General features: G+C 35.4%; 425 protein-coding genes, 4 pseudogenes, 4 riboswitches and 1 other annotated feature (1 of these 434 running past the window's edge). Of the genes and pseudogenes, 64 read left to right on the top strand and 365 right to left on the bottom strand.

From position 1 onward, the window contains the following. Window positions 1-465: 465 nt before the first annotated feature. The 6 genes and pseudogenes from NSS71_RS04155 to NSS71_RS04130 all read right to left on the bottom strand — a co-directional run bounded on the left by NSS71_RS04155 (window position 466) and on the right by NSS71_RS04130 (window position 4,853). Window positions 466-1,341, bottom strand: a complete 876-nt coding sequence (locus NSS71_RS04155; protein ID WP_095257520.1) for a helix-turn-helix transcriptional regulator — start codon at window positions 1,339-1,341, stop codon at window positions 466-468. A gap of 574 nt (window positions 1,342-1,915) precedes the next feature. Then, a pseudogene (locus NSS71_RS04150) lies at window positions 1,916-2,431 on the bottom strand (DinB family protein). 134 nt (window positions 2,432-2,565) lie between these two features. Next, complete coding sequence (locus tag NSS71_RS04145; protein ID WP_047940099.1) at window positions 2,566-2,922, bottom strand: YunG family protein; 357 nt, start codon at window positions 2,920-2,922, stop codon at window positions 2,566-2,568. 193 nt (window positions 2,923-3,115) lie between these two features. Further along, on the bottom strand, window positions 3,116-3,454 hold the full coding sequence (locus NSS71_RS04140) for a helix-turn-helix domain-containing protein (protein ID WP_095257521.1): 339 nt from the start codon (window positions 3,452-3,454) through the stop codon (window positions 3,116-3,118). Between the two features lie 99 nt (window positions 3,455-3,553). After that, the gene (locus NSS71_RS04135; RefSeq protein ID WP_095257522.1) at window positions 3,554-3,895 is read right to left on the bottom strand and encodes a cupin domain-containing protein; all 342 of its coding nucleotides are present in this window, start codon (window positions 3,893-3,895) and stop codon (window positions 3,554-3,556) included. 67 nt (window positions 3,896-3,962) lie between these two features. Then, entirely contained in the window at window positions 3,963-4,853 is an 891-nt protein-coding gene (locus tag NSS71_RS04130) for a LysR family transcriptional regulator (RefSeq protein ID WP_047940096.1), read from the bottom strand. A gap of 159 nt (window positions 4,854-5,012) precedes the next feature. Here NSS71_RS04130 and thrC point away from each other — a divergent pair, with 159 nt between their 5' ends. The 3 genes from thrC to NSS71_RS04115 all read left to right on the top strand — a co-directional run bounded on the left by thrC (window position 5,013) and on the right by NSS71_RS04115 (window position 8,692). Further along, window positions 5,013-6,287, top strand: a complete 1,275-nt coding sequence (gene thrC / locus NSS71_RS04125; RefSeq protein ID WP_341151959.1) for a threonine synthase — start codon at window positions 5,013-5,015, stop codon at window positions 6,285-6,287. Between the two features lie 210 nt (window positions 6,288-6,497). Then, window positions 6,498-7,424 carry a bifunctional helix-turn-helix transcriptional regulator/GNAT family N-acetyltransferase gene (locus tag NSS71_RS04120; protein WP_061796617.1) on the top strand — a complete coding sequence of 309 codons (927 nt, stop codon included), beginning with the start codon at window positions 6,498-6,500 and terminating at the stop codon, window positions 7,422-7,424. 23 nt (window positions 7,425-7,447) lie between these two features. After that, window positions 7,448-8,692 (top strand): MFS transporter, encoded by a 1,245-nt coding sequence (locus NSS71_RS04115; RefSeq protein WP_061796619.1) that lies wholly within the window; start codon window positions 7,448-7,450, stop codon window positions 8,690-8,692. Between the two features lie 100 nt (window positions 8,693-8,792). On the opposite strand, the gene murI is transcribed toward NSS71_RS04115, so the two are convergent. Next, on the bottom strand, window positions 8,793-9,578 hold the full coding sequence (gene murI, locus NSS71_RS04110) for a glutamate racemase (RefSeq protein ID WP_095257525.1): 786 nt from the start codon (window positions 9,576-9,578) through the stop codon (window positions 8,793-8,795). A gap of 256 nt (window positions 9,579-9,834) precedes the next feature. Then, window positions 9,835-11,565 carry an ABC transporter ATP-binding protein gene (locus tag NSS71_RS04105; protein WP_047940092.1) on the bottom strand — a complete coding sequence of 577 codons (1,731 nt, stop codon included), beginning with the start codon at window positions 11,563-11,565 and terminating at the stop codon, window positions 9,835-9,837. A 135-nt stretch (window positions 11,566-11,700) separates the two neighbouring features. On the opposite strand from NSS71_RS04105, the gene NSS71_RS04100 reads away from it, so the two are divergent. Genes NSS71_RS04100 through NSS71_RS04090 form a run of 3 tightly spaced genes read left to right on the top strand, consistent with a single transcriptional unit; the run spans window position 11,701 to window position 16,521 of the window. Continuing rightward, the gene (locus tag NSS71_RS04100) at window positions 11,701-13,161 is read left to right on the top strand and encodes an ABC transporter permease (protein WP_445668924.1); all 1,461 of its coding nucleotides are present in this window, start codon (window positions 11,701-11,703) and stop codon (window positions 13,159-13,161) included. Window positions 13,162-13,174: 13 nt separating this feature from the next. Beyond that, complete coding sequence (locus tag NSS71_RS04095) at window positions 13,175-14,689, top strand: ABC transporter permease (protein WP_095257527.1); 1,515 nt, start codon at window positions 13,175-13,177, stop codon at window positions 14,687-14,689. Window positions 14,690-14,718: 29 nt separating this feature from the next. Then, window positions 14,719-16,521: an ABC transporter substrate-binding protein gene (locus NSS71_RS04090; RefSeq protein WP_047940090.1), complete on the top strand. Its 1,803-nt coding sequence runs from the start codon at window positions 14,719-14,721 to the stop codon at window positions 16,519-16,521. Window positions 16,522-16,769: 248 nt separating this feature from the next. On the opposite strand, the gene psiE is transcribed toward NSS71_RS04090, so the two are convergent. Beyond that, on the bottom strand, window positions 16,770-17,198 hold the full coding sequence (gene psiE / locus NSS71_RS04085; RefSeq protein WP_341151301.1) for a phosphate-starvation-inducible protein PsiE: 429 nt from the start codon (window positions 17,196-17,198) through the stop codon (window positions 16,770-16,772). A 450-nt stretch (window positions 17,199-17,648) separates the two neighbouring features. Here psiE and NSS71_RS04080 point away from each other — a divergent pair, with 450 nt between their 5' ends. Then, window positions 17,649-18,248 carry a DedA family protein gene (locus NSS71_RS04080; RefSeq protein WP_047940087.1) on the top strand — a complete coding sequence of 200 codons (600 nt, stop codon included), beginning with the start codon at window positions 17,649-17,651 and terminating at the stop codon, window positions 18,246-18,248. Between the two features lie 195 nt (window positions 18,249-18,443). Then, window positions 18,444-18,584, top strand: coding sequence for a hypothetical protein (locus NSS71_RS04075; RefSeq protein ID WP_156485381.1), 141 nt, complete (start codon window positions 18,444-18,446; stop codon window positions 18,582-18,584). A 78-nt stretch (window positions 18,585-18,662) separates the two neighbouring features. Here NSS71_RS04075 and NSS71_RS04070 read toward each other — a convergent pair whose 3' ends face one another. The 11 genes from NSS71_RS04070 to mutS all read right to left on the bottom strand — a co-directional run bounded on the left by NSS71_RS04070 (window position 18,663) and on the right by mutS (window position 30,325). Continuing rightward, window positions 18,663-19,442, bottom strand: a complete 780-nt coding sequence (locus NSS71_RS04070; RefSeq protein ID WP_047940280.1) for an EcsC family protein — start codon at window positions 19,440-19,442, stop codon at window positions 18,663-18,665. Between the two features lie 517 nt (window positions 19,443-19,959). Further along, window positions 19,960-20,490 carry a hypothetical protein gene (locus NSS71_RS04065; protein WP_341151300.1) on the bottom strand — a complete coding sequence of 177 codons (531 nt, stop codon included), beginning with the start codon at window positions 20,488-20,490 and terminating at the stop codon, window positions 19,960-19,962. A 603-nt stretch (window positions 20,491-21,093) separates the two neighbouring features. Beyond that, entirely contained in the window at window positions 21,094-21,264 is a 171-nt protein-coding gene (locus NSS71_RS04060) for a sporulation protein Cse60 (RefSeq protein WP_082138201.1), read from the bottom strand. A gap of 20 nt (window positions 21,265-21,284) precedes the next feature. Further along, complete coding sequence (locus NSS71_RS04055; RefSeq protein WP_341151299.1) at window positions 21,285-21,836, bottom strand: hypothetical protein; 552 nt, start codon at window positions 21,834-21,836, stop codon at window positions 21,285-21,287. A gap of 355 nt (window positions 21,837-22,191) precedes the next feature. After that, complete coding sequence (locus tag NSS71_RS04050) at window positions 22,192-22,530, bottom strand: hypothetical protein (protein WP_047940084.1); 339 nt, start codon at window positions 22,528-22,530, stop codon at window positions 22,192-22,194. Between the two features lie 98 nt (window positions 22,531-22,628). Further along, on the bottom strand, window positions 22,629-22,751 hold the full coding sequence (locus NSS71_RS04045; protein ID WP_268874790.1) for a hypothetical protein: 123 nt from the start codon (window positions 22,749-22,751) through the stop codon (window positions 22,629-22,631). A gap of 11 nt (window positions 22,752-22,762) precedes the next feature. Then, window positions 22,763-23,197 carry a hypothetical protein gene (locus NSS71_RS04040; RefSeq protein ID WP_047940083.1) on the bottom strand — a complete coding sequence of 145 codons (435 nt, stop codon included), beginning with the start codon at window positions 23,195-23,197 and terminating at the stop codon, window positions 22,763-22,765. 236 nt (window positions 23,198-23,433) lie between these two features. Next, complete coding sequence (locus NSS71_RS04035; protein WP_172866807.1) at window positions 23,434-23,922, bottom strand: hypothetical protein; 489 nt, start codon at window positions 23,920-23,922, stop codon at window positions 23,434-23,436. 271 nt (window positions 23,923-24,193) lie between these two features. Continuing rightward, entirely contained in the window at window positions 24,194-25,096 is a 903-nt protein-coding gene (locus NSS71_RS04030; RefSeq protein ID WP_341151298.1) for a DUF1919 domain-containing protein, read from the bottom strand. Window positions 25,097-25,618: 522 nt separating this feature from the next. Continuing rightward, window positions 25,619-27,535 carry a DNA mismatch repair endonuclease MutL gene (gene mutL / locus NSS71_RS04025; RefSeq protein ID WP_341151297.1) on the bottom strand — a complete coding sequence of 639 codons (1,917 nt, stop codon included), beginning with the start codon at window positions 27,533-27,535 and terminating at the stop codon, window positions 25,619-25,621. 171 nt (window positions 27,536-27,706) lie between these two features. Next, complete coding sequence (gene mutS, locus NSS71_RS04020) at window positions 27,707-30,325, bottom strand: DNA mismatch repair protein MutS (protein WP_336045155.1); 2,619 nt, start codon at window positions 30,323-30,325, stop codon at window positions 27,707-27,709. Window positions 30,326-30,631: 306 nt separating this feature from the next. Here mutS and NSS71_RS04015 point away from each other — a divergent pair, with 306 nt between their 5' ends. Further along, window positions 30,632-30,856: an excalibur calcium-binding domain-containing protein gene (locus NSS71_RS04015; RefSeq protein ID WP_095257593.1), complete on the top strand. Its 225-nt coding sequence runs from the start codon at window positions 30,632-30,634 to the stop codon at window positions 30,854-30,856. Between the two features lie 100 nt (window positions 30,857-30,956). On the opposite strand, the gene NSS71_RS04010 is transcribed toward NSS71_RS04015, so the two are convergent. Continuing rightward, the gene (locus tag NSS71_RS04010; protein ID WP_047940078.1) at window positions 30,957-31,508 is read right to left on the bottom strand and encodes an outer spore coat protein CotE; all 552 of its coding nucleotides are present in this window, start codon (window positions 31,506-31,508) and stop codon (window positions 30,957-30,959) included. A 339-nt stretch (window positions 31,509-31,847) separates the two neighbouring features. On the opposite strand from NSS71_RS04010, the gene NSS71_RS04005 reads away from it, so the two are divergent. The 3 genes from NSS71_RS04005 to NSS71_RS03995 all read left to right on the top strand — a co-directional run bounded on the left by NSS71_RS04005 (window position 31,848) and on the right by NSS71_RS03995 (window position 33,074). Beyond that, complete coding sequence (locus NSS71_RS04005; RefSeq protein WP_047940077.1) at window positions 31,848-32,267, top strand: hypothetical protein; 420 nt, start codon at window positions 31,848-31,850, stop codon at window positions 32,265-32,267. 35 nt (window positions 32,268-32,302) lie between these two features. Further along, window positions 32,303-32,611, top strand: coding sequence for a hypothetical protein (locus NSS71_RS04000; RefSeq protein ID WP_047940076.1), 309 nt, complete (start codon window positions 32,303-32,305; stop codon window positions 32,609-32,611). A gap of 109 nt (window positions 32,612-32,720) precedes the next feature. Further along, window positions 32,721-33,074: a hypothetical protein gene (locus NSS71_RS03995; RefSeq protein ID WP_047940075.1), complete on the top strand. Its 354-nt coding sequence runs from the start codon at window positions 32,721-32,723 to the stop codon at window positions 33,072-33,074. A 123-nt stretch (window positions 33,075-33,197) separates the two neighbouring features. Here the strand turns inward: NSS71_RS03995 and NSS71_RS03990 are convergent, their stop codons facing one another. From NSS71_RS03990 to yfmF, 15 genes are all read right to left on the bottom strand, one after another. Beyond that, entirely contained in the window at window positions 33,198-33,581 is a 384-nt protein-coding gene (locus NSS71_RS03990; protein WP_047940074.1) for a RicAFT regulatory complex protein RicA family protein, read from the bottom strand. Beyond that, window positions 33,581-35,131 carry a tRNA (N6-isopentenyl adenosine(37)-C2)-methylthiotransferase MiaB gene (gene miaB / locus NSS71_RS03985; RefSeq protein WP_047940278.1) on the bottom strand — a complete coding sequence of 517 codons (1,551 nt, stop codon included), beginning with the start codon at window positions 35,129-35,131 and terminating at the stop codon, window positions 33,581-33,583. The genes NSS71_RS03990 and miaB overlap by 1 nt, the downstream gene beginning before the upstream one ends. A gap of 331 nt (window positions 35,132-35,462) precedes the next feature. Next, complete coding sequence (locus NSS71_RS03980) at window positions 35,463-36,386, bottom strand: dipeptidase (RefSeq protein WP_095257531.1); 924 nt, start codon at window positions 36,384-36,386, stop codon at window positions 35,463-35,465. A gap of 505 nt (window positions 36,387-36,891) precedes the next feature. Continuing rightward, window positions 36,892-37,152 carry a stage V sporulation protein SpoVS gene (gene spoVS, locus NSS71_RS03975; RefSeq protein ID WP_016201204.1) on the bottom strand — a complete coding sequence of 87 codons (261 nt, stop codon included), beginning with the start codon at window positions 37,150-37,152 and terminating at the stop codon, window positions 36,892-36,894. A 185-nt stretch (window positions 37,153-37,337) separates the two neighbouring features. Beyond that, window positions 37,338-38,135, bottom strand: a complete 798-nt coding sequence (locus NSS71_RS03970; protein ID WP_047940072.1) for a TIGR00282 family metallophosphoesterase — start codon at window positions 38,133-38,135, stop codon at window positions 37,338-37,340. Between the two features lie 141 nt (window positions 38,136-38,276). Continuing rightward, on the bottom strand, window positions 38,277-39,845 hold the full coding sequence (gene rny / locus NSS71_RS03965) for a ribonuclease Y (protein WP_047940071.1): 1,569 nt from the start codon (window positions 39,843-39,845) through the stop codon (window positions 38,277-38,279). Window positions 39,846-40,399: 554 nt separating this feature from the next. Continuing rightward, complete coding sequence (gene recA, locus NSS71_RS03960; protein ID WP_047940070.1) at window positions 40,400-41,443, bottom strand: recombinase RecA; 1,044 nt, start codon at window positions 41,441-41,443, stop codon at window positions 40,400-40,402. A gap of 177 nt (window positions 41,444-41,620) precedes the next feature. Further along, window positions 41,621-42,862 (bottom strand): competence/damage-inducible protein A, encoded by a 1,242-nt coding sequence (locus NSS71_RS03955; RefSeq protein ID WP_095319956.1) that lies wholly within the window; start codon window positions 42,860-42,862, stop codon window positions 41,621-41,623. Between the two features lie 101 nt (window positions 42,863-42,963). Further along, window positions 42,964-43,542: a CDP-diacylglycerol--glycerol-3-phosphate 3-phosphatidyltransferase gene (pgsA, locus tag NSS71_RS03950; protein ID WP_047940068.1), complete on the bottom strand. Its 579-nt coding sequence runs from the start codon at window positions 43,540-43,542 to the stop codon at window positions 42,964-42,966. Between the two features lie 116 nt (window positions 43,543-43,658). Continuing rightward, the gene (locus NSS71_RS03945; protein ID WP_047940067.1) at window positions 43,659-44,543 is read right to left on the bottom strand and encodes a helix-turn-helix domain-containing protein; all 885 of its coding nucleotides are present in this window, start codon (window positions 44,541-44,543) and stop codon (window positions 43,659-43,661) included. Window positions 44,544-44,563: 20 nt separating this feature from the next. After that, complete coding sequence (locus NSS71_RS03940) at window positions 44,564-45,355, bottom strand: YmfK family protein (RefSeq protein WP_047940066.1); 792 nt, start codon at window positions 45,353-45,355, stop codon at window positions 44,564-44,566. 440 nt (window positions 45,356-45,795) lie between these two features. Then, window positions 45,796-46,053, bottom strand: coding sequence for a DUF3243 domain-containing protein (locus NSS71_RS03935; protein ID WP_047940065.1), 258 nt, complete (start codon window positions 46,051-46,053; stop codon window positions 45,796-45,798). 94 nt (window positions 46,054-46,147) lie between these two features. Beyond that, window positions 46,148-46,870: an elongation factor P 5-aminopentanone reductase gene (gene ymfI / locus NSS71_RS03930; RefSeq protein ID WP_095257534.1), complete on the bottom strand. Its 723-nt coding sequence runs from the start codon at window positions 46,868-46,870 to the stop codon at window positions 46,148-46,150. Between the two features lie 83 nt (window positions 46,871-46,953). Next, window positions 46,954-48,237 carry an EF-P 5-aminopentanol modification-associated protein YfmH gene (gene yfmH, locus NSS71_RS03925; protein ID WP_341132402.1) on the bottom strand — a complete coding sequence of 428 codons (1,284 nt, stop codon included), beginning with the start codon at window positions 48,235-48,237 and terminating at the stop codon, window positions 46,954-46,956. Then, the gene (yfmF, locus tag NSS71_RS03920; RefSeq protein ID WP_095319954.1) at window positions 48,237-49,517 is read right to left on the bottom strand and encodes an EF-P 5-aminopentanol modification-associated protein YfmF; all 1,281 of its coding nucleotides are present in this window, start codon (window positions 49,515-49,517) and stop codon (window positions 48,237-48,239) included. The genes yfmH and yfmF overlap by 1 nt, the downstream gene beginning before the upstream one ends. A gap of 815 nt (window positions 49,518-50,332) precedes the next feature. Here yfmF and gpmA point away from each other — a divergent pair. Continuing rightward, the gene (gene gpmA / locus NSS71_RS03915) at window positions 50,333-51,124 is read left to right on the top strand and encodes a 2,3-diphosphoglycerate-dependent phosphoglycerate mutase (RefSeq protein ID WP_341151296.1); all 792 of its coding nucleotides are present in this window, start codon (window positions 50,333-50,335) and stop codon (window positions 51,122-51,124) included. Between the two features lie 122 nt (window positions 51,125-51,246). Here the strand turns inward: gpmA and NSS71_RS03910 are convergent, their stop codons facing one another. From NSS71_RS03910 to NSS71_RS03445, 94 genes are all read right to left on the bottom strand, one after another. Further along, complete coding sequence (locus NSS71_RS03910) at window positions 51,247-52,209, bottom strand: ABC transporter permease (protein ID WP_061796649.1); 963 nt, start codon at window positions 52,207-52,209, stop codon at window positions 51,247-51,249. Continuing rightward, window positions 52,210-53,268, bottom strand: a complete 1,059-nt coding sequence (locus tag NSS71_RS03905; protein WP_047940058.1) for an ABC transporter permease — start codon at window positions 53,266-53,268, stop codon at window positions 52,210-52,212. It lies immediately after the preceding gene. Beyond that, window positions 53,261-54,796, bottom strand: coding sequence for an ABC transporter ATP-binding protein (locus NSS71_RS03900; protein WP_047940057.1), 1,536 nt, complete (start codon window positions 54,794-54,796; stop codon window positions 53,261-53,263). Before NSS71_RS03900 ends, NSS71_RS03905 begins: the two co-directional genes overlap by 8 nt. A gap of 265 nt (window positions 54,797-55,061) precedes the next feature. Further along, complete coding sequence (locus NSS71_RS03895; RefSeq protein WP_061796650.1) at window positions 55,062-56,129, bottom strand: BMP family lipoprotein; 1,068 nt, start codon at window positions 56,127-56,129, stop codon at window positions 55,062-55,064. Window positions 56,130-56,195: 66 nt separating this feature from the next. Beyond that, entirely contained in the window at window positions 56,196-56,927 is a 732-nt protein-coding gene (locus tag NSS71_RS03890) for a GntR family transcriptional regulator (protein ID WP_047940055.1), read from the bottom strand. 367 nt (window positions 56,928-57,294) lie between these two features. After that, entirely contained in the window at window positions 57,295-59,631 is a 2,337-nt protein-coding gene (locus tag NSS71_RS03885) for a DNA translocase FtsK (protein ID WP_095257537.1), read from the bottom strand. A 140-nt stretch (window positions 59,632-59,771) separates the two neighbouring features. Next, on the bottom strand, window positions 59,772-59,930 hold the full coding sequence (locus NSS71_RS03880; protein WP_161798378.1) for a hypothetical protein: 159 nt from the start codon (window positions 59,928-59,930) through the stop codon (window positions 59,772-59,774). Window positions 59,931-60,050: 120 nt separating this feature from the next. Then, a complete protein-coding gene (locus NSS71_RS03875) occupies window positions 60,051-60,263 on the bottom strand; it encodes a YlzJ-like family protein (RefSeq protein ID WP_047940053.1) in 213 nt (70 codons plus the stop codon). Continuing rightward, window positions 60,260-60,997 (bottom strand): ClpP family protease, encoded by a 738-nt coding sequence (locus tag NSS71_RS03870; protein WP_047940052.1) that lies wholly within the window; start codon window positions 60,995-60,997, stop codon window positions 60,260-60,262. The genes NSS71_RS03875 and NSS71_RS03870 overlap by 4 nt, the downstream gene beginning before the upstream one ends. Before the next feature lie 298 nt (window positions 60,998-61,295). Beyond that, the gene (locus NSS71_RS03865; protein WP_047940277.1) at window positions 61,296-62,969 is read right to left on the bottom strand and encodes a ribonuclease J; all 1,674 of its coding nucleotides are present in this window, start codon (window positions 62,967-62,969) and stop codon (window positions 61,296-61,298) included. Between the two features lie 192 nt (window positions 62,970-63,161). Then, window positions 63,162-64,499, bottom strand: coding sequence for an amino acid permease (locus NSS71_RS03860; RefSeq protein ID WP_047940051.1), 1,338 nt, complete (start codon window positions 64,497-64,499; stop codon window positions 63,162-63,164). 477 nt (window positions 64,500-64,976) lie between these two features. Further along, the gene (dapA, locus tag NSS71_RS03855) at window positions 64,977-65,840 is read right to left on the bottom strand and encodes a 4-hydroxy-tetrahydrodipicolinate synthase (RefSeq protein WP_047940050.1); all 864 of its coding nucleotides are present in this window, start codon (window positions 65,838-65,840) and stop codon (window positions 64,977-64,979) included. 46 nt (window positions 65,841-65,886) lie between these two features. Beyond that, window positions 65,887-67,110, bottom strand: coding sequence for an aspartate kinase (gene dapG, locus NSS71_RS03850; protein ID WP_047940049.1), 1,224 nt, complete (start codon window positions 67,108-67,110; stop codon window positions 65,887-65,889). A gap of 361 nt (window positions 67,111-67,471) precedes the next feature. Beyond that, the gene (gene asd / locus NSS71_RS03845; protein ID WP_047940048.1) at window positions 67,472-68,518 is read right to left on the bottom strand and encodes an aspartate-semialdehyde dehydrogenase; all 1,047 of its coding nucleotides are present in this window, start codon (window positions 68,516-68,518) and stop codon (window positions 67,472-67,474) included. Window positions 68,519-68,784: 266 nt separating this feature from the next. Further along, window positions 68,785-69,378 carry a dipicolinate synthase subunit B gene (locus NSS71_RS03840; RefSeq protein ID WP_047940047.1) on the bottom strand — a complete coding sequence of 198 codons (594 nt, stop codon included), beginning with the start codon at window positions 69,376-69,378 and terminating at the stop codon, window positions 68,785-68,787. A 25-nt stretch (window positions 69,379-69,403) separates the two neighbouring features. After that, window positions 69,404-70,279, bottom strand: a complete 876-nt coding sequence (gene dpaA, locus NSS71_RS03835; RefSeq protein WP_047940046.1) for a dipicolinic acid synthetase subunit A — start codon at window positions 70,277-70,279, stop codon at window positions 69,404-69,406. Between the two features lie 328 nt (window positions 70,280-70,607). Beyond that, window positions 70,608-71,846, bottom strand: coding sequence for a M16 family metallopeptidase (locus NSS71_RS03830; protein WP_047940045.1), 1,239 nt, complete (start codon window positions 71,844-71,846; stop codon window positions 70,608-70,610). A gap of 268 nt (window positions 71,847-72,114) precedes the next feature. Continuing rightward, window positions 72,115-73,071, bottom strand: a complete 957-nt coding sequence (locus tag NSS71_RS03825; protein WP_047940044.1) for a polysaccharide deacetylase family protein — start codon at window positions 73,069-73,071, stop codon at window positions 72,115-72,117. 182 nt (window positions 73,072-73,253) lie between these two features. Then, entirely contained in the window at window positions 73,254-75,374 is a 2,121-nt protein-coding gene (gene pnp, locus NSS71_RS03820; RefSeq protein WP_047940043.1) for a polyribonucleotide nucleotidyltransferase, read from the bottom strand. A 231-nt stretch (window positions 75,375-75,605) separates the two neighbouring features. Then, window positions 75,606-75,875, bottom strand: a complete 270-nt coding sequence (gene rpsO / locus NSS71_RS03815; RefSeq protein WP_016201171.1) for a 30S ribosomal protein S15 — start codon at window positions 75,873-75,875, stop codon at window positions 75,606-75,608. A 309-nt stretch (window positions 75,876-76,184) separates the two neighbouring features. Then, complete coding sequence (gene ribF, locus NSS71_RS03810; protein ID WP_047940276.1) at window positions 76,185-77,132, bottom strand: bifunctional riboflavin kinase/FAD synthetase; 948 nt, start codon at window positions 77,130-77,132, stop codon at window positions 76,185-76,187. Between the two features lie 84 nt (window positions 77,133-77,216). Further along, entirely contained in the window at window positions 77,217-78,134 is a 918-nt protein-coding gene (gene truB / locus NSS71_RS03805; RefSeq protein ID WP_047940042.1) for a tRNA pseudouridine(55) synthase TruB, read from the bottom strand. 266 nt (window positions 78,135-78,400) lie between these two features. Beyond that, window positions 78,401-78,766 (bottom strand): 30S ribosome-binding factor RbfA, encoded by a 366-nt coding sequence (rbfA, locus tag NSS71_RS03800; RefSeq protein WP_047940040.1) that lies wholly within the window; start codon window positions 78,764-78,766, stop codon window positions 78,401-78,403. A 22-nt stretch (window positions 78,767-78,788) separates the two neighbouring features. Next, complete coding sequence (locus NSS71_RS03795; RefSeq protein ID WP_047940039.1) at window positions 78,789-79,070, bottom strand: DUF503 domain-containing protein; 282 nt, start codon at window positions 79,068-79,070, stop codon at window positions 78,789-78,791. Next, complete coding sequence (gene infB / locus NSS71_RS03790; protein ID WP_047940038.1) at window positions 79,067-81,241, bottom strand: translation initiation factor IF-2; 2,175 nt, start codon at window positions 81,239-81,241, stop codon at window positions 79,067-79,069. Before infB ends, NSS71_RS03795 begins: the two co-directional genes overlap by 4 nt. 19 nt (window positions 81,242-81,260) lie before the next feature. Continuing rightward, complete coding sequence (locus NSS71_RS03785; protein ID WP_016201165.1) at window positions 81,261-81,563, bottom strand: YlxQ family RNA-binding protein; 303 nt, start codon at window positions 81,561-81,563, stop codon at window positions 81,261-81,263. After that, window positions 81,560-81,844, bottom strand: a complete 285-nt coding sequence (rnpM, locus tag NSS71_RS03780; RefSeq protein ID WP_047940037.1) for an RNase P modulator RnpM — start codon at window positions 81,842-81,844, stop codon at window positions 81,560-81,562. Before rnpM ends, NSS71_RS03785 begins: the two co-directional genes overlap by 4 nt. A 15-nt stretch (window positions 81,845-81,859) precedes the next feature. Then, complete coding sequence (nusA, locus tag NSS71_RS03775) at window positions 81,860-82,990, bottom strand: transcription termination factor NusA (RefSeq protein ID WP_047940036.1); 1,131 nt, start codon at window positions 82,988-82,990, stop codon at window positions 81,860-81,862. 81 nt (window positions 82,991-83,071) lie between these two features. Next, the gene (rimP, locus tag NSS71_RS03770; protein WP_172866010.1) at window positions 83,072-83,545 is read right to left on the bottom strand and encodes a ribosome maturation factor RimP; all 474 of its coding nucleotides are present in this window, start codon (window positions 83,543-83,545) and stop codon (window positions 83,072-83,074) included. A 275-nt stretch (window positions 83,546-83,820) separates the two neighbouring features. After that, window positions 83,821-88,143 (bottom strand): PolC-type DNA polymerase III, encoded by a 4,323-nt coding sequence (locus NSS71_RS03765; protein ID WP_047940034.1) that lies wholly within the window; start codon window positions 88,141-88,143, stop codon window positions 83,821-83,823. Window positions 88,144-88,302: 159 nt separating this feature from the next. Further along, window positions 88,303-90,009, bottom strand: a complete 1,707-nt coding sequence (locus NSS71_RS03760; RefSeq protein WP_047940033.1) for a proline--tRNA ligase — start codon at window positions 90,007-90,009, stop codon at window positions 88,303-88,305. Between the two features lie 172 nt (window positions 90,010-90,181). Then, window positions 90,182-91,447, bottom strand: a complete 1,266-nt coding sequence (gene rseP / locus NSS71_RS03755; protein WP_047940032.1) for an RIP metalloprotease RseP — start codon at window positions 91,445-91,447, stop codon at window positions 90,182-90,184. Between the two features lie 17 nt (window positions 91,448-91,464). After that, window positions 91,465-92,607: a 1-deoxy-D-xylulose-5-phosphate reductoisomerase gene (gene dxr, locus NSS71_RS03750; RefSeq protein WP_047940031.1), complete on the bottom strand. Its 1,143-nt coding sequence runs from the start codon at window positions 92,605-92,607 to the stop codon at window positions 91,465-91,467. Window positions 92,608-92,645: 38 nt separating this feature from the next. Next, on the bottom strand, window positions 92,646-93,437 hold the full coding sequence (locus tag NSS71_RS03745) for a phosphatidate cytidylyltransferase (protein ID WP_047940030.1): 792 nt from the start codon (window positions 93,435-93,437) through the stop codon (window positions 92,646-92,648). 17 nt (window positions 93,438-93,454) lie between these two features. After that, window positions 93,455-94,231, bottom strand: a complete 777-nt coding sequence (locus tag NSS71_RS03740) for an isoprenyl transferase (protein WP_047940029.1) — start codon at window positions 94,229-94,231, stop codon at window positions 93,455-93,457. A 439-nt stretch (window positions 94,232-94,670) separates the two neighbouring features. After that, window positions 94,671-95,228: a ribosome recycling factor gene (gene frr, locus NSS71_RS03735; RefSeq protein ID WP_047940028.1), complete on the bottom strand. Its 558-nt coding sequence runs from the start codon at window positions 95,226-95,228 to the stop codon at window positions 94,671-94,673. Further along, window positions 95,221-95,955 carry a UMP kinase gene (gene pyrH / locus NSS71_RS03730; protein WP_047940275.1) on the bottom strand — a complete coding sequence of 245 codons (735 nt, stop codon included), beginning with the start codon at window positions 95,953-95,955 and terminating at the stop codon, window positions 95,221-95,223. The genes frr and pyrH overlap by 8 nt, the downstream gene beginning before the upstream one ends. An 82-nt stretch (window positions 95,956-96,037) precedes the next feature. Further along, window positions 96,038-96,922, bottom strand: a complete 885-nt coding sequence (tsf, locus tag NSS71_RS03725; RefSeq protein WP_047940027.1) for a translation elongation factor Ts — start codon at window positions 96,920-96,922, stop codon at window positions 96,038-96,040. A gap of 198 nt (window positions 96,923-97,120) precedes the next feature. After that, a complete protein-coding gene (rpsB, locus tag NSS71_RS03720; protein WP_016201151.1) occupies window positions 97,121-97,822 on the bottom strand; it encodes a 30S ribosomal protein S2 in 702 nt (233 codons plus the stop codon). A 150-nt stretch (window positions 97,823-97,972) separates the two neighbouring features. Next, window positions 97,973-98,530: a hypothetical protein gene (locus NSS71_RS03715; RefSeq protein ID WP_061796665.1), complete on the bottom strand. Its 558-nt coding sequence runs from the start codon at window positions 98,528-98,530 to the stop codon at window positions 97,973-97,975. A 9-nt stretch (window positions 98,531-98,539) separates the two neighbouring features. Beyond that, a complete protein-coding gene (locus tag NSS71_RS03710; protein WP_061796667.1) occupies window positions 98,540-98,851 on the bottom strand; it encodes a hypothetical protein in 312 nt (103 codons plus the stop codon). An 18-nt stretch (window positions 98,852-98,869) separates the two neighbouring features. Further along, the gene (locus NSS71_RS03705) at window positions 98,870-99,634 is read right to left on the bottom strand and encodes a FliA/WhiG family RNA polymerase sigma factor (RefSeq protein WP_047940024.1); all 765 of its coding nucleotides are present in this window, start codon (window positions 99,632-99,634) and stop codon (window positions 98,870-98,872) included. Window positions 99,635-100,177: 543 nt separating this feature from the next. After that, a complete protein-coding gene (locus NSS71_RS03700) occupies window positions 100,178-100,675 on the bottom strand; it encodes a chemotaxis protein CheD (RefSeq protein WP_047940274.1) in 498 nt (165 codons plus the stop codon). After that, window positions 100,668-101,309 (bottom strand): chemotaxis protein CheC, encoded by a 642-nt coding sequence (locus NSS71_RS03695; protein ID WP_061796670.1) that lies wholly within the window; start codon window positions 101,307-101,309, stop codon window positions 100,668-100,670. Before NSS71_RS03695 ends, NSS71_RS03700 begins: the two co-directional genes overlap by 8 nt. Window positions 101,310-101,311: 2 nt before the next feature. Further along, entirely contained in the window at window positions 101,312-101,788 is a 477-nt protein-coding gene (locus NSS71_RS03690) for a chemotaxis protein CheW (protein ID WP_047940022.1), read from the bottom strand. Window positions 101,789-101,954: 166 nt separating this feature from the next. Then, entirely contained in the window at window positions 101,955-104,009 is a 2,055-nt protein-coding gene (locus NSS71_RS03685; protein ID WP_061796672.1) for a chemotaxis protein CheA, read from the bottom strand. A 20-nt stretch (window positions 104,010-104,029) separates the two neighbouring features. After that, a complete protein-coding gene (locus NSS71_RS03680; protein ID WP_061796674.1) occupies window positions 104,030-105,139 on the bottom strand; it encodes a protein-glutamate methylesterase/protein-glutamine glutaminase in 1,110 nt (369 codons plus the stop codon). Window positions 105,140-105,150: 11 nt separating this feature from the next. Then, window positions 105,151-106,026, bottom strand: coding sequence for a MinD/ParA family protein (locus NSS71_RS03675; RefSeq protein ID WP_047940019.1), 876 nt, complete (start codon window positions 106,024-106,026; stop codon window positions 105,151-105,153). Next, window positions 106,023-107,201, bottom strand: coding sequence for a flagellar biosynthesis protein FlhF (gene flhF / locus NSS71_RS03670; protein ID WP_251686941.1), 1,179 nt, complete (start codon window positions 107,199-107,201; stop codon window positions 106,023-106,025). Before flhF ends, NSS71_RS03675 begins: the two co-directional genes overlap by 4 nt. Next, the gene (gene flhA / locus NSS71_RS03665) at window positions 107,198-109,234 is read right to left on the bottom strand and encodes a flagellar biosynthesis protein FlhA (RefSeq protein WP_061796680.1); all 2,037 of its coding nucleotides are present in this window, start codon (window positions 109,232-109,234) and stop codon (window positions 107,198-107,200) included. The genes flhF and flhA overlap by 4 nt, the downstream gene beginning before the upstream one ends. A 69-nt stretch (window positions 109,235-109,303) precedes the next feature. Beyond that, a complete protein-coding gene (gene flhB, locus NSS71_RS03660) occupies window positions 109,304-110,383 on the bottom strand; it encodes a flagellar biosynthesis protein FlhB (RefSeq protein ID WP_047940016.1) in 1,080 nt (359 codons plus the stop codon). After that, window positions 110,384-111,163 (bottom strand): flagellar biosynthetic protein FliR, encoded by a 780-nt coding sequence (gene fliR, locus NSS71_RS03655; protein WP_047940015.1) that lies wholly within the window; start codon window positions 111,161-111,163, stop codon window positions 110,384-110,386. A gap of 7 nt (window positions 111,164-111,170) precedes the next feature. Further along, window positions 111,171-111,440 (bottom strand): flagellar biosynthesis protein FliQ, encoded by a 270-nt coding sequence (gene fliQ / locus NSS71_RS03650; protein ID WP_047940014.1) that lies wholly within the window; start codon window positions 111,438-111,440, stop codon window positions 111,171-111,173. 12 nt (window positions 111,441-111,452) lie between these two features. Then, entirely contained in the window at window positions 111,453-112,118 is a 666-nt protein-coding gene (fliP, locus tag NSS71_RS03645; protein ID WP_047940013.1) for a flagellar type III secretion system pore protein FliP, read from the bottom strand. Beyond that, on the bottom strand, window positions 112,111-112,851 hold the full coding sequence (locus tag NSS71_RS03640; RefSeq protein WP_053215546.1) for a flagellar biosynthetic protein FliO: 741 nt from the start codon (window positions 112,849-112,851) through the stop codon (window positions 112,111-112,113). The genes fliP and NSS71_RS03640 overlap by 8 nt, the downstream gene beginning before the upstream one ends. 24 nt (window positions 112,852-112,875) lie before the next feature. Beyond that, a complete protein-coding gene (locus NSS71_RS03635) occupies window positions 112,876-113,238 on the bottom strand; it encodes a response regulator (protein WP_016201134.1) in 363 nt (120 codons plus the stop codon). 21 nt (window positions 113,239-113,259) lie between these two features. Next, window positions 113,260-114,471 (bottom strand): flagellar motor switch phosphatase FliY, encoded by a 1,212-nt coding sequence (fliY, locus tag NSS71_RS03630; protein ID WP_047940012.1) that lies wholly within the window; start codon window positions 114,469-114,471, stop codon window positions 113,260-113,262. Next, window positions 114,461-115,459: a flagellar motor switch protein FliM gene (fliM, locus tag NSS71_RS03625; RefSeq protein ID WP_047940011.1), complete on the bottom strand. Its 999-nt coding sequence runs from the start codon at window positions 115,457-115,459 to the stop codon at window positions 114,461-114,463. Before fliM ends, fliY begins: the two co-directional genes overlap by 11 nt. Window positions 115,460-115,490: 31 nt before the next feature. Further along, complete coding sequence (fliL, locus tag NSS71_RS03620) at window positions 115,491-115,919, bottom strand: flagellar basal body-associated protein FliL (RefSeq protein ID WP_047940010.1); 429 nt, start codon at window positions 115,917-115,919, stop codon at window positions 115,491-115,493. Continuing rightward, on the bottom strand, window positions 115,909-116,130 hold the full coding sequence (locus NSS71_RS03615) for a flagellar FlbD family protein (RefSeq protein WP_047940009.1): 222 nt from the start codon (window positions 116,128-116,130) through the stop codon (window positions 115,909-115,911). Before NSS71_RS03615 ends, fliL begins: the two co-directional genes overlap by 11 nt. A gap of 50 nt (window positions 116,131-116,180) precedes the next feature. Continuing rightward, the gene (gene flgG, locus NSS71_RS03610) at window positions 116,181-116,963 is read right to left on the bottom strand and encodes a flagellar basal body rod protein FlgG (RefSeq protein WP_047940272.1); all 783 of its coding nucleotides are present in this window, start codon (window positions 116,961-116,963) and stop codon (window positions 116,181-116,183) included. A 75-nt stretch (window positions 116,964-117,038) separates the two neighbouring features. Beyond that, entirely contained in the window at window positions 117,039-117,440 is a 402-nt protein-coding gene (locus tag NSS71_RS03605) for a TIGR02530 family flagellar biosynthesis protein (protein WP_047940008.1), read from the bottom strand. An 11-nt stretch (window positions 117,441-117,451) separates the two neighbouring features. Then, entirely contained in the window at window positions 117,452-118,096 is a 645-nt protein-coding gene (flgD, locus tag NSS71_RS03600; RefSeq protein WP_047940007.1) for a flagellar hook assembly protein FlgD, read from the bottom strand. A 14-nt stretch (window positions 118,097-118,110) separates the two neighbouring features. Next, window positions 118,111-119,580, bottom strand: a complete 1,470-nt coding sequence (locus NSS71_RS03595) for a flagellar hook-length control protein FliK (RefSeq protein ID WP_061796689.1) — start codon at window positions 119,578-119,580, stop codon at window positions 118,111-118,113. 31 nt (window positions 119,581-119,611) lie between these two features. After that, window positions 119,612-120,208: a MotE family protein gene (locus tag NSS71_RS03590; protein ID WP_047940005.1), complete on the bottom strand. Its 597-nt coding sequence runs from the start codon at window positions 120,206-120,208 to the stop codon at window positions 119,612-119,614. Beyond that, complete coding sequence (gene fliJ / locus NSS71_RS03585) at window positions 120,209-120,661, bottom strand: flagellar export protein FliJ (RefSeq protein ID WP_047940004.1); 453 nt, start codon at window positions 120,659-120,661, stop codon at window positions 120,209-120,211. A gap of 3 nt (window positions 120,662-120,664) precedes the next feature. Next, window positions 120,665-121,981 carry a flagellar protein export ATPase FliI gene (fliI, locus tag NSS71_RS03580; protein ID WP_061796694.1) on the bottom strand — a complete coding sequence of 439 codons (1,317 nt, stop codon included), beginning with the start codon at window positions 121,979-121,981 and terminating at the stop codon, window positions 120,665-120,667. Continuing rightward, window positions 121,978-122,742: a flagellar assembly protein FliH gene (gene fliH / locus NSS71_RS03575; RefSeq protein WP_047940002.1), complete on the bottom strand. Its 765-nt coding sequence runs from the start codon at window positions 122,740-122,742 to the stop codon at window positions 121,978-121,980. Before fliH ends, fliI begins: the two co-directional genes overlap by 4 nt. Next, window positions 122,735-123,751 carry a flagellar motor switch protein FliG gene (fliG, locus tag NSS71_RS03570; protein ID WP_047940001.1) on the bottom strand — a complete coding sequence of 339 codons (1,017 nt, stop codon included), beginning with the start codon at window positions 123,749-123,751 and terminating at the stop codon, window positions 122,735-122,737. The genes fliH and fliG overlap by 8 nt, the downstream gene beginning before the upstream one ends. A gap of 12 nt (window positions 123,752-123,763) precedes the next feature. Then, entirely contained in the window at window positions 123,764-125,350 is a 1,587-nt protein-coding gene (fliF, locus tag NSS71_RS03565) for a flagellar basal-body MS-ring/collar protein FliF (protein ID WP_061796700.1), read from the bottom strand. Window positions 125,351-125,506: 156 nt separating this feature from the next. Then, complete coding sequence (fliE, locus tag NSS71_RS03560) at window positions 125,507-125,815, bottom strand: flagellar hook-basal body complex protein FliE (protein WP_047939999.1); 309 nt, start codon at window positions 125,813-125,815, stop codon at window positions 125,507-125,509. Between the two features lie 19 nt (window positions 125,816-125,834). Beyond that, window positions 125,835-126,287, bottom strand: a complete 453-nt coding sequence (gene flgC / locus NSS71_RS03555) for a flagellar basal body rod protein FlgC (RefSeq protein WP_047939998.1) — start codon at window positions 126,285-126,287, stop codon at window positions 125,835-125,837. Window positions 126,288-126,292: 5 nt separating this feature from the next. Beyond that, window positions 126,293-126,676: a flagellar basal body rod protein FlgB gene (gene flgB, locus NSS71_RS03550; protein WP_061796702.1), complete on the bottom strand. Its 384-nt coding sequence runs from the start codon at window positions 126,674-126,676 to the stop codon at window positions 126,293-126,295. A gap of 461 nt (window positions 126,677-127,137) precedes the next feature. Then, window positions 127,138-127,920 carry a GTP-sensing pleiotropic transcriptional regulator CodY gene (gene codY / locus NSS71_RS03545; protein WP_047939996.1) on the bottom strand — a complete coding sequence of 261 codons (783 nt, stop codon included), beginning with the start codon at window positions 127,918-127,920 and terminating at the stop codon, window positions 127,138-127,140. 96 nt (window positions 127,921-128,016) lie between these two features. Further along, window positions 128,017-129,426 carry an HslU--HslV peptidase ATPase subunit gene (hslU, locus tag NSS71_RS03540; RefSeq protein ID WP_047939995.1) on the bottom strand — a complete coding sequence of 470 codons (1,410 nt, stop codon included), beginning with the start codon at window positions 129,424-129,426 and terminating at the stop codon, window positions 128,017-128,019. A 15-nt stretch (window positions 129,427-129,441) separates the two neighbouring features. Then, window positions 129,442-129,984 (bottom strand): ATP-dependent protease subunit HslV, encoded by a 543-nt coding sequence (gene hslV, locus NSS71_RS03535; RefSeq protein WP_016201113.1) that lies wholly within the window; start codon window positions 129,982-129,984, stop codon window positions 129,442-129,444. Window positions 129,985-130,018: 34 nt separating this feature from the next. Continuing rightward, window positions 130,019-130,921 carry a tyrosine recombinase XerC gene (gene xerC / locus NSS71_RS03530; protein WP_047939994.1) on the bottom strand — a complete coding sequence of 301 codons (903 nt, stop codon included), beginning with the start codon at window positions 130,919-130,921 and terminating at the stop codon, window positions 130,019-130,021. A 473-nt stretch (window positions 130,922-131,394) separates the two neighbouring features. After that, complete coding sequence (topA, locus tag NSS71_RS03525) at window positions 131,395-133,470, bottom strand: type I DNA topoisomerase (protein ID WP_095257550.1); 2,076 nt, start codon at window positions 133,468-133,470, stop codon at window positions 131,395-131,397. A gap of 470 nt (window positions 133,471-133,940) precedes the next feature. Further along, window positions 133,941-134,810, bottom strand: a complete 870-nt coding sequence (gene dprA, locus NSS71_RS03520) for a DNA-processing protein DprA (protein ID WP_341151957.1) — start codon at window positions 134,808-134,810, stop codon at window positions 133,941-133,943. Between the two features lie 242 nt (window positions 134,811-135,052). Next, window positions 135,053-135,970, bottom strand: a complete 918-nt coding sequence (gene sucD, locus NSS71_RS03515; RefSeq protein WP_047939992.1) for a succinate--CoA ligase subunit alpha — start codon at window positions 135,968-135,970, stop codon at window positions 135,053-135,055. Further along, window positions 135,970-137,145: an ADP-forming succinate--CoA ligase subunit beta gene (gene sucC / locus NSS71_RS03510; protein ID WP_047939991.1), complete on the bottom strand. Its 1,176-nt coding sequence runs from the start codon at window positions 137,143-137,145 to the stop codon at window positions 135,970-135,972. The genes sucD and sucC overlap by 1 nt, the downstream gene beginning before the upstream one ends. 286 nt (window positions 137,146-137,431) lie before the next feature. Further along, complete coding sequence (locus NSS71_RS03505) at window positions 137,432-137,746, bottom strand: EscU/YscU/HrcU family type III secretion system export apparatus switch protein (RefSeq protein WP_341151295.1); 315 nt, start codon at window positions 137,744-137,746, stop codon at window positions 137,432-137,434. Beyond that, window positions 137,743-138,996, bottom strand: coding sequence for a hypothetical protein (locus tag NSS71_RS03500; RefSeq protein ID WP_061796710.1), 1,254 nt, complete (start codon window positions 138,994-138,996; stop codon window positions 137,743-137,745). Before NSS71_RS03500 ends, NSS71_RS03505 begins: the two co-directional genes overlap by 4 nt. Window positions 138,997-139,026: 30 nt before the next feature. After that, window positions 139,027-139,803: a ribonuclease HII gene (locus NSS71_RS03495; protein ID WP_095257551.1), complete on the bottom strand. Its 777-nt coding sequence runs from the start codon at window positions 139,801-139,803 to the stop codon at window positions 139,027-139,029. Between the two features lie 237 nt (window positions 139,804-140,040). Beyond that, entirely contained in the window at window positions 140,041-140,892 is an 852-nt protein-coding gene (gene ylqF / locus NSS71_RS03490) for a ribosome biogenesis GTPase YlqF (RefSeq protein WP_047939987.1), read from the bottom strand. Window positions 140,893-140,920: 28 nt separating this feature from the next. Beyond that, a complete protein-coding gene (gene lepB / locus NSS71_RS03485) occupies window positions 140,921-141,457 on the bottom strand; it encodes a signal peptidase I (RefSeq protein WP_047939986.1) in 537 nt (178 codons plus the stop codon). Window positions 141,458-141,801: 344 nt separating this feature from the next. Next, complete coding sequence (gene rplS / locus NSS71_RS03480) at window positions 141,802-142,146, bottom strand: 50S ribosomal protein L19 (protein ID WP_047939984.1); 345 nt, start codon at window positions 142,144-142,146, stop codon at window positions 141,802-141,804. A gap of 220 nt (window positions 142,147-142,366) precedes the next feature. Beyond that, on the bottom strand, window positions 142,367-143,110 hold the full coding sequence (gene trmD / locus NSS71_RS03475; protein WP_047939983.1) for a tRNA (guanosine(37)-N1)-methyltransferase TrmD: 744 nt from the start codon (window positions 143,108-143,110) through the stop codon (window positions 142,367-142,369). Continuing rightward, window positions 143,110-143,628, bottom strand: coding sequence for a ribosome maturation factor RimM (rimM, locus tag NSS71_RS03470; protein ID WP_144579777.1), 519 nt, complete (start codon window positions 143,626-143,628; stop codon window positions 143,110-143,112). Before rimM ends, trmD begins: the two co-directional genes overlap by 1 nt. An 11-nt stretch (window positions 143,629-143,639) precedes the next feature. Beyond that, window positions 143,640-144,017: a YlqD family protein gene (locus NSS71_RS03465; protein WP_047939981.1), complete on the bottom strand. Its 378-nt coding sequence runs from the start codon at window positions 144,015-144,017 to the stop codon at window positions 143,640-143,642. Window positions 144,018-144,375: 358 nt separating this feature from the next. Further along, window positions 144,376-144,606, bottom strand: coding sequence for a KH domain-containing protein (locus NSS71_RS03460; protein WP_031534442.1), 231 nt, complete (start codon window positions 144,604-144,606; stop codon window positions 144,376-144,378). An 11-nt stretch (window positions 144,607-144,617) separates the two neighbouring features. After that, on the bottom strand, window positions 144,618-144,890 hold the full coding sequence (rpsP, locus tag NSS71_RS03455) for a 30S ribosomal protein S16 (RefSeq protein WP_016201097.1): 273 nt from the start codon (window positions 144,888-144,890) through the stop codon (window positions 144,618-144,620). Between the two features lie 175 nt (window positions 144,891-145,065). Next, on the bottom strand, window positions 145,066-146,418 hold the full coding sequence (ffh, locus tag NSS71_RS03450) for a signal recognition particle protein (RefSeq protein ID WP_341151294.1): 1,353 nt from the start codon (window positions 146,416-146,418) through the stop codon (window positions 145,066-145,068). A 12-nt stretch (window positions 146,419-146,430) separates the two neighbouring features. Next, entirely contained in the window at window positions 146,431-146,763 is a 333-nt protein-coding gene (locus tag NSS71_RS03445; protein ID WP_047939979.1) for a putative DNA-binding protein, read from the bottom strand. 422 nt (window positions 146,764-147,185) lie between these two features. Between NSS71_RS03445 and NSS71_RS25640 the strand changes: the two are divergent. Further along, a pseudogene (locus NSS71_RS25640) lies at window positions 147,186-147,338 on the top strand (IS256 family transposase); the annotation flags it as partial. 122 nt (window positions 147,339-147,460) lie between these two features. Here NSS71_RS25640 and NSS71_RS03440 read toward each other — a convergent pair. From NSS71_RS03440 to NSS71_RS03330, 23 genes are all read right to left on the bottom strand, one after another. After that, window positions 147,461-147,643 carry a hypothetical protein gene (locus NSS71_RS03440; RefSeq protein WP_144544195.1) on the bottom strand — a complete coding sequence of 61 codons (183 nt, stop codon included), beginning with the start codon at window positions 147,641-147,643 and terminating at the stop codon, window positions 147,461-147,463. A 341-nt stretch (window positions 147,644-147,984) separates the two neighbouring features. After that, window positions 147,985-150,744, bottom strand: coding sequence for a VWA domain-containing protein (locus NSS71_RS03435; protein ID WP_235844433.1), 2,760 nt, complete (start codon window positions 150,742-150,744; stop codon window positions 147,985-147,987). After that, window positions 150,728-152,500 carry a vWA domain-containing protein gene (locus tag NSS71_RS03430; protein WP_047939977.1) on the bottom strand — a complete coding sequence of 591 codons (1,773 nt, stop codon included), beginning with the start codon at window positions 152,498-152,500 and terminating at the stop codon, window positions 150,728-150,730. The genes NSS71_RS03435 and NSS71_RS03430 overlap by 17 nt, the downstream gene beginning before the upstream one ends. Before the next feature lie 34 nt (window positions 152,501-152,534). Continuing rightward, a complete protein-coding gene (locus tag NSS71_RS03425; protein ID WP_061796718.1) occupies window positions 152,535-153,395 on the bottom strand; it encodes a DUF58 domain-containing protein in 861 nt (286 codons plus the stop codon). Beyond that, a complete protein-coding gene (locus NSS71_RS03420; protein WP_061796720.1) occupies window positions 153,392-154,402 on the bottom strand; it encodes an AAA family ATPase in 1,011 nt (336 codons plus the stop codon). The genes NSS71_RS03425 and NSS71_RS03420 overlap by 4 nt, the downstream gene beginning before the upstream one ends. A gap of 8 nt (window positions 154,403-154,410) precedes the next feature. After that, the gene (locus tag NSS71_RS03415) at window positions 154,411-155,970 is read right to left on the bottom strand and encodes a hypothetical protein (protein ID WP_341151293.1); all 1,560 of its coding nucleotides are present in this window, start codon (window positions 155,968-155,970) and stop codon (window positions 154,411-154,413) included. 7 nt (window positions 155,971-155,977) lie between these two features. Beyond that, entirely contained in the window at window positions 155,978-156,823 is an 846-nt protein-coding gene (locus NSS71_RS03410; protein ID WP_095319945.1) for an ABC transporter permease, read from the bottom strand. After that, the gene (locus NSS71_RS03405; RefSeq protein ID WP_095257560.1) at window positions 156,820-157,752 is read right to left on the bottom strand and encodes an ABC transporter ATP-binding protein; all 933 of its coding nucleotides are present in this window, start codon (window positions 157,750-157,752) and stop codon (window positions 156,820-156,822) included. The genes NSS71_RS03410 and NSS71_RS03405 overlap by 4 nt, the downstream gene beginning before the upstream one ends. Beyond that, on the bottom strand, window positions 157,749-160,094 hold the full coding sequence (locus NSS71_RS03400; protein ID WP_251686930.1) for a hypothetical protein: 2,346 nt from the start codon (window positions 160,092-160,094) through the stop codon (window positions 157,749-157,751). The genes NSS71_RS03405 and NSS71_RS03400 overlap by 4 nt, the downstream gene beginning before the upstream one ends. A gap of 365 nt (window positions 160,095-160,459) precedes the next feature. Beyond that, on the bottom strand, window positions 160,460-160,726 hold the full coding sequence (locus NSS71_RS03395) for a hypothetical protein (RefSeq protein ID WP_061796729.1): 267 nt from the start codon (window positions 160,724-160,726) through the stop codon (window positions 160,460-160,462). 141 nt (window positions 160,727-160,867) lie between these two features. Next, window positions 160,868-161,857: a signal recognition particle-docking protein FtsY gene (ftsY, locus tag NSS71_RS03390; RefSeq protein ID WP_341151292.1), complete on the bottom strand. Its 990-nt coding sequence runs from the start codon at window positions 161,855-161,857 to the stop codon at window positions 160,868-160,870. A gap of 165 nt (window positions 161,858-162,022) precedes the next feature. Continuing rightward, window positions 162,023-165,592, bottom strand: a complete 3,570-nt coding sequence (smc, locus tag NSS71_RS03385) for a chromosome segregation protein SMC (RefSeq protein ID WP_061796732.1) — start codon at window positions 165,590-165,592, stop codon at window positions 162,023-162,025. Between the two features lie 64 nt (window positions 165,593-165,656). Then, entirely contained in the window at window positions 165,657-166,397 is a 741-nt protein-coding gene (rnc, locus tag NSS71_RS03380; RefSeq protein WP_047939968.1) for a ribonuclease III, read from the bottom strand. A gap of 427 nt (window positions 166,398-166,824) precedes the next feature. Next, window positions 166,825-167,055, bottom strand: a complete 231-nt coding sequence (locus NSS71_RS03375; protein WP_016201082.1) for an acyl carrier protein — start codon at window positions 167,053-167,055, stop codon at window positions 166,825-166,827. Window positions 167,056-167,169: 114 nt separating this feature from the next. Further along, a complete protein-coding gene (gene fabG / locus NSS71_RS03370) occupies window positions 167,170-167,913 on the bottom strand; it encodes a 3-oxoacyl-[acyl-carrier-protein] reductase (RefSeq protein WP_047939967.1) in 744 nt (247 codons plus the stop codon). After that, window positions 167,914-168,858: an ACP S-malonyltransferase gene (fabD, locus tag NSS71_RS03365; RefSeq protein ID WP_047939966.1), complete on the bottom strand. Its 945-nt coding sequence runs from the start codon at window positions 168,856-168,858 to the stop codon at window positions 167,914-167,916. A gap of 58 nt (window positions 168,859-168,916) precedes the next feature. Then, window positions 168,917-169,906: a phosphate acyltransferase PlsX gene (gene plsX, locus NSS71_RS03360; RefSeq protein ID WP_047940269.1), complete on the bottom strand. Its 990-nt coding sequence runs from the start codon at window positions 169,904-169,906 to the stop codon at window positions 168,917-168,919. 16 nt (window positions 169,907-169,922) lie between these two features. Next, complete coding sequence (fapR, locus tag NSS71_RS03355; protein WP_047939965.1) at window positions 169,923-170,486, bottom strand: transcription factor FapR; 564 nt, start codon at window positions 170,484-170,486, stop codon at window positions 169,923-169,925. Window positions 170,487-170,764: 278 nt separating this feature from the next. Beyond that, the gene (gene recG, locus NSS71_RS03350; protein WP_061796734.1) at window positions 170,765-172,813 is read right to left on the bottom strand and encodes an ATP-dependent DNA helicase RecG; all 2,049 of its coding nucleotides are present in this window, start codon (window positions 172,811-172,813) and stop codon (window positions 170,765-170,767) included. Continuing rightward, window positions 172,810-173,697 carry an L-serine ammonia-lyase, iron-sulfur-dependent, subunit alpha gene (gene sdaAA, locus NSS71_RS03345; protein ID WP_047939963.1) on the bottom strand — a complete coding sequence of 296 codons (888 nt, stop codon included), beginning with the start codon at window positions 173,695-173,697 and terminating at the stop codon, window positions 172,810-172,812. The genes recG and sdaAA overlap by 4 nt, the downstream gene beginning before the upstream one ends. 14 nt (window positions 173,698-173,711) lie before the next feature. Further along, window positions 173,712-174,374, bottom strand: a complete 663-nt coding sequence (sdaAB, locus tag NSS71_RS03340) for an L-serine ammonia-lyase, iron-sulfur-dependent subunit beta (RefSeq protein ID WP_047939962.1) — start codon at window positions 174,372-174,374, stop codon at window positions 173,712-173,714. A 404-nt stretch (window positions 174,375-174,778) separates the two neighbouring features. Then, window positions 174,779-176,458 carry a DAK2 domain-containing protein gene (locus NSS71_RS03335; protein ID WP_061796736.1) on the bottom strand — a complete coding sequence of 560 codons (1,680 nt, stop codon included), beginning with the start codon at window positions 176,456-176,458 and terminating at the stop codon, window positions 174,779-174,781. A gap of 16 nt (window positions 176,459-176,474) precedes the next feature. After that, a complete protein-coding gene (locus NSS71_RS03330; RefSeq protein ID WP_047939960.1) occupies window positions 176,475-176,837 on the bottom strand; it encodes an Asp23/Gls24 family envelope stress response protein in 363 nt (120 codons plus the stop codon). 383 nt (window positions 176,838-177,220) lie between these two features. On the opposite strand from NSS71_RS03330, the gene rpmB reads away from it, so the two are divergent. After that, window positions 177,221-177,409, top strand: coding sequence for a 50S ribosomal protein L28 (gene rpmB / locus NSS71_RS03325; RefSeq protein ID WP_016201071.1), 189 nt, complete (start codon window positions 177,221-177,223; stop codon window positions 177,407-177,409). 149 nt (window positions 177,410-177,558) lie between these two features. Here rpmB and spoVM read toward each other — a convergent pair whose 3' ends face one another. From spoVM to NSS71_RS03250, 15 genes are all read right to left on the bottom strand, one after another. Further along, window positions 177,559-177,639 carry a stage V sporulation protein SpoVM gene (gene spoVM, locus NSS71_RS03320; RefSeq protein WP_016201070.1) on the bottom strand — a complete coding sequence of 27 codons (81 nt, stop codon included), beginning with the start codon at window positions 177,637-177,639 and terminating at the stop codon, window positions 177,559-177,561. Window positions 177,640-177,728: 89 nt separating this feature from the next. Beyond that, on the bottom strand, window positions 177,729-178,373 hold the full coding sequence (locus NSS71_RS03315; RefSeq protein ID WP_047939959.1) for a thiamine diphosphokinase: 645 nt from the start codon (window positions 178,371-178,373) through the stop codon (window positions 177,729-177,731). Between the two features lie 301 nt (window positions 178,374-178,674). Next, a complete protein-coding gene (gene rsgA, locus NSS71_RS03310; protein WP_047939958.1) occupies window positions 178,675-179,556 on the bottom strand; it encodes a ribosome small subunit-dependent GTPase A in 882 nt (293 codons plus the stop codon). 138 nt (window positions 179,557-179,694) lie between these two features. Beyond that, window positions 179,695-181,695 (bottom strand): Stk1 family PASTA domain-containing Ser/Thr kinase, encoded by a 2,001-nt coding sequence (gene pknB, locus NSS71_RS03305; RefSeq protein ID WP_047939957.1) that lies wholly within the window; start codon window positions 181,693-181,695, stop codon window positions 179,695-179,697. Further along, window positions 181,692-182,450 (bottom strand): Stp1/IreP family PP2C-type Ser/Thr phosphatase, encoded by a 759-nt coding sequence (locus tag NSS71_RS03300; RefSeq protein ID WP_095257564.1) that lies wholly within the window; start codon window positions 182,448-182,450, stop codon window positions 181,692-181,694. The genes pknB and NSS71_RS03300 overlap by 4 nt, the downstream gene beginning before the upstream one ends. A 6-nt stretch (window positions 182,451-182,456) precedes the next feature. Then, window positions 182,457-183,554 (bottom strand): 23S rRNA (adenine(2503)-C(2))-methyltransferase RlmN, encoded by a 1,098-nt coding sequence (rlmN, locus tag NSS71_RS03295; protein WP_095257565.1) that lies wholly within the window; start codon window positions 183,552-183,554, stop codon window positions 182,457-182,459. After that, window positions 183,551-184,903 carry a 16S rRNA (cytosine(967)-C(5))-methyltransferase RsmB gene (gene rsmB / locus NSS71_RS03290; RefSeq protein WP_341151291.1) on the bottom strand — a complete coding sequence of 451 codons (1,353 nt, stop codon included), beginning with the start codon at window positions 184,901-184,903 and terminating at the stop codon, window positions 183,551-183,553. Before rsmB ends, rlmN begins: the two co-directional genes overlap by 4 nt. Next, window positions 184,890-185,849, bottom strand: a complete 960-nt coding sequence (gene fmt, locus NSS71_RS03285) for a methionyl-tRNA formyltransferase (RefSeq protein ID WP_095321277.1) — start codon at window positions 185,847-185,849, stop codon at window positions 184,890-184,892. The genes rsmB and fmt overlap by 14 nt, the downstream gene beginning before the upstream one ends. Beyond that, on the bottom strand, window positions 185,842-186,330 hold the full coding sequence (gene def / locus NSS71_RS03280; protein ID WP_047939953.1) for a peptide deformylase: 489 nt from the start codon (window positions 186,328-186,330) through the stop codon (window positions 185,842-185,844). The genes fmt and def (NSS71_RS03280) overlap by 8 nt, the downstream gene beginning before the upstream one ends. A gap of 422 nt (window positions 186,331-186,752) precedes the next feature. Beyond that, window positions 186,753-188,588, bottom strand: coding sequence for a glycoside hydrolase family 2 protein (locus NSS71_RS03275; RefSeq protein ID WP_047939952.1), 1,836 nt, complete (start codon window positions 188,586-188,588; stop codon window positions 186,753-186,755). A 17-nt stretch (window positions 188,589-188,605) separates the two neighbouring features. Next, on the bottom strand, window positions 188,606-190,348 hold the full coding sequence (locus tag NSS71_RS03270; RefSeq protein ID WP_341151290.1) for a glycoside hydrolase family 2 protein: 1,743 nt from the start codon (window positions 190,346-190,348) through the stop codon (window positions 188,606-188,608). Beyond that, the gene (locus tag NSS71_RS03265; protein WP_341151289.1) at window positions 190,348-190,785 is read right to left on the bottom strand and encodes a hypothetical protein; all 438 of its coding nucleotides are present in this window, start codon (window positions 190,783-190,785) and stop codon (window positions 190,348-190,350) included. Before NSS71_RS03265 ends, NSS71_RS03270 begins: the two co-directional genes overlap by 1 nt. Beyond that, window positions 190,785-191,630, bottom strand: a complete 846-nt coding sequence (locus NSS71_RS03260) for a carbohydrate ABC transporter permease (RefSeq protein ID WP_047939949.1) — start codon at window positions 191,628-191,630, stop codon at window positions 190,785-190,787. The genes NSS71_RS03265 and NSS71_RS03260 overlap by 1 nt, the downstream gene beginning before the upstream one ends. Before the next feature lie 16 nt (window positions 191,631-191,646). After that, on the bottom strand, window positions 191,647-192,570 hold the full coding sequence (locus tag NSS71_RS03255; protein ID WP_309325240.1) for a carbohydrate ABC transporter permease: 924 nt from the start codon (window positions 192,568-192,570) through the stop codon (window positions 191,647-191,649). A gap of 267 nt (window positions 192,571-192,837) precedes the next feature. After that, complete coding sequence (locus NSS71_RS03250) at window positions 192,838-194,103, bottom strand: extracellular solute-binding protein (RefSeq protein ID WP_053215544.1); 1,266 nt, start codon at window positions 194,101-194,103, stop codon at window positions 192,838-192,840. A 224-nt stretch (window positions 194,104-194,327) separates the two neighbouring features. Here NSS71_RS03250 and NSS71_RS03245 point away from each other — a divergent pair, with 224 nt between their 5' ends. Then, complete coding sequence (locus NSS71_RS03245; protein ID WP_047939948.1) at window positions 194,328-195,248, top strand: ArsR/SmtB family transcription factor; 921 nt, start codon at window positions 194,328-194,330, stop codon at window positions 195,246-195,248. Window positions 195,249-195,359: 111 nt separating this feature from the next. Here NSS71_RS03245 and priA read toward each other — a convergent pair whose 3' ends face one another. From priA to NSS71_RS03210, 7 genes are all read right to left on the bottom strand, one after another. Next, window positions 195,360-197,771 carry a primosomal protein N' gene (gene priA, locus NSS71_RS03240; protein ID WP_047939947.1) on the bottom strand — a complete coding sequence of 804 codons (2,412 nt, stop codon included), beginning with the start codon at window positions 197,769-197,771 and terminating at the stop codon, window positions 195,360-195,362. Then, a complete protein-coding gene (coaBC, locus tag NSS71_RS03235) occupies window positions 197,768-198,982 on the bottom strand; it encodes a bifunctional phosphopantothenoylcysteine decarboxylase/phosphopantothenate--cysteine ligase CoaBC (RefSeq protein WP_061796745.1) in 1,215 nt (404 codons plus the stop codon). Before coaBC ends, priA begins: the two co-directional genes overlap by 4 nt. A gap of 405 nt (window positions 198,983-199,387) precedes the next feature. After that, entirely contained in the window at window positions 199,388-199,606 is a 219-nt protein-coding gene (gene rpoZ / locus NSS71_RS03230; RefSeq protein WP_047939945.1) for a DNA-directed RNA polymerase subunit omega, read from the bottom strand. A gap of 3 nt (window positions 199,607-199,609) precedes the next feature. Then, window positions 199,610-200,224 carry a guanylate kinase gene (gmk, locus tag NSS71_RS03225; RefSeq protein ID WP_047939944.1) on the bottom strand — a complete coding sequence of 205 codons (615 nt, stop codon included), beginning with the start codon at window positions 200,222-200,224 and terminating at the stop codon, window positions 199,610-199,612. A gap of 9 nt (window positions 200,225-200,233) precedes the next feature. Then, window positions 200,234-200,497, bottom strand: a complete 264-nt coding sequence (gene remA, locus NSS71_RS03220) for an extracellular matrix/biofilm regulator RemA (protein ID WP_016201046.1) — start codon at window positions 200,495-200,497, stop codon at window positions 200,234-200,236. Window positions 200,498-200,556: 59 nt separating this feature from the next. Beyond that, a complete protein-coding gene (locus NSS71_RS03215) occupies window positions 200,557-201,429 on the bottom strand; it encodes a YicC/YloC family endoribonuclease (RefSeq protein ID WP_047939943.1) in 873 nt (290 codons plus the stop codon). Window positions 201,430-201,746: 317 nt separating this feature from the next. Next, entirely contained in the window at window positions 201,747-204,425 is a 2,679-nt protein-coding gene (locus tag NSS71_RS03210) for a calcium-translocating P-type ATPase, SERCA-type (protein WP_047939942.1), read from the bottom strand. Window positions 204,426-204,803: 378 nt separating this feature from the next. Here NSS71_RS03210 and NSS71_RS03205 point away from each other — a divergent pair, with 378 nt between their 5' ends. After that, a complete protein-coding gene (locus NSS71_RS03205) occupies window positions 204,804-206,516 on the top strand; it encodes an Rqc2 family fibronectin-binding protein (protein ID WP_061796747.1) in 1,713 nt (570 codons plus the stop codon). A 336-nt stretch (window positions 206,517-206,852) separates the two neighbouring features. Here NSS71_RS03205 and pyrE read toward each other — a convergent pair whose 3' ends face one another. From pyrE to NSS71_RS02965, 48 genes are all read right to left on the bottom strand, one after another. After that, window positions 206,853-207,473 carry an orotate phosphoribosyltransferase gene (gene pyrE, locus NSS71_RS03200; RefSeq protein WP_061796748.1) on the bottom strand — a complete coding sequence of 207 codons (621 nt, stop codon included), beginning with the start codon at window positions 207,471-207,473 and terminating at the stop codon, window positions 206,853-206,855. Continuing rightward, the gene (gene pyrF / locus NSS71_RS03195; RefSeq protein ID WP_047939939.1) at window positions 207,470-208,186 is read right to left on the bottom strand and encodes an orotidine-5'-phosphate decarboxylase; all 717 of its coding nucleotides are present in this window, start codon (window positions 208,184-208,186) and stop codon (window positions 207,470-207,472) included. Before pyrF ends, pyrE begins: the two co-directional genes overlap by 4 nt. Next, window positions 208,158-209,099, bottom strand: coding sequence for a dihydroorotate dehydrogenase (locus tag NSS71_RS03190; protein WP_061796750.1), 942 nt, complete (start codon window positions 209,097-209,099; stop codon window positions 208,158-208,160). The genes pyrF and NSS71_RS03190 overlap by 29 nt, the downstream gene beginning before the upstream one ends. Then, window positions 209,096-209,875 carry a dihydroorotate dehydrogenase electron transfer subunit gene (locus NSS71_RS03185; protein WP_061796753.1) on the bottom strand — a complete coding sequence of 260 codons (780 nt, stop codon included), beginning with the start codon at window positions 209,873-209,875 and terminating at the stop codon, window positions 209,096-209,098. Before NSS71_RS03185 ends, NSS71_RS03190 begins: the two co-directional genes overlap by 4 nt. Continuing rightward, window positions 209,872-213,084 carry a carbamoyl-phosphate synthase large subunit gene (gene carB / locus NSS71_RS03180; protein ID WP_144544181.1) on the bottom strand — a complete coding sequence of 1,071 codons (3,213 nt, stop codon included), beginning with the start codon at window positions 213,082-213,084 and terminating at the stop codon, window positions 209,872-209,874. The genes NSS71_RS03185 and carB overlap by 4 nt, the downstream gene beginning before the upstream one ends. Then, window positions 213,071-214,168 carry a carbamoyl phosphate synthase small subunit gene (locus NSS71_RS03175; RefSeq protein ID WP_061796756.1) on the bottom strand — a complete coding sequence of 366 codons (1,098 nt, stop codon included), beginning with the start codon at window positions 214,166-214,168 and terminating at the stop codon, window positions 213,071-213,073. The genes carB and NSS71_RS03175 overlap by 14 nt, the downstream gene beginning before the upstream one ends. Continuing rightward, window positions 214,165-215,451, bottom strand: coding sequence for a dihydroorotase (locus NSS71_RS03170; protein ID WP_061796758.1), 1,287 nt, complete (start codon window positions 215,449-215,451; stop codon window positions 214,165-214,167). The genes NSS71_RS03175 and NSS71_RS03170 overlap by 4 nt, the downstream gene beginning before the upstream one ends. Next, window positions 215,417-216,355: an aspartate carbamoyltransferase catalytic subunit gene (locus NSS71_RS03165; RefSeq protein ID WP_047939933.1), complete on the bottom strand. Its 939-nt coding sequence runs from the start codon at window positions 216,353-216,355 to the stop codon at window positions 215,417-215,419. Before NSS71_RS03165 ends, NSS71_RS03170 begins: the two co-directional genes overlap by 35 nt. A gap of 187 nt (window positions 216,356-216,542) precedes the next feature. Then, the gene (locus tag NSS71_RS03160; RefSeq protein WP_061796760.1) at window positions 216,543-217,868 is read right to left on the bottom strand and encodes a solute carrier family 23 protein; all 1,326 of its coding nucleotides are present in this window, start codon (window positions 217,866-217,868) and stop codon (window positions 216,543-216,545) included. A gap of 177 nt (window positions 217,869-218,045) precedes the next feature. Further along, on the bottom strand, window positions 218,046-218,588 hold the full coding sequence (pyrR, locus tag NSS71_RS03155) for a bifunctional pyr operon transcriptional regulator/uracil phosphoribosyltransferase PyrR (protein ID WP_047939931.1): 543 nt from the start codon (window positions 218,586-218,588) through the stop codon (window positions 218,046-218,048). Window positions 218,589-218,777: 189 nt separating this feature from the next. Beyond that, window positions 218,778-219,689 (bottom strand): RluA family pseudouridine synthase, encoded by a 912-nt coding sequence (locus tag NSS71_RS03150; RefSeq protein ID WP_061796762.1) that lies wholly within the window; start codon window positions 219,687-219,689, stop codon window positions 218,778-218,780. Then, window positions 219,658-220,191 (bottom strand): signal peptidase II, encoded by a 534-nt coding sequence (lspA, locus tag NSS71_RS03145; protein ID WP_082138207.1) that lies wholly within the window; start codon window positions 220,189-220,191, stop codon window positions 219,658-219,660. The genes NSS71_RS03150 and lspA overlap by 32 nt, the downstream gene beginning before the upstream one ends. A 64-nt stretch (window positions 220,192-220,255) precedes the next feature. Then, entirely contained in the window at window positions 220,256-220,537 is a 282-nt protein-coding gene (locus NSS71_RS03140; protein ID WP_061796764.1) for a hypothetical protein, read from the bottom strand. A 343-nt stretch (window positions 220,538-220,880) separates the two neighbouring features. Then, window positions 220,881-223,640 carry an isoleucine--tRNA ligase gene (gene ileS / locus NSS71_RS03135; protein ID WP_061796766.1) on the bottom strand — a complete coding sequence of 920 codons (2,760 nt, stop codon included), beginning with the start codon at window positions 223,638-223,640 and terminating at the stop codon, window positions 220,881-220,883. A 99-nt stretch (window positions 223,641-223,739) separates the two neighbouring features. Beyond that, window positions 223,740-223,974, bottom strand: a binding site (T-box leader). A 60-nt stretch (window positions 223,975-224,034) separates the two neighbouring features. Further along, on the bottom strand, window positions 224,035-224,532 hold the full coding sequence (locus NSS71_RS03130) for a DivIVA domain-containing protein (RefSeq protein ID WP_016201026.1): 498 nt from the start codon (window positions 224,530-224,532) through the stop codon (window positions 224,035-224,037). A 201-nt stretch (window positions 224,533-224,733) separates the two neighbouring features. Next, complete coding sequence (locus NSS71_RS03125; protein ID WP_061796768.1) at window positions 224,734-225,507, bottom strand: YlmH family RNA-binding protein; 774 nt, start codon at window positions 225,505-225,507, stop codon at window positions 224,734-224,736. Between the two features lie 569 nt (window positions 225,508-226,076). Further along, a complete protein-coding gene (locus NSS71_RS03120; protein WP_047939926.1) occupies window positions 226,077-226,337 on the bottom strand; it encodes a YggT family protein in 261 nt (86 codons plus the stop codon). A gap of 6 nt (window positions 226,338-226,343) precedes the next feature. Further along, entirely contained in the window at window positions 226,344-226,841 is a 498-nt protein-coding gene (locus NSS71_RS03115) for a cell division protein SepF (protein ID WP_341151288.1), read from the bottom strand. A 12-nt stretch (window positions 226,842-226,853) separates the two neighbouring features. Then, window positions 226,854-227,531 carry a YggS family pyridoxal phosphate-dependent enzyme gene (locus NSS71_RS03110; RefSeq protein WP_047939924.1) on the bottom strand — a complete coding sequence of 226 codons (678 nt, stop codon included), beginning with the start codon at window positions 227,529-227,531 and terminating at the stop codon, window positions 226,854-226,856. Continuing rightward, the gene (gene pgeF, locus NSS71_RS03105) at window positions 227,532-228,356 is read right to left on the bottom strand and encodes a peptidoglycan editing factor PgeF (RefSeq protein WP_047939923.1); all 825 of its coding nucleotides are present in this window, start codon (window positions 228,354-228,356) and stop codon (window positions 227,532-227,534) included. Between the two features lie 241 nt (window positions 228,357-228,597). Further along, window positions 228,598-229,377 carry an RNA polymerase sporulation sigma factor SigG gene (sigG, locus tag NSS71_RS03100; RefSeq protein ID WP_047939922.1) on the bottom strand — a complete coding sequence of 260 codons (780 nt, stop codon included), beginning with the start codon at window positions 229,375-229,377 and terminating at the stop codon, window positions 228,598-228,600. Between the two features lie 152 nt (window positions 229,378-229,529). Next, window positions 229,530-230,249 (bottom strand): RNA polymerase sporulation sigma factor SigE, encoded by a 720-nt coding sequence (sigE, locus tag NSS71_RS03095; protein ID WP_047939921.1) that lies wholly within the window; start codon window positions 230,247-230,249, stop codon window positions 229,530-229,532. A gap of 45 nt (window positions 230,250-230,294) precedes the next feature. Then, window positions 230,295-231,227, bottom strand: a complete 933-nt coding sequence (gene spoIIGA / locus NSS71_RS03090; protein WP_047939920.1) for a sigma-E processing peptidase SpoIIGA — start codon at window positions 231,225-231,227, stop codon at window positions 230,295-230,297. A gap of 352 nt (window positions 231,228-231,579) precedes the next feature. Beyond that, window positions 231,580-232,746 carry a cell division protein FtsZ gene (gene ftsZ, locus NSS71_RS03085; protein ID WP_047939919.1) on the bottom strand — a complete coding sequence of 389 codons (1,167 nt, stop codon included), beginning with the start codon at window positions 232,744-232,746 and terminating at the stop codon, window positions 231,580-231,582. A 171-nt stretch (window positions 232,747-232,917) separates the two neighbouring features. Beyond that, complete coding sequence (gene ftsA, locus NSS71_RS03080; protein WP_047939918.1) at window positions 232,918-234,201, bottom strand: cell division protein FtsA; 1,284 nt, start codon at window positions 234,199-234,201, stop codon at window positions 232,918-232,920. A gap of 332 nt (window positions 234,202-234,533) precedes the next feature. Further along, window positions 234,534-234,899, bottom strand: a complete 366-nt coding sequence (locus NSS71_RS03075) for a small basic family protein (RefSeq protein ID WP_047939917.1) — start codon at window positions 234,897-234,899, stop codon at window positions 234,534-234,536. Then, window positions 234,899-235,627, bottom strand: coding sequence for a DUF881 domain-containing protein (locus NSS71_RS03070; RefSeq protein WP_369988450.1), 729 nt, complete (start codon window positions 235,625-235,627; stop codon window positions 234,899-234,901). The genes NSS71_RS03075 and NSS71_RS03070 overlap by 1 nt, the downstream gene beginning before the upstream one ends. A 32-nt stretch (window positions 235,628-235,659) precedes the next feature. Next, entirely contained in the window at window positions 235,660-236,358 is a 699-nt protein-coding gene (locus NSS71_RS03065; protein ID WP_047939915.1) for a DUF881 domain-containing protein, read from the bottom strand. After that, complete coding sequence (locus NSS71_RS03060; protein WP_341151287.1) at window positions 236,348-237,124, bottom strand: cell division protein FtsQ/DivIB; 777 nt, start codon at window positions 237,122-237,124, stop codon at window positions 236,348-236,350. Before NSS71_RS03060 ends, NSS71_RS03065 begins: the two co-directional genes overlap by 11 nt. Window positions 237,125-237,219: 95 nt before the next feature. Then, window positions 237,220-238,323: an undecaprenyldiphospho-muramoylpentapeptide beta-N-acetylglucosaminyltransferase gene (gene murG / locus NSS71_RS03055; protein WP_061796774.1), complete on the bottom strand. Its 1,104-nt coding sequence runs from the start codon at window positions 238,321-238,323 to the stop codon at window positions 237,220-237,222. Between the two features lie 477 nt (window positions 238,324-238,800). Beyond that, on the bottom strand, window positions 238,801-239,901 hold the full coding sequence (spoVE, locus tag NSS71_RS03050; protein WP_047939912.1) for a stage V sporulation protein E: 1,101 nt from the start codon (window positions 239,899-239,901) through the stop codon (window positions 238,801-238,803). A gap of 312 nt (window positions 239,902-240,213) precedes the next feature. Further along, window positions 240,214-241,566 (bottom strand): UDP-N-acetylmuramoyl-L-alanine--D-glutamate ligase, encoded by a 1,353-nt coding sequence (gene murD / locus NSS71_RS03045; protein ID WP_061796775.1) that lies wholly within the window; start codon window positions 241,564-241,566, stop codon window positions 240,214-240,216. Then, window positions 241,566-242,540, bottom strand: a complete 975-nt coding sequence (gene mraY / locus NSS71_RS03040; RefSeq protein WP_047939910.1) for a phospho-N-acetylmuramoyl-pentapeptide-transferase — start codon at window positions 242,538-242,540, stop codon at window positions 241,566-241,568. Before mraY ends, murD begins: the two co-directional genes overlap by 1 nt. 1 nt (window position 242,541) lies before the next feature. Beyond that, window positions 242,542-242,982 carry a hypothetical protein gene (locus NSS71_RS03035; protein ID WP_047939909.1) on the bottom strand — a complete coding sequence of 147 codons (441 nt, stop codon included), beginning with the start codon at window positions 242,980-242,982 and terminating at the stop codon, window positions 242,542-242,544. Beyond that, complete coding sequence (locus NSS71_RS03030) at window positions 242,966-244,447, bottom strand: UDP-N-acetylmuramoyl-L-alanyl-D-glutamate--2,6-diaminopimelate ligase (RefSeq protein WP_047939908.1); 1,482 nt, start codon at window positions 244,445-244,447, stop codon at window positions 242,966-242,968. Before NSS71_RS03030 ends, NSS71_RS03035 begins: the two co-directional genes overlap by 17 nt. A gap of 313 nt (window positions 244,448-244,760) precedes the next feature. Beyond that, a complete protein-coding gene (locus NSS71_RS03025) occupies window positions 244,761-246,671 on the bottom strand; it encodes a stage V sporulation protein D (protein ID WP_061796777.1) in 1,911 nt (636 codons plus the stop codon). A 499-nt stretch (window positions 246,672-247,170) separates the two neighbouring features. Beyond that, on the bottom strand, window positions 247,171-248,076 hold the full coding sequence (locus tag NSS71_RS03020; protein ID WP_047939906.1) for a nuclease-related domain-containing protein: 906 nt from the start codon (window positions 248,074-248,076) through the stop codon (window positions 247,171-247,173). Between the two features lie 121 nt (window positions 248,077-248,197). Beyond that, complete coding sequence (locus NSS71_RS03015; RefSeq protein WP_047939905.1) at window positions 248,198-250,321, bottom strand: penicillin-binding protein; 2,124 nt, start codon at window positions 250,319-250,321, stop codon at window positions 248,198-248,200. A 3-nt stretch (window positions 250,322-250,324) separates the two neighbouring features. Then, complete coding sequence (gene ftsL, locus NSS71_RS03010; protein WP_047939904.1) at window positions 250,325-250,684, bottom strand: cell division protein FtsL; 360 nt, start codon at window positions 250,682-250,684, stop codon at window positions 250,325-250,327. Window positions 250,685-250,708: 24 nt separating this feature from the next. Further along, window positions 250,709-251,641: a 16S rRNA (cytosine(1402)-N(4))-methyltransferase RsmH gene (gene rsmH / locus NSS71_RS03005; RefSeq protein WP_047939903.1), complete on the bottom strand. Its 933-nt coding sequence runs from the start codon at window positions 251,639-251,641 to the stop codon at window positions 250,709-250,711. Between the two features lie 63 nt (window positions 251,642-251,704). Then, window positions 251,705-252,136 carry a division/cell wall cluster transcriptional repressor MraZ gene (gene mraZ, locus NSS71_RS03000; RefSeq protein ID WP_047939902.1) on the bottom strand — a complete coding sequence of 144 codons (432 nt, stop codon included), beginning with the start codon at window positions 252,134-252,136 and terminating at the stop codon, window positions 251,705-251,707. Between the two features lie 534 nt (window positions 252,137-252,670). Next, window positions 252,671-254,305: a bacillithiol biosynthesis cysteine-adding enzyme BshC gene (gene bshC / locus NSS71_RS02995; protein WP_061796779.1), complete on the bottom strand. Its 1,635-nt coding sequence runs from the start codon at window positions 254,303-254,305 to the stop codon at window positions 252,671-252,673. A gap of 302 nt (window positions 254,306-254,607) precedes the next feature. Then, the gene (locus tag NSS71_RS02990) at window positions 254,608-255,003 is read right to left on the bottom strand and encodes a DUF3397 domain-containing protein (protein WP_047939899.1); all 396 of its coding nucleotides are present in this window, start codon (window positions 255,001-255,003) and stop codon (window positions 254,608-254,610) included. Continuing rightward, a complete protein-coding gene (locus NSS71_RS02985; RefSeq protein WP_061796781.1) occupies window positions 254,996-255,913 on the bottom strand; it encodes a 2-dehydropantoate 2-reductase in 918 nt (305 codons plus the stop codon). Before NSS71_RS02985 ends, NSS71_RS02990 begins: the two co-directional genes overlap by 8 nt. Before the next feature lie 535 nt (window positions 255,914-256,448). After that, window positions 256,449-257,018: an RsfA family transcriptional regulator gene (locus NSS71_RS02980; RefSeq protein WP_047939897.1), complete on the bottom strand. Its 570-nt coding sequence runs from the start codon at window positions 257,016-257,018 to the stop codon at window positions 256,449-256,451. Window positions 257,019-257,146: 128 nt separating this feature from the next. Continuing rightward, window positions 257,147-257,596, bottom strand: coding sequence for a DUF523 domain-containing protein (locus NSS71_RS02975; RefSeq protein WP_341151286.1), 450 nt, complete (start codon window positions 257,594-257,596; stop codon window positions 257,147-257,149). A gap of 144 nt (window positions 257,597-257,740) precedes the next feature. Then, the gene (gene rpmF / locus NSS71_RS02970; RefSeq protein WP_016200993.1) at window positions 257,741-257,914 is read right to left on the bottom strand and encodes a 50S ribosomal protein L32; all 174 of its coding nucleotides are present in this window, start codon (window positions 257,912-257,914) and stop codon (window positions 257,741-257,743) included. A 93-nt stretch (window positions 257,915-258,007) separates the two neighbouring features. Continuing rightward, entirely contained in the window at window positions 258,008-258,520 is a 513-nt protein-coding gene (locus NSS71_RS02965; protein WP_061796783.1) for a YceD family protein, read from the bottom strand. A 470-nt stretch (window positions 258,521-258,990) separates the two neighbouring features. Here NSS71_RS02965 and NSS71_RS02960 point away from each other — a divergent pair, with 470 nt between their 5' ends. Continuing rightward, window positions 258,991-260,205, top strand: a complete 1,215-nt coding sequence (locus NSS71_RS02960; protein WP_047939894.1) for a nucleotidyltransferase — start codon at window positions 258,991-258,993, stop codon at window positions 260,203-260,205. 115 nt (window positions 260,206-260,320) lie between these two features. Here the strand turns inward: NSS71_RS02960 and NSS71_RS02955 are convergent, their stop codons facing one another. Then, entirely contained in the window at window positions 260,321-261,112 is a 792-nt protein-coding gene (locus tag NSS71_RS02955; RefSeq protein WP_047939893.1) for a patatin-like phospholipase family protein, read from the bottom strand. 210 nt (window positions 261,113-261,322) lie between these two features. Between NSS71_RS02955 and ylbJ the strand changes: the two genes are divergently transcribed. After that, entirely contained in the window at window positions 261,323-262,543 is a 1,221-nt protein-coding gene (ylbJ, locus tag NSS71_RS02950; RefSeq protein ID WP_341151285.1) for a sporulation integral membrane protein YlbJ, read from the top strand. Between the two features lie 81 nt (window positions 262,544-262,624). On the opposite strand, the gene coaD is transcribed toward ylbJ, so the two are convergent. The 12 genes from coaD to NSS71_RS02890 all read right to left on the bottom strand — a co-directional run bounded on the left by coaD (window position 262,625) and on the right by NSS71_RS02890 (window position 271,701). Beyond that, window positions 262,625-263,116, bottom strand: coding sequence for a pantetheine-phosphate adenylyltransferase (gene coaD / locus NSS71_RS02945; protein WP_095257605.1), 492 nt, complete (start codon window positions 263,114-263,116; stop codon window positions 262,625-262,627). A 3-nt stretch (window positions 263,117-263,119) separates the two neighbouring features. Next, entirely contained in the window at window positions 263,120-263,686 is a 567-nt protein-coding gene (gene rsmD / locus NSS71_RS02940; protein WP_047939890.1) for a 16S rRNA (guanine(966)-N(2))-methyltransferase RsmD, read from the bottom strand. A gap of 500 nt (window positions 263,687-264,186) precedes the next feature. Further along, window positions 264,187-264,462: a YlbG family protein gene (locus NSS71_RS02935; RefSeq protein ID WP_047939889.1), complete on the bottom strand. Its 276-nt coding sequence runs from the start codon at window positions 264,460-264,462 to the stop codon at window positions 264,187-264,189. A gap of 94 nt (window positions 264,463-264,556) precedes the next feature. Then, window positions 264,557-265,003 (bottom strand): YlbF family regulator, encoded by a 447-nt coding sequence (locus tag NSS71_RS02930; protein ID WP_047939888.1) that lies wholly within the window; start codon window positions 265,001-265,003, stop codon window positions 264,557-264,559. A 74-nt stretch (window positions 265,004-265,077) separates the two neighbouring features. Next, window positions 265,078-265,506, bottom strand: a complete 429-nt coding sequence (locus tag NSS71_RS02925; RefSeq protein WP_217989349.1) for a hypothetical protein — start codon at window positions 265,504-265,506, stop codon at window positions 265,078-265,080. A 93-nt stretch (window positions 265,507-265,599) separates the two neighbouring features. Continuing rightward, a complete protein-coding gene (locus NSS71_RS02920; protein WP_047939887.1) occupies window positions 265,600-265,839 on the bottom strand; it encodes a YlbE-like family protein in 240 nt (79 codons plus the stop codon). Window positions 265,840-265,852: 13 nt separating this feature from the next. Then, window positions 265,853-266,272, bottom strand: coding sequence for a YlbD family protein (locus NSS71_RS02915; RefSeq protein WP_235844434.1), 420 nt, complete (start codon window positions 266,270-266,272; stop codon window positions 265,853-265,855). Window positions 266,273-266,494: 222 nt separating this feature from the next. Beyond that, window positions 266,495-267,352, bottom strand: coding sequence for a CAP domain-containing protein (locus NSS71_RS02910; RefSeq protein ID WP_268874792.1), 858 nt, complete (start codon window positions 267,350-267,352; stop codon window positions 266,495-266,497). A gap of 403 nt (window positions 267,353-267,755) precedes the next feature. Further along, window positions 267,756-268,223, bottom strand: a complete 468-nt coding sequence (locus tag NSS71_RS02905) for a DUF420 domain-containing protein (protein WP_047939884.1) — start codon at window positions 268,221-268,223, stop codon at window positions 267,756-267,758. 313 nt (window positions 268,224-268,536) lie between these two features. After that, complete coding sequence (gene cyoE / locus NSS71_RS02900) at window positions 268,537-269,454, bottom strand: heme o synthase (protein WP_047939883.1); 918 nt, start codon at window positions 269,452-269,454, stop codon at window positions 268,537-268,539. A gap of 426 nt (window positions 269,455-269,880) precedes the next feature. Then, window positions 269,881-271,119 carry an FtsW/RodA/SpoVE family cell cycle protein gene (locus tag NSS71_RS02895; RefSeq protein WP_047939882.1) on the bottom strand — a complete coding sequence of 413 codons (1,239 nt, stop codon included), beginning with the start codon at window positions 271,117-271,119 and terminating at the stop codon, window positions 269,881-269,883. Between the two features lie 300 nt (window positions 271,120-271,419). Continuing rightward, window positions 271,420-271,701 (bottom strand): YlaN family protein, encoded by a 282-nt coding sequence (locus tag NSS71_RS02890; RefSeq protein WP_016200976.1) that lies wholly within the window; start codon window positions 271,699-271,701, stop codon window positions 271,420-271,422. 274 nt (window positions 271,702-271,975) lie between these two features. On the opposite strand from NSS71_RS02890, the gene NSS71_RS02885 reads away from it, so the two are divergent. Beyond that, entirely contained in the window at window positions 271,976-272,464 is a 489-nt protein-coding gene (locus NSS71_RS02885; protein ID WP_047939881.1) for a hypothetical protein, read from the top strand. A gap of 65 nt (window positions 272,465-272,529) precedes the next feature. On the opposite strand, the gene NSS71_RS02880 is transcribed toward NSS71_RS02885, so the two are convergent. Then, entirely contained in the window at window positions 272,530-273,858 is a 1,329-nt protein-coding gene (locus NSS71_RS02880) for a PhoH family protein (RefSeq protein ID WP_047939880.1), read from the bottom strand. 221 nt (window positions 273,859-274,079) lie between these two features. Between NSS71_RS02880 and NSS71_RS02875 the strand changes: the two genes are divergently transcribed. Both NSS71_RS02875 and NSS71_RS02870 read left to right on the top strand, forming a co-directional pair. Then, complete coding sequence (locus NSS71_RS02875) at window positions 274,080-274,688, top strand: YhcN/YlaJ family sporulation lipoprotein (RefSeq protein WP_047939879.1); 609 nt, start codon at window positions 274,080-274,082, stop codon at window positions 274,686-274,688. Window positions 274,689-274,758: 70 nt separating this feature from the next. Next, complete coding sequence (locus NSS71_RS02870; RefSeq protein ID WP_047939878.1) at window positions 274,759-274,959, top strand: YlaI family protein; 201 nt, start codon at window positions 274,759-274,761, stop codon at window positions 274,957-274,959. Window positions 274,960-275,011: 52 nt separating this feature from the next. Here NSS71_RS02870 and NSS71_RS02865 read toward each other — a convergent pair whose 3' ends face one another. The 3 genes from NSS71_RS02865 to typA all read right to left on the bottom strand — a co-directional run bounded on the left by NSS71_RS02865 (window position 275,012) and on the right by typA (window position 277,741). Continuing rightward, window positions 275,012-275,377 (bottom strand): cupin, encoded by a 366-nt coding sequence (locus tag NSS71_RS02865; protein WP_047939877.1) that lies wholly within the window; start codon window positions 275,375-275,377, stop codon window positions 275,012-275,014. Between the two features lie 108 nt (window positions 275,378-275,485). Further along, a complete protein-coding gene (locus NSS71_RS02860) occupies window positions 275,486-275,620 on the bottom strand; it encodes a hypothetical protein (protein WP_328283082.1) in 135 nt (44 codons plus the stop codon). 288 nt (window positions 275,621-275,908) lie between these two features. Then, window positions 275,909-277,741 (bottom strand): translational GTPase TypA, encoded by a 1,833-nt coding sequence (typA, locus tag NSS71_RS02855; RefSeq protein ID WP_047943005.1) that lies wholly within the window; start codon window positions 277,739-277,741, stop codon window positions 275,909-275,911. Between the two features lie 336 nt (window positions 277,742-278,077). Here typA and NSS71_RS25635 point away from each other — a divergent pair, with 336 nt between their 5' ends. Continuing rightward, entirely contained in the window at window positions 278,078-278,263 is a 186-nt protein-coding gene (locus NSS71_RS25635) for a DUF5325 family protein (protein ID WP_222125395.1), read from the top strand. A gap of 12 nt (window positions 278,264-278,275) precedes the next feature. On the opposite strand, the gene NSS71_RS02850 is transcribed toward NSS71_RS25635, so the two are convergent. After that, window positions 278,276-279,076, bottom strand: coding sequence for an inositol monophosphatase family protein (locus NSS71_RS02850; RefSeq protein ID WP_047943004.1), 801 nt, complete (start codon window positions 279,074-279,076; stop codon window positions 278,276-278,278). Window positions 279,077-279,487: 411 nt separating this feature from the next. Then, a complete protein-coding gene (locus NSS71_RS02845; RefSeq protein ID WP_047943020.1) occupies window positions 279,488-279,682 on the bottom strand; it encodes a hypothetical protein in 195 nt (64 codons plus the stop codon). 260 nt (window positions 279,683-279,942) lie between these two features. On the opposite strand from NSS71_RS02845, the gene NSS71_RS02840 reads away from it, so the two are divergent. Next, window positions 279,943-280,563 (top strand): YktB family protein, encoded by a 621-nt coding sequence (locus NSS71_RS02840; protein ID WP_047943002.1) that lies wholly within the window; start codon window positions 279,943-279,945, stop codon window positions 280,561-280,563. Between the two features lie 140 nt (window positions 280,564-280,703). On the opposite strand, the gene NSS71_RS02835 is transcribed toward NSS71_RS02840, so the two are convergent. Continuing rightward, window positions 280,704-280,976, bottom strand: a complete 273-nt coding sequence (locus tag NSS71_RS02835; protein WP_047943001.1) for a UPF0223 family protein — start codon at window positions 280,974-280,976, stop codon at window positions 280,704-280,706. A gap of 379 nt (window positions 280,977-281,355) precedes the next feature. On the opposite strand from NSS71_RS02835, the gene NSS71_RS02830 reads away from it, so the two are divergent. Together NSS71_RS02830 and NSS71_RS02825 are read left to right on the top strand one after the other, a co-directional pair. Next, on the top strand, window positions 281,356-282,825 hold the full coding sequence (locus NSS71_RS02830; protein ID WP_047943000.1) for an aminotransferase class I/II-fold pyridoxal phosphate-dependent enzyme: 1,470 nt from the start codon (window positions 281,356-281,358) through the stop codon (window positions 282,823-282,825). 113 nt (window positions 282,826-282,938) lie between these two features. Continuing rightward, the gene (locus NSS71_RS02825) at window positions 282,939-283,277 is read left to right on the top strand and encodes a hypothetical protein (RefSeq protein ID WP_047942999.1); all 339 of its coding nucleotides are present in this window, start codon (window positions 282,939-282,941) and stop codon (window positions 283,275-283,277) included. A 209-nt stretch (window positions 283,278-283,486) separates the two neighbouring features. Here NSS71_RS02825 and NSS71_RS02820 read toward each other — a convergent pair whose 3' ends face one another. The 6 genes from NSS71_RS02820 to NSS71_RS02795 form a co-directional block, all read right to left on the bottom strand. Further along, window positions 283,487-283,741 carry a hypothetical protein gene (locus NSS71_RS02820; RefSeq protein ID WP_369988435.1) on the bottom strand — a complete coding sequence of 85 codons (255 nt, stop codon included), beginning with the start codon at window positions 283,739-283,741 and terminating at the stop codon, window positions 283,487-283,489. 208 nt (window positions 283,742-283,949) lie between these two features. Further along, entirely contained in the window at window positions 283,950-285,359 is a 1,410-nt protein-coding gene (lpdA, locus tag NSS71_RS02815) for a dihydrolipoyl dehydrogenase (RefSeq protein ID WP_047942998.1), read from the bottom strand. 4 nt (window positions 285,360-285,363) lie between these two features. Beyond that, window positions 285,364-286,644: a dihydrolipoamide acetyltransferase family protein gene (locus tag NSS71_RS02810; RefSeq protein ID WP_047942996.1), complete on the bottom strand. Its 1,281-nt coding sequence runs from the start codon at window positions 286,642-286,644 to the stop codon at window positions 285,364-285,366. An 89-nt stretch (window positions 286,645-286,733) separates the two neighbouring features. Continuing rightward, entirely contained in the window at window positions 286,734-287,711 is a 978-nt protein-coding gene (locus NSS71_RS02805) for an alpha-ketoacid dehydrogenase subunit beta (RefSeq protein ID WP_047942995.1), read from the bottom strand. 3 nt (window positions 287,712-287,714) lie between these two features. Beyond that, window positions 287,715-288,830 (bottom strand): pyruvate dehydrogenase (acetyl-transferring) E1 component subunit alpha, encoded by a 1,116-nt coding sequence (pdhA, locus tag NSS71_RS02800; RefSeq protein ID WP_047942994.1) that lies wholly within the window; start codon window positions 288,828-288,830, stop codon window positions 287,715-287,717. 637 nt (window positions 288,831-289,467) lie between these two features. Next, window positions 289,468-290,151: a YkyA family protein gene (locus tag NSS71_RS02795; RefSeq protein ID WP_053215713.1), complete on the bottom strand. Its 684-nt coding sequence runs from the start codon at window positions 290,149-290,151 to the stop codon at window positions 289,468-289,470. A 330-nt stretch (window positions 290,152-290,481) separates the two neighbouring features. On the opposite strand from NSS71_RS02795, the gene def (NSS71_RS02790) reads away from it, so the two are divergent. From def (NSS71_RS02790) to rnjA, 3 genes are all read left to right on the top strand, one after another. Further along, window positions 290,482-291,036, top strand: coding sequence for a peptide deformylase (gene def / locus NSS71_RS02790; protein WP_047942993.1), 555 nt, complete (start codon window positions 290,482-290,484; stop codon window positions 291,034-291,036). Window positions 291,037-291,950: 914 nt separating this feature from the next. Beyond that, a complete protein-coding gene (locus NSS71_RS02785; protein WP_047942992.1) occupies window positions 291,951-292,163 on the top strand; it encodes a DNA-dependent RNA polymerase subunit epsilon in 213 nt (70 codons plus the stop codon). Next, window positions 292,163-293,830, top strand: coding sequence for a ribonuclease J1 (gene rnjA, locus NSS71_RS02780; protein WP_047942991.1), 1,668 nt, complete (start codon window positions 292,163-292,165; stop codon window positions 293,828-293,830). The genes NSS71_RS02785 and rnjA overlap by 1 nt, the downstream gene beginning before the upstream one ends. A gap of 54 nt (window positions 293,831-293,884) precedes the next feature. On the opposite strand, the gene NSS71_RS02775 is transcribed toward rnjA, so the two are convergent. After that, on the bottom strand, window positions 293,885-294,544 hold the full coding sequence (locus NSS71_RS02775) for a potassium channel family protein (protein ID WP_047942990.1): 660 nt from the start codon (window positions 294,542-294,544) through the stop codon (window positions 293,885-293,887). Between the two features lie 107 nt (window positions 294,545-294,651). Beyond that, window positions 294,652-295,098 carry a TlpA family protein disulfide reductase gene (locus tag NSS71_RS02770; protein WP_047942988.1) on the bottom strand — a complete coding sequence of 149 codons (447 nt, stop codon included), beginning with the start codon at window positions 295,096-295,098 and terminating at the stop codon, window positions 294,652-294,654. Between the two features lie 227 nt (window positions 295,099-295,325). On the opposite strand from NSS71_RS02770, the gene NSS71_RS02765 reads away from it, so the two are divergent. Beyond that, complete coding sequence (locus NSS71_RS02765; protein WP_047942987.1) at window positions 295,326-296,177, top strand: mechanosensitive ion channel family protein; 852 nt, start codon at window positions 295,326-295,328, stop codon at window positions 296,175-296,177. Window positions 296,178-296,246: 69 nt separating this feature from the next. Here NSS71_RS02765 and NSS71_RS02760 read toward each other — a convergent pair whose 3' ends face one another. The 6 genes from NSS71_RS02760 to NSS71_RS02735 form a co-directional block, all read right to left on the bottom strand. Beyond that, on the bottom strand, window positions 296,247-297,374 hold the full coding sequence (locus NSS71_RS02760; RefSeq protein WP_047942986.1) for an N-acetyldiaminopimelate deacetylase: 1,128 nt from the start codon (window positions 297,372-297,374) through the stop codon (window positions 296,247-296,249). Between the two features lie 101 nt (window positions 297,375-297,475). After that, the gene (gene dapD, locus NSS71_RS02755) at window positions 297,476-298,186 is read right to left on the bottom strand and encodes a 2,3,4,5-tetrahydropyridine-2,6-dicarboxylate N-acetyltransferase (protein WP_047942985.1); all 711 of its coding nucleotides are present in this window, start codon (window positions 298,184-298,186) and stop codon (window positions 297,476-297,478) included. Between the two features lie 88 nt (window positions 298,187-298,274). Then, window positions 298,275-299,174 carry a LysR family transcriptional regulator gene (locus NSS71_RS02750; RefSeq protein WP_341151284.1) on the bottom strand — a complete coding sequence of 300 codons (900 nt, stop codon included), beginning with the start codon at window positions 299,172-299,174 and terminating at the stop codon, window positions 298,275-298,277. Between the two features lie 100 nt (window positions 299,175-299,274). Beyond that, entirely contained in the window at window positions 299,275-299,727 is a 453-nt protein-coding gene (gene cbpB, locus NSS71_RS02745; protein ID WP_047942983.1) for a cyclic-di-AMP-binding protein CbpB, read from the bottom strand. A gap of 66 nt (window positions 299,728-299,793) precedes the next feature. Further along, window positions 299,794-299,937, bottom strand: coding sequence for a hypothetical protein (locus NSS71_RS02740; RefSeq protein ID WP_162531750.1), 144 nt, complete (start codon window positions 299,935-299,937; stop codon window positions 299,794-299,796). 198 nt (window positions 299,938-300,135) lie between these two features. Beyond that, a complete protein-coding gene (locus NSS71_RS02735) occupies window positions 300,136-300,372 on the bottom strand; it encodes a YkuJ family protein (protein WP_016200943.1) in 237 nt (78 codons plus the stop codon). A gap of 354 nt (window positions 300,373-300,726) precedes the next feature. Here NSS71_RS02735 and NSS71_RS02730 point away from each other — a divergent pair, with 354 nt between their 5' ends. After that, window positions 300,727-300,963: a glutaredoxin family protein gene (locus tag NSS71_RS02730; RefSeq protein WP_047942982.1), complete on the top strand. Its 237-nt coding sequence runs from the start codon at window positions 300,727-300,729 to the stop codon at window positions 300,961-300,963. Window positions 300,964-301,018: 55 nt separating this feature from the next. On the opposite strand, the gene NSS71_RS02725 is transcribed toward NSS71_RS02730, so the two are convergent. Together NSS71_RS02725 and NSS71_RS02720 are read right to left on the bottom strand one after the other, a co-directional pair. Then, the gene (locus tag NSS71_RS02725) at window positions 301,019-301,624 is read right to left on the bottom strand and encodes a DUF3993 domain-containing protein (RefSeq protein WP_061796797.1); all 606 of its coding nucleotides are present in this window, start codon (window positions 301,622-301,624) and stop codon (window positions 301,019-301,021) included. A gap of 105 nt (window positions 301,625-301,729) precedes the next feature. Then, on the bottom strand, window positions 301,730-302,947 hold the full coding sequence (locus tag NSS71_RS02720) for an EAL domain-containing protein (protein WP_047942979.1): 1,218 nt from the start codon (window positions 302,945-302,947) through the stop codon (window positions 301,730-301,732). Window positions 302,948-303,288: 341 nt separating this feature from the next. On the opposite strand from NSS71_RS02720, the gene NSS71_RS02715 reads away from it, so the two are divergent. After that, entirely contained in the window at window positions 303,289-304,011 is a 723-nt protein-coding gene (locus NSS71_RS02715) for a C39 family peptidase (protein ID WP_047942977.1), read from the top strand. Window positions 304,012-304,326: 315 nt separating this feature from the next. On the opposite strand, the gene NSS71_RS02710 is transcribed toward NSS71_RS02715, so the two are convergent. Further along, entirely contained in the window at window positions 304,327-306,426 is a 2,100-nt protein-coding gene (locus tag NSS71_RS02710; RefSeq protein WP_235850432.1) for a sensor domain-containing protein, read from the bottom strand. A 269-nt stretch (window positions 306,427-306,695) separates the two neighbouring features. Between NSS71_RS02710 and NSS71_RS02705 the strand changes: the two genes are divergently transcribed. Further along, window positions 306,696-307,163 carry a YkyB family protein gene (locus NSS71_RS02705; protein WP_047942975.1) on the top strand — a complete coding sequence of 156 codons (468 nt, stop codon included), beginning with the start codon at window positions 306,696-306,698 and terminating at the stop codon, window positions 307,161-307,163. Window positions 307,164-307,757: 594 nt separating this feature from the next. Here NSS71_RS02705 and NSS71_RS02700 read toward each other — a convergent pair. From NSS71_RS02700 to NSS71_RS02690, 3 genes are all read right to left on the bottom strand, one after another. Continuing rightward, window positions 307,758-308,663: a chemotaxis protein gene (locus NSS71_RS02700; RefSeq protein WP_061796799.1), complete on the bottom strand. Its 906-nt coding sequence runs from the start codon at window positions 308,661-308,663 to the stop codon at window positions 307,758-307,760. A gap of 328 nt (window positions 308,664-308,991) precedes the next feature. Continuing rightward, on the bottom strand, window positions 308,992-310,293 hold the full coding sequence (locus tag NSS71_RS02695) for an MFS transporter (protein ID WP_047942972.1): 1,302 nt from the start codon (window positions 310,291-310,293) through the stop codon (window positions 308,992-308,994). A gap of 138 nt (window positions 310,294-310,431) precedes the next feature. Further along, window positions 310,432-310,959 (bottom strand): RDD family protein, encoded by a 528-nt coding sequence (locus tag NSS71_RS02690; protein ID WP_341151283.1) that lies wholly within the window; start codon window positions 310,957-310,959, stop codon window positions 310,432-310,434. 278 nt (window positions 310,960-311,237) lie between these two features. Between NSS71_RS02690 and NSS71_RS02685 the strand changes: the two genes are divergently transcribed. Continuing rightward, window positions 311,238-311,429, top strand: a complete 192-nt coding sequence (locus NSS71_RS02685; protein WP_047942970.1) for a hypothetical protein — start codon at window positions 311,238-311,240, stop codon at window positions 311,427-311,429. Between the two features lie 135 nt (window positions 311,430-311,564). Further along, window positions 311,565-312,722: an aminotransferase A gene (locus NSS71_RS02680; RefSeq protein ID WP_047942968.1), complete on the top strand. Its 1,158-nt coding sequence runs from the start codon at window positions 311,565-311,567 to the stop codon at window positions 312,720-312,722. 46 nt (window positions 312,723-312,768) lie between these two features. Here the strand turns inward: NSS71_RS02680 and NSS71_RS02675 are convergent, their stop codons facing one another. The 4 genes from NSS71_RS02675 to NSS71_RS02660 form a co-directional block, all read right to left on the bottom strand. Further along, complete coding sequence (locus tag NSS71_RS02675) at window positions 312,769-313,644, bottom strand: NAD(P)-dependent oxidoreductase (protein WP_047943014.1); 876 nt, start codon at window positions 313,642-313,644, stop codon at window positions 312,769-312,771. Between the two features lie 161 nt (window positions 313,645-313,805). Then, on the bottom strand, window positions 313,806-316,454 hold the full coding sequence (locus NSS71_RS02670; protein ID WP_061796803.1) for a cation-translocating P-type ATPase: 2,649 nt from the start codon (window positions 316,452-316,454) through the stop codon (window positions 313,806-313,808). A gap of 348 nt (window positions 316,455-316,802) precedes the next feature. Further along, entirely contained in the window at window positions 316,803-318,521 is a 1,719-nt protein-coding gene (ptsP, locus tag NSS71_RS02665) for a phosphoenolpyruvate--protein phosphotransferase (RefSeq protein ID WP_061796805.1), read from the bottom strand. Then, window positions 318,521-318,787 carry a phosphocarrier protein HPr gene (locus NSS71_RS02660; RefSeq protein ID WP_016200927.1) on the bottom strand — a complete coding sequence of 89 codons (267 nt, stop codon included), beginning with the start codon at window positions 318,785-318,787 and terminating at the stop codon, window positions 318,521-318,523. The genes ptsP and NSS71_RS02660 overlap by 1 nt, the downstream gene beginning before the upstream one ends. Before the next feature lie 709 nt (window positions 318,788-319,496). Here NSS71_RS02660 and NSS71_RS02655 point away from each other — a divergent pair. After that, on the top strand, window positions 319,497-319,865 hold the full coding sequence (locus tag NSS71_RS02655) for a PilZ domain-containing protein (RefSeq protein ID WP_061796806.1): 369 nt from the start codon (window positions 319,497-319,499) through the stop codon (window positions 319,863-319,865). Between the two features lie 98 nt (window positions 319,866-319,963). On the opposite strand, the gene NSS71_RS02650 is transcribed toward NSS71_RS02655, so the two are convergent. Further along, a complete protein-coding gene (locus NSS71_RS02650; protein ID WP_047942963.1) occupies window positions 319,964-320,158 on the bottom strand; it encodes a hypothetical protein in 195 nt (64 codons plus the stop codon). Between the two features lie 475 nt (window positions 320,159-320,633). Between NSS71_RS02650 and NSS71_RS02645 the strand changes: the two genes are divergently transcribed. Beyond that, window positions 320,634-320,807 (top strand): YkvS family protein, encoded by a 174-nt coding sequence (locus NSS71_RS02645; protein WP_082138361.1) that lies wholly within the window; start codon window positions 320,634-320,636, stop codon window positions 320,805-320,807. Between the two features lie 97 nt (window positions 320,808-320,904). Here NSS71_RS02645 and NSS71_RS02640 read toward each other — a convergent pair whose 3' ends face one another. Further along, window positions 320,905-321,009, bottom strand: a complete 105-nt coding sequence (locus NSS71_RS02640; protein WP_220040981.1) for a DUF6254 family protein — start codon at window positions 321,007-321,009, stop codon at window positions 320,905-320,907. Between the two features lie 209 nt (window positions 321,010-321,218). Then, a riboswitch (glycine riboswitch) is annotated at window positions 321,219-321,300 on the top strand. Window positions 321,301-321,439: 139 nt separating this feature from the next. On the opposite strand from NSS71_RS02640, the gene NSS71_RS02635 reads away from it, so the two are divergent. Both NSS71_RS02635 and NSS71_RS02630 read left to right on the top strand, forming a co-directional pair. After that, window positions 321,440-321,718 carry an ACT domain-containing protein gene (locus tag NSS71_RS02635; RefSeq protein ID WP_047942962.1) on the top strand — a complete coding sequence of 93 codons (279 nt, stop codon included), beginning with the start codon at window positions 321,440-321,442 and terminating at the stop codon, window positions 321,716-321,718. Between the two features lie 17 nt (window positions 321,719-321,735). Next, window positions 321,736-323,097: a PFL family protein gene (locus tag NSS71_RS02630; protein WP_047942961.1), complete on the top strand. Its 1,362-nt coding sequence runs from the start codon at window positions 321,736-321,738 to the stop codon at window positions 323,095-323,097. A gap of 70 nt (window positions 323,098-323,167) precedes the next feature. Here the strand turns inward: NSS71_RS02630 and NSS71_RS02625 are convergent, their stop codons facing one another. Continuing rightward, window positions 323,168-324,199, bottom strand: coding sequence for a YkvI family membrane protein (locus NSS71_RS02625; protein ID WP_047942960.1), 1,032 nt, complete (start codon window positions 324,197-324,199; stop codon window positions 323,168-323,170). 260 nt (window positions 324,200-324,459) lie between these two features. On the opposite strand from NSS71_RS02625, the gene NSS71_RS02620 reads away from it, so the two are divergent. Further along, complete coding sequence (locus tag NSS71_RS02620; protein WP_047942959.1) at window positions 324,460-326,616, top strand: ATP-dependent Clp protease ATP-binding subunit; 2,157 nt, start codon at window positions 324,460-324,462, stop codon at window positions 326,614-326,616. Between the two features lie 48 nt (window positions 326,617-326,664). Here the strand turns inward: NSS71_RS02620 and NSS71_RS02615 are convergent, their stop codons facing one another. Together NSS71_RS02615 and NSS71_RS02610 are read right to left on the bottom strand one after the other, a co-directional pair. Then, on the bottom strand, window positions 326,665-328,359 hold the full coding sequence (locus tag NSS71_RS02615; RefSeq protein WP_061796808.1) for a M3 family oligoendopeptidase: 1,695 nt from the start codon (window positions 328,357-328,359) through the stop codon (window positions 326,665-326,667). A 155-nt stretch (window positions 328,360-328,514) separates the two neighbouring features. Beyond that, window positions 328,515-328,955 (bottom strand): MarR family winged helix-turn-helix transcriptional regulator, encoded by a 441-nt coding sequence (locus NSS71_RS02610; protein WP_047942957.1) that lies wholly within the window; start codon window positions 328,953-328,955, stop codon window positions 328,515-328,517. A 173-nt stretch (window positions 328,956-329,128) separates the two neighbouring features. Here NSS71_RS02610 and NSS71_RS02605 point away from each other — a divergent pair, with 173 nt between their 5' ends. Next, complete coding sequence (locus NSS71_RS02605; protein WP_047942956.1) at window positions 329,129-330,619, top strand: PAS domain-containing sensor histidine kinase; 1,491 nt, start codon at window positions 329,129-329,131, stop codon at window positions 330,617-330,619. Between the two features lie 228 nt (window positions 330,620-330,847). On the opposite strand, the gene NSS71_RS02600 is transcribed toward NSS71_RS02605, so the two are convergent. Further along, window positions 330,848-331,117 (bottom strand): aspartyl-phosphate phosphatase Spo0E family protein, encoded by a 270-nt coding sequence (locus NSS71_RS02600; RefSeq protein ID WP_053215712.1) that lies wholly within the window; start codon window positions 331,115-331,117, stop codon window positions 330,848-330,850. Window positions 331,118-331,507: 390 nt separating this feature from the next. Beyond that, the gene (locus NSS71_RS02595; protein ID WP_061796811.1) at window positions 331,508-332,683 is read right to left on the bottom strand and encodes a pyridoxal phosphate-dependent aminotransferase; all 1,176 of its coding nucleotides are present in this window, start codon (window positions 332,681-332,683) and stop codon (window positions 331,508-331,510) included. 218 nt (window positions 332,684-332,901) lie between these two features. Here NSS71_RS02595 and NSS71_RS02590 point away from each other — a divergent pair, with 218 nt between their 5' ends. After that, window positions 332,902-333,684, top strand: coding sequence for a carbon-nitrogen family hydrolase (locus NSS71_RS02590; RefSeq protein WP_341151282.1), 783 nt, complete (start codon window positions 332,902-332,904; stop codon window positions 333,682-333,684). A gap of 60 nt (window positions 333,685-333,744) precedes the next feature. On the opposite strand, the gene NSS71_RS02585 is transcribed toward NSS71_RS02590, so the two are convergent. Next, a complete protein-coding gene (locus NSS71_RS02585; RefSeq protein WP_061796816.1) occupies window positions 333,745-334,317 on the bottom strand; it encodes a DUF2087 domain-containing protein in 573 nt (190 codons plus the stop codon). A gap of 226 nt (window positions 334,318-334,543) precedes the next feature. Continuing rightward, window positions 334,544-336,421, bottom strand: coding sequence for an ATP-binding protein (locus NSS71_RS02580; RefSeq protein ID WP_144544158.1), 1,878 nt, complete (start codon window positions 336,419-336,421; stop codon window positions 334,544-334,546). 374 nt (window positions 336,422-336,795) lie between these two features. Between NSS71_RS02580 and NSS71_RS02575 the strand changes: the two genes are divergently transcribed. Beyond that, window positions 336,796-337,821 (top strand): acyltransferase family protein, encoded by a 1,026-nt coding sequence (locus tag NSS71_RS02575; protein WP_061796820.1) that lies wholly within the window; start codon window positions 336,796-336,798, stop codon window positions 337,819-337,821. 44 nt (window positions 337,822-337,865) lie between these two features. On the opposite strand, the gene NSS71_RS02570 is transcribed toward NSS71_RS02575, so the two are convergent. The 3 genes from NSS71_RS02570 to NSS71_RS02560 all read right to left on the bottom strand — a co-directional run bounded on the left by NSS71_RS02570 (window position 337,866) and on the right by NSS71_RS02560 (window position 339,661). Continuing rightward, window positions 337,866-338,012: a hypothetical protein gene (locus tag NSS71_RS02570; protein WP_172866366.1), complete on the bottom strand. Its 147-nt coding sequence runs from the start codon at window positions 338,010-338,012 to the stop codon at window positions 337,866-337,868. Further along, window positions 338,013-338,171: a hypothetical protein gene (locus NSS71_RS02565; protein ID WP_164463606.1), complete on the bottom strand. Its 159-nt coding sequence runs from the start codon at window positions 338,169-338,171 to the stop codon at window positions 338,013-338,015. A 134-nt stretch (window positions 338,172-338,305) separates the two neighbouring features. Then, on the bottom strand, window positions 338,306-339,661 hold the full coding sequence (locus NSS71_RS02560) for a TrkH family potassium uptake protein (protein WP_047942949.1): 1,356 nt from the start codon (window positions 339,659-339,661) through the stop codon (window positions 338,306-338,308). A 374-nt stretch (window positions 339,662-340,035) separates the two neighbouring features. Between NSS71_RS02560 and NSS71_RS02555 the strand changes: the two genes are divergently transcribed. Beyond that, window positions 340,036-340,230, top strand: coding sequence for an alpha/beta-type small acid-soluble spore protein (locus NSS71_RS02555; protein ID WP_047942948.1), 195 nt, complete (start codon window positions 340,036-340,038; stop codon window positions 340,228-340,230). Window positions 340,231-340,302: 72 nt separating this feature from the next. Here the strand turns inward: NSS71_RS02555 and NSS71_RS02550 are convergent, their stop codons facing one another. The 11 genes from NSS71_RS02550 to NSS71_RS02500 form a co-directional block, all read right to left on the bottom strand. Beyond that, window positions 340,303-341,076 carry a TerC family protein gene (locus NSS71_RS02550; protein ID WP_095257639.1) on the bottom strand — a complete coding sequence of 258 codons (774 nt, stop codon included), beginning with the start codon at window positions 341,074-341,076 and terminating at the stop codon, window positions 340,303-340,305. A 122-nt stretch (window positions 341,077-341,198) separates the two neighbouring features. Then, window positions 341,199-341,295, bottom strand: a riboswitch (yybP-ykoY riboswitch). Window positions 341,296-341,416: 121 nt separating this feature from the next. Continuing rightward, window positions 341,417-341,908 (bottom strand): hypothetical protein, encoded by a 492-nt coding sequence (locus NSS71_RS02545; protein WP_095257641.1) that lies wholly within the window; start codon window positions 341,906-341,908, stop codon window positions 341,417-341,419. A gap of 170 nt (window positions 341,909-342,078) precedes the next feature. Beyond that, window positions 342,079-342,858 carry an amino acid ABC transporter ATP-binding protein gene (locus tag NSS71_RS02540; RefSeq protein ID WP_341151281.1) on the bottom strand — a complete coding sequence of 260 codons (780 nt, stop codon included), beginning with the start codon at window positions 342,856-342,858 and terminating at the stop codon, window positions 342,079-342,081. A 14-nt stretch (window positions 342,859-342,872) separates the two neighbouring features. Beyond that, window positions 342,873-344,069, bottom strand: a complete 1,197-nt coding sequence (locus NSS71_RS02535; RefSeq protein WP_341151280.1) for an amino acid ABC transporter permease — start codon at window positions 344,067-344,069, stop codon at window positions 342,873-342,875. Between the two features lie 8 nt (window positions 344,070-344,077). After that, window positions 344,078-345,244, bottom strand: a complete 1,167-nt coding sequence (locus NSS71_RS02530; protein ID WP_047943011.1) for an amino acid ABC transporter permease — start codon at window positions 345,242-345,244, stop codon at window positions 344,078-344,080. Window positions 345,245-345,349: 105 nt separating this feature from the next. Further along, window positions 345,350-346,423, bottom strand: a complete 1,074-nt coding sequence (locus NSS71_RS02525; RefSeq protein ID WP_047942941.1) for an amino acid ABC transporter substrate-binding protein — start codon at window positions 346,421-346,423, stop codon at window positions 345,350-345,352. A gap of 600 nt (window positions 346,424-347,023) precedes the next feature. Further along, window positions 347,024-348,604: a peptide chain release factor 3 gene (locus NSS71_RS02520; protein WP_047942940.1), complete on the bottom strand. Its 1,581-nt coding sequence runs from the start codon at window positions 348,602-348,604 to the stop codon at window positions 347,024-347,026. Between the two features lie 168 nt (window positions 348,605-348,772). Next, entirely contained in the window at window positions 348,773-349,486 is a 714-nt protein-coding gene (locus tag NSS71_RS02515) for an NAD-dependent deacylase (protein WP_095321849.1), read from the bottom strand. A gap of 229 nt (window positions 349,487-349,715) precedes the next feature. Continuing rightward, the gene (locus NSS71_RS02510; RefSeq protein ID WP_082809995.1) at window positions 349,716-349,850 is read right to left on the bottom strand and encodes a YjcZ family sporulation protein; all 135 of its coding nucleotides are present in this window, start codon (window positions 349,848-349,850) and stop codon (window positions 349,716-349,718) included. Window positions 349,851-349,886: 36 nt separating this feature from the next. After that, window positions 349,887-349,994 carry a YjcZ family sporulation protein gene (locus tag NSS71_RS02505; protein WP_082138357.1) on the bottom strand — a complete coding sequence of 36 codons (108 nt, stop codon included), beginning with the start codon at window positions 349,992-349,994 and terminating at the stop codon, window positions 349,887-349,889. Window positions 349,995-350,220: 226 nt separating this feature from the next. After that, window positions 350,221-350,757 (bottom strand): GbsR/MarR family transcriptional regulator, encoded by a 537-nt coding sequence (locus NSS71_RS02500; protein WP_047942936.1) that lies wholly within the window; start codon window positions 350,755-350,757, stop codon window positions 350,221-350,223. Between the two features lie 330 nt (window positions 350,758-351,087). On the opposite strand from NSS71_RS02500, the gene proV reads away from it, so the two are divergent. Genes proV through NSS71_RS02485 form a run of 3 tightly spaced genes read left to right on the top strand, consistent with a single transcriptional unit; the run spans window position 351,088 to window position 354,063 of the window. After that, window positions 351,088-352,326: a glycine betaine/L-proline ABC transporter ATP-binding protein ProV gene (proV, locus tag NSS71_RS02495; RefSeq protein ID WP_047942935.1), complete on the top strand. Its 1,239-nt coding sequence runs from the start codon at window positions 351,088-351,090 to the stop codon at window positions 352,324-352,326. Further along, window positions 352,326-353,171: an ABC transporter permease gene (locus NSS71_RS02490; protein ID WP_047942934.1), complete on the top strand. Its 846-nt coding sequence runs from the start codon at window positions 352,326-352,328 to the stop codon at window positions 353,169-353,171. Before proV ends, NSS71_RS02490 begins: the two co-directional genes overlap by 1 nt. 1 nt (window position 353,172) lies before the next feature. After that, window positions 353,173-354,063 (top strand): glycine betaine ABC transporter substrate-binding protein, encoded by an 891-nt coding sequence (locus NSS71_RS02485; protein ID WP_047942933.1) that lies wholly within the window; start codon window positions 353,173-353,175, stop codon window positions 354,061-354,063. 49 nt (window positions 354,064-354,112) lie between these two features. Here NSS71_RS02485 and NSS71_RS02480 read toward each other — a convergent pair whose 3' ends face one another. Together NSS71_RS02480 and NSS71_RS02475 are read right to left on the bottom strand one after the other, a co-directional pair. After that, window positions 354,113-355,627 (bottom strand): flotillin family protein, encoded by a 1,515-nt coding sequence (locus NSS71_RS02480; protein ID WP_095257645.1) that lies wholly within the window; start codon window positions 355,625-355,627, stop codon window positions 354,113-354,115. Between the two features lie 27 nt (window positions 355,628-355,654). After that, window positions 355,655-356,170 (bottom strand): hypothetical protein, encoded by a 516-nt coding sequence (locus NSS71_RS02475; RefSeq protein ID WP_095257669.1) that lies wholly within the window; start codon window positions 356,168-356,170, stop codon window positions 355,655-355,657. A gap of 371 nt (window positions 356,171-356,541) precedes the next feature. On the opposite strand from NSS71_RS02475, the gene NSS71_RS02470 reads away from it, so the two are divergent. Further along, window positions 356,542-356,862, top strand: coding sequence for a hypothetical protein (locus NSS71_RS02470; protein WP_144579850.1), 321 nt, complete (start codon window positions 356,542-356,544; stop codon window positions 356,860-356,862). 273 nt (window positions 356,863-357,135) lie between these two features. Here the strand turns inward: NSS71_RS02470 and NSS71_RS02465 are convergent, their stop codons facing one another. The 5 genes from NSS71_RS02465 to NSS71_RS02445 all read right to left on the bottom strand — a co-directional run bounded on the left by NSS71_RS02465 (window position 357,136) and on the right by NSS71_RS02445 (window position 361,923). Beyond that, window positions 357,136-357,909: a Cof-type HAD-IIB family hydrolase gene (locus NSS71_RS02465; RefSeq protein WP_061796831.1), complete on the bottom strand. Its 774-nt coding sequence runs from the start codon at window positions 357,907-357,909 to the stop codon at window positions 357,136-357,138. A gap of 16 nt (window positions 357,910-357,925) precedes the next feature. Then, the gene (locus NSS71_RS02460; RefSeq protein ID WP_047942928.1) at window positions 357,926-358,714 is read right to left on the bottom strand and encodes an ABC transporter ATP-binding protein; all 789 of its coding nucleotides are present in this window, start codon (window positions 358,712-358,714) and stop codon (window positions 357,926-357,928) included. Between the two features lie 317 nt (window positions 358,715-359,031). Further along, window positions 359,032-359,298 carry a phosphocarrier protein HPr gene (locus NSS71_RS02455; protein ID WP_016200885.1) on the bottom strand — a complete coding sequence of 89 codons (267 nt, stop codon included), beginning with the start codon at window positions 359,296-359,298 and terminating at the stop codon, window positions 359,032-359,034. Between the two features lie 153 nt (window positions 359,299-359,451). Beyond that, entirely contained in the window at window positions 359,452-360,177 is a 726-nt protein-coding gene (locus NSS71_RS02450) for a gamma-glutamyl-gamma-aminobutyrate hydrolase family protein (RefSeq protein ID WP_061796838.1), read from the bottom strand. A 189-nt stretch (window positions 360,178-360,366) separates the two neighbouring features. Then, the gene (locus NSS71_RS02445) at window positions 360,367-361,923 is read right to left on the bottom strand and encodes a bifunctional metallophosphatase/5'-nucleotidase (protein ID WP_061796839.1); all 1,557 of its coding nucleotides are present in this window, start codon (window positions 361,921-361,923) and stop codon (window positions 360,367-360,369) included. 190 nt (window positions 361,924-362,113) lie between these two features. Between NSS71_RS02445 and NSS71_RS02440 the strand changes: the two are divergent. Together NSS71_RS02440 and NSS71_RS02435 are read left to right on the top strand one after the other, a co-directional pair. After that, window positions 362,114-362,689: pseudogene (locus tag NSS71_RS02440) on the top strand (PhnE/PtxC family ABC transporter permease); the annotation flags it as partial. A 141-nt stretch (window positions 362,690-362,830) separates the two neighbouring features. Next, complete coding sequence (locus tag NSS71_RS02435) at window positions 362,831-363,793, top strand: D-2-hydroxyacid dehydrogenase (protein WP_095321845.1); 963 nt, start codon at window positions 362,831-362,833, stop codon at window positions 363,791-363,793. 47 nt (window positions 363,794-363,840) lie between these two features. Here NSS71_RS02435 and NSS71_RS02430 read toward each other — a convergent pair whose 3' ends face one another. The 3 genes from NSS71_RS02430 to NSS71_RS02420 form a co-directional block, all read right to left on the bottom strand. Continuing rightward, on the bottom strand, window positions 363,841-364,689 hold the full coding sequence (locus tag NSS71_RS02430; RefSeq protein WP_047942924.1) for an iron chelate uptake ABC transporter family permease subunit: 849 nt from the start codon (window positions 364,687-364,689) through the stop codon (window positions 363,841-363,843). Next, window positions 364,626-365,342: a metal ABC transporter ATP-binding protein gene (locus NSS71_RS02425; RefSeq protein ID WP_047942923.1), complete on the bottom strand. Its 717-nt coding sequence runs from the start codon at window positions 365,340-365,342 to the stop codon at window positions 364,626-364,628. The genes NSS71_RS02430 and NSS71_RS02425 overlap by 64 nt, the downstream gene beginning before the upstream one ends. A gap of 657 nt (window positions 365,343-365,999) precedes the next feature. After that, window positions 366,000-367,286, bottom strand: a complete 1,287-nt coding sequence (locus NSS71_RS02420; protein ID WP_061796845.1) for a C40 family peptidase — start codon at window positions 367,284-367,286, stop codon at window positions 366,000-366,002. Between the two features lie 763 nt (window positions 367,287-368,049). Between NSS71_RS02420 and NSS71_RS02415 the strand changes: the two genes are divergently transcribed. Beyond that, a complete protein-coding gene (locus NSS71_RS02415; RefSeq protein ID WP_061796847.1) occupies window positions 368,050-369,174 on the top strand; it encodes an NAD(P)/FAD-dependent oxidoreductase in 1,125 nt (374 codons plus the stop codon). Between the two features lie 931 nt (window positions 369,175-370,105). Here the strand turns inward: NSS71_RS02415 and NSS71_RS02410 are convergent. The 6 genes from NSS71_RS02410 to NSS71_RS02385 all read right to left on the bottom strand — a co-directional run bounded on the left by NSS71_RS02410 (window position 370,106) and on the right by NSS71_RS02385 (window position 378,360). Next, window positions 370,106-372,808, bottom strand: a complete 2,703-nt coding sequence (locus NSS71_RS02410) for an SH3 domain-containing protein (RefSeq protein WP_340460821.1) — start codon at window positions 372,806-372,808, stop codon at window positions 370,106-370,108. Window positions 372,809-373,223: 415 nt separating this feature from the next. Continuing rightward, window positions 373,224-374,222: an asparaginase gene (locus NSS71_RS02405; protein WP_047942920.1), complete on the bottom strand. Its 999-nt coding sequence runs from the start codon at window positions 374,220-374,222 to the stop codon at window positions 373,224-373,226. Between the two features lie 268 nt (window positions 374,223-374,490). Then, window positions 374,491-374,976 carry a nitroreductase family protein gene (locus tag NSS71_RS02400; protein ID WP_047942919.1) on the bottom strand — a complete coding sequence of 162 codons (486 nt, stop codon included), beginning with the start codon at window positions 374,974-374,976 and terminating at the stop codon, window positions 374,491-374,493. 185 nt (window positions 374,977-375,161) lie between these two features. Beyond that, window positions 375,162-376,346 carry a Ger(x)C family spore germination protein gene (locus tag NSS71_RS02395; protein WP_047942918.1) on the bottom strand — a complete coding sequence of 395 codons (1,185 nt, stop codon included), beginning with the start codon at window positions 376,344-376,346 and terminating at the stop codon, window positions 375,162-375,164. A gap of 287 nt (window positions 376,347-376,633) precedes the next feature. After that, window positions 376,634-377,818: an NAD(P)/FAD-dependent oxidoreductase gene (locus tag NSS71_RS02390; RefSeq protein ID WP_047942917.1), complete on the bottom strand. Its 1,185-nt coding sequence runs from the start codon at window positions 377,816-377,818 to the stop codon at window positions 376,634-376,636. 116 nt (window positions 377,819-377,934) lie between these two features. Then, a complete protein-coding gene (locus tag NSS71_RS02385; RefSeq protein ID WP_047942916.1) occupies window positions 377,935-378,360 on the bottom strand; it encodes a DUF1641 domain-containing protein in 426 nt (141 codons plus the stop codon). 919 nt (window positions 378,361-379,279) lie between these two features. Here NSS71_RS02385 and NSS71_RS02380 point away from each other — a divergent pair. Continuing rightward, window positions 379,280-380,626, top strand: a complete 1,347-nt coding sequence (locus tag NSS71_RS02380; protein WP_047942915.1) for an amino acid permease — start codon at window positions 379,280-379,282, stop codon at window positions 380,624-380,626. Window positions 380,627-380,702: 76 nt separating this feature from the next. Here the strand turns inward: NSS71_RS02380 and NSS71_RS02375 are convergent, their stop codons facing one another. After that, entirely contained in the window at window positions 380,703-381,611 is a 909-nt protein-coding gene (locus NSS71_RS02375; protein ID WP_047942914.1) for a TetR/AcrR family transcriptional regulator, read from the bottom strand. A gap of 275 nt (window positions 381,612-381,886) precedes the next feature. Between NSS71_RS02375 and NSS71_RS02370 the strand changes: the two genes are divergently transcribed. Then, complete coding sequence (locus NSS71_RS02370; RefSeq protein ID WP_047942913.1) at window positions 381,887-383,419, top strand: DHA2 family efflux MFS transporter permease subunit; 1,533 nt, start codon at window positions 381,887-381,889, stop codon at window positions 383,417-383,419. Between the two features lie 96 nt (window positions 383,420-383,515). Here the strand turns inward: NSS71_RS02370 and NSS71_RS02365 are convergent, their stop codons facing one another. Beyond that, on the bottom strand, window positions 383,516-384,556 hold the full coding sequence (locus NSS71_RS02365) for a 2,3-butanediol dehydrogenase (protein WP_047942912.1): 1,041 nt from the start codon (window positions 384,554-384,556) through the stop codon (window positions 383,516-383,518). A 205-nt stretch (window positions 384,557-384,761) separates the two neighbouring features. Between NSS71_RS02365 and NSS71_RS02360 the strand changes: the two genes are divergently transcribed. Further along, entirely contained in the window at window positions 384,762-385,649 is an 888-nt protein-coding gene (locus NSS71_RS02360) for a LysR family transcriptional regulator (RefSeq protein WP_251686865.1), read from the top strand. A 22-nt stretch (window positions 385,650-385,671) separates the two neighbouring features. Here the strand turns inward: NSS71_RS02360 and NSS71_RS02355 are convergent, their stop codons facing one another. From NSS71_RS02355 to NSS71_RS02305, 11 genes are all read right to left on the bottom strand, one after another. Then, window positions 385,672-386,280, bottom strand: a complete 609-nt coding sequence (locus tag NSS71_RS02355; protein WP_341151279.1) for a VanZ family protein — start codon at window positions 386,278-386,280, stop codon at window positions 385,672-385,674. A gap of 16 nt (window positions 386,281-386,296) precedes the next feature. Next, on the bottom strand, window positions 386,297-387,532 hold the full coding sequence (locus NSS71_RS02350; protein WP_341151278.1) for an FtsW/RodA/SpoVE family cell cycle protein: 1,236 nt from the start codon (window positions 387,530-387,532) through the stop codon (window positions 386,297-386,299). Further along, window positions 387,525-387,941, bottom strand: a complete 417-nt coding sequence (locus NSS71_RS02345) for a PadR family transcriptional regulator (RefSeq protein ID WP_095257683.1) — start codon at window positions 387,939-387,941, stop codon at window positions 387,525-387,527. The genes NSS71_RS02350 and NSS71_RS02345 overlap by 8 nt, the downstream gene beginning before the upstream one ends. Then, entirely contained in the window at window positions 387,926-388,477 is a 552-nt protein-coding gene (locus NSS71_RS02340; protein ID WP_251686858.1) for a sigma-70 family RNA polymerase sigma factor, read from the bottom strand. The genes NSS71_RS02345 and NSS71_RS02340 overlap by 16 nt, the downstream gene beginning before the upstream one ends. Before the next feature lie 226 nt (window positions 388,478-388,703). Beyond that, entirely contained in the window at window positions 388,704-389,984 is a 1,281-nt protein-coding gene (locus NSS71_RS02335) for an MDR family MFS transporter (protein ID WP_251687426.1), read from the bottom strand. A gap of 177 nt (window positions 389,985-390,161) precedes the next feature. Then, window positions 390,162-390,806 carry an SGNH/GDSL hydrolase family protein gene (locus NSS71_RS02330; protein ID WP_341151277.1) on the bottom strand — a complete coding sequence of 215 codons (645 nt, stop codon included), beginning with the start codon at window positions 390,804-390,806 and terminating at the stop codon, window positions 390,162-390,164. Window positions 390,807-390,944: 138 nt separating this feature from the next. After that, entirely contained in the window at window positions 390,945-391,952 is a 1,008-nt protein-coding gene (locus tag NSS71_RS02325; RefSeq protein ID WP_341151276.1) for a metal ABC transporter substrate-binding protein, read from the bottom strand. A gap of 624 nt (window positions 391,953-392,576) precedes the next feature. Beyond that, complete coding sequence (locus NSS71_RS02320; protein WP_341151275.1) at window positions 392,577-393,626, bottom strand: Gfo/Idh/MocA family protein; 1,050 nt, start codon at window positions 393,624-393,626, stop codon at window positions 392,577-392,579. Window positions 393,627-393,696: 70 nt separating this feature from the next. Further along, on the bottom strand, window positions 393,697-394,665 hold the full coding sequence (locus tag NSS71_RS02315) for a sugar phosphate isomerase/epimerase family protein (RefSeq protein WP_095257688.1): 969 nt from the start codon (window positions 394,663-394,665) through the stop codon (window positions 393,697-393,699). Between the two features lie 53 nt (window positions 394,666-394,718). Then, a complete protein-coding gene (locus NSS71_RS02310) occupies window positions 394,719-395,744 on the bottom strand; it encodes a Gfo/Idh/MocA family protein (RefSeq protein ID WP_095257689.1) in 1,026 nt (341 codons plus the stop codon). 19 nt (window positions 395,745-395,763) lie between these two features. Continuing rightward, a complete protein-coding gene (locus NSS71_RS02305; RefSeq protein ID WP_047942901.1) occupies window positions 395,764-396,480 on the bottom strand; it encodes a ThuA domain-containing protein in 717 nt (238 codons plus the stop codon). Between the two features lie 181 nt (window positions 396,481-396,661). On the opposite strand from NSS71_RS02305, the gene NSS71_RS02300 reads away from it, so the two are divergent. From NSS71_RS02300 to NSS71_RS02285, 4 genes are all read left to right on the top strand, one after another. After that, window positions 396,662-397,579 carry a helix-turn-helix domain-containing protein gene (locus NSS71_RS02300; protein ID WP_095257691.1) on the top strand — a complete coding sequence of 306 codons (918 nt, stop codon included), beginning with the start codon at window positions 396,662-396,664 and terminating at the stop codon, window positions 397,577-397,579. A 129-nt stretch (window positions 397,580-397,708) separates the two neighbouring features. After that, the gene (gene dpsA, locus NSS71_RS02295) at window positions 397,709-398,584 is read left to right on the top strand and encodes a dipicolinate synthase subunit DpsA (protein WP_251686852.1); all 876 of its coding nucleotides are present in this window, start codon (window positions 397,709-397,711) and stop codon (window positions 398,582-398,584) included. Window positions 398,585-398,713: 129 nt separating this feature from the next. Further along, a complete protein-coding gene (locus NSS71_RS02290) occupies window positions 398,714-399,556 on the top strand; it encodes an SPFH domain-containing protein (RefSeq protein ID WP_047942898.1) in 843 nt (280 codons plus the stop codon). A gap of 12 nt (window positions 399,557-399,568) precedes the next feature. Then, window positions 399,569-399,733, top strand: a complete 165-nt coding sequence (locus NSS71_RS02285; protein WP_047942897.1) for a ribbon-helix-helix domain protein — start codon at window positions 399,569-399,571, stop codon at window positions 399,731-399,733. Between the two features lie 48 nt (window positions 399,734-399,781). Here NSS71_RS02285 and NSS71_RS02280 read toward each other — a convergent pair whose 3' ends face one another. From NSS71_RS02280 to NSS71_RS02190, 19 genes and pseudogenes are all read right to left on the bottom strand, one after another. After that, window positions 399,782-402,964, bottom strand: coding sequence for a DEAD/DEAH box helicase (locus NSS71_RS02280; RefSeq protein WP_095321832.1), 3,183 nt, complete (start codon window positions 402,962-402,964; stop codon window positions 399,782-399,784). A gap of 239 nt (window positions 402,965-403,203) precedes the next feature. After that, a complete protein-coding gene (locus tag NSS71_RS02275) occupies window positions 403,204-404,169 on the bottom strand; it encodes a S8 family peptidase (protein ID WP_095257696.1) in 966 nt (321 codons plus the stop codon). Between the two features lie 350 nt (window positions 404,170-404,519). Next, window positions 404,520-405,419: a CPBP family intramembrane glutamic endopeptidase gene (locus NSS71_RS02270; RefSeq protein WP_095257698.1), complete on the bottom strand. Its 900-nt coding sequence runs from the start codon at window positions 405,417-405,419 to the stop codon at window positions 404,520-404,522. 21 nt (window positions 405,420-405,440) lie between these two features. After that, complete coding sequence (locus NSS71_RS02265; protein WP_235850546.1) at window positions 405,441-406,460, bottom strand: asparaginase; 1,020 nt, start codon at window positions 406,458-406,460, stop codon at window positions 405,441-405,443. 65 nt (window positions 406,461-406,525) lie between these two features. Beyond that, window positions 406,526-407,284, bottom strand: a complete 759-nt coding sequence (locus NSS71_RS02260; protein WP_144579894.1) for a GNAT family N-acetyltransferase — start codon at window positions 407,282-407,284, stop codon at window positions 406,526-406,528. Window positions 407,285-407,450: 166 nt separating this feature from the next. After that, entirely contained in the window at window positions 407,451-407,876 is a 426-nt protein-coding gene (locus NSS71_RS02255) for an ATP-binding protein (RefSeq protein ID WP_047941603.1), read from the bottom strand. A 226-nt stretch (window positions 407,877-408,102) separates the two neighbouring features. After that, window positions 408,103-408,184: riboswitch (cyclic di-GMP riboswitch) on the bottom strand. Between the two features lie 228 nt (window positions 408,185-408,412). Then, window positions 408,413-410,245: a DUF2264 domain-containing protein gene (locus tag NSS71_RS02250; protein ID WP_341151274.1), complete on the bottom strand. Its 1,833-nt coding sequence runs from the start codon at window positions 410,243-410,245 to the stop codon at window positions 408,413-408,415. Window positions 410,246-410,287: 42 nt separating this feature from the next. Then, window positions 410,288-411,427 carry a glycoside hydrolase family 88 protein gene (locus tag NSS71_RS02245; protein ID WP_095319879.1) on the bottom strand — a complete coding sequence of 380 codons (1,140 nt, stop codon included), beginning with the start codon at window positions 411,425-411,427 and terminating at the stop codon, window positions 410,288-410,290. Window positions 411,428-411,613: 186 nt separating this feature from the next. Further along, window positions 411,614-413,215, bottom strand: coding sequence for a response regulator transcription factor (locus tag NSS71_RS02240; protein WP_341151273.1), 1,602 nt, complete (start codon window positions 413,213-413,215; stop codon window positions 411,614-411,616). Continuing rightward, complete coding sequence (locus NSS71_RS02235; RefSeq protein ID WP_341151272.1) at window positions 413,208-415,025, bottom strand: cache domain-containing sensor histidine kinase; 1,818 nt, start codon at window positions 415,023-415,025, stop codon at window positions 413,208-413,210. The genes NSS71_RS02240 and NSS71_RS02235 overlap by 8 nt, the downstream gene beginning before the upstream one ends. A 27-nt stretch (window positions 415,026-415,052) precedes the next feature. Next, window positions 415,053-416,397, bottom strand: a pseudogene (locus NSS71_RS02230) (ABC transporter substrate-binding protein). Between the two features lie 159 nt (window positions 416,398-416,556). Next, entirely contained in the window at window positions 416,557-417,213 is a 657-nt protein-coding gene (locus tag NSS71_RS02225; protein WP_341151271.1) for a YesL family protein, read from the bottom strand. 31 nt (window positions 417,214-417,244) lie between these two features. After that, the gene (gene rhaM, locus NSS71_RS02220; protein WP_341151270.1) at window positions 417,245-417,559 is read right to left on the bottom strand and encodes an L-rhamnose mutarotase; all 315 of its coding nucleotides are present in this window, start codon (window positions 417,557-417,559) and stop codon (window positions 417,245-417,247) included. 11 nt (window positions 417,560-417,570) lie between these two features. Then, a complete protein-coding gene (locus tag NSS71_RS02215; RefSeq protein ID WP_341151269.1) occupies window positions 417,571-419,412 on the bottom strand; it encodes a heparinase II/III domain-containing protein in 1,842 nt (613 codons plus the stop codon). 15 nt (window positions 419,413-419,427) lie between these two features. Next, window positions 419,428-420,261, bottom strand: a complete 834-nt coding sequence (locus tag NSS71_RS02210) for a carbohydrate ABC transporter permease (RefSeq protein WP_047941596.1) — start codon at window positions 420,259-420,261, stop codon at window positions 419,428-419,430. Between the two features lie 13 nt (window positions 420,262-420,274). Continuing rightward, on the bottom strand, window positions 420,275-421,219 hold the full coding sequence (locus tag NSS71_RS02205; protein ID WP_047941595.1) for a carbohydrate ABC transporter permease: 945 nt from the start codon (window positions 421,217-421,219) through the stop codon (window positions 420,275-420,277). Window positions 421,220-421,474: 255 nt separating this feature from the next. Next, on the bottom strand, window positions 421,475-422,527 hold the full coding sequence (locus NSS71_RS02200) for an aldose epimerase family protein (protein ID WP_047941594.1): 1,053 nt from the start codon (window positions 422,525-422,527) through the stop codon (window positions 421,475-421,477). A 283-nt stretch (window positions 422,528-422,810) separates the two neighbouring features. Then, window positions 422,811-424,439, bottom strand: a complete 1,629-nt coding sequence (locus NSS71_RS02195) for a glycoside hydrolase family 13 protein (RefSeq protein WP_095257714.1) — start codon at window positions 424,437-424,439, stop codon at window positions 422,811-422,813. 65 nt (window positions 424,440-424,504) lie between these two features. Beyond that, window positions 424,505-425,512 carry a LacI family DNA-binding transcriptional regulator gene (locus NSS71_RS02190; protein ID WP_095321824.1) on the bottom strand — a complete coding sequence of 336 codons (1,008 nt, stop codon included), beginning with the start codon at window positions 425,510-425,512 and terminating at the stop codon, window positions 424,505-424,507. A gap of 364 nt (window positions 425,513-425,876) precedes the next feature. On the opposite strand from NSS71_RS02190, the gene NSS71_RS02185 reads away from it, so the two are divergent. Then, a protein-coding gene (locus NSS71_RS02185) for an IS3 family transposase (protein WP_144547513.1) occupies window positions 425,877-427,225 on the top strand; the annotation gives its coding sequence in 2 pieces (ribosomal slippage) (window positions 425,877-426,333 and window positions 426,333-427,225; 1,350 coding nt in all). A 60-nt stretch (window positions 427,226-427,285) separates the two neighbouring features. Here the strand turns inward: NSS71_RS02185 and NSS71_RS02180 are convergent. From NSS71_RS02180 to NSS71_RS02135, 10 genes are all read right to left on the bottom strand, one after another. Continuing rightward, window positions 427,286-427,558: a hypothetical protein gene (locus NSS71_RS02180; protein WP_061799570.1), complete on the bottom strand. Its 273-nt coding sequence runs from the start codon at window positions 427,556-427,558 to the stop codon at window positions 427,286-427,288. Window positions 427,559-427,646: 88 nt separating this feature from the next. Then, the gene (locus NSS71_RS02175) at window positions 427,647-428,960 is read right to left on the bottom strand and encodes a DUF4179 domain-containing protein (protein ID WP_061799572.1); all 1,314 of its coding nucleotides are present in this window, start codon (window positions 428,958-428,960) and stop codon (window positions 427,647-427,649) included. Continuing rightward, the gene (locus tag NSS71_RS02170; protein ID WP_047941587.1) at window positions 428,953-429,471 is read right to left on the bottom strand and encodes a sigma-70 family RNA polymerase sigma factor; all 519 of its coding nucleotides are present in this window, start codon (window positions 429,469-429,471) and stop codon (window positions 428,953-428,955) included. Before NSS71_RS02170 ends, NSS71_RS02175 begins: the two co-directional genes overlap by 8 nt. Window positions 429,472-429,633: 162 nt before the next feature. Beyond that, a complete protein-coding gene (locus NSS71_RS02165; RefSeq protein ID WP_061799577.1) occupies window positions 429,634-431,127 on the bottom strand; it encodes an aldehyde dehydrogenase family protein in 1,494 nt (497 codons plus the stop codon). Window positions 431,128-431,443: 316 nt separating this feature from the next. Continuing rightward, window positions 431,444-431,620, bottom strand: coding sequence for a hypothetical protein (locus NSS71_RS02160; RefSeq protein WP_176473240.1), 177 nt, complete (start codon window positions 431,618-431,620; stop codon window positions 431,444-431,446). 324 nt (window positions 431,621-431,944) lie between these two features. Further along, window positions 431,945-434,536, bottom strand: coding sequence for an ABC transporter permease (locus tag NSS71_RS02155; protein ID WP_061799580.1), 2,592 nt, complete (start codon window positions 434,534-434,536; stop codon window positions 431,945-431,947). Beyond that, a complete protein-coding gene (locus NSS71_RS02150; protein ID WP_047941584.1) occupies window positions 434,533-435,216 on the bottom strand; it encodes an ABC transporter ATP-binding protein in 684 nt (227 codons plus the stop codon). Before NSS71_RS02150 ends, NSS71_RS02155 begins: the two co-directional genes overlap by 4 nt. Before the next feature lie 300 nt (window positions 435,217-435,516). Further along, window positions 435,517-435,675: a hypothetical protein gene (locus tag NSS71_RS02145; RefSeq protein ID WP_156485441.1), complete on the bottom strand. Its 159-nt coding sequence runs from the start codon at window positions 435,673-435,675 to the stop codon at window positions 435,517-435,519. Window positions 435,676-435,691: 16 nt separating this feature from the next. After that, window positions 435,692-436,696 (bottom strand): sensor histidine kinase, encoded by a 1,005-nt coding sequence (locus NSS71_RS02140; protein ID WP_061799581.1) that lies wholly within the window; start codon window positions 436,694-436,696, stop codon window positions 435,692-435,694. 2 nt (window positions 436,697-436,698) lie between these two features. Then, on the bottom strand, window positions 436,699-437,382 hold the full coding sequence (locus tag NSS71_RS02135) for a response regulator transcription factor (protein WP_061799584.1): 684 nt from the start codon (window positions 437,380-437,382) through the stop codon (window positions 436,699-436,701). A 182-nt stretch (window positions 437,383-437,564) separates the two neighbouring features. Here NSS71_RS02135 and NSS71_RS02130 point away from each other — a divergent pair, with 182 nt between their 5' ends. Further along, complete coding sequence (locus tag NSS71_RS02130; protein WP_341151268.1) at window positions 437,565-438,593, top strand: DUF3231 family protein; 1,029 nt, start codon at window positions 437,565-437,567, stop codon at window positions 438,591-438,593. A gap of 69 nt (window positions 438,594-438,662) precedes the next feature. On the opposite strand, the gene NSS71_RS02125 is transcribed toward NSS71_RS02130, so the two are convergent. The 6 genes from NSS71_RS02125 to NSS71_RS02100 form a co-directional block, all read right to left on the bottom strand. After that, on the bottom strand, window positions 438,663-439,370 hold the full coding sequence (locus tag NSS71_RS02125) for a polysaccharide deacetylase family protein (protein WP_047941580.1): 708 nt from the start codon (window positions 439,368-439,370) through the stop codon (window positions 438,663-438,665). A 139-nt stretch (window positions 439,371-439,509) separates the two neighbouring features. Further along, on the bottom strand, window positions 439,510-439,668 hold the full coding sequence (locus NSS71_RS02120; RefSeq protein ID WP_082138285.1) for a YozQ family protein: 159 nt from the start codon (window positions 439,666-439,668) through the stop codon (window positions 439,510-439,512). A gap of 85 nt (window positions 439,669-439,753) precedes the next feature. Next, window positions 439,754-440,536, bottom strand: coding sequence for an ABC transporter permease (locus tag NSS71_RS02115; RefSeq protein ID WP_047941579.1), 783 nt, complete (start codon window positions 440,534-440,536; stop codon window positions 439,754-439,756). A 5-nt stretch (window positions 440,537-440,541) separates the two neighbouring features. After that, complete coding sequence (locus NSS71_RS02110) at window positions 440,542-441,354, bottom strand: ABC transporter permease (RefSeq protein WP_235844513.1); 813 nt, start codon at window positions 441,352-441,354, stop codon at window positions 440,542-440,544. After that, complete coding sequence (locus tag NSS71_RS02105) at window positions 441,351-442,328, bottom strand: ABC transporter ATP-binding protein (protein WP_336044771.1); 978 nt, start codon at window positions 442,326-442,328, stop codon at window positions 441,351-441,353. The genes NSS71_RS02110 and NSS71_RS02105 overlap by 4 nt, the downstream gene beginning before the upstream one ends. Window positions 442,329-442,486: 158 nt before the next feature. Continuing rightward, window positions 442,487-443,839 (bottom strand): amino acid permease, encoded by a 1,353-nt coding sequence (locus NSS71_RS02100; RefSeq protein WP_341151267.1) that lies wholly within the window; start codon window positions 443,837-443,839, stop codon window positions 442,487-442,489. Window positions 443,840-444,193: 354 nt separating this feature from the next. Between NSS71_RS02100 and NSS71_RS02095 the strand changes: the two genes are divergently transcribed. Further along, the gene (locus NSS71_RS02095) at window positions 444,194-445,150 is read left to right on the top strand and encodes a ribose-phosphate diphosphokinase (protein WP_061799589.1); all 957 of its coding nucleotides are present in this window, start codon (window positions 444,194-444,196) and stop codon (window positions 445,148-445,150) included. 195 nt (window positions 445,151-445,345) lie between these two features. On the opposite strand, the gene NSS71_RS02090 is transcribed toward NSS71_RS02095, so the two are convergent. The 4 genes from NSS71_RS02090 to truA form a co-directional block, all read right to left on the bottom strand. Next, the gene (locus tag NSS71_RS02090) at window positions 445,346-446,545 is read right to left on the bottom strand and encodes a phosphoglycerate dehydrogenase (RefSeq protein WP_047941575.1); all 1,200 of its coding nucleotides are present in this window, start codon (window positions 446,543-446,545) and stop codon (window positions 445,346-445,348) included. A gap of 110 nt (window positions 446,546-446,655) precedes the next feature. Further along, window positions 446,656-446,735, bottom strand: a riboswitch (ZMP/ZTP riboswitch). A gap of 92 nt (window positions 446,736-446,827) precedes the next feature. Next, window positions 446,828-447,442 carry a nicotinate-nucleotide adenylyltransferase gene (gene nadD, locus NSS71_RS02085; RefSeq protein WP_061799595.1) on the bottom strand — a complete coding sequence of 205 codons (615 nt, stop codon included), beginning with the start codon at window positions 447,440-447,442 and terminating at the stop codon, window positions 446,828-446,830. 15 nt (window positions 447,443-447,457) lie between these two features. Then, window positions 447,458-448,909: a nicotinate phosphoribosyltransferase gene (locus NSS71_RS02080; protein ID WP_061799600.1), complete on the bottom strand. Its 1,452-nt coding sequence runs from the start codon at window positions 448,907-448,909 to the stop codon at window positions 447,458-447,460. 314 nt (window positions 448,910-449,223) lie between these two features. After that, complete coding sequence (gene truA, locus NSS71_RS02075; RefSeq protein WP_061799606.1) at window positions 449,224-449,961, bottom strand: tRNA pseudouridine(38-40) synthase TruA; 738 nt, start codon at window positions 449,959-449,961, stop codon at window positions 449,224-449,226. A gap of 305 nt (window positions 449,962-450,266) precedes the next feature. Between truA and NSS71_RS02070 the strand changes: the two genes are divergently transcribed. Next, window positions 450,267-450,659: an SET domain-containing protein gene (locus tag NSS71_RS02070; protein WP_047941571.1), complete on the top strand. Its 393-nt coding sequence runs from the start codon at window positions 450,267-450,269 to the stop codon at window positions 450,657-450,659. A 19-nt stretch (window positions 450,660-450,678) separates the two neighbouring features. On the opposite strand, the gene NSS71_RS02065 is transcribed toward NSS71_RS02070, so the two are convergent. The 6 genes from NSS71_RS02065 to NSS71_RS02040 form a co-directional block, all read right to left on the bottom strand. Then, a complete protein-coding gene (locus NSS71_RS02065) occupies window positions 450,679-452,196 on the bottom strand; it encodes a glycine betaine uptake BCCT transporter (protein WP_047941570.1) in 1,518 nt (505 codons plus the stop codon). 110 nt (window positions 452,197-452,306) lie between these two features. After that, window positions 452,307-453,365 carry a Gfo/Idh/MocA family protein gene (locus tag NSS71_RS02060; RefSeq protein WP_047941569.1) on the bottom strand — a complete coding sequence of 353 codons (1,059 nt, stop codon included), beginning with the start codon at window positions 453,363-453,365 and terminating at the stop codon, window positions 452,307-452,309. Window position 453,366: 1 nt separating this feature from the next. Beyond that, complete coding sequence (locus NSS71_RS02055; protein ID WP_061799610.1) at window positions 453,367-454,005, bottom strand: YesL family protein; 639 nt, start codon at window positions 454,003-454,005, stop codon at window positions 453,367-453,369. Between the two features lie 104 nt (window positions 454,006-454,109). Beyond that, window positions 454,110-455,651 carry an extracellular solute-binding protein gene (locus tag NSS71_RS02050; RefSeq protein ID WP_047941567.1) on the bottom strand — a complete coding sequence of 514 codons (1,542 nt, stop codon included), beginning with the start codon at window positions 455,649-455,651 and terminating at the stop codon, window positions 454,110-454,112. Between the two features lie 17 nt (window positions 455,652-455,668). Continuing rightward, complete coding sequence (locus NSS71_RS02045; RefSeq protein WP_235850429.1) at window positions 455,669-456,589, bottom strand: carbohydrate ABC transporter permease; 921 nt, start codon at window positions 456,587-456,589, stop codon at window positions 455,669-455,671. A 17-nt stretch (window positions 456,590-456,606) separates the two neighbouring features. Beyond that, complete coding sequence (locus tag NSS71_RS02040) at window positions 456,607-457,569, bottom strand: ABC transporter permease (RefSeq protein ID WP_217275619.1); 963 nt, start codon at window positions 457,567-457,569, stop codon at window positions 456,607-456,609. Between the two features lie 236 nt (window positions 457,570-457,805). On the opposite strand from NSS71_RS02040, the gene NSS71_RS02035 reads away from it, so the two are divergent. Beyond that, window positions 457,806-459,509, top strand: a complete 1,704-nt coding sequence (locus tag NSS71_RS02035; protein WP_047941566.1) for a sensor histidine kinase — start codon at window positions 457,806-457,808, stop codon at window positions 459,507-459,509. A gap of 3 nt (window positions 459,510-459,512) precedes the next feature. After that, entirely contained in the window at window positions 459,513-461,126 is a 1,614-nt protein-coding gene (locus NSS71_RS02030) for a response regulator transcription factor (RefSeq protein WP_047941565.1), read from the top strand. Between the two features lie 208 nt (window positions 461,127-461,334). Here NSS71_RS02030 and pdxA read toward each other — a convergent pair whose 3' ends face one another. Then, window positions 461,335-461,373: the 3' portion of a 4-hydroxythreonine-4-phosphate dehydrogenase PdxA gene (gene pdxA / locus NSS71_RS02025; protein WP_047941564.1), read on the bottom strand. Its footprint extends 963 nt past the window's final position; only the last 39 of its 1,002 coding nucleotides appear in the window; the start codon falls outside the window, past its right edge — the gene reads right to left on this strand; the stop codon is at window positions 461,335-461,337.

Genomic DNA, 461,373 nt, shown 5'->3' with positions numbered 1-461,373 from the left:
TATTCTAGCTTCTAAATAAATTCCAATAATTAAACAGAAATACTAAAGAAAGATTCTTATATTCATTCTCATTTTTTAAGGCTGCAGTTTCATGAAGGTTTATTTCTAATACCAACAGCGTGAATACACGTATCTTACTACTAAATCAATGCTAAACCCTCGTGTAGTTCACGCTGTTGCCCTGATACCAATAGGAATTATCTTGTCTTCAAGCTGCTTTATTTTTTGGAACTAATTAATTTTATGAACGATTATTCATCTTTACAATTTGGCTATTTCGTTTTGCAATATAAGCTTCAGCTTTATCCTTTATTCCAATAAGCTTTAGCTTCCTCTTCCAGTGCCTTTATTTGTAGTAATCATGGAACTCATTAAGATGTGCTAATACAATCTTTCCAGTAATAATAGGCCGATCAGCCGTGACGTAGAAAGTAGCAGGAAATCAATAACGAATACAAAAATCCATCAGCCTTCATTAAAATCTAAATTAATTGGCTCTAGTGGTAAAGTATCTCGTATCAGCATATTATTCGATGGCACAGAAAGATTTACTTCTTCAAATTTAAAACCATCAGCCCATACTTTGCCTGTTCCTGTTAGCAGGACTCCGAAGTGGATCGATTTACTTTCTTTCGTAACATCTAAAACTATCGTATAAAAGTTCCAATCTGTTGTACCTTCTATCGGCCGATCGTCCATATTATCAAATTGGATTACATCGCCTAAAGCATTGTCTACTCGACACCAGACTCCACACTTTCTAACTTCTTCTGTCTTTATAAAGCAAGACATTTTAATACGTTTTCCTTTCCAATTATCTGCAGAAAAACTTTGCATCATTGTTCCAAATTGTCCTTCTCCTATATCTGCTTTTGAAGTCAGCAAGCCTGATTTCGTACCTGTATGAAATACTTGTTCATCTGTTCTCATTTCATATAATGCTGGGTTTGAACCGCTTAAATTCCATCCTTTAATTATTGTATGATCACTCATCACTTTTTCCTCCATTCCTTGAAGTATTCGCATTACTCTGCGGTATTTTCCTGGCGGCATAGTATATAGCTCTTTAAAAGAACGTGTGAAAGCTTCTTGTGACTGAAAATGTAATTTAAACGCAATGTCAATTAGCGATTCATCTGAATATAATAATTGCATTGCTGCTGTTGCCAGTCTTCGTTTTCGAATATATTCACTTATCGTCAATCCAGTTTCCTCTTTAAAGATTCGTGATAAGTGAAATTTTGAATAACCGATTTTTGATGCATAATCCTCTAAATGCCAATCTTCTAACAAATAGTCTTCTAGAAAACAAATTACATCTTGAGCTACTTTGCGATACACTTTACTCACCTCACTTATAATATTAGAGGATAACCGATTATATTTTTTGATATTATTTGCTAGCTTAATTATGTTTTTAATCGGTAGAGATTTTCTCTTGTGGATAGGTTGGTTTACAATTAGAACAATCGTTCCTATTATACCGATTTAAAGGCGAATATGAAAAAGGGAACAAGTAACTGTAAGGTTCTTGGGAATAATATTCCAACCAAATAAAAAAACGAACAATTATACGAAGAATTTTCGTATAACTGTTCGGGGTAATTTATTTTAAGAAAGAAAACTGGTGGTAATCCCTGCAGATTGGATACACTTCGCTTTTATAGGTTTTAAAGTTTTAAGACACGGTCTTTCTTCACCTGCAGGCTCTAAAACAGCTTCCAAGGAATCCATGTGTATTCTGCCTGCTCCATTATTCCTACTAACAATGTTTAAGGGTTGAAAAAATATGGAACTAATGAAACGAATTGGTTTCACTACTAAATTAGCGCTTGTTCTCTTTACATTATCTATTTTATTTCCACCTCTTCTATTGAAATCCACTATTATTATCTCTTTATGGTACATAAATCTTTTAATTGTATGTATTGAACCATTTTCGCAATTGATTAATATGTGCTTGATGATATCTGTTATGGTCCGCCAGATGCCAAATCCCCCATTGAATGGTTGCATCGTTTCCATCTTCATATTCCACTGTTTGAAGTAAATCTTTATCCGTTAGCTGGCGGCATACAGATTTAAGCAAAGATAAAACATAATCATATTCGTTTAGAAGTACTTCTAATGAAATATCTGTAACTTGCGGTAATTGATTATTTTTATCTAACATTGGTCTATATCTATCTTCAAGTTCTTTGGGAATTACCTTTCCTCTTATTCGATAGACCCAATTTAAGTCAACATACATTAAATGTCTCAGCAATTGAGCCGTACTATTGTCATTTTGACTTGGACCTTTATATTCTAGCTCCTATTGATCCATACCAGCCACAATTGATTTGAGTCTTTGATAATTATTTTCTACCATGGAATATAGCATACCCACGATAGGATCCATTTGCGAATCTCCCTTTAAATCTAATATCATCCTAATTCTCCTCTTTATATACCAATATAATCCATAATTGTTTTTCATGTTGAATTTTTCCTATGGAACTGACATACTCCGTTGTACACCATAAGAAACTATCTTCCAAACACTCTAAGGAAAGCATCATTAGTTCAAATAATATCTAAGTTTTTTAAAACCCTTTGTTTTAAATAATTATACTGTTTCTCATTTGTATCCATATATGCTTCTTCTCTGTTTGAAGGACTATCTAAGTATACGATAGCTTCTCTAAATTGAGATGCTGTAAAATCGTATCGTTTTCCATTCAAAACATTATAAAAATGCCATCCATCAGGAAGTTTAGTTTTTTTAATTTCTCCACCTAATATATCATTTACTACTAATGTGGTTACACCACAATGTCCCTTTGCTGGATTGTCCTCACTCCATTTTGAACTTGATTCTAAAGACCAAGATTTATACAGAGCTTCTTCAATCTGTTTTATTTTTAATGAGATATTCTCCATATAATTCAGTTCCCCCTTTTACAAAAGCGTATTTTTCCTTATTGGCATTATTCCATTAATCAATTCATCTATTGTTTTCAAAGCAATCTTGCCTGTTACTTTCAAAAAAATTTTGCAAAAAGAAAATGATGGGAAACCTTCTCAGATTAATGAATAACCAATTCGCAGATTTTAACATATTGAAATAAAATGTCTATTCGTGTTGAACATTCTTATACTTTAACCATTCATCAATTTCCGATTTCATAAACCTTTTTTGATTATCGATTTTTAAGTAGGGAATAAATTGATATGTATCATAACTACTTAATTTAGCCCTTTCCAAATCATCTTCCTTTATGATTTTTCCTATCGCTTCCTCACTTATCTGAAGATATTCGGAAAGTTGAGTGATTGTCATTAAATCAGGGATAGCTTGCTTATTAGTGGTTTTATTCTCTAAATCTTTAAAGTTATCACTTAAAATAAATGCAGCTAATACTATTGCTATTCCCAATATTAATACACCAACTATATAGGTTTTCTGTTTCACGCTTCAACCCTCCATAACGTAATTTTCCTTATTAAATAATGTATATCAACCATTTCTCTCTACTCCATACTCTACTAGAGAAGGCTCATTATAAATCTTTTAATCCACTAAAATCCTATCTCCTTTACTTGTCGGTTGAGAAGTCACCAAAAACTCTACTTCATTATTTGATTTATTAAACATCTGGTGTGGCACTAAAGGTGGAACCTCTATTCCCTCGTGCGGTTTTAAAGTTATTTCTTTGCCGTCAACTTCAATCGTTGCTACTCCTGATAAAACATAGAAAAACTGGCGCGCGTGTTGATGATAATGTCTTACTTCTGATGTATGAGCAGGCATACGTTCATGAATTATACTCAAATCTTGATTCTTCACTAAATGCCATCCATCACAATTATCTCCCCATAGGTAATGTTCCGCATTGCTTTTATTTTTTTTCACTCTTTTTCTCTCCCCCCTTATATTAATAACACAACTCCATCCATCCTTCTTCCTCTTTAACTGCGAGTTAATTATTCTCGTCATTCATAACCATTTGGATGAAATGTTGGGCAGGCATTGAAAGTTCATCTTCTCTTCTCCTGCAGATGGAGATAGGGTTTTTTAACTCAATCCCTTCTACATTCACCTTTGCTAAATCTCCACGAGCAATATATTCTTTAACTTCTAGAGACGAGGCAAAAGTAACCCCATAACCTTCCATGACAACCCTAATCGCTTCATTTAATCCATTAATTTGTAAGCCGACGGTTGGTTGATTAATGCTGTTTATTGTACATAGCGAAACCAACTTTTCACGTGCAGAACTGCCCTTTTCTCTAAATACAAATGGCTCGCACATAATTTGATCTAATGTAACCTTTTTTAAAGCAAACTTATGGTGTTTGTGCACTACAAACCACATTTCATCTTCAAATAATTCTCTTCTGGTTAGAAATGGATGGAATTCTCTTTTCCCACCGATGAAAGCTATTTCTGCCTGATAATTAATTAATTGATCCATCGCTTTAAGCGAATTAGTAGTAGTTAATTCTACTTCAACCTCAGGATATCTTCGCTTATATTTTGCAAGCCATTTAGGCAGCAGGAAATTTGCTGGAAGATAGGTTGCAACAATGCGCAGCTTTCCGATCGACCCATTTTTATATTGTTCAAGATATACTTCCATTTCTCCTTCAAGAGAAAACACTCTTTTAGCGTGTTTGGCAAGTTCAATCCCTGCTTCCGTTAATAAAATCCCCCTCCCTTTTGGAGCTAATAAAGTCATCCCTATCTCTTGTTCTAATTTTTTTATTTGTGCTGTTACAGCAGGTTGACTTATATTCAGCTCCTCTGCAGCACGAGTAACATTTCCTTTTTCAGCAACAATGTGAAATAGCTTCAAAGCGTGAAGATTCATATTACACCTCTAGATTCATAGATAAAAGTTATCAATGACAAATAAATATATATTAGATTTATTTATTATTTTCTTTTATTCTAAAATTACAAAAACTAATTCGCAATAAAAATTTTCTTTTAAAGAGGTGAATGGGATCTACAAGATACCCAAATAATGATGAAATTTGTATGTATTGAGTGTAAGAAAGAATCTACTTCAAACGAGTTTGTATATCATTGTTCATGCGGCGGTCTGCTTGATATTGTGCATGACTTTCAACATTATGATGCTGACTTATTAAAGCATTTATTTAAAGAACGTCTTTCTGAGCGGATGACACCTTATGCAAGTGGTGTATGGAGATACAAAGAGTTAATCTTTCCTGAGTTGCCTGATAACTTTATTGTCACAAAATATGAAGGGAATACAGGATTATATGCGTCAGAATTACTACAAACTTATACAGGGCTTAAACAAGTTTATATCAAGGCACAAAGTGAGAACCCTAGTGGTTCATTTAAAGATAACGGCATGACTGTTGCTGTTTCTCATGGCAACTCCTTAGGGTATAAGAAGTTCACTTGTACGTCAACCGGGAATACTTCTTCTTCTTTAGCGATGTACGCATCCATTGCTAACGCAGATTCTTATGTGTTCGTCCCAGATAAAGATATCTCTTTAAATAAGGTTCTGCAGACAGTTTCTTATGGTGCAAAAGTGTTTAGTTTTCCGGGGACTTATGATGACGGCATTCATTTTTTGGAAAAATATAGCAATGAACTTGAATTATATGTTTGTAATTCTATCAATCCATTTAGAATAGAAGGACAAAAAAGTATTATTTATGAAATCGCACAGTATTTAAACTGGGAACTACCTGAATGGATAATCGTTCCTGGTGGTGCTTTAAGCAATGCAACAGCATTAGGAAAAGGATTATCTGATTTATATACGCTGGGATTAATAAAGAAAATGCCGCGAGTGGCAGTTGTTCAAGCAGAAGGTGCTAGTCCGTTTCATAAAATGGTGTCCCAACAACAAAAGGAACTTATTCCTGAGCCTGTTCCATACACTCGTGCTTCTGCGTTGAATATCGGTAATCCACCAAGCTGGAAAAAAGCGCTGCAAACTCTATTGCAAACACAGGGAGTTACTATATCTGTAACGGATGAGGAAATTCTTGATGCTAAAGCTATGATTGATAAAAGTGGAATTGGCTGTGAGCCTGCTTCAGCGGCAACAATTGCCGGACTGCGCAATTTAGTTTCTAAGCAGGTAATTGATAAAGAAGAATCCGCCTTATGTATTCTGACTGGAAATATTCTCAAAGACACGGATGTTTTAAAGTACTACCATCATGAGGAAAATACCAATGCCACCTATAAAAATACCATCCATCATACCAATCTATCACGAAACAGCATAACTAATAGCATGAACGGTGAAAAATGAAAGTCGAAAGAACTTGACGGCTGATCGAAATTCTTTTTATGAATCTACTTTAACAAAAACGTTCCTACCTCTACAGGAACGTTTTTATTACTACATTTGTATATCCTATTTAATTTTTTTAAATAACGCTCGATAAATAGTTGACTTAAGCAAGCATTTTGGCTAGAATAAGAAAATAATGACATTATACTATTAAATGAGGTGTTAAAAATGATAGATGTGCAGAGTAAGTTTGGATTTGAATTCAGAAAATTCAATAGATTTTACACAGATGTTTTAGGGTTCCTTAATGAACATATCTATAATAGCCCTTTTTCATTAACAGAAACTCGTATTCTCTTTGAAATTTATAATACAGAAAATTGTACAGCCAAAAATATTCAAGAAAGATTAGATTTAGATGGCGGTTATGTAAGTAGAATTATCAAAAAATTCGAAAAAGAGAAAATGGTTTATAAGCAAAAATGTAAAGATGATGGCCGTAATCATCTTTTATATGTTACCAGTCATGGGGAATTGATTTACAAAGAGTTGGAGAAAAAAGCTAATCAGCAAGTAGAATACATACGCGAATCTTTGAACCCTGAACAGCAGCAAAAGCTGATAGCCTCCATGTGTACAATCCAAGAAATTCTTTCTGCCTCATTTAACGAAAAAAACGAGGAAGCCGTTTCTATTAGAAGTTATTATACTTTAGAAGATATTAACAACATGATTAAACAACAATGGTTATTTTATAATCAAGTCCATAAATGGGATTATAGTTTTTTAGCCTATCTTGAGGAGACATTTCATGCTGATATCGAAAGAATCTGGATTGCAGAAATAAATCGTGAATTTGCAGGCTGTATTGGCTTAGTGAATGATGGCAATAAAGTAGGACAGTTAAGATGGTTTTTAGTAAATCCATCCTTTCACAAAAAAGGAATCGGCACCCAACTTATTAACGCTCTTATCCAATACTGTAAAGATCATGATTATGAACGAATTTTTCTTTGGACCGTTAGTGATATGGTGACAGCCAGACCACTATATAAAAAATTCGGATTTGAAATAATGGAAATACAAGAGAAAAAGTCTTTGTGGGGAGCCGATTTAATAGAAGAACGCTGGGATTTAGATCTTAAAAAAAGCTAATCACTATTATTTGAGGGGTAAATATGCAAAGAACATTTCATTACGCATGGATTATTGTTTTTGTTACATTTTTGACTTTTTTAGCCGTTCAAGGTGTTCGCCTTTCATTTGGAGCATTTGTTGAGCCATGGGAAACAGATTTTTCCATGGATAGAGGAACCATTTCTCTTATCTCTACTTTGAGTTTTGTCATCTATGGGCTGTCTCAACCACTTATTGGGAGACTAGTAGATAAATGGGGGGCTCGTCTCATTTTATCCTTTAGTACTTTCCTAGTAGGAATAAGTATTTTTCTTACAGCTTTCGTAACACATCCCTGGCAGTTATTCTTTCTCTATGGAATTATGGTTTCTCTCGGTGTGGGAGGAGCATCCAATGTAGCTGCCACAGTAGTTGTAACCAATTGGTTTAACGAAAAACGTGGACTTGCGTTTGGAATTATGGAGGCTGGCTTTGGTGCAGGACAAATGCTTCTCGTCCCTGGATCTCTTTTGCTGATCCATTTACTAAATTGGAAAATGACCGTAGTTATCTTAGGCGTCTTTTTAGTGCTTTTTGTCTTTCCTATCGTTCTTTTATTTTTGCGAAATCATCCTAGAGAAAAAGGGGTAGTTCCTATTGGCGGCGAAATTGCCGAAGACGATACAGTTCCAAAAAAGACTCTAGACACAAACGCTTCCATAGGTAATGTCTTTCTAAAAAGACAATTTTGGTTTTTAATTTTACCTTTTGCAATCTGTGGTTTTACTACCACAGGATTAATGGATACACATCTTATACCATTTTCGCATGATCATGGTTTTTCAACAAGTGTTACTAGCGCTGCCGTAAGTATACTTGCTGGGTTTAATATTATTGGTATCTTACTATCTGGTATAATAGCTGACCGCTGGAGCAGCCGCAAAATGCTATTTCTATTATATGGAATGAGGGCAATATCTATTGGGATTCTCTTGTCTAGTCACAATCCTGCATTATTACTTATATTTGCAGTAATCTTTGGATTGGTCGACTTTGCTACTGTTGCTCCAACTCAATTGCTGGCAACGCAGTATTTTGAGGAATATTCCATTGGATTCATTTTAGGGTGGCTATTTCTTAGTCATCAAATAGGATCGGCATTGGGCGCCTATTTACCAGGCTTCTTTTATAACGAAACAGGTAGTTATACTATTTCTTTTTATTTTTCCATAATAATCTTAGTAGGAGCAGCCATCTTAAACATATTCCTTCCTGAACCTCATAAGATTACACAAAAAGAAAAATAGCCGTTCAAAAATAGCTACAAGATTAAAGGTAAGCCTAATAAACTGGCTTACCTTTCTATTAATTTACCCTGTTATGTTGACTAAATTTATTCGAAATTAATCAAGATATTACTTTATCCAATTTTCCTAATAATCTTTTATACTTTGATAAAGTTTCTTGATCTTCTATCTTAATACCTGATTGGAAAAATGTAACGTCGCCAGTTCCCTCTTTATTTATTAGATTCTTTTCTTCAAGAATTCTTTTTAAATTCTTTGCTGTTCCCATACTTCCAGAAATTATATTCGTATTATCAGGGAAAATTGCTCTTATGCTGTTTTCAAAATATGGGAAATGGGTACATCCAAGCACAATTGTTCCATATTGCGTGATATCGAACGAAGCCAATTGTTCTTTTAAATAAGGAATTACTTTCTCTTTCCTGAATTCAAAGTTCTCAGCAAATAGGACAAGACCAGGAAGAGCTAAACTGTCAACAATATCATGTTGGTCCAAACTTCTGACAAGATTATGAAATTTTTCTTCTTGAAGAGTTAAATTAGTTGCCAATACTAATACCTTTTTTTGTTTTCCTTCACAACTTTGAATTGCTGGTTTTACGGCAGGTTCAATTCCCAAAATAGGAAAATCATATTTATGGCGAAGATCGTCTACGGCGATACTCGTTGCCGTATTACAGGCAATCACTAATGCTTTAATGCCTTGATCAGCTAAGAAGTCTGCTGCACTAAAAATATAATCTCTTACTTCTTCTTTCGATTTTTCACCATACGGAACATGTAAGGTATCTGCATAAAATAAGTAATCCTCATTTGGAAGCAACCGCACTGCTTGGTGAAGAACACTCATTCCACCAATCCCAGAATCAAAAAATCCTATTCTCACTACTTTTCAACCTTCTTCTTATGTATTTATATCACTTATTAAGAATACCATTTTTTCTAAACATTTTTAAGTTCTAACTTTTGTTTAGGTAAACTGTCCTTTATAGTTAGAAGAGTTTGCGGAACTATAATGTAACAAAAAACGTCTACTACCTTTATGGATTATATTTTTTAAATCGAAATTATGAAAGCTATCTAATGAATTAGGAGTCCCTCAAGTGTATAATATTATGAATTTTCCTATCAGAGCAGCAATGCTAAACAGGCATTGCTACCCAATGTCCGGCTGAAACCTCTTTAAGGAGCGTATTCTCCACCTCATATTTAACTTGTCGATTATCTATTGGATCCATTTTTTTCTTATTTTTTTCTATCTTCGGATCAGGGATTGGGATGGCGGAAAGTAATGCCTTCGTATAATCGTGTAAAGGATTGGAATAAAGCTCTTCGCTTTCGGCAATTTCTACTATTTTCCCTGCATACATGACAGCGACTCTGTCACAAATATGTTTCACCATAGCTAAGTCATGAGCAATAAACAAATACGTAAGACCCAGTTTTTGTTGCAATTCTTCTAGGAGCTTTACTATCTGTGCTTGAATGGACACATCCAACGCAGATAACGGTTCGTCACAAACGATGAAAGATGGCTCCACTGCCAGTGCTCTTGCAATGCCAATTCTTTGCCTTTGCCCGCCTGAAAATTCATGTGGATAACGGTAAGCGTGACTAGCTTCCAACCCTACCATTTCTAATAACGCTTCTACCCTTTTTAAACGGTGATGGGGATCTTTATATAGCTGATGAATATCTAGCGCCTGGCCAATAATATCAAGAACTTTGAACCTTGGATTAAGACTTGCATATGGATCTTGAAAAATAATTTGCATATGACGTCGAAGCATTTTCAACTCTTTCTTATTTAGTCGATTAACAGGAATTCCCTGAAATAGGGTTTCGCCACTAGTTGGCTCATGCAAGCGTAAAATCGATCTTCCTGTCGTTGATTTACCAGATCCTGATTCTCCCACAAGCCCTAATGTTTCACCAGCATGGATATGAAAACTAATGTCATCTACTGCTTTTAATATTTTCCCCTTGCCAAGATCAAAATGCTTGTTTAATGAATTAACCTCAAGGATTGGATGAAGACGCGCTTCTGAAGTTATACTGACTTTTCGTTTCACCTTCTTCTTCTCATCAAGTCTTGGTAAAGCATTTAGCAGCTTTTTTGTATAGGCATGCTTGGGCTGCTCAAAAATGTCCTCTGTTGTGCCAGTCTCTACTATTTCTCCTTCTTTCATCACTACAACACGATCACACATTCCTGCCACTACTCCGAGATCGTGTGTAATTAGAATGATAGAAGTGCCGAATCGCTGCTGCATCTCCTTCATCAAAGCAAGAATCTGAGCCTGAATGGTAACATCTAATGCCGTAGTTGGCTCATCTGCAATTAGAAGAGTTGGCCGGCAAGCCAATGCCATTGCGATTACTACTCTCTGCCTCATCCCGCCTGAAAATTCATGTGGATACTGATTAAATCTTTCATCGGGATTCCTTATACCAACAAGCCGCAGTAATTCCATTGCCTGATTTTTCGCTTGTGATTTTGACAGACGTTGATGCTTAGAAATCCCTTCTGCAATTTGCTTCCCAACTTTAATCGTAGGATTTAAAGAAGTCATTGGATCTTGAAATATCATTCCAATATCCTTCCCGCGAATCCCTTCCATTTCTTTTTCCGTTTTTTCTGCTAGATTTTCTCCCAAAAATGTTATATCGCCACTTTTCAAGTGAGATGGCGGGGATGGTAGTAGTCGCATAATAGAACGAGCTGTTACGCTCTTTCCACTACCGGACTCCCCAACTATACCTAATGTCTCTCCCTTTTTAATATCAAAACTAACTCCCTTTACCGCTTCAAGCTCTTGTTCATTTGAAGTAAATGAGACTCTCAGATTATCAACCTTTAATACTACTTCCATAATCTCCCCCACTATCTTTTTTCTTATTTCTCGTTTTCTTTCAAACTATGTATTGATTTTTCTGATATCTACAAATAAAATATACTATACAGGTCGGAATAATGCAATTTAAAGAAAAAGGGGGGAAACAATACTTTGGAACCTGTTCATGTAAAAAGCACCAACGTTAGTAATCGTACTAGAGCATTCTGTAATCTTGTACAAGAAAGCTTTATAAAGCTTCAAAAAAGACCTGTTTATCGCTGGGCAATCTATATTTTGGGCTTGCCTCTCACACTCTTCGCCTTGTTCCTGTATTTGTTCAAGAAACAGAATGATCCTTCAAAAAAATCTATGGAAGAAATAGAAGAACAATTACGTAAAGAAGGGCATTGGGAAAGCTTACATAAAAAATTTCGCTTACAACTAGAAAAGAAGGTACAATTTTTCAATCAAGCACATACACACTCTGAACTAAATAAAGAAGCAAGAAAATGGGCGAATGAGCAATTTCAAACGGACATAATGGAAAGAAGCAAGGAAAAAATGCTTGCGTTAGGAAACAAGAAGGTATCCTTTTCAGAAACCTTCCTAGCTTTCATCACAAACAAAAAGATAATTTCCCTTTTGTTTTTACCTGGTTTACTGATGTATGTATTTTTGCTGATCTGTATTAATCCCTATCTAAAGTTCATCCTAGAGCGATTAATAATGAGCATTTTTGTCATTTTTGGCGTAACACTTCTTGTCTTTACTATTTTATATTTTTCACCATTTGATCCGGCAGTTAATATCCTTGGGGAAACAGCAACGAAAGATCAGATTGCCAACTTTAATCATATCTATGGTCTTGATCAGTCTTATTTTCACCAATTGATACAAGCCTTTAAAGGAATTTTCACCTTTGATTTAGGCAATTCCTACACAGGAAATGAGGAAGTCGCAAACAGTATTGCAAGAAAGTTTCCAATCACATTTACACTTGCTTTTATTTCGCTTATTATGGCAATCCTTATTGCGATTCCTATAGGCATTATTTCAGCAACTAAACCTAACTCTATTTTTGATTATAGTTTTATGTTTATTGCTTTAATCGGTTTATCTATTCCAAATTTTTGGCAAGGGTTAATCTTTATTCTTAATTTTTCGATTAAATTAAAATGGTTTCCAGCTACATACGTACCTGATAATTGGATTTCCATTATCATGCCTGCAGTCGTTCTTGGAACTGGTCTTACTGCTTCTATTGCCAGGATGATGCGTTCTTCTACCCTTGAGATTATTAATGAAGATTATATTATCACCGCAAAGGCAAAGGGATTAAGCAAGTCAACTGTAATATGGAGGCACGCTGTCACTAATGCCATGATTCCCGTCATTACCGTCATCGGTCTATTGTTTGGCGGAATGCTTGGTGGAGCAGCTGTGACAGAAAAAGTTTTTAATATTAGCGGAATAGGAAGCTTTATTGTTGATAAGCAATTCATACCTGATATTCCGAGTATTTTGGGCGGAGTGGTTTATATTGCCATAACGATTTCCCTAGTAAATTTATTAATTGACGTATTGTATGCATTCTTTGACCCACGTATACGTACGAAAATGAAACAATATTAAAGCAGGTGTTACGATGTCTAATACTACGGTAGATACACCACATTACCGAAGAAAACAAGCACAGAAAGTACCTTTAGAATATTCACAAGCAGTTTTTTCCTTAATCGTTTCTCTTATTCTGACCATCATTTTCTTAATTAATGGCTTTGATTATTCATCAGCTGTGATTAAACCATTTTTCTTAAGTGCATTTGCTGCCTATCTATTCGTATCAATCATACAGGTATTGATTACATGGAAGATTAAACAAAACCTGAAGCAGTTTGGCTCTATTCAAAAATCAACAAGAAAATGGGGATATTTTCAGTTATTAAGTGTACTGGTTGGGAATGTATTTACTGCTTCATCCGGACTATTACTAATTAAAGAAAACAAATCAATTGACTATATATTTGCTGTTTACATGCTACTAACACAGTTTTTTGTGATTGCTGTTTCTGCTTTAAATTTGTTTAAACCATATGTTGCAGATACGTTTTTACTAGGCATGTATATTCTCATTGCGATTTCTTTTTTTTATCTTTACGTCTTTTATTTTCTATTCAAAAAAGACAGAAGTACTTTAAACGCTACAAAAGTTATCGTACTTTCTTTAATCTTGTTCCTTACTGCACTATCAGGGAACTTATTTGCCCTTCTTTTAGGAATAAATTTCTTGCGTGATTTAAGAAAAGAAAAACAATCTGGGAAAGCTGGATGGAATACAACGTGGAGGAAAATAACCAATAATGCTTCTGCCATGCTTGGCCTATTCTTTATTATTTTTCTGTTTGCTTTATCTATATGCAGTTATCTGACATTCGATAAAGATATGGCAATGGAGAATAATTACGGTGCCATCCTTCAGACACCCAGTCTTGCCTATCCTTTAGGTACAGATGATTTTGGTAGAGACCTTTTTTCTAGAATTATTTTTGGAGCAAGAATTTCATTAACTGTAGGGTTTCTATCTACTATTATTCCATTATTTGTCGGTGGGTTCTTAGGTGCCTTAGCTGGTTATTATGGTAATCGAGCAGATAACGTAATCATGAGACTATTGGATGTATTGTACGCTATTCCTGGTATTTTACTTGCAATTGTCATTATTGCCGCATTTGGTTCGAACACTATCACCCTCATTATCGCTTTAAGTGTTGGATCTATCCCAACATATGCACGCACGATGAGAGCAAATATTCTCATGATTACGAATCTCGAATATATTGAATCCGCAAGAGCATTGGGAGCAAATAATTTTACCATCCTGTTTAGGCACGCAGTTCCAAACTCGCTTGCACCGATGATTGTTAAGTCAACCCTTACTATTGGCAGTGCTGTGATAGCTACAAGCAGTTTAAGCTATCTTGGATTAGGGGTTGAACCGCATATTCCAGAATGGGGGAATATTCTAAAAATCGGGAGTGCCTATCTTGAATCCCATTCCTATCTTGCCATTTATCCTGGATTATGCATCATAGCCTTAGTCCTTTCCTTCAATTTTTTGGGAGACGGTCTTCGAGATGCATTGGATCCTAAGTTAGATTAATAAAAAAATATATTTAGGGGGAATTTTGCATGAAAAAGAGTTTATTAGCCTTCTTGCTTGTCTTTGTTTTAGTCGCGGCAGGATGTGTCAATACGAAATCAAGTGTTGAGGAAGACAAAGGGAATGATGGGAAAACAAGTGCAAAACCTACCATTGAAATCTTGGGCAGCAGCACAAGTGAGTCTGACATCAATATTTTAAGAGATCAATTAATAAAAAATGGATTTGATGTTAAATTAAATCTTCAACCAGACTATGCGAGCTTCAAAGCGCAACAAGATGCTGGAAATTATGATGTTGCGGTATCTAGCTGGACGACTGTAACAGGTAACCCAGATTATGCAGTACGCTCCCTCTTTAAAACAGGCGGAGATTATAGTATTTTAGCAGATGAAGACATTGATACTTTAATTGATAAGGCAAGTACGCAATCACCGGATGAATATAAAGAAACATATAAGGAATTAGAACAAAAACTAGTATTTGATAAAGCTTATATCGCTCCTTTATACATTTCTTATAAAGCCCAAGGAGTAAATAAAGAAGTCTTGGATCCAGCAACTGTTCGACTTGCAAAATCTAGAGCAATCGCTTGGGAAACAATTGACTTTAAAGATACTTCCAAACGAAATACGGATCCATTAATTGTTCAACAGGCTATTTCTACACTGACATCTCTTGATCCGATTAAAGGAAATGATGGATCTATTAATACATTAAACACAAATATGTATGTCCGTTTAATTAATTTAACAGATGACGACCAAGTCACTGCGGAAGGATCTCTATCTCATAATTACAGTATCGCTGATGGAAATTCTGAATATTACTTCTTACTAAGAGATGATATTAACTTTGCACAAATCAAAGACAAGAAAGCTGTTGACACTGGAGAAAGAGTTGGTGCAGACGATGTTATCTTCTCGCTTGACCGCGCCAAAGACAAAAATTCTGTTCCGGATCACCGTACATACAGCCTTCATGAACATATTAAAACAACGGAGCTTGTGACAGATTTAGCAAAATTAAATGCGAAAGAAGCTGGAAGCGGCACAACCATAAAAGCAGCACTAGAAAAAAATCTTGACAAGGAAATTACGGAATTAGTCTCTGATAAAAAAGATGCAAATAATAAGGAAGGCAAATATCAAGTAGTTAAAGTCACTACTACTGAGCCATTCCCCCAAGTTTTAAATTATTTAGCCCATCAATCTGCAGGTATCGTTTCGAAGAAACAAGTAGAAAGTATTAATACGTATGATGTAGCTTCCTTTGACATTAATAAAGACATTCCTTATGGGGATCAAAATACAGTAACTGAAGGCGACAAATATAATAATACATTATTTGCTAGCGGTCCCTATATTCTTTCTTATAAAAATGATTACGAAGCAGTATTCTTAAAGAATCCTGCATACCAAAAAGGTACCGATTTTGAGCCGAAAATTTCTACTGTTCAAGTACGCTTTATAGCAGATGCTGATAGCGCCCTTTCTTCTTTACGAAATGGGGAAATTCACCTTTTCAATGGAGTACCTGAAACGAAATATAATCTAGTGGAAGAAGATAGCAAGCTTACCCTGCAACGCCAAGAAAGTAACGGTGTAACCTACTTATTATTCAATACGAAAAATAGAGAAGTAGCGAATAGTGATGATTTAAGAAAAGCAGTATTGTATTCTATTAATCAAGACGACTTTATTAACTATTATCAAGGCAATAAAATTAAAGCAGTTTCAACCGTAAGTCCATTAGTAGAGACTGGCAATGAGTTAAACGCCGATGCTGATAAAGTAAAAGAGTATTTAAAAAAGTACAACGAAGGTAAATAACTATTCCTCTCTCTATCCTATCTTTTAGTTAGGATGGAGAGAGTTTCCCACCAAAAACCAAATTCTCATCCATTTTTTCTATAGATATTCTTCTAATTAACTTTAGATGGTGTTCTCTCCTATTTATGAGTAAAAATGCTCCCCCTAACCTTTTTTGCAAAGGTATTGTGAATCAAGAAGCTTAGCATATTATCCATCACCATTTTTTTGATTAAAGAATTACTTCCTTTATTTTTTCAAAAGTATTACTAATAATCTCTCTTGAGAATTCTTAAATTCGTTAATAATAATGAAATAATCAAAATAAGAATAGCCAATGCCCACCAGAAGGCATTAATGGGCGCATCATGCTCCACAATAATTAATCTTACTATAGCTGTAATACCAATATAAATGAGATAGCGTAATGGAAAATGAAAATGCGAATCAAAATACTTGATTATTAAAGCTATAAATTCGAAGTATAAGAAGAAAGTAAGCAGTTCCTCAGTAAATAAATAATAATCTCTTTCATCCTCTGTTACAAAAGCGACATAGGAAAAGATAAACCATGTTTCTTTTATAAGAAGAAAACTCAATGTTATCCCTATAAGAAACAAACAGCTATTCAATAATACTTGTAAAAATATAGGCAGTTGCGTAAAAAACTTGATTAGATTAGCTCTAACACTTTGCATCCATCTAGCTCCTTTTATTAGGTATGTTATCTATTTAATATGAGCCATATTTTTATTATTAACCATTAAAAAGGAGGCTTTTTAATACTTCTCATTTACATCATCTTATTCCAAATCTATGCTCCTAAACAGGCTATCGCTAATATAAATCCCCTTTCTTAATGACGTATTATGCTGTAAATCTTTCCTCTCACCATACCTCTGTCTTCGGACCTTTCGTTAAAACTTTATTTTTTGACATTAACAATAGCAATTTTGAGATAACTGTTTCTCACTCTTCTTTGCTATGTTAAATCCCATTCGACAGGTTTACAATTGTATAGTATAATTTTCCTTTATTGGTATGAAAACAATAACACTTAATCTATAACGTAAAGGACTTACTTTCGCCTTACATATAAAGATATAGTCTGAATTCTGCGTTATCATAAATAATAGGAGGAGATTTCCATAGAAGACTTGATTTTACAAATGATAGAGGCCTTTAAAGGACTTTCGTATTTTGGTATTATGCTTGCATTAACTTTTGAATTTGTTCCAGCAGAACTGGTACTACCTTTAGCTGGCTATTGGGTATATGAAGGAGATATGAATTTATATGGGGCTATTTTTGCAGGTTCGATCGGCGGTGTATTGGGACCACTCACTTTATATGCATTAGGCCGTTATGGCGGAAGAGCAGCAATTATGAAGTTCAAGAAATTTTTTCTCTTAAAGGATGAACATATTACTAAATCGGATCAATTTTTTGAAAAATATGGTGGAAGTATCGCCTTTTTAGGACGATTTATTCCGTTAGTCCGAACGGCTATTTCGATTCCTTGTGGAATGGCCAAAATGAATATATGGAAATTTATCATATATACTTATTTAGCCATGCTTCCCATTACAGCGATGTATGTCTATTTGGGCTATAAATTAGGACCTCAATGGAAAAAAGCGGGCGAAGTATTTGGTCAATATACGAACTATTTATTAATCCCTATCGCAATATTTATTATTATTTGGCTGTTTGTAAAAAGGAAAAAGATGAAGGTGAAGGTACAGTAGTTGAAAAGAGACTAGCCCCAGCATGTATTTAAAACATACTGGAGCTAGTTTCTTTTTTCCTGTAATAATAGATAAAGTGAATAGTAGCAATACCTCTTTGCTCGCTATCGAGATTACTGCTAAAATCGGAAATGGAAAATTTACCTGTCATTGGATTTTTATTTTTACCCATCCTATTAAATGGAGGTGGTAAAGATGAAAAAGGAAATTCCAGTTGAGTTTACGGGAAAGGTTCTCGATCAACGAAATAATCTTACTGGTCCAGATGATTCAGGAAAAGCTTCCTATCCAAAAAGGCCAAAACATGTATCCATCCAAGAATCGAAAAGAAAATAATTCAAAATCTGCCCTCTGTCCCATCAAGGGGGCTTTTCTATTGCCTCTCCTCCCCTATATTTCTAACTGTCCAGCGATTTAGCTTATCCTTTCCAATATTCTCCGTTTTTGATAAAGCATATTTGCAACTTCTCCTACCTCTTTTATGGCCGCTTTATTCGTATAGGCACCAAAAATCATTCCGGCTACTGGTATCATTTGAAAAAGTTTTTTCCATCCAAAATTATCCCGATAAGAAGCAAACACCTCTCTCCACCCTTGCAGCTGTGCGAAACCTTCCTCCTTAGAGGCATTGGTCAATTCATTTAAAATGGCTCTTTTTCCAACTATATCAGAAGACGTAAATTGCATACATTTAATCATAAATATTCGCTCTTCCTTATCTGAAGGGTCGTAACCATATGCTAATGCTACTTCTTGGATGGTTTTTAATGTAATTCCAAAGATAAGGGGGATATCAATAGCTAGTGTAAAAATACCGCCAAAACCAGTAGTAGCCCCTTGAAGTTGGGCATTTTTCGCACGATTTTTGATAAAGGCTTCTGCTGTCTGTTCCATAGAATCAATCGGAAAATATTTTATATCTTCCAATTTCACATCTTCCTTTAACGATAATTCTTTTTTAACTTTATACAATGTTTTCTCATTATCCACTAGATACTGTCCGCCATTATCAATATATACGGCAATTTCATCTAATAGTATATGTATTTTCTCTTGGATGTATGTCGGTGTCAATTTATCCAACAGCACAAATGGGAGTCTTCCAATTTTTTCCCAAAAGAACAAACCTTTTTGGTTTTTCTCCCATTTTTCAATATTCTTTAATTTTTTTCTAAGCAGCTTTTGATTTTCCATTTCTTTATTTTTGTTTAACTGTTCCATTTTTTTCTCCCAATTTTCGAATTATCTTTAAATGCATAATGAATTGCAATGACGAGATATGATTCCACTCGATTTTTAAGATAATCATTTATTCGAGTTTTCATATAAAAAAGATTCATTAAAAAGGCCGTTATTCTACTCGCTGCTCATGCACTCTTCTATCTTACTAGGGAGTCTATTGCTCACTATATGAATCAATAACGCTAGCGCATATAGAGATTTGGCATAGATATAAAATAGTATACCAACGATTCCATTCATTATAGTTAACATATCCCCAAAAGAAAGTTAATGTCGTATTAGCAACGAAAAAACACCCAGAATATAAAATAAATCATAAATTTATTTTTTTCTATTGGCATAAAATTCACATACACAATGTCAATAGAGGCATGCAGTGTTATTTGTATGATTAAATCATACAATATTACTTTATAGCAAGACGATCGTCCAATTCGAATTAAATCCTTTTCCTCTCCTTTGGTATTCCCTATTTCGTAATCACTTCAATATCCTCATGCGTAGGTTTTTCCGTTGTATAAGTAATCCAATAGGTATATTCTCTTGAAAAATCATCAGTAAAATGCTCTAGATAGGTTACTGCTTTGGCCGATTCACCCAGCACCTTTACCTCTTTAACAGTTGTATTTCCTGTTGGCATCGTAAGAGTAACAGATGGTCCATCCTCGCGTTCAAATATCATAGAGCTATCAACAGATACTGTACGATCCTCTGGTCCCGCTGCCCATTTTACTTTCCCTTCCTTATTCTTCAAAATGACTAAATCAGGATGATGCGTATTGCCGCTTTCATGTTTGTTTTTAAAAATAACATAAATGAAATCATCTTTGAGATCATAATCAATAACTTCTTTATCCTTTAAATGATGTTCTGCCATCACAGTAGTGATTTGTTCTTCAAGAGAACCAATATTAGCAGATTTCACATCAGTCTCTTTCCCTTCATTCGAACAACCGACCAAAATAACCAATATAAAAAAAGTTGCAAGGATTTTTTTCATAATTAAACAGCTCCAGACCTTTTATTCGGGTTTGTATAAGAAAAAAGCTGCTCAATCACAACTCTTCCCTTATTATTTTTTATTAGTATCTGTGTAATTATCCATTAATTCAAGACAGGATCTAAACATTTAATTATCGCTTTTTTTAAATTCATCTTTCAGATTTTCTATAAATTCTTCGTTTAAATTATATCCTGAAATAATCATCCGTCTCCATTATGCCTTCTTTTTCCTTTATCCCTAATAGATGCTCTATTAAAATATAATCATTACCTTCCCATCGATTTAGGGATATCGATAATGCATGGTATTGCAGCTCTCCCCCGTTCTTGTTCTTTAGAATTTCCATCTATGCTTTCAGCAATTTCACTTGGAAGTGTTTTTCTGCCAACTCTATATCTCTATTAGTTAAATTACTTAACGTATAGCTGCTCTCTTCTTCACTCCAAACATTCATCATAAATCCCCTTTTTAAAATTCGATTATTACAAGAAATTAAATATAATAGATAGGCATTATTATTGACGCTAAAAAAGCAAAATAACTTCTCCCCACTTTTCATGACAAGAAAAGCATCCCAGAAAGGATGCATTATTCGTAATCTTATGCTTTATATAAAATAACGGCTGTATAAATGCCCTCTTCTGTTATTGGTTCATTGTTCACAGCGAACTTAATATCGATTACTTCATGATTTCCCAATTCCTTTAACGCTTTATTTAAATGGTTCTCGAAATTTTTATCGTTCTCCGAAATAACTTTTGTCTGAATCATAAGATAGTACCTTCCTATTCCTAATTATTTCTTATATCCTTAGATAAATTACTATCCTCATCAATAATAAACGCAACAATCTTTCCGCTTTCCGAAAAATTCACTTGCCCCTTAACCTCATATTTTTCTATTGGAGAGCCATCGTCCTTTTTATAATCAATAATAGCCGTGTAATCATAGATATTTTGCTGTTTTTCCTTTTGGGCTACTTGAACGTCCTTTATCTTCATTTCACTGTTTTCTGGACTAGCTGCTATATAGCTTAATGCGTAGGTTCCTGTATACTTATCATACATTTCTTCGGTAAAAGATTCCTGATACTTCTTCTTTAAGTAAGAATCCAGGTCACTTGATGAGCTTGTATTTTCGTCATTCCCGATCATCGTGTAATTATTTGGATCTTCTAAAATGTCCCGAAGTTCTTTATTAGGCACTGTAAATGTTTCATTCAATACAGTTTCAAGTGTACTAATGTTTTTGTCTTTTGATTCCGCTTCAACCGAACAGCCCGCTAATGCTGCCACCATGACTATTAATAAAATAGAAGCACATTTACTAAAAAATTTATTCATTTTCTTCCTCCTCTCTCTAAAGGGATACGTTTGAATAATCAAAAAGTTTCAAATTAAAATAAAAGGTCTATACAAAAAAAAGACTTTGCTGGTTTTTGAAATAGAGCTGGCCATTCAATTATAGTTAAAACCACGTCTACTTCTCTCTCTATATCCACATTAAGAGAACCATAATAGAAGATTCATACTTACATAATAACCCTATTAGGATTTGGAAAAGCTGAAATATTGGGCATAAAAATACCCTGCTTATTGAGCAGGGCGAAGGTGAGGGAAGTAACAGAACATCCCGCCACTCACTATAACGAACCATTTTTTTATCTGTATATTCATCGTTATTTGTTAAAACGAACTTTTACCACCAAAGAGGGAAGAATGGACCAAATCTTCTTATTCCAAAGAATGGGAATCCAATTAATCCAAACCTTCTAAATGGGAATATTAACCGACTATCCTCGCTTGTATGATGACCACTTACCAATAAGTATACATTTTCATCATCGTAACTATGCAGAATACCTTGGTGAACTTCTCCATCTCTTGTTTCTATTTGAATAAATTCAAATAAGTGCTTGTGACATTTAGGATGAAACTTGTGTTTATAATGATCATGATCCTTTTTATGGTGATGATGATGGTGATGGCTGGATAAATGATGACTTGAAGATTCCATTAAATCTCTATTATTTTCCATGGCATTAGCCTCCTCTTATAGATTCACTGTAGTGTATGCTCAAGTGAAAATAAGGTTCAACTTTTAGTTTGACCATTTAATAGATATTTAGAACCATATTACATAGCATCCGTTTTTTTATCTTTTGTAAAGAAAAATACAAATATTGTTATCGCCAAGGCAATTAAGAACTTACTGCCCATGGAATCATTTTTTATCGTTGGTAAATCTGTTAAGGCCATTTTTCTTCCCCCTATTTCATCCTTTTTAAAGCTTTTATAAATTCGTCATCTAAGAAATAATTATCGGAAACAATTGCATTAAACTCTTTCTGATTTTTCTTTAGAAATTTCGTAACTGGAACCACCTTTTCTCTCCCGAATAAAGGACCACTTATACTTAAGGAAAACCGAGCATCAGAAGCCACAAAAAGACCTACAAGATTAATCTCGTCTTTTAAGATTAAGACAGCTATTATAATGTCGATTATATCCAATGTAAAATTACCAAGCGGGTTATCATTAATACTTTCCAACCTATTAGCTCCCGTTAACGGCCCGCCAACAGTTACCCCAAAATAGCCGGGGCCAAAATAAACCCGAGTTAAAGTTATTTGTCCTGTTAACAATAAAAAAGCTATAACAATATCAATCTCTCGTTGAATTTCTCTTATAGCATTTTCTTCCATAAAATCACATCCATTAGGAGGATTCCCCTATACATATATATATGTATCAAACAAAAAAGGGGAATAGGAGATACTATAGAATCTAATTTGAATTTGAAATCTCACCCTGATTCAAATTTCAGCTCCATTTATATTACAGAGGATCATTTCTCGATAATATAACAAGGGGGACGAATTTACGCTTAACTAAAAATACCCTACTCCGAAGAATAGGGCTTATAACAAAGATTTTATATTTAGCTGACTTTTATATCTTTTATTAGTCTATAGTGAAAAGGTAAGAAAAAGTAATAAATGATTATATATACAGGTATGCTATAAAGTAAACTCCATCCATTGTATCCCATAAATCCTGATATATGGCATGTCCACTCAATGAACAAAGACAATAACACAAATAATAGAGTTCGTTTCATACGATTATCTCTGTGCAATTTATTTAAAAACCATATCGCTAATGATGAGGGAATGAGTGCGTATGTTAGCAGCTCCCCAATACCAGTAGATTCTGCTCTCCCAAAGTCTACCCAATCTAAATATATTCCAAATACACTATTTGCAATCCAAGTAATAGCACCAATTACGCCATAAGTACAATAAATTTGCAGCCCATTCATTTTTTCCTTTGGCATAAATAATACCACCATTAATAATATTACTGCCCAAACAATAGGAACCCATATCCCTTTAGCATGAATGTCGAGGTTTTCAATAATTTTATTCAAAACAATCACCACTTTTTTTGAATAGTTTAACTTACATTTATTTATTTTATACACATAGAAACTAAAAAATCCCCTGCTCAAATGAGCGGGGGACAGTAATATGGTAGTGCTTTTGGAATAGCTTACTCTGAAAAATAGGATTTGCAGGTAAACATTTTGTAAAACCAATTATTATATGTATATAATCCTGTGTTTACGAAATGGAGAAAACAAGTAATTTACTGTTCATAATGAGTGGAATTCTAATTTCGTTTTGGACATTGAACATCTTTTAGTTCAGTTTGATTCTCGAATTATTATTACTTCCTAGTAATAAATCGAAAACATCATAATACTTGTAATCTCCAGTGGCTAGACCATTAACTATTTCCCAAAAAGGTTTATTATTAAGCTCATCATTATTTTTGTAATGTATATTTATTAATGATACTTCCGACGTTTCAAAAGGAACAAAACATACTTTCTTCTTATATGGTAATTCTATAAATTTATTTACTTCCTCCTCGTTTGTTGTATACATCATAACAAAAATGTTATCCCAACTAATTTTATTTTTACGACTCCTCCACTTACTAACTGCATGTTCCGTTGATGTATAATGATTAAAATGCAATATTACATCATTTAAATAAAAAACTGGATATTGTATTTTTAATTTTTCATCAAAGTTATATCTAGCAAATTCCAATTCAAAATTCAAATACTCTTTTGGATTATTTATTATTTTCAAATAATCTGTAGTACTTTCAAACATATTTATAAATGGAGATAAAAATTCCAATCCTAATCTATTATATGTTAGGCCGCCCCAACAGTTATTTGAAAAAATGGACAACTTTGATTTTTTTATTTGTACATATTTATTAATATCTAAATTTGCTAATCCAAATATTTTAATATTTATAATTTTATCCTCATTAATACCTATTGAAATGGCATCCCTTTTGATTGTGTTAAATGAAGACAAGCTAGCAACAATTAATAGGTCAAATTCTAAAGTTAGAAGTTCATCTGTAGATATGAATTTATAGCCATCTAGATATTGATATATAGACTGATTAGATGTTACACCCAAGATTTCAACATTTCCCAATAATTCATGATATCTAATAGAATTGATATATAAATCATATTCTATTCCTGTTCCCCATACTATACATTTATACTTTGACATAATAACCTTCCTTTTGTAATAATCATTCATTATTATATCAGGTTTAACTTCTAAATAACTCAAAAAAACGCATTTCTAAGAACAGATAACCAAAAGAACCATAATCAAGCGTGCTATTCGACCTTCACCATGTCTATATTTGGCATTTCCTCTTTCGTTGTTATCTCCCCTTTTCTCTATTCATAGGGTTACAGCTCATTAAACAATAATAAAAAAAGACTCCTCCTTATGGAAGAATCCTTTAAAATACTACATGTCCTTATAAATTGGGTGTAAAAAAGGAACTTAAATCATCTCGTCTAACTAAATAACAAAAGCATTTACGTACTTGTTTGATATTATAATAGCCGAAAATAAAAGAATTAGATACCATGGACTTATGTGACACTAATATGCGAGAATCACAAATTGAAATTACACAAATCCATTCTTTATATCTACATCAGACAAGTAAAAGTGTTCAGAATGTGATCAATCTCACCATAACCAGTCTATAAATAAAAGGTTTCTTCTACTAAATAATTACATCACACGCTTAAACATTTTCTCCATCTCATAAGTAGAATAATGCACAATAATCGGTCTACCATGTGGACAGGTAAATGGATCGGATGTTGTCCGAAGTTCGTCCAATAAACTTTGAATCTCGTCGTTTCGTAAATGGCGATTTGCTTTAATGGATCCCTTGCAGCTCATCATAATGGCAGCTTCTTCTCGTAAAAGCTTTATATCTACTTTTCTCATGGAGAGTACTTGTTCAATCATTTCCTCGATTGTTTCTTTTTCTTCTCCTTTTGGAAACCATTGTGGATGGGAGCGGACTACATAGCTTTGCTGGCCAAATGGTTCAAGAAATACGCCTACCTTTTCGAGCTCGGCTTTATTTTCTTCTATTTTTATCCATTCATCTAAGGAATAATCTAATGTTAATGGGATAAGCATTTCTTGTAATTCCTTATGGACCTCGCCAACTTTTTCCCGAAAAAATTCGTATTTAATTCGTTCTTGGGCTGCATGCTGATCGATAATATAAAGTCCTCTTTCGTTTTGTGCAAAAATATAGGTTCCATGCATTTGCCCAATTGGATAAAGGGGCGGAACTCTCGGCCCCTCTTCCACGTCAGCTATTTCTTCCTCTTCCCATGCTTCCTCTATCTCTTCTTCTGTTGCAGGCGCGGTAGTACTATTCCCTTCCTGTCCAAAGAAAAAGGCTGTGGCATCTGTTATAGTTGATTCTTCATCACTTTCTCCAGATTGCCGACTGCTTGGTGTGTCTTCAAGAGGTTCGCTCCAACTCGGCTTTTCTACTTGCTCTGTTGTTGGATTGGCAAAAACAGAATCCATTTTTGGAACTGATACTGGCATTGCCGATTCGCGAATCGTATCAAAGCTGAAGGCCGCTTGCTCTTCTTTTGGAGCAGGCTTTTTCTCGCGGATAAGTCCTGCTGGAATAAGCTCTTTTTTCTTAAATGCTGCTTTAATCGTATTGCTGACAAGTTCGTATAGCTCTTGTTCTTTACTAAAGCGCACTTCCATTTTTGATGGATGAACATTTACATCAACAAGAATTGGATCCATTTCTACATTTAAAAGAACAATGGGATATCTGCCAATAGGCAATAACGTATGATAGCCTTCCTGAATACTGCGTACAAGAGAATAGTTTTTAATAAAGCGGCCATTAATCATGGTGGAAATATAGTTCCGTGACGCACGCGTAATTTCTGGCAGAGCCATATAGCCACTTAGTTTAAAATCAAGGGTACTTGCTGAAATTGGTATCATTTTTTTTGCTATATTTAGGCCATAAATGCCCGCAAGCACTTGTCTTACATCCCCATTGCCATTTGTATGAAGGAGCTTGCGCTCGTTATGCACTAGGCGAAAGCTAATATCAGGGTGAGCAAGGGCTAGGCGGTTGACGATATCGGTAATATTACCAAGCTCCGTATGAATCGATTTCATATATTTCAATCTTGCTGGCGTATTAAAGAACAAATCGCTGACGATTATCTCTGTTCCCCTTCTTCCCGGCGCGCCTTCCTGTTTCACTAAATGTCCGCCGTTAAGCTCTACTGTTGTCCCTTTTTCTCCAGTAGAAGTGGTTAAAGTGACATGAGAGACAGAGGCAATACTTGGCAGTGCCTCACCTCTAAATCCAAGGGTGCGGATTCGGAATAAGTCATTTTCATCTTTTATTTTACTTGTCGCATGTCTGGAAAAAGCAGTTAAAACATCCTCTTCGTCAATTCCTTGTCCATTATCAAGGATACGAATGCTTTGTAAACCAGCTTCCTCGATAAAAATTTCAATTGAAGTACTTTTTGCGTCGATACTATTTTCTACTAACTCTTTTACAACAGAGGCTGGCCGCTCAACAACTTCACCTGCAGCAATTTTATTCGAAAGTGCATCATCCAGTTGAATAATCTTTGCCATTGTTTCTCCTCTTTTCTTTCTTACTTTTTTCGATCAGGGATAGGGCAGTGTATCAGCTGAAATAGTTGAATTTGCAGCTTTCATCGTTCCTATGAACACCACTTTTTCTAACGCAATTTCATTTCTATGCGTTCATACCACTGGCTTTACACTCTATCACCCTAACCCACTTTATCTATCATTACGGACTTTTTTATGAAGTTCGTACAATGTATTTAATGCCTGCATTGGCGTCATTTCTAATATATCTAAGTCTTTCAGTTTATTAACAATTTGCTTTTCTTTCGTAGAAATCACTTTTTGCGGTTTTTTCTCTTCTGTTTCAAAGAATGATAATTGTGCCTCTTCTTCAGCTATTTCAGCTTTCATAACCGGTTTTTCGATTACTGCCACGGCTGCTTCTCCAGCAAATTGATCCTTTTGCTCAAGGCTTGTTAATAGTTCTTGTGCTCGTTCAATCAATGCTTCTGGCAATTCAGCAAGCTGTGCAACGTGAATTCCGTAACTCTTGTCAGCTGCTCCCTCTTTTATTTTATGAAGGAAAACAACTTTTCCGTTTTGCTCCATTGCGCTGACGTGAACATTGCTTAATGATGGAAGCTCTTCTGCAAGCACAGTCAGCTCATGATAGTGGGTAGAGAATAAAGTCTTCGCACCAACTTCATGATGAATGTACTCAATGATGGCTTGTGCCAATGCCATTCCATCATATGTGCTTGTGCCTCGACCAATTTCATCGAATAGAATTAAACTATTATTAGTGGCATGCAGGAGTGCGTTTCTTGCTTCCAGCATCTCTACCATAAACGTACTTTGCCCGGAAATAAGATCATCGGCCGCTCCAATTCTCGTAAATACTTGGTCAAATAACGGCAGCACTGCTTCATCTGCTGGCACAAAGCAGCCGATTTGCGCCAAAATGCTTGTTAAGGCAATCTGGCGCATATACGTACTCTTACCAGACATATTTGGCCCAGTAATTAACAGCAATTCTCTGTCTTTATGCATGGCGCAGTCATTTGCTACATAGCTTTGTGCATTCATTACCTTTTCTACTACAGGATGACGGCCGTTTTTAATAGAAAGCGTACGATCACTTGAAAACACAGGCTTCACATAGCGGCGATCCTCACTTACTGTGGCGAAACATTGAAGCACATCTAGTGTGCTTACAGTTTTTGCAAGATTTTGTAAGCGTGGAATATATTCTTTAATGGTTTCCCGGATGGTTGTAAAAATCTCATATTCTAATTCCACCATTTTTTCTTCGGCTTGCAGGATTAAACTTTCTTTTTCTTTTAATTCTGGCGTTATATAACGTTCCGCATTAGCAAGGGTTTGTTTACGTTCATACTGTCCTTCTTGTAATAGATGGACGTTTGCTCTTGTTACTTCTATATAGTAGCCAAATACACGATTATAGCCGATTTTCAGCGATTTAATGCCTGTTTTTTCCCGTTCTTCTCTTTCTAGCTGGGCAATCCATGTTTTGCCGTTTCGGCTTGCATCACGGTAACTGTCTAATTCAGGATGGTAGCCGTCTAAAATAATATTTCCTTCTTTAATGGATAACGGCGGGTTTTCAACAATTGCTCGCTCCAGTAAATCAGTAATATCTTCACAAGGATCTAGGTCTTCAGCCAATCTCATTGCTTCCTTTGAACCAAACGATGCAACAATTTGCTGAATGATTGGTACTTGTTGTAACGATTTTTTTAGCTGGACAAGATCCCTTGCATTAACATTTCCAAAAGCCACTCGTCCTGCTAAACGTTCTAAATCATATACTTCCTTTAATTTTTCCCGCAAATCTTGGCGTTCAAAGTAATGTCCAATCATTGTCTCGACTAGATTTTGACGATATTCTATCTCTTCCTTATTTAATAGTGGACGATCGATCCACTGTTTTAAAAGTCTTCCCCCCATCGCGGTTTTCGTTTCATCTAATAACCAAAGAAGAGATCCTTTTTTTCCTTTTGAGCGAATTGTTTCCGTTAATTCTAAATTCCGCTTAGAAAAATAATCAATCTTCATAAATTGATCAATAACATAAGTAGAAACCGGCTGTAAGTGATCCAAGCTTCTCTTTTGTGTGCGATATAGATAATTAAACAAGCGGACAACCGTGCTTCTTAACTGTTGTTCTTGAATACCTTGCAATAATGGTACATGCACATCTTTTTCATCCAGATCATTTTCAATCGAAAGGGTCAATGTACCTCTTTCCTGTAATCGCTTCTGATACTCTTTTGAGAAATCGTCAGAAATTACGACTTCCTTTGCACCTGATAAGGATAATTCATTTAATAGAGAGTCGATTCCCTTAAGAAGAGTTGCTTTGCTTTCCCCTGTCGATAAATCGCTATAAGCAAAGCCAAATTGCTCATCTGCAAACAAAGAGATAGTGGCAATGTAGTTATTTTCTTTATCGGAAAGATTTTTCCCTTCCATCATCGTTCCAGGGGTAATCAGCTGAACGACCTCTCTTTTCACAACTCCCTTTGCCTGTTTCGGGTCTTCTGTTTGTTCACAAATTGCCACTTTATAGCCGCGTTCGACTAGCTGTTCAATATAATTTGCAGCAGAATGATGTGGGACACCGCACATGGGAATTCGCTCTGCTCCCCCTCCTTCTCTGCTTGTTAAAGTGATTTCAAGCTCCTGTGATGCTTTGATGGCATCATCAAAGAACATTTCATAAAAGTCTCCTAAACGAAAAAATAAAAAGGCATCCTGATAATCTGCCTTCACTTGTAAGTATTGTTGTATCATGGGCGTATATGTTGTCATAACTTCCTCCAAAATCCTGTCCAAATCTATTATTCTCCCATTATAACATAAAGAAATAGAATATTTCAGTGGGGGGTGTTGGGAAAAGAACATGAATATCTCTTAAAAATAATTGCTTTTTTTGTGTGAAGTTAAAGGTGCTAACTAGTTCATTCCATTTTGCTCCATTCTAGTATTATTTTTAAAAATAATACTAGTAATTCGCGAACAAATCTTTTATAATTTAGCTTGAAATAAAAGTTAATTTTAGGAAAAGGAGCAATTATCTTGAAACGTATTCTATCTATTCTTTTAACGATTGTTCTTATGCTAAGTTTTATGCCACATTCAAGTGCAGAAGCAAAAACAAAAGTTAAAAAGTACAAAAATTGTACAGCCCTTAACAAGGATTATAAGGGTGGCGTTGCTAAATCAAAAAGCACCAAAAATAAAGGTGGAAAAACAAAATACAAACCTTATGTATCTAAAGCCTTATATGACGCAAACAAAAAAATGGACCGTGATAAAGACGGAATTGCTTGTGAAAGATAATCTTCCTGCCTTTTTCTTACGCAAATAGGAAAAAGGCTTTTCTATTATTGATTATGAGGAATCATTAATAGAAAAAAAGACTAGGAAAAGCTCCTAGCCTTTACTCTTCTTCCCCGCCTACAAGGAAGTCTGGATTTAATTCCTCAAATTCTTCATCTTCTACTTCATCTTTAAACCATTCATCGTCATCTTCTTTGCCACATTCGTCTGTGCAAACCTCTACACAGATTTTTGTTTCTCCGATAACTTCAACGATAAATTCTTTTTCTACATGGACAATTATTTTATTGCCATTTGGCGAAATCACTGCTTCAATGCAGTTTGGTTGTTGCAAGACGCGTGCAATTACATCGTGGTCTTCTAAGCAGTCAGGATCACGATATTTTAATTTAATGACATCTGTATATTTCACACGCTCTGTTACTACTTCCGTTTGTGTATTGTCATTATAAGAATACCAAACGTTAATATCAAAGTATCCACTAATTTCTACTGTTTTACCAACCTTTTCTGCTTCATACGTATGGTTGATAATCCAGCAGCCCAAGATACTTGATGGGCTGTTGTCTGGGCAGATGGTATGATTGGATTTTGTAAATTTACGTCCTTTCGCTACGACTGCCTTTGTAATAATCTCTCTATATTCTCCCATGTTCGAGCGAAACCTCCTCATTCATTTTCATTTCATCCTATGCGGGATAGGAGTCTAGTGTGCGATAATTTTTAAAGACGATAAGTAATGCTTAAATCTACTTCATTGTATGTAAAACTTGGGTAAGTGTGCCGATATTAGCGTATTTTCTAGACATCTATCCTACTTTTTATCGATTCTTAAAAAAAATTTCCAATATTTCTTTTTTTAATGAAAGAACCTTACCATTCAGCTCTTTTTTAAGCTTTTAAAAAAAATATGCGTTTGTATTAATACATTCGCGGATACAGCTTGTTCTAATCTCTATATACTGTAGTATACGGTAAGGGGGTGAGGAAGTTGGCAGGGTTATTTAATAAAAACGATCAGTTTGATTTTAAATTCAATGTTAATGGTAAAGAGGTTACTGGTGAGGACGGAGCTAAATACGCACAAGAATTAATTACTAAATTATCTTCAGAAATGGGTGGATTAGTCCAAAAGTTAACCAAAGGTGTTTCTGAGAATGTAGCTGGAACTACAATGGATGCGATGAAGGAGAAAGTTGCAAGTGCGGTTGATTTAGATTCAATTAAAGAAAAAGTAAAACCACATCTTAATCCAGAAACGCTAAAAAGTATAGTAAGTGAAGACACCCTAAGCAAGCTGCAAGAGAAATTACCTGTCATTGATGCTTCAAATGATGATGGGAACCTTAAATTAAATGTTAACGGCAAGCCTATTTTTTCACTAGATCTTTCAGATTTCATCAAAAAATAAGTAAAGAATCTTTTCTTGAAAGGAGGTGAAGTCAAATGTTGTCTAAATGCACATCTGATTGTCACGAAGGTAAGGGTACTGGCCTTGCTGGTACTGATGTTACTGCTAAAGGTAAAGGCATTGGAAACAAAGGAGCAGAACTTCGCGGATTCACTAATGCTACTCAAGGAAACGGTAACCTAGCTAACCAATTTTCTGCTGCTGGTGCTGCTGGTGGTGCTGCTGTAGGTGTTAACTTATTAAACTTCTTTGTTGGTGGTATTTTAGTTAATGCTAACGTTGCTGGTGCTGCTACTGCTGTATCTTACAACGAAAATAGCCCTGAAATGGTGAATGAAGGTTAATCACCTTTAAGATAATCACTCCTATAAGAGATAAGCATATAATAAAGGGCAACATCTTCTTGATGATTGCCCTTTTCTTTTTACATACCTAATAAAAGGAGGCTAAAGAATGGCTAAAGAAAAAAATATTGGGTTAACTGCCGAGAAATTAAAGGAGCTTGGAGTACCAGAGGAGCTTATCGATAAAATTCTAGAAACAGGGGGGCCTTCTGTTAACACACATGCGGAAGGAGGAAATGGCGGAAGTGCCGTCAGTCTAACTTATGTAGACAATTACTCTGTCTTATTTCTTGTGTATACATTTCTATTGCAAACAGTTAATAACGGAAATGCAAAAGACAAAGAAACGAAGCAGCTTAATAAAGCATTGCTTTCGACCTTGCAAACAGCTATGAAGGAACAACAGGAATATCGGAAAGCATTCTTACGGGCGATCAATATTTTAAATAATCAAAACAAGTAAAAACCAAGCAAAAATATGCTTGGTTTTCATTTATATGTTTACATTGTATTTACCAAAACTGCCAGCGGTACTCTTGAGGATGTTTTTACCCTCTTTCCGCTTGTTTCGGAGAATCTCAGTGTTTTATTGTTCTTTCGTCTTCTCATTAGAAGAAAGAATTTCTGTTTCTACTGTTTCCGCGATCGTTTTTGTTACCATTTGCAGCATATCATTGACAATTTCTTGTGATTCTTTAAATTCACTGACGATTGGCAGTTCATCAATTTCTTTTTGTAAGGCATCAATTTTTGCTTCAGTATCTTTTAAAGCAGCAATTTTGCCATAGTGCTGAAGATTAACTGCTTGTTTTTGCAGCTTTTTAATCTGGGCAATTCGATCATTTACTTTTTGGTTTTGATTGATTTGTTTTTCGGCACGTTGGTAAAATTCCACTTCTTCTGTCTCACGAATCATTTTGGCAAGCTGCTCTGTTCGTTCAATAATTTCTTCTCGTGTGAATTTCGCCATTAGTTTGCCTCAACAGCTTCTGCTTCTAATACCTCAATCATTTCTCCGTTTAATGACCATGTTTTTGCATCGGTAATTTTCACAGAAACAAGTTTGCCAATTGCCGATTTTGGTCCAACAAAGTTTACTAGCTTGTTTTTACGTGTATAACCAGCAAGCACATCTGGGTTATTCTTGCTTTCTCCTTCTACAAGAACCTCTACCGTTTGGCCTTGATAATTCTTCATGGAATTAGCAGAATACTCATTAACTAAAGCATTTAGGCGCTGTAGGCGTTCCTTTTTAACTTCCATCGGAACATTATCTTTCATTCGTGCTGCAGGTGTTCCTTCACGTGGAGAATAGATGAATGTATAAGCCGCTTCAAAACCAACCTCTTTATAAAGAGATAATGTTTCTTCAAATTGCTCATCTGTTTCATTTGGATAACCAACAATAATATCTGTTGTAAGAGTTAAATTAGGAATAGCCGCTTTCATTTTGCGAACTAATTCTAAATACTGCTCTCTTGTATATTTACGTGCCATAATTTTTAACACATCAGATGAACCAGACTGAACTGGTAAGTGAATATGTTCCACTAGGTTACCGCCTTTAGCAAGCACTTCAATTAAATGATCATCGAAATCACGTGGGTGACTTGTTGTAAAACGAACACGCGGAATATCAATTTTGCGCATTTCTTCCATTAAATCTCCGAAACGGAAATCGATATCTGTGAAATCTTTTCCATAGGCGTTTACGTTTTGACCAAGCAAAGTAATTTCTTTATACCCTTGTGCAGCTAAATGACGCACTTCTTGAATAATATCCTCTGGACGGCGGCTTCGCTCTTTTCCGCGAGTATATGGAACAATACAATAGGTACAAAATTTGTCGCAGCCATACATAATGTTTACCCATGCTTTAATTTTTCCATTACGTACTTTAGGAAGGTTCTCGATTACATCCCCTTCTTTAGACCAAACTTCTACGACCATTTCTTTTGACATATATGCTTCATGAAGAATATTTGGTAAACGGTGAATATTATGTGTACCAAATATCATATCTACTTGTGTGTATGTTTTTAAGATTTTGTTTACGACAGATTCTTCTTGTGACATACATCCACAAACACCTATTAAAAGGTCCGGCTTTTCCGTTTTTAAATGTTTTAAATGCCCTAATTCACCAAATACTTTATTTTCGGCATTTTCACGAATCGCACAAGTATTAAGAAGAATAACATTGGCGTCATTGACTGAATCTGTTGCTTCATAGCCTAAAGCTAAGAAAATCCCTGCCATTACTTCTGTGTCATGTTCATTCATTTGACAGCCATATGTACGAATGTAGAATTTACGTCCTTCACCCATTCCGCGGAATTGTTCGGAAATAGAGAAATCCTTTTCATAACGAACTTCTTCTTTTCCTCGTCTTTTGGCATCTTTTAAGGAAGGCGCTTTATATACTGTTTCGAAATATTTGCTATAATCCTTTTCGGATTTTTTGTCCGAAGAATTATTGCTTCCGATTTGTTGTCCTTCTAAACGTTGGTTTTCGTTCATTTCATCTACTCCTCTCTTATCGATGATTTTTATTTCATCCATAAGTTTGTTAAAATACATGTTTAGGCTTCTTATTGATTGGTGTTTCCTTCTCTCCACCCATCAGAGTGAATTGATTAAAGCTGCTTAGACAAGAAAAACATCCATCCATATAATAGCTGCTGTTTCATATGTACTATTCTTTATAGACATATTTTCATTATTCTAGTATAAGCCTTTCATCTTTTGAAAACAATAGCAACGTTTTAAAGATATCATTCTACTATTTTCTTATTGTTTAACTAGAAAGAGACTTTCACCCTCCTCCTCAAAAAGAAGCTGATGATTTCCTTTATTTCGGAAACCTTTTTGCCATATTCGTATATAAGAATTTTTCTACTTGCGTACTTGTATAATATCTTGTTAGCTCATTTATTAGATTAGGATAATCAGCAGTAGAGGCTAGACCTTTTACCGTTTGGTCGATTCCATCGAAATCGGAACCAAAACCGACATGATCCTCTCCTCCAAGCGAACAAATATAATCAAGATGGCGCAGAATATCTGTAATAGTGGCTGAATTTGTTCCACTTAAAAACTGCGGTACAAAAGTAATTCCGATTACACTGTCTGCTTCTACCATTGCTTTAATTTGATCGTCACGTAAATTACGAGGATGTGGACAAAGATTATATGTATTCGAATGTGATGCATATGGATGATCAGCATGCTCCATAATATCCCAGAAAGCATTTTCCGATAAATGGGAAACATCTACCCAAATCGATTGTTTATTCAAAAGCTTCACTGTTTCTCTCCCGAATAAAGATAAACCTGCACCTCTGGGTTCTAGTGCTCCATCCGCAACAGCATTCGCATAGTTCCAAGTAAGCCCTACTGCTGAAACACCTAATCGAAGCAATGTTTTTAATTTTAGCAGATCTCCTCCAATTGCATCACAGCCTTCCAATGTTAGGAGTGCACCAATTTCTCCATCTTTTAATTCATTTATATCTTTTTGTGAGCGTATAAATTTTAAATCTGAATTCGGCTGTAAGATTTTTTCATAAAAGATATTTGTCATCGATAAAGCTGCTTCAAACCGCATATCAGGATGGACAGATTCTGGAACATAAATAGCAAAGCATTGAATTTTTGCTCCCCCTTTTTGTAAATCTCTCTTCGTCACATGAAGTTTGTTACTATTCTGAAAATTTATTGTTTTATCCATAAACATTTTAAATAATACGTCACAATGTCCATCAAAGTAATTCAAACCATTCACTCCCATACAAAGATGTTCTTTTTATGTAAATCTTGATGGCTATTCCTATCCCTCAAGATATCAATTGACTATAGTTATAAAAAAAGGATGCCTCACTCATTTGGTTTACTCTCCACAGTTTCAAGTAATAGCTTAGGAAAAAGTTTATTCTTCAACTTAATCCTTACTGCGGGGCCTAAACCGTATTGAGGAGACATCCCCCTTCCTTTTTGAAGGTTGCTCTATTCAGGTCCAAAAAGATCAGAGAACACAAACAAGCATACCAATCAGAGAAGGGTTACAGCGAAACTATGATCAGAGAAGATTTTTTCTTCTCCAACTCATCATAGTTAATCATTCAGTACTAAATAGACAGCTGACTTCAAACCTGCTTCTGCGAATATCAAGAAGTTCTGCAAGTTCTGCCGCTTTCCTCTTACTGTCCATTAAGATCAGAATAAATGGAAAAGCATGTAATTACATGCTTTTCTACTTTTTATCAAATCTTGTTTTCTCTTTATCTAGGCTCCACAATGAGCTTGATGGCTGTTCGTTCCTCACCGTCAATGACGATATCAGTGAAGGCAGGGATACAGATTAAATCCACTCCGCTAGGTGCTACAAACCCTCTTGCGATAGCAACTGCTTTAACCGCTTGATTTAATGCACCTGCACCAATAGCTTGGATTTCTGCTCCACCTCTTTCACGTAGAACACCTGCAAGCGCACCAGCTACAGAATTGGGACTAGACTTTGCTGAAACCTTTAATATCTCCATTTCTAGCTCCTCCTTGTTTAACCCCCCCGCATGTTACATTAAGTAATAATGAACATATCAGGATATATATCATTCCAATGTTACTATATTCCAAGTTTCATACACATATTCCAGCTTGGACATAAAAAATTAGAAAATATTTGTTAATACAAGAAGAGCTAGTTCTCCTAATCATCATCCATTTATTACGAGAAAAATGGATGATCATCATTGATCAATATACGTTCTATTTTCTTTGCTTTCCCAGTCTTTTTATCTACTTCGATTAGACAGCCGCTTAATTGTGCTCTCCCACTCTTCGGCGGCTCGAAGCGTGTTGGCAAATTGGTTAAGAAACGATTCAATACTAATTCCTTCTGCATCCCAAGAATCGCGTCATATGGTCCTGTCATCCCAACATCTGCCATAAAGGCAGTTCCATTTGGAAGAATACGGTTATCTGCAGTTTGCACATGTGTATGTGTTCCCACAACGGCTGTTACTTTCCCATCTAAATACCATCCCATTGCTTGCTTTTCACTTGTCGCCTCTCCGTGGAAATCAACAAAAATAATATCGGTGCGTTTTTTTGCTTCCTCAACTAAGCCATCAATCACGATAAATGGATCATCACTCGGATTCATAAATGTTCGGCCTTGTAAATTGATAACAGCTACTTCAATATCATTAATTTTAACAAATACCATGCCTTTTCCTGGATTATTTTCGGGAAAATTGGCAGGTCGTACTAAATATTTTGCCTGATCGATGAATTCAAATATTTCACGGTTATCCCATGTATGGTTTCCCATTGTTATTGCTTGAGCACCAATTTCCAGAAAGCTTCGATAGATTTTCTCGGTGATTCCTTTTCCGCCAGCAGCATTTTCGCCATTTATAATCGTCATCTGAGGACGGTATTTCTCCTTCAGCTTTGGTACGTACTCTTTAATCATATCTCGGCCCATAGAGCCTACGACATCCCCAATAAATAAAATATGCATGTCTTTTTTCCTACTTTCTAATCTTCACTATGTAACAGTGTAACATATTATTGCTTGCGTTCCTAACTCGATTTTCCTTCTAAAAGCTTTTTGAAAATAATGTTGCCAAGCAATAAAAAAAACGGTGCAAACGCACCGTTTTTATTTTGCATATTCAACCGCTCTTGTTTCACGAATGACGGTTACTTTGATATGACCTGGATAATCTAATTCCTCTTCGATTTTCTTACGAATATCACGTGCTAATCGATGGGATTCTAAATCATCCACAAGATCAGGTTTCACCATGATTCGAATCTCACGACCTGCTTGAATAGCGAATGATTTCTCTACTCCATCATAAGACTCTGAAATTTCTTCAAGCTTCTCAAGTCGGCGAATATAGTTTTCTAATGTTTCTCTTCGCGCTCCTGGTCTTGCAGCTGAAAGTGCGTCAGCAGCAGCTACTAGTACAGCGATAATTGAAGTTGGTTCCGTATCACCATGATGGGATGCGATACTATTGATCACAACTGGATGTTCTTTATACTTGGTAGCAAGTTCGACACCAATTTCCACATGGCTTCCTTCTACTTCATGATCAATTGCTTTCCCTATATCATGAAGTAAGCCAGCTCTGCGGGCAAGAGTTTGATCCTCACCAAGTTCAGCAGCTAAAATTCCTGATAATTGTGCCACTTCCATACTGTGCTTTAATACATTTTGTCCATAGCTTGTACGGAATTTTAGACGGCCGAGAATTTTAATTAAATCTGGATGTAATCCATGAACTCCGACCTCAAACGTAGTTTGTTCTCCGATCTCACGAATATGTTCATCCACTTCTCGGCGAGCTTTATCAACCATTTCTTCAATACGAGCTGGATGAATACGTCCATCTTGGACGAGCTTATCTAACGCAAGTCTAGCAGTTTCACGTCTTATTGGATCAAAACCAGATAAAATTACTGCTTCTGGCGTATCATCAATAATTAAGTCAATTCCTGTTAATGTTTCAAGCGTTCGAATATTTCGTCCTTCACGGCCGATAATTCGCCCTTTCATTTCATCATTTGGAAGGTTAACAACGGAAACTGTAGTTTCTGCAACATGATCAGCTGCACAACGTTGGATTGCAAGTGACAAAATTTCTTTAGCCTTTTTATCTGCTTCTTCTTTCGCTCTAGTGTCACTTTCTTTAATCATTATCGCAATATCATGAGCAACTTCTTGCTCTGTACGCTCTAAAATGATGGACTTCGCCTCTTCTCGGGTTAATCCAGAAATGCGCTCTAGTTCTGTTTGCTGCTTGCGAACCATCTCGTCCACTTTGCTTTCCATCTCTTCCATATGCTGTTGTCTTTTATTAAGAGAATCGTCCCTCTTTTCTAACACTGATTCACGTTTATCTAACGCTTCTCCCTTGCGATCAAGATTTTCCTCTTTTTGCAATAAACGATTTTCTTGTTTTTGTAGTTCATTTCTTCGATCACGAACTTCTAGTTCTGCTTCACTACGAAGCTTGTGAATCTCATCCTTTGCTTCTAACAAAGCTTCTTTTTTCAATGCGTCTGCTTCACGCTTTGCATTCTCCATAATTTGTTCAGCAGTCAACGTTGCATTGCTAATTTTTGCATTAGCATTGGACTTTCGAATAAAATATACAACAAAGCCAACAACGGCAATAACGATTAGAATAAGCAAAATGGAGATGATTTTTATTAAATCCATCATTTTCACCTCCTCTTGCTATCAAATTGTGTTTGTTACGATTTTAAAAGTATTGGCTTAAAATGTTCCTTTTTTCAATCGAAATTTTCCCTAGTCTTATAAAAATGTTTTCTAGGTTTTCATACTTATAAAAATGTAAAATATACAATTCAATTGTATAGTTGTACCAATTTATTGTCAAGACTTTGAACTAGTAGGATTAACCTAATTCTCATTGGCTATCTCGTTATCATTTTCCTCTAACAATTGCTCTTTACTTCCTATATATGTATGAATTTCACCTTATTTAAAGCTAAATCTAACCTATCATCCGTATTATAGTCAGAAACTAAGCTTATTAAACCTGTGGAGACCTATATCCCACAGCCTCTTTTAAAATGCCTAAGTCGATTACAGAGTTTTTTTTACTTTTCAGCTTACAAGATGGCCAATAATTGCGTGTTTTTGGATTAGTTAGCTTCAAGCACACGAATGGTATCGAAACATATACTTTTATAGAATAGTAACAAAAAAGATGGCAAACGGAAAAACCGTCTCCCATCTTTTCTTAATGATTAATCGATTAATTCGAATTGTTCTTGGTCGTCATTATCAGGCTGTAATGTTACTTCTTTATCCAGCCCATAATGATCACGAATTTTCTTTTGAATCTCTAAGCGCATTTCTGGATTTTCTTTTAAGAATTGCTTCGCATTTTCACGGCCTTGGCCTAATCTTTCGTCATTGTAAGAATACCAAGCTCCACTTTTTTGAACAATATCAAGTTCTGAACCAAGGTCAATAATTTCTCCTTCTTTAGAGATACCTTCTCCATACATGATATCAACTTCCGCTACTTTGAAAGGTGGTGCTACTTTATTTTTTACCACTTTGATTTTTGTTTTGTTTCCTACCATATCTGTTCCTTGTTTTAACGTTTCAGCACGACGAACTTCTAGTCGGACAGATGAATAGAATTTTAGCGCACGACCACCAGGAGTTGTTTCAGGATTTCCGAACATTACTCCAACTTTTTCACGAATTTGGTTAATGAAAATAGCAATTGTTTTGGATTTATTAATAGCCCCAGATAACTTACGAAGCGCCTGTGACATTAAACGTGCTTGAAGTCCAACGTGAGAATCTCCCATTTCGCCTTCAATTTCTGCTTTTGGTACAAGTGCTGCTACAGAGTCAATAACTAAAATATCCACTGCCCCGCTTCGTACTAAGGCCTCCGCGATTTCTAATGCTTGTTCTCCGGTATCTGGTTGAGAAAGTAATAATTCATCAATATTAACGCCAAGCTTTTGTGCATAAACTGGATCCAATGCATGCTCTGCATCAATAAATGCTGCTTGTCCGCCATTTGCCTGAACCTCAGCAATAGCATGTAGCGCTACTGTTGTTTTACCTGAACTTTCAGGACCATAAATTTCCACAATACGACCTCTTGGATATCCACCAACACCTAGGGCTGCATCTAAAGCTAAAGATCCACTTGGACTAGTAGAAATGACTCTATCTGCTTGCTCTCCCAGCTTCATAATACTACCTTTACCAAATTGCTTTTCTATTTGTTTTAACGCCATTTCTAATGCAGCTTGACGATCACTCAAATACGTTCTCCTCCTTATATAAAAAATGAATCTCACTAATCATGATTCATTCGTTGTTTAAAAGATTATATACTTAATATACCTTTTTTCCTTTCATTTGTACAGTAAAAAATCGAACATTCATTCGTTTTTTTTATTTTCCAGCTGAAAGGAAGCTTTTAAGTAAAAGACACCCTACTATTTATCTTCTAACATTTTCAATAAGAAATATTGACCGTATCTCACACTTCGAACTCGATTACCTGCTCTTGTTCCACTTAATGCTAACTTCTCTACTTTTGTCGGCTCCCCGCTTTTAGCAATTCCAATATAAACGGTACCTACTGGGTTTCCTTCTAATTCATTTGGGCCTGCAACACCTGTGAAGCTTATCCCAATTTCGGCATTTAATAAACGTGCCACATTCTCTGCAAGCTCTTTCGCACATTGCTCGCTTACCACACCATGTTCTTTAATCGTCGACTCTTTTACTTGCAGGATTTGATGCTTTACTTCATTTGTATAGCAAACAATTCCCCCTTTAAAAATATTCCCAGCACCTGGAATTCCTGTTATCTCCTGCTGAAACAGTCCTCCTGTCAGACTCTCTGCTGCTGCTACTGTTAAATTTTTCTTTAATAAAATATGGGAAAGCTCATTCATTAATGTAGTGTCCTCATATCCATAGAAAAATTCTCCTACGCGTGCGAATATTTCTTCTTCTGTTTTGGCAATCAATTTATCTGCTTCTTCTACAGAATCATGTTTACATGTGATACGTAATGTTACCTCTCCATCTCCTGCGAGCGGGGCAATAGTCGGATTAGTCTGGGCATCAATTAAGTCTTCTATTTTTGTTTCCAGCAGCGATTCTCCAATGCCGAAGAAGCGAAGCACGCGCGAAACGATGACATCTTTGCTTGTCATTTGCTTTTGTATAGCTGGAAATCCATATTTGACAAACATTGGCTGAATTTCTTTCGGTGGTCCTGGTAAAAGCATATAAAAGCGATTGTCTTTTTTTAAAAACATCCCCGGTGCCATCCCATGGTCATTTGGAAGAACGTCGCTTCCCTCTAACACCAATGCTTGTTTTTTATTGTTTTCCGTCATAGTGCGTTTTGTTTTGACAAAATAGTCTTCAATGGAAGCTAAAGCTGTTTTATCAAAAACCAACTCTTTCCCTAGATGCTTGGCAATCGTTTCTTTCGTTAAATCATCCTTTGTTGGACCTAGTCCGCCGGAGAAAATAAGCAATTGCGCTCGATTTTCAGCGATTTTTATCGCTTCCTCTAAACGAGCTGCATTATCTCCAACTACTGTATGATAATAAACATTTACTCCTAAGTCGGCTAAATGCTTGGATATAAATTGAGCATTTGTATTAGCAATTTGTCCAAGTAATAATTCTGAGCCAACAGCAATAATCTCTGCATTCATGTAGTGCTCCCCCTTTTTGTCTGTTCATAAAGAAAGGACGTCTCTTTATAAAGCAATATTCGCTTGTCATAAATAGATGTCCTTATTTTTATTCCTCTATTTTATTTGGATGAAACAAAAGCCTGTTTGTTTTTTGCAAAATAATCCCAGCCAGACCAAATTGTAAAGATCAAAGCAACCCATAGTGCAAGCTTATCAAACGGCAGTGAGACAAGTTCAAAAATCATATTATGTAGTAAAAGGGCTGAAATCGCAACTATTTGAGCCCAAGTTTTAATTTTCCCAAGCATATTTGCTGCGACTACCTCTCCGCCGCCAGCTAATATTAAACGTAAACCGGTTACTGCGAATTCTCTGCTGATAATAACAATCGTAATCCATGCAGGTGCCATCTGCAATCCTACTAAAACAATTAATGCAGACGAAACTAATAATTTATCTGCTAAAGGATCTAAAAACTTCCCTAAATCGGTTACTAGATTATACTTTCTCGCAAAGTGTCCATCAATCCAATCCGTTGTCGATGCTAGAATAAAAATCAAGGCTCCGATAAAATGTGTCATCGGTAAGGTAACACCTAAAAATGTTAGTTCTCCCCATTGAAAGTCCACTAGCATGATGACTAGAAAGACGGGAATTAATAAAATTCTTGCTACGGTAATCTTATTTGGCAAATTCATCTTACATCCTCCATTACCATGACGTTAATCGTCACTTTCATTAAAAATAAATTAAAAACATTAGTATTATAACCTAATTACGATATAATAGCGAAAAATAGTCATCGAATCGATGACTATTCTTCTTTTATATTTTTAATAACAAGATCTTGTCTAGAGGATGAATCACCAAGCTCTAATTTTTCATCATTGACAAAAACATCAACTTGACTATTTCCAATTACAATACGTGCTTCTGTCTCTTTTGATAAATCCTCTTCGTGTGATTCAGCTCCACCCTTTTCAAGGATACCTTGGAAAAAAGAATAGTTTTTGCCATTTTGGATATCAACCCAAACTTTTCCAGTTGCTACAAGCTTAACAACAAACTTCTCAGCATTTTTCACTTCATATGTTGTCGTTCTTCCCGCTGTTTCTTTTTTGGTAATCTCTTGTTTTGGTGCCTCTTCTTCTACTTTCTTCTCTTCTTCTTCAACTACTTGTTCTTCCTCTTTATTAGCATCCTCATCAATTGCTTTTTCTTTTTCCTTTTTATTTAATGCATCTGATTTCATATAAACAGAATTCGGTTCCGTATCACTACTAGACTGTTTTTCTGGATTTGAATCTTTTGCATACACAAAATACCAAACCAGGAAAGCAACAGCCAATACAAGAATAGCAATAAGAATAGTTGGCAAGATATCAAATACTTTAGAAGTGGCTCCGTCTATTGCGCTTCTTGAATTTACTCTCGATAAATTTTGCGGTAACTCATCATTTACCGTTGTTGGTACCTCGGCTTTATACTCTTCAAATATTTCTTCTGGAACCAAATCTACTGCTTCTGCATATTGTTTGATAAATGCCCGTGTATAAAATTTACCTGGCATCATACTATAGTTACCTTCTTCAATGCCAACTAAATAACGGACTTGAATTTTGGTAATCTCTTGTAATTCTTCTAACGTTAGTCCTTTAGCTTCTCTAGCTTCTTTTAATCGATTTCCTAATTCACTCACAAGATAACACCTTCCAACTACTAAAAATCAAAACCCTCGAATTCACTTTCTAAGGCAAGAGTATTTTTTTTATGAACATCATAAAGAATCTCCTCGCCTGGCTCATGTCTTAGCTCAATAATATAATCAAAATCATCTAAAGTGTATTCTGTATTATGTACAAAGGCATCAGGATGTTCTACTACTTTTATACATGGCAGGCGCATCACTTCTCGAACAACCGCCCAATGTCGCTCATTAATCTGTTTAGAAGAAACAATTCCATCAATGATAAATAAATTGTTTTCATTATATTCTCCCTGCATTAAGGAATGGCGGATAGTCTGCTTTAGCAAAGTAGAACTTACTAAAAGCCACCTCTTATTTGCACAAACGCTTGCAGCTACTATGGACTCCGTTTTACCTACCCGCGGCATCCCTCTAATACCTATTAATTTATGGCCTTCTGTCTTAAATAATTCGGCCATAAAATCTACTAACAATCCTAGCTCATAACGAACAAAGCGAAATGTTTTTTTGTCATCTGCATCTCTCTGAATATAACGACCATGTCTAACTGCAAGTTTATCTCTTAAAGAAGGTTCTCTAAGCTTGATTACTTTTATTGTGTCCATTGTATAGAGAATAGATTCTAACCTTTTTATTTGTTCCTTATTTTTGGCTAACATTAATAAGCCACGCCGTCCATCGTCTACCCCATTAATGGTGATAATATTGATTGAAAGCATCCCTAGTAATGAGGAAATCTCCCCTAGTAGGCCAGGTCGGTTTTTTTGAATTTCGTATTCTAGATACCATTCCTTCTGTTCCAAAAAAATCCTCCTACAACTAGCAAGTGAAATTTTCTAGTCTTTTAACTTCTATCATATAGCAATAGTATAAATAATCAAGAAAAAAGGGGTCAAAATAGAAAAAAAGATGGACTTTTTATAGTAAGGGTGCATTCTATTAAAATAAGGTATTCTTTTTTATCTAAAATCATTGGTTTCTGCTATTGTTACTTGATTTATTTGCAGGCAATTGCTTCTATTTGTTTCTTCCTTTATTTAAATGAACAGTGTGGAGATATACCTTTTTAATAGAGGAGCTTTTCTCCCTATTTCCTTTTCTATTTTGCTTTCTTGCTTTTGGTCAGACAGGATTCCCATCTATTAAGCATATCATCTTGATTGGAATATTTTTACATAACAAAAGAAAGAAGCTCGATAAATAGCTTTTCTATTTATCGAGCTTCTATGATTGCCACTAATAATTATTTTGTTCCGTTATTATGCACTAATTTTACCATCATATTTGCAATCGCATGCTGTTCTTTTTCATCTGCAACTGACCATAAATCGGATAAAATCTTTTCTTGTTCATTCTTAGGTTGAACTTGATTAGACAGATAATCTCCAATTTGAAAAGCAAGATCTCCTATTGCTTCCTGATTCATTCCCTCATTTTCAGCATGATGAAGACGATCTGCTAAAAAGTCTTTCCATTGATCCCAATTTTCTAAAATAGACATCATGAATTACTCCTTCCATTGCTTAAGTGAATTACATCATTATTTTGGTTTGTTCGATGAAATAATATGCATGAAAATCTTTTGGAAAAGCTATCTATACATGCCATCCCCCATTAAGTGAAAGGACTTGTCCTGTCATATAAGAAGATTTTTCCGATAATAGAAAGGCTACGCTTTCTGCTACTTCTTGCGGACTTCCTAATCTCCCCATCGGGATTTCCTCTGCCATCAACTGCATTTCTTCAGGCGAAAAAGATTGAAGCATGTTCGTTTCAATAGCGCCAGGAGCTACTGCATTCACTCGAATACCATTAAAGGCAACCTCTTTACTTAATGCCTTCACAAAGCTAATTTGGGCACCCTTTACAGTTGAATAAGCAACTTCCATTGCTGCTCCTACTTGGCCCCATATACTGGTGATCACGATAATATTACCATATTGTCTAGAAAGCATTTTCGGTAATAATGCTTTTGTTATACACATTAATGAATGAACATGGATATTCCATAGGGCTTTCATTTCCCCTTCTTCCAAATCCGTCAATAAACCATATGTACTTATACCACTTGCGTGAACGATTCCATCTATTGTGAAAATACTTTCGAGAATTTTTTGATAGTCATTTTCTTGTTGTAAATCTGCTTGTATAGGTAAGTATTCTCCGCCATTCACTGCTAGAACTTCTAATAATTCCTTTATTGCTTTTTCATTTTGATGATAATGTAAGTAAAGAGAATAGCCTTCTTTTGCTAATTGTTTTGCAATTGCTTGTCCAATCCCACCAGATGCACCGGTAATTAAAATCCATTTCCCCATTTTTTTCTCACTCCATATACTTTTACCTATAAATCTAAACAGCAACAGACACAAAGAAATAAATTTCTTTGTGTCTGCCATCATTATTTCGGCACTACTTGGCAAGATGTTAGTCTTTCTTCTGCTAAAAATTTATTAGCCGCATTTTTTATATCCTCTACTGTTATTTCTTCGACAGCAGGCACCACATCAAATAAATTCATTTCATTGAAAGCATAGCGTGTAAATTGGTTAGCGATATATTCTGGTGAATTAATCGCACGTAAGAAAGCGCCAATTTTCTTTTTCTTCGTTCTTTCTAACGTCTCGCTGGCGAAATCCATTGTTTTAGCTTTCATTAAAATTTCTTTAATTGCAGCTTCTAACCGATCAGGATCACTCGTATCCCCACCAATCATCGCAAATCCAAATCCGTGCTCCTGTGTGTAATCATAAGAAAAAGTATCATCAATTAAGCCTTCTTGGAAAAGATTTTGGTAGTTTTCAGAGCTTTCACTAAATAGGAAATCTAATAATAAATTGATGCTCCACTCTTGTTTCATCATTTCTTTTCCGGACTGCTCTACATTGATTCCTTTTATCCCAACAAGACATTTAGAAGTGTGGACGTTCATTTTTAAAACTTGCTTGTCCTTATTAACATGTGCAGGCTCTTCTTTAAATTTACGTTGAATTTCACTATGATTTGTATAGTCTTTTTTACTTTGATTTTCTCTTATCTGAGCCATATATTCCTCTGGATCAACAGGTCCTACAATGAAAAGAAGCATATTGCTTGGGTGGTAGAACGTATTATAGCACTCATACAACATATCTTTTGTGATATGTGAGATGGATTCAATCGTTCCAGCAATATCAATTTTCACAGGATGATGGACATACATATTTTCAATTAATCCAAAGTAAAGGCGCCAATCTGGATTATCATCATACATCGAAATTTCTTGTCCGATAATTCCTTTTTCTTTTTCTACCGTTTTCTCCGTAAAGTATGGCTCCTGTACAAAATTAATAAGCGTTTCCAGATTATTCGCTACATTAGAGGTACTAGAAAACAAATAGGCTGTTCTTGTAAAAGACGTAAAAGCGTTAGCACTTGCCCCCTGTTTACTAAAATCTTGAAAAACGTCACCATCTTCTTTTTCAAAAAGCTTATGCTCTAAGAAATGAGCAATTCCATCAGGAACTTGAGTGAATTCGGATCCCTCAAGAGGAATAAATGTGTTATCTACAGAACCATAGTTTGTTGTGAATGTACAAAACGTCTTATTAAACCCTTTTTTCGGCAAAATATATACCTTTAAGCCATTTGCTAATTTTTCATAATATAGCTCTTCTTGCAATTGAGCAAATTCTATTTTTTCCATTATGCATTTCCCTCCGATCCCGTTAAGAAATAAATGGTGTCTAGTTCGATCTTTTTAGCGGCAGCAATGATTTCCTCTCTGGAAACTTTACTCATATATTGAAGCCAATCACCCATCTCTACATAATTATCACTTACGCTATTATGGTAGAACAATTCAATCATGCCACGGGAAGTATCCAATGTTTCCAGCATTTGATTATGAATCACCGCTTTTGTCTGCATTATTTCTTGATCGGAAAATTCGCCTTTTTTCATTAACTCCATTTGTTCCTTAATAATCTTTACTGCCTTATCATAATTGTTATTATCTATTCCTGACATTACTAAAAGCAATCCTTTATGACTTTCTAAACGACTTGCTGCATAATAGGCAAGACTTTCTTTTTCCCTGACATTAATAAATAGCTTAGAATGCGAGAACCCGCCATAAATACCATTAAGTACTTGAAGGGCAAAATATTCAGGATCTCCATAAACTATATTTGTGCGGAATCCCATATTTAGTTTTCCTTGTTTAATATCTTGAACTTCACGAACCTCTTTTACTTCCCTAGTTTCATACGTTTTTCTACGATCAATTGATTGTGCAGTTCTTTCTTTAAATGGAAATAAATCCTCAATATATGCTCCTATCTCTTCTTCTTTAATATCGCCGACCATATACAAATCAATCTGATCCTCTGCTAACGCTTTTATATAATAGGCGTAAAGGGATTGTGGGGTAATGCTGTCAACCTCATCCTTTTCACCGTACACACTTAATGCATAAGGCTCATTTTCACACATAACATCAATTACCCGTTGATTCGAATATCGCATTTTATCGTCATAGATGGATTGAATTCTTTGCTTTAATGCACGTTTTTCATTCTCTATAACATTTTGGTCAAAACCACTTTCTGATACATTTGGCTGAAAGATTACCTCAGATAAAAATTCCAAGCCTTTTTTTAATAAAGGAGCTGGGTCTGAGAGAAACTTTTCATTTGCAATTTCTAAGGAGAAAGAAACAATGTGGTATTCCCCTTTTTTAGCAAGATCGATAAAAAAAGTAGCTCCGTACAATTCTTCTATAAAGGAACGAAGCTTTGCCGTTGTCGGATATTTCTTTGTACTATTTTGCATCACATAAGGAAGAAGGGCCCTGTGTGTGGAATTTTCTTTTGTAATAGGGGTCCGCCATTTCACCACAATCGTATTCGTTTTAAATTTTTCAGTCTTGACTGTATGTAATTGAAAGCCGCTATATTTTGTAATTTTTTCCGTTGCTATGCTCATAACATACCTCCTCATATACTTACACTAATCATACACTACTTACTAGTATTAACTCTATTTATATGGTTATTCTCATAAAGTCTAGATTAGGATGATTTTCCTTTAAACTTATATCTTTCTCCTTTGCTTATTTCTATTCCTTCTTTATCATATAGCTTAAACTTATAATAATAGGATTTTGCCTCTATTTCTGAAAGTCTTTCATCGACGTTCCCATTGAAAAATTGCCTAAAGATACCTTTTTTCTCTCCTTCCACTTATTATTAATGATTAAGTCAATCGAACGAACACTTGCCCCACCCCATCTGATAATAAAAAGAAAGAGTGGTGTTCGTTCACCCTCGATTGAAATCGTGTAGCTAGTTACTCCTTTACTCAGCTCTCTATCAAAGCTCTTACCAAGCTAGGTATAGTTCCCTTTGGAATGTTTTTCAAACTTAATAGCTCCTAGCCCTCTCCATTTGTAAAACCAGCGATTCTAGTCTTTTCTGTATCGAAAATATCAATAAATTTCAGATTAGTTCCTTAATCAACCTTCTTAATAGAACTTCATCATTACCATAAATTGGTCCATTCCATAATAGTCCGGTTACAAGGATAAGCAATATACTACTAAATAAAAATTAATAGATTTTTTACGCTCATATGCTTTCCTAACTTTATAAAAAATTAATTAAATCAATTATCAATCAAAAAAAGTTTATTCAATAATAGCGAAGAAAATAATTCTAAATTATACTTTTTCCTTTAAAAGGACGATTATTTCCATGAAAACAGGAAAAAAATAAAGAAAAGAAGAAAGGGAGAGATGCACAATGCCAAAGCTTGTTTTGATTCGCCATGGAGAAAGTCTTTGGAATGTGGAAAATCGCTTTACTGGTTGGACAGATATTGAACTATCAGAAAAAGGGTTAACAGAAGCAAGGGAAGCTGGAATTATTCTCAATCATAACGGATACACATTTGATATTGCATTTACATCCTATTTAAAAAGAGCTATTCGGACATTATGGATTATTCTCGATGAAATGGATAGTATGTGGATTCCTATACATAAAACGTGGAAATTAAATGAACGGCATTATGGTGCTTTGCAAGGATTAAATAAAAAAGAAACAGCTGATCAATATGGGCTTGACCAAGTTCAAAAATGGAGAAGATCCATGGATATCAGACCACCAGCTTTAAATAAGGATGATCCCCGCTACAATATCGACGATCCAAGGTATCAACAGCTCGAAGAAGGCGAATTTCCTTTAACAGAAAGTCTTGCCGATACGGAGAAAAGAGTCCTAACTTTCTGGGATCAAGAAATTGCACCCATGCTACACAATAATAAAAAAGTAATAATTGCAGCTCATGGTAATACAATTCGCGCTATTATTCAGTATTTAGATAACGTTTCACCTGACGGAATTGCGTCTTTAAACATTCCAACAAGCATTCCATTAGTATATGAATTAGATGATAATTCCTTAAAAGCTATTCGCCATTATTATTTAGATATGAACGGCGAAGTTCCTGCAGATGTGATTCCTAAACATATTCCAATTGCTTTATTGGATAAAGAAATTAAAACCAAGGCAATTAATACACATGAGGAATAAAAAACGTCATGAAAATTAGTCAGTGAAATGATTAAATAAAAAACACCCCAAAAGTTAGAATTGGTTCGTCTAACTTTTGGGGAGCACATCACTAGAAGTCTCTTTTTTATTTTCCCAAAGGATTATCTGCTACCTTTAATATAAGGAACACCAGAAGCTTTTGGTGCATCTGCACGACCGATAAAGCCTGTTAATGCAATAATAGTTAATACATATGGTGCAATTAACAAGTAAACGCTCGGGATGTTTTCTAAGAACGGTAAGCTGCTTCCAACAATACTTAAGCTTTGAGCAAAACCGAAGAAAATCGCAGCTCCCATTGCTCCAAGCGGATTCCATTTTCCGAAGATCAGGGCGGCAAGTGCCATGAATCCTTGTCCGCTAATGGTCGCATGGGTAAAATCATTTGTAATCGACTGGGCAAATACGCCGCCGCCGATTCCACCAAATGCACCAGAAAGAATAACCGCAATATAACGCATTTTGGTTACGTTAATGCCCATTGTATCTGCAGCCATCGGATGCTCTCCAACAGAACGAAGACGCAAGCCGAATGGCGTTTTATACATAACGAACCAAACAATAACAGCAACAACAATTGCTAAGTAAGAAGTCCAATATGTATTAGAGAAAAATAAGTCTCCAATCACAGGGATGTCCTTTAATAGCGGAATATCAATTTTCTTAAAGCTATAACGAATGGTACCTGTTTGTCCCTTTCCATCATAGATTAATTTTACTAAGAACATAGCAAGACCAGCTGCTAGTAGATTAATCGCTACACCAGAAACCGTTTGGTCGGCACGGAATGTAATACTTGCCACTGCATGAAGTATCGAGAATAGAGCACCGACAACCATTGCGACAAGCAAAGAAACCCATGGTGTCCAAGCGCCAAGACTATCAGCAAATGTTAAATTAAAAACAATGGAGGAGAAAGCTCCCATTACCATTAAACCCTCTAGTCCAATATTAACTACCCCTGCTCTTTCAGAAAAATTCCCGCCAAGCGCAGTAAAAATTAGTGGAGCAGCAAACAATAGCGAAGAAGGTATGACAATTAATAATACGTCCATTAATCCCATTTACTTCTCCCCCTTTTTACTTTTATTTTTACTCAATCGTTCTAAGAATAAGCGAATCATATAGCTTGAAGCAACAAAGAAAACGATTAAAGCAATAATGATATCAACCATCTCATTCGGTACTCCAGCTTCAAGCGGCATATTTAGCGCCCCTACTTTTAAGAAACCGAACAAGCATGCAGCAAGCAAGATTCCGACTGGGCCATTTGCTCCAAGTAAAGCAACGGCAATCCCATCAAATCCAACCCCTGTAAATCCACCTTTATTACTCACATATTCAAATGTTCCTAAACCTTCCATTGCTCCTGCAAGACCTGCAAAAGCACCAGAAATGACCATAGAAAGAATGATATTACGGTTAACATTCATACCAGCATATTGGGAGGCATTCTGATTAAAACCAACAGACTTTAATTCATATCCTTTTACTGTTTTCTCTAAGATAATCCACATAAGTATAGCGCATCCAACCGCAATTAAAATTCCCCAGTGCATACGGGAATAGTCTGTTAAGCTTTCTAAGAACCCAGAACGCAGACTAGCAGTTGGCGCAATATTTTCTGTACGGTCTGCTTTATCTGTAAGCACGTTTCGGATTAAATAGTTGGATACATGTAATGCGACATAGTTCATCATAATACTTACGATAACTTCATGAACTCTAAATCGTGCCTTTAAAAAGCCTGGTACAAATGCCCACAGCGCACCAGCAGCAGCAGCAGCTAATACAGCAAGTGGTAAATGAATAATTTTTGGTAAATCAAAGGAAATCCCTACCCAAACTGCAGCAAGCCAGCCAACAATTAATTGCCCTTCAACCCCAATATTGAATAATCCGGTGCGAAAAGCGAAGGCAACTGCAAGACCTGCAAGAATCAACGGAGTGATTTGGCGCACTACTTCTCCAGTGAAATAAATATCTCCAAACGCTCCATTCCAAAGGGCTGTATATGCATCCGCAGGATTATAACCTGTTGCAAACATGATAATCGTCCCAACAATAACCCCTAACAATACGGCAATAATTGGAATACTAATTTTCTTTATTGTATTAGACATTATTCTCCACACCCACTTTTTTAGCTTTCGATCCTGCCATTAATAAACCTAGCTCTTGTTCTGTTGTTGTTTTTGGATCCACTGTTGCAATAATTTCTCCATCAAAAATAACAGCAATGCGGTCACTGACATTTAAAATTTCATCTAATTCAAAGGATATTAATAATACCGCTTTTCCTTTATCTCTTTGTTCGATTAATCGTCGATGAATAAATTCAATTGCACCTACATCCAGTCCCCTAGTTGGCTGGGCAGCAATAAGCAAATCAGGGTCACGATCTACTTCTCTACCAATGATTGCCTTCTGCTGGTTACCCCCAGAGAGAGCTCTCGCTGGTGTGTGTATACTTGGTGTACGGACATCAAATTCTTCAATTAACTTGCTCGCTTTTTTCTCGATTTCACCTTGATTTAAAAAGCCATATTTAGAAAATGGGCTTTTGTAATAGGTCTGTAAAGCCATATTTTGTCCAATCGAAAAGTCAAGTACTAAACCGTGTTTATGTCGATCCTGCGGAATATGACCAATCCCACTTTCTGTTATTTTCCGTGGAGAAAGTACACTGATTTCTTTGCCGTTAAGGGTAATACTTCCACTGTTTTTCTTCATTAAGCCAGTAATCGCCTCAATCAACTCTGATTGACCATTGCCATCTACCCCAGCAATCCCCACAATCTCACCTGCTTTAACATCTAGGTTAAGAGAGTTGACTACATGGACACCACGACTATCTTTTACAGTTAAATCAGAAATTTTTAATACTGTTTCTTTCGGATTTGGTGCTTTTTTTTCTGTTTTAAAGGAAACTTCACGGCCAACCATTAAGTTTGCAAGCTCATTTTGGTTTGTATCTTTTACATTATAAGTGCCAATGCCTTCCCCTTTTCTGATAACCGTAACACGGTCACATACTTCCATAATTTCTTTTAATTTATGGGTAATGAGGATAATGGACTTGCCCTCTTGAATTAACTTACGGAAGATACCAATTAATTCGGCAATTTCCTGCGGAGTTAAAACAGCTGTCGGCTCATCAAAAATCAAAATTTCTGCTCCGCGATATAACGTTTTTAAGATTTCTACTCTTTGTTGCATTCCAACAGAAATATTAGCAATCTTCGCTTTCGGATCAACTGCCAATCCATAACGCTCTGAAATTTCCTGTACTTCTCTTTCTGCTTTTTTTAAATCGATTTTTCCTTTGCTGACTGTTTCTTTTCCTAAAATAATATTTTCCGTCACCGTAAAGGTGTCAATCAACATAAAATGCTGATGAACCATTCCGATTCCTAAATCATTCGCAATATTTGGATTAGAAATATTTACGACTTTCCCACGCGCACGAATTTCCCCTTTTTCTGGCTGATATAGACCAAAAAGAACATTCATTAGCGTAGATTTTCCTGCACCATTTTCCCCTAAAAGTGCGTGAATCTCACCTTTTTTTACTTGAAGGGTAATATTGTTGTTTGCAACAATACCAGGGAATTCTTTACGAATATTTAACATCTCGATTACATATTCCATCTAATCCACTCCTTCTTACTTACCTTACAAGATAAATGTTATAAAGCTTAAAATACACGTATGATGTCAAAGAATTTTATTTTCTAAAACAATCCACAAAGGAAATTATGTAATTTTTATATTACGATAATTTCGACATATAAAATTTTTAATAAAGACTAGAATTAAACTTCTACTCTTTAGTTAAAATTCTATTTTTGTCGTAAAAAAGGAATAAGTGTTTGCCATGCAAACCACTTATTCCTGGAAAATTAGCAATTGCTATTTACTTAACAGTATCAGGAACAGTGTACTCACCGTTTTTAATTTTAGCAGTCCATTCTTCAACAGCAGCATCAATTTCAGCTTTCTTTTTAACTTCTTCATTAATTGGTGCAAGACCAACACCATCTTCTTTTAAGCCATAAACAGTAGTTTCGCCACCTGGGAATTTACCGTCTTTTGCTTTAGTTGAAATATCTTGTACCGCTGTGGAAACACCTTTTAATGCAGAAGTTAACACAATGTTGTGGTCTCCTACAACACCTTCTGCTGCTTGATCAGAGTCAACACCGATTGCCCAAATATATTTTGAAGGGTCTTTTTCTTTTAAATCACGAGCTTCAGAGAATAATCCAGCACCAGTACCACCAGAAGCATGGAATACTACATCTGCGCCTGAAGAGTACATCTTACTTGCAATTGTTTTACCAAGTTCAGGTTTATCAAATGCACCAGCATATTGTACGTCTACCTTAATATTAGGGTCTACTGCTTTAACGCCATCAACGAATCCAGCTTCGAAGCGTCCAATTACATCTCCTTCTACCCCGCCAATAAATCCAATCTTTTTAGATTCGGTTGCATGAGCTGCTGCAACACCAGCTAAGAAAGAAGCTTCTTGTTCTTTAAAAGTAATGCTTGCTACATTAGGTTGGTTAACTACAGCATCAACAATTGCAAAATGTGCATCTTTTTGTTGTTGAGAAATTTCTGAAATTGCACCTTCCATTAAAAATCCGATTCCAAATACCAAATTATAGCCTTGACGAGATAAATTATTTAAATTAGTAGCATAATCTGAATCTGACTGTGATTGTTGGTAATCAATACCATTACCTTTTGATAAGCCATTCTCTTTACCAAATGCTTGTAAACCTTCCCAAGCTGATTGGTTAAATGATTTATCATCAACACCACCGACATCTGTTACCATTGCAACTTTAAATGAGTCTTTCTCTTTATCCCCATCTGCTGCTTTATCGTTACCTTTGTCATTACTTCCGCAAGCACTTAATACAGTTCCAGCAGCTAGTACTAAAGATAGTGCTAAGCCAAATTTACGCTTCTTCAAAGCTTGTACCCCCTAGACTTTTTATTGTTATTTAGTCAAATTTTATACGATTAGTCTGTTCAGCTTCTACGAGTATATTCGTTTTCTTAATACTTGAAAGCTAAACTTATCGGATCGAAAATAATTTACTGAATAAAGAATCGGTTCATCCTTCTCATCATAATGCATCTGTTTTAATACAAGCAGTGCAGTTTCTGGTTCACATTGCAGAATGGGAGATACCTTATCGTGATATCCTATCGGCTCGATTTGTGCAACAGCGTATGTAATATGTCTTTGACTATCCGATTCCAAGAACTGAAAAATCGATTCTTGATCGTATGAAAATCGCTCAGGCAAAAATTTCTGTGGCAATTTATCTATACAATAAACAACCGGTTCGCCATTAGCTGTTCGAACTCTTTCGATAACGAGCAGTTCATCCCCTTGTAATGCAGAGAAGCGTGTCGAGTCTTCTTCAGTAGCGAACATCGTGTTTGAGCTTAGAAATATAGTGCCTGGATTCATACCTGCCTGCTTAATCATATTCGTGACACTATTCAATTGTTCTATGCCAGAATTAAACAATGGTTTACAGTTAACAAAAGTGCCAACACCATGTCTTCTGACAATGACATTTTCTTCTTCCAATGTACGCAGTGCCTCTCTTAAAGTGGCCCGGCTCACACCTAAAGTTTTTGCAAGCTCGAATTCTGAGGGGAATTTTTCTTTTTCTTTATAAATTCCTAACTCAATATCTTTTTTTAGACGATCTACTACTTGCAAATATAAATGTCTCGTATCCGATTTAATTAGCATATGATGTTCCTCCAAACATTTCTAAGACATCAGACCTCTGATGTTCAATCATTCCTACTAATCGAAAATACTATAACACTTTTTTCCTAATAAATAAATAGACTTTTAAGAATTTCGTCGAAAAAATACAGAAATGAGTAATTGTTCGGAAATCAACCGTTTTCTTTTGTATATTATTGTAAAAATAATGCATTGTTTTGTTATTTTTTCTTACATATCTTGAATGAATGTTCAGAATATACGCTAAAAAAGGACTTGAAATAGGTTATACTATTTCAAGTCCTTTTCTAAAAAATATGATTGTTTCTCTCATAACCGGTTCATTTTTTGTCCTATATGTTGGTTGAATTCAATTCATCTGCTATTATTACTGCATATTTATTTCTTCGGAACTTTTAGGCACAAGAACTGTTCTTGGTTTACTGCCCTCATATGGTCCAACTACCCCACGGGCTTCCATTTCATCGATTAATCTAGCTGCTCTCGTATAGCCAATCCGGAACCTTCTTTGTAACATACTAACAGAAGCTGTTTGCATTTCAACAATTAGTTCAACTGCTTCATGATATAGTTCGTCTTCTACAGCTCCTGTAACTTCCACAATTTCATCTGGAATCATTTCCTCTTGATATTGTGCTTTTTGCTGACCAATCACAAAATCAACCACTTCTTCCACCTCTTCATCGGACAAGAACGCTCCTTGTACTCGCACAGGTTTGCTTGCCCCATAAGGGAAGAATAGCATATCTCCTCTTCCTAATAGCTTTTCGGCTCCTCCCATATCTAATATGGTACGAGAATCCGTCTGAGAGGAAACAGCGAACGCAATTCGCGATGGAATATTTGCTTTAATAACTCCTGTAATAACATCAACTGAAGGTCGCTGAGTGGCAATAATTAGATGAATTCCGGCTGCACGGGCCATTTGTGCAAGTCGTGTAATGGCATCCTCTACATCAGATGATGCTACCATCATTAAGTCAGCAAGCTCGTCTACAATCACCACGATAAATGGCAATAGTGGCTGCTTTTCTTGTTCCTCTGCATTTATTCGTTTAATATACTCATTATAGCCTTCTATATTTCTTGTCCCTGTATGGGAGAATAAGTCGTATCTTCTCTCCATTTCACTAACAACCTTCATTAATGCCTGTGATGCCTTTTTTGGATTTGTCACAACAGGGGCCAGCAAATGAGGGACTCCATTATATACATTTAATTCAACCATTTTCGGATCAATCATCATTAGCTTTACTTCATGAGGTTTTGCTCTCATCAATATACTTGTAATAATCCCGTTAATACAGACAGATTTACCACTTCCTGTTGCTCCGGCAACAAGTAAATGGGGCATTTTATTTAATTCCGCGCATACGGCTTCCCCTGTGATATCTCGTCCAAAAGCAATCATCAGCTTCGAATCAGGCTTATCATTTTTACTTGATTCCAATACTTCTCTTAGTGACACAACAGCAACTTCAGAGTTGGGAACTTCAATCCCGATTGCTGATTTTCCAGGAATAGGTGCTTCAATGCGAATATCCTTTGCTGCAAGAGCTAAAGCTAAATCATCGCTTAAATTAACAATTTTACTTACTTTTACCCCTTCGCTTGGATGAACTTCATACTTCGTTACCGCAGGTCCTAAGTGAACCTCTGTTACTCTAGCTTTTACGCCAAAGCTATGAAAGGTTCTTTCTAATTTAGCAGCGTTTGCGTGAATTTGCTCATATTCCCCACTCTGATCTGCCTTTCTCGGCAACTTTAATAGTTTTAAAGGCGGGAGTTCATAATCCTTATTTTCTACTTCTGTAAAAGTTATTGGTACGACATCACCTAAATCGGTTTGTTCTTCTGGCGAATCTGCCAACAAGTCTTCCTGAATGACTTCTTCCTGATAGGCTCTTTCGGCAAAGGTATTAATAATTGGCTCTTGTATGTATGGCTCTTCCTCTTGAGGCGGAGTGTTCACAATAATAGAAGCATTCGTATTTTCCTTAGACTGCTGATTTTCGCGTCTTGCTTGTTTTTCTGCCTTCCGCTTTTCTTTATTTTTTTGAATCGATTCTTTCCAGTCTTTCATATCTTGCTTAAACGCTTCCCATTGATCTTGGAAAAAATTCCAGATACTTGATATAACTTTTTTAAAAGCACCACTTAACGTTTTACCAGTAAGCAGGATAAAACCGATCACAATCACGATAAAGCTGATAATCTGCGTACCTACCGTGTCGAATAAATAATGAAATAATGCAAATAAAACGGCACCAATCATACCACCGCCTAAATCGACATTAGTAGCCTCTTTATTCACTTCCATCCAAAATAATTCCCATGTATTGAATATTACACTTGGGTTTTGAAAAGCGCCTTGGCTTGCTAGCAACTTAAATAATGTTACATGGCTAAGTAATAAAATTGCACTGACAATTAAATAAATTCCATTTAATTTCGTATGAAACATATAAGGCTTTTCTCTTTTCCACATTAAATAACCACTGTATACGATAAGGCCTATTAGGCAAAGCATATACCACTCTCCAAAAAAGAAACGGAAAAAAGAAACCATTGTTTTCCCAACCGCACCGAGTTGTAAAATAGAGATAAAACTCAACGCCATAAGAAGCAGGGCTGCAAGTTCATATTGTATCGTTAATTTAAGATGTTGTTTTTTTCTTGTTTTTCTTTTTTTCCTTTTTGCCATTTGATCACCTAATATTTAAAAAGTATCTTTCTCTTTTGTAGTAAAGAAGCAGCCTTAGGCTGCTTCTTTGTTGTTCCTATATTATAACATAGTTTATAAAGGGAAACTTCTTTCCGAAGGTTTTTTTATCCTTTGCTGTCTTATAGAAAAAAGTATGTTTGCTCATGCTTTTTGGTTTGGCTGATTTGTTGTGTGCTTTGGCTGATATTTTGCTCGTTTGGCTGATTTGCTGCCTGTTTTGGCTGATATTTTGCTCGTTTGGCTGATTTGCTGCCTGTTTTGGCTGATATTTTGCTCATTTGGCTGATTTGCCGCCTGCTTCAGCTGATATCCTGCCAACTCTAGCTAAAAAAGCAAAATACTAGATAAGTTTTTCCCCCTATCATTCCCTATTATCAACTTTTTTAATAAAAAAGCAATTAAATGGTTGGAATTTTTGCTCCTGGCTGCATTTCTGTCTGCAGAAAATGATTGGGATCGGTGCTAAGTATTCTTATGACTTCATATTCATTTGACTCATTTCTAGCTACTAATAAAGGAATGCCATTATAATGAATAACTTGGTGTTTTTCATAGATATCTTGGCTCATTGGAAAAATCAATTCTTCTGGCATCATTGTATACATAATCATTGGATAATCCCTTCATTCTGTTCTTTATTGACATCAATCAACTCATTGAGCTTTTTCATCGCATCCCCGACTCCGCCAACAGAGTCAATAAGTCCAGAAGTAACAGCATCATTTCCAATTACATTTGTTCCAATATCTCTTGTTAAATTTCCTTTTGCAAACATCAGGTCTTTAAAATTTTCTTCTGTAATTTTAGAATGCTTGGTCACAAAATTAACCACTCTCTCTTGCATTTTATCTAAGTATTCAAAGGTCTGTGGTACTCCAATAACCAGACCTGTTAAACGAATAGGATGGATTGTCATCGTTGCTGTTTCTGCAATATAGGAATAATCACAGGAAACAGCAATTGGAACACCAATTGAGTGCCCACCTCCTAAAACAAGGGAAACAGTTGGTTTAGACAGAGAAGCAAGCATTTCAGAAATAGCTAATCCTGCTTCTACATCCCCTCCTACTGTATTCAAAATGACAAGAACCCCTTCAATCTTAGGATTTTGTTCGATTGCTACAATTTGTGGAATCAGATGCTCATATTTCGTTGTTTTATTTTGAGGCGGTAATTGTAAATGGCCTTCGATTTGACCAACAATGGTTAAACAATGTATTTTTGAATCTTGAGAAAGCTGTGGTACATTAGTTTGTCCCAGCTGTTGAATTTTTTCCATTAAGCTTGATGGTTTATCCTCATTTGGCTTTTCATCAGGCTGATTATTATTGTTAACTGAAACCATAAAGTTCTCCCTTCCTAAAACCATAATAATCTTAGTATGAAGCGAGAAACACTATTTCATGCGGGCGAAATCGAAAAGTCAATAAGTCGCTTTTACTTCTGGAATAAATTCTAATTAAAAGCTTTTCAGAAAAATTCTTGTTAGAAGTCTCTTCCGACCTTTGGCTAAGCAGCGGTCCCCACGGTTCATCTAAATCCCAAGGAAGCTTCTCCTTTTTCAATTCAAACTCTTCTTAGATTTAAGCACGGCTAGTCCCAAACAAACTAAAAGCCCCCTTATCTTAAGGAGGCTCTCACTTTTATCTTCTAACTGGCTTAACTTCCATAATAATTGGCAAGATCATTGGTCTACGTCTTGTTTTTTCATATAAGAACTGGTTTAGCGTATCTCTAATATCTTGCTTAATTCCAGTCCAGTCGAAGCTGTCCTTACTAATACTTTTTTCTACAATATCTCTTACACGGTCTGCAGCTTCTTCTAGCAACTTCTCTGATTCGCGAACATACACAAAACCTCTTGTAATGATTTCAGGACCAGCAGAGATTTTTCTTTCCGCTTTATTTAAAGTTACAACAACCGTTAAAATTCCGTCTTGTGATAACAGCTTGCGGTCTCTTAAAACAATATTCCCAACATCGCCAACACCGCTGCCATCAATTAATACATTTCCAGCTGGAATTTTTCCGCCTACACGAAGAGTATCTTCTTTAAATTCAAGCACCTCTCCTTGTTCCGGAAGGTAAATATTTTGCGGTGGTACACCACATTCAATCGCAATTTTTTCATGTGCCTTTAATACGCGATACTCCCCATGGATAGGCAAAAAGAATTTAGGCTTCATCATATTAATCATAAATTTTAATTCTTCTTGGCTGCCATGATTAGAGCTGTTAAATGTTTTGTAGCCTGCAAGAAGTGTTGCACCTGCTCTGTATAATTTATCGATTGTTTTTCCGACAAAAACTTCACTGCCTAGGAAAGAGGATGCTGCAAATAAAACGGTATCCCCTTCCATGATGCTTACCTGCTTATGATTTTTCTTAATCATTTTTTGCAGTGCTTCAATTGGTTCCCCTTTTGTACCAGTAGTGATGATTACCATTTGGTCTTGTGTATATCCTTGAAGCTCGTTATAGGTAACGATCGTTTCTTCATCTACTACTAAATAGTTGTGTTTTAAAGCAATTTGCAACACTCTTTGTAAATTCTTGCCGATAATCGCAACTTTTCGATTTGTTTTTTCAGCTGCATCAATAATATGTTGAATTCTATTTAAGTCAGTTGCAAAACAAGCTGCAATAATCCGACCATTTGTGTGTAAAAATGACTCAATTAAGCTTTGAGTTACAACAAAATCTGTTGTGGAATAGCCTGGTTTATCTGCATTCGTACTATCAGATAATAAAGCTAATACTCCCTCTTCTCCTATTTTGGCCATCTCGCCATAATCTGGCTTGTAAAGATCACTTGCTGTTTGATCGAATTTGAAATCACCAGTATGTACGATTGCACCTTCTGATGTATGAATAACAATCCCAATGCTATCAGGGATACTATGATTCGTTTTAAAGAATGACACTTTTGAGGAAGCAAATGTTAGAACAGTTTTCGATGTCACAATTTCAAATTGTGCTTGTCCTTTGAAATCTTGCTCTTTCATCTTTTCCTTTGTTAGTTCAGCTGTTAATAAAGTCGTATAAACCGGTACATCTAAATCTCTTAAAATATAAGATAAGCCTCCGATATGATCTTCATGTGCATGTGTTAAGAAAATTCCTTTTACTTTTTCTTTATTTTGCTTTAAATACGCGATATCTGGAATAACAATATCGATCCCGAGCATTTCATTTTGCGGGTACATTAAGCCAGCATCAATTACAAATATATCTTCGTCTACTTCGACTACAAACATATTTTTACCGTTCTCGCCCACTCCGCCGAGTGCGACAAGCTTTATTTTTTCATTTTTCATCAATTTTTGTTTCCTCCTATGTTGAGTTAAGCCGACCATTGATCAGTTATGATTATTATACTTGATGTTTAAAATTGTTTACAACCAATTTTATGAAATCTTCCTTTTTCAGGTTCATTTCATAACAATATCAGGAGGTATTTTTCTATAGTTCGCCTAGCATTCCAACGCTTTTTCCTATAATAAATTTTTTTACCGTTTATTCAATTTAAACTTAAATATAGAAATAGCTGTCACAGCAAAAAAACAAATTAAACATGCTAGTATACTAATTCGATTCGCCTCATCAAATAAGAAACTAATGCTTATGATGCCTAAGCAGATTACAGTAAATATCGGAATATACGGATATCCCCATATTTTAAAACTTGGCTGAAATGGATATTGTTTTCTAAGCTTTAACTGCGCTAGACAAATCATAATCCAAACAATCGATACAACAAAGCCTGGGAATGCCATAAGTAAAGAAAATACTTGATCTTGTTTAAATAAAGCAATCATTGATCCAGCAATTAAGATAATACCTGTAACCATTAAACTATAAGTCGGCACTCCATTGTGGTTTACTTTGCTAAAGGCTTTCGGTCCTTCTCCCTCCGTTGAAAGAGAGTACATCATTCTTGTACATCCATATATACCCGAATTTGCTGCAGATAACACAGCAATAATTAAGACAAAATTCATAATGTGGGCTGCACCAGATAATCCAGAAATCGAAAGTACTTGTACAAAAGGGCTGGATTCTTCTGTTAACTCATTCCAAGGAATTAGTCCACAAATAATTAAAATAGGCAATGTGTAAAATAAAACAATGCGAAGAATAAAGCTTTTAATAACTTTTGGCAGTACTTTTTCTGCATCTTTCGCTTCCGTTACGGTTACGCCAATGAGCTCGGAGCCTCCATAAGAAAACATAACAATTAAAAGAGCAGAAAAAACAGATGTCCATCCATTTGGGAAAAAGCCGCCATGCTCTGTATAATTTTGCAGATAGTTTGTTTGCCCAGATGGAATAAGCCCAAATAAAACAGCGGCTCCTAATATAATAAATATAATAATCATGCCAATTTTAATTCCAGCAAACCAAAATTCAAATTCCCCATAATTTTTCACATTCATTGTATTAACGACAATTAAACCTATTGCGCAAAGAATGCTTAATATCCACAGCGGCACATCTGGCAGCCAAAACTGCAGAAAGCTTCCTGCTACAACTACCTCAATCACACATACAGCAAGCCATAAAATGCAGTACATCCAGCCAATAACGAATGCCGTCTGGTTGCCAAAGGCCTTCCCAATAAAGCCCTTCATGTTTGTATTTGGATAAATAATAGCCATTTCCGCAATACTGCCCATCACTACTAGTAATAAAAGTCCTGCAAATATGTATGTAAAAATAACACCTGGACCTGCGATTGAAACTGTTTCTCCACTACCTTTAAATATCCCTGTCCCAATAGCTCCTCCCATGGCCATTAAACTTATATGTCTTGGCAGTAAGTTTTTTTGCAACTGATTATTCGCCATGACTTCTCCTCCTTATATATAACCTTATCTAAATACTCTTGTGTTCTTACTAGCCGTTGTCCAAACCGCAGTTTTTTCGATAGAGGAAACTAAGAAGACAGTTTGCGTCTTCACATGTGGACTTCCGCCAAACAAAAAATTCGCAAGACAATATAGCTAAACACTCATCTACTTCACAAACTTCTAGTTTCTTATATATGAGAAACTTATGATTGCGCTATTTAAAAATATGATGATGTATCCAATCATAATCAAAAACTAGTTTAGAAACAAGTCTTTCTTAATAAAGATATCTAATAAAAAAGACAGAAGAGCTAGTTATCTCAGGAGGAATAAACCATTTTTGCTTTGGTTTATCCGTCGTAATAAGAGATAGCTAAGCTCTTCTGACACGTAAACATTTATAAAACTAGCAAAAAAGAATCAAATAAACTGTTATCAATAGTCCTCGTAAATATACGATATCCTTCTAATTCCTTAAATAAATTTCGCTAATTCGATTCGTTCTTCCTCTGTTAATGGCACTAAAGGTAAACGAACAGAACCCACATCAAATCCTTTTAATTGTAATGCTGTTTTTACTGGAACAGGGTTAGGTGCTTTAAATAAAACTAACATAAGAGGAAGTAATTGTTGATGCATTTTAGATGCTTCCTCTACCTTTCCATCTAAAAAGGAAGTCACCATTTCTTTCATTTCTTTGCCAATAATATGCGAAGCTACAGAAATTACTCCCGTTCCTCCTACAGATAAAATTGGTAAAGTTAAGCTGTCATCACCACTGTATACATTAAAATCAGCTGGTGTTGATGCAATAATTTTTGTGATATTATTTAGATTTCCACTAGCCTCTTTTACAGCTACAATATTATCAATTTCTGACAAACGAATAATAGTTTCTGGTTCAATATTAACAACAGAACGACCTGGAATATTATATATCATAACGGGTAGTTTTGTAGATTCTGCAACTGCTTTAATATGTTGATACAACCCCTCTTGGTTCGGCTTGTTATAGTATGGTCCAACTACCATAACAGCGTCCACACCTGCGAGTTCTGCTTGTTTCGTTAATTCGATGGACTCATATGTGTTATAACTACCTGTTCCTGCAATGATTGGAACTCTCTTTTCCACTACCTTTACCACATGTTTAAATAAAGCAATCTTCTCTTGTTTGGATAATGTGGGCGATTCTCCAGTAGTACCAGCTACCACTAAAGAATCTGTTCCGTTTTCAAGTAAATGATTAATTAACTGTGTTGTTTTTGGAAAATCTATATGTCCCTTGGCATCAAATGGTGTAATCATGGCCGTTGACACCCTACCAAATAAACCCATCGTTCCACTCCTATTCTCATTTCGATCTCGTTGTATCTATTATTTTCTATTCTATTTCTTTTTCTAACTCAAACGCATCATGTAATACATTAACTGCACTTACTAAATCATCCTGCTTCACAAGCACCCAAATCGTTGCATGGCTATCCGCTGATTGGAGGATGCGAATTCCCTTATTTGAAAGTGCAGTAACAATTTTAAATGTCACCCCAGGTACACCGGCCATTCCAGCACCAACCACTGATACTTTTGCACATTCTTTTTCGATAACTGGTTCATATCCCATATTTTCAAGAACGGCAATTGCTTTGTTTGTCATTTCGTTTGTTACAGTATATACGACACTGTTAGGTGAAATATTGATAAAGTCTACGCTGATTTCTTCATTTGCCATTGCTTTAAAGACTTGCGATTGTAAGTCATACTGATCTTTTTTTGCAAAAACTTTAATTTGGGTTACGTTTGCCACATGAGCAATTCCTGTGACTGGTCTTTCCTTTATGTCACTGCCTCGACTCTCCGCATTACTAGAGGTGACAAGTGTACCAGTCCCCTTTGAATACGTGGACCGTATTCTAATCGGTACTTTTGCTTGCATTGCTATTTCCACTGCTCGTGGGTGAATAACTTTTGCTCCTTGATAAGCCATATTGCAAACTTCCGAATAGGTAACAACAGATAGCGGACGAGCATTTTCTGCAATTCTTGGATCTGCAGTCATAATACCTTCTACATCTGTAAAAATGTCAATATATTCTGCTTGAAGTGCTGATCCTAAAGCAGCCGCAGATGTATCACTTCCGCCTCTGCCTAAAGTAGTTGTATCCCCATTTGGCGCTGCCCCTTGGAAACCAGCTACTACTACAACATCATGATTTTTTAATTCTTCAAGAACACGGCTGCAATCCATTTCCATAATTCTTGCATTCGTAAAATCATTATTTGTCTTAAATCCAGCTTGAGCACCTGTTAATGCAGTTGCCGAAATTTGATTTTCTAGTAATAGTTGTGTAAACACAACACTTGAAATAATTTCGCCGCATGACATTAATAAGTCGTTTTCTCTTCTGCTGATACTTGATTCTGATCCGCCGACTAAAGACAACAATGTATCTGTTGCATAAGGTTCTCCTTTTCGTCCCATCGCAGAAACAATTACTACTACTTTATATCCTTCATTTAATGCATCCTTAATATGATCTTTTGCTTGAATTCGGCTTTTTTCATCTCTAACGGATGTTCCGCCAAATTTTTGAACCATGATTTTCACAATAAACACCTCTGAACACTTTCTTAAAGAGTGTAATATAAGGGTGCCTTTTCTAAAACAAATTTGGGGAATCTACTTTTAAAAAGATTTCCCCTTCCATCATTTTACTAGGAGGATCCCTTGTTGTTTTAACTTTGATGATTTTTTTCCATCCAAAATGAGCACACTTATTTAAATGATTCCCTAAATAGGATTCTATTTAAGGAATCATTTAATAATAAGAAAGACAAGATTTTGGCACCATTATTTAGGCTTGTGTCCAAACTTGTACTTCCTGTATGTAGAATAAAATAGAAATCTACTTACAGGTAATTTTCCTGCATACTAAACCTCTACAGCCTTGTCTTTCTTCACTAGTCCATTAAACTAGCCCTAATTTAATTAGACTTTCAGCAATTTGTACAGAGTTCCATGCGGCACCTTTTAATAGATTATCGGAAACAACCCACATATGGAAACCGTTTTTCACATCTAAATCTTGACGAATACGACCGACAAATACATCATTGCTTCCTACGCAATCTGCAGGCATCGGATATACTTGATTACTTGGATCGTCTTGAAGCACGATGCCAGGAGCATCAGCTAACAAGGATTTAATTTCTTCTACTGTTACTTGATCATTGTCTAATTCAAAGTAAACAGATTCAGAATGACCTGTTGCTACTGGAATGCGGACACATGTTGCTGCAACCTTTAAGTCATCTGCATGCATTATTTTCTTTGTTTCATTGATCATTTTCATTTCTTCATATGTGAATCCATTATCAGTAAATACATCAATTTGCGGTACTGCATTGAATGCGATTTGGTAGTGCTTTTTATCACTCTTAACTGGTAGAATCTTCGGCTCAAACGCTTCTTTATTAAGAATTGCTTGTGTCTGGCTGTTCAACTCTTCGACAGCAGCAGCACCTGATCCAGATACAGCTTGATAAGTGGATACTAATACTTTCGAAAGACCAAATTTTTCTTTTAACGGCTGTAAGGCTACAACCATTTGAATCGTAGAGCAGTTTGGATTTGCAATAATTCCATTGTGCTTGCGAAGATCTTCTTCGTTTACTTCAGGAACTACTAATGGCACGTCTTTGTCCATACGGAATGCGCTTGTATTATCAACAACAATTGCCCCATGTCTTACTGCATGTGGTGCAAGTTCTTTCGATACACCACCGCCAGCGCTGAATAGTGCGATATCAATTCCTTTAAAGCTATCTGGTGTTGCTTCTTGTACGATAATTTCTTTATCTTTATACTGAACCTTTGTTCCTGCTGAACGTTTAGAGGACAAAAGTGTTAAAGTCGAAATCGGAAAATCTCTGCTCTCTAATGTTTTAATCATTTGTTGACCAACAGCCCCTGTTGCTCCCACTACTGCTACGTTAAATCCTTTTAATTGCTCCATTTAAGGTTCTCCTTCCAAAGGCTTTCTCTTAATAATAATAGGCAAGCATTACGCTCCGCCTTAAATAATATTATCTATTTTAACATATTCAAGCAGCAATAAAAGAAACTTTTATCAGATTCTTTCAAAAAACACCGATTGGCGCTATAAAGTTCCTTGTGGAAGTCGACAAGCGCCTTTTTACGGTACGTCTTATTATCAGTCTACCATTCTTTTTCAAAGAACGTGATTTATATGCCTTTTTTAAATAATCATGTACTTTCCTGTTAATCTAAATATTTTTCCACTATTACTGGTTGAATCTGTTTATATTCTAATGCTGCTTCAATAGTTTCTGCAAGCATAGACATTCTTGCAACCATAGAATTTGGCTTTTTCTCAGGATCATCTTGACCGAATGGAATAAAGAAAATATTCTTCGTTGCCATTAATCGCATCAGATTAATCCCATTTAATCCTAACGCATCATTAGTAGAGATTCCCAATACCACAGGCTTTTGGTTTCTTAATGTCGCTTTTGCTGCCATCAAAACTGCATTATCTGTCATCGCATTTGCAAATTTACTCATACTATTTCCAGTTAATGGGGCAATTACCATACAATCAAGAGGTGCTTTCGGTCCTAGCGGCTCTGCTGCTACAATACTATCGATTATTTTCTGTCCTGTTATTTCTTCTATTTTACTAACCCAATCTTTCCCTTTTCCAAAACGAGTATCCGTATTTTTTACATTTCCTGTTACAACTGGTACAACTTCAGCTCCTTGTGCCACTAACTTTTCTACTTGTGGTACTACTTCCTCATACGTACAGTGAGAACCTGAAATTCCAAACCCTATTCTTTTTCCTTGTAAACTCATGATTCTATTCTCCTCTCATTGCCTGCTATTGTTCATCCAGTAATTGAGCTAAGACATCTGCCAATATATTTCCCGCTGTTTTCGGAGCTACAATACCTGGTAAGCTCGGCGCAAGTAATGCCTTAACTCCTCTTTTTTCTGCGTATTGAAAATCTGTTCCACCTGGTTTAGATGCCAAATCAATCACCAATGTATGCAATGGCATTTTTTCAATGACATCAGAAGTTACGACAAGATGGGGAATTGTATTTATACAAATATCAATATCATCAACCGCAATCTGTAAATCATCTAAATGTACTGGAGTTAATCCCATTTCGATAATGCGAGCAATATGTTCACTTTGACTTGCTGCGACCTTTACTTTCGCTCCTAGGGCATGAAAAGCACGTGCAACACTCATGCCTACACGACCTAGCCCGAGCACAATAACATTCGAGCCATGAATCGTTGTGTCTGTATGTTGAATTGCCATCATTATTGTACCTTCGACAGTTGGAATAGAATTTAAAATTGCTACATCATCTCGGTTAAATAATTGAACTAATGATCGATTCGTTTCTTTAATAAGCAAATTTAAATAATCATTCGTTATTCCTGAATATATGATGCAATGCTCAGGGGTTTTTTCTACTATTTTTTTCGTTAAAAAAACCTTCTCATTCGAAAAGATTGTATCAACTTGCCCATTTAGGTCTGTTCCTCGAACGGGTAAGATAATAGCATCTATTTTCGAAAAATCTACGTTATCGATTTTTTCTTTTGTAGCACCAGTGAATGCATGGTCCAATTGCTCGAAGCCAATTAATGAAAGGATTGCTTGTAGTTCTGTTAATTTGCGAACAATTTCAAGCTGCCTTGCATCACCGCCGATAACCGCGATTTTCATCCCTTTCAGCATGAATATTTCACCTTCTTTTTTAAAGATCCTGTTTTTCATAGCTCGCTACTTCAACATCTTATGTGATTATCTAATATTAGGTGAGTTGTTTACCGCAATTCCTTAAAAAGATGGTTACTTTCCTTATCTATTATAGATAACGATGAGAATGAATGATTTGGTTGGTATCTCCTTTTAGTGGACAGGTATTTTAAGAAGGGAGTTATTGCAACTCCTTTATAATGGGAGTAGCAAAAAAATGGTTTTATTAGTGGTCATACATAAAAAAAACTAGGATTCAGAAGGGAATTCTGTTTCCTAGTTCTTTATTTATATAATATGTAGCTTTTTATTGCAGTGCTTTTGGTAATTGTCCGTCTGGGCTGATTAAAGAGACAGAAAAGGTGTCAGTGAATATATCATTTGCCATTTGATCAACTTCTTCTTTTGTGACACGATCGATATCGGCAATGATATCATCTAAGGAACGGTGTTTACCTAATAAAAGTTCATTTTTACCATTTCTGCTCATGCGGCTATTAGTGCTCTCTAAGCTTAGCATCAAGCTGCCTTTTAACTGCTCTTTACTATTAAGAAGTTCCTTTTCGGTAATTCCTTCTTTTTTCAAGATAGCAAGCGTATTTTGAATGGTATCAAATAATTCATCTAGCTGCTTAGCTCCTGTACCTCCATAAATTGTTACTATTCCACTGTCTTGGTATGCGGAATGATAAGAAAATACAGAATAAGCTAAACCTTTTTGTTCACGTACATCTTGGAATAATCGACTACTCATACTGCCCCCAAGAATATTATTCAAAGAAACAAGTGTATACATTTTCTCATGCCCCACCTGCAACCCATTAAAACCTAAGCATAGATGTGCTTGCTCTGTTTCCTTTTTGCGTGAAAAATTATTGGCATGGAAAGAAGGCTTTACTAATTCTACTTCGGATTTACCGGCTTCATATGCCCCAAAGTATTTTTCTACTTCTGAAATAAACGATTCGGTAATATTCCCTGCGATCGAAATAACCGTATTCTCTGGTGTATAATGATTAAACATATACTCTCTTAGCGTATCTCCATTAAACGTAGCAAGTGTCTCTTCTGTTCCTAAAATCGGATAGCCAAGTGGATGTTTATCATAAATTGCCTGACTCAATAAATCATGAACAATATCATCAGGTGTATCATCATACATTTTAATCTCTTCACAGACAACATTTTTCTCTTTCTTTAATTCTTCCTCATCAAATGTCGAGTTAAAATACATATCTGCTAACACTTCTAACGCCATATCAGCATGTGTATCTAACACCTTTGCGTAATAACAAGTATATTCTTTTGAAGTAAAAGCATTTACCTGGCCGCCAATACTATCAAATGATTCTGCTATTTCTCTCGCACTACGTGTTTTTGTTCCTTTAAAAAACATATGCTCTAAAAAGTGAGATACCCCATTGTTTTTTTCATCTTCTTTGCGAGATCCTGTACCAATCCATACGCCAATAGCAACGGAACGTACTGTTGGAATATTTTCCAATACAATTCTTACTCCATTTTGGCAAGTATATCTTTTGATCAATTATGTTCCTCCTGTTCTTCTACCAAGTTGCAAAAAATAGCTGCGACTGCTAGTATATCTTATTCCTCTTATTTTTTCCAAAATATTGTTTTAATATAATGATAACATATCTCCGTTTTAAAAATGAAATAGCGAATAGTTCCTTTTAAAAGGACGGACAGCCTTTATTTTCCATTTCCTTTCATGTAGATGTTGTTTTTCTTCTATAAGAAGTAGCATCTAATAAAACGTTTTCTCCTTATAGAATACTATAAGATGAACCGAACTACTATTTTTTTGTTTTTATGCTTTCTCGCTCTTCACTAAGCATGTCGCTAACTGTATCGATTTTATATCCTTTATTTTTGATTTCGGTAATTAAACGTTCAAGGCTATTTGTAGTAACTTCCGTTGGATGCATAAGGATTAGAGCCCCATTATGGACCTTTCCTGTAACTCTTTTAAGCAATGTATCAGGACTTGGTTTTTGCCAATCAATCGTATCCACAGACCATATTACTGTTTTAAGCTTTTGTTGAGCGGCAATTTTCACTACTTCATTATTAAAATATCCACTTGGCGGTGCTAATAATGTGATTTGCTTACCAGTTGTAGCTTCAATGACATCATTTGTTTTTACGATTTCCTCATGAATTTTACTACTGCTAATTTTACTCATATCTGGATGGGTATAGGAATGATTTCCGAGTTCATGTCCTGCTTCTGCAATCATTTTAGCAAGATCTGGATTTTTCTGAACCCATCTGCCTTCCAAGAAAAAACTCGCCTTGACATGATGTTTTTTTAAGGTTGCTAGTATGTCAGGTAAAAATTCATTTCCCCATGCTACATTTATAATAAAGCTTACCATTTCTTTATCTGGATTTCCTTTATAAATAGGAGCAGGTGGCAAATCATTTAGTGTAACTTCTGGTTTCACTTGCTTAAAAATTAGTTTTTGTTCATTGAATTTCTTCTCTTTTTTCATATTCTTGTAAGAAGCATCAATATCCACAGTCAGCCCATTTAATCCAGGAATAGCTTTCCATACAGGATCTAGCTTGGCATCAATCGGCTTCTTTTCGTAGTCTTTTGCTTTCTCGCTTATCGTCGTATATAAAGAGTTATTTGCTGTCACTGAGACAGCGTTTTCTTGTAAAGTACTAACATATGTATCAGCCAACGGATTATTAACTAAAAACCAAGAGATGACCAGAATTCCTATAAGTGAAACTGTTTTTTTCATCACCTTTCCCTCCCTAGTTACTACCATATGATAGGAAAGGACAAGGTAGAACGCCGAATGACGGAGTTAGCTTATCCTTTTCCCCTATTATTTTGTTCAAAATGTTCCTTTTCATTCCATAAAAAAAATACCCGCTTAAAAACATGAGTCTTTTTTGGCGGGTACGCTTTATTATACTTTTATTAGTTTTTTGCATTCTCAGCTTGTTCTTTTTGTTCTTTCAAAACAGCTTTACGAGATAAATTTACTCTTCCTTGTTTATCAATTTCTGTTACTTTCACAAGGATTTCATCACCGATTGCTACTACATCTTCTACTTTGCCAATTCTTTCTTCAGCAAGCTCTGAAATATGAACAAGTCCATCTTTTCCATTGAAGATTTCAACGAACGCACCGAATTTCTCGATTCGTTTTACTTTACCAAGATACATTTGTCCAACAACAACTTCACGAACGATATCTTCGATAATTTGTTTTGCTTTGTTATTCATTTCATCATCGACAGAAGAAATGAATACTGTGCCATCTTGCTCAATATCAATTTTAACGCCAGTTTCTTCAATAATTTTATTGATTTGTTTACCACTTGGTCCAATAACATCACGAATTTTGTCTGGGTTGATGGACATCATTAAGATTTTTGGCGCATAAGAAGATAGTGATTCTCTAGGTGTATTGATTGTTGCCAGCATCGATTCAAGAATTTGCATGCGGCCAATCTTAGCTTGCTGTAATGCTTCTTCTAAAATTTCACGAGACAATCCATCAATTTTAATATCCATTTGAAGTGCCGTTACCCCTTTAGAAGTACCAGCTACTTTAAAGTCCATATCTCCTAGATGATCTTCCATCCCTTGAATATCTGTTAAAATACTGTAATGTTCACCAGATTTAATCAGTCCCATTGCAATACCAGCAACCGGTGCTTTAATTGGCACCCCAGCATCCATCATAGCAAGGGTACTTGCACAAATACTAGCCTGTGAAGTTGAACCATTGGATTCTAATACTTCTGATACAAGGCGAATCGTATATGGGAAATCTTTTTCAGAAGGGATAATTGGTTCTAATGCTCTTTCCCCTAGTGCACCATGACCGATTTCTCTTCGTCCAGGTCCACGCATTGGTCCTGTTTCACCAACACTGAAATTAGGGAAATTATAGTGATGCATGAATCTTTTTTCTTCTTCTACCCCAAGACCATCCAGTATTTGCACATCTCCTAAAGCACCTAATGTACAAATACTTAATGCTTGAGTTTGTCCACGAGTAAATAGACCTGAACCGTGTGTTCTCGGTAATAAATGCACTTCAGAAGATAGTGGACGAATTTCTTCCAAGCCACGTCCATCTGGACGAACCTTGTCTTCTGTAATAAGACGACGAACTTCATTTTTCACTAATTTATCTAAAATAGCTTTCACTTGTTTTAAATCTTCTTCTTCTGTTTCTTCTGCTTCATATTTTGCAATGACAGAATCTTTTACTTCTTTAATAGCTGCTTCACGAGCATGCTTTTCTTGTACACGAATAGCATCTAGCATTTCGCTTTCACATAATGCGCGCACATCTGCTTCGATGTCTTTATTTAATTCGTATAGTACAACTTCCATTTTTTCTTTGCCAATCTCTTCTGCAATTTTTTCTTGGAATGCAATTAGGCGTTTAATCTCATCATGTCCAAACATAATTGCTTCAAGCATTACTTCTTCTGGAACTTCATCGGCACCAGCTTCAACCATGTTGATTGCATCTTTTGTACCTGCAACAGCAAGGTTAATATCACTTTTTTCTGCTTGCTCAACCGTTGGATTGATGACAAATTCTCCATCGATTCTTCCAACATAAACACCAGCAATTGGTCCCCCAAATGGAATATCAGAAACAGATAATGCTAATGACGATCCAAACATTGCGGCCATTTCTGATGTACAATCTTGATCCACGCTCATTACTAAGCTGACTACCTGCACTTCATTACGGAAGCCATCTGCAAATAATGGTCGAATTGGTCGATCGATTAAGCGGCTTGCAAGGATTGCTCTTTCACTTGGGCGGCCTTCTCTTTTAATGAAACCGCCGGGAATTTTACCAACCGCATATAGACGCTCTTCATAATTTACTGTTAATGGAAAGAAGTCTAAGTTCTTTGGTTCTTTTGAAGCAGTTGCTGTGCTTAATACAGCCGTATCACCGTATCGTACAAGTACTGCACCATTTGCCTGTTTTGCTAATTGTCCAATTTCAACTGTGAGCTTTCTTCCAGCCCAGTCAATGGAATAGACATGCTTATCTTGTCCCATTCATAAACCCCTCTCTACTCATTCACTTCATGGAGGTTTCCGGTTAAGAACTACCTAAAACCTGCGTTATTTTATAAAATAAAAAATATTATCCTTAAATTTCTCTTCTACTAGTATACACATTTTATATAACTAAAAAACGAAATTAATTTATGTAATCTATACTAATCATATGTTAAATTCGCATTTATTTACAATAAAAAAGCGGGAAAAATATCCCGCTTTTTTTAACTATCTACGTAGACCAAGTTTGTTAATTAAAACACGGTAACGTTGAACGTCTTTATTACGTAGGTAAGTTAAAAGATTACGACGTCTACCTACCATTTTCAAAAGACCACGACGTGAGTGATGATCCTTTTTATGTGTACGTAAATGTTCATTCAAATTATTGATTGACTCAGTAAGGACAGCGATTTGAACTTCTGGAGATCCAGTATCGTTCTCATGCGTTTTGTACTCATTGATAAGTTCGTTTTTACGTTCTTGAGTGATTGCCATCCTGTTTCACCTCCTAATTCTATTACACTAATCCCCAATTACCGAGCAAAACGTTGGTGATTCGATTTTGCCAAGCAAAGGTTGTTTTTAGTACGTCTTTAAGAATAACTGTTTTCTTTGGAAAAATCAAGACATAACCTTTTATTTTTTTATAAACAAAGAACATAAAAATAGAATCTGAAAAAACTTCATCTTATTGTATTTCTAGCCAGTCCTGCTATTCATTAGTTTCTTTCCATTTTTTATTAGGATATATTTTTTAGTATATCCTAATCTTTTTAGAAATATTCAGGTTACTTTTCTTTTTTCTTATCGTGCCTTTTCATAAAAATATTCTAAGGCGGTTTGCTTGTCTTTTTCAATTTGGGCTACTAGTTCATCTATGCCATTGAATTTTTGTTCGCTTCTAATTCGTTTATGCCATTCAACGATTACGGAATGACCATAAATATCTTGATGAAAGTCAAAAATATGGACTTCGATACTAATTTTTTTTTCATCAGGCTGGAAGGTTGGTTTTGTACCGAGGTTACATACACCCTCATACCATTGATCATTGACAAAGAATCGTACTGCATATACACCTAACGGCGGCAAAATGACATCGCTAGTTGATTTCACATTTGCAGTAGGAAAACCAATCGTTCTACCACGTTTGTCGCCATGGATGACCGTACCATTTACTGAATAGTATCTACCTAAAAGAGCAGGTACCTTTTCCATTTCGCCATTATTTATAAGAGAGCGAATTAAAGTAGAACTTACTTTCTCACCTCCAAAGGTCTCTTTCCCAATAATTGTTGTTTTGTATTTACCTCGTGAATGTATAGAAAGAGTCTCAGCTGTTCCTTGAGCTTTCTTTCCATAAGTGTAATCAAAACCAGCTACTACATGTTTCACATTTAAACCAATTAAATACAAATCAACGAATTCTTGAGGAGGTAAGCTAGCAAACTCAATCGTAAAATCGACAATAAATAAATAATCGATTCCCAAGTTTGCTAATTGTTCTACTTTCGCTTCAAAAGATGTTAAGTAATCTACTTTTTTTGTTTTTCCACCTAATACGATAGAAGGATGGGGGTCAAATGTCATCACCGCACTGCTCCATCCATTTTCATCTGCCACTCTTTTCGCTTCGCCAATGACCTTTTGATGGCCAAGATGAACTCCGTCAAAGGAACCTAATGCTATAGAAATTGGCGGATTATCATGCTCTTTATTTCGTTCTGAATGGTTTATTCTTACTATCTTCACTGTGCTACTCACCTTTTCTAACAAATTTCTTTTTTTCTCATTTGTCGTTAAACTTTCTTTCAAGGTGAACGAGAGCATCAATGGTTACTCCAAGATTTTTAATATTTTGGACGGTTTGATTAATCCTTGTTTTGCTGGATGCTGAACATATATAGCTAACGCTTCACCTGTTGTTGTTTGAATGACAATTGGTTCCTGTTCATTTAGTAGATGAGCAGGAGTTTCTAATACCGTTCCGTTTCGTACCTTCATTGCTAATGTATCATTTATTTCATATTTCGGCAAATGTAAAAGCGCGTCTTCAAGCGGATAAATAAAGTTTTTCAGCTTCCCATTTTCTACATATTCCTCTAGTTCTTCAAATGTTACACACTCTTGTTTCGTAAAGGCTGCAGAACGTGTCCGGCACAAGTCTGACATATGGGCAGGATACCCTAATTTTTCTCCAATCATAACAGCAAGTGTGCGAATATAGGTACCTTTACTACAGCTTACTTTAAAACGAAAAGATACGGTATCTCCCTGTAACACTTGCCATTCTTCGATTAATTCTAAGGAGTAAATGTTTACTTGCCTAGAAGGACGGTCAATCACAATCCCTTGTCTAGCATATTCATAAAGCCTTTTCCCATTTACTTTAACAGCAGAATACATGGGTGGTGTTTGTGTGATTTCTCCTGTTAGCTCTCGTAAAATCGCTTCTATTCTATCTCGCGTAATAATTTCCGCTACTTTTTTCTCCTCGACCTTTTCGCCAGAACGATCTTCTGTTGTTGTAGAGTACCCTATCGTTACCTCTCCTACATATTCTTTTCCTGCGTCTGTTATATATTCAGCTACTTTTGTTGCTCTTCCTAAACAAATTGGTAATACACCCGTTACATCCGGATCCAATGTTCCAGTATGACCGACTCGTTTCATATGTAAAATCTTCCGCAAACGAAAAACACAATCATGGGAAGTAAGCCCCTTAGGCTTCCATAACGGTAAAATCCCTTCCATATACCTCATCCTTTATTCATTTTATGGAAAAAAACGCTTAATCTTGAGTCCTCAATTGTAATATAATTTAAAAGTCTTTTGACTCCTGCTGGAATTGAGGGAAATCCACAGGCATAGCCGAGGAGACTCCTATCTGTCCAGCAGAAAAGCAAGTTCCTGGAGCGGAATTCAACGGGCTCCATTTCCACCGCTTATAAAAAAACTCCTATCGCCCATCCATAAGTATCATGGAAAAAGTCCGATAGGAGCAAGTTTATGTTACATCATTATCTTTCGTCATCACTGGACGGATTTTCTTTTGCGATTTGATGCAATAATGTATCAATTCTATTTCCGTAATCTATCGACTCATCAAATTCAAACGTAATTTCAGGCGTTTTGCGTAAACGAATTCTTTGTCCAATTTCAGAACGGATAAATCCTTTCGCTTTTGCCAGCCCTTTTAGTGTATTTTCCCGTTGCTCTTGGTCGCCAAGTACAGAAATATACACAGTTGCTTGTTGAAGGTCACCAGTAACATTAACATCTGTAACTGTTACGAAACCAATGCGAGGATCCTTTATCTTACGGCTAATAATCTCGCCTAGTTCCTTCTTCATTTGTTCACCAACACGATTTGGTCTTAGACTCATCGCGCAATTCACCTCATTTTTTTTAAAGCCATTCTATATCTGTTATGGTTCTCTCTATTTCAGGAAAAGAATCAATAAACTGCTGTGTCTGCTGCAGTACACCTTCAGCTGAAACTCGCGCAGAAGCAACGGTAACAACAGCAATTTTTGTTCTTTGCCAAGTATCTTGATACCCGACTTCTGAAATAGAGATATTAAATCTTTGCTTTAAGCGGGTCATAATTCTTTGCAGAACCGCCCGCTTTTCTTTTAATGAGTGGGCATCATAAATAATGCATTCCACTGACATTAATCCAACAATCATTTACGCTCAATTTCTTCCATTACATATGCTTCGATAATATCGCCTTCTTTAACATCGTTAAAGTTTTTGATGGTAATACCACATTCGTAACCTTGAGCCACTTCTTTTGCATCGTCCTTGAAACGTTTTAATGCATCGATTTCCCCTTCGAAAATAACAACACCATCACGAATCAAACGAATACCGCTGTCTCTTGTAATTTTCCCGTCCGTTACATAAGAACCTGCAATGGTACCGATTTTAGAAACCTTGAATGTTTGACGAATTTCCGCTTGACCAATAATCTTTTCTTGGAACTCAGGATCAAGCATCCCTTTCATCGCTGCTTCAATTTCTTCAATAACCTTATAGATAATACGGTGTAAGCGTACATCTACTTCTTCAGCATCTGCGGCTCTTTTTGCGTTTACGTCTGGACGTACGTTAAATCCAATTACAATCGCATTTGATGCTGCAGCAAGGGTAATATCGGATTCGTTAATCGCCCCTACACCTGTATGGATGATTTTTACGTTTACGCCTTCTACTTCGATTTTATAAAGAGCAGCTGCTAACGCTTCTGCTGAACCTTGAACATCGGCTTTAAGAACGATATTAATATCTTTCATTTCCCCTTGTTTCATATGTTCAAACAGGTTGTCTAAGCTAATTCTTGTTTTTTCAGATCTTTGCGCTTGAATCGCTTGCGTGGAACGAGCTTCCCCGATTTGTCTTGCGGTTTTCTCGTCTTTGAAAACAACAAAACGATCACCAGCTTGAGGAACATCGTTTAACCCAGTGATTTCAACTGGTGTTGATGGTCCTGCTGTTTTAACTCGGCGGCCAAGATCATTAACCATTGCACGAACACGACCAAATGTGTTCCCAACTACAATCGGATCCCCAATATGCAATGTACCATTTTGTACAAGCAATGTTGCTACCGAACCTTTTCCTTTATCTAATTGTGCTTCAATAACAGTACCAACTGCATTACGGTCTGGATTTGCTTTATACTCTTCTACTTCTCCTACTAAAAGAATCATTTCAAGCAGAGAGTCAATACCTTCACCTGTTAAAGCGGAAAGTGGAACAAAGATAGTATCCCCACCCCAAGCTTCAGGTACTAATCCATGTTCTGTTAATTCTTGCATTACGCGATCTGGATTAGCGGTTGGTTTATCCATTTTATTAACAGCAACGATAATTGGAACCTCAGCTGCTTTGGCATGGTTGATTGCTTCAATTGTTTGTGGCATAACACCATCATCAGCAGCAACAACAAGGATAGTGATATCAGTGATTTTCGCACCACGTGCACGCATTGTAGTAAAAGCTGCGTGTCCAGGTGTATCAAGGAAAGTAATTTTCTTGCCATTCTCCTCAATTTGGTATGCACCAATATGCTGGGTAATACCACCAGCTTCTCCTGCTGTTACTTTCGTATTACGTATGCTGTCAAGCAATGTTGTTTTCCCGTGGTCAACGTGTCCCATAATGGTCACAACAGATGGACGCTCTACTAATTCTGCGCCTTCTTCATCTGCAAAGTATACTTCTAGGTCTGTCGTATCGATTTGGATTTCCTCTTCGACCTCTACACCATAATCTGTACAGATTAATTCAATTGCATCTTTATCTAATTCTTGGTTGATTGTTGCCATCACACCAAGAAGGAATAATTTTTTGATGATTTCAGATGGTTCACGATGCAATTTCTTTGCTAATTCAGCAACGGTTAAAGACTCACTGAATGTAATTTTCTCTGGTAATTCTTTTTCCTTTTTCGGAGCTGGCGGTGCAGCTGGAGCAGTATTCTGCTTCCCTTTACGATTGTTGTTTCTATTTTTATTGTTGTTATTATTATTATTATTTTTTGGTTTGTTAAAACCTGGCTTATTATCTTTAGTATTTTTCACAGATTGATTTACTTTCCCCTTTTCAGCCATTTCATCGCTTTCTTTTTCATACTCGTCCGCGATATTTTTAGCAGCCACTTTTGCAGCTGGCGCTTTTGGCTTATTTTCTTCGTTCTTTTTATTATATATGCTATCTAATTTTTTTACTGCGTCCTCTTCCAGTGTAGTCATATGGTTTGAGACTTCTATGTTCATCTCTTTTAATTTTGCAATAACATCCTTGCTTGAAATGTTATATTTTTTTGCGTATTCGTATACTCGCACTTTACTCATCATTTCACCCCCGCTAGAATTAATCGAGCAGCGTTAAAAGTTTTTTTGCAAATCCATTATCCAAAACAGCGACAACCACTCGTTGTTCTTTCCCTATTGCTTTACCTAGGATTTCCCGATTTGAAACAAGCTTCACTGGTACTTTATAGGAACGACATTTATCAGTGATTTTCTTTGTCGTGTTTTGTGACGCATCTTCCGACAATAATATTAGCTTTGCATTACCGCTTCTAATTTCTTTAACGGTCAATTCCTCACCTGAGGTTATTTTCCGTGCTCGATTTGCTAAGCCAAGTAATGACATCCACTTGTTATCGTTCATTTGGATTGTCTTTGCTCCTTATCTATTAGTTCTAACAGCTCGTCATAAACTGTATCATCTACAGTAACTTCAAGCTGGCTAGAAAGAATATTCTTCTTCTTGGCTAATAGTACTGCTTCTTTATCCAATGAGAGATATGCTCCTCGACCAGATTTTTTTCCTGTTAAATCGACGGATACAACCCCTTCTTTGGAACGAACGATGCGAACTAGTTCTTTCTTCGGCTTCATTTCACCAGTAGCAACACACTTACGCATTGGTACTTTTCTTGGTTTGTTCACACACATTCACCTCTATCACTCGAAATCTTCTGTGTTTAAGCGGAAATCATCCTCTTCTTCTACTTCATCATCAAACTTAATCAATGAATTTTCAGTAGGATAAATTCCAGCTTCTCTTGCTTCTGACTCGGATTTGATATCAATTTTCCAGCCTGTCAGCTTTGCTGCCAGACGTGCATTTTGACCTCGCTTTCCGATAGCCAGCGACAACTGATAATCAGGAACAATAACCGTTGTTGCTTTATCTTCTTCGTTTACAATAACTTCTAAGACCTTTGAAGGACTAAGAGCATTTGCAACGAAAACAGTAGGGTCACTTGACCACTTAACAATATCAATCTTTTCCCCTTTTAGCTCATTAACAATCGTCTGTACACGAGTTCCTTTTGGCCCTACACATGAACCTACTGGATCTACCTCTTCGTTCTCAGAATGAACGGAAATCTTAGAACGATCTCCCGCTTCACGGGCAACTGATTTTATTTCAACTGTACCATCATAAATTTCCGGTACTTCCATCTCGAATAATCTTTTAAGTAGCCCAGGATGTGTTCTAGACACAAAGATTTGGGGACCTTTTGTTGTCTTTTCCACTTTTGTCAGGAAAACTTTGATGCGATCATGCGGTTTATAATGCTCATTCGGCATTTGTTCATTTGTAGGTAAAATCGCTTCAATTTTGCCTAAGCTGACGTAAATAAATTTACTGTCTTGGCGTTGAACAATGCCTGTCATGATATCTTCTTCGCGATCAATAAATTCAGAATAAATAATTCCTCTTTCTGCTTCGCGAACTCTTTGTGTTACTACTTGTTTAGCAGTTTGTGCCGCAATTCTGCCAAAGTCTTTTGGCGTTACTTCCAACTCTACTACATCTTCCACTTCATAGTTCGGATTAATTCTTTGTGCATCTTCTAAAGAAATTTCAAGACGTGGGTCAAACACCTCATCTACTACTTCTTTTCTAGCAAATACACGCATAGACCCAGCACCTAGATTCAAATCAATTCGTACATTTTGTGCTTGGTTAAAATTACGACGGTAAGCAGAAATCAAAGCTGCTTCCATGGCATCCATGATCACTTCACGTGATATTCCTTTTTCTTTTTCAAGTAACACTAGAGCATCAACTAATTCACTGCTCATGAGCGTGTATCCCCCTTTATTCTCTTTTATGAAAAATTATAATGATCGATTACAAAAGACATTTCATCGATTCTTTATACATTATGAAAAACTAACTGCGAGTCTTGCTTTTGCCACTTTTTCGTACGGTATCACAATTGTTTTCTTTCTAGTTTTAATTTTCACTTCAACTGTTACTGTTTTACCATCAAAAGCTGTTAAAACTCCTTCGAATGTTTTTTCCTTTTCAATCGGTTCATATGTTTTAATATAGACATTTTTCCCAATCGCTTTTTCGAAGTCTTTGTCTTTTTTTAATGGTCGCTCTGCTCCAGGTGAAGAAACCTCAAGAAAATAGTTTTCTGAAATCGGATCGACTTCATCTAACTTCTCACTAAGTTTTTCACTAACGACTGCACATTCATCAATATCTACACCTGTATCTTTGTCAATATATACCCGTAAAAACCAGTTTGGTCCCTCTTTTACATATTCGACATCTACTAATTCTAAGTGTAGTTCATCTAAAATAGGATGTACCATTTCTTCGACTATTTCTGTTACTTTGCTCAAAATTTTTCCCTCCTTAAGCAAGGAACCTTATTATGTTTTTAGAGTCAACTTAGCAGCCTGAAATATGTACTCTTTGTTGCTCATCCATCAAATCAGCGATACCCTTTCCTTTGATTTTAGGAAAAAAACCCTAATACAAACAGGAAAGAGTGGGTTGCCCCACTCTCCATTCGCGAAAGTTATCCTTAGTATTTCCAAATAAACTATACCATAACCACTTCATTTATGCAAATGAAAGTCCGTAGTTTCAAGGTTTCTTCTCTTATTAAGAAAGAGTTTTAGAATAAAGAAAGCTGGTTTTGATCTGGCATATCAGCTAAGCAACCATGATTCTCTAGATATTGCATAATTGTTTTTGATACTTTTCCACGTTGCTGTAAATCCTCTTTTGATAAGAATTCACCATCTTTTCTTGCTTCTACAATATTAATGGCAGCATTTGTCCCAAGTCCAGGAATACTGTTAAATGGCGGGATAAGAGAGTTTCCTTCAATAATAAATTCAGTAGCACTTGATTTATATAAGTCCACTTTCTTAAATGTGTATCCTCTTTCTACCATTTCAAAAGCAAGCTCCATTACCGTTAATAAGTTTTTCTCTTTCGTTGATGCATCTAACCCTTTTGCCGTAATATCATCGATTACCGCTTTAATACTATGGGATCCTTTTACCATTGCATCAATATCAAAATCATCGGCGCGAACGGTAAAATAAGCTGCATAATATAATAGGGCATGATGCACTTTAAAATAGGCAATTCTTACTGCCATTAAGACGTATGCCGCAGCATGGGCTTTAGGAAACATGTATTTTATTTTTTTACAAGAATCAATATACCATTCTGGTACTTCATTCTTTCTCATTTCCTCTTCCATTTCATCTGTAAGGCCTTTTCCTTTACGCACGCTTTCCATAATCTTGAAAGCGAAACTTGGATCAAGGCCTTGATATATCAAATAAACCATAATATCATCACGACATCCGATTACTTCACTTAAGTTACAAATATTATTATGAATAAGTTCTTGTGCATTTCCTAGCCATACATCTGTACCATGGGACAAACCAGAAATCTGTACTAATTCAGAAAAAGTTGTCGGCTTTGTATCTTCTAACATTTGTCGAACAAATTTTGTTCCAAATTCAGGGATACCAAATGTTCCCGTTTTGCAATAAATTTGTTCTGGTGTTACTCCAAGGGACTCGGTACCACTGAATATTTTCATTACTTCAGGATCATCTGTTGGAATGGTCTTTGGATCAATTCCACTTAAATCTTGAAGCATTCTAATAACAGTTGGATCATCGTGCCCTAGAATATCAAGCTTTAGAACATTGTCATGGATGGAATGGAAATCAAAATGGGTTGTTTTCCATTCAGAATTCCGATCATCTGCCGGAAATTGAATTGGCGTAAAATCGTAGACATCCATATAGTCTGGTATTACAATGATTCCCCCTGGATGCTGCCCGGTTGTACGTTTAACCCCAGTACATCCAGATGCTAATCGATCAATTTCTGCTCCGCGAATTTGTAAATTATTATCATTTTGATATGCCTTTACATAGCCGTATGCTGTTTTATCCGCAACTGTACCAATTGTACCTGCGCGATACACATACTCTTCACCAAAGAGCACTTTTGTATAGTTATGCGCTTTTGGCTGATATTCACCAGAAAAGTTCAAATCAATATCGGGAACCTTATCTCCTTTAAATCCTAGGAAAGTTTCAAATGGAATATCGTGACCATCTTTCTTCAAGCGAGCCCCACAGTTAGGACAATTTTTATCTGGCAAGTCAAAGCCAGATCCAACCGAACCATCGTTAAAAAACTCCGAGTATTTACATTCCGCACAAATATAATGTGGCGGCAATGGATTAACCTCGGTTATCTCTGTCATAGTAGCAACAAAGGAAGAACCAACAGATCCACGCGAACCTACTAGGTATCCATCATCTAACGACTTTTTCACGAGCTTATGGGAAATCAAATAAATTACGGCAAATCCATGACCGATGATACTTTTTAGTTCCTTTTCTAAGCGTGCTTCTACGATTTCAGGTAATTCATCACCATAAATACGTCTAGCCATGCCATAGCTCATTTCCCGCATCTCTTCTTCCGATCCTTCAATTTTCGGTGTATAAAGATCATCTTTGATTGGTTTAATAACATCAATCATATCGGCAATTTTATTAGTATTTGTTACAACTATCTCTTTTGCCTTTTCTTTTCCAAGGAAGCCGAAGCAGTCCAGCATTTCATTTGTTGTACGGAAATGGACATCTGGAAGCTTATGGCGATTAAGCGGATTCGCTCCACCTTGTGAACCGACTAGAATTTCTCGATAGATTTTATCGTTAGGATTCAGATAATGAACATTCCCGGTCGCAACCACTGGTATATCTAATTTATCCCCAAGTTTTACGATATTACCAATTATTTCTTCTAAGGCTTTTTCATCTTGTACTAACTCCATTTCAATTAAATGAGCGTACACCTCTTTTGGCATTACTTCTAAATAATCATAAAATGGCGCAATATCTTCTACTTCTTCTGGAGCCTTCTGCATCATTGCTTCAAAGACTTCCCCTTTATCACAAGCTGATCCTACTAACAAACCTTCCCGGTATTTTTGCAAGACTGATCTCGGAATACGAGGAACCCGATAGAAATAATTAATATGTGCAATCGAAACGAGTTTAAAGAGATTTTTAAGCCCTACCTCATTTTGCGCTAGCACTGTACAATGATATGGTCTTGCCCTTTGATAGGCATTTCCTTGTCCCATATTATCATTTAATTGATTATGATTGGTGATGCCCCTTTCAGCAGCATCTTTCAACATTTTTAAAGCGAGATATCCAGTCGCCTCAGCATCATAAATGGCGCGGTGATGCTGAGTTAATTCGATATCAAATTTTTTCGCGAGTGTATTTAAACGATGATTTTTCATTTCTGGATATAAAAATCTACCCAGTTCCAATGTATCAATGACCGCATTTGTCGATTTAGGCAGTCCTGCCTTCTGATAGCCGACATTCAAAAAGCCGACATCAAAGGATGCATTATGAGCAACTAAAATACTATCGCCTGTCCAATCCGCAAACTTGCGTAAGACAATATCAATTTCTGGTGCGCTTTCTACCATATCATCAGTAATACCTGTTAAATTAATGGTTGTCGCAGAAAGACGATGATGTGGATTGGCAAAAGATTCAAATCGATCGATAATTTCTCCATTATGGATTTTCACTGCCGCCAGTTCAATAATCGTGTTATATACAGCCGAAAGTCCAGTTGTTTCTACGTCGAATACTACATAAGTCGCATCCTCTAAATCGATATCCTTTGGATTATAAGCTATTGGTACACCGTCATCTACTAGATTCATTTCTACGCCGTAAAGAATTTTAACGTCATTTTTCTTTCCAGCACCAAAAGCTTCCGGGAATGATTGCGCAACAGCATGATCCGTGATAGCAATTGCTTTATGTCCCCATTTTTTCGCTTGGCCGACAAGAGTTGCGACAGATGAAACTGCATCCATTTGACTCATTGGTGTATGAAGATGCAACTCAACTCGTTTTTCATCCTCTTTAGCGGTATCCTTCCGCTCAACAGGCTTAATTTCATTTAAGTCATTTCCTATCATCACTAAATCGCGAACGAATGTATCATTTTGAATGCTTCCGCGCGCTCTAAGCCACATACCTTTTTTTACCAATTGAAAAAGAGCTGCATCCTCTTTGTCACGAGAGAACATTTTGACAAGGATAGAGCTTGTATAATCTGTTATTTTAAAGGTTAATAGCGTTCGTCCACTGCGCAGCTCTTTTGTTTCTGCAAAGAAGACATATCCTTGAATCGTAACACGTCTTTCTTCATCGACAATCTCTTCCATACGACGATAATCGCTATCATCCTTGATCGTTAAGCCAATTGTTAATGGACCACTTGGGATTGGCGAATCACCAGCTTCTTTTTCAGCTTCCATCTTCTGAATATCTAATAAAGCTTGTTTTCCTCTTTCCTCATCCTCTTTTTGCTTCGCAAGCAAGAATTGCTCATAATCTGAATTTGATTTTTCTGCTGCTATCTCTGTGTCTAAACTCATTGCAGGAAAACCAAAATATTGATAAGCGTCTGTAATTAAGTTCGCGTATTTACGCTTAATCGCTAAGCCTTCCATTTCATTTCTAACCTGAATTGTCAGCTTATTGCCATTTAATTGCGGCACTTGTTCATTTAATAGTTTTAATAACGGTGGAGAAATTCCTTGCATCTCCTCTATACACGCAGACCAATAGTCTCGAATTAATACATCTGTAACAATTCCATTTCTTACTCGAATATCATACGTAATAGTAGCAATATGAGAAAAACTACTTTTTAACTTGGCAGTAAATAATTGATAGACTTGAAATGGAATGATATCATCAAACAAAAAATGAAAATGCCACTTTTTGGACCGTTTTTCGACAACAATTTTTTCTATACTTGCGTTGCGAAAATGGGAAATATATGAATCATCCGTTAATTGCAATTGTTGCAGCAAAATCTGGAAACGATCTACTTTCCCCTGTATATCACTCATTTATGTCGCTCCTTCCAATCTTGCTTAATTTCTATAAAAAATATTATATCACAGAAATAAATTGTTCTTTTCCTTAATGCAGTTTAGCATACAATCTAAGCTACAAAAAGAAAAAGATTTAGCCGATTGCTAAACCTTTTTCTTTTATCCTGTTTTCGCTTATCCTGCTACTTGTGTTAAGCGGAGAATCGTAGCAGCAAGCTCACTTTCATGTACTTCCAGCATTTCTCCTGTACTTCTGACTTTCACTTCTACGATGCCTTCTCCTGCTTTTTTCCCGACAGTGACGCGAATTGGTAAACCAATTAAATCAGAATCAGCAAATTTCACGCCTGCACGCTCAGCACGGTCATCTACTAATACATCAAAACGATTAGCCTTTAATGCTGCATATAATTTTTCGGATAACTCATTTTGTGTGTCATCTTTTGTATTTACAGTAATTAAATGAATATCAAATGGCGCTACAGCATTTGGCCATACAATCCCTCTGTCATCATTAAATTGCTCCACTATCGCTGCCATCGTTCTTGACACACCAATTCCATAGCAACCCATAATAAGTGCTTGACTTCTGCCGTTTTCATCTAAATAGGTCGCACCCATTGCTTCACTATATCGAGTACCAAGCTTAAAGACATGGCCTACTTCAATGCCCTTAGCAAAAGTAATCGTGCCTTTTCCATCTGGTGAAAGGTCACCTTCTTGAATAAATCGAATATCCGCATATTGATCGACAGTAAAATCACGATCAGGATTCACATTCACATAGTGGTAATTTTCTTGGTTTGCTCCACAAACACCGTTTACAATTGCTTTCACAGCATAATCTGCAATTACTTCAACATCTTTCACGTTAATTGGACCGATTGAGCCAACCTTGCTTCCTAGCACTTCTTCCGTATCTGCATGATCTGCTAATTCTACTACATTTGCTTCTAAAAGGTTCTTCACCTTAATATCATTTACTTCGTGGTCTCCTCGAACTAATACTAGAACAAACTTCTCATCAACTTTAAATAAAAGAGATTTGATACATTTTTCTGCTGCTACGTTTAAGAAAGAAGAAACTTCTTCAATTGTTTTTTGTTCTTTTGTTTCTACTTTTTCTAATTCTTTAGCAGGCTCGTCCGTTTTATCATAGGAATTAATAACTGGAGCCATTTCAATATTTGCAGCATAATTGGATTCCGTTGAGTACGCAATCGTATCTTCTCCAACATCAGATAATACCATGAATTCATGCGTATCCTTTCCGCCCATTGCGCCACTATCTGCAATAACTGCCCGATAGTTTAAGCCGCAGCGCTCAAATATATTGCAATAAGCTTGGAAAATTGAGTCATAAACTTCTCCTAAGCTTTCATGCGAAGAATGGAAGCTGTAGGCATCTTTCATAATAAACTCTCTGCCGCGCAAAATTCCAAAACGTGGTCTTTTCTCATCTCTGAATTTCGTTTGGATTTGATAAAGCGTTAATGGCAAGCGTTTATAAGATTTCACTTCATCACGAACTAAACTAGTTATCACTTCTTCATGTGTGGCCCCAAGAGCAAATTCTCGACTATTACGGTCTTTTAAACGCATTAATTCGGGTCCATAAGTAAACCATCTGCCGGATTCTTGCCATAATTCCGCTTGCTGCAATGCAGGCATTAATAACTCCACTCCACCAGCTGCATCCATTTCTTCACGAATAATTTGTTCAATTTTCTTTATTACTTTGTTTGCTAGTGGCAAATAAGAATAGATACCACTTGCATTTTGTCTAATATATCCAGCTCTTAATAAGAGCTGATGGCTTTTAATATCTGCATCTGCTGGTACTTCTCTTAATGTTGGAATTAACATTTTACTTTGCTTCATCTATCATTGCACCTCTATTATTTATGTTGTTATTAAGTTGTTATGGTGAGATATGTTTTACATCTTTGAGTTGAGTGTCTTGTGCTGCCGCCAACTGCCTCATGCCTATTATCAAAAAAGAGTTTCCTGACAAAACAACATTCCCCTTACAATAAGGGGAATGAAAAGTATCCTACTGTATAAAAAATCGTTGGATATCATTCCAAGTGACGACAATCATCAATAACATGAGTAAGGCAAATCCAATAAAATGAACGATGCCCTCTTTTTGCCGGTCAATTGGTTTACCGCGAACCGCTTCAATAGCAAAAAACAATAGTCGCCCACCGTCTAATGCAGGTAACGGAAGAAGATTCATAATACCTAAGTTAATACTTAAAACAGCCGCCCAATTCATTAAGGAATAGACACCTGATTGAGCAACCGTATCGGTTGATTGATAAATGGCAACAGGACCACCTAAAGCATCAATCGAAAATTGACCGGTTACTAGTTTACCAACTGCTCCAAAAATTTCCTTTGTCCAATTATAGGTTTGTGCTGCACCAAATTGGATAGACTTTAATGGCGATTTTTCCATTGGGCTGTATACACCAACTAACCCAATTGTTTTTCCATCTACTTCTGTTTCCTTTGGTGTTACGTCAATTGTCATTTCTTGTCCATTACGATCGATTAAAAATTCTAGGTTCTCTCCCGGACTTTTTTGAATAATGGAAACAACTTCTTCCCAAGAACCTACAGATTGTCCGTCAATGCTGATGACATTATCGCCTTCATGCAGGCCTGCACTAATTGCAACTCCATCATCTGTTAACTTACCAAGCTTTGCTTCATTTGAAGGAATTCCTTGTATTAACGCAATCACAATAAAAATAAGAAAAGCTAACACAAAGTTCATGGCCGGACCTGCAAAAATAGCAAGTGTGCGCTGCCATAGTGACTTACTGGCAAATTGTCGATCATATGGTGCAATTTGCGTTTCGATTCCATTTTCAACAAAAACAGCATCTTTTCTTACAGAAAAAACGAGGAGATTATCTTCATTGTCTTCCTCTACATATCCTTTTACAAAAAGCTTATGTTCTAAATCAGCATCCTCTACATTAATAACACGAGCATTCGGATACTTTTCTTTATTGTTAATGATAATTTTCGTTACTTCTTCTTTATCATTAAGGATTAAGCCGATGCGATGACCAGGTTTAATATCAACCATTTCTGGATCTTCTCCAGCCATCCGCACATAACCGCCAATTGGCAGAAGACGAATCGTATAAACAGTTTCTCCCTTTTTTAAAGAAAGAACTTTAGGCCCCATTCCAATGGCGAATTCACGACATAAAATGCCCGCACGCTTAGCTAATACGAAATGCCCTAATTCGTGGAAAAAAACTAACGCACCAAAAATGATGATAAAAGCTATAACTGTATACAAAATTTTTAACCACCTTTTTATAGAAGTGTGCTTACTCTTTTTCTTGTTTCTAAGTCAATCTCTTGGATCACTTCAAGACTAGGGTTTAGTATATTCTGATGACTATTTAGTGCTTTTTCGATTAAATCTTCAATTTGTAGAAAGCTAATTTCTTGATTTAAGAATTTTTGTACTGCCACTTCATTCGCTGCATTTAATACTGTTGGTAAAGTTCCACCTGCTTTTCCAGCCTCAAAAGCAAAATGAAGACATCTAAATCTCTCTAAGTCCATAGGCTGAAAATGCAATTTTCCAATCGCAGCTAAATCTAATTTTTTCCCATTTGCTGCAGCTAGACGCTCTGGAAACGAAAGAGCATATTGAATGGGTATTCGCATATCTGGAGTACCTAATTGAGCGATTACACTACTATCATGGAATTCTACCATTGAATGAATGATACTTTCTTTATGTAGTAATACATCTATTTTCTCATATGGAAGCCCAAATAACCAGTGCGCTTCAATTACTTCTAAACCCTTATTCATCATTGTCGCCGAATCAATCGTAATTTTCGCACCCATTGACCAATTTGGATGATTTAAAGCGTCATCCACTGTCACCTGCTCTAACTCTTTTCTACTAAGATCGCGGAAACTTCCTCCAGAGGCAGTAATAATAAGGCGCTCAATATTTTTCGGGTTTTCCCCTTGTAAACATTGAAAAATAGCAGAATGCTCACTATCAACTGGTAATACAGGAACATTATATTTTGCAGCTGCATCCATTACAATATGTCCTGCAGTAACTAATGTTTCCTTATTTGCAATCGCTATAACCTTTCCCGCTTCAATTGCTTGTAACGTTGGATGTAAACCAACACTACCGATTACTGCATTTACCAGAATATCAGCTTTATCAAAAACGGCTGCTTCTATTAATCCATCCAATCCATAGCTAAAACATATATCTGGGAAGATTTGTTTTAATTGCTCATAATCTTTTTTTTCTGCAACAGATACAAGCTGCGGTCTAAATTCTTGAATGATCTTTCTGGTTAATTCTATATTTTTTCCTGATGAAAAGGCAACTAATTCAAACATATCTGGATGACTTTTAATAACATCCAAAGTTTGCATTCCAATCGATCCTGTCGCCCCTAGCAAACTAATATACTTCACTACCTCACTCCTACACCCAATATTTCCTACTATTTATTTTAAATTAAATGAAGAAAACGTTCAAAGATAAAATAAAGCAGCGGCCAGACAAAAATAAGACTGTCAAACCGATCCAGAATTCCGCCATGTCCTGGTAATAACTTTCCTGAGTCCTTCACATCATAGTGACGTTTTAACGCAGATTCTGTTAAATCACCAATTTGTCCAAAAATAGATAAGATAATGGTAGTAAAAGCAAAGCCTATAGACCATTCTATGTATCCAAACACACTAAATAGAACTCCTACTACTAAAGCACTTACTATCCCGCCAATAAATCCTTCGACTGTTTTATTTGGACTTATTTCTGGCCATAATTTTCGTTTTCCAATTGCTCTTCCGATGAAGTATGCACCAGAATCAGTGGCCCAAATGATAAATAGTGAATAAATAAGAAAAGCTAAATCCGTTTCTCTAATTTCAATAAAGAAATGGAATCCTGTTCCAATATAGATGACAGCTAGTATCGTAAAAGCAACATCATCAAATGTAAATTTATTTTTAGAAAAAACCATATAAGTTAAATAAAATAAAACAGCGATTAAGCCCAATTCTATTTTATTCATATTCCACGAACTTATATAATGATTCGGCAGAACAATCATCCATACGGTAATTAATGAAATAAATCCCGGAATAGAAAAAAATGAAATTTTTCTCATTCTAAACATTTCAAATACACCAATTCCAACTAATAGAAAAGTAAAAAGAACTAATGGTAGTTTTCCAATTAATACAAATGGTAAAAATACGGCTATTGCAATAATTGCTGTTATGATTCTTTGCTTCATCTCTAAACCAACTCTCTTCAGACTCCACCAAAACGGCGTTGTCTGTTTTGAAATTCTTCTATTGCTTCGAATAAATGTAATTCACTAAAATCTGGCCATAGTACATTCGTAAAGTATAGTTCGGAATAAGCTATTTGCCAAAGCATGAAGTTGCTTATTCTTATTTCTCCACTTGTACGAATTAATAAATCTGGCTCGATTATATCTTCTGTCATCAAATAAGAGGAAAATACTTCTTCTGTTAAGTTATCTATTTCTATTTTTCCCGTTTGACTGTCTTTTACAACATTTTTAACAGCATCTATGATTTCGGCCCTAGAACCATAATTTAAGGCAAAGTTTAAATGAAGACCTGTATTATGCTTTGTTTGTTCTACTGCTCGATTTAGGGCATTCAAAGTAGATTCTGGTAATCCTTCTGTATAGCCAATGGCTGTTACGCGAACATTTTTTTCAATTAATTCAGGTAAAAATGTACTAAGAAATTGTTCTGGAAGGGACAGAATGTAATCAACTTCCGATTTCGGCCTTTTCCAATTTTCTGTGGAAAAAGCATATAAAGTTAACACTTTGATTCCAAGATCATTTGCAATAGCTGTAATTCGTTTTACACATTTCATTCCTTCATGATGGCCTGCAATTCTAGGCAACGTTCTCTTTTTTGCCCATCTTCCATTTCCATCCATGATAATTGCAACATGTTCTGGAATTTGTCGCATTTTAAGTGCTGATATTCGGTCTTGGAAATTAGAAGAAACAGGTTTCTTCTTCCATAACCTTATTTTGTTAAACATAAAATAGCTCCTCCAAAATAGATCCCTTTTGTAACTCTCTATTCACAGTGATTATGTACGGTAAATACTATTATCTATATCTGTTTATATTATCTACTATTCAGGATAATCATTATGATAACGATATTGCCTAAACTACTAATGGTAAGGATCCACTTTTCTAATAAATTCTTTTCCATAACCTATCCAATAAAAGGATAATCAAATAAGTTCCCTTTCTATATTATAGGAAAATAGTCAACCTAAGCAACTATCAATTAAAAAACTCGTTAGTTTTCACTATTTTATGTACAAAGAATGAATATTTCAGGCTATATTTTTTATCCTTATTTTTACTAACATGAAGAAAAAAACCCCCTATAAAGTAGAGGGTTTAACTCAAGAACAATAAACTTCCTATTCAATTGAAATGTTGAAATATCCACTAAATACGTTTAGGTTATACTTCTAAAATTTCTTTTTCTTTCTCTTTTGTTAAAGCATCGACTTTATTGATGTATTCATCTGTTAATTTTTGAATGTCATCATTGTAGCCGCGAAGATCATCTTCTGTGATTTCTCCATTTTTCTCTAGCTTTTTCAAATCATCATTGCCGTCACGGCGAATATTGCGAATAGCAATTTTTGCTTCTTCTGATTCTTTTTTCACATTCTTCACTAATTCCTTACGACGCTCTTCTGTTAACATTGGAATAGAAAGACGGATAACACTACCATCATTAGAAGGATTTAAACCTATATCAGATTTAAGAATAGCTTTCTCAATATCTCCAAGAACAGTTTTATCATACGGCTGAATAACAAGTAATCTAGCCTCTGGTACACTGATACCTGCAAGTTGATTAACTGGTGTTGGAGCACCATAATAATCAACTGTAATACGATCTAATAAGGAAGCATTTGCTCTTCCAGCACGAATACTTGCAAGCTCGCGCGAATAGCTTTGAATTGCTTTATCCATTCTGTCTTTAGTATTAGCGATAACTTGTTTAGGCATTATTTTTCCCCCTCACTATTGTTCCAATTGTTTCTCCCATTACAGCTCTCTTAATATTGCCATTTTCCGTAATAGAGAATACAATTAACGGAATGTCATTGTCCATACATAATGATGAAGCGGTTGAATCCATTACAGCAAGACCATCTTTAATCACATCAAAATAAGTAAGTTCCTCGTATTTCGTAGCAGTGTTATCCACTTTCGGATCTGCAGAATATACGCCATCTACATTATTCTTCGCCATTAATATAACGTCTGCTTCAATTTCAGCAGCTCGTAAGGCAGCTGTTGTATCTGTTGAGAAATAAGGGTTTCCTGTTCCTGCTGCAAAAATCACAACACGTTTCTTCTCAAGATGTCGAATTGCACGTCTTCTAATATATGGCTCAGCTACCTGTCTCATTTCGATAGAAGATTGAACACGTGTTTCAATGCCCATTTGCTCTAAACTATCTTGAAGGGCTAATGAATTCATTACTGTAGCGAGCATTCCCATGTAATCAGCGTTGGCACGGTCCATTCCCATTTCTTCCCCAATTTTACCACGCCAAATATTTCCACCGCCGACTACTACAGCTGCTTCCACACCAAGATCAGCAACTTCCTTTACTTGCTGTGCTACGTTTTTAATGATACTTGGATTTATACCAAATCCAGCTTCACCAGCTAATGCTTCGCCACTTAATTTCAGAACAACACGTTTATATTTTGGATTACTACTCATGGAAACCTCCGCTTTATTTGTAATATCTTGAAAAATAGGGAACACCATGGTGCCCCCTATGAAAACATTAATCGATCATTTATTATTTCTTGTTAACTTGGTTCATAACTTCTTCAGCAAAGTTATCTTCACGTTTTTCGATTCCTTCTCCTACTTCGTAACGAACGAATTCACGTAAAGTTGCACCCTTAGATTCTACGAATTGGCGAACTTTTTGATCTGGGTTTTTAACAAATGATTGATCAAGTGCACAAACATCTTCAAAATATTTACCTAAGCGGCCTTCAACCATTTTTTCAACGATGTTAGCTGGTTTACCTTCGTTAAGTGCTTGTTGTGTTAATACTTCTCTCTCATGTGCCACTTCTTCTTGAGAAACTTGGTCACGAGAAACATATTTAGGGTTTAATGCAGCAATGTGCATTGCAACATCTTTAGCAGCTGATTCATCAGTAGTACCTTCTAATACAGTTAAAACACCAATGCGTCCACCCATATGAAGATAAGCACCGAAAGCATCATTATCAGTTTTTGTTTTGATTTCAAAACGACGTAAAGATAATTTTTCACCAATTTTAGCAATTGCAGCATTGATGTGTGCTTCAACAGTAGTTCCTTCTGTAATGTTGGAAGTATGTGCTTCTTCAACAGTTGCAGGTTTAGTGGCTAAGATATGGGAAGCAAGTTCTTTAACCAAAGTTTGGAAACCTTCGTTTTTCGCAACGAAATCTGTTTCAGAGTTAACTTCAAGAATTACTGCTTCATTACCTTCTACCGCGATAAAAGTTGAACCTTCAGCTGCTACACGATCTGCTTTTTTCGCAGCACTTGAAATCCCTTTTTCACGTAAGAAGTCAATCGCTTTATCTAAATCACCATTTGTTTCAGTAAGTGCTTTTTTACAATCCATCATTCCAGCACCAGTTTTTTCACGTAGTTCTTTTACCATTTGAGCTGTAACAGCCATAGTAATTTGCCTCCTTAAGGTTTATGTATTATTTTTTTATCCAATTTATCTCACTTTTAAGCAGGACGCTTGAAAAAAAGGTGATAAGAGGGATGCTCTTTATCACCTTTTCCACAAGTCCCTAACAATTACTTATTATCCATTTTAGTTTATCGATTGATCCAAAACTATTTTGTATAACAAGTCATTCGGTTCTAATTAAGCAGTTGTTACTTCTTCGCCTTGTTTAGCTTCAAGAATAGCATCTGCCATTTTTGCAGTTAATAATTTAACAGCACGGATTGCATCATCATTCGCAGGAATAACAACGTCAATTTCGTCTGGATCACAGTTAGTATCAACAATACCAACGATTGGAATATTTAATTTATGAGCTTCTGCTACTGCAATACGTTCTTTACGTGGATCTACGATGAATAGGCAGTCAGGAATTTTTTTCATATCTTTAATTCCGCCTAGGAATTTTTCTAAACGCTCAAGCTCTTTGTTTAATTGAACTACTTCTTTTTTAGGAAGTACGTCGAATGTACCGTCTTCAGCCATTCTTTCAATATCTTTCAAACGAGCAATACGTTTTTGAATTGTTTCAAAGTTAGTTAAAGTTCCACCTAACCAGCGTTGGTTAACATAGTATTGACCAGAACGGATAGCTTCCTCTTTAACTGAATCTTGTGCTTGCTTTTTAGTACCAACGAAAAGAACTGTACCGCCGTTTCCAGCTAATTCTTTCACATAGTTATAAGCTTCTTCAACCTTTTTAACTGTTTTTTGAAGGTCGATGATGTAGATGCCGTTACGCTCTGTGAAAATATATTTTTTCATTTTTGGGTTCCAACGGCGAGTTTGGTGACCGAAATGTACACCAGCTTCAAGTAATTGTTTCATTGAAATAACTGACATGTTTTTTCCTCCTAATGGTTTTGATTTCCTCCGCTTTTATCATTTTTAATCAAAACTGTAAAAATTACAGCACCAATGATTAAATCCAAAAGCGTGTGTATTAACACCATTTGTTAATATAGCATATGTATTGTGTACAATCAAGTACATTTACGAATTTTGTCTAAATTTAAGTAATAGTTCCATCTCTGTCTTTCCTTTATTTAATGCTTTTGCTATTTCTTCGATGCTCTTCCCTTCCGCCTGCATCTCTTTTGCTACTTCTACTATTGACTTTTCTTTCTGTTTTTTTTCTGGTGGCAAGATTAAATTTAATAGTTCATTGACATCTTCCTTCTCCAACCGATCCTCTTTTAGGCTATTTTCTTGTACAGAAGCAGTCACATTTTTATAAGCATCCAGCATCGCTTTATTGCCTTTTATCTCTCTTGGCTTATATTCCATCCTTTCAGCTTTATCCTTACTGTCTTCTTTTTTATCTAGTGGATTCTCATCAGCTTCAAAGCTAGTAAGTCTATTTAAAAACTGTTCATTTTCTTCTTTTATTTCTGTAATAAAAGTGGCAATCACTTCTTCCATTTCTTCTAAATTCTCTCTCTGTTCCTTTTCTAAATTTACAACGCGATTTTGTCTAACATACAAAATCACAATGCAAAGTATTGCGATTAAATTTAAAGTAATACTTAAAAAAAGTAAAAAATTAACCATTTCATCCCTCTATCCACTATAGTCGATACTTAGGCCTTTATAAGGGTGTATCGTTTGTATTCTCTCTAAATCTTCTAATTCCTTTTCTTCTTTCCTCATCTCTTGTTCAAAAAACTGCTTATCCCTTTTTTTCTTGGTAGTAACTTTACCGTTCCCTTCCCCCTTAATAACCGTTGTTCGCTTTCGTTCTTCTTCCTTACCGGTTTCTTGAGCAGCGAAGGTGTACATTTGCTGATGTTTTTGGTCCTGTTGTTCTTGAAGCTTCCCTGCATCATAAGTTCGTGGTAATGCAACTTGCATTTCTAATGCTTTTAAACTCATGTGCACTCATCCTTTTCGTTATATTACTTTTTCTAATGAATGTCTTAATTTAAAAATAGCTTTGGAGTGAATTTGCGATATGCGAGAAGTAGATAAATTCATAACTTGTCCAATTTCCGTTAATGTTAATTCTTCCTTATAAAACAAACTAATCACCAGCTGTTCCTTATCATTAAGCTCCTTAATTTTTGCGGCCATCTCTTGAACCAATTCATCCCTTACGACTTTTTCCTCTGGAATAACCGTTTTATCATCACGAATCGAGAAACTTTGTGCTTCTTTCTCTTCCCCTTCATTCATCTGCTCATCAATAGATAGTATATTTGCAAAAAAATGTTCATTCATTGTTGCATATACTTCGTCAACACTAGTCTCTAGCTCATCAGCAATTTCTTGAACAGTAATATTTCTCATTAATTTTTGTTCGAGTTTTTCAATGGCCGCCTCAATTTTTTTTGACTTTTCCCTCGTGCCTCTAGATAACCAGTCTTCTTTACGAAGTCCATCAATAATACTGCCTCTAATCCGAAAGGAAGCATATGTATCAAACTTTAAATCCCTATTTGGATCAAAACGTTGTAAGGCATCATATAGTCCCATCATTCCAAGACTTGTTAGCTCATCTCGGGAAACACTTTTTGGTAACCCTATCGAAATTCTTTGAACATGAAAACTTACTAAGGGCATATATTTTTTAATTAATTGATTACCTGCTTCTTGATCTCTCGTACTAGTCCACATTTCCCATACTTGCTTCTCTTCTGTAGTTGATTCCTTTGCCATTAAATAATTTCCCTCCTCTATAAACAATGAACACCATACACGCATATAACTAGTTCTATCTATATAAGTAACAACTTGAAAAGGATATAAGTACATTTCTTCCCTATCTATATCCCTTAAATTCAGCAAAAAAATCAATATTTTTGTATTCGTGCAATGATACATAAGTATATTATTTATAATTACTATAATAAGGAGCTTGTCTGCATATTTTATTTTTATCATTTATAATCTTATCCATTCCATTTAAAAATAGAATGAATAGGAAAGGAAGATATACCTATCATTTGTTTATGTATATATTTCACTATTGATTTTAGCAGAAGACGTGAATTATTAGCTATCCTTTCTAAATATCCCATTTAAAATTAGGTAATAAGAACTAACAACTATAATTTTCAGTTCTTTTTTTGCTGAAATTTCCGAGAAAATGAAAATAAAAAGACTATCTCCTAATAAAAGAATACATTCCAAAGTCCAAACCATGGATTCTTTAAATTAGAGGTAGTCTTATTTCTCTGCTTTTAAAAGTATTACTATACACTATATAATATGAATCCCTTTATTCACCGTTCGAATTGTTAATTCATGGGTAGCAGGACAAAACTCAATTGTTCTACCACTATTTCCACCAACATCTTCACTAACCAATTTAATTCTTAACGATTGTAGTGTATTCTTAACCGCTTCAACATTTCGAGGTCCTATTCTCATAACATCGCTTGTTCCAGTAAACTGAAACATTTGTGCCCCTCCGGCAATTTTCGCTAACAACGTACTTCTTTTTAATCCTAATCCTTCTAAACGCTCTACTAGTTCTACAATGGCTGTATCTGCGAATTTAGCTTTATTGAGCGTTCCGGATTTAGATATGGATGCTTCTGGTAGCATAATATGTGCTAAGCCAGCAATTGGTTTTAGGGAGCTATATAATACAATACCCACACATGAACCAAGTCCAGAAGTACGAATTGTATTAGGAGACTCTACCACATTCATATCAGCAATTCCTACTTTTATTACTGTAATTTGGTCAGTCACCATCCTTCACTCCCAAAGACTGAAATAAAGGGGCAAAAGAATCAGGATCAGGCAGCAAAAAGAAATGGCCATTTACAGTGTCAGCTAATGTGATTTCTTCTCCATTTAACTCCGTATTGATGACAATTGCATAATCACTTACTTGAGAATGTTCAACTAATCCATATGTAACAATTGCACCAACCATATCAATTGCAAGTGCTGGTACGGAAGGATATAAAGATAACTTCGTAAAATCAGATAAAGAGGACAAATAAGAACCGGATAATATATTGCCTAGTTCTTGTAATGCAGACATAGATAACTCATCATATGGCGGTTCAGCTAAGGTAATAGAAGGGTCACCAATCATATCTTGAACCAATTTAGCTGCTTGCTCTAAAGGAAGTATAAAAAACATACTTCCTGGAACATCTCCTTCAATTCGTAAAAACACCCCTGCAACAATATTGTCAGCACCCCCTGCCATTTCCATCATCTCATCAAATGTCACAATTTGAACATCTGGAACCTTCATATCAATCTTTTTATTAAGAAGCTTTGATAAAGAGGTGGCAGCATGTCCCGCTCCGATATTACCAATTTCTCTTAGTACATCAAGCTTTAAGGAATTTATATCATTAATATACCCCATACTTACTCATCACTTTTACCATTAGAATAATTTCTTAAAATATTTCGATCAAACACTTTTTCTAAATCAACAAGAATTAATAAACGTTTATCAAGCTTTACTACACCTTTTATATAATCGACTTCATCGCCATTGATTGTCTCTGGAGCAGGCTCATAAAGAGCAGTATCGACATCTACGACATCATTAGCAGAATCAACAATTATACCTACTTCCATATCTTCAAGCATAATAATGATAATTCTTGTACTATCCGTGTATGGAATTTCTTCCAAATTAAAACGAAGTCGTAAATCAATTATGGGAGTTACTACTCCTCTAAGGTTAATCACACCTTTAACAAAAGGAGCGATATTTGGAATTCTTGTAATATGCATGTTTTTCTCTATCGACATTACTTCATTGACGGAAATAGCATACTCTTTTCCCTTCAATTCAAATATTATTAATTTTTGTTCTGTTGAAACTGCATCGCTCATTCCCTTTTCATCCCTCTCACATAACCTATCTGCAATTCATAAAGCGCAAGATCATTATTCCTCGGTTTGTTCTAAACAAAATTACGACAAGTAGTTATTATACTTAACGAATTCGTTCCTAAGTAAAGCCACTTGCGCTAACATCTATTAATCCTTGTACAGGTGATTACTTAATTAAAGCATTACAATCCATAATTAAAGCCACTTGTCCGTCTCCTAAGATAGTTGCTCCAGATATAGCATACGCACTAGAAAGGTAAGTACCTAGTGATTTTAAAACCACTTCTTGCTGACCGATAAATCCATCCACAACAAGACCAGCTAATTTATCCCCTTTTCTTACGATAACGACAGAATAATAGTCACTCTCGATTCCTGCTGATGGCACATCAAAAATATCCTTTAGGAATAATAATGGCACCACTTTGCCACGGAAATCGATAACGGTTTGATTATGAGCATGCATTAAATCATTCTTATTGACAATAGCTGTCTCAATAATAGATGACAATGGAATAGCATACTTTTCTGCTTGAATTTCAACTAGCATCACAGAAATAATCGATAAAGTTAATGGTAATTGGATAGAAAATAACGATCCTTTTCCTTCCTCTGATTCGATTGTAATCGAACCACCTAGTGATTCAATTGTATTTTTCACTACATCCAGCCCTACTCCACGTCCTGAAATATCAGAAATTTGATCAGCAGTAGAAAAACCAGAAGCAAAAATAAGTTCAGCAATTTGATTATTCGTTAATGTTTTAGCAACTTCTTTTGAAATAATTCCTTTATTAATTGCTTTAGAAAGGACTTTTTCTTTATTAATTCCTGCTCCATCATCTTCCAACTCAATAAAAACATGGTTTCCGCTATGATATGCACGAAGAACAACTGTTCCTTCTTCGCTTTTATTATTCGCTCGTCTTACTTCTGGTGTTTCGACTCCATGGTCAAGTGCATTGCGAATTAAATGAACTAATGGATCACCAATCTCATCTATAACTGTGCGATCAAGCTCTGTTTCTGCACCAACAATTTGCAAATCAATTTTCTTATTTAAATCACGCGCGAGCTGTCTGACCATTCTTGGGAAACGATTAAATACTGTCTCAACAGGAACCATGCGCATATTTAGGATAATATTTTGAAGATCACCAGTAACTCTTGACATTCTTTCTACCGTTTCATAAAGCTCTTGATCTTTAAGGGTGGAAGAAATTTGTTCCAATCTTCCTCTGTCGATAACAAGTTCCTCAAATAGATTCATAAGAATATCTAAACGCTCAATATTAACACGAATTGTTTTATTAGATACTTTAGTCCCTGTTTGCTTCTCAGGCTGTTTAGTTTCAGCCGGAGTACTATTTTCTGTAACAGATGTATTATCCGTTTTTGCTTGTACTTCTTCTGCAACAGGAGTTTCTGCTATCGTTTGCTGCTTAGGAGATTGACTATTTGCAAAGAACTCTCGTACAGCTACCTTTTCAACCTCTGAAACTTTCATAACAGACGCTTCAATTTTATCTGCTTCCTCTTTAGATATAAGAGTTACCATAAAGTCATAGTCGAACTTTTCTTCTTCAAGCTCTTCCACCGGTGGAAGAGACTTAACAACCTCTCCTAAAGATTCTAAAGCTTCAAATATCATATAAACTCTCGCTGCTTTTAATAAACAGTCACTTTTTAATGTAATATTGATTTCATAAGTAAAAAAACCTTGATCAGATGATTGCTGTAATACAGTTGTTTCAAATTCATCATATTGATTTTGCTTTGCAGGAGCATCTTGTATGGCTGTTGCTGCAACCTCAGCTTCTGCAGTTTTTTGATTTAAAGGAAGTCCTTTTTCGATTTGTACAAGCTTCTCAACTACTGCTTCTACATTTCTTTTCCCATCGCCGCCGCTAGCGATTGACTCTACCATGGCATCAAGATCATCAACAGCTAAGAAAATGACATCCAATATTTCTGGAGAAAAAGTAATTTTCTTATTTCTTATAGCATCAAGTACATTTTCCATTTGATGGGTTAGACTAGCTAAATCTTCATAGCCCATTGTTGCAGACATACCTTTTAAAGTATGAGCTGCACGGAAAATCTCATTTACTATTTGTAAATTTTCAGGATCCTTTTCTAACTCTAATAAATGTTCGTTACATGCTTGTAAATGTTCTTTACTCTCTTCAATAAATACTTCTAAATACTGACTCATTTCCACTTGCTTCACATCCCTTGACGTTATACATATTTCATAATAGTTTCAGCAATATGATCTACCTTTTGAATTTCATCAATATAATTCGTGGCAATAGCTGTTTTAGGCATTCCGTAAACAATACATGTCTCCTGTGACTCAGCAATAGCTTTTACGTTACCTTTTTTTGCTAATTTTAATAAACCATCTGTGCCATCTGATCCCATCCCAGTCATAATAACTGCTATTTTTGCATAGGCTTTCAAATCGCTGACAGATTCAAACATAATATCAACAGATGGCCTATGACCATTTATAGGGGCAGTTTGATCCAGATCAATTGCTGTATGGACACCAACTGTTTTCACCTTTAAATGCTGACCTCCTGGAGCAATATAGGCAACTCCATTGCGGATAATCTCCCCATGCTCCGCTTCCTTTACGGTAATGGCGGATAACGTGTTAAGACGATTTGCAAGGGATCGGGTAAATCCTGCTGGCATATGTTGAACGATTAAAATAGGCGCTTCTATATCACTTGGTAAATTAGTTAGGACTTTCTGTAATGCCCTTGGACCACCAGTTGAAGTTCCAATTATGACAATCTTTTTCATGGTGTTCATCCAATTACTGATTGATCCAGCCTTTTGTACTATTCTTTCATTTTCTTCTCTTGGTTCTATTTTACTATAAGAAGATTGTGAAGTAATAGTCTTTTTTCCTTCATTTGAAAGATTTAATAATGTTTTCGGTTTTACTTTACTAGCTAGAATAACTTTTTCTACCAATTCCTGCTTAACCTTATATAAATCTAGTGAAATAGACCCAGAAGGCTTTGTAATAAAGTCAATTGCCCCTGCTTGCATTGCCTGAATTGTGCTTTCTGCTCCAACCTTTGTTATGCTTGACAGCATGAGAACTGGTACAGGATGCTCTAACATAATTCTCTTTAAAGCACTTAAACCGTCTAAGACTGGCATTTCGACATCAAGCGTTACCACATCAGGAGTTAATTGCTTAATTTTCTTTATTCCGTCTTCACCATTTCTGGCTGTACCAATAACGGTTATTCTCGAGTCTTCAGAGAGAAAATCTGTAATTAGCTTACGCATAAATGCAGAATCATCAATAACAAGAACCTTTATTTTCTCCACTTTAAACTCAACTACCTTTCAAACAAAAACCTTTTTAATTTAGACACGAAATTGTGTCTATTAACTGGATAGGGTTCTGTAAACTGTTGTTTACCATATCTATCGGCAATTTCGCGCAAAGCTTTAGCCGCTTCTGATTTTTCATTAAAAAAAACAAAAGGAATTTGTTTTCGTACAGCTTGTGCTACATTTGTGTCATCTGGTATATAGCCAAGATTAATAAGATCCCGCTGCAAAAATTTTTTTACAACTTGCTGAAGTTTTTGTAACGTTTCTGCCCCATCTTTTTTCTCCATTGTTCGATTAACGACAAGATATAACGGAAGTACTGCATTTCTTGTATGAATAAATTTCATTGCAGCATACGCATCTGTTATAGAAGTAGGTTCAGGTGTTGTGATGACGATACAATCATCAACAGATAGAATAAACTTTAAAGAATCCGTACTAATTCCAGCTCCCATATCAAATAAAATATAGTCATAGTGATTTAATATCCCTTGAAAATGCTGGAAAAAGCTCTCTAGTTTCTCTTCTTCCATATCAACAAAATCACTTAGTCCAGAACCACCTGCAATATAGTCTAATCCATCAAATCCTTTCGAAATAATATACTCAAAATTAATATCATTTCTAAAAAAATCAACGATCGTATAGCGAGACTGTGTCCCCATTAGAATATCAATATTCCCCATACCAATATCCATATCAATCAGTAAAGTACGATATCCTCTTTTTTGAAGAGTGAGTGCAAAGTTAAGCGAAAAATTCGACTTTCCCACACCGCCTTTTCCACTGATAATCGCCAATGTTTTGTGATTGGAGTGCCTTTTGTTTGCATTTAATTGTTCAATTTTTTTTCGTAAGATAGAAGCTTGATCGTTCATTCTTCAACTACCTCAAATAGTTTATTTACTAACTCCTCTGGGGTTGCTGGAACTATATCATCTGGGACATTCTGACCTGTTGTAATATAAGCAGCACCTTTTTTACAAGCAACAATTAAATTAATCATTGCCCCGTACGAAGATGTTTCATCTAATTTTGTGAACACGAAAGCATCAATCTTGATTGCGGAAAATTGTTGATAAATCTCTTCTAAGTCATCTTGCTTTGCTGTCATAGATAAAACAAGTAACGTTTCCATTTCTCTTTTATAATCGACCACTTGCATTAAATCTTCTACATATTTTTTATTTCTGAAATTTCTTCCTGCTGTATCAATTAAAATAACATCGCATTCTTCCAGTTTTTTCGTAGCATGCTCAAAATCTTCCAGTGAATAACAAACCTCTAAGGGAACATCTAAAATATTCGCATATGTTTTAAGTTGTTCGATTGCCCCAATCCTATATGTATCTGTTGTAATAAATCCTACTGATTTTTGCTGTCTTAAAATGATATTGGCAGCAATTTTGGCTAAAGTTGTTGTTTTACCCACACCTGTTGGGCCAATGACATTAATATATTTTTTGGCTAAAGAGATTTCCCCAAACGAAAAAGGGGAAATCTCCGCTAATAGAAATTGCCGTGCCCACTCAGAAACCTGAGACTCTAAAACGTCTTCGCCTGCTGCATACCATTTAGCTACTAAATCTTTCACTAATCCTGTCTTAATTTCTTCGTCTATCCCTTGTTTATCTAATTGATTTACTATTTTAGTTATAGGAGCAGGAATAGAAAATGTCATACTTCTATTCGCTTTTACATTTTGATTAATTTCATTTAAATGCTTTACTATCTCTGGATAATCAGATATTTTCTCTCCCTCTTTTAAACTTATATTATTAGCTGAATTATCTGCATCAGCCCTAAAAGCCGGTTCTTTAATTAATACAGGACTGCGCATTTCTCGCTTTTTTGTATGCTTAGAAATTGTTGTCTCTGAAATACTCGGATCAACGGCTGCGAGTACTTCAATATTTCTTTTTTTAAATAAGCCTAAGAAGCCGCCTGTATAAATTACTTTTGAATGAAGAATGACGGCATCATTCCCTAATTCCGCTCGAATCTTTTTCATTGCTTCTGGCATATCCCGTGCTACGTATTTTTGGATTTTCATTCGATATTCACAACTCCCACACTTTGAACTTCTACATTTGCTTCTAATTCATTGTACGATAATACTGGAACTTGTGGAAAATAACGTTCTGTCAATTGTCTTACATACATACGAACAGCTGGCGAACATAAAAGAATTGGCATCTGTTCCATTACAGATAATTGTTCAATTTGCCCAGCAATACTCTCTAAAATTGATTGGGAAATATTTGGATCTAACGCTAAGAAGTTTCCATGCTCTGTTTGTTGAATATTATCTGCGATTAGTTTTTCCACTTTTCCTGACAAAGTTACTACTTTTAAAGAGTCATTTTGATTCGTGTATTGGGTAGTTATTTGACGTGCTAAAGATTGTCTAACATATTCAACTAATAAATCGGTATCAGCTGTCATTTTTCCAAAATCAGCTAATGTTTCGAAAATGACTGGTAAATTGCGAATAGAAACATTTTCCCTTAAAAGTTTTGCTAAAACTTTTTGAATTTCGCCAATCGACAACGGACTTGGTGTTACTTCTTCGATTAAAATCGGATAGCTTTCTTTTACATGATCCACTAATTGTTTCGTTTCTTGTCTTCCTAATAACTCATGGGCATTTGCCTTAATTACCTCTGTAATATGTGTAGAAACAACGGATGGAGGATCAACCACGGTATAACCAAAGATTTCGGCTTGTTCCTTCGTACTTTCTGTTATCCATTTAGCCGGCAGGCCAAAAGATGGTTCAATCGTATCAATTCCCTCAATGGAATCATCGTCCATCCCAGGACTCATCGCTAAGTAATGATCTAGAAGCAGTTCCCCGCTTGCTCTCTCATTTCCCTTTATCTTTAATCGGTATTCATTTGGCTGTAATTGAATATTATCGCGAATCCGAACAACAGGAATGACAAGACCTAACTCTATCGCTAGCTGCCTTCTGATCATGACCACCCTATCTAATAGGTCCCCTCCTTGATTGGCATCGGCTAAAGGAATAAGACCATAACCAAACTCAAATTCAATTGGATCCACACTTAGTAAACTAACTACACTTTCAGGACTTTTTAGCTCATCTGTTTGGATCTCTTCCTCAAGCTCCTGCATTTGTTCTAAATTTTGCTTTGGCTTTTTCGATAAGTAATAAGCTCCAAATATTAAAAGTCCTGCAATAGGAATCGTCAAAAAGTCATCAATTGGTGTAAACAGTCCTAATAAAAAGATTGTTCCTCCTGCTACATAAAGCATTTTTGGATATGCCAATAACTGAGAAGTGATATCAGAACCAAGATTTCCTTCTGAAGCAGCTCTTGTTACAACAATCCCTGTTGCTGTTGAAATTAGTAATGCAGGTATTTGACTGACAATCCCGTCTCCAACGGATAGTAAGGAAAAATGCTGAGCAGCATCCCCAGCTGCCATACCAAGCTGAGTCATCCCGATGACGATACCAAAAATCAAGTTAATAAAAACAATAATGATTCCAGCTATGGCATCTCCTTTGACAAATTTACTTGCCCCATCCATCGAACCATAAAAGTCTGCTTCTCTACCAACTTTTTCACGACGTTGTCTTGCCTCTTGCTCGGAAATAATCCCAGCATTTAAATCAGCATCAATACTCATCTGCTTACCTGGCATTGCATCTAATGTAAAACGTGCAGCAACCTCTGATACACGCTCAGACCCTTTGGTGATAACAATAAATTGAATGATGACAAGAATTAAAAAGACAACTAACCCAACAACAATATTGCCGCCAATTACGAATGTTCCAAAGGTATGTACTACCCCTCCTGCATCCCCTTTTGATAATATAGCTCTAGTGGTGGATACATTGAGACCAAGGCGAAATAGGGTCGTTAACAACAAAAGTGAAGGGAAAATAGAGAACTCCAAAGCCTCACTCATATTCATAGTTAATAATAAGATAAGTAATGCCAACGTAATATTAAGTAAAATTAACACACTTAATAACCATGTTGGAAATGGGATAATCAACATTGCAATAATGAGGATTACCCCAATCACTACGATTAAGTCTCTCCTTGCCATTTCTTCCGCTCCTTAAAAAACACATTTATGTCTATAATATTTACAATAATTCCTTTACGAGTAATGCTATTATTTATCTCTAGTTTGGTAGACGAAAGCTAGAATTTCTGCAACAGCCTTATAAAATTCTTCCGGAACTAAATCGCCTATTTCTACTTGGCTGTACATTGCCCTTGCCAATGGTCGATTCTCTACCATGACAACATTATTTTCTTTTGCTACTAATTTTATTTTTTGGGCAACAAAATCGACCCCTTTTGCGACAACATAAGGTGCGTCATACTTATCTTCATCATATTTCAGACAAATCGCATAATGAGTTGGATTCGTAATGACAACATCAGCGGTAGGCACATCCTGCATCATTCTGTGCATTGCCATTTCTCTCTGCTTCTGCTTAATTTTGGACTTTATTAAGGGGTCACCTTCCATGTTTTTATATTCGTCTTTAATATCTTGTTTTGACATCCGAATATTCTTTTCATAGTCATATCGCTGATACATATAATCCATGAGTGCTATCACTAACAGCACAATAGAAGCATAAAGCCCCATCTGCACGGTTAACTTAGCAATTGTAACAGCAATAGAACCAATAGATTTATGAGAGAGGATTAGGATTTCATCCATTTTTCCCCATAGAACGGAAAATACAACAATACCAATCACTGTAATTTTCAACAATGACTTCAGCAATTCTACAATCGAACGAAGTGAAAACAATCTCTTAAATCCCGAAATTGGATTTATTTTTTCTAATTTAAACTTAATTGCTTCCGGAGAGAACAAAACACCGACCTGCATATAATTGGCAATTAGTCCCCCGGCAAGAGCAGCAATTAAAATAGGACTTAATAAAAGTGCTACTTCCTTTACAATATCTAAAAACAAACCTTGTATCGTATTGATTGACAGATTAATGTTTATAAAATCACTAAAGGTATAGGTGAAAAGAGACAGTAACCCATCTAAAAGGTATTCCCCTGTGAAACTTAATACACCAAAAACAACTAAAAGAACAAGCGCTGTATTAACATCCTGACTTTTTGCCACTTGTCCTTTTTTTCTCGTGTCTTGTCTTTTCTTTGGAGTAGCCTTTTCCGTTTTTTCTCCTGCAAAAAACTGAATATCTAATGATAGGAGCTTCATTTAACCAATCCCCCCTATAATGTTCATCATCCCTCTCATCGTTGTAACAATGGAAGAGAACAAATGGGATACAGTGGTCATTAGTACACCCATAACTATAAAGAGAATAATTAGTCCTGCAATAATTTTGATAGGAACACCAACAACAAAAATATTTAATTGAGGGACAGTTCTTGCTACAATCCCTAATCCGACATCTACTAAAAAGATGCTTCCCACAATAGGAATAGACATCTGAAAAGCAATCATAAACATTAAACTGAATGTTTTAATAAGAAACTCTGCTAACTCACCATTTCCAAACTTAATCCAAGGCTGTTCGAGCGGTATAAACTGATAGCTATAATAAATACCGTCTAATAGTAAATGATGACCATTAGATGCTAATAAAAAAAACATAGCGATAATTGTCAAATATTGACCCGTCAGCGGACTTTGAGTTCCTGTTTGAGGATCGATCACATTCGCAATGGCAAATCCCATTTGAAAATCAATAAATCCCCCTGCAATTTGAATAGCAGAAAATAACATATATGCGACAAATCCAATCGAAAGCCCAACTAAAGCTTCTTTGAGAATAAGAAAATAGTAACCTGTATCAATGGTTAATGCAGGTACATCCATTCCCCAAAACATAACTAGCGATAAAAAAAAGCCTAAACCCACTTTAAAAGTCGTAGGTATCGTCCGATAAGAAAAGAAAGGCAGCATTAAAAAGAACGAAGTAACTCGAACAAGGATTAACAAAAATGCTGGAAAATTTGATAAAAGTTCATTCATCATCCTTCTATCCAATAAACCTTGTTAGATTTGAAAATATATCTTTCGTATAAGAAAGCATATGACTCAGCATCCATGATCCAAAAAAAATAAGACCTACAAGAACCGCTACAATTTTTGGGACAAACGCCAAAGTCTGCTCTTGGATTTGTGTTGTTGCTTGAAAAATACTGATGATTAGTCCAACTGCCAACGCAATAATTAACAGTGGACCGCTGATAATTAATACTGTAAGTACGCCTTTCTCAGCTATGGAAATAACCATTTCCTGTGACATTCTTTCACCTTCTTAAAAACTTTCTAACAGTGATTTTACAACTAAATACCAACCATCTACCATAATGAATAATAAAATCTTAAATGGTAAAGAAATCATTACTGGCGGCAGCATCATCATCCCCATCGACATTAAAATACTTGCAACAACCATATCAATAACTAAAAACGGAATAAAGATCATAAATCCGATTTGAAAAGCTGTTTTTAATTCACTAATTGCAAAAGCAGGTACTAACGTCGTTAATGGGATATCCTCAATTGATTCTGGAGTTTCTGCTTTTGAATAATTCAAAAATAATGCTAAATCCTTCTGCCTCGTATGTTTGCTCATAAATTCTTTCAGTGGCAGAGAGGCATTATCATAGGCTTCTTCTAATGTGATTTCTTCATTAAATAATGGTGTTAAAGCTTTATCGTTTACTTCCTGAAAAGTAGGAGCCATAATAAAAAATGTTAAAAATAATGCTAGCCCTACAATGACTTGGTTAGGGGGCATTTGTTGGGTTGCAAGCGCTGTTCTGACAAAGGAAAGAACAATCACTATTCTTGTAAAGCTAGTTAGTAATATGATGATACTAGGTGCTAAAGAAAGGACGGTTAATAATAATAACAATTGAACAGAAGTAGAAACATTACCTGGGTCATTGTTATTAAAAAACTGTATAAACTCATTCATTTTTTTCTGACGATCCTTTCTTTTTCTTCTCTAGTACGTCCATCTTTTCCTTACGTTCACTTGATATTCTTTCTAATTCTTTTGATAAACGGATAGAAAAAGATTCTTTTGTCTTCGGAGCAGAATGACTAGAAGATATTACATTCTTCACCTTTGTCACAATATCGCTTGGTTGTACTAGTTGATCTAATTTTCGATTATATTCTTCTAATATTTCTTTATATTCTTGTTCATCCTCAATCTCTTTGATTAATTGAATACTATCTCCCACACCTACTATTAATAACCGCTTCCCTACTTTTATTAATTGAATGGAGCGATTTGCACCTAACGCTGTACCACCAATATTTTCAATAATTTGCGAGTTTTTATAACCATGATTTCTTTTGTTTATAAAGCGCAAGATAAAATATATTAAGAAAACAACAAATATGGTTGCAAAAATCATCTTAACGAAATCCCAAATAGTAACCCCGAGGGAACGTGATTCATCTGAATTTGTTTCTTCCAAAAGTAAATCAGATTGTTCCTTAGTTTGATTGTCATTTTTAGAATTCTGCTCTGTTTTCATATCTTTCTTCGTATCATCTTCTGCTTTATTCTTTTCTGATTGGTTCTGTAAGATATTATCATATACACTTTTATCAATTTGTTCTGCATAGGCTTGATTTCCAAAGCCTAGCAGAACAATGATGAGCAGTGAACAACGAATTAATAAATTTACTTTATTCACATTCGGCACCCTCTAATTTAATTTTTAGCCTAATGTTTTACTGATAGCTTCCAATACGCGATCTGCCTGGAATGGCTTAACAATAAAATCTTTTGCACCAGCTTGGATTGCATCAATAACCATTGCTTGTTGTCCCATTGCTGAACACATAATAACTTTCGCATTTGGATTAATATTTTTAATTTCTTTTAAGGCAGTAATTCCATCCATTTCTGGCATGGTAATATCCATTGTTACTAGATCTGGTTGTGTTTCTTTATATTTTTCAATTGCTTGCATACCATCGGCAGCTTCTCCTACGATTTCATACCCATTCTTCGATAAAATATCCTTAATCATCATTCGCATAAAAGCGGCGTCATCAACGATTAATATTTTCTGTGCCATATTCCTCAAAACCCCCAAAAATTATTTTAAATTCTTTAATCGATCCTTTTGACTAACAATATCAGTTACACGCACACCGAAATTCTCATCAATTACCACTACTTCCCCTTGTGCAACCAATCGGTTATTTACAAGAATATCAACAGGTTCTCCTGCTAACTTGTCTAATTCAATAATAGAGCCTGAAGACAACTCTAGAATTTCCTTAACAGATCGCTTCGTTCTGCCAAGCTCAACCGTTACTTGTAATGGTATGTCTAGTAGCATATCCAAGTTCTTTGTTTCTGTAACTGTTGAAGTCGGTGTATCAAAACTAGAAAAACCTGCAGGCTGCACATTCGGTGGCGGGCCCTGTGTATGATTTCCTGAACCAAAATATTGCTGCTGAGTCACATTTGCTGGATGAGAACTAGTATTAACAGGATTATTTGCCATTGGATTTGAAACTGTTTGATAATTAGCTGTCGCTTGTGACTCTTGCATTGGTTCTTTTGGCTCATATACTGAATTATAATCCACTTCGGAAATATTGGAAACTTCTTCTTCATTATTATTAGGATTTATTAATCCTTCTACTAACTTTTTCGCAAAAGAAAGCTGTAACACTTGCATGATCTTCGAATCTATTAAATCCCCGATTTTAATTCGAAAAGAAATTTTAGCTAAGACGTCTTCATCCGGAATCGACTCAGTTCCTTCTCCATCATGAATGTTTAAAATATCGATACTTGGTGGAGAAATATCTACTTTTTTGCTAAAAATAGTAGACATGGAAGTTGCAGCAGAGCCCATCATTTGGTTCATCGCTTCTTGCACTGCGCTTAGCTGGATTTCTCCTAACATTTCAGGATTGGCATTTAATCCATCTCCCCCAAGCATCAAATCAGCAATAACAGCTGCATCTGTTTGTTCAATAACAAGTAAATTCATACCCGAAAATCCTTCTGTATAATTAACTCTTATTGCGACATAAGGTTGGGGAAACTCGTCAGACAGCATATTCTTGGATATTACGCTTACGGTAGGTGTCGTAATATCTACTTTCTGATTTAATAACGTAGACAGAGCTGTCGCAGAGCTACCAAAGGATATATTTCCGATTTCTCCTAACGTATCTTTCTCTATATCTGATAAATACTTTTCTACATCCATTTCAGGACTATCATTTGTATCACTATCTCCCCTTAAGAGAGCATCAATTTCATCTTGTGAAAGCATATCCTTACTCACCATCTTCCTTCCCCTCCTCTAAAGTTCCTAAGACTTGAACAGCCATTTTTTTATTTAATTTACCAGGTTGTCCAATAAATTTAGGGATCTCTCCAACTTTAATGATTAAGGGCTGTTGTATCGTTTGATTCATTTCAATAACATCTCCAATGTCCAACATTAAAAAATCCTGGATGGAAATATCAGAAGTACCAAGTTCAGCGACAACCGGCACAATCGATTGCTGAATATTTTCTTCTAAACGAGCAGTAAATTCAGGTAACCTTTCCTTTTTCTCTGCCTGCATCCAGTAATGCCCGGATAGCTTCGGAATAATCGGCTCTAGCACCACATGCGGAATACAAATATTTATCATTCCACTTGTTTCCCCAATCGTAGTACTTAAGGAAATTACTACAACCGTTTCATTAGGAGAAACCATTTGTAAAAACTGTGGATTTACTTCGAATTCAGCAAGACTTGGTTCAATATCCACTAAATCTTCCATTGCCTCTCTAAAATGATCAAAGGCACTTTCGAATGTATTTGACATAATTTTCGTTTCAATTTCTGTCAAATTTTCCACTTTATTTATACTGCTGCCTCTTCCGCCCATCATTCGATCCATCATGGCATAGGCAATATTAGGATTTACTTCCATCAAGATTCTGCCTTCAAGTGGCGGAACATCGAATACATTTAAAATAGTCATTTTCGGAATCGAACGAATGAACTCTTCGTATGGAATTTGATCTGCTGATGTAACAGATATTTGCACATATGTCCTTAATTGTGCTGAGAAAAAAGTTGTTAATAATCTAGCATAATTTTCATGAATTCTTGTTAAACTTCGAATTTGATCCTTCGAAAACCGTAATGCTCTTTTAAAATCATATACCTTAATCTTTTTTTCCTGTTGCTCTTTTTTCAGCTCATCTGCATCCATTTCACCAGATGATAAAGCCGAAAGCAGGGCATCTATTTCATTTTGGGATAAAATATCAGCTGACAAAATTACTCACCTCCATCTATTCTCTTTTATTTTATTGGAGTAGAGAGTTTACAATATAAACTTGGACTACTTTGCCTTCTTGCATCAGTTCATTAATTTTATCCTTAAGATCATTCTCTAATTTAATTTGACCATTTTTCCCTTTTAAATCTTCTGTTTTTTTCTCAGATAATTCTTGAATAATAATATTCTTAACTTGAAAATCTCTCTTTTCTAATTCTTCCTTCGCTTCCTTACTATCTGTCTGAATCTTAAAGGATATTCGGATGAAATTATTAGAAGCTAAATTTGTCGTCATCTCCTCAATATCCACTGAAGATTCCAAGATTTCGTCAATCGAAGGTTCATTTGTCTTTTGCTCGCCAGTAAATTTCCAAATATAAATGAAAGCTCCTGCTCCTGCCAGTGTAATAACTAATAATAAAACGAGCATTATAATAACAACTTTATTATTCTTCATCGTCTTTCTCTCCCACATGTGGTAATCCGAAGAGGTTCACTTTTTGATAAAAATGATTCATTTTCTCTAATACATCCTCTTCACTTTCTTTAACAACAAATTTATTTCCATTTGTTAAAGTTATCGTTGTATCAGGAAAAGATTCGACTGTTTCAATAAATAAAGCATTAAGTAAAAACTTTTTTCCATTTAGTCGAGTTAACTGTATCATTTTTTTATTAGGGGCTAGCCTTACGAATAACCCCTATCCCTCCAATTAAATTATCGTTTTAAATTAACTAATTCTTGAAGAATTTCATCAGAAGTTGTAATGATTTTTGTATTTGCCTGAAAACCTCTTTGAGAAACGATCATATCTGTGAATTCTTCCGATAGGTCAACATTTGACATTTCTAGGTAACTACTATTAACTGATCCAGTACCTGCTTGACCTGGAGTAGATAAAATAGGATCTCCAGAGTTATTAGAAACCTGAAATATATTCCCGCCTACTTTCTCTAACCCTTCTGGATTATTAAACTTCGCAAGTACGATTTGTCCAGCATTTTGTGTTTCTCCGTTTTCATCAACATAAGTAATGGTTCCATCCGTGCCTATGCTATAGCTTTTTGCTGAGGCTGGAATAGTACCTACACCAGACACTTTAAGTCCACTCGACGTAACAATATTTCGGTTTTCATCAAAGTAAAAGTTTCCTGCTCTAGTATAAAATGGATTACCCCCTCCATCTTCTACTACAAAATAGCCTTCACCAGAAATCGCCAAATCAAGCCCTCTGCCTGTATATTGTGTAGGTCCTTGAGTATGAACTGTATCAATTGAAGCTAGCTGAGATCCTAACCCGATTTGCTTTGAATTCGTCCCTCCATTTCCATTTGCAGGGGCAGTTGCACCAGAAACTGTTTGACTAATCAAATCACTGAATGTTGTTCGTCCTTTTTTAAAACCATAAGTATTTACATTTGAGATATTATTCCCAATAACATCTAATTTTGTTTGAAAGTTTTTCATTCCACTTATCCCTGAATATAATGAACGTAACATTTGTTTATAATCTCCCTTCGAATAAACTGCCTCTATCACTCAGCAGTTATCGGCCTCCATTTTTGGTCCAGCCTCTTAATTCATTATGATTGTTCCATTAATATTGGTAAAAATATGGTCTGTCACTTCTTCACGATCCATTGCCGTGATTACTGTATTATTTTTTGCACTTACAATTAAGGCAGCGTTATTTAACAGTACTAGAGATTCCTTTATGCCCATTTTCTTTGCCTCGGTAACCTTTTCCTCGATTGCCTTCCATTTAGCAGCATCTATCTTAATTCCTCGTTGTTGAAGCCTTTCATTAGCATGTTTACTAATGTTCAATGTGTTTAAAGAAGAAATAGACTGTTGTAAATGAGTAGAAAAGGATGTAATGTTTTGTGCTTTATGCACTGCAGCCTTTGATTTAATCGCATCTATACCGTTCTTAATAGCAGCATGTGATTTTATGGAAGGATAAACTTGCTTATCCATTTAATCACTTCCTATTCAATTTTTATAATTTGTCCTGAAGTAATTTTCGTTTCTGCATCATCACCTAATGTTAGTTGTATTTGTCCATTTTTTAATGACACAGATAGAACTTTATTACTTACTTCTTTCTCTTTATCATCCAAATAAGAAACTTTTTTTCCAATTAATTGGCTTGCTAGTACAAGATTATTTTCCGAATTATTTCTACTCATACTTGAGATGTTAGCAGGCATAACCTTTGTTCCATCTTCCAATGTGAAAATCACACTATCTTCAGAATAAGCAATAGAACTTATTTTTCCAGTACCAGAATATGTTTTGTCGTTCCCAGCTTTATCAGTTTCTACTTTGCTCCAATTTACTTCTTGACCAATAAATTGTCCGTATGAGATAAGGTTCGACTGAGTTTGCAGCGAGATTAAATTAGTCATCGCAGTATTTAAATTTTGCATTTGTTCCAAGCTTGAAAACTGTGCCATTTGTGCGATAAACTCTTTATCATCCATCGGACTTGTTGGATCTTGGTTTTGTAGTTGTGTAATTAAAATTTTCAAGAAATCATCTTTTCCTAGCGATGAGCTGCCTGTGGAAGTATTAGATTTCGTTTTCTGGTATTCTGATAAAGAGAGAGAAGGGTCATTTATTGTATTTGCCATCGGTACTTGCTCCTCTATACTTCAAAATTTAATAACTCCTCAAAAAAAGAAGCTTTTCGTTTATCCTCTTCATCATCTGCATCTTTCTTGTCTCTTTGCGGATGTGGCTGCTGTTGTTCTTGCTGCTGTTGCTGTTCTCTTTGCAGCCTCTCTTGTGGGTGTGAAGAAACAACAATATCTATTTTATCTACTTGCAAATTCTGTGCGGATAATCCATGTTTCAAACTAGTAAGTTGTTTGTCTAATACGTCTTTCGCCTCAGTATTTGCAGTAATAATTCGGGCAATCATATTTCCTTCATTTTGAGTAATCTCAATTCGAATAGATCCTAAATGATCAGGTGCCAACCGCATGGAAAGCTTCTGTATGTCTCCAGTTTTTATAAACGTACTTTTAGCTAATAATTTAGCAAATTGATCTTCAACATTTTTAGGAGCGGCCAGCTCACCAGAATCAGTTAATAACGTGAGTGGGTGCTGCTTAAAGATGTTATTTTGTATAGTTGAAATTACTTTTGAATCAGTATCTCCATGACTTACTTGGGCAGTTTTTTTTACTTCTGTACTTGAAAGGGTATTTTCCTCAGATTTTCTTAAGAAACTAACCATTACTGGATTGATTACTTTTTGTACAGCTACTGTTTTTTTCTCATTAGTCTGCATATCTATTTTTGATAGAATAGAAGAAATAATAGATTTCAATTCCGAATTAATTTCAATCGTGTTAGCTTCTCTAAAAAGAATATTTTTATTTTCTTGTGATGCAAAATTTTGCATTGCAGTTTGTTTTGTATCAACTGCAGGAAATCTGTATTTCTCTCTTTCGCCCCACAATTTTTCCATCTTTTGTGAATCATTTTTCATCATATTAGAGCCGTCCTGCTCTAAGAACTGCTTTAATGAAATCATAAACCCTTGCAAATATTCTATGGATTCAGTAACTTTTTCTTCAATAGACTTATCCGGTAATTCCTTTACTGTCCGTTCCAGTAATTTCAAATCAGTAAGCAAGGTAGATAATTCAGTATCCTTAAACATATCAGGCTCTAATTTCATATTAATTGCTATCTTTAATTCGTGAGCTATCTTATTCTCTAGATTCACAAATAACTCAGCTAACTTAGCAGCCATATTGGATTCATCTATATCTACTATCCCTTCGCCTTGAGAAAATTGTTGGTAATTAGCCAATAAATATTCAAGATTTATTTGGATTTGATCAGCATCTATTCCCGTAACCATTGTTTCTGTATCAATCTTTTGTTGGAGATTTCCATCTTCAGAAGAGCTGGACAATATGGCTAAAAGCTGATTTATATCTTCTTTATAGTTAGTATTTGTTTGCGCAGGACTACTGTGCTGATAAGTCGTTTTTAAGTCATTTATCAAAGATAAAAACTTTCCATCTACTTTTCCTCTTACTTTCCCTTGAGCGCCGCTTGTCGATTCGATTTTCTTTAATGAATTAGTCAGCTCTAGTTGCAATTTTTCACCCCCTTTCAAGCGAATTTAAATTTTAATGATTTGCTGTTGCTGATTTCGATAGCAGCTCTGTATATTTTGAAGCGACAGAAGGCTCCATTTTCTCTAATACCGAAGCAAGTTTTGCTGGTTTAAGTTCACCTAAAATTTTCATTGCTTCCTTTTCGCTCATTTCTGATAAAATAGCTGCTGCATTTTTCGGGGACATTGTTTCATATGTTTTGACAATCTCATCCACCGCTTTCTTTGTTTCCTCTTGGGCGGATTGGAGAGACTGTAACTCACTCTGCAGCTTCTCTTTTTCCGAATTGGCAGATTGAAATCTATTTTCACTATTTTCTAATTGTGACTCCAGTGACTTTATTTCTTTATCTCGTTCTTTTAGCTTTGTTTGTAAAGAGCTAATTGTATTTTTATTATTTTCTAGTAATTTATCGGTAGATTTTTTTTCTTCACTCAGAAAAGGAATTGCATTTAATAACTCTTTTCCTTTCTCTGCAACATCTGCTCCTGAATACATAAGCAAAAGAACAAGAACAATAATTGCAAATATTGTCGGAATAACTGCAACCATAAGAATTCGTTGAAAAAAATTAAATGGCTTCTTTTTTTCTTCCCATGAATTTTCCATTTAGCCACCTACCTTTTCATGTTGCATGTATTGTTGAAGGGAAATATCATCCATTTGCTTGGCCTCTTCTGCTCTTGCTATTGCCAAATAATTCGAATGGTCTTTTTCCTTTATTTTCACAAATTTTTTTACTTCCATGTTTTTTTCAAGCATTTTCTCTTGAAAATAGACCATTGAATTTCGGGCATTGTGCACCATCTTTTGTGCATGTTCAATTGTTTTTTCTAAATTGCCCACGAAATGCTGATGGTGTCTAATCTCTTGAACCGATAATCCGGACATCATTTTTTCTGCTTGATATGCTTCCAGATCTTCCTTTCTTTTCAACAGCTCATAAAGATTTTCAGCTGCCTCTTCAAATCTGTTTACTGATTGATTATAAGCAGAGCTTGCTTCTTCTTTTTCTCTTTCGCGAATCGTTAAAATTTTTTCGAATTTAAATTGATAGCTCATCTTTTATCCCTCTGTTCCAACTAAAGTTAATAAGGAATGAAGACTCTCCTCAATTGAAACCTTTTCGTCTGTTTCCTGCTTTATATAAGATAGGATGCTAGGATATAACCTCATTGCTGTATCAATCTCTTTAGAAGAACCCTTTTTATAAGCACCTATATTGATTAAATCTTCCGAATTCATATAAGTACTCAAAAGATCTCGTAATCGCTCGGCTGCTTTTACATGTTCTTTTGAGACAATATGATTCATCACACGGCTTACACTTTTTAAGACATTCACAGCAGGATATTGCCCTTTATTGGCAAGTGCTCGGTCTAAGACATAATGCCCATCTAAAATCCCGCGTACGGTATCTGCAATCGGTTCATTCATATCATCCCCATCAACCAACACGGTATAAAAGGCTGTTATACTTCCAAATTCGTTCGTTCCCGTTCTTTCTAGGAGTTTTGGTAAAATAGCAAATACAGAAGGGGTATATCCTTTTGTCGTCGGCGGTTCGCCAATAGCTAGTCCTACTTCTCTTTGTGCCATTGCAACCCGAGTAACAGAATCCATCATTAACATGACATTTAATCCTTTGTCTCGAAAATATTCGGCAATAGCAGTAGCTGTATATGCACCCTTGATTCTCATTAAAGCTGGCTGATCAGATGTTGCAACAACAACTATCGATCGCTTCAGCCCCTCTGGCCCTAAGTCCCGTTCAATAAATTCTCGTACTTCTCTACCGCGTTCCCCTATCAGGGCAATCACATTTAAATCTGCTTTCGTATTTCTTGCAATCATCCCTAGCAATGTACTTTTCCCAACACCACTACCTGCAAAAATCCCAAGTCTTTGTCCAGTGCCAACTGTTAAAAGTCCATCAATTAATCGAACTCCTACTTCCATCGACTGGGAAATTGGTGGTCTTGTCATTGGATTAGGAGGCTCTTGGTCAATTGGAACAGACTTTAACCCTTTTGGTAACACCGATCCGTCTAAAGGCATTCCTAATGCATCCACAGCAGTGCCTATTAATCCTGGACCCACCTTAATTTCTAATGGCTCAGAAGACGCTTCTACTAAACAGCCTGGTGATATATCTTGGACAGTTGTATATGGCATTAAAATGATATTTCCCTCGTTAAATCCTACAACTTCTGCCTTGATAATTCGTTTATGCTTTGTACCAATGTGGATATTACATACATCACCGATAGAGCTCTCAGGTCCTTGTGATTCAATCATTAACCCTACAACTTTTTTCACACGGCCATATTGCTTATAAGTGTCAATGGACGAAATCGAGCTTAGTAACTCTAGTGCTTTCACCCTTCTTCACTCTCCAATATTTCAAGTAACTTACTTTTAATCATAAGCAATTGCGTATCAACACTTGCATCTAAACGCCCATTTGCCGTTTCGATAATACAAGCATTTTCATCAATCGTTTCATCAGGAAAAATGAAAAGATTTGGCTTTATCGGGAATAGTTGTAACAATTCCTCTTTTTCTGCTACTAGCATTTCATAATGGATAGGACTAACATGTAACTGTATTTCCTTCTGTTTCCTTACTTCTTTTAAAGCATTTTGTACAAGATAAAGGAAATTTTCTTCCTCTTCCTTTATCTTGTTATTCATAATTTTTTCAGCAACTTCAATCGCGAGCTCCAAAATAGTAGTTTCGGCAGATTGTAAGTATTTTTCATAATCCTCTTTTGATGCTGTTACTGTGTCTTTCGCTTGTTGAATAAAACTTAGCATTTCGTTATATCCAACATTTTGACCTTCTTCGTAACCTGCTTGAAAACCATTTTTCCTCGCTTCTTCTATTAAACTTGCTTTTTCTATATCCCAGTTCTGTCTTTCTTCCGAAAGCTGTATTCGTATAAGTTCGGCTTCTTCCAATGCTTGGGCTTTCAACTCTTCTGCTTCTTCCCATGCTGACTCTACTATCCTGTTGTACTCGGCTTGTGTAACTTCCCTAGAAAGATCCATCTCCGTATTGAAGGTATCTATATATTTAATCGAAATAACCTTCTCTGTAGCAGTCTCTGGCTTTGAGTATCTTGACTTTATTAATCTAGACAATGATATCATCTCCTCCGCCACGGGCAACTACGATTTCGCCAGCGTCCTCAAGACGTCTGATAATCCCAACAATTCTTGATTGTGCTTCTTCTACATCCTTCAAGCGTACAGGTCCCATAAATTCCATCTCTTCTTTAAAGGACTCAGCCATTCTAGTAGACATGTTGCCATAAACAATCTCTTTCACTTCATCTCCAGATACCTTAAGTGCAAGCATAAGATCTTCATTTTCACAATCACGAATAATTCTTTGAATTGCTCTATTATCCAATGTAACGATATCTTCAAAGACAAACATTCTCTTTTTAATTTCTTCTGCTAATTCTGGATCTTGGATTTCGAGTGCGTCTAAAATAGTGCGTTCTGTTGCTCTATCGACTCCATTTAGTACTTCAACTACCGCTTCAATACCACCAGTTTGTGTATAATCTTGCGTAACAGTGCTCGATAATTTTCTTTCTAATATTTGCTCGACTTCGTTAATAATTTCTGGTGAAGTACTGTCCATTACAGCAATTCTTCTTGCAATATCAGCTTGCACTTCCTGTGGAAGCTCAGACAAGATGAGACCTGCCTGAGTGGGATCCAAGTAAGATAAAATTAGCGCAATTGTCTGTGGATGTTCATTTTGAATAAAATTTAATATTTGGTTCGGCTCTGCTTTTCTGGCAAAATCAAAAGGTCTTACTTGCAGAGAAGAAGTAAGCCTATTTAAAATAATGGATGCTTGTTCTGCTCCAAGAGCCTTTTCTAAGACCGTTTTTGCATATCCTATACCACCTTGAGAAATATAGTCTTGAGCAAGTGCGATATTATGAAATTCTTCTAAAACACTTTCTTTAGAAGTATTCTCTACCTTTCTAACTCCTGATATTTCTAAAGATAGTTTCTCAATTTCTTCCTCACTTAAATGCTTATAAACCGAAGCTGCAACATCAGGACCTAGCGATATAAGGAGAATGGCAGCTTTCTGTTTTCCAGTTAACTCATTTGATTCTTTTCTTGCCATCTACATCACCCCTTAATCTTCCGTAATCCATGTACGAAGTAATTTTGCAAATTCCTCTGGTTTTTCTTTAGCCATTTTTTCAAGCTGTTTTCGTCTTATTGTTCCTTCTGATTCTTGTTGTTCCTCATTAATATCTGCTACTGAAGTAACTGGCTGAATAATTTCTTCTACTTCTTCTTCCTGTTTATTCTTTCTCGCTCTCATAACGAAGAAGATTAATAGAATAATAACTGCAAGTAAACCTCCTCCAACGGCATAAATCCACCACGGGATTGATGTTTGAGCAACCTCTGTTGCTTGTTTTTTACCTTTAAATGGTTGAACAGACACAGCAATCTTACTTTGGATATCCTCATCTGTTAGTTCTCCGCCTGTTGATGTTTTATCTATCGAAGTTCTAACAATTGTCCCCAATATGTTAGAGATATCATCAATACTTTCCTGTGGTAAGGAAGTAGTATCATTTGCATCAGGCGGCTCTACCATTACTTGAATACCTAAATCACGAATTTTATAGGGACTTTCCACAATTTGTTTTTTTATACGATTAACTTCACTATTAACGGTTTGTTCGACTTTTTCATAGTCGCCATTTCCCGATCCTGTTTCTGTATTATAAGTAGTTACATCGGCATCGTCTTCTGCCTGTACAACTCCACCGGCAGCATTTTCACCGGTATATGTTTCTGTAATATTTTGTGCACTTATTTCAATTCCCGCCATATTTTCTTCATCAACTGGCGTAACTAGGTTTTCTTCTCGGTTTTCTTGGGTAAAGTCTATATCAGCAGTAACTGACACTACAACTTTATCTGGTCCCATTAACGTTCCTAGCATTGTTTGAACCTGTCTTTGAATATCACGTTCAATCTGCTTTTTCACATTGTTTTGCGCAGTAAAAGTATCTGTCGCAGAATTATCTGAAGAATTTAAGTCAAAATACTCAAAATCTTGATTAGTAATGACGATATTATCTGTAGGAAGGTTTGGTACACTTTTGGACACGAGTGTATATAACCCTTTTATTTGATTTTCAGAGAAGTTATAGCCAGGCTTTGTATTTAATACAATCGATGCTGTAGCTTCTCCCCCTTGATCTGAAACAAATACACTTTCTTCTGGTAATGTAATAACAACATTGGCATCATTAATTCCTTCAACACTCTTTATTAAATTAGCAATTTCTGTCTGCAGGGCATCTAATTTTAAGACATTAAATTCGTTATCTGTCATACCAAAGCTCGCATTCTGACTAAAAAAGGAATAATCAATGCTACCGGACTTAGGAATTCCTTCTGCTGCAAGTTGTACTTTTAATGTATCGACTACTTCCTCTGGAACACTAATCACGGTACCGCCACCTGATATTTCAGAAGTTACCCCTTTACTATCTAGACTCTCTTTAATAGCTCCCGTTTCAGAAGGTGTTAAATTACTGTATAGCGGCACTAACGTTACTCTTGTGAAAAAATAAGTCGCAAACACAGCAAATAGAATAAGCAAAAGTCCGCTGCCCGTTATAACAGTCTTTTGCTTTTTAGAACGACTTTGCCAAAACTCTTTTAAAGGATTAAATATTTTATTTAGATTCTCTTTCATTTTCTTCCCCCGGCTACCGTAATTTGTTTAGGTATAAACCGCCCATCTTTTATATTAACTGTCTTCTCTTTAACGGCATGGACACTTAATTGCCTAAAGCAGAGAAGCACCTTCGTTTTCTTGTAAAAAGTAACCATTATAGAAAACAGCCTTACATTAAACTGGCATTCGCATAATTTCCTGATAAGCTTCTACTGCCTTATTGCGAATTTCTAACGTAGCTTGCATGGTAATGCTTGCTTTTTGCGAGGCAATCATCACCTGAGATAAATCAACGTTTTCTCCTCTTGCTAACTTATTTGTTAGCACATCTGATTCATTTTGCGCTTGATTCACATTGTTAATTGATTCTTTTAGAAACGAAGCAAAACTTTTTTGCGTATCTGCTGCAGAGGTCTTATTACTTGTTGCCGTATTTGTTAACGGTAATGCAGATGATACAGGTGAAAAATTAATTGGTTCCATTTAAGTACTCCTTTTTGTTTTATTTACCGATTTCTAATGTTTTCATTAACATACTTTTTGATGCATTTAAAACAGTCACATTAGCTTCATACGATCTTGAAGCACTCATTAAATCAACCGTCTCTCGTAAAGGGTCCACATTGGGCATACGAACATATCCTGTTGCGTCCGCTTCTGGGTTCTCCGGATCATACACCATTTCAAACGGTGTATCATCTTCTACAATACGTGATACCTTCACACCACCTGCAGGGTTCCCGCTATTCCCTCTTGCAGCATTTAAATGAGAGGCAAATGATCCTTCTTGTTCTTGAAACACTACTTGTTTTCTTTTATATGGCTCCCACTCACCATTTACTAATCTGCCTCTTGTTGTATCAACATTTGCCATATTAGATGAAATAACATCCATTCTTAGCCGTTGAGCGGTTAAAGCAGAGGCAGTAGTATTTATACTAGCAAAAATGGTCATTTTTATTACTTACCTCCTCTAATTACATTTTCAAGGGAACTAAATTTTCCGCTAATTCGATCTATTAATGCGTTGTAATAGATTTGGTTTGTCGCAAGGTCTGCCATCTCTTTTTCCATATCGACACTATTCCCACTGTTATTGTAAGTAACTCCATTCTTTGTAACGACAGCTGATGAAGCAGTATTAGCAGCAGAAAAAGGAATATGCTTACTATTCGTTACATTAGCATTCAATGCACTAGATAACGAATCTTTAAAAGTTACAGTCTTTGCTTTATAATTAGGCGTGTCAACATTTGCAATATTTTGTGAGATTACTTTTTGCTTTTGATTCGAATAATTAATTGCATTTTCTAAAGTAGTTATTGTATTTGAGAAAAGTTTCACTTCATCACACCTCGAGCAATCATTTTGAGAAAAAATTGTTGAATTTTGTTTTTTGATGACGTTTTTTTTACATGATAGCTTTTATTTTAATTAATTTGTAATAATATGTCCATGGAAAAGAGGAGAATTTTAGTGATTCTTTTTACCTATTTTAGTTAATATTTGGTTTTAATCATCTTAAAAAAGGATAAAAAGCGATTTTTCACTGCGTCATTGTTACTATTTTCATAGTCATAACTTACTAAACGTTACCCTTTTTCTTCTATCTGATTTAATATACCTTTTGTCATACTGTAATGTAAATGAAAAATAAATGGAAAATATGCGGTTTATGTCGAATAATATGTACATAACTTATTAGCTATCGATTGATGGTTAAAAAAAACTCTCATTTTTCGTCACGTAAAAAAAACCTTTTCTATAAAAGGAAAAGGTTTTTTACAATGGATAATAATTTATCCTTACTTATTTGTTTTTAACTTTTCAAGTTCTAATAAGAATTTATCGTTAAGTACTTTAATATAAGTACCTTTCATTCCTAATGAACGAGACTCAATAACACCAGCACTTTCTAATTTACGTAATGCGTTAACAATTACAGATCTTGTAATTCCAACTCGGTCTGCAATTTTAGAAGCGACTAGCAAGCCTTCACTTCCGTTTAATTCTTCAAAAATATGCTCAATAGCTTCTAATTCACTATAGGATAGTGAACTGATTGCCATTTGAACAACCGCTTTACTTCTTGCTTCTTCTTCAATTTCTTCTGCTTTTTCTCGAAGAATTTCCATTCCAACAACAGTAGCACCATATTCAGCAAGAATCAAATCATCATCGTGGAATTGTTCTTGTAATCTTGCAAGAATTAATGTTCCTAATCTTTCTCCTCCACCAATAATTGGTACGATAGTTGTTAACCCTTTTGCAAATAATTCTTTATTTTCAACTGGGAAAGCAGTATATTCACTTTCAATTTCTAAATTACTAGAAGTTGTTTGAATATTAAACAAGCTATTTGTGTATTCCTCAGGGAATTGACGATCTTCAAGCATTTTTTTCATACGATCATTTTCAATTTGCTGGTTAACTGCAAAACCTAATAATTTTCCTCTTCTGCTAACAACAAAGATATTTGCTTCGATAACATCGCTTAAAGTTTCAGACATTTCTTTGAAATTAACTGGTTTTCCAGCAGCTCTTTGTAACATTGCGTTTATTTTTCTCGTTTTTGTTAATAAATCCATTTTTTATTCCTCCTGTTAACTAAAACCAACACTTGAAATAAATCTATGTCTACTTATACCTTTCAATGCAGGAGTTTAAATTCCAATTGGCTTTCATTAGAGTATAAATTGACTTAAATCCTTATTTCTTGAGATGGCTCCTAACTTCTCCTCCACATACTTTGGAGTAATCGTTATTTTTTCCATTGTTATTTCTGGTGCTTCGAAAGAAAGATCTTCCAATAATTTTTCGAGAATAGTATGCAGTCTTCGCGCACCGATATTGTCTGTATTTTGATTGACTTCATAAGCCACTTCAGCTATCTTACGAATAGCTTCGTCAGAAAATTCAATTTCTATACCTTCTGTATGCAATAATGCTTGATATTGCTTAATCAACGCATTATCTGGTTCCACAAGAATGCGATAAAAATCATCCACTGTTAATTTAGTAAGTTCTACACGAATCGGGAATCTTCCTTGTAGCTCTGGTATTAAATCAGAAGGCTTAGACATATGAAATGCTCCAGCAGCAATAAACAATACATGGTCTGTTTTAACTGATCCATATTTTGTCACAACCGTAGATCCTTCTACTACAGGTAAAATATCTCGCTGCACCCCTTCTCTAGAAACATCCGCTGAAGAGCTGCTGTTTGATTTGCTGGCAATTTTATCAATTTCATCGATAAATATCATTCCCATTTGCTCAGCACGAACGACTGCTTCTTGGGTAACCTCATCCATATCGATTAATTTTTGAGCTTCCTCGTTCGTTAATATTGTACGTGCTTCCCTAACTGTTAATTTGCGCTTTTTCTTTTTTTTCGGCATAAAACTACTTAAAGCATCCTGCATATTCATACCCATTTGTTCCATACCAGAACCTTGGAGCATGTCAAACATAGAAGGCTGTTGTTCTTCCACTTCTACAGAAACCACTTCATCTTCCAGTTCACCTAGAGCAAGCTTTTCTTTTACTATTTTTCTCTTTTCTGATTTACTAGTTTCTTCTACAGTAGGCTCATCTTCCTCTGTGTCTGCCCCACCGCCGCCAAAAAGCATTTCCAGAGGATTTTTATAACTGGATGATTTCTTTGCAGCAGACGGAACTAACAATTCAACGAGACGATTATTTGCCGCAACTTCCGCTCTTTCTCTTACTTGAAACATCTTCTCTTCCTTTACTAAGCGTACAGATGTTTCGACAAGATCACGAACCATTGATTCTACATCGCGGCCAACATATCCTACCTCTGTGAATTTAGTAGCTTCTACCTTAACAAATGGCGCATTAACAATTTTCGCAATTCTTCTAGCTATTTCTGTTTTTCCGACACCAGTAGGACCAATCATCAAAATATTTTTCGGACTAATCTCATCTCTTAGCTTTTCATCAAGAAGGCTTCTGCGAAAACGGTTTCTTAATGCAACAGCCACCGCTTTTTTTGCATCTTTTTGTCCGACTATATATTGATCAAGTCGTTCTACAATTTGCCGAGGTGTTAAACTAGCACTTTTTTGCATATTAAAAATCCTCCCCTATAATTCTTCTACGATGATATTATTATTTGTATAGACACAAATCTCACCAGCAATCTCTAGAGCTGCTTTAGCGATATCGTATGCAGAAAGATTATCTCCTGAGTAAGTTTTTAGTGCTCTGCCAGCTGCTAAAGCATAGTTTCCGCCAGATCCAATTGCAAGTATACCATCATCTGGTTCAATTACTTCTCCTGTTCCAGATACCAATAATAGATCCGTTTCATTCATTACGATCAGCATCGCTTCAAGTTTTCTAAGAACTTTATCACTGCGCCACAGCTTCGCAAGCTCTACTGAAGCGCGCTGTAGGTTCCCATTATACTCATCTAATTTCCCTTCAAATAGTTCAAAAAGAGTAAAGGCATCCGCAACTGATCCCGCAAATCCTGCAATTACTTTCCCGTTAAAAAGCTTTCTAACCTTACGGGCTGTATGTTTCATCACAACAGCATTTCCAAGTGTGACTTGCCCATCACCGGACATTGCTGATTTCCCTTTATGTTTAACTGCAAAAATAGTTGTTGCATGAAATTGTGGCATTTCAGACATGTTACTTCCTCCTTCTACCAATTGACTATGCCCTAGGATGATAAGACATATACGTCTTTTTTAGATACTCATTTGTGACATGTGTATATATTTGTGTTGATGTTAAAAATGCATGACCTAATAATTCCTGAACCGTTCTCATATCTGCACCATTTGCCAGTAAATGCGTGGCAAATGAATGTCTCAATTTATGGGGATGAATTTTTCCTTGTGAGGATGAAGTATTCATCATTTTATTTAAGATATCACGAACTCCGTTATCTGTTAACATTCCTCCGCGATAATTAACAAACAGATAAGAATGATCTGTTGAATTTTTCATCAACTGATTCCTACCCGCTTTTATGTACGCTTCAAGAGCATTATGAGCAAAACTACCAAACGGAACATATCTTTCCTTCTGGCCCTTCCCCCTAACTAACACAGTAGAGACACTGAAATCAATATCGCTCAACTGAATTTTTGTACATTCACCAACACGAATGCCGGTTGCATACAATAATTCCAGCAATGCTTTATTTCTTAGTCCTAGGGGCGTGTTCGTATCACATGATAAAAAGAGTTGCTGCAATTCTTCCTCGTAGAAAAAATCAGGTAATCTCTTTTCTAGCTTTGGGATCGATACAGCAGAAAATGGGTTATTTTCTACTATTTTTTCCCTAAGCAAAAAACGATAAAAACTTCTCAAACTAGAGATTTTCCGAGCAATTGTTTTTCTTGCTAATTGCTTTGAAAACAGCTCTGTTAAGTATATTCTTACATCAGATGGACTTACGTCTTCTAACTTGTCTATTACTTGATCTTTCATAAAGTGAAAGAATTGGTTAATATCTTGTGTATAAAATTCTATTGTATATGGTGAGTAATTTTTTTCAATCTGCAAATAGGCAATAAATGCGTGAACATGATTGTTTAATTCCTGTTTCATAACCTCACCTCACAATGGCTTCATCATATTATCATACTTTTTAGCTACAATCAATCAATTTACATATTTTTCACAAAGTTCCGAATTGTTCGCATCATTTCTTTCACAACCTATTGTTTCTACACTCTTCCCTTTTGAGATTAAGATAATCCTAAATGATTATGGAACTTTCCTTCTAGAGTATATCGCTTTAAACACAGAAGAATTAGAATCAGCTACAAATGTAAAAAAATTGTCATTTTTTATTTCTGCTAAAATGTATGGATGATGTTCACTCATAGCATTTTACTATACGATTGAAAGAATGAAAAGTTTCTACTTTAAGCGAATTAATAATTTTTTCGCAAAATATCTATTTTTCTTCCATTATATATCTAATTTAGGGGATACTTGAAAAAGAATACTTGGGCAGTAACGTGACAAGAGAGTGAGCTTTTGCTCACCCTCAAATAAATTTATTTATTCTAGCTATTTTAACTTTGTGGTTCTTCTTTATAGTCGCAGTTTACGCACTGTACTTGAACGCCTTTTTTTAATTTTTTCTCCACTAACATATTTTCACATTTTGGACATGGTCTTTGTAGTGGTTTATCCCATGAAATGAAGTCACATTCTGGGAATCGATCACAGCCATAAAAAATTCTGCGTTTTTTACTTTTTCTTTCAATTATATTCCCTTCATGACACTTCGGACATTTCACACCAATATCCTTGACGATTGCTTTCGTATTTCTGCATTCTGGAAAATTACTACATGCCATAAATTTTCCATAACGTCCCATTTTAAATACCATCGGATGACCACATTCTTCGCAGTCCTCTCCAGCTGGCTCATCTTTGATTTCAATAGTTTGCATCTCTTGTTCTGCAACTTCAAGTCTTTTCTCAAACGTTTTATAAAAATCGTCGATAACCTTTACCCAATTGACCTTGCCCGCCTCAATATTATCCAAGTCTTGTTCCATATTGGCTGTAAACTCAATATTTAATATTTCTGGGAAAAATTCTAAAATTAACTCTAAAACAATTTCCCCAAGCTCCGTTGGAATAAATCGTTTGTTATCAAGAGCCACATAACCTCTTTTTTGAATTGTATCTAAAGTTGGTGCGAATGTAGATGGTCTTCCTATCCCCAATTCCTCTAGTGTTCTAACTAATCTTGCTTCTGTATAACGTGGAGGCGGCTGAGTGAAATGCTGTTTTGTATCAATATCCTTATTTAAGACAACATCTCCTTCTTTTAAATCTGGGAGCTGTCGATCTTTCTCATCAACGTTGTCATCTGTGCCCTCCACATATACCTTCATAAAACCTGGGAACTTAATTTTTGAACCATTAGCACGAAAAAGGACGTTACCATTTGATAAATCCACACTCATCGTATCCATAACAGCTGGCGCCATTTGGCTGGCAATAAATCTTTCCCACACAAGCTTATACAATCTAAATTGATCTCGGGATAAATATTCCTTCATCTTGCTAGGCTCACGACCTATACTAGTTGGACGTACTGCTTCATGGGCATCTTGAACCTTTGGATTTTTCTTCTCTTGTTTCTTCTCTTCACGTGTATACTCTTTGCCATATTGACTGTTTATATAGTCATATGCTTCACTTTGTGCAACCTCTGATATTCTAGTGGAATCCGTTCTCATATAGGTTATCAAACCCACTGTTCCTTCTTTTCCAAGATCTATTCCTTCATATAATTGCTGTGCTAACATCATTGTTTTCTTTGCTCGGAAATTCAATTTGCGGGCAGCTTCCTGTTGTAAAGAAGATGTTGTAAATGGAACAGCAGGATTTCTCTTCCGCTCTTTTTTACTCACTTTATCGACAGTAAACTTATTATCTTTTAACTGACTAGTAATTTTTTTTACTTCATCTTCTGAATGCAACTCAACTTTTTTTCCATTTACACCGTAAAAGGATGCTTCGAAATTATTTTTTCCTTTTATAAAACTTCCTTCAATGGACCAGTATTCTTCTGGTACAAATTCTTTAATTTCTTGTTCTCTTTCAATAATGAGACGTACTGCAACTGATTGTACTCTTCCTGCACTAAGCCCTTTTTTTACTTTTTTCCATAATAATGGACTGATATTATAACCCACTAAACGGTCTAAAACTCTTCTAGCCTGCTGAGAATCTACTAAATCCATATTAATCGCACGAGGATGCTTAAATGATTCTTTGATAGCATCTTTTGTTATCTCATTGAAAACAACGCGACAATCTGATTCGATATCAACATTTAAGCTATTTGCCAAATGCCAGGCAATTGCCTCTCCTTCGCGATCCGGGTCAGCTGCTAAATAGATTTTTTTGGCTTTTTTTGCTGCTGTTTTAAGTTCTTTTAATACTGGACCTTTTCCACGGATAGTTATGTACTTCGGCTCAAATTGTTTTTCTATATCAACACCCATTTGGCTTTTAGGCAAATCCCTAATATGCCCCATCGATGCTTTCACTTTATATTTTTTTCCTAAATATCGTTCTATTGTCTTTGCTTTAGCTGGTGACTCAACGATTACTAAAAAATCTGACATCAACTGTCCTCCTTAAGAGGGATTTAAATATTCACTATTATTGTATACTATGTTTTGATTTGTCAAACATTCCGATAACTAGCAAACGTTTTCACTCTCTTTATTTACATAATTTTATCTTTGAAATATCTATACGTTGCAAAATGTATAACAAAATGATAAAAATAGCAACACTTTTTTTGAATTTTCATGAAAAACTCCAAATTTATGGAAACAACTTTTCTTGCTCATTGGTTTGGAATAGCGTTTTTACTTTCTTAACTGCAGCTAAATCCCCTCCGGTGAATTCTCATTGGCAGAGATGTTAGTCACACTGACCGAACTAAAAAAAGATAATTCCTTAAATAATTTGCTGCTTATAGCGTATCACTTTCCTTTTGTATTGCAAACTATTTTCATTTTACTATCTGTGAAAATGATTATTTTATTTAATAAATTTGTCTGCAAAGCTATTTCTAGTTTACTTTTTCCTACTTCGATAAATGCTTCCATTCTTCTAGTATATCTTTTGCTTCAAGCACCGGCTTTGCTCCTTGTTGAATTAATTCATTTGGACCGTCTGAATAAGGACTAAATATATTGCCAGGAACAGCAAATACATCCCGCCCTTCATTTACAGCGAAATTAGCAGTTATTAAGGAGCCGCTTTTTTTCTTTGCTTCTACGACAAGTGTTCCATTGCTTAAACCGCTTATAATTCGATTTCTCATTGGAAATTGCCATTTTAGAGGCTTAGTTAACGGAGGATATTCGGAAATGACTAAATGATGTTTCATCATTTCTCCTGCTAACTCTATGCTTTCTTTTGGATAGATATGAAAAATACCTCCAGCAATAACACCGATGGTTTTGCCGCCATTTTCGATTGCCAGCTTATGGGCAATCGAATCAACCCCATGTGCAAGTCCACTTACTATGGTGATTTTCTCCTCTACTAGTTCTTTCATCAACCTTGTTATTACTTTGGTACTATAATTGGTAGCTAAACGCGAACCTACAATTGCAAGCTTTCTCTTCGATTGCAGCAGCTCAAGATCTCCTTTTGCATAAAGAACCCAAGGTGGTTGATATATTTCTTTTAAAAACGGCGGATATAACGGATCAAAAAATGTAATTGGATGAATTTGATTAAACCAATATTGGTTTAATTGTTCTTCAACATGATGAGAATGGATTGTTTCTACTATTTCCTTTTCCATAGTAGGTGACATCGAGGATATAAAGGAAGGGATTTTCTCCAACTGAAGAGTGGGATCTTCTTTTAGAAGACGATCGATCATTTTCCAGCTGATTCCTTGACAATGATGTAATTTCACTAATAATTTATTTATTATTTCCATCTTTTCTTCCTTTCGCTTTCTACTTTTCACAAAGAAATCAGCTAAAAATACAAAAGAAAGAGAAACATAAATTAAATAAGGATTATCTTCCTTCATTATAATTAGTTTTTCTGAAAATTCCTAGTATTGAGGTACTGTTTCTATTGTAAATTAATAGATTAGCTACATATGCCATCCTCTTTAAAAAAATCAAGAAAAAACCTAGCCTTATTTAGTGGAATAAGGCTAGATTAAGCTTTTCTCTATTTTGCTACCACTTCATGTGTCTTACATTTTTCGTATAACGACTGCTCTTTTAACACCTCAATAAGTGTTGCCCCCATATCAGATGGTGTTGGGGCTACTTTAATGCCACATTCCGTTAGAACACTAATTTTCTCATCTGCTGTTCCTTTACCGCCAGAGATTATTGCCCCCGCATGGCCCATACGCTTTCCTGGAGGAGCTGTACGACCGCCGATAAATCCAACAACTGGCTTCGTCATGTTTTCTTTCACCCAGCGGGCTGCTTCTTCTTCAGCCGTCCCACCAATTTCCCCAATCATGATAACTGCATACGTATCTTCATCTTCATTAAATGCTTTTAGTGTATCAATAAAATCTGTTCCATTAACTGGATCTCCACCAATTCCTACAGCTGTTGACTGACCAATCCCAGCTTGAGAAAGCTGATGAACAGCCTCATATGTTAAAGTACCAGAACGAGAAACAACGCCTACATGCCCTTTCTTATGGATATATCCTGGCATAATGCCAATTTTACATTCTTCTGGGGTAATTACACCTGGACAGTTTGGTCCTATTAATCTAGTCTTTTTCCCTTCCAAATAGCGCTTAACTTTCACCATGTCCAGAACAGGAATATGTTCGGTAATACAGATTACTAAGTCTAATTCGGCATCAACAGCTTCTAAAATAGCGTCTGCTGCAAATGGAGCTGGTACATAAATTACGGATGCATTTGCTTCGGTTACATCCACTGCATCTTTAACGGTATTAAATACCGGCACTCCTTCTACCGTTGTACCACCTTTCCCTGGTGTTACCCCGCCAACTATTTTAGTTCCATATTCAAGCATTTGTTTAGTATGAAATAGTGCTGTTGCACCTGTGATTCCTTGGACAAGGACTTTTGTATCTTTATTAATAAAAACACTCATTATGCATTCCCTCCTTGTTCTACTAGGGTTACAATTTTCTCAGCACCATCTGCCATTGATTCTGCTGCGACAATATCTACTCCAGATTCACGAAGAATTTTTTTGCCAAGCTCCACATTTGTTCCTTCCAAGCGAACAACTAATGGTACATGAAGACTAACTTGCTTTGCGGCTTCTACAATTCCAGTCGCAATAACATCACATTTCATGATGCCTCCAAAAATATTGACAAAAATCCCCTTCACATTAGAATCAGATAGAATGATTTTAAATGCTTCCGTAACTTTTTCTGCTGTCGCACCGCCCCCAACATCTAAGAAATTGGCCGGTTCTCCGCCATAATGCTTAACAATATCCATTGTTGCCATAGCAAGTCCAGCACCATTGACCATACAGCCAATATTTCCATTTAAGGCAATATAGCTTAAATCATATTTAGAAGCTTCTAATTCTTTTTCGTTTTCTTCATCTAAATCTCTATAGGCAACAATATCTTTATGTCTATACAATGCATTTGAATCAAAATTTAATTTTGCATCCAATGCGATAATATTTCCATCTTCCGTTAAAACTAAGGGATTAATTTCAGCAATAGAGCAGTCTTTTTCAACAAATACTTTATATAATCCAGTCATAAAGGCAACCGCTTTATTAACTTGCTTGCTCGGAATGTTAATAGAGAAAGCAACTCGACGTGCTTGAAATGGTGTTAAGCCAGTCACTGGATCAATAACTTCTTTTACAATCTTCTCTGGGTACTTTTCTGCAATTTCCTCAATTTCTGTACCGCCTTCTTCAGAAGCCATCAATACGATTCTAGATGTTGCTCGATCCACAACAAAACCTATGTAATATTCCTTCTTGATCCGGCAACCTTCTTCAATTAATAATCGTTTTACAACTTTTCCTTCGGGACCTGTTTGGTGAGTTACTAATGTGCTCCCTAGAATGTCAGAAGCATATGTTTGTACTTCATCTAAGCTTTTGGCAACTTTTACTCCTCCAGCCTTACCGCGACCACCTGCATGGATTTGCGCTTTCACTACCCATACATCACTATTTAATGTTTCTGCAGCTCGCACTGCCTCTTCTACTGTAAAAGCTACTTTTCCTTTTGGTACTGCGACGCCATTTAATTCTAAAATCTCTTTCCCCTGATATTCATGAATATTCAAGCTTCCACACCCCTTATTTTCCCTTTTTGTGTAAAATTGGAGACAACTGCATGATGACTTTCGTGAATGAATAACTTTTTCCCATCCATTCATTTGTTTTTTCCAAAACATAAGTATCGTTATCACTGTATTAATATTCTTTTCGAGAGCAAATTACGATTATTTTATGTATTTAGAAAAGACAAAAATATGTTCACGCTTTCATTTTAAAGGAAAAAACCTTTCTTTGTCTATAAAAAAGGCTTTTATCTTTAAATATTTTACAATTAAAAATATTTTTTCTTTCTTATTTTCCTTTTTCCCCCTCTTTTTCCCCCTCTTTTTCCGTTACTTCCTTCTCTAAAGCATAAATAAATGCAAACACTTCTGCCACTGTCATGTATAAATCTTCAGGAATTTGTTCATTTATATTTAATTTACTTAAAAGCTCTACAAGAGAGGGATCTTCTTGAATTGGAATGTTCTCTTTTTTGGCACGTTCCAGAATTTGTTCTGCAATCACGCCTTTGCCTTTTGCAATAACGGTAGGGGAAGCGTGTTTTTGCTGTTCATAAGTTAATGCTATTGCTTCTTTCCTTTTTAAAGAATGGTGTTTATTCATATTTTTATATCCACCCCTCTGTAGGCATTTCCTTTCACTGCTTGTTGGGAACTCCATATGGGTTTGTTTTCTTTTGACAAGTCTTTCACATGAATAGACAGTAAGGTATAATCTAATTCCCGTAGTTTTTCTTTTAAGGGCTCCTCTGCCTGTTTAATTAAGGGCATTATTTTTGTTGACTGATCATTTAATATAATCATGTTCATGATTCTATTTTGAATATGGATATCAATAACTGTATCTTTTAAATTAGCCAGTTCTAAGTAAAAAAGAATGCGACAATAATTACTATCGACTTTTCCATCTGCTGTTTTTCTGCCATTATATTGCATTGTCACATCCACTTGTTGATTAAAAAAACGAAGAGGAATTTCTGTTATCATTTGCATCATTGGACCTGTTTGCTGACTGATAAGCTGATACCCTGTCACTTTATCAATTAATTGACCTGCAGTTTCTTTCACAACATCAGGGATATCTTTTCCCATCAATCCTAGCAGCAATGGTTTTAATATTTCTTTAGTTGTTTGCTCCTCTATTTGCGTATGCTGTAACAATCCCGCTTCAAACGAATAGCCCATTTTATGCAGAACAGCTTTTAGTGAAGCAACGATATTATCTTGAGCAACCTTTCCACTCTCACTAATCCCCGAAAGAACATCCGCTACCTTTGGTTCTTTAATATGATAGGTAGACAACTGCTGCTGAAGTTCATTTAGCAGCACACTAACTCCTTTATTGGATTGCAAGGCGGAAATACTTGCAAATACTTCCTTTGTTAGAGGGAGCTCTCTTTCCATCATAAGACCGATAGTAGCAAGCTCCTGTTTCCCTATTGATTTTGGCAGCCATTCACCTATAGATCTTATCGCTTCTTTCGAAATTGGTAGATTATTAGATAGTAAAAAATGAAGAAGCAGTTTATTTTCTTTCGTATCGGTAAGATGCAGCTGCTGAAGTAATCCATTGATATTCCCCTTTGCAGCTGGAACTTCTGATGACTGCGGCAATACTTTTAGAACTGGTTTGTTATCTGTAATGGAAACTTGAAACCAATAACTTTTATCAAGAGTTAACGGAATCGTTAGGTTTGCAAGCATTTTTTGTGAGCCTATTTGTACCTCTGCCATTTGTTGAGGAAAAAGTTTCGTTAATTTCCCATAAACTAGTTGTCCATCTCGTAATTCCAGACTTTTATTACTCATAAGGTTTTCTTGAAATAAAGTTTGGACAATATGGTTCACATTCATCTTTCTCTTCCTCCTTCCTTACAGATTCAGCTAGTTATTTTCTACCATCTCTTTCACAGGGGAAAAACTTTTACGATGATGAATGGTAATTCCGTACTCTTTAAGAGCAGCTAAATGTTCCTGTGTCCCATAGCCCATGTTTGTCGCAAAATGGTATTCTGGATATTCTTGATGCAGCTCTTTCATCATACGATCTCTTGTCACTTTTGCTATTATACTAGCTGCAGCAATAGAGACACTTTTACTGTCTCCTTTAATAAGAGATTGACTTGGATATGGTGTCGTTAATTTCATTGCGTCAATTAGTAAGTAGTCTGGCGTTTGTGAAAGTTCATTAATTGCTAGAAGCATCCCTTTTTTTGTTGCTTGATAAATATTTATACGATCAATTTCAGCAGGTGAAATAATTCCCACGCCAATGGCAATTGCTTCTTTTTGGATTATCTCGTAAAATAATTCTCTTTTTTTCTCAGATAATTTTTTTGAGTCATCGATACCTGGTAAATAGAAATCTTCTGGCAGGATGACAGCTGCTGTAACAACAGGCCCTGCAAGCGGTCCTCTGCCAACCTCATCGATTCCTGCTATATATGTATAACCTTGCTTTCTGATAATTTGTTCATAGTGGTTCATTGATAGAAAGTGATGATGGAGCTTTTCTTCCTTCTCTATCCGCTTCTTCCACGCTTCTAAAAGCTTCTGAGCCCCTTTCCTCTCGTCTTTTTCTAATTCAAGGATAAATGGGTCATTTACTTCCCTTATTGCTTCTAGCGCCTCTTTGATATCTTTCATTGTTGCTAATTTCATTGTTTACACCTCAGTAGTTATATCGGTTCAATCGCTTCCTTTTTTATAGCCCCGATCACATTCCCTTCCAAGAGACCGGTCCTATAAATGGTCCTATTATTCCGTGTGGGATGCTTCATATCATTTCTTATCTCCCATATGATTCAAAGCGCTGGACCTAATCATTTATAGGTAAATATATATTACATAAAAAAGAGAAGTGTCTGTTTTTAGCCACTTCTCCTTGCAGTTTTTCCCTTACATTTCGTCTGCTCTTTCAAAAGTTAGCGGACCAAACTTTTCACCTCTAATGTCACGAATAATTAGTTCCGTTACTTTATCATAGTTAACGATACCGCCACCCGACAGAGCTCCTCTTATCTCACCGATACGATCAAACAGCTCTACTGTATCTTCTGGAATTATTTCTAATTGGTACCTTTCTTTTAAACGTTGCGGATACTCTTTTTCCAAAAAACGAAGTCCGAATATAGCAATGTCCTGCAAATTCAAAATTGTATCCTTTATCGCACCTGTTAATGCAAGCTTTAAGCCTACTTCCTGATCTTCAAATTTCGGCCATAGTATTCCAGGTGTATCTAATAACTCCAGTTCTTTCCCTACTTTAATCCATTGCTGCGCTTTCGTCACACCAGGTGTATTCCCCGTTTTGGCAATGTTTTTCTTTGCCAACCGATTAATTAAAGTAGATTTACCTGCATTAGGAATTCCAACAATCATCGCTCGAATCGCTCGAGGTCTAATCCCTTTCGCTTTCATCCGATCAAATTTTTCTGCTAGTACTTCTTTTGCTAAAGCAGTAATTTCTTTCATTCCAACACCTGCTTGAGAGTTAATCGCAAGTGCTCTTATCCCTTGACTTTGAAAATAACGAATCCATTCTTTCGTTCGTTCTTTATCTGCCATATCTGCTTTATTTAACAAAACAATTCTTGGCTTATGCTGGATAATTTCATCAATCATTGGATTTCGTGAAGATTGCGGAATTCTCGCATCCACTAATTCAAAAATAATATCAACTAGCTTTAATTTTTCCGTTACTTGCCTTCTGGCTTTTGCCATATGCCCTGGAAACCATTGTATAGTCATGCATGCACCTCTATTTCTCCCACTAACATTATTCTACTATTTTCCAATCAGCTATTGGCCAATATACCACACTCGTAGTACCAATAATTTTATCAAAGCCAATTGTACCGATATGACGACTGTCTTTACTATTGCGACGGTTATCTCCCATCACAAATAATTCTCCTTTTGGCACAGTTGCTGTAAAGTCTTCTGTTAGAGGGCCTATTACGCCTTCTTTATTATGTTCTAAATAAGGTTCTTCATAAGCTTGTCCGTTCACATATAAAACATCATCGCGATATTCAATTGTATCTCCGGGTAGACCAATTACTCTTTTTATATAGTCCTTACCTTCTGGAGCGTGGAACACAACAATATCAAAACGCTTCGGTTCACTTACTTTGTAATTTATCTTATTGACAATCATTCGATCTTGATCTAGCAATGTAGACTGCATGGACTCACCATCAACTACAATTGGAGCAAATAAAAAATAGCGAATAACAACAGCAAGTAAAACAGCAATTATTAATGCTTTACTCCATTCCCAAATTTCATTTTTCTTCTTCTTTTCAGTTGCCATACCTTTCACCAATCCTTAACTGAACAATATAGGTATTTTTTTATGTATGGTTAAAAGTTCTCTACCATGATAATATTTTAGCGGAATTTCCGGATGAAGTAAAATTGGAAAGATTACAGTTGGACTTTTGTTCCAGATTACTCCAATTATTCGCATATAGATTAGAAATAGATTTGCTAAGTTGTGATTCCATTTAAAGACCACTTCAGTTTCCTTTCTCAGCATCCCCCTCATTTTTGGATGAATTATAGGACTATTATTTCTAATATGCGAGTTTTCTATAAGCAGCATTTAAGGATATAAAAAAGAGCTTGTTACAAGAACAGGCTCTTTTTTGGTAACAATTATCGAATTTCTTTAATACGAGCTTTTTTACCACGCAGGTTACGTAGGTAGTAAAGTTTCGCACGGCGTACTTTACCGCGACGGATAACTTCTAGCTTCGCAATTTTAGGTGTGTGAACAGGGAATGTACGCTCAACGCCAACTCCGTAAGAAACTTTACGTACTGTAAAAGTTTCGCTGATTCCACCACCACGACGCTTAATTACAACACCTTCAAATAACTGAATACGCTCACGAGTACCCTCAACAACTTTCACGTGTACACGTACAGTGTCACCAGGACGGAACGCAGGAAGATCAGAACGAAGTTGTTCTTTTGTAATTTCTTCTATTAATTTTTGCATCGTTTTCAACTCCTTCCAACAGACGCTCTTGCACTCATAGATAGAGACCACTTGCAGCGGAACATCGTTATAAGACCCTTCACAGAAATTCATCTGTTTAAGTCACAAGTGTTATCTTAACATAAAAGGAGCATAACAGCAATATTTTTTCTGAAAATAATAGTATTACCTTGCTCCTTAATAGATTCCTTCATCAAATCATCAACAATTCCATCCCCCATTAGCTTGGATGATGCTGATTTGTTAGCTCTTTTACCAACTTTTTCTGCTTCTCAGTCAGCGGATAATTTTCGAGTAAATCTGGTCGTCTTTCAATCGTTCTTCGGAAGGATTCCCTTTCTCTCCATTCATCAATATGTGCATGATTTCCAGAAAGCAGCGTGTCTGGTACCTTCATTCCTCGGAAATCGGCTGGACGAGTGTAATGAGGATGCTCCAACAAACCAGTGCTAAAAGAGTCATTAACATGGGATGCTTCTTTTCCAAGCACGCCTGGTAATAAACGTACTACACTATCAATAACGACCATAGCCCCTAATTCGCCGCCTGTAAGGACATAATCACCAATGGAGATTTCATCTGTCACTAAATGTTCTCTAATTCTCTCATCATAGCCTTCATAATGTCCGCAAATGAAAATCAAATGCTCTTCTTGTGCTAATTCCTCTGCTTTTGCTTGACTGTATCTTTCGCCTTGAGGGCACATCAAGATGACACGAGGCTTTCTGTTATCTTTTGGTTTTAGAGCGTCCACAGCGTCAAATATAGGCTGTGGCTTCAACACCATTCCCGCACCTCCTCCATATGGATAATCATCAACGGTTTGATGTTTATTATCGGCATAATCGCGAAAATTGACGATCTTATAAGCTACTTTTTCCGCTTCTTGTGCTTTTTTTAAAATGGAGCTATGAAGGACGCCTTCAAACATCTCAGGAAATAAAGTCAATACGTCAATTTTCATTAAGACAACAGCCCTTCCATCGGCTCTATGACAACTACTTTTTCTTCTACATCTACTTTCATGACTACCTCTTCAATATAAGGAATTAAAATTTCACTCTTATCTTTACCCTTTACCACCCAAACATCATTTGCACCTGGTGTTAAAATTTCTGTGATTTCTCCAAGTTCTTCTCCTTTAACTGTCACTACTTTACAGCCAATAATTTCATGGAAGTAATATTCATTCTCCGCAAGCTCACCTAAAAAACTCTCTGGAACCTTCAGGAGACCACCCTTCATAAATTCTACATCATTTACATTATCATAGCCTTCAAATGTAAGTAGATTGAAGTTCTTATGCTCACGATGACTTTTAATTTTCAGTTCTAGGGGATTTGCTTTATCGTTTTGAAAAAAATAAATGGTGTTTCCAATTTTATATCGTTCTTCTGGAAAATCAGTACGAGAAATGACGCGGATTTCTCCTCTTATCCCATGGGTATTTACAACTTTTCCAACATTAAACCATTTTTCCATTACCTTCACCTCTATCGAATGTCAACCACTATTCCATCTTTGACAACAATCGTCTTCTTAGTACTTTCCCAAGCCTGTCCCACTTGAACATCAACAAGTCCCATTACTTCCTGTTCTTTAATCTCTGTCCCTAACGGTAGTATATGTAATTGCTTTAATTGAAACTCTATCGTTTTTTGTTTCTCTAATTTATTTGTAACTTCCTTACGAAAAAAAGTTTTTATTTCCGAAATAGAAGGATTATTTTTCAATTGTTTTCTTTCTTCAAATTGAAGCTGCTGTATTTCTTTTTCTAACTGCTGTATTTCTTGCCTATATCGATCGGAAATCGACTTTTTGGTAGTTTCGGTTAATACTTGTTTTACTGTTACAGACTGAAGAATCTTCATTCACTTCCTCCTAACAGATGACAACTTTAGTCCTTACTACTAACAAAGTAACACAGATTACTGTTTTCGTCTAAAAACAAAGGGGGGAATCAATTTTCCGAACGTAATTACAACTATTTTTCAGAAAAGCTGCCGTTTGTTTCTGCCTTTTAGGGTAATGAAGTTATATTAGCTATTTATAGTGCGATCATCAGCCCAAAATCTCGATTTATCAGCCAATCCTGCTTTCTTATCAGCCAAATTTCCGATTTATCAGCCAAACACGCTCTCTTTTCAGCCAAATTTCCATTTTATCAGCCAAAGCTACTATTTCCCCTAAAAAATAAAGGAAGGAGGGTTCCCCCTCCTTCCTTTTCATTTAATCTCTAATATCAACAATAATTTTCTTTTGTTGTAATGATCCTGCTGCATAAACAATCGTTCGAATTGCTCTAGCAACTCGCCCTTGCTTCCCTATTACCTTTCCAATGTCATTCTCGTTGACAGAAAGCAAGTAAGTGATACGATTATCCTCTTCTGTTACAGTTACAGCAACTTCCTCTGGAAAATCAACAAGGGGCTTAACAATCGTTTCTATAAGCTCTTTCATTGCATCAAATATTATTTACCGTTTTTGATATTGTGGAATTTCTCCATAATACCTTGGTTAGAGAATAGGTTACGTACTGTATCAGATGGTTTTGCACCATTTTGTAACCATTGTAGAGCTTTATCTTCGTTGATTTCCACGATAGCAGGGTTTGCTACTGGATTGTAAGTTCCTACTGTTTCAATGAAACGTCCATCACGTGGTGAACGAGAATCTGCTACTACGATACGATAAAAAGGAGATTTTTTTGCTCCCATTCTTTTTAAACGAATTTTTACTGCCATTTAATATTGCACCTCCGAATAGTTTCACACAAGATAGTATATTATCAGATACTCCAACACTTTGTAAAGTGTTTTTTCTTGTCAGTGTTAAAAATCTTTATTTAAGCCCTCTCACAGGCAGTCTCCGCGCCATTCCAATGGACAAACAGATCCTCTTTTTTACAAATAATCGCTGTTAAAAAGGGTTAAATGGTAATTTAAATTTACCTTTTTTCTTGCCTTTTTGACCCATATTGGTCATTTGCTTCATCATTTTTTTCATATCATCAAACTGTTTTAAAAGTCGATTTACTTCTGGAACCGTTCTTCCGCTTCCTTTCGCAATACGCTTTCTTCTGCCAGAATTGATAATTTCAGGATGCTCTTTTTCTTGCTTTGTCATGGACTTAATGATTGCCTCAACATGGGCAATTTGCTTTTCATCCACCTTCATATTATTTAAGCCTTTGATTTTGTTCGCACCTGGCATCATTTTTAATAATTCGTCCAGCGGCCCCATACTTCTAACTTGGCTTAAGGAATCAAGAAAATCATCAAAGGTAAATGAATCAGACTTCATTTTCTTTTCTAACTCTCTTGCTTTTTCTTCATCTACATTAATTTGTGCTTTTTCGATTAAGCTTAGGACATCGCCCATTCCTAAGATTCTGGAAACCATTCTCTCAGGGTGAAACGCTTCAAGCGCATCCATTTTTTCTCCCAAACCAACAAATTTAATTGGTGTATTTGTAACAGAACGAATAGAAAGTGCTGCTCCCCCGCGTGTATCCCCATCAAGTTTTGTTAAAACAACTCCCGTTAATCCTAACTGCTCGTTAAAACTGCCAGCTACGTTAACAGCATCCTGCCCTGTCATTGCATCGACAACGAGTAATATTTCTTCTGGGTTTGCAAGTTCTTTGATCTGCTTTAATTCATCCATTAGTGCTTCGTCTACATGAAGGCGACCAGCTGTATCAATTAAAACATAATCATGATGATCTTCTTTTGCTTTTTCAATTGCTTGTTTTGCAATTTCAACTGGACTAACTTGATCTCCTAGTGAAAATACCGGAAAATCAAGCTGCTTTCCTAAAGTTTGCAATTGCTTAATCGCAGCAGGACGATAAATATCTGCAGCTACCAATAACGGATTACGATTATGTTTTTTACGCAATAAATTCGCAAGCTTACCAGTAGTTGTTGTTTTACCTGCCCCTTGTAGTCCGACCATCATAACAACAGTTGGAGGGCGCTTACTAACGCCAATTTTACTTTCTTCTCCACCCATTAATTCAGTAAGTTCTTCTTTTACTACTTTAATAACTTGTTGTCCAGGAGTTAAGCTTTTTAGCACTTCCTGTCCAACTGCACGCTCACTTACTTTTTTGACAAAGTCTTTTACCACTTTAAAGTTAACGTCCGCTTCAAGGAGTGCAAGACGAACTTCACGCATCATTTCTTTAACATCCGCTTCATTTACTTTCCCTTTTCCGCGGATTTTTTGCATCGTGTTCTGCAGTCGGTCAGCTAAACCTTCAAATGCCATACGTCAGCCTCCTTAATCTAATTTCTCTAGTTCCTCTACTGCTTCTCGCAACGCAGATATAGATAAGGTATCATGTTCTAGCATTTTTTTCATCTTTTCAAAAAGAACTTGACGTTCCTGAAATTTCTGAAGTAACACTAACTTATTCTCATATTCTTCTAGCATTGCTTCCGTACGTTTAATGTTGTCATACACCGCTTGACGGCTTACATTGTACTCCGCAGCAATCTCCCCAAGAGAGTAATCATCCAAATAGTAAAGAGACATATAGCTTCGTTGCTTCGGTGTTAACAACGACTGATAGAAATCAAATAAATAATTCATTCTCGTTGTTTTCTCAAGCATCGAATAATACCCCCGTGTTAAGTCAAAAGCCTTTACATCGACTATTTTACACACCCCCAAAAAAGATGTCAAGAAAATATCTTTACAAATCGAAAAGCGGAAGCGCCTTGGTTATCGTTGTACAAACTGGTAGGTGTCTTACTGAAATAAAGGAAACACAGCGAAAGACAGTGAACTGATGTTGACTTATCGTAGGGAAGCGGTGGAAAGCCCATCAGCCCCTGGACACTCGGAGCCGGACAAATCGAAAAGCGGAAGCGCCTTGGTTATCGTTGTACAAACTGGTAATTGTCTTACTGAGCATCTATAAATGAGATAAGTTTTTTTGACATAAAATACACATAGGTTTTACTAAGCTTCTCTGTTACCTTTTTCTCCTCTTTCCCGATTAAGTCCATATAATTGTGTAAAAAGAATCCGTAATTAATTTTGATATAGAAGCGATTACGAAATCTTCTATCGTTTTAGTATTAAATGAACTTATGGAAAAAGAGCGTGACCTCTATCTAAATGCCAATTCTTATGAACGTTCTGCCGACCGACGTGATTACCTTAAAGGCTATTATGAGCCAGAAAAAAGACACCTTATAAAAGCTGCCTAATCAAACGTTTCATATATCTCTTTTCTGGAGGACTCTATCTTTGAATATTAAAATTAATATTTCTAAAAAATTGCTAGATTCATAATTCTAGAATTTCAATGATCTCGTAGCCTCTTTTGCATCTGTTTTATCAGCAGTTTGTGGTGCATTTCAGTTCTGTTTTCTATCCCATACATTAGTTTGTTTTTATTAACTACACTATATAAATCGCCTATACCAATTGCATTTCCTAGTTCATGTGTAGCCGTTACGGTGTTTTTTTGCAGTAGTTCTACCATTATTTTTACTTCCGCTATCAAATCTGCTCCATCAATAGCCTCTTCGAAGGAATAAGTTAGATAACTCCAAATAAACTATAGTAGTTTGTTGCTCATGTCTCTCTCCTTTTTTTTGACCATTTCCTCTATTCCAAAATATTACAATATTAGTTTATTATACCCTAGAATTAAAAGAATCTAAATTAAGTTGTAACATTGTAGTTAAGGAATTTAACACATTATTTCGGACTTGACTTCTTGCCCCTTGCTCGGTCACAGATGGTACTTCTCTATTACCTTTTCCACCTCAAAAAACTGCAGACAATCAATAAAGTTTGTCTGCAGTTTCATACCAATCTGATTCATCGCTTTTTCTTCCGCTTCATTTGTAATAATTGTTCCAAATGATTTTCGCTGTCTACCTTTTCCGTCTTTATCTTCTCTCGCGGTTTTTCTTGCTTTTGTTTCGGTTCTCTGCTTGAAACATCTTTCTTTAAAGCAACTGGTCTTTCTTTAGGTGCTCCACTTTTTTTCTTCTCTATAGAAGATATTCGATTCTTTTGACGCTTACCTCTTTTTCTCTTTTCAAAGACAGGGAAAAATTTCACTGGTAATCCAAGTCTTCTAATAGCAATTTCGAAAAATAGAAGCAGGAAGCTAATCAGCAGCAAGATTTCGGTAATTTCCTGCTTTTGTTTAACTGGATCCTTTAACGGACGAAACGCTTGTGATTCTTTCTCCAGCTGAGATCCGTTAGTTATCGCCAGAAGCTCAGCAAGCTTTTCTTTATTTGCTCCGGTAATTAAATATTCGTCTGAATAGGGAACGGTAAATCCTGATTGGTAAACAGTAACGTTTCCGTCCTCATCTGTTTGTTTAACATGAATAAAATAAAGACCTGGATCATCGTCAACATCCACTTCATATTTTCCTGGAGCAATCATTTTTGTATTTCCTTCCACCGTATCTCCTCTTTCGGAAATAATGGTTGTTTCAATCGGAAGCATCGATAAATGATCAGCGGTTATCGATAGATAGGTTCGGTCTTTCGCTTTTTCAACGGATAAAGAATATGCTTCCGAATCGTACTGTGGCAGGGTATTTGCGACCATTTTTGTCATAAAACTACTCCATTGGTTCCAACGCGCCCAATCTCCTGCCCACATACCATTTACATCAGAAGTGAAAGCTATTGCCTTACCTAAACCGTATTGCCATTCCGCTAGAACAGGATCTTTTTTTGTACTCTCAATTGGAACGGTGCTTTCTGATTTTGGCGTTGTTGCGATATAGGCATTCATTTTTGGTACCCCTTTACTAAACAAGGAATCCCATCCGTAGCCAGACTTTATTTGAGGATAAAACGGATTATCCTCAATATAAGTTCTTGTCGCCATAACAGTTTCTCTTGATAGAATCGAAGGAATTACCGAAGAATCCTGTACATCATAAAAACGTCCAGCTCCCATTTCCGCTAATTCTTCTAATAAATTCCGATCTGCATCCGCCCCCAAAGCCACTGTTGAAATTGTAACGTTTTTCTTGCTGCCATTATTAATTAACTCTTCATAATTATTATTCGTTGCAGATTGTCCATCTGTTAGCAAAATAATATGTTTTCTTTTTACATCTAAATCACTGATTTGCTCATAGGCTTCCAGTAATGACCCATAAATTTCGGTTCCGCCGCCAACTGGGACAGAACGAATCTTCTCTACAACTTCCTCTTTATTTTTCAAAGGTTCAGGTTCTACAATAACCCACGGTTTATCATCAAAAGCTATAAATCCTAATGTATCAGTCTCTTGAAGCAATTCTACAGTCCGAGCTGCTGCTTCTTTTGCTAACGAAAATTTCGATCCGTCCATGCTTCCCGAACGGTCCAAAACAATCATTAATGCCAGTGAGGGCATTTCCTTTTTCCCTTTTATATCCATATCAACAGGCAATAATTTTTCGATAGGGGTTTGAAAATATCCTCCTAACCCGAAACTGTTTTCTCCACCCGTCATGAGAAAACCGACACCAAAGTCTTTAACGCTTTTTTCAATAAGACTCATTTGCTTTTCCGTAATATCTGTTGCTGCAATATTATTAAAAATAATCGACTGATAGTTTAAATAGCCAGAAAGCACAGTAGGAAGCTGAATAGAGGAACGAACCTCTACTTTATACCCAGCAGCTTCTAATGCTTGAACAAATGCTTCATTGGGACTATTTTGCACTACTAAAATTTTCGGAATGGTTTTAACCGTATTGACAACCTGAAGCTTGTTATTTTCAGCATAGGCATCATTCATAAGTTCAACTTCTGCTTTATATGTTACCAAGCCAGTCTGTTTTACAGGAAACTGAATAGGGATTACATTTGTACCTTCTTTCACTTTGATAGACTTTGAGACAATTTTATGATTATTTTCATAAAAATGTAGTAATCCCGTTTTCGCCTTATTACTTTCAATTGTTACAGAAACATTTGCTTGTTCCCCTTCAAATAAAGTGGACGGCACTTCTACATCTGTAACAGCAGTATCTTCATATAAAGAGGGCTCAAGCAGCACAGTGTCTAATTCAATGGAGCGGTTTTTTAATAATTTTGCCGCTTCAGTAAGATTTCCCATCGTTTCGTTCCCGTCGGTAAACAGTATAATCCTACCGCCGCTATTATTGGAAAAAACACTGCTGGCAAGGTTAAGCGCCCCTTCAATATTTGTGTGGTCTTTGCCTAACTCCTCATTCCATTTCGGAAAACGAAGTTCATCTTTGCCCATCATTTGCTCTATAGTTGTTTTTTCTCCGAAGGAAAGAACACTATAGAGATCTTTTTCTTTTTTATATCGCAAGCTTTTTTCCAGCCATTCAAGCTGCTGCTCTCCTGCATCTTGTACACTTGCACTGCGATCCATCAGAAAAACAACTTGGTTTTCTTTTTGCGGCAGAACTATTTGTGGAATGGCAAGCGCAAGAATTAATAGAGAAAAAATCAAGCTTCTTAAAAAGAGAATAACTTGTCTTTCTTTTCTATTTGACATCATCCTTGATTGTTTCCAGTACCGATAAAGAAGAAAGACAATAGGAAGAAAAATTAATAGAATGAATGGGTATTTAAACTCTATCTGCACGTCGATACACCTCCCATTCCATACATAAAGTGATCAGCGCAAGCAAACATAAAATATACCATAACCAATCATTCTGCGTTTTTGTCATTTCATTGCCTATTAGTTTATCTTCATTTAGAACAAACGACTTTTGCGTAGCAGTCGTCTTCTCTCGATCATCTAGATTTACTGAAAAATAAAGAATTTCAGAGCCATTTGTCAATTGATAAACACCAGGCAGCTTTGGTGCTTGGAAACCATCATCCAATGAGAAGGTTCTCACTAATTGGTCGCTTTCATTATAAATATCCCACTCTGTTTCTTTGCTTGTTAAATGAATGGTCCGCGATTCTAATGGCTGAAAATCACCAACATAATTGGATTGAGAAGAAAGCCATTGATACATATTATATAAAAAGATCGGAAAACTTGGATGTAATGGCCAATCACTATCTTTTAAGTCAAATTGAATAGCTATAGCGGGCTGATTATTCCATTCACCTTTTTGAATTAACGGCAGTTCTCCACTTTTAACAATGGGTTTCATCGTTTTCATTGTCTGCTTCGTTGCACTTGCGATAAAAACATCCTTCATATCGACATGTAAAAGTAGTTCATCCTCACTTGGTTCTATCACTGTTTGCACTTCTTCTTTTTTTCCACCTGTAAAGAAGAAAACAAATGGGCCTTCGATATGTTCGGGTAACGCAGAACCAGATAATAGGAAAATACCATCCTGTTTTGTGAGAAAATCTTCTTTATTCTCCATTTGGATAACTTGAAGACCGATCGCCTCAAATCCTTTTACCAAAAAAGGATTCATTTCATTATCAGTATACATAGTTGTTGCCTGTTTATTTAATACAGCGGTTTGCATATTATCAACTAAAAAATCATCTGTTACATTAAGTTGGGCACTGTAATAAGATTTCTCAGGAAGATCGTTTATCGCAATTACTTTTCTTTCCTTTGGCTCTAATTCAATATCTTGTTGATAAAGCACTGTTTTTTCACTTTCAACTTGAAAAGGTATTGTTTTTTGGGAATCTGTTTGGTTTTCCACCATCGCAATTCCCGCTATTTTATCGGCATTTTTTGATACACCAAAAGATAAAATTGAAACATTTTCTGCTTTTTCCTGCTCTTGATTATGTACTTTTACATAAAAAGAATCGATATTTTTTATTCTTTCCTTCTCTACCCCATCCGAAAAAATATGAATGGCCGTTTTACCCTCTTTCGCTAGACTTGCCGTCAGCTCTGTTGCACTTTGCCAGTCTTCATGTGTATAGGAAAGTTCTAGCCCTTTGATTGCGGCACTTATTTTATCTCGCTCTGACTCATTATGCAGAAGTATTTGAGGACGATCATTTACCTCTAAAATCGTAACGGCTTGATTTTTCTGAAGACCTTTCATCATTTCGAGTGCTTCTTTTTTACTATCTTCTAAACGGTTAGAGCTACTACCATTCGCGGCCATCGAAGCCGAGGTATCAAATAAGAATATGATTTGCTCCCCTTTCATCGTTTCTTTAGCAAAATATGGTCCTACTAATGCAAACATCAAGAGTAGCAAGCATAGAAGCTGCAGCCAGAATAGAACATTATTTTGCCATTTATGAAACCAGGAGGATGCCCTCATTTCCTTAAGAACTTCCTCCCAAAGTAAATTGGAGGGGATAGTTTGTTTTGTATATTTTTTGCGAAAAAAATATATTAGGATGAATAATCCAATAAAAATTAGCAGCAAAAAATAATAGGGTTGTGCTAAATGCATTTTGTCTCTCCTTTTGGCTCGTAATGAAAAAGAATTATTGAACCAATCCAGCAAACGCCAGTTCTCGTAAAATAATCGTTTGGATATCCAGTTTATCGCTGATTTGGCAATAACGGATACCATTTGTAGCACAAAGAACTTCTAGTTCTTGATTATGCTGATCGAGTCTTTTTCTATAAAGTGTTTTAATCGAGCTATTTAGACTTACATCCACGGTTTTTCCATTTTCACTATCGACTAATTGTATGTCACCAGATAGATTCGGATGAATCTCGCTCTCACTTAGTAATTGAATCAGCCATATTTGCTGATTGCGGTATTTTAATCGTTTAAAACTTTCCTCAAATAATGGCAAAGCTTCTAAACCGTCTGTTATCAAAATAATCATTTGTGTCGGCGCTTTTATAGAACTGCTTAATGATTGTGTGAAGCTTTCATTAATCGTCTGCTCCTTTACATCAACAATCTCATAAAAGGTTCGTTTATTATGAACTGAACCTTTGCGATGAAAGGAATGCTTTGTAGAAACAACAGAAAAACTCAGTCTATCTTCATGGGATAATGTGATATAAGCTAAGCCTGCTGCTAATTCTCTTGCTAGCTCCCACTTGGAAGGTATTTGTTTCATTGAGGCAGTCCCATCAAGGAAGATACTAACTGATATCTCCTTTTCATCTTGAAATCTTTTAATATATGGCTTATTAGTTCGGCCATATACATTCCAATCGATTTGGCGAATATCATCACCAGGATGATAGATTTTATAATCAGCAAAATCCAAGGAGGTTCCGTGAATATGAGATTTTCTTCGACCATTCTGCATTCCTGCACCCTTCGTCGAAACTTGCAGTCTTTTTCGGTTCATTCTTGCTAATAAGGAATGATAGTTCTTCATCGTCCCTTCCCTGCTTCAATGCGTAATGTTTTTTCCAAAATATCTTCCATAATTTGATCAGTCGTAATGCCCGCAATTTCCCCTTCAAAATTAAGCAAAATTCGATGTCTAAACACTGGTAGTGCCGCATAACGCAAATCTGCCATGGAGACATGCAATCTTCCAGAAGCTAATGCTCTTGCTTTTGCCATGTTTACTAAGGACTGCAGTCCCCTCGGACCGCTCCCTGCCTGAATATACTTATTTCCTAATTCTGTCGCATCCTCCGAACCAGGATGAGTGGCAGAAACAATATTGACAGCAATATCTAAAATATCATCCGCAACGAGAATTTGTTTGACAAGACTTTGTAAATGAAGAATATCCTCTACAGAGGCAACACGCGTTAATACAGTTGACTCCGTTCCAGTAGTCTTTTTAATAATGGCTTTTAGTTCTTCTTTTGACGGATAAGTAACATGCAATTTACATAGAAACCGATCTAACTGAGCTTCCGGCAATGGATAAGTTCCCTCCATATCAAGGGGATTTTGTGTTGCCAATACAAAAAATGGCGCTGCTAATTTTTTCGTTTCCCCCATAATGGTGACTGTTTTCTCCCCCATCGCTTCCAATAAAGCACTTTGCGTTTTCGGTGTTGCACGGTTAATTTCATCTGCAAGAACAATATGCTTAAATAAAGGTCCTTCATGAAAATGAAATTGTTGTTTTCCTTTATTATCAGGCTGCAGCACCATCGTACCAGTAATATCTGCTGGCATTAAATCTGGCGTAAACTGAATTCGCGCGAAGGATAAGTCCATGACTTCCGAAATAGTGCGAATCATCATCGTCTTTCCAAGACCTGGAAGTCCTTCTAAAAGTACATGTCCACCTGCCAGCATACTCCAAAGTACCTCATCAGTAATTTTTTCCTGTCCGACAATGAATTTGCCAATCTCCTCTTTCACCTTTTTAAGCAAAGCCTCTGCTTGGATAAAATCCTGTTCCACTAGTTCTTTTTCCATCTTTTCCCCTACTTTTCATTTGGTTTGATATCAGTAAAATAGTTCTTTACAATATTTTCTAAGTCATTTGGCAATTTATATCTTGAAGTACTTTCCCTGTAAGAAGCTTCATATTCTGAAAATACCTGTTCATACGGACGAATATTCCCTTTTAGAACGGGACCTTCCCCTTCTGTCATCTGACCTTGCTTGCCATTGCCTAATTTACCTGAATCCACTTCGACATTATCTTTTCCATCTGTTTTTTCCGGTACTGTTAATAATTCTCTGCTTCCGCTTCCGAATCCAGCTCCTGGGCCATTCCCATTCCCTGATCCACCAGCACCATTGCCTGAACCGGAGCCATTTCCTGAGCCTGATCCTGATCCATTGCTATTACCTGCACCATTACCCGAGCTGGAAGAACCATTATTTCCATTTGTTGAGTTGCCCTTATCATTCTGCCCTTGCTGACTACTGGTAGTTGTTTCTCCTGAAGAAGTTGTTTCATTATTACTTGAGCCATTGGCAACCGTACGAGACTTAGGGATTGTTATTCCATTTGCTAGACTTTCATCCTCCAGCTTTTTCCCTACCTGGTCAAGTTCTGCTTGCACAGTTTCTAATTGTTGCAGCAATTCCTCATTATTCAGCAATTCATCCATTTGTTTTAATAGCTGTTGAAGCTGTTCTTCTGATAATTGCTTATTTGCACCTGTCAATTGATTGAGAGCATCTTTTTGTTGATCTGTTAATTGTTTATATTGTTCGTTTGCTTTTTGTAATTCTTTCTGTACTCCTTCCTTATCTTTCTCTGAGATAGCCTTAGCGAGAGATTTCAAACCTGCCTCATTCAGCATGGATTCTGTCTGTTGGCGTTCCTTGCTTTTCTCTTGAATCTTTCTCTTTTGCAGCTGGAGCTCTTTCACCTGTTTTTCCAATTCTGCAAAGGTTTTTTCGACCGTGTCCTTCTTTTCTAATTGCTTTTGGATTTGTCTTAGCTCTTTTCTCACCTGTTTATCTGTTTCTTTTTTTATCGCTTTTTCTAATTCCTTTTCCGCTTTAGCGATTGTTTTTATCTCATTCTCTTTTTTCTTGGCAGCTTCCATATTAGCTGATGGAAAAAACTGTAACAGTAGACAAATGATGAAACATACCATTCCTGAAAGAATAAATTTCGGATAAATATATCTTTTCTTTCGGCTTAATACAGCTAGTTGTTTCTCTGTCATTTGCGCTATCGCTTGCTTTACAACTACTTGTTCGACCGCACCTTCACTATGTAGATAGGAAAAGGCCGTCGTTGCATAATCATCGGCAACAAACTGATTATATAGTTTTACCGCTTGTTTTTCTGTTGGCCATTTTCTCCATAAACGGAGGAGAGAAATGGAAACACCAAGACCCAGCACGGCGAAGAGATAGTATAACAAAAAAGGCAGAATAAAAAGATACGCCATTATGGAAAGGAGGAGAAATCCTCCTCCTATAAGTGCTAGTAATAGGCATAGCTCTTTTGCAAGCAACTCTCTCACAATAGATTTTCTTACTGGTTTGAGCAATTCCTTATACTGCTGAAGATTTTCCATAGACTTATCAACTTCCCTTTTTCATATTGGCACGTAAATTACGAACACTAATTGTTAGTGACAGTGCAATCACAATACAATAAGTAATAAGGTGGGCAGCCCAAATCGGAAACTTAATGCCTGTCAATTCTTTAATTTGTTCCGAAACAGTTGGTTCAAATATATCTGCAAGCACAATACCAGGATTAAACATGGCACTAAAGTATACAGATGGAACTTTTGCCGGAGTCGCAGAAGCATGAATATTCGCTATTTGAAAAAGTATAAGAGAAATAACTGCCGTTCCAGCCACAATAAATAACGCAACACTATAGGTTGTCACCATACTAACAATTGTTTTGCGTATGAGGGTTGAAAATAAAACACCAAAGCTGCCAATGACAAGCATCGTAAATAAGCTGAAGAAAAATACTTGTGTTAACTGCGTTGGCGAAATCCCACCATATAAAAACACAAAACTATATATCGGAAGACTTGCTAAAATTAATAGTACTAAGTACGAAATGGACGAAAGCAATTTGCCGAGAATAATCGTAAAGCTGCTTTGGGTGGTTGTTAAAAGAATACTTAAGGTTTGTCTTTCCCTTTCACTACTAATCACCCCACCTGTCAGTCCTGGTGTAATAAATAAAACTAATCCTAATTGAACAAACGCCAAAAACATAAACATCAAGCGACTTTCCTGTGGTTTAAAAAATCCATTTGGGCTCGAGGTTCTGAGTACATACATTAAAGCAACCATCAGCAAGGTAAGTGCAAGCAGATAAAACAGAATTCCGACAAATGTTTTTCCTGAACGAAAACGTAGCTTTAGCTCTTTATTTAATACTGGATTCATGAAATAAGCTTTCAAGAGAATTCAACCTCCTTTGTAATCTCCATAAAGACATCCTCTAAATTGCTCTCCATCTCTGAAAAACTAATAATCGGAATTTCTTTTTGAATCGCTGTTTTTAATAATTCTAGCTGCTCTTTATCTCCACCTTTAAAGAGGAACTGAACTGCTTTGCCATCTTCCAGCACTTCTATCTTTGTAATTCGTGGACTTTCTTCCAAAAATGCAATCGTTTTTTGTACATCAAATGTTTTGACATTAATGATTTTTTCACTCTGTAATTGCTGTTGAATAGCTGAAACCGTTCCTTGCGCTACTAATTTTCCTTGATCCAAAATACCAATGACATCACACATTTCTGCTAGTTCTGGCAAGATATGTGAAGAAATCAGAATGGTCTTTCCCATATTCTTTAATTCTTTTAAAATCTCCCGCATTTCTATTCGTGCACGTGGATCCAATCCAGATGCAGGCTCATCTAGAATAAGAACTGCTGGATCATGAATTAAACTTCTGGCAAGACAAAGTCTCTGTTTCATCCCTCGCGACAAAAGATCAACATATTCTTTTCTCTTATGAGAAAGATTTACTAGCTCTAACAGCTGCGGAATTAACTTTTCTCTTTGTGCAGCTGAAATTCCATAGCTAGCACCATAAAAATCTAAGTATTCTTCTGCTTTTAACTGATCATAAACACCAAAGAAATCAGGCATATACCCTAACTGTTTTCTAACCTCTTTCGGCTGTTTGATAATATCTGCACCATTTATCGTTGCTGTTCCAGAAGTAGGTGCTAATAAGGTAGCAAGAATGGAGAAGGTCGTAGATTTACCAGCTCCGTTCTGGCCGACAAACCCAAACACACATCCAGCTTCAATTTGTAAATCTAATGGTTCAAGTGCTGTAAACTTTCCATACTTCTTGGAAAGACCTTTAATTTCTATCATTCTTTTATCTCTCCTTTCACCTTAACAGTTGGCAATTGCATGTATGGGTCTCCATTTGTTGCTTTATTCACCTTCAGCGTAATTTTTCTATTTTCATCCAAATAGTTGGCAATCTTTTGTTTCTCCAATTTGAAAAGATTTTTTACTTCTTCATAATTTCCTGTGCGTTTATTATAAATACTGTATTTCACACCTGGAGTTCCGCTTGCTTGTATCGTAATAGATTCAAAAGCAATCAAGCTATCTTCATAAGATTTCGGAATTCCAAGTGTATAGAGATACTCCCCATCTTCTAACGTAAAATCATTTTCTTGGAAATTCTGATTATAGACAGTTCCTTTAATTACTGCTAGTTTCTGGTACATATCTCCTTCATTCAAGGTAAAAGGCCCAGGAAAATTATTGGCTATTGTAAGAGGCTCCATTATTAAATTAGTGCTGTTCTTTGTTACCTTTCCACTTGTTAAACCAACCTTGATGATATCCTCATTTGTAATTCCAATTAATAATGGATCTCCAGTTGTCACAGTCTGAAAATACTCCGTATTCAACACCAAGCCTGAAGCAACTAATTCTCTATATTCATTTAAATCATTTCCATTGTAATCATAAACATAGGAACCTTGATTCGAATCAGATGGTTTAGAAAAATACTTATGCTTACGAGAAACCTTAATTTTTTTTGTTTCTCCAGCAGCAAGAGAACCTAATTCGATTTTTTCCGTTCCCGACCATATAAATAGGTTGGAGAAATCATATGGAAAATGATTTGTTATGGAACCAGTAATCTCTTTTTCTGTTGTTTCAAACTTATGACTGAATCCACCTTCTACTGGGATACTGGACTTGCCGTACATAGTACGACTGGACCAATACTCTACATCCGGAAAAATCACTTCATTCTTTTTAATTTTTTCCTTTGTAACGGCCTTCGTTTGTAATTCTCCATATCCAGTAAAAGGAATAGGAGTATACAAATTTTTATCATACATAAATGTAAAATCACCAGATTTATTCGATAAAAGAGTTGTAGCTTGATATCCAGATAAATAGTTATTGCTATATTGATAGACACCCATTTCATTAAATTGCGGATTTCTTATTTTATCCTTTGCACCCGTTAGGAACACCGCAATCGATAAAAGAATCGATAAGCTCGGTATAATCCACCAAGCATGCTCCCGTTTGTCGATTCTTTTTAACACAACGTATAAAATCGGCACAATAACAAGCAAATAACCTGTCAAAATAATTAATAATATACTAGTGGAAATAGTGGAGCTCTCGAAATATTCATTTGCTTGCACAAAACTATTATAGAGATCACCAATTGGGTTACTGTTATATTGAGAATTATTGGCATGCTGCGAACTTTCAGCTAATAGTATTTTTTCTATCCAACTATTAAATCCGGACCAGCCAAGAAAACTGGAATCACTAAGTGAAAAGGAAGCTTGTATAATTTTTCCTTCACCGAGCTCCTTTTTCGCAATAATGGGCTGGTCATTATGTAAAACAATTGCTTCTGCGCCCTCTATTAAGGTAGATTGATAACCATCTATTTTCGCTTGCTGTTTATTTTTTGTGTCTAGAACCGTCAAGGAAAAAGGTTCTTTTTTGCCAAGTGCTAGCGGCATCGATGTTTCTAAATGACCGTATGCTTGCTTTCCATTTGGTTGTGCACCAGTAATCAAAATACCTCCATTTTCAATCCATTTTTTTATTGCTTGCTGCTGCTCATCCGTTAATTCACTCAGTGAAAATTGATCAACCAGCAGATAGCTTATTGTTTCAAGCGCTAATGCCTGATCAGGTATTTCTTCTTTGATCATTTCCGTTGTATAAATGGAATTACTAGGCAGCTTTCTTAAATCTTTAAATTTATCATATTGATCAGTAAGAATACCTAAAGTCTGTTCAGGGATAAGATTTACCCTTACTTCTTTTACTCCAGTAAAAGTTACTTCATCTCCATTCTGCCAGCTTCCGCGATATAATTTCATCTTTTTGTTAGCATAATCTGTATCAGAAGAAATCCCAGGGATTGTGACCATATAGGTCTTCTTACTATTTGCCGGGATATCGACAGAAACTAATGTTTGTCCTCCAGCTTCATAGCTTGGAGAATAGGGAATTAATAAATCTCCTTTAAAGTCTTCTCCTGTATTTTCCATTGTAACTTTTAATTGAAATCCTCTTCCATCCATTACCTTACCAGCTAATCCAGCTTCTGTTGTGATTTTTATTGTGTCAGTAGAAGCAGCATTTGCTTCTTTGACAATAAAAGTAGTGGCCAAGAACAAGATAAAACATATAATTATCACTTTCTTTACTTTTCGCAAACTATGTTTCCCCCATTTTCTATTTTTTGGTTCTAATTAATAAACGATTGACAGTTGTTTCCTCCCTACAGTAAATGACAAAAATATTATAATGTAATTTTACACTAATACAAACTTTTTATACATATATATTTTTGAATATTACAAAATAAATGTCTCTCCTTCATTAGACGAAGAGACTGTTGCAAATGTTTTATGTATTAGAAACTATTTTTGGGAAGCATTTAAAAAAACTTCTGTAACCTTTTAACAGAAGTTTGATTTTAATATTGTTCTATAATTATCGGTGCTAGTATTTTTTTGTAAAATACTCATTTCGCCTTCATTCAATCTTTAAAGGCAATTCAACTAACTTTGAACACAAGCTAGTTTAAATGGAAAAGGATAAGGATACTAGTTGGTATTGCTATTAGAATGGCACCAATTATTTTCATGCGCAGGCCAGATAAGCTGCTTAAAAAAAGATTTTCTTCTTCTAGCGTAAGGAAATTTTCTCCTTCTGCTCCTTTCAATTTTTTGGCTGGTAAGGAATCACCTAGTTGAGCATAAGCATGATGCTGAACAAGATGACCTTTTACTGTTAAGACAACGCCTCCAATAAGAATAAGCAATACAACGCTTTGAATAATCAAACGTTTTCCCTCCAAAAAAAGATATTACTTTTATTATTATTCTTATCCTTATTTTTATTACGTTTTTGCAATAATTTAACATTCAGTTAAAAAAAGATGTCGTAAGTTTCCTTTACGACATCTTTCCAACCTAACTCTCTTTTACTCTTCACTTTGCTCTACTAAGTTTGAAAATAAACCATAGACATATTTTTCTGGATCGAAGCTTTGGAGATCGTCCATTTTTTCACCTAATCCAACAAATTTAACTGGAATATGTATTTCGTTTCGAATTGCTAACACAATTCCACCTTTTGCTGTTCCATCTAATTTTGTTAGTACAATGCCACTTACATTTGTTGTTTCTTTAAATGTTTTAGCCTGTACTAAAGCATTTTGCCCAGTTGTGGCATCTAGCACGAGTAAAACTTCATGTGGTGCACCTGGGACCTCTCGTTCAATTACTCGCTTAACTTTTTCTAATTCCTTCATTAAATTCACTTTATTCTGCAATCTTCCAGCTGTATCACAAAGAAGAATATCTGCTTGACGAGACTTAGCAGCCTGTACAGCATCAAACATAACTGCTGCTGGATCAGAGCCTTCTGTATGTTTAATGACATCCACACCGACACGCTCTCCCCATACTTCCAACTGTTCGATTGCTCCAGCACGGAAGGTATCACCTGCAGCAAGCAAAACTTTTTTCCCTTCCTCTTTATACTTATGAGCAAGCTTACCGATTGTCGTAGTTTTCCCTACTCCATTTACGCCAACAAACAAGATCACAGTTAAGCCTTCTGCTTGCATATTAATCGTAGAGGATTGGTCTTCCCCATTCTGATAAATAGCAACTAACTTTTCGGAAATTACATCTTGTACTTCTTTTGGATCTTGAATATTTTTTCTTTTCACTTCTTTTTTTAGCTCATCAATTAGTTCCATGACTGTTTCGAAACCAACATCTGCTCCAATTAAGATTTCTTCCAGCTCTTCGAAGAAATCTTCGTCTACTTTTCGATAACGTGACACAAGTTCATTTACTTTTTCGGAAAAGTTATTTCTTGTTTTCGATAAGCCTTCTTTAAACTTCTCCGTTACGGTTGTAGTCTGCTGAGACATTTTTTCTTTTAACTTTTTAAAAAAGCTCATTATTATCCCTTCTTTCATTAAAAAATATGGTTATGTACATGTAAACTGCTTATCGTAAACATTAAAAGTTTCCAAGGCCTCTATCTTGACAGAGCAACAGGCCTCGGAAGTGAAATTAGAAATGTTTATTAAAGCGAATTAAGCTTCTAACTAACTATAAAAAAATTATCCATTTGCAACTAATTCCTTTGTTTCACTTAATCGAACGGAAACTAGCTTTGAAACACCTGACTCTTGCATAGTTACCCCATAAAGAACATCTGCTTCTTCCATTGTCCCTTTGCGGTGAGTAATAACAATAAATTGTGTTTCATGGCTATAACGTTTTAAATAGGAACTAAATCGGAATACATTTGCTTCATCCAATGCCGCTTCCACCTCATCCAAAATACAGAAAGGAACTGGTCTTACTTTTAGAATGGAGAATAATAAAGCGATGGCTGTTAGCGCTCTTTCTCCCCCAGATAAAAGACTTAAATTTTGAAGTTTTTTCCCTGGTGGCTGGGCTACAATCTCTACTCCTGTATTTAAAAGATCTTCTGGATTTGTTAATACTAAATCAGCACTTCCTCCACCAAATAAACTTTGGAATACCGTTTCAAAATGAGCCTTTATCCCTTCAAATGTCTGCTCAAATCGATTTTTCATTTCCTCATCCATTTCATCGATTACTTGGTAAAGGGTATCCTTCGCTTCTTCTAAATCTGTTTTTTGTTCGAGCAGGAATTCGTATCTTTCCGAGATTCGCTCATATTCCTCTATGGCCCCAAGATTTACAGTTCCTAGTTCTTCCATAGCTAATTTAATGAGCTTTACCTTTTTACGGGCTTCTTCGACTTCTAATGTTAAAGGATAATCAAGCTTAGCCCCTTCATACGTTAATAAATATTCCTCGCGTAGATTCGTTAATCGTGTATCTAATTCCACGTCTACACGGTTTAATTTAACTTCTTCATCCTTTAGTGCTTGAACAATCCCTCTATGAAGCCTGCGCTGCTCCTTTGTTTCCAGCTCCAGCTCTTCTAAGCGCATTTGTTTTTGCAATCTTTCCTCTCTGCGTAAAGAAATAAGCTGGATCGTTTCTTGTTTTTCTTGCAGTTTTTGTTCTGCTGCTTCTTCTAATGTCGCTTCCCCTGAATGAGAATTACTCATTTCAGAAGAAAGCAAGCGTAAGTCCTCTTTGACAAGCTCCCACTTTTCTTCTGTTGATTCATGTTCTTGAATGATAGCTGCTAACTTGTCCTTTTCATGGCGGAGCTGTTCCTTTTTAGCTGCCGACTGAATTCGTAAATCACTAATTGTATTTACGACTGATTCTTTGGAAACTGTTTGTTTATTTTTTTGCTCGGTAACTAAAGCAATCTCTTTATCTAATTCAGATAACTTTTTACTTTGCTGTTCCAGTTTTTCTTGCAAAACAGTTCTTCTTTGCTGCAGAAGCTCTTGCTCTTGATGTGAATCGGCCTTATTGCGGTCATATAGAGACAATTTATCATTCATTGCTCTTTCTTCGAATTCCACCTCTTTTAAGTCATCTTTCCATGTCTGAATTTGGAAACGAAGATCTTCCACCTTTAAGCGCGCTTCTTCTATCGATGATTCTTCTGCTTGCAATGCTGCTTTTCCTTTTTTCAGCTGTTCCTCAAGCTTTAAAGATGTTTTATCCATTTCAAAAATCTTTTTCCTAAGCTCTTCTAATTCTCCTTTTCTGGTGATGATTGAAGCTTGTTTCTGCTTCATCGCTCCACCAGTCATCGACCCACCAGGATTAACTATCTCCCCTTCTAACGTTACAAAACGGGAACGATATTGAAGAATTTTCGCCATCTCATTGGCGCCCTTTAAATCCTTCGTAATCACAACATTTCCTAATAAACTACGGATAATTTCCCGATATTGACTGTCATAATTAATCAAATCTGCAGCAACCCCAATAAAGGATGGATGCCCTTGAATTAATCGTAGTTGGGAATCAGCAAGCGTTTTTCCCTTAATAACATTCATTGGTAAAAACGTAGCTCGTCCAAACCCATTCTTCTTTAAAAAAGCGATTGCTTCCCGTCCATTTTGTTCTGTTTCCACCACAATATGCTGCATCGATCCACCTAATGCAATCTCTAAGCTCACACTATATTCCTTTGGTACTTGCATTAATTCTGCAACTGCACCTCTAATCCCTTGTAAGGATTTCCCTCTAGCTTTAAGTACTTCCTTTACTCCGTGGAAAAATCCAGAATAGTCATCTTCTAATTCCTCAAGCATTTCTTTACGTGATTTCGCCTGCTGTGCATATTGATAAGATTGATAAAGCGCCTTCTCTACTTGTTGAACCTTTGCTTCTATTCCTTGAAAATGACTTTGCTTTTCCTGCCAGTGTTTAGACCATTTCTCCAGTTCATCAGATAGTTCCTTCAATTTCTCCGTAAACTTAGTCTTTTTTTCTTGAATTTGCATACGCTCATTTGTGAAGTTAGCATTTTCTTCATCAAGCTGCGATGTCCTTTTTTCATGATTTTCTAGTTGTTGAATAACCGAATTCAATTCATTTTTTGCCGCTGCTTGATTACTCACTATCTCAATATAGTCGCTTTTTAGCATCTCAATTTTTTCTTCTAGGTTCTCATTAAAAAGAGCAAGATTTTTTTCATTAGCTTTTAAAGTTTCTTCAATCGCTTTCGACTCTGCTTGCAATTCATGAACAAGCTTTTCTTGCGTTTCTTTTTGCAGCACAAGAGTTTCTACTCTTTCTTGCAGCTCCACCTTGCTCTTTTCAAGCTGATCACGATTTTGTGTTGCATTCTTCTTTCGTTCTTTTAATACTTCTTTTCGACCTTCTAATTTTTCTAATTCTTCACTCACTAAAAGAAGTACTTGTTGAAGATCATCAATCGATTCATCTAAAGCGGCTACTTCATTTTTCACTTCCTCCATCTTCGCTTCCTTATTTTGCAGCATAGAGGATAGCTTTAGCTCTTCTTGTTTATATGTTTCTAATTGCTTTGAAATAGCTTCAAATCGCTCATGCGCTTCTTCAATATCATGAACCATTAAGGCCACTTCAATCGATTCAAGATTCTCTCGATGATGTAAATATTCCTTAGCCATTGAGCTTTGAATCTTTAGTGGCTCAACCTGACTTTCTAATTCATGTAGTATGTCATTTACACGGTTTAGGTTATCTTGTGTTTCTACAAGCTTTCCTTCTGCCTTTTTCTTACGAGTTTTATATTTCAATACGCCTGCTGCTTCTTCAAAGATAGACCGGCGATCCTCTGCCTTACTATTTAAGATTTCTTCGACTTTTCCCTGACTAATAATCGAAAATGCTTCGCGCCCAAGCCCTGAGTCCATAAATAAATCAATAATATCTTTTAGACGACAAGATTGTTTATTAATTAAAAATTCACTATCTCCTGATCGATATACACGCCTCGTTACACTTACTTCATGGAAATCCAATGGCAGGAAATGATCTTCATTTTCTAAAGTTAACGTCACTTCTGCAAAGTTAACCGCTTTTCTTGAGTCACTACCTGAAAAGATAACATCCTCCATCTTACTTCCACGCAAGGACTTTGCAGATTGTTCTCCAAGTACCCAACGAATTGCATCCGTAATATTACTCTTCCCACTTCCGTTTGGTCCTACTACTGCCGTCACACCTGGCACAAAATCGACAGAAATCCGATCTGCAAATGACTTAAAACCGATAACATCTAACCGTTTTAAGAACATGACCTCACCCCGATTCTTCCTTGTTTTCCTCTAGTTGTTTTTCTTCGTTCGTTTTTTTGAGCATTTAGTTTTCACTTTCCGCCTTTAGCATTAATAATGATTTTTGGGCAGCTTGCTGCTCTGCTTCTTTCTTGGAACGACCCATACCTGTTCCAAGTTCTCGATTATTTAAAAAGACTTGTGAAATAAACTCTCTATTGTGTGCGGGTCCTTTTTCAAGCAATATTTTATACTCGATTGTTCCAACAGCATCTCTTTGTACATATTCTTGTAGTTGACTTTTAAAATCCATCACATGAGAAAAAGCACCGTTATTAATTTTCGGGAAAATAACTTCCTCTAAAAATGCTACCACTGAATCCAATCCTTGGTCTAAATATAAAGCACCAATAAACGCTTCAAATACATCAGCAAGCAGCGCTGGTCTAGTTCTTCCCCCAGTCATTTCCTCTCCTTTGCCTAAGAGCACATACTTGCCAAAGGAAAGTTCATTAGCAAAGGAAACAAGCGATGGTTCACACACGATTGCAGCCCGCAATTTAGTCAGCTCTCCTTCGCTCATCATCGGAAATTTGTTGAAGAGAAATTTAGATACCGTTAATTCTAGAACGGCATCCCCAAGAAATTCTAATCTTTCGTTATCTTCATGTGGTTTTCTTCGATGCTCATTCACATATGATGAATGGGTAAAAGCCTGCTTCAATAGTTTTTCATTCGTAAAATGAATCCCCAATTTTTCTTGGAGTTCCTTCATTTTTTTCTCATTTGGTCGAACAGTTCTTTTGTCTTTTCGATTGCCTCGCATTTTGCATCCACCTTAGCACTAAGTTTACAATTCATTTCAAGTTTAAGTAAAAAAGATAAAAAACGCAAAGAAACTTGGAAAGTTTTTTCTCTCCAAGCCTTTTCTATTACAGAAATCGGGCTACCACTAGGGGGCTAACCCCACTTCACATAAGAAAAACTATTTCTATCCTTTTATGCGTCAATAAACGCTGTATTTGTTATTCTTTTGAACGAATCCATATCTGTCCGTCCAATAACTCATATTTCGCCTATAATAATAAGTATTTAGTTATTAGTATACATCAAACAAACAGATATTGTCATCTATTCTTAGGGCCATTTTCATAATGGATTTTCCTGATATTTCCTCAGTCATAGAATATACATAAATCACCGCTAATATACAAAATTAAAAGCCCCGTTGCAACGGAGCTTTTAAACACTGATTAGCGATTACTTATGTAATTCACAGCATCACCAACTGTAGAAATCTTTTCAGCATCGTCGTCAGAAATTTCCATATCAAACTCATCTTCTAATTCCATAACAAGTTCAACTACATCAAGAGAGTCAGCGCCTAAATCATCTTTGAAAGAAGCCTCTAAAGTTACTTCTGATTCTTCTACGCCAAGACGATCTACAACGATTTTTGTTACACGCTCTAATACATCTGCCATTTATTTCACCTCCCCTCAAATGCATTATAGAGTATTTTAACGAAATAATAAATGAGAACTTTATCTGATGTTTATTCTCTTACTATTCGCATTTTTCCCTTTGTTTAGGAAAGATTACATATACATTCCACCATCAATATGCAATGTTTGCCCTGTAATATAGCTGCTCTCATCAGAAGCTAAAAAGACAACAGCATTAGCAATATCTTCTGGTTTACCAAATTGACCTAAGGGAATTTGCGTAAGCATGCCATTTTTCACTTCTTCTGTCAGTTTATCCGTCATATCTGTTGTAATAAATCCAGGAGCAATCGCATTTACCGTAATATTACGCTGAGCAAGTTCTTTCGCAGTTGTTTTTGTAAAACCAATCACCCCTGCTTTTGCTGCAACATAATTAGCTTGACCAGGGTTTCCTGTCACACCAACAATGGAAGTAATGTTTATTATTCTCCCTTTTCTTTGCTTCATCATTGGTCTTGTTACTGCTTTCGTGCAGAGGAACACACCTTTAAGATTGGTATTAATAACATCGTCCCACTCTGAATCCTTCATACGCATTAATAAATTATCTCTTGTAATTCCAGCATTATTCACCAAAATATCCAGACTGCCAAACGCGTCTAACACTTCTTTCATCATCGCATTTACAGCAGCACTATCGGATACATCACATTGAATGCTCATTGCTTTTCTTCCTAAAGCTTCGATTTCCTTCACTACTTCATTGGCACGATCTACACTTCCTGCATAGTTAACAACAACATCCGCACCTTGCTTTGCTAACTCAAGTGCAATCGATTTACCAATTCCTCGAGATGCTCCAGTGACAACAGCAACTTTACCAGCTAATTTCACTTACATATCCCCCTTTAATTCTTCTGCAACTTTACTACTTGTTTCCATATCGTTTACAGCATATACTTTTGCTTTTCGATCAATTTTCTTGATTAAACCGGAAAGAACTTTGCCAGGTCCAATTTCAATAAATGTATCTACTCCTAAATCAAGCATTTTGCGAACGGAATCTTCCCAAAGGACAGATGAATACAATTGCTCCACTAGCTTTGCTTTTATTTCTGCATGATCTTGAATTGGAGCTGCCGTTACATTAGCAATGACCGGAATTTTTGCATCTGTTAATTGCAATCCGTCTAATACGGAAGCAAATTTTTCCGCTGCAGGTTTCATTAACTCTGAATGGAATGGACCACTTACTTCCAGAGGGATTGCACGCTTTGCGCCTGCTTCCTTCGCTTTTTCTCCCGCTAATTCAACACCCTTTGTAGTGCCTGAGATCACAATTTGTCCAGGACAATTAAGATTAGCCAACTGTACAGAATTGCCTGCATCTGAAATCTCTTGTGTGACCGCAGTTAATTTCTCTCTTTCTAACCCTAGCACAGCGGCCATTGCTCCTTCGCCTGCTGGAACTGCTTCTTGCATATATTCTCCACGCTTGCGAACTGCAAATACAGCCTCTTCAAAAGACAGCACACCTGCTGCCACTAACGCTGAATACTCACCTAAACTATGGCCAGCAACAAAATCTGGCTGTATATTAAACTGCTTAAAGTGTTCTAAAATAGCGATGCTTGTTGTAAGTAAAGCTGGCTGTGTATTATGGGTAAGCGTAAGCTCTTCCTTTGGCCCTTCAAAAATTAAGTCTGTTAAAGAAAAGTTTAATTTTTGATCCGCTTTTTTAAATACATTTGCTGCCGGTTCAAATTGTTCAAATAAATCTTTTCCCATTCCGACTGCTTGTGAGCCTTGACCTGGAAAAACAAAAGCAATTTTACTCATTTATTTTTACTCTCCTTTTCTTCCCATTAGAAGTGGAATTCACCATATCTGTCTCAATTTATTCTACATAGCTCTCCATTGCATTCTTTATTTGAGCGACTACACCTGATTGCACAAACTCTCTAGTTTGTCTGATTGCACTAAATATCGCTTGACTATCAGACGAACCATGAGCCTTGATAACAGGGGCATTTAAACCGAATAAAGCAGCTCCGCCATACTCTGAATAATCTAACTTATTTTTAATCTGCTTTAGATTAGGCTTCAAGACGGCAGCAGCCATTTTGGAAGTAAAGCTGCTCATTAACTCGGCCTTAATCATTTTAAACATAGACATCGCTGTTCCCTCGACCGTTTTTAAAATCATATTTCCTGTAAAACCATCTGTCACAGCAACATCACATACTCCATCAAGCAAATCACGTGCTTCCACATTTCCGATGAAATGAATATTGGTGCTTTGGAGAAGTTCAAAGGTTTTCTTTGTTAACTCATTCCCCTTTTTCTCTTCTGTTCCAATGTTCAATAAGCCGACTCTTGGTTTAGCAACTCCTCTTACTTTTTCGGAATAGATGCTTCCCATCATGGCATATTGAACTAAGTTTTCAGGCTTAGCGTCTACATTTGCACCAACATCAAGTAAAAGGAAGCCTTCTCCACTGATCGTCGGCAAGGTTGGTGCTAATGCTGGACGGTCAATTCCCTCCATTCTACCAACAACGAATAATCCAGTTGCCATTAAGGCACCTGTATTTCCTGCTGATATGAACGCATCTGCTCTTCCCTCTTTTACTTCTGTAGCACCAAGGACCATACTAGCTGTTTTTTTCCGGCGTACTGCTCTTACTGGTTCATCTGTTGCTAAAATTTGCTCTTCTGTATGTAAAATATCAATTCGTTCTTTATTGGTTAGAAAAGATTGAATCTGTTTTTCATCCCCAACAAGAAGTATCTCTAGGTCTGAAAAAGTTTCAATTGCTTTTTGGGCACCAATAACTATTTCCTTTGGGGCATTGTCTCCCCCCATTGCATCCATTGCAATTTTCATCATATTGATTACTCCTTTATCTTTTGGCACGGTACATATCAAATTCGCCTTTAAAAACTAATTCTGTGTTCACATAACTATTCACTTCTACTGTTGTTCTGCCGGTCATACTATCTATATGCTTTACTTTTGCTTTGGCAATAATTCGTTCACCTAATTTAACCGATCTCGTAAAATGAATATTTGCTTTTGCTGTTAATGCTAGCTCATCGTTAATCAGGGCAACTGCAAGAGAATTCGCTTGTGCAAAAAGATGATGTCCCCTTGCAATGCCATTTCTTTTAAAAACATGCTCTTCTTTCACTTCAAAGATAGATATAGCTGAACTATCTAATTCCATATCGATTATTTCACCAATGACTTCTTCGATAGGCAATGCTTTCACTTCGTCTTCAAGTGATTGTTTGGCGACATTTTTAATGCGCTCTCTAAGCTCTGGAATGGATAGTTCTAACCGATCTAGTCTTATCGTCTGTACACTAACAGAGAATTTTTCCGCCAATTCCTCGTCTGTAATAAATGGAGTTTCCTTGATTGTCTCCACTAAAAGCTCTTGACGTTCTCTTTTGTTCCTCTTCATTTATTCACACCACCGCACTATTAAGACTAGGTACTAATAGTAGTATATAATTTATACAATGGGATTGCAAGCCGAAGTTTTGTTCTAACTACTGGTGAATAAAAACGTAAACCTTGAGCATGAATCCCCTGCCCTATCTTTTCGGCTCTACGATAAGGGGCTTTACTATTACTATGTTGTCTGTAGTGTATTCAAGCTAGTTTAGGCTTCTTCTCTCTATATAAAAAAGCAAGTCAAAATACTTACACTTGTTTTATTTACTAGAAAATATCTTGTGATTAATCTAGCTTTTCTCCGTTAAGGACCCCTGTTTCTTTTAAAGTATCTCTTAGCGCTTTGTAGTCATCATTTTGCCAGAATGCAGTTGACTCGATTAGGATAGCAGCGTCATTTCTGGCTGTTTCCAAGATGCGATAATCGTGTATCATATCACCCATTTTGAATTCAGGTAGACCACTTTGTTTTTTCCCAAAAAAATCTCCTGGTCCTCTTAATTCTAGATCCTTTTCACTTAACACGAACCCATCGCTCGTTTCCGTCATAATTTTCATTCGTTCTTTTCCAACATCTGTTTTGGGATCTGCGATTAATACACAGTAAGACTGAGCATCCCCTCGCCCTACTCTTCCTCTAAGCTGATGAAGCTGTGATAACCCAAAACGTTCTGCATCATATACGAGCATAAATGTCGCATTTGGTACATTAACTCCGACTTCAACAACCGTTGTACTTACAAGCACTTGGATTTCATTTTGGCTGAACTGTTTCATCATATTATCTTTCTCTTCTGGATGCAGTTTTCCGTGCATAAGCCCAACATTGTATCTGCCTTGGAAAAAGGTAGATAACATTGCATGCACATCGATTGCATTTTGAACATCCAGCTTTTCGGATTCCTCGATTAACGGACAAATTACATATGCTTGTCTTCCTTGATGAAGTTCTTTTTCCATAAACTGCAGGATTCTTGTTAACATATCATGCTTTACCCAATATGTTTCGATATTTTTTCGCCCTGCTGGCATTTCATCGATAATACTGACATCCATCTCACCAAATACCGTGATGGCAAGTGTTCGTGGAATTGGGGTCGCCGTCATAAACAGAACATCTGGATTTTCCCCCTTCTCCCGCAGTACTCTTCTTTGTTCCACACCAAAGCGGTGCTGTTCATCAGTAATGACTAATCCTAATGATTTGAATACTACATCATCTTGGATCAATGCATGTGTCCCTATCAAAATATCGATTTTTCCTTCTTTTAATTGGGCTAGTAATTCTTTTCTTTTTTTACCTTTAACAGAACTTGTTAACAAACCACATACTACTCCAAATTCTGAAAAAATCTGATGCAATGAATCTGCATGTTGCTCTGCCAGGATTTCTGTCGGTGCCATTAGCGCACCTTGGTTGCCAGAAAGGATCGAAGCATATAACACAATCGCAGCAACAATTGTTTTTCCTGATCCTACATCCCCTTGCAGTAAACGATTCATTCGCACCTCTGCTTTCATATCTGTGAGAATTTCGTTTACTACCCTTTTTTGAGCATTTGTCAACGGAAAAGGAAGTGCCTCGATGAAAGTGGTTAGTTTTTCAAGGGAATATTGCTGGCTTTTACCACCAGAATGTTCTCTTTCGTATTTTCTTAAGGCACTCATTTTTAATTGAAACAAAAGAAATTCCTCATACACAAAACGTCTTCTAGCTTGCGTTAAATCCTCTCTCTTTTCAGGAAAATGGATAATCTTGAGTGCTTCCTTCCGGGGCAGCAAACGATATTTCGTTAACATTGAAGAAGGAAAATTCTCTTCGATTAATTCTCCATATTGATTTAAAGCAGTGGATATATATTTACGTAAATTTTTTACGGTCATATTCCCTTTTACAGCATAGACTGGTTCGAATAAATGCCCCTTTTGATTACTGCCAATTTGCAAATGGTTTGCTGTTATGGTTTGGCGGTGCTGATCCCATTTCCCTGTTACCGTAATCAATTCTTGCACAGCTAATTTACTTTTTAAATAGGGCTGGTTAAAAAATACAACCGTAATTAAGTACTGTTCGACTAATAGCTTTATTGTTAATCTAGATTTCTTTCTTCCATAAAAAATAAGGGAGGGTTCACTATGAACCTTCCCTTCTACCGTCACTTTTTCTTCATGCTTTATTTCTTCGAGGTTTTTCAGACGATAATCCTCATAGCGATAAGGAAAATATTCTAGCAAATCATTAATCTTATGAATATTCATTTCTTCTAACTGTTTTTTTGTTTCGGGTCCAACCCCTTTTAAATGTTCGACGGATAGTTGTAAAGACTCATTCACTTATTTGCGGCAGCTGCACTACCAAAGATTTCGGCTTCTAACCTGCGGCCTGTCGGTGTTGCTGCCAACCCTCCCCGTGCTGTTTCTTTAAGCGCTGTAGGCATTGCCTGACCAATGCGATACATGCTATCAATTACTTCATCACATGGTATACGACTTTTAATACCTGCCAAAGCCATATCAGCAGCAATCATCGCATTCGCTGCTCCCATTGCATTTCGTTTTACACAAGGAACTTCTACTAAACCGGCAACTGGATCACAAACAAGACCGAGCATATTCTTTAACGTGATAGCCATCGCATGTGCTGATTGTTCTGGTGTTCCTCCTGCCATTTCTACAATTGCCGCTGCAGCCATTCCAGCAGCCGAGCCAACTTCCGCTTGGCATCCCCCTGCAGCACCTGAGATGGAGGCATTATTTGCCACAACAAAACCAAATGCACCAGACGTGAAAAGGAATGCAATCATTTGCTCTCTTGTAGGATTCAGTTTATTTTGTACAGCAAATAACGTACCAGGTACTACTCCTGCTGAACCTGCTGTTGGTGTTGCACATATCATTCCCATAGCAGCATTTACTTCATTTGTCGCAACAGCTTTACTTACTGCGTCTAGAATGATCTCTCCGGAAAGAAATTGACCTTTCTTAATATAGTTTTGGAGAAGCACCGCATCTCCACCAGTTAATCCAGAATGGGATACAACTCCATTTAACCCTCTTTCAACAGCTTGCTCCATTACCTGAAGATTCGTTTCCATTTGACCAATAATTTCTTGTCTTGTTTTTCCTGTTACTTGCATTTCTTGTTCTATCATTATTTCGGAAATCGGTAAATTTCTAGTCGTTGCTATTTCTACCAATTCTGCTACATTACGAAACATATTTACCCCTCCCTTTATTCCACGATTGTTGTAACTTTTTCAATTGAATCTAACTCTTCAAGCTCTTTTAAAATGGATTCTTCTATATTTTGATCGACCTCAATTGTCATTAAAGCCAGTTTTCCTTTTTCTTTACGACTAACTTCCATATGACCAATATTAATTTCGTATTTAGCCAATACATTGGCCACTTTCGCAATTGCACCAAATCGGTCATTATGAACAACTAATATCGCAGGATGATGACCAGAAAGCTTTAATTGGAAGCCATTTAACTCGGTGATTTCTATTTTCCCGCCGCCAATAGAAATACCAACTAGCTCCATTTCTCCGTCTTCATCCCCCAAATGAATTTTTGCTGTATTAGGATGTTCGGGGATCGCTTCTTCTATATGAAAGTTTACTTGGATTCCATGCTGTTCTGCAATTTCTAAGGAGTCTTTAATTCGCTCATCAAAGGTATCAAAATCAAGAATTCCCCCAATTATCGCTACATCTGTTCCATGGCCTTTATATGTTTCAGCAAATGAACCATAAAAATGAATGTTTATCCATTTTGGTTCTCTTTCAAAAAGGTTACGCGCCACTCTGCCAATCCTTGCCGCACCTGCTGTATGGGAACTGGATGGACCAATCATGACTGGACCAATAATATCAAAAACGCTTTTAAATTTCATGGATTTGTCTCTCCTTAAATGGCCAAAAGTCAAAATGATATTTCTTTAACATAATACTGGGTATAAATTGATTACACTATATAATATCATACTATATTAATATATGGTTCTAATTCTTATTCTTCGATAGAAAATAGCTAATTTTGATTAGGAAAGTGTGAAGGGTTGAGGGGATATATCGAAGTTTTCTTCCTGCATAACTTTTGTTATCGTGCATCTGTTCCTTTTTTCTCTTCACTATACTTTAATTAGCACTGACACTTCCTCTCTGTTACCCATTGCATCTATTCCTCCTCAAAAAAGGGAACAATCAGCAGAAGGACCCTCCCATTCCATCCACTATCCCCTTTAAAACACAAAAAGGCATGCCTCCATATATACAGGCACACCCTTTTAAAATACTATTATTCAATAGAAAAAATAAAGGAATACAGTGGTTGTTTTCCATCATGAACTTCTACTTCCACATCTTCAAAATTGTCTTCAATAAAAGATACAAGCGTTTCAAGCTCTTCTTCCGTCGCTTCTTCTCCCTTAATTATCGTTACAATTTCTGAATCCTCATCAATCATGGATTTTATAAGTTCCATTGCAGATTCTGTTTTATCTTTGCTTTTTACAATGATTTTTCCTTCTGCAAGTCCCATAAAGTCGCCTGTTTCAATCTCTAACCCATCAATACTTGTATCTCTGACTGCATACGTAATTTGACCAGTTTTCACATGTTCAAGCGCCGCTTTCATATTCTTCTCATTTGTTGCTAAATCACTAGAAGGATTAAAAGCAAGTAAAGCTGACATTCCTTGAGGAACCGTTTTAGAAGAGATAACCACAACCTCTTGTTCTAATACGTCAGCTGCTTGTTCTGCTGCCATAATAATATTTTTATTATTTGGTAAAATAAAGACCTTTTTCGCATTGATATGTTGTACAGCATTAACAATATCTTCCGTGCTTGGATTCATTGTTTGACCGCCCTCAATAACATAATGAGCACCGATACTTCTGAAAAGATCTGCAATTCCGCTTCCCATCGAAACTGTTACAATCCCATACTCTTTTTGTTCTTCCAGGGAATGAGCATTATTTACTTCCTCTTTTTCTGCTGCATCCACTAAGCTGCTATGCTGTTCACGCATATTTTCAATCTTCATTTTTACCAAATTACCGTATTTTTGTCCAAATGTTAATACTTCACCAGGCTGATTGGAGTGAATATGAATTTTCACAATTTCATCATCCGCAATTACAAGTAATGAATCTCCATATTTGCTTAACGCTTGTCTGAAGTCATCTTCTGAAAACGGCTTATTCCCTAACTTTTCTTGCTCTAAACGAACCATAAATTCTGTGCAGTAGCCAAATTCAATATCCTCTGTATTGATATAACTGTGAACATTTTTATGATGTTCTGCATTTACCAATTCATTCATAGAAACAACATTTTGCACAGCGTCTGGAAGTTTTTCACCCTTTAGCTCTGCAAGAAACCCTTCATATACAAATACTAGACCTTGCCCACCACTATCAACGACGCCTACTTCTTTTAACACAGGCAGAAGTTCAGGTGTTCTGTTTAAAGAAGCTCTTGCTTCTTTTACTGTATCCTCCATGATAACAATGATATCATCATTTTTTTCGGCAGATTGAACCGCTTTCTTTGCAGCATCTTTTGCAACTGTAAGAATCGTTCCTTCTACCGGCTTCATTACTGCTTTATATGCTGTTTCCACACCGAATTGTAAGGCATCCGCAAATTCTTTTCCAGTTATCGTCTCTTTTTGCTCAATATGCTTAGAAAACCCTCGAAATAATTGAGAAAGAATAACCCCTGAATTCCCTCTGGCTCCCATTAATAAACCTCGCGATAATGAGGTTCCAACTTTACCGATATGTGATTGAATATTCTTTTGAACTTCCTTTGCACCTGAAGTCATCGATAAATTCATATTCGTTCCTGTATCTCCATCTGGCACTGGAAAGACATTTAACGCATCTACATATTTAGCATTAGAGGACAAATGGTTTGCTCCTTGTATTACCATTTCGGCAAATCGCTTTCCTTCTAAAACTGTAATTGACACTGTGTTTCCTCCTCTACTACGGGTTCGTCACACGAACTCCCTGAACGTAAATATTAACCGAGTCAACGGCAAGTCCAACTGTCTTATTGAGTGTGTATTTTACTTTTGATTGAACATTGTGCGCAACCTCGGAGATTTTCGTTCCGTAACTTACAATGATATACATATCAATATGTACTTCTTCTTCAACTTTTCGAACGATTACACCACGTGTAAAGTTTTCTTTTCGCAAAATATCTGTTAAACCGTCTTTAATTTGATTTTTCGACGCCATTCCAACGATACCGTAGCAGTCTACTGCTGCTCCACCTGCGATTGTAGCGATAACTTCTGTAGATATATCAATTTGTCCGAAATTCGTTTTTAGTTCAATGGACATGAGTTTTCCCCCTTTGGAATTGCTCCTTGACTACTGACATTTTACTATAACCAAAACTTTTTTGAAAGCTATAGTTAAAAAGCTTATTATTATTATATAACAAAATAACACTTCTATTAAAGCATTGGGATAAATTCAGAAAACAGCTACTTGTTTTACTATTCCCATAAAGTCTTGAGATAAACTGATCTGTTCAGTAAAGAAATACATGTCAAGGAAATTTTCTTGAAAGCTTTTCATCCAACTATTGCATTCATTTAAGTTGTATGATAAATTATTAAGGTATCTGTAACGAGGATTATTTAGCAGACTATAAGTAAATTGCTATCTATGACTTTTCAAACTCATTTTAATGGGTTTCTGTAATAAGGAGGGAAATATACATGCCACGTAAATGTGTTATCACTGGAAGAAAAACAACTACAGGTAATGCTCGTTCCCATGCAATGAACGCTAACAAACGTACTTGGGGAGCTAACCTTCAAAAGGTTCGTATTTTAGTAGACGGTAAACCTAAACGTGTTTGGGTTTCTGCTAGAGCATTAAGATCTGGTAAAGTAGAACGCGTTTAATCAGATCGCAATAAAAAAGGACATGTCACATGTCCTTTTTTATTTTGTCTCCAAACAACATTCAAAAGCGTATACATAAGTGAGTCTTCGAAGATCCCCGCCTCATAGTGAAAGGTTGTCTTTACTAAAAAAATTCGCAGAATCTTTCGTTAGTCCTTTTTGAAGGTTCCTAACATTGCTCGGACAAGTCCTCCTAAAAATTTCGGCAATTTAATGGTATAGAATCTCATGAATACTGTCCCTCCTTAATCAATAAACATCGCTAGCACTTCCATATCCTATTCAGATTAAATAAATTAGTACCATCATTTATCAGATTTTAATCACAACTTCTTATTACCATTAATATGCCTTCATCAAAGGAAAAAGTACCAGTTTCTCGAATTAGTTCATTACTAATGCACAATGTGCTGCTAGCAGGAAGATTTCTCCTTACTAAAGGGTATTTAAAACCTTCTAAAGATAGACCTACAATCTTTGTACTATATGGGAAAAATGAAATATATTTATATTCCTCCAGTTTTTTTACCGTATAAGACCCTGCTTGTACAACAGATACGCTGTTTTGTTTATCGATTATTTCTAGTTGAATCTTCTTATTGTCTAGCGCTTCTCGTAATAGCAGGTGAAGATTAGCTATTGTATGGTCGAGTCTCCCCCCTGTCGCACCAAATAACCGAATCGTCGTTGCACCTTCTTTAATAGCCCATAAAAGAGCAAGTTCCATGTCTGTTTCGTCTTTTTCTGGCTTAAAACGTTTAATAATACCTGTTTTTTCTTCCATCGCCTGCAGTTCTGTTTCCGAAATAGAATCAAAGTCACCAAAAGCTGCATAAATCGGCAGGGATCTTTCGATTAAATACATAACCCCTCTATCCACACCAATCCAGCAAATATCTTTCGGATAGTTATCTAACTGAGGAATATACTGCTTTGGTCCTCCAGCCATAATATGAACAATCATGTTTCTCCTCCTCTTATTACTTTTCTATACAAAAATACAGATCCTTTTTTATATGCCTTTGTTTTCTTTATCTACGTTGATTACTAATCAATCCAGATAAAAGTCCAAACGGCTATATAGAAAGAATCTGCTTTAAGGCTGCAAATACAAAATAAGTAAAAGTCTATCTAAGTGTAATTCCAAGAATTCTATCGCTTTTAGGTGCATATGCCCGGTCTCCACATCTCTGTCCAAGCTCATGCAAATGGAATATAGAATTCTCTCCTATTCATAAAACGCTGTTTTTTTAACAATTCAGCAACTAATACTTCGGTTTTCGATCTCTAATTTCTTGTAAGAAATCTTTGTAGTGCTCATAACGATAAGTTGGAATTTGATTATTTTCTACCGCTTCTTTCACTGCGCATTTTGGTTCTGAAAGATGAAGACAGCCCCTAAACTTACAGTTTTCGCTTGTTTTTTCTATTTCAGGAAAACAATAATTCAAATCTTCTCCTTCAATTTCTAGAAACTCCAGTGAACTAAAACCTGGTGTATCTGCGACAAGTCCATCTCCAATTGAGATAAGCTCTACATGTCTTGTTGTATGCTTTCCTCTTCCTAAACTGGCAGAAATTTCATTTGTCTTTAAGTCTAAATCAGGTCTAATTACATTTAACAAAGAAGACTTTCCTACTCCCGATTGTCCGGCAAATACCGAAATCTTATCCTTTAAATAAGGCAATAGCTGTTCTATGCCCGCTTCGGTTTCAGAAGAGGTTAAAATGACAGGATACCCTACAGCTTCATATTGCGCTGCGTACTCCTTCATTTTTTCAACCTCCTCACTACTTGCTAAATCCATTTTTGTTATACAGATTACTGGGTCAATTCTATTGTATTCAATTAATACGAGAAAACGATCCAATAGCGCGGTGCTAAAATCTGGCTCCACACTAGAAAAGACAAGAATGGCTTGATCCACATTGGCAATCGGCGGTCTTACTAATTCATTTTTTCTTTCGTTCACTTCTAAAATATAGCCATCTGTTTCATTCTCTGCTTGAAAAACGACTTCATCGCCTACTAAAGGGGTTATCTTGTTTTTTCGAAATACACCTCTACCGCGACACTGTATTAATTGACCCTCACTTAATACATAATAAAATCCACTTAACGCTTTAATAATTTTGCCTTTAGGCATAAATATAACGCTCCTTACTTACTTTCGCTCACTAATAAAAGTTCTAGTATGTTTCTAAAAACTATTTTAAAACCGACAGCTTATTAGAAAATACCTACTTAAAGAGCATTCCCTCTCTTGCTAAATTCAAACCAATTACTAGTTAGGATAAGGAACCTCTTCATCAAGGATGACTACACTGTCAATCTGCACTCGATAATATCCTTTTTGCCCTTCAGGAATTTGCAGATAGATTGTCTTTTTAGTATTTTCAGTAATCGTAAATGTTTCAGCTGGTTCTGTCATACTATTATTAAAATCACCAATATATATTCTTACTGTTTGTTCGACTGGCTTCCCATCGGCAGTCATTTCAGTCGGTTCATATGGAATCGATATTTCTCTCATTACTTCTTTCGGTTGTACTTCTTTTTTTCCTTTAGAAAGAACAACAGTAATTCCAGCACCTTTTTTCAAATTAGTACGAGGTTCAGGCGTTTGGGAAATGACTAGACCTTTTTCCACTGTGTCACTATATTCTTCCTTAAAAGTTACCGTTAAACCAGCATCGTCCACATAGTCATTTACTTCTTTTTTCGTATAATCTGATAAATCTTTGACACTAATTAACTGTGCACCTTTACTTATTGTAAATTCTAATGAAGTTTCACTTGGTACTACTTCCTCTTTTGGCTTAATATTTTGTTCTAATATTGTTCCTGGTTCACTATCATCAAAAACTTCGATAGGATCAATATCTTTAAAATCGAATCCTTCTGATTCTAATAGTTTAACAACATCATCATATTTTCTTCCTACATAATCACTTAACACGACCGTCTCTTTTCCAAGACTTTCATAGATCGTAATTTCTGTCCCTTCTCTTCGCGCGCTGCCTGCACTAGGACTTGTTTTAATAACATGACCTTTTTCTACATCATCACTATTTAAGGTAATAGTATCAGACACTACAAAGCCTTTTTCTTCTAGCGTTGTCTTTGCTTTATCTAATTCTAAACCAGTGACATCAGGAACCACTATATCTTCTGGAGCAAGTAAATCTGGCAGAAAAAATATTACTAGTCCCATTATTAATAGCAAGGCGATAAAGGTTGAAATAATAATGGCAGCAATTTTCTTTCCCTTTTTCTTAGCTTTCTTCTTTTTCTCTTTCTTTACTGGGGCTTCCTTTACCAATGTGTTTCCTTGATCTTCTTTTTCATTTGTATGAACAATCGTCTCATCAAAATTTTTATATAAACCATCATTTGTAATGACCGGAATTGCTTTTGTAGCTTCGTCATCAACGGGTATTGCAAACTTGGGTTCGTCTATTCTCTCTAAATCTAAAGCTGTTTGCAAATCCTCTGACATTTCTTCCATACTATTATATCGATAAAAAGGATCTTTCGCAGTAGCTTTTAAGACGATATTCTCCACGCTTTGCGGGATGGCTTCGTTCCATCTTCTAACACTAGGCGTTTCAGACTGCAAATGTTTTAAAGCAATCGAAACAGCTGATTCGCCAGAAAAAGGCAATCTCCCTGTTAATAATTCAAACATTACAATCCCAAGAGAATAAATGTCAGATTTTTTATTCGCCATTCCACCACGAGCTTGTTCAGGAGATAAATAATGAACAGAACCTAACACAGAATTTGTTTGCGTGATGCTTGTCGCACTTAATGCCATTGCAATTCCAAAATCGGTTACTTTTACTTTTCCTTCTTTATCTATTAAAATATTATGCGGTTTTATATCGCGATGGATAATATTATTTTGATGCGCATGCGCGATTGCAGATGTTATTTGCTGCATAATTGCGATAACTGTCTCTACAGAAAGTGGTGAATTTTTATGTATGTATTGTTTCAGTGTATCGCCTTCCACATATTCCATAACAATATAATAGATGTCTCCTTCTTCTCCAACATCATATATATTGACGACATTCGGATGAGCTAAGCTTGTAGCAGATTGCGCTTCGCGATGAAATCGTTTAATAAACTCCTCATCATTGACATAATCGAGTCTTAGCATCTTCACTGCTACATCTCGATCTAAAATCATGTCATGCGCAAGGTAGACATTTGCCATTCCACCTCCGCCAATCATCTCTAAGACTTTATAACGGCCACTTATTCTTTTTCCAATCATCATTGCCCTTCACCTGCTTGATGACCATCCCCATACTCCAAAATAACGACCGTAATATTATCTTCTCCACCATTTATATTGGCAGTTTCGATTAACGTAGAAGCCTTCTCTTCTAATGTAATCTCTTTTTCAAGAATCTCTTTAATTTGTTGATCCGTTACTTTGTTAGATAGTCCATCAGAACAAATAAATATGATGTCTCCTTCTTCAAACATAATGGTCATCACATCAATATTTAACTGCGCATCTGTTCCAAGTGCTCTCAAGACGACATTTTTTCTGGGATGATGCTCTGCATCCTCTTTCGATATCTGGCCCATACGAACTAATTCATTTACTAAGGAATGATCTTCTGTAATTTGTTTAAAGCCATCTTCATTATAAAGATAGCATCTGCTGTCTCCCACATGAGCAATCGTCGAAAAATTTTCTGTACTGATTACCCCTATAATGGTGGTACCCATGCCTTCACATTCTGGATGGGTGGAAGCATAATCGAAAACATATTGATTGACCTCTAAAATATTGGATTCCAACCAGTTTTCTGCCTCATCTGCTGTTTTAATTTCCTCTACCATTGTCCAAAGTTCTGTCAGTTTCTCAACAGTGAGTGAGCTTGCAACATCACCTGCACGGTGTCCACCCATGCCATCAGCTACGATGGCAAGGCGTTGACCGCTTTTATTTCTAATAATTGCTCCACTATCCTCATTATGTTGTCTAACTTTCCCCTTATCAGTCATAAAAATTTGACTCAAAGGTGATCACCTCGTCTCTTCTTTTCTCTCCTTCGCACGAAGCTGTCCACATGCAGCATCGATATCTGAACCTTGCTCACGGCGGATTGTTACATTTACTCCATGTTTCTTTAATGTTTTTTCAAATAAAAAGATTTGATCCTTCGGTGTTCTTACATAATCTCTTTCTGGTACATAGTTAACAGGAATTAAGTTTACGTGACACTTGATTCCTTTCACAAGCTCAGCTAACTCTTCCGCATGCTCTACTTGATCATTTACGTTGCCAAATAAACCATACTCAAAACTTACACGTCTACCTGTTTTATCCACATAGTAGCGGATAGCTTCAATTAAATCAGGTAATTTATACGCTCTGTTAATTGGCATTAGTCTGCTTCTTAACTCTGTGTTTGGCGCGTGCAGGGAAACCGCAAAATTAATTTGCATATTTTGATCCGCAAATTCATAAATTTTCGGGATAATCCCACTGGTTGACACAGTGATATGTCTTGCTCCAATATTTAATGCTTGTTCATGGTTAATAATTTTTAGGAAACTTAACATACTAGTAAAGTTATCAAATGGTTCCCCAATTCCCATAATAACAACTGAACTTACACGTTCGCCCAATTCATCTAATGCCTGTTGTACTTTTACGACTTGTGCAACGATTTCTCCTGCTTCTAAATTTCTTTTTAATCCACCTAATGTAGAAGCACAGAAAGTACAGCCGATTCGACAGCCGACTTGGGTTGTTACACAAACAGAATTACCATAATCATGGCGCATTAAAACTGTTTCAATGGAATAGCCATCATGTAATTCAAATAAAAATTTAATTGTCCCATCATTTGATGTTTGCTGAATAAGCGTATTTAATGTTGTAATTGTAAAATTTTCCTGAAGCATTAAACGTAAATTTTTCGATAAGTTAGACATATCTTCAAAAGAGGTTACTCTCTTTTTATATAGCCATTCAAAAATTTGATCCGCACGAAACGCCTTTTCATTATGCGCTGTCAGCCAATCCTTTAGTGCTTGCAATTCCATTGAGTATATCGAGGGAATAGCTGGTTCTGCCTTTTGTCTTCTTCTTGATGATGTTTTTACTTGTTCCATCATTGCACCTTCTTTCTTAATGCTGCAATATAAAAGCCATCTGAGCCAAAATATTGCGGTAATATCTGTAATTCATTTCCTTCTGCGTAATTCTTTACATCTTGTGGCAGACGATCCGCCAATGTTCTATCTCTCTCAAACTGCGTATTAACAGCTAAGAATTTCTCCACCACTTCTTCATTCTCTGCTGTATCAATGGTACATGTACTATATACTAATATTCCACCTTTTTTTAAAAGCGGGGAAACAGAAGCTAGTAAATCCAATTGAATTTTCTGCAGCCGATCTACATCAGCTTCTGTTTTTGTATATTTCATATCTGGCTTTCTTCTCATTACACCAAACCCTGAACATGGTGCATCTAACAGAATTCGATCAAAGCTTTCTTTCTCCAAGCTGCTGTCCAGCTTTCTTGAATCCATTGCCTTTGTTTCAATCGTTGGTAAATCTAAGCGATCTGCATTTTGCTTAATCAACTTTACTTTATGATCATGAAGATCAATAGAAAGAATGTTGCCGTCCTTATTCATCTTCTCTGCAATATGAGTAGATTTACCACCTGGAGCTGCACAAGCATCCAATACGGAATATGGTTTGTCTAAATCTAGTGCATAAGCAACAATCATCGAGCTTTCATCTTGAATCGTCAGCAGCCCTTTTTCAAAAGCAGATGAATGAGCGATATTTCCCTTTAAAACTTTAATCCCTTCTGGAATTACCTCACTTGCTTCTACTTGAAATCCTTCTTCTGTTAAAAGTTCTATACATTCCGTTACAGAAACCTTTGTTGTATTAACCCTTGCTGTTTGCATCGGTGTAGTTAGATTGATTTCGCACATTTTTTTCGCTTCTTCTACACCAAGCTGCTCGACCCATCTTTTTACAAGCCAACTAGGATGACTTGTTTCAATGGAAAGTCGTTCTAGTTCATCTTTAATCTCATTAAAGGATGGCAATCCTTGTCTTAGCATATTTCTTAGTACAGCATTTACAAAGCCGCTTATTCCTTTGTGGCCTCTCTTTTTAGCAATTTCTACCGCTTCATTTATTGCAGCATGATCTGGAATACGATCTAAATAAACGATTTGATAGACAGTCATCTGCAGAAGAATATAAACCCATTCCTCTATTTTCTTTCCTTTATTAAGGAAAGGACGCAGATAAAATTCCAGAGTCATTTTTCTTTGCAGCGTTCCATAAACAATTTCTGTTAACAAACCGATATCTTTAGAAGGAATCTCATTTTTCTTAATCGTCGTATTTAGCAATAAGTTACTATACGCTTGATTTTTTTGAATGGTTTCCAAAATATCTAATGCTGCTTCTCGCACATTTTTTCTAGTTTTCTTCATTCGTAACTCCTAATATCTCATTTACTTGCATTTTACTGCCAGCCCCGCGTAAGAATTGGCTGATGTCCATTTTCTTCTTGCCCGCTGGTTGTACTTCTGTTAATTGAATGTATGTGTCATTACCTGTTGCCACAATTGGACCATGATCTGTTATGTCGACAATTGTTCCAGGAGAGGCATCTCTCTTTTTCGCCACTTTCTTACCTGCCCATACTTTCATCACTTTCCCTTGATAAAGAGTGAAAGCTACTGGCCAAGGATTTAAACCACGAATTTTATTATAAATTTCTTCTCCAGAAACAGACCAGTCAATTAGTTCGTCCGTCCGCTTAAGATTTGGAGCAAATGTTGCCTCCTCATCCTTTTGCGGAATCGGCGTAATTTCTCCTGCTAACAGTTTAGGCAAAGTTTCTGCTAATAAATCACTTCCAACACGACTTAATTTATCATGAAGTGTTCCTACTGTATCTTCTTCTTCAATTTCCACTTCCGCCACTGAAATAATATCACCAGCATCTAGCTTCTCCGCCATATACATAATGGTAATACCGGTTTTTTCTTTCCCTTGTAAAATACTGTAGTGAATTGGCGCTCCGCCTCTTAATTCAGGAAGCAAGGATGCATGAACATTCACACAGCCGAATTTTGGTGCATCTAATAGCTCTTTTGGCAAAATTTGACCGAACGCAGCAGTCACAATAATATCCGGGTTCAAAGAGATAATAGCTTTCAGCTCGTCTGATTGACGAATCTTCTCTGGTTGATAGACAGGGATATCATGTTTTAGAGCTTCTACCTTTACTGGCGGCGGGGTTAACACCTTTTTTCTGCCCACAGGACGATCAGGCTGTGTCACAACCGCAATTACTTCATACTTTTCTTCTAATAATCTTTGTAATACAGGAACAGAAAAATCCGGGGTACCCATAAATACAACTTTAGTCATTTGCTTCCACTCCTTCTAGCTCATCTTCCTCTAGATAGCGAATTACCTTTGATGTAAATAGTACTCCATCTAAATGGTCCATTTCATGTAAAATCGCTCTTGCTAAATATTCTTCAGCTTCTATTATATATTTTTTTCCTTTTCTATTTTGCGCCTCTACTTTAATAGACAATGGCCTTTCGACGTCTCCGAATAATCCCGGGAAACTTAAACATCCTTCGGGACCAACTTGAGAGCCATTCACTTCTAATAATTTGGGATTAATTAATTCCAGTGTACCCATATCATCATCAATATCTACTACAGCAATGCGCTTTGATATGCCAATTTGTGGAGCAGCTAGTCCAACTCCGTCAAATTCAATCATTGTATCATACATATCGTTTAATAATTTTGCTAATTTTTTATCAAAGACTGTAACTTCCGCGCATGGTGTTTCTAACACCGGATCCGGGTACATTACAATTTGTTTTACTGCCACATTATTTCCTCCAAACATTAAGAGAGATAGTCGATTAAAGGCTTGCTCTTATTAATCGAAGACGGTCTTGCCATCATTGTTCAGACAAACAGCCTATGCTAAAACTCATTCCTTTTTGTATTTTATCAAACCCTGCTACTAAATAGCTATGTATTCCTTTTGGAAATTAATTCGTACGTTGCTTTATTTTTGGGCGGACAAAATAAAAACCCATGTCAGGAAACTCAGGATAACTTGAAACCATCCATCATTTTCGCTGTCATGAGCCTTGAACATTTTAACATATTACTGTTGATAAGTATAGTTTGGAACAAATTAGTTTTTAAACATGGCTATATTTAAAACGATAAAAAATCCGTGTTAGAAAGTAACTATTATCTAATAACTAACTTTGAGATTGTTTGCCTTTACAGATTATTTATTTAGTTTATGCCTCCATTCATCCTCTTCCCGTTAGTAGCCAATCGCTCGGGAAAGAAGAGATTATTCAATTCTTTAATTTTGGATAAATCACATTTTGGAATACGATTATACGTTAAAATCCCATTAATTTCTTGCTCAACATCTGTTAGCTGCGTATAGCAATAGCCCCATAGTCCCTTCGATTGAAAGATTGCTTCCATGATTTTGCGGTATTCTGTTATATAATCATCCGCAGTTTCGACAGAAGTGTAGCCCCAACCGCTTTGTTCCCCCATCTTAAAGGCAATGCCCCCGAATTCTGTTAACAGAATTGGTTCTCCTTGGTGGGAGTGGTTCTCAGCATACACTTCCCATTTGCTATGAGCATGTGTAAGTAAATTTTCAACAGAAGATATAGACTCTTTGAAGTATTGATACTTTGCTTTTTCATCAGCATTTCCATGACCGTAATTATGAATCGCACAAATATCTGTAACTGTTGCTTCCCAGCCATCATTAGAGATAACCAGACGTGTATCATCAATGGCATGGAGCATGTGATACATGGTTGTAGAGAAATGCTGTTGTTTTTTATCATGATGAATATCCGGAATACCCCAGCTTTCATTTAAGGGAACCCAAGTAACGATAGAAGGGTGATTATAGTCACGGTCGACTATTTCCATCCATTCCTTCATTAATCTTGTTGCTGCTTCTTTTGTATAAACAGGAGCTGATGCACATTCTCCCCACACTAGAAAACCTAATGTATCTGCATAATACATGAAGAGAGGATCTTCTGTTTTTTGATGCTTTCTGCATCCATTGAATCCCATTTCTTTCGCTAATTCTATATCTTTTTTTAAATCTTCTGCTTCCGGAGCTGTCAAAAGTCCCTCTGGCCAATAACCTTGATCAAGAACCAGTTTTTGATAGTATGGTTTATTGTTTAAATAAACCATACCATTTTCTGTATGAACTTTTCGATAGCCGAAATAAGATTGCACTTTATCTAAAACGGTTCCTTTTTCATCACAAAGTTCGATAGATACGTCAAATAAATTAGGGTGTTCTGGTGACCAAGTATAGCCGCTATCGTGAAAATTGGTGCGAAAAATTTTATTTTGAATAATATCAACCGCACGTTTTTCTGCAAGATTATTCATTTTAATTTGATCTTCCGCAATTAAAATATTCTTAAAACTTATTTTGTATTTTACATAATAATTCGCTCTTGATATTTCTGCTTCTTTATTTAAAACAAAATCCATCCAGACGACACCGCGGTCTAGATCAGGAGTAAATCGAACTTTTTCCAGATAATCATTATTTACTTGTTCCACCCAGACCGTCTGCCAAATCCCTGTAGAATTCGTATACCAAATCGCCCTTGGTTCCTCTTCCCAGAACTGCTTCCCTCGTGGAATGGTTTCATCTTTGATAGGATCGTAGACTTTAACAGTAATACTTTGGTTTTCGTCTAATAAATAATTCGAAATATCAAATGAGAATGAAGTATGCCCGCCTTCATGGTCTCCCACAAATTTTCCGTTCACGTATACCTTGCAATAATAATCTACCGCACCAAAATGCAAGATTGTTCGTTTATCTGCGTATTTAGGAATCACTACTTCTTTCTTATACCAAACATATTCATGAATGGTTCTTTCCCCAATTCCACTTAACTTAGATTGGTAAACAAACGGTACTTGTATTTCTTTATCCAGTGTTTCTTTATTAAAATATTGCTCCTGTTCCCCTACATTCTTATCATCAAACTGAAATTGCCAAGTTCCATTTAAGTTAATCCACTGGTCACGCACGAACTGCGGGCGGGGATATTCTTGTCTCGTCATCTTATACACTCCTATGATTATAATCTTCGGGTATTTACTTGTCTTACTTTCTCAACAGAAACTTTTGGCTTCCGATCGATTGTAAGCAAGCCATTTACTTCTTGTTGGACATCGGTTAGTTGTGTATAACAATAACCACATACGTATTCTAAATCCTGAACTGCATGGTGGATGTCTTCAAAACGTTTAAAGAACGCTTCTTCATCCTTCACTTGATTCCCATAGCCCCAACCTTCCTCTGTTTGAAAAGCAATTCCGCCAAACTCAGAAATAAGGATTGGCTGACCTTTATACGGATAACCCTCTGCAAAAGCATAGAAACCTTTATTGAACTGGATACCATTAGACATTAACTTGTCGCTGTCTTTATATCTACTAGCAAGCAGCGCTCCATACTCCTCATAGTCATGCAATGTGATAATATCAGAAATAGTATGTTCCCAGCCGTCATTTGTGATAACAGGGCGATTACAATCATATGCTTTAGTTAAATGATAGATACTTTCCGTAAAAGCTTGTTGCTGCTTATCATGATGGATATCGCCAATGCCCCACGATTCATTAAATGGCACCCATGTAATCACACTCGGATGGTTGTAATTTTGCTTCACAATTTCCAGCCATTCATGGGTAAAATTGCGGACTGCTTTGTCACTAAAGCCATACGTCGAACCAACTTCCAGCCAGACAAGAAGCCCTTTCTTATCTGCTAAATATAGAAATCTACTGTCTTCTACTTTTTGATGCTTACGAACTCCGTTATATCCCAATGCTAATATTTTATCGATATCTTCTTCCAACGCTGCAACACTTGGTGGTGTTAAATCTGATTCTTCCCAGTAGCCTTGATCCAAAATTAAGCGTTGATATAACTCTCTATTATTAAGAAGAATTCTATTTCCTTCAATAGATATCTTGCGCATACCAAAATAAGATTGAATTTCATCCAGTAATTCATCATGGTGGTACAATTTAAGCGTCAAATCATATAAATTAGGGTTTTCTGGACTCCATACTTTCATTGTCCATGGATCCAGTCTTTCTAATAAACTTCCAGTAAGGGACGCTGCATTATCAATTATATTAGCTGTTAATTCATTGATTACTTTATCGTCAAATTGGATGGATGCCACTATTTTATAGCCATCTGCCGTTAGCGGAATTCCTTTTGTTTCTACTTCAATCGCTACTTGTTGGGCATCAAATAATGGTGTAATTTTCGCATGATTTAAGTAGGATTCATTTACATATTCCAACCAAACGGATTTCCATATTCCCGTTGTCTGAACATACCAGCAGCCAAAATTTTCATCATGCCAGCGTTGTTTTCCTCTCGGTTGTGCACAATCCTTTGAATCTTTGACTTTAACAGTTAGTTTATTCTCTCCAGTTGTTACAAAGTCAGTTACATCCACAGAAAAACCATGGTAACCTCCTTGATGGATCGTGGCAAGATTCCCGTTTACATAGATAAAAGCCTCATAATCTACTCCTTCAAAATGGACAATTGGATGCTTCTTTGTATCATCAATTACGATTGTTCTTTCATACCATACTGTTTCATGATGTTCTTGCTGATTGATGCCGCTTGCTTTCGTCTCATAAGTAAACGGCACATTGATGGTTTGGCTTTCTGGAAAAGAGTCATACCATCTCTCTTTGTCTCCCACTTTTTTATCATCAAACGCAAATTTCCATTTTCCATCTAAAGAAACCCATTCCGCTCTGCGAAACTGAGGATTTGGATGAAGTACATTCATTAATTTATACCTCCGACTCGATTATTTGTTGTCCTATTTATTTTTCGAATAGATTTATTTTTTGCTAAAACTAAAATACCCGCTGACATACATAAAACTAGACTGATAATATCCATGATGATATAGGATAATGCTCCACATACAAACAGCCATACGGCAACCTTTACATGAACTTGATCATCTATCATATATTTCTTGGCACAGACTAAATTTATTAACCCCAGACCAATTAATAAGGCGCCAAACATGCCAATGAATATATAGACACTTCCAACATAAGATTCCATCGCTTTCATATAGACAAAAGCCGAGTCCTCCGCAAGCCTTGCACCTTCGACCTTTTTTAGTGTTCCATATAACAGGATCGTAATAAGACCATCGATGATTTGCCAAACGCCTACTATTCTCACTAAAATCCTTTCTAGTTTTCTATTCATTATCCTTTCACTCCAGCTGATAAGGACATTGATTCCAAGAAGTATTTCTGTGCGAATAGGTACAAGATAAAAGTGGGAATTATCGCAACCAATGCGCCTGCCATTAATAAGGTTGGCTGTGCTTGATACATCCCCTGCAATAGCTGCAGACCCGGTGTGATCGGCATTTTTTCAATATCATTAAAAACAATCGATGGCCATAAAAAATCATTCCATGATCCCGTAAAGGAAAATAAGGCAACAACAAGGAGAACCGGTTTGATCAAAGGCAAGATTACTTTTCCTAAAATTTGAAAATCACTAGCCCCATCCATACGAGCAGCTTCATCAAATTCTAGAGGAATATTATTCATAAATTGTCTAACTAAAAAGATATTAAATACACCTGCTGCACCTGGAACAATCATCGCAATCGGAGAATTCACCCAGCCGAGAACGTCGATGATTTTATAAAGAGGAATAAGATTTACTACACCAGGAAACATCATCGTTGCCATTAAAAAGGCAAACAAACCGTGTTTCCCTCTAAAATTCAATCTGCTAAAAGCGAAGGCTGATAATGTCACCACAATTAATACTAATAATGTGTGTGACACAGAAATAACAACTGAATTTGTAAACCAACGAACCAATGGTGTACTTGTATTATCAACTAATAAAGTAGTGTAATTTGTCAGTACCCATTCAATTGGAAGAAATTTAAAGCCCACTGTTTGTAGTTCTATCTCTGATTTAAAGGAGGTTACAACTCCCCATAATAAAGGAATAATCCAAATCACAGCCATGATAAGCAAAAAGGCAAACCCGATTATTTTAGGTAGTGGATTGATTCTTTTACTGCTCATACTCTTCCTCCTTTAATTAATTCTTCTTCTCTCTTAAGAAAAAGAATTGTAATGATGCAACAACCATTATACAAAGTCCAAGAATAACCGCCATCGCAGACGAGATCCCCGCAATCGATTGACCTGAACCAAAGGCATTTTGCTGAATATCCATTAATAACACCCTTGTTGAATCTGTTGGGCCGCCACCTGTTAACATCAACGGCTGCCCATAGACGTTAAATTGAGCAATGGTTGTGATAACAACCGTATAAAGAATCTGACCTCTAATGCTTGGAAGGGTAATTTTCATAAACTTCTGAAAAGAAGAAGCTCCATCAATATCTGCCGCTTCATAATAATCTTTCGGAATACCATTCAATGCCGCTTGGTAAATGATCATATTTCCTCCAATCGTCCACCAAACTGTTACGGCTACTAGCGCAATCCACGCATAAGGCTGAGTACCAGTCCAAACGGTTTCCAGATTGAAAATATTATTAATTGGACCATATGTTACATTAAACATAAGCCCCCATATAATAATGACAGCGGAAATTGCAAACAACGATGGTAAATAGAATAATGACTGAAATACTTTCCACAGAACTGGTTTTGTGTTCAAAGCTGCTGCAAGAAGCAGAGGTACAATAATACAAAATGGGACAGTAAATAGAACAAATAAAAAGGTATTTTTCAACCCATTATGAAGTTGTTCATAAAAGACGGAGTCTGGTTGAAGTAATAATTCTTTATAATTATCCAATCCAACAAAAATTGGCGAACTAATTAAATCCCATTCTGTAAAAGAAATATAAACTCCAAAAAAGATTGGAATAAGAAAAAACACTCCAAAAATGATCAAATGAGGGGCTAAAAATAGCCATGGTGCAAAGGATGTATTCCTGGAGTTTTTTATTTTCATTTGTTTTACATTTTTCGTAGCGGGAACAGTTTCCATACGCCTACTTCCTTTCCTCTCGCTTCTATTAGAATAAGATTTTCATCTTATCTAGATTAAGCATACAGCCTAAATACCTCGATTCCCTGCTGCACTTTTGTTACTATATTTAGGCTGCTTGCTTTTTTATTTATTTAGCTGTTTGGTATAAAGTTCATCAAGAATTGCATAATAATATGTCTCAATAGTAAACAACTACCTTTTTAAACAGTCAGCGGCTTCTCCAATCACCAGCTATAAGTAAGCGCTCTTACTTTTTGGCAAACATTAATTCGAATTATCTTTTTCTACCTTAGCAGATATTTCTTTTTCCATATCTTCTAATGCTTTATCTGTTTCTGTTTTGGAGAATACGACATCCCCAGCTTTAGAATCTAATAATTCTGAAACATAACCATTGTATTTATAGTCAAAGATTTTTAATGTTGCTTGTTGTTCAGGTGTTGCCAAGAAGAATGATTGTGGCATTGCTTTATATTCCTCATTTTCTAAAAGCGCAAGCGTTGCTGGATTTTGTCCCGATTTTGCCCATTCCATTGAATTATCACGAACCCAGTCTAAAAACTTCACAACAGCTTTTTCTTTTTCCTCCGTACGTGAGTCATCTTTCAGCATGACAAATTGGTGAGAAGAAGACCAGTTGACCGCTTTCGATAAATCATCTGATAATTGAGGCGCATTAGTTAATCCCCAATTTACCTTTGATTCTTTAATTTGGTTTTGCATCCAAATTCCTTCAGGAAGAAAAACAACTTTTCCAGTTAAGAACATTTGAGTTGGATCTTCTCCATCCTTTGTTGTATAACCTGCCTTTACATAATCTCTCCATAGATTAAAAGTATCTTTCGCTGCTTGGTTTACTAAAGTTGGTTGAATGCCATCTTCTGTTAACTCACCACCATTTTGTGCATACAAGGACAAGAAATTAGGCTTTAGCCATGTTACCCCTAATGCTCTGATTTTATCTTTTTGGGCTTTCTCGCCAACTTGTTTAATTTCATCAAATGTAACGATATTGTCATCCAATGCTGTCGGCAAATACTTATCAACTAAATCTTTGTTGTAGTAAAGTCCGAAAGTATGAATATCTAACGGGATACTATAACGCTCTGAATCTAGTTCTCCAATCTTCCAAGCTTCTGCTACATAGTTATCTGCTTTAATTTCCGGAAAATCAGCAAGCAAGTCATTATAAGAAGTTAACATATCATTATCTTTAAACTGTTTAATTCGTTCTGCATGGACAATCGTTAAATCAGGAATATTCTTTTTAGAGTTTACGATTGTTGGGATTTTCGTATACATATCTCCTTCTTTTAAAGAGACGTTTTTGATTTTGTATTCAGGATTCGTTTTATTATATTCATTTACCATCGCCTGCATATTTTTCCCATCTGGACCAGTGAACGGATTCCAAAACGTAATTTCATTTTTGGCACTGCTACTTGCTTCCGAATCTCCACAGCCTGCTAAAATACCGATTGAGAGTCCAATCACACCAACATACTTCCAAAGCTTGCTCTTTGCCCCCACATTAATTCCTCCTTTTATTTAACTTATTACTTAACGAAATTCTTTAACCAAAAAGTTAAAGTTATTACTAATATTCTTATTACACTATTAATTTAACAACATAAGAAAGCGTTGTCAATCTTATTCAAACAATATTTTTAGTGTTTTCTATTGAAGTTAAACACTGTGGATGATAAAATAAACAGACAAGCTACTTTTTAACCATAAAGTTAAAGGAGATTGCTATGCAAATACAAATTTCAAAGGATTATTTTCACATTTATCAAGCACTTGCTAGTGAAACAAGAATAGAGATCATAGAAATTCTCGCAAAAAACAACATGAATATATCTGATTTAGCAAAACAATTAGGCATAAGCGCCGCCATCGTTACCCGTCATATTCAAAAACTAGAAGAAGCAGGAATTGTTAAATCGGAAAGAATCCCTGGAAAATCAGGACTGCAGAAAATTGTTTATTTAGCGATAGACAATATTGAAATTCATTTTCCAAGAAAAATATTTAAAGAATATCAACTCCACGAAACTGATTTAAAAATTGGTCATTATACAGATTTTTCTGTAAAGCCTACTTGCGGGATTGCAACAGAAAAAGAAATAATCGGAAAAGCGGATGATCCGAAATATTTTATGGACAGCCAAAGAGTGGACGCCCAGCTATTGTGGTTGTCTCAGGGGTTTGTAGAATATAAAATCCCTAACTTACTTGGACCAAATGAAATTCCAGAAATGGTAGAAATCAGTTTGGAGCTTGCTTCTGAATTCCCACTTTCCAATAATGTTTGGCCGAGCGACATAACATTTTATTTAAATAATGTTAAGCTTGGCACATACACGGTTCCTGGTAATTTTTCTGATGTGAGAGGACGGTATACACCGAAATGGTGGAATGATAAATTCAGTCAGTACGGTTTGCTAAAAACAATCAGGGTGAATAAAATTGATACAGGCATTGATGGCGAACCCTTTTCCAGCGTAACGATTAATGAATTACAGCTCGAGAGCTCTTCTTTCCTCACTCTAAGAATTGCAGTTGAAGAGGAATCCGAAAGAGTTGGTGGGTTGACTTTATTCGGGGAACATTTTGGAAATCATAAGCAAAATATACAGATTGGCATTTATTATTTGGAGAAAGAAAATAATTAACGAAATAAAAACATGGGTAAGGTCATCGCCGGAGACCTTACCCATGTTTTTTATTACTATGGTCTTTATAGTTTTAATCTGAACAAACTGTTCGAATAGGCAAACAGAATATTACATCAATATAAACGGATTAACATCAATCGAAATCTGCAGGCCGTTTGTGCTTATTTCTGTTTGGTAATGATCTAAAATTGATTTTAAAACTTCTTCCAAGTTTGGTTCTTGTTTATACTTTATTAGGCATTGATAGCGATATTTATTTTTTATTCTTGCGATTGGTGATGCGACTGGTCCTAAAATAACTGTTTGCGGTGATAATCTATTTCGGACAATCTGGGTGATTTTTTCCGCAACCCCGACTACTTTCATTAGCTCTTCATGACTAATTGTAATCATCGTAAGAAAATAGTAAGGAGGATAAGCATGTTGTCTGCGAATCATCATCTCTGTTTCATAAAAACGGTCATAATCCTGTTCGCTCGCAAGCTCAATACTATAATGCTCAGGAGTATAGGTTTGAAAAATAACTTCTCCTTGTAATTCATGTCTGCCTGCTCTGCCGCTTACTTGTGTCAGTAATTGAAAGGTCTTCTCCGATGAGCGGAAATCTGGCAAATGAAGCATTGTATCAGCTGACAGTACACCAACTAGCGTAATTCTTGGAAAATCTAGTCCTTTGGCAATCATTTGTGTTCCCAATAAAATATCTGCTTCTCCCTCTTGAAATTTTTGCAGCAGCTTTTCGTGGGCTCCTTTTCGACTAGTTGTATCGACATCCATGCGAATAACCCTTGCTTCTGGGAGGATTTTTGTCAGCTCTTCCTCTACTTTTTGCGTCCCTGTTCCAAAATATCGAATATGCTCACTGCTGCATTCTGGACAAGTAGTAGGGGTATACGTTTCATATCCACAATAGTGACACTTCATCTGATTTTGAAAGCGGTGATAGGTCAAGCTAATATCACAATTTGGACATTTCACGACATAACCGCAATCACGGCACATGACGAAGGAGGAATGTCCCCGTTTATTTAAAAACAATACGGTTTGTTCTTTTTTTTCTAGGCGATCTTTCAGTTTTTCCAGCAATACTTCGGAAAACATAGAGCGATTGCCATTTCTCAATTCTTCTCGCATATCAATAATTTCCACTTTCGGGAGTGCTTGATTATTCATGCGATTAGGAAGAGACAATAAAGTATATACACCTTTTTGGGCTCTTGCAAAGCTTTCTAAAGATGGCGTGGCACTACCCAAAATAATCGGACATCCATGCTTTTTCCCTCTCTCGATCGCGACATCTTTAGCATGATAGCGAGGATTCTCCTCTTGCTTATATGTCATTTCATGCTCTTCATCAATAATGATAAGCCCGAGATTTGTAAATGGCGCAAAGATAGCAGATCTCGCTCCAACTACCACCTTTACTTCATTTCTTTGGATTTTCCGCCACTCATCATATTTTTCTCCCACCGATAACCCACTATGGAGAACGGCAACCTGATCGCCAAAGCGGCCTTTAAAGCGATTGACCATCTGTGGTGTCAGCGCTATTTCCGGAACAAGGACAATTGCTTCTTCTCCCTTTGCCAACACTTTATCAATGGATTGTAAATATACCTCTGTTTTCCCACTACCGGTTACACCATACAACAGAAAAACATCATGCTGATTTTGTTCTACCGCCTGATGAATCGGCGCCACCACTTTCGCCTGATCATCGGTTAAAGGCAAGGCAAATGTTCTTTCAAACTCCCGCTCTTGATAAGGATCGCGGTATACTTCTTTTTCCATTTCTGCAAGAAGCCCTTTTTCGACTAGTCCTTTTATTACAGCTGTTGAAATACTCAATTTCGTAAGTAGTTGCTTTTGTTCGATTGGGTCTGGATGCTCACTAAAATAAACCAATAATTCTTTTTGTTTTTTAGCGTTTTTATTCAGCGATTCTTCATAATGAAGTAATTCTTCCCTATTTAGAAGAGGATAAATATGCTTTACCTTCTTCTTCTTGCCTCTTGATTGTACCTCATAGGAAACCTCGATTGTTCCTTTCTTCACTTCCTTTTGTAAGGAAGAAAGAGATACATTCTTTAACGCTTCCTCCCAAACCACTTCTTCCGTTTTAGTAAAAAGAGCGGCTACCCCTTCAGCCATCTTCTCTTCTTCCCTAGATACCTTTTTTACTTTACGCTCATATTTAGCTTTTAAAGCCGGTGGTAACATCGCTTGAAAAGCAGAAATCTTATAACAGAGCGTAGAATGAGACAACCAGTCAGCAAGAGATAAAAGTTCTTTATTTAAAACGGGCACTAAGTCCATCGGTTCTATAATTTTTTTTAATGATTTAAAGCTTGAGGATTCTTCTATGCTTTCCACAAAGCCTTGTACCTTTCTAGGACCAAATGGAACAATTACGCGCATCCCTGGTTGAATAACGTCTTCTAATTCTTTCGGAATTAGATAATCAAAGGGTCTGTCCGTTTGTTTTGCCGGTACATCGACAATTACTTTGGCTACCGTCATTTTTGAACAGCTTCCTTCATCTGCATTGCTTGTTCCAATATTTTTTCCGCTACCTCATCCTTAGAAAGAAGCGGTAATTCGATTGAAGTTCCATCTCTCTTATACATAGTCACAAGATTTGTATCGGTTCCAAAGCCAGAATCTTGTCTATTTACATTATTAGCCACAATCATATCTGCATTTTTCCGTTTTAATTTATCCATTGCATATTCAGCCATATTTTGTGTTTCCGCTGCAAAGCCAATGAGAATCTGCTGTTCTTTTCTTTTTCCAAGTTCGGATAAAATATCTTGGGTCCGCGTGAATTCAATTGTTTCTGGACCACTTTGCTTTTTCACTTTGTGGTCATAAACAATCGTAGGCTTATAGTCACTTACCGCAGCTGTTTTAATAATAATGTCAGCCTCTTCTCTGTATGTCATTACAGCGTTATACATCTCTTCCGCACTTTCCACTGAAATAACCTGAGCACCTTTTGGTGGAGTTAGATTTGTAGGTCCAGATATTAAAATAACATCTGCCCCATAGGCCATAGCTTTTTTGGCAATACTATATCCCATTTTTCCAGAAGAGTGGTTGGAAATAAAACGAACAGGATCAATTTTTTCGCGCGTTGGTCCAGCAGTCACGAGTACGGTTGTTCCAGTTAGGATCTTGTCCTTGTTATTATTGGAAAAATAATCCTCCATATGCTGAACAATCATTTCCGGTTCTTCCAATCTTCCTTTGCCTACATAGCCGCATGCTAAATAACCTTCGCCTGGGTTAATAAAGCGATAACCATAGTCATGAAGCGTGTTAATATTTTTAATAACGGCAGGATGATCATACATATGTACATTCATCGCTGGCGCAATCCAAACATCGCTTGTTGCTGCAAGTAAGGTTGTTGTAATCATATTATCCGCAATACCGTTTGCAATCTTTCCAATTACATTAGCCGTTGCTGGGGCTACTAAAATTAAATCAGCCCAATCAGCCAAATCAATATGTGCAATCACTTTTGGATCTTTTTCATCAAAGGTGTCTGTATATACTTCGTTTTTAGAGAGGGCTTTAAAGGTTAATGGATTCACAAATTCCATTGCTGATTCCGACATAATAACCTTTACATCTGCTCCCTTTTGCGTTAATTTACTAGTTAAAGCACATACCTTATATACCGCAATGCCCCCTGTTACACACAGAAGAATCTTCTTGCCATTCAACATCATGTGCCTCCTTCCTTTCATTCTATTCTAAAGTTTATGATATAGTAATCGTATTATCAGCCAGATAAACCCTCTGCGACCGGATTAATTGAACCATTTGTAGCTGTCAGACAATATGAATCTTTTTTGTTCGTTAAGAGTGAGATATATTGTTTGTTTATGAATAAGTTCTAATGAATTGGCGAAGCAAGTTGCTAATAAAAAATGCGAGCAATCCTAAGCAGAAATTCTCCCACTTTGTTAGAATTAATATCCTTAAACTTCAGCCATATGTAAGATTTGTATTTTTTTTATTATTGTTAGCATATAATTAAATAATCATTATGTCCATGAAAAAAGACTTAGTAAATGGAATCATTCCTTTTACTTAAGCCTTTTATTTCGTACTATATGATAAAAATTTAATTATTCCTCGCTTGCACCATTGGGTGTATTTACACGATAAGTTAATTGATCTTTGTTGATTTCTTCTAATGCTTTCCCTACATTTTTATGAGAAACATATTTTGCTAATTGTGGTTTCGCATTAGTTTGTAGTTTTCTTGCTCTTTTTGCAGCAACAGATACTAATGAATATTTTGAATCGATTTTTGTCATTAATTTATCAATAGATGGATATAACATAGATTAATTGGCCTCCAGCATTTTTTTGTATTTTGGTTCTACTCTTTCTCTGCGACAATGCTCCGCAACAATGATTGCTTTTATTTTTTCACAAGCATTCTCTACTGTATCATTTTCTACGACATAATCATATAAGTGCATCATTTCTATTTCTTCTCTTGCCACATTCATGCGGTTGTTAATAATCTCTTCTGACTCGGTACCTCTTGTCACAATACGATTTTTCAACTCTGATAAACTTGGCGGACTCAAGAAAATAAATAATCCATCTGGAAACTTTTCGCGAACCTGCTTCGCGCCCTCTACTTCAATTTCCAAAAAGACGTCTTTGCCTTTTAATGTCGTTTCTCTAACGTAATCAACAGGTGTACCATAGTAGTTTCCAACAAACTCTGCATATTCTAGTAACTTTCCTTGTTCAATTAAATCCTCAAATTCTTCTCTTGATTTAAAGAAATAATCTACTCCATCTACCTCACCAGCACGCGGTGATCTTGTGGTCATGGAAATAGAATATTCAAAGGATGTATTTTTTTGTGAGAAGATTTCCTTTCTCACTGTTCCTTTCCCTACACCAGAAGGTCCAGACAAAACGATTAAAAGTCCCTTTTCTACCAAATTTTTCTCCTACCCTTCCTCTATGATCTCATCACGATCGTTTAAACGGTGTGCAACTGTTTCTGGTTGAACTGCTGAAAGAACAACATGGTCACTGTCCATCACAATAACAGCTCTCGTTCTTCGACCATATGTTGCATCTATTAAGGATCCTCTATCCCTAGCATCTTGGATAATACGTTTAATGGGAGCAGATTCTGGACTGACAATAGAGATAATTCTATTTGCAGAAACTATATTTCCAAAACCAATATTGATTAATTTTATGGACATTCGTCTTCTCCAATCTTATTATTTTTAGTTTTAACTAGGAAGATTTATTCTAAACCCTTTTATTCAATATTTTGAATTTGCTCTTTCATTTTTTCTAAACAGCTTTTCATTTCCACCACATTTGCTCCAATATCTGCTGAATTAGCTTTGGATCCAATGGTGTTAACCTCTCTGTTCATTTCTTGAAGTAAGAAATCGAGCTTTCTTCCAATCGGGTTACTTTCTTCCATGATTTGGTAAAACTGTCTAATATGACTATGTAATCTAACCAATTCCTCATTAATATCTGCTTTATCTGCAAAAATCGCCACTTCTGTAATAAGGCGTGCTTCATCAATCGGTTCCGTTAAATAGCTTTCTATTCTTGTCTTGAGCTTTTCACGGTATTGTGCAATCACTTCTGGTGCCAACGACTGTAACTTCGCAACTAGCTTTTCTATCTGCTTAAGATTGCTTTCTAAGTCTTTGGATAATTCCACTCCTTCAATAGTGCGCATCTTATTTAACTGGACAACCGCTTCTTCCATTGTAATAAGCAACACTTCTGATAGTTCTTCCATATCAAGCTCTCGTTCTACTATCTGAAAACACTCTTCTTGATTTAATAAATCACGAAGCGAGATGGACTCTTTGATAGAATATTTGTCTTTTAATTGGTGAAGCAATTGATAGTATTGATCAAGCAATGGCCAATCCACTATAATTTCTTGACCTTTTTTGTCTTCATCCTCTAATGTTACAAATACTTCGATTCTACCTCTATGTATATAGTTTGAAATAATTTTCTTTATTTGATCTTCCAAATATAGAAATTGCTTGGGCATCCGAATAATCTGATCGCTAAACCTGTGATTGACCGATTTTATTTCGATATGAAGTGTTGCATGGTGATATTGTTTTGTTGCTCTTCCAAATCCAGTCATACTTTTCATTATACTGACACATCCGTTTTCTAAAAAATGTGCGAATTAATGTTTGCTTGTGCTTTTTCCACAAAGTTTAATCGCTGCTAACCTCCAGCAAGAGTGCACTTCACTTTCCGCAGGCTTACGCTTATGCCTCTTCAGCTTTGCCTCAAGGATCTGACAATCCCCTGCCGTCTTCGTGTATTCACGCTGCTTTATTATTCGATCATTTCTCATTATACATTATATGGTTACTAACCTTTTAGAAATCAGCATTAAAAACAGCATCAAATAAATAAAAGGTAATAGAGTGGTCTCTACTACCTTTTGGATTATAACATATTTTATTTTGATTTACTTAATAAAAATGATCCTGCGAGTAAAAAAGTTGGTACAGAGGCGAATCCGATGATCATTGGCCAATCTTTCATTGCTATTGGCAGTGTATGGAAGATTTCTTGCAAGCCTGGCACGTAAATAACAGCAAGCGCCAATACTAAGGAAGAAATCACAGCCCAGACTAGATACATATTGCCAAACGGATTTCTTGAAAGAATGGATTTTTCACTGCGGCAGTCAAATACATGAATTAACTGGGCAAGTACTAATGTTATAAAAGCAACCGTTTGGGCATATTCAAGATTTTCTGGATTATTGTTATAGGCAAACATAAAAGCTAAAATAGTCGAAATACCGATAAGGAACCCGCGAGAAATAACCTTCCATCCAAGCCCTCTAGAAAATACACCTTCATTCGGACTGCGTGGTCCTCTTTTCATAACATTATCTTCCGGTCTATCTAAGCCTAAGGCCATCGCTGGTAATCCGTCTGTTACTAAATTCACCCATAAAATTTGAATAGGAACAAGCGGCAAAGGAAGTGCTAACAGCATCGCAAATAACATCACCAGTATTTCCCCAACATTTGAGGCAAGTAAATAACGGATGAATTTACGAATGTTTTCATAAATATTTCTTCCTTCTACAATAGCAGATTTTATACTCGCAAAATTATCATCCATTAATACTAAAGAAGATGCTTCCTTCGCAACATCCGTCCCTGTGATTCCCATCGCAATGCCGATGTCTGCTTTCTTTATCGCTGGAGCGTCATTTACTCCGTCACCAGTCATCGCAACTACATGCCCTCTATTTTGAAATGCTTGAACAATCTTCAATTTATGCTCTGGGGAAACTCGTGCAAAGACAGCAACATCTTCTACGATATCCTCTAATTCTTTTAAACTTAAATCTGAAAGCTCTTTCCCTTCCATTACTTTAGAGCGATTATTGGCAATGCCTAGCTGTTTCGCAATAGCATTTGCAGTAATAACATGGTCTCCTGTAATCATTACTGTTTTAATACCAGCTTCTTTACATTCTTTTACAGCTTGTTTTACTTCTGGTCTTGGCGGATCAATAATTCCTTGCAGACCAATGAAAATCAAGTCCTTTTCTGCTTCTCCTTCATGCATAATAAGAGTGTTTGGTGAAATTTCCTTATAGCCAATTGCAATGGTACGAAGCGCCTGGGAAGCTAAGCCATTGATCGCTTCTTGAACTACTTGCTTTTCATTATTTCCTAAAGCTTGTGAACGATTTTCAAAAAGAATTGATTTACTCTGACCAATTAAGACATCGGGTGCACCTTTAGTAACAACAAATTGACGTCCAGTTGGATCTTTTACCACAACACTCATCATTTTTCTTGTAGAATCAAAAGGGAATTCATTGACAATCGCAAATTGATTTAATAATTGAGCACGCGTGAATCCTGCTTTCATCCCTGCAACTAAAATTGCTCCTTCCGTCGGATCCCCATTTAAAACATAATCGCCATCTTTTTGCAGAATCTCGGCGTGATTACAAAGCATTCCAAAGGTTAAAAGCTGTTGTAATGCCTTATCCTTTGCTGGATTTATTAATTGTTCGCCTACATAGTATTGTCCTTGCGGCTCATATCCAGTTCCATCTACCGTATATGTTTTTCCGCCGATCCAAGTTTTTGTTACTGTCATTTTATTTTGCGTTAATGTTCCGGTTTTATCAGAACAAATGACTGAAGCACAGCCAAGAGTTTCGACAGCAGGCAGCTTTCTGACAATGGCATTTTTGCGAATCATTTTCTGAACACCAAGAGATAGAGCAATGGTTACAATCGCTGGCAAGCCTTCTGGAATCGCGGCTACCGCTAATGATACACCTGCTAGTACCATTGTATATAAATCATTCCCTTGAAGAACCCCAATCACCACAACTAATACGGTTAATAGTAATGCTGTGACAATGAGAATTTTCCCTAGCTGCTCTAAACGTCTTTGCAGCGGGGTGGTAACCGAATCTGCATTTTGCAGCAAATCAGCAATTTGCCCCATTGCTGTTTTCATCCCTGTCCCAATAACAACCCCGACACCACTTCCACGGGATACCATCGTTCCCATAAAGCCCATATTTTCCATATCACCAAGTGCTAGATTGTTATTTTTGATTGCAGATACTGTTTTAGGAACTGGCACAGATTCTCCGGTTAAAGCAGATTCCTCCACTTCCAGGCTTCTTGATTCAATAATTCTGACATCTGCTCCAATTCGATCCCCGCTCGCGAATTTTATGACATCTCCAGGAACTAACTCTTTCGATAATAGACTAATCCATTCTCCATTCCGTAGTGCCTGAACATGAGGCTGTGATAATTCTTTTAAAGCAGATAAAGATTTTTCTGCTCTTATCTCTTGAAAAAATCCAAGAAAACTATTGAGAATGATGATTGCAATTATCGCAATTGCATCAATATATTCGCCTAATAAACCTGAAATAAGCGTGGCAGCTAAAAGAACGAGTACCATAAAATCCTTAAATTGACTGAAGAAAATAAGCAGGAGTGATTGCTTTTCTCCTTCCTCTAATTCATTGTATCCAAAGTTCTTTCGTCGCTTTTCCGCTTCTTCATCTGATAACCCAGCCGAAAAATCAGTATTCAATGTTTGTTCTACTTCTTTTTCGTTCATTTCATGATAGTTCATCCGGCCATCTCACTTCCCCCTTTTTCATTCACCGTTCGCTATAGTAGCAGCGAAGAAATTCGTAGCTGTTTTGAACAAAAGTTAGCAACTTACTAACATACATAGTTGTCCCAACACCACTCTAAGAGAATCATATTCAAGCTTGGCCGAAAAAATGCTAAGGATAGAGATTTAATTCCTATTTACTATGAGAAAAAATACCATATGCCTAGATCTCATCTATTTTTTACAAATTAAAATTTTGCGAAGGCTGCCTCCACTTCTCGTTATTCTTGCATCTATAGCAAAATCACAAGCATTTTCAACCCAAATCCTTGTATTTCTTCCTCAATAAAGATAGAGTAAAGAGGGAAATTATTATAAATGAGGTCGTTAGTTATGTCATTTGATGGTTTATTTACACGCGCAATGTCTCTTGAATTAAAAGAGCTTTTACTAGGAGGCCGAATTAATAAAGTTCAACAGCCTTTTACCAATGAAATTATTTTATCCATTCGAGCTAATGGAAAAAATCAAAAATTGCTATTATCGGCTCATCCTAGCTATGCCCGCATTCAAATTACGGAAGAAAATTATGAAAATCCTAAAGAACCACCAATGTTCTGCATGCTTCTCCGCAAGCATTTAGAAGGTTATTTTATAGAAGATATTTATCAAATAGACAATGAACGGATCATTGTTTTAGAAATTAGGGGAAGAAATGAAATTGGCGATACTTCCTATAAAAAACTGATGATCGAGATAATGGGTAGACACAGCAATATCATTTTGGTTGACCGCGATAAAAATACCATTCTAGATAGCATTAAACATATTTCGTATGCTGTTAATAGTCATAGAGCTATTCTTCCCGGTTATGAGTATTTAGCTCCGCCAAAACAAGAAAAACAAGATCCTTATACAGCATCAGAGGAAGATGTACTGCGGGCTATTGATTTTAATAGCGGCAAACTGGACAAACAGCTTGTCCAGCAGTTTGCTGGATTATCTCCACTAATTGCTAAAGAAATGGTCTATCTGGCTGGTCTTGCAAACCGTGAAACTTTACCAAAAGCATTTCTTATGGTAATGGAGCCAATAAAAAAAGGCAATTATGCTCCTTCTATCATGGATACTCCAGAGAAAGAATATTTTTACTGCCTATCAATGGAGCATGTCAAAGGAAACGTGAAGTCCTTTCCTACATTAAGTAAAATGCTTGATCGCTATTATTTCGGAAAAGCAGAACGAGATCGAGTGAAACAGCAAAGCAATGATTTAGAACGATTTATTGTAAATGAACGAGATAAAAACAAAAAGAAAATAAAAAAACTAGAACGTTCTTTATCGGAAGCTGAAAATGCGGAACAATATCAATTACTTGGTGAACTTTTGACTGCAAACCTTTATGCGGTTAAAAAGGGCATGTCAGAAGTAGAAGTAATCAATTATTATGATGAAGATAGTAAAACCGTTAAGATTCCGCTTAGCCCAAGACTGTCTCCTTCTGAAAATGCGCAAAAATATTTCACAAGATATCAAAAAGCGAAAAATTCGATTGATATTATCAAGGAACAAATTAAACTAGCAGAACAAGAATATGAATACTTTGAAACACTATACCAGCAAATTCTTGCTGCCTCTCCAAAAGATATTCAGGAAATTCGGGAAGAGTTAGTGGAAGAAGGTTACCTTAGAGAAAGACAGAAAAAGCAAAATAAGAAACAGCAAAATGTAAAGCCTGTCTTAGACTACTATGTTTCGTCCGAGGGTACAGAAATTATCGTCGGAAAGAATAATAAACAAAATGATTATTTAACAAACAAAGTAGCAGCTAGAGATGAAATTTGGCTGCATACAAAGGATATTCCTGGATCCCATGTTGTTATTCGCAGCAAAGAGCCTTCCGAGGAAACAATCATGCAAGCAGCAAAGTTAGCAGCTTATTTTAGCAAAGCACGCCAATCTAGTTCTGTTCCCGTTGACTTCACATTAGTACGTCATGTGAAAAAGCCAAGTGGCGCAAAGCCTGGTTTTGTAATTTATGATAACCAGCAAACTGTTTATGTTACACCAGATGAAGAAACGGTTATTCGCTTGAAAAAAAGCTAAATAGTTTGAAACGAGAGGTCTTTAGCTGCCTCTCGTTTTTGTTTAATTATGCATGTGACTTTGGTTTTTTATGATGATAATAGCTTGAAGAGCTGATTTGTCTCCGATCCTTGGTCTTCCGTTTTCATCCTTCTTATGAACACCACTTCTCTTGCCCGCCGCACTAATTTCGGCGTTCACCCTTCTTATGAACGCAACTTTTCTTGCCTCCTGCTCCTATTTCGGCGTTCATCCCTCTTATGAACAATTCTTCTCACCAAATCCCAAACAATAACTAACTTTTTTACTCAAACTAAAAAACAGCACTTTACATAAAAGTGCTGTTCACTCCTTAATCTATCCCCAATTCTCCGGACTTTCCTTCCAAGCATTTAAGCTTGCCAAATCTCCTTCTTGAATATAGCCTTTTTTCTGTGCTACATCTAATAAGCTCGTATAGTCTGTTAATGAGTAGGCTGTAATCTCAGCCTCCCCAAGTAATTCTTTCCCCTTTGGTAATTCGTATGTAAAAATAGCAACCACTCCAAGCACCTCACAGCCTGCTTCTCGTAAACTATTAACAGCTGTGATAACACTTCCACCAGTAGAAATTAAATCCTCGACTACTACTACTTTTTGGCCCTTTTCCACTTTTCCTTCAATCTGATTTCCCTTTCCATGCGCTTTTGCTTTAGAGCGCACATATACCATTGGCAAATCTAGAAGGTCACTTACCCAAGCAGCGTGAGGAATGCCGGCTGTCGCTGTTCCCGCCACAACTTCTGTTTCAGGGAATTTCTCCTTAATTAAACCAGCTAACCCTGATGCAATATTTTTTCGCACTTTAGGATAGGACAAAGTTAAGCGATTATCGCAATAGATTGGAGATTTTAATCCTGAAGACCAAGTAAATGGATCATTTGGCTGTAAAAATACGGCTTTAATCTCTAGCAATTGTTCGGCAATTTCATGTTTCATAGCGTGATACCCTCCCACTCTGATTTAAATAACGTATAACTTTTATATGGATTTTCTGCTCTTGTAATCGAACGACCAACAACAATTGCTGATACACCATTCTCACGGGCAACTTGAGGTGTTGCAACGCGCACTTGATCCTGTACTTCATCTGTTTTTAAACGAATGCCAGGTGTTACAGTGAGAAACGATTCTCCTAATTGTTCACGAATGGCCCCAGCTTCCAATGTGGAGCAAACAACGCCATCCAGTCCAGCCTCTTTCGTAATCGATGCATAATGTAAAACAGACTCCAATAAAGGAACTTGAATTAACTGCTCTTTTTGCATGCTTGCTTCAGACGTACTTGTTAGCTGAGTTACTCCAATACATTTCGCTCGCTTCATTCCAGATGGTGTCCCCGCTTCAAGTCCTTCCACTGCACGAGCCATCATGTCCACTCCACCAGCTGCATGGACATTTACTAAATCAACGCCTAAGCTAGCAATATTTTTCATCGCACTACCAACAGTATTAGGGATATCATGTAATTTTAAGTCGAGGAAAATTTGATGATTTTGCTCTTTTAATTCCTTGATAATACTTGGACCTTCTTTATAAAAAAGTTCCATTCCTACCTTTAAAAATAAAGATTCCCCATTAAATTTTTTCAAAAAGGAATGTACCTCTTCCTTTGTTGCAAAATCAAGCGCGATGATAAGCGAATTGTTCATGCTTTCCCCAGCTCCTTCCAGTTACTTCTGAAATATGTTCAAATCCGTATTTATCTAATAACTCAGGTAAGTCTTCGATTATTTTTGGGCAGATGAATGGGTCCACAAAGTTTGCTGTGCCGACTGCAACTGCACTTGCACCAGCATAGAAAAACTCTAGGACATCCTCAGCCGACGCAACACCGCCCATTCCGATAATCGGCAGATTTACCGCTTGACTTACTTCGTAGATCATTCGAATTGCTACAGGTTTAACAGCTGGGCCTGATAACCCCCCTGTTTTGTTTGCTAAAACCGGCTGACCTGTCTTTAAGTCCAGGCGCATGCCAACAAGCGTATTAATCATGGTAATCCCATCTGCTCCTCCTGCTTCCACTGCTTTTGCCATTTCCACAATATTTGTTACATTGGGAGATAGCTTTACATATACCGGAACCTCTGATACTTCCTTTACCTTTTTCGTCAATTCCTTTGCAACCTCAGGGATTGTTCCAAAAGCAATTCCCCCTGTTTTTACATTTGGACAAGAAATGTTTAGTTCTAATGCGGCGACATTCGAAGCTCTGGAAATTTCTTTCGCAACCGCAACATAATCCTCTTCAACGGATCCAGCAACATTTGCAATAATTGGTACATCAAACTGACTTAGCCATGGCAATTCTTCCCCAACTACTTTTATAAGACCGGGATTTTGCAGACCGATGGCATTAAGCATCCCAGAAGTAGTTTCTGCGACCCTTGGTGTAGGATTGCCAAAACGAGGCTCTACTGTTGTCGCTTTAATCATGATGGCACCAAGCTTGCTTAAATCATATAAGTTACTGTATTCCCGTCCAAATCCAAAACAGCCAGAGGCAGGCATAATAGGGTTTTTAAGCTCTAATCCAGGAAGCTTTACCTGAAGTCGGTTCATAGGACAACCTCCCCTGTTCTAAATACTGGTCCATCTGTACATACCTTTTTATAACTAAAACCTGTTGGATCGTCTGCTGTATGACATACACAAGCAAAACATGCACCTATCCCACATCCCATTCTTTCCTCTAGAGAAATGAACACCTTTTTATCTGGAAATGTTTTTTCTAGATTTTTAAGCATTGGTGTTGGTCCACAGGAGTATAATACGTCAAATTCTAGTTTTTCTTGAAAAATAACGTCTGTTACAAATCCTTGTGCACCATAACTACCGTCTACTGTAGCGATATACGTATCCCCCAGTTTCGCAAACTTTTCTTCATAAAAAGCAACGGATTCTGTTTGAAAGCCTAATACAGCCACTACCTTTACTCCTTTGGCAACTAGACGATTGGCTAATTCATATAATGGCGGCACTCCAATTCCTCCACCAATTAATAAAGCTGTCTGCCCTGACTTGCTTTCTTCAACTGGGAAACCATTTCCTAAAGGACCGAGGATATCAATAGCTTCTCCCGCTTGTTTTTTGGCAAGAAGCTTTGTGCCCGCTCCTTCAGCGCGGTAGATCATCGTAAATGTTTTTCTTTCCGGATCAATGTGGCAAATACTAATTGGACGTCTTAATAACGGTGCAGAATGATCACTTACTTTGATATGAACAAATTGACCTGGCTCGTTCATTTCAGAGACAAGCTCACCTGTTAAGGTGAGCTCCATAATATTCTCCGCTATTTCCTTCTGTTCAACTACTGTACAAATTTCGTTTTTGATCATACTAACAATGCCTCCAGTTGCTTTTTACTTGGCTCCATTGCCTCTGTAGAAAATGTCATGGATTCAACTACTCGAAGGATCGCCTCTGCTGTGTCTAAAGAAGTTAAACATGGAATCCCATTTTCGACAGATTCACGTCTGATACGGAATCCATCTCTTGCTGGCTGACTGCCTTTGGAAAAGGTATTAATGACAAATTGTGCTTCTCCATTGCGGATGACATCAATTAATGTATGGCCTTCTCCACCGATTTTGCCAACCACTTTTACTGGAATGTCATTGCTTTCAAGGAAAGCTGCTGTTCCACTTGTTGCCATTAAGCTATAGCCGATATTCGTAAATCTGTTTGCAAGCTGTAAAGCCTCTTCCTTATCTTTATCGCCAATTGTCATCAGAACAGTTCCGAATGTTTTAATCTTCATTCCTGAAGCAATTAACCCTTTATAAAGAGCCTTTTCAAGAGTGATGTCTTTGCCCATTACTTCTCCTGTTGACTTCATCTCAGGACCTAAGGTAATATCTACTCTTCGTAATTTTGCAAAGGAGAATACTGGAACTTTCACATAAACACCAGACTTCTCTGCTACTAAGCCGGATTGATAGCCTTGTTCTTTTAAGGAAGTACCCAAAATAACTTTTGTAGCTATTTTCGCCATTGGCACATTCGTAATTTTACTTAAGAAAGGTACTGTTCTACTAGAGCGAGGATTTACTTCTAGTACAAAAACTTCTCCTTTGGATACAACATACTGGATATTCAGCAAACCAACGATTTTTAACCCTTTTGCCAGCCTTGTTGTATAATCTACTAATGTTTGCTTGATTTCTGCAGATAAGCTTTGTGGCGGATAGACTGCGATCGAATCGCCTGAGTGTACTCCTGCTCGCTCAATATGCTCCATAATTCCTGGAATTACTACATCAGTGCCATCACAGATTGCATCCACTTCAATTTCTTTCCCTGTTAAATAACGATCAATTAAGATTGGCTGTCCTGGACTTGCTTTAACCGCATTTTCCATATAAGGAATCAGCTCTTCTTCTTTATAAACGATCTGCATCGCTCTTCCACCTAATACATAAGATGGTCTTACAAGTACTGGGTAGCCAATTGATTGTGCAACGACAATTGCTTCTTCAACTGTTAACGCTGTTTTTCCATCTGGCTGTGGTATACCCAAGTCTTGAAGACTTTGTTCAAACTTATCACGGTCCTCAGCGCGATCTAAGTCTTCAAGAGATGTTCCTAAAATTTTGATGCCACGCTCTGCTAATGGACCAGCTAAGTTGATGGCTGTCTGTCCGCCAAACTGAACCACTACTCCCTCTGGCTTTTCTAAATCAATGATATGCATGACATCTTCAATTGTAAGTGGCTCAAAGTAAAGTTTATCTGAAATACTAAAGTCTGTTGAAACAGTCTCTGGATTGTTATTGATGATTATCGCTTCATATCCTGCTTCCTTGATTGCCCAAACAGAATGAACCGTTGCATAGTCAAACTCAATTCCTTGTCCGATACGAATTGGTCCAGAACCAAGGACTACAATGCTTTTCTTATCTGTGACAATTGATTCATTTTCCTCTTCATATGTTCCGTAGTAGTATGGAGTTTCTGATTCAAATTCAGCAGCACATGTATCGACCATTTTATAGACAGGTACAATACCTTTCTCTTTTCTCCAGTTATATACTTCGAACTCTGTTGTGTTCCAAAGCTTTGCAAGCTGAATATCAGCGAATCCTTTTTCTTTTGCTTCTTTTACATATTCCTCATCAAACGGATGGTTAATTAACTCTTTCTCGAACTTAATAATGCCTTCCAGTTTAAACAGGAAGAAGAGATCAATTTTACTCCACTCATGAATGGTTTCTATGCTTATGCCCCGATTAAGTGCCTCTGCTATATAAAACAATCTTTCATCACCGGCAACTCTTATTCGTTTCTCGAGTAATTCATCACTTGTTTCATCTGCTGCATTTAGAGAGAAATGATATACTTTTGCTTCTAGAGAGCGGATCGCTTTTAGTAAAGATTCTTCAAAAGTACGGCCAATTGCCATTACTTCTCCAGTCGCTTTCATTTGGGTCCCTAAATTACGTTTTGCTGATTCAAACTTATCGAAAGGAAAGCGTGGGATTTTACTTACTACATAATCAAGGGCTGGCTCAAAGCTTGCATAAGTTTTCCCCGTTACAGGATTCATCATCTCATCCAATGTTAAGCCTACTGCAATTTTTGCCGCCAGCTTTGCAATTGGATAGCCAGTTGCTTTACTAGCAAGGGCAGATGAACGACTTACTCTTGGGTTTACTTCGATAATATAGTATTGAAAGCTATCTGGATCTAAGGCAAGCTGCACGTTACAGCCGCCTTCAATTTTTAAGGCACGGATAATTTTTAAAGATGTATTTCTTAGTAATTGATATTCACGGTCGCTTAATGTTTGGCTTGGTGCCACGACAATACTGTCACCCGTATGGATCCCTACTGGATCGATATTTTCCATATTACACACTACTATGGCATTATCATTGCTATCACGCATTACTTCGTATTCAATTTCTTTAAAGCCCGCGATGCTTTTTTCTAATAAACATTGTGTAACTGGGCTATTTTTTAAGCCGCTTGTTACGATTTCTTCTAATTCTTCGTCATTATGGCAAATCCCTCCACCAGTTCCTCCTAGTGTAAAAGCAGGTCTGACGATAACCGGATAACCAATTTTCTCCACAAAAGCTTTTGCTTCCTCCATATTGTGGATAATATCACTAGCTGGTACAGGTTCACCTAATTCATTCATCAAATTACGGAAAAGGTCGCGGTCCTCTGCCTGCTGAATGGCAGCTAGCTTCGTTCCTAGTACTTCAACTCCACATTCCTCCAACACACCAGCATCGGAAAGCTCAACAGCAAGGTTCAAGCCAGTTTGCCCCCCTAATGTTGGAAGAATAGCATCTGGTCGCTCTTTGCGGATAATTCTGCTGACAAATTCAAGTGTTAATGGTTCGATATACACTTTATCTGCCATTTCTGTATCTGTCATAATGGTTGCAGGGTTGGAGTTTACTAGAATAACACGATAGCCTTCTTCCTTTAAGGCGATACATGCTTGCGCTCCTGCATAGTCAAATTCTGCTGCCTGCCCAATGATGATTGGTCCTGATCCGATTACTAATATACTTTTAATATCTTTACGCTTTGACATATGCGGCACCTTCCTGTTTGTGAGATTGTATCATTTCCATAAAACGATCGAATAAATAGTTGGCATCCTCTGGTCCAGGTGAAGCTTCTGGATGATATTGCACGGTAAATGCTGGATATTCTTTATGCTGTAGGCCTTCAATTGTTCCATCATTTAAAGCAATATGTGTTATTTCTAAGTTTGTATGTTTAATAGATTCTTCCTCTACTGTATAGCCATGGTTTTGCGATGTCAGCGAAACCTTCCCTGTTAATAAATCCTTCACTGGGTGGTTTGATCCTCTATGACCAAACTTCATTTTCTCCGTGTTTGCCCCACTTGCAAGTGCGAACAATTGATGACCTAGACAGATTCCAAACAACGGTACTTTCCCAATAATTCCTTTAATTGCTTCAATGGACTCTGGTACGTCCTTTGGATCCCCAGGTCCGTTAGATAACATCACACCATCTGGACTTAAATTTAGAATGTCTTCTGCTGTAGTGTTATAAGGAACAACGATTACATCACAATCTCGTTTATTTAATTCTCGTAAAATACCATGCTTCATGCCATAATCTACTAAAACAACGCGGCTTCCACGGCCAGGACTTGGATAAGGTTTCTTTGTTGAAACTTGCTTTACTTGTTCTGCACTTAATGTAATATCTTTTAATTTTGCAATTACATCCTCAGCATTTTCTTCGATGCTGCAAATGGCGCCTTTTAACGTTCCATATTGACGGATAATACGGGTTAATTTTCTCGTATCTATTCCTGCAATTCCGGGAATTTTCTTTTGTTTAAAATATTCGTCTAATGATAGTTCATTTCGCCAGTTTGAAGGGAAATCACACACTTCTTTGACAATAAATCCATGGATGGCAGGCGTTATCGATTCAAAATCATCTCTATTAATGCCATAATTCCCCACTAAAGGATACGTAAGTGTGACAATTTGTCCACAGTAGGATGGATCGGATAGAATTTCCTGATAGCCTGTCATACCTGTGTTAAATACTATTTCACCAAATTTTTCTGTATCGGCACCGAAGCCTTTTCCGATAAATACTGTGCCATCTTCAAGAATTAGTTGTTTTTTCATGCGTGTACACTTTCCTTTCTCCAAGCAATCTTTCCACTAACGATTGTTGCAACTGGCCAACCCTGACATTCCCAACCAGCAAATGGGGTATTTCTTCCTTTTGATAAAAATGTTTCAGGATCAATTTTATTTGTCTCTTCTAAATCAAGTATTACGATATCCGCTTTCTTTCCTGCTTCTAATGTTCCCATATCCAATTTAAAGCTTTGAGCTGGTTTTACCGTTAGATAATCCATTAACTGTTGCAGCGTCATGACCCCTGTTTTTACAAAGTTCGTATAAAGGAGCGGAAATGCTGTTTCTAAACCAACAATTCCAAATGGTGCAAGCTGCATCGATTGTGCTTTTTCTTCTGCTGTATGTGGTGCATGATCTGTTGCAATAAAATCAATTGTTCCATCTAGCAGCCCTTCGATTAGAGCAGCACGATCCTCTGTTCCTCTTAAAGGAGGATTCATTTTATAATTCGTATCAAGGGAAGGAATATCTGTATCTGCTAATAGTAAGTGGTGTGGTGATACCTCTGCAGTCACTCTTATTCCAGCTTTTTTCGCATCTCTTACAACACGTACAGATTCTTTTGTACTGATATGGCAAACATGATAATGACAGCCTGTTGCTTCTGCTAAAAGAATATCTCTTGCAATTTGGACTGATTCACAAACACTTGGTATCCCATTTACACCGTTCGCCTTCGAAAATTCCCCTTCATGGACACAACCATTATTAATGAGGCTGTTGTCTTCACAGTGAGCGACAATCGCCATATCCAATGCAGCAGCTTGCTTCATTGCTTCAAGCATTTGGCCAGCTTCTTGAATTCCCACGCCATCATCTGTAAAGGCAAATGCCCCTAATTCTTTAAGCGCCTTAAAATCAGTAAGCTCCGTCCCTAATTGCCTAATGGTAATGGAGGCATACGGTAAAACATTTACATTTGCTGTATTTTTAATTCTTTCATTTAATTTATGTAGATTTTCGACAGTGTCAGGCACAGGTCTAGTGTTTGGCATATTCGCAATCGTTGTGAATCCGCCGCGTGCTGCTGCCATTGTCCCTGTTGCAATTGTTTCTTTCTGTTCGCCGCCTGGCTCTCTTAAATGAACATGTAGGTCAATAAAGCCTGGAGCAACAACTTTTCCAGCTGCATCAATCACTTCATCTGCAATTGCTTTGATTTCCTTTGCAATCATCTTAATTGCTCCATTTTCAATCAAGATGTCGTTCTGTTCTAATTCCCCTGTAGTATTAAGCAACTGGCCATTTTTGATAAGTATTGACATGTTCATTTCTCCCTCCGATATTTTCTAATGATCTTTTTAGTACACTCATGCGGATAAATACACCATTTTCCATTTGCTTAAAAATTCTGGAGCGTTCGCATTCCACAAGCTCATCGGCAATTTCAACATCTCTGTTTACTGGGGCAGGATGCATGATAATGCTTCCTTGCTTCATTTTTCTTTCTCTTTCTATTGTTAGTCCATAAAGCTTATGGTAGCTTTCTTTGTCAAAAGCAGCTCTTTCGTCACCGTGCCTTTCATGTTGGACACGCAGCAGCATCACAACATCGGATGTTTCAATCGCTGTATCAATATCTTCATAATTTGCATCTTGTAAGACTGTTTCATCAAACCATTCTCTTGGTCCGGAAAAAACAACCTCTGCCCCTAGCCTTGTCAGAGCATCTGCATTAGATCTTGCAACACGGCTATGGCTGATATCACCGATAATACTTACTTTTAAGCCGTTGAAGCGTTGGAATTCCTGCTGTATCGTTAGAAGGTCAAGCAATGATTGAGTAGGGTGATGACCACAGCCATCTCCTGCATTAAGGACTGGTATATTTACTCTTCCGACTAACTCATCAAAGTAGCGGTCATTTTCGTGCCTTATGACTACAGCATTTACTCCTATTGATTCCAGCGTTCGAACAGTATCATATAGTGTTTCTCCTTTCACAACACTTGAGGTTGTCGTTTCAAATGGAATCACTTCAAGTCCTAACTTTCTTTCCGCTACTTCAAAGCTGCTTTTTGTTCTCGTGCTAGCTTCGAAAAAAAGATTTGCTATAAAACATTGATTTGCCGGCCGCCATATTTCTCCATCTGCAAATTTTTGTGCATCTCTTAAGATTTCCTGAATCTCTGTAACGGTTAACTCAGTCGTCGTTAATAAGTTTTCCATGATACTACCTCCCGTTATTTGCTGCTTTTAATAACTTCACTTCGCAAAAAAAACGCCCTAACATACTCGTTAGGGCGTCAAAAATTTCACTTTTGCATAGATTTAGGCAAAGTAAACCTGCGGCTATAATCCATGCATCGTTTTTGGCACCCTTATAAGTCTCTCTGTACTTGTTTAAAAGGTGTTCTTATTTAGTTTCATCTACTGCGATTGAATCTTCGAACAAATCTTCTTTTGCTTTTTCTCTACCAGGTAATACTAGGTTTAAAATAATTCCGAGGATTGCAGCAAAAGCCATTCCCTCTAATTTAAAGTGTTCACCCATATGAATCGAGAATCCGCCAATTCCAGTTACAAGGATGACAGATGCAATAACTAAATTGCGGTTTTTATTGAAATCAAGTTTTGCTTCTACAATAATTCTTAATCCAGATGATGCGATGATTCCGAATAGAAGGATAGATACGCCTCCCATTACTGGTGTTGGGATAGACTGTATAAGGGCCGCGATTTTTCCGATAAACCCAAAACCTATTGCTAATACTGCTGCTCCACCTAAAACATATACACTATACACTCTCGTTATTGCTAAAACCCCAATATTTTCTCCATAAGTTGTTTTTGCAGGTCCCCCCATTAAAGCAGAGATAATCGTTGCAGTTCCATCTCCTAAAATACTTCTGTGAAGGCCAGGATCTTTTATATAATCTTTTCCAACTACTTTACTTAATACAAGCTGATGACCGATATGCTCTGTTAGTGTGACGATTGCCACTGGAACAAAGATTGTAAGTAGTGCAAGGTTTATCGTTACAGGATAATCTACGAATGGGAAGATAAAATCTGGCATTGCAAACCATTTGGCATCCAAGACTCCATGAAAGTTAACCACTCCTACAAGCAAGGCATAGACATAGCCGATTACGATACCTGCTAATATTGGGATAAAGCTGAATACTCCTTTGCCAAACATCGTGAAAAGGATGGTTGCAAGTAACGTTACTAGTGCAACAGAGATATAAAGTAAGCTGTATTCTTGATTCTTAGCTCCATAATTCATAAACATCGATTGTCCAACCGCTGTTGTAGCAAGCGCTAATCCAATGACCATGATTACAGGTCCGACAACGATTGGCGGTAAGATATTCATAATCCAACGATATCCTGCTTTTTTAATCGTTAAGGCAACAATTCCATAAACAATTCCGGCAATAAAGGTTCCGATCATGGCTGCGCCTGGTCCGCCGCCCGGCATTGTCTTCGCCGCGATAACTGGTGCGATAAAAGCAAAAGAGGAACCTAAGTACGCAGGTACTTTAAATTGTGTAATGATTAAGAATGCGAGCGTACCTATTCCACTTGAGACTAAAGCAACCGCTGGACTCAATTCAATTAAGAATGGTACTAAAACAGTTGCGCCAAACATGGCGAATAAATGCTGTAAGCTTAAGGTAATCCATTGAAGGGCACTTGGTTTATCATTAATTCCTAATAAGGGTTTTGTTTCGTTCATTTCTGTCTCCTCTTTCTGTTAAAAAAATTGAGTATAAATTAGTTATTAATATCCCCTATTGAACAAATAAAACCCCTTTTCTGCGCAGCAAAAAAGGGGTTTTAAGCAGGTTTAAAGAAACCTTAGGAAAAAACTCCCCTTTTCAGCCTCACAGGACTGCTTTTAAAAGGGATCTATTTAATTTTCAAATATATTTACTTCATCATGACCATCGACTTCATCAAGCTCAACTACAATTTTTTCTGAACTGGAAGTAGGAATGTTTTTCCCTACATAATCAGCTCTTATTGGAAGTTCTCGATGACCTCTGTCCACTAGAACCGCAAGCTGTATGGATGCTGGTCTACCCATATCCATCAGTGCATCCATTCCGGCACGAACAGTTCTTCCTGTATATAATACATCATCTACCAGAATGACTTTTAAGCCTTGGATATCTGTTGGAATATCTGATCCTTTTACTAATGGTTCTTCATTCTTTGTTTTCTTCGTTAAATCATCTCGATATAACGTAATATCCAATTCGCCAACTTCGATTGGCTTTCCTTCTATTTGGGCAATTTTTTCGGCAAGACGATTTGCAATATAAATACCTCTTGTCCGAATGCCAACTAGAATACAATCTTCTATCCCTTTATTCTTTTCAATAATTTCATGAGCGATTCTTGTTAATGCTCGTCTAATTGCTTGATCGTCTAGTACAAGTGCCTTTTTCGACATTTTGATCACCATCCATGCTGTGATTCAATCTAAAAAAAATATCCTCTCACCCTTTTGGATGAGAGGATATACGTATACTAAGATAGCTATTACTAAAAATAGCTAGAATCCGTTACCTTCTCAACCTCACAGGATTGATTTAAAGGACTTATTCAACTAAAGTTATCTTAATATATGATAGAGCGCTTGTCAACGATTATTTCGTAAAGTATCTAAAAGCTGTTCATATTCTTTAGGTAAAGGTGCTTCGAACTCTAAATATTCTCCAGTTCGTGGATGCTCAAATCCTAGTAAGCCAGCATGAAGTGCTTGACCGCCAATATCTAGTGTTTTTCTTGGTCCATATTTAGGATCTCCCACAAGCGGATAGCCAATATACTTCATATGCACACGAATTTGGTGGGTGCGTCCCGTCTCTAATTGGCATTCAATATAAGTGTATTCCGCTATTCTTTCTAGTACATGAAAATGAGTAACCGCATGTTTCCCCTTATCTACAACAGCCATACTTTGTCTGTCTTTCGTGTCACGACCAATCGGTGCCTCAATTGTCCCATAATCATGGGGAATAGAACCATGTACTAATGCCTTATATTTTCTCGTTACAGTTTTTGCTACTAATTGATTCACTAGACTTTCATGAGCAGCATCATTTTTAGCAACCATCAGCAGTCCAGACGTATCTTTATCGATTCGGTGAACAATTCCAGGTCTCATCACCCCATTAATTCCAGAAAGATCTTTACAATGGGCCATTAGACCATTCACTAATGTTCCTGTTACATGGCCAGGTGCTGGATGTACAACCATTCCTTTTGGTTTATTTACTACGATAACATCTTGATCTTCATAATAAATATCCAAATCCATTTCCTCTGCCTCTACATCTAGCTCAACTGCTTCCGGTACTTCAATAGCTACTACATCGTTTAAAACACCTTTATACTTTGTTTTAACGGTTTGTCCGTTAACAGTCACATGACCGTCTTTTATCCATTGTTGAACCTGCGTTCTTGACCAATCTGCATTAATTGTGGAAACAATCTTGTCGATTCGTTCATTTACTTGCTCACTTTGAATGATATGTTCCTTTTTTTCCATGTTTCTTCTCCTTCTTTGCGTCTCGATCCTCCCTCAGCATCACTAGGATTAATAAAATAACACCAATTACTAAAGATGAGTCTGCAATATTAAATATAGGGAAATCATAATTGAAGATATACGTATTGATAAAGTCGACTACATATTGATGTCTGGCACGGTCAATAAAATTACCAAGCGCACCACCTAAAATTAGACCCAGTGCGACGCCGTATAGCATTTTTCCTTTTGTACCAGTTTGAATCAAATAAATTAACCCAATCACAACAACGACGGTGATAATATAGAAAAATACCATTTGGTTTTCCAGCATGCCCCATGCGGCTCCACTATTACGATGAGATGTTAGGTAGAAAAAATCTTTTATTACTTCGATGCTTTCCCCCAGCTCCATATTTTTTACAACTAACCATTTTGTCCATTGATCAATAATAATAATAATAGCTGCAATTATGTAATAAAACACTAAAGTTTCCTCCAATTCTCGAGTCTCCTTTAGCATTTTAGCATAAACTAGATGAAAACGATAGCTTGGCCGCATATTTCCATTTGAAGTAGTGTTTTAATCAGTGGATTGACTTTCGATAATAGGATTGAATGCTGTTTATATCGTTCTTTGTCCTAATTATCGGAACCATCTCTAACAAATCAAATGGCAGCAATTCACCAGACATTTCACACATTCCAAAATTGCCATTTTCTAATTTTTGCATCGTTTCTTCTACATCTTTTAGTTCGTCTTCAATATATTTGTTTATTTTTGAATCTCTTTTTATGCTTAACGTTGTTACTAATTCAATTTGTGTCATACGGAGTTCTGTATAAAGCTTTTCAATAGTTGAATTCAATTCCATTACCTCCGTTTCTTTAATTATTTTTAGCATTTCCATTGAAGGAGACAAAAACCGATTAAAGATTTAACAGGCATAACAACTATTAACGGAGGTGGAAGTATTTCACTTCTTTTCTCATGTATAAAAAATTCCCTCCGCTTTATGATAATAGCCAGGTATGTTTTTTACACTATGTAATCACTTTTCTGTTTTCTCTTTCCCAATAAAAGGCTTTTCCAAAACTTTTTTCCTTTTATAAAAAAAACCAAACAAGTGATTCGAAATATTTTTTCGAATCCTTGTTTGGGAGTTAACTTCAGCTACTGGAAAGTTTATATTCCAGTCTCCTATAAAGTTTTTAATAATTTTCTTCTACTACATGTGCGCATCTTTCACATAGTGTTGGATGTGCTTCCACTTTACCGACATCTGTTGTTACAGTCCAGCATCTTTCACATGTTTCACCAGCTGCTTTTGTAACGACAATGGCCGCATTTTCAAGTTTTAGAGCTTCTTCAGGTGCGTTATTGTATTCACCAGAAATTTCGAAACCTGATACGATAAATAATTGCTGTAAGTTTTCTTGAATGGAATTTAGAAGGGTATTTACTTCTTCATTAACATACAATGTTACTTTCGCAGCAAGTGATTTACCGATCACTTTTTGATTACGAGCTTCTTCTAATGCTTTCAGCACATCATCCCGTACAACCAAGAATTTATTCCATTTTTCTTCTAACACATCACTATTTTCAAATGTTGTGTATTCTGGGAAATCAGTTAGCTGTACACTTTCTTCTTGTACAGAAGAGATATGATCCCAAACCTCATCCGCAGTATGCGGTAAGATTGGTGCAACTAATTTTGTTAAGCTGATTAAGCTTTCGTAAAGAACGGTTTGAATCGCTCTTCTTTCTTTATTATTTGCTGCTTCAATGTACAGTACATCTTTTGAAAAATCAAGATAGAATGCACTTAAGTCCAGTGTACAGAAATTATTAATATTATGATAAATCGTAGAGAATTCGTATTTATCATAGGATTCTGTTACGTTTTTAATCAATTTATTTAATTTAATCAGTATAAACTGATCAACTTCACGTAATTCATCATAGGAAAGTCCATCTGTTTCTGGATTGAAATCAGCAAGATTTCCTAATAAGAAACGGAATGTATTTCTAATTTTACGATATCCTTCTGTTACTTGTTTTAAAATTGCATCAGATACACGTACATCTGCTTGGAAGTCTACAGAAGCTACCCATAGTCGTAAAATATCTGCACCTAATTGATTCATAACTTTTGCAGGAATCATTACATTTCCTAGTGATTTACTCATTTTACGGCCTTCTCCGTCTAAAACAAAGCCATGACTTAAAACAGCTTTATAAGGTGCTTTCCCAGTTACCGCTACACTTGTAGATAAAGAGGAGTTAAACCAGCCGCGATATTGGTCAGAACCTTCTAAATATAAGTCAGCAGGACGTTGTAAATCATCTCTTTCTAGCAATACAGCTTGGTGAGAAGAACCAGAGTCGAACCATACATCCATAATATCTGTTTCTTTCGTAAATTCTCCATTAGGGCTTCCAGGATGTGTAAATCCTTCTGGCAATAATTCCTTCGCAGACTTTTCAAACCAAATATTTGAACCATTTTCTCTAAATAAATTAGAAATATGCTCAATTGTTTCATCTGTAATGATGCTGTCACCGTTTTCTGCATAGAACACTGGAATTGGCACACCCCATGCACGTTGTCTTGAAATACACCAGTCTCCACGATCCCGAACCATATTAAATAATCTTGTTTCGCCCCATGCTGGAACCCACTTTGTTTCTTTTACTGCATCTAATAGTTCGTTTCTAAAGTCTTTAATAGAAGCAAACCATTGTGCAGTAGCACGGAAAATAACTGGTTTTTTCGTTCTCCAGTCATGTGGATAGGAGTGAGTGATAAATTGCAGCTTTAATAATGCACCAGCCTCTTCAAGTTTTTCTGTAATCGGCTTATTCGCTTTATCATAGAATAATCCTTCAAATCCAGGTGCTTCTTCTGTCATTACCCCTTTATCATCAACAGGACAAAGAACTTCTAATCCGTATTTTTGACCAACTAAGAAGTCATCTTCCCCATGTCCAGGAGCAGTATGAACACATCCAGTACCCGCATCTGTTGTTACATGTTCTCCTAACATTACTAAAGAATCACGGCCGTAGATTGGATGTGCAGCTAGAATGTACTCTAGGTCTGCCCCTTTCACTTCTTGAACAACTTTTGCTTCTTCCCAGCCAATTTCTGTTTTGACACTTTCCAATAAGTCTTGTGCAACTAAGTATTTGCTGCCTTTTTCTTCTACTACAACATACGTTAAAGTAGGGTGAACAGATATACCCAAGTTAGCCGGAATTGTCCATGGAGTAGTTGTCCAAATAACGATTTGTACATCCTCTGCTAGAATCCCTTTGCCATCCTTTACTTTAAACCCAACATAAATGGAGGCAGACTTTTTGTCTTTATATTCAATTTCAGCTTCAGCAAGAGCTGATTCACTTGTTGGAGACCAATATACCGGCTTTTTACCTTTATAAATATAGCCTTTTTTCGCCATTTCTCCAAACACTTTAATTTGCTGTGCTTCATATTCAGGCTTTAAAGTAATATAAGGATTTTCCCAATCTCCGCGAACCCCTAAGCGTTTAAATTGTTCTCGTTGACTGTCGATTTGCCCTAATGCATATTCTTCACATAGCTTACGGAACTCGGCAATCGTCATTTCTTTACGTTTAACTCCTTTATTGGTTAAAGCTTGTTCGATTGGCAGACCATGTGTATCCCATCCTGGCACATATGGTGCTTGAAAGCCAGTCATTGATTTATAACGTACAATAAAATCTTTTAAAATTTTATTAAGCGCATGTCCAATATGGATATCCCCATTCGCATATGGAGGTCCATCATGCAAAACAAACATTGGGCGACCTTGAGTACGTTCCTGCACTTTTTCGTAAATGTTCATTTCTTTCCATTTCGCTTGAATTTCAGGCTCACGATTAGGCAAGTTTCCTCTCATCGGAAATGCTGTTTTTGGCATAAGCAACGTATCTTTATATTCCATTTTCTTCCTCCAACTTAATTCTCTTTTTTCATGTATACTTCCATCTAACCAATATTCTATAAATTCAGTATAGACAGCAAAAAACCTTCTCATCCCCATGAAAGGGACGAGAAGGTCGATCATTAGGTTCCCGCGGTACCACCCTTATAGATAAAAGTTTCTTTTATCCACTTAGACATTTTTTAACGGCAATGAACCGCTTTTTCTTACTTAACTTTTTCAGAAAAAGACTCCAGGGTGATTTTCAATTTCCAACTTATATCAGGCTCCCACCATCCCTGATTCGCTAATCATAAGTTTTTCGGCAATCTACTTTCCCTATCAACGCTACATGAATATATATATTTGTGAAAAATTATATTGCAAATCTACCTTATCGTCAAGGCAATGGTCTTTATTTTGTAGAATTTAACTCTGATGCATCTAATTCGTATTCTAATAAATGATCCCAATCATCGTTGTTTAACATATCTAATTGTGCTTCAATCAGCATTTTGAAACGTGTACGGAATACTTTTGATTGCTTTTTCAATTCTTCAATCTCTAGCGCAATCTTTCTTGCCTTTGATAATGATTCGTTCACAATTCGATCCGCATTCTTTTCCGCTTCTTTAATAATTAGTTTTGCTTCTTTTTGTGCATTACGTTTAACTTCCTCAGCAGCCTCTTGTGCTACAACAATTGATTTATTTAATGTTTCTTCAATATTATTATAGTGGCCGATACGGTCAGTTAACTCGTTTAATCTTTCTTCTAGTTCTTTTTTCTCGCGGATAATATTTTCATAATCTTTAATTACCTGATCAAGAAATTCATTTACTTCGTCTTCATCGTAACCACGGAAGCCTTTGGCAAATTCCTTATTATGAATATCTAACGGCGTTAATGGCATAAAGCCACCTCCCAAACTTCAATTTCTTATGTATCATCCTTATTTCGACAGTATTACCGGATTTCCTGCATTATTTTTAAAAAATAAGAAGAAACATGAAAAATAATGCTGCTAAAAAATATTGTATCATATATACTCGATAAAAAAACTATGTTTTTTGTCTGAAATAGAAATTATGGGAACTCCTTCATTTCTGATTTTTCACTTCAATTTACCTACTACAATTCTCCATTTATCTTTTTTTGTTTTACCTTCAATAGATTTAATCATGGCCCTACCTGCTCCGCGCACTGAGAAGACATCTCCTTCTTCACACATAAAAGAGACATTTTCATTTAAAGTGAAATTTACTTTGACTAAGCCTTGAGTAATATAGGTCTTTGCTTTTTCTCTTGAAAAATTATAAATAGCAGCAACAATGGCGTCAAGCCGAAGAGAAGTAATAGTCGTTGTCATCTCTGTCCAATGTTCTTCTGTTAAAATTATGTTTTCTAAAGATACAGCAGCAAGTGTTACCTTTGCTTTTCCGATAGAATCAAGTTGAAGTCTCACATAATCCTCAACCTCACTAGCAACGACAAATTGAATATCCCCGTCAAGAACGAATATATCTCCGAATTTACTTCTATTTAATCCAAGAGACATTAAACTTCCTAAAACATGCGGATGCTCTATTGTGATGAATTTCTTGGGATAATTCACTTCTAATAAGGACAAATTAAAATCCGCTTCCATCGGTTGATAATATTCAGGGTATAGGATAGCTCTTTTTCTTTCCGCTTGTTCATGGCCGCCAAAAAATGCATATTTCACTTCCTGATTTTCTCCGATAATCATCCGAAGAACTTTCTGTTCACGCGGATCCAAAAAATCAGTCAATTTCGGTGCATAAGTATTCGCGACATAACTTTGCCAATTTTGCACTTGATCGATAAATTCTCTTTCTTCCGGACGAAAATGTTGATAAATTGACATCTTTGTAACTCCTTTTTGGCATAGAAAAAGGGCTGGGACAAAAGTATTCCAACCAAATATAAAACCGAACAATTATATGGAGATGCTAATCAAATTCTCGTATAATTGTTTGTTTTTTTCATTCTGAATGGGTTTTATGGTTAGTCACCGCAGACTGAATACACTTCGCTTTCCATGGGGCGAGCGCCGAGCCGCTTCGGCTTCGCCTGCAGGGTCTCGGACTTTCTCGCAGATCCCATAGGAGTCTACGTGTATTCAGTCTGCTCCGTTTTTCCTAATAATTATATTTTCTTTTTTTAAAAAATAATGGAACGAAACAACCTTTAAAAACGGAGTGGAATGGAGCGGAGGACCCTCGACTCCTGTGGAAAGCAGAGCAAAACCTAAGACCCCACAGGCTTTAGCCGAGGAGGCTTAGGTTGCTCCCCGCGGAAAGCGAGGGTCTGTAGCGCAATGGAACGAATTGGTTTTACTACTTAATTAGAGATTGTTCGTCTTTATGCATTATATATTTTGTTTTGTCCCTGCCTCTTTCTACCTTTGTTCAGTATTGACCTTTATAAAATTACTTAGAACCAATAAAATAATTGTCCAATCCCTCTTCCTGCTAGATTCAATACGAAGATTGCAACAATTGGCGAAATATCGATCATGCCAAGAGGCGGAATAAATCTTCTAAACATCTCTAAATATGGTTCACAGATTTTTGCCAGAAAAATACCTATAGATGTTTCGCGAGCATTCGGAATCCATGACATTAATATATATACAATAAGCGCGTAAGAATATATGGTTAAAGCATTAGCTAAAATACTTATAATGAACGTCATTCGGTTTTACCACCTCGTATTTTCGTATTCTGCATCTTGCAGGATTTGCGAAATATTCCCTGAAACTTCTACGTTATCCGGCGTACACAGGAATATATCCGTACCGATTTTCTGGATATCGCCGCCAATTGCATAGACAGTTCCACTTAAAAAATCAACAATACGTTTCCCTTGATCTTTTTCAATACGCTGTAAATTCACAACAACTGCACGGCGATTTTTTAATTGATCAGCAATATCTTGTGCTTCTGCGTATACACGAGGTTCCACTAAAAATACCTTCGATGACTTCTGTACACTTTGTAAGCTCACAACATTTTGACTGTTTTTCGGCTGTTGCTGCTGAATATGATGGTTAAGGTTATGCTGACTGTGAGTGTGCTGTACAGGCTGCTTATAATTTCTTGCCGGCTCGTTTGGTTCTTCTTGATAGTTTACTTGACCTTCTTCATAATCTTCATCTTCTAAAAAGAAGAACGTTTTAATTTTTGATTTTATGCTCATTTCACTCGCCTCCTATTTCTCGCTTCCTACTAAAGCAGTTCCAATTCTTATCATCGTTGCTCCCTCTTCGATCGCAATAGAATAATCATTCGACATTCCCATAGAAAGCTCTGTACATGGAGCATATGGTAATTGTAGTCCTTTTACATCTTCCTGAATGCTTTTTAATTTTCGAAAGCATTCACGCAAGAATTCTTTATCATCTGTAAATGGTGCCATCGTCATTAATCCAACTACCTGAATATGTGGATATTCGGACAACTGTTTAACAAAATCGATAACTTCCTCTGGCTTCATTCCATGCTTTGACTCTTCGTTCGAAACATTAACCTGTACAAAACACTTTATGGTTCGCTTTGCTCTTTTATGTATTTCTTTTGCTAAAGAAAGCCGATCCAATGAGTGAATATAGTCTACATAATCTATAATACCTTTTACTTTTCTCGTCTGCAATGATCCGATAAAATGCCATATAGGCTTGTCTTGTAGAACGTCATACTTTGCTAATAATCCTTCTTCACGATTTTCCCCTAAATGAACAATCCCAGCATCGAGTGCTTCTTTTGCTCGCTCTATTGTAACATATTTTGTGACAGCAATTATCGTAACCTCTTCTGGCTGACGATTCACTTTTTTACATGCCCCTGCTATTTCTTGTTTTATTTCATTAAGATTATCTTTCACTAACATTTAATTTCCGTCTTCCTCTCTCCATCCAATATAACTCATCATTCTCCCAGTTTTCCCTTTATCTCTTCTGTGAGAGAAAAAATAAGCATCATCTTCGTAAGTACAATAGTCAGTTAGATGAATATTACTTTCAAGCATACCACTTTCTAACAATATCTGCTTGTTTGCTTCTTGTAAATTCAGTCTGTATTGTCCTGGAGAAATAGTCGTAAATGGCTTTTGTTGCGATTGTATCGCCTTTTCCACTTCATTGATGACACGATCATCCACGACATAATGGCGCGCTGAGATAGAAGGACCAACAACAGCGAGCACTTCTTCTCTTGGAATCTTATGAGAAGCAAAGACTTTCATCATTTCCCCGGCAATACCTTTTACGGTTCCTTGCCATCCAGCATGAGCGATACCTACCGCTTTTGTAGCTGGATGAATAAAATATAATGGAACACAATCCGCAAAACATAAAGTTAATAATATATTTTTTTCAAAAGTAAACAAACCATCCGTATCTTTTAACGCACTATCATAATCGCTTGCACCCATACCTAAATGCGCTTGTGTTACTTCCACAATATTAACCTGATGTGTTTGCACAGCACCAACCCATTGCTCTAATGGGAAAGATAATTTTTGCGCTAGTTCATTACGGTTTGCAACCACTGTATCCTTTTGATCATTTACATGAAACGCCATATTTAAACTTGCATAATCGCCTATACTTTTCCCACCATTTTTTGTTGTGAAACCAGCTATTAAATTAGGAAACTTCCGCTCCCATAAATCAAGATTGAAAAACTGCTTATTTCTTAAAATAAAAGGTTCCATTATCTAACTCCATCTTTTTGTTTTAGTTTACCATATGGAGCTATCATTGGTCACAGAAAAACATATTTTTCTTTAGAAATAAGCTTGCATTTATGAAATTCACTCTTTTCTTCCCTGCCATTCCTCTCCCTTTTATTTTCCCTCACTAGAGCTATATATAGTAAAATTTTATACCAATAGAAAAGGCTAGACAATCATTAAAGTACCTACTTTAAGAAGTCTAACCTGTTTTATTTCCTATTTAGCTTTGAATGTTTTTATTCATTTGTTTAATAGCAGCTTTTTCCAATCTTGAGACTTGCGCTTGTGAGATGCCGATCTCATCTGCCACTTCCATTTGTGTTTTACCTTGAAAAAACCGCTTTCGCAAAATCAACTTTTCTCGATCATTTAATCGGCGCATTCCTTCTTTTAATGCTAATTCTTCCACCCACTGTATATCCTTGTTCTTTTCATCACTTAATTGATCCATTACATAGATCGGATCTCCACCATCATTATAGATTGGTTCAAAAAGCGATACTGGATCTTGAATAGCATCTAATGCAAAGACAATATCCTCATGTGGAATGTCTAACTCTTTGGCAATTTCCTCAGCTGTTGGTTCTTTTGATGTTTTGTTCATCAACCTTTCTCTGACCTGTAGTGCCTTATAAGCAATGTCTCTCAGAGATCTGGAAACCCTAATTGGATTATTGTCGCGTAAATAACGACGAATCTCTCCAATAATCATCGGAACAGCATAGGTGGAAAACTTAACATTTTGACTTAAATCAAAATTATCGATAGATTTCATTAGACCAATACAACCCACTTGAAATAAGTCATCCACGAATTCTCCTCGATTATTAAATCGCTGTATAACACTTAATACGAGGCGGAGATTCCCATTTACGAGACTTTCCCTTGCGGATGTATCTCCCTCATGCATTTGCTTGAAGAGCAATCTCATTTCTTCGTTTTTTAACACTGGAAGCTTTGATGTATCCACACCGCAAATTTCTACTTTATTTCGAGTCAATCTATTTCCCTCCTCACAGGAGCTGCTGTACAAAAAACAGTATCTCCCCGAGAAGGAAAAATATGCATGGGATGAATTTTTGTTAAATTTCCAATTTACGCTAATTTTAACTGAAATTATGTGGGACAAGGCTTTTCAAACGAAAAATTTTTTTAGACCATTTTATTAAATTCTTTTTGTAGTCTTTTAATAATCCTTTTCTCTAATCGAGAAATATACGATTGGGATATCCCAAGCATATCCGCTACATCTTTTTGCGTTTTTTCTTCTCCCGTTCCTAAACCAAACCGTAATTCCATAATTTGTTTCTCTCTTTTAGACAATTGGTGAAGCGCTTTTACTAATAGCTTTTTATCTACACTTGCATCTAAATCTTTCGTTATAATATCATCCTCTGTCCCCATTACATCGGAGAGAAGAAGTTCATTTCCATCCCAATCAATATTTAATGGCTCATCAAATGAAACCTCTGAACGGATTTTATTATTTCTGCGCAAATACATCAATATTTCATTTTCAATACATCTTGAAGCATATGTTGCCAGTTTTATTTTTTTCTCCGGATTAAACGTATTAACCGCCTTAATTAATCCAATTGTGCCAATGCTGATTAAATCTTCGATGTTAATCCCAGTATTTTCAAACTTTCTTGCGATATAAACAACAAGGCGTAAATTTCTCTCTATCAGCATCGAACGAGCTGCTTGGTCTCCTTTTGGGAGTTTTTCTAAAAGGATTTCCTCTTCTTCTTTCGTTAACGGAGGAGGCAGTGCTTCACTTCCACCAATATAAAATACTTCGTCTGTTTTCAATCCAAGTTTCATCAGTAATTTGTACCAATAATAAGATAAGCGAAGCTTCCATTTACTCATGTGCATTTCCTCCTTCTAAACGATGATTTTCGTGAGTATAATATATTAACTAACCTTTTCTTCGATTGATTTTTTTCCTAAAAGCATTTTCGGATGAACAATACAATCAAATATGCCCTCAGCAGATAGAACTTGACTGGTAAACGAGATTAATCCCTTTTCCACAACAATTACTTCCTGCTCTTTTTTTAAAAACAAAGTATCCGGTTTCACGGCAATAAGTAACTGGTGGTCCTTGCCAACTACCTTATATGGAATAATTCGCATCTTGCTTTCCCATTCTGGTGCGATTGGTTGACTGCCATAGATAATGGCTTCTGGCTGCTCCGTGAGACGAATTATTTCTGCTGGCATATCCTTTTCTATATTTTTCAAAGATACAAACATTACTGGAAGGCGGGAAATGGGATCATATACTTGATTACCACTATCCACCAGACCCTTGATAGAAAATTCTTTTCCCCCTATTTGAAAAATAACGTCGATTATTTGTTCATATTGGATTTTTGTCACTTCCATCCCTTCCAGATTTCTTCTCGAAAAGTACCAAACAATCGGAAATCCTAACAAAACAAAAAGCCAACTTATCGGATCACCAAACCCTTTAATACTAGCAAGAAGGACAGAAGAAGAAAGATCGAAATCAAACTGGATAAAATAATGAGCACCTATCAATGTTCCTCCGATTAAGAAAGTAGCTAAGTAAAATATCATTAAAGCTTGGATATAGGTACGAAATCGCTTATATCCAAAAGCCGTTGCCACCATCACAATAGAAAACAGAAGCTTCGATATGGGATGATTAGAATAGGGACTGAGCGGCGTTATCGAAAAAAGGATAATAAGGGAACCAATTAGCCCTCCAAGCAATATTCGCCAATGGATGATTTTTTTCTTTAATAGAATGCCTGTTAAATATAGTAATAAACTGTCAAACAGTAAATTTAATAGCCATATCACATCTAAATAAATGGCCAAGCATGTAACTCCTCCTCTCTTTTATAAAAGCAACAAAAGAAGTAAATCTTCTCTCTACTAATCTGTTACGAAAAAGTATAACGTACTTGTTCTTGAAATTCTGTCACTTTCTGTAATCAAAATATCAGAAATTTGCTCTATTTCTAACGGTTTTTGTCACTATATCTCCTCTGTTAAAAACTTTAAGTTCTAGCGAAATATTATCAGTTTTTTTACTAATTCTAAGGAATAAAAATAAAAGAAGCGATGAGGTTTACTATAAATAAAAGGGGAGATTGCTTCATTTTTGAAAGAGAAAACAAAAAAACCTTTCCATTATGAAAAAATGGAAAGGTTTTTGCTATAGAAATAATTACCTTCTGCGGTTTCTATTTCTTAAGAATGTCGGGATATCTAAAGCATCCTCTGGTTGTTGTGCATTGCTTCTTGGTTGTTGTTCCTTTTGCACATGCGGCTCTTCGCGTTTTACTTCTCTATTGTTAACCTGATTATTAATAGGGTTTGTATTATTGTTATTTGGCTTTAAACCGCCAAATCCAGGTCTATCTGGCTGCAGCTGCGATAAATCTTGGTTAAAGCCAGTAGCAATCACCGTAACAACAATTTCATCTTTCAAATCATCATTGATAATGGATCCGAAAATCATATTTACATCTTGATCGGAAGCGGATGCCACAATATCGGCTGCCTCTTGTACTTCATACAAGCTTAAATTCGTACCACCAGTGATATTCATTAATATTCCTTGTGCTCCATCAATGGAAGTCTCCAGCAGTGGCGAAGAAATTGCTTTTTTCGCTGCTTCAGCTGCACGGTTTTCCCCTGCTGCAACACCTATGCCCATAAGTGCAGAACCTTTATTCACCATAATTGTTTTCACATCAGCGAAATCTAAGTTAATCAGACCTGGTGTTGCGATTAAGTCAGAGATACCTTGTACACCTTGGCGTAATACATTATCCGCTTCTCTAAACGCTTCAAGCATCGGAGTTGATTTATCTACGATTTCAAGTAAGCGGTCGTTTGGAATAACGATCAATGTATCCACAGCATCCTTCAATGCTGTAATTCCGCTTGCAGCATGTGTGGATCTTTTTCTTCCTTCAAAAGTAAATGGTCTTGTAACTACCCCTACTGTTAATGCGCCTAGGTCGTGGGCGATTTGAGCAATAACTGGTGCAGCACCTGTCCCAGTTCCGCCACCCATTCCTGCCGTAACAAAGACCATATCTGCTCCTTTTAATGCTTCTTCAATTTGTTCTTTGCTTTCCTCAGCAGCCTTTTTCCCTACTTCAGGATTTGCACCCGCGCCTAATCCTCTTGTAAGTTTTCCGCCAATTTGCATCTTGATTTCTGCTTTAGATAAATTTAATGCCTGTGCATCTGTATTCACAGCGATAAACTCTACCCCTTGTAGCCCATGCTCAATCATTCGGTTAACAGCGTTATTTCCACCGCCACCTACTCCTATAACCTTTATTACAGCTAGTGAATCTATATTTGTATCAAATTCCAACATGACAAATCCTCCTAATTCGTCGATATTCAGCAGTATCGAACTGTCCGCATCTCAAGTCTTGGTGATATGGAGTAACATACCATTTTAATACCTAGACTGACCCTAAACGACTCTCAGCCTTCTCGAAGTTCTTTTTATCAAAATTATGCTTGTCCTATTAAAGACATTTCATTAATCAAAGAAATATCCCATAAATTTCTTAAACTTTGAGGGTTCTTTTTCCACTTGTTTTTTCTCATAAGCTGGTTTTTGGGATGCTGTTTTTTGAACTTTTTCCCTTGTTTCAGCAGGAACAGTAACAGGGTTATGAATATTTCCCCCTTGAAGTTTACTATTTTTATAGGAGAATTTAATTAAACCAACTGCAGTAGTATATTGTGGCTCTCTTACTCCGATATAATCAGGAATAGCAATTCTAACTCGGCTTTGGAAAATATCTTGCGCTAATTCTAAAATTCCCTTCGTACTAGCTACTCCTCCAGTTAATACGAATCCTCCTGGAAGATCGTATACTCCTAGTCTCGCTAGTTCATGACCAACAAGTTCAAAGATTTCTTCTAATCTTGCTTCTATAATATCAGAAATCTCCAATTGATTAAATTGCTGATGCTGATCGCTTCCGATAATAGGAACGCTGAATACTTCCTCTTCAGAAGCATGATCATAAAAAGCATAACCATACTTTATTTTTATTTTCTCTGCATCTTCTGTTGTAGTTCGAAGACCAATGGATAAGTCTTTGGTAATATGATCTCCACCTACAGGAATAACGCTGGTGGCTTTAAGGAATCCATTTTCAAATACAGCAATTGTAGTAGATCCTCCGCCTATATCTACTAACGCCACTCCTAAGTCTTTCTCATCTTTTGAAAGCGCAAAAGATCCTGCGGCAAGTGGCTGCAAGGAGATGTCTTGAATTTCAAGACCTGCTCTTTCCACACATCTTAAGGTGTTATGTAAAATGGTTTTACTTCCAGTAATAATAGTACCTTCCATTTCCAATCTTACACCAATCATTCCTCGCGGATCAGTAATTTCATCTAATCCATCTACAATAAATTGTTTAGGAATTATATCAATAATCTCTTTTTCTGGGGGAATGGAAACTACCTGTGCAGCATCCTTTACCCTAATTACATCTTCAATTGTAATTTCGCGATTTTCACTTGAAACTGCAACTACTCCACGTGAGGTTTGCAGATTTACATGATTTCCCGAAACGCCAACAACTACTTGCTTTATCTCCATCCCAACCATTCGTTCGGCCTGCTCAATTGCTTGTCGAATAGAATGAACGGTTTCATCTATATCCACAATTGAACCTTTTTTTAAACCTTCTGATGGGACGATGCCTACACCAATAATATTTAAAGATTCGTTAATCATTTCTCCAATGATTACTTTTATGCTGGATGTACCGATGTCTAGACTTACATAAAGTTCATTGCTGTTCATTCTCGGGCACCTCCTTTTGCATTTTAAATAATGTGAACAACAAGTTATGTCATACAGTCAAAAATTCAACTTTTTTATCAGAAGTAATGTCTGCTATTTACATAGTTTATTTGATATACATAAAATAATCTAATCTTCACAACTATTCTATTGTATACCAGGCAACACCATATTTTCACTAAGTTTTCGCAAAGTGTCAACACAATTTTGGTCTTTTTTACTACAAATAGGACTAATTACTTATTCCACAAGGAAATATCGTAATTCACTTCCACTATATCTATTAATATTTAAATTATTCGCCAAAACTAATATATTCCCTTTTTTCTCTGTCAACTTTTTTCATTTTTTTCAAGAGAATGCGCATTTGATTTCTTTAAGATAATACTGCGGATGACAGCTATATTTTGAAATAGTCGAACACCAAATGCAAAAATAGCCGCTAAGTATAAGTCTACACCAAGATGTACACCTAGAAAAGCTAAACTTGCTGCAAGAGCAATATTAAAGAAGAACCCAGTTACAAATACTTTCTCGTCGAATATATTTTGCAGATGAGCACGAATTCCTCCAAATAAAGTATCCAGTGCAGCGAGAACAGCGATTGATAAATAGTTAGCATATTCGTCTGGCACTTTTATATCGGTTAATAATCCCAATACTATCCCAACAATCAACCCAAATATAGGAAGCCACATTAAGAATCTCCTCCTTTACTTGTACTTACAGGCTTCATATGATGGATATTTATGGGGTTACTATATGCTGGAATGTTGATCGGTTCTTTTGGCATCACGACATTCAATAACAGATTAGATAAGAAAAATTCATCTGCTGACTTGGAAACCTTCATGTAATTAAATAGTTTTTCAGCAGTGTCAGCATCCTTCGCTATCACTTTTATTTCAATTGGCAGCTGATTCAGGGGGTTCCCATCCATTTTTAACACATTGTTAATTTCACGGATAACCGTTGTATTTACATAACGATTATCATTTATCGCTATCTCCTCAGCACCATATAAGTTTAATTCATTTACTAACCGTTGTAATAATTCAGAGGTAACTACTCCGGGATCTTCACCTAAAAGAATTTCTGTACTGACAGGCTCAATCTTTAAGATAATTCCCTTTCCCGTTACTTCTGTTAAGCCCGCTTCCTGCTTTAATTCTGCCAAAGTCTCTTTCAATACCGCTTCTTTGCTTCTTGGGGTTTCATTCTCATATTCTTCTATCTTTCCATTAGTCGAACGTATCTCATCTATTAGCTTTAACTCTATTTTTTTCTCTTGGATAAGATCTTCTCTTAACTCCCAAGTATCTCTCGTGTCTCGGACAGCAGGTTCTTTTATTGTCTGAAATTGAACTGCTATCATAAATCCAGCAATAAGCGTAATTCCCGTCATGGTTATAAATTTCTTATTCAAAGCGCATCATACTTTCTAAATCATACTTATCGTTAATTAACATTTAAAGGATCCATTTGTATCATTCTTTTTTTCTCAAGCGTAAATCTTACATTATCATTTACTAACAAATCCTTTACGCCACCATTGATATTTATTGCGCCTTCTAACACATCGCTATCGCCAATTGCCGTAATAACAAAAGGGGCCGGGTGCTGGTAACCATCTATTTCAATTACGGGACCATTACAAATGATATAAGAATTATGTGCTAGTCTTTGTCCATTGATACTAATCGCTTCTGCACCAGCAATATACAGCTCGTTAATCACTTTAAATACATGATGCTCATGTACCAAATAATTATTGACATTATCTTCCTTTGGATTATACTCACCATCTTCCAAAGCAATTTGTACCCCTTCCCCTTTTACTGCAACCTTTCCTAAATATATCCGGTATTTTTCCGCATCTTCTGCCAAGTTATAATAAGTCTCTGCTTCATTAGAAAGCTTCTTCTCTAATTGAACCAATTCCCTTTGGTTTCCCTTTAACTCCTTATATAACTCATTATTCTTTTCTTCCTGCTCGATTAGCTCATTGCGCAAATCCAAATCTCTTTCAAATTGGCTCTCGTTCAGTCCTTTACCTTCATCTTTTTTTGTATTTTGATAGGAAAAAGAAATCATAAATCCAAGTACAAGAAAAACTAAGGAGAAGATAACATTTCTTCTTCTTTTATTATTCTTCACTCTTCTTTTCCCCTTCCGAATCAAAAGCTTTAAAATAGGAACCTACCTCTAAATCAATAACGCCTTTTTTATCTGTATTCAACTGGGAAATGATGGATGGATAATGCTGCATCTTATCAGAAAAAGAGGATAAAGAAGCTAATACCTGATTCCCATCATTCATATATACAGTAACACGCCACTTATCTGTATTCCTAGGAGTATACCTTACTTCAGAAATCGCATTATACACTTCTGCTGACAGTTTATTTAGTTCTTCCTCTATTTTTTTGATTACTTTATCATCGCTCTTCATATCCTTAATAATAGGAGCATCATAGGGACTATTGGTCATTGCTCTATCCTGCAGCATCTCCCCATTTTCAAGAAGTGGAATAAATTCATTCTTTACTTCAAAGTAAGCAATCTTCCTGTACTCTTTTACGTCTATATGAACAGTATTTGGAAAAACAATAGAAATCTTAGCAGATTTAATTCCACCTGAGTCTTTTAATTTCTCTGTGAGCTTATCTTTTTTGATTGTCCAAATATTTGTTTTGCTGTTAATTCCGCTCATTTTCTCCAAGTCTTCAAAAGAATATAAACGATTCCCCGTAATTTCGATGTTTTTCACATGACTTAAAGGTGATTGGAAGTATATAACGCAAACGATGATTAGGAAGAATAGAAGGAGAAGGAAAATAAGGCGGCGATTCGCTTTTCTTCGTCTCTGCTCTTTTAATTTTGGAATTCTATCTTCTAAAGAAACTACCTTCCCTTTTTCCAAAAAATCACCCCGATATTATTAAATAAGGAAATAGTACATAACAATACAATAGGTTGTCCACCTTTTTTTAACAAACACATTTTCTATTTGCTATCTTATTTTTTCTTGTTATTGATTACTTCCTTCATGACATTATACAGCCTCATTGCCGCATCAGGAATACCTAATTTTTTGGAAGCCTCTTTCATCTCCTTCAGCAAAACAGGATTTAGCATGATAGTATCCATTTCTTCTATCAATTTTTGGCCATTCATATCACGTTCAAGGAGCATTTTGGCTGCTCCGTTACTTGTTAATGCATGTGCATTTTTTTCTTGATGATTATTCGTTACATAAGGACTTGGCACAAGAATGCTCGGAATACCAAGCGAGGTTAACTCACTTAATGTTGTTGCGCCGGCTCTTGCAACAGTTAAATCAATACTCGTTAATACTTCAGGCATATTATGGACAAATGGCTTAATAATAACATTTTCCGGATTGCCGACACGCTCTACTTCTTTCTTTACCGCTTCGTAATGTACCTCTCCTGTTACATAAAGAACTTGATAAGCTTTTTCCCCTAATTGTGGTAAAGCCGCAATTACAGCATCATTTATCGGTCTTGCTCCTCTGCTCCCGCCAACAATAAGAACAGCGGGTTCTTTTAATTTTAATCCGACTGATAAGCGACCTTTTATTCCATCCTGGTTTAACACTTCGGATGCCCTTGGATTCCCAGTCATCACAACTTTTTCATCTGGGAAAAAAGAAGCAGCTTCTTCAAAACAAATCGCTATTTTATCGACATATCTACTTAAAAACTTATTGGTCAACCCTGGAACACTATTTTGTTCATGAATAATAGTCGGTATTCCAAGCTTAGCTGCCGCATATACAACCGGGCCACAAACATATCCGCCTGTTCCGATGACAACGTCTGCTTCAAATTCTTTTAAAATCGCTTTACTTTTTTGTACACCTGCAATAAATCTCCAAACTGTTTTCACATTTTCCGGGGAAAGTTTTCGTTTAAACCCTGTGATATGTATTGTTTTAAATGGAATATCTTCTCTTCTAACTAATTTACTTTCTAGCCCTTGCTCTGTTCCGATATAAAGAAATTCAGCATCCTTCACTTCTCTTTTTATTTCGCGAATCAATGCTAATGCAGGGTATATATGTCCCCCTGTTCCTCCGCCGCTTACTACTATTTTCATTCTTTCCACCTCAAAATACTTCTCATCTCTACTTTTTCCTGAAAAAAACGTTGTTTTCTTCTCTTTTACATTATAGCTTCAAATAACATAAAACAGAAATAATCTTCTGCTATTTTTTAAGATATTTTTTAGCTTTGCCGTCATCTCCCAAATAATAGATACCTTATTGTACTATATTTTAAACTTGCTTTATGAATATCTTGAAAATGATAATGAAATGTAATACATTTCGTCTTCCTACAAGTCATATTGTCATGTTTGAAAAAGATTTATCATATGTGTGAAAAAAATAAATTTTTTGTATTCTATAACACTCCTTCCCTTTTTAAGGCAGAAACTACTACGATAAACAATCTTTAGCTTTCCACATAAAAAACCTAGTAAATGAGAATGCACTCACTTCACTAGGTTTCTATAAATTCTATAAAAATATCCAATTATGAGGCTTCCTCGCCTATTAAGGATAAGAGGCTGCATTTAATACCGCGAAAATCGGCTTACATTTAGAAGGATGCCTATCGCTATTAACATAAGTGTCAGCGATGAGCCGCCATAGCTTAAAAACGGAAGTGTAATCCCTGTAACCGGCATTAGCCCTGTTACCACCCCAATGTTAATCATAACTTGAATTGCAACCATGGAAATGATCCCGACTGCCACAAAGCTTCCAAATAAATCTTGAGCTCCTAATGCAATTCTTATGCCTCTCCAAAGTAAAAGTGCAAATAATAATAAAATCAGAGAGCCGCCGATAAAGCCTAATTCTTCTGACAGAATCGCAAAAATGAAATCTGTCTGGGGCTCAGGCAAGTAGAAGAATTTTTGTCTGCTTTCCCCAAGGCCTAAACCGAATAAACCGCCTGGACCAATTGCATATAAAGATTGGATTATTTGAAATCCGCTTCCTAATGGATCTGACCACGGATCCAGAAAGGATGTTATCCTTTTAATCCTATAAGGGGCTGATGCAACCAGTCCGATAAAACCAGCTACTCCAATAAGACCTAATATAACAAAATGGCGAATGCGAGCACCAGCAATGAAAATCATGACAATACTTGTACCAACCATAACTGTCCCAGTACCTAAATCCGGCTGAAGCATAATCATTCCGAAGGCAAGGAATACCAGACCTAATGAGGGAAGTAACCCTTTTTTAAAGGAGGTTATATGCTTTTGATTTTCCGATAGAAATTTTCCTAAGAAAAGAATCATTGCTATTTTCATAAATTCAGAGGGCTGAATGGAAAAAGCTCCTACTCCAATCCAGCTTTGTGAACCATTTCGAACTAACCCCACTCCAGGAATTAAAACAACGACAAGTAAAATAAAACAAACTATAATAATCGGTTTAGCCCAGGATCTCCATATCCAATAATCTAGATTCATAATAAATAACATTGCTGCAATTCCGACCCCTGCAAAAAGCATTTGCCTTTTAGCAAAGAAAAAAGAATCACCTAAATTTCGTTCCGCCATAACAGCACTAGCACTATACACCATGATTAACCCTATAGCTAGCAATGTAAATGTAATAATCATTAAAATTATATCTGGAGTCGTTTTTTTTGATGGCACCATTAACACCTCGAACCTGCAAGATTAAGGGCTTGCAACAAAGAAAAGCGATTTATATCCAGATTTCTTTGTATACTACTGAGGAATCGGATAAAAAAAAGAAAGCTCTGTAAATCATCAGTTAAAACAGGAAAAAGGGAAGATTGTTCCTTCCACCCCAATTTAGATGAAATGGAACCTGCATCCTTTTTCTACTAACCTTGTTATCATTTACAGAGCTTACTTTAAAGTAAGTATTTTATATGGATACTTTTTTATTTCTATCCATATAGATCTCAAGTTTTCTTTCAACGCCTACTTACAGACAAGCCCTTATTTAAGCATATGCACCGCATTGATAAAAATGTCTCCTCTGACTTCAAAAGTTTTATATTGATCCCAGCTTGCACATGCTGGGGAAAGAAGAATAACATCTCCGCTTTCTGATAAGTCATAGGCAGCAGGTACTGCTTTGTCCACATTATCGACGCGTTTAATGGTTTTTATTCCTGCAAGCTTGCCTGCCTTCTCCACTTTTCCAGCAGTTTGTCCAAAAGTAATCATAGCTTTTACATTTTTAAGAGATGGAATGAGTTCATCAAATTCATTTCCACGGTCCAGTCCACCAGCTAGCAGAATAACCGGTTCATTAAAGGCTGCAAGGGCATTTTGTGTTGCCAGAATATTTGTTGCTTTCGAGTCATTATAGAATTTCCGTCCATTAACTTCTTTAATAAATTGCAGACGATGCTTAACCCCTTTAAAGGTACTTAATACTGCAAAAATACTTTCATTTGTTACACCTGATAATTTTGCTGCTGCAACAGATGAAAGGATGTTTTCTAAATTTAATGCACTTAAATACATTATATCTGACAATGCCATAATTTTTTGATCATTAAAATAAATAATATTATCTTTTACATAGGCCCCATACTCAAGTTCACGTTTTGCAGAAAAAGGAATAATCGTTGCATTGCTGCTGTTCGCGATATCCATGACAATCTCTTGTTCGACGTTCACAATTAAATAGTCACTTTCATCTTGGTTTCTCGTAATGTTTCCTTTTGCCTTCGCATATTCTTCCCGTGTCCCATGATAATCTAAATGTGCCTCATAAATATTTGTAATGATCGCAATTTTCGGCTTGAATTTTTCAATTCCCATTAATTGAAAGGAGGATAATTCAATCACTATTTTATTATCTTCCTCTGCAACTTGGGCTACATTAGAAGCAACTGTTCCAATATTCCCAGCTATCAGTGGCTTTTTCTTATCAACTTCTAACATATCAAACAATAAGGTTGTGGTCGTTGTTTTCCCATTTGACCCAGTGATCGCAAGGAATGGGGCTTCGGAAACTCTATATGCTAGTTCTACCTCTGTGATGACAGGAATGCCGCGCTCCACCGCCCTTTTAATCATTGGATTAAAGTAAGGAATGCCAGGGTTTTTTACGATCAGCTGGAAACCTTCCTCCAGTAACTCAATAGGATGGCTTCCGCAGATAACCGTTATTCCTTGTTCTAATAAACCTTGCGCTTCCGGATTTTCATCCAATGGCTTACTATCATTTACTGTTACAAAGGCCCCTAAATTATGTAGTAATTGAGCTGCGCTTACTCCACTTTTAGCAAGGCCTAATACTAGTATTTTTTTATGATGAAAATCGTTAATCTGCTTCATTATAACCACACCTCAATATAAATTCCTAGAGCGGCGAATAATAATCCTACCGTCCAAAATGTCACAACTACTCGCCATTCAGACCAGCCAACTAGTTCATAATGGTGATGTAATGGACTCATACGGAAAATTCTTCTTCCTGTTGATTTAAAAGATATTACTTGAAGAATGACTGAAAGTGTCTCAATAACAAATACTCCACCTATTAATATTAACAAGATTTCTGTCTTTGTTAAGATAGCAATCGCTGCAATAGCACCTCCAAGTGCAAGTGAACCAGTATCTCCCATAAATACTTTTGCTGGATGGGCATTGAATACTAAGAATCCTAAAACTGCGCCCACAATGGCTACCGAGAAAATACTAATTTCAAACTGTGATTGACTCCATGCAAGGACAGCAAACGCTCCAAACGCCACAGCAGAAGTCCCAGAAACTAATCCGTCCAAGCCATCTGTTAAATTCACCGCATTAGAAAATCCAACTAACCAAAAAATAATAAATAGTGCATAGAACCAACCTAATTCTAGTGGTTTATCTACAAAAGGAATCGAAATAGCAGTAGAAAATTCGTTTTCGCGTAAAACAAAGTAAAAAATAAGCGAAATAACAATCTGCCCTAATAGCTTTTGTCTAGAAGTTAATCCTAAATTACGCTTCATCACTACTTTTATAAAGTCATCTAAAAAGCCTAACAATCCAAACCCGACTAATACTAAAAGTAATAAATACGTCTTAATCGTCGGCTCTGAAAATTTATTAATCATTACCAAAGTCGTTACCACAATGGAGAAAATAATCATTAAGCCCCCCATAGTTGGCGTTCCCGTTTTTTTCTGATGAGATTTCGGTCCTTCTTCTCTAATGCTTTGTCCGAATTTTAATCTTCGCAAGAAGGGAATAAAAAAGGGAGAAATTAATACCGTTATTAAAAAACCTAATAGAATCGTAAAAAAGATAACTTTCTCCTGCATTTTAATTCCCTCCTTTCACTTGATTGTTTGTATTTAATACATGCTCTCTAATTACCGCTATATCATATGTTTCTATATGGGAATTCAGACTGTTTTCTTGCAAAAAAATAAATTTAGTTGTTTTTTCTTGTGCTTGTAATTGTTGCTCGTAAATTTTGCTCATTTTTAATATGCCTTCCTTTAAATCTTTTGTATAAAAAATTGGAAAATGATTAGGTGTATAGGTTGGGAGTTCCATCCCCTCTTCCCAAATCGCTCCAATTGCTCCATTTGTTATAGCAGCACTCAAATCACCAGAGTTATCTTTATATAATGGAATAAACAGTCCTTTTGGCTGTTCGCACTCTGCTAAGAATGACACGGTTTGAAAACGCAAATCTTCTTTCACAAACCCTTTTGCTTCAGGTATAGCCTGGAGGATTAATTTATAGGACAGTGTCATTTTTTCTCTCCTCTATCGCTTCTTTTGCAACTAAACGGTCATCAAAATCTAACACTTTAGAACCAATAATTTGATACGTTTCATGGCCTTTCCCTGCAATTAGAATAACATCATCAGGCTGGGCTTGATCAACAGCAAAGGCAATAGCCTCTTTGCGATCAGAGATTATTGTATAATTCTGTTCTCCCTTAACTCCTTGCTCCATATCTTTTAATATGGCAAGCGGATCTTCACTTCTAGGATTATCGGAGGTTAGGATAGCATAGCTCGCTTCCTCACAAGCAATTTTCGCCATTAAAGGACGCTTCGTCTTGTCTCTATCTCCCCCACAGCCAACGATTACATATATGTTATTCTTAGCAAATTCTTTTACCGTTTGCAAAGCGTTTTGCAAACTATCAGGTGTATGTGAATAATCAACGATCACTGAAAAATCTTGGCCGGCATTAACCGTTTCAAATCTCCCTGCGACTCCTGCTACCTTTTCAAGTGCATTGATGGTCACTTCCATTGGAATATTACTTGCAATTGCAGCACCAATGCTTGCTAGTGTATTATACACGTTAAATTTTCCAACCATTTTCAACTGGACAGAATGTATGCCAAGCGGAGAATGTAAATCGAATGATGTACCTGCTGCCGTGATTTTTATATTTTTTGCCATTATATCAGCTTCTGTATCAATTCCATATGTTAGAATATGAGCCGCTGTAATGGTTTCATACTCATTTGCTGCTGCATCATCTTTATTTAGAATAGCAAATTTCGGCTTTTCAGACGAAAAGGCATTTCCTAGTCTTGTAAAAAGCAATCCTTTCGCTTTTTTATATTCTTCCATCGTACCATGATAATCTAAATGATCTTGACTAAGATTGGTAAAAACAGCAATATCATAATCACAGCCAAATACTCTGCCTTCTACAAGGGCATGGGAAGATACTTCCATAACAGCTGTATCAACTTTTTGTTCCACCATTTGATGAAACAGCTTCTGAAGTGTCACAGCTTCTGGAGTTGTATTTTTTGTTTCTTGTATTTCCTCACCGATTTTGGTATACATCGTACCGATGATTCCTGTTTTTTTATGCGCCTCTTTTAATATAGCATCTATTAAATGGCTAGTTGTTGTCTTTCCATTTGTACCTGTTATCCCAATAAGCTGAAGCTTTTGGGTCGGCTTTTGATAAAATACATCTGCAAGCACACTACTAGCTCTTTTTGTATCTTTTACAATGATAACTGGAATAGGCAAGGATAAACTTCTTTCTGCTATGACAGCGACTGCCCCAGATTCGTATGCTTTTTGGGCAAAATCATGACCATCCACTGTATATCCTTTTATACAAATAAAAAGACTGCCATCTGATACTTTGCGATTATCATTCTCTATTGATTTTATTTCCACATCTTCTCCGGTATAAGAAGTGTATGGCTGTAAACTCTCAATAAGTTTTTTTAATTGCATCGCTTTTTGATTCCTCTTTTCTCTAGCTCTATATGTAATCTTTGATTGCTCATAAATATTAATTATATACTAAATAATGAACCAGCCATATAGATTATACAATTTTCTTAGCGTATATTATTTTACATGATTAAAAAAAATTTATCTATGTTGTACCTTATTGTTGGAGAATTTATATTAGAAGAATAATTTAAGATAGAGGAAAATTTTAATTATGTACATACGAGCTCGATTCCAGTATTAACAGGATCTAGAGGCTTTTTTTATAGGGGAAAGAGAAGCGGCACGTATTATTCGGCCGCCTCTTATCCAATTAATTAAACTGAATCAAAATGGTTGATCCTTCCTTCACTTTTGTTCCAGGTTCTGGAGACTGCTTAATCACCGTATCCCCGCTTCCGCTTGAATCAATTTTAAGATTAATAAACATTTCACTAATATCTTTTTTCGTATGCCCAACAAGGTCTGGCACTTCTATTAATGGATTTTCCGGATATTTATATACTTTGTCAATTTGATCTTTACGCGGTTCCACACCAAGGGCTCTCAAACTATCTCCCATAATCGCACCAACAATTGGAGCAGCAACCGCACTACCGAATTGCACCGTTCCTTTTGGGTTATCTACTGCCACGTACACAACTAATTCAGGATCATCAGCAGGTGCAAAGCCGATAAAGGAAAGAATATAGTTATTTTCTAAATATCTTCCACCAGAAGCTTTTTGAGCCGTCCCAGTTTTTCCACCAACTCGATAGCCTTCCACAAAGGCCTTTCCTCCAGATCCCTTTGCCACAACATTTTCTAATGCCCGTCTCACTTCTTTAGATGTTTCTTCAGAAACTACCTTTCTCTTTGCAACAGGTTTTTTCTCCATAACTACTTCACCTGTAGATGGATCAATCAATTCTTTTGCTACATAAGGAGTATATAAAGTACCTCCATTAATTGCGGCAGATAGTGCCGTAACTTGCTGAATTGGTGTTACGGCGACACCTTGACCAAATGCTGTAGTCGCTTGCTCCACCGGGCCTACTCTGTCCATGTTAAACAAAATCCCTTTTGATTCCCCTTGTAAATCAATTCCTGTTTTTTGCCCAAATCCAAAATCACGAATATATTGAAACAGCTTATCTTTGCCAAGACGTTCCCCTAATTCTACAAAACCAGGGTTACAAGAATTTTGAACGACCTCTAAAAACGTTTGCGAGCCATGTCCTCCTCGCTTCCAGCATTTAAGTTTTGCTCCACCCACTTCTGCATACCCTTTATCATAAAAAGTGTCCTTATCTAAGTCCACTTTTCCTTCTTCTAAAGCTGCTGCCAATGTAATAATTTTAAAGGTAGATCCTGGTTCATACGAACTCCAGATCGGTAAATTACGATTATAAACAGTGGAATCCACATTTTGAAAATCAGATGGATTAAAGCCTGGTCGACTTGACATTGCCAAAACCTCGCCAGTTTTTGGGTTCATCGCAAGTGCGATAATCGATTCAGGATCATAGGTTTGTTGAGCTATATCCAATTCTCTTTCTACAATCGTTTGAATTTTTGTATCAATAGTAAGGACTAAATCATTCCCATTTACCGGAGCTTCATAGGCATCAGCCATATCATTCATTCTCTGCCCTTTCGCATCCGAATAATATTGAACAGATCCCTTCTTTCCCTTCAACTCATCATCATATTCCAGCTCTAAACCTATTAGCCCTTGATTATCAATACCAGCAAACCCTAATACATGGGATAAATAATTTCCAAAAGGATAAGATCGCTTTGAATCTTCACCAATATATACACCGTCTATATCAAGTGCACGAACTTTTTTGGCTTTTTCATGCGTGATTTTCCTGCCTTCTTTTAAGCGAACACTCATCTCCCTTTGAATAATCTGCTTATAAACAGATTCCTTATCTGCTTCTAATACTTCTGCAAGCTTTTCAGCGGTGTCGGCTGGATCTTTAATTTGGCGTGGTACTATATAAACCGTTGGCGCACTGACATTAGTGGCAAGCGCTATTCCATTGCGATCCAAGATCTCTCCTCGTTGTGGCTCAAAAGCAATTTGTCTACTCCATAAATTTTTCGCTTTCGTTGTAAGCTCGTCCCCTAGAAAAAATTGAACATACGCTAATCTTGTATCAATTATTAGAAAAATAACTATCCCAGCAACAAGCGCTATCAACAATCGCTTCCGAACGGTTACGTTTGAAACCCGCATACAGATGGAACCTCCTTTATACTAACTCAATTGAAATATATGCTTGTACGAATCGGAATAGAACGGGGAGTATTGGTTAGTTGGTTTGTAAGGAGGGAGGGGATTTTGTGAGGAATTTTTTTGCTGAAAGCACTTTTCCTGCTTCTTCCGGTTATTTTGGTGTTCATCTCCTTTATGAAAATCACTTTTCCTACTTCTTCTGATTATTTTGGTGTTCATCTCCTTTATGAAAACCACTTTTCCTGCTTCTTCTGGTTATTTTGGTGTTCATCCCTTTGATGAAAACCACTTTTCCTGCTTCTTCTAGTTATTTTGGTGTTCATCCCTTTGATGAAAACCACTTTTCCTGCTTCTTCTGGTTATTTTGGTGTTCATTCCTTTGATGAAAACCACTTTTCCTGCTTCTTCTAGTTATTTTGGTGTTCATTCCTTTGATGAAAGCACTTTTCCTGCTTCTTCTGGTTATTTTGGTGTTCATCCCCTTGTTGAATACTGTCTTTCACTCATAATACGCCCACTGATGTACACCAATAAGCCTATAATGCTTATCTAATATTCTCTTAATCCTTCGCATTCCTCCCGATATCAGACACCAGTCATGTATTTCTTTTGTCGTTATCTTTCTTTCTGGAAAAAGCAGCTTAAATTCTTTAACACTTCGTAAAACAGCTAACTCCAAGCTTTCTGTATATCCACATACATCACATTTGATCATTGCACTTTCTGTTGAAATGAACAGTGAGTTACATTTATCGCAAAGGATTCCTTTCTTAAGTTCTTCATAGGTATAACTTGGCATTCTTCGATAAGGTGATTCATCCATATGAAGAGCGATCAACTTTTCAGCAAAGACCGCATGCTGTTTTTTTACTTGTGATTTATTTTTTTCTAATAATTTAACATAACGATTTAATTGGTTAGGATAAATGCAAGGCAAATGAAGTGGAGCTTGATATAAGATAAATTCGGGGTTTATAAAAACAACGTGTGGAATAATTGTAATGGAGTAACCAAGCTGGTGAACTAATTGTCTTAATAATGAATCGGTTCGTTTTAATTGAGTAATAGGATTATTGATTTCTACTTTATTGTTTTTCTTATAGAATCGATCATTTTCATAATAAAAGTCACCTTCATAGTTCTTAATTTCATAGAGATGAAGTGCATCTCCTTCTATCAATAAGGAGTCGATTTGAAATGTCGTCTGGTGTGATTGTAATAATAAATCATTTAATATAATACTATTTGGGGCTAAATCCTTTAAATACTTATCAAACTTCCTCTCTCCTTCCCAGCCTTTCCCTTGATTTAAGTACTTTGTCTTCAATTCATTAGATAATTCCATTCGGCTATTTAATGATTTTAATAAAGCTAATTCCAGTGGTTCCCTTCTTTTCTTATACAATTTTTCACCCTCCTATTTTACTGAAGCATTACAAACGAACGCTTATTTCTAGTATACAATACCGCGTCCATCTCCAACAAAAAAGCTTCACTACATCTCAAAAATGTAGTGAAGCTCTCTCTTACTCTGGTTCTTTTAACTTAACCGATACCTTATCGTTTTCTTTAACCTTAGACCCTGCTTTTATACTCTGAGAGGACACATATCCACTGCCGGAACTTTCAAGTTTCAGCTTATTGAGGTCCACTACTTTTAAAACATCGCGTAATGACCAGCCCTTCATATTAGGAACTGTTTCTTTACCATCCGTCTTTAAGATTACTTTCTCGCCTTTTAGATAAGTATCTCCTTTGACTGGAAGCTGTTCTTCCACTGTCTTGCCGTCTCCGATAATAACGGCATTCAGCCCTTTATCCTCTAGAATTTTCTTCGCCTCTTCTGCAGTCATTCCACTTAAATTGGGGATTTCAATCGGCTTCGAAATTACTTCTTTTGTTGGTACTATATCCATATACTGCAGACTGCTCTTCATGACTGAAGTGAAAATTTCAGCGACTGGTTCAGACCCAGTTTCCGTTTCCTTTAGCTCTGGCTGCTGAACAGCAACATACATTATTAATTCAGGATCATCCTTCGGAGCCATACCTAAAAAAGAAAAAATGTAATCATTTTTACCTTCTAAATAACCGCCGCCGCTTTTAGGAATTTGTGCGGTTCCTGTTTTACCGGCAACATCATATCCATCAATATTGAATTTTTTGTAACCCGTCCCTTTTTTACTCGTAATAACTGTTTCAAGAATATCGCGGACTTCTTTGGCTGTTTTTGCAGAGATTGGTGTTCCTGCCACTTGCGTCTCGCCTTTTTTGATGATTTTCCCTGTATTTGGATCTTTAATCTGTTCAATAACGTACGGCTTCACCATTTTTCCATCATTGGCAATAGCTGTTGCCGCTTGAATTTGCTGAATTGGTGTTAAAGCTGTACCTTGACCAAAAGCAGTTGTAATTTTTTCTATTGGCCAATTAAATACAATCGAGCTATTTGCTTCTCTTGGTAGGTCGATTCCAGTTGGCTGATCAAGGCCGAATTTTGTTAAATACTCTCTGAATGTCTCAAAGCCGATTTTTTCCTTGGCAAGTTTCGCGAACGCTACATTGGAAGATCGCTGAACTCCTTCTAAATAAGAAATCTTTCCCCAACCAGCTCCATTATTATGATCTCCTATTCCTTCATATCTGCCTGACTGATAATAGTCGTTTGGATTGAATACTCCTTCTTCCACCGCTGCAGCTAAAGTAAATATTTTCATAGTGGATCCTGGTTCATAATTGGTTTCAATTGCTTCATTATGCCAGGAAGCTGTAATACCTTCTCTTGTTTCGGGATCAAAGGATGGTCTTTGACTCATCGCTAATATTTCTCCTGTTTTCGGATTAGCTACAATCGCAATCATTTTTACAGGATTATATTCTGCATTTACCTTATTCAGCGTATCTTCTAAAAAGGATTGGATTTTCTTATCAAGTGTCAAATAAACATTCTTGCCATTTTGAGCAGGCACGATTTTATCCTTACTGTTTGGCAAAATATAGCCCCAAAAATCTTTACTATACTGCATACTGCCATTTGTACCTGTCAGCATTTTATTTAAACTTTCTTCAATACCTAATCTGCCTGTTTCCTTACCTTCATCCTCTTCTAAATAGCCGATAACATGGGAAGCAAAGATTCCATTCGGATAAAAACGCTTTTTCCCTTCGACAATTTGAATACCAGGAAGCTTTAAATCTTCAATTTTCTTTTTCGTCTCATAGGAAAGATCTTTTCCGGCCTCCCCAAATTCCACTTGTTTTGCGCCCTTTTTGGTTAAAATTCTATAAATCTCCGATTCTTTTAAATCGATATATTTTGCTAATTCTCTAGCTGTCAATTCGGGATCCGCAACATGAACATTTTTATCCAGATTCTTACTCAATGATTCATCTGTTACAGCAACTAGCTTATAGGAAACTGCATCCTCTGCAATTACGTCCCCATTGCGATCTAATATACTTCCTCTTGAAGCCTCTAGCACACGGGAAGTGTTATGTTTTTTTTCTGCTTGCGCAGCTATCTCTACTCCTGACACTTCTCCTGTCGCCTGAATATAGACAAACCGAATAACTAAAACAAAAAAGAGCAGACAAAAGAAAACAAAAAGGATGGCTGCTCCAAAATTAATATTAGGTTGTTTTCGGATCATTGCTTAATGCACAACCTTTACATTGTCTTTACTAAAATCTAAACCTAATTTCCCTGCTACTTTGCGTAAGCGTTCAAAGCTGCTTAAATCCTTTACTTGTGTATCTAATTCTTTGTTTGACTTTTCAAGCGAATTAATGGAGCTTTCCGCTACTTGAATATCTTTATTTACTTGATAAATCTCCGATTGATTGCTTACAATTTTTACGCCGCCAATACAAATAATGACTACAAAGGCAATTCCTAAAATCTTCTCTCCAGGAGATAATAATGATTTAGTCTGTTTAATAACCTTTTTAACCGACTGCTTTTCTTCTTGTTGTTGATATTGATCCTGCTGCATTTTTCTTGCTAAGTTGCTCATTTAATTACCTCCTGCACCCTTTGGTTATTGTTTTTCTGCAACACGTAGTTTCGCTGATCTTGCTCTGTTATTAAATTCTAATTCTTCTTCAGATGGGATAATCGGCTTTCTAGTAATTAATTTCAATTCTGGTTTAAACTCATCTGGAATAACCGGTAGTCCTGGCGGCAATGGCGGCAGATCACTCATCTTTTTAAATGTCGACTTACAAATTCTGTCTTCAAGGGAATGGAAGGTGATAACGCTGATTCTTCCGCCTGGATTTAGTAACGTAATGGCTTGCTCTAACGAAGCTTCAAATACGCCAAGTTCATCATTAACTGCAATTCGTATTGCTTGAAAAACTCTTTTTGCAGGATGACCGCCTTTTCGTCTAGCTGGCGCTGGAATAGCTTCCTTAATTAATTCAACCAACTCTCCAGTCGTTTCTATTGGGCGATTTTCTCTTGCTGCCTCAATTTTCCTTGCTATTTGTTTAGAGAATTTCTCCTCTCCATAACGAAAGAAAATTTTAACTAGTGATTCATAAGACCAAGAATTAACAACATCATATGCAGTAACATCCGCTTCATTATCCATACGCATATCAAGTGGTGCATCATGGTGATAACTAAATCCACGCTCAGGAGTATCCAATTGCGGGGAAGATACACCTAAGTCATAAAGAATTCCATCTACATGTGTAATCCCTAAGTTGTGAATTTCTTCTTTTAAATAGCGGAAGTTACTTTTGACAATCGTCAATCTGTCCTTATATGGGGCTAATTTTACTTGTGCATTTTTTATTGCTACTTCATCTTGATCAAATGCAATTAACCTTCCACTGCCTGATAATTTGGAAAGAATTAATTCGCTGTGCCCTGCTCCACCTAAAGTACAATCCACATAAATTCCATCTGGCTTAATATCGAGAGCATCGACAGCTTCATTCAGTAATACTGTTGTATGATTAAACATGAATCCACACCTGTCTATAAATTTTTCTTGTAGGTAGTATTTATTATGTACATAGTGAAAAAATTAAATATCAAACCCAATCATATTTTCTGCAATTTCTGCAAAAGAATCCTCTGATTCGGAAAAATAATTTTCCCACTCTTGTTTATCCCATATTTCAATACGATTAGAAACACCGAGAATAACACATTCCTTCTCTAACTGTGCATATTGAAATAAGGGGGAGGCAATATTAATGCGACCTTGTTTATCAATTTCACATTCTGTTGCTCCGGAGAAGAAAAATCGGGTAAATGCTCTAGCATCTTTTTTGGTTAAAGGTAATTGCTTGAGCTTGTCTTCAATTATCTCCCATTCATTAAGTGGGTAACCGAAAAGACATCGATCGAGGCCACGGGTTAGAATAAAGGTTTCACCTAAGTTCTCTCTAAACTTCGCAGGAACAATGATACGTCCTTTTGCATCAACATTATGATGATATTCACCCATAAACATACCCTTGTCCCCCACTTTCTAACCTCAATGTACCACATTCCCCCACTTTCCTCCACTATTAATTTTAATTCTATCTATTTTGTATATTTCCTGCAACAAAAATAATAATTTTGAAAAGAATAAACGGGGTTCTTTATCACTACTTTTTGAGAATTGGCTGTTTATTTTCTAAAAGACAAAACTAAAGGAGGGAATGAAAATGCGTTATAACAATAAAAAAACCGTCCTATAATTAGGACGGTACAGCTTGTTGACAAAAGGAATTTAGGAAATGCAAATGGAATTATTATGCATTGATTGGAATGGAAGGGGTGAGACTCTGTGGGATCTGCGAGACAGTCTGAGATTCTGCAGGCCTTTAGGCCGAAGCGGCTCAGCGCGAGACCCACGGAAAGCGTACCCCTGCAACGGAAATCAATTCTTATTTAAAAAAATGTATATGTATAAACTAAAACAAACTCCTAATTACTGAATTAGGAGTTTGTCGACAGTCTGAACCGTCCTATAATTAGGGGGTAATCATTCTTTTCTTCCTTATAATTTAATAACCTTATGTGTTCCATCAAAGGCCATCGGCAATTCCATTACATCTTGAATAAAATCCATTCCATATTTATTTAAGAAATAGGTGATATTCCAGACTCTTTCTTGGGGAGACCCTTCTGGCTTTAAATTTTGTTCAATACGGTTAAATTTATTTACCAGTACTTCATGCTTTAATTTTACGGCAGCATCAACTTTGTTCTGCAAAAATTCAAGCTGGCTTACTAAAAAATCTTCATTTTTTTCTAATAACGGCAGCAAACCTTTATACTCTGCCTTCATTTCCTCTTCCACTTGATCATATTTCGTTTTAATTACCTCTTTTATTTCATTAAGTATCTGTTCAATCCGTTCATTTGAGACAGACTTTAAAAATTCCGCACATCTTTCAGAAGTTCCATTAACAAGAACATCCTTTATTGATAATTTTAGTTCCTCTATGTCTGCTTCCACGCTTCTCTCTAAGAGCGTAATATTTAAGCGAGGAATAACTGGCGGCATTTTAATTCCTAAGTGTTCAAAAGCCTTTTTAAGTTCCGCCCAGTACGCAATCTCTCCAGGTCCGCCAATAAATGCTAACGTAGGAAATAATAAGTCTTGCGTTATTGGTCTCGTTACGACATTATTGCTTAGCTTTTGAGGGAATTCACTCGCAATCTCTATTAACTGTTCCATAGTAAAGGATACTGTTCTATCTTTCCCGATAAAACAATTTTCTATTTCATCGTATTGCAGCAATACTCTTTCTTGCTCTAATTCATCATAATAAAACAAGTTAACAGGATTTTCTGCCATTTCAATCACAAGCGAATATCCCTTCTCCTGTACTAACTTTTGTTGTTCTGAAACGGAATCTGCTAATTTTTGAAATTCATTAATTTGTTTAAGGAAAATTTCTTTCTCCAACTTGCGAATCTCTTTATCACCAGAATCAACCAATAGTAATCCATAATCTTGGAATAAACTCATTGTAATATAGCTAAAGAAGTCAACAATCGTAGTGGATTCATGGACAGCATTGTGCAAAAGTTGCAATAAAGGCTTAGAATGATCTGTTTCACCATAGGATTCGACGATTTTTTCCAGCCATTCTATACAGACCTCTTTTTCCAGCAATATATCGGAAGCCATTCTTTTATCCAACACTCTTTGTGGATAAACTGCCTTCTTCATTTTTTCCTTACCTGGTGTATAAATATGATTAATTTCTAAATAATCATGGTCTTCTCCCGCTACCCAGAACACTGGTACAACCGGAATACCTAATTCTTCTTCTTTTTGTTCAGCTAACAGGATAATACTAATTACTTTATGAATAGAGTATAATGGACCTGTTAAAACACCCGCTTGTTGTCCACCTATAACAACTACACTGTTTTCCTTTCTTAATTTAGAAAGGGATTGCCTCACCTTTTCCCCTTGAGGGAACTTTTTCATGTAATCTTCGATATAATCTGCAAGATCATTCCTCATAAAAGTTCTCGTTTCTAATTCTTTAACTCTCTTCTCATAGCTACCATTATCAAGATAAGAATAATGAAAAAAGTCTTCCGCACTATTCTTTTGTTCTAAATAATCTGTTACGAATTTATTTGCCACAGGCAAAGAGAGATTCATCATCTCCATCTATGTACTTCCTTTCTCCAATTCGAGTTTTCCTATATATGTATTTTCTCCTTATTAAAGACTCTTTCTATAGTGGGAGTCCAACCACGAGCTTATCATCCAGCTGCTTATAAAAAGCATTCATTTTATTTCGCTACATAGAAAAGTATAGCATCCCTTTACTATAAAAGAAAAAAAGTTGCTTATAAGCCTTTATCTTTTCGATTTATCTTCTTATTAGCATCTTCCAGATTGAGTCCACCTATTCATTCTAAGTAGCACTGACTTGCTAAACATTTAAGTTATTTTATTGTAATCAACTATTATACCATTCCAAGTGTTCTCCATATAGATAGGAAAAGACCATAAACGAGCAATACAATATATAAAAGGAAAAAAAGAAGAAAGCTTACACGCCAAATTCCTTTAAATACTTTTTTGTATTGTATTTCCTCTTTAAACTTCCAATGAACAATAACAAATAACATGCCAATCAACAAGATAAATATCACAATATACAATAAGACCGAAGTATGCCAGATAGATTGTATAAGAAAATGGACAGAAACAATAAAAAAGATGGTACTAATATCTAGTGCTAGATGTATAGATAGACGATGCTTTTTTGTAATCAACTTACTAATAACAAAAACAATAAACAATGTAAAGATTGGAAAAACCACGAGAAAACTAATGAGATGTGAAGTTAGATTAATCATGGATAAACACCTCTCTTTCTCGTTCTTTTCCCTTAATCATCAGATAAACCGCATTTGCAATAGGCACACTCTGTTTTTTCTTTTTTGCTTCTTCTATTATGTATCCTAAGATGGCATCTATTTCCGTAGGTCTTCCCGCCTCCATGTCCTTTAGCATCGAAGATTTATTTAAAGCTGTTTTTCCTACGACTTCCATACAATACTCTCGATAGATTTTTTTTTCAGATTCGGTTATCGTTAAAACCTCTAATACCTCATTCATCAACATAGTCATCAATTGAGAATAATAAGCGTTTTCCAGCAAAAGACCATTTGGCACCAGCAAAATACTAGTTAAACTATTTACAATACAATTTACGACTAATTTTTTTTGCAGCATTATTTCATATTTATGTTCCATTATAAATAAAAAGTCTTTATTAGTAGCTGTTGTGAGCGTGGTAACTATATCGTCCATTTTTCCTTTTATACAAGCTATTTTTATTGCTCCTACACCAGTATGAATTACTGTTTGCTCATCTTCTTTCATCGCTCCATGTTCGACAATACCTATCAATATATTAGCAACTCGCGAATTCCTAATTGTCTCTATGTGTCCCATTCCATTTTGCAAAAAGCACATTGCTTTTATTTTATCGCCCATTTTTTCCATCTTCTCGTAAATGGACGCTAGTTGATATTGCTTTACTGCGACGATCGTCAACTCTTCTTGTCCATTCCACTCTTTAAAAAACCGTACGCGTACTGTTCGATTTTTCTTTTCGTCATTTGCTTTATAATATATTCCTTTCTCTAGGATTCGCTCGTATTGCTGCTTTGACCGAACATATAAGGTGACATCATGCTTTTCCTTTAACTGGTATGCACATAATAAGCCAATTGCCCCAGCTCCAATAATTGCAATTTCCATTAGAAGCTCCTTTATCGTTTCAAGTTATCGTTAGTTATATATTAACATTTTCTGAAATGTTTGTAGTACGAAAATCACAGGAATAGAAAAAAAATAAAATATGATGCTTGCCTCAAAAACGAAAGAAAAGCTAAAAGACGAGTGCAATCAAATAGTTTTGAAAGATAATCTATAAAAGAGTTTTTTAAGGTTTAATAATATAGAAAGGAATAAAATTAGAGAAGAATGTTACAACTTAATGGGGAGGATGCGGTATTATACTCATTGGATAGATTAAAACACCAACAAATTGATTTTGTTTTCTTTTGCATATGAAAGATTAGAGATTTTAATTGACTTATATAAAGCAGCCGCCCAGATTCTCCTTGTGAGTCAAGTGAATCCAATGATTCTCCTCTGCCTCACTTTTTTATATACAGGAGTCGAGCGGATGCTTCCTAACTGACAGGATTCCTCCTGCAATATAGCATATTTATTTGACCATGTTATTATAGATATAGATCCCATTAGCATTTTAGCTAAAGAAAAACTTTACTTACACCTTGGGAAGTTTATCCTCATCTTTAAAAACCACCATTTGCCTTGCTTTTTCCATCAGTTCCACTAATGCTTTATAAGCGCCTTCCATGGAGTCTAATTCACTTTGCAACGCTTCATTTTCCTTCTTTAATATAGCTAGCTTTTCCTCTAATACCTTCGTTTTCTCTTTAACGGTGGAAGAGTCAATATTTTCTTGCTCCCACTTAGTTGCTTTATCATATAAATCTTTTAAATATAACATCATTTCATCAAATTGATTCTGTATAGGAGCTGGAGATATAGCAGGCTGGACAGCAGTTACTTCTTCTTGAGAAAACTCTTCTGCTACATTTGTCTTTTTCAATTGCTTTCTTTGTTTTTTGGCAAGTTCGATACCAGATTTATATTGTTTGCGTACATATGAATTCCAGCGAAATCCACATGCTGCACTTGTTCTTGATAATAATTTCCCCACTTCTTCAAATGCTTGAAGCTGTGTACCGCCTTCTCTAATATGACGAAGAACAATTTCAGCAAGTAAAATATCTTCATCTTTTGACCAAGCATCTTGTCTCGTTGTTGTCATCAGTATACCCTCCTAGTGTTTTTTATTCATACATATGCATCTACTAGAAAAGATAGACTGATTTATTCATATTACAAAAAGAAAAATTAGCAGCATGCAAAAAGAAAATTTGCTGCTTATAGACCTAGTTAAGATAATAATTCGTCTTCTGACACCACTTTGATACCGTTTCTTCTTAAAAGCGCAGTGGTTACACCCACACCGCCCATTTTTGTGCCATCAAAGTTCCCTGTATATATACTACCACTACCACAAGAAGGACTATTTTCTTTTAAGACTACCATTTCCGCCTCCAAGTCTTTAATAAAAACTAAGGTTTTATTAGCCCCTTCGATATACATTTGCGTCACATCATTCCCTTTAGCATCTTTAACAAATGCTTTTCCATCAAGAACATCATAACCATCCCCTCCGACTATCTCAGCTGGTTCCCTCGGAGTAGAGAAGCCTCCCAATAATTCCGGACAAACCGTTCTTATGTTTTCTTTTTTTATAAACTCTTCTATGTTGGTATCTAAACAATCCGTCCTATTATACCGAACTTTCAGACCTGCTAAACAAGAACTTATGACAATCATTGCTTATCACCTCATATTATGTATTTCTTCTAACTTTCAAAACTTCCTTTTATTTTACTTCAGCTATTTTTGTAATAATAGCTATAATATGAAAAAAAGCACAAGAACTTAAGTTCTTGTGCTTTTAATCAACAAAAAAGATAATTAGTTGCTTACAACTTCTTTCCCTTTGTATGTTCCGCAAGCGCTGCATACACGGTGAGCAAGTTTCATTTCACCACAGTTAGGGCATTCTACCATACCAGGCACTTGTAATTTAAAATGTGTACGACGTTTTCTCTTTGCAGTTTTAGATGTTCTTCTAAAAGGTACAGCCATTCGTCCCACCTCCTTAAAGAGTATTAAGAAAGTAATGAGAAAAGATATTTCCAATCTCACATTTTTCTTTTGCATAATTAAATATGAGTTAATTTACTCATTTTCAAAAAACTTAGCAAGTCCTGCAAGACGAGGATCAACTTTCTTCTCCTGTAAATCTTGCTCTTGGATTACTTCCCAATCATTTCCTGATTGCGGAGCTCCCTCTTCTGTTACATCTTCACAGAAGACTTGCATCGGTACCTCAAGTAAAAGTATTTCTGCTATAATTGGCTTTAAGTCAATTACATCCCCTTTTACCTGATGAACTTCCTCTTCGTCTGTTTCATATTCCGAAACTTTTAATAGGAAGGTTTCTGTTGTTTCAACATTAATTGGATAATCCACGTCTACTAAAGTACGAGAGCAAGGTAGCACGAGCGATCCTTTTATATTTAAATGAAAAGTCACTTTCGTTGAATCAATATCCGTACGTCCTGTTATATGAATAGGAGATACTTTTCTTATGGTCGGATCTGTTTCTTTGATCTCATCCATATTTATTGTTTCATCAATTGGCAATCCCTTACTTCGAAATTTTTGTAACTGGCTTAACGTCCATTTCATATATATCACCCCAAGGCAACAAAGGTAATTATAGCTTTCATATAATTATTTGTCAATATTTTTTCTTTACAGTAAATAATAAGAGATATGTCCTGAATCACGATCATATTTCGTGATTTCTTTTCTATTCTACCCATATTCATCAGAATTGCAACCAAAACTTCCTAAAATGATCTTGATTTCTCTCCCCCTCGCTTCCATTTAAGCTTTTTTAGCAAAGCTTTACTTCAAAAATTCGTAGAATAGAAACTATATTAGAAAGTAGACAGCACTATTAAAACCTCGGTTATATTATATAGCCTCTTTGAAACCAGCATTTAGTCCTATTCTTTTACTGTTTCTCACATATAAATTTACAAGGAATCTTTTTTAAAACAGGCAGATCCATATAGGTTTCTCTTTTATAACCACTATTTTTAGGATAAACTTTTATTAATACAACCATAAAGAATATAGTTAGGGAGAATGTGATGAAAGCAGTTGGAGTAGTAGTAGAATATAATCCATTTCATAATGGTCATTTGTATCATATCCAAAAAGCGAAAGAACTAACACAGGCGGATATTGTGGCTGCTGTTATGAGCGGTCCTTTTCTGCAAAGAGGAGAACCTGCCCTTGTTTCTAAGTGGGCTCGAGCAGAAATGGCTTTGGAAAGTGGAGTAGATCTTATTGTGGAGCTTCCCTATGCTTTTGCCACACAGCATGCTGCCGTATTTGCTTCTGGCGCTGTTGATATTTTGCAAAGCTTAAGTTGTGATTTCTTATGTTTTGGCAGTGAATCAGGCAGCATCGATGCTTTTCAGCAGACTTTTACCCTGCTGCAAGGAAAAGGAATGGAAGAGGATTTACTTGTTAAGGGGTTTATGAAACAAGGAATGAGCTATCCGAAAGCTAAATCATTGGCGATAAAAGAATTAACAACTAGTGATGATCACACCGCGCTAAATCTTAGTATGCCAAATAACATCTTGGGATATGAATACTATAAGGCAGTGCATACCAATAAGTATCCCATGGAGATTTGCACAGTTGCCCGCATGAAAGCAGACTATCATGACAAAACATTTACTTCGGATACAATAGCTAGCGCAACAAGCATTCGCGAAGAACTATTGCATGATAAAGGAGACATAAGAAAAATAAAACCCTTCCTCCCCGCAAGTAGTTATCAATTACTACAGCAGTATAAGGAAACATACCTCACTTACCATACTTGGGAGAATTACTGGCACTATTTAAAATTCCGTCTCCTTCAGTCAACAGCAGAAGAGTTAGCTGCCATATATGAGATGGAGGAAGGTTTAGAGTATCGCTTCCTTAAATATGTAAAAACAGCATCCTCTTTTCACGATTTTATTCGTTTAGTAAAGACGAAAAGATATACATGGACAAGGCTGCAAAGAATTTGCGTACATATTTTAACAAATACCAAAAAGGCAGAAATGAGTTCTTCATTGAAGCCAAATTATATTCGTTTACTTGGAACAACTGTAAATGGCCGTCTCTATTTAAAAGAAAAAAAGAAGCAGTTTCAGCTGCCAATTATCAGCAAGCTTTCTGCTTTTGATAAAGAAAAAATCGCATTGGATATTCGCGCTTCGCAGATTTATGCTTTAGGTGTTCCTAATCTTGTTCAGCATCAACTATTAGAGATGGATTACACCAAACCTCCTATCATGAAATAATTCCTTTGTTAGGACTAGTTTTTATTAGTTGAAGTTCTTAATAAACAGCTTAAAGATTAAAGGCACTCCACTGTATTAAGCGAGAACCTTTAATCTTTATTTGTTCACTCTATAATTACTTTTTTTCATTCTTTCTTCTCTTTCTGATTTCCTTTTTAATCCCTTCTATATATTTTCTCGTTTCTGTTTCCCCTATTTCAATAATTTTCTCCAAATCAGTAAATGCCTTACTATTAAACATTTCAACAGGCGGCTTAATCATCACATTACTTGCAACCTCGCGTGATTCTACTAGTTCCATTTGCATGATATCTAATGAACGCATAATTACATCATAAATGTTAGAAATATCTGTATGAATGTTCACTTTTGCGACATCGACAGCAATTACAATATCTGCTCCCATTTCCTTCACAACTGAGACGGGAACACGATCGATTACTCCTCCGTCTACAAGCAATCGCCCGTCAATTTTTTCTGGAACAAATATACCTGGAATAGAAATACTTGCCCGAACAGCATCAGCAATTGGCCCTTTTGTGAAAACTACTTTTTCTGCCGTTAATAAATCAGTCGCAACAATGGCAACAGGGATATCCAACTCCTCTAAATTTTTTCCATAGGTAAACAAATGAATTAACTCCTTTACACGGTTCCCTGCGATAAACCCCATTTTAGGGACAGTAAAATCCAAATAGTATTTTCTTTTAAAGAACTTGGATAAAGTGTATAATCGCTCAATATCGGATCCTGCTCCATATAAACAGCCAATTATAGCCCCTATACTGCTGCCAGCAATATAATCTATTGGGATATTCTCTTCTCTTAGTATTTTTATGACCCCAATATGTGCAAATCCTCTCGCTCCACCTGACCCTAACGCTAATCCAATTTTTGGGCGTTCCATATTGTCCCACCTATTCTTTTCAAAATAATAATCTATATATTCTTATGGTCTTTTTTTTTATGTTATGAGTATATTGATTGGTAGAGGGATATTCTTCAGGCTGTTTGTGTACAAGTATTCTTTTTTACTAAAAAGTTTCTTAAACAGCCTTTCTTCTATAAATAAGAATACTTACCTACTATTTTCTATTTGAAGGGGGAGCAATATAATTTGTTACGCTCAAAATTTAAGACAATCGTACTCGCTTTATCTGCATCCCTATTAGCTCTTGCTCTAATTTCTTTTCCAGGAGTTGCAGTTGACGCTTCCAAAAATGGACTAAACACATGGTGGACGATTGTTTTTCCTTCACTTCTTCCTTTCCTTATTTTATCCGAAATTTTAATCGGTTTTGGTGTAGTTCGTTTTATTGGTGTTTTATTGGAACCCATTATGCGACCTCTCTTTAAAGTTCCAGGTGTAGGCGGATTTGTTTGGGCAATGGGCATGGTATCAGGCTTTCCTACTGGTGCAAAATTAACAGCAAGAATGCGTGAAGAAAAACAATTAACAAGAACAGAAGCAGAAAGACTCGTTTCTTTTTCTAACGCTTCTAATCCGATGTTTATTATTGGTGCAGTTTCAGCTTCTTTTTTTCATAGTCCCAAACTAGGACTGCTTCTTGCCTTTTCTCATTATTTAGCCAACTTTACAGTAGGACTATTTATGAGATTTCATGGCAAGGACACAGAAATAAAGAAACAGGAGGCAACTGAAAAAGCCTCCATCAAAAGAGCGTTACGGGAATTACATCATACTCGGTTAAAAGACAAGCGTCCACTTGGAAAATTAATGGGAGATGCTGTAACTTCTTCGATTCAATCGTTATTAATGGTCGGCGGCTTCATTATTCTTTTTTCTGTTATTAATCGATTACTATTTCACTTACATATTACTTCTTTTGCTGCTAAATTGTTAGAAGCCGTTTTCCAGCTATTCACTTTTTCTGGCGAATTAGCGATTCCATTCATTACTGGGATATTTGAAATTACATTAGGAAGTCAATTAACAAGTGATGTAGAAACTTCCACCCTTATGCATCAAGCAATCCTGACTAGCTGTATCCTCGGCTTTAGTGGTTTGAGTGTACAAGCACAGGTTGCAAGTATTCTAGCACAGACAGATATTCGTTTTAAACCTTTTTTTATAGCAAGAATAATGCAAGCAATCTTCTCTGGAATTTATACATTTATCGCGTGGGATTTCTTTAACAAAACCTTTTTGGCAAAAGATGCTCCAACGATTGCGATTCCAGGATTAAACCAAGAGGGAGCTTTCTTGCAACAAATATTTGAAAATATTAGCACATGGGGTCCAATTGTCACGATTATTTCCCTAATGATTTATTGTTTTATCTTAGTAAAAAGATTATCTCCAAGAGAAGAAGTATAAAAAGGACTTATTGCCAAAAAGATGTTAAAAATCTTTTTTGGGCAATAAGTCCTTTTTATTCATATTACTGGAGAGTAAGCGTTAGGGACGATTTTTATGAAACTTTGCTCTTAACGCATCATGAACAATCTTTGGGACAAGCTCCGAAATGTCTCCATCATACTTGCTGACTTCTTTCACTATACTTGAACTTAAGAAAGAATATTGATTATTTGTCATAATAAAGAATGTCTCAATATCATCTGATAGAACTCGGTTCATAGAGGTAATCTGCATTTCGTATTCAAAATCTGATACAGCTCGTAATCCTCTAATAATTGCATTCGCTTTTACACTTTTTGCATAATCAATCAAAAGTCCTTCATAGGACGACACAGAAACATTTTTAATATCTTTTGTTACTTCTCTAATTAACTCTAATCTTTCCTCTACTGAAAAAAAAGGTTTTTTGGCAGAATTATTTAATACACATATGTATACATGGTCAAATACCTTTGCTGATCGTTTAATAATATCAATATGACCATACGTTATCGGATCAAAACTACCTGGGCAAACTGCTATACTAGCCATTTCTTAGTCCTCCATACCATTTTGTAAGGAATAAATAGAAACCGCAATTATTCCGTATTTTTCATGTTTCACTTGTTGAAGTCTGCTAACTGCCTCAGGCAAAGAAATTTCCGAACCGTGTTCACAAACAATAACTCCGTCTTCCTTTAAGAGACCTGCTTCATCAATAAATGTTAGGATTTTTTCTAACTGCTGCTTTTTATATGGCGGATCTAAAAAAATATAATCGAATCTTTTTTCTCTTTTTTGTAATGCTTTTAAAGCACGATCCGCATTATTGCGATATACCTCTGCTTGACTATTTAATTTGCATATAGAAAGATTTTCTTTAATAGTATGTATCGCTTTTCCTTCTTTGTCTACAAAAATAACAAGATCCAATCCTCTACTTAAAGCTTCAATACCTAGTCCACCACTACCAGCAAATAAATCAAGGCCTTCTCCTCCTTGAAAGTATGGGCCTATCATGTTAAAGATGGCTTCTTTGACTTTATCTGTAGTAGGTCTAGTCGAGTTACCAGGCACTGCCTTCAATGGAATCCCCTTATTCTTACCGGAGACAACTCTCATTTCAATCACCACAACCCTAATTTTACTTTAACTGCTTTTACCTTCCCTATCCTACCATAAACCTTATACCGAGCCAACATTTTAAAGATTTTTTACTATTCATACCATGAATAGTTTTATTCCACCTATTAACTAAAAAAGGAGACTATCTTACTTTATCCAAAAAAAAATATTTTGATTAGGTATAAGTGTTCCATGGTTGGGGATAATGTAATTAACAGCATCTATTCGAGGATGTTGTTGCCAACCGCGGAGAAGACTTACGTTTCCCCTAAGTTTTCCTCCGGTTTCTCCTCTCCCTTTACCTTCTTTCCTTATGAATAGTAAGGATGTGGAAGGAGCCTGCAGGTATTTGCCTGCAGGCTTTTTTTTACTTCCCTTCTCAATTTATATGGGATTCTATAAAAGAAAAAACAGTATGTATGATGACTTAGTCGCAGAAATAATACTTCTAACTAAGCTTCCATACATACTGTTTTTAATATCTTTTAAGCAAGCTATTAAATTCCCATTTTATAATCATATTCTTTCGCTTTATCTGGCCGCGAATTTTCAAATTCCATTTTTAAAAATGGTTTATAGGAAGGTTCTACCTTTTTAACAAAAGAATGAGCATTTATTTTTTCCATTATGCTTTCCACGTCACTTTGGTTTGTGTAGAGCACAACATATTTTAACCTTTTGGAAATAAAATGAACATTCCCATATCTTCTTAACATTTTTGCTTGTTTTAGTGAAAATAACCAAACAATGATCCCTTGTCGTTGCCCTAGCATAATTTAACCCCTTTAAATACCATTATTTATCATAATAGCATAGGAAAAGAAAATAGAAAAGCAATGATCATCTGGATCATTGCTTTTAAGTATATTATGCAGAACAACTACAGCTTCCACCACTACCACAACCTCCGGAGCAGCCAGAAAGTTCATCAAAAAATGGATTACCTGTTGGTACTTTAATGAAAGTAGAAACAGAACGCCCAATAATAACGCTAACATCATCTAAAAGCTTTTGTAAACCATTCTCAGCTATTTTAAATGCTGCTACATTATCATCTAAATCCATCTCGCGTTTAAGCTGTCTTATTTCCATCATCACTTTTTTATATTCAGGATGATATTTTCCAAAACGCTGAACTTCTTCATATAGCTCTTTCATTTTGTTAAAAGAATGAATTTTCCGCTGTGTTTCCTTGTTTGATTGTATATTGGCCAAACAAATACGGTATTGTTCTGCAACATCTGATTCTAATATCATTTCAGCAATCTCTTCTGCTTCCTCTTGAATAAGGAGTATTTCAGTTGTCGCAAGCACGTATTCGCTCACCTCCTTTTCTTATTCTACATGAAAGACACTAGAAAGAAAAGGTTTGTGATTTCCTTTTTTATCTAACTTTTAATCATTACTTGAAATGACTTTTGATATTGTGTTGTCTTATTTACTGCATCTATAACAGAAAGATTAATTGTATGGTTTCCTGCTTTCAACCCTTCGATTACAAAGGCTGCAGAAGAATATTCATACTTCTGGCCATCAACTTCTAAAAGTATTTTGCCTAATTTCCCCTGACTATCTTCTCTGAATGAATAGTCTTTTACTCTGCATTCTACAAATACTTTATTTCCCTTCACTAAATGATGCACAACCATCTTTTCCGTATCGCTAGAAGTAATAGAGGCTTGTACAGCCATATTTGGTGAGATTACATCATTTACTGCTTCCCTATGAGGTTTTACTTTTGGATCAGGGATATCATTGTGGCACCCTGTTAAAAAGAGAAAAGCAGGAATACAAATCAATCGGATTTTTTTCAACATAAACACTCCTGGTAATTTTAATAATGTTTTATTTTCGGTTAGTATTACCATTCCTGTTTGTTTTACTCGGAGTATTTATTGAATTATAAAGACTTAGGATTGTGCATTCATTGCCTGAAACATGCTAACCATCATAGACGCCATTTGTACACCATTTGAAAACTTTTCCACGTGATCTGGGATGGTTTTTTTATAATAATGAAGGGAAGCAATCTCAAAGACTTCTAACTGATTTGGATTTCTGCTTAATTCTCTATACCATTGTGGCTGTTCTCGAATAAACTGTTGCAATTCTGCATTCTGCGCAATATATTCTTTAATATTCTGTCTCATATAGTCCTCCTATTTAATCTTTCCTAAAAGAAAATGGTCCAGAAGGTTTTTGTTCAGTTGGCGCAGATGATCCACTAGAACCACTATTTGGAGCGAATTGAGAGATAACACCTTGCAACGTACCTAAAGCTTGGTTTAAGTTTGCCAAATATCCTTGGATTTGATTTTGGTCCATATTTTTTAATGTATCAACAATATTTGACATCCAGACAGTCCGATTACCTGATGCCTCTTCTTCCTTTTGGGTGGACACAGCACTTCCTTCTAATAAACCATCCCATCTAGTATCGTTCGGACCTAATAAATACCAATCCTCATATAATTCCTGTAATGTCACATTCCCACTTCTTGCCTCTTTCAATATTTTTGGGTTTGCTCTTACAAATGCTTTAAATTCTTCTACAGAAGGATGAAGTTTTTTATCAGCCATCATTATTTCACCTCTAATTTGATACATCTGCCTATATTACTTTATGATGGCTTTTAAAAAAATGTGCCTTTCTCTTTAAATTCTCTCTCAAAGCCCTATGACTAACAAGATTGGTTGAAGATAATCAAACCTGCAATGTAATTATCCCCGCCATGCAATAACTCAGGTAAAAAAAACAGCCGACCACTCCTCCGCTGAGTTTGTCGACTGATTGTCTTTCTGCTCTTACCATTTTTCGATAAAATTTTGGGTATAGTATTTATCAAATACTCCTACTCCAAGATGAGTAAATTTCTCATTTAATAAACATTCACGATGACCTTTGCTATTTAGCCAACCTTCCATTACCGCGGGAGCATCTGAATACCCTGCTGCGATATTCTCCCCAGCAACTTGATAAAAGACGTCCCCTGCTTTTAAACGATCCTCAAGATCACCATACTTCTCAGATGTATGAGAAAAGTTTTCCGTATCAAACATATCCTTACTATGCCCTAATGCTACTTCCGCAGTAGGCTGATCCCATTCTACTGTATTGAGCTTGAATCTTTTTCTTAATACATTCGTCATATCTAGAATTTGTCGTTCGTTTCCTTCTTGTATTGCTTCATTATTCTTCCCATTACTCTCTGTCTCTAATAATTCTCCCCGATAAACTAACTCGTATGGTCTTAAATGAAGTAACGTTCGAGCATCCATATACCGAATACTTGATAAAGTACCATTAAATTTATCAAAGTATAGCTGTGCATAATAATCACCGATTTGAATGAGAGGGCGGTTATTTATTTCATCCTCCGATAATTCAAAACGGTAGGAAGAATTTTCGTAGTTAAAGCTAATATTGGTTTCAATGGGAGTCATTGTATAAATATCTCCAACTTCTTGTCCAATTTTATAAGGCGTAATATTCACTGAGCTTCCAATTGCATAAATGGTAACTACTTTGTCATCAAGAATTCCAGCTTGAAAATACTTAGAGTCATCCTTATTGAATATCCACCAGTCATATTCATAAGCGGAAGGATCAATTCTCGCTGGCTCCCCATACTTCTTTTTAAGTTCACTTGTACTCTTACCGATTAAACTCCCTAACCCTTCTTTAGGAGTTGGTAAAATTTGCGTATTTTCACTTGCTTCTTTGAGATTATCCTCTACTTTTTTAGGATGATCACCATTTTCAACTAATACATCTGGCTGATTATTATCATCAGTTATACTAAAATAGATTCCAATCGCTGATAATACTGCAATAATTATGACAGTTCTTAATAAAATTTTCAGAGGATCCCCCCCTCTCTAGCATTGTTTCTATTAATATATGTGGCTTTCTTACTAAATAGTATAACTTACTTTAAATAATTTTAATAGAATAAGTAGTTTTTCAATTATGTAAATAAAGTTACATTTAAAACCACCCATTTCTCTCTTAGATAGCAAATAAAAAATGCTTCTATTTTTTAGAAGCATTTTTTACATTTTGATTTTAAAAACCTAATATTGCTTTAATAACAGATGTCGTTTCTCCTCCATGATAAAAAACATAGAGTAGTAAATAAACTGCTGTTCCTGTAATAGCTGTAATAAACCAAATAATACTTGTGATCGGTCCTAACTTTCGGTGCTTTGCATATTGCTGCTTATAACCTGTATATAACATAATGATTCCTAATACAGCACCTATTGTTGCCAAGGTGATATGAAAAATAAGAAATATAGTATAGTAAATCTTAATATCATCTGGTCCTCCAAAAGAAGTGTTACCAATAAAAATCGTTCTTGATGCATAAATGATGAAAAAGATTACCGCAAAAATCGCTGCAAATAACATGACAGTCTGGTGTTGTTGTCTTTTTTTCTGCTTAATTAATCCCCAACCAATCGCTACAAAAATGGCACTTAAAATAATAAACGTAGTACTTATTGTCGGCAATATCGGTAATGTAAATTCCATTTAGCTACCCACTCCATAAAGTATTTACCTCTTTGTTTAACAAACTCCCAAAGTTCCTTTTTCCCATAAGACTGGTTCACAAATTTAGTGTAGGTGACCAAAGCAACCTTGAATGCACACCCTCGATCTTTCTATGAAAGTGAGCTTTGCTTGATCTCCTCTGTCTCACTAATCCCATCGACGTCTATATGTATTCAGACTCCTCCGAATTTCAGGATATTAATGTTTCTTATTGGAAAAAGCATCAAGCTTTAACCAATAAGAAATCAACCATTATTCTCCTGGAATGTTCTCCCCTAAAAACAAATCCTTTTTAGAATAATGTAAATACTACCATTGAGACAAATAATATTGTTAAATATTGAATAGAATAAATGAACATTGCTGTTGCCCATTTGTATTCATCTTGCTTTTTACTTGCACGTATTCCAGTAATAACCCAACCGATATTTAATAATGTTGCTAATATTAAAAATGGAATACCGATTTGGTATAACAAAAATGGCAGTGGAAATAAAGCAATAATCCATATATACGTATGCCTTTTTGCTACCTCAAAACCTTTAACAACAGGGAGCATTGGGATTCCTGCTGCTCGGTACTCTTCTGCTCTTCGAATTGCTAAAGAATAAAAATGTGGCGGCTGCCAAACAAACATAATTAAAAACAAGCTCCAAGCAATAACATGAAGGCCAGGATCAATGGCAGCCCATCCAATTAGTGGTGGAAATGCTCCTGAAAAGCTTCCTATTACGGTGTTAGATACTAGTCGACGCTTTGTCCACATAGTATAGACAACGACATAGCTAAATGCCCCGATTAAAGCAATGACAGTTGCAGTTATTGTTGTTAATAATAAGAATAAAGTACCAATGAAGAGAAAACCAAAACCTAAAACAGCAACTTTTGCAGGCTTCACTTTTCCTGTTACTGTCGGTCTTGTCTTCGTTCTTTCCATTAATGGATCAATATCACGATCGATAAAATTATTTAATACACAGGAACCTGCCATAATTAAGCCTGATCCGATTAGTGTATATAATACTGTATCAATTCGCTCTAAAAACTTTGCATCTGTGAAAACTATTGCAAGCCAGATTCCAGTAAATACAGTGATTAAATTTGAATTTACGATTCCTATTTTAATTAATGCGAGAAAATCCTTCCACGCACTTGTTTCTGATTGTTGATTCGTCAATTTGGCCTCAGGATAAACGCGAGAATTAGCCATTTGATCATGCTCCCCTTTCATTACATAGAAAAAGATATCATACTATATAAAATACCGTTCGTTTCATTGTGTCATTATTCACATTTAAACATCATAGCAATGTTAAAAAAGACTCTTTTGCTATTAAACCATATTTTCATGAATATTTCTCTCTTTTTACGCTAAAAACTTCAGTTGTCACATTATTGGTAAATTTTAACATTTCTCACATCATATTCGAAAGCGTTTTACAAACAAAAAGACACTCTATATATTATAGCCTTTTTTAGCAAGGAAGCAAATGAATCAACCTCTTTCCAATAGCATTCATCTATAAAAAAGATAAAAAACCAAAATCCTGATACGAAATACTTTAATATCTTCGTAAATGATTTTGGTTTTTCTTCAGCTGGAAAACTTATATCCCAGCCATTATTATCTAATTGATTAAAAATGACGGTTTGGCCGTACAAAACCTGAAGTAGGCTGCTTTTTCACTGCTATTTCTGCAACATTCTCTTCTTTATGCTTATAAACTCTTTCATATTTAACGAACATAGAAACATTAACAAGAATCCCCATACCTATGGACAATTGTAATAAAGACGATCCCCCGTAACTAATAAAAGGTAACGGGACACCTGTTAATGGTATTAATCCAGAAACTCCTCCAATATTGATAAAAGCTTGGATTCCTATCATACTGGAAATACCGATTGCTAATAAGCTCCCAAATGGATCTTTACACTTTAGTCCTGTATAAATCCCTCTTAAAACAATATAGCTTAGTCCTACCACTACAAAGCCTACACCAAAAATCCCCAATTCTTCAGCAATTACTGCCATAATAAAATCAGTGTGACCATCTGTTAAGTAACCCAGTTTTTGAACACCTTGACCCAAGCCTAGCCCTTTTAGACCACCAGATCCAATAGCAATAAGAGAGTTACTCATATGGTAACCAGATTCTTGTACAACATCTTCAGCAAAAGGGGAATCCAGAAAAACAAAGATTCTCGCCATTTGCTTTTCAGTGAAAATGCTTTTTCCTGCTAGCTGGAGGATTAAAACAAGTAATAATAGAAACGCCAAGCCAATCAGCACTAACTTGGACAAGTTTTTCCAGTTCATTCCTGAACATAAAATAACCGTAGCACCAATCATAAAAATAATCGCTGCCGTACCAAAATCTGGCTGAAGAATAATCAATGCACAAACAATAACCAAATATGCTAGCGGGGGAACAACTCCCCGATTAAACTCATTTATATACGCCTGCTTTTTAGAGTAAATTGCTGATAAATAAATAATCACAGCCAATTTAACAAACTCAGCTGGCTGAAGACTAGCTGTTCCAACTTTATACCAGCTTTGCGCATTTCCAAAAACACTACCGAATAAAAAGATTCCACCTAAAAAAATAATTGAGCCAAATACCATTGGTACTAATATCTTATTGCTTAACAATGCCTTATATGGAAAAATAGCTACTATCACAAAAGCAATCAAGGCAATGATAATATATTTTAGTTGTCTTTTATAAAAAAAATCACTGCTGTCTTCTCCATAATATTGGACTGCCGAAACCATGCTGGCACTATAAATCATAATCAATCCAAATAGAATTAAAAGTACCATTGCTATAATTAATGTATAATCATACGATTTTAATATCTTCTTTATCATTCAACCGCATCCCTTATTCAATCTCCTCATTTAGAGTATTCGTTATGTCTTATCTTTTTCCTGCTGAAAAGGATAAACTTCTAATTTTCATTCTCTTAAAATATTGGGCCGTCTTCTGTTATTTTTGCTAATTATCATAACAAATTACTTATTTTTATCGCTGCTTACGGTCCATTAATAAGTCACTACAAGCTTATGAGATCAAGCGCTTTTGTTCGTATGTACTTCCCTTATTTACAAATAATACACATAGCCACTAAAAAAACTCAAACAATACATGCTTTTGTTTGAGTTTACTTTTTATTTTCTTATAGATGCTTCGTGCAAAATCGATAGCTCTTTTTCCAATTCATCTAAAATTTTCTTACCAACCTGTTCTTCTACTAAACCTAATCGAATAGCAAAATCTATCTCTTTAGACAATCCATACATTTGCGTATCCAAAACCTCTTCATATAGAGGGCATTGTGGCATTGTTAAATTATCCATCTGAACTTTAATTAGTTTTAATATTTTTTCAGCATCTGCTTTCAATAACTCATTTGCTTTTTCTTTATGATTAATAATCATTTCAGAAGTCAATCCTATCCCCCCGTTTCCGAGCGATTATCCTATCTATAAAGTTTAAACTCAACCTAGAAAAATTGCAAGAACAATCCCTTTTAAAAAATTTAAAAGTTTACATTCTATCATCTCAAATGACAGAAAGACAAGAAAAAGCTATACTTAACGTAACAACTGTTTTAATCTGCCAATTAAAATTTAGCCGATATAAAATATTTTCTTTTAGAAGCAGCTACTAATTTGCAGAATTTTTTATACATAACAAAGAACACGTTTACGGAGGAGATATAAAATGGATAGTATTATTCAAGTTTCTGGGTTGGTAAATTTTCCGATTACTATTGATCCTACTGTCTGGATCTTTGATGATCGAAAACAATCAGCTGATACGGTATTTGCCCCAGTTGAAGTAAAGGACGAATTAGAAGCGTATACAAAAGAAGCCTCCAAACACTGGGATCAAGAGATTACAGAGGGAGCCAAAGCCCCAGAGCAATCCACAAAAACCTATAAAAAAGTGGAAATGCTAACCGGTACCTTCTATATGGCTTTAGCTCCCTTTATAAAAAATGCAGAACCGCAGGAAGAGGCAACAACTCTTTTAATCACAACAGAAGAGGCAGAATATGCGATTCCTTTAGAAAAAATCGATTCGATCTTCTTATTATTTTGCGTAAAAGGAAAACCGCTTACAGAAGATGGTCCTGTACATATTTTTGATCAAACAAAAGGCCCAGATCAAACCCCTATCAAAAATATCAGAGCATTTAAAATTACATAATTGTATTCATCCATACATACGCCATCTAGCTATTGGCAGATGGCGTAACAATGTTTTACTGTAAATTATAATAAATCTGCGGCAAGCTGCGCTAAAGAAGATCTTTCCCCTTTAACTAGTTTTACATGACCTGCTAGCGGCTGGTCTTTAAAACGTTCTACTACATAGCTTAATCCATTATTAAAAGCATCTAAATAGGGATGATCAATTTGTTCAGGATCTCCCATCAAAACAATCTTACTACCTTCTCCAACCCTTGTTAAAATTGTTTTCACTTCATGCTTCGTTAGGTTTTGGGCCTCATCAATAATAATAAACTGGTCTGGAATACTTCTTCCTCTAATGTACGTTAATGCCTCCACTTCAATAGATCCCATTCCAGCCAGAATTGCTTCTAACTCTCCTGGTTTCTTTGTATTAAACAAATACTCAAGATTATCAAAAATAGGCTGCATCCACGGACGTAATTTTTCTTCCTTTTCTCCAGGTAGAAAACCTAAATCCTTCCCCATCGGTACAATCGGTCTTGCCACTAATAGTTTTTTGTAGTCTCCAAAATCTTCTGTCTGCATTAATCCAGATGCTAATGCCAATAGTGTTTTCCCTGTACCTGCTTTTCCTATTAATGTCACTAATGGCATATCTTTTTTTAATAGCATTTCAATTGCCATCGTTTGCTGCACATTTCTTGGACGGATTCCCCAAATATGCTCATGATCGAACACTAGCTTTTTAACAAACTTCCGCGATGAATCCACAATTGCTAATGCAGAAGAGGAAGATCCCAATACATCCTTTAAAATAAGAAACTGATTTGGATAGTAATTGCCATTCCCAATTTCCGTAATCGGGAGTTGACCATTTTCATAAAAGTTATTCAACACATCTATGGTTACTTGTACATCCATAAAACCAGTATATAAATGTTCATTTTCTACTACTCGATCACTTAAAAAATCCTCACTCTTCAAACCAATTGCATCTGCTTTTACACGGACAAGTGTATCTTTACTAACAAGAATAACGGTTCGTCCATTTTCTTTTTTACTTTCTTCTATTGATAAATTTTTTGCGACTGCTAATATGCGATTATCATTTGTTTTTTCTACAAATATTTCTTGGAGTTCGTGAAAAGAACGGTGATTTAATTCTATCCGTAAAGTTCCACCATTCTCCAATGGAATTTTATCGTGCAACTTTCCTGACTCTCTTAAGTTATCGATCAATCTAGATATTTGCCTTGCGTTCCTTCCGATTTCATCCATGTACCGTTTTTTGCTGTCTACCTCTTCTAAAGCTACTGCTGGAATTACTACATCATTGTCACTAAAAGAAAAAATAGAATAAGGATCTTGTAACAAGACATTTGTATCCAATACGTAAATTTTACTCAAACCGATGCCCCCTGCTCTAAAACGTCATATATTGCTGCACTTATCCGTGTAACGGAAAGAACCTTGGTAAAATATATGTTTTACCGCATAAAGATAGAAGATATTTTGCACAATAAAGAAAGAGGAAGTGTAAAAAATCGTAAAAATGCTCATTTCCACCTACAAATCAGGGAAATGTACACTTTTAAATGTAGTTCTTCAATATTAAAGGAGGGAATTTTATGAAAAAATGGTTTTTCTTCATCGCAGTCCTTTTTCTTCTTGCAGGATGTACAAATAATAACGCAGAAAATAACCAGCAATCTGAGAATAGAGAAAACAGCCCTCAAGTTACAAATGTAAAAAATTCTACCAACCAAAGGGTTGACCGGAAGACTGGACAGGATATAGCCAAAAGGCTCGTAGCTCTTGCAACAAGCATTGATAATGTTAATGATGCAACAGCGGTAGTAATCGGTAAATATGCGCTCGTAGGAATTGATATCAACGCAGACTTAGATCGTTCTGAGGTTGGTTCAATAAAATATGCGGTAGCCGAGAGTTTAAAAAACGATCCTGATGGCGCTAATGCTGTTGTCATTGCCGACCCTGACATTAATGCAAGACTGAAAGAAATTGGGGAAGATATTCAAAACGGAAAGCCTATTCAAGGCATATTCAATGAATTAGCTGATATTAGCGGCAGACTTATCCCAGAGGTACCAGCGGATATGATTCGAAATGAGCCAGATAGAGATCTCAAAAAACCAGATGAAAAATTGAATGATAAAGAAGAAAAAGAGTTGAAAAATGACCAAGATGAACAATCAAATAATCATATAAGAGATTAAAATTCGATTTTCTATATGATTATATATTATAATGTGCCTATAATCTATTTTATGATTAGAGGTGCAAGTATTGAAAGTTAAATGTGTGATATGTGATAAAATTGAAGATATAGACGAAAACTCCTTTCAGGCAAAACGACTACGAAATCGCCCAATTCATACGTATATGTGTAATGAGTGTGACGATAGAATCGCCAAAAACACAAAAAAAAGAATCGATTCGGGTAACTTTGTTCTTTATCAAAACAAAACTCAAGAAGATGATTGGTAAGTAGACAAGCATTTTAAATAAAAAGAAGATCTTTTACCTAAGGTCTTCTTTTTTATATGTTCTTCTCTTTTAAACGCATCATTAATGCTGGCATTATCTCTTCACTTTCAATAACGATGGCTGTTAACCCTAGATCTGTTTTCGTTTCATGCCATTCCTTTTTATCCCAGTATACCGCATCTCCACTTCTAACTTGAAACCATTCATTCTTTTCTCCTCGAACATAGCCTACGCCGCTAACGATTAACAGAAGTTGTGGTATTACAGCTTGATGTAAACCAATAATCCCATTTTCTTCAAGATACATACATCCAATATGAGCTTCTTTCTTAGTTTCCACTATACGACTCATAATAAAATAGGAATTATATTGAGTGATTTGCTTACCATACTCTTTATTAAATTGAAAAATTTTCATTCTATTCCTCCCTTTCCTTTATTTACTAATTATAAATTAGAGATGGGTTGAAGAAAACACCTAATTTATTTTTGAAAGATGTGCTTGTATTACGATTGGAGATTGGGTTTAACTTATGAGAGCTACGAGAGATGGTCTCCATGACCTTTTACTCTGATTTCTTTGTCCTCCATTTCCTTGATGAACGCCATTTTCTGCTCTCCCCATACTGAATGTGGCTTTCATTCCCTCGATGAATACCATTTTCTACACTCCCAATGCTGAATGTGGCTTTCATTTCCTCGATGAACACCATTCTTCTTCTCTCCCAATGCAAAAATGGTGTTCATTTCCTCCATGAACTCCGTTTCCCTCTCTCACAATTCAAAATAATGAACCCTATTCTTCCAACTTGCTTACAGTCACTGAGGACTCTTCTTTGTTCACACTCACTTTAGTTTTCCTTGCTTGCATTCTCAGTCATATTCCACACCTCCACTCTACTGAATACAAAAAAAAGAAGCCATCAATAGATGACTTCCTTATCTTTTATTATTCAGCAGATTTTTTCTTCTTGCCAGCTCTTTCACGTTCTGCTTTATTTAAGATTTTTTTGCGTAAGCGAATAGATTCAGGAGTTACTTCACAATACTCATCTTCGTTCAAGTATTCTAAAGATTCCTCTAAAGTCATAATTCTTGGTTTTTTCATTGTTGCCGTTTGGTCTTTGTTTGCTGAACGGATGTTTGTTGCTTGTTTTACTTTTGTGATATTAACAGTAATGTCATTTTCACGAGTATGCTCCCCAACAATCATTCCTTCGTAAATTTCTGTTCCAGCTTCTACAAAGATAATTCCACGGTCTTCTACTTGCATAATTCCATAAGTAGATGATTTTCCAGACTCCATGCTTACTAATACACCTTGACGACGTCCACCAACTTGACCTGATGCCATTGGTTGATAGCTATCAAATGTATGGTTGATGATACCATAACCGCGTGTTAATGTTAAGAATTCAGTGGTATAACCAATTAGTCCACGAGCAGGTACGTTAAAGATTAAACGAACTTGTCCATTACCATTGTTAATCATATCTAACATTTCACCTTTACGAGCACCAATAGATTCCATAACTGCACCTGTATGCTCTTCAGGTACATCAATTTGTACACGTTCAATTGGCTCACAACGAACACCATCAATTGTTTTAACGATAACTTCAGGTTTTGACACTTGAAGCTCGTAACCTTCACGACGCATATTTTCTATCAAAATAGATAAATGAAGCTCCCCACGTCCTGATACTGTCCATGCATCTGGTGAATCTGTATTTTCAACACGTAAACTTACATCTGTTTCTAATTGTGCACGCAATCTTTCTTCAATTTTTCTTGAAGTTAAATATTTACCTTCTTTACCTGCGAAAGGAGAGTTGTTAACTAAGAATGTCATTTGTAGAGTTGGTTCATCAATACGTAAAACTGGAAGTGCCTCTTGGTGTTCAAACGGACATACTGTCTCACCAACGTTAATATCTTCCATTCCTGATACTGCGATTAAATCTCCAGCATATGCTTCTTCGATTTCTTGACGCTTCAATCCGAAGAAACCAAAGATTTTGGTTACACGGAACTGCTTAACTGTTCCATCTAATTTCATTAACGCTACTTGCTGTCCAACCTTCATCGTACCGCGGAATACACGGCCGATACCGATTCTTCCAACATAATCGTTGTAATCTAAAAGAGCTACTTGGAATTGTAAAGGCTCTTCACGATTATCAACTGGTGCAGGAATATGATCAACAATCGCATCATATAATGATTGCATGTTTTCATCTTGTTTTTCAGGATTTGTGCTAGCAGTACCATTAATAGCCGATGCGTAGATAACAGGGAATTCTAATTGTTCTTCTGTTGCATCTAACTCAATAAATAAATCTAATACTTCATCAATAACCTCAGCAGGACGAGCAAAGTCACGGTCAATTTTGTTAACAACAACAATTGGAGTTAAGTTTTGCTCTAAAGCTTTTTTTAAAACGAAACGTGTTTGAGGCATACAACCTTCATATGCATCAACAACTAGTAGAACACCATCAACCATTTTCATAATACGCTCTACTTCTCCACCAAAGTCAGCATGTCCTGGTGTGTCTAGGATATTAATACGTTTATCTTTATATTGAATAGCAGTATTTTTCGCTAATATTGTTATTCCACGTTCTCTTTCTAAATCGTTGGAATCCATTGCACGTTCTTCCACATGTTCATTTGTACGGAATGTGCCGGATTGTTTTAACAGCTGGTCAACCAATGTAGTTTTACCATGGTCAACGTGAGCAATAATAGCAATATTACGAATATCTTCTCTAATTTTCAAAAATTTCACTCCTACCTAAATATGTCTATCTGGATTAATTTATTTTTTTTAATAATATTATAACTGAGTCATTATATCACATAATTTCACAGAAACCTAAAACCTTTTATAAAAATAACAAATGTAAACGTTATTATTACAAAATAATTTATTTTAGCATCAATTTACGCTTAAATATAACAATTTATTTACATTATCGCTGTTCTTTCCATTCCATACCATAGTATGATAGAGGAGACACAGTTAAAAAATACCCACAACATTCGCTGTGGGATTTCTTTACTATCATATGCTATTATTTATGATAAATATAGACCATAATAAAGGAAGATAAACATGAATTTTGATAATTATCCATATTTTTACTATAACGTTTACGGTACATCTAGTTTTATCAGCATTGGAATATGTATTTTAGAAAAAACGTTAGCTGGCAGTATAATTTGTTTTTGCCTCTTTTGTGGAATTTGGTTCTTAAAATCCAATAAGAAAAAGAAAATGCTACATGTAACCGAAAAATAACTTTAACAACTATTACCAATTTCCTTCTTTTAAATATTTTTGTAGTATTTCATCATGCAATCCAGGTTTGGATGCAAAGAAAGATTGCTGCGTTAATAAATCAAGTGGTTCGTTTCTTAAAGTTGTTACCTTGCCGCCTAGTTCTTCTACCATTATCTTACCTGCTGCATAATCCCAGGGCGATAATCTTAAAGTTAAATAAGCATCCATTCTTCCGGCTGCTATGTACGCTAATTCTAAACAGGCAGATCCAAATGACCTCGTTCCCCTTGACTCTTTCACAAGTGGTTCTAGGATAGTCGGATCAATCCGCTTATTTTTCGTTACCCACGTAGCATTTAATCCGATAATAGCCTCATCCACAGCCGTATCTTTTAAAGGTAATAGCCTTATGTCATTCATAAAAACACCATTGCCCTTTCGAACATGATATAGCTCGTCTGCTACTACATCATATATTAATCCAATCTTTCCTACTCCATCTTCATAAATGCCGATAGAGATGGCAAAATCCCGCTGCATATGGACAAAATTCATCGTTCCATCAATAGGATCAATAATCCAGACTATCCCTTTCAAATCTTCTAGTTCTTCACTTAATCCTTCTTCGCCTAAAATACGATGGGAAGGAAAAACTTTATTGATCTTATTAATCAAAAATTCTTCTGTCCCCTTATCTATTTGGGTAACCAAGTCATTTTTATTTGATTTCGTTTGGATAATGAGCTCAGACGAAAATGACTTGATAATTCTTGCCCCTGCCTCTTTTATCCATTCTTTCGCATATTTATCGATTTCCAGCCAATTTGTCATCTTCTCAACCCTTCTTTACTTTCTTTTTTCATCGTTTCCTATATTTTAACTTAGATTATCCCTAAACATACTTCTAAAAAAATCTATCCTTCTTCTATATAGTATCATAAAACAAGAAAATTCTATGAATACAGTTTTTTTGGATAACTTATGAATTTTGTTTCTTAAAGTCTATTACTAGGAGCCCAAGCATAAACATATTTTCCTTTCCAATCCTTTTCTTCACTGCAGTTACAATCCACATTCAAACTGCGCAGTATTTCTAAAGCACATTTGCCTATTGAAAACAGCTTGATATATTAGTTATTGTGAAATCATATGGTATGCAAAATCATGCAGCTGACTTTATAGGAATGAAAGGTTGCTTCCTATAGAGTCAGCTGCATGATTACCTATCAGCTTATTCATTAGTTATAATGCTTTAAGTCTTAGAAGTTCCTGTCTAATTCTTTCTAATTTTTGCTTACTTAATTTTTTTTGTTTTTCATCCTTTTCATTCATTGCATCGAATAAGGTAGCCAATTCATAATCCATTTCTAGACGAAGAACAGCCTTTTTTTCCTTTTCCACTTCCATTTTCTTCGCTAAATTCATCAATTGTTTCACTGACAGAACACCCCTTTCATCGACTTGCATTTCTGTTGATTTCATATATATTATGTGGAAACTAATTAGCTTGCTCCTTTTTTGTGCTATAACCCAGCGCAATCCAAATTCCTTCATAATATTATTTATGTATGCTACAATATTTGCGAAAAGGCTAGCTAAGATGAAGCTACATTTAAGTGACTAAATAGCTTACTTGATTTTATATACAGTATTTACCCGTAAACAGTAGAGATAAACTAAAAAGGAGATAAGAAATAATGTCATTCACTGGTTTTACACAAAAAGATTTTGATACCTTTACAATTGATGGACTAGATGCTCGAATGGAAGCGATCCAGGAAAGAATTCAGCCAAAGTTTCGTGAAATTGGCACACAGCTTACTGAACAGCTTTCTGGAAAGCTTGGCATGGAAATGTTCCTACATATCGCAAAGCATGCAAGACGAACAGTTAACCCGCCAAAGGATACTTGGCTTGCCATCGCAAATAATAAACGAGGCTACAAACAGCATCCACATTTCCAAGTCGGCTTATTTGATGACCATCTTTTTATATGGTTAGCATATATATATGAACTTCCAAAAAAGAAAGAAATCGCTGAAGGTTTTTTGGCAAATTACAAGCTTTTGCAGTCCACTTTACCACAAGATTATGTTCTTTCCATGGACCATATGCAAAAGGATGCAGTTAAAATTGGAGAAACAAATTTAGAGGCAGCTTTAACAAGATTCCGTGATGTGAAAAAAGCCGAATTTTTAGTTGGTCAGAGAATTGCTGCTGGAGATTCTATTCTATCAAATGGAGAGGAACTGCTTGCATTAATCGAAAAAACTTATGATACATTGCTTCCCCTTTATAAATTATCATTGGAGTATTAGATTGGGATTAGCTAAAAAAAGAGGCCGATATCTACAGCCTCTTAGACTGTAAGCAAACTAAAATCTGTGGTTTGTTTACAGTTTTTTTATTATTATCTTCTAGCAGAAAGTTATAAGCAATAAAATTCAATATTCCTTGCCTATGCCATCTTTATTCGAATATCATCTGCAGATTCTTTCGCCTTTTTGATTGTTCGATAAGTTGAATAGCCACTTACTTCTTCAAATTCATCACAAACTTTCTTTTCTTGCGCTTTTCCCGGGACAATTTTTTTAAAGGCGCGGTATTGCTCCATTAATTCTGCCTTCTCTACCCCTTTTTCATATGCTTTCTCAATGCATTCAAAAAATTTAATGACTGTAATAATTTCATCCGTTGACCAATCAATATCGATTGGGTATTGATAATCCATATTTCCACATCCTATTATATTGAAGTTTTTCAGATAAAAACTATTGTAATTTAAGTAGCTAAGAAAGTAAAATATGGATCCTTATTCCTGTTCTTTTCCTTTGTTAGATAAACTGTAAAAAGAAAAAATAGGAATAAAAAATAATTCTTTTTCCTATAGTGAAAACTAATTGTATGCAAAGAAAATAAAAAATGCTATAATTCTTTTGTTTTCTGATTTTTATATTTAGAGATTAGGGTAAAACTTGTTAAGAGTAATGAAATTAAAGACAAAACAGCGGCAGCGATGTACAATAAAATTTTTAAATGTACATAAGAAATTTAAATAAAGTTCGCTTAAAATTGCATAAAAATACTAAATAAAGAGGTGTGGTAATAAATTGTCACAACACGAAACACCGTTATACCACGGATTATTGGAACATGCTAAAAAGGATCCTATTCAATTTCATATACCCGGCCATAAAAAAGGGAATGGAATGGATCCAGAATTTAGAAACTTTATCGGAGAAAACGCTCTTTCGATAGACCTTATTAATATTGGTCCTCTTGATGATCTTCATTATCCAAAAGGGATGATTAAACATGCACAGCAGCTTGCTGCTGAAGCATTTGGAGCAGATCATACTTTCTTTTCCGTTCAAGGCACAAGTGGTGCTATCATGACGATGATCATGAGTGTTTGTGGCCCAGGAGATAAAATTATTGTTCCTAGAAATGTCCATAAATCTGTTATGTCTGCCATTATATTTGCAGGTGCAATCCCAATTTTTATCCACCCTGAAGTAGATAAAAATCTTGGTATTTCTCATGGAATCACCATCGAGTCTGTTCAACATGCTTTAGATCTTCATCCAGATGCTAAAGGGCTTTTAGTGATTAATCCTACTTATTTTGGCATATCTGCTGATTTAAAAACGATTGTAGATTTGGCGCATTCCTATGATATCCCTGTTCTTGTAGATGAAGCACATGGAGTTCACATTCATTTCCACGAGGATTTGCCAATGTCGGCTATGCAAGCCGGAGCAGATATCGCCGCAACAAGTGTACACAAACTCGGTGGGTCGATGACACAAAGCTCCATTTTAAATATGAGAGGCGACCTGATTAGCTATAAACGTGTACAATCTATTTTAAGTATGCTGACAACGACTAGTACTTCCTATTTGCTTCTAGCATCTTTAGACGTTGCCAGAAAGCGTCTTGCAACAGAAGGAAAAGAACTGATTGATAAAACGATTAATCTTGCACAATACATTCGAAGACAGATTAATGACATAGAACATCTATATTGTGTGGGTGAAGAAATTCTGGAATCTGATTCTGCTTTTGATTATGACCCAACAAAACTGATTATATCTGTTAAAGACCTTGGTTTAACTGGCCACGATGCGGAAGAATGGCTTCGGAAAAATTATCGCATTGAAGTAGAAATGTCCGATTTGTATAATATTTTGTGCATTATTACACCAGGAGATTCTGAAAAAGAGGCCAACATTTTAATTGACGCCTTAAAAGCTCTTGCAGTAGAACGAAAAGATAAGGCTTCAAAAGTAGAAGCACGAGTGATGCTGCCAAACATCCCTTTACTCGCACTAACGCCGAGAGATGCTTTCTATTCAGAGACAGAATTAATCGATTTTGATGATTCAGTTGGAAGAGTAATTGCAGAATTTATTATGGTATACCCTCCAGGAATCCCAATTTTCATTCCTGGCGAAATTATTACAGAAGATAACCTTGCTTATATAAAAAGAAATATGGAAGCAGGATTGCCTGTTCAGGGGCCTGAGGATTACGATTTCAAAAAGCTTCGTGTTATTAAAGAGCATCGTGCAATAAGATAAATAAATTTCGGAGAGCAGGGATGCCATATTTAGGGTATTCCTGTCTTTAATTTGGAGATAAATGAAAAGACAGCATTTGTTTCTTGTATATAAAAAGATTGGAGTTTTCCTTTTTGAAAAAATATATTGTTATAATGATTATCAGTTTACTAATTAGCCTAGTTTCTCCATTTATTTTTAAAAATTATGTGGCACAAAAACCTGAACAATTAGAACAGTCATTCCGTTTCGGTGGTCCCATTCCATTTGCTGAACAAAAAAGGCTGCTGCCAACTTCCGTTGAGGCATACCCTTTAGAAATTACATTCGAATCACCTGTGCAATCGAAAACTATTTTCCATCCAATTCCATTTATTTTTAGTTTTCTTGTATTTTTCTTATTAATTCTATCGATTTTTACCGCTTTTAGTAGCTTTTTTGGAAAAAAATCAACAAAACAGCGGAGATTATAGCTACATAAGAATTTATTGTATTAAAAAATGCCTATATTTTTAGAATAAGGCATTTTTGGTGCTGAATTTATATATGTATAGGAGGATTTTTCATAATAAATAGAAAGTCTTTCCTTTTCGCAAGAGCAGGAAAGAAAGAGCTGATTTTCTTCTTCTCTTCTCAAGAAAGAATATATTTAAAATAAATCATCATGTTATGTTTATATGATTTAGACAACGGAGATAATGGTCATAATTAAATGAAAAGAACCGTAAATGGATAAACTAATCATCGTGGCCAGCATTGTTTTTCTTGTTGATTTTATGATTGTATTTCCTATGATAATCGCTAAATAAAAGAACACACCAAACATAAACACCTTATATAAAATTAAATCATATCTTGATAACCATTCAATAATGGAAAATCCACTCCAAATCATTAGCTGAAATAAAATTGCTGTATAAATCTTCAAGAAAAACACCACCCTTCCTCCATTAACAATTAATACTAGTATATGTACCAATCTTTTGTTTTATTTTATATTTATTTCATTTCAAAAAACAGTAATAGGACTAAATTCTACTAGCTAATTTTCTCTACTAAAACTAGATTAGACATAGGGAAAAATCTTCCCGAATCGCTTTTAAAACAAAAAAAAGAAGCCCTCAATCGAGGACTTCCTTTTATAATTAGCGTAAGATATGAATTGGGCTGCCAATTGCAACTTCCGCTGCTTCCATTGTTACCTCACCTAAAGTTGGATGAGCATGGATAGTCATAGCTAAATCTTCAGCTGTCATACCAGCTTCGATTGCTAAGCCTAATTCAGCGATCATATCAGATGCACTTGGACCAGCGATTTGCGCACCGATTACAAGACCATCTTCTTTACGTGTAACAAGCTTCAAGAAACCTTCAGCATCATTAAGTGCTAATGCACGACCGTTTGCTGCAAATGGGAATTTAGCAGCTTTCACTTCGATACCAGCTTCTTTAGCTGAAGCTTCTGTGTGACCAACTGTTGCTAATTCTGGCTCAGAGAATACAACTGCAGGAATTCCTAAATAGTCGATTTCTGAATTATGTCCAGCAATAACCTCAGCAGCAATTTTACCTTCATAAGAAGCTTTATGCGCTAATGGAGGACCAGAAATAACATCACCGATAGCAAAGATATTGCTTACAGTTGTACGGCATTGCTTATCTGTTTTAATGATTCCGCGTTCGCCTAATTCAATACCAACTTGTTCTAAACCAAGTTCGTCTGTATTAGGTTTTCTACCAACCATTACGAATACATAATCAGCTTCCACTGATTTTTCTTCGCCTTTAACTTCATATTTAACAACAACTCCAGTGTCTGTTTCTTCCACACCTTTAGCCATTGCTTTTGTAATGATTTCAGCACCTTTTTTCTTAAGGTTGCGAGTAACTAATGAAGACATTTGTTTTTCGAAACCACCAAGAATTTCATCTGCACCTTCAAGGATTGTTACTTGTGTACCAAAGTTAGCATAAGCTCCACCTAACTCAGTACCAACGTATCCTCCACCGATTACTACAATTTTCTCTGGAACTTCTTGAAGTGCAAGTGCACCAGTTGAGTCAAGAACACGTTTAGAGAATTTGAAAGTAGGAATTTCGATTGGACGAGATCCAGTTGCGATAATTGCATTTTTAAAAGTATAAGTTTGAGATGATTTTTCATCCATTACTTTTAAAGTGTTAGCATCTACGAAATATGCTTCACCGTATACAATATCAACTTTGTTCCCTTTTAATAGACCTTCAACTCCACCAGTAAGCTTTTTAACAACACTGTCTTTCCAAGCTTGAACTTTAGAGAAGTCAACTGTTACGTTTTCAGTTGTAATACCCATGTCTGCAGAATGTGCAGCATGCTCGTAACGGTGTCCAGCAGAGATTAAAGCTTTTGAAGGAATACATCCAACGTTTAAGCAAACTCCACCTAATACGTTTTTCTCAACAATTGTAACTTTTTGTCCTAATTGTGCTGCACGAATTGCTGCAACATATCCACCAGGACCCGCACCAATGACTATAGTATCTGTTTCAATAGGAAAATCTCCAACTACCATGTTTTTACGCCTCCATTAACAATAGTTCTGGATCGTTCAATAAACGTTTAATATGATTCATTGCATTTTGAGCAGTAGCTCCGTCAATCATTCTGTGGTCAAAGCTTAAAGAAAGTGCTAATACAGGAGCAGCAACAATTTCTCCATCTTTAACGATAGCTTTCTCAGCAATACGACCAATACCTAAAATAGCAACTTCAGGATGGTTGATTACTGGAGTAAACCATTGTCCACCAGCAGATCCAATGTTAGAAATTGTGCAAGAAGCACCTTTCATTTCAGCTGGAGCTAATTTACCATCTCTTGCTTTAACAGCAAGTTCATTAATTTCGTTAGAGATGTTAAAGATACCTTTACGATCAGCATTTTTAACAACAGGAACTAATAAACCTTTTTCTGTATCAGCAGCAATACCGATATTGTAGTAATGCTTATGAACGATTTCGCTTGTAGCATCATCTAATGATGTGTTTAAAGCTGGGAATTCTTTTAATGCACTTGTTAAAGCTTTTACTACATAAGGTAAGAAAGTTAATTTGATACCTTTTGCAGCTGCAACTTCTTTATATTTCTTACGGTGTGCAACTAATTTAGACACTTCTACTTCATCCATTAATGTTACGTGAGGAGCAGTGTGCTTAGAATTTACCATTGCTTTAGCAATAGCTTTTCTGATTCCGCTCATTTTCTCACGAGTTTCTGGGAAGTCACCTTCTGGAATAGCAAGCGGCTTAGGAGCTTCCGCTGCTGTTTCTGCTGGAGCAGCTTCTGCAGCTGGTTGGCTAGCAGGTGTTGCACCACCATTTAAGTAAGCATCAATATCTTCTTTAGAAATACGTCCGTTTTTACCAGTACCAGAAACAAGTTGAATTTCTACGCCTTTGTCACGAGCATATTTACGTACAGAAGGCATTGCGATAATACGTCTGCTTGGATCAACTTCTGTCTCTTGTCCTTTGCTTTCTTCAACAGCTTCAGGTTTTGCTTCTTCAGCAGCAGCTGGAGCTTCATCACCATGATCACCTTTGAACTGAAGGTTTTCATATCCAGGAGCATCAAATGTAATTAAGATATCTCCTACAACTGCAACTGTTCCTTCTTCAACTTTCACTTCTTCTACAGTACCTTCAACTGGGGAAGGAATTTCTACTACTGCTTTATCATTTTGAACTTCACATAATACATCATCTTCTTGAACTTTATCGCCTGGTTTAACAAACCATTTTACGATTTCGCCCTCGTGAATACCTTCACCGATGTCAGGTAATCTAAATTGAAAAGCCAATGTGACAACCTCCTAATATCTTATGAAAAAATTTTCTTCTTTTAACTAACTTATCTTCTAATTCTTGTGCGAATATTATTCGGTTTTAATTAGAAAGTTAGAACTTTTTTAGCTGTTTCAATAATATCTTTAAAGTTTGGAAGCCATACAGTTTCAGCTTGTGTGAATGCAAAAACAGTATCTGGTGCAGTTACACGTAGAACTGGAGCTTCTAAGCTTAGAATTGCACGATCATTGATTTCAGCAACAACATTAGCTGCAATACCAGCTTGTTTTTGTGCTTCTTGAACTACCACAGCTCTACCTGTTTTTTCAACAGATCCAATGATTGTTTCGATATCAAGTGGGCTAACAGTACGTAAGTCAACTACTTCCACTGAGTATCCTTCTTTTTCTAATTCTTCTGCTGCTTTAATAGACTCTTGAACCATTGCTCCATAAGTAATGATAGAAAGGTCTTTACCTTCACGTTTTACATCCGCTTTTCCAAGAGGAATAGTATACTCTTCTTCTGGAACTTCTTGACGGAATGAACGGTATAATTTCATATGCTCTAAGAAAATAACAGGATCGTTATCACGAATAGCAGAAATTAATAAACCTTTAGCATCATAAGGAGTTGATGGGATAACAACTTTAAGACCAGGTTGTTGTGCCATTAATCCTTCTAAGCTGTCGGCATGAAGTTCAGGAGTATGAACTCCACCACCAAATGGGGAACGAATAGTTACCGGTGCATTGTAGCGACCACCTGAACGATAACGCATACGAGCCATTTGTCCAGAAATACTATCCATTACTTCATAAACGAAACCAAAGAATTGAATTTCCGGTACTGGACGGTAACCTTGAAGTCCTAAACCGATTGCTAATCCGCCAATTCCAGATTCAGCTAATGGAGTATCAAATACACGATCTTCACCGAATTCTTTTTGAAGACCTTCTGTCGCACGGAATACACCGCCGTTTACACCTACGTCTTCTCCAAATACTAATACATTTGGATCATTACGTAATTCTGTGCGTAACGCATCAGTGATTGCTTGAATCATAGTCATTTGCGCCATGGCTTACTTCGACTCCTTTGCTGCATAAATTTCATATTGTTCTTTTAAGTTAACTGGTAACTCTTCATACATGATGTTCATTAAGTCAGTAACTTTTTGTTTTGGAGCTTCATCAGCAATTTTGATTGCCTCTTTAATTTCTTCTTTAGCACGTTCGATTACTGCGTTTTCTTTCTCTTCATTCCAAATACCTTTGTTTTCAAGGAATTTACGGAAACGTACTAATGGGTCTTTCTTTTCCCATTCGCTATCAAGATCAGCAGTACGGTAACGAGTTGGGTCATCCCCAGCCATTGTATGTGGACCATAACGGTAAGTTAAAGTTTCAATTAATGTTGGACCTTCACCGTTGATTGCTCTTTCACGAGCTTCACGTACAGCAGCGTAAACTGCTAATGGATCCATACCATCTACTTGAATTCCAGGGATACCTGCAGCAACTGCTTTTTGAGCAATTGTTTTCGCAGCAGATTGTTTCTCAACTGGAGTAGAAATTGCAAAACGGTTGTTTTGTACAACGAAAATTGCAGGAGCTTTAAATGCACCAGCAAAGTTAATTCCTTCGTAAAAATCACCTTGTGAAGCTCCACCATCACCTGTATAAGTGATCGCAACAGCTTTAGCACCACGTTTTTTCATTCCTAATGCTACACCAGCAGTTTGGATGTATTGTGCACCAATAATGATTTGTGGAGAAATTACGTTTACACCTTCAGGAATTTGGTTTCCTTGGAAGTGACCACGTGAGAATAAGAATGCTTGAGATAAAGGAAGTCCATGCCAAATAATTTGCGGAACATCACGATATCCTGGAAGAATAAAATCTTCTTTTTCTAATGCGAATTGTGAAGCCAATTGCGAAGCTTCTTGTCCTGCAGTAGGTGCATAGAAACCTAGGCGACCTTGTCTGTTTAATGAAATAGAGCGTTGATCAAGAATACGAGTATAAACCATACGAGTCATTAATTCTTGTAATTGCTCATCACTTAAATCAGGCATTGCAGATTCGTTTACAACTTCACCCTCTTCATTTAAAATCTGAAGTGTTTGAAATTGGTTTGCCACTTGTTCAAGCTGTGCTTGCACATCAAATTGTGCCTTCTTTGTTTTAGAAGCCATTAAAGCCACCCTTTCCTTTCATATTAAAAGACTTTTTTCTGTAAAACAAATAGATGTTTACAATGTGTTTCAACGTGGTAAACACTTAGTTGGGTAACGCTTTCTATTCCTTAAAGCATATCGCTCTAAGCAACAAAAAAAACCATACTTAAACAGTTTTCCACAAAATACGCAAGAAAAAACGTCTTATAAAATTAATTCGGTTTCCGTATAGACTGTATCAATTATTTATATGTAAATATTAATACAACTGTTCAATACATTTATAAGTTTAATATACTTAAATATTATCCGTCAATCTTTAAGCTCGAAGTTTTTATTATTTTTTTACACAAAATTAATACATCTGTATTATTTACAACACAACATCTGTATCATACAGAAAACACTATTTACAACTGTTTTATAATAACTTCCCTGAGTGTCGAAAAATCATTCCTTGTCTATATGAACTCTTTGTATGTTTTGAATACTGCATGATACAAAGCACCTCCTACATTTTAAAATAGTATCCTACAAAAAAAAGCCACAAAACAAAGTGTGTCCAAAGAAACAAAATTCATGCCCCGTTTGTCCTCTCTATTTTGTAACTTATAAAAATTTTAATAGGATAAAGGTAATAATCAAATAATAAGTATTACTTTTTCTCTTCTTCCTCTTCATTCATTTTGATTTTTATGCCGGCTTCTTTATAGAAATCTACTTTCAAATCATTATATTTCTTCGTTAATTCATTAAATGTTTGGTTATTTTTATAAACCGTCTCATACGTATCATTGATCTTTTTTACTTGTTTTTCTAAATCGTCCATATTCACGTCTTCATCTTTAAACATTTCATAAAGCTTTTTATCACTATTAAGCCCTTCTATGTAATTTGCGTATAATTTATCATGTTCTTCATAACGGGCCATCATTGTTTGGTAAAGATCATCTGCCTTATTCTTTAATGATTTCTCTTCCTTTTTATCTAATTCTTCTATGTCTGTCGCTATTGTTTCAAACTTTTTTTGTGACTGTTTTATACTGTCTGCTTCTTTATCCATATATTCTTTTCTTTTAGAAATAGATTCTAGAGCTTCGTCCGATAATTTTGTAATTTCATCCATGTCCTCTAATCCAAGACTAATTATTTTAGAATAAATATCTTGTTCCTTCTTTTCTAATTTGACAAGAGGCTCTTGCTGTTCTTCAAAACCACTTTCAATCTTAACTACTTCTTCTAGTTTTTCATACATTTTCTCACTTGGAGAATTAAAATTGCACCCAGCAGCAATTATCGTAAAAAGCATAATTGTACTAATTAAAACACTTCGTTTCATTTCTTTCCTCCTCACTTTCTTATTACTATATCGATTCTTCTGTACTTTGACAATAATGGTTCCCTTCTTCGTATCCATCTTGATTCTTTAAAAAATTTGATAAAAACACAATTCTTCCCTGCATAATTATCAGTTGCTGATTTTTTTAACAGGCAGCGCTGATTACTTTAGAAATATTTTTATATTATAAACATATTAGCTTGTCCTATAATATATTATAGGTATATCTAATTATCTTCTTGCATAAAGTACTATTCTCATTTATTAACTTTTTATTCTATCTCTGTTAGACTACTTTTATAAACCGTTAGATACAAGGAAGTGATTATTTTGATAACAATGACAGATATTATTCGCGACGGTCATCCAACACTGAGACAAGTGGCAAGTGAAGTTACCATGCCACCAAGCGAAGAAGACAAAAGCATTCTAAAAAGCATGATGGAATATTTAATAAATAGCCAAAACCCCGAATTAGCAGAAAAGTATGGTTTAAGAGGCGGAGTAGGCTTAGCTGCTCCGCAAATAAATGTTTCCAAAAGAATGATTGCTGTGCATGTTAAAGATGAAAATGACAAGCAATACAGCTACGCTTTATTCAATCCTAAAATCATTAGCCATTCCATAGAAAAAGCTTATTTAACAACTGGCGAAGGCTGCCTTTCTGTCGATGAAACCATTCCAGGTTTCGTTCCAAGGTATGCAAGAATTACTTTGAAAGGGATCGATTTAGACGGAAAAGAAATTAAATTACGCCTTAAAGGATTACCAGCAATTGTATTCCAACATGAAATTGATCATCTTAATGGTGTGATGTTTTATGATCATATCAATGAAAAAGATCCTTTTCTTCCTATTGATAATGCAATACCTGTTGAAAGATAAATTTTGTATCTAAGAAATGGTTCGATCATCATTATTCGAGCCTCTTCTTCTTTCTCTTATTTCGCCCCTGTTTCATACTAAATAAGGCTTTACCCCGCTGCAATTGCTCACTTTCCATTCAGCCTATTTTACAATTACCAACATTATCCATGAGAATCCTACAAAAATATTCATATACTATTTATATAAAAGGCTGTTTTCATAGCAAATACAAGGAATGCTCATCGTGTCAAAAAACTTTCTTTCCATTGGCTTCACACTAAAGATGGAAGATGGAGCTTCCTAAACACTCTCATACAGAACCGCAAATGGAATAGGGCCAAATAAAAGGAGTAAACCATTCTTCCGTAGCTAAAATAATGTAAAATCGCCTTCCATTTTGAATAATCGGATTGAAAAAACACCATCTAATAAACTATTTTTTACAAAAAGAAATATAAAATGAGAAGATGACTTTACTTTGTCCAAGAATGGTTTAAAATAGAGTTAAGGAGATGATCCACTATGTTAAAGAAGCTAAGAAAAAAGCTTTTAAAACAGTGGAAAGATTTACTTCGCAAAAAAACAATAGCTTAAAAAATTGAAGGGTATTTTTATGGTCCGGCCTATACCACGCTTAGTTAAATATAGTGGTTATTATACCGCTATACAAACCAAGCATTGTGGTACTGAGTCTGACCTTTTGTTTTAATAACGATTTCATTAGAATGATCATACATAAAAGTTATGTAATATTATTATGTTTCATAATAATATATAGAGGGTAAATATCTTTTTTCATTCCTCATTTTTATATGAATTTACTGAGAAAAGAACCTTTCTAATATAATGGCTATTAAAAGAAAAAACATGAAAACCATGTTGTTTTTTTATATAATAAATTTCAGAAACAAATGATTAAGGAGCGATTTACAATGATATTTAAAGTATATTTTCAAGATTTAAAAACAGAGGTACCAGTAAGAGAAAATACTAGAACTATTTTCGTAAAAGGTGTATCAGAAAGAGATGTTCGAACAAAATTAGCAGAAAAACCATATAATATCGAGTTTATTACTAGCGTAGAAGGTGCATTCTTAGAATATGAACAACAAAACGAAGACTTTACAGTATTGGAGATTGAATAATGAAATTTGTAAAAAATGATCAAACTGCTGTATTTGCCCTAGGAGGATTAGGGGAAATCGGTAAAAATACGTATGGTGTCCAGTTTCAAGATGAAATTATTTTAATTGATGCTGGGATTAAATTTCCTGAGGACGAGCTTTTAGGAATTGACTATGTTATTCCTGATTATACTTTTTTAGAGAAGAACGCAGACAAAATTAAAGGCTTATTTATCACGCATGGTCACGAAGATCATATTGGTGGTATTCCTTACCTTTTAAGACAAGTTAATATCCCTCTTTACGGAGGCAAACTGGCATTAGCACTTGTTCGTAACAAGCTAGAAGAGCATGGTTTATTGCGACAAACAACGATGCACGAAATTCAAGAAGACGATATTATTAAATTTAGAAAAACATCTGTTTCTTTCTTTAGAACTACTCATAGTATACCTGACTCCTATGGGATTGTTGTCAAAACACCACCTGGGAACATTGTACACACTGGAGATTTTAAATTTGACTTTACTCCAGTTGGGGAACCTGCCAATTTAACAAAAATGGCTGAAATAGGGAAAGAAGGCGTTTTGTGCTTATTATCTGATAGTACAAATAGTGAAGTACCTAATTTTACTATGTCTGAAAAAAAAGTCGGAAAAAGCATCCATGATACTTTTATCAAAGCCGACGGTAGATTGATTTTCGCTACTTTCGCTTCCAATATTTATCGTTTACAGCAAGTAACAGATGCAGCCGTAGAGTTTGGCCGCAAAATAGCTGTTTTTGGACGCAGTATGGAAGCAGCTATTAACATCGGTTTAGAACTTGGCTTTATAAAAGCACCAAAAGAAACCTTTGTTGACCCGCAACAAATTAACCGACTGCCGGCTAATCAAGTGGTCATACTTTGTACAGGAAGCCAAGGTGAACCAATGGCAGCTCTATCAAGAATTGCTAATGGTACACATAGACAAATCCAAATTATCCCTGGTGACACTGTGGTATTCTCTTCCAATCCAGTACCAGGTAATACATTAAGTGTTAATAAAACAATTAATCAACTTTACCGAGCAGGTGCGGAAGTAATTCATGGACCACTTAACAATATTCATACTTCTGGTCATGGCGGTCAACAAGAGCAAATGTTAATGCTTCGATTAATTAAACCTAAATTCTTTATGCCAATTCATGGAGAGTTTAGAATGCAAAAAACACACGCACAAACTGCTGTTGATTGTGGTGTAAAAGAAGAGAACTGCTTTATTATGGATAATGGTGAAGTATTAGCACTTTCAAGCGATACAGCACAGGTCGCTGGTAAAATTCCATCTGGAAATGTATATATTGATGGAAGCGGAATTGGCGATATTGGTAATATCGTTTTACGCGATCGTCGAATTCTTTCAGAAGAAGGCTTAGTGGTTGTCGTGGTAAGTATTAATATGACTGATTTTAGAATTGCCGCTGGACCTGATCTTATTTCAAGAGGATTTGTGTATATGCGCGAGTCTGGTGATTTAATCAATGATGCACAAACATTAATAAGTAAACATTTAAATAAAGTAATGGAGCGCAAAACGACACAATGGTCAGAAATAAAGAATGAAATAATTGATACTATTTCTCCATTCCTATATGAAAAAACAAAACGTCGCCCAATGATCCTTCCTATTATTATGGAAGTATAAATAAGTAAAAAGGAGCTATTCGTTCGATAACGAACAAATAGCTCCTTTTTCTTGTTAAGACATAACCTTGTTCTCAAAACGGTTAATATCCGAGTCAGCTCCAATTACGATCAAGATATCCTTTTCTCTGATTGATTCTGATGCTTGAGGAGAAACGATAATTTCCTTCCCTCTTTTTATGGCAACAATAGTAATTCCATATCTGGCACGAATATCTAAATCAATGATCGAGCGACCATCTAATTTATGACTTGCTTTAATTTCCACAATACTATGCTCATCCGATAGCTCTAAATAATCTAGGACATTGTTAGAGACAATATTATGGGCTATTCTCTTGCCCATATCCCTTTCAGGATGAACAACTGCATCTGCCCCTATTTTACTTAGTACTTTCTCATGATAATCATTTTGGGCTTTTACCGTTATATTTTGCACTCCTAATTCCTTCAGCATTAAAGTTGTTAAAATACTTGCTTGGATATCTTCCCCAATTGCAACAATAACATGGTCAAAATTACGGATTCCGAGACCTTTCAATACTGTTTCATCTACTGCATTACCTACCACTGCATGTGAAACTAGATTTGCGTATTCATTTACTTTTTCTTCACTTTTATCAATGACCATTACATCCATACCTAGCTCGGTTAATTCCCTGCAAATACTACCACCAAATCTTCCGAGGCCAATAACCGCAAAAGCTCTTTTCACAATAAAATCCTCCAACAATCATAAAAATTTCACCTAAATAAATCGTCCCTATTATAACATTAAATCACTTGATTAACATACAAAAGCTAATGATGTTTCCCAACCAGTTATTGTTGATTATTTATGACACGGTTGATACGTGTATTTAACATTTTTAAATTAGTACCGCCCGCCTGGTAGTACCGCAGCTTTCTTTCCCTATCAAATAAATAGTAGGAGGGAACATATTCATTCGAAAACGTCTTGGCTAGCTGAAAGTCATGATCTACATAAATAGATTGTGTCATACTATACGTCTCGGCAGTCTGTTTTATTAAATCAATATCTAAATCTCGCTCTGTTCGCGGGAAATGCACAGATATTATTACAAGATTATCCTTATATAACTCCCTATATTGGTTTAATTCGGGCATAGCCTTTTTACAAAAATAACAACTTACAGACCAAAAATGAATTAAAATCAGCTTATCTCTTATTTCATCTGTAAGCTTTGTTTCTCCGTTAACCCATATGGTCGGAGTGTTCCAGTTTGGAAGTTGCTCACCTATTTTCAATGATTCGTTACCTTCTTTCCTTCTATCCCTATATATACATTTGCATAAAAAGTTAGTGAATCATGTCTCCCCGCTTTCAGATAAACAGAATATCCTATTTGCAAACCTATTAAAGTAACTAACTTATACGAAGCTCAATAGAATAGCTTCACCTCTTAGTTTATCAAATACTTTAAAGGGAATAAAAAGAAAAAACTTATTTTTTAATAAAAGGAGTACAATTTCTAATGATGTATGTGGATGAAGTTAAAACGAATATTCGAAATATTGAATGGGGGGATTTCCTTCTAGACACTTCCTATGTAACTATAAAAATTCTCTTGATCTTGTTAAGTTATATTTTCATCAAGAAGATGGCTAAGAAAGTAATAAATAAATTATTCGAAACTTATATTCAAAAGCATTCTATCTCCCGAGGCAGAGCCTTCACTTTAGAAAGCTTAACGAATAATGTAATTACTTATGTATTATTTTTTATACTCATTATTACCATTCTTCAATTACTAGGAATTGACGCAACGGCCATATTAGCTGGAGCTGGTATTATTGGATTAGCAGTTGGTTTTGGTGCACAAGGTTTAGTAAGCGACCTAGTGTCAGGATTCTTTTTATTATTAGAAAAACAATTAGAAGTGGGTGAACTTGTATCAATAGGAGATTTTTCAGGTACTGTTGAACAAGTAGGGCTGCGAACAACACAAATTAGAGCTGCTGATGGAACTCTGCACTTTATCCCTAATCGTGAAATCACACAGCTAAGTAACCACTCTCGGGGAGAAATGCAAGCTTTAGTAGATATAGATATTTCTGTACATAATGATCTACCGAAAACATTAGAAATTTTAAAGCCTTTATGTGAACGTATCGCCAAAGAAAATCCAGTAATTACGGATGGACCAGATGTGATTGGGATACAAAACATGGAATCAAATACTATCACTATTAGAATACTGGCCAAAACCATCAATATGGAGCAATGGGGGGTCGAGCGATTAATCAGACAAGAAGTAAAGATCGCGCTTGATGAAAATGGTATTAAACTTCCAGAAACTCCGCTTATAGTAGATAAAAAGAGTTAAAACAAGGCTTACTGCTCCATTACGCAGTAAGCCTTCTCTTTTATATAAACAGAGTTCCTCTAAATATTCTTAATTGCCTTTTTTGGTTAAATACGCTGTTAATATATTTACAGCCACCTGTAAGGCATCCTCTTTTGGATTGAGCTTGCTATGATGTAATCCAAAGGGAGAGTCTACTCCAAGCCAAAACATAAATCCTGGGATTTCCTTTAACATATAGCCGAAATCTTCCCCTGTCATGGCTTCTTTACACTCAAATAATGTTGCTTCTGTTTCCTCTATAATAAAATTCATAAACTCTTTTGTTAATAGCTCATTATTATCCACTTGATAATAACCACTTCCGAAATCAATGGTGCATTCACAGTCATAGGCGATTTCAGTTCCTTTTACTAAAGATTGGACGCGATTTTTCACTTTTTCCATTGCTTCACTAGAAAGCGTACGCATCGTTCCTTCTAGCCTTGCTGTTTCGGCGATAACATTTTGAACCGTACCGCCTGTGATTTTCCCAATCGTTACAACAGCACTTTCTAGTGGATTTATATTTCTAGACACGATTGACTGGAGCTGGGATACCAATGTACATGCAGCAACGACCATATCATTTGTTAAGTGAGGATAGGCTGCATGTCCCCCTTTCCCTTTTAAATCAATAAAGAGTTCTGATGTATTCGCAAATAATAAGCCAGGCTTAATCGCAATCGTCCCTACAGGATATTCAGGAGCAACATGAAGTGCTATTATCATATCTGGCTTCCATGCTTGGAGCTCCTCACTTTTCAACATCGGTTCAGCCCCTCCTGGTCCCTCTTCTGCAGGTTGAAAGATAAATACCACATCATCGTTAATTGGATTATTAATAATATTTATCAGCACACCTAATGCGATCGTCATATGAAAATCATGACCGCAAGCATGCATTTCAGTCGGATGCTCTGATACGAAAGATAATGCTGTTTCTTCCACAATCGGTAATCCATCCATATCAGCACGATAGCCAATCGTTTTTGTTGGATTAAGTCCATTGACCTTTACGATGATTCCAGTCTTCCATGTTTTCACTTCTACACGTTCATCTGCGACGCTATGAATCATCTGTAGTAAATATTGCTGTGTTTTAAATTCTTTAAATCCAAGTTCTGGAATTCTATGCAGTTGTCTGCGAATAGTAACTAAATCTATCGTATTCCCCATCTAGCTCCCCTACTTTTCCTTTTGTTCATTATATCGTTTTACATAGCCTTTAGGTTACCTACAAGAAAAGCGCGGAAGTTTCTCCACGCTTTTCATCAAAATTATAATTGACGTAACTCTTGCATAATTTCTGTTTTTGATTTTGTTTTATCATCAATTTCTTTTACCACTCGTGCAGGTGCTCCTGCTACTAATGTATTCGCGGGAACATCTTCTAATACTATAGCTCCTGCAGCAACTACAGAACCTTTTCCTACAGTTACACCCTCTACAATAACTGCATTTGCACCAACCAATACATCATCTTCGATAATAACTGGTTTAGCAGAAGGAGGCTCAATTACACCAGCTAATACTGCACCTGCTCCAATATGACAGTTTTTACCTACAGTAGCTCGTCCACCCATTATAACTCCCATATCAATCATTGTACCTTCGCCGATAACAGCACCAATATTAATAACAGCACCCATCATAATAACAGCGTTATCACCAATATCAACTTGATCACGAATAATTGCACCTGGCTCAATACGAGCTTTTATATTTTTTAAATCTAATAAAGGAATAGCGGAATTTCTGCGATCATTTTCAATTACATAATCCGTTACTTTATCCTTATTAGCTTCAATTACACTTTGAATGTCTGTCCATTCTCCAAAAATCACCCCAGAATTGCCGCTGATAAAGGTTTGGATATTCTCACCAAATTCAACAGCTGATAAATCCCCTTTTACATATACCTTAACAGGTGTAGATTTTGTACTATTTTGAATAAATGAAATAATTTCATTTGCATCCATCATTTTCATTTCTTTACCTCCAGTTATGTATAAATTACAATATAAAAATTACTTTACCAAACAAAAGTTATGAAAACAAGCAATAATTATTATAATATTAAGGATTAATTGCTTTCACTTTTTCTTCTTCAAGGTATTCATTGACAATCTCTAAGAACGCTTGAACTTGCTTTAATTGAAAATTTGCCTCATAGCCAATTAACCAAGTCCCTCTTGTAATAGGTTTATTATTATCATTAAATAATGGTATTCTTGATAGTGCCTCATCAGCTTTTCTTAAGGCAATGGAAGGTAAGATACTATATCCAATGCCATTAAAAGAAAGCTGTTTACATGTTTCAATTTGATCTACAACAATAGTATTCTTAGGAGGCATTTGCAAATTCTGATGCCACCAAACTTGTATTTCTTCGTAATAGTTAGAATCACTTTTAAATTGGATAAACGGTCGATCAGTTAAGGCAATATCTTCTAACTGAGCAATTTCTCGATCCACTAAATAAAGTGGATCATCGAATAAATGTATTTTTATCCCTTTCCAATCAGATACCCCTCTTATGATACCGATATGCATATTATCCTCTGAAACTGATTTCATCATATCGCTGCTCCAACCAGTTACTAATGATACTTTTGCTTGTGGGTAGCGCTCGACAAATCGTTTTAAAACTTCTGGAAGCCAATTTTGTCCTACTATACTAGCGACAGCGATTTTTAATGTTCCATATACCTCTTCTTTAAATGCATGAATGGATTCTTTTACTTCTTCTTCTTTTTTTAAAGTTTCCCTTGCAAATTTCGTTACTAATTCTCCTGCGGCAGTAAGAGAGAGGCCTCTTTGCGACCTAATAAATAACGGGGTTCCCCAGTCTTTCTCAATATTTTGCAGCCTTTGAGAAAGGGCTGGCTGGGTGACAAATAATCTCTCTGCTGCTTTGCGCATATTCATTTCCTGTGAAAGTACAGTTAATAGTTGTAATTCAGAAATTGTTGACATAACATTATCCTCATAAAATAAAAATTGTTATCAAAAGAGGGATACATCTCTAATGAAGAGGCAGACAAGAGTGGCAGCCGTAGATGAAGGTATAATACGTTTAGCGTTCATTTTGATTGATTTGATGCAAATAAATATTAAGTCGCATTAATATTGCTCTTCTTGTTAAAATTCCATCAAAATAGCCATCTTCTGTTTCCACGCAAATAAAAGGATGGTCTACTAAATATTTTATCGTATGTAATACAGAACTATTGCTCTTCACTCTTGGTATTACCTTATTCATAATTGTTTCTACTTTTATTTCTTCAAGCTTCTCAAACTCAATTCTTTCTAAGCCTAATATGCTATCCATGATGAGCGGAGTGCTGACTAAGCCATGGAGTTTATAATGAGCATCTAATACTGGTATTGCTGAGTATCCACTTTTTGTTAAGACAAGCAGAGCGTGTTCTAAACTATTTCCTATCTGCACATGTGCTACTCGTTCAGATGGAATTAATAAGTCCTTTAAAGTAATGTTTAAAAACTCTTCGCTGTGCATACTTATCATAGCCGAAAACTCCTCACAAAATATATTTATACCTCATTTTATCATAGTTCTCGGCATTATGCTCTTTTAACCCTTACTCGTTTTTATATTCCTTACAAGCAGTTGACAATGTGGGCATTGAAAGATTACATTTTGATTAGATTGAGCAGTTAAGACATTCTCCAGTTTTTCTTCTTTTGAACATTCTGGACAAATAACTGTCGGCATCATATTTATCACCTCAACTATTAGTATGGTTTCCCATGTTTTTTTTCATGTAGGAAAAATCTTCAATGTTCAGCAGGTTTTTATCCTTATATTGAATTCTCCTGATTTACTAGCCGTTAGCAGGACTATTAATACTAGAAGTAAAAAAAACCTTCAGCAAAATGGACTATTCCATCTTGCTGAAGGTTTTTTTAAATAAGATTACTGAATTAAATCAAAAATCTCAATTGTAATCATATCAACATTATCAAATTGATATCTTTTTGGTTTTTCCTTGTCATTATATACTTCTAGTTCAAACGTCTCTGTTTTTGGATGGAATGTTACTTGACACTTTCTCTCTCCATTTACCTCAAAGAAACGTTGAGTTGGTTCTCCCCCAGTTGCCTGCTCTTGTAGATTTTTCAATCTTGTTAATATGCCTTGTAATTGTGACATGCTCTCTCTCCTTTCAAACAAACCTTTATTAAGCATAGGTTTCACTATTAGCATGTTTCTATACACTTTCTTCGTTTAATTTAGTACAATTCGCCTCTTGTGTAAAATGCCAATACTAACAGAATAAAAGATTGTCGAGAGTTTGTCCAAGTAAAACTGAAAAAAACTCGGTGTTTTTTTATTATTTATTTCCTCTGAATATTCTTACCATTTCACAAATTAACATACACACTTTCCTTAGGAGTATAATTTCTAGCTAAAATGATGACAAGAACTTCTTTTATCACTCAAAAGAATTGCATGATAATAACTTTCTTTGTATGATTAGTTAAAGATAAAAGTAGGAGGAACATTATGCATCAAATCACATTGTTTACTCAACCAGATTGTCCCCCTTGCGAATATTCAAAGCTATTCTTAAAAGAACATGGTTTTGATTTCGAAATGAGAGATATTCAAAAGGACCCTCGTGCCAAAAAAGACTTAATAAAGAAATATCAATCTTTTTCCACTCCAACATTCGTAATTGATGGAACGGTCATTTATGGATTTGATTTGGAAAAGCTAAAGGAAGCTTTGAATCTTTCTTAATACTTATTATGGCGTACAGCACCTAATGTGCGCCATAAACTTTACAATGATAATATTAGAGATGATTTGTGTTTAAATCATTATAGTTTTTATTATTCTTTATATAAGTAACTTGATTATCAATGGAAAATAACGGCATATACACTAATGTACTATAGTTTTTTTCTTTACTCTTTAAAATGGACCTTACCTCTTTATCTGAAAGCATATTGGTTATAAGCCATTTATTATTCCATTTTCTTATCAAAATCCCTTCATAAGAACCTTCATATACTTTTTCTCCAATAACAATTGGTTCATAATATTCATATAGGAGTATACTATTCTCTTCTTGTTCTACAAAGGTTTGTTCTGATAATTGATAAAAAGGTAGATAATATTTACCAAATTCATTACCATATGTAAAAAAGTTCCCTTGTTCTCCAGTCAAGTTTTCATTAAGAAATAAATAAATTAGTTTGTCTGAAAAATAAGGCGTTAGGATTTCTTCTATCTCCTCCATTTCTCTTGCTTCTTTACTTAATGATACTTGTGCCCGGAATGCCTTTTCTACAAAAGCGAATACTTCCTCTCGACTTGTCAAATGGCTGGCGGCGTCAATGGAATACGGAAAAACACTCCACATAGAAATAATCAATAAGATAAAGAAGCTTTTTTTCATCAAATCCTTCCCTTCTCTAATTACGCTGATTCCATTTCATTACTATTCCATACCCTTTCTATTCCTAATAAAACAAGCTGAAGAGAAAATCTCTTCAGCTTGTTGTTAAGGAAGCAATAATTTCATTCGATCAAGATAATTATAGGACAAATCAATAAATAAATATTCTTTTGAATTTAACGGATAAGAATACGTTCTAACCGTTTCACCGGTTTCAATATCACTATATAGATCGGATAATATCCCTCGTTTTTCAGTTCGCATCTTCATAATATTTTCTAAAAAATATGGTCTCCAACTCCAATTTTTATGTGCATATTCGGGTTGTATAAGCCAATCATTCTCATATTTAATGATATTGGCAGATTTCTGAAACCCATCTTCATCACAAACATACATTCGAAAAGCAGCATCCGTTAACTCGGCAGACAATAATTTTAATAACTCCTCATAGGTAGAATATTTCTTGTATTTGACAAGCAGTGCTTGTAATTGACCTTGAAACTCTTCTGTTAAGTCATAGATCGTCGATAATTTCTTCTTTTCTGAAAGGATAAATTCATGAAACATATTTCTCAATGTTTCCTTTCTAATATTACGTTCAACGAAATTCTCCTCTGGATAATGTAAGTAATACCCTTGATAAAATCTTCCTCCATTTTTCCAAGCAAATTGAAGCTGATAAACCATCTCGATATTTTCAAATAATAAAGTAGCACCAATTTTTCGAGCAAGCATAGATAATGAATACAATACATCTTGATAAGTGTGCGAGGTGGACGTAGACCGCAAAGCCAATAAATCAATCTTCAAAATGTCCGGGCCTAAATCACTTAGGCGATCAAGATAACTGCTATCGCTTCCCATTTTATCAATCGCAATCTTTATACCATATGTTCGATAGTAAATTAATAAATGATCTAAATGATCAAATTGTCCTTGATAATTTCTTTCAGACAGCTCTAGAACGATCCGATTCAGCTTGATGCCTTTCTCTTCGTACTCCAATAAAGTATCTAAAAATGATTCTCCATCATCCTTCATCAGCATTTCAGCATCTCTATTGATAAAGAGCAATACGTCCTCATCAAGGGATAAAGCTTTATCCAAAGCTTTTGTCAAAATAACTTGATCTACTTCAAGCTTATATTCATCTGGAATTCCTTCATCTACAAAAAAATCGCCAAGACTTTCCACTCCATTTTGCCCATTGTATCTACCTAATACTTCATATCCAATAACCTGATGTTCATCAGCGCTAAAAATAGCTTGAAAATAAGGGATGACATTTTCTAAATCAGTCAAAATATCCAAAGCATCCATATTTTGATCGCCTCCCTAATAAGAAAAGCAAGCTCCTTTGCATATCATAATTAAGAATTTGGCAAATCGACGCCTTCCAAAAAGTAAAAAGTCTTTATCTTAAATGGATTTATTAATTAGTAAGCAAAGGTTCTTCACTTTATTTTAAGAAATTAAATAAACTTAATTATATCATATAAACACCTAGCTATCGAAATAATGATAGAAAATTCTTTCTATTTTCTAAACAATCCCTAAACTTGAATCAACTTAATTTAGCCTTCTTGGTAATAATATGCCCTCATATTTTGATGATAATATCGTATGATAACATTAGGAGTTGGCAAGAAAGAGGTAGTAATATGAAGTTGTTGAAACTATTACTTTTGCTCGCTCCCTTTTTTAGTTCGGAGCAAGTTTGGGAATACTTCCATATTGATGACCATCCAAGACAAAAAAACGAAATAGTAAGTCAAGTATCAAGCTCTTCTAATAAAATACTGTTAGATGTTCCATTGATAAAACAAAATCCAGAATTACGATATGGATGTGAGGTAACAAGTTTAGCAATGGTCTTAAATTATGCTGGTGTTAAAGTAACGAAAATGGACCTTTTTAAAGACATAGAGAAGGACTCAGATCCATTAGTCCGAAAAAACGGAAATATTATTAAATGGGGAGATCCTTCTATTGGCTTTGTTGGAGATATGACTGGAAAAAAGGCTGGTTACGCTGTATTTGATAGACCAATGGAAGATCTTGTTAACAAATATTTACCTGAAAGAGCAGTTAATTTAACAAATTCTTCTTTTCATGACTTAGAAAAACATGTTGAGAATGGTTATCCAATTGTCGTGTGGACGACAGGGGATTATCGTTTACCCGATAGATGGGAATCATGGGAACATAATGGAAGAACAATTAAAACACCATTGGATTTACATGCAGTTGTTTTAGTCGGGTTCAGTAAAGAGCATGTTTACTTAAATGATCCCTTATCTGGTAAGAAAAATGTCAAAGTAAATAAAAAAAACTTTATTAACTCCTGGCATGCTTTAAAGTCAAGAGCAATTAGTTATCGCTAAAGCCAAAAAGTTTTTTACACTTTGTATGGATCAAAGCTGAATATTCTAAGTGGCTGGCTGCATTCCCTTTAGTATTTGCTAACAGCTAATCAGCAGCTTGAATACACTTCACTTTCTATGTAGGCGAACGCTGCTCTTCATATGAGTTCTTGATCGCGCTAACCCTAGGAATTTGTATTCAGGCTGCCTTACTCTCCACCCTCTTATTCCCTATAAAATCAAGACTTCACACTTTTTAAACACTTAAATTATAATGGCAAATTTTCAATTATCCTTCCCTCCTGTATGTTTATGATTTACTCTTATCAATCATGTTTAAAATTGCCTAAGAAATTGTTCTGCGTCTTCACAAGTCAATGGCTTTGAATAATAATAACCTTGTGCTTTCTGACAATTTGCCTTTTTTAAAAAATCTTCTTGATCTTTATTCTCGACACCTTCTGCAATTACTTCCATTCCTAAATTTTGACCTAAGTGAATAATTGTAGTTGTAATGGCAGCATCCTTGGCATTTATCACAGCATCTTTAATAAAAGACTGGTCAATTTTTAACACATCGATGGGAAATTGCTTTATATAGCTAAGAGAAGAATAGCCCGTTCCAAAATCATCAACAGAAATAATAACACCCAATTCCTTTAAATTCCGCAAAATAGGAACTGCTTCTTTAATATTCTCCATAACCCCTTCTGTAATTTCCACTTCTAAGAGGAATGGCTGGATGTTATATTTTTGGATAGCATCTCGAATTACTTCTACAAAATTAGGTTGTTGAAATTGCTTAGGAGAAATATTCACAGCGATTCTGGTATCTAGGTTGTAAAGTGTTTTCCAAATCTTTATCTGCTCACACGCCGTTTCAATAACCCAATTCCCAATCGATATAATGAGACCCGTATCCTCAGCAAGCGGTATAAAGTCATTTGGAGCAACCAAGCCTAACGATGGACTCTCCCACCGTAATAGTGCTTCAAAGCTATTGAAAGTATAATCATTCAAATCAATTTGCGGCTGATAATACAATTTCAGTTCATTCCTTTGAATAGCTTTTCGTAATTTTGTTTCAATTGATACTATATTAGTTAAAGCTGTTGTCATATCAGAACGATAAAATTGATAGTGTGCTTTGCCTCTTTCTTTTACTCGAAAAAGTGCCTCATCAGCATTTTTTATCAATGTTTCAATATCTTCTCCATCCTGTGGATACATGCTAATTCCAATACTGGGACTTATATAATATTCCTGAGAATCTAGATAGAAAGAATTAGCAAAGGTTGAAAGGATTTGCTGAGCATTGCTTGCTGCTTCTTGTCTATTCGTCTGCGAAAGGAGAATATTAAATTCATCCCCTCCTTGACGATACACATGACATTTGTAATTATTAAACTCTAATAAGCGTTCCGCTACTTTTACAAGAATTTGATCACCTACAATATGACCAAATGTATCATTGATATATTTAAATCTGTCTAAATCAATGGTCATTAAGGCGAAAGCAGCTTGCTCTGTTTCCGCTCTTTTTATTTCAAGATTTATATCCTCCATTAGAGCTCGTCTATTATAAAGTCCTGTCAGCTGATCATGAAAAGACATAAACTGAATCTTTTCTTCCGTCTTCCTCCTTTCTGAAATATCTCTTAAGATGACATAAATCCCCTTAATGGTTCGATTCACTATAATAGGTACGAATTTTGAATGTACAGATAATTCTGTTCCCTTTTTGCTCATTAATTTACAATCGATTGATTGTGATGTATTTGTCAGTTTACATTTTCTAAAACTTCCATAAAAAACTGTATTCTCCCTATCTATTAGATCATAAAGCGAAAAAATCGTTTTAGCTTCGTCACTAAAACCAATTAATTTCAATCCAGCAGGATTCACCTCCTGTATAACTCCATCTAAATTGACTGTGAGAACAGCATCTAAGTTATTCTCTACTAATGAACGAAATCGTTGTTCACTTTCAAGTAATAAATGTTTTTCCTTGATGGATTCTGTAATATCTCTCGTAATAGAAACAATATATTTTACTTCATCTTGATCATCCTTTATAGGCGTTAAAACAGATTCTGCATAGATAATATTTCCATCTTCAAGCTTGATTTCATCTGTATAACTATGATTTCCTTTCATCTTACATACTGTAGAATATTCCTTTTGTAATCTAGCCGCTATGTAGGCAGAATTAACATCTTGGATTTTTTTCCCTATAAAGTTGAGTGGTAATTTAGCAAACAAGTATGCAGCTTCATTCACAAAAATATAGCGAAAAACTTCCCCTTTCTCGACTTTCATAATAAAGACCATATCTTTAATATACATAAAAATAATTTCAAAAATAATATTCTCTATATTTGATTTGGATTGAGCGATCATTTTCTTACTTGTGCTATTCTTGTTATATTTGTCCATCCATCTCATTCCTTACATGCAGCAATATATTAATTTGTTCTTAAAAGATATACACAATACACCAACGTCTTCTTTTACTACTATTATCGGCATGTGAATCCATTTCTGTACTCAAATAGATAAAAAATTATGTCTATTCTTAAAATAAAGTTTATCTTAATCTTGCTTCAGGAGCACACTTGACAGACAAGCTATTTTTTTTATTTCCTTTCTTTCGTAAAAATAGTATAATAACTTGTACTAAACAATAGAAAGGAGAGTTAAAACAATTGAATAAGCAGCAACAATATCCGCCGCCAATACAACCTACTGTTGTAAATCTTCTACAAGCAATCTCAGTTGTAAATCGTCATGCAAAGACTGCTCCAAACCCAAAGTTTTTATATAAATTAAAACATGACAGTTTACATAAACTATTAGCAGAAGGAAAAGCAAAGAAAATCGGTCTACACTTCTCAAATAATCCAAAATATAGTCAACAACAATCAGATTTATTGATTGCGTGTGAAAACTATACATTTCATTTGCCTCCGACTAAAAAGGATTTTGAGGAATTGCCACATTTAGGATCTCTCAATCAAAGTATTCGAAATCCCAAATCAACTCTTTCCTTAACACAATCTAAAAAGCTTTTATCCACCTATACTGGATTAAAAGAAGAGACACCACCAAATCATTCAATCCGCAAAAAGAAATACCAAAAACCTGTTTTTAAAAAACTTGGTGAAAGCTATTAATCTTGAATGAAAACGGTAATCCCCTCGATTCTATCAATTAAAAGAAAATAAGCAGCCTTATTATAATACAAGAATGTGGCTAGAATAAGCATTTCAACTAAAGAAACAGCCATCCCATCACATGAACGTTCGAATGCTGGGGTGGCTGTTTTTCGTCCTAAAAGGCTGTTTCAGAAAATTACTATTAGATAACCCTTACCGAACAATATTGAGGCTGCGGGTGATCATCACAAACCTTCGTTCCTAAAAAGAATAAGAACCCAACCAATTATACGGAACTTTTTTCAACTTCTTTGTATAATTGGTTGGGCTTATATTTGGTTGGGACACTTATGCCCCAGGTCTTTTAAGTAGTTCTTAAAGACAAATTAAGCAGAATCCGCTTCTTTCCCGCAGAAAGATCCTCTATTTAGTTATGTTGAGTCTCGTTTTAATTGTGCATCTCATAAAGCTTCCTTCTACAAAATGTTATTTTTCATAAATGAAGAATAGAAATGCAAAGTAATATGAATCAACAAAGACCAGTATTGGGAATCTATAGTATACAGGTAATCGTCTCTAAACTAAAAGGCCACACCATACATCAACAACATTTTATAAAATGATGTTATCGATAATATGAATTAATTCATTAATCTCAGGTTTACTTACTTGATCATTCGCTCCTACTACCTGGCCCTTATGTCTTAAATCATCTGTAATTAACGAAGAAAATATAACAACTGGCAATGCTGCTAAGTCAGGATTGTCTTTCACTACTTTTGTTAAATGATGTCCATCCATTTGAGGCATTTCTATATCGGTAATCATTAACTGAGCAGCTTCTTCTACTGGATGACCGTTCTCTATAGCTTTCGTTAAATAGTCTAATGCTTCACGCCCATTTTCGAAAAAGGTGATATCCTGGAATCCAGCAGCATTTAAAGTGTCTTCTAATAATTTTCTTAAAAGGGCAGAATCTTCCACAACAATTAGTTTCTTGTCACTTCTTTTTCTTTCACCTAATTTTTTTACTTGTTGAACATTGATTCCCGACTCCGGATTAATATCAACAACGATTTTTTCAAAATCTAATAATAAAATCATTTCTCCATTTAATTTGACTACCCCGATAATCTGACTTTCCGTTCCATAGTATGTCTCAGATGGTTTTTCAATGTTTTCCCATGATATACGATGAATTTGTGTTACATTATGAACATGGAAAATTATTTTTGTTTTATTAAATTCAGAAACAATATACTTGTCCTTTTCAGGAGTATCAGAAGGAGGATAACCTAATACATTTGCAAGATTAACAACAGTTAATACTTCTCCCCTTAACTCCATAATCCCTTCTATATATGGGTGTGCGTGTGGGATTGGTGTGATAGGTACTGGATTAATGATTTCTTTAACCTTAATCACATTGATTCCAAAATGATTCTTTCCTACGCTGAATTCTACAATTTCTAATTCATTTGTTCCCGTTTCTAAAAGTATCCCTTTATCATTTTTCATTTCTGTTTGTCCTTTCGCTCGCCTAAAAATTCACTTATTTAGCCAGACTACATCAAATTATTTATACCTATCTTTTATATCGGACTTTTTATCCACTCTTAAAGTAGGACTCGCTAATTTCCCTAAATTCGAAAGACGAAAAGCTGTTCACCATCCGATAGTATTTCAGTCTCCACGATTTTTACTAGTAAATGGCTAAAAAAAATGCTGTTCATGAAAGAACAATATGAAAATATTCCAATCCTCTCAAAGAATATTTTCTATCGTTAGCTTTCATGAACAGCTTAGTTTTCCTCTTCTATTGGAAAGAAGAAAAGTTTTTTCAATATCATTCTTCCTTTATACGTGCATGAATAATTAATCCGATAATAGTTAGAATGATTAAGGAACCTAGTGCAAATCTACTTGCCATATTACCATACTCAGCAAAAACAAATGTAATCGTCCCATATATTATAGGACCGATAATAGATGATACTTTTCCAGAAAAAGCAAATAAACCAAAAAATTGTCCTCTTTTCTCTTCCGGCGTAATTTCAACGATATATGATCTTGTTGTTACCCACATACTTCCAAGCGCTACTCCAAATAAACTGCCAGCTACCCAGAATAACCCTTCATTCTTAGCAAGCGTTGCAATAATTATCGCAATAACTAACAGTATCCCCACATAACGAACAGCTCTGTATGCACCAACACTTTTCGTTATATATCCAAAAACAAAGGAACCAATAATACTTGCAATGGTTGACACAAGATAAAGAACAATAAATTTACCAGTATCTAATCCAATAACCGCATTGGCATATGCAGACATCGTCGCAATAGTAGTAGCTAATGCATCATTTAGAAAAAAGTAAGCAAGCATAAAGGTGAAAATTTTCCGATAACTTTTCATTTGTTTAAAAGTTTCTATTATTTCTCGATATCCAGAAAGAACAGATTGTTTTTGGATATTTTCTTTTGGTGTATCTTTAATGAAAAAAAATAATGGCAAGGATAAAAGTAAAAAAAGAATACCAGTTGGAATAAAGGATTGATTATATGCCCCTTTATCTATAAAGAGATAAACAGTTAATCCAATCAGTGTTCCAATATAACCGATGGCTACACCAAAACCTGAGATTAATGGAATCTGTTCCTTTGTTCCTAAATCAGAAATCATCGTATCATAGAACACTAAGCTAGAATGATAAGTAAATTTAGATAAAACAAAAAAGAGGATAACAAGTGATAAAGATATCGGAATCCCAAATATCATTTGTGTAGACGGGATAAAAGAGAAAAAACCCATAGCTATGGTTCCAAATACGGTTAATAATGTTAATATAACAATATATTTTTTCTTTCTTCCAGTTCTGTCCATCATAACGCCAAATAATGGTGTAAAGATAACTAACAGAAAGCTGGCTAATGCATTCGCATATGAAATAAAAGTCGAAGCAATCTGTTTATTAACTTCATTTGAGCCAATCATATCTTGTAAATACATAGGAAAAAAGATAGTGTTAATATTAGACGAAAAAATAGTATTGGCCGCATCATAAAGGGCCCATGAGATTATAGGCAAAGAAAAATATAATGCCAGCCCTCTTTTTTTTATTTCTGTTTTATTAGTTATCGGTTCCATCTATTAAGCTCTCCTCTCAAATAGCGGGTATGTAGGGATAAAACAACATACTCCTGTTTGTTCTCCTTAAGAACCATTTGGCTTATCCATAATGCTGTCGTCTTACTCACATTATGGATAAGCCCACAGGTTTATGAATTATTTTTTTACAACAATGGAACCTACAATTAAATCATGTAACGCTTGTTTTTTCTCCGTGAACGCTGCAAAAATAAAGCCAATTAATAAAATCCCTGAAAGGAGACTTGATACGATGTATCTTCCTAGACTTCTCCAGAAAGAAAGCTTATTTCCTTTCAAATCCTCTACCTTTAAACCTAATAATTTCTTTCCAATCGTCGCTTGCCATTTAGAGGAATGAAGCAGTGAATAATAAAAAAGACTAATAAAAATACATACTGCCATCGTTCCCAAAAAAGCGGTCATTAATGAGCCTAATAGAGATAAAATTTCAGAATCAGATAATGCATTTATACTGGCTGGATCCATCAATAATTCATCCGGTATTTCCATTGAACTAATAAATAAAGCAAAAATGATATTGGAAAAAAATAATAATGGAATGCCTAAAATGATACTATCAATTGCCCATGCTCCAAAACGAATCCAAAATCCTGCATATTGAGGATGATTTTCCTTTTCTTCTATTTGTATAGTTGTTACCATTTATTTTCCCCTCCCCACTAATATGATAAATGGTATTTATTTTCTAAACAACCTTTTTTATGAAATGACTGCTAGCTTTACAATTATTAAACAAAAGAGAAACCTTCCTGCTCCTTGTCTTTAAAAGTTCATAAAATGTTTATTTGTTTTTTTCTAATTTGTGAAATGTCAAACAAACACCTAGACGATTTTATGCTATTAGAATACGCTAATAGTGTAAGTTGTGAAGGAAGAAAACCGAATATTATTTAATTAATTAAAGAGAGGACGAGTACACAATGAAGGGTACTGCAATTCTTTTTCACGATGACTTAACGGTAACTTTTCTAGAAAATGTCGATTTAGACACATGGAAAAAAACAGATAAAATGGACAATGGGAAACTGCTTTTAGAAAATCATCTGAATCAATCAAACCATGAACAACTTTTATTAATGGAAGAAGGCGTTGATTGGGATTATGGTTACTAATTAAATAGATATTAGAGCAAGCTTGGAGCAGGGATATATTCTTCTATCCCCTGCTCTTTTTATTTTGTTTTATGTATTTAAAACAATCATAGCTTTTGATATCATTATAGAATACGTTACGTTAGGAGACTTGATATGGAACATTTAATCAATAAAAAAGTTAAAAATATTGAGATTTCTGGTATTAGAAAGTTCGCTAATATGGTTGCTGGAAAAAAAGGAATGGTTTCTTTAACCATCGGCCAGCCTGATTTTCCCACCCCACTACATATTAAAGAGGCAGCAAAAACTTCCATTGATGAAAACTATACTTCTTATACACATAACGCTGGAGACCTTGCGTTACGGGAAGCGGCATCCCATTTTGTAAATAAAAAATATAATCTTTCTTATGATCCTTCCACAGAAGTGATTGTTACCGTGGGAGCTAGCGAAGCTATTGATGTGACATTTCGAACAATTCTCGACGGTGGAGTGGAGGTAATCCTGCCAGGACCTGTATATCCTGGATATGAACCAATTATTCGTTTATGTGGTGCGGTTCCTGTGCATGCTGATATTCGTCATACTTCTTTCCGTTTTACAGCTGACGTCATAAAAAAATATATCACGGAAAAAACAAGATGTATCGTCTTACCCTATCCGTCAAATCCAACAGGTGTCAGCCTAACAAAAGAAGAAATCAAGGAGATTGCAGCCCTGATTAAAGGAAAAGATATCTTTATTTTAGCAGATGAAATATACAGTGAATTACTATATGATCAAGAACATGTATCCATTGCTCAATATCTACGCGAACAAACTATTGTGATTAATGGTCTATCTAAATCACATAGCATGACTGGATGGAGAGTTGGTCTATTATTTGCTCCTTCTTATCTTTGTCAACAAATCATTAAAGTCCATCAATATAATGTAACTTGTGCCTCTTCAATCTCGCAAAGAGCGGCATTAGAAGCTTTAACTATTGGTATTAATGATGCAGCACCTATGAGAGAAGATTATCAAAGAAGAAGAAAATATGTGTATGATCGCTTGTCCTCTATTGGATTGGATGTAGTTATGCCAGATGGGGCGTTTTACTTTTTCATAAAAGTGCCAACAGCTAAATTGAATTCTTTTGATTTTTGCCTTGATCTAGTCGATAAAGTAAATCTAGCGGTTGTTCCTGGAAGTGCCTTTTCTGAATTAGGAGAAGGATATTTCCGAATTTCCTTTGCCTATTCTATGGAAACATTGGAAGATGCATGCAATCGTTTAGAGGAATATGTAAAAATACATCTAGCAAAATAAAAAAACAGCTTCTAATCTTGGCTTTCACCGATTAGAAGCTGTTTTTTCAATCCCAATATTTATATAAAGCTTGTGTTCCGCTCTCATCTTCTCCTTTCGCTGACAGGCGGCTGTATAATGTTTCCGCAAGAGATAATCCTGGTGTTTCCATTTGCATTTCCTCTGCTTCTTTAAGAGCAATTCTCATATCTTTTATAAAATGCTTGATATAAAATCCAGGTTCAAAATCCCCTTTTATCATTCTAGGTGCTAGATTACTTAAGGAAAAGCTCCCAGCAGCTCCGCTTGAGATACTTTGCAATACCTTTTCAGGGTCTAGTCCAGCTTTTTGAGCATAAACGATGGCTTCACTTACACCAATCATTGTAGAAGCAATGGCAATTTGATTACACATTTTCGTATGTTGACCAGAACCTGCAGGTCCTTGATAGACAATATTAGTGCCAAGTATCTCGAATAGAGGCAGAAGCTGTTGGAAAACTGCTTCTTCCCCACCTACCATAATGGATAGCTTTCCTTCTCTTGCCCCTACATCTCCACCACTTACAGGGGCATCAACTGCATATATATTTTTCTTTTTCGCCTCTTCGTATATTTTCTTGGCAAGACTAGGAGTTGAGGTGGTCATATCGATTAAATATGTATTTTCTTTGGCATTGTTAATTAATCCTAGTTCTCCTAAATATATTTCCTCTACATCTTTCGGATAACCAATAATCGTAATAATGACATTTGCTTTTAAAGCAATTTCATGGGGACTGTCTGCCCATTCTGCTCCAGCAGCTACTAGTTCGTCTGCCTTTGCTTTCGTGCGGTTATACACCATAACAGGATACCCTGCATGCAATAAATGGCTTGCCATACTTTTCCCCATTACACCAGTACCAATAAAACCAATTATAGTTGTTTCTTTCGCCAACATCCGATCCTCTCCCTTTTTTGGCAAATAACTTTCTTTTTCTAATAGTATCATGAAAGCAGGTATAATTCTTCTATAGAATATTGAAAACTGCTAATAGAAAAAAACTACCCAATATCCCAATCTTTCTAAACCGATCGCATAATACTAGGTAGTTTTTTCTTTTACTTATTACGTAATACCCGCACAAGAAGCATTTTCATTATTTCCATTGCTATTACTGCTCCGATGGCCAACCCAGCTGCAATTAACCATTCGTTTAAGCCAAAGGAATCAGGAATGGCGAATACTTCTCTAGCAAAAGGCAGGATGGTAACTAAATAAAGCAAGAAACAAATACCAACTGCTCCTAATACATATTTATTAGAGAATAGGCCCACACCAAAGATTGTTTGGGTGCTAGAACGTGCAGCAAAGGTTTGCAAGGAACGAGAAAGGATTAACGTGGTGAAGGCCATCGCTACTCCTAATTCATCTGAATGCTGTAAACCAATATAATGAGAGATAATAACCGCAATACCAATTAATACCCCTCTTACAACGACCGCTCGAAGCGTCCCACCTGCAAAAATTCCTTCTTTCACGTCTCGCGGCTTTCGCTTCATAACACCAGGCTCTGACTTTTCCATTCCAAGAGCAATGGCTGGTAAGGAGTCGTTTACCAAGTTTATAAATAATAATTGTAATGCTGTAAAGGGATTTGCCCATCCTGCAATAACCGCAAACAAAATGGCTATAATAGCACCGAAGTTTCCTGCAAACAAATAGCCAATTGATTTTTTGATATTGTCAAAAACAGTTCTTCCTACTCCTACAGCATTTACAATCGAAACAAAGTTATCATCCGTAAGAATCATATCAGCTGAATCTTTAGCAACATCTGTCCCGCTTCCCATTGCAATACCAATGTCTGCCTGTTTTAGTGCTGGCGCATCATTGACTCCATCACCTGTCATCGCAACAATTCGATTTTTCTTTTGCCAAGCTCGCACAATGCGGATTTTATTTTCTGGAGAAACACGTGCATATACAGATATTTGTTCTAATTTTTGATTCAGTTCTTCATCTGATAATGCATCTAATTCTTGGCCTGTTAAAGCAATATCATTATTCTCCATTAATCCGATTTTACGGCCAATGGCTTGTGCTGTGGTTTTATGATCTCCTGTAATCATTACTGTACGAATCCCCGCATCTTTTGTTTGCTCAATCGATCCGTAAACAGCTTCACGTGGTGGATCCATCATCGCCGTTAAACCAACAAGGATGAGATCCGATTCATCTTCTTCCGTAATAGTTCTCTTATCTTCGGGCACATGCTTATATCCATATGCAAGAACTCTTAATGCTTGATTGGAAAAATCCTCATTAGCCTCCTGCAATTTCTTTAACCAATCGTTTGTAAATGGCTCTTCCCTTTCATTTACTAATATTTTTGTCGCCCGGTTAAACATAACATCTGGGCCACCTTTTACAAGCATGAAACGTTTATTATCAATGGTATGAATCGTAGACATTAGTTTGCGATCCGAATCAAACGGTAATTCTGCTTCTCTAGGATATCTTGAGCGAATTTGTTCATAATTTCTTTTACCATCATTATAGAAGTTAATAAGCGCCACTTCTGTGGGATCTCCCACTTCTCTATTTTCTTTATTAATGTACGAATCATTACATAATACAGCTATATTCAGCAAAAAAGTTTCCGAATGATTCCATTGAGAAGGATCTGGTGGTAAATGTTCTCTTACTCCTTCCGGTATAAAATAATCGGTTACGGTCATTTTATTTTGTGTCAATGTTCCAGTTTTATCTGTACATATCACACTGGTAGAACCAAGCGTCTCGACTGCAGGCAACTTTCGTATAATAGCACTCTGTTTTGCCATTTTATTAGTTCCAACCGACAAGACAATGGTTACAATAGATGATAAAGCTTCTGGAATAGCCGCTACGGCAACGGCTACTGCAAATAGTAACGCATTAAGAATAGAAGTTGTAACATCAACATTTTCATCTCCTAACCATATTCTTAATGCTTGAATAGCAAAAATAAGAATAGATAAGAGAAGAATTCCTACTCCTAATTTTTTACTAAATTCGGCAAGCTTCTGTTGTAATGGTGTTTGTTTTTCCTCTGCCTTATTAAGCATATCAGCAATTTTACCAATTTCCGTTTTTTCCCCTGTACCGGTTACAACAAAGGTCCCTCGGCCATAAACGACTAGTGAACTACTGTATACCATATTAATCCGGTCGCCAAGTGCAGCTTCCTCAACTATTACTTTATCTTGTTTTTCAATAGCTTCTGATTCCCCTGTTAACATTCCTTCATTTACTTTCAGAGAACCACTTTCTAAAATACGTCCATCTGCTGGGATAAAATCACCAGCTTCTAGAAAGACGATATCTCCTGGAACTAACTCCCGTGCAGGAATTGTGATATTGGTATTATCTCGCCTTACTTTTGCCTCCGGTGCGCTCATATTACGTAAAGCATCTAAAGAACTTTCTGCCTTTTTTGTTTGAATCACACTAATAACAGAATTTAGCAATAACACTAAAAAAATAATAAGAGATTCAACAAATTTCCCCATGATTAATTGGATAATAATTACTAGTAATAAGACAATAACCATTGGGTCTTTAAACGTTTCTAAAAAGAGCTTCCAAGTTGGTATTTTTTCTTTATCTTGTAGCTCATTGTAACCCTCTTTTTCCAAGCTTTCTTTTACTTTGTCTGTTGATAGTCCTTGTTCAGATGACTGCAAATCTTTTAATACTGCTTCTTTATCCTTTTGATAAAATTCCACGTGACTTTATTCAACTCCTTATGATTCCGTCTTATTACACCTTAATGAAATGGAACAAATAAACTGTTCTTTGTTCATATGTATAGCGGCATACTTCTATTTAAAACCCCTTCCCATTATTTAATTTTTATAAACCTGTCTCAAAAAACAATGGAATAGTTGTATTTTGCCTCCATCTTTCCTTTTCATGTATGGTTGAAACTTTAAAGATAAGCAAAAAAAAAACTGACTAGAATCATCTAGTCAGTTCAAATAAGGGGAAAATGAGAATAGCGTTAAGCTAACTTGTAAAAAGAGCTTATGCTATTTTTATTTATACCCACTATTTTTAAGGATAAACCTGTTTTTTTAAGAAAGTTTCGCAGCTGCTTTTACTGCTTCCATAACTTCTTCCGTTGTAGACATTTGTAATGCTTTTGCTGCTAATTCTTCCATTTCTGCTTTAGAAAGATTTAGAATTTGTGATCTTGCTTTTAAGATAGATGTAGCACTCATAGAGAATTCATCTAAGCCTAATCCTAATAATAAAGGAATAGCTGTTTCATCTCCTGCCATCTCTCCACACATACCTGCCCATTTACCTTCTTTATGTGCTGCATCAATAACCATTTTAACAAGACGCAGAATAGAAGGATTGTATGGTTGGTAAAGGTATGAAACGCGTTCGTTCATACGGTCTGCAGCCATTGTATATTGGATTAAATCATTTGTTCCAATACTGAAGAAGTCAACTTCTTTCGCAAACTGATCTGCAAGCACTGCTGTAGAAGGAATTTCCACCATGATTCCTAGTTCGATTTTGTCTGCAACTTTAACGCCTTCAGACACTAAATTAGCTTTCTCTTCTTCTAAAAGAGATTTAGCTGCACGGAATTCATTTAATGTAGCAATCATTGGGAACATAATTTTTAGATTTCCATATGAGCTTGCACGCAGCAATGCTCTTAATTGCGTACGGAAAATATCTTTCTCCTCCAGGCAAAGACGAATTGCACGGAAACCTAAGAATGGGTTCATTTCTTTTGGCAGATCTAGATAAGGTAATTCTTTATCTCCACCAATATCTAATGTACGAACAACAACTGGCTTTCCTTTCATGCCTTCAAGAACAGCTTTATAAGACTCAAATTGCTCATCTTCTGTTGGAAGCTGATCTCTTCCCATGTATAAGAATTCTGTACGATATAAACCGACAGCTTCTGCACCGTTATTCGTTACCCCTTCTAAATCATTAGGTGTACCGATATTTGCAGCAAGTTCAACGTGAACACCGTCAGAGCTTACTGTTTGTTCATTAACTAGTTTAGCCCACTCTGCTTTTTGCTGTTCATATTGCTCGGCAACTTTTTTATAGCTTTCGACTACTTCAGGTGTTGGATTAACATGGATTTCTCCTTTTAATCCATCAACAATGACTAAATCGCCATTATTAATTTCTTCTGTTGCTTTTTTTGTCCCTACAACAGCAGGAATTTCTAAAGAACGAGCCATGATGGCAGAGTGAGATGTTCTTCCACCAATATCTGTTGTGAATCCCTTAACAAATTGGCGGTTAAGTTGTGCAGTATCAGATGGTGTTAAATCTTCTGCAACTACAACTACTTCTTCAGAAATCATACTTGGATTTGCTAAATGTACGCCTAAAAGGTGAGACATTACACGCTTTGTTACATCGCGAATATCTGCAGCTCTTTCTTGCATATACTCGTTATCCATTGATTCAAACATCGTAATAAACATGTCTGTTGTTTCTTTTAATGCAAATTCTGCGTTCACTAGGTCTGTTTTAATTTTGTCTTCAATAGGTGCAATTAATTCTGGATCACTTAATACTAATAAATGCGCTTCAAAAATAGCAGCTTTATCCGCACCAAGCTCTTTATTAGCTTTTTCACGAATAGCTTCTAATTCTGATTTCGCTTTATTTAAAGCTTCTTGAAAACGAGAAATTTCACTTTCTACATTTTCCACACTAGTCTTTTCAAAAGAAAGATCTGGTTCAACTAGGCGATAAGCTTTAGCAATGGCTATTCCACTAGATGCAGCAATTCCTTGTAAAAAACTCATTATTCTGCTAAACCTTCTTTATTTAAAGTTTCTTGTAATCCATTAATTGCTTCCTGTTCGTCGTTACCTTCAGCAATAATTTTAATATCAGCACCTTGAGCAATACCTAATGACATAACACCCATAATCGATTTAAGATTCACTTTTTTCTCTTTATATTCTAATTGAATATCTGAGTCAAACTTGCTAGCAGCTTGTACTAAAAGAGTCGCCGGTCTAGCATGAATTCCTGTATCTGCAATAACTTTAAATTGTTTTTCTACCATAATAAAATCATTCTCCTTTATCGATTAAGTTATAAGATGTTAACATAAGCTAAACTTTTCAAACTTAAACAACCTTAATATAAACCAACAATTGTTTATCATAAATAATATATAATTTATATATTACAATTGTAAACTGAAAGCTATGTATTTTGTCGAAAAAAATTAATTGTCTATGTACACAAACTTTCTTTACAACCATTTATAGCATCTTCTAAAAAGATGAGAACAAGTAGAATAGTGTTCAAAATAGGCAGGTAATTTAAGTTTTTTGAAAAAGACATCTCAAATGAAAGAATAGCATTTCTTTGTTATATAGACAATCAAAATTTACTAAACGACAAAAAATAGTTAACTTTATGGGGAATTTTAGGGGAATTAGTCCAAATTTGGATGATTAATTCCTGTTTATAAAATCCCCAAAAAGTTAACTTTTATTCAATTAGCTGCATTTAACATTATCTAAAAAAAGAAACTGTACTTCTTGCAATTCAGACAAGGATTTACATAGAAACATTTTAAAATGAAAATATATTGCATTATCTCCTTAAACAAGCTTAAATATTATTAAAACTTCCGAGTTACATTAATTCTATGTAAAAGTGATTACTTTTTCTAGACTTAGAAACTAGAGCATTTTCCAGTTTAATGCCATTACTCTCCAAGCATTAATGATTTAACTGGATCATGGACAAAAGAGAGGGAAATTATGAGATACAACCGGAATGAATCTTTTCGATATCAATTAACTGATTTTATAGATGCTACATTTACTGTAAAAGTTGACGAAGCTACTCTTTCTAGAAAAGGTCATGCTTTTATAAATAATATAAGCCCCAACGGGTTACGTTTCCGAACAGAATATGACTTACCAGCTGATGATACACGATTACTTTTGCAGCTTCAATTCCATCTAAATAGAAGAGAAATAGTAATGCCTGGTCATATATCGTGGAAGAAAAAAATCGGAAATCAATATGAATATGGCTTTGAAGGCACAGGAAACAAGGAAGCTAAGCAGCAGATTATCAGGGGACTAAAGGAACTTTCCCGAATAGAGAACAAAGAGACACCGTAATTAATTTACGGTGACCTCTATTGATAAACCCCGCTTATGAAAAGCGAGGTTTTCTTGTATTCACTATATATTATAGAGAGCGAATTAATTTCAACCCTTTAACTTCTCGGTTCATCCATATATTTATACGTAACATCTCCTCCTATTTCCGCAATTCCTTTAAAATGTTTAAAATCTTCCCTCTTTACTAATTCTGCACGGAATGTAAGAAAATCCTCTTTTTTTACTCGATAGCTTTCTATTTCTCTTTTCATTAACTTGTCTAAAACTTCTTCCGCTATTTCTTTATTCATCCTCTTCACCAATTAACCTTTCCTTCATTTTTTGACCATATTTTAAATTACTTTTTTACTTTAAGTAAAGAATTCTGCATAATTCCTTTTTATGTCACTATTTTTGATATTATTATGTATAATTCTACTAATTATGTTATAATATCATCTAATATCAGAAAAGTGTATGCATTTTAATCATCAAGGATAGTCGAATATCGGTTATTCTAGAAACTGGTTCCTCATACCACTTTCTTTTCGCATCAAAATACATAATTTTTCGATAAACCAGCATTTCCCTTTATTTATTAATGAGGTATAGAAATAATTATTTAGTAACAAGCACTTATAAAAGGAAATAACACACATTTTATTCATATTTTCATAGTATATATTTAGTAAGTTTATATACCTATATGTTTACGAATAAGTTCTAAGTAGTGAAAACTATATTCAGAATTTATATAAATTTTGGAATGATAAGGAGAGATTGTGCGTGAAAATAGCTGAGGTTGGAAATATTATTGAATTTAGAGGCTTGCAAGGCATTGTTGAAAAGGTAAATGAAAATTCAGTTATTGTCGATTTGACTTATATGAATAATTACCGTGATTTAGAACTTGAGCAAAGAACCGTTGTTAACCATAAAAATTATCGTATCATTAAATAAACAAGAAACAGAAAAAAGAAGTCAGATTGGGAATTTCCCCACTTATTGACTTCTTTTTTGTATGCGCTTTACCTATCTCTATATTATAAGGAAGAAATTACTCTTCTGCTAATTCCTTTTTCGTTTTTACTTTTCCATGCGGTTTTTGTTTTTGTTTACGTACAGTCCATTCTCTTTCCTTTTCTCTCTGCGCTTTTGACACTTTTCTCACCTCCATCCCTTCCGTTTTATCATGAACAGTATTTTGTTTTTTATCCATTGCTTTCTTAACGTTTCATGACTATTCTCTCCCTATCTAAGTGACACTATGTTTGCAAATATTCTGTTGACCACTTGAACAAAAACTGTTAACATCACATTATATTTCTTAAATAATTGCATGCTATGAATGTTATGGATCAAACTATAACAGGAGCAGCTTCTGGAGAGACCGTTCTGTTAAAAACGGCACCGAAGGATTCACAATCTCAGGTAAAAGGACAGAAGATCAACCAATACATACTTAAAGTTATCGTGTCCTGGTTCTTCTTATCCTTTGAAACAGATTGGTGTCTCCAATCTGTTTTTTTCATACATTCTTACCTACTCTTTTATTTAAGATGTAAAACAATAGCGAATTATGAGGTGAAATGATGGTTCAACAACGTCGCGCAGTTGTCAGCGTAATTGGAAAAGATCAAATCGGGATTATCAGCAAGGTTACCACAATCCTTTCTAATAATCACATTAATATCCTAGATATAAGTCAAACCATTCTCCAAGATTTCTTTACGATGATGATGCTCGTAGATATCACGGATAAAGAAAACTTAGATAACTTAACAAAACAGTTTGACGAACTAAGCCAGCAGCTTCATTTAAAAATAAATATCCAATTAGAAGAAATCTTCCAATCTATGCACCGCGTTTAAGAAAAGAGGGTCCAATAATGAAAATTGCATTAAATGAAATGATGGAAACAATCAACATGGTACAGATGGAGAATCTTGATATTCGTACTGTGACAATGGGAATCAGTCTTTATGATTGTGCTGATTCTGATTTTCAAAAATTAAATGATTCTGTATACAAAAAAATTACAACTTATGCAAGCAAATTGACAGAAGTGGCAAATGCGGTAGAAAAAGAATATGGAATTCCCATTATTAATAAGCGTATTTCCATCACTCCTATTGCAGAAATACTCGGAAATAGTACAGTAGAACAGGCCGTAATGCTTGCAAAAACCCTAGATAAAGCTGCAAAAGATTTAAATGTAGATTTTATTGGTGGATATTCTGCTCTTGTTCATAAAGGCATTTCTAAAGGAGATCAAACATTATTAGATGCTCTCCCAGAAGCACTTTCTGTGACGGACCGTGTTTGTGCTTCTGTATCTGTTGCTACCACAAGAACAGGAATTAATATGGATGCTGTCAAACAAATGGGAGAAATCATCAAAAAAGCAGCAGAAAATACGAAAGACACAAATGGTTTAGCTTGTGCTAAGCTAGTTGTCTTCTGTAATCCTGTGGAGGATAATCCCTTCATGGCAGGTGCTTTCCATGGAGCTGGTGAAGGAGAAGTCGTTATCAATGTAGGGGTTAGTGGTCCTGGAGTCGTTTTAAGTGCACTAAAAAAATACCCTGAAGCAGATTTAGGCGAAGTATCAGAAATCATCAAAAAAACAACCTTTAAAATTACTCGTGCTGGTGAATTAATAGGTCGTGTCGTTGCAGAACGATTAAACGTACCGTTCGGTATTATGGATCTATCCCTTGCTCCAACAAATGCTATTAACGATAGTGTTGCAGAGATATTAGAAGAAATCGGCTTAGAACGAGTTGGAACACATGGCACTATTGCTGCCCTTGCGTTAATGAATGATGCAGTAAAAAAAGGTGGTGCAATGGCAAGCAGCTATGTCGGCGGATTAAGTGGAGCCTTTATTCCCGTGAGCGAAGACAATGGTATGATTAAAGGAATTTTAGACAATAGCCTAACCCTGTCTAAATTAGAGGCGATGACATGCGTCTGCTCTGTCGGTCTTGACATGATTGCTCTTACTGGAGATGCTACAGCTGCTACTTTATCTGCCATAATTGCCGATGAAGCAGCCATTGGGATGATTAATAAAAAAACAACAGCTGTTCGTGTTATTCCTGTTCCAGGAAAAAAAGAAGGAGAAATCGTTGAATTCGGCGGATTATTAGGTCGTGCACCAGTTATGGGTGTCAATCCATATAGCTCTGATAAACTAATTAATCGTGGTGGACGTATTCCATCTCCTCTACAAGCTTTAATTAATTAGTAATTATTATATACTGACAAGAAGTATTCCTACTTCTTAAACAATAGGATACTTCTTGTGCTGCTATTCATCACTTTGGTATAGGCTTTATCCATAAGAATAGTAAGAAGACTAAACTTATATATCCAAATATAGGATATAAAAAGGATAATAGCGTACCATATTGCACGTAACTAATTAGATAAGAAACTAAAATAATTCCTCCAATTATAACCATGCTTGGTAAAGGAATAAAACTGCGCAGCTGCCTCTCTAACCCATAGATATTCCCAATAACAGAACTAAAAATTTCTCCATAAATGACTAAAATATATACCCATGAAAGCTGCGGGGCTAAATTTTTCATAATAACAGCCATCGGAATGGAATACCGATAAATATCTGATAGCATAATAAGAGAAAAATGACTAGATATTAGTATAAGCATTAAAGCGATTCCTCCTAATATCCCTCCCCATTTAGCCACTTCTTCATCGCCAATTTCAGAAGCAGCAGGTACTAGAACCGCTATGGCCAAAGCTAAATTCAAAGCCGTATACGAAAATGGAGAACTTATCGTTTTCCATGAAATATTCTCCATCTGAAATATCTCATCAACAAATCCAGGCAAAGATAAAGAAAGTAGAAATAAAATAAAACTGAACGTGATCATAATGGGTACAACAAAAGTATTTACAGCAAACAATCCCTTTGTACCAACCCTCATAACAAGTAAGGAAAGAATAATAGTAAAGATGACACCAATGCTTTTATTCAGCCCAAGCTGCTCTTCAAATACAGCACCTGCTCCTGAGAACATCACTGCACAAACACCTAAAAGCATCAATAATAATAGAAAGTTAATCATGTTTCCAACAATGTTACCAAACAAGTAAATGGTAAATTCTTGATAGGAAGATGCCTTGATTTTGACAGATATCCTCATTAATTTTGCTCCGAAATATGCAAAAATAATCCCGCTTAAAAGTATCCCTAAAAAACCGACAAATCCATATTGTGAAAAGAACACTACTATTTCTCTCCCTGTTGCAAAACCAGCACCAACAACTGTGCCTACATAAACTGCTGCAAGCTGAATTGCAGCACTCCATTTATTTTTCACATATTTCCCTCCCTACATCAACTATATGTAGAAATGGACAAACAATGACGAGCATTTTAGCCTATTAAAAATTTATTTTATCCATGACGTTTAACCCTTTTAAAATAGGAAAATTGGTATAGATACAAAGGAGGTTTAATCATACTAAAAATTTCCAAATTTTATTTTGAGGCAAAATACTTGAAAGTCAAAAAAGGTCAAAGTATAATCATAATTACAAAAGGTCAATATTAGTCAAATTCAAAAGGAGGATATTTATAATGAAATGTGAAATGTGCCAACAAAATAATGCAACAATCAGTTTACGATTTGTTTTAAACAATATGGAAACCACTATGAACCTTTGTCATGCATGTTATCAAAAAGAAAAGCAAAAAATGACAGCACAAAGCGGCCCAATGTTTTTCCAACCTTCCCCTTTTGATGAGTTATTTCAATCATTTAACCAATCAAATCCATTAGGGGGAGCTAGTGCTTCAAAGGAAGCTCCTTTTACTAACAATCATAGAAAAGCCGGTATTCTTGACAAACATGGGAAAAACTTAAATCAAATGGCGAATGCTGGTTTGATTGATCCCGTTATCGGCAGAGAAAATGAAATCGAACGAGTTATTGAAATTCTAAATCGGAGAAATAAAAACAATCCCGTGCTAATCGGTGAACCTGGTGTCGGAAAAACAGCAATAGCGGAAGGCTTAGCATTAAAAATTATAGAAGGTAATGTTCCAAAAAAATTACAAAATAAAGAAATTTATTTATTGGATGTTGCTTCCCTTGTATCGAATACTGGAATTCGTGGACAATTTGAAGAAAAAATGAAGCAAGTAATTCAAGAAGTCCAAGCTCGAAAGAATGTAATCGTCTTTATCGATGAAATTCATCAGTTAGTTGGTGCAGGCTCTGCAGAAGGCTCAATGGATGCAGGTAATATTCTAAAACCAGCACTGGCTCGTGGCGAATTGCATATCATTGGGGCAACTACCTTAAAAGAATACCGTCAAATCGAAAAAGATGCTGCTTTAGAGCGAAGATTCCAGCCGGTACAGGTAAGTGAACCATCTGTTGAGGCTACTCTTTCCATCTTAAATGGTATAAAGGATAAGTATGAAAAGTTCCATGAAGTTACTTATACTGAGGATGCAATTAAAGCATGTGCAGAGCTCTCTCACCGTTACATCCAAGATCGCTTTTTACCAGATAAAGCAATTGATTTAATGGATGAAGCTGGTTCTAAAATGAATCTTTCTTCTACTTATCAAAACACAGAAGAAATTGAAAATCGTCTTACTATGATAGCAAAAGAAAAGGAACAAGCATTAAAAGAAGAAAATTACGAAAAAGCAGCTGAATTACGTAAAGAAGAGCAACAGCTTGAAAAAGCTATAAACGAACCAAATATCGAAGAAAAACCGATTGTCGATGTGGCTCTTATTCAACAACTTATCGAAAAGAAAACAGGTATTCCTGTTGGAAAACTACAAGAAGATGAACAACAAAAAATGAAGTTTTTAAGTGAACGATTAGCTGTAAAGGTGATTGGCCAGGACGAGGCAGTTCGAAAAGTGGCTAAAGCTATTAAGCGTAGTAGAGCGGGACTAAAATCGAAAACAAGACCAATTGGAAGCTTCCTATTTGTCGGTCCAACCGGGGTCGGAAAAACGGAACTTACCAAAACACTTGCAGAAGAATTATTTGGCACTAAAGACAGCATGATTCGATTAGACATGAGTGAATATATGGAGAAACATAGTATTAGTAAAATAATTGGTTCTCCTCCAGGCTATGTCGGTCATGAAGAAGCAGGACAATTAACGGAAAAAGTAAGAAGAAATCCATATAGCATTATCCTGCTAGATGAAATCGAAAAAGCACATCCTGATATCCAATCTATCTTCCTGCAAATTTTAGAAGATGGACGTTTAACAGATAGTCAAGGACGTACGGTAAGCTTCAAAGATTCTGTTATTATCATGACAAGTAATGCTAGTGTTGGTCATAAGCATAAAGTGGTTGGCTTTGGAAATAATGATGCCATTGAAGAAAGTAATTTATTACAAACATTAGGAAACTTCTTTAAACCAGAATTCCTTAACCGCTTTGATGCGATTATTGAATTTAAAACACTTGAAAAAGAACACTTACTTCGCATTACTGATTTATTGATAGAAGAACTTGCACAAAACTTGCAAGAACAGAATATTACGTTACATGTGGAGGACGCTGCAAAAGAAAAAATTGTGGAACTCGGTACCCATCCAAGCTTCGGAGCTCGTCCTTTAAGAAGGGTGATTCAAGAACATTTAGAAGATCAACTGGCAGATGTTATTCTTGATGATTCATCTGTAACAGAATTAACAGCTGTTCTAGAGGATGACCAAATTAAAATAAAACCAGTTCTCTCTAAAACATTATCATAAATAAATAACTAAAACCGTGGGAGGAATTATTCCCACGGTTTTTTAATTTTATAGATTACGGTCATCTACTGAATTTAACCATTCATCGATTTCCCCTACTACAGATTCCACACAGCCTTCTTCAAAAGGAGAAATTAAATTAGCTGCTTTGACTAATTCTGTAAATGGCATACTGCCTCCCAAGCCGCAAAGCTTTACATAATCTTCCCAAGCTTCTTCTTTATTCTCTCTTGAACGTTTCCAAAATTGGAAGGCACATATTTGTGCTAATGTATAATCAATATAATAGAATGGGGAATTATAAATATGTCCTTGTTTTTGCCAGAAACCGCCATTTTCCAAATATTCATTTCCATCATAATCAAGATGAGGACTATATTTTCTTTCTATATTTCTCCATGCTTGCTTCCTTTCTGATGGAGTAGCCGTTGGGTTTTCGTAAACCCAATGCTGAAATTCATCAACTGATACTCCATACGGAAGGAATAGCAGAGCAGAACTTAAATGAGAAAACTTATATTTTTCTACATCTTCTTTAAAGAATAAATCCATCCATGGCCATGTGAAGAACTCCATACTCATGGAATGAATTTCTGCTGCTTCATATGTTGGCCAATAGTATTCTGGGATAGCAAAGCCGCCGCTAGAATACACTTGAAATGCATGACCTGCTTCATGGGTTAAGACATCAATATCGCCTGAAGTGCCATTAAAGTTTGAGAAAATAAATGGTGCTTTATAATTTTCGATAAAAGTACAATAGCCACCACCGGCTTTTCCCTTTTTAGCGACCAAATCCATTAATTCTGTTTCTCTCATATAAGAGAAGAAATCGCCTGTTTCTTTTGATAATTCATTATACATCTTTTGCCCATTTTCAACGATCCATTCTGGATCGCCTTTAGGAGCTGCATTTCCAGTTACAAATTCGAATGGTTCATCATAAAACTTTAAGGAGTCAACTCCTATTCTTTCTCTTTGTCTTTCTTTTAATTTAGTTGCTAGTGGGACGATATAGTCTTCTACTTGTTTTCTAAAGGCCGCAACCATATCTGCATTATAATCTGTGCGGTACATACGATAATAACCTAATTCGACGAAGTTTTTATAGCCTAGCTTATTAGCAATTTCTGTACGAACCTTTACCATATCATCGTATATTCTATCTAACTGCTCTTCATGTTCACGGAAAAAAGCGAACCGAGCTTCACTTGCTGCCTTTCTTGTTTCGCGATTTTTTGATTCTGTAAATGGCTGTAATTGTGCCAGTGTTCTTTCTTCCCCTTCAAACAAAATCTTGGCTGAGGCAACAAGCTTAGTATATTCAGTAGAAAGTTTATTTTCTTGCTGAAGTAATTCAACGATATCCTCTGAGAATACCTTTAATTGTGCCTCTGCTAATGCAAATAATTGCTTGCCCCATTTTTCCTCTAATTGTGGTTTAAATTTTGATTGAACAAGCGCTTGATAATACTTTGTAATAAGCCCTTCTACCTTTGGTGATATCTCATCGATATAATCTTGTTCTTGCTGGTAAAACTCATCATTTGTATCAACAGAATGGCGAATATAGCACAAATTAAACATAGTGGAAATGTCATTTCTAAGCTCATTTATTTTTTCCATTGCTGCCATTTGTTGGTCTAAATGCTCTGCCTTATTAAACTCTATTAATAATTCGTCCATTTTAATCGTAAATTCATTTATATCGGGTCTTTTGTATGTAAATTCCGAAAACTTCATTTTTTTATATCCCTCCATTTTTAACTAGCTTCTCTAATTATACATGAAAACTAGGAAGACCAATACAAAAAAGCGAATATTCATAATGGAAGATTTAATTCCTAACAAAATAAATCTTCCATCTGAAATACTCGCTTATTATAAGTTACTTTGTCTTATTTATCTCTAACAGATAATCCAAGTCTTTTTATTAATTCAATTGCGGTATCTTTTTCTTCTGTTGTCAATTCAGACATGATTTCATGAATTCTTTGCTCATGATTTGGGAAAATATTTTCTATTAATTCCTTACCATTATTAGTAATTTGAGCAAATGTAACTCGTCTATCAGTTGGACAAGCAACCCTTACTAAATATCCTTTTTCCTCTAATTTATCTACCACATACGTGATACTTCCACTTGCTAATAAAATCTTTCCCCCAATTTGCTGCAGCGGCTGATCGCCTTTATGATACAGCAATTCCAGCACTGCAAACTCTGTCGGATTCAAGCCGTTTGCCGTGATTGCCTTATTCACATTTTCATTTATTGCCCGATAAGCACGTGACAATACAATATATAACTTTAATGATTGATCGATATCTTTTTTTGCCATTTATAAACTTCCCTTATTAGTATATAATTCACTATCTCGAATTCAGATAAATTATATTATTCCCTAAGGATTTTGTCAATTTCCCGATGAAATCTACCCCCTTCATTGAGCTTTCTCTATTTCATGTTATAATTATATCTATATATTGGAATTACCCTATGGAGAATCTATTGATGAAAATAAACACACACAAAAGGCTTTTATATTTTGCAATTGTCGTTATTCCGATCATTATTACAGCTATTCTATTCTTTTATTACCAAGTAAATAGAGAAGAAGCAAAAAATAAGGCTCATGCAGAATGGGTAGCCTCTATTCACCAACGACAATGGGACTCTTATATAAACAAAATCGTCTCTTCTTTAAATATTCTAAGTCTCTCTATTCAAACTAATACCGATTCAGCAGAAGAAATTAATAACCTATTAAAAAAAGTGTTTACGAATGAGCATATTTATGGTGGTTTATTCCTGCTTGATAGTTCAGGTAAAACAATTGCTGGTGTTAACGATACGTATGATTCGATCGATATCTCTGAAGAGGATTATATAATGGAAGCTATTCATTCAAAGGACTTAGTAATTTCTAATAGAGAAGAAGTATTAAGTAACGGTCAGAAAGTAATCGGTATTGCCATGCCCATTATAAGTGACCATAATCAATTAAACTCCATTATAACTGCTTATCTCCGTGTCGATTACTTAATAAATATCACGAAAATGCTATCATCAGAGGAAAATATCGCCATTATGAATGAGCAAAAAGAACGCATTCTTTATATAAATGATGGTGCATCGATCAATAAAAAAGAAGTTATAAGCATGCCAATTGATCGTCTGCCCTGGACCATCATTGTGGAATTAGAAAAACCACATATTTGGAACATCGTAAAATCGAAAATATGGCTCCTTCTTTTTTTTATGGTGATTTTCCATTTCGTTTATATGCTTTTAATTCTTTACTATCATCGTAAAATAAGAGAAGAAGAAGCAAAGCAAAACGAAATTCAAAAATTAGAACTTGTCGGCAATTTAGCTGCTAGTTCTGCACATGAAATTAGGAATCCTCTAACCGGAATCAAAGGTCTCATTCAATTATTAAGTGAGAAATATCACGATCAGCAAGACCAGCTTTATTTTTCTATTATCCAAAAAGAAATTGTACGAATAAATGAAATCGTAAGTCAATTCCTTATCTTAGGAAAGCCAACTGCACAAAATAAGCAAAAAATAAATTTAAAATTAATCATCGCAGAACTTAATCCGCTTATCGTTTCGGAAGCAAATTTATTTAATGTAAAATATACAGAAAAGATATCTGACCAAGACATTTATATTCTCGGGATCGCCGACCAAATGAAACAAGTATTACTTAATTTAACCAAAAACGCTCTTGAAGCGATGGAAAATGGCGGGCAGTTAGAACTTTCCATACGTTCCGTTAAGTCAAACGTAATCATTACAATCACCGATAATGGCATTGGCATGTCCAATCAACAGTTAAAGAAAATATTTGAGCCATTTAATACTTCGAAGGAAACAGGGACTGGTTTGGGGCTCGTTGTATGTAAAAGAATCGTTGAATCATTCGATGGTGAAATCCATATATCCAGTAGGGAAAAGAAAGGCACGAAGGTAAATATAATCTTACCTATTATGAAATAATTATTTATCTATTCGCTTCTTGCATCATTAATGCTGTTCATCTTCTATTATTCTTCTTAAAAGAAGGATAGTAGCTATTGAACAAAAGAAGCGTTTTTTATTTTGTCAAAATATTGGTGGATAATAGGATAAGTAGTTTAAGGGAGGTCACATCTTTCTTTAAAGAAGGGCATTGATTTGGATGAAATATCATTAAGGTAATCACTGCCATTACCCTTCGCCATTTAGTTATCTATATACAACCTCGGAATAATTTTTCCGTTTATATCGGTTAGCATTGGACCAAAAAATTCGCGTGTTTTTATATTGTCGTTTTATTTGTTTTCTTTTCTCACTTTCATAGCGAAAGACAAGCTGATATTCATAGATTAATTTATCGAGTTCTTGACTCAATCTAATGGTCTCCTCATCAATTGTTCCACGCTCTTTCGCTGTTTTAATCATTACCTCCCTTTTATCTTGAATTTCAAATAATAATTCTGTTTTCCTACAATACACCTTACTTCCTCCTAATCAAATTCCTTACTTACAAACAATGCATTAATTGTTTACTTGATGAATTATTACAATAAAACAAATAAAAGTAAATAGATTCGCAATATTAGACATTTTTCTAAGTCAAAATAGGCATTTAGACTTATTTTCTCTTGATTACACTTCTTTTTTTCGACAAAAATACTGCTGAAAAGAGTCGAAAACAACTTACAACAACAGAAAGCGCTTTCTTTCTAGTCGCTTTCACCTATCAGCAAACATCTTAGTATGAAGGATCATCAGCACTTCTGGAAATTAGTCTATTAAGAGCAAAAGGCAAAGAATCATACGAAATTGTTATTTCCCATGATTCTTTGCCTTTTTTCGACTGAATTCTTATCTATTATCGAGGAATTACTTAAATATCGAGAGTGTTTTTAATCTTTCAACCGCCTCTTGCAATCTCTCTTCTTCTGTCAATAAACCAACTCGGACATATCCCTCCCCAAATGTACCAAAGCCCGAGCCTGGAGCCATTGCAATATGTACTGTTTCTAATAAATAATCACTAAATTCTTGTGACGTAAACCCATCTGGTACTTTTAACCATGCAAAGAATGAACCTTCAGGAGCATTGACTTCCCAACCAATTTTTTTAAGACCATTTATGAAGATATTTCGTCTTTGTTCGTAAAGCTGATTCATGTCTCTAATACACTCTAAAGATTCTGTTAATGCCGTATAGGCAGCTTCTTGAATCGCTCCAAATAAACTAACATATAAATGATCTTGATAAAGATTTATAGCGGAAATGACACTTCTATTTCCAACTGCAAAGGCAACTCGCCAACCTGCCATATTAAATGTCTTAGACAAAGTATAAATTTCTACACCAATATCTTTGGCACCCTCTACTTGTAAAAAGCTAAGCGGCCTTTTTCCATCAAACCCAATCGCTCCATATGCAAAATCGTGCACAATACATATATCATGCTGTTTACTTAAAGAAATTGTTTCAGCGAAAAATTCCTTTGTTGCTATTGCTCCAGTAGGATTGTTCGGATAATTTAAGAACATTAACTTTGCTTTTTCTAAATCTTCCTTTCTCACTTCCTTGTAGTTTGGTAAAAAATTATTTTCTTCACGCAATGGCATGAACACCGTCTCTGCATTTGCTAAAGCAATCCCAGATAAATAGTCGGGATAACCAGGGTCTGGAACCATTACTGTTTCGCCTGGATTTAATAAACATATAGGTATCTCTACAAGGCCGGCCTTTCCTCCAAATAATATCGCCACCTCTGATTCAGGATCTAAGTCAACATCGTATTCTTTTTTGTAAAATTCACTAATAGCTTCCTTTAAATGTTTATATCCTCGAAATGGAGAATATTTATGATTCTCAGGCTGTTCGGCAGCCACCTGCAAGCTCTTGATAATGTGAGAAGGTGTCGGTTGGTCTGGATTTCCTTGCCCTAAATTAATCACATCATATCCTTTTTCAATATAGCTGTTAACTTTACTAACTAATGAAGCAAAAAACTGCTCTGGTAAATTCTTTAATAATTGAGATTGATCATATTTCTTCATGTACTCACACCTTCTTCAATGATAAAACCTTCCAATTATTATTGGATAAACTTCTATTAGGAAATTTCGACTTTAAACATTCCCTAAGTGATTAAAATAGAAATAATCGTTTAATAATTCGCTTTTTTATGATATAACGAAATTAATATAATAATTGAATTTTTTTGTTGATTAACATTATAACGGAATTTAACGAAGATGAATAGAGGTGGAATCATTTGAAATTTCAGATTAGTTTGGTTCAAATGGATATCGCATTTGGCAGGCCTGAAGAGAATTTTAAACAAGTAGAGAAAAAAATTGCTGCTTGCAAGGATAACAGTGATATTGTTGTACTGCCAGAATTATGGTCAACCGGCTATGATTTAACAAGATTAGCTGCGATTGCTGATAAACAAGCTCAAAATACTATTTCTTTTTTAAGTAAATTAGCCACCAAATATAGCGTTCATATTGTTGGTGGATCAATTGCTAATAAGAAGGAAAAGGGTGTTTACAATACACTTATTGTGATAAATAAATCGGGTGATGTGGTACATACGTATGATAAACTTCATCTTTTTCAACTGATGGATGAACATTTATATTTAAAGAGCGGGACAACTAATGGTCTTTTTTCTTTAGAGGATAGACACTTTGCCAGTATGATCTGCTACGATATTCGTTTTCCAGAGTGGATAAGAGCACATACAACAAAAGGAGCTGAAGCCATCTTTGTAGTAGCTGAATGGCCAGAACCGAGATTGGCACACTGGAGAAGCCTGCTTATTGCACGAGCCATTGAAAATCAATGTTATGTAATTGCTTGTAATCGTGTCGGAAATGATGCAAATAGTATCTTTGCTGGGCATAGCATGATTATTGACCCATGGGGAGAAATTATTGCAGAAGCAGGGGAGAAAGAAGAAATTCTAACAGCTTCGATTAATTTAGATAAAGTAACAGAGGTACGTAAAACCATCCCAATATTTGCTGATCGAAAACCAGAATATTATACGTGATTTTTATACATATTAACCTAGGACTGTTTATATCAGATAATGATAAACAGTCCTTTTTCTTCACTTCGCCCACATTTCCTCAGGGTTAAGTTCATATATACTATTTTCTCGATACATAAAGTGATTAATAATAAATTCTCTTCTTATTGTCGCGTAGTCATCAAAATATTGCTGGATATAAGCATTTATTTCTTTTTCTTCATATTTCCTGCCAAAAACCAGCCCCTCAAGCATGTATTTGAGCACTATTAACTTTTTCTTTCTTTGCGAAGGAATATTTTTAAGTCTGCCCTCTTTAGTAAAAAAGTTCTCAATGATTTTTGCTTGTTCCTCTTTAGTAACAGTCATAATACTCTCCTCCATTCCAATTGTTAATTTTCTTAAAGACTCGTTTTGTTGTAAAATGACTGATTTATTCAAGAAAAAATAAATCGTATTTTTATCTCTGCGTTCATACACAACATTTATGTCACGCATTTTCTTTAAATGATGCGTAATGGTTGGGGCAGATAGACCCAGTTTTTCTGATATCGCTTGACCATTCCATGGTTTATTTGCCAATAAGGAGATTATTTTAATTCTGGTGGGATCCCCCATTGTTTTATAAAATGCAACCATTTTATCTAATTGCATTCAATCACCTACTTTGATTATTATCTAATTAGATAATAATCAAAGTAGGTGGTGATGTCAAGATATGGTATAATATTTTTTCAGCATATCTTTTCCGTAGAAAAGATCACTAAACAAATCCTTATCTGTTTCTCCGATTTCTACTCCTTTAACAATTCGAAAAACAACCAAAATAAAAAGGGCCTAACATAAGCCCTTCTTTTTATCACCCTAACAGGTCTAATGATCATTCATTTAGCTTGCTTTCTCTGCACACTGGAAGTACAAGGTGGAACGTCGTACCAACCCCTGGCTCTGACTCAACTGTCACTTTCCCTTGATGCTCTTCAATAATTTGATAGGATACTAGTAAACCTAAGCCTGTTCCTTTTTCTTTGGTCGTATAAAATGGTTCTCCAATTCTTGCAAGTATTTCCTTGCCCATTCCTCTTCCATTATCACGGATTGCTATATGAAAGTAATCCTGTTTATATTCAATGGAAACAGCTATTTCCCCGCCGTCTTCTAATGCCTCTATTGCATTTTTTATAATGTTTATAAATACCTGTTTCAATTGATTTGGTTCACAATATATAGTCGGCATATCTTCTGTAAACATTTTTATAATTTGAACATTTTGTAGCACTGCTTGTGCATACAGCAATTCGATCGTATCATTCATAATTTGTCTTATATCTCGTTTTACATATTGAACAGCTTGTGGTTTAGCAAGTAATAAAAATTCATTAATAATGGATTCAATCCTAGTAAGCTCCGTTTTTATTACAGAAAAATACATTTCATTTTCCTGTGAGGCAACTCCATCTTCTAGCAATTGAATAAATCCCTTTAAAGCTGTCATTGGATTTCGAATTTCATGAGCTATACCCGCTGCCAATTCTCCCACTACATTTAAAGTAGATGACTTTCTCAGCTGTTCTTCCAATAAGGTATTTTCGGTAATATCACGTAATGTAGTAATACTTAGTCCTGAATAAATATTAAATTTATTACGATATTCAAGCTGCGTATATTCTCTATTATTAGGAAACTTTACCGTGTAGAGCCCTCTATTTTGTCCATCCTTTTCTACATTTAATAATTTCGGCTTTATATCTTCTCCAATCGTTTTTGCAGGTGGGAGAAAGGATATTAAATCTACACCGATCAAATTCTCTTTACTTTTATGAAGGAGACGTTCGGCTGCTTTGTTCATATCAATTATTTGATAGTTTTGATCCCAAATGATAATACCGTCAAAAACTTCTTCAAATGTATTCTCAAACATCGCCTTACTTTCACGTAATTCCTCTTCCATTTTATAACGTTCCGTGATATTACGGAAAATACTCATGTTTAACCCTTCCACCGAATGAAGTTTAGTTGTAAATTCTAGTATTTTTTTCTGTCCATTTGGCATCAAAAACATCAATTCTTCTCGATTAGATTTTTTATAATAGAGATTTTTAATCATATCCATGTACCGTTTATCTTTTTTATAAAAAAAATCACTAATCCTTGATTTTAATAATTTTTCTTCAGAACTTTCAAAAATTTTTAAAGCTGATTCATTAGCTGCAATAATCTGCCCTGATTCTTTCCAAAGAACAATACCATCCAGTGCCTCTGTAAAAAAATCATTATAAAGCTTTTGCGCTTCTTTCTCTTTTTCTCTTTCACATTCCTTTGTTATCTTTTCAATAATTGTAATAAATCCCATCTCACCGGGCAATCGACTAGTTTGCGTTTCAAAATAATGTTTTCGCCCATTAATAGTTAATGGGAATATGCTTTGAAAAGTACCTGATTTGGTTTTTATAGCATCCATATGTTCCCTTATCACCAAACGTTCTTCCTGCTGCACAAAATGCGTTATATTCCTATCAACTACTTGATTCATATTCACGTTAAAGTAATCACAAAGATATTTATTAATATCTAGAATAACTCCATTACTATCAAATATAACCAACCCTACATTTATCGTTTGGAAAGCAATAAATCTCCTATCTCGGAGAAGACTATATTTTTCTAGTTTTTCCTTTAGAAGGGTATTCTCTCTTTCCAATTCCCTCAGTTTATTTTGTAATTGTCGATATTCTTCAGAATAGGATATACTATCCATCTTTATGGATACCCCCCTTATCAAACGTAGTGATTACATAATTCTACATTATTCTTGAATTTCCTTTCCTTCTGAAAAATTTAAAGAAAAAAAGTAAATTAATTTACAAATGTAGAAACAAATGTAACTCTGATAGTAGCCATAATCATTTTAATATCTACCTCTCCCTTTACTTCAGTCAAAAAAATTAAACCTTACGTATTATTAATAAGAATTTTTATTTTTCCTTCGCCTAACGTACATTGCAATTATGTAATAAACAGAAGTTATTTAGTTAACAGATTAACGACAGGGGATTAAAACAATGGAATTTGTGTTATATATAGTTAGTGAAATGAAATATACGATATTTCCGTTCATGAAAGGATGAGTTTATGAAACAACGGGATTACTACTTTGATAATGCAAAATTTATTTTGATTTTTTTCGTTGTCTTCGGTCATTTTATCCAATCATTCATAAATGACAATCAAAATATTTATACGCTATATAAAGTAATTTACACTTTCCATATGCCAGCATTTATTCTTATTTCGGGATTTTTTGCCAAAGGGATAGCGGAAAAGGGATATATAAAAAAATATGCAAAAAAACTAATCATTCCCTACCTTATCTTCCAACTTGTATACAGCATTTTTTATTATTTTCTATATGGAAAGTCAACTTTTGCCATTGAACCGTTGACCCCACATTGGTCCTTATGGTTTTTAATTAGTTTGTTTTTTTGGAACATCTTTTTACTAGCGTTTGTGAAGTTAAAGCCTATACATGGAATCTTACTTTCCTTTATACTAGGATTAGCGATTGGTATGATCGATTGGACGTCCAGCTATTTAAGCTTAACGAGAACCTTTGTGTTCTTCCCTTTATTCTTAATAGGATTTTATATGAAAAAAGATCATTTTGCTTCAGTAAAAACAAAAAAAGCAACCATCCTAGCTATTGTTATTTTCACGATTGTTTTTATAGGATTTCACCTATTCCCTACTGTTAATTATCAATGGTTATTCGGATCAAAATCTTATGAAGCCCTTGGAGAAGGTTATTTTATAGGAATGGCTATTCGATTATTTTTCTATCTATTAAGTTTTCTGATGATTTTTTGCTTTTTTGCTTGTGTACCAAAAAAGGAATATTTCTTTACTAAGTTCGGAAAATCAACATTATATGTATATTTACTTCATGGCTTTTTTATCCGTCTCTTTAGACAAAGTGACTTACCAGATATTTTTGAATCACCTAGGTCATATGTGATGATTATAATTGTATCATTCTTAATTACAGTACTGCTTTCAAGCAATATAATTATTTCCTTTACACAGCCTATTATTGAATTAAAAAGTTCTAAATTAAAAAAGCTATTCTCAAGAGTTCAGCGCTCTCTTCAAACTAATAGATAATTTTTTGTTCCCATCAGTGAAGAAATTTACTGATGGGAAATTTTTTATTTTTTTCTAGTTGCTCTCTTTGTTTTATCCTTTGTTAAGGCTCCTGTATCATAGAATTTACTTGCATTAACATCACCAAACTCTTGGCCAAACTCTACATTTGAAGCTTCTGTCTGTTGTTGTTTTTTTATTTTTTTCGCCATTTATTGTCCCTCTCTTCCATGCTTTGCATTACGATTAGCACCTTTGATTGGGTTTTCGCCCCTACTAAATTCAGCGGAAAATTCTGTTTCCTGCGTATTTTTCTTTGGCGTCTTGCTGTATTTTTCTACACTGTTAACTTCAGCTTTTCTCTTAGCCATTATGATCTCTCCTTTCCATTTACATCATTATTATCCACATGTAAAAAAAAAGATATGCTTTCCTACTTTTGTCAAACAATCATAAAAGAATGGAGCTGTTAAAATAGACAGCTCCATTCACTTCTTACTTACCCTTATCCAACAATGATCCGTTCTTTTGGATAATGGAAGTTATCCTTTTTCTCTTTTCCTCCAATAATATAGATAAAAGAAGTTAACCCTATTCTTCCGATGAACATAAGCAGCATAATTACACACTTACCAAAGGTAGATAATTCTGGTGTTAATCCTAAAGAAAGTCCAGTTGTTCCAAATGCAGAACAAACTTCGAAAAGAATCACAATAAGGGACGCCTTTTCAGAAATAGATAAGGCAATGACAGCGACAAGACAAATACCAATCGCAAATATCGTTACAACCAATGATTTTATAATATCCTCTTCATGAATTTCTCGTTTAAATATCTTAATATACCTATTGCCATTTGCATAATGATAAATAAATAAGATATTCAATGCAAAGGTTGTTGTTCTGATACCTCCTCCAACTGAACTTGGGGAAGCACCAATAAACATAAGAAAACAAAAGATAAGCAAAGTTGTCATAGAATACTCATTTAATTCCATTGTTGCTAAACCGCCGCTTCGAGTGGAGGTAGAATGAAAAAAGGCATTGAAGAATATTTGATGCCAGCTCATTCCTGCATAATAATTACCCCATTCTAAGACAATAATCATAATCGTTCCAAATAGTAAAAGAAAACCGAAAGTAATGGTTGTTAACTTAGTGAATAAAGAAAACTTTAGATGGTTTTTCCCTTCTTTTGGAAACAGGTAATTTTTCACTTCGATAAGCACGGGAAATCCAATTGCTCCTAATGTAATTAAAATAATATTAACAAGTTGGACAAAATAATCATCCTTAAAGGGAGTAAGTGATTCTCCTGTTAAATCTAATCCTCCATTGGTTGTCGCACTAACAGAGGCAAAAGTTCCATGTAAAATCGAATCCCCCCAGGTAGGATAATAATTATGAAATTGCATTGAAAGTATAATAGCACCCAATACTTCAATAATAAGAATGATTTTGATAATTTCTCTTATTAAATTGACGAGACCTGAAAGATTAGATTGATTGTGGTCAATCATTATTAACTGTCTCTCTCTTAAACCAATCTTCTTACGAAGAATCATCCAAAAGAATGTACCTATTGCCATTACTCCAATACCACCAAATTGCAGAACAAACATTAATATTATTATTCCAAATGTACTATACGTTTCAGCGATATTAATTACAGTAAGTCCTGTTACACTTACTGCCGTTACAGCAGTAAACAATGTATCCATAAAGGAAACTGTTACTCCTTCTTTATGTACTCCTGGTAAACTTAATAATAAAACCGATATGCTGACAGCTAAACCATAATAACTGGTTATCATCTGCGCAGGAGTCAAATTTTGAAGGACTAACTTAAACTTCTTGCCCATTAAAAAACAATTCCTTTCTTTGAAGCTACCCATATATCCTATTTAATGATGGCTTTATTTATCATAGATATTAAACAGTATAAGTTATCTATCCCTCGACGTTCAAGCTAATCTTAAATGTTTAGGAAACTTTTAAGATTAGCTTGATTATTTTTAAGTACTATTAATTAATGAAGCAATGGAGATTTCCCTATAGGCTAGGTTAACCTATAAACAACAATAAATCCTATTTTCTCCCGTATACACAAACTTTACCACTAATGAACTAAAAATAAATCCACATATTATTAATACAGAATCATTTATCATTACTTTTTTGGAAACAATTAATTGATAAATAAACTGTACTATATATTCATAAGGAGGAAACAAAAATGGCTTCTCGAAATAAATTATTAGTTCCAGGAATTGAACAATACTTAGATAGTGTTAAGTATGAAATTGCGCAAGAATTCGGTGTGAATTTAGGATCTGATACTGTTTCACGTGCTAATGGTTCTGTTGGGGGAGAAATAACAAAAAGACTTGTCCAACAAGCGCAGGCAGAGTTATCTGGAAAAACGCAATAAGTTAAATCTGCTGAACTAAAGTCCTGAGCAAAAAGAAAAAGCCATTCCTAATGAATGGCTTTTTCATCATGCTTATGCATTACTTTCTTTTGCTTTAACTGCTTCTTTATTGGAGAAGAGATATCCACCAACTGCAATAGCTACTAGCACAAACCAGAAGATTCCTTTCCATATTTTCGATTCCGGAAAATGCTCATCTAAGAATCCTACCGATGGATGTGCCAACGTAAATACTGCTAATTTCACCCCAACCCAGCCTACAATTAAAAATGCTGCTGTTTCTAGAGATGGACGAGAATGAAGTAACTTCACAAACCAGTTTGCAGCAAAACGCATAATGATCAATCCAATTAATCCCCCAAGGAACATAACTAAGAATTGTCCTCCATCAATGCCACCTAGCGTAAACCAATTTGTTTTTGGTAATGTAATCGCAAGGGCAACCGCTGCTAACATGGAATCAATCGCAAAAGCAATGTCTGCTAATTCTACTTTAAAAACAGTCATCCAGAAACCCGATTGTTTCTTCGGCTTCTTGTCTTTATCGCCTTCATTCTTCTTCGCATACTTTCCGTAAATATTATGCACTGCAATAAAGAGAAGATAAAGCGCCCCTATCGCTTGCACTTGCCAAACATCCACTAAATAAGAAATCATAAATAAAGTAGCAAAACGGAATACAAAAGCACCCAATAATCCGTAGAAAAGTGCCTTTTTTTGTTGTTCAACGGGCAAATGCTTAACCATAACAGCCATTACAACCGCATTATCAGCTGCTAGTAACCCCTCTAAAACGACAAGAATCAGTAAAACCCACCCATACTCTAGTAACATGCTTGCATCCAATAAAATTTCCCCCTTTAGGTTTTTATTTGTATACTCCTATTAGCAGGTTTTGCTACGACTTTCGTTATTATGTACAAAAGTGCGCAAAAAAAGACCTTTGCCAAATAGGCAAAGGTCTTGCTAAGCACTAATATGCCAACAAAGCCGATGGCATATGCCATGAACTGACGACTTTGTTTTAGGTATTAAACCTAAAAGCTACTCCCCTTTGAGTAGTATACAAATATTAATATGTATTAATTATATACAATATTGAACTATTTGCCAATGGTTTTTTGCATATTTTTTAATTTTACTGATAATTTTTTTCTATCTGTATTTCTTTCATCTTGTTTCTTAGTCAATCATCATTTTCCTCTTTAAGAATGTTTCTTTTTTTAAAATAAATTAAGCAATACTTAACTACATACCCACTAATGATTCCAGGTATCAAAAATACCATGGGCAAAAATACAGGACCTAACAATACTCCAAATAACTTCATTTGTGTCGAATAAAAAACACCTACGGTAACAAAATATGCGCAAAACACAAATGGTAAGAAAGCATATTCATTTTCTGATTCCATAACTTCCTTATAGGCATCCCACATTGCGAACATATATAAACACGGATAAAACAATATCCATTGAAAGTCGATAATTTCAATTGCCTCTTGGATATTGCCACAAAAACTCAGCATAATAGCTAAATTAAAATTACTTTTCGCATTTATAATAAATTCTAAGATAACTAATAGTGTTCCTTTCCAATATTTTTTCAATAATAACTGACTAAAACCAGGTAAAGCTATACTCCACATGATTGCTTCAATTCTACTTAGGCCCTTCATTGGTATCACCATCTATTTTTCTATACCTACTATTACATTTTTAGCGAAATCTTGATATTTTATTCAAAATAAATTGTTATATTTTTACAAAATAAAAAAATGGATGAAAATACTGTTTATAGAGATCCATATTTCATATAAACACTAAAAAAAGAGCCCTAGGGCTCTTTTTATAATATCTGAGATAAAAACGCTTTTGTCCGTTCATGCTTTGGATGATCAAATAGTTCTTCCGGTTTTCCGGTTTCTACAATTTCGCCTTTATCAAAAAGGATGATTCGATCTGCCACTTGTCTTGCAAAACCCATCTCATGTGTTACCACCAACATGGTCATGCCTGACTCTGCTAGAGTTTTCATAACATCTAATACTTCCTTTACCATTTCAGGATCTAGTGCAGAAGTAGGTTCATCAAACAGCATAATCTTCGGCTGCATCGCTAATGCTCGTGCAATTGCAACACGTTGCTGCTGTCCACCTGACAATTGTCCTGGATACTTATTTGCTTGTTCTGGAATACCAACTCTTTCAAGTAATTCTTTCGCAATTTGTTCTGCCTTTGTTTTTTTCCACTTTCTCACCCAAATTGGTGCTAAAGAGATATTCTTTAGGATAGTCATATGAGGGAATAAATTAAATGATTGAAACACCATTCCCGTTTCTTTCCGAATTTCTTCAATGTTTTTCAAATCATCTGTTAATGCAATATTATCAACCGTTATGTGCCCCTTTTGAAATTCCTCTAAAGCATTTATCGTACGAATAAAGGTTGACTTACCAGAACCTGATGGTCCTAAAATTACAATTACCTCCCCTTGCTTTACCGTAAGATCTACGTCGTTTAATACATGGTGGTCTCCATACCATTTATTCAATTTAGTAACTTTAATAATATCCTCTCTCTCATCTAGAGGTGTCGATAATTTATTTATACCAAAGACACTTTCCATTCTCATTCTCCTTTCTATCTCGTCCCTACACCAAGTGATTTTTCTATATGCTTACTTACATGCGACATTAAGAAACAGAAGATGAAGTATATAAAAGCAATCACAATATATAACTCCATATATTTACCTAAATATTCCGGATTTGCAGCAATTTTTTTTCCCATTCCAAGAAAATCTGCTAATCCAATAACCGCAACTAGAGATGTATCTTTAAAGATGGAAATAAATTGACCAACCATAGCTGGGATAACTGCTTTTAAAGCCTGTGGCAATATGACAAAAATCATTACCTTAAAATTATTTAATCCTAGAGCTTGCGCTGCTTCAAATTGTCCTCTCGGTATTGATTGCAGACCTCCACGGATATTTTCTGCTAAATAGGCCGCACTGAATAAAGTGAATGCTATCATTGCCCGGACTACATTATCTAGTTCGATTCCCCCAAGGAACATCGGCAGCAATAATTGGGCAATAAATAACACCATAATCAGCGGCATTCCTCGGATTAATTCTATATAAAGAATACAGCAATATTTGATTATAGGCAGTTTACTTCGTCTCCCCACTGCTAGGAGTAAACCTAATGGGAAAGAACAAATAATTGCAACCGAAGCGATAACAAGCGTTAATAAAAATCCTCCCCAAATATTTGTTTTTACTGGCTCAAGTACACCAAACCCATTAATAATAGAAAGAGTAATCGGTATATATAAAATCCATAATATAAGGAGGGGGATTTTTAACTTCGGAACATATTTTCCGATAAAGTAAAAAAGGAATATCACTGCTGCACTCGTAAATAAATATACTTTTGATTCCATTGCCGTATAAGGAATTACTCCAAATATAACTAGAAGAATACTAAGACTAATGGCAACATGTCCGATAATCCCTCTCCAAGCTCCCCAAGTAGTACCTAAAAACACTGATAATAACAGAAGAGATATCCACAATCTCCATATTTCTTCTATTGGAAATTGTCCGACAAAGAGGAGCCTTAAATTGTCAGTAACAAATCCCCATTCACTTGCCAATAAAAACTTACCTATTCTCGTAAGCAAATAAATAGTAACCATTAATGTGACAATCGTTAAAATAGCATTTTTCCAATCCTTAAATAAGTTATTTTTCAGCCATAATTGTAATTTCTTTTGTTTATTCAATTTTTTCGTTTCCAAAACTGGTTCCGTATTCAGTTGTATATTATCCATTTACCTCCCTACCTTTCTACCAGCTGGAATTTTTTATTAAAAATATTCATTAACAGTGATGTAGTTAAGCTAAATAATAAATACACAGAAATAACAATTAATAAAGTTTCTAATGTATGTCCTGTCTGGTTAATAATTGTATTTCCGATTCCAACAATATCTTGATATGCTACAGCCATTGCTAAACTTGAGTTTTTTATTAAATTTAAATATTGGCTTGTTAATGGCGGGATAATGATTCTAATTGCTTGCGGAAAAATAATTAAACGAAGTGCTGTATGACTTTTAAATCCAAGCGCTTTAGCAGCTTCTGTCTGCCCTTTTGGAACCCCCATTATTCCTGCACGAACAATTTCAGAAATATAGGTTGATGTATAGATTGTTAAGGCAGCTAAAACAGACATAAACCCGATGGATAATGACGTTCCTCCTTCAAATGAATTGCCATTAAATACAGGAACAGAAAAACCAAGTGGTCCATTTCCTAAAATAATATAGATAATTATCGTTCCAATTACTATTAATCCCACACTTGAAATGAACGGATATGTAGACTTACCTGATTCTATCGATACTTTGGTTAATTTTTTGAATAAAATTATGCTTCCTGCGATTAAAAAAATTAGAATGACAAGCCAGATCAGCGTATTATCCTGTAAGGTAAACCACGGAATAGAGGCACCTCTATTTGAAAAATAAAACGGCCCAACCGATATAGCATCTTGAATTTTCGGCATTGGTAAAAAAACAGCAAAATTCCAAATGAAAATTTGAACCAATAATGGTGTATTTCTAAAAACTTCAACATATACTGTTGCCACTTTACTGACTAACCAGTTGTTTGATAATCTCGCAACTCCTACAATGACTCCAATAATAGTTGCAAGGATAATCCCAAAAACGGAAACCTTAAGTGTATTTAATAATCCTACTAATAAAGCACGTGTATAAGGATCGTCAGGTGTATAACTAATAATAGATTCTGCTATAGGGAAAGATGCTTTTAAATTTAAGTAGTCTAATCCTAATACTAAACCTATTTGTTCGAGACCTGATATTACATTTCTCACCATAAAGGCAATTACTATTCCTACAATTAGAACAAAGATAATTTGACTAATTATCGGGACCACTTTTCTATTTCTCCAAAGAGGAGTCGATGTTGTTTTTTTCATTTCCACTATTTCTCACCTCTCACTTAAAAGAATAGGGGGTATCTCAAATAGATTAGACACTTTGGTTTTTGAGACCCCCCATATTTTTATCTGTGTTATTACCTATTAACGGAATGGAATAGAGTACAATAATCCCCCATCAGTATATAACGCATTTTGTGCACGCTCTAATTTGAACACTGTGTCAGGGCCTAAATTTCGCTCGTATATTTCACCATAGTTACCAACTTGTTTAATTACTTGGTAGGCAAAATCATTGGCTAAGCCTAGCTGTTCTCCTAGATTACCTTCCACTCCTAAAAGACGCTTAATCTCTGGGTTTTCACTAGTTAAGAAATCATCTACGTTTTTAGAGGTAATACCGAATTCTTCCGCTTGAATGGTTGCATATACAATCCATGATACTGCATCCGCCCATTTTTCGTCTCCATCCTTAACAGCTGGAGCTAGTGGTTCTTTTGATAATGTTTCTTCTAAAATAATATGAGCATCTGGATCCTGCAAAGTAGACTGGCGAGAAACTAATCCTGATTTATCTGTTGTCCAAGCATCAATAGAACCCTGTTCATATGCAGCAATTACAGCATCTGCATTATCAAATGTTTGTGCTGTATAGTTAACACCAGCTGCTTTCATCTGATCAGCTAAGTTTAATTCGGTTGTTGTTCCCGTTTCTACTCCAATTGTTTTACCCTCTAAATCTTTCAGTGTTTTGATTCCACTATCCTTTGGAACCATTATTCCCTGCCCATCATAGAAAGTAACTGGAGCAAAACTTAGCCCCACTTCAGCATCACGGTTTGTTGTCCAAGTTGTATTACGAATTAATACATCTACTTCACCAGATTGAACAGCAGTAAAGCGGTCTGTAGCTGATAGTGGTCTAAACTCAATTTTGGAAGGATCTCCAAGAACTCCCGCTGCAATCGCTCTTGCAAAATCAACATCAAAACCAGTATTTTTTCCATCTGAACCTATGTAGCCAAAACCAGGAAGAGCATCATTAACACCTGCTTTTAATGTCCCTCTATCTTTAATGGTTTCAAGTAAACTTTTAGAAGAACTTGTTTTTGCACCATTAGTACTTTCCCCATCTGATCCTGACTTACTTGAGCAGCCAGCTAAAGCTAGAACAAGCACTAATAAAATACTAAAAGTAAGCGACAAACTTTTCTTCATACAATATATCCCCCTATATCTTGTTTTTATGATACTAGCAAACTCTAATTAAAAGAATATTCAATCTATTATATTTACAAGAATACTCTTATTACATCGAATGTTAGTATCAGTCCTATTAGAAGTTAAAAAGCCAACTCATTTAACAATTGTTTGTTAACTTTTGTAACATCATGTTTTTATTATACCTATTTTTATTAGAATTACAAATAGTTTTTTGAAAACTTTTAATTATGAAAACAATTTAAACATTTTCGTTTTTATTTAGATTTACAAAAACCTTATATATCAGTAATTCGTATACCGAAAGACTTTCTTTTTTACTCGATACAAAAACCATCCCTCCGCTTTTATATCAGAAAAAAGATAGTATATATCTACGTTCCATCAAATAAAAATTATTTCAACATAACAAAAAGCTACATTTTGATAATAAACACTTGTTCCTTCTCCCTTCCTCCCCCTTTCATATGTTCGAAAATCTGACATCATTTCAACATAGAGCTAATTTTCCATTACATAAAAAAAGAGACTATTTACAAAAGAATCTCCATTTAAAACAGGTAGAATACTTTTGTAATAATCTCTTCTTTTAGTGAATTATTCTTGTTCATCCATCGGATTATATAATTTCACTTCTGGATTTTTATCTTGGAACCATCTTAATGCAAATTCATTTTCAAATAAAAATGCTTTTTTGCCGTAGCGATCCTCTACGAGCAGACTTCTTCCACTAGAAAGATTTTCATTTACCTCTTCATCCACTAACCAACGGGCAATTTTTGAACCTACATGCTCCATAATTACTTCTACATTGTACTCATTTCTCATTCGATGCTCAAATACTTCAAATTGTAGCTGACCAACTGCTCCCAGCAAATAATCTTCTGTTTTGACAGTCTTATATAACTGAATTGCACCTTCTTGTACGAGCTGCTGAATGCCTTTATGGAAATGTTTTTGTTTCATTACATTCTTTGCCGTTACCTTCACAAAAAGCTCAGGTGTAAATTGAGGTAGTTTTTCATATTGGTAAGCATTCTTGCTAACCGTTAATGTATCGCCAATTTGATAAAAACCTGGATCATACAACCCAATAATATCTCCACTAACCGCCTCATTAACTGTACTTCGATCATCTGCCATAAATTGTGTAGATTGCGCTAACTTTACTTGCTTCCCTGTTCTAGGTAAATTAACCGTCATGCCTCTTTCAAATTTCCCAGAACAAATACGTAAAAACGCGATACGGTCACGGTGAGCTGGATTCATATTCGCTTGAATTTTAAAAATGAACCCCGAAAACTCTTCTGATAAAGGATCAATCTCTCCAATGGTAGATTTTCTAGCTTGTGGAGACGGTGCAAATTGCAAATATGTTTCTAAAAATGTTTGTACCCCAAAATTACTTAATGCACTGCCAAAAAATACAGGTGTTAAATCACCATTATTAATTTTCTCCTCAGAAAACTCATTTCCAGCTTCATTTAAAAGCATAATTTCTTCTAATGTTTGATCATATAAAGAATCCTGTTTAATTGGATGATCTCCTTCAATCTCACCATCTTCATTTAGATCAACATATCTTTCCTTATCTTCTACACGGAACTGCTCAATTCGATTATAAAAACGATCATATATACCTAAAAATTCTTTCCCCATTCCAATCGGCCAATTCATTGGATAAGACTCGATTCCCATTACTTCTTCTAATTCCGCAAGTAATTCAAGAGGTGGCTTCCCTTGGCGATCTAATTTATTAATAAATGTAAAAATAGGGATACCTCGCATCTTACACACTTTAAATAACTTTAACGTTTGTTCCTCTATTCCTTTTGCCGAATCAATAATCATCACAGCACTATCCACAGCTGTTAGAGTACGATAAGTATCTTCACTAAAGTCTTGGTGTCCCGGTGTATCCAAAATATTTACTCGTGCATTTTTGTAGTCAAATTGCATCACACTTGATGTAACAGAAATCCCTCTTTGCTTTTCTATCTCCATCCAGTCACTTGTCGCATATTTTCCTGTTTTCTTCCCTTTTACTGTTCCAGCATCTCTAATTGCTCCGCCGAATAGTAATAACTTTTCCGTTAACGTCGTTTTTCCAGCATCCGGATGGGAAATAATCGCAAAGGTGCGACGAGATAGTACATCCTGTTTAAAATTCTTTGACATGTTACTTTCCTCTCTTTTACGGTTTCAAATTTAGTCCATTCCCTTATATTATCTCGATATATCAAAGTTTGCAATGGATTTAAACGTATTCAGCTACTTTTCTTTGTACTATTTTTCTTTTTTTATGAGTATCATCAATCTTATGTATTCCTAGCCAATTGATGAACATTACAGCTTAAGATTAATTTCTTCTAATACCTTTCCGATTGATTCATAAATGACAATGTCAGCAATGCCATCCATTTGAGTTTGCTCTTTATTAATAATGATAAGTTTAGCCCCTGTTTGCTTTGCAAGTAAGGGAAATTGATTTGCTGGTGAAACGGATAAAGAGGATCCTAAAACTAAGAAGACATCAGAATTTATGGCCGCCTCTTCCGCTCTCAAAAATGGCTGTTCTGGGAGCATTTCTCCAAAAAGTACAATGGAAGGTCTTAATATTCCTCCACAACTGCATGAATAGTTGTCATGTAAATATTCATCACTAGGATAGCTCCTTCCACATATTTCACAATGAACCTTTTTTAATGTTCCATGCAATTCAGCAACTTTCTGATTTCCTGCTTCTTCGTGAAATCCATCCACATTCTGTGTGATGATTTGTTTTACATAGCCTTTTCTTTCCCAATCACTTAATATGTAATAGCCATGATGCGGCTTAAATTCATGAATACCTTGAACTCGGTTACGATAAAACTCAATAAATTCTTGCACATGATTATTTAGGGCACTCGTACTGGAAAGGTATTGTTTTTTTTCAGCAGTCCATAATCCCTTATTAGCAGATCGAAAATCAGGCAATCCACTCTCCGTAGACATCCCAGCACCAGTAAATATAACAAAATAATTAGCAGACTTTATTAATTGAACTAAGGAATCCATCTATCCATTTCCCCCTAATACATATCTTATCTATTCATTTTAGCAAATAGTTATGACTCCTCAAAATTAAGAAAGAATGATTTGCTCCCCAAAAGATAATCTGTGGAACCCTGCACGTTTCATTGCACGAAAAAGTATATTTTGTATAAATATATGTACTTTATTCACTCTACTTAATATCATTAAAAGAAGACTGACTCTTCGAATCAGCCTTCCATTTTTCGTTATTTTACCATTTAAAGCAAGCTGCACCCACAATGATTAAAAGAATGAATAAAACAACGATTAAAGCGAAACCTCCGCCGTAACCTGCACCACCATAGCCATAACCATAGCCGGGATATCCACAACCATATCCGTACATTCTATTTCCTCCTTTTAATATCTGTTTCGTTACGGATTAATAAAATCCGCCGTAACCCCAAGAAGCACCAATAATTACCAATAAAATAAACAATACTACTAAAAGAGCGAAACCTCCGCCGTAACCTACTCCAACTTCACCCATGAATAAAAACCTCCTTTTTTTGATTCCATATATCCTATTCAAGAATTAAAAATGTGCGATAGACAAATGCACATTTTTTAGGTTTTTTAACCAGATATCCTTGGAATTACATTGATCTCGTTTCTTGCTGATTTTTCCCTTATATCAAATTTTTCTTTATAAACTACAAAAGGCGCTATCTTCCGAGTTTAAAAAAAACCCTTAGAAGATAGCACCTTCATATAATTTATTCTTTATTTTTTGGAATGAAATTAAAAATTTCATGTGATTCTAAACTATCTACAAAACGTTCAAGCCAATCATAATAATCTAGTGCATAATTCATTTTCTCTAAGTCATTAGTTGCATCTTTTATAACATCTTCAGAAATTCCTTCTTTATTCATTAAAGCTTTTATTTCATTCATTGATTTTTCAATTGCATATATATTTTCAGTAATCGCTAACCGCCATTTAATTGTGAAATAATCGATAAATGTTTGATACCAATCTTCTTCTGCTCTATATAAATCTTTTCGAACACCTTTTCGCCATACTTTGTCTACCATCTTCAATTCAAGCAAGGTTCTAACCGACGTACTCATACTGGTTTTACTCATCCCTAGCTCTTCTTTCATTTCGTCAAGCGTCATAGGATTTTCTTGGAACAATAGCATTCCATATAATCTACCAATTGATTCAGTCACTCCATATAAATCCATGTTTTGAGCTACGGAATCAATCACTCTCTCTCGAGCAATATTTAACTGCTCCCTATCCGTCATTTATCATTCACATCCATATTATATGTTTACTTATACATTGTAATCATGATTATTTCAATAATCAAGGTGAATCAATAATCAAGCACTTAAATACTTTTTCTGTTTATAGATTAACATGAATAAAAAAATTGTAAAGTAGTAACCTAGATAGTATATCAAAGCATTTGGGCGCATTATTAAGCATATAAGCCCTATAGTTCATACAGTTTTTTCTGTACGTTCAGAATGAATCTTTTTAACTGATTATACAGTTTGAAGTGTCTATTGGTTATCTTCTATAATATATGTAGGCTCGCTTTACAGAGCGTTTAGAATTAAAGAGGTGAAAGAATGGAAAGTATGGCAAAATTAAAAGTCGAAAATGTTACAAAGATTTTCGGCAAAAACGCAAAAAAAGCAATTCAACTACTAAATAGTGGTGAATCAAAAAAGGATATCCTCAAAAAAACAGGAGCAACAGTCGGTGTAAACAAGGCTAGTTTTGAAGTGAATCCTGGTGAAATCTTTGTAATCATGGGGCTATCCGGTAGTGGTAAATCTACATTAGTACGTATGTTTAATCGTCTGATTGATCCTACAATCGGGAACATTTATATTGATGGCAAAGACATCGTAAAAATGTCAAAAGAAGACTTACGTAAAGTTCGCAGAGAAAAAATAAGTATGGTCTTCCAAAAATTCGCTCTACTCCCTCATCGAACAATATTGGAAAATGCGGAATATGGATTAGAAATTCAAGGGATTGATAAAGCAACAAGAAAAGAACGTGCACTTGAATCACTTAAATTAGTTGGATTATCAGGTTATGAATCCCAATATCCAGACCAATTAAGTGGTGGAATGCAGCAAAGGGTCGGTCTTGCTCGCGCTTTAGCAAATGACCCAGATATTCTTCTAATGGATGAAGCATTTAGTGCCCTTGATCCTCTTATTCGAAAAGATATGCAGGACGAATTATTAGACTTGCAATCAAATATGGAAAAAACAATTATCTTTATTACACATGACTTAGATGAAGCACTTCGTATTGGCGATCGTATAGCACTAATGAAAGATGGATCCATTGTTCAAGTTGGAACACCTGAAGAAATATTAATGAATCCATCCAATGATTATGTAGAACGATTTGTCGAAGATGTAGATTTATCGAAAGTATTGACTGCCAATCATATAATGAAACGCGCAGAAGCAGTAACGATTGAAAAGGGACCTCGTGTCGCATTACAAATGATGAAGAAACTAGGAATTTCAAGCATCTATGTCGTTAATAAGAAAAGAGAATTACTCGGAGCAATCACAGCAGATGATGCACGTGCAGCTGCCGAAAAAAATGAAGGCATCGAAAACATTTTACAAAAAGATGTAATTACCGTTACAGGTGACACATTATTAGCTGATCTCTTTGATAAAGTATCAACTGCAATCATTCCAGTTGCCGTGATAGATGAACAGAATAGATTAAAAGGGATTCTGGTTAGAGGTGCAGTTATTGGAGCCCTTGCTGGTAACAACGAACTTATTAATACTCCGCCAACCGAAGAATCAGTATTAGTTGGGGGGAATGAATAATGAATAATCTAATTCCTAAATTACCAGTTGCAGATTGGATTGATTCCTTTGTTGCTTGGCTGACAACTACTTTTGAAGTATTATTTGATGGCATCACTGCAGTATTAGAATTTGTAGTAAATATTTTAGTAGGCTTCTTTGGATTTATTCCTCCTATTTTATTAATCATTTTACTTACATTACTCGCATGGAAATTAGCGAATAAGAAGATTGCAATCTTCACTCTTATCGGATTACTACTAGTAGATAATTTAGGCTATTGGGAACCCATGATTGATACACTGGCTCTTGTTCTCTCTGCTGTATTTATCTCCATTATAATTGGTGTTCCACTAGGAATATGGGCTTCACAAAATAACACTGTCCGCAATATTGTTATCCCAATATTAGACTTTATGCAAACAATGCCAGCCTTTGTTTATCTTATTCCTGCTATCTTCTTCTTTAGTATCGGGGTCGTACCTGGAGTGGTAGCATCGGTAATATTTGCTATGCCACCTACTATTCGTTTGACTATTCTTGGAATCCAACAGGTTCCTAGTGATATTAGAGAAGCGACAGAAAGCTTCGGTAGCACAACTAGCCAAAAATTATTAAAGGTTGAGTTACCACTTGCTATGCCAACAATACTAGCTGGGATTAACCAAAGTATTATGCTTGCACTATCAATGGTAGTTATTGCTGCAATGGTTGGTGCACCAGGACTTGGTGCTGATGTATATCGTGCAGTAACTCAAATTCAAATTGGGCGTGGATTTGAAGCTGGTATATCTATTGTAGTACTTGCGATCATTTTAGATAGAATTACCCAAAATGTGGGTACAAAGAAGAAGGGGGCAAAATAATATGAAAAAAATGACTAGTTTATTAGGAGCAATCACTCTTACTTTAGGGTTAGCTGCCTGTGGTTCTAACAGTGCAGACGATCCGAATGCAACAATTGGTGAAAAAGTTGATTATGAAATTATCGGCATCGATCCTGGTGCAGGTATCATGAAAGCAGCTAGTAAGGCGATTAGCGACTATGACTTAAAAGATTGGAAATTAGTAGAAGGCTCAAGCGCAGCAATGACTGCTACGCTAAAAAAGGCGTATGATAAAAAAGAACCAATTATCATAACTGGCTGGACTCCACATTGGATGTTCACTGCATATGATTTAAAATACTTAGAAGATCCAAAAGGCTCTTTTGGTGCAGATGAAAACATTCACTCCATTGCACGTAATGGATTAAAAGAAGATATGCCTGAAGCATATCAAGTTCTGGATAATTTCCATTGGACAACAGATGATATGGGTGTTGTTATGATGGATATTTATGAAGGTGAAGATCCAGCAAAAGCAGCTGAAAAATGGATAAAAGATAATGCTGATAAAGTTAGTGAATGGACAAAAGGCGTGAGCAAGGTAGACGGAGACAAAATTAAAATTGGATATGTAGCATGGGATAGTGAAATTGCAAGTACCAATGTTATCGGCAAAGTTTTAACAGATTTAGGTTATAATGTAACGTTAAGTCAAGTCGAAGCAGGTCCGATGTGGACTGGTGTAGCAGATGGCAGCCTAGATGCACATATTGCAGGTTGGTTACCAATTACGCATGAAGACTATGCGAACAAATACAAAGGTCAATTCGAAGATCTAGGACCTAACTTAGAAGGAACAAAACTAGGTCTTGTTGTACCTAGCTATATGAAAGATATTAATTCAATTGAAGATTTAAAAGAAAAAAAATAAAGAAAAAAGAGACTCATCTGAAATAATTTCAGATGAGTCTCTTTTTTCTTTATTCTGATTTATTACTTAAATTATCGTTTAACTCATTAATACTCTGACGAATATTTCCTTTGCCTGATAAATTTTCAAGTAACTCTTTTACATCGATTCCAGCAGATGCCTTTAGTGATTCTTGCATTGTTGACATTAAGTTTGTTGCATAGCCTGTGACTTTATTTGCGCCACCGTTACTGCTATCACTTCCAGTATCCACAACCGTAATCTTATCGATATTAGCTAATGGGCTGGCCACTTGTTTTGCGTATTCAGGTAACATACCAAGTACCATATCCAAGATTGCCGCTTGACCATATTGTGCATATGCTTCGGCAATTTTGCGTTTTGCTTCTGCTTCGGCCAAACCTTTTAAGCGGATAATTTCTGCTTCTGTTTCCCCTTTTGCTTTTTCTGCTTCCGCTTTTGCTAAACCATCTACCCGCACTTTTTCTGCTTCCGCTTTTGCTTGTGATTCAATACGATATTGGTTTGCATCTGCTTCGGCAATTTCTCGGCGTTTATTCGCTTCGGCAGCCTGTTCCATTGCGTAACGATCGGCATCGGCTTTCTTTTTAACCTCTGAATCATACTGCTTTTCTCTTCTTAAGATCTCTTTTTCTTCCAACTCAATTTGTTTCTGTCTTTCAATGATCTTAATTTGCATTTCTTGTTCGGTAACTTCTTGCTTAGATCGAGCACTTTCTAAATCATACGCTTGGTCAGCACGTGCTTTCGCAACATCTTGCTCTCTTCTATAATCAGCAATCTTCATTTGGTTTTCTTTTTCTGCTTCGGCAATCTCTGTTGCTCTTTCTAACTCTGCCTTTTTAGCATCTTTATCTGCTTCGGCTTTTTTGATTCTTGTTTCTTTATCTGCCTCAGCCGTTGCAATATCTGCATCTCGTTTTACTTGAGCAATTCTTGGTTTACCAAGCGATTCTAAGTATCCGTTTTTATCTCTGACATCTTTAATTGTAAAGGATACAATGACTAGACCCATTTTTGCTAAGTCATGCGAAGCAACCCTTTGTACTTCTTGCGAAAATTTATCCCGATTTTTATAAATTTCTTCGACTGTCATACTACCTAGAATTGAACGTAAATGTCCTTCTAATACTTCTCTTGCTTCGTTTTCACGATCTTGTTTTGATTTTCCTAGAAACTGTTCAGCTGCAGTGGCAATTTCACCAATAGAACCACCAATTTTAATAATAGCTGTGCCATCTGCCATAACTGGAACGCCTTGTTCTGTATATACTTCCGGTGTAGAAACATCTAATTTACTAGATAATAAACTCAGAGGTTCGGATTGCTGGAAAACTGGGAGAATAAATGCCCCTCCCCCTCTAATAATTTTAATTTTATTTCCTGATTCATCAACATGAACATTTTTAGAACCTAAATAACTACCTGTTACAATTAATGCTTCATCCGGTCCTGCAGTTTTATATTTCGCCATAAAAATACTAATAAGTGCGATTAATAAAAATGCTACAATTCCTATTACAATATAAATCTCAATGGCCATTTATTTTTCCTCCTTTTGTCTGCTTTTCTATATGCCATCCTTGCGAACAACATAAGCAACATTTTCTTTAATCTCTACTACAACCGTTTCTTCACCAAAGCCAATTTCTTCATTATAAAAGCTAGCTGCCGTTTTTGAGATATTTCCACTGATGCTTTCGATCAATATTTCTCCATAACCGTCCTTCGGAATTGTTGTAATAACTTTACCAATTCTTCCCTTAAGTGATTCATCGCTATAAACTAATGATTCTTCTGCATTGGCAAGAGGAATAAAAACAAAAAGGTGTAAACAGCTGGAAATAATAAGTGCGATTACTGCTGAAATGGAAAGAATAATGATGCTATTGATAGTAGAATACTTCTCCATAAGATAACCACTTGCTGATAATATCGTAAAAAAAGCAAGGATTAAAGTAGGATTAAATACACCAACATCTCCACCAAATAAGTCTGAAAGTAATAAGGTTAATATGACACATATTCCCGAACCAATTAAAACAGTTAAATAAATGGACGGAAGATCAAAGCCGAATAATTCCATATACATCATTCACTTTCTAAAAATTTAATTTTGCTATGTATTCACTAAAATCAGACCCCCTTCATTTTAGTACTTACCATACTTACGACTTAAACGAAGAAAGGTTTCAGGAATTTTTTAAAAACATCTAATTTATACTTAAATTGTATGAACTGACATATAGAAATAAATACCTAATACCCCTTTTTAGCTCCAGCTTAATAAATATGCCAAAATATCAATCTTCCATTAATATTTCGTCATCTTTAAGAATTTGTTTCATATCATAATTTAAGGGGAATTTTATCTATACCTACTAAATATTTTCTATATACCATTGTTACCGTTTGAGCAATAAAACTTAATGAAAAGGTGATATTGTGGAGAAGCATATGAAACGTACAGATAAACATAAGGAAGATGAAAATAAAAATAATATTGGTAAAAAAGTGATGTATTTTTTAGGCTCTATCTTACTTCTTACCACAATTTTTGGAGGTTATATATTTTCAGATAGATATTTTGCTAGTGAGCCGAAAACAGGAACAGAAGAATATGGGGACAAAGTAGTCATTACCTTGCCAAACGGGAAAAAAGTGTTTACTTATGAAAATCTAATTGTAGAAGAAGATGGCAAACTTCTGTATAAAGGAGAACGTAATACAATCGATTTATCAGGAGGAGTGGTTGTCTATGAAAATTGGGAGGACTAATCAAACTTATTTTGATATAAAGCCAGCAATTGCTGCCTTATTGCAGATAGCACTAAAAAGCTGCCAAAAAACTGATAAATATTTTGGCAGCTTTTTTATATATGTATCCAGACTGTAGGAAAATTGCTGTATTTTGGAAACAGAAGTTGAGTAAAGGATATTTATTTAAACTTTTTGAATCAAGGTGGTGCTCTGTGCTAAGCAACACATGAAAATGCAATTCTACTTCTCCAATATCTTTTTGTCTCCAAACCTCTTCTTACGAATTATAGGTTAAAGGAGGCTTATTTTTTGTAATCCGTAAGCTAGTCCTCCATCATCTACATGCTTTGTAATAAATTTTGCATATGGCTTAATATCTTCATGAGCATTCCCCATAGCTATTCCCATTCCTACATACGAAAGCATTTCTTTGTCGTTTAATCCATCTCCAAATGCTACTGCTTCCTTTGGATCGATATTTAAAATGTTTAAAATTTGTGCAATCCCAGCTGCTTTAGATCCACCTGTTGGAATAACATCCATGGATAAAGGATGCCAACGAACAAAATGTATATTAGAAAACGCTTCTTCATATACCTTTTCTTCGCTTTCCTCACAAAAAAGCAAGCATTGATAAATATCGGCTTCCTTCCAAAAATCTTGTCGATAAGAAGGTACCTTTAATTTTAATGATTGGAAGGATTCAATAATATGTGCATGCTCTTTATGATTAGCACAACCTTCCTTACTCCCTTGAAAAACGATAGGATGATTATTTTTTAAGGCAGTATTTTCTAGCAATTCTAGGGTATTCATCGGGATTGGTTTTTTATATACTTCCTTTTTTCCATGGACAACATATGACCCATTAAAAGAAATATATGACGATAAACCAAGCTCATCTAAAATATGGGAAAAGAAATAAGGTGCTCTTCCAGTTGCTAAAACAATTGGGATATTCCGCTTCTTTAATTCCTTAATCGCTGCTTTCGCGTCATTAGGAATTTGTTTCTCTTCATTTACTAATGTACCATCAATATCAATAAATACAATTTTATATGTCAAATTTCTTTCTCCTTTATTATTTCTTTATTAATGAGCTGCTTCTAGCCAATAGTGGTCTTTGATTATTCCAAATGACTTCTACCGGTAACGAAAAAAAGCTGCTCATATTCTTGCTGGTTAATACTTCCTTTGTATATCCTGAGATAAATTCCTCTCCCTTTTTCAGCAGAAAAGTATGGGAAAACACTGGTAATATTTCCTCCACATGATGCGTAACGTAAATGATGCTGCTTTTTTCAGATACCAAACTAATAATGGTATCTAATAATTGTTCTCTTGCTAAAAAATCTAAGCCGGTAGCTGGTTCATCTAAAATAATTAGTTCAGGATTTACCATTAACGCTCTTCCAATTAGTACTCTTTGTCTCTCTCCTTGTGATAAACTACTATATGGTCTATCTGCATAATCCAAGCAGCCTAGCTTCTCCATTATTTCAATTGCCTTGTTTCTAATTTCCGCTGTTGGTGACTCATATAATCCAATCGAAGCATATGCGCCGCTAAGTACAATTTCAAATGCGCTATCTGATGCATATAAATTTTGTTGTAGCCGGTTGGATACTAGTCCAATATTCCGCCTTAGCGCTCCTCCTAACTCTGACTTCCCAAATACTTTCCCTAATACTTCCATCTTTCCAACAGTCGGATGATAATACGCACAAATCATATTTAACAAAGCTGTCTTTCCGGCCCCATTTAGACCATACAGAATCCAATTTTCTCCTTTTTTAATCTCCCAATTAATATTTTTCAAAATCCACTGACCATTTCTTTTTAAGCCAACCTCTTCTAATTTAACAATCATGCCAATCCCCCTATCTTCTCTACATTTTACTAAAAATTCATATAATTTGTACAGAATGAGGAATCAAGAACATTCGTATTTATCATTGCTCATTTTAGCAAACAAGTCCAAATAATAAAAAGACTTGACCTTTCTTTCATGGAATCATTCAAAATACCTTGATGTATGATTCCATTATGATTAAGGGTCAAATCTTTATGTTTACGTTCATAAAATTAATGATCTCATATCCATTCACTGCTGAATATGTAACCGCTTTAATTTAATAAAAAATAAATGGAGAGAGACCCTCATAAAAGAGGGTCATGGGTAAAAAATTAACCAACTAATCCTTCTTTTTTAAGGACAGCTTCTACACCATCAACTGCTTCTACTTCATCTTCACCAGTTGCAGAAATAGTAATTTCTCCACCTTTAGGTACACCTAATGACATTACGCCCATGATAGACTTTAAGTTCACAGATTTCCCTTTGAAAGAGATTTGCATATCTGATTTGAACTTGCTAGCAGTGCTAACTAATAATGTTGCTGGTCTTGCATGAATACCAGTTTCATCAATTACTGTAAATGTTTTTTCGCTCATTGTTATACCTCCAAAGAAAAAATTGTCTTACCCTACTATTTTAGCTGATTTTAGGACTTAATACTAACTTTTTTTTCATCTTTTTCTGTTTTGAGCTTTCAAGTTGTGTATCTCTCAATATTTTACATTTATTAGACAAACTTTTCTACCGTATTAGCCTCTGCTTTTTTTTACACTTTTTATGAATTCTATAAAAATCTGATTCATTTTATCATTAGTTGACGCCATTGATTCTGGATGCCATTGAATCCCTAGTAAAAAGTTAGGGTAACTCTTATGCTCAACAGCTTCTATAACACCATCACTACTAGTGGCAACTATTTCTAAGCCGGCTGCTAAGCAATCAATAGCTTGATGATGAAGACTATTTACTCTAGTTCTTGTTTCTCCAATTATATTGGCTAACTTACTTTTTTCTTTAATAGAAACAAAATGGGTGTCTAAACTTCGGCTCACAGATTGAGTGTGTTTAATACTATCTTTCATTTGTGAAGAAATATCTTGTATTAATGTTCCTCCTAACGCAACATTTAAAATTTGTATGCCTCTACAAATCGCAAGTATTGGTTTATTCGTTTCCATCGCTCTTTTAATTATTTGTATTTCCACTTTATCACGCAAAAGAATGGTGTCTCCAATATTTTGATGTGGATCTTCTCCAAATAAACTCGGATCTACATCTTCTCCCCCACTCAAAATCACAGCATCACAAAGATCCACCATTTCTCTTGCCAGGTCCTCCTCTACAAACGGCAAGATAACTGGCAATCCTCCATTGGCTGCAACGGATTTTTGATAATCATGATGCACATATGTGCCTTCCATAAATTTATTTTTAAATACGTATGCACCTGTTATCCCTATTACCGGTTTACTCAACGCTCTCCATCCCCTGACACTATTTAGTTTTTTCAATATTAACAATATTAAAAAGGAAATAAAAGAGCTTGTCAATAAACTTTCTATAAATAGAAGCAGAAAAAACAGCTAAATAACGATCATCTATCTACCTTTTTAGCTGTTTTTAACTTTTATGCTATTGTTATAAGTGTAAATACTATCTTCCTCTTACCAAATGACTTTCCAATTATGATTACAAGTCGCAGGTACGATCTTTCTCTCCATAATATAATTAGCTATTAATTCAGAAGCGTCAAGTTGAATTTCACGGATAACAGGCTTATTTTTGAACATAAAGAAATCCCCGCCGCCTCCTGCTCGATAATTATTCATCACTACTTCATATAAAGCTTCCTCGTCTATTGGCGCCCCCTCAAAATCTAACTGAACAACTCTCTGTCCAATTGGCTTAGTTAGATTGAGTGTGTATTCAATTCCTTCCCACATATCGTAGTTGTAATGCTGGGGCTTAGGGTAAACAAACGAAGGGTTGACAATCGGCTCTCCTTCGTCATTTAAAGCAAAGTATTTTGCACTATGTTCGAGCGCGTGACGAATATCCTTTCCAGATAGCAAAAGTACTTTAAATGTATTAGGATAAATATAATTGGATACAATATCTCTCATTGTTACATTTGGCTTAAATCCCGGTGATTCGTTATTAAAAAGTGCAGTATTACTGATTTTCACTTGCGCTGCATCCATTTGCACTTTATTAATAAATTCGATAAGCGGGTTGTCCTTTAAGCGGATTTGCATCGGATCTTTTACTAACATTTCCCCATCGATACGGCCAATAGGTGTATCTAACCATTCTTGTGTCCTCTCTTCATATTCCTTTAGTAATAATAGAATATCCTCCTCAGCTTCCACTTCAGCAACAGATAATAGTTCAGAACTTTTCTCGATTACTTCGCCTTTATCATCTAGTATTAATGTTATTTTTCCTACATACTTTCCATTATTGCTTGGTTGAATAATTTCTGTTCCATTGATATTACCGGTTAATTCTCTATGTTGATGACCTGTTAAAAGTACATCTACCCCGTCAATCTGTTTACAAATGGTATATCCTTGATTCTCTCTAGTCAATACTTCTGATGGTTCACCAGTCTCAGGATCTCTTTCAAATCCTCCATGATAAGAGATAACAAGAACATCCGGCTGCTCTTCCTTCTTAATCAGCTCTACCCATTCTTTTGCACTGTCAAATGCATCATTAAATTGCAGTCCTTCAATATTCTGAGGATTTTCCCAATTGGGAATGTAATCGGTTGTTATCCCTAGAATAGCAATTTTAAAACCATTTATTTTTTTAATTACATAAGGACTACCTAAAAATGGAGTTTTTGTTTTTACATCGACAATATTTGCACATAGCCAAGGGAATCTCGATTCCTTCACTGCCGATTTTAAAATATCTAACCCATAATTAAATTCATGATTGCCAATTACAGCCGCATCATACTTTAATTCATTTAATATCGTTATCATTGGATTTTTTTTATCTGCTAAAAAATTCACATAATGATAGGTTAACGGTGTGCCCTGTATTAAATCACCATTGTCAATAACAATGGTATGCTCGTTCTTGGTTCTTTCATTTCTAATTATAGAAGCAATTTTACCAAGACCAACATCTGCCGGGGTATTATTTCCATAATTCAATGGAAAAACATTTCCATGTATATCACTTGTTAATAATATAGTTACTTCTGTATTCAAGATTTCATCTCCAGTATCTAAATTTCCAATTCCTCTGAATAAAGTAGTATAATCAAGCTTCTTTTTATTCCTCTATTAAGCAAGTTCATTATAACAAGTTCATTCTTCCTTAACTACCTATAATTTCTTTTCTTTCTCCTCTAACCCTCTTTTTCTTAAACCTGATAAAAGCTGTTTATTATTTACATTAATCTCTATTGCCATCTTCACAGGCATTTTCTATCCAGATTGGGAATATGTATATTTGCCAGATGGCGAGGATTTTTTACGTGTCTGCTTGATACATTAGCGATTGCCATAATAGGTACCTTAATATCAGCACTTGTATTTCCCTTTGCCTTCTAGGCTGCTAACAATGGAGCAAAGGAAAAACAATCGCAAGTACTGGGAAATTTGCATTAAGCTTCGTACGGACATTTCCTGAAGTTATCATAGCTATTTTATTTATTATAGCAGTTGGTTCTGGATCATTTGCTGGAATACTAGTATTAGATCCACAATCCATAGAGATGTTAGGAAAATTATATTTAGAGGAAATTCTAGATAGGAGGCCAACAGAAGGCCTGCTAGCAGCCGGAAGTTCAAGATAAACATTCGTTCTGCTGCCATTTTAGGTGTCATCGGTGCAGGAAGAATTGGAACCCCACTTATTTTTGCAATCAGTACATGAGATTGGGATCGAGTTGGAATCATCCTGTGAGGGAATATTGTAAGGGTAACGATAATTGATATAATAAGTGGATTTCTAAGAAGAAGAATTACATAAAAATATAAAGTGAATTTCAAATAAACACCCATCATCTTTCCTTGATGTGTGTTTATTGTGCAAATAACAAAATAGTACCAATTATCAATTTATTTGTTACAATAGAATAATAAATTTCAAAAACAAAGGAGTGTTCCCAAAATGAAAAAAAGAAAATTATTACTTACCCACCCTCTCCATTCCTCCCTTTTGAAAAAGATACGGTCCACATTTTCTGAATGGGAAATCATCCATGCATTAAAGCAAGATGATTGGCAAGAGCATTTGATTGATTCTGAAATCATTCTTGGCTGGAGAAGTAGTTTTGATTTAAAAACTATTATGGAAAACGACCAGCTCAAATGGATTCAGACTTGGAGTGCAGGAGTAAATTCCCTTCCTTTAGAACAGTTAAGAAAAAAGAATATCGTCATTACAAGTGCAAATGGCGTACATGGCTACCCTATTTCAGAAACAATTTTTGCGCTCTTACTTGGTCTAACAAGGAATATTCATACATATGTACGAAATCAGCTTAAAAGAAAATGGGATGGAACTGACATTAAATTGGAAGCACACAAAAAAACGATCGGTATTATCGGTTTAGGAGCAATTGGGCTAGAAACAGCTAAAATTGCCAAGGCATTTGATATGCATGTTATTGGAGTAAGAAATTCACGTAAGCGAACCGATTATGTAGATGAGTTATATACTTCTGAAGAGCTAAACGAAATCCTTCCTCTCTGTGATTATGTAGTAGTCACACTGCCGTTAACAGACGATACATACCAACTATTCCAAAAAGAGCAATTTCAACACATGAAAAACTCTGCCTTTTTTATCAACATTGGACGTGGAGAAATAGTCAAAGAGGATGATTTGGTCACTGCTTTAAAAAACGGAGAAATTTTGGGTGCAGGCTTAGATGTTTTTGAAAATGAACCATTGCAGCAGACAAGTCCATTATGGGATTTGGAAAATGTTATTATAACTCCCCATACTTCGGGCTCTACAGAACATTACAACAGCAGAGTAATAGAAGACATTTTCCTCTTTAATGCAAATCATTATTTAAAAGAAGAAGGTTTAGCAATTAATGTAGTGGATTACCAAAAAGGTTATTAATGGATAGATAAAAAGAGGAGTATACTTAAAAAGCACTCCTCTTTTTATCATCCTACTTTTTTATAATTCTTCTGACTTGACGCACGGCGAACCATCATATAAATCCTTTGGCTTAAAAACCCTACTAGTAAAATAACTACTAATAATAGAGTAATGGTTGCACCAGGAGGCGTTCCTAAATGATAAGATGAAAACAATCCAGTAAAGATACTAACAGCCGCTACTAAAATAGCCACGATAAATACCCATTTAAAACCTTTTACTAATTTGATGGAAAAGGCAGATGGCAATACTAACAAGGCAGAAACCAATAGCACGCCAATTGTTGGGATAATTACTGAAATAGCAATACCAGTTAAAATACTAAATGCGATGGATAACATATTGGTATTAATACCGCTAGTTGTTGCCGTATCTTGATCAAAAGTCATAATATACATCTTTCTCGTAAAGAAAACAAAAAATAGAAGAATAATTCCAGTCACAATTGCTAATACAATCACTTGTTGTTTACTAATCGTAATAATACTTCCGAATAAATACTGATCCATGCTTGTCGTCATTCCGCCACTAGATAAACTCATGAGAAATAAAGCGAACGATAATCCAGCAGCCATAAGAATAGCAATCGATACTTCTGAATAAGTATGGTATGCTCGTCGCATATATTCAATTCCAATTGCTCCAGCAATTACAACGAGAAGACTAGAAATTGTTACATTCGTTTGAAAGAAAAAACCAATTGCCACTCCCGCTAATGATATATGTGACAATGTATCTGCCATCAATGCTTGTCTTCGCAGGACTAAATAAATTCCAATGATTGGTGCAATTATTGCAATGAGCCCACCTGCCCAAAATGCTCTTTGCATGAATTCAAGCTCAAACATCTCCATCCGCCTTTTTCTCCTTTCTCAATATGAATAATTTTATCTAAATAATCCTCTACCTCATCTTGATCATGTGTTACCATGACAACTGTTCTATTATGTTCATTTACTTGATGCTTCATAAATTCATAAAAGCCTTTCCTGCTATCTGCATCCATTCCTGTGGTCGGTTCATCTAAAACTAGCAAGTCAGGTTCAGATGCTAGAATACGTGCAATTACAATCTTTTGCTTTTGCCCTCCAGATAACTCACCGATTTTCTTATTACGGTAATCCCACATTCCAACCATTTCTAATGATTTCTTCACTGCTTCATGATCTACTTCCTTTAATCTTTCATACCATTTTTTACGTTGATATCTGCCTGATCGAACAAGTTCTATGACGGTGCTTGGGAAGCCAACGTTAAAAGAAGAAATTTGTTGGGGAACGTAACCTACAGTTAATTTTTTTCCACTCGCATTTAACTTACTTATATTCACTTCCCCTGACCATGGCTTAAGTAGCCCCAATAATAACTTTAATAAGGTAGATTTACTTGCGCCATTAGGACCTGTAATCCCAACAAACTCTCCATATTCTAATTCAAATGATACATCTTCAAGTGCAGGAACATGTTCATATCCAAATGTAATTTTTGATACTGTCGCTAGTTTCATATAGTAATTACTCCTCTCCATTTATTTATCTTCCTTATCCCTAACGCCTCTATAACCGCTCCTCTTTAAACTGTGTTATAAGTAAGTTATGTTAGTGCTTTGTATTGAATAAAAATAAGGAAACGACTTTTTATCGAAGTCTTTGTTTGTTATTGCTTCATTTATCTAACTTTAATAATTTTTACGATTTGCGGCAATCTATTCTTCATTTATTTCATTCTCGAAATGGGTACGTACAAAAGTAGTCAATTTCGTACTCATTACGATTTAAAAATTAACATTATTTGTTCGAATATAAAGTTATGACTTAATCACCAGATAAATATTTATCATTTCTTTCCTTCTATAATACATGACACTTAATAATAGACTTTTCCTTGTTAAGTGTCAACATAAATCAAAACGATTCCGATTAAAAAATTTATAATAAAATTTTGTATTGGTCAAGAATTACTTCTTATATACCTGCTTCTCCATTAATATAGCGATGCCAATAGTGGTCAACTTATTATGATTATCGTACTGATATTGTAATAAAAATAGGAAATGATGCATAACTTTTAAATACTGGGGTATATATTAAATATAAATAAATCAGAATAAAAAGCATTACTTGATGAAATTTCATCAAGTAATGCTTTATAAAAAATCAATCTATTAGAATCGAACAACTCTACCATTAAATACAGATTTCCAATATCCACTGTCCATAGATGCAATTGCAACACCAGTAGAGCTTTGAGAACCGATGAACTTGCCTCCACCAATGTAAATTCCGACATGACCATCCGTTTTATATGTGTTAAAGAATACTAGATCTCCTGGCTGCATATCACTTGTAGATACGCGAGTCCCAGCGTTTTTCAAAGCATCTGTGCTTGCAGGAATACTGTATCCAGCCTGTGAATAAGCCCAGCTAACAAAACCAGAGCAATCAAATAATCCATTTGCTACATCTGATGCTGTTCTTCCTCCACCAAATTTATAAGTAGAATTACCAATATATTTATATCCTGCTGTAATAGCTTTTGATTTACTTCCACTAGCTTTTACCGTTTTCTTTGGACCATTTGTTGATTTGTTAGAACCTGATGTAGATTTATCAGAACTTGCGGAAGAAGAATTATTAGAACTTCCATTATCACTAGTTCCAACTGTTGTAGCAACTAATTGATTTAAGTTATCTTGTTCTTTTTGTTGAATCATCTTTTTAATTTGTGGTTCTACAGATTGTAATGAGCCATACTTTTCTTCCAATTCAGCTTTACGTTCTTTATTGTCTGCTTCTTTTGCTTTCAAATCTTTTTTTGCTTGCTCATTTTTCTTCTGTTTATCTTGATTTTGCTTTTGCATTTCTTCAAGATCTAATTTTGTATTTTTCAGTTCATCATACTTTTCTTTTACTTCGTTTTGCTTCGTTTCTAAATCTTTTTTATCCGCTTCATTGCTTGCAATTAAATCTTGATCTGCTTCCATGATTGTAGCTACAGCACCTACACGGTCAACAAACTCCTTAAAGCTAGCAGCACCGAATAAAACTTCAATATAATCAACGCTTCCTCCATTTTCTTGGAAGGTACGTGCTCTTTCTTTTAATACATCATTTCTTTTTTCAATTCTATCTTCTAATTCTTTTATCTTTTTCTCAAGGGAGGCAATTTCTTTTTCTGTTGTTTCCATCTTTGTCTTTGTTTCTTCAATAAGTGCTTTATTTTCCTCAATTGCCTTATCTACTCTTTTAATTTGTGCTTCTAATTTCTTTAATTCTTCTTGTGCTTCTACGATCTTAATTTGGGCGTCTGAAATTTGGCCTTGTAAAGATTCCTTTTGTTGAACAATGCTAGGTGATTGATTCGCATGAGCATTTATTCCTGGTACGGCTAAGCTAGTCCCTAATCCAAGTAATATCGTTGTATTTAGTACCACTAGTTTCTTTTTTAACATTTCCATTTTCCCCCTGCACTTATCTAATGTAGAATTCTTATAATCTAATTGTCTATGTATTGTCTATATGTTTATGGTTGTAATTGGTAGAGAGACTCTTTTAATATAGTATTCTCTCTTCTATAAATCAAACGATAATCCTGCTTTCGACGAAAGTTCTTTATATAAAACATCTTTCGCCACAAATAGAAGTATAACATCATAATTTGTCATTTAAGTAATAGGAATATTACAATTGTGTTTCAAATGCCTTTTTTTCTGCCTTTGTTCACATTTTTTCCAAACTTATTTCCTATTCTCTTCCATTAAATGCCTATCAAAATGCAGATTTAATAATTAACATACTGTAACTAAGTCGTTCTTAATAGTAGTATTTCATCACATTATATCGACATTTTCTAACATTTCTCGCTCTTCTCTCCGTTTCCAAACAATAAGCACCACATTAGCGACTACAGACTAATTATCTTTTTTATTTAAATAAAATTCTAACAATATGGGATAAACGCCTTCAAAATGGTGAATTCAATCTATATATGCACTATGTTATATTAGTAATAACTGTTTATTTTAGCTGCGTTTCTTCAAAATTATTGCGCTTTTTAAACGGACATTATTTTGTCTTAAATCAGGAATTAATCTATCCAATTTAACTTTTGATGAAATAGTAGATAGAAAAAGTTTCTATCTGCTCCAATTTGTGCTTAAATAGAAAATCATTTGAAACCAGCTTGAAACTAACTAAAAAGGAATTGATTATTATATGAAAAGAATAGTGGTCGTAGGCGGCGGAATACTTGGCGCTGCTACTACGTTTGAATTAGCAAAGCGCGGGGCTGAAGTTATTGTTATCGATAGGGAAGATCGCGGACAAGCAACAAAAGCAGCTGCCGGAATCATTTGCCCATGGAATTCCCAACGTAGAAATAAAAAATGGTATCTATTAGCTAGGGAAGGAGCAAAATATTATCCTTCTCTTGTTAATGATTTACATAACTATCATTCATTAAATACAGGCTATAAAAAAGTTGGTGCGCTCAGCCTTCATTCAGACATAGCTAAATTGGAAGCCATGAAGGAAAGAACGTTAAAACGAAAAATAGATGCACCAGAAATTGGGGATATTGACATTCTTTCATCTTCAGAAGCACAGTCTCTATTCCCCTTATTAGCTCCTGGATATATGGCATTACATATAAGCGGTGCTGCAAGAGTAAATGGATGGGCTTTAAGAAATGCCCTCATGGAGGCAAGCAAACAATTAGGGGCAAGCTTTATCCATTCATCTTGTACCCTGTTAAGAGAGGGAAATACAATTAAAGGGGTTAAACTTAGTGACAATACATCTATTTATGCAGATGAAGTGGTTATCGCAGCTGGAGTTTGGGCAAATGAATTACTTGAGCCACTCCACTTAGCTTTTGATGTAAAAGCACAAAAAGGGCAAATACTTCATATCCAATTAAAAGACATTCAATCTTCCAACTGGCCTGTAGTAATGCCCCCGCATGATCAGTACTTATTAACTTTAGAAGATAATACGATTGTAATTGGGGCAACACACGAAAATACAACAGAATTATCTCCCCATGTTACAATTGAAGGAATAAAAGAAATAATTGATAAGGCTCTCCTATTTGCACCAGGCTTGTTAGAAGGGATATGGCGTGAAGTAAAAGTAGGTTTCCGCCCATTCACAAACGATTTTCTTCCAGTATTCGGAAGAGTAAAGCATTATGAAGGAATAACGCTCGCTAATGGTTTAGGGGCATCTGGCCTAACAATGGGACCATTTATTGGGCAGCAGCTGGCAAAATTTCTTCTTCATTCTAAATCAGATATCGACTTCTCTCCCTATTCTATCGATAGTTCTATTCAAGAGCGATAGATTCAGAAACGCTTAAAGCAGCTTCTATTTATTGATTTTATTGTCAAATCCTTAACCATGAAAACACTTAACGTTTTTCTATCTGTTTAACGTTAAGTGTTTCTTTCATTAGGTATATTCTCTCATTTTTTATTTACCTTACTAATCATAAATTCCCTAACTTGCTTCCACACACTGCTTATTAAATACTTCTGATCCATCTATTTCCTCATTTCGAATCCCAAATTATTCATGAACAAGAGTAAAACACACCTTCATATTGGAAACTCATGAGAATAGATAGTAGTTTCTACATATGGTTCTTCAATCATATTCGTATTAAAATTGTTCTGTATTACGTTCACTTTCATTCTATGTAACGTTCATTCCCGTCTATTATCGAGAAAAAATGATAGATTGCAGAAGGAAAAAAGGAGTTTGTGTTTTCCTATTATTTGTTAGAAGAACAAATAAATATTTTTCCGAATTAGCTGTTGTTTAATATACTTCTTGTTACAGTTATTTTTTAAATGGAATGAATTATTACGATTACTTAGGGGAATGGAGGAGTTGTGAAAGTAACAATTGATGCAAATGTTAGTATTTCTCTTGCAATAAGAAAGAGGCAATAAAGTATGTTACTGGATACAGATTCGATTTGCGAAACCTAAAGTTTTTCAAATCAAATTATTTTAGATATCTCAGATTTTTTTGCAAAAGACAGTTCTTATAATCAAATCCTGGTTAGGTACCATACAATGAGAATCTTTCTTTTAATCTCTGAAAGTAATTAAGTTTGAATTGGGGTATATTAACATCTGGATAATGTTTAGAAAGATTGCAAACAATCTTTCCAAACACTATTATTACCAGACCAATGATTTACCTGCTAATTGATATAAATGGAAAATTCACGCTATCTATTTCCGTTTTTAACTGAAATCGTTCAGTTTTATTTTGCATTTACTTTATATATTGGAATCTCATAGTTTAAAGTATAGGAACTTAACAGACTATATAAGTTATAAATTTGGCCCACTTGTTTAGTAGCCCAGCCTATATCGGAAGCATATTGATGCGTTGCATTTCCAGTTTTCTCAGCTGCATCAGGATTCCATCTCATTTTATATAAAGTATCTTGTCCTGCATTAACATAACCTTGGGCAATAAATTTAGCTCCACCTATAATGGCTGCCTCTGGCGTAAACCATCCTGCATTATAAGCATATTGTGCACCGCTTGAAACGGCTGATCCATCATAGGCACCAATACCATACATGTTATACACAGTTTTACCATTAACCTGAACACCATTCGCTAAAGTGGATGTTCCATTTCCAGTCTCTAAAAGTGCATGTGATATCAAATAAATCTCATTAATTCCATATGCATTAGCAGCAGTTACAAAAGAAGAAGCTTTTCCTGCTAAGATTCCTTTTCCAGCTAAAATCTTACTATCTACTTCTTTATCATCTACATTTGCTTTTGCAGATAATTTTAGAAATTGCAGTGATTGTGTATCACTATTAATAAAATTGTTTGGGTTAAGATAGTAAGCAGTGTCTTCCTTACTAGCAGTAACCCATGATTGTGAATAATTTACTTTATACCAGTAATAACCATCTGTTCCTTTGATTTTAGAAGTAACCGTTAATACTTGGCCACTAGTCAAGGTACTGACAACAGAATAATCGGTTCCAGCACCTCCGCGTAATCTCCAGCCATTTCCGATTACAGTACCCTTTGTTGAATCTGCTGTTTTAAAAGCAATCGCATCTTCTCTAATATATGTGTCATATTTTTTATCTGTTTGTGGATTCACACTTAATTGAATATTTGTCATTTCTTCTAGTGTGAGATTATAATTCACATAACTTTTATTAATCGTTGCATTAGCTGAGCCATTGCCTTTGCTAGATAGATACTCTGAACTTACATAGCCTTCTAGATTATTGACTTTTACTTTAGACCAACCATTTCCTTCTGCTTGTACGATTACTACAGTACCTGCTTGAAGCTTACTGAGAATCTTGCCACTTGTTGATGGTGTTGATCGCAAATTCAAACTAGAACCTGCTTGAACATTTACGATTTTTTCGGTTACAGTTGGCGTTTCTTCCGGCTGTTTCGCTTCGTTCTTATCTGTTTCTTTATCGGGAGTAGATATACTTGTTAAGTATTCGCTGCTTACATAGCCTGCTACTTTACTTGTCTTGATTTGAGACCAGCCGTTTTTCTCTGATAATACCGTTACTACTGTGCCTGCTGAAAGCTTCCCTTTAATCGATCCGCTTGTTGATGCCGTGGATCTTACATTTAAATTAGATCCTGCCTGAACGTTCACTTTCATTTGTTTTCCGGTTGGTGCTTTTTCCGGCTGCTTTGCTTCGTTCTTATCTGTACCTTTATCGGGAGTAGATATACTTGTTAAGTATTCGCTGCTTACATAGCCTGCTACTTTACTTGTCTTGATTTGAGACCAGCCGTTTTTCTCTGATAATACCGTTACTACTGTGCCTGCTGAAAGCTTCCCTTTAATCGATCCGCTTGTTGATGCCGTGGACCTTACATTTAAATTAGATCCTGCCTGAACGTTCACTTTCATTTGTTTTCCGGTTGGTGCTTTTTCCGACTGCTTTGCTTCGTTCTTATCGGTCCCTTTATTATTAGTTGTTGTTTCTGTAATTTTTGTCACCGATAAATAACTACTGCTTACATAACCTGTTTTTCCAGATACAGTTACTTTATCCCATCCATTTGCACTCGACAGAACTTTTACCTCTGTTCCTCTTGAAAGTTTTGTTAGAATAGCACTATTAGTACTTGCTTCCTTTCTAACATTAAGGGAAGAGTTTTTTTCCACATTGACATATTTCGCCGCTGCCTTTTCACTAGTACTTGTTTTTGTCTCTTCTTTTTTCTCAGGACTAGCAGTTCCTTTCTTCTCTGTTAGATATTGTGTTGCTACATATCCTTGTTTTCCATACGCTTCTACTTTTGACCAGCCATTGGATTCTGAATAAACCGTTACAGGCACATCTTTAGCCAATTTTACAATAATGGAAGCTGAATTGGAGGGACTGTTTCTTAAATTTAAACTGGAACCAGTATTAACATTAACGTATTTAGTCACTTTTTGCTGCTTGTTTGAACTATTGGTTGTTTTCTTTTCCTCTGTTTGAACAGCTTTTATGTATTGAGATGATACATATCCATTTATGCCATTTACTTTAATTTTCGCCCAGCCATTGGACTCTGAAACTACTTCGACTTTTGTATTGTTTTTTAGCTTTGTTACTACATTTGCTTTTGTCGAAGCTGACTCTCTTACATTTAAAGTTGAAGAAGGATCAACGGAAACATATTTTACGGAACTTACTTGCTTTGTTATCAGATAACTTGATGATACATATCCAATCTTTCCATCCACTTCCACTTTTGACCAGCCATTCGTTTCCGAAAGGACATTAACCTTTTCTCCTGCCTTTAATATGGTTACAACACTTGTACTAATAGATGGACCGAATCTTACATTCAATACCGAGCCTTTATTCACCTCTACATACTTCGTGACGGAAGCTGCATGAGCCTCTTCCATAAAAAGTGGAGAAGATAATGCTGCTAAAAATATTCCAGGTACAACTACTTTTTTCACCACTACATACCTCCTAGATCTATTTACTTAGTTCATTATTTGGTTATTCTTGCATCTATCATCTTGTTACTACTAATCTCTAAACCCCTATTATATATTCTTTAGTACCTATGATATTATCTATTATTCTACTAGTATATAATCCTATAGTCACGTTTTTTTGTTATCGCCTCTTTTACTAGGTCTAACGTTTCATAGCAGCACAAAATATAAACGTTTCACCTATTCTAATAGTACCATTACTCACTAGAAATAAATAGTCACGATGATTTAGATATGATAAAAGAGACCAAAAATAGGTATCTTAGACTACTTAAAATTGAGACACCTTATTTCTGCAAAACTGAATGAAAAAAGCTTCCAATCTATCACCAAAAAGATAGATTGGAAGCTTCATCACTCAGTAGTTGGATCTTTATCCTTCCCAATCAACTGATAAATCATAAGCTAATTGGCTCTCCATGCGATTCTTTATTTCATTTAATGTTAATTCATTTCCTAATACCCACATTAATTTTGCCACTATTGCTTCTGTATTCATATCTGCTGATAATATAATATTATATTGCGCCACTTTTCTTCCTACTTCATATAATAAGAGGTCTTGTCCTTCTTCCAAACATTGAGTTGTGATAACAACAGCAATTCCTTCATCTACCATTTCTTCAATCTTCGGCAATAGATTTCTTTCTTCAAAAGGTAATCCCCCATTACCAAAGCTTTCAATAATGACCCCTTTATAGTGTTGTTTAATAAAATCAAAGATCTCAGGCTTTGTGCCTGGATGCAATTTTAATAAAAAGACATCAGGGCATATGCTTGTATCCAACAGCAATTCAGTTGTCGGCTTATCAGGCTTCCATAAAAAGTGAATTTGGTCTTTTTCAATCGTCGCTACATATGGATGATTGATACTCGCAAATGCATCATAGCTCTTTGTTCGCATTTTCATTGCTCTTGTACCAATAATAACTCGTCCATCAAAAACGACAAAAACTCCACCTATCTCTTCTTTAGCAAAGCGAATACTATCTATAACATTTTTCTTAGCGTCTGTTTGTTTAAAACTAATCGGGACCTGTGATCCAGTAATTACAACAGGCTTTTTGAGACCTTGAAGCATATAAGAAAGTGCAGCTGATGTATACGCTAATGTATCCGTACCATGTGTGATAATAAAACCATCAAATTCATGATACCGCTCAGCAATGATCTCAGCCATCATAACCCAATGTTCCGGCTGCATATTAGTACTATCTCTATTCATAATGATCTCACAAGTTACATCAACTTCTAAAATATCATTCTTAAAATATTGAAGGAGCTCTTCTGCAGACAAACCAGGAACAAGTCCTTCATTTCCTTCTATTGAAGCAATTGTCCCGCCGGTTGCAAGTAAAAGCAATTTTTTCATTTACAGTCCTCCTAAATGCCATACTCCTAAAAAATATACCTATTTTCGGTATACACCACGTTATTATATATATTTAAAGAAGTTTCCGCAATAAGAGGATTCTATCCATTTTTTCAGAAGAATTTATTTCTCTCTATTTCTATTTTCTTAGCTGAAAGCAAAATAAAAAAGGCCGGAACAGAGATGTCCGGCCAAAAATAAAGCCAAACAGATTCGTATGATTGTTTGAGCCTTTTATTCGCTTATTGCAAAATTACTAGATCATGTTTTAATCTAAATAGGTAATTTTCTCCTCAATAGACGTGCGCGCTTTTGGTTCCATAATTTCTTCTGGGTAACCAATAGCAAGAACTCCGACCACTTCATAATCCTCGCTTACTCCTAACGTATTTCTCCCTAAAGCCGAAGATCCGACAGAACTCCAAAACGTACCTACTCCTGCGTCCCATGCTTGCAGCATAAAATTTTGGATAAAACAGGATACTGCTGCTAAATTTTCATCCCGTTCGACTTGGTTTCTTCCTTTATGCGATAAAACAGCTATAACCTTAGAAGCCCCGCCAAAATTTGTTTTATGTTTTAGTTCCGCTCGGGTATTCTCACCAACAAATAGAATTCTCCATGGTTCTGTCATCCTATGATTTGGTGCAAATTTCGCCTGTTGGAGCCATTCGATAATAATAGCATTCTCTACATCCTTCGTTTTGAATTTTTTTACTGTTCTTCTCCCTGTAATTAATTCAGCTATATTCACTTTTAACTCTCCCCTTTATTATGAATTATTGCTTATTTCTCTTTATTATAATAATCCTATTTTCTATTTTTTTAAATAATGCCTCTTTCTAAAATACAAAATAATTACCTTCAGAACATTGATAACTATCCTAATGGTAACTGAAACGTTTCTTAAGTCGCCCCCTGAACAAGTTTGCCATTTGCTTATTTTATATTATTACTATTGTTGCGGAACCCACTCCTCTTTATTTCTACATTTACATGCACATTAATCTTCGCATCTTTAAAACCTGTATCCCAATTATCTTCATATTGTTTAAAATGCTTGTAATCTTGATCTCTAAATATTTCTCCCAACCCAAATATATCTGCGACATATTCTTTCTGCATTTTTTTTATCAACTTATTAAATTCTTTTTCAAGATAACGGTTTGTTTTGTCTTCAAAATCTTCAAACGCATTTACTTTTGCAGCTTTTATCCCTTTCTCGGATCCATCTAGAATCGATTCAGCTTGAATAAATATATCAAATTTAGGTCGGCCGTTCACTTGTCTAGCTTTAATCTTTGTCTTAGAATGATTAACACGCAGCCCAAAGTATTTGCTATCATTGTATGGAATACTCAACGAGGTCTGTTCCAACTTACTTTGAATCCATAATAACATTCTTGTATCATTTAAATCCAAATATCCTTGCAGCTTTCCATACTTAAAAATAGCCAATGAATCAATTTTTGCTATTGCCCCTGGCACTGTTGTTTTAATATTATCAAGGTCCCACCCTTTTTCTTTTTCGCCTTGAATTTTCATAGCGGACAAAACTGGAACTTGACCAGATGATGAATAGGTACGGATAAAATCATTTAATTTAATACCTGGAGTTCCTCCCCATTCCTCTAACATATTATCGAGTTGGGGAAATATTTTCAAAGATGAAACTTTTTGATAATCGTTCGTTACTCGTAAAAAATCTACGGCCTCCGTATCCCTTGCAACAACTATATTAAAGTCGTCTCTTATCTCTCTATCCCTATCAAAATAATCCATAAAACTTAAAATACCCTCTTTCGCCATATCCTCTCCGATAATAAGGATTCTCATGTGAGAAAGAACCAAATGAGTTGATATTGCAGAATTAAACTTATGGATAATCTCCCCTACCGTATCCCCTTCTATAGAGTAGACAATCGCAGGAGCCAAACCTTGAGCAGTTCTAGGATTTAATTCTGCAGCAGAAGTACTCTCTATCGAAAGTTTGTATTTATGTTCCTTCCCCTTATCCATTGCTATCCCCGTTACAATCGAATTTTGATTTAGTTCCGAATGATCCCAACAACCAGCTAAAAACAAGATGGATACAATAGATATACATAATAAACAGCGCTTCATATTTTTAGACTACTCCCTTTGTATCGTCAATATCTTCCTTCCTCCATCACTAATTGGTATGATAGAGAATCTGGAAAACAGACATTACATCTTTTTCAAAGATAATAATAGTTTGTGAAAAAGAATGAAATTTATCCTATATCTCCTTACAATTCTATTGAGGAATGACATAAATGACAGGGATAGCTGGCAATAATATGATAAGTCTCTCTTTCTCAAGTGGATACAAATAAAAAAAGATGAGAGACAGTGTATTAGCCCTGTCCTCATCTTTTCCTTCTTTATTATTAGTAAGCTAAGCTGAATAGCCCTTTAATATGTGATAGGTAACGAATATTACTTGCTTCTTTCATTAAGGAAGCAGGTAACCCTTTTAATGGAGTCGAGCTGCCTCCAACGATTGCTACACCATCTTTTCTACCAAGACTTGCAAGTGTACCGGAGTTAATTGGATTAAAGGTGTCTAATGCTTTATTTTCAAGGTAAGCATATAGATTATATCCAATTAATTCTCCCATTTGCCAAGCAATTTGAGCTGTTGGTGGTGCTGGACGACCATCCCCATCAGCTGGGAAGTAAACAGCACTATCACCAGCTACAAATACATCAGGGTGTGAAGTAGATTGTAGGAATTCATTTACAGTTGCACGACCACGATTTACTTCTAATCCAGAAACACCAACAAGCGGATTTCCTTGTACGCCGCCAGTCCATACAAATGTATTAGCAACAATTTGTTGACCATCTTTTAAGTCAATTACATTGCCAGACACATTTGTTACTGGTAAGCCTGTTAAGAAAGTAACGCCACGGTTTTCCAAACTCTTAGTAGCACGTTCGATTAAGTCTTCTGGTAAAACAGGAAGAATTTTCGGACCTGCTTCTACTAATAGTAATTTAATATCGCGGAAATCAACACCGTATTTTCTTGTTAATCCTGGTAAGATATCAGCAAGTTCCCCAACAAGTTCTACACCTGTTAGTCCGCCGCCACCAATTAATATAGTAGCATCTTCTTGTTTTCTTGATTTAGCATATTCACGAATACGCTCTTCTACATGATTGTAGATTTTGTTTGCATCATCTGCAGATTTAAGAACCATGCTGTTCTCTTCAAGACCAGGGATACCGAAGTATGCTGTTACACTTCCTAGCGCTACTACTAATGCATCATAAGATAATTTAGTTCCATCGCCTAAAGCAACCTCTTTTGTATCTACATTGAAAGAATCAACAGTAGCAATTTTTAAGTCGATATCTTTGCCTTTAAATAATTTTTCTAGTGGCATAGCAACAGCTTTTTCAGAAACATTACCTGCTGCTAAGCGATGCAATTCAGTAATGATTTGATGTGTTGGATATTTATTAATAACGGTTACTGTAGCTTCCGCTTTACTGTAAAATTTACGAACATTTAAAGCTGCTAGCAGGCCACCGTATCCAGCACCTAAAATAACAATATGTTTTGACATAGTAAATCCCCCGTCCTTATTACATTTAAAAGTATTGGCAAGCTTCCCTGTTAGTTTTCACATAAATAAATTCTTTTATTAACGTCATTACTGACTGAGGAAGACTACTTGAAAGATTATTTATTATTGCGTTCTGACATAATTTGAAGATAGCTCTGTAAAAAACGGAACATCTTTTGTGCTTGTGGGTCTTTTAACATTTTCATTAAACCGAATACACCAATTGTTTCATTGCTTGCATCTGCACGATCCTTGGCTTCGATAGCAGCGGATGCCATTCCTTTAACAGAATGAATAACTGGTTCGAACATTTCCGTTGTTGCCCCAACAATATCGTTTTTAAATACATCATCTTGGGATAATGATTGAACAACATCATAAGTTTTAGATAGACCATTAATCATTTCAGTTAACTTTGGTAGTTGTTCCATTAATGTTGTCAATGATTCTTGTACCTCAGGCTTTAGCAACTGATCCAATAAATCTTGATTTGTTGCAGTCAGTTGTTTTTCAGCATTGGTTTGCGCAGTAGTTTCTGACATAACTGATTCTCCTTTACTATAAGCACTTAGCTTAAATGTTATTAACAAATGTTTTGTGATTCTATGCACAAAAATTTGCAAAAGATAATTTTTAACCAACTCTAGTTAAAATGAATGAAGGTATGTACAAAACTTTTTAAACTCTTTTTCTACATACTAAAAGAAGATGTACAACCTCTCCATCATTAAACTCCTTTAATATAATACCACTTTTTGAACAAAAATAAATGTAAGTTTGACAAAAAATCAGAGTTTTTTTCAAGAAAAGTGATATTTATCACGAAAAGAGAGTATAAAGCCATAAAACCAACAAAATAAATTATTAATCAAAATTGTCTTATTTTTTACTCTATAAACTATTATGCTAAAAAAACAAGTTACTATTCATTTAGTCTGTCCCCCCCTCTCTTGATAATCGAAAGTTTACATAGCAGATTAAAAACTCTTTATGTCGACAAACTGTATCTATTACTCCTTTATACTTCTCCAAACGACTTATAAACCCCTGTAAACGTTACTTATTTTCATCAAAAATAGAGGCAGGTTTTTAATCTCTGCCCATTCCTATTTTCTTCTTTATGGTTAAGTGAAAAAAATACAGAACAAGTCGTTCCCTTGTTAACTTTAGTTTTGATTTTCATTTTGCCATTCAAAGTTGAATAAAACAAATAAACAATTGGCAAATCCAATCATTTTTTCTCCTCTAAAATAATATCTCCCTGTTATCTGAGATACCATCATTTCACCATTATTTCATCAGTAAATATTTTTTCTTTTTATTACATAGGTGCTATAGTTCCAATCTATTTTTTAATGTTTATTAGTTACACAAATAATTGCAGAAAAAGCTGCCATACTAATAGAGATTAACATTATCTTTTTTGTAATCCCTTCATTATTACTTAAAGAGGAGAACACAATGACAAATAAAAAAGCAGATTCAAAAACAGAAAATCTTAAATGGTGGCAGTTATCATTAATTGGTGTGGGCTGTACAATTGGAACGGGATATTTTCTTGGTTCCAGCCTTGGAATTATGGAAACAGGCCCCTCCATTGTTTTCACCTTCATTTTAGCAGCGATTGGAACGTATATCGTTTTTAATCAATTGGCAAAAATGACTGCGGAGGATCCACAGGAAGGGTCATTTTGTTATTATGCAAATAAAGCATTTGGCCCATGGGCTGGCTTTAGTTGTGGCTGGAATTATTGGTTTTCTAACATTCTAATCATGGGAAGCCAATTAACCGCTCTCTCCTTGTTATCTCAATTCTGGTTTCCTAAAGTCCCATTATGGGTATTCGCTTGTATTTATGCTGTTCTTTCTTTGTTTGTTGTTTTTCTAGGAACAAAAGGATTCGATCGTGTCGAAAATTATTTGGCTATTATTAAGACAGCGGCCATTATAATGTTTATCGGTTTAGCTGCTGCTGCTGTTTTTGGTTGGATTCATGGAGGCAATGGTGCTGTTTCTGTCCCTAAATCTATAGACGACCTTTTTCCTAAAGGCTACAAAGGATTTTGGATTTCTTTACTATTTGCATTTTATGCATATGGAGGAATTGAGGTTATTGGGTTAATGGCAATGCAGTTGAAAGATAAGAAAGATGCACCAAAAGCAGGTACGAATATGCTTATCATTCTCGTTATAATCTATGTTCTCTCATTAGGATTAGCGACAATATTAGCACCGCTCGATCAGTTTTCAGAAAAAGAAAGTCCCTTCGTAACAGCGTTATCGGACTATCACTTAACCTTTTTCCCACATGTTTTTAATGGTGCTATCATTATTGCAGGATTCTCCACCATGACAGCTTCGTTATTCGGTGTAACAAGTCTATTGGTAACTTTAGCGAAAGATGGAGACGCTCCGAAAATTTTCCAAAAAAAATTAAAAAAGTTTAATGAGCTGCCTCTCCCTTCTTTTATTCTTGGAGGAATAGGGCTCTTTGCATCTGTTGTCGCTGCCCTTTTATTACCCGGAAAAATATTCGAATACATTACAACAGCTGCTGGGATTCTTTTATTATATAACTGGACTTTTATCCTCCTTTCCTCCTTTAAAATACTTAAAGGAAAACTATGGGATAAACTAAAGTCTTCCTTTGGGATTTTACTTATTGTCACAGCTATCGCAGGTACCATTATTGAAAAGGAAGTCCGGATCGGCTTTTTTGTAAGCTTAGCATTTGTCCTAATTATCGCATCAGCAACTTTTTTCATGCGACATAAATTGGGAAAAAACAAGGCGGGTTGTGCAGAGTAAATCAGATTTAAATTTATATAACAGAATAAAACAAGGAAAAGTCAACGTTTAAGCTTTGACTTTTCCTTCTACACTGTCATTGATTCCGTTTGGAATATACCTTTTTTATACTATCACTAAGTTTTTGAACCGTTTTAGCATATGGTGTCTCTTTTACCTCTTGCATTAGGGACATTAATGTACTTTCCATTAAAAAATATCTTGGGTATTTGATCTCTACCTCTTCTTCGATAAATGTTAACAATTGTTCTATTTTCTCTTGACTAGATAGCAATTCTTTATCTTTTTTTAAATCTGCTTTAAACGCATAAAGCATACAAAGAATTTCCTTCTTTCCCACATCATCATCGTTCATGGATTGAAGTGCAATCCAATTATAAAGCGTATCTGGTTTTATAAGGACTTCATTAGATTTAGATAAATGGTTAACCATATCAAGCACCCGATTTACACAGTATTGAACAATTTGATGTATATTTGCGTGGTCTTGATAGATTAATGAATGTACAAAAATACTAGAATGAATCATTCCCATTAACATGATAGAACAATCTAATAAATACGTTTTATTTTGTGCACCACATACATCAACTAATCGATTATAAATCCAGCTAAGCTCATGTATTCTTCTATTTTTAATATAATTTTTTAATTCTTCATCCTTTGTAAAAAGAATTTCTTCAAATAAAGAAATGATTTTATATTGGTTATTTGTTCGAATCAACATTTCAATTTGTTTGATAAACAGGGTGCTATCTGTTTCGTCTTGACCCATTAGTAATTGTTTTCTTTGCCATTCCAATTCCGTATAAATATTTTTAAAAATTGAAATTAACAATTCATTTTTACTGGAAAAGTAATTATAAAATGTACCTTTTGAAATATTACTTGCAGTTAATATATCTTGGATTGATGTCTGCTGAAATCCTTTTTCAATAAATAATTCATGTGCTTTATCCATTACTTGCTTTTTACGTTTATTCATTTAACCACCTTGAATATAAATTTAGACTACCGGTTCAATTTATATACTAGGTCATTTAGAACAGATTTACAATCATCCCAATAAAAAAGTAATGGTGGATTATTGTAATAGCAAGGTTTCAGCTAAAGAAAAAAAGTAGAATTATTAAGTAATTATTTTTTACTTAGGGATTCTAAACATTTTTATTGCATTATTTATACTACAGGTATATTATTATTTAAGCTTAGATCCAATGGATAAAAAGAACGTAAAGTTCATAGGGAGGAATTGTTTTAATGAACACAAATGCAACATCGAATGAAAAAAAACCGCCATATGGCATTATCGTTATTTTAATGGCAGGTGCCTTTGTCGCATTTTTAAATTCAACGCTTTTAAATATCGCTTTACCATCTATTAGTGCGGATTTCAAAATTGATCCTTCTGTTGGCCAATGGCTAATAACTGGATATATGCTTGTAAATGGAATTATGATTCCAACATCTGCCTTTTTAATTCAAAAATACTCAACAAGAAGATTGTTTATAATAGCAATGTCCTTATTTACAATCGGTACATTAATGGCTGGCATGGCTCATTCTTTCCCAGTACTATTGCTTTCGAGAATGATACAGGCTTCTGGATCATCCATTATGATGCCAGTTTTAATGAACTTCTTACTTACCAGCTTTCCTGTTGAAAAACGTGGAAGTGCTATGGGTGTTTTTGGTCTAATCATGACTTTTGCTCCAGCAATCGGCCCTACATTATCAGGGTATATTGTTGAACATTATGAATGGAGAATGTTGTTCTATGTTGTTTCACCAATTGCTATTATTGTGTTAATATCAGCGATTTTTAAAATTAAAGACAAAAAGGAAAAAGTAGATATTCATATCGATCTTTTATCTGTCATATTGTCTAGTTTAGGTTTCGGCGGATTACTATATGGATTCAGCTCTGCCGGTACAAAAGGCTGGAGTAATATTCATGTTTATGGAACTTTGATTATTGGTGCAATAGCCCTTATTTTCTTTGTTCTTCGTCAATTAAAAATGACTACTCCAATGCTAGAGTTCCGAATCTTTAAGTATCCGTTATTCTCCTTATCAGCAGTAATTACTGTTGTGGTAAACATTGCACTATTCTCTGCGATGTTGTTAATGCCAATGTACATTCAAACCGTGAGAGGCATTTCACCATTCCACTCTGGTCTCTTATTATTGCCTGGTGCTATTATTATGGGGATTATGTCTCCTATTACAGGAAGACTTTTTGATAAATATGGAGCAAGAACACTTGCCTTAGTTGGTTTAACATTGACTGCCATTACAACATATATGTTTAGTCAATTATCCATGACCACTACGACAACTACACTTGTTCTTATCTATTCCTTGCGTATGTTTGGTATGTCCATGGTTATGATGCCGATTATGACGAATGGTTTAAATGAATTACCATCTCGAATGAATCCTCATGGGACAGCTTTAAATAATACATTGTCTCAAGTTTCTGGGGCGATTGGTTCTGCAGTTATGATTACAATCATGTCACAACGTACCAAAACACATGGTGAGGAACTAGCAGCTAATGCAATGCAGCAAATGAGTAATACAACCACTCAGCCAACTCCTGAAGCAATTGCCACTATGAAGGAACAGCTGGGAATGCAGGCAATGCTGGAAGGAATTAATGATGCTTTCCTTATTTCTGTCGGAATTGTCATTGTAGCACTTGTTCTTGCAGCATTTGTAAAGCGGGCTGTTCCGCCAAAAGATACAGAGCAGCAAACTAGTCCAGCGAAAATGAAAGAAGCAGTTGAATAAACTTACTTACAGTCAGCGTCAATCGCTGGCTGTTTTTGTATAAAAAAACAAGGATGTTCCTTTAATGGACATCCTTGTTTATGATCATTGCTTTGTTTATTCAGCACTTACTAAAATCTTTACTTGATTTTTTTCAGAAATCAGTGATTGGAAACCTTCCTCAATCACTTCATCTAATTTAATCTTTTTAGTCACCAATTTGTCTGCGGAAAAGTAGCCTTTTCGCATTAAATTCAACACACTTGGAAATACATCTCGATAACCAATAATTCCCTTAATAGTACGTTCTTTAATAACGATATCATTAGGAAGAATTTCCGCTCCTTTTTCCCAAATACTTACAATAACAGTTTCACCAGAAATAGTAGTGGATTGAATGGCTTGTCTTAGAACTACTGGAACGCCAGTTACTTCAAAGGAGACATCTACTCCACCATTTGTGCGGCGAACAAGTTCTGCAACAACATCTTCATAATTAGCTGGATTTACAACGATTGCACCAAGTTCTTCTGCTTTTGCCTGGCGTTCAGGAGAAAGCTCAACTGCATAAATATCTGTCGCCCCTGCTGCTTTTAAAGCTTCTATTACTAACAATCCAATTGGACCACAGCCAAAAACTGCTGCCGTATCCCCTGCCTGTATTTTACTTGATCTTACTGCGTATAAAGCAACAGCAGAAGGTTCTACTAATGCGCCTTGCTCATAGGATAACTCATCCGGCAATTTATGCAGTAATTCTGTATCAACAGAAACATATTCAGAGAAACCTCCTCCGCCTCCTGCTAAACCAAGAAATCCCATATTCTCATCTAAGTTATAAGCGCCTTGGTGACCATGTGTAGCAAAAATAGGTTCCACCACCACACGATCTCCCACTTGATAGTCGGTTACGCCTGCTCCAATTTCTACTATTTCTCCAGAAAATTCATGTCCTAATGTTACAGGAGCCACTTCATTTGTTAAAGGATGTGGCTGATCCACAGGTATAAAGATAGGACCTCCTAAATATTCGTGTAAATCACTCCCGCAAATTCCACACCACTTTACTTTAAGCTTTACCTTTCCTGGTGCTACTTGCGGTTCTTCTATATTTTCTAAGCGAATATCTTTTTGGTTATGCCATCTTAATGCTTTCATTTTTAACAAACATCCCCTTTGACCTTAATAGGTTTATAGCCGTATCCTTTTATTTTGAGCAACTTGTTATTTAAGGCCTTAAAAAACTTAAGTTTCAGAAACAATTTAATTATAGTACTTATATGATTAATTTAAAATTATATTATAATTAACTATAGTTAACGATTACTTAACTATATTCTTCTTTTTAAGAAAGGAACTACTTATGAATATAGAACAATTAAAATATATAGTAGAAATCTCCCATTCCAGCTCTTTAAAGACAGCTGCAACTAAGTTAAATATTTCTTTACCTGCCCTTAGTCAGTCTGTAACAAAACTAGAGAAAGAGTTGAACATTGAAATTTTTCATCGCTCTAGAAAGGGGACCTATCCAACTGAGGAAGGAAAAATACTCATCCAAAAAGCTACTGGTGTACTAGAGAAATTCCAAGAGTTTTTAGACGAAGCTGAAAGCTTTGCCCATATCCTAAAAGGTGAGTTAAAAATTGCCACCTTTCCTGGACCGCTGGATTTATTAGCTGATCAAATTACTTTATACAAAAAAGAGTTCCCTTACATAAAGGCATCTATTGAGGAAGATAACTCACAGCATATAATTGAAAAAGTAAAAAAAGAGGAAATAGATATTGGTTTCATTATTTATACCGAGGAGGATATCAAGAAAAACAGCAGCTTGCATTTCCATAAACTATATGATGGATGCATGGTTGTAGCAGTAAATAAAGACTCTCCTTTAGCAAACAATGAAAATATTACAGAGGAAATGTTAATAAACCAGCCTATTATTTTGTATAATGATCATTCTATTTTAGAATTCGTGCAAAACTTAGATATTGTCGATGATGACATGGAAATATTATTTACAACCAACAATGTGGAAACTATTCGGTATGCCTTAGAAAGAAATACGGCCATTAACATTGGCTATGATTATGCATTTAAAACAATAACTGGGTTAGCAAACAATGATAGCTATGTAACTCTGCCTTTCGTTGATACCATAATAAATACTTATTACTTCGGATATATTTATCCAATAGATAAAGGTATTTCTAAGGTAGCTAAAGAGTTCTTAAATAGGCTGACATAAGGTTAGCCTATTGCCAGCTGCATTATTTACTATTTCTTCTAACGCCAGAATCTTTCCCTTTATGAAAAAGATTCTGGAACATCTTATAAAGACCGAACCCAAACATAATTCCTACGGCATTTAATATAACATCATCAATATCCGTACTTCTCCCTATAAATAATTGAATTATTTCTATCAAAAGAGGAATACAGATAGCTATCCAAAATATGGAGGAAAACTTTCTGAATGCTTTCCATAATAATGGGAGAAAAATACCAAAAGGGACAAAAATAAGAATATTCCCTAATAGATTGACCAGTGACACTTCATTCCAATTACTTACTTGATCATTTTCTAGAGCAAAATAAGAAATAATCGTGGCAAAAGGGATAAGATTAATGCTTCTTAGTCCCTCAGACCATTGAATATAAAGCTGCTCCTTACCATCCTCAACTGTCATATACCAATGGGGAATAATAGTCTGGGATGCTACCCCTATGCAGAACATCACAAACAGGAAGAGGAGAGTTTCTTTCATCCAAACTATTGGTTGTGTTTTATATTTAACAGATAAATATCGACTTATCAGATAAATCGGTGCTCCAATCAATATGTAAATAACCATTGACTCAAGATACATTCTAATCATATCGTGCCCCCAAATATTATTGAAAGTTTTTTCTGCGCATAATACTTAAAATAAGACCAATTAATAAAGCATTAATAACGGTTGGAACAAGACCATAGCTTATGAATGGCAAGGATAATGAAATAACCGGTAGAAATCCTACGCACATTCCTAGATTATAAACAACTTGAACACTATACAGCGTAATAGATCCTATTAATAGAAATTTCGCATATGGATTCTTTATTTTTTTGACATTGCCAATCATCTTCAGAATAAGTGCTCCAAATAATAATACAAGAAACACAGCCAACGCATATCCAAATTGATAGGTGAGCTGCAGAAAAACTGTGTCTGTATTATTAATAAAAGTTAACACTTCCATATCTGGTGAACCAACCCATTTTAAATCAGCCCACATTTTTTGTCGATATAAATAAAAATAACCAGCTTCTTCGGCATATCTTTCAGGAAATAGAAATGCCATTAGTCTATTTAATTGATAACTTCCTCTTGTAAGAAAAAGAAGCCATAAAAGAAGAATTGTTCCTATTCCATATGTAATAAAGACTTTCCGTTTAGAAAAGCTGCTCCAAAATAGCATGATTGCGACTGTAAAAATATAAATAAAAACAGTAGAAATACTATCAAATCCGAAGAGAAATAAGACACATGAAAAGAAAAATAAACACAAGAAAGAAACATATGTAAATTCTTTCTTACTAAAAAAGGAAGCCCAAGCTAATAAAAAAAAGGGGATGGCCATTATGCCTTGGAGTATAATTGGTCCAATTTTTATATAGTTCGCTCCATTAATCATATGATTGCTAAAGAAAATAATGGATATCAATAACGACGATCCTATTGCATAAAATAAAAATCCAAAATTAGCAAATTTGCGATAGTCTACATACATAAAGCCAATGACTATTCCAATCCCCAAGCAAGTCATTAATAACTTAAGAATGATAAAATGATGAGAAGAAGATAACGTTGGCAAAATCCCTATCATTAACAGACTCACTGTTAAGGTAACAATAGCCCAATCAATCGTCGGACGGTAGATTTCACTTAATTCTCGTCCTAATTGGGAAGGACTTCCCATTTCATTAATTGCTTTTTCTTCTGCTTCACTTTCTGACAACCCTTTTTTTATCCATCCTTTTTTTGCAAGTTGAATATGATACTCCATTTCTAATTTAATCGATTCCTTTGCTTCTTTCGATTTCACTTGCTCTGTCACTTTATCCAAAAATAAATGTTTATTATTCATTTACGTACACCCAATCTATCAGTTCTCTAATATTTTTGCTGCGTCCCCCTTCTGCTGCCAACTTTTTTTCGAGCTTTTTTCCTTTGCGATCTATTTGGTAATATTTAACCTTGTTATTGTCCCACTCTGAAGCAATTATATTTCTCTGTTCCAATCGATGCAGAAAAGTATAGATAAATCCTTCTTGATTCTCAAACTTTTGAAAGCCGCGAGCACGTAACAACTCTGTTAATTCAAAACCAGTTTTTCTAGTATGAAGTAATTGCAAAGCTGCTAAAAGAATTTCCTCTTCCTTATTCTTTATTTGAATTTTTTTCATAATTTCTTTGCGATGCTCAGCAGTAAATGAAAGATGATTAAAATAAGTCTTTTTTAAACCAGCTTGTAGTTTTTTTAGTCGTTTTTCCATTTTTCTTCATCTCCAATCATTTTTAATAATTGCTTCGCTCTTCTTAATCGGGTTTTGATCGTATTTTCATTAACCCCTATTATCCTGGCAATCTCCTTTATCGTTAATTCTTCAAAGTAAAAGAGGAAGATAATTTCTCGATACAGAATAGGTAAACTCATCACAGCCTGCACAAGCCATTGTTCTTCCTCTTTTTGAACAATGGCTTGTTCAATATTTTCTTTACTGTCTTCTCCATAAATATATTCGTCATCCACTTTTATGACATTTTTTGTATACCAGCTTTTCAAATAATCTTTACAGTGGTTAATAGCAATTCTCCAAAGCCATGTTCGAAAACTAGATTTGCCTTTATATTTATGGATGGAATAATATACTTTCACAAAAATATCTTGTGTTAATTCTTCTGCGACCGCTTCATTTTTGACATATGAAAAGACTAAATGTAATAGCTCTTGTCCATATGTAATCATAATTTCATCAAATACTTCTTCTTTATTGTCTATTTCTTTCCAGCATGCTGACAATTCTTCCAAAACAATAAACCTCCTAACCTAACAATTAGACGACACACAGGAGAAAAAGGTTTGGATAAATTCGTGTAAATCAATCTCATTATTAAAATAAAGCCTTTAAAAGAAAAACACCTTCCTAATTAGTTATAAAAATAGCCATTAGGAAAGTGTTATATTAGAAAATGATCAGATTATAAAGAAACGTCCGAAGCTGGAAATCTCCCATACATTATACCTTTTATACTCCTCATAGTGGTTTCACTGTATTTAACTTTCTTTTTTTCGTTTCAAATTGTTTGAACATCACCTGATAAATGAACGCACTTATTATCGCTAATATAGCAATAATGAAGAATGTCCATTCAAATCCGAACCAGGCACTCATCGGAATGGATAATGGAGCAATCATTTTTGAAAAAGTGAACCGCAGACTTGCTGCCGCAAAATATTTACCACGCTGATCCTCAGGAGCAATCTCAGAAATAAAACTTTGTTGAATTCCTGCTGTCATCAATTCTGCAAAACTAAATAAGAGCATCGCGAACATTAACCCCCAAATTAAGCTAGTTTGGCTAAATATGATAACTGCGATCGCATATATAAAGGAGGAAATAATAAAAACATTCTTCTCTTTAAATTTAGACATCCATCTTGTAACAATTATGGTAAATAAGGCTACGACCAATCCATTTTCTGCTAGTATTAATCCAAAAGCTTGTGTACTTTGAATTTCTAGAGACCAATTGCCAAGAGAAAATAAGTTTTGCGTAGCAACCATTTCATCTACATAAACTGGTAATAATAAATCTAGCTGCATAAAGGTTTGCCCTATTAATACTCCCGCTAAAATAAACAGTAAAAACGTTCGGTCCCTTACTATCACCTGATAGTCTTTTAACTGTGCCCCAAGCGCCATAGCCCAATTCTTTTTCTTATCATCTAGTTCTTTATATGGCGGAGCTGTTTCAGCAATCCAAGTTTTTAAAACTATACTCAATATAATATTTAATAGTCCAGCTGCTAAAAGGAGGAAAAAACGATAATCTTTATAAAAGAATCCACCAAGAATCGGACCAATTACTACTGCAATATTGGTAGAAGTATAAAAAATAGCAAAAACACTGCTTCTGTCTTTTTCGTTTACTACATCAGCTACCATCGCTTGGCTTGCTGGCCAATAAATACTAGTAAACAAGCTGATAACAGTGAAACAGATAAAACTAATAGCTGGGGAATCAAGCCACGGAGAGCTAGCAAAAGCAAAGATTAAATAGGCAATTCCTTGGGCAAGACTTGATATTACCATCATTTTCTTTCTACCGAATTTATCAGCATAATAGCCGCCAAGCAAATTAGCAACAACAGAAAAGGCTTGAGAAAGTATTAATAAGAATCCTGCAATTGATTTCCCAAAGGATTCTGTAAAGTATATTGCTAAAAATGGAAAAAACATCCAAAACGTTACATTAACAGTTGATTCACCAGCAAGACGAATCTTTAAATTCCGATCCCAATCTCTAAGTCGCATCGTCATGATAGTTGTCACTCTCTTTCTATTTATTTCCCCTATCATACCTTGATATTTCGGTTTAGGAAAGACTTTCTTTTCTATTATAATGATGTCTCTATATCCTTTTAAATAGATTTTATATTAGTTAGTCTATCGATAAGAGACATGTTTTCAATCCTTTCCTCTTTTTATCGATTATCTAAAACTACTTTTATCTTCCTTAAACTTTTTGTAAACCTGTAACCATGTTTGCGCCATTAGCATATTACCAGCAGAATTCATATGTACTCCATCTGTCGTTAATACTTGATGATTTTGTTTTTGTAAATATTCCATAAATACTTGATGTGTAGGCACAACTACTGCATCATACTTGGCTGCTATATGATGAATGACTGTTACATAATCTTTTAAAAGAATATTGCCTTCTGCTTCAATCGCTTCTTCAATTACGGTTGGCTCCATCAAAAAAATACTAGCATTTGTTTCCTTTTTTACTTTTTCTAATAAACGATCGTAAATAGTGCTAAATTTAGCTGGAGTAACCTGTTCTAGTTGAGGCTGGTCTAACTGTCTCCATACATCATTAATTCCAATTGATATAGAGACTAGATCTGGACGTAAGGAGAGGACATCTGCTTCCCAGCGTTGTTCTAAATCAGTGATTCTATTTCCATTTATCCCTTTATTAACAATACTTGGCAATGCTTCTGGTTGATTAATAGTAAAGTAGTCTTTAATATAACGAACATACCCATAACCTATGCCTTCCCTATCTTCCATTTTTCCCGCATGTGTAATACTATCTCCTATAAATACGAATCGTTGATTTGCTTCCATCCCAATTATCCCTCCATAGAACGTTTTCATTTATACAATAGCATGTATTTCTTTCGCAAAGCAACCTTCCATTTCTTCCCATACAAAAAGCCTCAATCGGAAATTAAAAAACTCCAAGAGAGGCTGTAAGAAATTCAATTATTGTTGTGCCTGGACAATTTTTTCTAAATTACGTTCCATTACTTTAAGATAATCCATTCCACTTTCTTCATCTTCTTTGCTTAACGCTTCTAAGGTGCTTAGTACTTCTGTTCTTGCCCCAATTTCAGTGGCAAGCGTATCTGCAACTTTTTGCGAAGCCGTTTCTTCAAAATAAATAACGCTAATATCATGTTCTTTTGCAAAATCTTTTAATTCAGCTAATCTTTGTGCATTTGGCTCTTGTTCTGGTGATATCCCAGAGATTGGTACTTGAGTTAGTCCATATTCACTTGCTAAATATCCAAATGCGGCATGTTGTGTAATCATTTCTTTTTTCGCTACTTTGCTTAGTTCATCCTGATATTTTTGGTCAAGTGCAGTTAATTTCGCTATATATTTTTCACTGTTCTTTTGATATGTTTCTTTATTGTCTGGATCCGCTTTAATTATGCTCTCTGTAATTGTTTCTACTTCTTTAATCGCTAGTGCTGGACTTAACCAGACATGGGGATCTTTCTCATGTCTATGCTCATGCTCTGCTTCTTCACTTTCATGGTCATGGTCAGCTTCTTCCCCATTATGCTCGTGCTCTCCTTCTTCGCCTTCATGATCATGCTCATCTGTTATTCCCTCTTTTAATGTAATACCTTTACTTGCTTCAACAAACACTGTTTCTTTATTATCAACAGCAGATTTAATTGTATCTACAAAACTTTCCATATATATACTATTAAAAACAAATAAATCTGAAGTTTGCACATTGGCGATATCTTTTGGTGTTGGCTCCCATCCATGTGGTTCTTGATTCGAAGGAATAAGTAAGTTTACATCTGCCTTGTCACCAGCTATATTTTTGGTAAACTCATACATAGGATAAAAGGTAGTCATGATCTTCAGTTTCTCTTTATTTGCCCGGTTGGAAGCATTATTTTCTCCTTTTCCACATGCAGCTATCACCAATATTGCAAGTAACATAATAGTTACTAATGTAAATTTTTTCCCCATTTTTATCACCCTGCCTTTTATTTACTTTCTTTATGCATTTCTTTTAATATTAAACAATATAAGCTCCATTCGATCTGGATTATTCTGTTCTCCTTAATTTTAAATTTTAATTGCGATCTCTGTTTCTGTAAAAACTAGTGTTTTTTTACTCTCATAATGACCAAACCTTTGTTTGTTCATACCCAAGATATAATATAGCCCTGTAAGATCAAAGTTTAAATTATGTATGAAAACTATGGATATCGCATTTGTTCAAAAACTACTATTCTCACTTTGCCTTACACCTATCCACCGAGAAACCTGAATGTCACTTATTCTCTCAACATGTTTTTTTACCACCTGCCGGCGATTCATGCACGTCTAGGAATTACTAGGATTAAATAAACTCCATTCCAAACAAACCGAAACTATTACGATTTATAAAATTACATTAAGATTAAAAGATTATTCCATCGACTTTCTTATATTAACCGTAACGATTACGATTTGTAAAGTGTTTTTTTTAATTTTATCCTAACTATTTAAAGAACCTGTAAATTGATTTTAAAAGAAAAAAGGCTATATTCATCCAAGATCTGGAAGTAACATAGCCTTTCTTAAATACATCTACTGCTATTATTAGCTTTATTTGGTTTCTACCGTCGATTTAAAGTAAACACGTTCTTTTTTCTTTCCTGATTCATACACGGCACAAATCATTTTTTGGGTTTTTAGCGCTTCTTCCCCCGTGACATCTAAAGGAATTCCTGTTGCTAACGAATCGTAAAAATTATTGATTTGCTTTACATGACTTACTCCCCAATACCCTTTTACTCCATTTTCATAATGAAACGTTTCTTGCGGATTATTATCTGCGATGAATTCTCTTCCATCCATTAATCGAACAGTTGCCCGGTCAGCTACCATTTTGGCGATTCCATTTTCACAATGCAGCTCAATTTCAACTGGCGCGTCATACGTATAATAATTTATAGCATGAAATGCAGTAACAATGCCATTCTTATATGCTATAACTCCTTCAGCTGCATCTTCCACCTCAATAATTTCATGTGCACGATTGCTTATTGATGCATCTACATAGTTAATGTCGGCATTCACAAACCATCTCATCAAATCCATTGTATGAATTGCTTGATCAATTATAACTCCGCCACCTTCTTTCTCCCATGTCCCTTTCCAATCACTTTTTTGATAATACTCATCAGAACGGTCCCATGTAACAGATAGTTTTCCTGATTTAATCTTGCCAAGTTCTCCATTATCCAACATTTTCTTTATGAGCTGGGAGCCAGGATTATAACGATTTTGAAAAATGACACCAAGGGTAACCTTATTTTCCTTCGCTGTTTCCACCATTTCAACAGCATCATCATAATGAATAGACATAGGTTTTTCTGTTAATATATGAATCTGTTTTTTCGCAGCTTCAATTGTCACTGGTGCATGCAAATGATGTGGCAGACAAATATGCAACACATCTAAACTTTCCTGTTCAAACATTTCCTTATAGTCTGTATAAGCGGCACAGCCATAAATTTTGGCTTTTTCTTCTACTCGTTCAGGCTTTACATCACAAACTGCTACTAACTCTGCATCCTCTCTTGAGACAATTGATTGGGCGTGCATAGGAAAAATATTACCACAACCAATAATCGCTACCTTTAATTTGGACATGTTTCTCTCCCCCGTTTCCACTATTTAATGAATGTCTATTTATTCAAGTATTTCTTTATACTTAATAAACCTAAACCCACCACATTTGAGAAGGAGCATCTTCAATTAAAACGGATTTCAAATTAGTAACCGCTCTTGTTAATCCTTCCCTAATAGACATAATTGGATCCTCATGTTCAATGCTGACAACATAATCGTACCCATATGTTCTTAAAGCACTCATCATATCTGACCATTCACTTACACTATGTCCACATCCAACGGAACGAAATGTCCAGGCCCTTGTCTGAACTTCACCGTATGGCTGCATATCTGTTAAGCCATACATATTAACATTATCCTGGTCAATATACGTATCTTTTGCATGAAAATGATGAATGGCTTTTTCCTTTGCTAAAATTTTAATCGCAGCAACCGGATTAATACCTTGCCACCATAAATGACTTGGATCCAAGTTTGCGCCAATCGCATCACAAGTTTCCTCTCGTAATTTTAATAAAGTATATGGAGTATGCACTAGGAATCCGCCGTGCAGCTCTAATCCAATCTTCACACCACTCTCTTTTGCAATATGCCCTACTTCTTTCCAATAAGGGATTAACTTTTCTTCCCATTGCCATTTTTTCACATCAGAATATTCATTTGGCCATGGCGTAACTGGCCAGTTTGGATATTTCGCACCATCATGATCCCCGGCCGTTCCTGAAAAACAGTTTACAACCGGAACATTCATCAAGGATGCTAGTTTGATTGTTTTAATCAATGTCTCATGCGATTCCTTTGCAAATGCTTCTTCTGGAGAGATTGGATTTCCATGACAACTGAATGCACTTATGATTAAATCACGTTCTGTCACCTTTTTTAGATATTCTTTTCTCTTTTCTTCTGATTCTAATAATTCATCTACATTACAATGATTGTTTCCAGGATAGCCGCCAGTACCTATTTCAACTGCTTGAATACCAGCCTCTTTTACTGCATCAAGCATTTCTTCAAATGATTTGTCTGCAAATAATACGGTAAACACGCCTAATTTCATGAGAGCTCCTCTCCATTCCTTCCAATTTTCCTATATTCTTTCCTTCTATATACCTATATTTTGGTAATAGTCTTCGATGCTTGTGATTCCAAGGCTGCAAGAATGATCGCCAAAGATTTTTTTCCTTCTTCTCCGCTAATAAGCGGCTCTTTATCTTCTAAAATACATTCCACAAAATGATCTATAACACCAGTCTTATTTTGTCCACCATCATTATTTGATTGAATTCTGCCTAATTCATAATTTACTTTTTCCCCATTGGTATATTGGATAATTAACGAATAGTTTGGATCATCTTCTAAACGAATGACGGCTTTTTCTGCATAAATAACAGTTGAATTATCTTCTTTTCCACGATAAGCCCAGCTCGCAGTCAACGTTCCAATAATGCCGCTATCTGTTTTTAATATACAAACAGCATTATCATCTACAGTAGAGAAGTCTTTTGCATTTGTTTCTACAAATGCTCCTACCTCTGTAAATTCCTCTCCTAATACAAATCTTAATAAATCTGCTTTATGAACACCTAAATCTCCCATAGCACCAATAAATGCTTCTTCTTTTTTAAAGAACCAGCTCTCTTTACCATCAACACTCCAGCCTTCTGGACCACCATGACCAAATGTTGTGCGGAAGCTGTACACTTTACCAATTTCTCCGCTTTTAATTAATTGATGTGCTTTTTGATGGGATGCAACAAAACGCTGGTTATGTCCAATCATCAATTTTTTCCCACTTTTTTTAGCAGCTTGTATCATTTGCTCAGCCTCTTCTTTTGATGTTGCCATTGGCTTTTCACAAAGAACATGTTTGCCAGCATTCAAAGCATCAATAGAAATAGGGGCATGAAGATAGTTTGGTGTACACACACTAACCGCATCTAACTCATCCATTTTTAATAATTCTTTATAATCGGTAAATGCTTGCGCTTGATATTTTTCCGCAATTTCAGCTGCTCTTTCCTCATTGATGTCACAGACGGCTACCAATTCCACTTGTTTATTCAACAGATATTCAGGAATATGACGATGCTGTGCGATACTTCCACATCCAATTACGCCTACTTTTAATGAAACCATTATATTTTCCCCCTCTATATTATTTATCTGAAATTGTCTCTAAAGGCTGGGCGTTGCCATAAACAGGCTTCTCTCTTTTCACTGGTGCTGCCCACTTTACTGCATTAATAATAACTTGCTGAATTTCTTGATGGTGATAGGTTGGATACGTTTCATGTCCTGGTCTAAAATAAAACACTTTTCCATTCCCTCTTGCATACGTACAACCGCTTCGGAATACCTCTCCACCTTCAAACCAGCTTGTGAAGATCAATTCATCTGGTGCTGGTATATCGAAATGTTCGCCATACATTTCTTCCTTTTCTAATTCGATATATTCATTAATTCCTTCCACAATTGGATGATTAGGTGCTACTACCCATAAGCGTTCGCGATCATCTGCTTCTCGCCATTTTAAATTACAGGTTGTGCCCATTAACGCTTTAAAAATTTTCGAAAAATGACCGGAATGTAAAACAATTAACCCCATCCCATCTAAAACACGCTGTTTTACTTTTAACACAATTTCATCTTCTACCTCGTGATGTGCTAAATGTCCCCACCATACTAATACGTCTGTATTATTCAAAACTTCCTCCGTTAATCCATGGTCTGGTTCATCTAATGTTGCAGTATGTGTTTCATAACCTTCTTTCTCCAAAAACGCAGCAATCGCACCATGAATGCCATTTGGATATATTTCTGCTACGGTTGGATTTTTCTTTTCATGCCGGTTTTCATTCCAAATTGTGATCATTATGTAGCCACTCCTTCTCCCTTACAATATGATGGCTTCATTATATGAAATGTAAGCGTATAAAAAAATGCTTAATCTTGTCATTTTTTTATGCAATTATGTCATTTACTTGCTTGCTTTTTGCTAAAATAGAAAAGAGCACCTAACCATATAGTCTCGTCGAATAGGAGGGGAACAAAAAGTGGAAAGGGAGACAAAGCACACCTTTAATCAACCAGTAAATGAAAAAGTAGTTTATCAAAACCCTCTATTGTCTTTAAAAGTGTGGGAGATAAATGATGAGAGGGAAGATGTAATGACTCCAGTTGATGATTACCCTTGGCATTACCATAAAGAAGTAGAATTACTTGCCATGATAGATGGAGATTTGGCGGTACAAACAAAAGAAAGGTATCTATCGATTACTTCAGGGGACGTTCTTATTATGGGAGCGTCACAACCACACAGAACAAGTAAAGTGAAGAAAGGCAATTTGCGTTATATTGTCTTACAAATTGATCTACATAAACACTTTGACCAAAGTATCCTTCCTTATTTCTATTGTTTTTCAGAATTAACACATCCATTAGACAAGATAAATTACATATTTGAAGATAATAAGGAAATAAAACAAGAAGTACATTCCTTAATAAATGAGATTCATAGAGAAAGTCAAACGAAAGAAAAGGGCTATGAGATAGCTATCAATTATTCCATCAAACGACTTCTTCTTTTATGTGTACGAAACGATACTAAAAATATGCTCCAATATTCAGAAGAACAAGACCTTGCCAAACTTAAACCTGTTTTAGATTATATTGACAGCCATTTAGAAGAAAGAATACTTGTCGAAGATGTCAGTAAGCTACTGAATTTCAGCTATCATTATTTTATCAAGTACTTTAAAAAAGTAATGGGATTGTCGTTTGTAGATTATATAAATATAAAGCGAATAAAAAAAGCTGAATTATTACTTTTAACAACTGACAAAAGTATATTAGAAATAAGCTATGAAGTCGGCATAACAAATATGGCGCAATTCTACAAACTGTTTAAAAGAGAAAATCAATGCTCGCCTAAAGCCTTTAAAAATAGAATGTTAAATGCAAGCGCCTTATAATATATAATAAAACCCGCCACCTAGTGCACCAGCACTTTTTTCTCCGTAAAAATTATTCTGAACCATTATACACCTCCATATATTTACTGTATGGAGGCGTACTATTTACAAAGGAAAGGGTGCAAAAAATTGAACGAAAATCATGTATTATTAATCATCGGCGGGGACTCTAGACAGCTCGAAGTAATCCGCCTTCTTGCACCAAAGCTAAACAAAATTTATTTGATCGGTTTCGAAGATGCTTCTGTTTCTTATAAAAATGTGCGGAAAATAAATTGGCAAACAGCTCCACTTCATGAAGTGGATACTATTCTACTTCCCATTCCGGGCATTCAAGAAGATGGAATTGCTGAATCGGTATTTTCTAAAGAAAAGATTGTTCTAACAAAAGAGTTGATTATTAAAACAAAATCTAATTGTACTATATATTCCGGTATTATCACTCCTTATTTAAAACAATTGGCTGCAGAAACAAATCGAAACTTGGTTGCTCTTTTTGCAAGAAATGATGTGGCTATCCATAATTCTATCCCAACTGCAGAGGGAGCGCTAATGCTCGCCATCAAGCATACAGATATTACAATACATAATGCCCAAGTGCTAGTACTCGGTTTTGGCAGAGTCGGTAAGACTGTGGCTCGTCTATTTTCTGCTGTCGGTGCAAAAGTAACTGTTTTAGTTCGAAAAAAAGAGGATGAGGCAAGAGTGATAGAAATGAGGTTAGCTGCAATTTTTGAATCTTCACTAGAATCAGAAATACCTCTTCAGCAGATTGTTATCAATACGGTTCCAACACTGCTTTTAACATCTAAGCTTATAAAGAATTTATCGAGCAATGCTTTAATTATTGATTTAGCCAGCAAACCAGGGGGAACCGATTTTGCAGCTGCCAAGGAACACAATATCCAAACCCTTTGGGCCCTTGGTTTACCGGCAAAAGTTGCACCAAAGACGGCTGGTACAATAATTGGCAAAACACTGCTGGAATTGCTAAAAATAAATTAAGGTACAACTTTCAGGGGATAGTTAATAGCTATCTCCTTTTTTATGAAAATTTCAGCATTAATCGTTTTACAATTTTATACAAAAGTGATATCATAATTATATCAAATTGAAATTATAGGAGTGATTTAGTTGAAAGAAAAAAATGCGTTTCATTTTAATGGATTTATTGGCGTTTTACTTATTGCCATATCCCTTTTTCTCGGTGTCTATTTTCTTGTGCAGGAAATTCCAGGTGCTGCCATTCCCTTCTTCCTTATAGCTGTTCTTCTAGGCAGTGGGATAACAATTATTCAACCTAATCAGGCTGTTGTTGTAACCTTTTTTGGAAAATATCTTGGTACGATTCGCAGCAGTGGATTATTTTTAACCATCCCTCTTACTTTACGAAAAACTATTTCCTTACGCGTGCGTAATTTCAATAGTAAACGTTTAAAAGTAAATGATGTTGATGGAAATCCAATTGAAATTGCTGCCGTTATTGTTTTTAAAGTTATTGATTCTGCAAAAGCCATTTTTGATGTAGATAATTACGAAGAATTTGTTGAAATCCAAAGTGAAACAGCTATCCGCCATGTTGCAACAAAATACCCATATGATACATTTGAAAATGTAGAACTAACTTTAAGGGGAAATGCAGAGGAAGTCTCCAATGAACTTACGACCGAATTACAAGCTCGTCTAGACCTCGCAGGAGTGGAAGTAATTGAAGCTAGATTAACTCATTTAGCTTATTCTACTGAAATTGCCCAAGCGATGTTACAGCGTCAGCAAGCCTCTGCTATCATTTCTGCTCGTCAGAAAATCGTCGAAGGAGCAGTTGGAATGGCACAAATGGCCATTAATCAACTGGAACAGGATAAAATCATTGAATTAGATGATGAAAGAAAGGTACAATTAGTAAATAATTTACTAGTAGCGATTGTTTCTGAAAATCCTACGACTCCTGTAATTAATACAGGTACTTTATATTAATGAGTGGTATAAATGACGAAGAAAAAAAGCTTTCCATTACGCATTGATCCAGAGCTATACGAAGTCCTGCAAAAATGGGCTGCGGATGATTTTCGCAGTATAAATAGTCATATTGAGTATTTACTTCGTGAAGCTGCCAAAAAAGCCAAGCGGTATCCAAAACAAAAAGAAAATTGATTTACATTAAAAAAAGAGGCCCAAATAATGGCCTCCTTTTTTAATGGATTAACTTAACAATTCTCTTAAGTCCTCTTCTGTTAGAGAAGAAATTACTTTATCATCTGAATCGATAATTTCATCTACTAAAGTCTTTTTCTTTTCCTGCAATTCATATATCTTCTCTTCAATTGTGCCTTTAGAGAAGAGCTTAATTACATCCACTACATTCTCCTGTCCTATGCGGTGAGCACGATCCGCCGCCTGTTCTTCGACCGCTGGATTCCACCACGTATCATACAAAATAACAGTATCTGCAGTCATTAAATTAAGGCCTGTTCCCCCTGCTTTTAAGCTTATTAAAAAATAATCTCGCTCTCCTAAATTGTAGCGATGACATAATTCCACTCTCTCATCTGAAGGAGTGCTCCCATCTAAATAAAAATAGGCTAATCCCTTTTTTGCTAATTCTTGGCCAATTATTTCAAGCATACTTGTAAATTGAGAAAAAATCAGCACCCTGCGATTAGATCGCTGTGCTTCCTCAATTAGTTCCATTAGATGATTTAGTTTAGCAGACTTTCCATGATAATTGTCAACAAATAGGGCTGGATGACAGCATATTTGCCGCAGTCTCGTTAATCCAGCAAGAATTCTAATTTTATTTTTTCGAAGGGTTTCTTTGTTTAAATGCTTTAAGGCATCATGTCTTAATTTCGCGAGATAGGCTGCATACAATCTTTTCTGTTCTGGTAATAATTCCACTATTTCGCTCCATTCCCTTTTCTCAGGAAGTTCGGCCAATACATCCTCTTTTAAGCGGCGCAGCATAAATGGTCTTATTTTTTTCGCAATTTGTTTATTGGTTAAATTCGCATATTCCTTCAGGCCTTTGAATAATTCAGGAAATACAATATGGAAGATAGACCAAAGTTCTTCAATGGAATTCTCAAGTGGAGTGCCGGTTAAAGCAAAGCGATTAACCGCTTTTAGTTTCTTCACTGTTTTTGCTGTTTGTGATAGTGGATTTTTAAAATACTGAGCTTCATCAAAAAACACTGTATGGAAAACTTGCTGTTCATACCATGAAATATCCTGTCTAACTAATGGATATGACGTTATGATTACATCGATGTTTTCTAAATCCTTTTGCAGCGCAGCTCTTTCCTTTTTAGCTCCATCAAGTATAAGGCACTGAATTTCCGGAGCAAATTTCATAATTTCTCTTTGCCAGTTGTATAATAAAGAAGAAGGACATACAACTAACACCGGTTGTTTCGCTTTTCTCATCACAGGCAATTCAGATTGAATAAAGGCAATACTTTGCAATGTTTTTCCTAATCCCATATCATCCGCTAAAATGCCGCCAAATTGATATTGCGCTAATGTTTTCAGCCATTTATAGCCATCTATTTGATACGATTTCAAGACATTGTTTAAATCCGCAGGAACTTTAATATTTAGCTTTTCTGGATGCAAGAAGGAATCAATCAGCTGCTGATACGATTCATCTAAAGCAAAGATTTTTCGATCTTCTTCTATAAAAGATAAGCTTTCTAAAAGTGTCAGCTCAAACCCACTTATAAAGTCCTTGTCCTTTATTTGCGGAGATTGAAGATACCTTTGCACTTCCTCCATCTCCCTTGTTTGCAGAGCAAAAAGAGAGCCATCTTGCAAGCGATAGTATTTCCGCTTTTCTTCCAAAGCAGCTAACAAGCCTTTGATTTCTCGCTCTGGAAAACCTTCCATCTCAAATTTAAATTCAAGCCAGTTAATACGGTCTTTTTTTAATTTCACCGTAAACCTTGGCCATGTTTTTTCCTTGAAAATTCGATTTCTAATAGCTGTTGTTGCGTAAACTTTTACAAGCTTTTGCAGCTTTGGTAATACATAATATAAAAAGTCAAACTCCAATTCCTCGTTATAAAGCATATAACCACTATCTGTTTTCGCAAATGAACTGCTATCCATTAACTCTATAATTTGTTCTTCTTTCTTCCAATCTCTAAGTAGCACTGCTTCTACTTCTTTGTTCCGTTCTTGAACTGGATTGATGACAATATAATCATAGCGAAATTCTACGCTTGCCAGCAATCGATTGTTTACTCTATCTAAATAAAGCTCAGCTTGCAGGGGAGTCTTACCCATTTTTTTGGAAAGCTCTCTCTCTAATTGAACCTCCCCAAATTTTTTTAAGCTTGGGGCTATCTTTTCTAAAAAGAAATCCAATTGATTGAGTGCAATAGGAATAAAGCTCTTGCCCACTTTTTCCATCATTTTCTTTATCTCAATAAGTCTTTTAAAGTCTTCTGCTTCCAATTGCCGCACATTTCCCTCTACCAGAACAGCATAATATTGATGCAGGAACTGAATGGATTCCATTCCATGTACATTTAATTGATAGCTTCCAGTTTCATGCTGGTATAAATGAAATCTTAAAGGCAGGACTTCATTTGAAACATTTAAGGGCACCATAGTCTCTTTATTCGGATCATAATAACCTAATTCCTTCCAATGAGAACGAAGAGGAATCCAAGAGGAAGGGGGAATTAACAAAATACTGTCTCCCCATATATTACTTACTCCCTGATGATGATTCAAAAATATCCTTTCATCCTCTATTACTTTTCCTAACTCTTGTAGGATTGCTTCACTTTCTTCCTTTACACAATGAAGCTTTGGATTAAATTCTAATTCTGAACTAAATGAATAAGCTTTTCCGCTCTTTATTCTTTCTAAAAACAAACGAATATCTTTTATTGGATGGGATAATAGCTGAATTTCTATTCCAAACAGATTGGTTTCCGAGTCGATTGGAATGACTTTTAGCATAAATTCAACTGGAATCACTTCTCGCTTTTCAAAATGGCGCTGCTTTTTTGTTGATAGAGTTTCACTCTGATTAAATAATGCAAAAAAATCTCCCGATACATCCATGTTTTTTTCATCGGTAGTGGAAGGAGCTTTTCCGTTCATTTGAAATTTTTTTATTTCCACTAATACAGCTGCAATATGCTGACATTCTTTTTGAAAAGAAGCTAGTTTCGGACAAGAACATGTTGCTTTTATTTCTTCCCCGTCGATTGCAACCATTACCGCAAAATCTTCAGATGCTTGAACGAAAGCTTCACAATAATTATCTCTATATTCTTTAAAAATCACCTTATGATTTTTCGAGAATGCTTCCCCTCTTTTTAAAGAAACAGGACCACACATTTCCAAAATCATTTTTCGTGTAATGACAGTATTCAACAATTTATTCTCCTTCTATCAAAATCCAGTTACGTACAATTATCCTCTTTCACTTTACTACTTTTTTTAAAACATTTCTATTGTCTTGTTACGGTAAATTTATGTAGCTCCCTCTCAGTAATGGAATTTTATTATTCCCTATATTCATAAGCCCTGTCACCTCTCCTCTTTTATAAGAAAAGTGGACAAACCACCCTTTTAGGAGTTTGTCCACTTTTTTATTAACAAGGATGTTCTTCTTATAAACTATTAGACACAAGTAATTGAACCGTGGATTGAAGTTTTTCCATCAAAGCTTCCGGAGCTGTTAAATAGAGAATCCCATTCCCTTCTAAACTTGGTTTATTTCCTAATGGAATCGTTCTCTTAATTAATTGGGCATACAATTCTGGCTCTGTTAAATTTCTTTCAAAAGCTTTATTACTGATTATTTTAACTAATGCTAAAGCCCCACTCACATGAGGGGCAGCCATAGATGTTCCTGTTAATTTAGCATATTTTCCATCTAAAAAGGTAGACAAAATTTCCTCGCCAGGTGCTACTAAATCAACTTCTCGATTAGAATTAGAAAAGCGAGAGCTATTTCTCTGTAAATCTACTGCTCCTACACTTATTACCTCATTGTAAGCAGCTGGATAACCTAATTCTTCTGTAGAATCTAAACCATCACCTTCATTTCCAGCTGCACAAACGACTAAAATTTGCGCTTCAACTGCCTTTTTCACTGCCTCATGCAATTCTTTCACATCTTCTGGTCCGCCAAGACTCATGGAGATAATATCTGCTCCCTGCTCAATTGCATAATAAATTCCATTTATAATCCATTCATACTGCCCTGAGCCTTGTCCATTTAAAACTTTTACAATTAAAAGGGATATTTCTGGTGCTACTCCCGTTAATCCATCTTCTTTTCCTGATGCTCCAATTGTTCCAGCTACATGTGTTCCATGACCGTTATAATCCATATATATGGCTGGATCGCCATTATCATCATCGGTAAAGTTTTTTCCACCAATGATTCGCTCTTGTAAATCTGGATGATTGATATCACAGCCAGTATCTAATATGGCAACTGTAATCCCTTTTCCCTTTGTTTTATTCCATAACTCAGGTGCCTGAATTAGCTCAATTCCTTTTGGAACTGCTGCAGAAACGTCCATTACTTCTTTCACTTGATAAGGAATTACTCTGCATTCTTTTTTCATAAACAGCCTCCTAATATAATAGAATGGATATCACTAAAACAATTTTAACAATTCTGAATTATTAAAGTAAGAGGCTTAAGACTCAATTTAGGAACATCTGTTCTATTTAACTAGTTCTATTAAATTATTTATATTTTTTTAAATGTAGTGGATAATTTCTAATTTTTCTATAAGAGGAATGGTAAGTGCTTTTTCTAATGCAATTCAAAAAAAACCAAACAATTATACGATTTTTATCGGCAGCATCGTATAACTGTTCGGTTTCAGAGCGACTGAAATCCTTTATACACTAGTCTTTTATATCCGTCTTCTATTGTAGAATTTTTCTCATTCCTAAACTACTTGATAGACTAGCTTATAGACTTCTTACCATATTTTTTTATACTTAATAAATAAAAGGCCGTGAATATTAGCAATGACCAAATTATTGAGTATTGTGGACTTGTTTCAAGGATTTGAAATAGACTTGGAATATTTCCTGCCACAGAGTCATCATATGTAAAAAACAAGAAAATCATCATATTATTTGCAGCATGTGCACCGATCGATAATTCTAAGCTTCCTGTTTTCACCGCAATAAATGTCAAGGCAAAACCAGCAAGTAAATAATCTAAACCTACTAAAATGGCCGAATCATTCATTTCAGGATTGGAAAAGTGTAACGATCCAAAAATTAATCCCACTATCAGTGCTAACAAAATGGGATTTTTTATTTTTTTACCAACCAATTGTAACAATAATCCTCTAAATAAAAGTTCTTCTACTGTTGTTTGAATGGGGACAAACAGTAGAACCACAAGGAATAAAAAGAAAAATTGGGCGAAAGATACGTTATTCCATGCATAATCGTCAGCATTAAGTAGGAAATCAATTGCTGATGTAAGTAGGAAAAGTCCTGAAAATATAATAAATCCCCAGATTATCTTCTTCCAATTTACTCTGTCTTCTCCCGTAATTAATGTTCGAAATTTTCGTTTGTGAATAAATCTTACTCCAATCCATAGACCAATTAAAGCGACAATATAAATAATATGTGTCATTAATAAACTAACTGTACCGTTTCCGCCCATCACCATGCCGGTATCTAAATCAATATAGGTGGCTTCGTTCCCATCCAGTTCTACGCGTATGAATTCTACAATAAAATAGACGATAGAACCAGCAATCATAAAACCAACAGCTAATAAAATAGACGCTAAATAACGCGGCCAGCTATTTTTTCCTTCTTTTATATTCAAATAATGTCTCAAGCGACTTTCTCCTTTTATAGATTATTTTCCCCTTGAAAGTGCCTCTTCCAAATGGAAGTTGGCTCTTATTTCACCTATTTTTTCTTTTCTAGCATTCAAAACTGGTGCATGTACATATCTAGCTAAATTTGTAAATAGGTTCTCTTCTTTATATCCTAGTTGATTTAACACTTCCATTGCAGCGACATTTACAGCACGTGTTCCGCCATCTTCCACCTTAATGGCAATTCCGATTCCTTCTTGGATAAGTCCCATACATTGAACAGCCTCTGCACCTGCTTTCGATACAATTCGCCCCTTATAAGCTTTCATTAGGTCTGTATCAAACCTATTTGTTCCTCCAACCATTTCTGGAAACTCCATCATGCTATCCCTAATTCGTTTTACTATATCTATTCGGTTTACCGACTTAATAGAATCAGGGTTTGCTAATCTAGCATAGCCAAGTGCTGCATTATAGAGGGGCAATTGATGTACTGGCACCCCGCAGCCATCTACACTCAGCTTTATTTTTTCTTTCGGAAAATCACATATTGTTTCAATTGCTTCCAATATACGCTGTTGATGAGGATGCTCTACCTCCCGATATGTGGCAATGTCCTCCTTCATATGAATCGCCGCAGCAAGCATACCTGCATGCTTACCAGAACAATTACTGTATACGGGGGTGACGTCTTTGCCCTTTCGCAGCAGTTCCTTATAGCTTTCTAAATTCCATGGAGTATGTGTACCACATTGCAAGTCATCTTCTTGAATCCCCAATCTTTCTAATAAGCGCAGGATTGTCTCCTGATGAAATGACTCCCCAGCATGAGAAGCACACGCAATTGCAATTTCAGCATTATCATAAGAAAAGGAATCTGCCGCTCCTGTCTCTATAAGCGGAATGGCTTGAAAGGGTTTCATGGAGGATCTAGGAAAGGTCATTCTCTCCGGATCCCCATAGAAATATAGTAATCTACCATCTTTGTCTACAACAGCTACATGAATAGAATGGCTGCTTTCAAGATATTGTCCACGGTAGACCTGTATAGGCTTCATCACTTTCATCTACTCCTTTTCCAGTTCTATCTTGAATGATGCTATTAACTCATAGAACTTCATGTCTAGAAATTTTCTTTTAACGCTTCATACTGAAACCCTTGTTTTTGATAGTTCTGTCTTTGATACATCTCTCTCGGAGTATCTTCTCCATCTGCCAGCAAAATAATTGTCTTATTAGGAAATAAATCCATGATCTGTCTTTGCATGCGAGCAGCAATCCCTTTGCGCTGATATTCTTCAATTACAAAGATTCCGTCAATTTCAACCGTTTTATCTGCAATAATTACTTCTAAAGCACCAGCCGCTTGCCCTTTATAGTAAGCAATGACTTGTAAAAATTGCGGATTTTTGAAATTTTCCCGATAGATTCCCGTTTTCCCTTTTGCATAATCTATACCATATTCTAAGTCTTGATTATATTCTAATTGTAAATAATCCTCAAAATTCTCTTCTGTTACACTCTGAATAAGTATGTCCTCGCTAGGATATAAAACCGGAAATTCGTGAGGATCAATGGCATAAAGCTCAGTCATTCCTACTTCATAATGAAGATTTTGCACAATATGCTCCAATAACTCCTTCGTGAATTTCTCATTTTCTGGAAAAACAAATTTAAGATGTTTCTGACCAGTTTTTTGATGAAATGTTTTTAAATAATTTTCCACTAGCTCAAATTCCTGAATAGAGGGCATCTTTTTAAATTGGATATAGTTACTGTCATATTGAAGCAGCATTTCCTCATTATGAACATGGAACCAATCGCTACGCTCTTTTATTCGTTTTCCTTCTTTATGAATGTTCTTATAGGTTACTTTTTCCATGATGTTTCTCCTACCCTTTCCAATAACTTCTTACCATTTTATATCTATAATAAACGATTCATTCTTATAAATCAGTAGATTAATAGAAAAAAATGACATTAAGCAAATTTAAACAAAATAGGACTGCCCATCTTTGGAACAGTCCTGCGCCTCTGAAATAGAATATTTAAATTGCTTTCGCATCTTCCCTTGTTTCTCTCCATAGAATTACTTCATTCCCCGTTTCATTATATTGTACTTTTTGGAAAATTTGCATCATCATTAAGATTCCTCTTCCTCTTTCCTCCAACACAATATCACTCATAAGCTTTTCCGTACCGTACCTTTCGATATCATGAAATTTCTTCTTCACATCAAATCCATTGCCGTGATCCTTGATTCGCATATCAAGTGTATTCTGGTTATACTGCAGCTCTAATATAACGGGATAATTACCATGTTCTATTGCATTATTAACAGCTTCTCCTATTCCAACACTCAGCAAAAAATCCTCATCCAATAAATCTCTAAATTCTTTATTCAGCTTTTCTTTCCATTCTTTTTCCGTATGATCTTGTATTACTATTGTTTGATAAGTAATAAGCCCACTCATAAGCTGCCCCCCCAATTTAAAAAAGCACAAACTCCTTATTAAATCGACAAAATAGTAGAATAGCTTCATTTGAAATAAATGAAACACCAATGGAATAAAACGGATGTTAAACTTATATGGAAGCGGGAATCTTAAATTGCCGGTTGCTTGCTGCTGGAGTTATACATTCTTTAAAATTTATTTAAAGATTTGTTTTTGAATAAAAAAAAGCTAACTAAACAAGCATGTTTGGTTAGCCGGTTGCGCTAGTAGCTCATAATCAACAAAGCGCCCAAATAAGTTGATTAATCATAGCTTTCTACCTTTACATTTCCCTTACTATCTATAGGATTTTTAAATTATATAGTATTATATACCCATATCATTTAAACATAAACCTAATGTTAAGAAATCTCTTTTTAATTTCGATAATTTTTTTAAAATTCCTCTAATTCCATAGAAAATATCTGGAAAAGAAAAAAACTCGAGCAATCATCCGAAATTTTCTTTTCGCATGATTGCTCGAGTTTAACTTTAAATAGGATGCTCACAAACTCTTATTTTATCTTTATTTCATATTTTCTATTTCTATACTGAATCATGACACACTCTTGTGCTAGACTAACGATAGGCTGAAAAGAAATCTCCTCTACTCCTCTATCCGTTCCGAGAATACTTGAAACCAATAAATGCTTTCCAGGTGCTAAACGCGACGTTAATGTCGGCAATACTGTTTTCGAATAGAGTAGATTGGTATTAGGCTCAGGTATTATTAAGTCTGCTTTACGTTTTCCATCGATGTCAATAATCCCTGTAGTTCCTACTTCCGATGGGTAAAAAAGACTATGTTCATCTTTCGTTACATAAGCAGCCCCTTCAGTTACAGGTGCAGAAAATCCACCTTCTGCTGTCTCTAGCTCTCTATTTGTATGAATGCGATGAATGCGAACATGCCAAGGAGTTAAAGGAATTAGATACGTATCAATTATTACATCCTTCCAAGGCTTCCATGTAGATACAATATAATCATCATGTATTTCATACGACTCACAGCCACTACGACTTCTATAGCGATTATCACATTCAGACAGTGCCAGACAATTGTCAAATGCTCCTTGCTTTAATAAAACATTCCCTTTAGGTACACTAAAGCCAAAAGTGGTGGAATACACAAGTTTTTCATATTTTGCATCTGCGTGGGCGTGTTCATGAGAATGCTGTCCGGAAGTGAAAGCTTGCACTTCTTTTCCTTCAGAATCATGGCGAATGATCATCCTTGGACTTTTTTGCACGCTTTTCTCCAGGAACTTTACTGGTTCTTCCTCTGCCTGCCAAAAAGGATGATTCTCTGGAAGAGCTAACAGCAGAAATGTCTTTAGAGCCCAATAAGGAGAACCTGGAGCATTATAGCCTTCCGCCATATTTAAGTTTTGGTAACCATAGCCAATCGTTAAAAGACCTTCCGGAGAAAAAATCGACTGCTTAAACCAATACCGTAAATTATTTAATACTAACTTTTTAATTTGTCCCCAAGGCAATGCTTCTACATCTGCAAATGCCAATGCAGCCCAAAAGGAGGATTGTGCAAATCGATAGGTTAAACTTCTGCCAAATGGAATAGCAGATCCGTCTGAAGAAAACCATTCTTTAAAATCTTGAGCAAACTGAATAGCCCTCTCCTTATAAATCGCTGCCCTTTCTTGATCTTCATCCTCCATCACTTTTGCATAAATTAATCCGTAATAATGCATGGCAAAAGGAATATAGTAATCAATTTGATTCTTATATCCATCAAAATACCAACCGTTTTCTAAATAATATTGATCTAATTGTTGAAGATCTGCTTCTAATTTTTCTAAACTATACATTCTACCGCATTTTTTTAATGCTATGTTTACTAATACGCGGAAAAATAACCAGTTATTATTCGGGATTGTATGTTCATTGATTTGATACAGCCAATTAGCTAAGTTTTCCTTTTGCACTGTTGATAGACTATCCCAGAAATCAACTTTACAGTGAATAAGCGTACAAGAAAGTGCTGCCATTTCAACAAATCGTTGATCATACTCTCCGGCAATCCCCCAATAAGAATCACTTGTTGGCGTTGTTCCCTCTATCATCCCTTTTACTAATTGTTGTTTTATTGTTGGATATTTATTAGGTGTTACAGAAAATAATGGCCCCCAGCCCCAAAAGGGACGCAAAAACGCTTCTAATTCTCTTGTTTTTTGCCCATATACGGAGCCATTTGTACCAAGATTCAATAAACCAGCCTTCTGTTCATTCCCTATTTTAAATAAGGGTTCGTATAAGTCATATAAAGCACGTTCTAAATCCTCTCTTGTTTTTAATGGATTCTTTTTTACTTTCACATTATATTGATTCAACCGATCCATCTCCTAAAGGACATTTTCTTACCCCTTTCAATCTTACTGCCAGAATAATACTCCCTTTTGTCGCAATAAATTTAGTCCCTCCACAAAATAATAATCCCCATAAATTAATGGGACGTCTATATTTTTTTGCTCGGGAAAGTGACTTGTTCCGTGTCCTAATAATCCTTCCTCTTCTTTATCTGCATGAGTAGCACAAGTTATATATAAGGTTTTTAATAAAGATGCGCCTGCTTCCTGATAAACCGGCTTTTCAAAGTCGGCTACCAGTGTTCCAAGCAGGAGTAAGCCACAGGCTGCAATGGATCCTGCTGATGAATCAGGATAATGGTATTTGGTTTCGCCATCTTCAGGGATGCGAAAATCCCAAGCAGGACATTCATTAGAACGAAGATTAGAAAGAAAAAAGTGGGAAACTGATTTTGCTGCATGTAAAAATGCGCTATTACTTGTATGTAAGTAGGATAGTGTCAGTCCATACAAAGCCCAGGCAGTTCCCCTTGACCATGCACTATCTGGTGCATAGCCTTGACCACCAAGCTTATTTACTACTTCTCCAGTTTCTGGATTAAAAACAACAATATGATGTACGGAACCATCTGGTCGAATAAAATGTTTCAAGACCGTTTCGGCATGCTTTTCTGCGGCTATTTTAAACCGTGGATCTCCCGTTTCTGCTGTAGCCCAGTATAGCAGTGGAAGGTTCATCATACAATCAATGATTGCGACACCGCGATTATCATCCTTCTTAGACCATGCATTCCATGCACGAATATAATTACCTTGGACATTAAATCTTCCTAATAATAAATTGGCTGCTAATAATCCTCTTCTTCTTGATTCTTTATTGCCCGTAAGTTTATAGTTTGCTAGACTTGTCAACGTCCACATAAATCCCATATCATGATCTAATTTCTCTGAATCTGACAATAAATAATCCAGTTTTTCTTCACACTGTTCTGCTGTTTTTCTAAGTGCTTCCACTTTATTATCTTGATATACTTGCCATAAAACCCCTGGCCAAAAACCAGCCGTCCACCATTCCGGACTTTCTAATACATATCTTTTCTCTATACTGGCATGGGGGAAATTAGCACCAATCGTTTCATTATTCCGTACCGTTTTCTCTATGACAAACCCCCACGCTTCATCCACCCATTGCTCCTTTTTACTCATCTAATCACCCAACTCCTTCCAATAGTTTTCTAATACACACAAAAAAGAAAAGGCTTTCATTTTTTAAAAAAATATCCATCCTTTCTTTTTAAAAAGTAACGATATAATCATTATATGGAGTCTATATTCCCTCAACAAGGCATTATTTTTACTACTTTTCCAAATAATTTTACTCGTATTGCCTTCTTAGCTAACTTTCCCGCTTCTATATTCTATTGGTGTTGTACCAGCATATGTTTTAAATAATTTTATAAAATAGCTCTGATTATCATAGCCCAGTCGTTCGCAAATTTTCCCAACCGATTCATCTGTTTGTTCTAACAGTTCCTTTGCACGATTAATTTTCATCCGTGTTACATATTCCACAAATGTTTCTCCTACTTCCTTTTTAAACAATCTACTAAAGTAACTAGGATTTAAGAATAAATAACTAGAAATTTCATCTAATGTGATTTTTCGCTCTAAATTTATCGCAACAAATTTAAAAGCTTCAATAATCTCTTTTCTTTTCGTCTGATCATTCGTTTCATGATAATGAAAGATTTTCTCAAAATAATGCTTAAGCCAGTCCTTTAATTGATACATATACTCCATCAAAAAAATCTCTTGATGTTTGGATTCAAAGCAATATTCTCCCGAAAAGTATTGGAGCGCTTGTAACTTGACATTTAAATCCAATAATAATTTCCAAAACCAATCCTTTACTACCTCAGGTGGAAATTCGTTTTCCATGATATAGATCGTCCATTTATGGATGAAATTACTTATTTGCTCCACCTTTTTATTTAGAACAATCATTCTCATCTCTGTTGCTGCTTCATCATACTTAGCAAATAATTCCTCCGTATTCTTTACAGACTCCTTTAGAGATGACACAGTTCTTGGGAGCATATAAAACAGCTGCTGTCGATTATTTAACAATCTGTTAACTGTGTTTTGATAGTCAAATAAGCTTTCAGATGTTTCACCAATAATGGATGAACTGTGAATATTTAATCCTTTGTCAATCGAAAGCTGAATCATTTTCAACGTTTCTTTTGCATTTGATAAAGCGTTCATCTGGTATCCTAAGTCTCTTGGAAAAAAGATAAAAACCCTATTGGAATGATTAAGAAAGTGAACAGCTAAAGGATTTAGTCTTTCTAATAATTCACCCACAATATTAGAAACTGCAAAATATAGGGTTTCTTCTGGAAATAAATCTAAAGGATGATGATGGATTGATAACAGTGTTACAATATATCCTTTGTCCGCTATTAAGCCAAATTTTTTTCGATCACTTTCCCATTCAGCTTCCTTTTTATAATAGCCATTATTTATTAATCTTTTTATGAATGCAGTCTTTTCTTTTTCGATATTTTTATGAAGGATATGCTGTAATTTTTGTTCTTTTTGTTTATTATTTTGCATGGTGTCGAGTTGTATTTTAAATTTCTGAAGTAATTCATATAGCTCTTCTAGTTCAAATGTATCCTTTACTAAATAATCGCTGACCTGTAATTTAAGTGCTTCTCGGGCATAATTAAATTCTGTATGGCAGGATAACAAAGCAACTTGCAAGCTTCCATTCATCGACTTCAGTTTTCTTGTTAATTCAATTCCATTCATCTTAGGCATGCCAATATCAGAAATTAGCACATCAGGCATTGATTCTGCTGCCTTTTCTAAGGCACTTACTCCATTATCATGGGTACTCATCACTTCAAAGCCAAGGCTTTTCCAGTCAAATGTTTTCGTCAATAGCTCTAATACCGGATAGTCATCATCTACAAGCATCACTTTATACATTCTTTTTTCCACCTTTCATTGGGATTTTCAAAATGACTATTGTGCCATTTCCAAGTTCGCTTAAAATATCCATATTAAAAGCTGGTCCAAAGGTAATTGATAATCTTTCATAGACATTGGCTAAGCCTAACGACGAGAATCCTTTCACTTGCTGCTTTCTTTGCGGATTCTCCAGTGATACGGCCTGAAAAGTTTTTTTCTTTAATTGTTCTAAATCCTCTTTGTTCATTCCTATACCATTATCTTCAATCGTAATGATTAACATCTCATTTACTATCGCTGCATGGATTAAGATTAATCCATCAGACTGATTAAATCCATGAATAATCGAGTTTTCAATAATAGGCTGGAGAATAAACCTTGGAATTTCAAATGAATAAGCATCTGGATCGACATCCATCTCTAAGGAAACTTTTCGATTTTGTCTCCTATTCATAATGTGCACAAAATCGACTAGAATTTCTATTTCCTCTAAAAATGTGATTATTTCTTTATTCTTATCAATAGTTATGCGCAGTAACTTTGTAAGAGATGTGATCATATTAGCACTTTCTTTGTCTCCTCTTATCATTACCTTCATGCGAATGGAATTTAATACATTAAACAAAAAGTGAGGATTTATTTGCGCTTGCAGCATCGCAAATTCTGCTTTTCTTTTCCTAGCTTCCGTTTCCGTTATTTCTTCAATTTTTGTATTAATATGGTCTAGCATCAGATTAATTGATTTACTTAGCCTGCCTATTTCATCCTTCCCTTTAATTTTTGAACGGACAATCAAATTACCTGCCTGAACTTTATCAGCCAGTTCTGCTAAATATTCCAGTGGTTTCGTAATAGTTTTCATTGAATAGGTAAGTAAAAGCAAGAAAAGCATAAATGATAGTACTTGTATAAGAAATACTTTCTGAAATATCCCATTTATTTTATTTATCGATTGTTCATACGGAATAAATGACACTAATCTCCAATTTGAAAAAGATAAAGAACGTTCGGTGACGATATATTCGTTATCTTTCATTTTCAGAACTTCTGATCCATCTCGATTGAATAACTTAGACCGATAAGTGAAAACACTTCCTATTTTCTCGTCATCACTATGCGACAAGATTTTACCAGATGGATTAAGCATCATGACATCGTTATATCCATCCGTTTTATTAAATACTTCACTTAGTTTATTTTCCATGATGGTGACAACGACATATCCATAGATTTGGATGCCCTCATCCCTTAAGGTGCGGACAATTGAAATTTGATAAGGATTATTCTTTTTTTCCAATTCAAAAATCGTTGGCTGGGATTCAATCCAAGTAGATTCATATCCAACCGCTTCTTCGATGTCTTCATACCACTTTTCTTTAAATAAATCTCTTGGATCAAATTCAGCGATATTATAGTTTGTGAAGTATTTCCCATTTTTCAATAATATGGTGACATAGGATTTCTCTCCTACTAGTGTGATATTCTCAATGGTACGGTTTATTTCATTTTCCAATAGATATTGATCATAGCCATCCTTGTCAGCAGCACTTTTTGCTAATCCTTTTAACACCGTATTCATTTTCGGATCAAGCTGCACGAAGTTAGCAACATAAAGCATATCGCTAAATAGCTTTTCTATATATTCACTTGTAATATTCAGCTCTCTATTCGCATTAGAAAGTGCCTGTTCCTTCACTGTATTTTTTGTCATATAATTATAAATTAAAAGCGAGATAACTGCTGGAATAACCAAGCTGATGATAGAAATTAAAAGGACCTTATAACGAAAAGAACGGGGAGTCCACATATTTTTTAACCAAATAAGCAATATGTTTCCTCCCCTCATCTTTTTTTTTTATTTATTGCTATCGATTAATTCTTGTACTCTTTCATTTGTCACCTTTATTGTTTCATCGATATCTTGTTCATCAAAAATTAATTTTTCATATTCTTCATTCACTACTTTGTAAATTTCAGCCTGATAAGATACTGGTGATACTAGTTTAGAAGATTTCGCATTTGAAAGAACATTCGTTAAAGATTCTTTGTCCACCTTTTCTGGGTTTAGCGTATCAGCCAATATATTGTCAATTATTTCTCCAAATTGATCATTACTTACATTATTCCAAGATGGAATATTTTTTCCTTGTAAAATTTGTCCTTCCGTTGTATACCAACGAATAAATTTATAGGCTTCTTCTTTATGTTCTGAGTTATTGGCGACTGCCATAAAGTCAGTAGTTACCGGAGTATATCCTCCTTCTGCGTCACTCGTGTTCTTTGGATAAGGAGCAACTGCGACGTTAAACTCCAATGGGAATTGGTCCGTTCCCCCCAATTCTGTATTCATCCAGCTGCCAATTAGTACTGTACTAGCATCCTGGTTAAAAAATTGATTTCGATAATGAAGTTTTTGAGACATGATATCGGTATACGGGACAGCTGATTTATCGACTTTTTCCATTTGATAGCGTATTTCCAGTGTCTTCTTAAAGAGCGGATTTTCAAGATTGGAGCTGCCATCTTCTTTAATAAATTTCTGTATTTTCTGCTTCACTTGCTAATGCTAGTTTCATAAATTCTAACCATCCGCCATTTTGCGGACCAAAGAAAAATGTTCCATAATGATCATCCGTTGTTAATTCTTTCGCATACGTTTGAAATTCATCCCATGTCCAATCTGTCGGAACTTCTAAGCCTGCTTTATCTAAATGGTCTTTATTTAATAAAACATACCATGGATTAAATTTACCTGGTAAAGCATAATATTTATCACCAATTTTGGTATCTACTTTATATTCATCCGTGACTGTGTAGCCCTCTTTTTCAATAAATTCATCAATGGGAGCCACCATTCCCATACTCACACGCTGTGCATAGCTTGCTGTATCACTAAACATTAGTACATCTAGCTGTTCACCAGAAGCAGCAGCTAAATCTAGCTTTTTAATTGCCTCTTGTGTATCTCCCTTTTCACTTAAGATGACTAAATCCACATTTATATCTGGATTTGCCTCTTCAAAAGCTGCAATTGTCTTTTTCCAGTTATAAGATGCTTCATTACCATGAGTGTGGAATTTAATTGTTACTTTTCCATCTTCATTGCCAGAAGCTTTTTCTGATTCTCCACTACTGCATGCTGTCATGACTAAAGTAAGAATGAAAACAAAAATTAATAGCTTCCAAAATTTTCTTTGCATCTGTTTATTCCCCCTACGTATTATATCATGTAAACCCTTACAGGAATAGATTAACAGAAGTTCCCATGTTACCAATAAAAATAATTTTACTTATCCGGCAACAATTTTTACTTTTAATTTTAACACTGTAGGAGGAATACAATTTTCTACTTCGCTCTATTAACTTTGAAACCTCCCTTCCTGTAATTTCGTTATTCTTATTTCAGCCATCTTCGTAAAGATCGGATTAGAGAAATATAAAAGAATAGTAGCGAGTCCACTACCTATAAAAAGCAAACCAGCTCCTGAAAATACTACGCCTAAAAAAAGCATCGTAAAGACACCGATGATCATGGACAACGTATGGAGTGGATGAGTACATGCAAGCAGAAAGGCTACTTTAAAATATTGAAAAAGCTTCAATTCATAATGAACATATACAGGAAACAGATAGAGCAACGTCAATAAGAAAAGAAACACTCCGCCAACTAACATTCCTATTAATCCAACATTTATTGATCCTTTTAGCGACGCGATGATTCTCCAATCGATATAAAGGAACATGATAAAAGCAAACACAACTGCTCCTAATTTATTTGCTTTACCGAATTCTTGCTTAAATGTCAGCCAATACGTGTGCAATACTGGAATATCTGTTTCCTTTTGAAGCCATTTACGAATAATAGTCATCATTGCTACAGTAGAAGGGAAAAGGCCCCCAATAAAGAGGCCCATCGCACTGAAAATAATCCAAAGTAAATTAATATAAGCTAATCTCGTAATCCATTGACAGACATCATAAACCTTTCCAGACCATCCCCCAATTTCTGCTTTCATGAATCAATCCCCCCATCTCATCCTATATAACTTAATCTAAATGAAACACTTCCTCCAACTTATGTGACACAGGACTATAATCTTCATTCGTCTCCATAATTGGCGCCATGTACTTCCACCATTTTCTGCATATTGCCGTTTGGGATATCGCATCATATGCCGCCTCGTCCTCTACTTCTAAATAAGCAAATAACACTTGGGATTCATGATGAAGATAAATGGAATAATTGGAAGCGCCATGTTGCTTCAGCGCCTCTTCCATTGCTGGCCAAAGCTCATCATGTCTCTTTTTGTATTCGTTTTCATATCCAGGTTTAATAAACATAATCGATGCTAATCTTTTCATTGTATCTCCTCCTATTTTTCAGAACTAAATTCAAATTCTAGATATACACGAAAATTCCTGCTTAATTTCTTAAGAGAGAGATCAAGTAATAGCACTTCTTCTCCTTTATTAAAATGGTTAACAAACGAATCTCTTTGTATACTTACCTCATAGTAATTGGAATCAAAATAAATATGGATGCAAGATTCTCCTTTGATACTTATTCCACCATCAAATCTTTCAACCGAAACATTGGGCAATATAAAGCGTTCAATGATGGATTTTGGCTCTTCAGAAAACTTAAAAATGTCTTCCACGATTAATTTTGGAAACTCTGTTTTAATCCAGGTGAATTTCCGCGAGACATTTAATAGAGATGTATCTCTATAAGCTTTTGTCATATCCAATTCAAACAAATCTCTCTTTCTATCAGAATCGGCAGTGACTAACCGAGCATAACTGGCTTTTCCTGCTTCTTGGTAAGAATGATTGATAATAGGGACGGAATGGCCTTTCGAACTATTACATAAATAAGTGTATCTATTCTCATTAAAATAGTCCTTCGTATATAAGCCACTTCCCAAATCCTGCAGCATAGTTGTCTTATTGGCTTGAAGGATAAAATGTCCGATATCATTATGATTATGCGGCTCATTGTTGCTTCCCCCTTTAGCTGCAAAAGTAAAAGACCCTGCATTTGATTGAACTCTAGAGATTAACCACTGGGAGTCCTCAGAAATAAACGTTCCTTCTTCCCATTTGCTTGGTGATAACGACGAATCAAACCATAATAACGCGCGGATGGCTGGTGCCCATCTGCTGCAATGATCATCTTGATAACGCGCATATAATGAACGTTCTGGAACGATAACATCCTCATACTGCTTTGCTAAGAAATGACTCATCCCTATATGTACTTTTGCTTTGGGCGGTGCATCAGAAAAATTCACCACTAAATCCTCCTCTAAAAACGATCGTTGTTGAAAAAGGGAGATTTGGTGAACTTTTTTCTGCATAAACAAGTTAATCATTCCATCCGATCTCTGGTTTATTAGGTCGGCAAAATAGGAATAAAATCCAAATCCATATTGCCAATATAAATATCCTTCCATACATATTCCGTCTTCTGTAAAACCATTTAAATAATTTTCCATTACAGGGAGAACTTTTTCTAAAATAAGCGCAAGTTCTTTGGAATCTTGGATTAAATGGATGGCAGCTGAACCGATAGAACCCCCACAAACAGCAGCCCAATTATGGGTTTCTATTTCCCATTTGAAATTCCCTTCGAGAAAAGGAATAAACGTACGATTATATACCTCTTCATAAATTCTTTTCCCTATTAATGGATCTAAATATTCTTTTGTCAGTGTATATATTTCACTTAATGCAAAGGCTGTTTCAGCTGAAAATAAGTCAATTGTATAAGTAGAATCTTGTTTTTCTGTAAGTGAATATAACTGACCACAATCAGTTTCTGGACTATTTATAAGATGAGCAGGTAAACACCATGAGAATTCATTACAAATAGACCAAATAATATCTTGCAGTACTTTACGAAATTCTTCCTTCTCTGGTTCAAGAAGTAACATGATTGCATATGTATTCAATTTTCTTCTTTTCCGAAAATATGCTGTTTCATATTCTATTCGAGTACCTGTTGTTCCATATAACTGAAACAAAGAATACGGCAGTTCTTCATTATTTATTTTTTCTTGTTGAATCTGCTTTAATGTCTCTCTTACTTGTTTTAGAATATCAGCAAAATCAGCATTACGTTGAATGGATTTCCACCATGCTTTTTTGACTTCAACATTTGGAAAAAACAAAGAATAATTCCCATTTAGCTTCTCCAGCAACTCTTCGAAAGTCAATAATAACCCCTCCCTTTAGCCTTTTACTCCCCCTAACGCTATCCCCTCAATTACTTGTTTCTGCCCAATAATAAATACGATTACGAGCGGTAAAATAGCTGAGACTGCTGCAGCCATAATCAAGGAGTAAAATTCGCCATTGATTGTCGTAAACTTCTGCATTGCAAGCTGTATCGTCAATAAATGATCCGAGCGAAGAAAGATTAATGGGTTTTGATAATCATTCCATGTCCAAATAAATCGAAGGATGGCATAGGTGGCTATGGCTGGCTTTACAATCGGAAGAACGACTCGCCAGAAAATCTTCCAGTGTCCAGCTCCATCGATTTTTGCAGCTTCAACAAGCTCATTCGAAACGCCCATAAAAAACTGTCTAAGCATAAAAGTACCAAGCACACTAAAGCTTCCTAATAAGATTAACCCTAAATGACTATCAAATAGCCCGATTTTACGGTAAATAATAAATTGCGGTACTAAAATTGCCTGTGCAGGTACCATATAAGTAGCTAATACAATTAAAAACAAGAAATTACCTAGCCGAAAATTCACTTTTGAAAAACCATAGGCTGCCAGGGCAGAAACAGTTACCGAAATAGCAGTAGTACATACTGTCACTTTTATGGTATTCCAATAATAAATGTAGAATGGATTTTCCCCAAACCAAACTTCTCTATAATTGTTGAAACCATTCCATCTTTCTGGAATCCACTGTATAGGAAATTTAAAAACGTCTGCTTCTATCTTAAATGATGTAGAAAGCATCCACACAAACGGCAGAAGAAACATAATACTTATCATTAACATGACGACTGTCATTATCGCTTTATTTATTGATAGTGATTTAAGCATCCGCAAACCCTCCTTAATAATTCACCCATTTTTTCTGTCCTAACCATTGAATGAGTGTAATAGCAAAAACAATAAAGAATAAAATAACGGCCATTGCAGAAGCGTGACCTATATCTAAATTAACAAAAGCAGTGTCGTATAGGTTCCATACAATCATGCTTGTAGCGTGCATTGGTCCTCCTTTTGTTAAAACAGATATTAAATCAAATACTTTAAAGGTTGAAATAATACCAGTAATCAACAAGAAAAAAGTAGTCGGTGAAACCATTGGTAGCGTAATGTTCTTAAATTTCACCCATGCGCTTGCTCCATCAATATCAGCGGCTTCATATAGGTCTCGTGGAATGGACTGCAGTGCAGCTAAATAAATGATCATATTAAAACCAATCGAAATCCAAATTTGTATAAACATAATGGAAACTAATGCAAAGCTTGGATCTGCAATCCATTTGGGAGGATTATCAATGCCGAGTGACATAAGCACTTGATTAATCGGGCCTAAAGATGGGTGAAACAATACTTGCCATACTACTGCAATTGCCACCACACTTGAGATATACGGCATAAAGAATGCTACTTTAAAATAACTCTTAAAATAAACATTTCGATCGATTGCAATAGCTAGAAACAAAGAAATAATCATACAAATTGGTACCGTTAACATAAAAATAGCATTGTTCATTAAAGAGCGTATAAATATCTTATCTTGAAATAAATCAACAAAATTTTGTAATCCTACCCATTTCAATTGCGAAATATTAGTAATAAAACTCCAATCCGCAAGACTTAAAATGAAGGTTGCAACAATTGGCAGTAAGACAAGGATGGAAACACCAATTAACATTGGTGAAACAAACGCAATCCCCGCCCAGTTTTCATTTTTCACATTTTTACTTTGCCGTTTTTTCTTAGCTGGCTTTACTATATCTGAAGTCTTAACCTCTGTGCTAGCACTCATGGTACTCACCTCTATCATCTTATTTTCTTTCATTATAGTAAAAATGATAGCACTTACATTAACGTTATTTTGCTCTATACAGAGACAATATTTACTTCTTTCATTTGGTTTGTAACAATGGAGGGTGTTATCATGAGGATGAATGAAGGTATAAAGAAAAGGTTGGTTTGTGACAAATTTATAATGGTCGTCTCCTTTGCAGCAAAAAAAGAGGAAAAACCATTCCAGTTGATTTTTTCCTCTTTTCGTCTTTTTCTACTCCGTTACTCGGAATTTCAGTTTTGTTTCAGCATGATATGTTTCTCCTGGCTTTAAAACAACGGATGGAAATTGAGGATGATTGACTGCATCGGGAAGCCCCTGCGTCTCCAAGCATACCCCTAAATACTTTTTAGCTATTACCCCATTGAAACGATATTGATCCTCTAACATATTCCCTGTATAAAGAACGACTGCAGGCTGATTTGTAATTAACGACATTTCCCGTCCACTTTCTCGATCTCGCAAAATAGCAGAATGAGAGCCGTTTTCTGCAAACACAAGTGGATGATCGTATCCATTTCCTACTATTCTATTTTGTTCAAAATCATTGTCCTTTCCTTCTTTCAATGCCTTGCCTTCTGCAAAATCAAATGGAGTGTTATTTGTTGGAATCATTTTTCCGGTCGGAATAAAATCTTCCCTAAGCTCTAGAAAGCGATCGACATCTGCAATCAGCTCGTGCTCTAAAATATCTCTTTTGTTATTACCGCTTAAATTAAAATAAGAATGATTAGTTACGGTAACAGGTGTTTCTTTATCCGTTTTCCCGCTATAAGATAAGATTATTTCATTATCATTTGTTAATAGATAATCTACAGTTAAGTCAAAATTACCTGGATATCCTTCTTCTCCGTCTGGACTATGATATGTATAACGGATGCCTATTGCATCATCCTTTTCTACTATTGAAGATGCAAAGACTACTTCACTCCATCCTATATTTCCGCCATGCAAATGATTAGGAGGGGTATTGGTATTCAAGCGGTACTCTTTTCCATTAAGTTCAAATTTTCCTTCTTTAATTCTTCCAGCAACTCTTCCTACAATGGCACCTAAATATGGCCCTTTATTTTCTCGATACTCTTCTAATGTTTCAAAACCAAGCACTACATTTTCCTTGTTTCCTTCTTTATCAGGTACGATTATCTTCGTAATAATGCAGCCATAATTCATACTAGAAAAACTCATTCCGTTATTATTTGTAAAAGTAAATTCCGTTACATCTGCTCCATTTACTTCTCCCATTGATCTTTTGCTGTAATTCATATGAACCTCTCCTCTTTAAGTATATTCTCTACATCTTTCCTATTACTCAAATGAATATCTTTACCCTAAAATCTAAGTCTGAAATCGCCTTCATTTCACTTTTCAAAAAAAAATTTCATGACATTAGTAGTATCTAATGTAGTTTGTTTAACATATTAACTATTCTATTTATCTATTTTACTTTATTTTATCAAACTTGATAATATCTTTTTTTACTAGGAAGACAGAATTTCACAAAAAAAAGCTGCCAACACCTCTGGTTGTTAACAGCTTTCTACTATTATTAATGGACTCTTACGGCGAATGTTTCATATGGCTTTAACTGTAATTTCGAAAAGTCAGCATGCTGTCGGTGATAGTTGCTAATGATGATATCCTCACTCTCGCCAAACACAGGCATATTTAGACTTCTTTCTTGCGCACTAAAGTTAGCAATTACAATCCATGTCTCTCCTTCAAACTTGCGAGTATAGGCAAAAATTTCTTCTTCTGTATCTTCGATTAATTCGAAATCTCCCCATACAATGATTGGGTTATCCTTTCTTAATTGAATCAAAGATTGATAGCAATAAAAGACAGAATTAGGATCTTCTAAATTATTTTTCACATTTATCTCCGTATAGTTGGGATTTACATGAAGCCAAGGTGTCCCTGTGGTAAAACCGCCATTTTCCGTATCATCCCATTGAAGAGGCGTTCTTGCATTGTCTCTGCCTTTTACATTAATAGAATGAAGAATCTCCTCTTTCGTATATCCTTTTGCTAATCGCTCATGATACATATTAATGCTTTCAATATCATTTACTTGACTAATATCTGTGATCGGGCAATTGGTCATACCGATTTCTTCACCTTGATAGATGTAAGGTGTTCCTTTCATTAAATGCAAGAGAATGGCAAACATTTTTGCACTTTCTACCCGATATTCTTTATCATTCCCCCAACGCGAAACAATCCTTGGTAAATCATGATTATTCCAGAATAAGCTGTTCCAGCCCTCATTTCCAAGCGAAGTCTGCCATTTAGCAAGAATGGTTTTTAATTGATTGATTTCTAATGGCTTGAGATCCCATTTTTGTTTGCCTTCTTGCTTATCTAAACCAATATGCTCAAACTGAAAGACCATCGAAAGCTCTTTTCTAGCTGGATTGGAATATAATTTAGCAATCTCCGGTGTTGCTCCCCATGTTTCTCCTACTGTTAAAACATCATAATTGCCAAACGATTTTTCATTCATTTCTCGGATATAATCATGAAGCTTTGGACCATTTCCAGTAATACCGAGATCAGGTTGTTTTCCTACTAAATCAATCACATCCATTCGGAAGCCGCCGATTCCTTTGTCTAACCAATAGTTCATCATTTTCCAAACTTCTTCTCGGACTTTTTTATTTTCCCAGTTTAAATCTGGTTGTCTTTTACTAAATAAATGTAAGAAATATTGGCCGCTTTCTTCATCATATTCCCAAGCAGAACCACTAAAAGTGGATTTTAAATCATTGGGAGCTTCGCCATTTACTGGGTCACGCCAAATATAATAATCGCGGTATGGATTGTCTTTTCCTTTTTTTGCTTCTATAAACCACTTATGTTCATCGGACGTATGATTGACTACTAAATCCATGACAATTTTAATTCCTTTTTCATTCGCCGCAGCAATTAATTCATCCATGTCTGCCATTGTGCCAAACTCATCCATAATATCTTGATAATCACTAATGTCATAGCCATTATCATCATTTGGTGATTTATATACAGGGCTTAGCCAAATTACATCAATGCCTAGCTTTTGCAAATAATCCAAACGATTAATGATTCCTCTTATATCGCCAATTCCATCCCCATTACTATCTTGAAAGCTTCTTGGATAAATTTGATATACAACCGATGTTTGCCACCATTTCTTTTCCATTTCGTTACCCACTTTCTATTCATTATTCGTCTAAGCGTAAACGTTTACGTTTAACTTAAAAAAATTTAATGCTTCCAATGTTTTACTGATGCTCTTTCTACTATATTAAATGGAAGCATTTCTGTTTTTACTGCTGCCTTTTGCTGAATTGCCTCAATTATTTTGAAACAGCCCTTCTCTCCCATTAATCGGAATGGCTGCTCAATGGCCGTTAAGGGTGGTACAGCCATTTCCGCAACTCTCGTATTATCGTAACCTATGACGGAAAGGTCCTCTGGTATTTTTATCCCTAATTCATAAGCCGCTGCAATGATGCCAAGTGCTACCTCATCACTTACACAAAATACTGCTGTTATTCCATTCTTTTCAGTACGAAAAGCATAAAGGGCTTCTTTTCCTGCCGTAAAACTATAGTCTCCTGCTTTTATGTCGTTAGCAGAAAAGCTTAATCCATGATCTTTTAATGCTTTTTTATATCCTTCGATTCTTGGAGTCCCAGCTACTCGATCGGAGTAATCAACACCTGCCAAGCCGATTTTTCGATGACCATGATTTATTAGATACTTTGTAGCAGCATAAGCAGCTTCATAATCATCTACTTTTATAAATGGTATTTGTTTATTCGGTGTATCTGTTGACAATAACACATATGGAATACTCAATGATTCAATAGCTTGAATTTGGTCTTCCATTAATGGAATGGATACAATAACAAGCCCATCCACTTTTCTTTCTTCCAGCATCTTCAAGCAATGAATTAAACGATTACCTTTAACTCCTGCATGAGATAAAATAACACTAAAACCTTGTTTTTGTGCCACCTTCTCTATTCCATTAACAATATCTGCATAAAAAATGGTTGATACACTCGGCATTATAATACCAATTAAATTACTAGATTTTTTTACTAAGCTTCTCGCCATTTCATTTCTTCGGTAACCTAGTTCTTCTGCGATTTGGAGGATTTTCTTCTTTGTCTCTTCGTTATAACCACCTGCTCCATTTAAAACTCGCGAAACAGTTGCTGTAGACACCTTTGCAGCATTTGCTATATCTTTTATCGTTATCGTCATTTTTTTCATCCTTTACGTAAACGTTTACGTTGCTTCCACTATAACATAAAAATATACTGCTTACAACACCCGAATGATTAAGAAATAGTTAGTTTGATAGCAGGGATTATTCTTTTTCTATTATGTAGTCAGTTAAACAGATCGGTAAATTTATGCAAGACAACGCTATCTATATAAAAACTTGATTAATATTTTATTCTCAGATATATCTTCGTGAAAGAACAGTGAAATACACTGAACGAAACTATATAAAATCAACGACAAAACAATAAGGATACGGAAAAGCACAATAAAAAACCACCTCAAAAGTGAACTGCACCCCAATTGTTAGACACAAACTAACAGTTGGAGGTGCAGTTTTTATATGTCTAAATTTAATATAGAGGAAAAAATAGAAGCAGTTATTCGTTATCTACAGGGAACGGAGGGGGTAAAATTTATTGCGAAATCCATAGGGGTACATCATACAGTCTTATTAAATTGGATAAAACAATATGAATATCATGGTGCCGATGCTTTAATAAAACCCTATACATCTTATACAACACAGTTTAAACTAGACGTACTGAATTATATGAGAGAGACAGGGACGTCTATAAGGGAAACTGCTGCAATATTTAACATTGCAACACATAGTACCATTCTAAAATGGCAAAAAGGTTTTGAATTACATGGAATTGACGCCCTGAAACCAACACAAAAGGGGCGCCCACCAATGAAAAAGGAAACGAATAAACCTCAACCAGTAGAAGGGTCTGAAGAAGCATTACAAGCTGAAAATGAACGTTTACGGATGGAGAATGCTTACTTAAAAAAGTTACATGCCTTAATTCAAGAAAAGGAAAAACTACAGAACAGGACAAAGCGCAAATAATTTATGAATTAAGGCAAGAATTTAAAGTGATTGATCTAGTAAAGGTCGCTGGTATTGCGCGTAGTACGTATTACTATTGGGTAAAACAAATGGATCGCCCAGATAAATATAAGGAAGTTAAAGAGTTAATTCAGGAGATTTTTGATGAACATCAGGGACGATATGGATATCGTCGGATCACATTAGAATTACATAACCGAGGCATCAAAATAAATCATAAAACAGTCCGCCGTCTTATGAATGAGATGGGATTAAAGTGTCTTGTGCGTATGAAAAAATATCGTTCCTACCGTGGGCAAGTAGGGAAAATAGCCCCAAATATTTTGGAACGTGATTTTAAAGCATCGAAACCAAACGAAAAGTGGGTAACGGATGTAACAGAATTCCATCTACACGGGGAGAAGCTATATTTGTCCCCCGTTCTAGATTTATTCAACGGAGAAATCATCGCTTATAACATAGAAAAGCGTCCTGTTTATCTACTTGTTTCGAAAATGCTGGACAAAGCTTTTGAGCATTTGAAAGAGGGTGACACCCCTATCCTCCATTCGGATCAAGGTTGGCATTATCAAATGAAGAAGTACCAACATGCTTTAAAGAAACATGAGATTACTCAAAGTATGTCACGTAAGGGGAATTGTTTAGATAACGCAGTCATGGAGAATTTCTTTGGCTTATTAAAGTCTGAATTACTCTATTTAAAAGAATTTGAGAGTATGCAGCATTTTAAAGAAGAATTAGAGAATTACATTCACTACTATAACCACAAACGGATTAAGACAAAATTAAAAGGCATGAGTCCGGTGCAATATCGAACTCATGCCCTAGTAGCTGCCTAAATCCCGTGTCTAACTTTTTGGGTTCAGATCAAAGGAAAGGTGGTCAATGCACTTAGTCTATTATTTACTGCTATTATTTGTTGGAAAATCGCCTTTCTCCCAATTAGTAGGACCTTCATTGCTTGGGATAAATTTGCTCCAATATTCACCAGTCTTCTTATCGAAAATGATAATATTATTCTCATTTGCAGGAACTAATTCATATCTATAATCCTCATTAACATTTTCTACTTTTATTGACTCTTTACCGAATGCAGACAATATGAACAAACCTAATATGGTGAAACCTATTATTATCGCTAACCCAAAAATTATGGATAAACTATTTTTCATTTTTCTACCTCCATGCCCAATTTATGATAAAAATTGGTTTTCATTTTTTTTGAATTCCTTTTTACCTTACTAAATAAAGCCTATCCTTTTATTTTAATTTTACTTTTATATCTCCTTTAATATAGTTTGGATAAGCAGCCAATTCGAGCTTTAAAGGATTTTTATACATTGTGTTATCAAAAGATAAAATCCAACTTATTTCTTTGTGCGAGCTTCTACTTTCTATCTTAGAAATGGATAATTCTTTTCCATCTGCAGTAATTGCAGTACTAAAGAGATCTTTTGGATCTTCCTCACTATTCGAATCCATAGAAAATTCCACTTGTGTTTTAGATGTTTTCCCTAATTTTAGCCTTTCATCTTTCGGATTGTTTATCAATGTATTTGTTTCTGTATTCACAATAACCATCGCTTCTTCTTTATCAATCGCCATTAGTTTATTGATCCGCAAATAAAGGTCCTTTGGTTTTTCAAAATAATTTGATTGGAGATAATACATTTTTTCATACCTACTCAAAGTTGTATTTACAACTCCATTTGCAATTGACGACCACACTTCACCGTTCTCATTTTCCAAGCGCATATCTTCAAATCCCAAAATTTCCTTTGTATTTGCTGGATCGAATGCTACTTTGACACCAATTCTTAAAGGATAGACAATCATTTCTTCAATTGTCATTTTTTGATTCTCTACTACCACCACTTGGTTTATTGGATAAGTAACCTTCTTCTTTACATTTTCCTTTAGCTCAAAAGGAATCAGAAATTTTATTTCTTTGTTGTCTATTACTGTAATGAATTCAAAGTTAAACTTTAATTCCTTAAAGGAAAAAGGTTTAACAAATTGGTATTCCACCTTATCTTGAAATTCATTTTCGATATCATCAGCAAAAAAGACATTATTGCTTTGTACATGCTCAGGAAATTCTTCTTTATTAAAAAGATTAACATCCTTTATCTTTCCACCAGTTAGAGACTTAGTAGACTGTAATGTATAAAAAATATTTATTCCTGATTCATCCATAATCACTCCGTTAATCGTTAACGTTAAATCACCTTTTGTCTCAGAAACATCTACCTTTTGATAATAATCATTTTCGATAATGGCAGAATACCCTTTATCTTGTTCAATATAACCAATCAACCATTCCATTCCAGGGATGGACGAGAGAGCATTTGCGAAGGTTGGAGAAATCCGAATAGATGTTACAAAGGAAATGATGATTATTGCAGCAATTGCAAGCCCGATTAATCTTTTTTGTTTTTTCTTCGCCCGATTTTTTTCCTGTTTAGCTTTCAAAATTCCGCTTAATATGGCTTCTTCTGCTTTTTCGAGCGGTAATGCTGCTTTTTCTAAATCAGCCTTTAACCTAGACAATCTTTGTTCCTCTTCTTCATACATGATCACTCGCTCCTTTCTCTTTAAAATATAGCCGAAGCGTTTTCAGTACTTTATGTAATCGAGACTTTACCGTTCCTTCTGGAATATTTTCCATTGCGGCGATTTCTTTGATTTTCGTATTTTGAAAGTATTTTAAATAGATTAATTGCTGGTCTTCACATGATAACATTCCAAGGGCTTCCTTTAATTCGATTAACGATTGGTTTTGGTGGACAGATACGTCATATAGTTGTTTATCAGAAATAATCCGATTCTTCCTCTTTACTTGATCTTGACAGTAATTAATCATAATCCTTGTCAGCCATGTTTTTAAATAGGCTGGTTCCTTAATGGTATGTATCTTTTTATATGCCCGATAGGTTACTTCCTGCAAGGCTTCTATTGCCGCGTCTTCGTCTTTGAGAAATGCTAAAGCAGCCCTTAACAGTGATTCTTTATGTAATTGCATGACTTCCAAAAAGGCATCATCATCTCCTTTAATAGCTTTTCTGTTAATCTCTAACTCTTCCAATTAATCACCTCCTCTTTGTTCCTATACATTAGACTTTCTACTTTGGAAAAAGTTCACGAAAGAACTAAATTAAATTTCTTTTTATCTAAGAGCAAATTATACATGAAATTCCAAGCATAGAAAAAAGCCGCTAAGACAATGTCTTAACAGCTTCCTCTCCCTTTAATATAATCCCTCTGTTTCTTCTTTCGTTACAATATATATATTTTTCGTCTGTGTATAGCCTTCTAAGATGCTCTTATATGTTTCCCTGCCGATTCCTGATTTCTTGTAACCGCCAAATGGCGCTCCCGCTGGTAGTTGATTATACGTATTCACCCACATCCGGCCTGTTTCCACACTTCTTGCTACACGCAATGCTGTATTAATATCTCTTGAGAACACCGCTCCTCCAAGGCCAAACTCTGATTGGTTAGCCAGCTCAATAACCTCTTCTTCGGTCTTAAATTTAATGACTGCTGCAACTGGGCCAAAAATCTCTTCTTGGGCAATACGCATATCATTGGTAGCATCAGCTAAAATCGTCGGAGCCATAAATGCACCATTTTCTAATCCGTTATTTATGAGCCTGCACCCACCTGTTACAACTCTAGCACCCTCATCTTCTCCAATTTTTACATATTCTAAAATTTGCTCTAGTTGGCGTTCATTTATTTGTGAACCCATCACGACATCTTCTTCCCAAGGCAAGCCAACTTTTACATCCTCAAAAGCTAGCTTCATTTTCGCAAGAAACTCCTCATAAATTCCTTCTTGGATAAAAATTCGGGAACCAGCACAGCATACTTGTCCTTGGTTAAAGAGGATGCCTAATTGAACCCCTTCTAAAGCTCGCTCCATTGGCGCATCGTTGAAAATGATATTTGCTGACTTTCCGCCCAGCTCAAGTGTAGAGGGAATAAGCCTTTTTGCTGCAGCCACAGCAACTTCTTGGCCAATTTCTGTAGATCCTGTAAAGGCAATCTTCGCAAATCCCTCATGCTTTAACATATAGTCCCCGGAATGAGAGCCGCGACCAGTAATTACATTGACCACCCCTTTTGGTAAAACTTGATCTAATATTTTGGCCAGCTCCAGCACACTTAAAGAAGTAGAAGAAGATGGATGAATAACGACCGTATTGCCTGCAGCAATAGCTGGGGCGATTTTCCACGCAGCCATTAAAAGGGGAAAATTCCAAGGGATAATTTGTCCGACAACTCCGATCGGCTCTTTAATCGAAATAGATAGAGTATCTTCATCAAAGGCTTGGGCAGCTCCTTCTTCAGAGCGAATGACCCCTGCAAAATAGCGGAAATGGTCCGAACTTAATGGCACATCTATATTTCTTGTTTCTCTTAACGGTTTTCCATTATCCAATGTTTCTACTAACGCTAATTTTTCCGCATTTTCATCGATTAAATCGGCAATTTTTAATAGTAAGTTACTTCTATTTAATAAACTTACTTTTTTCCAGGATTTTAAAGCTTCTGTTGCTGCATCCACTGCTTGATCAACATCTGTATAGGTTGCATCAACAAAGTCAGCTAGCTTTTCGCCGTTACTTGGATTGAAGCTTGCCATCAGCTTCCCTTCCGAACCCTTTTGCCACTGTCCATTAATATAAAGACCATACTCTGTGTCCAATACAGCTGCTGCATTTAAAGAAGTTACCATTTTCAAATCCCCTTTTTCATATATTTAAAAATAAGGTATTGATTACACTGAACATTAAAGGGAAAGTTCCAACCTTATTTTTATTCTGGTTTCAAAACTCCTATAAGAATGCGTTTACAAATGCAATTAATCAAAGACTGCTTCCAATGTGATAACTTTAACAAACTAGCAGATAATTAAATTATAAAATCCAATATTAGGAATGTCTAATAATAACGTTGTACTTCTTTTTGTTACAATCCCAATTGCCGGAAATAGTTTTGCTTTCTTTTTTAAAGACTTGAAATACTAAAAAGGACATGCGGCTTCCCACATGTCATGTTCTTCTTGCTTTAATAATCATAGTAGTTGGAAATTTCCTTGCTTTGTATAAGGAATAATAGCGATGAGAGATTTCAGCCTCGACCGTTTCCAAGCTTTTGGAAAACTCGCTTTCTATAACAGATTCAATTGTAAATCCTGCTTTAATCAATTCTTTTATAAAAGTACTCATTCTTACTTTGGGTAAGCCCCTTTGTCCGCCATATAAAGCAAAGAATGTCCGCTGCCACAGCCGATATGTAAGGATTTTTTATTTGTTGCATTCATTCTTCTTTTATTTGCTAAGCGTGCCATAACTAGGTAGTCATAAATCCCGTTAAAATGATGGACTGCTTGATTCCAGCTTTTTTATTTTGTTGTAAAATATCTCTCTTCATATTCCCCTCCTCTACCATACTTACCGATTCTATATTTTTTTCACTTACCTGCTTGCTTTTTCCTATGAGAAAAACCCGCCAAAACGGACGAGTTTTTTCTCATTCTTATTTTATTTCTATTAAATATTCTCTTGCTTTAAACCATCTATAATATTCTCTTTCTTAATTTTGCTGACTGAATATAGCATAGCAGAAGCGACAATGATAAATATCGCAATAACTACATAGAGAATACTCATCCACGGAAGCGCAAAACCATATTCAAATGTATTGCTTATCGACCAGTATATGATAGCTATTACTCCAATACTAATTGGAAGACCATACATCAATGCTTTTATTCCATAAAAAATGCTCTCAAAATAGATCATTTTATTAAAGCCAGTTGGGGTCATTCCAACCGAACGCAGCATGGCAAATTCCCTTTTTCGCAAAGAAATGCTTGTAGAAATGGTATTAAAGATATTGGCAATACTAATTAATGAGATGAGCGTAATAAACCCATACATAAAGACAGACATCATCATAATCATCTGCTCTGATTGCTTACGATCTTTTTCGACATTGTAGATATAGACCGAGCTTGTTTTTAGATCTTCTAATTCCTCTTGGGTTTTCTCTGGATTATCGCTGTTTAAATAGAGCGTGTAATTCATATCCATATTTTCATTTTTAAATAATTCCTTTGCTACCTCGTCGGATATAATCATGGTAATTGTTCCATAACTATTAGCATCAATCCCCATTATCGTTTCATTGGTAAAAGTACCAATTTGAATCTTATTAAACTTTTCATCCTTTTCCTTGTCAAAATTGTAGCGATAGAGATCCATATAATCACCAGGTTTTGCATTTATCACTTTTTCTTCCACAAATTTCTTTTCATATGGATCAGAATAGGAAACGTTCTCTATTACAATACCTTTTGGAACATTAGGATTCGTATATTCTTGGGAATTAAAGCCTGCAGTTTTAGCATATTTCTGCAAAGCTGCATCAGATAGCACAAAGAAATTCACATTAAATGATAGTTTACCATTCTCTAGAATAGTTTTATCTTTCTTCACTTTTTCCCTATTATTTTTACTTAATACATCTTCAGCAAGATAAGTGTTCACATAGGTGCTTTTAATTACATTACTTTTTGTAACACTAGGTGCATTGGCTAAAATCTGCATCTCTTCCTCTGTAGTATTAGAATCGGCAGACACTGCAATATCATAATCAATATTTTTCTGTGATAGCCCAACTGATTTTTTCATATTATCTGTGAAATATGCTACAGTTAAGAAAAGCAAAATACTTATAACCAACGAAAAAACAGTTGTTTGATATCTTCGTTTATTACGTTTTAAATTTTTCAAGCCAATTTCCGCTTCTAAGCCAAATACCTTGCGCACAAGTTTAGAAGTTTTTACTTTTTTTCCAGTTAATTTAATATCTTGTGTTTGTCTTATTGCATCTATTGCTGAAATCTTTGATGCCTTTCTTGCTGGCAGATAGGTAGAAATAAAAATTGTTACAATGGAAATCAGAATGGAAAATAAGATGGAATAAGGCGTTACTACTACATTCAGGCCTTCTGTAGTGTTTAAAGCTACTTTAAAATATTTGTTTATAAAATAGAATGTCGCGCCAATTCCTGCTAGTCCCGCAAGGATTCCTATCGGGATGCTGATGCCTCCTATAACTGTGCCTTCAAAAAACACTGAATTTCTTTTTTGTTTCTTAGTTGCGCCGACACTAGAAAGCATGCCTAAATGTCTTGCCCGTTCTGACACACTGATGGCAAAAGCATTATAAATCAATGCCACAGAACCAATTACAATTACAAGTATGATAATTCCTAATAGAGAATACATCGTAACAAGCACATTATCATGTGAAGATACTCCCTCATAACGCAGGAGCTCATCATTAAAATTCACTTTGGCAATAGATAATTTCTTTGCTAAGGATTCCAAGTCCTCATATAAAGATTGCTTTACCTTTTTCAAGACTACACTTGCATTGACGCTGCTGTTAGTCGTTAACTCCTTTTGGTCCAAATAGCTAATTACTGTATAGCCTGGTGCCCATGAAGATTCCCATGATGGGGTTTCCATAATCCCCACAATTTTGAATGTAGCTGCTTTTGCTTGCTGGATTTCCTCCGTTTTTTCTCCTTCTTCATTCCTTTGCAAAGGATCTGTTTGTGTTAATATCGTATCTTCTCCATCTGATTTTAAATGTCTTTCCCCAATACTAACTTTTATTTCCTCACCGATGGCATAAGAACTATTCCCTTTCTTCCTCATTTCATCAGATATGATAATTTCATCCGCGGATTTTGGATACGTTCCTTCTTTTAAACGAATTGGAAATTGCTCAAATCCTTGCTCATCATATTGTTTAAAAAATAAGTACGGTTTATTTTCGTTTTTCGAATCCTTCCATTCCGCATAACCCAAATCATTTGATAAGATAACTTTTTCAATTTTGCTATCTTTTTTTATCTCTTTAGCTTGCTCGCTATTCACACCTATAAACTGCGCATGCCATTCTCCGCCCCTTGCTATCGTATCTCTTTTTAATAGATCAATAAAAGAAACACCAAGAGTGGCAACAGCTGTCAACATACTGACAGAAATAATAACGCCAATAATCGTCACTAGTGTTCTTCGCTTATTCTCCTTTAAATTTCTCAAAGTAAGTTTATTCATTATATTCATGGACGAATCACCTCATTTTTGGCGATTTTTCCATCCTCAACAGAAATGACACGATCCGCTTGTAATGCAATCCGTTCATCATGGGTAATGACAATAAGTGTTTGATTATAGGTTTTATTAAACATTTTTAATAGTTCCATAATCTCTTCACTATTTTTACTGTCTAAATTCCCTGTAGGCTCATCTGCCAGCATAATTGCGGGATTACTGATAAGTGCTCGTCCAATGGATACGCGCTGCTGCTGTCCCCCTGATAATTGATTAGGCAGGTGATCTAATCTTTGCTGCAGACCTAATATCGAAACAATGCGATTAAATTGTTCTTTATCTACCTTGTGATTATCTAATAGAAGAGGCAGCGTAATATTTTCTTCTACCGACAAAATGGGGATTAAGTTATAAAATTGATAGATAAGACCAATTTGTCTTCTTCTAAAAATAGCTAATTGTGTTTCATTTAATTGATATATATCTGTATTATCTACAAAAACTTTTCCACTTGTTGGTCTATCTACCCCACCTAGCATATGAAGCAAAGTCGATTTCCCTGACCCAGATGGTCCAATTATTGCTACAAACTCCCCCTTATTAACAGAAAAGGATACGTTATCCAATGCTTTAACAGCTGTTTCCCCTTTTCCATATACTTTAGACAGATTTTCTATTTTTAAAATTTCCATTTATTCGCCCTCCAATTACTTGATGCTCTTAGTCTACCTGTCTAAAGTGACTATTGAGTGACTTTAAAGTGACAATTTAGTCACTTTAACTGGTTATAGCTCTTTTGTGTTAATTTATTGATATTGGGGTTTCTTTGGTTGAACACTACTTTTTCTTGCTGCCGAACAGATATGGATTTCATCCTCTATATGAACACCATTTTTCCTTCCGGTCGAACCAATTTTGGCTTTCATTCCCTCTATGAACACCACTTTTCCTTCCGGTCGAACCAATTTTGGCTTTCATTCCCTCTATGAACACTACTTTTCCTTCATGCCGAACCAATTTTGGTTTTCATCCTCTTTATGAACGTCGCTTTCCCTTCCATCCGAACAAATTATGGCGTTCATTCCTTCAATGAACGCCTGCCCACAGTAAAACGAATTCTCTTTTTCATCTATTCTAATTTCCGCTATCATCCATAACTCAATTTCACTAAATCACTTGTTTATAGAATTTAATATGAAAAGTAGTTCCTTCTCCTATCTTACTTCTTACTTCAATATCCCCATGCTGGCTTTTTATAATACTATAGGCCATTGCTAAGCCGATGCCGATGCTGTCTTCACTAGCATTTTCCCCTTTATAAAATCGTTTGAAAATGTAAGGTAAATCTTTTTTAGCGATGCCCTTGCCGTTATCTTGAATAACCATTTCTGTAAACAAGACATTTTCCGCGAAGTTAATGTGTATTTGTCCACCTTCTCCGGTATGCTCTACACAATTTTTTAAGATATTTATTATTGCTTCTACTGTCCAGTTAAAATCACCTATGTATGTAACACTATCATCTCCAGTAATCTGCAAAGTCTGTTCTCTTATATCCATCGGAATTAATACTGGTTCAACTGCCTTATGAATTAGTGCTTTCACAACTACTTTTTCCTTTTTAAAAGGAATCGTCCCAGCATCCATTTTCGATAATTTCAGTAAAGAAGAAACTAACCACTCCATTCTTTCCAGCTGTATCGAGATATTATTCGTAAACTCACGCCTTCTTGATTCTTCCAGATGGGGATTGCTTAACAAATCAGTCATTACCACCATGGAAGTCAGCGGTGTTTTCAATTGATGAGAGATATCAGAAATTGCATCTGTCAGTTTCAATTTTTCCTGTCGAAGAAGTGTGCTATGTTCTGAAAGCATTAAGGTAACTTTATAGATATTATTTTTTAAGATACTTAATTCACCTTCAACATTATCGCGGATGTCCAGACTTTCATCTCCATTACTTATTCGCTGTAAGTAGCTCGAAAGCTGTTTTATTTCCTTATAACGGAATCTTGTAAATAAAAAAAAGATAATAAAAATAATGCTGATAACAATAAACAAATAAACGGCTGCAGCGAAAGAAAAGGAGATCAGTGCATATATAATCGCTAAGATACTTATGCATACTAAAACGATCATCATTACTTTCACTTCACGATTACGAAGCATTACTAGTCACCTACCTTATAGCCAAGACCACGGACAGTTTTTATAATGGTTGGCTTTTGGGGATTATCTTCTAATTTCTCGCGGAGCCTTTTAATGTAAACTGTTAAGGTATTGTCATTAACAAAATCCCCTGCAACATCCCAGATTCGCTCCAATAGCTGTGTCCTTGTTAAAACTTGGCCTAAATTATTGGCGAATATCAGAAATAACCGGTATTCCAGGGCCGTGACTACCACTTCTTCAGCCTTTTTATAGATCTTTCCTTCCAATGTATTAATACGAATATCGTCTATTTCGATGAAAGGAGTATTTTGTTGCTGTACATTGTAGCGGCGCAATACGGATTTTATTCTTGAAAGAAGCTCTCTCAGGCGAAACGGTTTAGTAATATAGTCATCTGCCCCCATATCAAGGCCCATTACTACATTAACTTCATCATCTAATGCCGTTAAAAAGATAACGGGCTTATCTGATTTACTTTTCACAAGCTCACATAATTCATAACCAGAACCATCTGGCAGAGACAAGTCAAATAAACATAGATCAATATGGTTAAGCTCTGCCGCTATCGTTTTTCTCGCGCCTTTGGCATCATGACAAATAATTGTGTCATAATTTTCACTTTGTAAACTGTAATCTAAACCAGAAGCAATTGTTTTATCATCTTCAACTATTAGTATTTTCATTTTCTACTCCCATAATTTTTCTTTTCTGTAATTATTCTAAACGATTGGTACATAGAGTGAAAGGTCTTCCCTTATAAAAAGGAAAAAGCTAAAAATTGATTCAATATTAATAGGTAAATTTAGCATACGATTAAATATGTCTGTGAATACTAAAACAAAACCAACTAAAGGAGTTTTTTGAGATGGACGCGAAACCAAAACCATTGAATATAGATTTAAAACAAACTGACCTAAGTGAAAAGCTAACATCAGCAGAATTAGGTAAACTTTGGACAACGTATATGGGCAACAGCATGTCAAAATGTTTTCTCCATTATTTCCTTCAGCATGTCGAGGATTCTGATATTAAAAAGCTATTGAAAAATGCCTTAAAATTGAGCACAGAATTTTTATCTATATCAGCAGAAATACTTTCAAAGGAGAATTTTCCATTGCCAAAAGGTTTTTCCCTAGAAGAAGATGTAAACCTTCAAGCACCTCGTTTGTTTGAAGATGAATACTATGTTCATTATCTTAAGTATGCCGCTAAGGCTGGAATAAGCATTTATAACGTAGCTATTCCCCTTGTTTTTCGAAAGGATGTAAAAGAATTTTTCCAATATTGTATGAGTTCTACCGTACGTTTAATAGAGCAAATTAAGGAAATATTAATGAAAAAGGGCTTTACCCGTAAACCGCCTATTATTCCCATTCCTGAAAGTCAAATGTTTGTTCAAAAGGATTTTTTAAATGGTTATTTTGGACATGTAAGATCATTACATGCATTAGAAATAGCACATCTTTACGATAATATCGAGAACAATGTAGCGAGTAAAGCATTGATTATGGCATTTAGTCAAGTTGTCCAACAAGAAGAGATTCGGGAACTCTTTATTAGAGGAAAGAACTTTACCGATAAGCATGTTGAACAGTATATGGAAAAACTACATAATGATCATTTACCAACACCATCGTTTCTTGATCACTTAATTACAACATCAACTGTTTCTCCTTTTTCGGATAAAATAATGTTATTTCATAAAATGGATATGTTTTCGATGAAAATTAGATCCTTTGGTAACTCAATAGCTGTAAATGGTCGGCATGATATTGCCTTTATGTATACAAGAGCATTAACACAGATAGGTTTATTTACAGAAGATGCTGCTAAAATTATGATTAAAAATGGCTGGATGGAGCAACCACCTTTTGCAGTGAAACGTGAAAGCTAAGGTATTTCATTCATAAAAAAAGGTATCTGGCTAAAATCCACATACCTTTTTCTATTGCCTATTTAACAATTAATTGCTATCTGCCATCTCTTGAAGCTCATTAACCGTAACAAATGTATACCCAGCTTCTGTTAGTGTACTTAAAATTCCTTTTAACGCTTTTTGTTCTTGCCCTGTCTTATCATACATTGGGTGCATCAAAATAATGGAACCTGGCTTTACTGACTCTTTCACATAGTTTATCTTGTCTTCTGCCGTCTGATAATACGTATCAGGCTCCATGTTCCATAGAATCGTATCTATTTCTGCTTGTTTCAAGAAATAAGGAAGCCCAACTAGCTTCTTTCCATTTGGCGGTCTGAAATCTATTTCACCTGTATAACCAGCTTTTTCAATTAATTGATTTGTTTTTTCTACTTCATTCCTTATAAAAGCTTGCGACTTAAATATCATACGCTCATGAGAGTATGTATGATTTCCAAGTTGATGTCCTTTTTCCGCAATTTTCTCTGCCAAAAGAGGATTTTTTTCTATTTCATTTCCAATTAGAAAAAAAGTTGCTTTTGCATCGTAAGCATCTAGTAAGGACAGAATATCATCTACATTTTTGGTAGGTCCATCATCGAATGTTAAGGCAACTACTTTTTTCTTTGTCTTCACATGATCTGTTAATCCACCGAATAATTGAAAAGATCGAGCGTTCATTAATTGATAGGCACCAAATAGGATAAACAATAAAACCAAAAAGCCAATTAATATCCTCCATCTTTTTTTCATTCCATCAGCCTTTCTTTCCTTTACTTTTGCGGATATAATTATATCCTCTTTTTGCTCCCTTATCTATTATTTAGTGACATGAAAAAAGATGGAGAAAACGATTCCTCGTTTTCTCCATCTTTTTGACGCTTAAAAATGGTTATTCTTTGTCTTTTTTCTTATCAATGGTTCCCTCTGTTAAACTATCATTTGCTTGATCATGCGTTTCTTTCAATCCTTTTGAAGCTTCATCCTTTTGTTTCTTCTCGTCAGGCTGATGAGTTTTGCCTGCAGGGTTTGTGTTTGAATCTTTATTCATTGTAAAACGCCTCCCAATATTTCATGATGCATATATTTATCTACTAGATTTATACCACCATTACAAGTTTAAGAAACATCCCATTTTAAGAACCAGTTGACCGATAGTGACGCACACCAACTATCCACACAAGAATACAAGGAAGGATAAATAAAATCCCTGCAAGCGGGGTTAGCATATATAACCATTCCGCTTCGCCGCCCTTACCAAGAAGGTAAAGCAAAGGCAAATAATTGACAGTACCAAAAGGAATAACAAAAGTAAAAAAACGCGTCACCCATTTTTGATAAATATTTAATGGATATTGAGCCATTTCTCTACCGCCGTCGGTAAAAATATTAGCAATCTCTAATCCTTGAATGGTCCAAAAGCTAAGAGTCGCTGCCAAAATAAAAATTCCTGTAAAAATAAAAACACCGCTTAAAATCATTAACAACAGCGTGATGCACTTCATTATGTTCCAATCAATTGCTAGATTAAATAATGCCCACCCTAGAACCATAACACTCTGTAATAACCTTCCCACTCTTGTAAATTCAAATTTCGAACCTAACACTTGAATAAAAGTCGTCCTTGGTCGAACAAGCAATCTATCAAAATCACCGCTGGCAACAAGGCTGGAGAAATTATCAAATCCTCTTGCGAAGCATTCACTTAATGCAAAAGCCATATGAATGACAGCAAAACAAAGACCCACCTCATAAAAATCCCAGCCTTTAATTTGACCAAACCTTTCAAATAAAAAATATAATCCAGCAAAGGCAGAAAAGGGCACAAGAAACTGCCCTAATGACAATAGCCAGAAAGACGTTCGATACTGCATTTGTGATTTAAATAAGAGCAGAAGGTATTGAAAATAAAGGCGCATACTATTTACCCTCCTTGTACAATGACTTTTTTCATCGCTTTATGTAATGCCATTTTCCCAAGAAACACAAGTGCTGCCAGCCATATTAATTGAATTATGATTCCTTCAACTGCTTCAGTATTCGGAATGTTGCCAGAATAGACTCGAAACGGAAAATCTGCCGTTAATCGGAATGGTAGAAGGTAAACAATTTGCTGAAGCCACTCTGGCATAAGCGGAATAGGTATTACCATCCCAGCAAAGAACTCCCCTACTACACCAAATACTAACAGAGATCCCATTGGCGAAAGCGTTATAAAAACGGAAATATAAATAAACATAGAAATAGACACTAATACGAACAATCCTAATAAGAGGGAAATACAAAATAATAAAAATGTTTTTAGATCTGGCGGCAGCATTAGCCGATAAGCTGGCGGAAGGAGAAATGCCAGTAATAGTATTGGAAAACACCTTAGCAGCGCACTTGCTAACCGCTGCGCTAATAACTTACTAAACCAATATTCATAAATTCCGATTGGTCTGCATAACTCATAAGCAATATTTCCTGTCGTTATTAAATCAAATAATTCATTATCACGAAACCATAGCATAATAAACGCTAAAAAAGACTGCTGTAACCATAAATAAGTAACTAATTCTTCCAAAGAAATAGGCTGTTCACCCATCGTTTGCATATAAAAAGCTTGAAAAATCATAATATAAATAAATCCCCAGAAAAACTGTGTAGCCACACCCGCTAAAGCCGCTGCCCGGTATTGCATCCCATTTAATAATCGCAATCTTAACACAGCCACATATGGTTTAATTGTCCTCATATTTCGTACTCCTTATAAAGCTGTACAATAATATCTTCAATCGGCTGTGATGTTACAGAAACGTCAACAAGATCCAGGGAATGAGACAATTTCATAATAACTTCCGAGACAGAAATTTCTGAGGTATCTACACTTAATATAGCTCTTTCCTCCGTCCAAGAAAGAATATCGGCCCCAGGAATTTCGACTGGTGCATTGCTAGATTTATAGTCTGCAGTAATGGTACGATGGGAGCCAAAACGGCTTCTTAATTCCTGCAAATTCCCATCATATAATAGGCTCCCTTTTCCTATTAGAAGAACACGGTCACATAGGGCTTCGATATCAAACATATCATGTGTTGTCAGAATAACTGTTACGTTCTTTTGCTTATTGATTTTTTTTATAAAATTTCTAACTGCTATCTTGCTTACGGCATCAAGACCAATGGTAGGTTCATCTAAGAAGAGAATTTGTGGATTATGGATAAGAGAAGCAGCAATTTCACAACGCATACGCTGTCCTAAGCTGAGCTGTCTTACTGGTGAATGCAGGATATCTTTTAACTCGAGTGTGTCCATTAATAACGACAGTGTGTCCTTATAGCCCTTGTCTGGTACATGATATATATCTTTTAAAAGGGCAAATGAATCGATTACTGGAACGTCCCACCATAGCTGGGATCGCTGCCCAAAAACAACGCCAATATTTTTCACATATTCTACACGATCCTGCCAAGGGGTATAACCCATAATTTCACAAACGCCGCTGTCTGGTACCAGAATACCACTCATTACTTTGATCGTCGTTGATTTCCCTGCTCCATTTGGACCGATATATCCCACCATTTCTCCAGGATTTATCGTAAAACTTATATCCTTTAATGCATGGACAATTGTATGCTCCCTTGAAACAAGAGCTTTCAGTCCTTCTCGTAGACCTGCTGCCCTCTTTGCCACCTTAAAGGACTTATTAATTCCTTGAACTTTAATCATTGCGTTCTCCCTCCTTTTCAAAAGAAGAATATAATAGCATTTTATTGAAGATTTTGTCAATATATTTTTTGATTTTTTCAAATCTTCCGCTACTAATAAAACAAAGCCTGAAATCGATATTCAAATCAATTTCAGGCTCCATTTATAAAAGAAATCTATCAACTTACAGATTGTTTCCACTTAATTTGATAAATCACCAATAATAAGATAAACCAGACTGGTGTAACAAATAATGCAACTCTTGTATCTTCAGCAAGCGCTAATACAACAAGGACGAACGCTAGAAAAAGAAGAATAAGATAATTTGCAAATGGAAAAAGTGGCATTTTAAATTTATTTTTTGCCGCTAGTGCTGGGCGTGATTTACGATACTTTAAATGACAAAGAACAGTAATTGCCCAAATAAAGATAAAGCAAACGGTCGATATGCTTGTGATTAACGTAAATACGCCTTCTGGCATGATGTAATTTAAAATAACCGCAATTAACACAACAATCACAGAAAAGAATAGTGCATTTGATGGCACTTGATTTTTTGTTAATTTAGCAAGGGATTCTGGTGCATTCTTTTCCTTTGCCAACGCAAACATCATTCTGCTTGTGCTAAAGATCGCACTGTTACAGGCTGATGCTGCGGAAGTTAATACAACAAAGTTCACAATCCCTGCCGCTGCTGTAATCCCAACGGCCAAAAATACTTGAACAAAAGGACTTTCAGCAGGATTAATGGCATTCCAAGGGTAAATACTCATAATAATAAGCAATGCCCCCACATAAAAAATTAAAATTCTTATCGGTATATTATTAATTGCCTTTGGAAGAACCTTTTCAGGATTCTCTGTTTCCCCAGCTGTAAGCCCTACTAATTCAATTCCTACAAACGCAAAAACAACCATTTGAAATGAAAGAATAAACCCGTTCATTCCATTAGGAAACATGCCGCCATGATTCCACAGATTGGTAAAGCTTGAAGGACCAGCATCTGTTGAAAAGCCTTTTACTATCATAATAAAGCCAATAATGATTAATGCAATAATGGCAATAACTTTAACTAAAGCAAACCAAAATTCCATCTCTCCAAAAAGCTTTACAGTAGCTAAGTTCATAATAAGTAAGACAATTAAAGCGATAAACCCTGGTAACCATTGAGGTACATGTGGAAACCATAGCTTTGTATACATGCCGATAGCAGTTAAATCTGCCATTGCAATCGAAATCCAACAGAACCAGTACGTCCAGCCTGTTACGAAGGCAGCTTTATTGCCAAAATAATCATTTACAAAATCAACGAAGGAATGATATTCCAGATTAGAAAGAAGCAACTCTCCTAGTGCTCGCATAATCAAAAAACAAATGATACCAGTTATGATGTAGGCAAATAAAATAGACGGACCTGCTAAGTGGATGGATTTACCAGCCCCTAGAAAAAGCCCTGTTCCTATTGCTCCTCCAATTGCAATTAATTGAACATGTCTGTTTTTCAACCCTCTAGACAATGTTTCTTGCTGCATGTTTTATCACTCTCTTTTCAGTTCTACTATTTAAATTTTTTTATGTAATAAGAATTAACGAATTATAGTTTAGCACATTCTAAGACAAGATACACGAATCTCTGCATGATCAAATAGCAAAAGTTTCTTTTAAAAAAACATCTTTCATTTTAGGTTTGTAAAAGCAGATTATAAGGCTATAAATTACTAAGACAATTCCATTGCTCCCTCATACAAGAAGAAAGATACATCAGGAAGAAAAAAATCTATTATTAGGTTGCAATGCAAATATCAGTGTCCTACAATATTTGTTAGAAGTATCTTTAGGAAAATGAATCATCACTACGAATGTTCAAATTATAGGAGGAAGCATTCATGCCCAATTCATATCAAGGAACCAAATTAAAAGTTTTCGCACTCAATTCGTCGCCAGAACTAGCTCAAGAAATCGTAAATCATCTCGGTACCGAATTAGGAAAGTGTACAGTCAAAAAATTCAGTGATGGTGAAATTCAAATCAATATTGAAGAAAGTGTCCGCGGCTGCGAAGTATTTGTTATTCAATCTACATGCGATCCTGTAAATCAAAGTATTATGGAATTGCTTATTATGATAGATGCATTAAAACGAGCTTCTGTTAACACTATTAATGTCGTTATCCCTTATTATGGATACGCACGCCAAGATAGAAAAGCCCAACCAAGAGAGCCCATTACAGCTAAATTAGTTGCCAATTTAATTCAAAAATCTGGTGCAGACCGTGTGATAACTTTAGATCTACACGCTCCACAAACACAAGGCTTCTTTAATATCCCAGTTGATCAATTAGTAGGTATCCCGCTTCTTGCTGATTATTTAAATACGAAAGACTTTACACATGATGTTGTTGTAGTAGCCCCAGACCACGGCAGCGTAACCCGGGCACGTGAGCTCGCAGACCGCTTAAAAGCACCTATCGCTATTATCGATAAACGAGGTCCAAAAGATTTCGGTCCCCGCGAAGTAAACGTTGTTGGTAATATCGAAGGAAAAACGGCAATTATTATAGACGATATAGTGGATACTTCTTATCGGATAACTACTGCTGCGAAAGCCTTACTTGATAATGGCGCTGAAGAAATATACGCATGTTGTATTCATCCCGTTTTATCTGAACCCGCTATTGATATGATACAAGAATCACAAATTAAGGAATTGATTGTAACAAACAGCATTCCACTTACAGAAGAAAAAAGAATCGGCAAGATTACACAGTTATCTATTGCTGAATTACTAAGTGATGCCATCAGCCGCGTTTATGAACATAAGTCAGTAAGTGTGTTATTTAAATAAACTGCTTTAAGCAAAAGGGTTGTCCTGTTGGACAGCCCTTTTTGTTAAAAAAATGTTGATTTAATAAAATAGATAATTTTCCATTGTCTCGTACTCCATCGCTGGCATAATCCAACTAGGTACAAATAGACTCCAGCAAAAATCTATTTTGCCTGAGAGCCTATAAGTGTAAGTGTCTATTTACTATTTCGCGAATTAGATTACTCTCAGCATTACAATTCCATCGATTTCCTTTAATTGCTTAGATAAAAGAGGAACAATCTCATCCGCTACTTGGTTATCAATATCTATCATCGTGTAAGCATATTCGCCACGGCTTCTATTTATCATATCGGCAATATTTAACTGATAGGTAGAAATTACTTGTGTCATTTGACCAACCATATTAGGAACATTTAAATGGAATGCCGTCACCCGACGTTTTCCCGTATAGGGAATAGATGCATTCGGAAAGTTCACAGCGTTTTTCACATTTCCAGTTTCCAAGAAATCCTTTACCTGACGCGCTGCCATTACCGCACAATTTTCTTCTGATTCTCCTGTAGATGCACCAAGGTGTGGAATCGCAATCGTATTTTTCATTTGGAGAACATGTTCATTTGGGAAATCTGTTATATATCGTCCTATCTTCCCATCTTCCAATGCAACAGCCATGTCTATTTCATTTACTAGCTCTCCACGAGAAAAATTCAGAATTTGCGTACCAGGTTTCATTAAGGCAAAAGCCTTTTTATTAAACATTCCCTTCGTGTCTTCCGTTAATGGAACATGAACCGTAATATAGTCAGACTCTGCAAATAATTGATCTAATGTCATTGCTCGCTTAACATTACGTGATAAATTCCAAGCAGTATCGACAGAAAGAAATGGATCATACCCAATAACATCCATATCAAGGGCAAGAGCATCGTTTGCTACCAGAGCACCAATTGCACCTAAACCAATTACACCTAATGTTTTTCCTTTAATTTCATGTCCAACAAATTGTTTTTTACCTGTTTCCACAAGTTTTGGAATTTGATCACCTTCCGAAACAAGTGTTTTGGCCCATGATACTCCTTCAAATAAATTTCGGGAAGAAGCCATTAATGACATGAGCACCATCTCTTTTACGGCATTTGCATTCGCACCAGGTGTATTAAATACAACAATTCCTTTTGCTGTACATTGTTCAACCGGTATATTATTGACTCCTGCTCCTGCACGTGCTATTGCCTTTAAATTATCTCCCAATTCCAACCCATGCATATTAAAGCTGCGCAAAAGAATCGCATCAGGATTGGCACTCGTATCATCCATTGTAAAATTCCCTTTTTTAAATACATTTAGTCCACTTGCTGCAATATTATTTAACGTCTTAATTGTTTTTACTTCTTTAACAGTCGTAGTGCTCATCTCCATTGCTCCCTTTTTCATCAATTATATTCTTTGTAAGCTTGGAACATACTGCTTCCCTTTTTTAACGGAAATAGTAAAAAAAGAAAAAGGCAAGGAGTTCATTCCCTTACCTCTGCCCAGGCGAACGGCATACGACACTATGTGCTCCCCTACGGTTATCCGTATTTCGCCAGTTACACATAGCCTTTAGATTGCCTCCATTCTATCAGACTATTCAGTATTCATCAATTACTAATTTATTATTAATTTTGTTCTTTTCTATGCTTTTTTTAGAACGGTTTACTGATATAACTTATTTTTCTTTATATATTGATAGCACTTTTCTGGCAAAAGATACCTTGGTTCTCCCCCCATTGAAAACTCTTCCCGTATATACGTAGAGCTTATTTCCATGGACAGTCCCTTATCTAACAAGTGAAAGGTCTTCCCATCATCATGATTGCGGAGAAGTGGTGAGCGGCTGATCGTGGAAAGCATATCAACTCCATTTCGGGCCATAACAATAAATCGATTTTCCGCTACCAATTCTTCCCCTTTGGTCCATTTGCCTTGTCCAATATCAACAAGTAAATCGGCTCCCATAATGAAATATACTTCGTCTTCTGGAAATAATTTTTTAAAATAATTCATTGTGTGATACGTATAGATTTCCCAGCCATCTTGCTTCATTTCATAGTCATCGACTGCAAATTTATCATTGTCAGCTATTGCCATATTGACCATCTCTATGCGATGTTCATCAGCTGTTTCCATTGTTTTATCTCTTCTTTTGCTCGAAGAAGGAAGAAAGATAACTTTATCTAACTTACATCGATGAGCAACTGTGCTAGCTGTCCAAAGATGAACATTTGTAATAGGATCAAAGGATGATCCATAAACCCCTATTTTTCTCACATATTTTCCTCCCTTTTAAATTCGGTTCGTCTTCCCCTTCATTTTCTCGATATAATTGCGCTTGTTTTCCCAGCAAGCCTTACTTAAATCAACTGGATACTCTTCCGGATTGAGCGTTCTTTTATATTCATTCCATAACAACTCTAGATTTTCCTCGACCTTTTTTTGAATATCCGTTAATAGTGGTGGAGTTATTTGAATTTGTCCATTCTTTATAACCGGATGATGTAGTTCAATTGCCTGGTAGTTTGTTACCACCTTATTCAAATAAGGATGAACAGGATGAAACATTTTTAAAGGTTCTTGTGTGATAGCTTCAGTTGCGAGGGTAATGTAATCACCTTCTGCATGACCATTTTCCTTATTAATAATTCGATATACCCTTTTCTGCCCTGGTGTGGATATCTTTTCCGGATTTCCAGATAATTTTATTGTATCTCTCATTTCACCTGATTCATTTTCAATGCTTACTAATTTATACACAGCTCCTAATGCTGCCTGATCGAACGCTGTTATCAGCTTTGTGCCAATTCCCCAAATATCAATCTTTGCTCCTTCTGCCTGTAAATTCATAATTGTATACTCATCTAAATCATTCGATGCGATAATTTTCGCATCGTAGAACCCGGCTTCATCAAGCATTGCTCTTGCTTTCTTAGAAAGATAGGCTAAATCTCCACTGTCTAAGCGAATTCCTTTAAAATTAATTTTGTCACCAAATTCCTTTGCTACCTTTATGGCATTGGGTACACCAGAACGAAGTGTATCATATGTATCCACTAAAAAAACGCAGTCTGTATGCGCCTCCGCATATTTCTTAAAAGCTTCATATTCATCTTGATAAGCTTGAACTAATGCATGTGCATGTGTACCAGATACAGGTATGCCAAAAATCTTACCAGCCCTTACATTACTAGTGGCGGAAAATCCCCCGATATAGGCAGCCCTTGTTCCCCAAATCGCCGCATCCATTTCCTGCGCTCTTCTTGTTCCAAACTCCATCGCCGTTTGACTGCCAATAACCTGTTTCATTCTCGCAGCTTTAGTGGCAATAAGTGTTTGATAATTAACAATATTTAATAATGCTGTCTCCACTAATTGTGCTTCTGCAAGTGGAGCTTCCACACGTAGAATAGGTTCATTAGCAAATACTAGCTCTCCTTCTTCCATGCAATAAATGTCTCCTGAAAAAGTAACATTTTTTAGATAATCTAAAAAGTCCTCTTTATAGCCAACTCCACTTCTTAAATAATCAATATCACTATCCGTAAATCGGCAATTTTTTATATAAGATAAAATCCGTTCTAAACCAGCAAAAACGGCAAAGCCATTACCAAATGGCAGCTTGCGAAAATAAAGTTCAAATACAGCTTTTCGTTCATGTATTCCATCTCTCCAATAAGTCTCCATCATATTAATTTGGTAGAGATCGGTATGAAGCATAAGACTGTCATCAGCATATTTCATCTAAAATTTCCTCCTCCAAATAAATTCACTTCTGCATTCAAAAATTATTTATTACCAAAAGGATGTGACAAATCTTTGTATCTTATATAATTATCCTTTTATTCGTCAAATCATTCTTTTTTTAGCAAAGCTTTTCAGATATATAGTATAAAATTTATTTTTAAAAGTAATATAATGAATTTCTTTGTATATCTTTTGCTGTTAAAGTTTAGATGCAATTCAATCACTCTGTCCCTCACTATTGTTCCCTAACCATTAAAAGGATACAAAAAAGCAAGCAGTTCAAAATAACCACTTGCTCGCCTTCACTTCTATTAAAACTTTACTTTTTCTAAAAATAACCCATTCGCTTCTGCCATCATGCCTGTTAGGCTGCGATCCTTTGTTTCCATAATTGCTGGAATAGCATCAGCTTCAATATTTCCTAAGCCAACTTCAATCAATGTACCAACCATTTTTCTGACCATATTATAAAGGAAGCCATCGCCGCTCACGCGAATTTCTATAAATCCGTCAACTTCTTTTATATCAACAAAGTATACTTCTTTCACCATAGACTTTTTCTTTGATTTAGCATTGGAGAAAGCTGTAAAATCATGTTTCCCCACAAAATAGGCAGCTGCTTGTTCCATTTTCTTTAGATTTAATCGTTTCTCTACATGCATGCTATATTTACGCATAAATGGATGGGTATACGATTTATTCCATATTTTATATAAATATGTTTTATCCTTCGCATTATATCTCGCATGAAAGCGATCAGGTACAATCTGTACTTTTGATATACTAATATCATTTGGCAAGTAATGGTTTAAATAATTCATTACTTCTTTTTCCGTCATCTCTTTCTTCATTTTAAAATTGGCAACTTGAGATAAGGCATGTACCCCTGCATCTGTTCGGCTGCAGCCAATAATTTCAATCTTTTCTCCTGCCATTTCTGTTAAGACATTTTCAATTTTCCCTTGAATAGATTGGTCTCCATTTCCCAGACGCTGCCATCCTTTGTAACGTCCACCATCATATTGAATAAGCATTTTATAATTTTTCATTTTTTCTCCTGTTCTTTCCCTCTTTATTTTCTTTATTATAAACAATGTATAAACGCCCTTGTTTACCGCTTTATTAACACGTAATCATCTTACTAACTGAATTCCTTTAAGAAAACATACTCCTTAATGAATATTATCTCATTATACACTATGAATCCTCAAACCTTCATTAGCTAAAAACTCAGTTTATTACAAGAATTATTTCTTTTTTATAAAAAATTATTTTATTTATTTCCTAAATAATAGAAACAATGTTAGAGTATGATATAGCAGTATACTTTAGAAAGAGTTGTAGGTGATCAATGATGATTGAAATTAAAACATCTCCCTTAAGTGATGGAGAATTCAATAGAGGCGTATTTGCTACATGTGATATCAAAAAAGGTACTTTATTCCATGAAGCTCCCGTTGTTCCATATCCTAATGAGCAGCATAAATATATCGAAAGAACCGTGCTAGAAGATTATGTTTATGAATATGGGATTAACCACAGTGCTGTTGTTCTTGGATACGGCATGCTCTTTAACCATTCCTATGAACCAAATGCAACATATGAGATTAATTTTGATAAGCATACATTTGACTATTATGCTTATAAGGATATAAAAGCTGGTGAAGAAATATTAATCAATTATAATGGCGAAGTCGATGATTATGAGCCGTTATGGTTTAATAAAGACAAAGAGAATGAAGATTAAAAAGAAAAAAGACTCGATATCACATCGAGCCTTTTTTCTTTTTCCATTTTGATTCGTATTCCGCTTTTTCCAAATGGACCTCCTTTAATAAACTTACCGTCATTAAGATCATAATAACGGAAAAAGGGAGAGCGGCTATAATCATCATATTTTGTAAACCATCTAATCCCCCTGAATAAAGTAAGACAAGCGAAATAGAGGTAAGTAAGAGTCCCCAAATTACTTTAATTCTATTGCTCGGATTTTGTGTACCATTGGCAGAAAGCATACCTAAAACGAAAGTACCTGAATCCGCTGAGGTAATAAAGAAAACACCAATTAATACAATTGCTAAAATAGATAATACCGCACTAAGAGGAAAATGTTCTAAAAGAGCAAATAATGTTTCTTCCGTTGCGAAGGTGGAAATAGAACCTAATCCCTTATGCTCGATAAACATCGCATTACCCCCAAATACTGTAAACCATAAAAACCCAATTATGGAGGGGATAAATAAGACAAACGTAACAAATTCACGGATTGTTCTTCCTTTGGAAATTCTAGCAATAAAAATTCCAACAAACGGTGACCATGCAATCCACCAAGCCCAGTAAAAAATGGTCCAAGTATTTATCCATTGACGATTTTCACCATTTAAAGGGGAAATCCGGAAGCTCATGCGCACTATATTCTGTAGATACGTCCCCACTGTATCTGTAAATAAATTGAGGATAAAGACTGTATTCCCCAAAATAAATACAAATAAAAATAAGACAAATGCTAGTATCATATTCATATTGCTAAGAATCTTAATGCCTTTCCCTAAACCTGAAACAGCAGAGAGTAAAAATAAGATGGTAACTATTACAATAATAATAAATTGAGTTAAAAAACTAGAAGGAACCCCATAAAGAAAAGAAAGCCCTCCATTAATTTGTACCGCACCGAATCCTAGTGTTGTTGCTATTCCAGTAACTGTCGCAAACACAGCGATAATATCAATGATTCTTCCTAATCTTCCATCCATAGAATTACCTAGTAATGGTTTTAAGGTCGAACTAATTAACGTCTTTCCTCCCTTGCGAAAGGTAGTATAAGCAAGGCTTAATGCCACAATTCCATACACTGCCCATGCATGAATTCCCCAATGAAAATAGGTAAATCTCATAGCATCTTTCATGCCTTGTTCTGTTCCAATCTCATTTGTAGGTGAACTAATTGCATAATGACTAAGTGGTTCCGCAGTCCCGTAAAACACAAGTCCGATTCCCATTCCCGCGCTAAAAAGCATTGCTAACCATACTATTCGAGAAAATTCTGGCTTATCCTCAGGTTTTCCTAATTTAATTCTTCCTACCGGACTTATTAATAAGTATAAACATATTATCACGAAAAACGTAACGACAATTAAATAATACCAGCCAAAAGAATCTGTAATGAAAGATTGTGCATTAGCTGAGGTTTGTTCAAGCGATTCTGGTGCAAATACTCCTATTAATACAATCACTAATAAAATAATTACAGAAACATTAAAGACAAGATGATTTTTAAACTTCATATAATAAATTCTCCTTCTAATAATCGAATACTAATCTATGTAGAATTGCTGCCTAGGTTATTATTATCCTTTATTAGGAGAATTAAACAAACACTATCCCTTTCAGCTTCTTAGAGAGGTGCTATTCTTTTTCCAGGAACTCTACTGGACTCCCTAATTGCTTCTAATACTTGTTGATTCATTACTCCCGTCATAAAATCTGGGAAACCTAATCTTACCTCCCCATTTAGCATTTTGGAGAAATCTTCCCATTCTGTCAAATAGACCGATTTGGGAACATGCATTTTTTTCTCCACAAGTTCACCCGTTTCCTCATTAACTTGAATTAAATAAACGATATCTTCTTCCTTTGTACTTGCATGAAGCGTTCCTTTATCTCCAAAAATCGCTATCTCATGCTGATTTCCTGATCCAATCGCATTTCTAGTTGTTTGAAATGTACCAATAATGCCGTTTTCCATCCGGGCCTGAAAGCTTGCAAAATCATCAATAGCGAATTCTTTCGATTCATTCGAATGCTCTAATTTTCTTTTGGTAATAAAACTTTCCAATATTGCCGATACCTCTTGGAATGGTCCAAATAGATAATGTGCCATATCAATCATATGGGAACCTAAATCTCCTAATACGCCTGTTCCTGTAATGGCAGGATTAAAGCGCCACATATAAGGAGTTTGATACGATGGAGCTCCCCAACCTTGCAGATACTGAATAGAAAAATTTCTTATTTGACCGATTTCCCCTTTTTCCAGCAATACTTTTACAAAGCGAAATGCAGGAGTGTATCGATAACTAAATCCTACCATACAGGGAATAGGTTGTTTTTTATATTTTTCTGCAAGCTGCTGTGCTTCCTCATAATCCAAAGTAAATGGTTTTTCTGTTAAAATAGGCATCTTCCGTTCCATACAATATTCTAAAATAGGTGCGTGAACATTATTAGGGGTGACAGAAACAACTGCATCTATTTTTTGAGAATCAATTAGCTCACGGAAATCTTGATATTGATTTTCTGTTTTAATAGCTAATTGCTCGCCGACTTTTTTTAGTCTTACACGATTCGAATCACAGATTGCCTCTATTTTAAATGTTCCAACATTTTGCAGTCCTTTGATATGAGACTGAGCCATTCCGCCAACGCCAATTATTCCTATTCGTATTACTTCCATTCTACTTCTCTCCTTTTTTATTTTCATATTTTGAAAAAATTCTCTTCAATATAATTGTGTTCAGCAAAGCAAAAATGGAAAATCCCCCGAATGTAAAGAAATAGATACCTGTCATAAAGCCAGTAAAAGACGAAATAATGAAGATTATAGGTAAATAATTAATGATTAATAACAGGACGAGGAAGGGAAAGTGAAATCCTCCCATTAATAAAGAATTCACCATACCTGTTTTTATTGAATCCTCAAATCTAGATAAGTAGGGGAAAATATATAAGATTAATGTACTGTAGAGAAAACCAAAGAAAAGAGTGAGACTCATAAAAATGATTTTCCAAATACCACTTGTGTATACAAGATAATAAATATCGCCAAACAGTATGACAGCAATCCCTATTAAAAGAAACCAAACGAAAGAACTTTGTTTTAGATTCTTTTTAAACGCTTTGATATAACTTCGCCAGACAGATGGATCTTCCCCATTTATTATTTTAAAACTGACTGTATATAAAGCTGTCAGTGAAGCACCTATTGTCACAACAGGGAGAGAAAAAAGAATAAAAATTAAATTTAATAAAAATATATCCACCATTCTCGCTAATTTTCTGCCAATCAGACCATCTATTTGAAAAAGGGAACTCATTTCATTCACCTTCCTTTTCCGAATTAGTCCTATAAAAGTTACCTAGTCTCCATATAGAAGTAACAGCCAGAATATATCAATTCTCTGACTGTTATATTTTTGAACTATTTTAATGATTCTTGATAGCGGTTAAACGCATTGTTTTGAATTTCCATAAATTCATCGTAGCCCATTTTCTTTAATTGACTTATATAGTCATCCCACTCTTTTTCTATGCCACCTTCTACAACCCATTTTGATTGCATGGAATTTACATAGGAAGTTAAATCTACATTTAATGTGTTTAAACGCTGCATTTCTTCTGCCGTAAAACTTACTGTTGGAAATTGCTCTCTTGCATATTCACTTATTTTTTTGTCCAATTCTAACTTCAATCCATCCCCACTGTCTGTAGGCAATGTTACCTTTTCATTAAAACCGTCCTCAATGTACTTTGGACCAAAATCACGGAATGAATTTGTCCAGGCAAAAATATCTGCAGATTCGCCTTCTGGTGCATCCAGTACTTGATATGATCCATCATCCTTCTTCTCTACCCCAATTCCAAAGGAACCATAAAAAGTTTGAATGCTTGCATCCTCTGTATAAAACTTATCCGCCCATTGCAGCAATTTCGCCGGGTCCTTAGCTTGGGTAGTAATTAGTAGTTCATTTCTCGAATATGTTTCTGTATCAGAAATGACATATCTTTCTCCATCCGGACCTTTTAGTGGAGCTAATGGTACATATTCTTCGGCATTTGGACCAAATACAGCATCTGGAGTCCAGCCGAAGGCAACACCTACTAATGCATCGTTTTCATCTTTACGCTTTGCTTCTGCCATTGAATCATCTTGTGTAAACAGTTCCTGATCGATTAAGCCATCCTTGTATGCTTGATGCATCCATGCAATCCCTTCTTTATATTCTTCTTGTGTTGGAATGTAAGAAGGCTTTCCATCTTTTAGCGTCATTAAGCCGGCTTTATCATTACCCTTTGTTACACCAAACGGTAATATAAAGCCATAAATATTCCCCCCATATGGAATTTCATCATTTAAGTCGCCATTTCCATTGGCATCCTTTTCCTTAAATGCTTGAAGAACATGATAGAAATCTTCATACGTATCTGGCATTTCCAAGCCCAAATTGTCTAACCATTTTTGATTAATAAACAACTGATTTCCTGTCAATGGTCTTAAAGGCAATTTCTTAGGCAAGCTATAAATATGACCATCTGGAGAAGTAACTAAAGCTCGCAGAGACGGCTCTTTGTCAAATGCTGCCATTAAATTCGGCATATTTTCGGCAATGAGATCCTCTAGGGGAATAAAGAGACTTTGATTTTGGGCAATATCTCCATCACTTAAAGCAAGTGATCCCCAAAATGCATCTGGTAAATCTCCACCTGCCATTAAAACTGATTTCTTATCCCCCCATTCTGAATTCAAGTAAATATCCCAATCGACATTAATTCCTGCTTCTTTTTCCGTCTCTTCTACAAAGCCTTTTAGAAAATCATCTCCCCAGTCTGACCAGCGGACGGTTGCAATTCGGTATTCTCCATCTTCCTTTTCTGTTGGGTTCGTATTAGCATTACTGCAGCCAACTATTAAGCTACTTGCTAAAACGACACTCAATAACCCTTTCCAGCTTCTCTCTAACATCTTTTCCTTCCCCTCTCTTATTCTTTAATGGAACCAACCATGACACCTTGATTAAAATATTTCTGTAAAAATGGATATAAGCACATAATTGGTGCAGTTGATACAACAATCGCTGCATATTTCATCATTTCAGATAATCTTCTCAATTCCGATGCGAGTTCACCAGATGCAGTACCAAGTAAGGATTCATTGGAAATTAAGATTCTTCTCAACACTAATTGGAGTGGCTGTAAGTCTTCGTTCGAAATATAAATTAATGCATTAAACCATGAATTCCAAATACCAACAGCCGTCCACAATCCAATTACAGCTAAAATGGCTTTTGATAATGGCAGCACAATCGTTAGAAAGTAGCGTATGGTTCCGCAGCCATCAATTTGAGCGGCTTCCCACAATGTATCAGGGATACTATTTTTGAAGAATGTTCGAGCGATAATAATATGAAAGGAAGACACTGCAAAAGGCAATACCATTACCCAAAAGGTATCAAGTAATCCAAAGCCTTTTACGACTAAATAGGTTGGTACCAAGCCCCCGCTGACGAACATAGGAATTAGGATAAAAATAGAAAGCCACTTTTTCCCGAATAAGTCAGACCTTGATAAAGCATATCCGGCAGGAATATTAACAATTATGGCAATAATCGTCCCTGCTGCTGTATAAATAATCGTATTGACATACGATCTCCAAATAATCTCCTGCTTAAATAATTCAATATAGCCATCCAAGCGCCACTCTTTTGGCCAAAACCATACATTCCCATTGGTTACATCTGTTGGATTACTAAATGAAGCAATAATAATAAACCAGAGAGGATATACAATCATTGAAATCATTAAAATAGCAATTGTGTAAACAGCTATGTCAAATAAGCGATCATTCCACCTTTTTTTCCTTTTTAACTTTTTATTGAATTTTTGAATAAGTGTTCCTTCCAATTCTAATGCCCCCCCTCCTACAATAAACTTGTTTTCGTAAGCTTCTTTGAAAGCCAATTGACAAAAAGTAATATGATTACATTAACTACCGTATTAAATAGCCCAATTGCTGTGGAAAGACTATACTGGAAGTTCTGCATCCCCACTTTATATACATAGGTGGAGATAACCTCACTGCCCGTTAAATTTAATGGATTTTGTAATAATAATACTTTTTCGAAGCCAACACTCAAAAGACTGCCGGCACGCAAAATTAATAGAATCATAGCCGTAGGCATAATAAGCGGTAAATCGATATGAATAATTTTTTGAATTCTGCTTGCGCCGTCCATTGTTGCAGCTTCATAATAAGTTGGGTCAATTGCTGACAAGGCAGCCAAAAAAATAATACTATCCCAGCCTAAATGCTGCCATACATCACTCCACACATATACACTGCTAAATAGTGCCGGCTTTGATAACAGGTTCGGCATTTCCATCCCAAATAAAGATAGAACATTTGCGATAAGCCCAGTACTCGGTGATAAAAAAATTAATATCATCCCGCACATTACCATTGTAGAAATAAAATGCGGCAAGTACGTTGTAACTTGAAAAACCTTTTTAAACATGCCAATACGCATTTGGTTACAGAGGATGGCTAAAGCTATCGGCAGAGGAAACCCAACTAACAGACTATATAAACTAATATATAAGGTGTTTTTCACCGTTAAACCAAATTGGTAGGAATGAAAGTACTGGATAAAATGCTTCATTCCAACCCAAGGACTATTCCAAATTCCAAGAGCGGGAGAATAATCCTTAAATGCCATGATAATTCCATACATCGGAATATACGTAAAACAAATTAATAGAATGAGAGTAGGCAGAAGCAACACATATAAGGGCAGACTTTTTTTGATTTGCTTTATGTGTCTTATTTTGTTTGGAATATTTGGTGTTACTTGCGTGTTTTTTTCCGTAGCTATCGTACTTTTCAACTCTTCCACCTCCTTTGTTTGATATAATCATTATATGAAAGCGCATTCAATAAAAATAGAGCTATACCGACCTGAAATAATACTAAACAGGATAGATTTTATCATTCCTTTCTAATTACACGAAGAAATAGCAGTATTCCGTTATTTTTCTGTCTTTTTTATATTTTTCTGACGGAATACTGCTAGAAATAGTTTGACAAATTAATATAATGATAATAAGCATGGGAGATGAGTAAATGGTCCGTTCTATTGATAAAAACCCATCCCGATCGATCAATTACTATTTAAAAGTACTGTTAATCATTATGGTCATTATCTTACTAATCAACATGTTTATTAGCATGTTAACCATCTCCATTACACGAAAACAAAGCATTGAGACGATTACCAATACGGTCAATCTTTATATGGAGAATGTGCGTACCAACTTAAAAGCAGTTGACCACTTTATGATTTGGACGGTCGTGCACGAGCCATTAATTGAAGAAATGGAAGAAAACATGAAGATGGACGAATTCCCCCGAGACTTAACTAATTTTCGAACGCGTATAATTGACTTTCAATACTCGACAGGTAAAGAGTTTCAGTTCTTTCTCGGTCTAAAAAGAGAATCCTTTTTTACCAATGCATCACCAATTAAACTGCCTTATCAAGATTATTTACAAATAAAGAATTACTTTTTCTCTAAAAATGACTCTCTGCATACATATGAAAACTTTAGCACTTGGAAAGCAATAAAAATAAACGGCGCCTTTTATTTTTATCATCTATTAAGCTATGAAAATCGGATTTTTGTTTGCCTAGTTTCTGCTGAAGACCTATTAAAGCCTCTAGAAAACTTTAATTTAGGGAGAAATGGCTCCATCGTAATGAAGCAAGAGAGAAGAACAATTTTAACCACCAATCAGTCAACAGCAAACGACGCAGCATCCTATGACTTTTTTACAAGTAAGTTACGGTTTCAAGAAAAACAAACTTTATTGCCATTTAGTCTACAAATAAACGTAGATCATTTTGGAGCATTTAAACATGTTGTTATTACACAATTCATCTTAATTTTAGCTACCATTGTTATTAGCATTATCTTATTTTTCATTTTGGTTTATATTAAAAATCGGTTAATCTTCCCTATTCAAAAATTCTCTAAAAATCTATCTGAACTAAACAATAGTACCAATATGATTGATTTTGAAAGTAGCAGTATCGTGGAGCTGGAGCAAGCTAACACCCAATTTAAAAACCTTATTCAAGAAATAAAAAAGTTAAAAATTAATATTTATGAACAAGAGCTTGAAAAGAAAAAAATAGAGATGGATTTTTTGCGATTACAGATTAAGCCACATTTTTATATTAATTGTTTATCAAGTATTCACAGTATGGCGGAAATGCAGATGTTTGCAGAAATCAAAAAAATGTCCATTGCTACATCCCGTTACTTTCGCTATCTTTTTCAAACAAATCTCCATTTTGTTTCATTAAAAAGGGAACTGGATCATATCCACGATTATCTTGCTATTCAACAATTATTACACGGACCGACTTTCCAATTTGAAACATCCTTTGCTTTAGACGTGGGGGAAGTACAAATCCCGCCATTGATTCTGCAAACTTTTATTGAAAATAGCATCAAACACGGACATTCAGCTATAAACGACGAGGATACACTTATTATTTCTCTAAACATATCCACTTTGAAAGCTGAACAAAAAATGAATATTACGATAAAAGATAATGGCCCTGGCTATCCATCAGATATACTAGATAAACTCGAAAACCAACTGCCCATTTCAGAAATTAATGGCAGGCAAATTGGAATAAACAATGTCATTCAAAGGCTTCAAATGCTTTATGGGAATAGTTTTTCCATTTCCTTTTCAAACGGAATCGAAAGTGGAACGATTGTTCAATTAGTTATCCCAACTCAATTAATGGAGGAATAAACAATGAATGTCTTAGTTGTAGATGATGATCGCTTTGTCGTTGCCTTATTAAAGGAGAAGGTCAATTGGGAGAATCTAGGAATTGAGCGAGTCTATACGGCCCATAATATCCGCCAAGCAAAGAATATATTTAAAAAACAAAGCATTCATTTGCTTATTTCAGATATTGAAATGCCGCAAGGTAGCGGCCTCGAATTATTGGCATGGGTGCGGCAAGAAGGCTATACAATCCAGACCATTTTCTTAACTAATTTTGCTGATTTTCATTATGCCCAAAAGGCGATTGAGCTTCAGAGCTTTGAATACTATTTAAAACCAATTGAAATCGATAAATTAGAATTCAGTATATTAAAAGCGATTAAGAAAGTAAAAGCCAATCAACAAAGTCAACAGGCCATCCAAGTAGGTCAGTATTGGCAGCAGAACAAACAAAAGCTAGTAGATCATTTTTGGAGTTCATATTTAAGAAACCATGAGTGGCTTCAAGCAGACCTAGAAGAACAATTACTAAAAAATCATTTAAATTATTCTACAGAAGACTATTTTTTGCCCATTTTACTAAATATATTTCCTTATCATATGTCTTTTAAAGAAAACAGCACGCCTATTTTTGAAATAGATAAAGCATTGGTTTCTAAACTAATTGTCCATTTAAACTCTACCCTTAAAGAAAAGCGCTTTTCTTTAGAGAGTATAGTCACCCTTGATATTAATAAAGAAAGCTATGTACTTCTTTTAAAAAAAAGTGATGAACAAACCTCATTCGTTTCATTATGCAAGAACTTAATCCATACGCTTAAGGAGGAGCTGTCAATAGATAGTCGTTTTAGTATTGGTTTTCCTGCTCCGTTAGTCAACATTCAGTCAGCAGTAAAGCAGCTCCAGCGAAAAAGTGACGATATGATTGAGTTTAGAAATTCTGTTCAGCACTTTCTATCTTATGAGATAACAGTCACTAGTTACACAGAACCTAATTTAGCTATTTTAGAGAAGTATCTGCAAAATGGAAACAAACAAAGCTTTTTAGCTAAATGTCGACAGTATTTAATTCACTTGAAAGAATCAAACGCTCTTAATCTTGATGTTTTATGTAATTTCCGTTTGGATATTACACAATTGTTATTTACACACTTAAAAAAGAAGGAAGTGCTTGCACACAAATTATTTGATGGAAATACAAATAACTTTTTACAAACACAATCATTGCGTTCAATCGATGATATGATGATTTATATTACTTACTTAGTTGATATTTCGCTGCAATATGTAGATTTTATTCACTCTCAGAAAACCGTTGTTAATACAATTTGTGACTATATTGATGAACATTATCATGAGAATATTACAAGAGATAATATTGCAAAGATTGTATATTTAAGCCCAGATTATATAGCAAGAATTTTTAAGAAAGAAACTGGACTCTCTCTTGTAAACTATATCATCAAAAAAAGAGTAGACATCGCTAAGGAGCTACTCATTCAAACTACATTACCAGTACATATAATCTCAGATAAAGTCGGATATGGAAATTACTCCTACTTTACCAAACTTTTTAAAAAAGAAACAAATTACACTCCTTTTGAATATAGACGAAAAGAAAAATCCTCCGCTTTATAAACAAAGCTAACCATCAGTATTTTCCCTTACCACTGATGGTTAGTTGCGCTTCCGAACTTTTACATCGAGCACCAAAACATCCAGCTTTCTCAAATTCAGCAGCTTGCGATGATTAGAATTACTGAATGATGATGTTAAGATAAAATTCCGGCCTTATTTGTCTATCTAATACATTAACAAGCTAATAAATTTATCTTCTTTTTCTTTATCATTTAGGAGCTAGTTCTACAGCTTGTCGCATTGCTTC

This window comes from Niallia sp. FSL W8-0951 (assembly GCF_038006525.1).
GTDB lineage: Bacteria > Bacillota > Bacilli > Bacillales > Cytobacillaceae > Niallia > Niallia circulans.
Note: the sequence above shows the minus strand (reverse complement) of the source record. Positions and strands in the feature narration are given on the sequence as shown.

Coding starts and splice junctions, on each gene's coding strand:
- NSS71_RS04145 (WP_047940099.1), bottom strand. CDS start 2,922: ATGGAGAATATCTCATTAAAAATAAAACAGATTGAAGAAGCTCTGTAT.
- NSS71_RS04130 (WP_047940096.1), bottom strand. CDS start 4,853: ATGAATCTTCACGCTTTGAAGCTATTTCACATTGTTGCTGAAAAAGGA.
- thrC (WP_341151959.1), top strand. CDS start 5,013: ATGAAATTTGTATGTATTGAGTGTAAGAAAGAATCTACTTCAAACGAG.
- NSS71_RS04120 (WP_061796617.1), top strand. CDS start 6,498: ATGATAGATGTGCAGAGTAAGTTTGGATTTGAATTCAGAAAATTCAAT.
- NSS71_RS04115 (WP_061796619.1), top strand. CDS start 7,448: ATGCAAAGAACATTTCATTACGCATGGATTATTGTTTTTGTTACATTT.
- NSS71_RS04105 (WP_047940092.1), bottom strand. CDS start 11,565: ATGGAAGTAGTATTAAAGGTTGATAATCTGAGAGTCTCATTTACTTCA.
- NSS71_RS04095 (WP_095257527.1), top strand. CDS start 13,175: ATGTCTAATACTACGGTAGATACACCACATTACCGAAGAAAACAAGCA.
- NSS71_RS04090 (WP_047940090.1), top strand. CDS start 14,719: ATGAAAAAGAGTTTATTAGCCTTCTTGCTTGTCTTTGTTTTAGTCGCG.
- psiE (WP_341151301.1), bottom strand. CDS start 17,198: ATGCAAAGTGTTAGAGCTAATCTAATCAAGTTTTTTACGCAACTGCCT.
- NSS71_RS04075 (WP_156485381.1), top strand. CDS start 18,444: ATGAAAAAGGAAATTCCAGTTGAGTTTACGGGAAAGGTTCTCGATCAA.
- NSS71_RS04070 (WP_047940280.1), bottom strand. CDS start 19,442: ATGGAAAATCAAAAGCTGCTTAGAAAAAAATTAAAGAATATTGAAAAA.
- NSS71_RS04065 (WP_341151300.1), bottom strand. CDS start 20,490: ATGAAAAAAATCCTTGCAACTTTTTTTATATTGGTTATTTTGGTCGGT.
- NSS71_RS04060 (WP_082138201.1), bottom strand. CDS start 21,264: ATGATTCAGACAAAAGTTATTTCGGAGAACGATAAAAATTTCGAGAAC.
- NSS71_RS04055 (WP_341151299.1), bottom strand. CDS start 21,836: ATGAATAAATTTTTTAGTAAATGTGCTTCTATTTTATTAATAGTCATG.
- NSS71_RS04050 (WP_047940084.1), bottom strand. CDS start 22,530: ATGGAAAATAATAGAGATTTAATGGAATCTTCAAGTCATCATTTATCC.
- NSS71_RS04045 (WP_268874790.1), bottom strand. CDS start 22,751: ATGGCCTTAACAGATTTACCAACGATAAAAAATGATTCCATGGGCAGT.
- NSS71_RS04040 (WP_047940083.1), bottom strand. CDS start 23,197: ATGGAAGAAAATGCTATAAGAGAAATTCAACGAGAGATTGATATTGTT.
- NSS71_RS04030 (WP_341151298.1), bottom strand. CDS start 25,096: ATGTCAAAGTATAAATGTATAGTATGGGGAACAGGAATAGAATATGAT.
- mutL (WP_341151297.1), bottom strand. CDS start 27,535: ATGGCAAAGATTATTCAACTGGATGATGCACTTTCGAATAAAATTGCT.
- mutS (WP_336045155.1), bottom strand. CDS start 30,325: ATGACAACATATACGCCCATGATACAACAATACTTACAAGTGAAGGCA.
- NSS71_RS04015 (WP_095257593.1), top strand. CDS start 30,632: ATGCTAAGTTTTATGCCACATTCAAGTGCAGAAGCAAAAACAAAAGTT.
- NSS71_RS04010 (WP_047940078.1), bottom strand. CDS start 31,508: ATGGGAGAATATAGAGAGATTATTACAAAGGCAGTCGTAGCGAAAGGA.
- NSS71_RS04000 (WP_047940076.1), top strand. CDS start 32,303: ATGTTGTCTAAATGCACATCTGATTGTCACGAAGGTAAGGGTACTGGC.
- NSS71_RS03995 (WP_047940075.1), top strand. CDS start 32,721: ATGGCTAAAGAAAAAAATATTGGGTTAACTGCCGAGAAATTAAAGGAG.
- NSS71_RS03990 (WP_047940074.1), bottom strand. CDS start 33,581: ATGGCGAAATTCACACGAGAAGAAATTATTGAACGAACAGAGCAGCTT.
- miaB (WP_047940278.1), bottom strand. CDS start 35,131: ATGAACGAAAACCAACGTTTAGAAGGACAACAAATCGGAAGCAATAAT.
- spoVS (WP_016201204.1), bottom strand. CDS start 37,152: ATGGAGATATTAAAGGTTTCAGCAAAGTCTAGTCCCAATTCTGTAGCT.
- NSS71_RS03970 (WP_047940072.1), bottom strand. CDS start 38,135: ATGCATATTTTATTTATTGGGGATGTCGTAGGCTCTATGGGCCGAGAT.
- rny (WP_047940071.1), bottom strand. CDS start 39,845: ATGGATTTAATAAAAATCATCTCCATTTTGCTTATTCTAATCGTTATT.
- NSS71_RS03955 (WP_095319956.1), bottom strand. CDS start 42,862: ATGAATGCAGAGATTATTGCTGTTGGCTCAGAATTATTACTTGGACAA.
- pgsA (WP_047940068.1), bottom strand. CDS start 43,542: ATGAATTTGCCAAATAAGATTACCGTAGCAAGAATTTTATTAATTCCC.
- NSS71_RS03935 (WP_047940065.1), bottom strand. CDS start 46,053: ATGTCTATTTTAGAAAATTGGGATCAATGGAAAGACTTTTTAGCAGAT.
- ymfI (WP_095257534.1), bottom strand. CDS start 46,870: ATGGGGAAATGGATTTTAATTACCGGTGCATCTGGTGGGATTGGACAA.
- yfmH (WP_341132402.1), bottom strand. CDS start 48,237: ATGGAAAAAATAGAATTTGCTCAATTGCAAGAAGAGCTATATTATGAA.
- yfmF (WP_095319954.1), bottom strand. CDS start 49,517: ATGAGCATAGCAACGGAAAAAATTACAAAATATAGCGGCTTTCAATTA.
- gpmA (WP_341151296.1), top strand. CDS start 50,333: ATGCCAAAGCTTGTTTTGATTCGCCATGGAGAAAGTCTTTGGAATGTG.
- NSS71_RS03910 (WP_061796649.1), bottom strand. CDS start 52,209: ATGGGATTAATGGACGTATTATTAATTGTCATACCTTCTTCGCTATTG.
- NSS71_RS03905 (WP_047940058.1), bottom strand. CDS start 53,268: ATGTCTAATACAATAAAGAAAATTAGTATTCCAATTATTGCCGTATTG.
- NSS71_RS03900 (WP_047940057.1), bottom strand. CDS start 54,796: ATGGAATATGTAATCGAGATGTTAAATATTCGTAAAGAATTCCCTGGT.
- NSS71_RS03890 (WP_047940055.1), bottom strand. CDS start 56,927: ATGCTAATTAAATCGGATACGAGACATTTATATTTGCAAGTAGTAGAT.
- NSS71_RS03885 (WP_095257537.1), bottom strand. CDS start 59,631: ATGGCAAAAAGGAAAAAAAGAAAAACAAGAAAAAAACAACATCTTAAA.
- NSS71_RS03880 (WP_161798378.1), bottom strand. CDS start 59,930: ATGAGCAAAATATCAGCCAAAACAGGCAGCAAATCAGCCAAACGAGCA.
- NSS71_RS03875 (WP_047940053.1), bottom strand. CDS start 60,263: ATGATTATGTATACAATGATGCCAGAAGAATTGATTTTTCCAATGAGC.
- NSS71_RS03870 (WP_047940052.1), bottom strand. CDS start 60,997: ATGGTTTCAGTTAACAATAATAATCAGCCTGATGAAAAGCCAAATGAG.
- NSS71_RS03865 (WP_047940277.1), bottom strand. CDS start 62,969: ATGAAAAATGAAAAAATAAAGCTTGTCGCACTCGGCGGAGTGGGCGAG.
- NSS71_RS03860 (WP_047940051.1), bottom strand. CDS start 64,499: ATGGCGAATAATCAGTTGCAAAAAAACTTACTGCCAAGACATATAAGT.
- dapA (WP_047940050.1), bottom strand. CDS start 65,840: ATGGGTTTATTTGGTAGGGTGTCAACGGCCATGATTACACCATTTGAT.
- asd (WP_047940048.1), bottom strand. CDS start 68,518: ATGGAGCAATTAAAAGGATTTAACGTAGCAGTAGTGGGAGCAACAGGG.
- NSS71_RS03840 (WP_047940047.1), bottom strand. CDS start 69,378: ATGAGTTTACAAGGAAAAAGAATAGGGTTTGGAATTTCAGGTTCTCAC.
- dpaA (WP_047940046.1), bottom strand. CDS start 70,279: ATGCTGAAAGGGATGAAAATCGCGGTTATCGGCGGTGATGCAAGGCAG.
- NSS71_RS03825 (WP_047940044.1), bottom strand. CDS start 73,071: ATGAAAAAAACAGTTTCACTTATAGGAATTCTGGTCATCTCTTGGTTT.
- pnp (WP_047940043.1), bottom strand. CDS start 75,374: ATGGGACAAGATAAGCATGTCTATTCCATTGACTGGGCTGGAAGAAAG.
- rpsO (WP_016201171.1), bottom strand. CDS start 75,875: ATGGCAATCACTCAAGAACGTAAAAACGAACTTATCAATGAGTACAAA.
- truB (WP_047940042.1), bottom strand. CDS start 78,134: ATGGAAGGGATTTTACCGTTATGGAAGCCTAAGGGGCTTACTTCCCAT.
- rbfA (WP_047940040.1), bottom strand. CDS start 78,766: ATGAGTCTAAGACCAAATCGTGTTGGTGAACAAATGAAGAAGGAACTA.
- NSS71_RS03795 (WP_047940039.1), bottom strand. CDS start 79,070: ATGATTGTTGGATTAATGTCAGTGGAATGCATTATTTATGATGCCCAC.
- infB (WP_047940038.1), bottom strand. CDS start 81,241: ATGAGTAAAGTGCGAGTATACGAATACGCAAAAAAATATAACATTTCA.
- NSS71_RS03785 (WP_016201165.1), bottom strand. CDS start 81,563: ATGAACGATAACAAGTGGATGTCATTACTTGGCTTAGCAAATCGAGCA.
- nusA (WP_047940036.1), bottom strand. CDS start 82,990: ATGAGCAGTGAATTAGTTGATGCTCTAGTGTTACTTGAAAAAGAAAAA.
- NSS71_RS03765 (WP_047940034.1), bottom strand. CDS start 88,143: ATGAGTGATATACAGGGGAAAGTAGATCGTTTCCAGATTTTGCTGCAA.
- NSS71_RS03760 (WP_047940033.1), bottom strand. CDS start 90,009: ATGAAGCAAAGTAAAATGTTAATTCCAACATTAAGAGAAGTACCAGCA.
- NSS71_RS03745 (WP_047940030.1), bottom strand. CDS start 93,437: ATGAAGCAAAGAATCATAACAGCAATTATTGCAATAGCCGTATTTTTA.
- NSS71_RS03740 (WP_047940029.1), bottom strand. CDS start 94,231: ATGTTTAACAAAATAAGGTTATGGAAGAAGAAACCTGTTTCTTCTAAT.
- frr (WP_047940028.1), bottom strand. CDS start 95,228: ATGCCTAAACAAGTTATCGCTAATACTAAAGACAGAATGGATAAAGCA.
- pyrH (WP_047940275.1), bottom strand. CDS start 95,955: ATGAGTAGTAATCCAAAATATAAACGTGTTGTTCTGAAATTAAGTGGC.
- tsf (WP_047940027.1), bottom strand. CDS start 96,922: ATGGCTGTTACAGCTCAAATGGTAAAAGAACTACGTGAAAAAACTGGT.
- rpsB (WP_016201151.1), bottom strand. CDS start 97,822: ATGTCAGTTATTTCAATGAAACAATTACTTGAAGCTGGTGTACATTTC.
- NSS71_RS03715 (WP_061796665.1), bottom strand. CDS start 98,530: ATGGTTAATTTTTTACTTTTTTTAAGTATTACTTTAAATTTAATCGCA.
- NSS71_RS03710 (WP_061796667.1), bottom strand. CDS start 98,851: ATGAGTTTAAAAGCATTAGAAATGCAAGTTGCATTACCACGAACTTAT.
- NSS71_RS03705 (WP_047940024.1), bottom strand. CDS start 99,634: ATGGCAAAGGAATCAACTACAGAAGAGAAGCAAGTATGGGAAATGTGG.
- NSS71_RS03695 (WP_061796670.1), bottom strand. CDS start 101,309: ATGGGGTATATTAATGATATAAATTCCTTAAAGCTTGATGTACTAAGA.
- NSS71_RS03690 (WP_047940022.1), bottom strand. CDS start 101,788: ATGAGCGATGCAGTTTCAACAGAACAAAAATTAATAATATTTGAATTG.
- NSS71_RS03675 (WP_047940019.1), bottom strand. CDS start 106,026: ATGAACGATCAAGCTTCTATCTTACGAAAAAAAATTGAACAATTAAAT.
- flhF (WP_251686941.1), bottom strand. CDS start 107,201: ATGAAAATCCAAAAATACGTAGCACGGGATATGCCAGAAGCAATGAAA.
- flhA (WP_061796680.1), bottom strand. CDS start 109,234: ATGGCAAGGAGAGACTTAATCGTAGTGATTGGGGTAATCCTCATTATT.
- flhB (WP_047940016.1), bottom strand. CDS start 110,383: ATGAAGCTCCTATCATTAGATATTCAGTTTTTTGCAGGAGAAAAAACG.
- fliR (WP_047940015.1), bottom strand. CDS start 111,163: ATGAATGAACTTTTATCAAATTTTCCAGCATTTTTGTTAATCCTTGTT.
- fliQ (WP_047940014.1), bottom strand. CDS start 111,440: ATGTCACAGGAAATGGTTATTTCCATAGCTGAGAAAGGCGTACTTACA.
- fliP (WP_047940013.1), bottom strand. CDS start 112,118: ATGAATGAGTTTATACAGTTTTTTAATAACAATGACCCAGGTAATGTT.
- NSS71_RS03635 (WP_016201134.1), bottom strand. CDS start 113,238: ATGGCACAGAAAATATTAATCGTTGATGACGCCGCTTTTATGCGAATG.
- fliY (WP_047940012.1), bottom strand. CDS start 114,471: ATGGTGAGTAAGGATATGCTTTCACAAGATGAAATTGATGCTCTCTTA.
- fliL (WP_047940010.1), bottom strand. CDS start 115,919: ATGAAGAATAATAAAGTTGTTATTATAATGCTCGTTTTATTATTAGTT.
- NSS71_RS03615 (WP_047940009.1), bottom strand. CDS start 116,130: ATGATACAGTTAACTCGACTAAATGGAAAAAAGTTTTTACTTAATGCT.
- flgG (WP_047940272.1), bottom strand. CDS start 116,963: ATGTTACGTTCATTATATTCAGGGATAAGTGGAATGAAAAACTTTCAA.
- NSS71_RS03605 (WP_047940008.1), bottom strand. CDS start 117,440: ATGGATAAGCAAGTTTATCCTTCCATAAAATCACATGCTGCTATTAAG.
- flgD (WP_047940007.1), bottom strand. CDS start 118,096: ATGGCAAATACAATAAATGACCCTTCTCTCTCTTTATCAGAATACCAG.
- NSS71_RS03590 (WP_047940005.1), bottom strand. CDS start 120,208: ATGGAAAATTCATGGGAAGAAAAAAAGAAGCCATTTAATTTTTTTCAA.
- fliJ (WP_047940004.1), bottom strand. CDS start 120,661: ATGAGCTATCAATTTAAATTCGAAAAAATTTTAACGATTCGCGAAAGA.
- fliG (WP_047940001.1), bottom strand. CDS start 123,751: ATGGCAAGAAAAGAATCAAATGAGTTAACTGGAAAACAGAAAGCTGCC.
- fliF (WP_061796700.1), bottom strand. CDS start 125,350: ATGAAAGAGAATCTAAATAAAATATTTAATCCTTTAAAAGAGTTTTGG.
- fliE (WP_047939999.1), bottom strand. CDS start 125,815: ATGGAACCAATTAATTTTTCACCTGTATCATCTGCATTACCGTTAACA.
- flgC (WP_047939998.1), bottom strand. CDS start 126,287: ATGACCATTTTTGCTAGTATAAATACTACTGCCTCTGCTTTAACCGCT.
- codY (WP_047939996.1), bottom strand. CDS start 127,920: ATGGATTTATTAACAAAAACGAGAAAAATAAACGCAATGTTACAAAGA.
- hslU (WP_047939995.1), bottom strand. CDS start 129,426: ATGCAAAAAAGTGCTAGTTTAACACCTCGGCAAATTGTAGAACGACTT.
- hslV (WP_016201113.1), bottom strand. CDS start 129,984: ATGCCACAATTTCATGCAACAACTATTTTTGCAGTTAAACATAAAGGG.
- xerC (WP_047939994.1), bottom strand. CDS start 130,921: ATGAAACAGGAATTAAACAATCATGTTCACGCATTTATTGCCTATTTG.
- topA (WP_095257550.1), bottom strand. CDS start 133,470: ATGTCAGATTTTTTAGTAATCGTTGAGTCACCAGCTAAAGCAAAGACA.
- dprA (WP_341151957.1), bottom strand. CDS start 134,810: ATGGAAATAATAAATAAATTATTAGTGAAATTACATCATTGTCAAGGA.
- sucD (WP_047939992.1), bottom strand. CDS start 135,970: ATGAGTGTTTTTATTAATAAAGATACAAAAGTCCTTGTCCAAGGAATC.
- NSS71_RS03505 (WP_341151295.1), bottom strand. CDS start 137,746: ATGAATAAACACCATTCTTTAAAAAGGAAAGAAGCAATAGCATTAACT.
- NSS71_RS03500 (WP_061796710.1), bottom strand. CDS start 138,996: ATGAATGTGAACCATATTGTCCAAACTTTATTTCAAGAAAACCTTATG.
- NSS71_RS03495 (WP_095257551.1), bottom strand. CDS start 139,803: ATGAAATTAGCAACAATGAAAGATATCAAAGAGGCGCTAGAAGCAATA.
- ylqF (WP_047939987.1), bottom strand. CDS start 140,892: ATGACTATACAATGGTTTCCAGGGCATATGGCAAAAGCCAGAAGGCAA.
- lepB (WP_047939986.1), bottom strand. CDS start 141,457: ATGGCAACTGAAAAGAAGAAGAAAAATGAAATTTGGGAATGGAGTAAA.
- rplS (WP_047939984.1), bottom strand. CDS start 142,146: ATGCAAAAATTAATAGAAGAAATTACAAAAGAACAACTTCGTTCTGAT.
- trmD (WP_047939983.1), bottom strand. CDS start 143,110: ATGAAAATTGACGTATTGACTTTATTTCCTGAGATGTTTGAAGGCGTC.
- rimM (WP_144579777.1), bottom strand. CDS start 143,628: ATGGAAAAATGGTTTAATGTTGGAAAAGTTGTAAATACCCATGGGATA.
- NSS71_RS03465 (WP_047939981.1), bottom strand. CDS start 144,017: ATGAAGATTCTTCAGTCTGTAACAGTAAAACAAGTATTAACCGAAACT.
- NSS71_RS03460 (WP_031534442.1), bottom strand. CDS start 144,606: ATGAAAGAGCTTATAGAAACGATTGTTAAGCCCCTTGTTGATTTTCCA.
- rpsP (WP_016201097.1), bottom strand. CDS start 144,890: ATGGCAGTAAAAATTCGTTTAAAAAGAATGGGAGCAAAAAAATCTCCT.
- ffh (WP_341151294.1), bottom strand. CDS start 146,418: ATGGCATTTGAAGGTTTAGCTGACCGACTGCAGAACACGATGCAAAAA.
- NSS71_RS03445 (WP_047939979.1), bottom strand. CDS start 146,763: ATGCTTGAGAAAACAACGAGAATGAATTATTTATTTGATTTCTATCAG.
- NSS71_RS03440 (WP_144544195.1), bottom strand. CDS start 147,643: ATGGTAGAACTACTGCAAAAAAACACCGTAACGGCTACACATGAACTA.
- NSS71_RS03430 (WP_047939977.1), bottom strand. CDS start 152,500: ATGCATTTAGCACAACCCTATTATTTTTTGCTGCTAATTTTTATTGGA.
- NSS71_RS03425 (WP_061796718.1), bottom strand. CDS start 153,395: ATGAAGAACTATCATTCCTTATTAGCAAGAATGAACCGAAAAAGACTG.
- NSS71_RS03420 (WP_061796720.1), bottom strand. CDS start 154,402: ATGGAAAAAGAACTAGTGGAACAGGATTTTATCCAAGCAGAGGCTTTG.
- NSS71_RS03415 (WP_341151293.1), bottom strand. CDS start 155,970: ATGGAAAATCTTCAGCAGTATAAGGAATTGCTCAAACCAGTAAGAAAA.
- NSS71_RS03405 (WP_095257560.1), bottom strand. CDS start 157,752: ATGATAGAAATTAAAGGTCTTTCCAAGAAGTATGGAAAGTTTACAGCA.
- ftsY (WP_341151292.1), bottom strand. CDS start 161,857: ATGAGCTTTTTTAAAAAGTTAAAAGAAAAAATGTCTCAGCAGACTACA.
- smc (WP_061796732.1), bottom strand. CDS start 165,592: ATGTTCTTAAAACGGTTAGATGTTATCGGTTTTAAGTCATTTGCAGAT.
- rnc (WP_047939968.1), bottom strand. CDS start 166,397: ATGCGAGGCAATCGAAAAGACAAAAGAACTGTTCGACCAAATGAGAAA.
- NSS71_RS03375 (WP_016201082.1), bottom strand. CDS start 167,055: ATGGCAGATGTATTAGAGCGTGTAACAAAAATCGTTGTAGATCGTCTT.
- fabD (WP_047939966.1), bottom strand. CDS start 168,858: ATGAGTAAAATTGCTTTTGTTTTTCCAGGTCAAGGCTCACAAGCAGTC.
- plsX (WP_047940269.1), bottom strand. CDS start 169,906: ATGAAAATTGCAATGGATGCAATGGGGGGAGACAATGCCCCAAAGGAA.
- fapR (WP_047939965.1), bottom strand. CDS start 170,486: ATGAAGAGGAACAAAAGAGAACGTCAAGAGCTTTTAGTGGAGACAATC.
- sdaAA (WP_047939963.1), bottom strand. CDS start 173,697: ATGTTTCGTAATGTAGCAGAATTGGTAGAAATAGCAACGACTAGAAAT.
- sdaAB (WP_047939962.1), bottom strand. CDS start 174,374: ATGAAATTTAAAAGCGTTTTTGATATTATTGGTCCAGTCATGATTGGT.
- NSS71_RS03330 (WP_047939960.1), bottom strand. CDS start 176,837: ATGTCCATTGAACTAAAAACGAATTTCGGACAAATTGATATATCTACA.
- rpmB (WP_016201071.1), top strand. CDS start 177,221: ATGCCACGTAAATGTGTTATCACTGGAAGAAAAACAACTACAGGTAAT.
- spoVM (WP_016201070.1), bottom strand. CDS start 177,639: ATGAGATTCTATACCATTAAATTGCCGAAATTTTTAGGAGGACTTGTC.
- NSS71_RS03315 (WP_047939959.1), bottom strand. CDS start 178,373: ATGATTGTTCATATTATGGCTGGAGGACCAAAGCAGTATATTCCTCAG.
- rsgA (WP_047939958.1), bottom strand. CDS start 179,556: ATGCCTAAAGGCAAAATTATTAAAGCGTTAAGTGGATTTTATTATGTA.
- pknB (WP_047939957.1), bottom strand. CDS start 181,695: ATGATGATTGGAAAAAGAATAAGTGGCCGTTATAAAGTCTTAGAGATG.
- rlmN (WP_095257565.1), bottom strand. CDS start 183,554: ATGATGGAACAAGTAAAAACATCATCAAGAAGAAGACAAAAGGCAGAA.
- rsmB (WP_341151291.1), bottom strand. CDS start 184,903: ATGAAGAAAACTAGAAAAAATGTGCGAGAAGCAGCATTAGATATTTTG.
- fmt (WP_095321277.1), bottom strand. CDS start 185,849: ATGACTAAAGTTGTATTTATGGGTACCCCGGATTTTTCTGTTCCTGTA.
- NSS71_RS03275 (WP_047939952.1), bottom strand. CDS start 188,588: ATGACGAGACAAGAATATCCCCGCCCGCAGTTCGTGCGTGACCAGTGG.
- NSS71_RS03270 (WP_341151290.1), bottom strand. CDS start 190,348: ATGAATGTACTTCATCCAAATCCTCAGTTTCGCAGAGCGGAATGGGTT.
- NSS71_RS03265 (WP_341151289.1), bottom strand. CDS start 190,785: ATGAATAGAAAACTAGAAAGGATTTTAGTGAGAATAGTAGGCGTTTGG.
- NSS71_RS03260 (WP_047939949.1), bottom strand. CDS start 191,630: ATGAGCAGTAAAAGAATCAATCCACTACCTAAAATAATCGGGTTTGCC.
- NSS71_RS03255 (WP_309325240.1), bottom strand. CDS start 192,570: ATGGAAACTGTTCCCGCTACGAAAAATGTAAAACAAATGAAAATAAAA.
- NSS71_RS03245 (WP_047939948.1), top strand. CDS start 194,328: ATGCAAATACAAATTTCAAAGGATTATTTTCACATTTATCAAGCACTT.
- priA (WP_047939947.1), bottom strand. CDS start 197,771: ATGACGGTAGCCAAAGTAATTGTCGATGTACCGGCAAAACAAACGGAC.
- coaBC (WP_061796745.1), bottom strand. CDS start 198,982: ATGTTGAATGGCAAGAAGATTCTTCTGTGTGTAACAGGGGGCATTGCG.
- rpoZ (WP_047939945.1), bottom strand. CDS start 199,606: ATGTTATATCCATCTATTGATAAATTAATGACAAAAATCGATTCAAAA.
- remA (WP_016201046.1), bottom strand. CDS start 200,497: ATGTCCATAAAATTAATCAATATTGGTTTTGGAAATATAGTTTCTGCA.
- NSS71_RS03215 (WP_047939943.1), bottom strand. CDS start 201,429: ATGAAAAGTATGACTGGATTTGGAAGAGCAACAAAACAATATCACCAT.
- NSS71_RS03210 (WP_047939942.1), bottom strand. CDS start 204,425: ATGAACTATCATGAAATGAACGAAAAAGAAGTAGAACAAACATTGAAT.
- NSS71_RS03205 (WP_061796747.1), top strand. CDS start 204,804: ATGTCATTTGATGGTTTATTTACACGCGCAATGTCTCTTGAATTAAAA.
- pyrE (WP_061796748.1), bottom strand. CDS start 207,473: ATGAAACATGAAATTGCCGAACAATTGCTAGAGATTAAAGCCGTATTT.
- pyrF (WP_047939939.1), bottom strand. CDS start 208,186: ATGAACAATTCGCTTATCATCGCGCTTGATTTTGCAACAAAGGAAGAG.
- NSS71_RS03190 (WP_061796750.1), bottom strand. CDS start 209,099: ATGAACCGACTTCAGGTAAAGCTTCCTGGATTAGAGCTTAAAAACCCT.
- NSS71_RS03185 (WP_061796753.1), bottom strand. CDS start 209,875: ATGATCAAAAACGAAATTTGTACAGTAGTTGAACAGAAGGAAATAGCG.
- carB (WP_144544181.1), bottom strand. CDS start 213,084: ATGTCAAAGCGTAAAGATATTAAAAGTATATTAGTAATCGGATCAGGA.
- NSS71_RS03175 (WP_061796756.1), bottom strand. CDS start 214,168: ATGAAAAAACAACTAATTCTTGAAGATGGCACAGTATTTATCGGAAAA.
- NSS71_RS03170 (WP_061796758.1), bottom strand. CDS start 215,451: ATGTCAATACTTATCAAAAATGGCCAGTTGCTTAATACTACAGGGGAA.
- NSS71_RS03165 (WP_047939933.1), bottom strand. CDS start 216,355: ATGGAAAACTTATTAACGACGACTGAGTTAACCGTTACAGAGATTCAG.
- NSS71_RS03160 (WP_061796760.1), bottom strand. CDS start 217,868: ATGAACGAAACAAAACCCTTATTAGGAATTAATGATAAACCAAGTGCC.
- pyrR (WP_047939931.1), bottom strand. CDS start 218,588: ATGTCGAAAAAGGCACTTGTACTAGACGATCAAGCAATTAGACGAGCA.
- NSS71_RS03150 (WP_061796762.1), bottom strand. CDS start 219,689: ATGGAAAAAAAGGAACATATCATTCAAAGTGAGCAAGTAAATGAACGA.
- lspA (WP_082138207.1), bottom strand. CDS start 220,191: ATGCTAAAGGAGACTCGAGAATTGGAGGAAACTTTAGTGTTTTATTAC.
- ileS (WP_061796766.1), bottom strand. CDS start 223,640: ATGGAATATAAAGATACGTTGCTTATGCCAAAAACAGCATTTCCGATG.
- NSS71_RS03130 (WP_016201026.1), bottom strand. CDS start 224,532: ATGCCATTAACGCCGTTAGATATTCATAATAAGGAATTTGCCAAAGGC.
- NSS71_RS03125 (WP_061796768.1), bottom strand. CDS start 225,507: ATGTCAATTTATCAACATTTTCGTCCGGAAGAAAGAGAATTTATCGAT.
- NSS71_RS03120 (WP_047939926.1), bottom strand. CDS start 226,337: ATGACGTTCATTATAAGTATTTTAGCTAATGCTTTAACCATATATTCT.
- NSS71_RS03115 (WP_341151288.1), bottom strand. CDS start 226,841: ATGAGCATAAAATCAAAAATTAAAACGTTCTTCTTTTTAGAAGATGAA.
- NSS71_RS03110 (WP_047939924.1), bottom strand. CDS start 227,531: ATGTTAGTGAAAGATAATCTTAATGAAATAAAACAAGAAATAGCAGGG.
- pgeF (WP_047939923.1), bottom strand. CDS start 228,356: ATGGAACCTTTTATTTTAAGAAATAAGCAGTTTTTCAATCTTGATTTA.
- sigE (WP_047939921.1), bottom strand. CDS start 230,249: ATGAGTAAATGGAAGCTTCGCTTATCTTATTATTGGTACAAATTACTG.
- ftsZ (WP_047939919.1), bottom strand. CDS start 232,746: ATGTTGGAATTTGATACAAATATAGATTCACTAGCTGTAATAAAGGTT.
- ftsA (WP_047939918.1), bottom strand. CDS start 234,201: ATGAACAGCAATGAACTTTATGTAAGTCTAGACATCGGTACATCCAGC.
- NSS71_RS03075 (WP_047939917.1), bottom strand. CDS start 234,899: ATGTGGCTTCCTATATTTGGGTTGATTGTTGGGATAGTATTGGGATTA.
- murG (WP_061796774.1), bottom strand. CDS start 238,323: ATGAAAATAGTAGTAAGCGGCGGAGGAACAGGGGGACATATATACCCT.
- murD (WP_061796775.1), bottom strand. CDS start 241,566: ATGAAGCAGATTAACGATTTTCATCATAAAAAAATACTAGTATTAGGC.
- mraY (WP_047939910.1), bottom strand. CDS start 242,540: ATGCAGGAGAAAGTTATCTTTTTTACGATTCTATTAGGTTTTTTAATA.
- NSS71_RS03035 (WP_047939909.1), bottom strand. CDS start 242,982: ATGACACTGTCCTATAAATTAATCCTCCAGGCTATACCTGAAGCAAAA.
- NSS71_RS03030 (WP_047939908.1), bottom strand. CDS start 244,447: ATGCAATTAAAAAAACTTATTGAGAGTTTACAGCCATACACTTCTTAT.
- NSS71_RS03025 (WP_061796777.1), bottom strand. CDS start 246,671: ATGCGGGTTTCAAACGTAACCGTTCGGAAGCGATTGTTGATAGCGCTT.
- NSS71_RS03015 (WP_047939905.1), bottom strand. CDS start 250,321: ATGATCCGAAAACAACCTAATATTAATTTTGGAGCAGCCATCCTTTTT.
- ftsL (WP_047939904.1), bottom strand. CDS start 250,684: ATGAGCAACTTAGCAAGAAAAATGCAGCAGGATCAATATCAACAACAA.
- rsmH (WP_047939903.1), bottom strand. CDS start 251,641: ATGTTTAATCATACAACAGTATTACTGAATGAAGCTGTCGATGCTCTC.
- mraZ (WP_047939902.1), bottom strand. CDS start 252,136: ATGTTTATGGGTGAATATCATCATAATGTTGATGCAAAAGGACGTATC.
- bshC (WP_061796779.1), bottom strand. CDS start 254,305: ATGGAGATGATGAATCTCTCTTTGCCTGTGGCAAATAAATTCGTAACA.
- NSS71_RS02990 (WP_047939899.1), bottom strand. CDS start 255,003: ATGATTAATCTAACTTCACATCTCATTAGTTTTCTCGTGGTTTTTCCA.
- NSS71_RS02985 (WP_061796781.1), bottom strand. CDS start 255,913: ATGGAAATTGCAATTATTGGAGCTGGGGCAATTGGCTTATTATGTGCA.
- NSS71_RS02980 (WP_047939897.1), bottom strand. CDS start 257,018: ATGACAACAACGAGACAAGATGCTTGGTCAAAAGATGAAGATATTTTA.
- NSS71_RS02975 (WP_341151286.1), bottom strand. CDS start 257,596: ATGATTGTCATAAGTTCTTGTTTAGCAGGTCTGAAAGTTCGGTATAAT.
- rpmF (WP_016200993.1), bottom strand. CDS start 257,914: ATGGCTGTACCTTTTAGAAGAACATCTAAAACTGCAAAGAGAAAACGT.
- NSS71_RS02965 (WP_061796783.1), bottom strand. CDS start 258,520: ATGAAATGGACGTTAAGCCAGTTACAAAAATTTCGAAGTAAGGGATTG.
- NSS71_RS02960 (WP_047939894.1), top strand. CDS start 258,991: ATGAAAGCAGTTGGAGTAGTAGTAGAATATAATCCATTTCATAATGGT.
- NSS71_RS02955 (WP_047939893.1), bottom strand. CDS start 261,112: ATGGAACGCCCAAAAATTGGATTAGCGTTAGGGTCAGGTGGAGCGAGA.
- coaD (WP_095257605.1), bottom strand. CDS start 263,116: ATGGCTAGTATAGCAGTTTGCCCAGGTAGTTTTGATCCGATAACGTAT.
- rsmD (WP_047939890.1), bottom strand. CDS start 263,686: ATGAGAGTTGTCTCCGGTAAGAATAAGGGGATTCCATTGAAGGCAGTG.
- NSS71_RS02935 (WP_047939889.1), bottom strand. CDS start 264,462: ATGCTAGGGCAACGACAAGGGATCATTGTTTGGTTATTTTCACTAAAA.
- NSS71_RS02925 (WP_217989349.1), bottom strand. CDS start 265,506: ATGTTGAAAAAAATCCGATTGATTTGTATTCCTGCTTTTCTCTTTTTA.
- NSS71_RS02920 (WP_047939887.1), bottom strand. CDS start 265,839: ATGAGACAGAATATTAAAGAATATATTGCGCAGAATGCAGAATTGCAA.
- NSS71_RS02915 (WP_235844434.1), bottom strand. CDS start 266,272: ATGATGGCTGATAAAAAACTTCATCCTTCTGTAGAAGAATTTAAAGCA.
- NSS71_RS02905 (WP_047939884.1), bottom strand. CDS start 268,223: ATGGAATTTACATTACCGATATTGCCGACAATAAGTACTACGTTTATT.
- cyoE (WP_047939883.1), bottom strand. CDS start 269,454: ATGGCTAATTCTCGCGTTTATCCTGAGGCCAAATTGACGAATCAACAA.
- NSS71_RS02895 (WP_047939882.1), bottom strand. CDS start 271,119: ATGATAAAGAAGATATTAAAATCGTATGATTATACATTAATTATAGCA.
- NSS71_RS02885 (WP_047939881.1), top strand. CDS start 271,976: ATGGATAGTATTATTCAAGTTTCTGGGTTGGTAAATTTTCCGATTACT.
- NSS71_RS02875 (WP_047939879.1), top strand. CDS start 274,080: ATGAAAAAATGGTTTTTCTTCATCGCAGTCCTTTTTCTTCTTGCAGGA.
- NSS71_RS02865 (WP_047939877.1), bottom strand. CDS start 275,377: ATGAAAATTTTTCAATTTAATAAAGAGTATGGTAAGCAAATCACTCAA.
- NSS71_RS02860 (WP_328283082.1), bottom strand. CDS start 275,620: ATGGTATTCATCGAGGGAATGAAAGCCACATTCAGTATGGGGAGAGCA.
- NSS71_RS25635 (WP_222125395.1), top strand. CDS start 278,078: ATGAATTTTGATAATTATCCATATTTTTACTATAACGTTTACGGTACA.
- NSS71_RS02850 (WP_047943004.1), bottom strand. CDS start 279,076: ATGACAAATTGGCTGGAAATCGATAAATATGCGAAAGAATGGATAAAA.
- NSS71_RS02840 (WP_047943002.1), top strand. CDS start 279,943: ATGTCATTCACTGGTTTTACACAAAAAGATTTTGATACCTTTACAATT.
- NSS71_RS02835 (WP_047943001.1), bottom strand. CDS start 280,976: ATGGATTATCAATACCCAATCGATATTGATTGGTCAACGGATGAAATT.
- lpdA (WP_047942998.1), bottom strand. CDS start 285,359: ATGGTAGTTGGAGATTTTCCTATTGAAACAGATACTATAGTCATTGGT.
- NSS71_RS02805 (WP_047942995.1), bottom strand. CDS start 287,711: ATGGCGCAAATGACTATGATTCAAGCAATCACTGATGCGTTACGCACA.
- pdhA (WP_047942994.1), bottom strand. CDS start 288,830: ATGGCTTCTAAAACAAAGAAGGCACAATTTGATGTGCAAGCACAGCTT.
- NSS71_RS02795 (WP_053215713.1), bottom strand. CDS start 290,151: ATGAAACGAAGTGTTTTAATTAGTACAATTATGCTTTTTACGATAATT.
- NSS71_RS02785 (WP_047942992.1), top strand. CDS start 291,951: ATGATATTTAAAGTATATTTTCAAGATTTAAAAACAGAGGTACCAGTA.
- rnjA (WP_047942991.1), top strand. CDS start 292,163: ATGAAATTTGTAAAAAATGATCAAACTGCTGTATTTGCCCTAGGAGGA.
- NSS71_RS02765 (WP_047942987.1), top strand. CDS start 295,326: ATGATGTATGTGGATGAAGTTAAAACGAATATTCGAAATATTGAATGG.
- NSS71_RS02760 (WP_047942986.1), bottom strand. CDS start 297,374: ATGGGGAATACGATAGATTTAGTTACTATTCGCAGACAACTGCATAGA.
- dapD (WP_047942985.1), bottom strand. CDS start 298,186: ATGAAAATGATGGATGCAAATGAAATTATTTCATTTATTCAAAATAGT.
- NSS71_RS02750 (WP_341151284.1), bottom strand. CDS start 299,174: ATGTCAACAATTTCTGAATTACAACTATTAACTGTACTTTCACAGGAA.
- cbpB (WP_047942983.1), bottom strand. CDS start 299,727: ATGATAAGTATGCACAGCGAAGAGTTTTTAAACATTACTTTAAAGGAC.
- NSS71_RS02740 (WP_162531750.1), bottom strand. CDS start 299,937: ATGATGCCGACAGTTATTTGTCCAGAATGTTCAAAAGAAGAAAAACTG.
- NSS71_RS02735 (WP_016200943.1), bottom strand. CDS start 300,372: ATGTCACAATTACAAGGCATATTAACAAGATTGAAAAATCTACAAGAG.
- NSS71_RS02730 (WP_047942982.1), top strand. CDS start 300,727: ATGCATCAAATCACATTGTTTACTCAACCAGATTGTCCCCCTTGCGAA.
- NSS71_RS02725 (WP_061796797.1), bottom strand. CDS start 301,624: ATGAAAAAAAGCTTCTTTATCTTATTGATTATTTCTATGTGGAGTGTT.
- NSS71_RS02720 (WP_047942979.1), bottom strand. CDS start 302,947: ATGGATGCTTTGGATATTTTGACTGATTTAGAAAATGTCATCCCTTAT.
- NSS71_RS02715 (WP_047942977.1), top strand. CDS start 303,289: ATGAAGTTGTTGAAACTATTACTTTTGCTCGCTCCCTTTTTTAGTTCG.
- NSS71_RS02710 (WP_235850432.1), bottom strand. CDS start 306,426: ATGGACAAATATAACAAGAATAGCACAAGTAAGAAAATGATCGCTCAA.
- NSS71_RS02700 (WP_061796799.1), bottom strand. CDS start 308,663: ATGAAAAATGATAAAGGGATACTTTTAGAAACGGGAACAAATGAATTA.
- NSS71_RS02695 (WP_047942972.1), bottom strand. CDS start 310,293: ATGGAACCGATAACTAATAAAACAGAAATAAAAAAAAGAGGGCTGGCA.
- NSS71_RS02690 (WP_341151283.1), bottom strand. CDS start 310,959: ATGGTAACAACTATACAAATAGAAGAAAAGGAAAATCATCCTCAATAT.
- NSS71_RS02685 (WP_047942970.1), top strand. CDS start 311,238: ATGAAGGGTACTGCAATTCTTTTTCACGATGACTTAACGGTAACTTTT.
- NSS71_RS02680 (WP_047942968.1), top strand. CDS start 311,565: ATGGAACATTTAATCAATAAAAAAGTTAAAAATATTGAGATTTCTGGT.
- NSS71_RS02675 (WP_047943014.1), bottom strand. CDS start 313,644: ATGTTGGCGAAAGAAACAACTATAATTGGTTTTATTGGTACTGGTGTA.
- ptsP (WP_061796805.1), bottom strand. CDS start 318,521: ATGAGTTTTTTACAAGGAATTGCTGCATCTAGTGGAATAGCCATTGCT.
- NSS71_RS02660 (WP_016200927.1), bottom strand. CDS start 318,787: ATGGTAGAAAAACAATTTAAAGTTATTGCAGATACAGGAATTCATGCT.
- NSS71_RS02655 (WP_061796806.1), top strand. CDS start 319,497: ATGAGATACAACCGGAATGAATCTTTTCGATATCAATTAACTGATTTT.
- NSS71_RS02650 (WP_047942963.1), bottom strand. CDS start 320,158: ATGAATAAAGAAATAGCGGAAGAAGTTTTAGACAAGTTAATGAAAAGA.
- NSS71_RS02635 (WP_047942962.1), top strand. CDS start 321,440: ATGGTTCAACAACGTCGCGCAGTTGTCAGCGTAATTGGAAAAGATCAA.
- NSS71_RS02630 (WP_047942961.1), top strand. CDS start 321,736: ATGAAAATTGCATTAAATGAAATGATGGAAACAATCAACATGGTACAG.
- NSS71_RS02620 (WP_047942959.1), top strand. CDS start 324,460: ATGAAATGTGAAATGTGCCAACAAAATAATGCAACAATCAGTTTACGA.
- NSS71_RS02615 (WP_061796808.1), bottom strand. CDS start 328,359: ATGAAGTTTTCGGAATTTACATACAAAAGACCCGATATAAATGAATTT.
- NSS71_RS02610 (WP_047942957.1), bottom strand. CDS start 328,955: ATGGCAAAAAAAGATATCGATCAATCATTAAAGTTATATATTGTATTG.
- NSS71_RS02605 (WP_047942956.1), top strand. CDS start 329,129: ATGAAAATAAACACACACAAAAGGCTTTTATATTTTGCAATTGTCGTT.
- NSS71_RS02595 (WP_061796811.1), bottom strand. CDS start 332,683: ATGAAGAAATATGATCAATCTCAATTATTAAAGAATTTACCAGAGCAG.
- NSS71_RS02585 (WP_061796816.1), bottom strand. CDS start 334,317: ATGCAATTAGATAAAATGGTTGCATTTTATAAAACAATGGGGGATCCC.
- NSS71_RS02580 (WP_144544158.1), bottom strand. CDS start 336,421: ATGGATAGTATATCCTATTCTGAAGAATATCGACAATTACAAAATAAA.
- NSS71_RS02575 (WP_061796820.1), top strand. CDS start 336,796: ATGAAACAACGGGATTACTACTTTGATAATGCAAAATTTATTTTGATT.
- NSS71_RS02570 (WP_172866366.1), bottom strand. CDS start 338,012: ATGGCGAAAAAAATAAAAAAACAACAACAGACAGAAGCTTCAAATGTA.
- NSS71_RS02565 (WP_164463606.1), bottom strand. CDS start 338,171: ATGGCTAAGAGAAAAGCTGAAGTTAACAGTGTAGAAAAATACAGCAAG.
- NSS71_RS02560 (WP_047942949.1), bottom strand. CDS start 339,661: ATGGGCAAGAAGTTTAAGTTAGTCCTTCAAAATTTGACTCCTGCGCAG.
- NSS71_RS02555 (WP_047942948.1), top strand. CDS start 340,036: ATGGCTTCTCGAAATAAATTATTAGTTCCAGGAATTGAACAATACTTA.
- NSS71_RS02545 (WP_095257641.1), bottom strand. CDS start 341,908: ATGAAGGGCCTAAGTAGAATTGAAGCAATCATGTGGAGTATAGCTTTA.
- NSS71_RS02540 (WP_341151281.1), bottom strand. CDS start 342,858: ATGGAAAGTGTCTTTGGTATAAATAAATTATCGACACCTCTAGATGAG.
- NSS71_RS02535 (WP_341151280.1), bottom strand. CDS start 344,069: ATGGATAATATACAACTGAATACGGAACCAGTTTTGGAAACGAAAAAA.
- NSS71_RS02530 (WP_047943011.1), bottom strand. CDS start 345,244: ATGAAAAAAACAACATCGACTCCTCTTTGGAGAAATAGAAAAGTGGTC.
- NSS71_RS02525 (WP_047942941.1), bottom strand. CDS start 346,423: ATGAAGAAAAGTTTGTCGCTTACTTTTAGTATTTTATTAGTGCTTGTT.
- NSS71_RS02520 (WP_047942940.1), bottom strand. CDS start 348,604: ATGTCAAAGAATTTTAAACAGGATGTACTATCTCGTCGCACCTTTGCG.
- NSS71_RS02515 (WP_095321849.1), bottom strand. CDS start 349,486: ATGGATTCCTTAGTTCAATTAATAAAGTCTGCTAATTATTTTGTTATA.
- NSS71_RS02510 (WP_082809995.1), bottom strand. CDS start 349,850: ATGTACGGATATGGTTGTGGATATCCCGGCTATGGTTATGGCTATGGT.
- NSS71_RS02505 (WP_082138357.1), bottom strand. CDS start 349,994: ATGGGTGAAGTTGGAGTAGGTTACGGCGGAGGTTTCGCTCTTTTAGTA.
- NSS71_RS02500 (WP_047942936.1), bottom strand. CDS start 350,757: ATGACGGATAGGGAGCAGTTAAATATTGCTCGAGAGAGAGTGATTGAT.
- proV (WP_047942935.1), top strand. CDS start 351,088: ATGGAAAGTATGGCAAAATTAAAAGTCGAAAATGTTACAAAGATTTTC.
- NSS71_RS02490 (WP_047942934.1), top strand. CDS start 352,326: ATGAATAATCTAATTCCTAAATTACCAGTTGCAGATTGGATTGATTCC.
- NSS71_RS02485 (WP_047942933.1), top strand. CDS start 353,173: ATGAAAAAAATGACTAGTTTATTAGGAGCAATCACTCTTACTTTAGGG.
- NSS71_RS02480 (WP_095257645.1), bottom strand. CDS start 355,627: ATGGCCATTGAGATTTATATTGTAATAGGAATTGTAGCATTTTTATTA.
- NSS71_RS02475 (WP_095257669.1), bottom strand. CDS start 356,170: ATGGAATTATTCGGCTTTGATCTTCCGTCCATTTATTTAACTGTTTTA.
- NSS71_RS02470 (WP_144579850.1), top strand. CDS start 356,542: ATGAAACGTACAGATAAACATAAGGAAGATGAAAATAAAAATAATATT.
- NSS71_RS02460 (WP_047942928.1), bottom strand. CDS start 358,714: ATGATTGTTAAATTAGAAGAGGTTGGCTTAAAAAGAAATGGTCAGTGG.
- NSS71_RS02455 (WP_016200885.1), bottom strand. CDS start 359,298: ATGAGCGAAAAAACATTTACAGTAATTGATGAAACTGGTATTCATGCA.
- NSS71_RS02435 (WP_095321845.1), top strand. CDS start 362,831: ATGAAAAAAAGAAAATTATTACTTACCCACCCTCTCCATTCCTCCCTT.
- NSS71_RS02430 (WP_047942924.1), bottom strand. CDS start 364,689: ATGGAGATGTTTGAGCTTGAATTCATGCAAAGAGCATTTTGGGCAGGT.
- NSS71_RS02425 (WP_047942923.1), bottom strand. CDS start 365,342: ATGAAACTAGCGACAGTATCAAAAATTACATTTGGATATGAACATGTT.
- NSS71_RS02420 (WP_061796845.1), bottom strand. CDS start 367,286: ATGTTAAAAAAGAAACTAGTGGTACTAAATACAACGATATTACTTGGA.
- NSS71_RS02415 (WP_061796847.1), top strand. CDS start 368,050: ATGAAAAGAATAGTGGTCGTAGGCGGCGGAATACTTGGCGCTGCTACT.
- NSS71_RS02405 (WP_047942920.1), bottom strand. CDS start 374,222: ATGAAAAAATTGCTTTTACTTGCAACCGGCGGGACAATTGCTTCAATA.
- NSS71_RS02395 (WP_047942918.1), bottom strand. CDS start 376,346: ATGAAGCGCTGTTTATTATGTATATCTATTGTATCCATCTTGTTTTTA.
- NSS71_RS02390 (WP_047942917.1), bottom strand. CDS start 377,818: ATGTCAAAACATATTGTTATTTTAGGTGCTGGATACGGTGGCCTGCTA.
- NSS71_RS02385 (WP_047942916.1), bottom strand. CDS start 378,360: ATGTCAGAAACTACTGCGCAAACCAATGCTGAAAAACAACTGACTGCA.
- NSS71_RS02380 (WP_047942915.1), top strand. CDS start 379,280: ATGACAAATAAAAAAGCAGATTCAAAAACAGAAAATCTTAAATGGTGG.
- NSS71_RS02375 (WP_047942914.1), bottom strand. CDS start 381,611: ATGAATAAACGTAAAAAGCAAGTAATGGATAAAGCACATGAATTATTT.
- NSS71_RS02370 (WP_047942913.1), top strand. CDS start 381,887: ATGAACACAAATGCAACATCGAATGAAAAAAAACCGCCATATGGCATT.
- NSS71_RS02365 (WP_047942912.1), bottom strand. CDS start 384,556: ATGAAAGCATTAAGATGGCATAACCAAAAAGATATTCGCTTAGAAAAT.
- NSS71_RS02360 (WP_251686865.1), top strand. CDS start 384,762: ATGAATATAGAACAATTAAAATATATAGTAGAAATCTCCCATTCCAGC.
- NSS71_RS02355 (WP_341151279.1), bottom strand. CDS start 386,280: ATGATTAGAATGTATCTTGAGTCAATGGTTATTTACATATTGATTGGA.
- NSS71_RS02350 (WP_341151278.1), bottom strand. CDS start 387,532: ATGAATAATAAACATTTATTTTTGGATAAAGTGACAGAGCAAGTGAAA.
- NSS71_RS02345 (WP_095257683.1), bottom strand. CDS start 387,941: ATGGAAAAACGACTAAAAAAACTACAAGCTGGTTTAAAAAAGACTTAT.
- NSS71_RS02335 (WP_251687426.1), bottom strand. CDS start 389,984: ATGCGACTTAGAGATTGGGATCGGAATTTAAAGATTCGTCTTGCTGGT.
- NSS71_RS02330 (WP_341151277.1), bottom strand. CDS start 390,806: ATGGAAGCAAATCAACGATTCGTATTTATAGGAGATAGTATTACACAT.
- NSS71_RS02325 (WP_341151276.1), bottom strand. CDS start 391,952: ATGGGGAAAAAATTTACATTAGTAACTATTATGTTACTTGCAATATTG.
- NSS71_RS02320 (WP_341151275.1), bottom strand. CDS start 393,626: ATGTCCAAATTAAAGGTAGCGATTATTGGTTGTGGTAATATTTTTCCT.
- NSS71_RS02315 (WP_095257688.1), bottom strand. CDS start 394,665: ATGAAATTAGGCGTGTTTACCGTATTATTTGCAGACAAATCATTTGAA.
- NSS71_RS02310 (WP_095257689.1), bottom strand. CDS start 395,744: ATGGTTTCATTAAAAGTAGGCGTAATTGGATGTGGAAGTATCGCACAG.
- NSS71_RS02305 (WP_047942901.1), bottom strand. CDS start 396,480: ATGATCACAATTTGGAATGAAAACCGGCATGAAAAGAAAAATCCAACC.
- NSS71_RS02285 (WP_047942897.1), top strand. CDS start 399,569: ATGACGAAGAAAAAAAGCTTTCCATTACGCATTGATCCAGAGCTATAC.
- NSS71_RS02275 (WP_095257696.1), bottom strand. CDS start 404,169: ATGAAAAAAGAATGCAGAGTAATTCCTTATCAAGTGAAAGAAGTAATG.
- NSS71_RS02265 (WP_235850546.1), bottom strand. CDS start 406,460: ATGAAGCCTATACAGGTCTACCGTGGACAATATCTTGAAAGCAGCCAT.
- NSS71_RS02260 (WP_144579894.1), bottom strand. CDS start 407,284: ATGGAAAAAGTAACCTATAAGAACATTCATAAAGAAGGAAAACGAATA.
- NSS71_RS02255 (WP_047941603.1), bottom strand. CDS start 407,876: ATGAGTGGGCTTATTACTTATCAAACAATAGTAATACAAGATCATACG.
- NSS71_RS02245 (WP_095319879.1), bottom strand. CDS start 411,427: ATGAGTAAAAAGGAGCAATGGGTGGATGAAGCGTGGGGGTTTGTCATA.
- NSS71_RS02240 (WP_341151273.1), bottom strand. CDS start 413,215: ATGTATAAAGTGATGCTTGTAGATGATGACTATCCGGTATTAGAGCTA.
- NSS71_RS02225 (WP_341151271.1), bottom strand. CDS start 417,213: ATGAAAGCAGAAATTGGGGGATGGTCTGGAAAGGTTTATGATGTCTGT.
- rhaM (WP_341151270.1), bottom strand. CDS start 417,559: ATGAAAAGATTAGCATCGATTATGTTTATTAAACCTGGATATGAAAAC.
- NSS71_RS02210 (WP_047941596.1), bottom strand. CDS start 420,261: ATGCTTAAATCACTATCAATAAATAAAGCGATAATGACAGTCGTCATG.
- NSS71_RS02205 (WP_047941595.1), bottom strand. CDS start 421,219: ATGAGTGCTAGCACAGAGGTTAAGACTTCAGATATAGTAAAGCCAGCT.
- NSS71_RS02200 (WP_047941594.1), bottom strand. CDS start 422,527: ATGAATTACAGCAAAAGATCAATGGGAGAAGTAAATGGAGCAGATGTA.
- NSS71_RS02195 (WP_095257714.1), bottom strand. CDS start 424,439: ATGGAAAAGAAATGGTGGCAAACATCGGTTGTATATCAAATTTATCCA.
- NSS71_RS02190 (WP_095321824.1), bottom strand. CDS start 425,512: ATGACGATAACGATAAAAGATATAGCAAATGCTGCAAAGGTGTCTACA.
- NSS71_RS02180 (WP_061799570.1), bottom strand. CDS start 427,558: ATGAAAAATAGTTTATCCATAATTTTTGGGTTAGCGATAATAATAGGT.
- NSS71_RS02175 (WP_061799572.1), bottom strand. CDS start 428,960: ATGTATGAAGAAGAGGAACAAAGATTGTCTAGGTTAAAGGCTGATTTA.
- NSS71_RS02165 (WP_061799577.1), bottom strand. CDS start 431,127: ATGGTAACTTCTTTAAATGCAGCAGCTGTATTGGACACAGAGTATGGT.
- NSS71_RS02160 (WP_176473240.1), bottom strand. CDS start 431,620: ATGAGTACTTTTATAAAAGAATTGATTAAAGCAGGATTTACAATTGAA.
- NSS71_RS02155 (WP_061799580.1), bottom strand. CDS start 434,536: ATGAATATAATGAATAAACTTACTTTGAGAAATTTAAAGGAGAATAAG.
- NSS71_RS02150 (WP_047941584.1), bottom strand. CDS start 435,216: ATGGAAATTTTAAAAATAGAAAATCTGTCTAAAGTATATGGAAAAGGG.
- NSS71_RS02145 (WP_156485441.1), bottom strand. CDS start 435,675: ATGATAGCGGAAATTAGAATAGATGAAAAAGAGAATTCGTTTTACTGT.
- NSS71_RS02140 (WP_061799581.1), bottom strand. CDS start 436,696: ATGCTTCGTAATCGTGAAGTGAAAGTAATGATGATCGTTTTAGTATGC.
- NSS71_RS02135 (WP_061799584.1), bottom strand. CDS start 437,382: ATGAAAATACTAATAGTTGAAGATGATAAAACAATTGCTTCTGGTTTA.
- NSS71_RS02130 (WP_341151268.1), top strand. CDS start 437,565: ATGGACGCGAAACCAAAACCATTGAATATAGATTTAAAACAAACTGAC.
- NSS71_RS02125 (WP_047941580.1), bottom strand. CDS start 439,370: ATGAAAAAAAGATGGAGGATATTAATTGGCTTTTTGGTTTTATTGTTT.
- NSS71_RS02120 (WP_082138285.1), bottom strand. CDS start 439,668: ATGAATAAAGATTCAAACACAAACCCTGCAGGCAAAACTCATCAGCCT.
- NSS71_RS02115 (WP_047941579.1), bottom strand. CDS start 440,536: ATGCGCCTTTATTTTCAATACCTTCTGCTCTTATTTAAATCACAAATG.
- NSS71_RS02110 (WP_235844513.1), bottom strand. CDS start 441,354: ATGAGGACAATTAAACCATATGTGGCTGTGTTAAGATTGCGATTATTA.
- NSS71_RS02105 (WP_336044771.1), bottom strand. CDS start 442,328: ATGATTAAAGTTCAAGGAATTAATAAGTCCTTTAAGGTGGCAAAGAGG.
- NSS71_RS02100 (WP_341151267.1), bottom strand. CDS start 443,839: ATGCAGCAAGAAACATTGTCTAGAGGGTTGAAAAACAGACATGTTCAA.
- NSS71_RS02095 (WP_061799589.1), top strand. CDS start 444,194: ATGCCCAATTCATATCAAGGAACCAAATTAAAAGTTTTCGCACTCAAT.
- NSS71_RS02090 (WP_047941575.1), bottom strand. CDS start 446,545: ATGAGCACTACGACTGTTAAAGAAGTAAAAACAATTAAGACGTTAAAT.
- NSS71_RS02080 (WP_061799600.1), bottom strand. CDS start 448,909: ATGAAATATGCTGATGACAGTCTTATGCTTCATACCGATCTCTACCAA.
- truA (WP_061799606.1), bottom strand. CDS start 449,961: ATGAAAAATTATAAAATGCTTATTCAATATGATGGTGGACGTTACAAA.
- NSS71_RS02070 (WP_047941571.1), top strand. CDS start 450,267: ATGATTGAAATTAAAACATCTCCCTTAAGTGATGGAGAATTCAATAGA.
- NSS71_RS02065 (WP_047941570.1), bottom strand. CDS start 452,196: ATGAAGTTTAAAAATCATCTTGTCTTTAATGTTTCTGTAATTATTTTA.
- NSS71_RS02060 (WP_047941569.1), bottom strand. CDS start 453,365: ATGGAAGTAATACGAATAGGAATAATTGGCGTTGGCGGAATGGCTCAG.
- NSS71_RS02055 (WP_061799610.1), bottom strand. CDS start 454,005: ATGAGTTCCCTTTTTCAAATAGATGGTCTGATTGGCAGAAAATTAGCG.
- NSS71_RS02050 (WP_047941567.1), bottom strand. CDS start 455,651: ATGTTAGAGAGAAGCTGGAAAGGGTTATTGAGTGTCGTTTTAGCAAGT.
- NSS71_RS02035 (WP_047941566.1), top strand. CDS start 457,806: ATGGTCCGTTCTATTGATAAAAACCCATCCCGATCGATCAATTACTAT.
- NSS71_RS02030 (WP_047941565.1), top strand. CDS start 459,513: ATGAATGTCTTAGTTGTAGATGATGATCGCTTTGTCGTTGCCTTATTA.